This is a genomic window from Streptomyces vulcanius (assembly GCF_042653945.1).
Lineage (GTDB): Bacteria > Actinomycetota > Actinomycetes > Streptomycetales > Streptomycetaceae > Streptomyces > Streptomyces mangrovi.
The window spans coordinates 1-331,770 of sequence record NZ_JBHSFK010000007.1 but is presented as its reverse complement, the minus strand read 5'-3'; the positions used below and the strand labels follow the sequence as shown (position 1 = coordinate 331,770).

The window sequence follows — 331,770 nt, the reverse complement described above, 5'->3', positions numbered from 1 at the left end:
GGGTTCCCCAGGGGCGAGACCGGGAGCGGGAGCGGAAGGCCGGGGCGGGGAAGCGGCGCGCCGTCAGCAGGACTCCGAAGGCTCCCCGGCGGGGGGCCGGGACGGGGAAGCGGCGCGCTGCGGGCGGGGTGGTGGGGGCTCGGCGGTGGGGGTTCGGGGCGGGGAAGCGGCGCGCCGTCAGCAGGACTCCGAAGGCTCCCCGGCGGGGGGCCGGGGCGGGGAAGCGGCGCGCTGCGGGCGGGGTGGTGGGGGCTCGGCGGTGGGGGTTCGGGTTGGGGATGTGGTTGGTGGGGTTGTGGTGGAGGTGGGGCGTCGTCATGTCTCCGTGAGCCTGGACGGGTCTCCCGGAGGGCCCTTCGGGGTGGTCGGGTTCCTCGACCTGCCCTGGGGGCGGAGGGGAAGGGAGGAGATCCGGGCCGGGGAGCGGATCAGCGGCCTCGTCCTGGCCGTCGAGCCGGACCCGGAGCGCGTTCTGCTGTCCATGGCCGCCACGGCCGACCCCGGGCTCTGGGGTTTCCTCGACGGTCTCCGCCGCGGTGAGGTCCTCGCCGGGACGGTCGCGTCGATCGAGAGCTTCGGCGTGTTCGTCGCCCTGGACGACGGTCCGGCCCACCCTGTCTTCCCCGGCGTCGGCTTCATCACTTTCCCCGAACTGTCCTGGCGGTACTTCGAGGACGCCTCGGACGTCGTACGGGTCGGGCAACGGGTGTCGTGCGAGTTCCTGTCGAACGGGGAGGCACGGCTGTCCCTGCGGGCGACGTTGCCGGATCCCTTCCGGGCGTTCGCGGAGGGGACCGAGATCGGCACGGTGCTGCCCGGCCGGGTGACCAAGGTGGTCCCCTTCGGCTTCTTCGTCCTGGTCGCCGACGGCGTCCAAGGGCTGGTTCCGCAGGCGGACGCCGGTGCGGATGTGGAGGCCGGCGACGAGATCACCGTCGTCGTCACGGGCATCGAAAGGGAAGGGCGCAGGGTGACCTTCGCCCGGGCATGACGCTACTCTCGTCGTGACCTTATCTCTGACTGAGTCAGAGATCGTGGGGATGGGATGGGAGTCGGGCATGACAGTCCAGGAGTTCCGCGCCTTCAACCGCTTCTACACGAACGTCATCGGCGCCCTCGACTACGCACGCCACCTCTATGCCCCCTACAGCCTCACCGAGTCCCGCGTCCTGTACGAACTCGCGCACGCGCCCCGCACGGACGCGGCCGATCTGCGGGCCGCGCTCTCGCTGGACTCGGGCTATCTGACCCGGATCCTCAACCGGTTCGAGCAGGACGGGCTGGTCGAGCGGACGCCGTCGGAGGAGGACTCGCGGCGGCGCCGGGTCGTCCTCACCGCGCGCGGCCGGGACGCCGCGGGGTTGCTCGACGAGCGGGCGCAGGAGAGCACCGGGGAACTGCTGGGGAGCGTCGCGCCCGCCGACCGGGCACGGCTCGCGGAGGCCATGCGAACCATTCGCGGCCTGCTGAACGACCGGGTGAATCCGACCGACCCGAGCGACCGGAGCGACCGGACCGGCCCGAGCGTCCGGACCGGCCCAGCCCATCCGGCCGACCCGAGCGACCCAACCGACCCGAGCGACCAGACCGACCCGAGTGGCCAGGCCGACCGGAGCGCCCCGCGCCACCAACCGCCGACGCCCGGCGATGTCGTGCTGCGTGGGCCGGAGCCCGGGGACCTCGGGTGGATCGTGCAGCGCAACGCCGCGCTCTACACGGCCGAGTACGGGTTCGACGCCACGTACGAGACGCTGGTCGCCCGGATCGTCGCCGACTTCGCCGAGGACCACGATCCGCGTCGCGAGCGGGTGTGGATCGCCGAGCTGGACGGGCGGCCGGCCGGCTGCGTGATGTGCGTACGGGACGAGGCGCCCGGCACCGCCCGGCTGCGGCTGCTGCTCGTCGAGCCGGACGCCCGCGGGTTCCGTATCGGGGACCGGCTGGTCGGCGCGGTCGTCGACTTCGCGCGCGAGACCGGCTACGACGACCTCGTCCTGTGGACCAACGACATCCTGGCCACCGCCCGCCACATCTATCAGCGGCACGGATTCGTCCGCACCGCCGAGCGGCCCCACCACTCCTTCGGCAAGGACCTGGTGGGCCAGGACTGGCGTCTGGATCTGCGGCGACCGGGGTCCGGCGAGTAGGGTCCGAGGCATGAAGCTCGCCTTCTCCACACTCGGTGTCCCCGGGCTGTCGGTACCGGAGGTACTGGCACTCGCGTCCGCGCACGGCTACCACGGAGTCGAACTGCGCGCCCATCCGGAGGAGCCGGTCCATCCCGGCATCGGACCGGACGAGCGGGCCGCCGTCGCCGCCGCGTTCAAGGCCGCGGGCGTCGAGGTGCTCGGGATCGCCGGGTACGCGCGCGTCGCGGCTCCCGGGGACGACGCGGCGGTCGTGGAGGAGGTCAGAACGCTGATCGACCTCGCCGTGGACCTCGGGGCGCCGTACGTCCGCGTCTTCCCGGGCGGGGCGGACGGACAGACGGACGCCGACGCCGTCGCCGCGCGCAGGCTCGGCACGGCCGCGGAGTACGCCGCCGACCGCGACGTACGCGTCCTGCTGGAGACCCACGACTCGCACCGCACCGGTGCCGCCGCCATCCGGATCCTCGGCCCGGTCGGTCATCGGCAGGTCGGCGCCCTGTGGGACGTCATGCACACCTGGCTGGGCGGCGAGCAGCCGCAGGAGACGTTCGCGGCGCTGTCCCCGTACCTCGGATACGTCCAGGTCAAGGACATCGCGTCGGCCGAGGACACCACCCCGGTGGCGCTGGGCGCCGGGGTGCTGCCGCTCGCCGAGTGCGTGGAGGTGCTGTCCCGGCACGGCTGGGACGGCTGGCTGTGCTGGGAGTACGAGAAGCGCTGGTACGAGGCGGCGGCACCGCTGCCGGGTCTCCTCGACCGCGGGCGCCGGCACCTGGGACGGCTCCTCAACGACTCGGCCTGAGCCGGACCGGACCCTCAGGTGACGGCGGCCGCGACCACCAGAGCCGCCCAGACGGCGGCCACCGCGGCGGCCCGGAGCAGGATCACCCGGTCCACGAGTGCGCGCAGCCGCTGCTCCCGGTGGGGCGCCGGGAGGCGGCGCAGGGCCCAGGTGACGACGAGCGATGCCCCCGTGGTGTACGCGAGCAGGAAGAAGGGGCGGGCGCTGGGGTAGTCGGGGTCCCAGGGCTCGCGGGCCGTGTTCTCCAGGTCGAGGAGCACGGCGAGGGCGTACCAGACGAGCGCGCTGCCGCCCGTGAGGACGCTCTCCAGGCCGGCGGACAGTATCTGTCCGCGCCACAGCCGTTCCAGGTACGTTCCCATCCCCGCCGGAGCGGGGTTCACGAAGCCGTACCCGGCAGGTATCCCGCCACCCGCTTCTCCAGCCGGGCCGCGCACGACGGCCACTCGTCCGCCGTGATCGAGAACATCGCGGAGTCGCGCAGACGGCTCTCCTCGCCGGGGGCCCAGGAACGGGACCAGCTGCGCAGGACGCCCTCGAAACGGGCCCCCACGCTCTCTATGGCGGCGCGGGAACGGCTGTTGCGGGCATCCGTCTTCAGGTCGACCCGGGACACGCCCCACTCCTCGAAGGCGTGCCGGAAGAGGAGAAGCTTGGCCTCCGCGTTCACGCCGGTGCCCTGGGCCGAGGCGGCGAGCCAGGTGTAGCCGATCTCGACGGCGTCCAGCCGGTCCTCGTCGAGCCAGGAGCGCGGGTCCAAGTACGAGGTGACGCCGACCGCCCGCCCCGACGCCAGGGACACCTGCGCGTAGGGCGCGAGCCGGCCGGCCGCCGCGTGGCCGAGCTGGGTGTCCAGGTAGGCGTCGAACTCGTCGGCCCTGGGCACCCAGGTGAAGGTGTACGTCCCCCGGTTCTCCTCCGCCGCCACCGCCAGTTCGGCCGCGTGCCGCCGCTCCAGCGGCTCCAGGCGCACCAGCGCGCCCTCCAGAACCGGCCCCCGCAATAGGAAACTCACCCGACGATGTCCTTCCGCAGTTCGACGAACGCCTCGTGGAAACCGGGGAAAGTCTTGCGGACGCAGCCGGGGTCGTCGAACGAGATTCCGAGCGTGCGCAGGCCGGTCACCGCGAAGGACATCACGATGCGGTGGTCGCCGTAGGTCTTGATGTCCGCCGCCTCGGGCGTGCCGGGCCGGATCTCGATCCAGTCGGGACCCGTGGTGACCTCAACGCCCAGCCGCCGGAGGTTCTCCGCGCAGGCGTCCAGCCGGTCGCACTCCTTCACGCGCGTGTTCGCGACGTTCTCGATGCGTACGGGCCCGGAGGCGAAGGGGGCGATGGCGGCCAGGGTCGGCATGGTGTCGGAGATGTCCCGCATGTCGACGGTGAGGCCGTGGAGTTCGCCGGTGCCCGTCACCGTCGTACGGTCCGCCGCGATGTCCACCCTCGCGCCCATCCGCCGCAGTACGTCCACGAAGCCCAGGTCGCCCTGGAGCGCGCCCCGGCCGAGCCCCGGCACGGTGACCTCGCCGCCGGTGACGGCCGCCGCGGCGAAGAAGTAGCTCGCGGTGGAGGCGTCGGGTTCGATCGGGTACGTCGTCGCCCGGTAGCCGCCCGGCGGGACGACGTACGTGTTTCCCTCGCGGCCCACCTCGACCCCGAACGCCCGCATCATCGCGATCGTGATCTCCACATAGGGCGCCGAGACCAGGTCGGTGACCGTGATGCGCAGGCCGGTGCGGGTGAGGGGGCCGAGCAGGAGGAGGGCGGTGAGGTACTGGGAGGACTGGCCCGCGTCCAGCGTCACCTCGCCGCCGTCGACGCCGTGCGCGGTGACGGTCAGCGGGTGGTGGCCCTCCGCCTGCTCGTGCCGCAGGTCCACGCCCAGGTCGCGCAGGGCGCGGGTGAGCGGGAGCAGGGGGCGGCGGCGCATCTGCGGGGAGGCGTCGAAGCGGTAGGTGCCGTGGCCGGCGGCGGCGAGGGTGGGCAGGAAGCGGGAGGTGGTGGCGCCGTCCCGGCAGTAGACGTCGGCCTCGGTGACGGCGGGACCCTCCGGGCGCCCGTCCACCTGCCAGGCGTCCGGGGTCCGCCCGACCCGGTACCCAAGCCGTACCAGTCCCTCGGCGAAGCCCTCGGTGTCGTCGGAACGCAGCGGCCGCTGAAGGGTGGTGACCCCGTCGGCCGCCGCGGCGAGGAACAGGGCGCGGGCGGTGATGGACTTGGAACCGGGAATGTCGACGAGGGCCATGCCCCTCATGATCTCGCGCCGGACCTGCCGGATGCGGGCAAGTCCACAAAATGGACGGGGACGGGCGGGTTACGGGACGGGGGTGGGGGTGGGCGCCGCCGGTTCCGGAGTGGCGAGCCGCGAGGTGCGCGCGGGCGCCAACGAGGTGAGCGCCACCCCGCCCACCAGCAACGCCGCCGCGCACCAGCGCAGGCCGCTGATCGACTCGCCCAGGAACAGGGCGGCGGAGGACATGCCGAAGACGGGGACGAGGAGGGAGAAGGGGGCCACGGTCGACGCCGGGTGGCGGCGCAGCAGCCAGCCCCACGCCCCGAAGCCGAAGACCGTGGTGACCCAGGCGACGTAGACGACCGTGCCCGCGCCCTGCCAGTCGAGATCCCGGAGGGCTTCCAGGTCCCTCGACGGACCCTCCGTGAGGAGCGAGAGGCCGAGGAGCGGCAGCACCGGGACCGTACTCACCCACACCATGAAGTTCAGGGAGTCGGGCGGGGACGCCTTGCGGGTGAGGACGTTGGAGACGCCCCAGCAGGCCGCCGCGGCGATGACCAGGGCGAAGGCGCCGAGCGGCCCGGAGGTGCCCTCGTCCACGGCCGCGACACCTATCCCGGCGAGGGCGACGGCCATGCCCGCAAGGCGGAGCCGGGTGGGCCGCTCGCCGAGTACGGCGAAGGCGACAACGGCGGTGAACACGGACTGGATCTGCAGGACGAGGGAGGACAGCCCGGCCGGCATCCCCGCGTCCATCCCGACGAACAGCAGCCCGAACTTCGCCACCCCCAGCACCAGCCCCACCCCCACGATCCACTTCCACGCCACCTTGGGGCGGCCCACGAGGAAGACGGCGGGCAGGGCGGCGGTGAGGAACCGCAGGGCGGAGAAGAGCAGCGGCGGGAAGTGGTCGAGGCCGATCTCGATGACGGTGAAGTTGACACCCCAGACGGCGGCGACGAGGACGGCCAGGGCGAGGTGAGCGGGTCGCATGCGTCGAGGATCACCGCGACGGACCATGTAGCACCAGCGATGATTCCTGCATGGTTGGATGAAGCGAAGCTACTTCTTTGGAGTTCCCGTGCTCGATCTCCAGCGTCTGCGCGCCCTGCACGCCGTCTCCGTCCACGGCACGGTCGGGGCGGCCGCGGCCGCGCTCGGTTACACCCCGTCCGCGGTCTCCCAGCAGCTCGCCAAGCTGGAACGGGAGACGAGGACCGTGCTCCTGGAGCGCGAGGGCCGGGGCGTCCGCCTCACCGACGAGGCGCTCCAACTCGTGGCCACCGCGAAGGAGTTGCTGGCGATCGTCGAGCGGGCGGAGACCGAGCTGGAGGAGCGGCGCGGAGTTCCGTCGGGCCGTCTGACGATCGCCGCGTTCCCGTCCGCGGCGCGCGGGCTGCTGCCCTCCGCCCTCGCCGAACTGGCCCGCGCCCACCCCGCCCTGGACGCCCGTCTCAGCGAGATCGACCCTCACCTCTCCGTCGACCTGGTCGCGAAGGGCGCGGTGGACATCGCCGTGGCCCACGACTGGGACATCGCCCCGCTCCCCGCCCCGGCGGGCGTGGAGCACGCGGTGATCGGCGACGACGCGTGCGACCTGCTGGTCCCGGCCGGCCACCCCTTCGCGGGCCGTACGGCGGTCCGGCGGGAGGAGCTGGGCGACGAACGGTGGATCTGCCAGCCCCCCGGCCGCGTCTGCCACGACTGGCTGCTCCGCACCCTGCGCGGCGCGGGCCACGAGCCGGACGTCGTCCACACCGCCGACGAGAACCCGACCCTGGTCGCCCTGGTCGCGGCCGGCCTGGGCGTCGCCCTGATCCCCCGCCTGGGCCGCGGCCCCCTCCCCGCGGGGGTGGCGGAGGTACCGCTCGACCCGATCCCCGTCCGCCGCCTGTACGCCCTGTGGCGCGAGGGCGCGGCCCGCCGCCCGGCGATCGCGGAGACGGTACGGGTCCTGCGGGAGTGCTGGCCGAGGGTCTCGGGCCGGCCCGGGCAGGTTCGAGACGAGACTGCCTAGTCGTCAGCGGAGCGTGCACGCCCGCGTCGCCGCAGCGGCGCCGTCGCCCACATCGTCAGCCCGACGAGGGAAACGATCAGTTCCGGAAGCTCGCGCCTGTCCACCGATGCGGCGCGCAACGGAGTGGCGACCCAGACGAAACCGCCTAGTCGAAGAGATCGTCGGCGACGGCGGCGTGCACGGCCCGCTCGGACCAGACGGTGAGCTGGCCGAGGTCTGTGCATGCCTCGACGCGAGCGCGGACGTGGTCGGGGATGTCGATGCCGCGCCAGCGGAGGATGTTGAGGGTCATCTCGACACGATCGCGCAAACGCCCCTCCTCACGCCCTTCTTCGCGTACCTGCTGGGCCAGCGGGTGCCGCCAGAAGTACTGGATCGCCGTCATGAGGTCCCTCCACATCTGCTGTGCCTGAGGCTCTGCCAGGCATGAGTCGACGAACTGCACGAGCACCGCGGCGGTGTCCGCGTCGATGGTCCGCAGGGCGGCTGCCAGCGGTTCCAGTATGCCCACGGACTCCATTCACGACCGTGATCCACGAGGCGGGTGTACGTGGGCGGAGTGGTCCCCAAGCTGGACACGGTTGTCCGCGACGGACCACACGGCACGACTCTCATCGACTCCGAAGCCCAACTGGGCCGCTTTCGAACGCTCTTTCATAGAATGGAAACGGCGTCACTCGACCCTGAGCGCACGCGCGACTTCATCCACCGCTTGGCGAAGGAACAGTGAGGGGCCCGATGAACGCTCCCGGAAACTGGCAGAAGTCCTCCTTCTCCGGCAGCGGAGACGGCAACGCCTGCCTCGAACTGGCCTGCTCAACCCCCACCACCCTCCACCTCCGAGAATCCGAAACCCCCACCACCGTCCTCACCACCACCCCCGCCGCAGCCGCGCACCTCCTGGCCGGCATACGCGCGCACCTCAGCGCTCCACGCCCCAGCGGCGTGCGATCTCCTTGAGGCGTTCCAGTTCGCGGCTCGCCGCGGTCGCGTGGGCGAGGTCGAGGGCCATTCCGGCGCGGGCGGTGATGTAGCGGACGTCCTGGCGGGTGGCCTCGTCCAGCCCGGGGGCAGCCTGGATGCGGCGGTTCGTGACGCTCAGGAAGATCGCGATGTGGTCGAGACGGTCCCGCAGGCCCAGTGAGAGCACCTGCCGCAGTGTGTCCTTGGCGTAGTCGCGCGCCTGCCCGTCGGCCTCACAGGGGCGTGGCAGACAGGGAGCCCAGCGAAGGCCGGCTTCCCGGGCTTCGTCATACATGTCCGCGATCAAGGCGCGTGCCCTTTCGGAATCGCCTTCGGCTGCCGCCGCGCCGGCCCGCTCCAGGAAGGAGCGCAGTCGGACACGGATCTCGGGGTCCTCACCCGTCCGGGCGTCCAGATAGCCGGACCACACATCGAAGGCCTTGTTCAACTCGGCTTCCAGCATGACCTCGTACGCGTCCGGCACTCCGCCGCCTCTCCCGTCGGGCCGTCCCGACGTGGACGGCAGCGGTACACGATAGGACGGCCGCTCGGCGCACGGCCCGCGATTTACGCCGGGCTCGCACGCCCCTCAGCCGCACTCCCGTACCGTCTTCGGGCCCGAGGGAACCCGTCCCGGCCCCCACCCGTCCAACCCCAAAACCGTCGGAAGAGTCCCCTCGGTGCGGTTGTCGGCCTCGCTTCTGGCTGTGATCGCCGACGCACCCTCTCCGCCGCACCGCGGCCGACGGCTCCGCCGTCATCGGCGCGCCCCCTCCAATGCGCCGATGACGGCCCCCGCGCGGGTAGCGTGCGCCACCGGAACCTCAGCCTCAGCCTCCGGAAGGAGCGAGCGCATGCCTTCCCGACGTGCCGTTCTCGCCGCCACCGCAGCCCTGACCGTCGGGGGAGGTACTGCCCGCGCCGACGAGAGCACCCGGCCGCACGAACTCGTCTCCCGAATGACCCTCGAGGAGAAGGTCGGCCAGCTCTTCGTCCCCCGGGTGTACGGCCACTCGGCCACCGCGCCCGACCGGGCCGACGTCGACGCCAACCTGAAGGAGCTCGGGGTCCGTACCGCCGCCGAGCTGGTCGAGCGGTACCGGCCGGGCGGGATCATCTACTTCGGCTGGGCCCACAACACCCGTGACCCGCGCCAGATCGCCGAGCTGTCCAACGGCATCCAGCGGGCGTCCCTCGCCCTCCCCCGCGGGCTGCCCGTACTGATCGCCACCGACCAGGAACACGGGATCGTGTGCCGGGTCGGCCGGCCCGCGACCCTCTTCCCCGGAGCCATGGCCCTCGGCGCGGGCCGCTCCGAGCGGGATGCCCGGCAGGTCGGACTGACCGCCGGGCGCGAACTGCGCGCCATGGGCATCCGGCAGAACTACTCCCCCGTCGCCGACGTCAACGTCAACCCGGCCAACCCCGTCATCGGCGTCCGCTCCTTCGGCGCCGACCCGGAGGCCGTGGGCGCCCTGGTCGCGGCCGAGGTGCGCGGGTACCAGGACGCCGGGGTCGCCGCCACCGCCAAGCACTTCCCGGGACACGGTGACACCGCCGTCGACAGCCACACCGGCTTCCCCGTCATCACCCACAGCCGTGCGGAGTGGGAGGAGCTGGACGCCGTACCCTTCCGGGCGGCCGTCGCGGCCGGGATCGACGCCGTCATGACCGGGCATCTCCTCGTGCCCGCCCTCGACGACTCCGGCGACCCCGCCACCCTCTCCCACCCCATCGTCACCGGCATCCTGCGCGAACGCCTCGGCTACGACGGGGTCGTCGTCACCGATGCGCTGGGCATGGCGGGCGTCCGCACGAAGTACGGCGACGACCGGGTGCCCGTACTAGCGCTCCAGGCCGGCGTCGACCAACTCCTCGACCCGCCCGACCTCGCCGTCGCCTGGAACGCCGTCCTGAACGCCGTACGGGAGAAGGAGATCAGCGAGCAGCGGCTCGACGAGTCCGTGCTGCGGATTCTGCGACTGAAGGGGAAGCTGGGGCTGCTCGACGAGCCGTACGTCGATCCGGGCGCCGTCGGCCGGGTGGTCGGCCGGGCCGAACATCTCGCGCTCGCCGAGCGGATCGCCGAGCGGACGACGACGCTGATCGTCGACGAGGGCCCGCTGCTGCCCCTCTCCCCCCGCACGCACCCCCGGCTGCTGGTCGTGGGCGCCGACCCGGCCTCCCCCTCCGGTACGACCGGGCCGCCGACCGGGGTACTCGCCACCGCGCTGACCGGCCTCGGGTTCACGGCCACCGCCCTGCCCACGGGCACGGAACCGGCCGACGAGGTCATCCGGCAGGCGGTGGCGGCAGCCGGGAAGGCGGACGCCGTGGTCGTGACGACGTACAACGTCACCACCACCAGCCCGCAGCGCACCCTCGTGGAGCGGCTGGCGGCGAGCGGGCGGCCGGTGGTCGCGGTCGCGGTCCGCAATCCGTACGACGTGGCCCACCTGCCTGCCGCCCGGGCCTGCCTCGCCACCTACTCCTGGACGGACGTCGAACTGCTCGCCGCCGCCCGGGTCGTCGCCGGGACGGTACGGCCGCGGGGAAGGCTGCCGGTGCCGGTGCCGCGGGCGGACGATCCGGCCCGCGTGCTGTACCCGGTCGGGCACGGCCTGACGTACTGACGCGGTCGGCTGGGCTGCGCCCCAAGCCGGTGTGACGCCGCCCGGCTTCACACGGACGGCCCCCTCCGGCATGCGGCATATGCCAGCGCCAAGGAGGCTGGTGGGCGTCCACGTCGAAAGCGGTACGGAGGAGGCGGACGGAGCATGGTGACACCGCTGGCACGGATTCCGCTGGACGGCGGCGGCTGCATCCTCGTCGAACAGCAGGCCGCCGTATGGGGCGGCGGGCCGGTGAAGGCCGGCCGTGTCGGCGACGCCGTACGCGACCTGCCCAGCACCCTCGAAGGCGCCCTGGAGCCGGTCACGGAGGCCGTGCGCGCCACCCTCGACGCGCTGCGCAAGGCACGCCCCGACCACATCACCGTCGAGTTCGGGGTGGACCTGGCCTTCGAGGCCGGGGCCGTCATCACCAAGAGCGAGGCCAGCTGCCATCTGCGGGTAGCGGTGTCCTGGGAGAGCGACGGTACCCGGTGAGCGGCGCGGGGCAGGAGCCCGGCGACGGCTTCACGGCGGACCTCCTCCCCGGCGTGGCCCGGATCCACCGGCCGGACGGGGCGGTCGCCGGGACGGGGTTCCTCGTGGCCGACGGCACGCTGGTCACCTGCGCGCACGTCGTCGAGGCCGCCGGGAGCGGACCCGGGGCGGCGATCCTGCTGACCTTCCCCCACGTGGACGGCGCGGAACCCCTGCAGGGTCACGTCCCGGCCGAACTGTGGCGGGCCGCGGACGGCGAGGACGTGGCATTCATCCGGCTGACCGGCGCGCCGGCCGGGGCACGCCCGCTCCCCCTGGGCTCCGCGGACGGCTGCCAGGGCCACCCGGTGCGCTCCTTCGGCTTCCCGGCGCAGGCCCCGCCCGGGGGCCACTTCGGCTATGGCGTCGGCGGCGATCTGCTGCCCGGCGCCGACGGCCGGTGCAGCCATCTGCAACTGACCGACGCCAACGACCTCACCACCGGCTTCAGCGGCGGACCCGTCGTCGACGGGGTCACCGGCCTGGTCGTCGGCATGCTCACCGAGATCACCGCGCCCGACGCGTTCGAACGGGGGCAGGGGATCGCGTACGTGACGCCGACCCAGGTACTGCGGGACGTCCTGCCGGAAATCGCGGAACGGGAAGTGTGCCCCTACCGGGGCCTGGAGCCGTTCACCGCGGAACACGCCCGCTGGTTCCAGGGCCGCCAGGAAGCCGTACGACACATCCTCACGAACCTCGCCCAGCAGCGGCGGCTCACCCTGCTGCTCGGGCCGTCGGGATCGGGCAAGTCGTCACTGATCCAGGCCGGGGTGCTGCGGGCGCTGGCGAAGGGCGAGCTGCCCGGCAGCGACCTCTGGCTGCCCGTGCTCGCCCGCCCCCGGCAGGACATGCTCGCCGAGATCGAACGGGCCGGGCTGCCCGGGGCGGCCGACGAGGGCATCACCGGGGCGGTCAACCGCCGGCTCGCCGCCGAACCCTCCTACCAGCGCGTCCTGCTGGTCATCGACCAGTTCGAGGAACTCCTCGTCCAGACGTCCGACGGGCGGCTGCGGGAGTTCCTGGCCGTCATCGACGAGGTCGCCACGGCCGCCGACACCTACACCAAGATCACCGTCATCCTGATCATGCGGGACGACTTCTATCCCCAACTGGCCGCCCTGGCCCCCAAGCTGCTGGAAGCCGCGATGCCGGGCCTCCTCAACGTGCCCGGCACGCTGAGCCAGCAGGGCCTGCACGACATCATCGTGCTGCCCGCCCGGGACGTGGGACTCCGCTTCCAGCCGGGGCTGCCCGAGCAGATCATCAGCGACGTCCTGGAGACCACCCCCGGCGCGTCCCTCACCCGCGAGGCACCCGTCACCGTGCTGCCCCTGCTGGAGATGACGCTCAGCCAGCTCTGGCTCAGGCGCAAGGACGGCTACCTCACCCACGAGGCGTACCGGCGCATCGGCGGGGTCAGCGGCAGCGTGACGACGTGGTGCGAGAACGCGCTGGGCGAACTGTCCCCCGAGCAACAGCTCATCGCACGGCGAGCCCTGACCTCCCTGGTACATCCCGCCGACCCCAGCCACAACATCACGGCCGTCCGCACGCAGGTTCCACTCGATGAGTTGCGCGACCTGGCCGCCGACCCCACCAACGATGAGTCGGCGGCGGTCGATGCGGTCATCGCCTCTCTCGCACGCCACCGCATCATCACCACGCAGACCCTGCACGGCCCCCGTGACCCCGAGGACTCCCCCGGGGAGCCGGTCGCCGAACTGATCCACGAGGCACTCATCCGCGACTGGGGCGCACTGCGCGAATGGGTCAACCAGGACCACCGCTTCCAGGAATGGCTCAGCCACACCCACGAACGGCAGTCCCGCTGGGCGGACGCGGACAAGGACCCCGGCGACCTGCTCGGCGGCACGGCCCTCGCGGAGGGGCTGGAGTGGTCCCGCCGACGCCATCTGCCGTCCGACATCTCCGAGTTCCTCACGGCGAGCCGGCAACGGCAGCGGGCGGTCATCCGGCGGAGCCGGCGGCTGAACGCGGTGCTCGGGGGGTTGCTGGTTCTGGCGTTGGTGGCGGCGGGGGGTGCGATCTGGCAGTGGCGGACGGTGAATGAGGCGCGGCGGGCGGCGGTGTCCCGGCAGTTGGCGGCGCAGTCCAACGAGATCAGCGGCACGAACACCGATCTTGCGTCGCTGCTGGCGATCCAGGCGTATCGCAGCAGTCATACGGCCGAGGCGGTGGAGGATCTGCGGACCACGGCCGCCCTCCTGCCGATGCATCGCCGGCTGTCGGGGCACGCAAGTGACGTGTACCGCGTGGCGTTCAGTCCGAACGGCCGCACCCTCGCGAGTGCCAGCGCCGACAAGACAGTACGGCTGTGGGACGTCGGCACCGGCAGGCCCGGCGCCGTCCTCAAAGGACACACCGACGTGGTGTGGTCCGTGGCGTTCAGTCCCGACGGCCGCACGATCGCCACCGCCGGCAAGGACAAGACGGTACGGGTGTGGAACGCGGCCACAGGCAAGCCACGCCATGTCCTGAAGGGGCACACCGACTGGGTGAACGGGGTGGCCTTCAGCCCCGACGGCCGCACGATCGCCACCGCCAGCAACGACAACACGGCACGGCTGTGGAACGCGAGCACCGGCAAGCCCGGCCCGATCCTCAAGAAGCACACCGCCGACGTGAACGCGGTGGCCTACAGCCCCGACGGCCACACCATCGCCACCGGGAGCACCGACAAGACGGCGATCCTGTGGGACGCCGACACCGACAAGCCGCGCACCGTCCTCAAGAAGCACACCGCCGACGTCGTCGCGCTGGCCTTCAGCCGCGACGGGCGCACGCTCGCCACCGTCGGGTTGGACTACTCCACCCAACTGTGGAACATGCCCAGCGGCAAGCCCCGTATCGCTCTCAGCGGATACACCGAACAGGTGATCGGGGTGGCCTTCAGCCCCGACAACCGCACCCTGGCCACCGTCGGCCTCGAACGCCCGGTGCGGCTGTGGGACGTGGCCACCGGCACGCCCCGGGATGCCCTCAACGGCGCCACCGACGTCGTCTTCGCAGTGGCCTTCAGTCCCAACGGCCGCATCCTCGCCACCGCAGGCCGTGACAAGGTCGTACGTCTTTGGGACACAAATGTCGCCCGGTCCCGGACGATCCTCGCCGGGCACACCGAGGCGGTGAGGGCGGTGGCGTACAGCCCCGACGGCCGCACCGTCGCCACCGCCAGCGACGACAAGACCGCCCGCCTCTGGGATGCCACCACCGGCAGACCGCGCGCCACTCTCAAGGGACACACCAAGGCCGTGTACGGGGTGGCCTTCAGCCCTGACGGCCGCACGATCGCCACCGCCGGCGCAGACAAGACCGCCCGCCTCTGGGACGCGAAGACCGGGAAACCACGCGCCACCCTGAAAGGACACACCGACGAGGTGAAAGCGGTGGCCTTCAGTCCCGACAGCCACACCATCGCCACCGCCGGTGTGGACTACACCGCACGATTGTGGGATGCGGACACCGGCAAACCACGCGCCACCCTCGAAGGACACACCGACCAGGTGTACGGAGTCGCTTTCAGCCCCGACGGCCGCACGATCGCCACCGCCGGCGCAGACAAGACCGCCCGCCTCTGGGACGCGAAGACCGGGAAACCACGCGCCACCCTCGAAGGACACATCGACGAGGTGAAAGCGGTGGCCTTCAGCCCGGACAGCCACACCATCGCCACCGCCAGCGACGACAAGACGGCGTGGCTGTGGGACGTGGACAGCGGCACACCACGCGTCACCCTCAAAGGACACACCGCCGAGGTCTACGGAGTCGCCTTCAGCAAGGACGGCCGCCTCATCGCCACTGCCAGCGTCGATTTCACCGCCCGAGTGTGGGACGCGCACACCGGCAGGACCCGCGCCCCCCTGATCGGGCATGCCGACTGGGTGGACGGCGTGGCCTTCAGCCCCGACAGCCACACCATCGCCACCGCCGACGAGGACAAGACGGTGCGCCTGTGGGACGCGGACGCCGTCGTCGACCCCTCCGAAGCCATCCAGAGGATCTGCCGAGTCGTCCACCGCGACCTCACCCCACAGGAACGCGCCGCCTACCTCCCCGACGAATCAGTGGCCCCCGTCTGCCCCACCGACTGACCTCACGGCCGAAGCGCGGGCTCCCGCTCCACGTCCCGGACGTCCAGCTTCGCGTCGAACTTCGCGAGCGGCTTCGCCTGGGCGACGGTCGGCGACGGGACGCCCGCCCAGTCCAGGATGCGGGCCGTGGCCAGGGTCTTCTGGTCCGTGGTCAGGCCTGCGACGTTCGCGCCGTGGTTGAGGCCGGGGGCCGTGAAGACGTACGAGTCACGCGCGCCCGCACCCACGCGGAAGCGTTCCGCGCCCCACGGGTCGTTCTGGCCGTAGACGAAGAGCATGTGCCGGGCGTTGTGCTTCACCCAGCTGTCGACGTCCCGCATGGCGCCGGGCTGGAAGCGCATCCGGATGTCACGGGGGACGAAGTTGCGCGGGGGCTGGTAGCCGTAGCGGATGTACTTCCTCTCGATGTGCGGGAAGCCGATGGTGGGCGCGCCGAGTTGGGTGCCCGCCTGGTAGTAGTACGGGGTGTAGGGCTCCAGGCCCTGGTCCGTGTAGAAGGAGAAGCCGGAGATCGTGTCGATCGACGTCCAGATCTCGTCGTCGGTCGCGGTCGTGGCGTTGGCGGGGATCGTGTCGCAGTCCGACAGCAGGCTGTACTGCCAGAAGCCCCAGACGTAGTCCAGGACGACCGCCTCGTAGGCCTTGTCCAGGCTGCCGACGGTGGTGAAGGTGAAGCCGTTCTCGGCCGCGTACGCCGCGTACTTCTTCTCCAGCGGCGCGCGGCGCACCAGGGCCTCGCGCTGGACCGCGTTCAGGCGGTCGCGGCACTCCTTGGTGCCGACGCCCGCGAAGAAGCGGTCGTACGCCGAGTCCTCGTCGTTGACGACGTCGTTGGGGGCGACGTAGGCCACCACGCCGTCCATGTCGTGCGGGTAGAAGCGCTCGTAGTAGGTGGCGGTCATGCCGCCCTTCGAGCCGCCCGTTGAGATCCAGTTCTTGCCGTAGATCTTCTTCAGCGCCTTGAAGATGCGGTGCTGGTCGCTCGCCGCCTGCCAGATGTCCAGCTTGGACCAGTCGGCCGGGGCGGGACGGGACGGGGTGAAGTAGCGGTACTCCATGGAGACCTGGTTGCCGTCGACGATCTGGGTCGGTTCACGGCGGCCGGGGGTGGTGGAGACGTTGTAGCCGCCGGTGTAGAAGACCGTGGGGCGGCTGATGTCCTTGTGCAGCACGGTGATGCGCTGCTGGAAGGTGCCCTTGGAGGGGTGCCGGTGGTCGACCGGCTGGGTGTAGTTGAGGACGAAGTAGCGGTAGCCGGGGTACGGCTTCTCCTGGATCAGGCTCATGCCCGGGATCGCGAGAAGTCGGTCCTTGATGTCTGCCGGCTCCGGTTCGGCGGCGGTCGCCGCGCCCGCCGTGCTCAGCGTGCCTATGAGCACGACGAGCGCCAGCAGCCATCTGAGCGCCTTGCGCATGCGCGTGCACCCTCCCTGTTCCCTGTGTTCCCCGTGTTCCCTGTGAAACGGATGTGCGCCGGAAACTATCGGAGCAACACCCTTCACACCAGAGGGGGTTGAGGCCAGAGGAGGGTCGGAGGGGGGTCAGAGGTTCAGCAGCGGAACCAGCCCGAGCTGCCTGAGCGACTGCCGACCGAGCCCTTCACCAACACGCTGCGGTGACCGGCGTAGACGCGCACGGCCGGGGAACTGCGGGTGCTCTTCCGTGCCCTGAGCACCGGGCGATGGCCGCGCGCCTGCACGCTCACCGACATGTGCCGCCGGGTGCCGGGGTGGGTCTGGACGGTGACGGCGCAGATCCAGTCGCCGCTCTTGTAGACCTGCACGGAGCCGGTGGGGAAGGAGACGGTACGCACCTTGCGGCCGGGGCAGGGTGCCGACGCGGCCTGTGCGGTGGCCGGTGCGGCGATCGCGAGGATCCCGCAGGCGGTCAGCACGGCCATCACGGCCGCCAGCCGTCGGCGCACTCCGCCTGCCATGCCCCACCCCTCCTCCATATGCCGTACAGGTGTACGGACGCAGGACATATGTCGGATGGTTGCACGGGCTCAGCGGGACGCGCCTACCGGCTCCTCGGGCTCGGCCGCCCCGACGAACGTCCGCCACAGCCGCGCGTACCGCCCGTCCAGAGCCAGCAGCTCGTCATGCGTGCCGTCCTCCGCGACCCGGCCGTGGTCCACCACGACCACCCGGTCCGCGCGGGCCGCCGTGGTGAGGCGGTGGGCGACGACGAGGGTGGTGCGGCGGCCCGCGAGGCGGTCCGTGGCCTGGTTGACCTGGGCTTCCGTGGCCAGGTCCAGGGCGGCGGTGGCCTCGTCGAGGAGCAGTACGTCCGGGTCGACCAGCTCCGCCCGCGCCAGGGCGATCAGCTGCCGCTGGCCGGCGGACAGGTTGCGGCCGCGCTCGGCGACCTCGTGGAGGTAGCCGCCGTCGAGCGTGGCGATCATCTCGTGCGCGCCGACCGCCCGCGCCGCCGCCTCCACCTCGGCGTCGGTCGCGTCCGGGCGGCCGTAGGCGATGGCGTCGCGGACGGTGCCGGGGAAGAGGTACGCCTCCTGCGGGACGACGCCCAGACGGTGGCGGTACGACGTGAGGTCCAGGGTGCGCAGGTCCGTGCCGTCGACCGTCACCCGGCCGCTCGTCGGGTCGTAGAAGCGGGCCACCAGTTTGACGAGGGTGGACTTGCCGGCGCCGGTCTCGCCGACGAAGGCGACGGTCTGGCCGGCAGGGATGCGCAGGTCGATGCCTCCGAGGGCCTCCTCCCCCTCGCCGTACGCGAAACAGACCTCCTCGAAGGCGATCTCGCCGCGCAGGGAGAGGACTTCGAGGGGCTCGTCGGCCCTCTTCGTGGACGTGGGCTCCTGGAGGAGTTCCTGGATGCGGCCCAGGGACACCGTGGCCTGCTGGTAGCCGTCGAAGACCTGCGAGAGCTGCTGGACGGGGGCGAAGAACAGGTCGATGTAGAGGAGATACGCGACCAGGGCGCCTGTGGTCAGGGTCGCCGCGTCCACCCGTCCCGCGCCGGCGATCAGGACGGCCGCCGCGGCCACCGACGACAGCAGCTGGACGAAGGGGAAGTAGATCGAGATCAGCCACTGGCCCCGGATGCGGGCCTGACGGTAGCTGTCGCTGCGCTCGGCGAACCGCGCCCCGCCGTCGCCCTCGCGCCGGAACGCCTGCACGATCCGCAGCCCGGAGACGGACTCCTGGAGGTCCGCGTTGACCGTCGACACCCGCTCACGGGCGAGTTCGTACGCCTTCACGCTCGCGCGGCGGAAGAAGTACGTGGCGACGATCAGCGGCGGGAGGGTCGCGAACACGACGAGCGCGAGCTCCAGGTCGATCACCAGCAGGGCGCCCATGATGCCGAAGAAGGTGACGACCGAGACGAACGCGGTGACCAGGCCCGTCTGGAGGAAGGTCGAGAGGGCGTCGACGTCGGTCGTCATCCTCGTCATGATCCGGCCGGTCAGCTCCCGCTCGTAGTAGTCGAGGCCGAGGCGCTGGAGCTGGGCGAAGATCTTCAGACGGAGGGCGTAGAGGACGCGTTCGCCGGTACGGCCGGTCATCCGGGTCTCGCCGGTCTGCGCCACCCACTGGACGGCCACCGTGAGAAGCGCGAGCAGCGAGGCCGCCCAGACCGCGCCGAGGGCCGCTTTCGACACACCGTCGTCGATGCCGTGGCGGATCATGACCGGCAGCAGCAGTCCCATCCCGGCGTCCACGGCGACCATGCCGAGACTGACGAGGAGCGGGAGGCCGAAGCCCCGCAGCAGCCTGCGCAGGCCGTAGGACTCCTCGGGGGTGACCGCGCGGATCTCGTCCACGTCCGGGGTGCCGTCGGCGGGCGGCAGCGCCTCCACCTGCGCGAGGAGTTCGGGGGTGGCCGGCATGCCGTCCATCGCGGCGTCCCGGGGCGCCCGCTCCCCCGCCCACAGCCGGGGCGTGATGCCGCGCTCGGCGTCGAACTCGGCATCCAGTTCGTCGCGTACGGAGTCCCGTACGGGGGTGTCGGCGGCGGACTCCGCCGGCTGGGCGTGGCCGGGCGAGACGCCGCCGAGTTCGTCGGGGTCGGTGAGGAGGCGCCGGTAGAGGGGGGACCGCCGCTGGAGTTCCTCGTGGGTGCCGACGTCGGCGAGGCGGCCGGCGTCCAGGACGGCGATGCGGTCGGCGAGGGCGAGGGTGGAGCGGCGGTGGGCGATGAGGAGGGTGGTGCGGCCCGCCATGACCTGCCTCAGCGCCTCGTGGATCTCGTGCTCGACCTGCGCGTCCACGGCGGAGGTCGCGTCGTCCAGGACCAGCAGACGCGGGTCGGTGAGGATCGCGCGGGCGAGGGCGACGCGCTGGCGCTGGCCGCCGGAGAGGGTCAGGCCGTGCTCGCCGACCCTGGTGTCGTAGCCCTCGGGCAGCTCGGCGATGAAACGGTCGGCCTGGGCGGCGCGGGCGGCCTTGAGGATCTCCTCGTCCGTCGCCTCCGGGCGGCCGTACGCGATGTTGTTGCGGACCGTGTCGGAGAAGAGGAAGGAGTCCTCCGGGACCAGTCCGATCGCGGCGCGCAGCGAGTCGAGGGTGAGCTCGCGGACGTCGTGGCCGCCGATCAGGACGGCGCCGCGGGTGACGTCGTAGAAGCGCGGGAGGAGCAGGGAGACCGTGGACTTTCCGGACCCCGACGAGCCGACGACCGCGAGGGTCTCGCCCGGGCCGATCTCGAAGCTGAGCCCGTCGAGGACGGGACGGTCGGCGTCGTAGCCGAAGGAGACGTCGTCGAACTCGACGGTCGCGGGGGCGTCGGCGGGGAGTTCCTTGGTGCCGTCCGTCATCGACGGCTCGGTGTCGATCAGCTCCAGGACGCGCTCGGTGCCGGCCCGGGCCTGCTGGCCGACGGTGAGGACCATCGCGAGCATCCGGACCGGGCCGACGAGCTGGGCGAGGTAGGTGGAGAACGCGACGAACGTGCCGAGCGTGATGTGGCCGCGTACGGCGAGCCAGCCGCCCAGCGCCAGCATGGCGACCTGGCCGAGCGCGGGGACGGCCTGGAGGGCGGGGGTGTACCGCGCGTTCAGGCGGATCGTGCGCAGGCGGCCCGCGAAGAGCCGGCGGCCGACCTCCCGCAGCTTCCCGGTCTCCTGGTCCTCCTGTCCGAAGCCCTTCACCACGCGTACGCCGCTCACCGCGCCGTCGACCACGCCCGCGACGGCCGCCGCCTGCGCCTGGGCGTACCAGGTGGCGGGGTGCAGTTTGCTGCGGCTGCGCTTGGCGATCCACCACAGGGCGGGGGCGACCGCGAGGGCCACGAGGGTGAGGGGCAGCGACAGCCACGCCATCACCACGAGGGAGATCACGAAGAGGGCGATGTTCCCGACCGTCATCGGGAGCATGAAGAGCAGGCTCTGGATGAGCTGGAGGTCGCTGGTGGCGCGGCCGACCACCTGTCCGGTGGACAGCTCGTCCTGGCGGCGGCCGTCGAGCCGGGTGATCGTCCCGAACATCTCGGTACGCAGGTCGTGCTGGACGTCCAGGGCGAGCCGGCCGCCGTAGTAGCGGCGGACGTAGGTGAAGACGTAGACGAGGACGGCGGCGGCGATGAGCGTGCCCGCCCAGGGGGCCATGTCACGGGTGTGGCCGCCGATGACGTCGTCGATGATCACCTTGGTGACCAGCGGCACGAGTGCCATGACGCCCATGCCGAGGAGCGAGGAGCCCAGGGCCAGGACGACGTCCTTGCGGTACCGCCAGGCGTATCCCGCGAGTCGTCGTGCCCATCCCCGTTGCTCTGTCACGCCGGTGCCCTCCGATTCCTGACCTGCTCTACCGGAAGGCACCAACGTCGACCGAAGCGGATTTCATCCCTCCGCAACAATGGGTGGGTGCGGCCGGGTGGCGACTGCCGCGCCGTCGTGGCTGATCGCGCAGTTCCCCGCGCCCCTGGGGTGCCGGATTTCAGGGGGTTCGTACCCGCAGGTAGTAGAACCTCGTCGTCTGGGCGGCGTTCTGGTTGTCGTCGCTGACCAGGAGGACCTTGAAGGCGCCCTTGTCGCGGCCCGTGACCACCATGCCCTCGATGTTGTCGAGGAGGGGGTTCGGCTGGGGCTGCTTGGCGGTCGCGCCGAGTGACGGGCAGGTCACGATGTCGGTGAGGAGGGTCTTCTTGATCAGGCGCACGTCCGGCTGACCGGTGAGGTTGTCTATCCGGCTGGTGTCCGTGGCGTGGCGGGGGTCGGCCAGATAGAGGCGGACCGTGTTGCCGACGCCCGCGGTGAAGCCGCGCTCCAGGACGAGCAGGCGGCCGTCGGGGAGGGCCTGGACCTCGGGGACGCCGAGGATGGGGTCGTCGGTGCGGTAGGCGTACTGGGCAGCGAGCCGGAAGTGGTTCCCCCTGGTCCTGGTCCAGGTCTGGAAGCGGACGATGCCGGCGGTGTCGCCGGAGATCGCGTACTCCATCGAGGCGAGGAGGGTACGGCCGCCGGGGAGGAGGGTGAGGCCCTCGAAGGTCTGGTTCGTCGTGGCGCGTCCGGCGGGGGCGACGAGGAGCGAGGCGGGGACGGGGAGGCGGTCGAGGATCCTGCCGTCGGCGCTGTAGCGGCGGATCGACGGCTCGGTCTCGGAGGTGATCAGGCGCGTGCCGTCCCGGTCGATCACCAGGCCCTCGGAGTCGAGCGCGGCGCCGTTCTCGTCGGCGAGCTGGACGACCTTCTTCGGGGCGAGGGTTCTCGCGTTCAGGTCGAAGAGGGAGGAGCGGTCGGAGAGGGCGGCGAGGGAGCCGTCGCCGTCGAGCGCGAGGGCGGAGAAGTTGCCGACGAAGGTGCCGTCGTACGTCGTCTTGTCGAGGACGTCGGAGAAGCGGTCGAGGGAGACCGTGGGTGAACAGGCGTTACGGGCTTGGGGGTTGGCGTTCGCGGTCCCGGCGGCGGTCAGACAGGTGGCCGCCGCCAGGCCGGCGGTGAGGGTGGCGAGTACGGTTCGCAGGCGCATGGGCGTCACCGTAGGGCGGGCCGGTGACGTGCGGTGGGACGGTGCGTAAAGGCTCGCTCAGGAAGCGGCCAGATCCTTGTGGATGACCTTGGCGACGGCCTGGATGGTCGTGATGCCGTAGTTCATCGTGCTGTTGTCCTGGGTGAGGACGCTGATCATGTAGTCGTGGCCGCCGCCCTTGAACGTGCCGACGCTGTGGATGCGCCAGCCGTGCGTGGCGCGCGACAGCCAGCCGTTCTTGACGTGCCAGGAGACGTTCGACGGCCTGCCGTACGGGGTGCCCCAGCGCTGCGAGGAGATGACCTTGCCCATCAGCGTGCTGACGTAGGAGCGCGAGGCGTCGGTGAGGACGGTGTTCTTGGCGGTGATCAGCTTGAGCAGCTTCTGCTCGTCGGTCACCGTGATCTGGGTCAGGCCCCAGTAGCCGCCCGTGCCCGGCTTGGTCTGGGTCATCTTGGCGGCGGTGAGGAACTTCTTGATCTTCGTCAGGCCGAGCTGGCTCCACAGGGTGGAGGTGGAGGCGTTGTCCGACTTGGTGATCATGTTGGTGGCGAGCGTCTTCTCGCGGCTGGTGAGCGCGCGGTGCGTCTTCTGCGCGTCCCACAGCAGCGCGGAGAGGACGGTCACCTTGACGACGCTGGCCGAGTCGTAGGCCGTGGAGGGGCGCAGGGTGCAGGTGGTGTTGGTGCTGCGGTCGTAGAGTCCGACGGCGACCGTGCCCTTGCGGGTCCTGAGGGCGGCGGTGATGTCCTTCTTCAGCTTGGTGGCGAGAGCTGCCTTGCTCGACGTACAGCTGACGGCGGGTGCGGCGGCCGAGGCGGGCGCGGCGGTGGCCACGCCGGTTATGAGAAGGCCGGTGCCGAGCGCGCCGGCGACCAGCCCTCTCCCGCGTCGTGACGCGCGTCGTGAAGTCCGGTGAGTCATACCCAGTTGACTCATCAGTTCGTATGAATGGTTGTACGAACGTGCCGAAGTACCTGGAGTATTGGGCAAAGCCTGGGCAACCCGTTACCGGCCCCTGTGCCTCTTCACAGGTCGCGGCCAGCTTCGGCACAGCGACCACCCACAACCGGCGTACAGCATGCGGAGGGTGACATCTGCCACCGATCCACTCCCCCACCCGACCGTGTCCCCCGACTGGGCTCCGCCGACGGCCTCCCCCGCGAGTCCCCAGGCGCCGCCACCGGACAGCGCGCCGCGCTGGTCGCTGCCCGTGCTCGTCGCGATCCTGGTCCTGGCAGCCGTGCTCTACGGCTGGAACCTGTCGTCCAACAGCCTCAACAGCTTCTACAGCGCGGCGATCTACAGCGGCACGAAGAGCTGGGAGGCGTGGTTCTTCGGCTCGCTCGACGCCGGGAACTTCATCACCGTCGACAAGCCGCCGTTCGCGCTCATGATCATGGGCCTGTCCTGCCGGATCTTCGGTTTCGGCACCTGGCAGATGATGGCGCCGGAGATCGGGGCGGCACTCGGCACGATCTGGATCCTGCACTCCTCCGTGAAGCGGGTCTTCGGGCATGTGGCCGCCGCCGTCGCGGCGCTCGTCCTCGCGCTGACGCCGATCACGGTCGCCATCAACCGTGACAACAACCCGGACACCATTCTGGTGCTGCTGATGGTCGCGGGCGCGGCCCTCGCGCTGCGCGCCACGCGCGACGACCGGCTGCTGCCGCTCATCGGCTCCGCCGTGTGCTTCGGCCTCGCCTTCAACACCAAGATGCTCCAGGGCTACATCGCCCTGCCCGCCGTCTTCGCCGTGTACGTGTACGCGTCGAGGCTGGGCTGGAAGAAGAAGGCCGTCAACCTGGCCCTCGCGGCTGTGGCGCTGGCCGTCTCCAGCTTCTGGTGGGCCATGGCGGTCTCGCTCGTGCCCGCCGACGACCGTCCTTACATCGGCGGTTCGACCGACGGCAGCGCCTGGGACCTGATCATGGGCTACAACGGCCTGGGCCGCGTCCTCGGCGGCGAGGGCAACGGCGGAGGCGGCGGTGGCGGGGGCGGTGGCGGCGGTACCTTCGCCGGGACCGCGGGCGTCGGCCGGATGTTCAACGACATCCTCGGCGGCCAGATCTCCTGGCTGATCCCCTTCGCGGGCATCGCCCTCGTCGCAGGGCTGGTGCTGTGCGGCCGGGCCCCGCGCACCGACCTCACCCGTGCCGCGCTGGTGCTGTGGGGCGGCTGGCTGGTGCTGCACTACCTGACCTTCGCCATGGCCGAGGGCACCATGCACCCGTACTACACGACCGCGCTCGCCCCGGGCATCGCGGCGCTGTGCGGTGGCGGCGGCGTGATGCTGTGGCGGGCCTTCAGGAGCGGTGACGCGCGCTGGTCGTGGGTGCTGCCGGCCGGCCTGGCCGTCACCGGTGTCTGGGCGATCGTGCTGCTGCGCCGGGCCACCGGCTGGAACACCTGGCTGTGGCCGGTCATCGGTGTGCTGACGGTCCTAGCGATCGTGGGGCTGTTCGTCCTGCGGTCCGCCGGTTCCGGTACCCGGCTGCGGCTGCTCGGCGCGTCCGTCGCGGCGGCGGTCGTGGCGGCCCTCGCGGGTCCGACGGCGTACGCCGCCTCACCGGCCTTCGGTTCCTCCAGCGGCATGATGGGCGGCACCAACCCGACCGCGGGTCCCTCCACCGGGGGCGGCATGGGCGGTCCGGGCGGTGGCGGCGGCCGGGGTGGCTTCGGCGGCGGCAACGGTGGCGGCAACGGCGGTCCCGGTGGTCAGATGCCGGGCGGCACACAGCAGGGCGGCACGCAGCAGGGCGGCCAGGCGGGCGGGGAGTTCCCCGGCGGCGGTGGCGGCGAGCTTCCGCAGGGCGGCGCCAACGGGGAGTTCCCGGGTGGCGCGGCGGGCGGTGAGGCTCAAGGTGGCGGCGGCGCGCCGGGCGGGACCGGCGGTGCGCCCGGTGGCGGTATGGGCGGCGGTGGCGGCGGTATGGGCGGCGGCGCCGACAGTCAGCTCGTGTCATACCTGGAGAAGCACCAGGACGGCGCCAAGTGGCTGATCGCGGTGTCCAACTCGCAGAGCGCGGGCCAGATGATCCTCAGCACCGGAAAGCCCGTCATCTCGATGTTCGGCTTCACCGGCTCCGACAACGCGATGACCCTCGCCAAGCTCAAGGAGCTGGTGAAGAAGGGTGAACTGCACTACATCCAGCTCGGCGGCGGCATGGGCATGGGCGGCAACAACAGCCAGAACCAGGAGCTCACCGCCTGGGTGGAGAAGAACGGGACGGCGGTGAAGGAGAGCGAGTACAGCTCGACCTCGAGCGCCGAGACCGAGACCGGGTCCGGGTCCGGGTCCGGCACGTCCTCCCAGAGCAACACCTCCACCGTCTACCGGCTGGACGCTTCCGACGTGAGCTGACACGTACAGCCCCAACGGCCCCTGACACCCTGTCAGGGGCCGTTTCTGTCACCCAAAGGACATGCAGTTGTCATGGACAGGACCGCATGTTCGTGTCACTCTCCCCAGTGCCGCCTCCATTCAACCCGCGTAGATGGGACACCCTTTATGCTGGCGACACGCACACACCGCCGCTGGAAGCCGGTGGCGCTGACCACCGCCGCCCTCCTGGCCGCCCTCGCCACTCCCGCGCTCACCGCGACCCCGGCCGCGGCGACGACCACCGCGTACGACTCGACGTACTACAAGAACGCGGTCGGCAAGACCGGTTCGAGCCTCAAGTCGTCCCTGCACACGATCATCAGCAGCCAGACGAAGATCTCGTACTCCGCGGTCTGGAACGCGCTGAAGGTCACCGACCAGGACCCGAACAACAGCAGCAACGTGATCCTGCTGTACAGCGGTGTCTCGCGCAGCAAGTCCCTCAACGGCGGCGACGTCGGCGACTGGAACCGCGAGCACACCTGGGCCAAGTCCCACGGCGACTTCGGCGAGGCGACCGGCCCCGGCACCGACCTGCACCACCTGCGCCCCGCGGACGTCCAGGTCAACAGCATCCGCGGCAACCTCGACTTCGACAACGGCGGCAGCACGGTCACCAACGGCGGCGGCAGCCTCGTCGACTCCAACTCCTTCGAGCCGCGCGACGCGGACAAGGGCGACGTGGCCCGCATGATCCTGTACATGGCCGTGCGCTACGAGGGCGACGACGGCTGGGCCGACCTGGAGCCCAACGACTCGGTCGGCAACGGCAGCAACCCGTACATGGGCCGCCTCTCCGTCCTCAAGGCGTGGAACGACGAGGACCCGCCGAGCGCCTTCGAGGAGAAGCGCAACCAGGCCATCTACGACACCTACCAGCACAACCGCAACCCGTTCATCGACCACCCGGAGTGGGTCGAGGCGATCTGGTAGGGCAACAGGACACGGCCGCACAGCGCCGGCACAGGGTCCTCCCGGTTTCCCGGGAGGGCCCTTCGTCATGCCCCGATGTAGTGGATCATGGGTGGTGGATCATGGTCATGGCCAGGGCCGACGGCAAAACGGGGAGGACCGACCAGTGGGCTACTGCCTGGAGATGAGCACCGGTGACATGCGCGGCGTGGTCCGGCTGCTCACCGCGGTGGAGCGGACACGCGAGCAGGAGCGGATGTTCACCATCGTGCGCGAGCGGTGCGAGAAGACCGACGCACGGCTGCGGGAGCAGGGCGTCCACCTCGACGTGTCGGTGAGCCGGGCGCTGGAGGAGCTGGTCGAGGGGACGCCGCCGAGCCGGGAGCTGTGTCCGGCGTACTCGTACGCCTTCCGGGAGGTCGTCGCGCCGCACTTCTCCGACACCACCGACCTCGGGGTGTGGCAGCGGCCGTCGTGGTTCTACGCCCTGGACTCCGAACTGGCCCGGCACGGCGTCCCGTCGGAGGTCCTGCCCGCGGCCTTCCTGTTCAGCGGGCCGCCGCTGCGGCTGCCGCACCCCGGCGACTCGATGCCGCAGATCGGTGTGCTGCCGGCGCAGCGGGCCGTGGTACTGGCGGAGGCGTACGAGAGGGTGCTGGACCGGCTGGACCGGGAGTTCACGGAGACGGCGGGCCGGTTCGCCGAGCTGATGAGGTTCGAGGCACAGGAGTGGGCGACGGCACGACGACTGGGCCGCAACGACGACACGATCTTCTTCTGGTTCTCTTGAACGACTGGTGCCGCATCGGATGCGCAAACCTGGTCCTCGCTGGTGAACGCGACCTCAGGATGCGGCAGGCTAGCGGCCCTTCCGCACGAGATCGGTGATGCGCTCGCCCTCGCTGATCGTGAGCGGGCCGGTCCCCTCCGTGGGGTCGCCGACCCCCAGCGCGACCGCCAGCGTACGGCCGTGCAGGTCGAGGGTGGCCTCGGTCAGGGTGGTGAAATCGGCTACGGCGGCGCGGGCGCGGGCCCACCCGGTCAGGCCGATGCCCGCGGCGACCAGCACGGCCGGCCACCACACCACGGTGAGCAGGAGGTAGGGCAAGGCCCAGGTTCCGGTGGCGACCGCGGCGGCGAACGCCGAGTGCGCGGCGGTGAGTTCGGTACGTGCGGGGTCGGGGAGGATCAACCAGAGCCGGGACCAGCCATAGGTCAGATCGAGTCCGTAGCGGTGGTACGCGATCGACTCCACGGCGTGGATCCGGTCGCCCATCCAGGTCGGCCTGGCCGGTTCAGCCATGGCCAGCCGGGTGACGCGGTCGGCCACGGTGTCGATCCGGTCCTGCTGCTCGCGGGTGCGTGTGCCCGGGCTCGCGGCTTCGAGCGCCCGGCGTTCCTCCACGAGCCGGTGCCACCGCGCACGCCGGCGCACCGTCCGCGCCGCCGCGACCGCGACGAACGGGCGGGGCCACTGCCCCAGCCAGACGTGCCGGGTGACTCCGGCCAGCGCCTGTACGACGAAGCCCACAGCGGCGGCGGCCGCCAGTACGGCCACGACGAGTAGTGCCTGTGCCCCGCCCGGCTGGTCCGCGACCGTGGCGGCTGCGTTCTCGGCCTGCCGGGTCAACAGCGCGACGTTCCACCCGTCAGCATGGCCGAGGCTGACGGACAGCCACACCGCGCCGAGGAAGAACGCACCGGGCAGCACGAGCAGGCTGATCCACCGGTCGGCGAGCGTCTTGGCCAACTGCTGGAAGAAACCGCCCACCTGCGCTACCCCCGTTCCAGGGGCCGGCCCATGACGGCGCAGCGCGGGATCGCGCCCGCCGGGGGCGGTACCGCCGTCCGGTCGCAGGCGCCGTCCGGGCAGCGGAAGGTCTCCTGACGGGCGATGCCCGGCCCGGCTCCCGGCAGCCCCGTCGCGAGCGTGCGCAGGGTGGTCTCACGGTCGGTGTTCAGCAACTGGCCCAGCAGGGTGAGCACCGGACGCCGGGCCCGCGCCTCGGCCACGATCCGCTCCAGCAGTTCCTGACGTTCCGCGGAGTGGAGCCTGGTCTCGCCGATCAGCGCGTCGAACTCCTTGCACAGCGTGGTCAGGGCCGATCGCTCGGCGTCCACCAGGGCTCCTCCTTCCGTCAGTTGGCCGATAGTCTCACGGGTGATGTCCTCCGACCACCGGCCTGATCCGGAGCTGCTGAACCAGCAGGCGGTCGACCTGCTGAACCGGGCCACCCGGTCCGGTGACACGGCTCTGCTGGGCTCCTGCGTCTCGTTGTTCCAGGGCATCGTCGCCCTGACACCGCACCGCCATCCACACCGCGCCACTCGTCTGTACAACCTCGCCGAATCCCATCGGGCGCGGTACGCGCTGACGGGACAGGCGGACGACGCCGACCAGGCGATCGGCATCGGGCAGCAGTCCGTGGCCGCCCTCCACGTCGGCGACCCGAACTCCGCGCTGATCCTGGGCAACCTCAGCGCCACCCATCTCCTGCGGTTCCAGCGGGTCGGGCACCCGAACGACCTGGACGGGATCATCGAGTTCGGGGAACGGGCCGTTGTCGCGACCGGCGCCGATCTGAACATCGCGTTCCACCTGGCCACTCTCGCCACGGGCTACCTGCTGCGGTTCGAGGGCACCGGGCACATCGCCGACCTGGACCGCGCCATCGACACCGGCGAGCGCGCGATGGCCGTCACCCCCGCCGACTCCCCTCACCGGCCGACAACCCTGACCAACCTCGGCACCGCCTACTGGACACGGTTCGGACGGGCGGGCCGTCCGGCGGACCTGGACCGCGCCATCGGCATCGGAGAACAGGCCGCCGCCGACACCGGTAACCCGCACCGAGTGACCGCCCTGTCCAACCTCGCCGTCGCCTACAGCGACCGCTTCGCGCGGACGGGGAGCCTGGCCGACCTGGACCGGGCCATCGGCCACCACGAGCACGCGGTGGCCGCCGCCCCTGACGACGCTCCCGACGGCGCTGCCTACGTGTCCAACCTCGGCATGGCGTACCACGCGCGGTTCGACCGGCTGGGAGGGGCGGCCGACCTGGACCGGGCCATCGGCCACCTCGGTCGTGCCGTCGCCGCGGCGCCCCGGAGTCACCGCCAGTTCGCGACGTTCCTGTCCAACCTCGGCATCGTGTACCGGGCGCGGTTCGACCGGCTGGGGGACGTGGCCGATCTGGACCGTGCGGTCGCGCATCACGAACAGGCCGTGGCCGCCACGCCCGACGCCCACCCGGATCTCGCCCACCGCCTGTCCAACCTGGGCACCGCGTACGACGCGCGGTTCGGCCGGAAGGGGGACCCCGTCGACGTGCACCGGGCCGTCGAGAGCCTGGAACGCGCAGTCGCCGCCACACCCGCTGATCACCCCTTCCAGGCGATGGTCCTGTCCAACCTGGCTGCCGCCCTGCGGGGGCGGTTCGAGCGGCTGGGCGACGTGGCCGATCTGGACCGTGCCGTCGCGCATCACGAACAGGCCGTGGCCGCCACGCCCGACGACCACCCGAACCGGGCTATGCACCTGTCCAACCTGAGCGTCGCCCGCTGGTCCCGGTTCACCCGCACCGGGGAGATGTCCGACCTGGACGGGGCCATCGACGCCGGGAGACGCTCGGTGGCCGCCACGCCGGACGACCACCCGGACCGTGCGATGCGCCTGAGCAACCTCGGCAACGCCCTCCAGCAACGGTTCGAGCACAGCGGCAGCCTTCACGACCTGGGCCGTGCCGTCGCGCATCACGAACAAGCCGTGGCCGCCACGCCCGACGACCACCCGAGCCGGGCTATGCACCTGTCCAACCTCGGGACCGCCTACCAGGCGCGATCCCGCCGGAGCGGCGGCGCCGACTTCGACAACGCCCTCGACCGCACGCTCCTGGCGCTCGCGGCCACCCCCGCCGACCATCCCGACCGACTGCTGCGCCTGTACAACCTCGGACGGTCCTATCAGGCACGGTACGAGCACTCGGGCGATCCGGCCGACCTTGACCGCGCAGTCGACCTGGCGCGGGAGTCGGCCGACGCCGTCCCCGCCGGCCATCCGGACCGCGCGCAGCATCTGTTCAACCTCGGCAACAGCCACCGGCTGCGGTTCCTGCGGACCGGCAACCCGTCCGACCTCGACCGCGCCGTCGACGCCGCGGAAGGGACCGTCGCGGCCACCCCCGCCGACCATCCCAGGCGGGCCTCACGCATCTACCTCCTCGGGATCTGTCACACACGGAGGTGGGACACCGGCAGCACCTTCGACCGGTCGCGGATCGCCCGGCTGGCGGACGACGCGCTCGCGGCCACGACATCGCCCCCGTTCGACCGGCTCCGCGCCTGCTGGGCGGTCGGCCGGCTCGCCTACGTACTGGACGAACCGCACACCGCCCGGCTGCTGTTCGACACGGCGGTGGAGTTGCTGCCGTTGGTCGCGGCACGGGAGACCTCGTCGGCGGACCACGAGCACCGCCTCGGCGCGAACCGCGGACTGGTCGGCGAGACGATCGCCGTGCACTGTGCCCTCGACGATCCGGGCGGCGCGGTCCAGGCCGGTGAGCTGGGCCGGGCGGTCCTGCTGGCGTCCCGGCTGGCGCTGCGGACACCCCTCGCCGACCTCGAAGCCGAGCACCCGGCACTGACCCGCCGTCTGAGCCGCGTCCGCGATGCCCTCAACGCGCCGGATCCCCCGGCCATGGCCACGCCCGACGGTCACGACCTCGACCAGGTCGACCGGCGTAAGCGGCTGTGGGCCGAGCACGACGTCGTACTGACGGAGATCCGCCGGCTGCCCGGCCTGGACCGGTTCCTGCTCCCGCCGACGTGGACCGAGCTGCGGCCGACCGCCGCCGGCGGGGCGGTCGTGCTGCTCAACGCCGGCCGGCAGCGGTGCGACGGCATCGTCGTCACCGCCGACGGGCCCCCGCTGCCGGTGCCGCTGCCCGAACTGCGGCTGGCCGACGTCGAGGCGCGGGCCGCCGAGCTGACGGAAGCGACGCACGACGCCGGCTCGTTCACCGGCGAGCTGCGCCGGCAACGGGTGCTGACGGAGCTGCTCGGCTGGCTGTGGGACAAGACGGTCGAGCCGGTCCTCGACGCACTCGAGGACCGGCTCCGCCCGAACGACGGAGTACTGCCCCGCGTGTGGTGGATGCCGACCGGGCCGCTCGGGCTGCTGCCGCTGCACGCGGCCGGACACCCCGGTGGCGCAGGGGCGCTCGACCGGGTGATCTCGTCGTACACGCCTACCCTGCGCGCCCTGGCCCGTGCACAGGGACGCCCGGCCGCGACGGCCCTGCGCCGGCTCACAGTCGCCCTCGACCGCACCCCGGGTCTGCCGGACCTGCCGGCCACCGTCGCCGAGGCCGCGAGCCTGCACGCCGCCCATCCCGACATGCCTCCGCTCACCAACGAGCAGGCCACCGCCGCCCGTGTGACCGGCGCGCTCCCCCATGCGAGCTGGGCACACTTCGCCTGCCACGCGGGCACCGACCCCAACGCGCCGTCCGAGGGCGGGCTTCACCTCCACGACGGCGTGCTGTCCATCGCGGAGATCGGTCGCCTCGACCTCCACGAGGCCGAACTGGCATACCTGTCCGCGTGCTCCACCGGACACGTCGGCCGACGGCACGCGGACGAGTCCATCCACCTCGCCTCCGCGTTCCAGCTGGCCGGGTTCCGACACGTCGTCGCGAGTCTCTGGCCGCTGGACGACCACGTCGCGGCCGGCGCGGCCGACCACTTCTACCGGCTGATGCCGGACACGCCGTCCGCCGATGCCGCGGCGATGGCGCTCCACCGCGTCATCCAGCACCTGCGTGCCGAGCACCCCGGCCGACCACACCTGTGGGCGTCACTGATCCACAGCGGGCCATAGCCCGAACCGGACCCCGGCTCGGAGGCCGCTACGAGGGAGCCGCGCCACACCGCCGGCCGACAACGGGGCGCACGTTGTCCGATGCGGCACTGGTTAGCTCACACGGGTGAATGGATCTTCGGGCCGGGCGTGTCGGGCGCGAAGGGCGGAAGCATGATCCCGACCCAGTCCCTCCCCTTCCGGAGATCCTCATGAAGCTGCGTACCTGGTCCTTCGCTGCCGCCGTCGCCCTGACCGCGCTCGTCCTGCCGTCCTCGCAGGGGGCGTCGGCAGCCGCCGTCCCGTCCTGCTCCGACGGCTCCGTCTGCTTCTGGAGCGGGGAGAACTTCAGCGGCAGCTCGTGGGAGTGGACCTCCCGCAGCGGCTACCGCGACATGCCGCCGTTCCTCCACGACCACGTCGGCTCGGCGGTCGCCTCCACCCGCGCCTGTTTCATCAACTGGAGCCCGGTCGAGAAGCGTGACGTCTTCAACGGCGACTGGCGCTCCCGCTACCTGGGCGACTTCGGCGGCCGTATCGACGGCGTGGGCCCGGGCGCCTGCTGACCCGCGAGGGCGGAGGCGAGGGCGGGTGCCTTACGCCTCCGTCCCGATGTGTGTAGGCGCGAACATCCGCAACACCGCCGGGAGTACGACCACCGAAGGCCCTGGGGATGTCAGGGCCTTCGTCAGGTCCGTCTCCAGGGTCTGCGGGGAGGTGCGGATACCCGGTACGCCGAAGGACTCCGCGAGGGCGACGTAGTCGGGGCGGGTCAGTTCCGTGCCCGTGGTCGCGCCGAAGGCGTCCGTCATGTACTCGCGGAGGATGCCGTAGCCGCCGTCGTCGACGATGAGCCAGGTGACCGGGAGGTCGTACTGCCTGGCCGTGGCCAGTTCGGCGATGGAGTACAACGCGCCGCCGTCGCCCGACACCGCCAGGACCGGGCGGGTGGGGTCGGCGGCCGCCGCGCCCAGGGCAGCGGGGAAGCCGTAGCCGAGGCCGCCGGCGCCCTGGGCGGAGTGCATGCGGTTGGGGCCCTTGGCGTCGAAGGCCGACCAGGCCCAGTACGCCAGGATGGTCATGTCCCAGAAGGACGGGGAGTCGGCGGGCAGCGCCCGGCGGATCGACGCCAACAGGTCCTGTTCCAGGGTCAGTTCCTGCGAGGCGATGCGCTCCGAGACGCGGGAGAGGAGTGTGCGTACGCGGGTCGGCGCATCCTCGTCCTCGCGCGGGGTCACCGTCTCCAGCAGGGCCTGGAGGGCGAGGCGGGCGTCCGCGTGGATGCCCAGGGCGGGGTGGTTGGACTCCAGTTTGCCGAGGTCCGCCTCGATCTGGATCAGACGGCCGCGGGGCTTGAACGTGTGGTAGTTGGAGGACAGTTCGCCCAGGCCCGAGCCGATGACGAGGAGTACGTCCGCGTCCTCCAGGAAGTCGGTCGTGTGGCGGTCCTCCAGCCAGGACTGGAGGGACAGGGGGTGCGTCCAGGGGAACGCGCCCTTGCCGCCGGGGGTCGTGACGACGGGGGCCCGGAGGCGTTCCGCCAGTCGCCTCAGTTTGCCCGAGGCGTCCGCGCGTACCACTCCGCCGCCGGCGATGATCGCGGGCCGTTCCGCCCGTGACAGCAAGTCGGCTGCCACAGCCGTCAGTTCGGGGCGCGGGGGCAGCTCCTCCGGGAAGGCGTCGCCGCCGGTGACGACCGGGATCGCCGTCGGGGCCAGGAGGACGTCCTGGGGGATCTCCACCCACACCGGGCCGTGCGGGGCGGTCAGCGCGGACTTCCAGGCCGCCTCGATCGCCGACGGGATCTGGGACTGGCTGCGGACCGGGTGGACGGACTTCACCACGCCCCGGAACGAGGCCGCCTGGTCGGGGAGTTCGTGGAGGTAGCCGTGCCGGCCGCCGCCCAGGCCCGCCGTCGGGATCTGGCTGCTGATCGCCAGCACCGGCGCCGAGGCCGCGGCGGCCTCCTGGAGCGCGGCCAGTGAGGTCAGCGCGCCCGGGCCGGTGGAGAGGAGCAGCGGGGCCGCCTCGCCGGTGATCCTGCCGTACGCGTCCGCCGCGAACCCGGCGTTGTTCTCCACCCGCAGGCCGATGTAGCGGAGGGAGGAGCGGCGCAGGGCGTCGAACATGCCCAGCGCGTGCTGGCCGGGCAGGCCGAAGACCGCGGTCGTGCCGAGGGCGGCGAGGGTCTCCACGACCAGGTCTCCGCCGTTGCGGCCGGGGGGAGGGTTCAGAGCGGCGGAGATCTGTGCCTCCGTCGGGCGGAGCACCAGGTCGTGGTCGTGGGTCACTGTGCGCGGGCCTCCGCGATTTGCCGGGACATGATCGTGGTGAGTTCGTACGCCGTGTGGGACGCGGCCACCGACGTGATCTCGGCGTGATCGTACGCCGGGGCCACTTCCACGACGTCCGCCGAGACCAGGTTGCAGGAGGCGAGACCGCGCAGGATCTCCAGCAGCTCCCGGGAGGTCATGCCGCCGGCCTCGGGGGTGCCGGTGCCGGGGGCGTAGGCCGGGTCCAGGCAGTCGATGTCGATGGAGATGTAGAGGGGGCGGTCGCCGACGCGCTGGCGCAGTTGGTCGGCGATCTCGTCGACCCCGCGCCGCATGACGTCCGCCGATGTCACGATGCCGAAGCCCATCTTCTCGTCGTCGGTCAGGTCCTGCTTGCCGTAGAGCGGGCCGCGGGTGCCGACGTGGGAGAGCGCGGAGGTGTCGAGGATCCCTTCCTCGACCGCGCGGCGGAACGGGGTGCCGTGCGTGTACTCCGCGCCGAAGTAGGTGTCCCAGGTGTCGAGATGGGCGTCGAAGTGGAGCAGGGCCACCGGGCCGTGCTTCTTCGCCACCGAGCGCAGCAGCGGGAGCGCGATGGTGTGGTCGCCGCCGAGGGTCATCAGACGGGCACCCGTGCCGAGCAGTTCGTCGGCCGCCGCCTCGACCGTCTCCACGGCCTCGTGGATGTCGAACGGGTTCACCGCGATGTCGCCGCCGTCCGCGACCTGTGCGAGGGCGAAGGGGGCGGCCCCCTGAGCGGGGTTGTAGGGGCGCAGCAGCCGGGAGGCCTCGCGGATCGCGTTGCCGCCGAAGCGGGCGCCCGGCCGGTACGAGACGCCGGAGTCGAACGGCACGCCGACCACGGCCACGTCGGCGCGGCCGACCTCGTCGAGGCGGGGCAGCCGGGCGAAGGTCGCGGGCCCGGCGTACCGCGGGACGCGGGAGGAGTCGACGGGACCACGTGGCGTCTCGTTGCCGCTCATGATCGAATGCCTTCTTTCTTACGCTTCATCGCGTATGTACTGCTTCTCTTGTGACCTTACCGGGGCGCCGGAACGGGGCTGGAGGCGGTTTCGGACGCCTCCCGTCCGGCCAGGCGCTCGCGCCAGACCTCCAGTACGGCGGCGTCGGTGGGGCGGGTGGCGAGGGAGACGACGACGTATGCGGCGAGGGAGGTGAGGAGGCCGTAGTAGACGGGTTCGTCGGCGAGGATGCCGTAGGCCGCCATCAGGGAGATCACTGCGAGGCTGCCGGTCACGACGGAGGCGAGGGCGCCCTGGACCGTGCCGCGTTTCCACAGCAGTCCGCCCAGGATGGGGACGAGGAGTCCGCCGACGAGGAGGTTGTAGGCGACCGTGAGCGCCTCCACGACGTTGTTCAGCGCGACCGCCGTGACGATCACGGCGATGCCCATGAGGAGGATGAAGACGCGGTTGCCCCTCACCTCGTCGTGGTCGTCCGCCCGGGCACGTGTGCTTCCGCGCAGCCGGGCCCAGATGTCGTTGTTCGCGACCGTCGCGCAGGCGATCAGCGCGCCGGAGGACGTCGACATCACGGCGGCCAGCGCGGCGGCCAGCACCAACCCCCGTACTCCGACGGGGAGTTCGTCCTTCACGATGGTCGCGAAGGCGTCGTCGGCGGCGGCCAGGTCCGGGTAGAGCACCTTGGCCGCCGTACCGATGACCGCTCCGGCGAGGGCGTACACGAGACAGTACGTACCCGCCACGGTGCCGCCCCACTTCGCCGTGCGGTCGCTGCGGGCGGTGAACACCCGCTGCCAGATGTCCTGGCCGATGAGCATGCCGAAGGTGTAGATCAGGACGTAGGTGAAGATCGTCTCGCCGCCGATGCCGAGCGGGTCGAAGTACTCGGTCGGCAGCTTCGCCCTCATCTCGGCGAAGCCGCCCGCCTTGACGACGGCGATCGGCAGGAGCAGGAGCAGCACGCCGATCGTCTTCACGACGAACTGCACCATGTCCGTCAGGGTGATCGACCACATGCCGCCGAGCGTCGAGTACGCGACGACGATCGTGCCGCCGAGGACGATCGCGACGGTCCGGTCCATGTCGAGGAGGACGTCGAAGATCGTGGCGTACGCGATGGTGGAGGTGACGGCGAGCATCAGGGTGTACGCCCACATGACCACGCCCGAGATGACCCCGGCCCGGCCGCCGTAGCGGAGGTCCAGCATCTCGGAGACGGTGTAGACCTTCAGGCGCGCGATGCGGGCGGAGAAGAAGACGGACAGGGCGAGCAGTCCGAGGCCGATGGTGAAGACCATCCAGGCGCCGGAGAGGCCGTACTGGTAGCCGAGTCCCACGCCGCCGATCGTGGACGCGCCGCCGAGGACGATCGCGGCCATGGTCCCCGAGTACATCGCGGGGCCGAGGCGGCGGCCCGCCACCAGGAACTCGCTCTTCGACCTGGCGCGGCGCATGCCCCACCAGCCCATGGCCAGCATGCCGGCCAGATAGACGACGATCACTGCGTAGTCGACGGCCATACGGGGCCCTCCTTCGCCGGGTTCCTCGACCCTAGGTGGCCGGAAAGTGGCTGCGAAGTGTACGTTTCCTCCACTTGAGGGCCATGGACTGGAGGAAACGCACACCATGCCGGAGTCGCAGGCAGCCGCCGTTCCTCCCACCCCGGCGGTGCCGCTCGCCGCTCTGCTGGCCCGCGAGGAGCTGGCGCTGCGGCAGATCGCCGGGCCCGTCGACCCCGGCACGGTGCTGCACGGGGCGCACACCTCGGAGATGGCCGACCCGTATCCGTATCTGCTGGGCGGGGAGCTGCTGCTGACGGCCGGTGTGCACATCCCGGAGGCGGCCGGCTCGGGCACCTACTTCGACGACTACGTCTCCCGGATCGTGGCGGCGGGCGGGGCGGCCCTCGGGTTCGGGGTGGCGCCGGTGCACGACACGGTGCCGCGCGCGCTGGTCGCGGCCTGCGAGGCGTACGAGCTGCCGCTGCTGGAGGTGCCGCCGCGCACGACGTTCGCGGCCGTGGCCCGCGCGGTCTGGGACCTGCTGGAGCGGGCCCGCACGGCCGAACTGCGCCGCGTGACGGAGGCCCAGCAGAGCCTCGCCGCGGCGGCGTCCCGCCCGGACGCGGTCCCCTCTGTCCTGCGCCGGCTGTCCCAGCGGCTCGGGGGCCGGGCGGTGCTGTACGGGCCGGACGGCACGGAGATCGCGGCTGCGGGGGCGCCGGACCCCACGACGGACGCTCCCCTCACCGACCTCGCCCACCACCTCACCACCCGAGCCTCCGCCACAGCCACCGACACGACCCCCTCCGGCACCCACCTCGCCGCGTACGCACTGGGAGGCGGGCCGGGTGCGGGTCAGGGGGCCGAGCGGGGGGCCCAGGGGGCCGGGCAGGGCTTCGTTCTCGGTGTTGCGACGCGGCGCAGGGAAGCCGGGGACCACACCATCGCCTCGGTCGCGGCGGTGCTTCTCTCCCTCCTCACGGGCGCACACCACAGCGACTCGGCCACCGCCCGCTCCTCGGCACTCGTACGACTACTGCTGGGCGCGCGGCCGGAGGAGGTGGCCCCACTGCTCGGCGACGGCGACGGCGACGGCAGCGGCAGCGGCGACCGATGGCTGGTCGTACACGCGCGGCCGGAAGCGCAGCCGGCCGCCCCCGACCCCGTCGCCGCATCCGCTCTCGGCGCGGCGCTCGGGTCGGGGCTGGTCGATGTCGACGGGGAGGTCGTGCGGGTTCTCGTCCCGGGTGGGCGGGTGGTGGGGGCGCAGACCGGGTGGGTGCTCGGGGTGAGTGGGGTGGTGGGGGCCGGGCGGCTGGGGGCCGGGGATGTGCAGGCGGGGCGGGCGCTGGCGCGGGCGCGAGCCACCCGGGTGGGGATCGTGCGGCAGGGTGGAGGTGGGGCGTCCGGGTTCGGGGAGCTGGTGCCGGACGACGCCGTCGAGGAGTTCGCGCGCGAGCGCCTCGCGCCGATCGCCGCCTCCCCCGTCCTCACCGAGACCCTCCGGGCATGGCTCTCCCTGCACGGCAGCTGGGACCGGACCGCCGTCGCGCTGGCCGTGCACCGCAACACCGTGCGGCAGCGGATCGCGCGATGCGCCGCGCTGCTGGGGTCGGACCTGGACGATCCGGACGTACGGATGGAGCTGTGGTTCGCGCTGCGCGGCACCGGCGGACGATCTGCCGATGATCTTCAGTGACGCACGTCCCAGCGCGCGGAACAGCGCAGACGGCCCCCCTCCGCTGCACCACAATGGGGCCATGCCGATATCAGGGATCCCCAGGACCCCCAGCCGCGCCGAGCTCATTGAGCATCTGGTCAAGACCCGCATCGCCGGAGACGTCGCCACTCCGCGCGAGAACAACCTCTCCCACTACCGTCAGCTGGCGAACGGCAACCGCAACTACTGGCTCGGCCTGGAACTCGGCGACCGCTGGACCGACGAGCAGGACGTCCTCGCGGTGATGGCGGAGCGGGTCGGGGTGAACGACGACCCCGAGTACCGCCACGGCCAGGACACCATCGACCCCGCGCTGACCGTCGACGGCCTGAACCGGCTGGCCGCGCGGCTGCGCAAGGCCGCCGACGGACACCACCGGGTGCTGTTCGCCACCGGCCACCCGGGCGGCCTGCTGGACGTGCACCGCGCGACCGCCGCGGCCCTGCGCGCGGCCGGCTGCGAGATCATGGTCATCCCGGACGGGCTGCAGACCGAGGAGGGCTACGTCTGGCAGGTCGCGGACGTGGCCGTCCTGGAGCACGGCGCCACGCTGTGGCACACCCACTCGGGCGAGCCGATGCGGCAGATCCTCACCGCCTGGGAGCGGACCGGCAAGCAGCTGCCCGACCTGGTCGTCGCCGACCACGGCTGGGCGGGCTACGCCGGACAGCACGGCATCGACTCCGTCGGGTACGCCGACTGCAACGACCCGGGGCTGTTCATCGCCGAGGCGGAGGGCACCGTACAGGTGGCGGTCCCGCTCGACGACCACGTCGTCAGCCCCCGGCACTACGACCCGATGGTCGCGTACCTGCTGGCCGAGGCCGGCCTGTAGGTCTCACGGCCGGGGGACGCGGACCACGCCCTCCTGGATCACCGAGACCGCGAGCCGTCCGTCCTGCGTGTAGATGCGGGCCTGGCCGAGACCTCGCCCGCCGTACGCGGACGGCGACTCCTGGTCGTACAGCAGCCACTCGTCGGCGCGGAACGGGCGGTGGAACCACATCGCGTGGTCCAGGGACGCCCCGACCACGTCTCCGACCGCCCAGCCGCCGCGGCCGTGCGCGAGGAGGATCGAGTCGAGCAGCGTCATGTCGGAGACGTACGTGGCGAGGACGACATGGAGCAGCGGGTCGTCATCCAGTTTGCCGTTGGTACGGAACCAGACCTGGCTGCGCGGTTCGCGCGGCTCGCCGAACTTCCCGTACGGCGGCTCGTCGACGTAGCGGAGGTCGATCGCCTCGCGGGTTTCGAGGAACTTCTCGACGATCGCCGGGTCGAGGTGGTCGTAGCCGCGCAGGCGTTCCTGGCCGGTGGGGACGGTCTCCGGGTCCGGCGCGGGCGGCATGGGGGTCTGGTGGTCGAGTCCGTCCTCGTACAGCTGGAAGGACGCCGACAGCGCGAAGATCGGCCGGCCGTGCTGGACGGCGACCGCGCGGCGGGTGGTGAAGGAGCGGCCGTCGCGGATCCGCTCGACGTTGTAGACGATGGGCGCGCCCGGGTCGCCGGGGCGCAGGAAGTACGCGTGCAGGGAGTGGGCGTGCCGGTCCGCGGGGACCGTGCGCCCGGCGGCGACCAGCGCCTGCGCCGCCACCTGGCCCCCGAAGACCCGGGGGACGACGGCGGAGCGGGACTGGCCGCGGAAGATGTTCTCCTCGATCTGCTCAAGGTCGAGCAGATCCAGGAGACCGAGAAGTGCCTGGCTCATGGGAGCAGTTGTACCGGCCGGTAATTGCGGGCGGCTTACAGGCCCATGTCCTTCGCGATGATCGTCTTCATGATCTCGCTGGTCCCGCCGTAGATCCGGTTGACGCGGTTGTCGGCGTACAGACGGGCGATGGGGTACTCGTTCATGAAGCCGTAGCCGCCGTGCAGCTGGAGGCAGCGGTCGATGACGCGGTGGGCGACCTCGGTGCAGAACAGCTTGGCGGAGGCCGCCTCGGCGGGGGTCAGCTCACCGGCGTCGAGGGCTTCGAGGGCGCGGTCGGCGACCGCTTCCGCCGCGTCCACCTCGGCCTGGCAGGCGGCCAGCTCGAACTTGGTGTTCTGGAAGTGGGCGACCTGCTTGCCGAAGACGGTGCGCTCCTGGACGTACTGCTTGGCGAACCGGACCGCGGCCTTGGCCTGCGCGTAGGCGCCGAAGGCGATGCCCCAGCGCTCGGAGGCGAGGTTGTGGCCGAGGTAGGAGAAGCCCTTGTTCTCCTCGCCGAGGAGGTCCTCGACGGGCACCTTGACGTCGACGAACGCCAGCTCGGCGGTGTCGGAGGTGCGCAGGCCCAGCTTGTCGAGCTTGCGGCCTATGGAGTAGCCCTCGGACCTGGTGTCCACGGCGAAGAGGGAGATGCCGTGGCGGCGGTCCTCGGCGGTGGGCGCGGAGGTGCGGGCGCAGACGATCACGCGGTCGGCGTGGACACCGCCGGTGATGAAGGTCTTGGAGCCGTTGAGGACGTAGTGCGTGCCGTCCTCGCTCAGCTTGGCGGTGGTCTTCATGCCCGCGAGGTCGGAGCCGGTGCCGGGCTCGGTCATCGCGAGCGCCCACATCTCCTCGGCGGAGACGAACTTCGGCAGGAACCGCTTCTTCTGCTCGTCGGTGGCGAGCATCTTGATGTACGGCAGGCCGAGCAGGACGTGCACCCCGGAGCCGCCGAAGTGGACGCCCGCGCGGGCGGTCTCCTCGTACATCACGGCCTCGAACTTGTACGAGTCGATGCCGGCGCCGCCGAACTCCTCGGCGACGTTGATGCCGAAGAGGCCCAGCTCGGCGAGCTTGTAGTAGAACTCACGCGGCGCCTGCCCCGCGGCGAACCACTCGTCGTAGACGGGGACGACCTCGGCCTCGATGAAGGCCCGGAGGGTCTCCCGGAACGCCTCGTGATCCTCGTTGAACACCGTACGGCGCACCTGCGCCACCCTTCTCTGCGCCTAAACCGGCGCCGCTCTCGCGGATGTGGTTGCTCGCCGTCGGGGTGCTCAATTGATGGTTGCGGCCCACCGGCTAAGCGCTTGCTCACATACCGTACCGGCGAGTAGACAGAGGCGTCCAGAGGCTCCCGGCCGTAACGCTCGTCACGCCCCGGCCGCCGCCGCGAACGCGCCCCGGGCCATCCGGTGCAGCAGGGTCGCCGTCGCCTCGCGGCCCGGGAGGGCGCCGGGGCGGCCGAGGTGGGGGGTGGAGTTCAGCAGGCCGAAGACCGAGTGGACCGCCGAGCGGGCCGACGGTTCGGTGAGGGCGGGGTAGAGCGCGCGGACCACCTCCACCCACAGCTCCACGTACTGCCGCTGGAGCTGCCGCACGAGCTTGCGGTCGCTGTCGCGGAGGCGGTCCAGCTCGCGGTCGTGCAGGGTGATCAGGGGACGGTCGTCGAGCGCGAAGTCGATGTGGCCCTCGATGAGCGAGTCGAGGAGCGCCCCCTCCCCGGTTCCGTCCGCCTCGGACACGCGGCGTTTGGCACCGGTGAGGAGCTGCCCGCTGATCCCCACCAGCAGCTCGGCGAGCATCGCGTCCTTGCCCGGGAAGTGCCGGTACAGACCCGGGCCGCTGATCCCGACCGCGGCGCCTATCTCGTCGACGCCGACGCCGTGGAAGCCGCGCTCGGCGAACAGCCGCGCGGCCTCCTTGAGGATCTGCTCTCGGCGGGTGGGGGCGTCGGTTCTGGTGGCCATGCGGGTAATTCTAGACAGGGAGGTTAGCGGTCGTTAACCTGAAGGAAATGCGTTAACGCTCATTAACAAGGTGAGGGGATCGCGGGATGCACGAGGCACCGGAGCTGACGAGCGCGGCCGACCCCGCCTCGGAGGCCTTTCGGGCCAACGAGGAGGCACAGCGCGCCCTCGTCGAGGAGCTGCGCGGCAAGCTCGCCGCGGCCCGGCTCGGCGGCGGTGAGAAGGCCCGCGCCCGCCACACCGCGCGCGGCAAGCTGCTGCCGAGGGACCGGGTCGACACCCTCCTCGACCCCGGCTCCCCCTTCCTCGAACTGGCCCCCCTCGCCGCCGACGGGATGTACGAGGGGGCGGCCCCGGCCGCGGGCGTCATCGCCGGGATCGGGCGGGTGAGCGGGCGCGAGTGCGTGATCGTCGCCAACGACGCCACGGTCAAGGGCGGCACGTACTACCCGATGACCGTGAAGAAGCACCTGCGCGCGCAGGAGGTGGCCCTGGAGAACCGCCTCCCCTGCCTCTACCTGGTGGACTCCGGCGGCGCCTTCCTCCCCATGCAGGACGAGGTGTTCCCGGACCGTGAGCACTTCGGGCGGATCTTCTACAACCAGGCGAGGATGTCCGCCGCCCGGATCCCGCAGATCGCCGCCGTCCTCGGCTCCTGCACGGCCGGCGGGGCGTATGTCCCGGCGATGAGCGACGAGGCGGTGATCGTGCGCGGCCAGGGCACGATCTTCCTGGGCGGTCCGCCCCTGGTGAAGGCCGCCACCGGGGAGGTCGTCACGGCGGAGGAGCTGGGCGGCGGTGACGTCCACGCGCGGGTGTCGGGCGTGACGGACCACCTCGCCGAGGACGACGCGCACGCCCTGCGGATCGTCCGGAACATCGCCGCCACCCTGCCCGCGCGCGGACCGCTCCCCTGGGAGGTCACACCGGTCGTCGAGCCCAAGGCCGACCCGTACGGCCTCTACGGCGCCGTCCCCGTGGACCCCCGCACCCCCTACGACGTACGCGAGATCATCGCGCGCGTGGCCGACGGCTCCCGTTTCCAGGAGTTCAAGGCCGAGTTCGGGCAGACCCTCGTCACCGGCTTCGCCCGGATCCACGGCCACCCGGTGGGGATCGTCGCCAACAACGGCATCCTGTTCTCCGAGTCCGCGCAGAAGGGCGCCCACTTCATCGAGCTGTGCGACCAGCGCGGGATCCCGCTGGTGTTCCTGCAGAACATCTCCGGCTTCATGGTGGGGCGTTCGTACGAAGCGGGCGGCATCGCCAAGCACGGCGCCAAGATGGTCACGGCGGTCGCCTGCACGCGCGTGCCGAAACTGACGGTCGTGGTCGGCGGTTCGTACGGCGCGGGCAACTACTCGATGTGCGGCCGGGCCTACTCCCCCCGCTTCCTGTGGATGTGGCCCGGCGCCAAGATCTCCGTCATGGGCGGCGAGCAGGCCGCCTCGGTCCTGGCCACGGTCAAGCGTGACCAGCTGGAGGCCCGTGGCGAGTCCTGGCCGGCCGAGGAGGAGGAAGCCTTCAAGTCCCCCGTCCGCGCCCAGTACGAGCGCCAGGGCAACGCCTACTACGCGACCGCCCGGCTCTGGGACGACGGGGTCATCGACCCGCTGGAGACCCGCCAGGTGCTGGGCCTGGCCCTGACCGCCTGTGCCAACGCGCCGCTGGGTGAACCGGCCTTCGGCGTCTTCCGGATGTGAGGAGACCCATGTTCGACACGGTGTTGGTGGCCAACCGGGGCGAGATCGCCGTCCGGGTCATCCGCACGCTCCGCGCGCTCGGTGTGCGCTCGGTGGCGGTCTTCTCCGACGCCGACGCGGACGCCCGGCACGTCCGGGAGGCCGACACCGCCGTACGGCTCGGTCCGCCGCCGGCCGGTGAGAGCTATCTGTCGGCCGAGCGGCTCCTCGATGCCGCCGCCCGCACCGGCGCCCAGGCCGTCCACCCCGGGTACGGCTTCCTCGCGGAGAACGCGGCCTTCGCGCGTGCCTGCGAGAAGGCGGGGCTGGTCTTCATCGGACCGCCGCCCGACGCCATCGCGCTGATGGGCGACAAGATCCGCGCCAAGGAGACCGTGAAGGCCGCCGGGGTGCCGGTGGTCCCCGGCGGGCGGGACCCCGAACTCGCCGAGGCCGCCCGCGAGCTGGGCGCGCCCGTGCTGCTCAAGCCGTCGGCGGGCGGCGGCGGCAAGGGTATGCGGCTGGTGCACGACCTGAACCTCCTCGAGGAGGAGATCGCCGCCGCCCGCCGCGAGGCCCGCGCCTCCTTCGGCGACGACACACTGCTCGTGGAGCGCTGGGTGGACCGCCCCCGGCACATCGAGATCCAGGTCCTGGCCGACGGCCACGGCAACGTGGTCCATCTCGGCGAGCGCGAGTGCTCCCTCCAGCGGCGGCACCAGAAGGTCGTCGAGGAGGCGCCGAGCGTCCTTTTGGACGAGGCCACGCGCGCGTCGATGGGCGAGGCGGCCGTTCAGGCGGCACGCTCCTGCGGGTACCGGGGCGCGGGCACGGTGGAGTTCATCGTGCCCGGCGGGGATCCCTCCTCGTACTACTTCATGGAGATGAACACCCGTCTCCAGGTGGAGCATCCGGTCACCGAGCTGGTCACCGGGCTCGATCTGGTGGAGTGGCAGCTGCGGGTCGCGGCGGGTGAGCGGCTGTCCTTCGGCCAGGAGGACGTACGGCTCACCGGGCACGCGGTCGAGGCGCGGATCTGCGCGGAGGACCCCGCGCGTGGGTTCCTCCCCTCCGGCGGCACGGTGCTGCGGCTGCACGAGCCCCAGGGCGCCGGCGTGCGCACCGACTCCGGGCTCAGCGAGGGCACCGAGGTGGGCAGCCTGTACGACCCGATGCTGTCCAAGGTGATCGCGTACGGGCCCGACCGCGAGACCGCGCTCAGAAAGCTCCGGGCCGCCCTCGCGGAGACGGTCACCCTGGGGGTGCCGACCAACGCGGGCTTCCTGCGCCGGCTGCTGGCCCATCCGGCGGTCGTGGCGGGCGAGTTGGACACGGGTCTGGTGGAGCGGGTGGTGGACGACCTGGTCGTCACGGACGTACCGGAGGAGGTGTACGAGGCTGCGGCGGCGGTACGGCTGGAGGCGCTGCGACCGGGGGGTGAGTGGGTCGATCCCTTCTCCGTGCCCAGCGGCTGGCGACTCGGCGGCACGCCCAGGCCCGTCGGATTCCACCTACGGGCGCCGGAGCCCCTCGAGTACGTGCCCCGCGGCACCCACACCGTCACCGAGGACCAGGTCACCGTCACCCTCGACGGACTCCGCCACACCTTCCACCGCGCCGCCGACTGGCTGGGCCGGGACGGCGACGCGTGGCATGTGCGTGACCACGACCCGGTCGCCGCGTCCCTCTCCGGTGCCGCCCACGCGGGCGCCGACTCCCTCACCGCGCCCATGCCCGGCACGGTGACGGTGGTGAAGGTCGCCGTCGGCGACGAGGTGACGGCAGGTCAGAGTCTGCTGGTGGTGGAGGCGATGAAGATGGAGCACGTCATCTCCGCCCCGCACGCGGGCACGGTCGCCGAGCTGGACGTCACGCCGGGCACGACGGTCGCCATGGACCAGGTACTGGCCGTGATCACCCAGCCGGAGGAGGACCAGTGACGCTCCCCATGGTCGTACCGGCCCCGGATCTGCCCGCACGGGTCAGGATCCACGAGGTCGGCGCCCGCGACGGGCTGCAGAACGAGAAGTCAAGCGTGCCGACGGCGGTGAAGGCGGAGTTCGTCCGCCGGCTGGCCGACGCGGGCCTGACGACGATCGAGGCGACGAGCTTCGTCCACCCCAAGTGGGTGCCGCAGCTCGCCGACGCCGAGGAGCTGTTCCCGCTCGTGAGCGATCTCGAGGTGGCGCTCCCGGTCCTCGTCCCGAACCAGCGCGGCCTGGACCGCGCCCTGGCGCTGGGAGCGAAACGGGTCGCCGTGTTCGCCAGCGCCACGGAGTCCTTCGCCAAGGCCAACCTCAACCGCACCCTCGACGAGTCGCTCGCGGTGTTCGAGCCGGTGGTGCGGCGGGCGAAGGACGAGGGCACGCACGTGCGCGGCTATGTGTCGATGTGCTTCGGCGACCCCTGGGAGGGGGCGGTCCCGCTCCACCAGGTGGTACGGGTCTGTACGGCGCTGCGGGACATGGGCTGCGACGAGCTGAGCCTGGGCGACACGATCGGCGTCGCCACCCCCGGCCACGTCCTGGAACTGCTCGCCTCCCTCAACGAACAGGGCGTGCCGACGAACGTGCTCGGCGTGCACTTCCACGACACCTACGGACAGGCGCTCGCCAACACCCTGGCCGCGCTCCAGCACGGCGTCACCACCGTGGACGCCTCCGCGGGCGGCCTGGGCGGCTGCCCGTACGCGAAGTCCGCCACCGGAAACCTCGCCACCGAAGACCTCGTGTGGATGCTGCAGGGGCTCGGCATCGACACCGGGGTGGACCTCGGCCGCCTCGTCGCCACCAGCGTGTGGATGGCCGAACAACTGGGCCGACCCAGCCCGTCCCGCACCGTCCGTGCCCTCTCCCACCAGGAGTGACCGAAAATGGACCACCGTCTCTCCCCCGAACTGGAAGAACTCCGCCGTACGGTCGAGCAGTTCGCCCACGACGTCGTCGCGCCGAAGATCGGCGACTTCTACGAGCGGCATGAGTTCCCGTACGAGATCGTCCGCGAGATGGGCCGCATGGGGCTGTTCGGACTGCCGTTCCCGGAGGAGTACGGCGGCATGGGCGGCGACTACCTCGCGCTCGGCATCGCCCTGGAGGAGCTCGCGCGCGTCGACTCGTCCGTGGCGATCACCCTGGAGGCGGGCGTCTCGCTGGGCGCCATGCCGGTCCATCTCTTCGGCACGGAGGCGCAGAAGCGGGAGTGGCTGCCGCGGCTGTGCTCCGGCGAGCTGCTCGGCGCGTTCGGCCTGACCGAGCCCGACGGCGGCTCGGACGCGGGCGCGACGCGGACCACGGCCCGCCTCGACCCGGACACCGACGAATGGGTGATCAACGGCACCAAGTGCTTCATCACCAACTCGGGCACGGACATCACGGGGTTGGTGACGGTCACCGCCGTCACCGGCCGCAAGCCGGACGGCCGGCCGCTGATCTCCGCGATCATCGTCCCGTCCGGCACCCCGGGCTTCACGGTCGCGCAGCCCTACTCCAAGGTCGGCTGGAACGCCTCCGACACCCGTGAGCTGTCCTTCTCGGACGTGCGCGTCCCGGCCGCGAACCTGCTCGGCGAGAAGGGCCGCGGCTACGCGCAGTTCCTGCGCATCCTGGACGAAGGGCGGATCGCCATCGCGGCCCTCGCCACCGGGCTCGCGCAGGGCTGCGTGGACGAGTCGGTGCGGTACGCGCGCGAACGGCACGCCTTCGGCCGTCCGATCGGCGCGAACCAGGCCATCCAGTTCAAGATCGCCGACATGGAGATGAAGGCCCACACGGCCCGCCTCGCCTGGCGGGACGCGGCCTCGCGGCTGGTGTCCGGCGAGCCCTTCAAGAAGGAGGCCGCCCTGGCCAAGCTCTACTCCTCCACCATCGCCGTCGACAACGCCCGCGACGCCACCCAGGTCCATGGCGGCTACGGCTTCATGAACGAGTACCCGGTGGCCCGTATGTGGCGCGACTCCAAGATCCTGGAGATCGGCGAGGGCACGAGCGAGGTCCAGCGAATGCTGATTGCAAGGGAATTGGGGCTCGTGGGCTGATATACCGCGCCCCATGACGGGGTCACAGCTTTCGATCGCAGGGCCCCCTGGACAGCAGATGTGGGCGCGGATCCGCACTGTTGACTCTCGCCGACTAGATGGCCGTCATGTGTATAGTGATCGTCGTGACGGTGACGCGGAAGGTTCGCCGGTATTCCGGTGGCGTGTACGACTTGGGGCTGCACGTGGTGTGGTGCCCCAAGTACCGCCGCCGGGTTCTCGGCGGCCGGGTCGCGGTCCGGCTGCGCGAGCTGATCGAGGCCAAGGCCGCAGAAAGGGGCTGGGAGATCATCGCCCTTGAGGTGATGCCCGACCACGTGCACCTGTTCGTCAAGCACGAGCCCAAGGCGTCCGCGTCCTACGTCGCGAACCAGTTCAAGGGCTTCACCTCACGCGTGCTGCGCTCCGAGTTCCCGCACCTGAAGTCTCAGATGCCCACCCTGTGGTCGTCGTCGTTCTTCGTCGCCTCGGTCGGCGCGGTCGGCGCGGACACGGTGGAGAAGTACATCAACACCCAGTGGGAACGCCCCTGGACGAAGAAGCAGAAGGAGGAATCCGAGCGTGCACCGCGCGTATAAGTTCCTCCTGCGCCCCACCGTCCGCCAGGCACAGGCTCTGTCCGAGATGCTGCGGGATCACTGCTCTCTCTACAACGCGGCCTTACAGGAACGCCGCGACGCCTACCGGCACAGCTCGAAGACGAGCATCAAGTACGTCGGCCAGTCCGCACAGCTCAAGGAGATCCGGGCATTTGACCCGGAGCGTCAGGGCCGCTGGTCGTTCTCCTCGCAGCAGGCCACCCTACGCCGCCTGGACAAGGCGATGCATGCCTTCTTCCAGCGGGTCAAGGCCGGGGAGAAGCCCGGTTATCCGCGTTTTCGTGGGGTGAACTGGTTCGACACGGTCGACTTCCCCAAGGACGGGGATGGCTGCCGCTGGGACTCCAACCCGCACGACCCGGTCACCCGCGTGCGGCTGCAAGGCGTCGGGCACGTCCGCGTCCACCGGCACCGGCCGGTGCGCGGCCGGGTCAGGACCGTCTCGGTCAAGCGCGAGGGATGGCTGTGGTACGTCGTCCTCGCCTGCGACGAAGTCCCCGCCGAACCGCTCCCCGCGACCGGCACCGTGACCGGCATCGACATGGGCGTAGCCCACTTTCTCACCACCTCCGAGGGGGAGCACCAGCCCAATCCGAGGCACGGACGGCGCAATGCCGAAGCCCTCGCCGACGCTCAGCGCGCACTCAAGGCGTTCCCGCGCCGCAAGCGGGACAACCGCACCGCCCGGCACCGCCGGGCGGTCGGGAAGGTCGCCGCTCTGCACCGCAAGGTGCGCCGCCAGCGCACCGACCACGCGCACAAGACCGCGCTGGCGATGGTCCGCACCTACGACGTCATCGCGCACGAGCGCCTGAGCATCGCGAACATGGTCCGCGCTCCCAAACCCAAACCCGACACCGAGAATCCCGGCGCGTTCCTCCCGAACGGAGCCGCCGCGAAGGCCGGCCTGAACAAGAGCATCCACGACGCGGGTTGGGGGGTGTTCCTGGGCATCCTCGCGCACAAGGCTGAAAGCGCCGGTCGCAAGCTGATCCCGGTGGACCCCCGCAACACTTCCCACACCTGCCCCGCCTGCGGGCACGTGTCCGGCGAGAACCGCACCACACAAGAGAAGTTCGAGTGCACCCAGTGCGGTCACACCGCCAATGCCGATCAGGTCGGCGCACTCAACGTCGCTGTCAGGGCCGGGCTGGTCCTTCCCGACGTGGCCTAGCCACCGACAGGAGAAGCCCCCCGGATTTATCCGGGGGGAGGAGTCACCGACCTGGAGTACCTCAAGACGACCGAACGGCGGCGTTGCAGCCGGCCGCGATCACCGAGGCGACCTGGAAGAAGCTGCCCGCGGTGAAGGCCGGCCAGGTCATCTCCCGCTCCCCCGAGCCGATCCTGTCTACGACAAGTGCGTGCCGTTCCTGGAGAACCTCGCGGAAGCCCGCAAAAAAGCGAAGAAGGTCCCTTGACCGAGGGTCACCCTCCTGCGTTCCAGCCGAGGAAGCCCCGCGCGCTCGGGGCACGATGCGCGGGCGGGGCCGCTTTGTGCCCGACGACCGTATGGCGAGACGGTTCTAGAGAGTTACGGACCACCCGCCCCGGGACAGGGTCGTCTCCCCGTCCGGGGTGATGGTGACCCGGGCGCCGTACACGGGCAGTTCGCCCTCCCGGTTCAGCCGGTTCCGCACCCGCTGGAGTTCCCGCCACAGTCGGCGGGGGCCGCCCTGGTGCACGGTCGGCGACGCGAGATGCTCAGTCGCCGTCGCGCGCGCCCAGGACCCGTCGGGATGCAGCAGCCACACGGTACGGATGCCGCCCTCCGAGGACTGCCGGTAACGGATCCCGGGAACGGCCAGGCCCAACATCGACATCACAGCCCAGGAGTCCGGCGGATACAGCAGCGGGTACCGGCAGACGCCCACCTCGTCCCCCTCCTGGTCCAGAGCCTTCTCCCGGACCCCGTCCGTGGGGTAGTCGTAGTCGGCGCCGTGCCGGGTGCGCATGAAGCCGGCCGGATCGGGCTCGACCCGGCCGACAGCGCCGCCGTCCTCCAGCCGGTCCGCGGTGAGGATCAGCCCCGTGTCCGCGATCGTGGTGACGAACCGGCCCCCCGGCCGCAGAGACGCCAGCCACGAACTCGGCACCGGGCGTACGGACACCGTGGACACGATCCGGTCGTACTGCCCGGGCAGCGACCCGGTGATGTCACAGACCACTATGCGCGGCCTCAACCCGATGGAGTCGAGCCGATAGGTCGCGGCCTCCACCAGATACGGGTCGATGTCCACGCTCGTCACCAGCTGCTCGGTGCCGAGCCGACGGCACATCAGCGCCGTGCCGTAACCGCTGCCCGTCGTCACCAGCACGCGGGACTCCGGGGAGACCATCGCGTGCCGGTACATGGCGACCACCAGGCCCGGCAGCGTCGACGACGAGGTGGGCAGGCCCTCGGTCACCACGGCGCCCGGCATCGTCTGGTCGGCGTGCGCCGGCCCGACGCGCGTCACGAGGGTCCGGTCCGCGTACGCCGACCGCATCCACTCAGCGCGGTCGGACGCACCGTCGCGCACCCGCCAGCCCGAACCGGTGCCCTCCCACCAGCGGGGAACCAGAACGTGCCGGGGTGTCGTGGCCAGCGGCTCGTACCAGTCCGATTCGGGCCTGGTCACGGCATCCGCCAGACGCTGCGCGTGGGTCTCCCACTGCATCGCGGGGTGTCCTCCTAGTCGTCGTACGCGGGGTTGCAGGCCGGGGTCTCGGCCGGCGAACAGTCTGAACCGTCTTTGTCGGGGTTGCAGGCCATATCGACACCGGGCGACGGCATGCACGAGTCCTCGTCCGGCGTGCAACCGGCCTGCCCGCGCCGGGGGATGCTCGCCACCACGCTGGACCACGCCGACCCGGCGAGCACCTGCTTCAGGGAGCTGCCGCGCACGTTCCCTGCGGGCATGAAGCGGCCCATCCCGCACGGCGCGACCGTCCCGTCCGGGAGGATCGCGGCCTTCCCCTCGCCGCACCGCCCGCACAGCGCGGACGTGGACGGCAGCACCCCCTGCACCGCGTTGCCGACGGCACGGACACGGTCGATACGCACCTGTGTGGCGCCGAGCTCCACCATCTCGGCGAAGGCTTCCTGAGACCGCTGGCCGTCCCGCATGTGGATGATGCCGACCTTCACGTCGATGCCCCGGCGCAGGGCTTCGACGATGTTCGCACGGGTCGAGTCGTGCGAACCCTTCCGGCCGGTGATCTCGTCGTGCTCGGCCGGGGCGTCGGAGTAGTAGGAGGTGGCAAGGCGGACGTCCGGATGGCCGAAGAGGTCCCAGTGCTCCTCACGCACCCGATACAGGTTGCTGTAGACCCGCACCCGCAGGCCGACGTCGAGAGCGTGCCAGGCGAGTTCGGAGAAGTTCGGGTGCAGGGTCGGCTCACCGCCGATGAGCTGCACGGTCTCCACGCCGACCTCGGCGGCCTCGTCGATGACGTGCCGCCAGTCGTCGCCGGTCATGCTGCCGTGGCCCTTGGTCGGCCCGGCTTCCGCGTAGCAGTGCGAGCAGGCGAGCTGACACCGTGCGGTCAGATCTAACTCGAGGAACTCGATCGACCGGGCCGGAGCCTCGGGGGCGATCGTCATGGTGGTCTCCTTGGTGTAGGTGACTTCCAGGGGACCCGGCGCAGGGACTTGACCATGCCGAGGGGGAGCCTCGTCGGGGGCAGTTCCCCGCGCCGGGAGTCTGTGGTGCCCGCGCTCAGGCCCCGGAGGCGTCCGGGACCCCGGGCACAGGCCGCTCGTACAAGGTGAGGAGGGCCCTGCACAGCACCGCCAGATCCTGCGCCAGGTCGGCAAGCGGCTCCGTCACCTGCGGGCCCGCGATGAGCCGCGCGCGGCCGACGACGTGGCTGGCCACGCCCTTCCACTCGCCTCGCATCTGCGGCTGCCGCTCCTCGATGAGCGGCAGCAGGTGACGGAGGTTGACGCGCAGGGTGGCGATGAACAGCGAGCAGTCCTCCGTCGATTCCGGAGGCGGACCCCAGATGACGGTCTCGCAGATCTCGCGGAGCAACTCGGCGTCGCTGTACAGGTCCAGCACGGTCGGGGCGGTGGGTAAGGGCATGGTGTCTCTTCACAGTGGTGTTGGGCGGGGAACGGTTGGAAGGTGCCGACCGTGTGCGACGGGACCCGCGCACGGCCGGCACCGGTCTACGGGGCGCCCGACGCGGCGCGGGCCTCGGCCTGGTCCTGGAGGTCGCGCAGCACCGCGAACAGGTGCTGCCAGTCGGCGTAATGAGGGCCTTCGGCGTCGGGGGACGTTAGCCAGTACAGGCCAGGCGGAGCGATGCGGTCGACGCGCGGGACACCGACGTGGTGGATGTACGCCTTGGACGAGCCCATGCACTCCACGTCGGCCAGCTGGCGCGCCGGCCACTCCCGGTCTGTGCCCGCCGGAACCATGACGTACAGGTATGGGCGGTACGGGTCGCAGAAGGCGGCCCCGTGCACCTTCAGATCGGCCAGCCGTTGGCGCAACTCGTCCGGGTTGGTGTCGCGGCTGAAGCCCGGTGAGAGAGCGTTGTACGGCACCCGTACGACGTCCCACGTCACCCCCGCGGTGAGCAGGGCCACGGTGCCCCTCTCCCAGTCGTGGATGGCCGCGCGCTCGGCCTCGGGTGCGCGCTTGCGGTCGAAGTGGGCTGCAGCCAGCAGCCAGCCCTCCGCCTGCGCCCGACGTACCCGGTCCTGGCCCCGCAGCGGATGCCACGGGAACCCCGAGGCTGTCACCGGACCGCGCCCTTCGCAGCGGTGGACCCGTCCTCGGCGAGGCAGGTTCGATGTTCGCGCAGCCGCATGGGACAGCCCCCTCCGTCAGGTGCAACAGCCTTAGGCGCTAACAGGTAGTCAACGAGCAGTCGCGACGTGCGACCATCACTCATGCGGCACCCGCATACGGATATGCGCCGAGCGGGTACGGGCACCCACCCACAGCCGCGCGCACTCGTAGCGTGGGGGGTAGCCGTGGATTTCCAGACAGGGCCGATCCGGGACGCGTCCCGGGCCGGGGACTACGGGCGCGTCATCGAGCTGACCCGCAAGGCGCAGCAGATGACGCAGACGGCACTAGGCCAGGCCCTGGGCCTGTCGCAGTCTGCCGTGTCCCGCCTGGAAAGGAGGGGCCACGGCGACTACGGCACGAACATCTTGGAGGCGGCAGCCGCGCACCTCGCCATTCCGCTGGCGCTGGTGGGCCTCGCGGACGGCCGCCCCCAGGGGCAGGTGGATGGGGCAGATGACATGTACCGCAGGACTCTGCTAGGTGGGGCGGTCGCCGCTGCTGCGGCCCCGGTCCTGTCCCCTTCGGCGCCCGCCGGCGCCACCGAAGCCACCAGCGGGCAGGCCGCCGCACTACGCCTGTCCACCAGCGCCTACAGACGGCTCGACGGATCCACCCCCTCCCGCGACCTCTACGACACGGTGGAGTCCCACATCCGGCTGACTCAGACCATCACCCGGTCCGCAGGCGGGGACGCCGACCGGGCCCGACTGGCTGCGGTGGGGAGCGAGGCCGCATCCTTCGCGGGCTGGCTCGCCTGGGACAAGGGCGACCACGGCTCCGCCCGATCCTGGTACGGCGCAGCGATCAAGGCCGCCAAGTCCGCGGGGAACCCCCTGCTCGCCGCATACCAGACCGGCACACTCGCCCAGTTCGAGGCGCACGCCGGCAACGGTGTGGAGGCACTGAACCTCGCCCGGCGTGCACGGCGCACGATCGAAGATCGGCGTCCGGCCGTAGCGGACGCATGGTTGTCCAGCGTCGAGGCGCTCGGTCACGCCGCGGCCGGGGACCGCCGGGCGGCCGACAAGGCCCTCACCATGAGCCGGGCCGCAGCAGAAGCCCTGACGACAGAGGAGCCGCCCCCGTGGCCGTGGGTGTTCTCCTTCACCCCGGACAAGGTGGCCGCCTGCCGGGTGACATGCGGTGCACGACTCGGGCTGTCGGACTGGGTGATCGGCGACGACGTCGAGGCCCTGGCCACCGGCCACGCCAAGCAACGCGCCCTGCTGATGCTGGACATCGCCGCCGGATACCTCACCGCCGGCCGCGTCGATGCCGCCTTCGCCCTCGCCTCGCGCGCCCTGGACGCCGGCCTCACCTATCGGTCCGGGCGGATCGTGGAGCGGGCCCGCGCAGTACGTCGTAGGCTCACCACCGCCTCCCCGCCCAAGGCGGCGCGGGACTTCGACGAGCGCCTCCACGGCGTCTACCTGTAGCAGAGGGGATCACGGCATGCGCGTAGGGATCACCGGACACCGAGGGCTCAGCACAGACGTGGAGCAGCAGGTGCGCGCGATGCTCGACGAGGCCGTCCACGGCTTCAACATCGCCGACCTGACAGGCGTGTCCTGCATCGCCGACGGCCCTGACTCCTGGTTCGCGCAAGCGGTGCTCAGGCACGGCGGACGGTTGGAGGTCGTCATCCCCGCCACCGAGTACCGCGCGAGCCTGCCAGAGTGGCACCACCCTGTCTACGACCAGCTGTACGGCAGCGCGGTCGACATCCACGAGACCGGCATGACCGAGTCCACCTCGGAAGCCCACCAGGCGGGCAGCGAGATCCTCGTGGGCCTGGTGGACGAGTTGATCGCCGTGTGGGACGGCAAGCCTGCCCGGGGGTACGGCGGCACGGCCGACGTGGTCGAGTACGCCGAGCGGACTGGCGTGTCGGTACGAATTCTTTGGCCGGAGGGCGCCAGCCGCTGACCACCACCACGGCCCCCTGCCACGGCGGCGGCCGTACCTGCGACCACCTTTACAGCGCGCTCGCGACTTCTTTCCGCAGAAGCTCCAGAACCTCGCGGAGAACCGCCGTGAGACGGACCGGCTCCGGGACGTGCACCATGCCGGCCTCACGGTCGGCCCGCGCGGCAGCCAGCCGGCCCTGCAGCACCCGCAGCCGCCGCGACTTCACATGCCACTCCCGCCGCGACCGGTAACCCCCGGGCGCTTTACGGGTCCCCTTCCGCCCGACCGGCTGGGACAGCCGGTCCTCGATCGTGCGGATGCCCGCTTCCAGGTGCTGGATGTGCGCCGACTGGCCACGGCGGGCCAGCGCCCACTGATCGTGCGTGGCCCTGGTGATACTGCCCGCCCACCGCGACGACGACAGCGGCGTCAGCTCCCGCTTCCGCACCGCCCACGCCTCACCGGAATGCTCCAGGCCGTCCCGGCAGCGCGCCTTGAGGTCCCGCGAGGCCAAAGACCCCCGATGCGCGCCCACCAGAACGCTCCTGAATGCACTCCAGCGACAACAGCTCCATACCCTCAGGAATCCAGTCGCAGGGTTCTGATCAAGACAGACGGGCTCCCCGGGTACGGTCCCCGGGGAGCCCGTCGTCGTCTTCGGCACCGGCGTCTTTGGAACAATCACCCCATGGCGGAAATCATCCAGAAGGACGGCACGTGGATCTTCGACGGTGACGCGCTGCGGTTGACGCCGGGCCGGGACAAGGGCGTCTCGCTGCTGCGCAGGGAGCTGGGTGAACTGGTCGTCCCGCTGGGGGCGTTGGCCGGTGTCTCCGTCGAGCAGGGCAAGAAGACCGGGCGGCTGAGGCTGCGGCTGCGGGACGGCGCCGATCCGCTGCTGCTCGCCACCGGCGGCCGGCTGACCGAGCCGCACGACCCGTACCAGCTCGTCGTCGAGTCCGACCGGTACGGGGTCGCCGAGTACTTCGTGGACGAGGTACGCAACGCCCTGCTCCTCGACCAGGTGCCGTCCGGACCCGTGGACCGGTATCTGCTGCCGGGACCCTCCGTGCCGCTCACGGCCTCCGCAGGGGACGGCACCGCGAGCTTCGACGGCGAGCAGGTGCGCCTGGAGTGGAACTGGAAGACGGAGGACGCGAAGGCCGCCGCGGGGGCGCGCACGATCGGGGTGCCGGACATCGCGGGAGTCGAGTGGCATCCGGCGGTCGGTCTGGAGAACGGTCATCTGCGTTTCACCGTGCGCCGCGCGCCCACGAAGGCCCCGCCGAAGTACGACCCGAACGCCGTCGAGCTGTGGGGCTTCAAGAAGGATCCGCTGATGGCGCTGGTCGCGGCGGCGGTCCAGGCCCGGCTGCCGCATCCCGCTGCGGCTGCGGCCGCGCCGCCCGAGGATGTCGTACCCCCGCAGCACGACGCGCTGCTGCGACGGCTGCGGGAACTGGGCGAGCTGCACCGGGACGGGGTGCTGACGGACGAGGAGTTCACGATGGCCAAACAGGCGGTCCTCAGGAACCTCTGAGGACCGCCTGCCGGGTGGGAGTGTGCGCCCCGCCTTCCGGGCACACGGTGGTGGCTACTTGGCCTTGCGGGCCACCGTGAAGTGGTCGACCTGCTCACCGGACTCGGCGATGCCGCGCACGGTCAGGGTGGCCGTACGGCCCTTCGACGCCGGGGTGACGTCGACGCGCAGGAACGAGTAGTCGAGGTAGCGCACGCGCGACCAGGTGACGGTCTCGTTGACCTTGCCGGCCTTGGTGTTGATGAAGGAGGCGACCGAGTCGACCTCGTTCTCGTGGCCCTCGTAGGACAGCGGGGCGGTGAACGCGTACAGGCTGCGGCCGGCCGCGCCCGCCGTCACGTAGACCACGCCCTCGGTCTCGGGGTAGGCGGTGCCGCCGATCGGGAGCTTCTTGGTGACCGCGCCCGCCTTGATGACGTCGGTGCGCTCGTACTGGTGGTTGTGGCCGTTGATGACCAGGTCCACCGTGTACTTCTCGAACAGCGGCACCCACTCCTGGCGCACGCCCCCCTCCGAGGCGTGCGCGGTGGAGGTGCAGTACGCGCAGTGGTGGAAGTAGACGACGACGAAGTCGATGTCCTTGGACGCCCGGTACTTCTTCAGCTGGGCTTCCAGCCACTTGGTCTGGGTGCCGCCCGAGATGCCGAGGTTGGCCGGGATCTCGAAGGAGATGTCGTTGGCGTCGAGCGAGATGACCGCCGTGTTGCCGTAGACGAAGGTGTAGACGCCCGGCAGGTTCTTCTTGTCCGGGCCGTTGTCGGGCAGGTTCCAGCGGGCTTCCTCGCCGCCGTAGCCGTTGGGCGAGTACCAGGCCTCCATGTCGTGGTTGCCGAAGGCCGGCATCCACGGGACGGACTTGGCGACGGACTCGGTCTGGGCGAGGAACTGGTCCCAGATCCGGGAGTCGAAACCGGTGTCCGAGGCCTGGCCCGAACCGGACGGGTCGGCGTAGGCGATGTCACCGGCGTGCAGGTGGAACGCCGGGTTCTGGCCGAGGAGGAGGCTGTTGTTGGCCAGGCCGTGGTAGCTGACGCCCTCGTCGCCGAAGGCGGTGAAGGTGAACGGCTCCTTGTGGGCGGGCGCGGTGGTGAAGGTGCCGATGGTGCCCGCGAACTGCGGCGCGGCCGGGTCGAAGCCGTCGTGGCCGACGCCGTAGTAGTAGGTCTTGCCGGGCTTGAGGTGGGTGAGCTTGGCGTGCACGTAGTACTGGGTGTGGTTGCCGCTCGCGCCGACCCCGGTCGGGGTGAACAGCGAGCGCACCTCGGCCTCGATCTTGACGGAGAGGTGCGAGGCGTGGGTACCGATCCGGACGAAGGGCTTCTTCACCGGGAGCGGGACCTGCCAGGAGATGCTGATCTCGGTGCTGGGGTCGTTGCCGAAGGCGAGGTGACGGGCGAAGGGGGCGACGAGCGAGCCGTTGACGTACTCGGTCTGCGTCAGGGGCTGGGCCGGAACGGCGGCCTGGGCCGTGCCGCCGGCCACGAAGGCACCGCCGGTGACGGCACCGAGCGTGACCGCACCGCCACGGATCATCGAGCGGCGGGAGAATCGTGCGCGCAGGTACTCGTGCTGCTCGGCCATGCTCATGCGCTCGGCCAGCTTGTCGGGTACGCCCATGCGAGGAGTGTCCATGACGTCTGAAATTCGTCGCTCAGGGCGACGGCCTGCAAGACGCCAAATGGACGGTTCACGAACAGGGGCTCATAACACATTCAACGGTTCCCCAAGGCTCCTTAACAGGGCCTTGCCCGAAATCGGGCAGGTTTCTTGCGAAAGCCGCGCGCGTCCCTCAGGATCTACCGGGTGCACGACGAACTCGTTGATCATCTGACGCGGTCCACGCCCCTTCAGCGGGGCGAGGCGCTGCGGGTGATCCAGGACGTGCTCGCCTACTTCGACGAGACGACGGAGGACTACGTCCGTCGCCGCCACCGTGAGCTCCAGGCCCAGGGCCTGGTGAACGCGGAGATCTTCGAACAGATCGAGGCGGACCTGAAGTACAGGGCGGTCGCACCGCCGGAGCTCTCGCTCAGGCAGCTGCGCCGCATGGTCTACGGCTGAGGAATACCTATATATGTGCGGAATTGTCGGATACATCGGCAAGCGTGATGTGGCCCCGCTGCTCCTTGAGGGTCTCCAGCGGCTCGAGTACCGCGGGTACGACTCGGCCGGCATAGTCGTCACCTCGCCGAAGACCGCCGGTCTGAAGATGGTCAAGGCCAAGGGCCGGGTCCGTGACCTGGAGGCCAAGGTCCCGGCGCGCTTCAAGGGCACCACCGGTATCGCCCACACCCGCTGGGCCACCCACGGCGCCCCCTCCGACGTGAACGCCCACCCGCACCTGTCGGGCGACAACAAGGTCGCCGTCGTCCACAACGGCATCATCGACAACGCCTCCGACCTGCGCCGCAAGCTGGAGGCGGACGGGGTGGAGTTCCTCTCCGAGACGGACACCGAGGTGCTCACCCACCTCATCGCCCGCTCCCAGGCCGAGAGCCTGGAGGAGAAGGTCCGCCAGGCCCTGCGGGTCGTCGAGGGCACCTACGGCATCGCCGTCATGCACGCCGACTTCTCGGACCGTATCGTCGTCGCCCGCAACGGCTCCCCGGTCGTCCTCGGCATCGGCGAGAAGGAGATGTTCGTCGCCTCGGACATCGCCGCGCTGGTCACCCACACCCGCCAGATAGTCACCCTCGACGACGGCGAGATGGCCACCCTCAAGGCCGACGACTTCCGGACGTACACCACGGAGGGCACCCGGACCACGGCCGAGCCCACCACCGTGGAGTGGGAGGCCGCCTCGTACGACATGGGCGGCCACGACACCTACATGCACAAGGAGATCCACGAGCAGGCCGACGCCGTGGACCGTGTGCTGCGCGGCCGGATCGACGACCGCTTCTCCACCGTGCACCTCGGCGGCCTCAACCTGGACGCCCGCGAGGCCCGCAAGATCCGCCGGGTGAAGATCCTCGGCTGCGGCACCTCGTACCACGCGGGCATGATCGGCGCCCAGATGATCGAGGAGCTGGCCCGGATCCCGGCCGACGCCGAGCCGGCCTCCGAGTTCCGCTACCGCAACGCGGTCGTCGACCCCGACACCCTCTACATCGCGGTCTCCCAGTCCGGTGAGACGTACGACGTCCTGGCCGCCGTCCAGGAGCTGAAGCGCAAGGGCGCGCGGGTGCTGGGCGTGGTCAACGTGGTCGGCTCGGCGATCGCCCGCGAGGCGGACGGCGGCATCTACGTGCACGCGGGGCCCGAGGTCTGCGTGGTCTCCACGAAGTGCTTCACCAACACGACGGTCGCCTTCGCGCTGCTGGCCCTCCATCTCGGCCGCACCCGCGACCTCTCGGTCCGCGACGGCAAGCGGATCATCGAGGGGCTGCGCAAGCTGCCCGGCCAGATCGCCGAGATCCTCTCGTACGAGAACGAGATCGAGAAGCTGGCCGAGCAGTTCGCCGAGGCCCGCTCGATGCTCTTCATCGGCCGCGTCCGGGGCTACCCGGTGGCCCGCGAGGCCTCCCTGAAGCTCAAGGAGGTCTCCTACATCCACGCCGAGGCCTACCCCGCGTCCGAGCTCAAGCACGGCCCGCTGGCCCTCATCGAGCCCGCCCTGCCCACGGTCGCGATCGTCCCCGACGACGACCTCCTGGAGAAGAACCGCGCGGCCCTGGAGGAGATCAAGGCCCGCAGCGGCAGGATCCTCGCGGTGGCCCACGAGTGCCAGGAGAAGGCGGACCAGACGATCGTCGTCCCCAAGAACGAGGACGAACTGGACCCGATCCTGATGGGCATCCCGCTCCAACTCCTCGCGTACTACACGGCGAAGGCGCTCGGGCGGGACATCGACAAGCCGCGCAACCTGGCGAAGTCGGTCACCGTCGAGTAGCCGCACGCGGCGGCGTCCGCTCCTCAGCCCTGCGGGGTGAAGATCAGGTTCCGGGTCTTGGGCGGCCGGGGCGCGTACCAGGGCACGAACGTGCCGTCGGCCTCGGTGACCCAGTGGCATTCGTAGCCGAGCGGGTCGAACTCGGCGAGGAGCGTGTCCAGGGGCGCGTCCCGCAGCGCCTCCAGCATGACGGTCGGCCGGTCGCGCTTCAGCACCTGCCGGCCGCCGCGCAGGACCGACATCTCATGGCCCTCCACGTCGATCTTGACGAGGTCCAGCTTGGTGTCGGCGAAGACCTCGTCGAGCGTGCGGAGCCGGATGCGCTTGAGCTCGGCGTCCGCGGCGGCGTGCTCCAGGGTCGAGCCCGTCGACAGGAGGTTCCCGGAGAAGCGGACGCTGATCTCGGCCCACCCCTCCTCCTGGGACACGCCCGCCTGGTAGAGCCTGACGTTCGGGACGCCGTTGGAACGGACGTTCACCGAGAGCCGGGCGTGGATCTGGTCCACCGGCTCGAACGCGTGGATCTTCGCCTTCGGGTTGGAGAGCGCGGCGATCATGGAGAAGTACCCGACGTGCGCGCCGACATCGGCGATCGTCGCGCTTTTCGCGGCCAGCCGGGACCAGGTGCCGAGGCTGCCCGGCTCATAGCCGAACGTCCCGTTCCACAGGGTGTCCAGGGCGACCGCGTCGTCGTTCACGCAGAACATGACGAACGGCGGACAGTACGGGGAGTCGATCTCGGCGAAGCCGCGGTAGGGGAACTTCTTGCGGTGGGTGCGGATGATGTCACCGGTGGAGACCGGCCGGACGGATGGTGCGTGGGCCAGCATGCGAGCGTTGGCTTCTTGGAGCTGGGAAATACGCATTCCGCGATGCTAAAGCCGTGGTCAGGGCCTGTCATAGGGTTGGAAATATGACAGAATCGCTCACCTGGAATTAACCTCTCCGCCACCTGGTGAAAGCGGGCGCGGCGGGACTACGGAATGACGATGACCGGCCGCTTCGCCCGCTTCGCGAGCCGCCCGGCGACGGAGCCGAAGATCCGCCCCACGATGCCGTGCGTGGAGCCCACGACGATCGCGTCGGCCTCGTACTCCCGGCCCACCTCTTCGAGTTCGTGGCAGATGTCGCCGCCGCGCTCGACCAGGATCCAGGGCACCTCGGCGAGATACTCCGCGCAGGCCAGCTCCAGGCCGAGGACCTCGGTGCGGTGGTCCGGCACGTCGACGAAGACCGGTGGCTCGCAGCCCGCCCACACGGTGGTGGGCAGCCGGTTGGCGACGTGGACGATGATCAGGCCCGCGCGGGAGCGGTGGGCCATACCGATGGCGTACGCGAGGGCGCGTTCACTGGAGGTGGAGCCGTCGAAGCCGACGACCACTCCGTGCTTGAAGGCGGGATCGCAGGTGGGACGTGTCTCTTCCGCCGCCAGGGGCTCGGCCGCCGTGGGATCGGCGACGGGCCGCTTGCGGTCCGCGGGTTCGAAGAATTCGTGACCGGCCATGGCTGTCTCGGCGAATCGATCCTTATATGGGTTGGACGGCAAGTGAGCGGCGGAGCTGTGTCCGGGAATTGTCTTCCCAACCCCATACCCCCAAGGGTACGGCGCCACGCCTCCAACGCCCAGATCCCGAGCACCCTCGGTGGGGGTTCCAGGGAGCATGCACGAGCAGGCGCCCGTAACGCAATGGTTGCTGCCCCGTACAGGCGGTTTGCACAGGATTCACTTACGTCCTGCTCACGTGACAGTGACCGACCGCGCGAACCGGCGTTGAACTCCGCGGACCCCGCGTACCGTCACACCGGAGAGGAGCCCGGCCCATGCCGTCGTCCCGCACGACCCCCGACCCCCGTCCCGGCGACGAGCGCACGACCGATCTGATCCGCTGGGGGGCCTTCTCCTGTGTGCTCGTCCCGGTGGTTCTCCTCTGGTGCGGCGCCTCGCTGGCCGGAGCGGCCGGCACCGCGCTCGGCCTGGCCGCCGTCACGGCCGTCTGCCGGCTACTGCTGCGCCAGTCCGAACGGGGCGCGGCCAGGCTGCTCGAAGAGGAACACGCGCCGCAGGCGCACCACCGGGGGCGCCATCAGCGCACGGCGACGGGGTCCCATCGTGGCGGTCGTCACTCCGGGGGAAACTCACCGGTCGGTTGACCGGTTTTCACGCACGCGACCGCTGCTTTTCAGCCAACTTCCGCCTCCCGCGCACCCCTTGCCGTAACCACCCCCCACACCCGGTGCCACCTGCGCGGATAAGCCCTCGAAGGCCCTGCGCACCCTACGGGGATTGGCCACTACGACGAGGCGCACTTCCCTGCACGCCCCACGAGTGCAACGCTTCGTGATCGAATGCTTTACGCCAAGTTGCCAAGTCGACAATCCGCCGGGTGCCGAACTGGCCAACCCGGCACCACGCGACACAGTAGATTCGATCTTGACTGTCTACGGCGGGGGACTCGTGCAGGACCGAGGGGAAACGTGCAGGAGCGACACAACCGAGGAGCCGCGACCACCGAGGGGGGCTTAGCAGGATGAGCCACGACTCCACTGCCGCGCCGGAAGCCGCGGCCCGGAAGCTTTCCGGGCGACGCCGCAAGGAGATCGTCGCGGTGCTGCTGTTCAGCGGCGGCCCCATCTTCGAGAGTTCCATTCCGCTGTCGGTGTTCGGGATTGACCGCCAGGACGCCGGCGTGCCGCGCTACCGCCTGTTGGTGTGCGGCGGCGAGGAGGGTCCGCTGCGGACCACGGGGGGCCTCGAGCTCACCGCGCCGCATGGCCTGGAAGCGATCTCGCGGGCGGGCACGGTCGTCGTGCCGGCCTGGCGTTCGATCACTTCTCCGCCACCGGAGGACGCGCTCGACGCGCTGCGCCGGGCACACGAGGAGGGCGCCCGCATCGTGGGCCTGTGCACCGGCGCGTTCGTGCTGGCGGCGGCGGGTCTGCTGGACGGCCGTCCGGCGACGACCCACTGGATGTACGCACCGACGCTGGCGAAGCGCTATCCGTCGGTCCACGTGGATCCGCGGGAACTCTTCGTCGACGACGGCGACGTCCTGACATCGGCGGGCACAGCGGCCGGAATCGATCTCTGTCTCCACATCGTGCGGACGGACCACGGCAACGAGGCGGCCGGCGCGCTGGCCCGCCGCCTGGTGGTCCCGCCGCGCCGGTCGGGCGGGCAGGAGCGCTATCTCGACCGGTCTTTACCAGAGGAGATCGGCGCCGACCCGCTCGCCGAGGTCGTCGCCTGGGCACTGGAACACCTCCACGAGCAGTTCGACGTGGAGACGCTGGCCGCGCGCGCGTACATGAGCCGTCGTACGTTCGACCGCCGTTTCCGTTCGCTGACCGGAAGCGCACCGCTGCAGTGGCTGATCACCCAGCGGGTCCTCCAGGCCCAGCGCCTGCTGGAGACGTCGGACTACTCGGTGGACGAGGTCGCGGGCCGCTGCGGCTTCCGCTCACCGGTGGCGCTGCGCGGTCACTTCCGCCGCCAGCTGGGCTCGTCCCCGGCCGCCTACCGGGCGGCGTACCGGGCGCGGCGACCGCAGGGCGAACGCCCGTCGGACCTGGACCCGGCCCCGCCGTCGTCCTCGTCCCCGACGGGCCCGCCCCCGCCCCTGCACTCCGAGGGCCCCGGCCCGGTCCCGCCGCAGATCAGACGTACGGCGTCGACGAACGCGGCGCTGGGCCCGGCGCCGTCCCTGTCGCCGGACCACGGGCGTGACGCGTACGCGACGTCCCGGGCGAGTGTGCCGGGGCAGCGCAGCGGAATGTGACAGACGGGGTGACCGACGGGAGGAGGGCGGGCCGAGTCGGCCCGCCCTTCTTTCCGGCTTCCCTCCTGGCTTCCTTCCGCACCGGCACGCGGGGGCATCCAAAAGCGGACGTCAGCTTTAGGGTGGTCGCATGAACGATCGCATGGTGTGGATCGACTGCGAGATGACCGGCCTCTCGCTGTCCGACGACGCGCTCATCGAGGTTGCCGCCCTCGTCACCGACTCCGAGTTGAACATCCTCGGCGAGGGGGTGGACATCGTCATCCGGCCGCCGGCGAAGGCGCTGGAGACGATGCCGGAGGTGGTGCGCCAGATGCACACCGCGTCCGGGCTGCTCGAGGAGCTGGCCGGCGGCACCACTCTCGCCGAGGCCGAGGAACAGGTGCTCGCGTATGTACGCAAGCATGTGAAGGAGCCCGGGAAGGCGCCGCTGTGCGGCAACTCCGTCGGCACCGACCGCGGCTTCCTCGCCCGGGACATGTCGTCCCTGGAGGGCTACCTCCACTACCGCATCGTCGACGTCTCCTCCATCAAGGAACTCGCCCGGCGCTGGTATCCGCGGGCGTACTTCAACAGCCCCGAGAAGAACGGCAATCACCGCGCCCTCGCCGACATCCGCGAGTCCATCGCGGAGCTGCGCTACTACCGCGAGGCCGTCTTCGTACCGCAGCCCGGTCCGGACTCGGACACCGCGAAGACGATCGCGGCGAAGCACGTCCTGCCCGCCGTCTGAAAGCCGTGCGCGAGCACCCCTTCGGACCCTGTACACTTTTTCTCGGCCGGTCGGTAAACGACACACAGTGAACCGCCGGTCGTGGTGGGTGTAGCTCAGCTGGTAGAGCACCTGGTTGTGGTCCAGGATGCCGCGGGTTCGAGTCCCGTCACTCACCCTGAGTAATCAGCCGGTGGCTTCCTTCGGGAAGTCACCGGCTGATGCGTTTCCCGGACGTTCTGGAGCCCCGGTGCAGACCGAGCAGATCACCACCGCCCGTCTCTTGCTCCTCCCCCTGCGGGTGGAGCACGCGGCGGAGATGGCGGACGTCCTGTCCGACCCCGCCCTGCACACCTTCATCGGCGGGACCCCGAGCACCCCCATGGCCCTTCGCGCCCGCTACGAACGCCTCGTGGCCGGCTCCCCCGACCCGGCCGTCTCCTGGCACAACTGGGTGGTGCGGGACGGCGCCCACCTGGCGGGCACGGTCCAGGCCACCGTGACGGCCGGGGACACGCACGCCGAGATCGCCTGGGTGATCGGCACCCCGTGGCAGGGCCGGGGGCTCGCCTCCGAGGCGGCCCGGGGACTGGTCGGCTGGCTCGCCGGACAGGGCGTCCGCACGGTCGTCGCCCACATCCACCCCGACCACCACGCATCGGCCGCCGTGGCCACGGCTGCGGGCCTCTCCCCCACCGCGGAGGAACAGGACGGCGAAACGCGCTGGCGCCTGTCCCTATGAAGACCTGCGCCCGACCAACTCCGTGGCCAGCACCACCTGTCGTCGCTCCAGTCCCCGTGACACCGCCGGACGGCGGTCCGCGATCTCCGTGAGGAGGAGGTCCAGCATGCGCCGCCCCATCTCCTCTATCGGCTGGCGGACGCTCGTGAGGGGCGGGTCCATGTGGCGGGCGATGGCCGAGTCGTCGTAGCCGACCAGCGCCACGTCCTCCGGGATACGGCGGCCCACCTCGCGCAGCGCCTGGCGGGCGCCCGCGGCCATCACGTCCGAGCCGGCGAAGACCGCGTCGAGGGACGGGGTGCGGGTGAGCAGGTCGGTCATCGCCCGGTGGCCGCCCTCCTCCGTGAAGTCGCCGGGCTCGATGAGCCCCTCGTCCACCTCGTACCCCGCGTCGCGCAGGGCGTCGCGGTAGCCGTCGACGCGGCGCTGGGCGCCGTACACGTCGAGGCGGCCGGTGATGTGGGCGATCTGGGTGCGGCCCCGGGCGAGGAGGTGCTCGACCGCCGAGCGGCCACCGCCGTAGTTGTCGGAGTCGACGGACGGCAGTGTCTCCGCGGCCGAGCGCGGGCCGCTGATCACCGCCGGGATCTCCAGCTGCGCGAGGAGGTCGGGCAGCGGGTCGTCCGCGTGGACGGAGACCAGCAGGACGCCGTCCACCCGGTGGGCCGCCAGGTACTGGGCGAGACGCTGGCGTTCGCGGTCGCTGCCCGCGAAGATCAGCAGCAACTGCATCTCGGTGTCGGAGAGTTCGGCTCCGACACCGCGCAGCATGTCCGAGAAGTACGGCTCGGCGAAGAAACGGGTCTCCGGTTCGGGGACGACGAGCGCGATGGCGTCCGTACGGTTGGCGGCGAGGGCACGGGCGGCCGTGTTGGGGACGTAGCCGAGTTCCGCGACCGCCGCCTCCACCGCCGCGCGGGTCGCGTCGCTGACCCTGGGCGAGCCGTTGATCACGCGGGAGACCGTGCCACGCCCGACGCCGGCCCGGGCGGCCACCTCTTCGAGAGTGGGCCGGCCGCCGCTCCGGCCCCGCGCTCCGTGGGTTGCCATGGGCTCCGCCTTCCCGCCGTCGTCTTCGCGCTGGCCTGGAATCTAACAGCCCCGCCCGGGGGCAAGCCGTCCTGTCCGTGCGCATGATCGAGCGCCGGCGCAAGCCTCCGGACGGGTTAGCTAACAGGCCGGTAACTGAACGCATCTCTCCGCGCCCCCACCCTTGACACCCCCGCCCGAACCGACGACTCTTCAACACATCACCTGTGGGAGCGCTCCCACGGTACCTGACACATACACATCCCGCACGTTCCCCGCCCGAGCCGCAGCGAGTAACTAACGGGCCCAACAATGCAGTTGGCCGGGGGGTCGGCACGTCAGGGCAACAGGAGGACGCAATGCGCGCACGTACCCGAACCGTCCGCCGGACGGTAGTCCTCGCGGCCGTCGCGTCGCTGGGCGCCGGGCTGCTGGCCGGCTGTGCCGACGACGGCAACAACAGCGCTTCCGACGGTTCGTCGTCGGGCGGCGGCAAGGGCAAGACCACGATCACGCTGGGGCTTTTCGGCACCTTCGGCTTCAAGGAGGCCGGCCTCTACGCCGAGTACGAGAAGCTCCACTCCAACATCAAGATCGCCGAGAACGTCACGGAGAAGAACGAGAACTACTATCCGGCGCTCGTCAACCACCTCACCACCAACAGCGGCCTGATGGACGTCCAGGCCATCGAGGTGGGCAACATCGCCGAGGTCGTGGCCACCCAGGCGGCCAAGTTCGAGGACATGTCGAAGGTCTCGGGCGTCGACAAGAGCCAATGGCTGGACTGGAAGTGGTCGCAGGCCACCTCCAAGGACGGCCAGACGATCGGCCTCGGCACCGACGTCGGCCCGATGGCCCTCTGCTACCGCAAGGACCTCTTCGAGGCGGCCGGTCTGCCCACCGACCGCGAGAAGGTCGGCGCGCTGTGGGCGGGCGACTGGAACAAGTTCATCACCGCCGGCGAGCAGTACAAGAGGAAGGCCAAGGCGGGCACCTTCTTCATGGACTCCCCCGGCGGCCTGCTCAACGCCATCCTCAGCAGTGAGAAGGAGAAGTTCTACGACTCCTCCGGCGAGATCATCTACAAGTCGAACCCGGCCGTGAAGGACGCGTTCGACCTGAGCGCGAAGGCCGCCAAGGAGGGCCTGGTCCAGGCCCAGTCCCAGTTCACGCCGCCCTGGAACACGACGATCGCCCAGAGCAAGTTCGCCACCATCGCCTGCCCGCCGTGGATGCTCGGCACCATCAAGGCCAACGCGAAGGCCGAGGACGCCGGCAAGTGGGACGTGGCCGTCGCACCCAAGTCCGGCAACTGGGGCGGCTCCTTCCTGGGCGTGCCCAAGAGCGGCAAGCACGTGAAGGAGGCCGAAGAGCTCGTCAAGTGGCTGACCGCGCCCGAGCAGCAGGCGAAGCTCTTCAAGGTGCAGGGCAACTTCCCGAGCGCGCCGACCACTTACACGATGCCCGAAGTCACCGGCGCCAAGAACGAGATGACCGGTGACTCGCCGATAGGCACGGTCTTCTCCGAGGCCGCCAAGACCGCCCCGGTGCAGGTGATCGGCCCGAAGGACCAGATCATCCAGCAGGGCCTGTCCGACAACGGCGTCTTCCTCGTGACGAAGGGCAAGTCGGCGGCGGAGGCCTGGTCCACGGCCACCAAGACCATCGATAACAACCTGGACAAGTGACCCGTATGGCCACCCGCCACGACACCGCCGCGCCCCCCGCCAAGGAGGGGGGCGCGGCCCCGGGCCGCCCGCCCGCCGTTCCCACGGAGGCGGAGCAGCGGCGCCGGGCCCGGCTGTCCCGCCGTTGGCAGCGGGACAAGCGCTGGAGCCCCTACGCCTTCGTCTCGCCGTTCTTCCTGCTGTTCGTCGCGTTCGGCCTGTTCCCGCTGATCTACACCGGCTGGGCCTCGCTGCACCAGGTGGAGCTGACCGCGCCCACCGACATGACGTGGGTGGGGATGCGCAACTACTCGCGCATCTTCGACGACGACTTCTTCTGGGACGCGGCGCGGAACACCCTGACGATCGGGATCATCTCGACCGTTCCGCAGCTGCTGATGGCCATGGGCCTCGCCCACATCCTCAACTACAAGCTGCGCGCCTCGACCTTCTACCGGGTCGCGATGCTCGCGCCGTACGCGACCTCGATCGCGGCCGCCTCGCTGGTCTTCGTGCTGCTCTTCGGGCGCGACTACGGCATGATCAACTGGGCGCTGCACTTCGTCGGGATCGACGCGATCGACTGGCAGAACGACAAGTGGCCGTCGCAGATCGCCGTCTCGTCGATCATCATCTGGCGGTGGACCGGCTACAACGCGCTGATCTACCTGGCCGCGATGCAGGCGATCCCGCAGGACCTGTACGAGTCGGCGGCGCTGGACGGCGCCAGCCGCTGGAAGCAGTTCCTGCACGTGACGCTGCCGTCGCTGCGGCCGACGATCCTGTTCACGGTCGTCGTGTCGACGATCGGCGCCAGTCAGGTCTTCGGCGAGCCGCTGCTGTTCGACGCCAACAAGGGCGCGTCCGGCGGCGCGGAGCACCAGTTCCAGACGCTGGGCCTGTACCTGTACGAGCAGGGCTGGGTGAACCAGCACCTGGGCCGGGCCTCGGCGATCGCCTGGACGATGTTCCTGATCCTGATCGTGGTCGGCATCGTCAACTACGTCATCTCGCGCCGGCTGCGCGCCAGTAGTTAGGAGTACCGGCCGTGACGACGACGACAACGACCGCGAAGTCCGTGGAACCCGAGGACGCCGTGCCGACGGCCCGCAAGGTGCGCCGGCCGAAGTCCGAGCGGGCCGGAGGGCAGATGCACGGCGGCCCGATCGCGTACGCGATCCTGGCCGTGTTCACCATCGTCTCGCTGTTCCCGCTGGTGTGGACGGCGATCGCAGCGTCCCGCGACAACAACCGGCTGGCAGAGAACCCGCCGCCGTTCGTGTTCGGCTCCAACCTCTTCCACAACCTGGACGTGGCCTGGAACGACGCGAACCTGGGCAAGGCGTTCTTCAACACCACGATCGTGGCGGGGACTTCGGCGGCGACGATCGTCTTCCTGTCGACGATCGCCGGGTTCGCCTTCGCCAAGCTCCGGTTCCGGGGCCGGGGCGCGCTGATGCTGATCGTGATCGGCACGATGATGGTGCCGCCGCAGCTGAGCATCATCCCGATGTACATGATGGTCGCCAAGCTGGAGTGGACGGACCAGCTCCAGGCGGTGATCCTGCCGTCGCTGGTGAGCGCCTTCGGTGTGTTCTTCATGCGGCAGTACCTGATCCAGGCGCTGCCGGACGAGATCATCGAGGCGGCCCGGGTGGACGGCGCGAGCAGCTGGCGCGTGGTGTGGCACGTGGTGTTCCCCGCGGCGCGCCCGGCGATGGCGGTGCTCGGCATGCTGATGTTCGTCCAGACGTGGAACGACTTCCTGTGGCCGTTCCTGGTGCTGAGCCAGACCGGCAACCCGACCGTGCAGGTCGCTCTCGCGGGCCTGGGCCGCGGCTACACCCCGGACCAGTCCCTGATCATGGCCGGCGCGCTGCTGGGCACGCTGCCGCTGCTGCTGGTCTTCGCGATCTTCGGCAAGCAGATCGTGGGCGGCATCATGCAGGGCGCGGTGAAGGGCTGACGCCTTGGTTCTGAAGTTCTGAGCAGGGCTGATGTCTTCATTCTGAGGGGGCCGGATCACCGCCGCCCCGGCCCCCCTCGTACGACTTCCCCCCAACCTCGTCGATCCCGATGACCTCGACGACCACTCATGGGAGCGCTTCCATGCCTGAGCCCATTACGCCGGTGACCTTTCCCCCCGCCTTCCTCTGGGGCGCGGCGACCTCCGCGTACCAGATCGAGGGGGCGGTGCGGGAGGACGGCCGTACGCCCTCCATCTGGGACACCTTCAGCCATACGCCGGGCAGGACCGCCGGCGGCGAGCACGGTGACATCGCTGTCGACCACTACCACCGCTACCGCGACGACGTCGCGCTGATGGCGGAGCTGGGTCTCACGGCGTACCGCTTCTCGATCTCCTGGTCCCGGGTCCAGCCGACCGGCCGGGGCCCCGCGGTCCAGGTGGGCCTGGACTTCTACCGCCGCCTGGTCGACGAGCTCCTCGCGCACGGCATCAAGCCGGCCGTCACCCTCTACCACTGGGACCTCCCGCAGGAGCTGGAGGACGCGGGCGGCTGGCCGGAGCGCGACACGGCGCTGAGGTTCGCCGACTACGCCCGGATCGTCGGCGAGGCGCTGGGCGACCGGGTCGAGAACTGGATCACCCTGAACGAGCCCTGGTGCAGCGCGTTCCTGGGCTACGCGTCCGGGGTCCACGCCCCCGGCCGCACCGACCCGGCGGCGTCGCTGCGGGCCGCCCACCACCTCAACCTCGCCCATGGCCTGGGGACTTCGGCCCTGCGCTCGGTGATGCCGGCCCGCAACTCGGTGGCGATCAGCCTCAACTCGTCCGTCGTACGCCCGGTTTCGCAGTCGCCGGCGGACCTGGCGGCGGCCCGGAAGATCGACGACCTGGCCAACGGCGTCTTCCACGGCCCGATCCTCAAGGGCGCGTACCCGGAGTCGCTGCTGACGGCGACGTCGTCGTTGACCGACTGGTCCTACGTCCTGGACGGCGACCTCCAGAAGATCAACCAACCCCTGGACGCGCTGGGCCTGAACTACTACACGCCGACGCTGGTCGGGGCGGCGGAGGAATCTCCGAAGGGGCCCCGCTCGGACGGCCACGGCGCGAGCGACCACTCCCCCTGGCCGGCCGCGGACGACGTGGCGTTCCACCAGACCCCCGGCGAGCGCACGGAGATGGGCTGGACGATCGACCCGACCGGCCTGCACGAGCTGATCATGCGCTACACGAAGGAGGCCCCGGGCCTGCCGCTGTATGTGACGGAGAACGGCGCGGCGTACGACGACAAGCCCGACCCGGACGGCCGCGTCCACGACCCGGAGCGCATCGCCTACCTGCACGGCCACCTCTCGGCGGTCCGCCGCGCGATCACCGACGGCGCGGATGTCCGCGGCTACTACCTCTGGTCCCTGCTGGACAACTTCGAGTGGGCGTACGGCTACGAGAAGCGGTTCGGGGCGGTGTACGTGGACTACGCGACGCTGGCCCGCACACCGAAGTCGAGCGCCCACTGGTACGGCGAGGCGGCCCGCACGGGAACACTCCCGACACCTGAGACCACCTGACCCGGGGGCAGGGGGAGGGCGCGGCACGTCTGGGGGACGTGCCGCGCCCTACTGGTTTTTCGGGGGGCGGCGGCGCCCCGGGGGTCCGCGTGGCGTCAGAAGCCGCCTGGTTCTCCAGCAGCACGTCGAAGTCACCCGCGTCGGCACGAGCCGCGAGGCGGGCCAGGGCGAGCACACGCTTCTGGCGTTCCTCGTCGATGTCCATCAGCGATTTCCCAGCTCGAACCAGGTGGCCTTGCCCGGTCCCGGGCCGTGTGTGCAGACCCCCCAGGCGTCGGCGCCCTCCGAGATGAGGTGTATGCCGCGGCCGTCCTCGTCGTCGTGGGTGAGGGGGCGGACGGCGGGGAGGCCCGGGGCCTGGTCGTGGATGAGGACGCGGAGGCGGCGCGGGGCGGCCCAGTCGGCGTGAAGGGTGACGGGGGCCGCGCAGCCCTTGTCCTCGCAGGCGTTGATGGCGTTGGTGACGGCTTCGGAGGTCAACAGAGCTGCCGTGTCGGCGAGTTCGGGGCGCCCGGCGGAGGCGAGGAGGGTGCGGACCGTTTCGCGGGCGGTGCGGACCCAGGCGGGGTGGGGCGGGAAGGTGAGGGTGACGCTGGGTGGGTCGTCCATGGGGGCTCCCGTGTCGGTGTGCGGTGGGGGCCACGTGGTGACCAGGTCCGGTCCTCGGCAACTGCTTTGAGGGCGGGGGTACTTCCTCGTGGGGCTACCTCGAAGGTAGGGCCACGCGTGGGAGAGTAACAACCGTGTACGCACGTTTCCCCACTCATGGGTGACGTTGGGGCAAGCCGGTGGACGCTTGCGCGAGGCGGGCGGCACACTGCGCACCGGTCACAGGGAGGACACATGCCACCGAGGACGAGCCCGAGCGAACGCCAGCGTCGTCTGGGCACGGAGCTGCGGAAACTGCGGCTCCGGGCCGGAATGTCGGGCGACGCCGCCGCCGAGCTCATCGATGCCGAACGTACGAGGATCAGTCATATCGAGAACGGGCGCGTCGATGTTCCACGTAACGGGCTCTACAGGCTGCTCCGCGCCTATGGGTGCGCCGAAGGCGCCTACTTCGAGCACCTGATGGCGATGGCCCACGAGAGCGGCAAGGGCTGGTGGGGCCAGTTCAGCGACACGATCGGCCCGGCGGCTCGGGACCTGGCCGAACTCGAGTCCCGTTCAACCGTGCTACGGACCCACGAGCCGCTCCTCGTCCCCGGCCTGCTCCAGACCCAGGAATACGCACGCGCCACAGTCGGAGCGACCGAGGCGGACCCACAACGAGCCGACCGGTACGCCCAGTTCCGCCTGGCGCGACAGCGCGTGCTGACCGACGCCTCCCCGTTGGCGTACCACGCCGTCATTTTCGAGGCCGCGCTCCACACCCGGGTGGGCGGCCCCGCGGTCATGCGCAGACAGCTCCTACGGCTGATCGAAGCCTCTCGGCTGCCGAACGTGACCGTGCAGGTGTTTCCGTTCGAGGCCGGGAACTACGCCGCGCACACCCAGTCGTTCGTCATCTACGGCACCGCCTCCCCCGACCTGGACACGGTCTACCTGGAGCACCCCATGCAACCGGTCTTCCTCCGGAATGGAGACCAACTCGACGAGTACGCGAAGATGTTCGACAGGCTCTCGGAACTGGCGCTGGCCCCGATCGACCCGGAATCGGCGCCGGAGTCGCACGAGTCGCGGGACTCACTGAGCCTCGTCCAACACGTGATGTACACCCTCTGAAAGGACCGCCATGACTCAACCGAACTGGCAGAAGTCGTCGTTCAGCTCAGGCGGCGAGGGCAACTGCGTGGAACTCACGGCATCCGCCCCCACCCACCTTCACCTCCGCGAGAGCGACCGTCCGGACGAGATCGCCACCGCGACGCCCCGCGCCCTCGCCCACTTCCTCCGTGCCCTGAAGAGCGACAGCCTCAGCGTTCGCCGGCACTGACTCCCGCCGAGACTCGTCGTCTTCCTGTGGTGCCGCTCAGTTCGGCCGCTGCACGCGCCGACGCCACCACGCCAGACCGATGCCGATCAGCAGGATCCCCACCGCGCCCAAGGCCGCCGACGCGGCGATCAGGCCGGTGTTGCGCATGCCGCCGGCGGAGCCGGCCGGCCGCAGGGCGTCGCTCACCTCGTTGCGGACGCCATTGCCACCGGTCGTGCCCTTCGCGAGCGGACCTCGCGAACCCGCCACGGGCTCGGCCAGGTAGGGGAAGGAGTCGCCGAACCTCTGGTCGTTGACGTCGACCACGTCACCCAAGTCGTTCTTGGCACCGACCAGCTCACCCTCGACGACCTGCAGCGCGATGTCCACGACGTCATCGGTGAGCCGGCGCCCGTTCGGGAAGCCGGCCTTGTCGCCGTCGAGCACACCGAGCCGTTTCGGCTCGGCGGCCGGCTTGACCGAGGTGTTCAGGCGCAGCATCTCCGCCGGTCGCACGTTCGGCGGCTGGTTGAGGCCCTTGACGCCTTTGAGGAAGACATCGACGAGATCGTTGCGCGGTGTCGCGGGCGCCTTGATCTTGTAGACGGACTCGATGAGCTTCGGCAGTTCCGGATCGGTCACGTTCTTCAGGAACTGGCCGTCGTTCCACGGCGAGGACGCGTTGAACTTGTCCTTGTCCTTCAGCGGGTTGACGACTTCGTTGACCAGCGGGTTGCCCAGACGCGAGACCTGCTCGTAGTAGCCCTGGGCGTTCTTTCGCTGGGTGGTCGACCAGATGCCGACGACCGGCTGGTGCTTCGACTCCGTGATCATGTCGGTGGGCAGTTGCAGGGCGACCGAGTTGACGTTGTAGCCCTTGAGGGTGTCGTTGCCGACCTCGGAGAGGTCCCCGCCGTACAGCAGATCGAACACGCGCAGGTCCAGGAAGAACGGGTCGTCTGCCTGGCCGGCGAACGTCCGGGCGCCGTCGGCGAGCTTGTGGACGGCCTGCCGGCGCAGCATGCCGTAGTCCGGCATCGACGCCTTGCCGACGTTCGACGGAGCCACCGGTATGTCGTCGGCGAGCTTCGTCTTCGACACGACCTGCTGGTTGTGCAGCTTGAACAGCTCGATGTCGTAGGTCTGCGTGACGTTCAGGTCCGGGTCGTCCAGGCTGGTGACCGGGCCCGTGTTGTACAGGAACGTCTTCTTGGACTTCGTGTGCGTCCTGAAGGTGTAGCGCAGCAGCAGTTCGCCCTGCGCGTCACCGTTGTTGTCGATGTGGATGTCGTACTGGGCGTCGTCCGCGAACGTGGAGAAGTTCGGGCCGCCCGCCGGGTCCTGGAACGGGATCCAGTTCGCGATGATCGTCGTGGTGTCCGGATGGTCCGGACTCACGAAGGCGTACACGTCCGTGTTGTCGTACCGGGGTTGTCCCGAGATCAGCGGGGCCTCCCGGTGACTGGAGGCGGAGGCCGCCCCCGGTTCCAGCGTGGCCACACCGGCGGCTGCGAGTCCCCCGGCGGCCAGTGCACCTGCTATGAGGGTCGCGAGGCCCCTGTGCCCCGTACCGCTCCTGGAGATAGGTGTCATACCGTCCGTCCTCCATGCCAACTTCCCTGACGCTCGAGGATTCGGAACGGCCGCCCCTGCGGATTGGTGAATATTGACTGATCTGACTGATCTATCGGTGGATCTGCCGATTGATCGCGACTCCCCCGGCCGTCCCGGGCGCGGCTCGCTCGGGGCGCAGCCCTGGGTCAGCGTTCGCCGTCCACCTCGTCGCCCGTGATCAGCACCGTCCCGGCCGCAGCAGTCCTTGGAGTCAGGGTGAGGGTGATGCGTTGGGTCTCGGCGTGCGCGTACTTGCCGGAGGCCCCCGCGTCCACCACCCACAGGCGTACCTTCGCGTCGCCGCCGGCCTCCCGGGTGACCGCGACCGACGCCTCGACCTCCACCGGGCCGAGCTCGAAGCGCAGGACCTCGTCCTCGCCGTCCGCCAGAGCGGTGGTCAGCTGCTGCCTCAACTCGCGGATCATGTCGGCCAGTTCGATCATGTCGTCACCCAACTTCCCCTGTGAGGATGTGCCATGGCACCGTACTTGGCAGAGTCACCGGAGTCCCCGGAGTTCGCGACACCTACCGCGGCGGCGGAGGCAACCGCGGTGACCACGACCTCGCCGGGTTCGTGATCGAGACGCCCGATCCGGCCACGGCCGCCGCCCGGCTGAGCCGTCTCGTCGGTGTCCCGGTCGCCGCCGAGCACACCGTGGTGCCGCTGCCCGGCGGGCATGTGCACTTCGTCCCCGGCCCGGCCGACCGGATCACCGCACGAACGTCAGCGTCAGCACGGCCGCCAGGGCGACCACGGCCGCCGCGGCCCACGCCAGCGCCTTGACGCGCTCCCGGCTCGGGCGGCGGATCACTTCGATACCGCCGTCGTCACCGTTGCCGGGAAAGGCGTAGAACACGTGGTCCGGATCACCGGGGATCGTGACGCGGGCCACCGGGAGGCAGCGCAGGGTCACCCGGCGGCGGACCTCGCCGTCCCGCACGGCCAGGAGGGGGACCAGCCGCTCACGGTGGGCGTCCGCGACGAAGTCCGGGAGCTTCTCGGTGGCGGCCGTCAGTTCCGCGGTGCGCCACGCGCCCTTCCGCAGCCTGGTCAACGGCGGGTAGCCGGACGCCAGTTCGTCCGCGTCGGGGGTGTGCGTGACGACGCCCTCGGTCCAGACGGTGAAGACGCCGGTGCCGCCGCACTCCTCGTGCCGAAGGCGTTTCTGGCCCATGCACGCCTCGCAGGTGACCTGCCCCGCCCCCTGGCAGCGCGGGCACGGCACCTGGCGCTCACCCAGGCATCTCGGACACGCCACCTCGGGACGCCTACAGCGAGTGCACTCGGCCCGCTCCGCCGCGCCCTCCGGCCGGGATGCCGTACGCCTGACCCGGTGGGTGCGCGGGTGGCCTGTACCGTCGCACTCCCAGCACGCGTCGGGGCCGCCGCGGCACATGTCGCACTCGACGTGACGGTGGCAGGCGTGGCTGCCGGCGCCCTTGCACGCCTTGCAGTCCTTCCGGCCCTCCACACAGTCCCCGCACGCGACCTCGCCCAGGGACCCCTCCCGGATCAGCTCCGTCCGTTTCGGGGTGCCGGGGTCGGACGGTGGCGTGACCGGGTGCGCGACCAGGTCCGTGTACGTGGCGCGTTTCGCCAGGCCCCCGTGCACGGACCTGCCCCTGGCCCGCTGGTGGTACTCGTCCCGCCGCTCGATCGACCGTACGATCCCGCACTCGAACACCGACTGCCAGGACAGCGAGGCCGCGCCCGGAGCGGAGAGGCTCACCGCGATTCCGGGGCGGGAGACCCGCCGTTCGACCGCCTGGAGCATCTCTTCCTCGGAAGGTTCGGAAGGTGCCGTCGCCAACGCCGTTTCCCCTCGTCAGCAGGTGACACGAGGGTAGGAGCGCCTCGACATCACTACAAGAGGGCCGGGATCAGCAGGCGGTCGGCACGGTCGTGTCCGGGTCGCCGTCGAGGGCCGTGGCCGTGACCCAGCCCGTCCCGCCGTTGTCGCGCAGGAGTTGGACCCAGACGTCACTCGTCCGGCCGTGCGCGGTGACCTGCTCGCCGTGGCGCGAGCACAGCGCGTCGTACGTGAATCCCGCGGCGATACTGCTCACCCGGGCGCCGGCCGTGCTCGGTTCGGCGCGCAGCGGGGCGGAGGCCAGGCCCAGGACGGGCGTGGTGCCGGCGGGTGATGGGCTCGGTGAGGCGGGCGTATCCGTCGGAACAGGGCTAGGGGTAGGGCTCGTTGTCAGCTCCTCCGATGACGATGACGATGACGGCGACGGCGACGGCGAGAGCGGTGGCGCCACCACGAACACCGTCGCCACCCTGCGCTCGTCCGTCGTCACCCTGTCCCCCGCGCCCGGGACCCCGTCCGCGGCCGGTGGCAGCTGGATCTCGCCGCCCGGCACGGTCGTCGGGACGACCACCCGGGACACCGTGCCCTCGTCGGCGTCCGCCGATGTCTCCGACGCGTACTGCACGTTCAGGCAGACCCCCGCCAGTTCGGCGACCGTCTCCTCGACCGGGTCCCCCGTCGACACCTCCGGCAGTACGACCTCCAGGGCGCCGGAGCCCGCGCACGCGGACGCCGAGGCCGTCGGGACCGGGGTGTTCTGCGGGGTGTCGGAGATCTTCAGCCGGGTCACCTCGCCGGGGCCGGCGTCCGTGGCGTCGATGCGGAGCAGTCCGCCCTGCGCGGAGGCCAGGGACTGGCCGTCGAGTTCCGGTGCGACACGGCGATCGGTGCGGATCAGATATCCCGCCTCCACCAAACCCCCATTCGATTTCACATAGCGGAAGACCGCTGTGAGATATCCCTTGGGATTGACTTTGAACTGGTGTTCCACTCCCGCCTCGACGGAAAAGACCCCGATGGGCGTCGCAAACGACTTTCCCGTCGAGACGGTGAGGTTTCCCGAGGAGTCAAGGGTGAAGGTGACCGGCACGAAGGTGGGAGTGAACGAGACCGATGGTTTGGACTGTTCACAGCCCGCCGCACCGACCAGCACCAGCATCGACGTCATCACCAACGGCAGACAGAGCAGACGTATGCGCGCACGTTCCATGGTTCCCCCGAATTCCCAGACGCCCGTGCATGGTAGCGACGGAAATCCAGGGGGCACCAGATATTTGTCTTGATTTCGGCGACGGGCGCCGGATCACCCGGAACGCGGCTCCCGCACCACCACAGCTTCCCCTGGCGGAACAGAAACCGAGCCTCTTTCCGTCGGTTTTCCGGAAAGGAGTTCGACCGCGTCCGCCGCGACGGGGACTTCCGCTCCCCGCCCCGTGTGGTCGATCAGGAAGAGGTAGTCGGCGTCCGCACCCCGGCGCACCACGGCCTCCACGCCCCGGGGGACACCGGCGCGCACCGGTGCCACGCCGGCCTCCCCGCACACCCTCGCCAGCAGCGCCGTCAGCGTGTCCGGGTCGGGGAGCGTGGCGACGTACCACGCGACGCCCGCGCCGTAGCCGTGCCGGGTGATCGCCGGGACGCCGGCCAGCGGGCCGTCCGTGTACGACGACACCGCCTGCGCGCCGGCCAGACGTACCCGCTCCGACCACCACACGCCGCTGCCGCCGCCTTCCAGGGCCACCGTCTCGCCCGGCAGAAGGGGGAACAGTTCGTCGGTGCGGACGCCGAGCGTCTCGCGGAACGCTCCCGGGTAACCGCCCAGCCGCACATGGCAGTTCTCGTCCACCGCCCCGCTGTGGAAGCCGACCGCGAGGGTGCCGCCGCGTTCCGCGAAGGCGGTGAGGTTCGCGGCGCCGGCGTCGTCCACCAGGTAGAGGCTGGGGGCGAGGAGCAGCCGGTACGGCGACAGGTCCGCGTCCGGGCGTACGAAGTCCACCGCGACGCCCGCCCGCCACAGCGGCTCGTACCAGGAGCGCACCAGCTCCAGGTAGCGGAGTTCCGCGCTCGGTTGGGACGGCAGTTCCAGGGCCCAGCGGGCGTCCCAGTCCCAGACGATCGCCGTCTCGGCGGTGCCCGTGCTGCCGCGCACCTCCGCCAACGCCCTCAGATCCGCGCCCAGTCGGACCACGTCATGCCAGATCGCGCTGTCCGTGCCCGCGTGCGGCAGCATCGCCGAGTGCCACTGCTCGGCGCCCGCCCTCGCCGCCCGCCACTGGAAGTAGGCGATGCCGTCGGCGCCGCGTGCCACATGGGCGAGCGCGTTGCGGCGCAACTCACCCGCCGTTTTAGCCCTGTTGACGGGCTGCCAGTTCACCGCGCCCGTGGAGTGCTCCATCAGCAGCCACGGCCGCCCGCCCGCGAGGGAACGCACGAGATCGCCGCTCATCGCGATGTCGATCTCCGACTCGGGGTCGGTCGAGCGCAGGTAGTGGTCGTTGGAGATCACGTCCAACTCCGGTGCCCAGCGCCAGTAGTCGAGGGCGTCGAAGTTGTGCATCACCATGAAGTTGGTGGTGGCGGGGATGCCGGGGGCGGCTCCTCGCAGCACCTCCCGTTCCGCCGTGCACAGCGAGAGCAGTTCGTCGCTGCAGAAGCGGCGCCAGTCCAGACGGTGGGCCGGGTTCGGGACCGCGCCCGTCGCGCGGGGCGGGAGGATCTCGTCCCAGGAGTAGTACCACTGGCTCCAGAACGTCGTGCCCCAGGCCGCGTTCAGCGTCGCCAGGTCCTGGTACCTGGTCCGCAGCCAGCCGCGGAACGCCTCCGCGCTCGTGTCGCAGAAGCACTCCGCGTTGTGGCAGCCGTACTCGTTGTGGATGTGCCACATCACCACGGCGGGATGGCTGCCGTACCGGTCGCCGAGCGCCCGGGCGATGCGAAGGGCCGCCCTCCGGTACGCCGGGCTGCTCGGGCAGAACGTCTGACGGCTGCCGTACGACAGTCCGCGCCCGTCGCGGTCCACCGGGAGCGCCTCTGGGTGGGCCTTGAAGAACCAGGCCGGCGGGGCCGCCGTCGGGGTGGCCAGGTCAACGGCGATGCCGTGGGTGTGCAGGAGGTCCAGGATGCGGTCGAGGCGCGAGAAGTCGTACTCGCCCTCCGCCGGCTCCAGCAGCGCCCAGGAGAAGATGTTGACGCTGACCAGGTTCACCCCGGCCTCGCGCATCAGGCGTACGTCCTCGGCCCAGATCTCCTCCGGCCACTGCTCCGGGTTGTAGTCACCGCCGTACGCGATGCCGGGAATGCCGGGAACGCTGGGCTTGGTCATCGGTTCGGCTCCAAGAGGTCCTGAGAGAAGAGAGAAGGGCTCAGCCCTTGTTGGCGCCCAGGGTCAGGCCGCTGACGAACTGACGCTGGAGCACGAAGTACACGATCAGCGTGGGGATCGCGGTGAGCAGAGCACCCGCGGCGACCAGGTTGGGGTCGGTGAAGTACTGGCCGGAGAGGTTGTTCAGGGCCGAGGTGATCGGCATGTTCTCGCCGGTGGAGATCAGGACGATCGCCCAGAAGAAGTCGTTGTAGATCCAGATGGAGAGCAGGGTGGCGAGGGCGGCCATGGCCGGCTTGCACAGGGGGAGCACGATCTGCCAGTACAGGCGCCACACGGAGGCGCCGTCGACCAGGGCGGCCTCGGTCAGCTCGTGCGGGAGCGAGCGCATGTAGTTGCTCAGTACGAAGGCGCAGAACCCGGACTGGAACGCCACGTGGATCAGGACCAGGCCGAGCGCGGAGTCGTAGAGCTTGCCGCTCATGGTGATGCCGGGCAGGTCGATGAGCAGGTACAGCCGGTACAGCGGGGTGATGATCACCTGCTGCGGGAGCAGGTTGCCGGCCGTGAAGACCAGCAGCAGGAACAGGTTGACCCGGAAGTCGAAGCGGCTGACGTAGAACGCCACGCAGGAGGACAGGAACAGGGTCAGGAGCACCGCCGGGACCGCTATCAGGAGCGTGTTCCCGAAGTAGTGCAGCATGTCCGACTGCTGGAAGGCGTTGGTGAAGTTGTCCAGGCTGAGCTTGTCCGGCCAGGAGACATAGCCCTTGGCGCTGGTCTCGGAGTACGGGCGCAGGGCCGCGAACAGCGCCCAGAGGAGGGGCGCCAGCCAGGCCAGGGCCGTGACCACGAGGAAGGTGTGGAGGAGGATCCGGGCGGGGCGGACGGGTGTGCGCTTCTTGAAGGCGATGGTGCTCATGCGCTCCGCTCCTTCCGGAAGGTCGCGATCAGGTACGGGATGATCACGGCGAGGGAGATCACCAGGAGGACCACGGCGATCGCCGAGCCGTATCCGATGCGGCTGGACTCGCCGATGATGTTGTTGGTGACGAGGATGGAGAGCAGTTCCGTCCCCTGGGCGCCCTTGTTGAAGACGAAGACCAGGTCGAAGGCGCGCAGGGCCTCGATGATCGTCACCACGAGCACCACGGTGTTCGTGGGGCGCAGGGTGGGGAAGATGACGTTCTTGAACGTCTGCCACTCGTTCGCGCCGTCGAGCGCGGACGCCTCGCGCAGCGACGGGTCGACGCCCTTCAGACCGGCCAGGTAGAGGATCATCATGTAGCCGGTGTGCCGCCAGCAGGCGGCGACCAGGACGGCCCACAGGTTGAGGTTCGGGTCGCCGATCCAGTCGATGTAGTGGCCGGGCTTGTTGGCCCCGATGAGGCTGTTGATCAGACCCGTGTCGGGGTTGTAGACGAGCTGCCAGACGAATCCGGTGACCGCCAGTGACACCACGACCGGCAGGAAGAAGGCCGTCTGGTAGACCCGGCTGAAGCGGATCTTCTTGTCGAGCTGGATCGCGAGGAAGAGCCCGAGCGGGGTCGGGATCAGGATCAGGACCACGAACCAGATGACGTTGTGCTCTACGGCCGGCCAGAACTGCGGGTTGTTGGTGAACAGCTCCTTGAAGTTGTCCAGGCCGACCCACTTGATCGAGCCGAAGCCGATGCCGTCCCAGGTGGTGAAGGCGAGGGCGATCGAGGCGAGGGCGGTGAGCCAGACGAGGGCCACGTGCAGGACCGTGGGCACGCCGGCCATCAGGCCGAGCGTGAGCCGGTCCCGGCGGGTCAGCAGACGGCGGTGGCCCCGGGGGATCCGCTTGCTCGACGGCGCGGTGCCCGGAGGCGGCTCGGGGGCCGCCTCCGGGTGCTGGGTGCTGGTCTCCGTGGTCATGAGGACGCGAAGATCGTCTTCTTCTGGCGCTCGATCGAGGAGAGCAGGCTGTCGATCCCCTTGGGGTCGCGGACGAACTTCTGCAGCGCGGGCTGCATCACCGTGGAGGTGAAGTCGGGGCGGCTGTCGCGGTCCATGAACTGCGTGAGGTGCTTGGCGCCGCTGATCATCGCGTACGCCTTCTTCTGGATCGCGGTGTACGAGGACGTGTCGGCCTTGGAGGAGGCGGCGACGACGCTCGGGTCGGCCTTGAGGTAGATCGCCTCGGCCTCCGGCGTGCCCAGGTACTCCAGCAGCTTGACGGCGCCGTCCTTGTTCTTCGGGGCCTTGGACAGCATGAAGCCGTCGGTGGGGGCCTCGACGGTGTCCTGGCCGAACTCCGGGTTGATCTCGGGGAAGGCGAAGAAGTCGAGGTCGTCGAGGTCGGCCTGGCTGGTGAACTGCTGCGCGACGAACGTGCCCAGCAGGTACATGCCCGCCTTCTTGGAGACGAGGGTCTGGGCGGCGTCCTGCCAGGTACGGCCGACGGCGCCGTCCTGGTGGTACGGGAGGATCTCGGCCCAGTGGTCGAAGGCGGTCTTGACCTTGGCGTCGGTCCAGGAGGCCTTTCCGGCCATCAGCTCGACGTGGAAGTCGTAGCCGTTGGTGCGGAAGTTGATCTGGTCGAAGGTGCCGAGCGCGGGCCAGGCGTCCTTGTCGCCGAAGGCGATCGGGACCAGGCCGTCCTGCTTCATCTGCTTGCACAGGGCGACCAACTGGTCCCAGGTGGTGGGGACGGTGTAGCCGTGCTGCTGGAACACGCTCTTCCGGTAGAAGAGGGCCCAGGGGTACGTGTACAGCGGGACGAAGTAGTACTTGCCGTCCTGGCCCTTGCTGAGGGCCTTCATCGCGTCGGGGAAGTTGCCGCCGATCTTGTCCCAGACCTCGTCGATCGGGGTGGCGAGCTTCTTCGCGGCGAAGAACTGCATGCGGTAGCCAGCGAACCAGTTGAACACGTCGTCCGGGGTGCCCTGGAGGTAGGAGTTGATCTGCTCCTGGAACGTGTTGTGGTCCTTGGTGTTCACGTCGACCGCGACCCCGGACTGCTTCTTGAACGCCGCGTAGATCTCGGCGAACGCCTTCTTCGGCACCGCGTCGGACGCGTTGGAGCCGAGCGTGACGGTCTTCGCGTCGGTCGCGGTGCCGCTGCCGCCGCAGGCGGAGAGCAGCGGGATGCCGGCGCCGAGAACGGCGGCGCCGCCTATGCCGCGCAGCAGGGTGCGGCGGCTCGGGGAGGGGAGGGAGAGGTCGTGCATGAACGGCTCCTGACAGCGGGGTCCGATCGGGTGTCTGGCCGAAACAAGATCTCAATCGACCAGAAACCAACTTGACCGAACACGGGGTGGCGCAATAACAACCGCATGTCCACTTAGCCGTCAAGACTCGCCGGGTTCATTTCTCGAAATGTAACCCACGTAACGTGATCACCAATATGTCGGATATGTCACTGCCGACCGGGTCACTACCGCCCGAGTCACTGCCGCCCGCGCCCGCGGTGGCCCCGGCGCTGCGGCGCGCGCTCCCGGCCGTCCAGCTGGATCCAGAGCCGGATCTCCGTGCCGCCCAGGACCGAGGAGCCGATCCGGACGTCTCCGCCGGTGGACTCGGCGAGGCGGCGGACGATGTCCAGGCCGAGCCCGGTGGAACCGGCGGTGCCGGAGCCCCGGCCGCGGGCCATCGCGCGCTCGGGGTCGAGGATGCCGGGGCCCGCGTCGGAGACGAGGACGATCACCGCGTCCTCGCCGTTGTGCACGTCGACCGCGAAGGCGGTGCCCTCCGGGGTGTGCCGGAACACATTGCCCAGGAGGGCGTCCAGGGCGGCGGCGAGATCGGCGCGGGCCACCGGTATCCGGACCGGGCGGTCGACACCGGCCGTGCGCACCTTGCGGCCCTCGTCCTCCGCGAGCGCCGACCAGAACGCCATCCGCTCCCGGACCACCTCCGCCGCGTCGCACCCGGCGCCCGGACCGGCCGCGGCCGTCTGCGGCTTGGCCTCCCTCGCCGTGCGGATGATCGTGTCGACCTCGCGCTCCAGCTGGGCGACCGCCGTCCGGGTCTGCTCGGCGGCCGGGGAGTCGCCGAGGGAGGCCGCGTTGAGTCTCAACACCGTGAGCGGAGTGCGCAGGCGATGGGAGAGATCCGCCGCCAACTCCCGCTCGTTCGCCAGCAGTTGGACCACCTGGTCGGCCATCGAGTTGAACGCCACGGCCGCCAGGCGCAGTTCGTTCGGACCCTCCTCCGGGACCCGCGCCCCCAGCTTCCCCTCCCCCAGCTCGTGCGCACCCTCGACCAGTCGGCGCGCCGGCCGCACCATCCGTACGCCCAGCCGGTCGGCGACCGCCACCGAGCCGACGACCAGGGCGGCGCCGACCCCCGCGAGCACCGCCCACGCCGTGTCCACACCGTTGGTGACCTCGGACTCGGGGACGTACACCTCGATCACCACGGTCCCCAGGCTCAGCGCGACCGGCTGGAGCAGCGCGGAGCCGCCGGGCACCTCGGCGATGGAGGCGCGGCCCAGCCTCCGTACGGCGGCGATGTCGGCGTCGGTGGCGCGCGGCCGGCCCAGGTCGACGGCGGCCCGGCCGCCGCCCGCCGGTATGTGCACCGCCATGCCGTCGCCGGAGTCGGCCGAGGCGACGACCCGCTCCAACTGGTCCCGGTCGGTGGTGATGGACAGCGCGGGGACGACCACCGCCGCCTCCCGCTCGGCGTTGGAGAACGCGCGGTCGCGGGCCATCTCCCGGATCACCAGACCGAGCGGGACCGCGAAGGCGACCACCACCATCGTGGTGACGGCCAGACAGACCCTGACCAGCGCCCATCTCATGCCGACGGCCCTCCGTCACCCGGTGGTTCGAGCTTCACGCCCACCCCGCGCAGGGTGTGCAGATAGCGCGGCCGGGCCGCCGTCTCACCCAACTTCCGCCGCAGCCACGACAGATGGACGTCGATGGTCTGGTCGTCGCCGTACGACTGCTGCCACACCTCGGCGAGCAGTTCCCGGCGCGCCACGACCACACCGGGGCGGCCGGCCAGGAAGGTCAGCAGGTCGAACTCCCGGCGGGTGAGGTCGAGTCGGGCGCCGTCCAGCTCGGCCTGGCGGCGCAGCGGGTCGACGGTGAGGCCGCCGACGCGGAGCACCGGCGAGGGCGGCGGGGCGTCTCCGGTACCGGACCGCCGGGACCGTCGTAGGACCGCCGCCATCCGGGCCGACAGGTGCTCCACCGAGAACGGCTTGGTCAAGTAGTCGTCCGCGCCCGCGTTGAGCAGCCGGACGATCTCCGTCTCGTCGTCGCGCGCGGTGGCGATGATGACCGGCACGTCGGTGATGCCGCGCAGCATCTTCAGGGCCTCGGAGCCGTCCAGGTCGGGCAGTCCGAGGTCAAGGACCACCACGTCGAAAGGGAAGTGGGCGACCTCGCGCAGCGCCTCCAGCGCCGTACCGACGCTGCGCACCAGGTGCGAGGCGTCGGTCAGATGCCGGATGAGCGCCGAGCGTACGAACTGGTCGTCCTCGACCACGAGCACACTTGCCATGCGCCGCACCGTACGCCATGCGTTCGAGCCCGGTCGGGGCCTGTGGACAACTCCCCGTCTGTGGACAACCGGTACCCCCGCAGGGGGACATCCGCGGGGCGGGTGCGGCAGGATGACGCGCTATGCGGAGCGCACTCCTACACGTACTGGCCTGGTCGCTCGCCACCGGCGCGGCGGTCACGCTGTCGTGGTGGGGCGTCCACACGGTCATGGCGGGCACCGTCTACGACCCTCCGCGCGCCCTTCCGCTGACGGTGAGTGAGACCGGCTCGGCCACGCCGGAGACCGGGACACCGCCTCCGCCGAGCGGCAGCCCGTCGCCGTCGTCGACTCCGGCCCCGCCGCCGTCCCCCACGGCCTCCAGGAGCCGCACGCCCGTCACCCCTGTCTCTCCCACCCCCTCCGGCACGGTCACGAGCACGGTCAGGAGCACGGTCAGGAGCTACGACACCGACGGCGGCCGGGTCGTCCTCGACCTCGCGGAGTCGTACGCGACCCTCGTGTCCGCCACGCCGGGCACGGGCTGGTCGGTGCAGGTGTGGAAGACGGAGTCGTGGATCCGGGTGGACTTCGCCTCGGGCGCGGACCGGGTGACGGTCTTCTGCACCTGGCACGACGGCCCGCCCCGGGTCGACGTACAGAACTACTGAGGACGGCTGGCTACTGAGGACGGCTGGCTACTACCGGAAGACCGAAGGCGGAGGTGCCGGTGACGCCACCGCCGACGCGTCCGCGACCGGTGTCGCGCCACCCGTGAAGTCGGTCAGCGTCCTGCCGTGCTCGACCCGGCCGGGGTGTGGGTCGGAGGCCGCCCGGCGGGTCAGTTCGGCGAGGGGCAGCGGCAGGTCGGAGGCGACGAGGACGGCGTTGCCGAAGCGTTTCCCCCGCAGCACCGTCGGGTCGGCGACCAGCGCGAGTTCGGCGAAGCGGGCGGCGGCGGTGGCGATCTGGCCGCGCAGGTGGGAGAGCGGCGGGCCGTCGGCGACGTTGGCCGCGTAGCAGCCGCCCGGCTTCAGCGCCCTGCGGACCTCGTCGAGGAACTCGGTCGAGGTGAGGTGGGCGGGGGTCCGGGCGCCGCTGAACACATCGGCGATCACGAGGTCGGCCCAGCCGTCGGGCACCTTGCCGAGGCCCTCCCGCGCGTCCATGGACCGGACTCGGATCCTGGCGCCCGGGTCGAGCGGCAGCTCGCGGCGTACCAGTTGGACGAGGGCCGCGTCCCGCTCGACGACCTGCTGGGTGGAGCGGGCGCGGGTGGCGGCGACGTACCGGGTGAGGGTGAAGGCGCCTCCCCCGAGGTGCACGGCGTGGATCGGCCGGCCGGGCGGGGCGACGAGGTCGACGACATGGCCGAGGCGGCGCTGGTACTCGAAGGAGAGGTACGCCGGGTCGTCGAGGTCGACGTGCGACTGCGGGGCGCCGTCGATCAGCAGCGTCCAGGCCCGCGCCCGGTCCCGGTCGGGCAGCAGCTGCGCGAGCCCGCCGTCGACGGTCTCCACGACGTCTGCGGCGTCGGCGTTCCGCTCGCGCCGACTGCTCCGGGACTTTGCCGACTTTGCCATGGAGGCATCTTCGCAGGCGGCTTCACCACCTCACTACTGGCAGCTGTCCGCCGCCTCGATCATCCGGGCCGCCTCGCCCAGCGCGCGCCGCAGCACCGCCGGATCCGTCGCGAGGTCGGCCTCGCCGGGCGGCACGAGCCAGTCCGAGCCCCCGGCCGGCGGCTCGGGGACGAGTCTCAGTCCCCGCCCGTCGGTCTCCGTACAGACGCTCCCGGGTACGTCCCAGGCCGCCGCGGTGCCCGGCGGCACGACGAAGCCGAGCGTGCCGTGCCCGTCGTCGTGCAGGACGGGGCCCACCGCGTCCCCGGCGCCCCGGCGCAGGATGTCGACGGCCTCCAGCCCCTGCCGGGTCGGCACCGTCACGAGGTCGCACCCCGCAGCCGACGGCAGGGCCGTCACCCACGGTGTAGAAGGAACGTTGCTCTGGCTGGTCCCCATTCCGGCCTCCACCGCGCAGCCCGCCCTGTAGTCCGAAGCATTCAACGCGTCACGCCGTCAACGGCTACGGCGGAAGTCCGCCGCAAAGGATGGCAGTTCATGGCAGATCCCGGATGAGATATCCGGTTTGTAGCCAAACACCGCATGGCGGCCCGACGGCAACAGGTACGTTCTTGCCGCCGGACATCAGGGTGATCACCTCGGAAAATCGGTTGAGTCGCCCCGATCCCGGCATGGTTCGACGGTTCGCACGAGAGGACCCGGCCATGGCGTCGTCAACGGTGACCCCACCCCGGCCCAACCGGCCACCACGGCCCAACCTCGCCTTCCGGCATCTGCGTGGACAGCGCTCGCCTGCCGAGTTCGCCGCGCTGGTACGGCGTGCCGCGCGCGAGATCGGCGAGCGGGTCAGCTGTGACGCGCGCTACATCGGGCGGGTCGAGGCGGGAGAGATCCGCTGCCCCAACTACGCGTACGAGCGGGTGTTCCTGCACATGTTCCCCGGCCGCACGCTCATCGACCTGGGGTTCGCGCCCCGCGCGTCCGTACGTGGACGTGGGGCGCGCGCCGCCGAGGACGCACCCCGCGTGCACACCACGAACCCCGCGCGCACCACCGGTGCGACGCAGGGGGCGGGTGAGACGCGCGGGGCGCACGAGCCGTATGACACGCAGAACCCGTACGACACGCACCACAACCACGAGGAGAGCGACGTGCTGCGTCGCGCATTCATTTCCGGCGGAGGCGCCACCGTGGCCGCCGCCGCCTCGCTGGGCCCCCTGGGGCTCACCACCGGCGCCGCGGCGGCGGAACGCCCCGTGCGCCGCGTCGGGGCGAGCGAGGCGGGCGCCCTCGAAGAAGCGGTCCGCAGGATCCGGCTGCTGGACGACCGGCACGGCGCCGACGGCCTCTACCGGCGCGCCGCCGCGCCGCTGCGTGCGGCCTACGCGCTCCTTGACGCCGGTACGACCCGGCAGACCACCGTCGACCGGCTGCACTCGGGCGCCGGGGAACTCGCGATCTCCGTGGGCTGGCTGGCACACGACTCGGGCCGCTTCGACGACGCCCGCTCCCACTACGCGGAGGCGCTGGCGACGGCCCGGGTGACCGGGGACCATGCGCTGGAGGCGCACGCCTTCTGCAATACCGCGTTCCTCGCGCGCGACGCCGGGCGCCCCCGCGAGGCGGTGCGCGCCGCGCAGGCCGCGCAGCGGGTCGCGCGGCCGCTCGGGTCGCACCGGCTGATGTCGTTGCTGGCGTTGCGGGAGGCGGGGGGCTGGGCGGGGCTCGCCGACCGCGCGGGCTGCGAACAGGCACTCGCGCGTGCGCACGCCTTGTACGTGCGCGGGGGCTCGGACGCCGATCCCGAGTGGATGAGCTTCTACGGCGAGGCCGAGTTGGAGGGGCTGGAGGCGCAGTGCTGGTCCACGCTGGGGGACTGGCAGCGGGCGGCGCGGCATGCGGGGCGGGCGGCCGAGCTGCAGGATCCGCACTTCACTCGGAACATCGCGCTGTACACGGCCGAGCTCGCGGATGATCTGGCTCGGGGTGGGCGGCCGGACGAGGCGGCTGTGGCGGGGTTGCGGGTGTTGGATCTTCTGGACCAGGTGCAGTCTTCCCGGGTGCAGGGGATGTTGGCGGGGACTGCCCGGGTGCTGCTGCCGCATCGGCGGGCGGGCGGGGTTTCGGCGTTCCTGGAGCGGCACGCGTCTTCGCCTCGGGGTGTGTAGAGCGTGCCCGGGGTGGGCGCAGCCAAAAGGTCTTCAGGGGCGCGGGGAACTGCGCGACCAGCCCACGACGGGCCGCAGCCGGCGGACTACATGAGGTGGCCCACGTCGTTCCAGTTCTCGATCGCCGGTTCGCCGTAGGCCCAGCTCAGGGTTGACAGGGAGGTCGGGTTCAGGCGGATGCGGGAGGCGAAGTCCAGGGGGAGGGCCAGCCAGCGGGCGGCTATCGAGCGGAGGATGTGGCCGTGGGCGAAGATCAGGACGTCTCGGTCGGCGGAGTGGGCCCAGGCGACGATCTCGTCCGCGCGGGCGGTGATCTCGGCGAGGGTCTCGCCCTCGGGGACGCCGTCGCGCCAGATGAGCCAGCCGGGGCGGATCGCCTGGATGTCGGCGGGGGTCAGGCCCTCGTACGCGCCGTAGTCCCACTCCATCAGCGTGTCCCAGGGGGTGGCCCGGTCGCCGAAGCCGGCGAGTTCGCAGGTCTCACGCGCGCGTGCGAGGGGGCTGGTCCGTATCTCCACGTCCGGGAGGCCGTCGAAGGGCGCGCGGTGCAGTCGCTCGCCGAGCAGTTTGCCGCCGCGGCGGCCCTCGTCCAGGAGGGGCACGTCGGTCCTGCCGGTGTGCTTGCCGGACAGTGACCACTCCGTCTGTCCGTGCCGGGCCAGCAGGATGCGCGGTGCCATGGGGGACCTTTCCGGGGAAACCCTGACCGAGACAGGGGAGAAATCGGAGGCGGGGCCCTTCCATCATCGCTCACCCTGAAGTGGGGCAACCCGCCGGGCGATCTCGGCGTCTTTGAGGGCCGGGGGCACTCCGAGCAGGCGTCCGAGTCCGCCGTAAAGTGGCACGTCCCGCGCCATCGGCGCCGCAGCGACAAAAGCGATCAAGAGCACCGAGAGCACCAAGAGCGTCGAGAGCGTTCAAGAGCGAGAAGAAGGGGGAGGATCGGATGCCGCAGACCGAGACACCTGGCACCGAGGCGGCCCCGCGGACGCGGCTGCGCTGGTGGACGGAGCTGCCACTGATCCTGCTGGTGTACGCCTGCTACTCGGCGGGCCGGCTGCTCGCGCGGGGTGACGTCTCGACGGCAGTCGACCACGGGCTGACGATCCTGCGGATCGAGAAGTTCCTCCACATCAACGCCGAGCACCCGCTGAACCGGCTGTTCACGCGCGAGGTGTGGCTCGGCGTCCCGGCCGACTTCTGGTACGCGTCGCTGCACTACGTGGTCACGCCCGCGATCCTGATCTGGCTGTTCCGCTCCCGCGCCGTGCAGTACAGGGCGGCCCGCACCTGGCTGATGACATCGACCTTCATAGGTCTCATCGGATTCACGCTGATGCCCACCTGCCCGCCCCGTCTGCTGGCGGACGGGCACGGCTTCGTGGACACGATGGCGCAGTACAGCTCGTACGGCTGGTGGGGCGGCCAGGCGAGCGCGCCGCGCGGGCTGGGCGGTATGACCAACCAGTACGCGGCGATGCCGAGTCTGCACGTGGGCTGGGCCCTGTGGTGCGGTGTCGTGCTGTGGCGGCACGGTGGCACCCGGCTGACGAAGGTGGCCGCCGTGCTCTACCCGCTGCTGACGACGATCGTGGTCATGGGCACCGCGAACCACTACTTCCTGGACGCGGTCGCGGGTGCCGCCGTGATGGGCGTGGGTCTGCTTCTCGCGCCGCTCGTGATGCGCGCGGCGGACCGGTTCCGGGTGGCGTTCGCGGCGCGGTTCGTCTTCGCCCCGGGCGCCTCTCGTGGCGCAACCGCCTCGATTGTCAGTGGCGGATGCCAGACTTCGACGGGTGAACGAATTCCACGGCAGCGCGAGTCACGGTTCGGAGCGGGAACCGAACCGGGTGCCTCCCCCTCGGACGCGGGGGACGGCGCTCCGGCAGCGGCTCGCTGACCTGCGCGGCCCCGACGTACCGGCCAAGGCGCTGGACGCCCGTGCCCTCGCGGCGCTCGCCGCGAACCCGGGCTGCAAGCGGCGTGCGATCCTCGACGGCGCCGGGGTGAACAAGGCGGCGCTGGCCGGTGCGCTGGGCTCCCCGTCGGCCTTCGGACAGTCCCAGTTCGCCCTGACCCGCGGCAACGCGTTCGAGGCGAAGGTGAAGGCGGACGGCGGCGCGGAGCTGCTGCGGCTGGTGCACGAGAGACTGGACCCGCGCGCCGAGCCGCCCGTCTCCGCGAGCCTCCCCGACCTGACCGCGTCCGGCCCCGAAGGCCGCACGGCGCGTACGGCGCTGGCGCTGCGCGAGGCCACCGAGCAGGCCCTCGGCACCTGGACGCTGCTCGACCACCCGATGCTGGCCCTCGAGGTCGCCGGCTCCCCGGCGTTCCTGGAGCCGGACGCGGTGGTGGTGCACCCGGACGGCGGGTGGACGGTCGTGGAGATCAAGTCCTTCCCGATGCTGGACGGTTCGGCGGACCCGGCGAAGGTCGGCGCGGCGGCCCGCCAGGCCGCGGTCTACGTCCTCGCCCTCGAAGAGGTCGCCGCCCGGCTCGACCCACCGCCGAAGGTCCGCCACCGCGTGCTCCTGGTCTGCCCCAAGGACTTCTCCAACCTGCCCACCGCGTCCGCCGTGGACGTCCGCAAGCAGCGCGCGGTCACCAGCCGCCAGCTGGCCCGCCTCACCCGCATCCAGGACATCGCCGACGCCCTCCCCGAGGGCACCTGCTTCTCCCCCGAGCTGCCCGCCGAGCAGCTCACGGCGGCCGTGGAGTCCGTCGCGGCGACGTACGCGCCCGAGTGCCTGGCCGCGTGCGAGCTGGCGTTCCACTGCCGGGACCGCTCCCGCGCGGCCGGCGCGGTGACCACTCTGGGCCGCTCGGTCCGCGCCGACCTCGGCGCGCTGACCACGGTCGAGGACGTCCTGGCCGCCGCGAACGGGACGGCCGGAGACCCCGACGATCCGGCGGTCGCCGCCCTGCGCCGGGCCGCGCGGCTGCGCGCCGAGGCGCTCCACGACGCCGGCACTCTCCCCGCCCTGGGGGCGATGTGTCGCTGATCGCCACCCTCGCCCGTCTCGAGGCCGTCAACTCCGGCCGCGCGCAGCCCACCGCCACCGTCCGGCACCGGCATCTCTCCGACCGCCCGCTGGTCTTCGTGCCGCTGACCACCGCCGGTGAGGCGGGCGCCCCGCTCGGCGCACTGGTCGGCACCGACCGGGACACACCGCGCCTGCTGGCCGTACCGCAGCCGCGCGACCGCGACCTGAGGTTCGCGTTCCTGGCCGAACTGGCCGATGTGGTCCTGCCGTACATCGACTCCTACGCGGACGCCGTGGAGGCCGCCGAGCGCAACGAGACCGATCCGGAGACCGGCAAGCGCGTCAAGGTCGAGGTCGAGCTGTGCGCCGACGCGCCCCAGCTGATCGTCCCGAGCCGCGCGGGCGTCGACTACGTCCGTCTGCTGGGCCGCTCCACGCGCTTCCGGCGTACGGCGGAGCAGGACCCGGAGTCGCCGCATCCCGCTCCCCCACATGTGCCGCTGCTGGGCCGGTGGCTGACGCACTTCGGGGAGCGGGCGCGTGTCCCCGGGTCGTCGCTGCTGCTCGCGCTGACGGAGGTGCTGGGCCGGCACTGGGCGACCGGGCAGTCCAGCCTGGAGGACCAGCACCTGGGGGCGCTGCTCGCCTGGCTCGACCCGCCGGAGGGCGAGAGCGGCGTCCGCGCGGCGCAGTGGGCGGAGCTGGCCCGGGACGCGGACGGCCAGTTGCGGTGCCCGCCGGCCGGTCCGGCGACCGACCCGGCGTTCGACAACAAGCTGCTCGCCCCCGCCATCGAGCGCTACGACCGCGCGCGTACCGCCCTGGCCGCCGCCGAGGACGGCCTGGAGGCCGACGACCGGCTGGGCGCGCTGACGGCCGCCGAGCGGGAGGTCCACGAGCTGGTGCGCAGCCGCACCCTGCCGACCTGGCAGGCGGTGTGGCGGGGCCTGGACCTGCTGCGGGAGCTGCCCGAGGGCGCGCATGTCGAGGAGCGGTGGACACGCGACCGCTGGTCGTTCACCGGCCACCGGGACCGGGTGACGGCGGGCGAGCCGCCGCAGCCGCGCCGTGACGACGCGGTGACGGCGGCCAACAAGCTGGCCACGCGCGAGCGTGAACAGGCCCGGCTCGAGGCCCAGGAGGCGCTGGACGACCCGCTGGTGATGGCGGGGCGGCGGCTGGCCGGGGAGGCGTTCGCGGGCGAGGTCATCGACGTGGTCATGGCGTACAGCGAGAGCAAGCGGCCGAGCCCGCGCCCGCTGGTCACCGTACGGACGGACGACCGGCCGCAGCTCGCGGAGCGGGCGAAGGCGTACCGGTCGCTGGGCGGGAAGCCGCAGGCGGCGGAGTTCGTGGAGCAGGCGGCGGAGGGGGTGCTGGTGCTGCGGATCGTCGACAGGATGGGCCGTGGCAAGGAGCCGGAGGCCGGGTCCGTGCCCGAGAAGGGCGACCGGCTGTGCTTCACGCTCTTCGAGCACGAGCAGCGCGGCGGCGCGAAGCTGCCCGACCCGGAGGAGACGCCGTGGACGCACGGTGGCCCGCCCGGCGAGCAGGTGCCCGAAGCCCCCGACTCCGTCACCCAGGAGGATCTGCTGTGACACCCCCTGTGTCGGCCGAGGCCGTCTTCGACCCCGGCACCGCCGCGACCCGCGCCACCGACGCGATCCTGCGCGACACCCTGCACGGCACCGCGCGCGGGGTGGTCGTGGACTCGCCGCCGGGCGCCGGGAAGTCCACGCTCGTGGTCCGCGCGGCGCTCGAACTCGCCGAGGCGGGGCGCTCGTTGATGGTGGTCGCGCAGACCAACGCGCAGGTCGACGACCTGGTGCTGCGGCTCGCCGAGAAGAACCCCGAGCTGCCGGTGGGGCGGCTGCACAGCAGTGACGCCGACCCGTACGACAAGGCGCTGGAGTCGCTGCCGAACGTACGGAAGTCGGCGAAGGCGGGTGAGCTGGCCGGGCTGCCGGTCGTGATCTCCACAGCCGCCAAGTGGGCACACGTCAAGGTCGACGAGCCGTGGCGGCACGCGATCGTGGACGAGGCGTACCAGATGCGCTCGGACGGGCTGCTGGCGGTGGCCGGGCTGTTCGAGCGGGCGCTGTTCGTGGGCGACCCGGGGCAGCTGGACCCGTTCGCGATCGTGGGCAGCGAGCAGTGGGCGGGGCTGTCGTACGACCCCTCGGCCTCCGCCGTGACCACCCTGCTGGCGCACAACCCTGACCTGCCCCAGCACCGGCTGCCGGTCTCCTGGCGTCTCCCTGCCTCCGCGGCCCCGCTGGTCTCCGCCGCCTTCTACCCGTACACGCCGTTCCGCAGCGGCACGGACCACGGCGACCGCGGTCTCTCCTTCGGCGTGCCCTCGGACGGCTCCGGGCCCGACCGGGTGATCGACGAGGCGGCGGAGTCGGGCTGGGGCCTGCTGGAGCTGCCCGCGCGGCACACGCCCCGCACCGACCCGGAGGCGGTACGGGCGGTCGCCACCGTCGTACGGCGCCTGCTGGACCGGGGTGGTGTGGCGACATCGGAACGCTCCCCGGACCCCACCTCCCTCACCGCCGACCGGATCGCCGTCGGCACCGCGCACCGTGACCAGGCGGCGGCGGTACGGGCGGCGCTCGCGGACCTGGGCGTGGCGGAGGTGACCGTGGACACAGCGAACCGGCTGCAGGGCATGGAGTTCGACGTCACGGTGATCCTCCACCCGCTCTCCGGCCGCCCCGACGCCACCGCCTTCCACCTGGAGACGGGCCGCCTGTGCGTCCTCGCCTCCCGGCACCGGCACGCGTGCGTGGTGGTGTGCCGCGCGGGCGTCGGAGACCTCCTGGACGACTACCCGTCGACCGAACCGGTCCAGCTGGGCACCCTCGTGAAGTTCCCCGACGGCTGGGAGGCCAACCACGCGGTACTGGCCCAGCTCACGGAGCACCGGGTGCCCTGGAGACCTTGAGAGCACCCGCCCGGCAAAAAACGCCGCCACCCCGCTCCCGCCGGGCGGAGTGCTTCTTGCGCGACCAGGGGACAATGGAAGGTGGTCCGCATCCGAACCGTACGAGGAGGACAAGACATGGCGGAGCCCACGCCGCGTCGGAACGAACCGCGGCTACGCCCCGCGCCCCTGCTCTTCGAGCCGGCGGAGGCGGCCGGGGATCCGGAGCACTTCTTCGACCTGGAGTCGATCGACGACCCGGCCGCGCTGCTGTCGCGGGCGACGGAGCTGACGGTCGCGTTCCGGACGGCGGCCGACCGGGCGGTGGAGTTCCAGGCGATGGCGGCGGCCCAGCTCGCCGATCCGCGCCGGTTCGACCGGCTGACGCCGGCGGACATCGCCGCGCGGGCCGAGTGGACCGAGGACTACGCCAAGAAGATGGTGGAGTTCGGGCGGGATCTGCTGCGCGGGGACCGCGAGAACATGGAGGGCCGGGGGCACGTCGACCCGGTCTGACCGCTGCTGCTGGCATATGCCGGGCGGGCAAGATACCTGCCCCGCTACCCGCTTGTCCCGATTTTCCGCGACTCTGTGGAATCGCCCCCTCACGGCCGGTATAGCTGTACGGCATGAGCAGCGCATGTGTCACCGCGGACGGCGCCGCGTGGCTGGCCTCCGCCGGAACGTATCCGCGCAGCGAGCGTCCGCACGGCCCGGTCGTGCTGCCCTGCGGCTCCGTGTTCGACGTCGTCAGCGCGCCGGCGATGTTCGGGCGGCTGATGCTCGACCGGCTGTGGGCGGAGGGGCCGGGGTGCGGTCCGGTGGCCGCGTTCCGGGGGCGGTTGCTGCTGTTCGCGGCGCCGGGCACCGCCCAGCGGCTGCCGTCACTGCTGGAGTGGGAGGAGTGGGGCGCCCGGGGCCGGCGGGACAGCCGTACGGGATCCGTGCCGCCACTGCTGTGCCACGGCACGGGAGACGCGGTGACCGTGCCCGCGCTCACGCCCGACCCGGAGAACGGCTCCACCCGCTGGATGGTCGCCCCGGACACCCGCCACCCGTGGCTGCCGGGCCCGGAAATCCTGCTCTGGGCGGCCGTGCGGGCCGCCCGGGCGGCCCTGCGGATACCGATTCTTCCCCTGGCCGACCAGGATGCTAAGGTCTACGACGTCAGCAGGCGCCGCTAGCTCAGTTGGTTAGAGCAGCTGACTCTTAATCAGCGGGTCCGGGGTTCGAGTCCCTGGCGGCGCACCGACAGCAGAGGCCCTTCGCGGAAGCGGAGGGCCTTTCGCATGCCCCCGGGCACCTCATGCCCCCGGCACCTCGCGTCCCCGGCACCTCACAGCCTCCCCGGTGTGATCTCGATCGTCCACGCGCCGGAGGCCGTACGGTTTTCGGCCTGCACGCGGACGCCGTTCTCGGGGACCGTGAAGGTCTCGCCGAGGGCGACCGGGGCGTCGGCGAGGGGCGGGTAGACGGAGGATTCCCAGCAGGCATCCGTGCGGGGGTGGGCGTCGATCACCTCGACCGGACCCCGGCCGGAGACCGCGGCGCCGCTGACGCGGTAGACGAGGATGCCGGAGCGGCAGGCGGCGGCGTCGTTGCCGACGGGCCCGCGGGCCTCGAAGGCGAGGGCGGTGTCGGCGCCGGTGCGGACGACGGCGAGCTTGGTGCCGTCGCCGAGGCCGAAGGCCGGGGAGCCGGAGTCGCGGATGACCGGCACGCCCGGCCCGGCACCGAGGGGTTCCAGGGTGAGCCGGGTCGGTCCCGGACCCCGTACGCACACCACCTGGCGGGGTTCCAGCCAGCCCAGCTTCCACTTGTGCCAGCCGAAGAGGTCCGGGGCGAGGCCGAACTGGCTGCCCATCAGGTCCCAGTCGCCGACATAGGTGTCCCAGTCGCCCTTGCCGTCGACCGGGCGGTGGTAGAGGTCGGGGAGGTCGAAGACATGGCCGGTCTCGTGGGCCAGGACCAGCCGGTCCGGGGGGTGTTTCTCGAAGACCGTGACGACGCGGCGGATGTCCGTGCCGTCGGCGTGCAGCGGCACGTCCAGGTTGACGACCTTCGTGGCGTCCGAGTCGACGCCGGGCGCGTCCGGGTCGGCGACGAAGTAGACGACGTCGTAGCGGGAGAAGTCGACCTGGCTGTCGGCGGCGGCGAGCGCGTCGCGCAGGTAGGCGGCCCGGTGCCCGGCGTCCCAGTCGCGCTGTATGGCGTACGCGGTGGACGGCTTCGGCATGGGGACCCAGCGCTCCAGCGGGTACGCGTTGAGCGTGAACCGGTCGTAGGAGGCCCGCTGGAAGAAGCGGCTGGTGGCGGGGAAGTGGTCGGCGGCGAGTTCGGCGGGTGAGGTCAGCGGGGGCCAGTCCGGGAAGGACAGGAAGACCATCACCGCGTCGAGGGTGCGGGCGGGGCGGGGGTAGGCGGCGTTCCAGGTGTCGAGGCCCTCGGAGTGGTGGGCGTCGGTGCGCCGCAGGGCGCAGGGCGCGGTGGCGAAGGGTTCGGCGACGGAGGGGCCGGTGGCCAGGGAGGTCGCGGCGAGTGCCGAGAGGGTGGTGAACACGGCCGCGGTGCTGCGCAGTCGGGGTCGCGGGAACATGCTCGGCAATTGCGGCAATCTCAGCGGTCGCGACAGTCGCGGCACGTCAGACCTCCGGAGCGGGCGGCGGGGCGGTTCACGGGACACCGCCACCCAGCCTGGTGGAGTTTGTCGTACTACGCCCTGTTTGCCTGCACCGGAAGAGTGAGGCCGGGGAAAGCGGGCATCAATCTCGACACCCCCGGAATTCTCACGGAACGTCACAAGCGGTCGCCCGCCCGCAGAAGCGGTCCAGCTGCGGGCAGAAACGATCTGTCAGAAGGGTGGGGTGTTCGGGGACACTGGGCAGTGGCTGCGCAAGTCCGGGGGCAGCCTCTATGATCGGCACACTTTCCTGCCAGGACAGCGATCGAGTGCACTGCGGGAGCGAGCGGTGAGCGGAACGTCCCAAGGGCCGACGCCCGCGGCAGACCTCGACCGGTCCGCCGTCACGGAATGTGACAGTCAGGCAGCTATTTGTACCAATTTCCGCGCGGAGGGTCCGACGGAAGGGCCTGGAGAGGCAGAGGGTTCGAGAGAGGCGCAGGGGCCGGGCGAGACCGACCCGCCGCCCTACCGCGCCGTGTTCGCCGCCGCGCCCCTCGCGATGGCCCTCGTCGACCGTGAGGGCCAGGTCGCGGACGCCAACCAGGCGCTGGGTGAACTGCTCGGCGGCGAGGGAACGAGCCTGGTCGGGCGGGTCGCCGCCGATCTGCTGGACCTGGCCTCCGACGCCCGTACCTGGCACGCCTACCGCGAGGTGCTGCGCGGCCGGCAGGCGAAACTGCGCTGCACCCGGCGCCTCAAGCACCCCGACGGCCGCTCGCTCTGGGCGCAGGTCACGGTCTCCCCGCTCGACGACGGCACCCCCGGCGTCCTGCTGTCGGTGGCCGACATCAGCGCCCGTCACGACCTCCAGGCCCGGCTGCGTCACCTCCAGATGCACGACCCGGTGACCCGGCTGCCCAACCGCACCCTGTTCTTCGAGCGGGTGTCGGCCGCGCTGGAGGCGGAGTCGTACGAACAGAGCGGAACCGGCCGGATCGGCCTGTGCTATCTGGACCTGGACGGCTTCAAGGCGGTCAACGACACCCTCGGTCACCGCGTCGGCGACCAGCTGCTCGCCGCCGTGGCGGAGCGGCTGGAGGCGTGCGCGCGGGACGCCGGGCGCAGCCGGCCGAGCGAACCACTGGTGGCCCGGCTGGGCGGGGACGAGTTCGCGCTTCTGGTGGAGGACTCGACGGGGACGGAGCAGCTCGCCGATCTCGCCGAGTCCGTCCTCAAGGCGCTTCAGCCGCCGTTCGACCTGGCCGGGCAGCGGATGAACGTCTCCGCGTCGATCGGGGTCGTCGAGCGGCACGCGGCCGGGACCACGGCGACGGGTCTGATGCAGGCCGCCGACACCACGCTGTACTGGGCGAAGGTGGACGGCAAGGACCGCTGGACGCTGTTCGACCCGGAGCGCAACGCGCATCTGATGACCCGCCAGGCCCTCGCCTCCACGCTGCGGCCGGCCATCGAGCGCGGTGAGTTCCGCCTCGAGTACCAGCCGCTGGTGGGCATGGCGGACGGGCGGCTGCGCGGGGTGGAGGCGCTGGTGCGCTGGGACCACCCCCGGTTCGGAATGCTTCCGCCGAATCGGTTCGTCGCACTGGCCGAGGAGGACGGTTCGATCGTCCCGCTCGGGCGATGGGTTCTGGCCACCGCGTGCCGGCAGGCCCGGCGGTGGCAGCTGGACCGCCCGGACGAGCCGCCGCTGTTCGTCAGCGTCAACGTGGCGGTCCGTCAGGTGTGGGACTCCGACCTGGTGGCGGACGTCGCGGAGATCCTCGCGGAGACCGGGCTGCCGCCGCATCTGCTCCAGCTGGAGCTGACCGAGTCGGCCGTCATGGGCTCGGCGGGCCGGCCGCTCCAGGCGCTCCAGGCGCTGAGCGACATGGGCGTGCACATCGCCATCGACGACTTCGGCACCGGCTACTCCAACCTCGCCTACCTCAGCAGGCTGCCGGTGTCCGTGCTGAAGCTGGACGGGTCGTTCGTGCGCGGTTTCCAGTACGAGGGGACGGGCGCCGCGCCCAACCCGGCGGACGAGGTCGTCGTCGAGGCGATGATCGACCTCGCGCACCGGCTGGGGCTGACCGTCACCGCCGAGTGCGTGGAGACGGCGGCGCAGGCGACCCGGCTGCGCCGCATCGGCTGCGACACCGGTCAGGGGTGGCTGTACTCCCGTCCGGTGCCGCCGGATCGTATCTCCGAGCTGATGAACACGGCGTCCTACGCCGTGGGCAACCCGTAGGCGTCCGCGACCAACTCATAGGAGCGCAGGCGCAGTTCGCCCCGGTGGGCGTGACTGGTGAGCATCAGCTCGTCGGCGCCGGTGCGCTTGTGCAGGTCGTCGAGGCCGGTGCGGACCTCGTCGGCGCTGCCGTGGATGATGTTCGTCGTCCAGGAGCCGACGAACTCCCGCTCCAGCTCGCTGAAGACGTGTGCCTCCGCCTCCTCGGGGGACGGGAACAGTCCCGGGCGGCCGGTGCGCAGCCGGACCATGTTCAGTCCCATCGCCCGCGTCTGCCGCCGGGCCTCGCGCTCGTCGTCGGTGGCGAGCACCGAGACACCGATCAGGGCGTAGGGCTGGGCGAGCGCCTCGGACGGCCGGAAGGACTCCCGGTACAGGTCGAGGGCCGGGACGGTGTTCTGCGCGGAGAAGTGGTGCGCGAAGGCGAACGGCAGCCCGAGCAGACCGGCGAGGCGGGCGCTGAAACCGGAGGAGCCGAGCAGCCAGACCGGCGGGCGGTGCCGGGACTGCACACCGCCGGGCGCGGTCGCCTGCACCGGTCCCGGCACGGCGTGGATGCGGCGGTAGGGGTGGCCGTCGGGGAAGTCGTCGTCCAGGAAGCGGGTGAGCTCGGCGAGCTGCTCGGGGAAGTCGTCGGCGCCCTCGTGCGGGTTGTCGGTACGGCGCAGGGCGGCGGCCGTGGCTCCGTCCGTGCCCGGTGCGCGGCCGAGGCCGAGGTCGATCCGGCCCGGCGCGAACGCCTCCAGGGTGCCGAACTGCTCGGCGATGACCAGCGGCGCGTGGTTGGGCAGCATGACGCCGCCCGAGCCGAGCCGGATGCGGTCGGTGTGGGCGGCGAGGTGGGCGAGGATCACCGCGGGCGAGGAGGAGGCGACGCCCGGCATCGAGTGGTGTTCGGCGACCCAGTAGCGGTGGAAGCCGCGCGACTCCGTGAACCGGGCGAGGTCGACGCTGGTTCGAAGAGCGTCCGTGGCGGTCCGCCCCGAGCCGACCGTGACCAGGTCGAGGACGGACAGGGGGGTGGGGGCGGTGCCGTGTGCGGTGCCGCGGATCTCGTCCGGTGCGCTCTCGTCTGCCGCCACGGGGTCCTCCTGCTTCTCTGGCTTACGGTGTCCAGCACGCCGTAACAGGAGGGAGTCCCCGTTTATTCCCGCCGCTGTCCCGTCCCTCGTCCGCTCCTAGGCCTGCACGATCGGCTCCCGGGTGAACAACGCCCCGAGGCCAGGCGCGTTCACCCTCCGGTCGGTGAGCCGCAGCGCCTCCCAGACGGTGACCTGGGGCGCGGTGAGGACCGGCTTGCCCAGCTCCCGCTCCAGGCCGGGCAGGTCGGCGACCGTGTGGAGCGCGGGGTCGGTCAGCAGGACCGCCTCGGCGTCGGGGCTGTCGGCGGCGCGGGCGAGCGCGAACGGGTCCTTGCCGGAAGGCGTGGAGCCCACGACCTCGAGACCGCCCGCCGTCAGGAACTCCACGGCCTCCCGGGTGTACGCCGACGCGACCGCGACCCGCCGCACCCCGATCTCCCGGGCCGCGTGCACAAAGGCGAAATGGGTGGCGGAGGCAGGCATTCCGGCGGTCGTGGCCAGACCCCGCACCTGCTCCTGCGCGGCTTCCCAGCCCCCTGCGAAACCGTCCTCGCCGCAGGCCCAGACGATCGCCTCGGCCCCCGCGAGCCGGGTTTGCTCGATGGCCTTCGCCAGCCGCTCGGGGTCGTCGTCGGCGTCGGCGAGGTCCGCGCGGACGAGATCCAGCCGGATGTCGCTGCCCAGGAGCTGCTCGATGCGCGGGTAGTCGTCGTCGGCCGAGTGGCCCGGGTGGAGGATTCCGAGTGCGGTCATGTCCGGCCTTCCTGCTGCGGTTCTTCTTCCGGCAGTACCCGGGTACCCCGATCGAGCAGCCCACCGCCCCGATCCTCACCTGGTTGGCGGCGCCGATGTGTTGACGGCCGTGGACCGGGGTGCGAGCGTTGCCCATCTGGGGCGAGGGCGCCCTTCGGGTCTGGAAAGGGCATCGGATGACCGTCCTTCCCGCGCTCCTCGTCCTCGACGGCGATCCCCTCCCGCGCCTCGGCCGTCTCACCGGGCGGGTCCGGGTGCTGCACGCCGACTCGTCGACGCTCGCCGAGCGGCTGCCCGAGGCCGATGTGCTGCTGGTGTGGGACTTCACCTCGCGCGCGGTGCGGGCCGCCTGGCCGGGCGAGGGACCCCGGCCGCGCTGGGTGCACACGGCGAGCGCGGGCGTGGACCATCTGCTGTGCCCGGAGCTGGTCGCGTCCGACACGGTGGTGACGAACGCGCGCGGGATCTTCGAGGAGCCGATCGCCGAGTACGTCGCCGCCCTGGTCCTGGCGATGGCGAAGGATTTGCCGCGCACCTGGCGGCACCAGCAGCGGGGCGAGTGGCGGCACCGGGAGACCGAGCGGGTGCGCGGCACCCGGGCCGTGGTCGTCGGCTCGGGCCCGGTCGGCCGGACCGTCGCCCGCACCCTCAAGGCGCTCGGCGTGAGCCCGGCGGTCGTCGGCCGGGTCCCGCACACCGGCATCCACGGCCCCGAGGACCTGGACCGGCTCCTCGCCCGCGCCGACTGGGTGATCGCGGCGGCCCCGCTCACCGATCAGACGCGGGGGATGTTCGACACCCGGCGGTTCGGCGTGATGCAGCCGAACGCCCGCTTCGTGAACGTCGGGCGCGGCGGCCTGGTGGTGGAGGAGGCGCTCGTACGGGCGTTGCGCAGCCGCTGGATCGCGGGCGCGGCGGTGGACGTCCTCGCCACCGAACCGCTGCCGCCCGACAGCCCGTTGTGGCAGGTCCCGGGCCTGATCGTGTCCCCGCACATGAGCGGTGACACGGTCGGCCGGCACGACGAGCTGGGCGCGCAGTTCGTGGACCTCTTCGAGCGGTGGGCGGCGGACCGGCCGCTGAAGAACGTGGTCGACAAGCGGCGCGGATACGTCCCCGGCCGCTGACGGCTCGCACATTCCCCTCACACGGCGCACCCGCATAACCCGGATGCCTCCGGGTAGCCGCGCCGCCATGGCACCCCCCAACAGACAGTCCGAAAATCGCCGCAACCCCCTCGCCCGCACCACCACACGCCGGTCGCTGCTCGCGGGGGTCGCGGCGCTCGGCGTGCCCGCGGTCGCGGGCTGCTCGCGCGTGGCCACCGCGTCCACGGCGGACGGTGGCGACCTGCTGGAGCGGCTGCGCGCCGCGAAGGTGGTACGGCTGGGGATCGCGGGTGAGATCCCGTTCGGGTACATCGACCGGGACGGGAACTTCACCGGTGAGGCACCCGAGCTGGCGAAGGCGATCTTCAAGCGGCTCGGCGTGGACGGGATCCAGCCCGTGCCGACCGAGTTCGGCTCGCTGATACCCGGGCTGAACGCACAGCAGTTCGATGTCGTGGCCGCCGGGATGTACGTCACCCCCGAGCGCTGCGCGCAGGTGCTGTTCGCCGACCCGGACTACCAGATGCTCGACTCGTTCGTCGTACGCAAGGGCAATCCCAAGGGGCTGCACACCTTCCGGGACATCGTCGAAAAGAAGGCGAAGTACGCCACCGGCACCGGGTACGCGCAGATCGAGCACGCCGTGGCGGCGGGCTATCGGGAGAGCGACATCCTGATCGTGCCCGACCAGGTCGCGGGACTGAACGCCGTGGAGGCCGGACGGGTCGACGTGTTCGCCGGTACGGCCGTGACCATCCGGGACGTGGTGAAGAAGTCAAGCAGGACGGAGGCGACCAAGCCCTTCGCGCCCGTCATCGACGGCAAGCCGCGGGTGGACGGGGGCGCCTTCGCCTTCCGGCTCACCGAGACCCGGCTGCGGGACGCCTTCAACGCCGAGCTGCACAAGCTCAGGAAGAGCGGCGAACTGGCCCGGATCATGCGGCCGTTCGGGTTCACCAAGGCCGAGATGACGGACCTGACCGCGAAGGAGCTCTGCGGCGGATGACCACGGGCCTTTGGGAACTCGTGCTGCGAGGGATCTGGACGACCGTCCAGCTCCTGGTGTTCAGCGCCCTGCTGGGCGTGGTCGTGGCGTTCGCCGTCGGGATCGCGCGCACCCACCGGCGGTGGGCGGTCCGCTTCCTCGCCGGCTGCTACACGGAGATCTTCCGGGGCACCTCGGCGCTGGTGATGATCTTCTGGGTGTTCTTCGTGCTGCCGCCCGCCTTCGGCTGGCAGCTGGTGCCGATGTGGGCGGGCACCCTCGCGCTCGGGCTGACCTACGGGGCGTACGGCGCGGAGATCGTGCGCGGGGGGCTCGCCGCGGTCGACCCGGCGCAGCAGGAGGGCGGGGTCGCGCTCGGGTTCACGCCGGGGCAGCGGATGCGGAAGATCCTGCTGCCGCAGGCGGTGCCGGAGATGATCCCGCCGTTCTGCAACCTCCTGATCGAACTCCTCAAGGGCACCGCCCTGGTGTCGGTGATGGGCATGGGCGACCTGGCCTTCAGCGGCAACCTGGTGCGGCTCGCGCTCCAGGAGAGCGCGGAGATCTACTCGTACGTCCTGATCGTCTACTTCGTCATCGCGTTCCTGCTGACACGGCTGATGCGAGGACTTGAGCAACGGCTGAAGGCGGGGCTGCGATGACCATGGATTGGGACTGGGACGCCGTACGGGACTTCATGCCGCTGTTCTGGCAGGGGCTGCTGGTCACCCTCCAGGCGCTGGCGCTGGGCTCGCTGATCTCGTTCACGCTGGGGCTGGTGTGGGCGCTGCTGATGCGGACGCCGACGCGGTGGGTGCAGTGGCCCGTCGGGATCGTCACGGAGTTCGTCCGGAACACCCCGCTGCTGGTGCAGCTGTTCTTCCTCTTCTACGTGCTGCCGGAGTGGGGGCTGACCCTGTCGGCGATGGCCACCGGGGTGCTCGCCCTGGGGCTGCACTACTCGACGTACACGATGCAGGTCTACCGGGCCGGCATCGAGGCGGTGCCCGCCGGCCAGTGGGAGGCGGCGACCGCGCTGAACCTGTCCCGGGGCCGGACCTGGCGGGCGGTGATCCTGCCGCAGGCGCTGCGCCGGGTGGTGCCGGCGCTCGGCAACTACGTCATCTCGATGCTCAAGGACACACCGATGCTGATGGCGATCACCGTGCTGGAGATGCTCGGCCGGGCCCGGCTCTTCTCCCAGCAGCACTTCCGGTTCACCGAGCCCCTGACGGTGATCGGCGTGGCCTTCATCGTCGTCTCCGCCCTCGCCTCCTTCCTCCTTCGCACCCTGGAGCGACGCCTTGTCCGTTGAATTCACCGACGTCACCAAGCGCTTCGGCGACCATACGGTCCTCGACCACCTGGACTTCACCGTCAAGGCCGGCAGCCATGTCACCCTGATCGGGCCCTCCGGGTCCGGCAAGACCACCATCCTGCGCATGCTGATGACCCTGACCAAGCCCGACTCCGGCACGATCACCGTGGACGGGGACCAGCTGTTCCCCGCGCCGGAGAAGCAGGTCCGCGAGGTCCGCAAGAAGATCGGGATGGTGTTCCAGCAGTTCAACCTGTTCCCGAACATGAGCGTGCTCAGAAACCTCACCGAGGCGCCCGTCACCGTGCTCGGCCTGTCCAAGGACGAGGCGGAGGAGCGGGCGCGCGAGCTGCTGGAGATGGTGGGGCTCACCGACAAGGCCGACGCGAAGCCGTCCCGGCTGTCCGGCGGGCAGCAGCAGCGGGTGGCCATCGCGCGGGCGCTGGCGATGCGCCCGCAGTTCCTGCTGCTCGACGAGGTCACCTCGGCGCTGGACCCCGAGCTGGTCGCCGGGGCCCTGGACGTCCTCAGGGACATCGCGCGCGGCACCGACATCACGATGCTCTGTGTGACCCACGAGATGAACTTCGCCCGGGACATCTCCGACCAGGTGCTGATGTTCGACGCGGGGCGAATCGTCGAATCGGGGCCGCCGGAGAAGATCTTCAACGACCCGGAGGAGGAGCGGACCCGGGAGTTTCTCAGCGCGGTGCTGTGAGAGTCCCTGGTCAGCGCGGTGCCATCGCGGCCGTTTTATAACAGATTCTCGTCAACACCCCCTCCGCGGTTCCCGGTTGGCCGTATCGTGGAACTGATCCGCTGTCAGACGCACGGCCGGAAAGCGACCGCAGGGAGACAACCGTGGCGCTCAAGCACGAGCCGACCGCGCCGTACCACTCGGTCCAGGACGCCCTGCGGGTCCTGGAGACGGTGGCCCGGCGCTCCACCGGTGTCTCCGACACCGAGCTCGCCCACCAGACCGGACTGCGCACCGACCGGCTGGCCGCGCTGCTGCGCATGCTGCGCCGCGAGGGGTACGTCGAGCAGCTCGCCGACGGCGTGTACACCACGGGAGACGCGCTGACCCGCCTCGGCGCGGCCCAGGGACACCGGCAGGCGCTGCGCGACCAGCTCCAGCTCACCCTGGACCGGCTGCGCGACTCGATCGGCGCGGCGGTGTACGTCAGCCGGTACGTGGACGGCGAGGTGACCGTCGCCCACTTCGCCGACGGCCCCGCCACCCCGTCCGTGCACGAGTGGTTCGACTTCCGCCGCTCCGCACACGCCACCGCGCTGGGCAAGAGCCTGCTCGGCCAGCTCGATCACAACGGCCGGCGCGACCATCTCTCCCGGCACCGGATGACCCGGCTCACCTCGCGCACCATCACCAGCGACAAGCTGCTGCTCTCCCGCCTGGAGGCCCAGCCGCCGACGGTGCCGGTGCTCGACCTCCAGGAGTACGCGATCGGCACGGTCTGCGCGGCCGTTCCGATCACCGCCGGCAGCTCGGTGGGCTGCCTCGCCCTGTCCCTGCCGGTCGAGCACGCCCACCGCCTGCGCCAGGCCGCGGACGCCCTGAACAGGAACGCGGCGCCGGTGCTGCTCTCGCTCGCGATCTAGGTTCTCCGCGAGGTCACTACGGGGTCGCTACGAACCGGAACTCCGGGCCGTAGCGGTGCTGGGGGTCCTTGGGCAGGGCCATCGCCATCAGCTTGATCGCCGGATCCTTGAGGGCGAACATGTGGCCGACCGCCTCGCCCATGTGCCGGTCGGCGTCCTCCGGCTTGTCCTGCTGCCAGGTCTCCTCCAGCGAGTGCAGCATCTTGCTGAAGGCCATGTTGCCCTTGTCCAGCTCGGCCCTCGCGGTCGCGTCGGGGACGGTGTCCGGGTTGTTCGCCCAGCCGCCCTTGGGCACCTTGCCCATCGGGTGGGCGTTCGGCATCGGGATGGGGTCGCCCTGGAAGTCCCACATCGGGGGCGTCTCCTGGACCTTCTTCAGCTTCCGGCCGCGGAAGATCTCCCGGAAGACGTAGTAGTGGGACAGTTCGCCCTCGTAGCCGGGGAACGGGTTGTCCGGCGTCTTGTCCGTCCCCTCGCCCTGCTCCTTGATGATCTCGATCGCCTTCTCGGCGTCGGCGAGGCTCGCGATCGCGAAGAGGCTGTTGCCCTCCCCGTGGTGCCCCATGCTCCTGATCACCTGGCGCGTGCCCTTGATCTCGCCCTGGTGCACCCTGAAGGCCTCCTGGATCGCGGTGTAGAAGGCCCCGATCGACGTGTACGTCTCCTCGTCCGCGAACTGGGCGAGCGGCTCCTCGGGCGCCTCGATCTGCGAGTACATCTCGGCCGAGTCCTTCGTCAGCCCGCTGAGGTAGACCTCCAGCTCGGGATAGATCTTGGGCCGCACCCCGCCGGGCAGGGGACAGGGGTACGGCGCCAGGACGCTCTCGTCGGCGAGGCGCGGACTGCCGCCGATCGTGGTCAGCATGTTGCAGACGTGCCCGAGGTGAGACATCTCGTCGAAGATGATCGCGCGGATGGCCGTGGCCGCCGCCTTCCCCGAGTCGGTGTCCTGGATCACCGACCAGTAGCCGCAGAGATAGGGCGGCAGGGTGGCGAGTTCCAGCATGATCGCCTGCTGCAGCGCGTTCTTCAGCCACGCCAGGGAGCGCTGCTCCGGCGGTGTCTGCATCAGCTGGACGATTCCGTCACTGCTGTAGTCGAGCTCCACGGTGGTCACGGTGTGCCCCTTTCGATCGGAAGTGCGAGTGCTGGGGTCACCACCATCGAGCGGGAAACGGCATCCGCATGTGACCTACGACTATGCGACCGCGTGGTTCACCCGCCCGGAGGTGCGCACGCCCCCGCCCCGCCGACGGTCCGGAGCACTTCTCGCGACCGGGTATTATTTTCTCTGTCGCCGGCCGCCGAAGGGTGGAAGGCGGGAGTCATGCGCCGCTAGCTCAGTTGGTTAGAGCAGCTGACTCTTAATCAGCGGGTCCGGGGTTCGAGTCCCTGGCGGCGCACAGTGGAAGGGCCCCTCGTCGACACGAGGGGCCCTTCGGCGTCCTCGGCGGTCAGCCTGCGGTACGTCCGCTCCCCCGGCGGACGCCACCACACCGGGTCGGCGCAGCCGACGCCCTCGCGCCGCAGCAGCGCCCGGTGGATCTTGTTCGTGGCGGTGACCGGCATCCGCTCCATCACCCGTACGAACCGGGGCGCCATCTTCGTCCCCAGGTCCGGCTGGGCGCGCAGGAAGTCGGCGAAGGCGCCCGGCTCGAAGTCACCGGCGACAGCCGCCATCACCTGGTCCCCGGTGACCGGGTCCGGCACCGCGTACACGGCGACGGCGCGGGCGCCCTCGTACCGGGCGAGGATGTTCTCGATCATCGCGGCGGCCAGGTTCTCGCTGTCGACGCGCAGCCTGTCGTCGGTACGGCCCGCGAAGTAGAGGTAGCCGTCGGCGTCGCGGTAGAACAGGTCGCCGGTCCAGTAGAGGCCGTCGCGGCGGCGTTCGGCCTCGGCGCCGGGGTTGCGCCAGTACCCCTCGAAGGGGTTGGGCCCCCGGTTGACCAGCTCCCCTATCGCCGCCTCCCCGTTCAGCAGCCGGCCGACGTCGTCGAAGACGGCCGCCGGACACTCCGCCCCCGTCTCCTGGTCGAGGACGACAAGGCCGGGCCGCGCCCGTCCCACCGCGCCCGGCGGGGTGCCCGGCGTCCACTGCACGGCGGCCCCGCCCTCCGAGGAGCCGTACCCCTCCACCAGCGGCACCCCGAACCGACGTTCGAAGGCCGCCGCGTCCACCACGCCCGCCTCGGTCCCGAAGCCGAGCCGCAGCGCGTGGTCCCGGTCGTCCGGCCCCGGCTCGGTGGCCAGCAGGTACTGGACGGCCCGGCCGACATAGGTGAAGTACGTCGCCCGGTAGCGCCGTACGTCCGCCAGGAACCCGGAGGCCGAGAACCGCCGCCGCAGGGCCACGCCCGCCCCGGCGGCCAGCGCGGGCGCCCAGTCGGCGATCACCGCGTTGCCGTGGAACATCGGCATGCAGACGTAGTGCACGTCGTCCGGCCGGACCGAGAACTGCGCCGCCAGCGCGCGCCCGGCGGCGGCGAGCCTACCCTGGGTGCAGATCGCGGCCTTGGGCGCGCCGGTCGAACCCGAGGTGAAGTAGAGGAGGACGCGGTCGGCGGGGGCGGCCCGGGAGGGATCGGGGCGGGCGCCGGCGTAGGGCGCGAGGAGGGCGTCGTACTCCGCCGTGCCGGTCACCAGGATCCGGACTCCGGGCAGGTCGAGGCCGCTGAGGAGCGGCAGATGCACCTGCTCGGTGATCAGCAGGCAGCACTCGGTGTGCAGGATGTCCCGGGCCAGTTCGGCGCCCCGGCGGGTCGGGTTGATCCCGGCGACGGCCGCTCCGGCGAGCGCGGCGGCGGACAGCCACAGCGGGAACTCCGGGGTGTTGTCCAGCAGCACCCCGAGGTGCGGCGGACCGCCCGGCGGCAGCAGATCGGCGAGCAGCGCGGCGCGGACGGCTGCTCCGGCCGCGACGTCGTGATGGCTGAGGAACCGGTCCTCGCACCACAGCCCCGGCCGGTGGTCACCCCACCGCGCCGCTACGAGTTCGGCGACGGACTCCATGAGCGCGCACGGTAATTGACGGAACGTCAGATTTCTATGGAAGAAGGTCCGCGGACTCGGAGAACATGCTGTGGGCCGAGACCATGAAGCCGACGCAGAAGGCGATGCCGACACCGAGGAACGCCAGCAGGAAGCCCGACTCGGCGAACAGCCGCCCGCGCGCCGGGGGTTTGGCCGTCGCGTGCTCGGGGCGGTCGGCGGGGTGGAAGACGGTGACGATGTCGCCCTCGAGGGTGGTGCCCGGGCCGTTCTCCTCCTCGAAGCGGACCGCGCGGCCCTCCCGGGTGGTGAACTCGTAGACGTGGTGCAGGGTGGTCGTCACCCGGTGGTGTTCGCCGCCGCTGGTGCTCGTGGTCGTGTACGTCCGCAGACAGCGCGCCTCGGCGGTGAGCCCGCTGCCCCAGGCCCGGATGGCCCGGCGGGAACGGCTGACGACCGTCCAGGCGGCGACGAGCAGGCCGACGATCATGACCGACGGCACGATGACGAAGAAGATTTCCATGTGCTTCCCCCGAGTTCCTAGTCGCCGAGGTGCGAGCCGAGCTGCACCATGACGATGACGCAGGCACCGATGAGCGGGCTCAGGAACAGCAGCCCGCACCCGGTGCGGCCGATGAGTCTCCCGAGGGCCGGCGGTTCGGCCGTGGCTTCCTCGGGGTGGTCCGGCTCGTACCACACCATGGCGGTGTCGCCTTCGAGAACCGTCGCCGGGACGTCGTCGCTCTTGACGCGGACGGCCCAGCCGTCCCCGGTGGTGAACTCCAGGACGTGGTGCAGGTGCGTGCTGACCGAGCCGTCGTCGCCGCGGCTGGTCGTCGTGTACGCCCGCAGACAGCGCGCTTCGGCGGTGAGACCGTTCCAGGCCCGGTGGGTCCTGCGGGCCGCGGCGATCACCCTGCTCATCCCGAACAGCACCAAGGTGATGACGAGCGACGGCACGCCGTAGACCAACACCGCCATGAGACCCCCCGTGGTCCGAGCGCCGGCCTGCGCGGCCGGTGTGCAGGGAACGTACCCCGTCGGCTCGGCGGGCCGACTCAAGGGAAGCTCAGAACTCGGACCGCCGGCGACCTCGGGAACCACGCAACCGCGCGCCGGAACCGGTGGCTCCGGCTCCGGCGCGCATGGGCCGTACGGTCCGCACGGGCCGCATGGGCCCCGCTCGGGAGGACTGTCAGAACGTGACGTCCGAGCAGGCGTAGAACGCGTTGGCCGTGTCGGCGATCGTCCACACCGCGAGGATCACATGGTGTCCGGTGAGGCCGGACGGCAGCGTGCCGCTGTGGGACAGGGTGGCGGGCGGACGCTGGCCGCCGTAGGGGACGGTCAGGAACGGGGTGAGGTTGAGGTCGGAGCGGGCCAGGTTGTGGTTCTGGTTCCAGCCCGCCTTGGTGACGTAGTACTTGAAGTCGGTCGTGGCGTGCATCGCGGTGAACTGCCAGCGGAACGTGTAGCTCTGACCGCCCGTCACCTTCGTGGTCGGCCATGCCCCGCCCGACGGGTTCTTCGGGCTGTCGAGCTGGGCGAAGCGCGTGTTGTTCGCGGAGCAGATCCGTCCGTCGGCCGCCCCTGAGCCCGGGAAGCCCTTCGGACCTTCGACGCTCTGCGGCTCCCACTGGATGTCACCGCAGTTCGCCACCGTGCCGTTCTGGCACAGCTTCTGCCTGCTGACGGGGAGGTCGGTGTAGCCGTGGCCGCTCGCGCCGCCGGACGAGAGCACGAGGGCTCCGGTGGTGGCTAGGCCCACCACGGCGGCGCACAGCCTGGTCTTTTTGTGCATGCTGTCGCTCCTGGAGAACGTGGGGAGTTCACTGAGCTGAGCCGTGCAGGTCTAGACCAAGTTCGAGATTATTGCGGTTCGTTGACGGTGTCCATACCAAGTGGTCGCAGGATCAGCCCGGTTCTCGTCCCCTGTTCTCAGCCCTGTTCTCCGCGGCCCGCGCAGAACGCCACCGTCAGGTCCTTCACCAGCGCCTTGCGCTCGTAGTCGTCGAGTTCGACCAGCCCCCGCATGGTCAGCCGGGTCACCGTGTCCTCCACCGAGTCGACCACCGAGGTCAGCACGGTCGCCCGGTGCTGGGCGTCCAGCGCGGCGATCCGGCGGCGGTTCATCGCGGCGGCGACCTCGGGGGCGTACTCGATCCGCAGCGGCTGCACGGAGTACACCTCCAGGCCGATCGGGCCCGCGTCCCGCGCCACCCGCCGGGTCAGCGCCTCCCCCGCCGCCTCGACCGAACCCCGTCCCGTGCCCGGCGGCTCCACCGGGATCCGGGCCAGCGCCGCCTCGACGCACTCGCGCAGATACGTCTCGTGGTCCTCGACCCCGAGCGTGGCCCGCGCGGTGTCCCGCACCCGCCACACCACCAGGACGACCACCCGAAGCCCCACCCCGCTGCCGTCGGCCGCCGGCATCGGCTCGCTGCGCCAGTGCCGCAGCCGTACGTCCACCCTGCGGCGCAGCAGCAGCGGGTTGATCCACATCAGACCGGTGCGGCGGACCGTTCCCCGGTAGCGGCCGAACAGACCGAGCACCCACGCCCGCCCGGTCCGCCCCCGCGCCAGCCCGCCGAAGCCGAACAGCCCCAGGGCCCCCGCGCCCGCGTACGCCGCCCACTGCGCCGGACCGAGCCCGGCCCCCGCGTGCGCCGGCAGCCGCAGCGCCTCCGCCGCCAGCGGCGGCAGCACCCCGGCCCACCAGGAGGCCGCCGCGCACCCGGCCGCCCCGCAGACCCCGGCGAACACACCGGCCGCGCCGGGCAGCACCGGGGCGGGCCGCTCCACCAGCGCGGGGTCCACCTCGGCGAGCGGCCGGGCCTTCGCCGGGAACGGCCGCCGCAGCCTCGGCTGCTCCCCGGTGCCGGCCCGGCTCGCCACGACGGCGGGACCGACCGGCACCGGACGCGGCTCGGCCTCGTCGCGGAAGAGCAGGTGGACGGGGATCTCGGTGGTGGCCTCGTTCTGGATCAGCCGGGCGGGCCGGGGCGCCGGTCCCTCCGGGTCGGGCGTCGGTGACGAGCTCGTGTTGTCGGTCGTGTTCATTGGGTGCCTCCAGCCTCCGCGCCAGATACGCCAGATACGCCATGACGGTGATGGCAGTGACGGCCGTGCTTGTGGCTAGGCGAACAGCCGTCGCCAGGTCTCCGGGCCCGGGTAGCCGTCCGACGCGCCGCCGCGCCAGCCCTGGGCCCGCTGGAACGCCTCGACGGCCCGCCGGTCCGCCTCGCCCCAGCGCGGTCCCGGCCCCTTGGTGTAGTACCTGCCGAATCCTTTCCTCGTCAGCTGCGCGCCCAGCCGGGTGACATACGGGTTGTCCGCGCCGGGACGGAACAGGCCCCGGCCCGGGAAGGCGGGGGCGGGGGCGGGGGCGGGCGGTCCCGGCAGGCCGACGGCGGGGGGTGCGGCGGGCTCGGTGATCGGGACGGCCGGGGGGAGTGGGGTGGCAGGAGTGGGCAGGGGGATGTCCTCTCCCGTGCCGGTGACCAGCAGCCGCCAGGTCTGCGGGCCAGGGATGCCGTCCGCGGCGGTGCCGCCGCGCCAGCCCTGGGCCTGCTGGAAGGCCTGAGTGGCCCGGCGGTCGGCCTCGCCCCAGCGCGGCCCCGGCCCCGAGGTGTAGAAGCGGGCACCGCCACGCGCCACCAGCAGCCGCCCCAGCTCGGTGACGTACTTGTTGTTCGCGCCGGGCCCGAAGGACGACGGCCCGGGGTACGGGGTCGTCGACTCGGTGCCGGAGCCGGGGTCGGGGTCGGGGTCGGAAGTGGCTTCCTCGTCGTCGGTCTCCTCGTCGGGTGATTGCTGCGCCGCCGGGTCCGCCGTGAGCCCTTTGTAGCGATAGGCGACATAGCCGTCCGAGTGACTCCAGTAGGCGTAGGGAGTGGACTGACGGCGGGCGGTCGGGCGGGTCTGCTCGTAGGCGATGTAGTAGGTGTGGGTGTAGTCCGTCCAGCCGCCGAAAATGACGACGTGCGAGCCTTTCTGCGGGTTGGCGGGATTGTGGAAGAGGAGTATGTCGCCGGGCTGGAGTTCCTCCTTGGAAATCCGCGTCCCGAAGTTGTCGAGGCTGCCGGTCCACTCGTTCCCCGGCAGGTTCCAGGCCATGGACACAAAGCCCGAGCAGTCCTGCCGGTAACCGTCGGACGAGTAGCCGGTCATGCTGTACGGCACCCCGGCCGACACCCATCGCCTGGCCCGCCGGATGATCTCGGCGCGGGTCGTCGCGGGCGTCCTGACCACCCCGGCCGGGGTGGCGGGCTGCCCGCCGGGACCGTGCAGCGGCGCCTTGCCGCCCTGCGGGGTATCGGGCTCGTCAGCTGCGGGAACACCCGGCCGGTCGGGTGCGTGCGGAGCGGCGTGAGCCGGTACGGCGGCCCCCGCGCCGAGGGCCGCGGCCGTCGCGGTGACGACGACCAGGGACCGGTGGGCGGTGAGCCCCGAGGAAGGTGCATAGGGGCTCACCCGGCGCCGGCGGACGCACCCGGGGCAGTCGCAGTCGCTCGCGGGATCGAATTCCTCGAATACCGGAGTCGGCATGCGATTCCCCTCACACTCCAGAAGCGCCGGATGAAATGGTCCGCGGCTGTCTACGTTCGTCAGTTTCTCAACTGTCTCAACTGTCTTCCCGGCGCGCATGCTGACGGTCCGAATGATGTACGCGGGGGCCGGAAGCGGGCCGGTGCGCCTGCCGCGGGCGGTCCTGGGCACCCATGGAGGTCATGTAGAGTTGTCGCCGTCAGCAGGCGCCGCTAGCTCAGTTGGTTAGAGCAGCTGACTCTTAATCAGCGGGTCCGGGGTTCGAGTCCCTGGCGGCGCACCGACCTGGAAGGCCCTTCGCTTCGGCGAGGGGCCTTCTTGTCGTACCGGTGCCGAGTAGGGGACTGTGGCTGCACAGCCTCCCGCGCCGGTCGCCGGGTTACTCCCGCAGCCCGGGCGCCCGCGGTCGAGGCCGGCCCGGTCGGCGGTTTCGGGGGAGCGGGCCGCTGACCGGGCCGGGTGCGGAAACGTTGCTTCCGAGGGCGTTCCGGGGGCGCTCCGGGGGCGTTCCGGGGGCGGGTCAGACGGCGGTACCGGTCAGGTACGCCGACACGATCACGTTCGCCGTGTAGCTGCGGCTCACCCGGTCGAAGGTGCCGCCGCAGGTGATCAGGCGCAGCTCGGCGCGGTCGGCCTCGCGGGTGCCGTAGGCCTGCCGGGCGTCGAAGTGGTCGCGTGGGACGACCTGGACGCCGTCCACGGTGAACTCGGCGACCTTCCCGTCGTCGCGGACCACCCGGATCCGCTCGCCGGCCCGCATGGTGCTGAGCTTGTAGAAGACGGCGGGGCGGGTCTCGGTGTCGACGTGCCCGACCATCAGCGCGGTGCCCCGGGCGCCGGGTCCGGCGCCGGCCGCGTACCAGCCGACGACGCCCGCCTGGTCGAAGGGCGGCGGGTCGATCCCGCCCTCGGCGTCCAGGCCCCGGGCGACGACCGGTGCCTGCACACCCAGCTCGGGTATGTCGATGCGCCGCGGCAGCGCCTGTCCCAGCGGCCGGGCGGCGGGCGGGAGTCCGGCCTCCGCCGGCCGCCCGACCGCCGCCACGTCACCCGTGGTCGGCGCGGACATGCCCTGCCGCACGTCGGTGACCTCGCGCCCCCACAGCCACAGCCCGAGCAGCAGCAGCGCCCAGGTCACACCGGTGAGGAGACGGCCGGAGGAGCGTTCGCGGTCCGACATGCTCAGCCGGTCCCACGGCCTCGGCGGACGCCCCGGTAACCCCGGTAGGCGACCACCGTCGCGGCGACGCCCGCCAGGACCAGTCCGGTCACCGCCTGCGCGGTACCGGGGCCCTCGACGCGTGCCTCGTCGAAGGAGTCGTCGGAAGCCCCGGACTCCCCGGGGTCTGCGGCGACGCCGTCGGCGAGGGTCGCGGTGCCGCCACCGCCCGCGTGGACGGGGGCGGTGGGAGAGGCGGGGGCGACCGGCTGCTCGTCGTACCAGTGCGACGACTCGGATGATTCGGACAGCTCGGGCGGGTCGGACGACTGCGAGTGGTGTTCGGTCGATTCGACGATCTCGATCCGGCCCTTCACCTCGTAGTCGACGCAGGTGATGCGTACGTCGTAGCCGCCGGCCGTGATCGAGGAGCGGACCTTGGTCTCGCCGACGAGGGTGCCGCCCCTGCCGTCCGTGGCGACGAGTCGGGCGTCCGCGACGAAGGCGGCCGAGACGGCGGTGGCGGTCTTCCCGCCGCAGCCGCCGACCTTGAGCGCGATATCGGCACCGGGTACGGGCGTGGACGGCGCCACGGTGACGCTGCCGCGGCCGTTCGCCCGGTTCCCGCCGCCTTCGTCCGAGGCGTAGGCCGTCGGGACGAGCACCGCGGCGGCGGCTGCGGCACCCACGCAGAGAGTGACTTTCAGTGAACCCATCGTGAACCTCCAGGTATCTGGAGACTCCCCCGCCCGGGCCCGGAACGCATCCTCGGGCGGGGTCCCACTACTCCCTACGGGTGGGTTCCGGCTTCGCGCGGGTTTCAGATCCGCCGGTTTCGAATCCGCGAGCTTCAGATCCGGTCGACGAGGTCCGCGATCGAGTCGACGATCTTCGACGGGCGGTACGGGAAGTTCTCCACCTGCTCGGGCCGGGTCAGTCCGGTGAGCACCAGGTAGGTCTGCATCCCGGCCTCCATGCCGGCCAGGACGTCGGTGTCCATACGGTCGCCGATCATCGCGCTGGTCTCGGAGTGGGCGCCGATCGCGTTCAGCCCGGTGCGCATCATCAGGGGGTTCGGCTTGCCCGCGAAGTACGGCTGTTTGCCGGTGGCCTTGGTGATCAGCGCGGCGACGGCGCCGGTGGCCGGGAGGGGGCCCTCGGTGGAGGGGCCGGTCTCGTCCGGGTTGGTGCAGATGAAGCGGGCGCCGTCGTTGATCAGCCGGACGGCCTTGGTCATCGCCTCGAAGGAGTAGGTGCGGGTCTCGCCGAGGACGACGTAGTCGGGCTCGTGGTCGGTGAGGATGTAGCCGATGTCGTGCAGCGCGGTGGTCAGACCGGCCTCGCCTATGACGTACGCCGTGCCGCCCGGCCGCTGGTCGTCCAGGAACTGGGCGGTGGCCAGGGCGGAGGTCCAGATGTTGTCGATCGGCACATCCAGGCCCATCCGCTGGAGGCGGGCCTGCAGATCGCGCGGGGTGTAGATCGAGTTGTTGGTCAGGACCAGGAACGGCTTGCCGGACTCACGCAGCTTCCGCAGGAAGGCGTCGGCGCCGGGGATGGGTACGCCCTCGTGGATGAGCACACCGTCCATGTCGGTGAGCCACGACTCGACGGGCTTTCGGTCTGCCATGTGCGGGATCTCCTGCCGTGGGCGGGTACGCCCCACCCTAGTCACAGGCCCGATCTTGGGGGAATGGCGGTCGGCGGTCACCGGCTGTCCACGGACTGGAACGCGGAGGTCGGCCGCCCGCGGCGCCGACGGGGCTCAGTCGCGGCGGCGGGCCAGCAGGATCGCGGCTCCGGCGGCCAGCAGACAGGCGGTGACGGTGAGGAGCCCTGCGGTGGAGGCGAGACCGCTGCGGGCGAGTTCCGCGGCCTCGTCGGCGAGGGACGGGGCGCCGGTGGGCTGCGGGGAGCCGGTGGGGGACGGGGCGTCGGAGGGCCCGGAAGGGCCGGTGGTGCCGGAGGTGCCGGCAGGGCTGGGTTCCGGGGTCGGCTCGGCGGTGCCGGCGGTGTCGGTGGTGTCGGATTCCTCGGTTCCGGTCGCGGCGGCGGTGGGCTCGACGGTGAAGCGGTAGTCGTTCGACTGTCCGATCCAGTCGCCGTCGTCGCCGTGCCGCTGGACGACCGCCGCGTTGAGGGTGATGTCGTCGGACGTGGTGTCGGAGGTGAGCGCGAGCCGGAGCTTGACGGTGAGGGTCTTGCCGGGGCCGACGGTGAAGCCCGGGAAGGCGGGTCCGTCGGTGAAGGCTCCGACGAGTTCGTCCTCGTCGGTGGACTCGAAGTGGACCGGGTGCGGGCGGCCGTCGGCGTAGAAGTCCAGGTGGGGCTGGGAGGGGCGGAGCGCGTGGGCGGTGTCGACGAGGACGACGACCGGGTGGACGCCGGTGCAGGTGCGGCGGGTGGTGTTGGCGAGGTCGAGGTACCAGGTGCCGTATCCGCCGCCGGCCTGGTAGGTGTCGGGGCCGCCGTGCAGCCGGGTGGTGAGCGGGAAGATGCCGGATTCCTGACCGGCGCAGGCCGAGGCATCCGCCGCGTGTGCCGGTGCGGGGAGGAGGGCGGCGGCTGCGGCGGCGAGGCAGAGGGAGACAGTCGTGCACAGTCGCATGGTCATGAGAGCTTGCCCGGGGGACGGGGTGGAGGAGCGGCACCACCCCGTATGACCGTACGATTTCCGCCTTTTTCACCCACCCGGGGGCACGGTGCAGCGCCTCTTCACCCACCCGGGGGCACGGTGCAGCGCCTCGAATGGACCCTCAGCCGTCGCCCCGCCCGAACACCGGCGCCAGCAGCAGCTGGGCCGCGCCCTCCGCGACCACGCGGTCCCCGCCGGCCGCGAGCCGGACCGCCGCGGTGCCGCCCGGCCAGCCCTCGCGCCGGGCGCGGTCGGCGAGGACGGAGGAGACCCCGCGCAGGAACGGCCCCGGTGCCGCGACGATCGTCCGGCCGCCGAGCAGGACGAGATCGATGTCGAGCAGCCCGACGAGGTTGGCGGCGCCCTCGCCCAGCACCCGGGCCGCCTCGCCCACCTCGTCCCGGGCCATGGCGGCCAGGCACAGCGCCTCGACGCAGCCGCGGTTGCCGCACCAGCAGTGCAGTCCGTCCATCTGGATGACCTGGTGCCCGAACTCCCCCGCGCCGGTGCGCGCGCCCCGGTGCACGGTCCCGCCGATCACCAGCCCGGCGCCGAGTCCCGTACCGAGGTGGAGGTAGGCGAAGGAGCCGCGCTCCCCGGCGACGGCGAGACCGAGCGCGGCGGCGTTGGTGTCCTTGTCGACGACGACCGGCACCCCGAGGCGCCCGGCGAGGGCGTCGCGGAGGGGGAAGCCGTCCCACTCGGGGTAGCCGGTGACCCGGTGGAGCACACCGTGGGCGTGATCGAGGGGACCGGGGAGGGCCACACCCACCCCGAGGAGGGACGCGACGCGGCCCGGCGGCGCGGCGCGGCCGACGGGCACCGTGCGTGCCAGCGCCTCCGTCTCCCGTACGACCGCCCCCAGCACCACCTCCGCGCCCGCGCCCAGGTCCATGGGCACGCGCCGCTCCCCCACCACCGTGCCGTCCAGGTCGGCCAGCACCGCGCGCATCTCGTCCCGTTCGAGGTGGACGCCGACGGCGTGACCGGCTCCCGGCACCAGGCGCAGTACGGTGCGCGGCTTGCCGCCGGTCGAGGCGCGGTAGCCCGCCTCCGCCGCGAGGCCCGCCTCCCGCAGCCGTGCGGTGATCTTGCTGACGGCCTGCGGGGTGAGCCCGGTGCGGTCGGCGAGTTCCAGCCTGCTGATGCCGTCCGGCCCGGCGGACCGCAGCAGGTCGAGAACCAGCGCGGTGTTGTGGCTGCGCAGGGCCAGCAGGTTCACGCCCGTCGTACGGCCGCCGCCTCCGTTCGTCGTCGTCCCGTTCACGCCTCCCATTCTCCCCCCTGCTTGCACTTTGGCAACAGCGTTGCGAAAGTGGGTGCCATGACAGGTACTCCTCTCCGCGTGGGCCTGATCGGCTACGGCCTCGCGGGCTCCGTCTTCCACGCCCCGCTGATCAGCGCGACCGAGGGCCTCGCCCTGGACACGGTGGTCACCTCGAACCCGGAGCGGCAGAAGCAGGCCCGCGCCGAGTTCCCTGACGTCCGGCTCGCCGCGACGGCCGACGAACTCCTCGCCCGCGCCGGCGAGCTGGACCTGGTCGTGGTCGCGTCCCCGAACCGCACGCACGTCCCGATCGCCACCGCCGCCCTCGGGGCCGGCCTGCCGGTCGTGGTCGACAAGCCGATCGCCGGCACGGCGGCCGAGGCCCGTGAACTGGCCGCCCTCGCCGAACAGCGCGGCCTGCTCCTGTCCGTCTTCCAGAACCGCCGCTGGGACAACGACTTCCTGACCCTCCGCCAACTCCTGGCCGACGGCGAGCTGGGCGACGTATGGCGCTTCGAGTCCCGCTTCGAGCGGTGGCGCCCGCAGCCGAAGGGCGGCTGGCGGGAGTCCGGCGACCCCGAAGAGATCGGAGGTCTGCTGTACGACCTCGGCAGCCATGTCGTCGACCAGGCGCTGACGCTGTTCGGCCCGGCGGCGTCCGTGTACGCCGAGGCCGACATCCGCCGCGAGGGCGCGGAGACCGACGACGACACGTTCATCGCGCTCACGCACACCAACGGCGTCCGCTCCCACCTCTACGCCTCCGCGACGACCGCCCAGCTCGGCCCGCGCTTCCGGGTGCTGGGCTCGAAGGCGGGCTATGTGAAGTACGGCCTGGACCCGCAGGAGGCGGCGCTGCGGGACGGGGACCGCCCCGGCCCGGGCTGGGGCACGGAACCCGAGGAGCTGTGGGGCCGGGTCGGCTCCGGGGAGTCCCCGGCGAGCGGCGGCGGACGACCCGTACGGACCCTCCCCGGGGACTATCCCGCCTACTACGCTGCGTTGGCCAAGGCACTGATCGACGGCGGCCCCAACCCGGTGACCGCCGTCGAGGCGGCTGCCGCCCTCGACGTCCTGGAGGCGGCCCGCCGTTCGGCACGAGACGGAGTGGCGGTGACGCTGTAAATGGGCACTCACGGCACGCATGGCACGCATGGCACCCACGAGATCACCCCGAAGTTCATCCCGGAGATCACCCCGACCCTGGAGGAACTCCAGGCGCAGGAACGGCGGCTGGTATTCGGCCAGTTCACGTTCGAGGACGCGTGGACGCTGGGCTCGCTCCTGGTGGAGCTGGCCCGGGAACGCCAGGCCCCGGTGGCCATCGACATCCACCGCGCCGGCCAGCAGCTGTTCCACGCGGCGCTGCCGGGTTCCGCCCCCGACAACGACGCGTGGATCACCCGCAAGCGCCGGGTGGTGGAACGCTTCGGCGCGTCCTCCTACCTGATCGGCGCGCGGCACCGGGCCCGGGGGACGACGTTCGAGGAGTCCTCCCGTCTGGACCCGGACGAGTACGCGGCCCACGGCGGTTCGTTCCCGATCAACGTGGAGGGCGTGGGCATCATCGGCGCCGTGACGGTCTCCGGCCTGCCGCAGCTGGAGGACCACAGGTTCGTGGTCGAGGCGCTGGAGGAGTTCCTCAAGCGCTGAGGGGAAGATCCCCGGGCCCCCTCCGGTTGGCATGGCAGTAGAGCACCCTGACGCCGGCCGACCGGAGGAACCACCCCATGAGTGACGCCTTGAAGGAAGCTGTGGGCCGCTACGGCATCTGGAGCGTGGGCCTGCGCGCGGAGGACCCCGCCCGCCGCGCCGAACTGGCCGACGCCGCCGCGGAGTTGGAGCAGCTCGGCTACGGCGCCGCCTGGCTGGGCGGCAGCAGCGCCGCCCACCACGCCGTTCCCCTCGTCGAGGCGACCTCGACGCTGACCGTCGGCACCAGCATCCAGTCCATCTGGCAGTACGAGGCCGCCGAGAGCGCGGCGGGCTGGGCGGGCCTGGAAGCGTCCCACCCCGGCCGTTTCGTCCTGGGCCTGGGTGTCAGCCACGCCAAGCTCGCGGACCAGTACCGCCGCCCGTACTCGGCCCTGGTCGCCTACCTGGACGCCCTCGACGAAGCCGGCGTCCCGGTCGGCCGCCGGGTGCTGGCCGCGCTGGGCCCCAGGAGCCTGGCGCTCACCCGCGACCGTGCGGCCGGTTCGATCCCGTACCTGGTCACCCCCGAACACACGGCGCAGGCCCGCGAGATCCTGGGCGAAGCCCCGCTCCTGGCACCGGAGTTGAAGGTGGTCCAGGAAACGGACCCGGTCCGGGCCCGCACCCTGGCCCGCGACTACCTGGCCATGTACCTCGCCCTGCCGAACTACACCGACAACTTCCTCCGTCACGGCTTCACCGAGGAGGACCTGAAGGACGGCGGCAGCGACCGCCTGGTCGACGCGGTCTTCGCATGGGGCGACGAGTCCCGGATCCGCGCCCGTGTCGACTCCTTCTTCGAGGCGGGCGCGGACCACGTGGCCCTCCAGGTGGTGGACGGCGGCGACCGGGACGCCCTTCCCCGGGAGGGGTGGCGCCGGCTGGCCGCCCTGCTGGACGCGTCGGCTTAGCCAACGGCTCAGGCGACAGCTCAGGCGTCCTTGAACTCCTGGCGCTGACGCCCGAGTCCCGCGATCTCCAGCTCGACCACGTCCCCGGCCCGGAGGAACGGCTTCGGCTCGGGCTGCCCCAGCGCCACCCCCGCCGGCGTGCCCGTGTTGATGACGTCCCCGGGGTACAGCGTCATGAACTGGCTGACGTACCGCACCACTTCCCCCACGCCGAAGATCTGCTCGGCCGTGGTCCCGTCCTGCTTCAGCTCCCCGTTGACCCACAGTTTCAGGGACAGCCCCTGCGGGTCGGCGACCTCGTCCGCCGTCACCAGCCACGGCCCCAGCGGATTGAACGTCTCGCAGTTCTTGCCCTTGTCCCAGGTCCCGCCCCGCTCGATCTGGAACTCCCGCTCGGACACGTCGTGCGCGACCGCGTACCCGCCGACATGCGCGAGGCCCTCCTCGACCGACTCCAGGTAGCGGGCCGTACGCCCGATGACGACCGCCAGCTCCACCTCCCAGTCGGTCTTGGTGGACGCGCGGGGGACGAGCACGGTGTCGTGCGGTCCGACGACCGTGTCCGCCGCCTTGAAGAAGATGACGGGCTCGGCGGGCGGCTCGGCCCCCGTCTCGCGGGCGTGGTCGTGGTAGTTCAGCCCGATGCACACGATCTTGCCGATCCGGCCCAGCGGCGGCCCGATCCGCAGCCCTGCGGGGTCGAGGACGGGCAGTTCGCCGGAGTCACCGGCGGCCCGCACCCGGCCGAGCGCCACGTCGTCGGCGAGCAGCGCCCCGTCGATGTCGTCCACGACGCCCGACAGATCCCGCAGGGTCCCGTCGGCGTCGAGCAGGGCGGGGCGCTCCACGCCCGCCGTACCGACTCGCAGCAGTTTCATGGTCAGCATCTCCCTCGATCGCGGCGCGTGTCCGCCGATGTGCGATGTGTGTCCAGCCATCGGATGACTGGTCGATCCTCCAAGCTCGCAATTCGGTCCGCAAGCCCCCGTTCAAGGACTGGACCGTCGCCGGGGACGATCACGGGTGACGGTCACCGGTACAGGGCCGCGCGCTCGACCGCGCTCCATGCCGTGCTGGTGATGACGTACAGCGCGGCGGCCAGCGGTACCACGGCCACGGTGACGAGCGTGAAGAAGGACAGGAACGGCATGACCCGGGCGACCGCGCCGAGCCCGGGCACCTCCCCACCGACAGCGGGCTGCGGCAGCGGCACCCGCTTCGCCCGGACGTAGTTGAAGGAGGCGACGACGGCGACGACGGCGAACAGCCCGAGGTAGACCAGCCCCGCCGCGCCGAACGCCCCGCCGTCGGCGAGCGCGTCGGTCCAGCGGTCGCCGAGGGGGGCCGCGAGGAATTCATGGCCCAGCAGTTCGTTGGCCCTGCCGCCGATCGAGGTGCTGGAGAAGAGGTGGTAGAGGAGGAAGAAGGCGGGCAGTTGGCAGAGGCTGGGCAGCAGCCCGGACAGCGGCGACACCTTCTCCTCGGCGTGCAGCTCCAGCACCGCCTGCTGGAGCCTCTCGGGGCTGCGGGCGTACTTCTTGCGCAGTTCGGCGATCTTCGGCTGCAACGCCGCACGGGCCCGCTGCCCACGGGCCGCCGCCCGGGACAGGGGATGCACGAGGAGTCGTACGGCGGCGGTGAACAGGACGATCGCGCCGGCCGCGGCGGACGCGCCGAACAGCGGCTGGAGCAGGTCGGCGAGATGCTCGACCAGGGTGGCGAAAGCGGAGATGACGGACATGGGTGAGGAGCCCTCCGGCGGGGTGTTCAGGACGGGACGACGGCATGACGACCCGCACGGAACTCCCCCTGCTGGAGAGGTTCTCTACGCGGTGGTCGTCCGGAGGGTGTGGCCGGGTGCGCGGGGGCGGGGCCGGCCGGAGGCGTCCGGGTCGCGTTGCGACAGGAAGGCCGTACGGCGGGCGCGGTCCCTGATGGCCGTACGCACCCGGGTGGGCGGCACGGCGGGAGCGCTGCGCGCGGCGACGACGCAGCAGACGGCGAACGCGGAGGACGCCGCGGCGGTCGCGGCCAGCGCGACGACGGCGGAGAGGCTGCCGGCGTCGAGGAGGAGGACGTCGAGGACGAGGAAGAGAAGGAAGGGGGTGGCGCGGCGCGTCATGCTCCTTCACTCCCTTCGGGTCGTCTCACGCCTTGAGGGACGTCCGAAGCGGGGCGAAGGTTCCACCCGTCCCAAACCGGTCGGGCATCTTGTATCAAGCATTTGACACAAGATTCCGGTCACGACATCTTGTACTCACCACTTGATACAAATCCCGGGGGTGCCGCCCACATGCTCGACACCGTCTCGCCGGAACGACTGCTGGCCCGTGCCGACCTCTGCGCCCGCTGGGCCGGGCTGGCCCTGGGCGCCGTGGTGGCACAGCAGTTGGCCCTGATCCGCAGCGACGACATGTCCATGCCGTTCGTCTCCGCGGTCACCGCGTTCGGACTGTGCGCGGTGGGTGGCGTCCTGCTCGGCGACTCGCTCACCCCCGCCCCGCAGGACACGGTCCGCAAGGCCGCTCTCGCCCCGCGCCGGGTCCGCGACCACGTACCGCCCCGGATGGCGCCGCTGATCGCCTTCCAGGCGGCCTGTCTCACCGTCCTGCTGACGATCGGGGCGACCGTCGGCTCCGTCGACAAGACCGGCCGCGCGGGCCGGGGCCTCGCCGTCACCTGTCGGACCACGACCAGACATCTGAGCCCGTGGCCCGGGCTCTTCTACACCCCGCTGATCCTGATCTCCCTCGCCCTCGGCACCGCCGCCTGCGTCTGGGCCCTGCGCCGCGTGGCCCACCGCCCCGGCGACAACCGGCAGCGCCACGACCGCTCCTGGGCGATCACCGCGGCCTGGGGACTGCTGGTCTCCAGCCAACTGCTGCTCGTCCTCGGGATGATCGCCACCGTGCTGTCCAAAGCCACCTGCGCCGGCATGCTGGGCAACGTCACCGCGCTGGTGATCTACCCGCTGGGCCTGGTGAGCCTGTTCACCCTGGGCTGGTGCGTGTTCACCATCGTGGTGCCACGGGCCGTGGACGACATCCCGGCCGTACGGACCGGGGCGGACGACCTCCCGGCCGGCCGGACCGTGGCGGACGACCTCCCGGCCACCCGGGCTCTGGGCGACGATGAGTGAGCCCGTCCTCCACGTCGACACCACCAGCCAGGTGCCGCCGTACGAGCAGATCCGAGCCCAGCTCGCCGCGCTGATCCGCACTGCCCGGCTGGTCGAGGGCGACCGCCTGCCGACCGTCCGCCAGCTCGCCGCCGACCTCGGCCTGGCGCCGGGCACGGTGGCCCGCGCCTACCGCGAACTGGAGGCCGCCGCACTGATCCGCACCCGCCGCGGCGCGGGCACCCGGGTGGCGGCGCTCCCGTCCGCCCCACACCACCACGACAAGACCCAACTGACCACACTCGCCCGCGACTTCACCTCCTCCGCCCGCGCCCTGGGAGCGGACACGGAGGCCATCCTGGGCGCCGTCCGGGAAGCACTGGAAGAGGGAATGTAAGGGCTGCCGGGAGGCGTCAGCGGCGTGGCTCCGTGGCGGTCAACTGCCCCCAGACCACCAGCCGGTAGCGGGAGGTGTACTCGGGGGTGCAGGTGGTGAGGGTGAGGTAGCGGCCGGGGGTGCCGTAGCCGTAGGCCGGCCGGTCGAGGGAGCGGGGCACGGGCTGGATCACTCCCGAGTCACGGGGCGAGGTCCGCGGCAGGATCCGGCCGACGGTGTACGTGTAGACGGCGTCCCTGGTCTCCACCTCGACCTTGTCGCCCTTCCGCAGACGGTTGAGGTACCGGAACGGCTCGCCGTGTGTGTTGCGGTGCCCGGCGAGCGCGAAGTTCCCCTGCTGTCCCGGCTGTTGGGTGTGCGTGTAGTGACCGACGTACCCCTTGTTGAGGACCTTCCGCTTGTCGATGCCCTCGGCGACGGGGACGCGGAGGTGGAGACGGGGGATGCGGAGGACGGCGTACGCCTGGGAGGCCCGGGGAGCACCGGACGACGGCCTGCCGCCGACATTGCCGTCCCCGCCATTGCCGCGGTCGGCACCGGGTGGGGCGGACGCGGACGCAGAGGATGCGGCAGGCGGGTCGGCCCCCCACTCCCGCTCCAGCGCCTCCACCCTCCGCTCGGCCCCCTCCCTGGCCTCCAGGTTGGTCCACCACAGCTGATGGACGACGAGGAGAAGGACCAACACCCCACCGGTGACGAGGAGTTCCGCACCCGTGAAGAACACCCGCCGGAACCGTTCGCGCCGCCGCCGGGTGCTGTGCTGTACGAGGGGAATCCGCACGCGGGGCACCATAAGCGCCGGGAGGCAAGGTCTCCAGAGCCGTACGCACGCGACGTCGTCTGTTCGCCCCCTCGAACCCGCGCGCCTCCCCCTCGGCCCCTTCCTCCACAGGTTTGCGAAAGGGCTGTCAGAACTCTCGACAACCCCACGCGCCGCACCCGATGCTTCGACTCGGCCGAACGGGACCGGCCACAACTCGGAGCGGAGTAGCCATGATCCGACGCAGGACACTGCTGGCCGCCGGCGGCGGCGCGCTCTTCGGAACCGCACTGGCGACGGGCACCGCCCACGCCGACGCGACCATCGCCGTCAACCCGTCGACTTCGTACGGCACTTGGGAGGGCTGGGGCACCTCGCTCGCCTGGTGGGCCAACGTCTTCGGCAACCGCACCGACTTCGCCGACATCTTCTTCACGACGAACTCGGTGACCTACAACGGCACGGCGCTTCCCGGCCTCGGCCTGAACATCGCCCGCTACAACCTCGGCGGCTGCAGCTGGAACACCGTGAACGGCGAGAGCATGGTCGCCTCCGCGAACATCCCGGCGTACAAGCAGATCGAGGGCTACTGGCAGGACTGGAACAACGAGGACCCCACGTCCTCGGCCTGGGACTGGACGGCGGACGCGACGCAGCGCGCGATGCTCCAGAAGGCCGTCGCACGCGGAGCCACCACCGAACTCTTCTCGAACTCCCCCATGTGGTGGATGTGTTCGAACCACAACCCCTCCGGCGCGGCGGGCGGCGGCAACAACCTCCAGACCTGGAACTACCGCCAGCACGCGTCCCACCTGGCCGCCGTGGCCCTCTACGCCAAGAACAACTGGGGCGTGAACTTCGCGACGGTGGAGCCCTTCAACGAGCCTTCCTCGTCCTGGTGGACGGCGACGGGCACCCAGGAGGGCTGCCACATGGACGCGACCGTCCAGTCGGCCGTACTCCCCTACATGCGCAGCGAGTTGGACAGCCGCGGCCTGACGTCGACGAAGATCGCCGCATCGGACGAGACGAGCTACGACCTGGCGCGTACGACATGGTCGTCCTTCTCCTCCACGACAAAGGGGTACGTCAACCGGTTCAACGTCCACGGCTACCAGGGCTCGGGCGGCCGTAGGGATCTGTTGTACACGGACGTCGTCACGACCTCCGGCAAGGTCCTCTGGAACTCCGAGACCGGCGACAACGACGGCACCGGCTACACCATGGCCTTCAACCTGCTCTACGACTTCCGCTGGCTGCACCCCACGGCGTGGGTCTACTGGCAGGTGATGGACCCGTCGACGAACTGGGCGATGATCGCCTACGACGCGAGCACGCTCCAGGCGGGAGCCGTCCAGACGAAGTACTACGTGATGGCCCAGTTCAGCCGCCACCTCCGTCCGGGCATGAAGATCATCGACACGGGCGTCAGCTACGCGGTGGCGGCCTACGACGCGACGGCGAAGCGCCTGGTCATCGTGGCCCTGAACACATCCACCTCCGCCCAGACCCTGACCTTCAACCTCTCGAACTTCACCACGGTGACGGGCGGCACCGGCGGCCTGGTCCCCCGCTGGAACACGGTGACCACGGGCGGTGACCGGTACAAGGCGTACTCGGACACCTACCTGAGCGGGAAGACGGTGAGCGTGCCGTTCGCGGCGAAGTCGGTCCAAACGCTCCAGATCGACGGCGTGACGGCGTAAACCCCTCTCCTCTGGGGTCCTGGCCTGCAGATATCTCCATTTACTCACCGTCGGGCAGTACCGTGTCGTGCATGCGCCCCGACACGCCCGCCGAAAACGTCGACCACACCGCCGAAGCGGCACGCCTGGAGCGGACCGCCGGCCGGTATCCCGAGGACGCGGAAGCCCTGCTGCTGCAGGCCGCGGCCCACCTGGAGCTGGCCGGCGACCGCCCGGCGGCCAGCTCCCTCTACGACCGCCTGCTGTCGTCCCCGGCCGACCTGGACACCCCCCACCTGGTCCGCGCCCTGAAGGCCTCGAACCTCTGGGAGTACGGCCACGAGGCCGAGGCGAGAGCCATCATCGAGGGCATCCGCATCGCCTCCCCCCGCGACCCGGCCCCCTGGGTGATCGTGGCGGAGGCCCTGGAGTCCCACGACGAGCTGGAGTCGGCGGAGCAGACCTTCACGGAGGCCGCCCGCCTCCTCCTGACGGACGTCCCGGAGCCCCCCTACGCCACGCACGCGTTGTTGTTCGGCCGTCATCGCGTCCGCCGCATGCTGGGCACCCCCCACGACGACTGGGACCTCCTCGCCGACACCCTGCACTCCTCCCCGGTCTCCCTGGACGAGCTCCACGACCCCAAGCGCGTCTGGTCCCTGGGCTCGGACAACCCCGCAGAACTCGAAGCCGAAATCTCCCGCCTCCGAGCAGAACTGGGCACGTACCGAGAGGCCCTCTCCCGCCCCTTCCCGGTAGCGGTCCTCCACTGGCCGGCGGAGGAACTGACAGAACTGGTCTCCGCGTACCCGTCCCTGGCCACGGACTACCCGTCCCACCCGGCCCACCTGACGACCATAGAGTCCTCCCTCCGCGAGCTCTCCACCTCCGGCACCCCCAACCTGGGCATCGTCACCGGCACAGTCCCGTCGTACGAGGCTTTCGCCGCGTCGGAGGGATCCTCACCGGGCGACGGCGACCTACTCCCCCAGTACGCAACAACCCTGGCAGCCCGAGGCCGAGCCGCGACCTGGCCCCCTCAACGAGGAGCCAACTGCTGGTGCGGATCGGGCGAGCCCTACGAGGGATGCCACGGGATTGGAACCTGATCCCGCCCCAAAACCTCATCCATACGACGGCCCGCCACCTCCCCCGGCGGGCCGTCGACATAAAACCCACGACAGCGCACGAATAGACACCCCCCACCGCGAAGCCGCCAAACCCACCCGGCGTGCATGCGAGGCGCGATCGCGCCCCCAACCCCGGATCAAGGGCAGCCAAAGCAAGGGCACACCCACCCAGGCCACCCGCCCCTCCGGGCCGCTCGCTCGCTTCTCACCCGTGCTGGAGCGGGCCGTGTCAGGGGTGGCCCAAAGGGCCATCGGCGCAGCCGACGCGCAACGCAGCGCAGCGGAGTGAAGCGCCCTTGACACGGCCCGCGGAAGCACGAAACTCCCAAGAAGCGAGCGGTCCAACGGCGCCTGGAAACTCTGGGCCCGGGGCTGACTTCTTCCTGTAGTTCCGCAGGCACAACAACGGGAGGCCGGATCGCCTCATACGATCGGCCGGGTCCCTGTCTCACGCTCCCTACTCCGGACTACGCTCTGGAGCGTGTCCGAAGATGCCGAGTGGGAAGCGCCAGCTGGTTCCTGGGCCTCCTCTGCCGCCCGGCGCCGCAACATGCAAGCGATCCGCAGCCGCGACACAAAGCCCGAAAAACTGATTCGTCGCCTCGTACACGCCCAAGGACTCCGTTACCGCGTAGCCGCGCGGCCCCTGCCAGACCTTCGCCGGACGGCAGACATGGTGTTCCGTCCGGCGAAAGTAGCGGTCTTCATCGACGGCTGCTACTGGCATGGATGCCCCGATCACTACGTTCCGCCGAAGACGAATCCTGGCTACTGGTCCGCCAAGGTACTGCGCAATATGGAACGTGACCGCGATACGGATCACCGGCTCAGGGCGGCCGGATGGCTGGTACTCCGGTTCTGGGAGCACCAGCCGGCAGAAGAGTGCTCGCTCATGGTCTGCAAGGCAGTCGCCGACAGAAGAACACGACCGGACAAGAGCCCGTGTTGAAGCCGTGATGTATGAGTCCTGGCCACGGGCCTGTCACCCTGCCCTAACCTGTCTCTAGCGAACGCAGTGGAATCAGCGGCTTCTGTGGGGGAGGCCGTCTGTTTGGGTTCGTTGGAGACTCAGCGGGGTGGTCAAACGAACCGCAACCGCGCGGAATGCTGGGGGCAAGGTGGCGGTCGAGCGCACCAACCGCGACGTCCGGACACTCATCACGCAGATCGCGGCCGGGGAGATCATGCTCCCCGAGATCCAGCGAGGTTACGTATGGAAGGCATCACAAGTCGCCAGACTCATCGAGTCTCTGTATCGCGGATACCCGGCGGGCTCCCTGTTGTTCTGGAAGACCGGCCAGCCTGCTGAGACACGGGGGGCAGCGATCGGTGTCCCCCAAGCTCTGCCGAGCGTCATGCCCCTGTACCTGTTGGATGGGCAGCAAAGGCTTACCTCGCTCTTCCGGGTGCTCACCGATCACCCAGAGGCCCAGGTCGTCTTCAACATCGAAACCGAAACTTTCCAGAATCAGAGTGCCGCAACGCGGCGGAACAAGAAGTGGATCAAGGTCTACGATGCCGTAGGCCCCGAATCCGACATGTTCATGATCCATGGTGAGCTCAAGGACGCCGGGCTCGCCATCCCAGACCCTGAGATCGGACGGCGCCTGAGCGCGCTCCAGAAGATCACGCAGCGGGACTTCCACATGGAAGTGCTGCACGATTTTGAGTACGAGGAAGTCGCCGACATCTTCGTCCGTGTGAACAGCGGCGGCCGAGCACTCAAGACTACGGATCTCGCGCTGGCAACGCTCTCTGCGCGTACACCTGGGTTCCTGGGCCAACTGGAAGCAGAATCAACCCGATGGGCAGAGCGCGGCTTCGGAGCCCTTGACGTCAACTTCCTTATCAAAGCGCTGACTTTGAGCCTGTCAACCACCAGCACGCGCTCCGCATCCGTGGCCAAGCTAACCGCCGCCAGCAAAGAAATGGTCGAATCAGGTTGGGGAAGGGTACAACGAGGGCTTTCCCACGTTGTACCTCTCCTGACAGAGAGACTCCTGATCCCGACTACGGCCGTGGTGCCGTCGCTCGCTGCTCTCCATCCTCTGATCTTTTACTACGGGCAGCGCCCAGAGAGCACAGAGGTCACGGACGAAGTGGAGAACGGTCTGCTGTACTGGTTTCTAGCCGCTACGGCACGGAACCGCTACGGCGGCGCTTCGGACACAGCGCTGGCCCAGGACATCAGGACGCTTGACGTCGAGAATCCTGTAGCAGCACTGCTTTCCAATCTGGGAATCCGTGAAGGCGGGATTTCCGTAACTGGCAACGACCTGGCTGGACGCAATCATCAGAGCCCCTATCTCATGTTCTGTTACCTCGCAGCAGCTCACGCCGGCGCCACCGACTGGTGGGACGGAGGGCCCATCTCGGGGGGTGTCGACCCATCGGGTAAACCTCAGTACAGCCTTGTTCACCCGGCTGCGAAACTGCGTAGCGTGGGGAAGAATTACTCCTCCACAGAGATCAACGAACTCGCAAACATCGTGTTTGTCTCTGAACAAACTGCGAAGAACATCATCGGCAGCCATTCCCCCGCGGCCTACCTGCCGAACGTCAGCGCGAGCGACCGCAGCGCACACGCGATCCCAAGCGAACCGGCTCTGCTCGAGCCCGAGGAGTACCCAAGCTTCCTCGCCGCCCGCAGGACTCTGCTAGCACAGCGGATCACCAACCTCCTCGACCAGTTCCGGCCGGCCTTCCTGGGGCGGGATGTCGCTGCCAATGAGCCCCGCGAATCCCGGTCGTTCCAGTTCACGGGCTACGTCGGAGCTGGCCGCAGTGTGTTGGTGGCGGAAGCAGAAGCCAATGGCCGAAGCTGGGTCGGATGGCTAGCCCCCTCAGACTTCGAAGCGGCACTCGACGCAGCGGCAACTGGCCTGGCCTCTGATGTTCCGGTCGGTGACGAGACGGCCCCGCTGCGCGTCGACGACGAGAACAGTGTGACGTTCGGCCTTGGTCCCTTCACCATCCGAGGTTCGCTCGATCAATGGCGTACTACGGTCAAAGACGCGTTCGAAGGGGCCCAGCCTTTGGCAGATTGCCCTGAGCCGAACGACGACCATTGGCCTGCAGAACCAGAAGAGTTCTTGCTCTCGGAAATTGGAGTGCAGAATTTGGCCTAGCTCACTGGCATGACCCTCAAAACCTCAGGCGCAGTTTGGGTGAGCATTGGTGCGATACTTGGAATACCCGGCACTGGCACCTCAGGAGGTACGTCGAGCCGACACGATTGCCAGCGACCGCGAACCGTGCGGTCCGAGGGGACGTGATCCGAGATCCAATCTCTCGGCACTGCGGCCACGGCTCTTATCTTCAATTCGGGAGTGAGACGCACGGTTACAAGTTCCCAGGCTGGGTCACGCAGCATGGTCTCGTATTCATTGCGTGAAATATATACAGTAAGCCGTCCCGTGCGGACTGTGCTCTTTACTTCCAGATGTGCGGAGTGCTGGTGAGCATCCACAAAGATGTCGTATCCATAGCCGTCGGACCATGCCGCGACGTGCTCCACCCGGCCCTTGGCTGACTCGGACAGCAACTCAAGGAGCGCAAGCTCCCCCGCCGAGCCGATCCGGGAGCGCTCCTCGGTGTCCACCTTTCCCCAGGCCGTACTCACTTGCCCGTAGGCCTCTTCTGGAGTGAGGCCGAGGGTTTCTGCAGCACGCAGGGCATCTTCGGGGAGTTCGTCAGGCCCGCGAATGAGCAGGTCAGCATCCCGAAACCACGGCACCCCGCTCTGCGCCATCGCAGATTCAAAGACTCTGCAGTTCACGGGCCCGCGACTCTTAACGTTGCCTAGAAGCCCCATTTCTCTGATCCAGGCGTACGCCGCGTCATACTGCGTCGGCGTGATGTCACTGAAGTCGCTGTGTGCAGTAAAGAGAGAGCGCACTCGGGTCGCTCCGCTGGCTGGCAGCCTCTCCAGCCAGCGGACTGCCGCGCGCAGAACTGGCTCAGGCGGCACGGGCACGAAGGTGACCCATCAGCGCCTGGAGGTCTCGATGGTCCAGGCCGCCGCCAACTGCCGGTTCTTCCTCAAGGTCGGCCAGTTGCTGGACAGCCGGATCATCAAGGATGGTCCCCATGAACTTCAGTTTGTCACTGAGTCGTTGATCAACGATCTCGTCGATCGTGCCCTCCGAAGCGAGCACCGTGATCCGTGTCTCGGTCTCAGGGGCGAGGCCGAGCCTATGAATGCGATCAAGGCTCTGCAGAAAGCGGCCAGCCGCGAAGTCCCGGTCCACGTAAACGGCATCGTGGCATTGGTGGTGGAGACTGATTCCCTCGCCAAGCGTGCCGGGGTTGGACAAGAGAACCATGCAATCGGGGTCACGCCGGAACCGCTGGATCGCGTCCTCACGGTCGGCATCGTTCATAGCGCCATAGACCAGCGCCGGCGAGAACTCACTGAGCATGCGCTCAAGCGTGTTGAGACTGCGCACAAAGGTTGACCAGACAAGTGTCTTACGTCCCTGGGCGGCGTTCCTGCTGATGATCGCGAGAACCTCACGGTACTTCGGCGACATCTCGTAACTGGGAAGATCTCTCATCAGCTCGAAGAGCGGCGTGCCCTCAGGCACGGACAGCGGAGGCACCTGGTACGACAGCGGTTCATGACGTGTGGTGCCGACGGCGAGCAGCGCGGGGCTCGTCGCCGCCATCAACATGTAGACGATGACTTTGCCGAGAGCGATGAAGTCACCCTCGGAACCAGCGGCACGAGCAGAGAACCGCCCGACGAGTGCCTCATACACCTCCTGATGTAGGGGAGGCAGAGGAACAGGCGTCAGGTTTATGGAAACAGGAGGCAGACCGAGTTCGCCCTTGGTGGTGCGAGTGAACAAGGGGCGCAGCACCTGGCTTGCCGTAGCCAGATCCCCGCCGGCCACTGCCTGGATCACCTTCTGGCGTCCGTGGCCGGGCCATACGAAACCGAAGAGGTTCTCCAGGTCCTTCACCCCGTTGGGGGCTGGCGTCCCTGTAAGGATCAACCGGTGTCTGCTGCGGGGTCCGAGGGCGAGGCAGGCCGCACCGTCCGTCCCATCGGCACCGCGCTTCATCCGGTGGGCCTCGTCGAGAAGAAGCATCGACGGCCGCGCCGCGAGCCATTGGCCGAGTTCATTTACGACCCCGTCCTGGCGCAGCCGCTCGTAATTGACGATGAGCGCGTCCGCCCCTGGATCGGCGTCCTTCGAGAAGACATCCATACTCAAGGGTTCAGTCAGGCATTCCTGGTTCTCGTACTTCCAGGACTCGTAACATGACTTCGGACCGACGATCAGGAGCCGCTCAATGCCCTTGCTCTGCCGCAGAGATTGGAATACGGCGAGGCCTACCCGGGTCTTGCCAGCTCCGGGGACTGAGAAGTTCGCTCCGTGTCGCAGCGATAGCAGTTTCGCAATGTCTCGGCGCTGGAACGCCGTGAGATTTGCTTTCCACCCCGGGCCGAGCAGGCTGCCGACGTCGTCCGGGTCTACTTCTCCGTCCGGGCCAGCCGTGACGTCCAGACGTCTGGCGACAGTCTGTGCGTCAACGGCTGAATCTGTAGCCAGCGCAGCCATCTGGGGATCCCAAGAGACGCTGCTGGGCTCAGGCCATGTGGCGAGCGCCACCAAGTTCGTCAGGAGGTCATCGATCTCTACCTCCATGGTTCCCGGCGAGCGCTGCACGCTGCTCTGAAAGCGCAGAGCGAGGCGACGCAGATCGCTCTCACGTCCTGTTCCCGCCCGCAGCCGCGCACGGGTGACGCCGTCACCGAAGCCGATCTCCAGGCTGGGCGCAGCGGACTGCCCCGCCATTAGTTCTCCCGCGTGGAGTCGAGCAGCCAGGCAACCCCGTTACCGGGCGAGCTGAAAGTACGTCCTGCCTGCTTCGCAAGCCGGGCAAGGCTCGCCTTCAGCGTGAGCAGCGCGTCGTCGAATGCATCCTCGTCAAGGGCGCGCTTGGCCTTAGCCTCGGCGAACTCGGCTGCACACTGATTGACGTAGTCAGCGGCGTCGGTGAGGCGGTCAGGAACAGCTACCTGACGCTTCTGAAGTTCGGCGTTCGCACCTGCCAGCTTCACGGCGGCGTCGAAGGTCTTGCGTGCCGTCTTGATGAGCGAATCAGCCTGGTTGACGGCCGCGGGTTCCAGCTTGTCACCGGCCTGTGAAGCGGCCTTCGCCTTCAGCAGGGCATCCGTGAGCGCACGAGTGGTCTTGACGGCGGCCGTTGCGTCCGGGATCGCTACACCGGCCAGCCCGGGAATCGCCACAGTGGAAGATTCTTGGGCGGCGGGACGCAGCTCGCTCGGCAGACGCTCTTCGAGGTAGCGGCTGTGGAAGTCTGCTTCCGCAAGACGCACCGTCGTCTTCGCGTAGTTCAGCACCACCATGGCCAGGCGTGATTCCTTCAGCTGTTCCGCGGCGTCAGGATCTGTCTTGGCCAGCTTCGAGTAGTCACGGTGAAGCTCACGGAGCTTCTCCTGGTGGTCCTCGAAGTCGACCAACCGCAGGACAGCGCCGTTCGCGGTCTGGCTGCGGTCAATCGCATCCTTGATCAGCTGATAGACCCATCGGTCCTGCTGGAGGGTAGTCTTTTTGATGTTGAAGTCGCGGGCCACGTCCTCCTCACGACGGCCGTCCGCAAGCTCGTCTTCGATCGCGATGAGGCGGTTGATGTACGAGTACTCGCGACGCTTGTCGCGGCGCAACTGCAGGGCAAGCTCAACGCTGTTGATGTCGCGGCGGGACGTATCTGCGGGAAGGACACCGACCCGGATGTTCTTGATGCCCAGGTCTCTCAAGGCAGCACAGCGGGTGTTGCCGTCAACGAGGATGCCGTCCGGGCTGATAATGCCGGGCTCCCGCTGCCCCACGTCGTCTAGCTCGTCCGACAACGCCAGGTAGTCCGGGTCAGTTTGGCTCGGGTTTGAGGGCCGGCATCGCAGCAGGTCATGCAGATACGTTTGTGCGGCTTCACTCCACGGCTCTTCCTCCAGGACCCGGTTACGGTCCGGGTTGAGGGTCCGCTGGGCACGAATGCGGTGAGTGTCCGGGTTGAAGTAGAGCATGTCGACCGGCATGGAGATCACATGCAGGTGCTTCTGCTCACCGCGCCACTCCACGGTGATCTTGGCGCCGTCCTCGGCCATGGCCTGCTTTAGCCGTTCGTCCACCAGCGAGCGATTCTTCTCACCCTCGGGCGGGACGCCGAACTTCACAGCCATAACCAGAGCCTCCAGGGAGCCAGACGCAGCGTGCAGCAGCATCATGTCAGGCCCCGCTGACAGCGGGTGTACCGATGTTCCACAATCAATGTCCCAATCGCTTGGAGAACGGAGCATGAAGTGATGCCGCCTGCTTGGAACGACCCTGAGCTCAAGGCAGGAACCATGGTTCGTGGAGCGCTCTGGCTCATCCAGGTGATCGGTGAGGGGAAGACCTTCACCAAGGAGCAGATCCGAGACGCCTTCCCTGGGATCTCGCAGGCTGACCGGCGCATACGGGATCTCCGTGACTACGGGTGGGTCCTCTTCACGAACTCCGACGACGCAACGCTGCTGGCTGAGGACCAGCGCTTCGTCAAGGCGGGTGTTCCGGTCTGGGACGCTGCCGCCCGTCGGGCCGCAGCACCACAAAAAGCCATCTCCAACAAGGAGAAGCAGGCGGTCATGGCCCGCGACGACTACATGTGCAGCGTTTGCGGCATCTCAGGTGGCGAGCCGTATGTGGACGACTCGAACCAGACGGCTGTGCTCTCCATCACCCGTCGCGAGACCGTGCTACCGGATGGCAGGGAGCAAACCCTGCTCGTCACGGAGTGCAAGCGGTGTCGCGCGGGAAGTGACGGCCACCCTGCCCGTGCCGATGAAGCCGTGGCCGACATCCGGGCCCTCGAACCGGGCGACCAGCGCCGGCTCCTCCGCTGGATCGAGCGCGGACGACGAGGTTCTACGGCTCTGGACCGGGCATGGAACGCATACCGGCGGCTTCCCGCCGACGCCCGTGACGAGGTTCGGGCATCGCTTGAGAGCTGACCCCTCGCCCGCTATGTGACGTATGGGCCGTGCGAGTTTCGTTTACATCAGTGGGTCGCCGTAGACTTCAAAACCGCGCACGGCTCGCCCTCCCAACTGGGTGACGCCGTCGAAGATCGACGACTAGGGTGCTACAGCGGGATCTGTGTTCACAGAGGTGCCCGCTGTGATAGTGAGCCGAGCGCAAACCTCGGCCCCGCGTCGGCTCAGGGCCTGCGCGCCTGAAAGGAGATCGAATGGCGGCGTCAGAGCGCGACAGACAGCTCGAGGTCGTGGAGATCTGCGCGGGTGCAGGAGGCCAGACCCTCGGGCTGGAACGAGCGGGATTTCGTCACCGTGTCGCTGTGGAGCTCGACGAGAATGCCGCGCACACACTGCGTTGTAACCTGCAGGACGTTCTCGGCTACAGCAAGCAGGGCGCAGAAGACGCCGTAGCAATCGGCGACGTAGCCGACCCCGGCACTTGGGAACCCTCCGAGCATAAGGGCGTTGACCTGCTGGCTGGCGGTGTGCCGTGCCCGCCGTTCAGCATCGCAGGCAAGCAGCTGGGCGCCAATGACGAACGCGACCTCTTTGCCTGGGCGATCGAGCTCTGCGGCGACATCCAGCCGAAAGCGCTGCTCCTGGAGAATGTGAGGGGGCTCAGCGCCAACCGGTTCACGGCCTACCGGCAACATGTCCTCGACCGTCTTCACGAGTATGGCTATATCGGTGACTGGAAGCTTCTCCACGCCAGCGACTTCGGCGTCTCCCAGCTCAGGCCACGCTTTGTGCTAGTTGCCCTCAAGCGGGAGTACGCGGAGTACTTCGAGTGGCCGGCGCTCCACAAGGAAAGGCCACCCACGGTGGGTGAGCTCCTTGAAGACCTCATGGCGAGCAATGGCTGGGAGGAAGACCAGGTCACCGAGTGGGTCAAGCGAGCCGATGACATCGCGCCGACGATCGTCGGCGGCTCCAAGAAGCACGGCGGCGCTGACCTCGGTCCTACACGGGCCAAGCGAGCGTGGGCAGACCTTGGCGTGGACGCCATGGGCGTGGCCAACGAAGCCCCAGAGGAAGGATGGCGAGCGCCAGAAGGCGTCCCAGGGCCGAAACTCACCACTGCAATGGTTGCGCGGATCCAGGGCTGGCATGACTTCGAGTCGCCAAAGGGCAGCGACCTTGCCGCAGAAGGCGAGTTCCGCTGGAAGTTCCATGGGCGTAAGACTTCTGTCTACCGGCAGATCGGCAACGCCTTCCCTCCGCCAGTCGCCAAGGCTCTGGGGGTGGCCATCCGGAAGGCCATCCGTCAAGAGGGTGAGCGTAAGACCCTCGTGGAGAACACCGACCGGGTTTTGGACCCTGTGTACAAGCTGCTTCGCGGTCTTGATCGTCCACTGACCGTCGACCAGATCATTGAGAAGCTCGCCAAGAAGGGCACCGTTCTTGAGCAGCCGGATGTCGAGCGGCGGTTGAACCACCTTGGTCACGACTTTGCGGTGACGATGACGACTCGGTCCAGCGGTGTCATTGCCTACAGCCTCGGCGAGTTCAAGGCATTCACCGGTCAGGACGACCACCAGCGCCACGACCTGTTCACCCAACTCCGGGCAAAGATCAGCTAATGCACTGAAAGAGCAGCGGGACGGTGCTTCCGGTAAGCACACCGCCCCTCGCTGGAGGTGCTACTCAGCCAGCCTGGCCTTCAGACTGCTTTTCTCCGCAGTGGTGAGAGATTCTGCCTTGTTGATGGCCTTCGCTATGAGCTCCGGCACCTTCGAATAGTCGATCTCCAAGCTGATCAGGGTGTAGTACTGGCTGCCATCGTCCTCAGACGTTGCAATGCTGAATCCCAACTCGCGTAGCTCTCTCGTGCGACGCTCTGTGTGAACGTTGTCACGAGTCGCAAGACGGAGACGGTCGCTGTCGACCCGCTTACCAAGGCTCCGCAGGAGGATCATGAACAGAAGTTCGTGCACCTTACTCCCGTAGGGGACCTTGAGGAACCGCTCCGGGATCAGGTCGGCGTAACGGTTCTTCATTTCTGCCTGGATGCTCGCCCGCAGCTCCGCGAACTCAGGGCATTCAGGCGGTAGCTGCGACAGCAGCAGCGCCTGCATGGACTGGGCAAGCTGGCGCTTCGCGAAAAGGTAGGCGTCGATGAGGTCATCCGGCGAGGCATCCTCCGACTCGAAGGCGGACCTCAGCTCCCGCACCGCGTAACCCGATGTCGGCTTGAGACTCCTCCACGCCTCGATCTGCTCCTCGTTCTCTGCAGACACAGCAGCAACCCTTCATCGTTGTGGGAGCGAGACGGTGAGAGTAGCGCGCCAGACCTATCGATCGCGCGACGGTTTTCGACCAAACCCCGGCATCGTAGGCATGCTTCCCGCTAGCACGTTCAACCGGTGGGGAGTCGGTTCGCAGCAGCCTGCTCTGAGGCCAGCGCGCTTAGCACTCCGCGGTCAGCTGGCGGCGCAGAAGCAAGGAGATCGAGGAACCACGGTGCGATCCACGAGGACTCGCGGTGGATCCACTCTCCTGAAGGCAGCACCGTGCCCGGCTTCCAATCAGGTGCAGGCGCATCGCTGCCCCGCACCGCAGCGACAATGTCTACCCGAGGTTCCCCCTCGGTGACCTCCCGCCGCTCCAACTGTGCGGTAACGCCGATGAGCCACCACTGGGCGAGCCGAAACACAGAATCCAGGGCCTCCATCGTGCTGCGTACAGCCGAGGAGGTCAGCCCAGCCGACCGATAGGCGATAACCGGCAAGTCGCCGGGTGGGGCTAGATCCCCAGCCGTCCTTACCGTAACCACTGTCCCATCGTCCAACACCGGCGTGAAAGTCTCTGACACTCGCCGGATCTCTTCATATGTGTTGTCCGCCAGGGCCGCGTTAAGGTACTCCCCCACACCAGCGTAGAAGTCCGGCGGCGTCTCAAGGCGCAGTTCGGCGCCGGCACGGCGGTGCATCTCGTCCAGCATTGCAGGCCACGGGCGCTGCTTGCCGTTGCTGGTGTCGTACCAGTCTTCCTTGACATCGTTGGACACAAAAAGCACTCGCCGACTGCCCTCCGGGAGGAGAGCGGCTTGTTCGATCACTTCCTCCCATATCAGGAAGTCACCAGCCGCTTTGAGCGGAGTGCCCTTGTCGAAGTCCTTGAAGCCAGGCGGTATCCGGTTGGGGAAACGGAACACCACCGCCTCATCGAGTCGCTGCTGAAGCAGTTGGTCATCGGGCTGGAGGCCGACTCGGTCCCCATAGAGGTCTGCTATCCGGGGAAGGATCGGATCCGCTGAATCAACGTTGACCGGGGTCAGGTCGTAACCGTTCTTCAGCATGTCCAGGTGGACCTTGAATGCATCGCGATACAGAGCAAGGTGCTCGTCAACGGCAGCCTCGCTGACCAATTGCTGCAGGGCATCAATCTCGGCCGGCACCCGCGCGTACTTCTGCAGCTGAGCCCGCACTGTGTCCTTCGCTTCGATGATCGCGTTGCGCGCGGCCGTCAACTTGGCATTGACCGACTTCGATGCGTCGGCAAGGACCCGTTTACGCGACTCCAATACGCTGCGGCGCCCGCGGACAAATTCGAGCCCCACCTGGTACGGCATCCACAGCCGCCCCGAGACCTGGCCCAGAGCCGTAAGGACTTCCTCTCGGGACTCCGCCGTGTACTCATAGAGACTGAGGAGCACGTTGGTGTCCAGAACGATCAGCGCATCCTGGAAGAAGGCAAGGCGGATAGTGTCCTGCGGTGATGGCACGGGCTGGAGCCAGGCGTGGAACCGCCGAAGCAGTGCTGGGTCCTCCATGTGCACGTCCCCCTGAACTCGCGCGATCTCAATCCGCAATCATCCTGGCACACGAGTGAGACAAGGGCGGATGCGGCTGCCTGGCAGAAGGGGATGCCCCGACGGCGGAGCATCCCCTACGGCATCACCGTCAAGCGCACGTGATGACTAGGCCACGTCCGCTTCGGCTTCGTAGTGCATCTGCGCGCGGTCCAGAATGTCGTCCGGGTCCTGGCCACGAGCGGCGGTCCAGTGAAGCAGGTCCGCGATCAACGCAACCGCCGACTCGGCAAGGACGGCGTCCTTCCCTCTCTCGTACGCAGGACCGCCGCCAAGGGCTTGATAGTTCTCAAGCGCTGTCACAGCCCGTCCGATGCGCAGACAGGTGGATCCCACGTCAGTCGCGATCTCGCACCAGACCGCCTTGCCGACCGCTGTCAGGACAGTGCCCCACTCGATAGCCAGGAAAGTGAGCAAGTGCAAGCCCCGGCCCGACTCCTGATCACGGTCCATCATCCTGATTGACGGCCTGACGGAACTCTTGTCGTGAACTTCAAGCCGTAGACGCTCCCCTCGCCACTCCAGAATCAAAGCCGCTGATACGCCCTCTCCGACGTGCTTGACCACGTTGGTCGCCAGCTCGGTGACAAGCAGCTCCGCATCGTCGACGGCGACAGGAATGCCCCACCGGCTCAGCTGCTCGGCGGCAGCCCTCCGTAGTTGGCTCACTTCCGCCGGCACCGCCTCGAACGGCAGGACACAGCGGAGTCGGGGTTCGGTGACGTCGTAGCCAGGCATGGCCACTCCTCCCTCCCAGGCCACGCACATGCTGCGCCTGCCGTGTCCGCACGGCTGCACTGCGTAGCGGTTTCGAGAAGGAGCATGGCATGGAGAAGTCTCTCTGTGTAACTTCTCATGGGAATCTATCGGGTGAATCCGATGGTGAGACGCTTGCAGGCTGCCTAGCCTGATGGGCATCCCCGGGCCCCGCGCCCGGCTCATGGCAAGGAGCCGCATGTCCGAACGGACCACCACCCGCCGCCGTCAACTGGGCGCGATGATGCGCAAGTTGCGCGCACGGAAAGGGCTCACGCTTGAGGAGGCGGGACGGCTCGTCGGCGTGTCGAAAGCAACGGTCAGCCGGTACGAGACCCAGGCCGGCCCGGTCAAGTGGCTGGTCATCGACGCGCTGTGCCGTGAGTACGGAGCAACCGACGCCGAGCGGAACGCTGTTGTCGGCATCGCCAAGAACGCCAGGCAGCAGGGCTGGTGGAACTCCTTCGCCGACTCCATCCCCGAGAGCATGAACCTGCTGCTCACGCTTGAGGACGAAGCCGTGCGCGAGAGCCACTTCGCGTGTGTCTACGTCCCGGGGCTGCTGCAGACGCGCGCATACAGCACCGCGCTGCAACTGGCCAACGAAATGCCCCTGGAGCAGGCGGAGATCGACCGTCTGGTCGACATCCGGATGAAGCGGCAGGCGATCCTCACCCGCCCGAAGCCACTCCGCATGTGGGCGATCCTCGACGAGTCCGTGATCCGACGAGTCGTCGGATCACCCCAGACCATGCGGGAGCAGCTCGACCGGCTGCTCGAGGAGAACGAGTCTCCTCACATCACCCTTCAGGTGCTGCCCTTCGCCAAGGGAGCCCACGCCGCCGCGCTCGGGAGCTTCGTCATCATCGGCGGCACTGAGCCGGCGCTCGATGTGGTGTACGTCGACTTCCACACGGGCTCACTCTTCCTGGAGAAGGAAGAGGAACTGGAGCGATACAGACTTGCGTTCGAGTACCTCCGGGCGCAAGCGTTGGACATGGAGGCCTCCTCCGCCATGATCCACCGCGCCCGCAAGGAGCTGTGAATGTCCGCCGGCCCTCAGCCTGCTTCCGAGCCCGTCTGGTTCAAGTCGTCGTACAGCGGCGGTAATACGACCGAGTGTGTGGAGACCGCATTCACGCCCGACCGTGTGCAGGTGCGGGACTCCAAGGTGCCCGGTGGCCCGTCTTTCTCGGTGGCGGCTGAGGCATGGCGCAGGTTTTTGCCTGCCTCGGTGCTGTAGTCCGTGAACTGGTTCCCTTTGTGCGTCAGGCATCTGGTCCGAGGGGAAGCACCATGACACAGAGCAACGGGGCGGCATTGCCTCGCCGACGCGTGTGTCGTTTCAGTTCTCATACAGGGCCTCAACCTTGGTGGGTTCGTGTGGGTGATGAGAGTCGCACGCTGTTCCCGGCATGAAGTCAGAAGCTCAGCGAGCCTGTCTCGGTCACCAAGGTGTCGGGTGTAACCGCAGACGGAGGGTGCCATGACCCTGAGGTTCATCGGTACGACCAGCGATGATGGTGAATGTCCCACCCTTTACGAGATCGAGGGGAGCGACGAGATCCTCGTCCAGGGCGTCCGGGAGACGGACCCGGAACGTCTAGTCCAGTTGCGGGACGTCAAGGAGTCCGAGACCTTCGTGCGTGTTCCGCGTAGCTTGATCAGTCGGTTCGCGCCGAGGAGCGAGGCTCCTGAACTCCAGCCGTTCGCTTCGATCTCCCACTTCTTTCGCGATTTCAAGCACACTGCTTGGCGGCTAGAGACTCGGCGCGGTTATGCCTCCGATCGGAGCAGCCCCAAGTGGGGTCGCTTCCTCGCAGGTGAGGACATCTCTCGTGATTCCGACAACACCTGGCGGGAGAACGTCCGTGCGCAGACGGCGCTGGGGAAGCGCTTCGAGCGGGTGCGGTTGGTCGACGAACCGCTCACGCAGGGGCAGGAGTTCCTGCTGGCGAGCGCGCCCGGCAACGTCGCGGCCGGCGAGGACATCCGTAACCTGACTCGCTCCCGAGCAGAGGGGCTACGGCTGCCCGAGTACGACTTCTGGCTCTTCGACTCAAGGGTCGTCGCTCGGTTCATCTTCGACGACGATGACACCACCCTGGGGGTGTACGTCACCGAGGACGCGGCCGAAGTACTCGCCGCCTGCCAGGCCCGGGACGCCGCCTGGCACCACGCGGTTCGTACCGAAGTAGTCGCGCTGGAGATGGAACACCGTTCACACGTGCCTTGAGACACGGTTTGTCGGCTGCTGACTTGCCGATGCTATTGGAGCCTTGTCCCCGGGCTCCGTGGAAGTCGTCCCGCCGCGCCGCTGCTACGGTCGCGTGCATGACGCTCTCGGTCTCCACGGGTCAGGCTGTTGATCTTCGGGTCCAGCCGGTTGACGAGGTTCTTGATCGCGTCGAGCGGTCTCTGCAGGTGCGCTTGCTCCCTGACACGGTGGTGCGTAAGCGTCGATCTGTAGGGGCCAGGACAGACCGCGACACCTGGGTGCGGATCGAGCGGCGCTTACTCGACAAGATCACCGACCAAGGGTGGAACGGCACCGAAAGCGCCGCGCGTCTGGAAGGCATCGCCCAGCCCGCATGGCACGGATGTGTGGTCTGGCGGGACGTGGACGAGCCGGTGATGTGGCGGGCCGACGAGACTGGGCTCCTGCCGGGGACTCCCATCGGTAGCGCCGTGTTGAGCGTCGCCCCGGCACTGTCGGATGAGTGGTGGGAGGCGTTAAACGCCTCGTTGGACGCGCTGGCGGCTCAGGACACGATGCGGGTCGCCACACCGGACACCGTCACCATCACCCAGGCCCTCGTCACCGAGTCCATCCGCGATGTCTTCTCCGGCAACTTCGATACGACCGTCGAGCGGTGGGTGCCGGCCCATGCGGACCTGAACTGGGCGAACATGACCACCCCAGCGTTCAGCGTCTTCGACTGGGAGGACTGGGGCAACGCACCGCTGGGGCTGGACTCGGCCTCGCTGTGGGCGAGTTCCCTCGCCGTCCCGGCTCTGGCCGATCGCGTACGGCACGAGCGCCAGTCCGACTTCGAGAGCCGGGACGGCAAGTTGATGACGTTGTTCGTCTGCTCGAAGATCCTCGGGCCGTACTCACACCCGGAGGATCCCCGGCTGAAGCCCGCACAGTGCATGGCCGAACAGGTCATCAAGGAGCTTCAGGCAGGCTGACCGCGCGATCGGTCCGAAGGAGACTCCGGTACTCCTGGACGGTCCGCTCCTCGACCTCGCCGGCCAGGGCGCCGACGAGTTCGCCCAGATGAGCGGGTTCATCGGTACCCACGGCGAGGGAGTCGACCCGCGGAAGGTGATAAGCGGTTCTGAACGCCGCCTGCATACGGGAGAGCGAGCTGCCGTCCCGGAGGAAGACGCGTGGGTCGATCCTGGCCCACACCGGCGCGTCGGCGCTGCCTCCGAATGGGCTCATCCCCCACACCTCGCCGCCGCCCAGCTTCCACGCCTCGGTGAGGGCATCCGCAGCATCCAGCGTTCTGGCTCCGACAAGCAAGCCAGCGCGGACCATGAGGACCGATGGCCTCGGCCCGGTCATGTCGACCAGGCTCAACAGCGGCGACGGGTCCCAGGACGCGACGCCCCAGGCGGCGCACAGCCCCTTCGCCGTGGCGTCGTCGAGGGCGGTGCACGCCTGTGCCAGCACATCCTGGTTGTGAGGGGCGGCTTCGCTGAGCGAATGTTCCGGGTTGTGCAGGAACACCAGGTCCGGCTCCCGTCCGAGATCCTCGGCCGCCTGTTCTACCGCCGCGCACAGCCGTACTGGATCCAGGGAGTGTTCCACTCCGTCCGGCCCCGGGAAATAGCCGACTTTCGTAGAGATCTTGAACTTCGGCAACAGGTCACCGGCTGTGCGCGCCAGGATCTGATGCGAGCGGAACCCGAGGTAGTTGGTGCCGGTATCGAGCGCGGTGACGCCGAGGTCCAATGCCCCAGTCAGGAGGCGGCGTTCGTGACGAGACCGGTGAAGCCCAAGGACAACTCGGGGGTCAGTACCGCGCACAGCTCCTCCTTCACCAGGATGTCGGCGACCTCCGTCACTTCGGCCCCGACGACGGCCGCGGCCCGCTCCAGCGCGACTGGCCTCCCACTCAGTAGCAGACGCAGGGCGGGTAGGGCCTTGGCTGCGAGGGTGAGTTTCTTCCCCGAGGCCACGACGTCGACGGTCTCCCCACTTCCCTGGATCCGGGGAGGAAAGTGGGTGGTGCACACCACGGCGTCGAGCGGTCCGAGTATGTCGAGGTACGGCACGTGCCGAGGCAGCGTTGTCTCCTGCTCGTACGCGGCCAGGAAGTCGGCCGGGGAACGTTCGCCGACCAACTGGGCTGCGGCTGCAGTCAGGGCTTCGCCGCCGGTTCCGTGTCGGCGGTCGAGGTCGTGGCGGAAGATCTCGCGTTCGCGGCACCAGTCGGCCAGCCACGCGAGCCAGCTCGCTCCCGTGCGCTTGGTGATGCCGAACGTGACATGAAGGCTCTTGCCGGTTCCGCTGCCGGTCCGCGTCGCCTGGTGCCAGTGGCCCCGGGGGATGTGCATGACGTCACCGGTCCGCATGACGCCGGACCAGATGATCTCGTCGCTCGGGGTGTTGTTGGGGTCGGAGTCCCGGTACATCGGAACCTTGCGGGAAGCCGCGCGCACCTCCCACTCCTTCTCACCCGCGAGCTGGACGATGACGACATCGTGGTCGTCCCAGTGCAGGGGGAAGCCGGCGGCATCGTTCGTCGTCAGGTACGCGTTGACCTGCACTCGCTCCTGGGACCACCACTGCAAGGCCCGGCACGCGACCTCCATCGTCGGATCGAAGACGTTGGCCTGGTCCAGGATCAGCGTCGCGCCTTCTTGCAGGAGCCTGCCCAGGCTGCGCATGTCGACCATGGGGATGCTCTGGCCGCGAGGACTGACGCTGTCGGTGTAGTAGACGGCCGGATGGACCTCCTCGCCCTTCTGGAAGCATCGGAACTGCGGGCGGTTCAGGCTCCGGCGCATCGCGATGTCGAGCAGGCGGTTCGGAGTCATGATGCGGGAAGCGAGTGCGGAGTCGTCCATGCTCCCGCGTACGAAGACCTTGCCCAGCTCTTCCGCTCCGCTCCACCCAAGCGCTGTCTCGATGGCGCTGATCAACCGATGTTCCATCGCTGCGTCCTCCATGGGTTCGACCACGTGATTCGGACGCGGTGGAGGTCGGCACGGCCGAACGTGCCGACCTCCACCGCTTGGTGCCTACTCGCTGTCGTGCAGGTTGCCGTCGCCACCCGGCCACGGCGCGTCGCCGGAACTTCCGGCGTTGTCCGACCGGAGGCTGTCGTACCGGTCGTGGACGGCGGTCAGCTCTTCCACCGCCACCAGGAGGCCGCTGGGGGCCGGAGGCGGTGCCGTGTGCTCTGCCACCTCGTGCTCCTTCCTCTTCGGTTCTCCCACCGGGGCTCCGGCGGGAAGTCGGTGGCCGCCCCCGGCGGCTCCGTCCCCGCCGGAGAAACGGGAGGCGGAGCCGCCGATCTGAGGAACCGTTCGAGGAGCGATCATCCTGAGCGTGCTCCGTGGACGGCTGATACTCAGTCAACGGCCCCAGCAGGTACGTCGGAACGTTTCTAGGGGGTTCCTCGTGGGACGGGCGCCCTCCCCGGACGCGGACACGCGAAGTAGCCTCCCCACTACGCCGTGAGGGGATGACGGGAGTGATGACGTGCCTGGTGAGTCGTTAGCAGTCCACCCGCTCAGCTTCGTCCGCCAGACGCGCGGATGGGGGAAGGCCGAGTTCGCCCGGCTCATGCAGGCGCACGGGAGGTCGCTCGGAATCCCGCTCGCGACCAACCGGACGACCGTATGGAAGTGGGAGCAGGGGCAGGAGCCGGACGAGGATGCCCAGCGCGTGCTCGCCGACTTGCTGCACGTCCCGTACGAACGCGAGCGGGAGGAAGGATGGCCTCGGTGGCTCCCCGTCTGGGAGGTGACGGGGCTCACCGCCCCATGGACCGAGGCCGGTACCGTCGAAGCGTTGTCCGAACTGGTAGGGAGTGGCCGCATGGATCGCCGGGGTTTCCTCACCATCACCGGCGCTGCCCTGACGGGCCTCGCGGCGAGTTGGGTGGACGCGCCCTCTGCCTTCGCCTCGGCGCTCAACGGAGATCAGGTCACAGACATGATGGTCTCGACGATTGAGCGGCGTATCAGCACCCTCCGCACGCTCGACGACCAACTTGGAGGAGCCCGGCTTCTGGAGCAGGCACGCGGTGATCTCGCCCTGGTCACCGGCCTTCTCAGCGCCGGCCGGTACACGGACAGGATCCGCGTCCGCCTCTACGCGCTGGCAGCCCAGGTGTCGCACGTGACCGGCTGGATGGCTTACGACGCGGGTCTGCGATCCGCCGGCCAGCGTTACTACGTCGGGGCCCTGCGCAGTGCCCGTACCGCCGGCGATGACGCCTTCGGCGCCTTCGTCCTCGCGGAGATGGGAGTACACGTCTCCGAGGCCGGACGGACCGCCGAGCGGGTGGACCTCATCTCAACCGCCATCGACAACGCCCCTCAAACGCTGTCGCCATACATCCAGTCCTTCCTCCACCTGCACAAGGCCGAGGCACTGTCGCGCGACGGCGACCACGGAAAGGCAGGAACGGCCCTCAACCGTGCCGTGTCCCTGTGGGAGGAGCGCCAAGCGGCGGAGGAAAACCCGGACTGGCTCAACTGGTTCGGCGAGGCGCAGTTGAAGTCGACCGAGGGCAAGGTCCTGTTGCGGTCCGGGCAGGTGGAGCGCGCGACACGTTCCCTGGAGACCTCAGTGAACAGCGCGGTTCCTCGGGACAAGGCCGTACGGTCCAGCCGCCTGGCTGAGGCACGGCTAACCGGTGGCGACCTGGAAGGGGCGCTGGACGCCGCGAACTACGGCGCCGGGCTCCTGGAGGACAGTGTCAGCTCCGTAAGAGCTCTGGACCGATTGAAGGAGTTCTCCGCGCAGCTCGAATCCCGTAAGTCCGTGCCCTCTGTCCGTGAGTTCCGCGAGCGGCTTCAGGCGCTCCCCGTCTCAACATGACGGTCGCCGCCTCGGTCCATGTGAACCAGCCCGCACCGCCGGAGCAGCCGACCCAAATGCCAGGATGGACGGCATGACGACGATCGAGGGTGAGGTCTCGGCTGGGTTCGAACCGGTGAGTGAGGCGTTCGCGGCGAACTTCTTCCGGCACGGGGACATCGGCGCGGCGGTGTGCGTGTACCAGTACGGGCAACCGGTGGTGGATCTGTGGGGCGGCGTCGCCGACCCGGAGACCGGCCGTGTGTGGACGGGGGACACACTGCAACTCGTCTACTCGGCTACCAAGGGGGCGACCGCGACCGCGACGCACATGCTCGCCCAGCGCGGCGCGCTGGACCTGGACGCGCCGGTGGCGAAGTACTGGCCGGAGTTCGCCGCGAACGGCAAGGCGGACGTCCCCGTGCGCTGGCTGTTGTCCCACCAAGCGGGCCTGATCGCGCTGGACCGACCGGTCCCGCTGCACGAAGCGTTGACCTGGCATCCCATGACGGCGGCACTGGCCGCTCAGCGTCCTCTGTGGACTCCGGGCACCGCGCACGGGTATCACGGCCGAACCTGGGGCTGGCTTGTCGGCGAGGTGATCCGCCGAGTGTCCGGCCGATCGCCGGGCCGCTTCTTCGCCGACGAGATCGCTGCTCCCCTCGGACTGGACTTCTTCATTGGATTGCCTGCGGATGAGCGCGACCGGGTCAGCCGCATGGTGTACCAGCGTCCAGACGTCGACCTCACCACCCTGCCCACAGAGTCGGTTCCCCAGGAACTCCGTGAACTGGTCGCCGCATGGCGCGACCCCAACTCATTCAGCAACAGGGCATACGCGGTCACTTACCCCGCGGAGATCGACTTCGGCTCCCCCGAAGTGCAGGCCGCGGAACTCCCGGCCTCCAACGGCGTCGGCACCGCACGCGGACTGGCACGCATGTACGCGGCGCTTATCGGCGAGGTAGACGGCGTCCGCCTGCTCGCCCCGGAAACCCTGGCTTCGGCAATCAAGGAACAGGCCGGCGGGAAGGACCAGGTGATGCTGATCCCAAGCCGATTCAGCTCCGGATACATGCTGCCCACTGCGACCAACCCCATGACCGGTCCGAACGCCTTCGGTCACACCGGTAGAGGCGGCTCGCTCGGCTTCGCCGACCCACAGCACGGCATCGCCTTCGGCTACGCCATGAACCACATCATCGGGGGGTCCGACGATGCACGTGCGGCTTCGCTGGTGGACGCGGTGCGAAGGTCTCTGGCTTGACGGGACCACATAGCCGCAGCGCGGGTACGACCTCAACAATGGAGGACTGGGCATTGGTCGTAGGCAGGAACCGGACGCTGGGAGCGGTGGGGAGCAGTGCCGGCGGACTGGAGACCTTGCGCGCCGGGCTCGTGGAACCTGCACTGGCTCGGGGTTGGCGGGTGGCGGTTACGCTCACGCCTACGGCGGGTCGCTGGCTGCGTGCGAGTGGTGAGGTCGACCGCTTGGAGAAGTTGACCGGTCTACCCGTCCGGGATGAAGCTCGGTTGCCCGGTGATGTGAGTCCGCACCCAAGCGCCGACTGCTATGTGGTCGCCCCGGCAAGCGCCAATACCGTGGCCAAGCTCGCGAACGGTATCGCCGACAACCAGGCGCTGACGCAGGTGGGAGAAGCCATCGGCACTCTTGGAGTGCCTGTCGTGGTGTTTCCCAGGGTCAACGCCGCTCATGTCCGGCACCCTGCCTGGAAGCGGCACATCGCGACGCTGCGGGAGGCCGATGTGCAGCTGGTTCAGGGGCCGGAGGTCTGGCCTCTGTATGAGCCGCGAGAGGCGCCTGCCGGGCGGGAGCTTCCTTGGGCGGCGGTACTCGGCGCTGTCGAGCGTGTCATGGGGTGACGCGGCGACCAGGCCGGCGCTGCGTCCCACCCACCCACACGCTCACTTCACGATGTCCCGCAGTCGCGCCCGTACCGGGCGGTCCGTGTCGTCCCTTTGCCAGAAGAGGGTCAGGATCAGGCCCAGGGGGTCTGTGCCCTGGCCCTCGCGGGCTCGGGGTTTGGCGACGCTTGGGGTGTCGATGAAGCCTGGGGCGCCTGCGGTGAAGAGGGCGGGGAGGGGGTGCGGCCTACGGCGAAGGGCCAGTAGTGCCAGGTCAGGTGTTTGCGGCGGCAGGCTGTATCGCCGACGTTGGAGACCTGGTCTCCCTCGCATGGCCGCACCTCCGCGACCGGCTTCCGGTCCTTGTCCAGCCATACCGCGGTGAGTGGAAGATGCGGCGGACTGCATCGGCTCACCAGCCCGAGTCCCACCGCCATGCACACCGCGCCGACCACATGCCTCATCCCGGCCCCCGAGTCACTCTGCTGGTCAACCCCAAAGCGGGCGACGGCAAGGTCCAGGCCGTCTACGAGTGTTGAGTTACGAGAAGATCGGTGAGCAGCAGCCGTTCGCGGACTCTCCGGTCCTTGCCGCGATGATGCTCGATCCCCTGCGCCCCGGCAGGACCTGACCGTTGAAGGGGGAAGAGGAGACGGTCAGGACCGACGTACCAACGCCCGCTGCGGCTTGTCACCGGTAGTGAGGTTGTTGAGCGGTGGGAGTGTAGCGAGCACCGCTCAACAACCTCACAGGTCAGGACGCGAGTTGGGCTGGAGTGCCGGGCGAAGCCACCGGCCCCGCGCCCGCCCGAACCGCGCTACGCGGCACGCTCACAGCGGCTGGGCCAAGCCCGCCCAGCGGGACGGGTTGCATGTCCCGGTCAGTCGATGCGCGAGGAGCCGCCCAGGTTCCAGGCGGGGAGTGTGCCCTTGCCGTCGCGGTCGATGTCGTACGTAACGGTCCCGTCGGCGCTCCAGGTGAGCGCTCTGCTGTGGCTGTACCACTTCTGGCAGGTGCCGTTCCACACGCTTGTCGTGTTGATGTCGTATCTCAGGTCGCAGACACGCGACGCCTTGACGATGTCACCGTCGTCGGGGTCGTGCTGTTCGACCCGCACCTGGAGGTCGAACTGGTCGAACTTCCGGTTGTCGTCGAGATCCGTGCCACCGCCTCCCGACCACGTGTAGTAGGCGGTGGCCATGTACCCGCCCTCCGAGTAGTGCTCGATGCACAGATTGATCGCGACGTGCACGTCGCTCCCAGGGGTGGAGAAGGTCTTGTCCTGGTAGCCGCTGCAGGCGGAGTCCACGGCGTAGGCGGGGCCGACCGTCAACGCGGACATACCTCCGAAAGCAAGCAGAAACGCGGCCCCCGCCGTTGCTGCACGCCGGACATCAACCATCATGCGAATGCCTTTCCGTTGTTGCGATATCGGGGTGGGACGCGGGATGGTCCAGCCGATGTGGCGCTTCGCGCTCGGATCGTGTTCCGGTCCGGCGAGGGGCGGCCGCTGCGCGGACATCGCCGTGCACGCGGTGTGGCGCCACTGACGGTCACCGCGGACGCCCGTCATACCGAGCGGGGCCTCCGGTGGAGGACGAGGATGTCCCGTCGGCGGGATTCCGGCCTTTGTTCTGTTCTTCAGCTCCCCCCTCCCCGGGAAACCGATACGACGCGCCGCTCGGCCTGTATCCCCCGAACGGACCGAGCGGCGCGTGGGCCCAGTTTCCCGGGTCGTCCGGGCAGTTGGGAGGGGTCCAGTGAGACCCTGGCTCACGCTGTTCCGCCGTGCAACCACCCTCGGTCACGCCCCTCACAGCCGGCCTGTCTACGATTCCAGCCACGCTGAATCCGGCCAGAAGGGCCATGACCGGCCATGAACAGACGTACCGAACTCCGCGCTTTTCTCCAGTCCAGACGCGCCCGGCTGAGCCCGTCCGAGGTGGGTCTGCCGACCTTCGGTGGGGTTCGCCGGGTACCGGGGCTACGACGTGAGGAGCTGGCACAGTTGGCCGGGGTCGGGATCGACTACTACGTCCGGCTGGAACAGGGACGCAATGACAAGGTCTCCGCGTCCGTACTCGACGCGGTCGCCCGCGCGTTGCGTCTGGACGAGTTGGAGCGCATCCATCTGCACAACCTCGCCCGCCCCGACCGGAGACAGCCGCCCGCCGCGGACCAGGTCTCGGAAGGCACGCAGTGGTTGCTGGACAACATGCCGGACACCGCGGTGTTCGCCCTGGGGCGCCGGACACGGGTACTGGCGTGGAACCGCCCCGCCTCGAAGATCTTCCTCGATTTCGGCCCCGTGCCGGAGCGCAACCTGACCCTCCTGGTGTTCCGGCAACCCGCCATCCGGCAACTGGTACTCGACTGGCAGGTCATGGCACGGCACGTCGTCGCCTGGCTGCGTCTGGAAGTGGGGCGTCATCCCGAGAGCCAGGAGACGAACGCGTTCATCGCGGAACTGGCCGCGACGGACCCCGACTTCCTGCGGCTGTGGAACGAACAGGATGTCGTCGACCCCATGCACGGCACCTACCGCCTCCAGCACCCGCTGCTCGGTGCTCTCACCTCCACCTTCCGGACGCTGCTCGTTCCCGAGGACCCGGACCAGCTACTGATCGTCTACGCCCTCGAGCCGGATCCTTCCGGACCGGGGGGAGCAGAGAGCGCGATCTGGAGCACACCACCGGATCACGGACCGGTCCTGCCGGGGTGCTGTCCCACCCACGACATCGCCACTTTCATCGTGAAGGGCAACGACCTGGCGTGACGAGAGGTCCGCACAGGCACGACATCGACCGGCCCTCGATGGAGCACGCGTACGGCCCGACCGACGAGGTTTCCCGCGCCGCTGGTGGCGATGGCACCACGACGCCCGACCGTACCGCGATCGTCAGGGTCAGGAGTAGGAACGCTCCTTGCGGACGAGTGCCGGGAGGCGCGGCCTGTCAGGCATGGCTCCGCCGCTCCCGTTGCGAACGCCGGGATGCGACGAAGGCCGCGCCCACCGGGGCGCGGCCTTCGCTGGGCTGTGCTGCGGGCAGCCGGGTGGGTCAGGGAGCGCAGACCACGTAGATCGTGCCGCTCGCCGCGCCGCCGTTCGACCGCTGCCTCACGTCGCCCTTCCAGCCGACCGGTTTGCCGGACGAGTTGCGGGTCGGTTCCGTGCGGGCGACGTACATGCTCCCGACGAGGTCCACGCCGACGCCGCCGCCCGTGGCCGTCCAGCCGGACGGGCAGGAGATCGTGGTGTCGCCTGTGGTGAAGTACTTCGACTTGACGACGGGCCTGGCCACCGCGGCGGCGGCTGAGGGCGAGGTGGAGGGGAACGAGTTGAACGCGACCAGGGCGAGAAGAGCCGCGGTGACCGCAGCAAGGGCGTAGGTGGTCCGTCGGACAGCAGCGCTCATGAACATCCTTCCGGTGAGCCGAAGAGACGTCACCAGGTCAGCAGCACCAGCGCCGCGACACGTCGGCGTCTTCTCAGGTGATCGCAAGTCTCCGGAAGGGGATCGTTCGCGGTACGTCGCCGGCCGGTCGGCGTCGGGATCTGAGTCGCGGTGCCGGGAGGTCGGCGAACGCCTTCGCGAGGTGGGTAAGTACGTGCGGGCACCCGTCTCCCGCATACCGTCCTGGTGTGAGGCAGGACACGGGAACCTCTTCGAAGGGACGGAGAGGTATGTGCGTGAGTTCCAACCAGGACGATGGCGATGACGATGACTACGACGGGCGACTGCGGGCCCGTGTGCGGGGCGGGGAGCGGGCGGCGTTCGGTGAGTTGTACGAGCGGCACGCCGACGCCGTCTACCGCCATGCCCTCCGGCTGACCGGGAACTGGTCCGTGGCCGAGGAGGTCATGTCGGAGACGTTCCTGGCCGCCTGGCGGGGGCGGGGGGACGTGGAGGCGGACGGGGGGTCGCTGCGGCCCTGGCTGTTCGGGATCGCCACCAACAAGGCGCGCAACGCCGAGCGGAGTCTGCGGCGGCGGCTCGCGTTCCTGTCCCGGCGGACGGAGGCCGACGCGGTCGGCGACTTCGCGGAGGACGTCGTCGGGCGGGTGGACGACGCGCGGCGGCTGGCGGAGGTCCAGCGGGTGCTGGGGCGGCTGCGGCGGCACGAGCGCGAGGTCATCGCCCTGTGCGTGTGGGGCGGGCTCGACTACGCGCAGGCCGCCGAGGCGCTGGGGGTGCCGGTGGGGACCGTACGGTCGCGGCTGTCGCGGGCGCGGGGGCGGCTGCGGGAGTTCGTGGAGCGGGAGGCACGTACACCGCATAAAGAAGGTAAGGGATTTATGGAACCCCGCCCCGGTCGCGGAGAGGTAGAGAGTGAGGCCGCGTTCGTGGCCCTGCCCCTTCAGGAGGAAGCCCGATGAACTCCACTCCGTCCGGAGCCGGTCAGGAGGAGCGCGAGGAACTCGTAGAACTCGCACGGCTGTTGCCCGCCGGTGCCGTCGAGCACGGGCTGCCTGCGGGGCGTCGCTCCCATTACAAGGACGTACTGATGCAGACCATCGACCAGGACAGCACCATGGGGGACAGCCTGTCCAGGCCGCGGCGATTCAGCCGGCCCGTGCTGATCGCCGCCTCCGTCGCCGTCGCGGTGGCCGCCACGCTGACCGTGCGGCTGGGCACGGGTGACAGCGGGAGCCATCGCGGTACGGCCGCGCCGAGCGCCGCCGGGCAGAAGGGCCGAGGCGTTGTCGTCACGCTCGACCGGATCGCCGCGGTCGCGATGAAGAGCGGCGTGGAACCGGTGAAGGCCAGCCAGTTCGCGTATGTGCGGACCCGGACGGCGGAGAACGAGGCCGACTGGGGGCAGCCGGTGAAGCCCGGCCCGCTGCACGACCGGGAGGTGTGGCTCGCGCAGGAGCCGGGTCCGATGATCGATTTCGGGCTGACCCGCGAGAACGGGGAGGAGTACGGGATCAGGATCCTGGTGCCGAAGGGCTCCGCCGGGGAAGTGGCCGGGATCGACCGGCCGACGTACGCGTGGCTCGCCTCCCTGCCCACCGATCCCGCGAAGCTGCTGCAACGGCTCTACGCCGAGACCCCCGCCGAGGGCGATGAGGACCAGGACCAGGCCGTCTTCGAGCGGATCGGCGAGCTCATCAGTGCTCAGTACATGCCGTCCGCCACGGCGGCCGCGATCTACCGGGCCACCGCGCGGATTCCCGGCGTGACCGTGCTGAACAACGCGGTGGACGCCGCCGGGCGGCACGGCATCGCCATCGCCAGGGAGAACACCCGGATGGGCCTGCGCACCGAGTGGATCTTCGATCCCGAGACCCTCGGCTTCCTCGGTGAACGCTCCGTCCTCACCCGCAACACCGTGATGGGCCCGGCCGGGACGGTCGAGGAGACGACGGCGGTACTCGAACGGGCCGTCGTGGACAAGAAGGGCCAGGAGCCCGGGTCCGCGGGGTCCGGTCGGAGTTAGCCCGGGTGCCCCGGGTCCGTCGTCGGCCGATACCGCGCGTTAGCCTCGGGGCGGACGGAGAAGATCGGTTGGAGGCGGGTATGGCCAGGGTTCCCAGTTCGGTGATCGCCGCGAGTGGGCTCGTCGGGGGGTACGGAGTGGCCCGGTGGACCGAGAAGCGGGCGCTGGGCGGGGTCGTGCTGGCCGTCGCCGGGGGCGCTGCCGGTGAGCTGTGGCGGCGGCGGGCCGGTGGGAAGGCCGCGGGGGCGCTCGGTGTCGCGTATGTCGCCGCGTTCGCCGGGTCGCATCCGCTGGCGAAGAAGGTGGGGGCCTGGCCGGCCGTGTTCGGGGTGGCGGGGGCGGTCGCGCTGGCCTCCTGGGCGGTGGCCGACCGGCAGGGGTGACCCGCTCCTGCCCAGGCCCGCGGCAGGGGTGACCCCCTTCTGTCCCGGCCCGCCCGTGGCCCTGCCCGTCGCCGGCCGGGAGGGGTGACCGAGTCGACCGGTCAACGCTGCGCGTCCGCGCGGAACGATCGGCGGTAGCCCTGGGGGCTGGTGCCGACGACTCTCCGGAAGCGTTCACGGAAGGCCGTCGGGGAGCCGAAACCCGCCTGGGTGGCGATGCGCTCGACGGCGTACGGGGTGGTTTCGAGGAGGTACTGCGCCCGGCGGACCCGTGCCCGGTGCAGCCACTGCAGCGGTGTCGTGCCGGTCTGTTCGCGGAAGCGGCGGTTGAGGGTGCGGGTGCTCATGCCGGCCCGGTCGGCGATCTGATCCAGGGTGAGGTCCCGGCCGCAGTTGTCCTCCAGCCAGGCGAGCAGGGGTTCCAGGGTCGCTCCGGCGGGGGCGGGCGGCAGGTCGTGGACGATGAACTGGGCCTGGCCGCCCTCCCGTTCGAGCGGCATGACCGCCTGCCGTGCCGTGTGCGCGGCGACCGCCGAGCCGTGGTCGCGGCGGACCATGTGCAGGCACATGTCCATCGCGGCGGCCGCACCGGCCGAGGTGAGGAACTGGCCGTTGTCGACGTAGAGGACGTTCGGGTCGACGGTCACCTCCGGGTGCCTCGCCGCGAGGTGCGGCGCGGCCATCCAGTGCGTCGTCGCGCGCAGACCGTCCAGCAGGCCGGTCGCCGCGAACAGGAACGCGCCCGCGCACACCGACGCGATCCGGGTGCCGTTCGCCGCCGCCGCGCACAGCGCCTCGGCGACGCCCGGCGGCAGGGTCTCGGGGGGCTCCGCCACTCCGGGCAGGATGATCGTGTCCGCCTCGGCCAGCGCCTCCAGGCCGTACGGCGCCTTGATCGTGAACCTGCCTCCGCTCGCCGCCACCTCCTCGGTGCCGCTCGCCGAGCAGACCAGCACCCGGTAGGCCTCCCGGCCGTCGGGCAGCCGGGCCCAGCCGAAGGTGTCGATGGGGGCCGAGAGATCGAAGGGGATGACCCCGTCCAGTGCCAGTACGACGACGGTGTGCATGGCGAGAGAGTAGGGGGACGACGGATTTCTGCCAAGCGGGGCGGAGTGATCCGAGGGTGACCAGCCTTCGAGTGTGCGTCACTGGCGGGAATCCGTCGGGCCCTGGCACTCCTGCCGCTGTTCTCAAGATCCGCGCGGCGTCTAGCGTCGGGGCGTGACCAAGTTCCTTCTCGCCGTGCACGTCCTCGCCGCGATCGTCGCGATCGGGCCCGTCACCGTCGCCGCCAGCATGTTCCCGCCCGCCGCGCGCCGTGCGCTCGCCACGCCCGACGACGAGCGGGCGGGGGCCGCCGTACGACTGCTGCACCGGATATGTCAGGTGTACGCCGCCGTCGGCATCGCCGTCCCCGTCTTCGGGTTCGCCACGGCGGGCGCGATGGGGGTGATGGGGGACGCCTGGCTGATCGCGTCCACCGTGCTGACCGTCCTCGCGGCCGGAGTGCTGCTGGTGCTGGTGCTGCCCCGGCAGGAGGTACTCGTCGAGGGCACGGGCACGCGCGAGACGACCGTCCAACTCGCCATGTTCACCGGGATGTTCAATCTGCTGTGGGCGACGGTGACGGTTCTGATGATCGTGCGGCCCGGGTCCACCACGGGGGCGTAGACAGGTCGCCGAGGGCACTGAAGTCGCCGGGTTTTCGTTATCCGGGCGGGGGGTGGCTCGTCTCCCGGGCATGCAGCAACTGATTCGACCTCGACAGTTCAGCCGCCGCGGTGTCCTCAAGGCCGCGGGTGTGACCGCCGGAGCCGTCGGTGTGGCCGCCGCGCTCCCGGCGGCCCCCGCCACGGCCGCCGCCGGCTACGCGCATCCCGGTCTGCTCCACACCCGCGAGGACCTGGCGCGGATGGCCGCCAAGGTGAAGGCGGGCGCCGCTCCCTACCAGGCCGGGTACGCCCGGCTCACCGCCAACCGGCACGCGCAGAGCGGCTGGACGGCGAACCCGCAGGAGACCGTGGTCCGGGGCGGCTCCGGGCAGAACTACACGGTTCTCTACAACGACCTGCACGCCGCCTACCAGAACGGTCTGCGCTACCACGTCGGCGGGGACGTCGCGCATGCCGACACCGCGGTCGCGATCCTCAACGCCTGGTCCGCGAAGCTCACTTCGCTGGCGGGCAACGCCGACCGGTTCCTGGCCGCGGGGCTGTACGGGTACCAGGCCGCCAACGCCGCCGAACTCGTCCGCGACCGGCCGGACTTCGAGCTCGAACGCTTCCGGAAGATGCTGGCCACCGTCTTCGCGCCGCTCAGCGAGGACTTCCTGGTCCACCACAACAACGCCGTCGTCACGAACTACTGGCCCAACTGGGACCTCACCGCCATGGCCTGCGTCCTCGCCACCGGGATCTTCTGCGACGACAGCGGGAAGGTCGAGCAGGCCGTGGAGTACTTCAGGAACGGCTCCGGGCTCGGCTCGGTGAAGCACGCCATCCCCGTCGTGCGGGACGACGGCCTCGCCGAGTGGCTGGAGGCCGGGCGGGACCAGGGGCACGCGCTGCTCGGGGTCGGGCTCATGGGGACCGTCTGCGAGATGGCCTGGAACCAGGGGATCGACCTCTACGGATACGACGACAGCCGCTTCCTCAAGGGCGCGCAGTACGTGGCCAAGTGGAGTCTGGGAGGGGACGTCCCCTACACCGCCAACACCCGGAGGAAGGGGGCGATCGGGGGGTGGTCGGGGACGGAGACCGCGTCCGGTGCGGCGGGGGTCGACCCTACGATGGTCCGGCCGATCTGGGCGATGATCGCCAACCACTACACCAAGCGGCGCGGTCTCTCCGCTCCCTACCTCACCCGGATCGCCGCCAAGGCGTCCCCCGAGGGCGGCGGCGGGGACTACGGCCCCAACAGCGGCGGCTACGACCAACTCGGCTTCGGCACCCTGGCGTTCACCCGCGACAAGGTCTCGCCGACGACCGCCTCCGCGACACCGTCGGCTTCCACGACGCCATCGGGTTCCGCGACGGGCTCGGCGACGGCAGGGGCAGGGGCAGGGGCAGGGGGCCCGACGGCCACCGCGCCGTCCGCGACCGGGGCGGGGGCCTCCGCCACGGCCGCGTCCGGCGCGTCCGGTGCGTCCGGTGCGTCCGGCAGGGACGGGGGCCTCGCCGCCACCGGCTCCACCGACTTCGTGGCCTGGACGGCCTCCGCCGGCCTCACGGCCCTCGCGGGTGGCCTGCTTCTGCTGCGCCGCCGGGACCGGGTACGGCGCGAGGCCGAGTAGCCCGCACCGGCACGCCGATGCGGGCGGGGGTAGGCACCGGCACGCAGGTGCGGGCGGCGGTGGGCACCGCTCGCCCGCGCCTGCGGCGTGCAGCCCCCTGCGGGACGGGCGCCGCCCCGTCGCTACGCCGGTTTCGCCGGTGGTGGTGTCGGGCCGCCCTTGCCCGTTGCCGCGCCGCCCGCCGTGGGCGGCTTCGCCGTGCCCGTTGCCGTACCCCCCGGACCCGGCGATGGCCCGGGCGACCACCTCGCGGGCCAGTTCCGGACATGACCAGCGTGTCGGCTCAGGCGGTTTCAGGCCGTCGGAACGCGTCGGCGTTACGCGCGCACCAGTCCGCGAAGGTCCGCGGCTTGCATCCGAGCAGTCGCTGGACGGTGTCCGTCCGGAACCCGACGGAGTCGGCGCGCATGAGTTTGAAGCCCTCGGTGACGGCGTCGGCGAGTGCCTGGGGCGCCCCGTTGGGGAAGCGGAACCGTACGGCCTCGTCCGGTGTGGTCACTTCTCGGACCTCGATGTCGCGGCCGATCGTCTCGGAGATGACGCGTACCTGCTCGGTGACGGTGAGCGTCTCGTCGCCGGTGAGGACGTACTCCTTGTCCTGGTGGCCGGCCTCGGTGAGGACGAGGGCGGCGACCGCGGCGATGTCCGCGGGGTCGATCGGCGCGTAGCGGCCCGGGCCGACCGGATCGAGGACGTGGTTTCCCTCGCGGATGGTGGGCAGCCAGTCGAAGGCGTTGGTCATGAAGCCGCCGGGCCGAAGGAATGTGGCGGGTATTGCGGAGGCGCGGATGATCTCCTCGCGTTCATGGTGCCAGCGGGCCATGGCGGGCCGGGGGTCAAGGGTGACGTGGAGGGAGGACAGGTGCACGATGTGGCTCACCCCGGCGGCCTCGGCGGCGGCGATGGCGGCGGCTGTGTAGTCGGTGCCGATGCCCTGGGTGAGCAGGAAGAGTGTGTCGACGCCGGCGAAGGCCGGCGTCAGCGTCGAGGGTTCCCCCAGGTCGCCGACGGCGCGCTCGGCGCGGTCGGACAGTCCGGCAGCGCGGGCGGGGTCGCGGACGAGAAGACGTAACTTCGCGCTTTTCGTGTCGAGTTCGCGGGTGAGTTCTCGGCCGATGTTCCCGGTGGCTCCGGTGACCAGTATCATCGTGGCTCCCCAAAGTCGTTTGCCGTCTAACGAATCGCAAGGAACGTTAGCCAGTGAATGATTAGCCGTCAATCGGCTTGCTTGCGGCTCGGGCAGCCGCTTCCCCACATCACCGAAAGGACCCGATGGCTGAGTTCCTGGACCTGCACGGCAGAACGTCGAAGGCCCTCCGGGCCCTGGCCGACGCGGCCATGCGACGCCATGGGCTGCACGTCGGACAGAACTACCTGCTCGCGATGCTGTGGGAGCGGGACGGCAGCACACCAGGCGAGGTTGCCGCCGCGCTGAACGTCACGACGCCTACCGTCGTCAAGATGGCTGACCGGATGACTACGGCCGGGCTGCTCACCCGTCGCCGTGACGACCGGGACAACCGCCTCGTCCGGCTCTGGCTCACCGACGCGGGGCGTGCGCTGCAGAAACCGGTCGAAGCGGAACGGCGATTGATCGAGGAGAAGGTCACCGCGGATCTCACCGAAACCGAACGTGAGTCCCTCTTGAACGCCCTGGCGAAGGTCCATCGGGCGGCGAGCGAGCTACTGAGCGAGCCCATCGATAACGGCGACTCGGGCCTCACCTGACACTCCCACGCCCCTCTCTGAACAGATCCGACGAGTGCCAGGACGGCTTTCTGCCCACCGACGACTTCCTCGATCCCCCGAGGATGCCTTGGACCGCGCGACGGGCGACCAGAGGTTCTGGAAGGCCCAGATGCCCGACGCCGAGCCGGCGGGCGGCACCCTGCGCCCGCTGCGGGACCCGGACTCGGCCGGACTCGATGACGACGAGGACGGCGCGGAGGACTGACGCCTCCCGGAGATGAGGCTGGACCGGGGAGAGCCAAGGTCCTGTTCGAGCACTCCGACCAGGGACGCCCCGATCGTTCAGGCTTCGGTGGGTTCTCCGGCGAACACGGTGTCCTGGACCTCCGGTTCCGGGCTGGGTCGGCCCGGCAGCAGGAGGCACAGCGGAACGGCCGCGGCGGTGAACGCGGCGGACCACCAGAACGCTTCACCGAATCCGGAGGCCAGGGCGGCGGGCGTGTGGGCGCCGGCTGTGGCACGTTGCAGGATCATGACCAAGACCGCGATGCCCACGGAACCGCCGACCTGCTGGGCGACTCGGCTGATGCTGGAGGCGCCCGGGATCTCCTCGCGTTCCAGTCCGACGAAGGCTGCGCCCGTGATCGCGATCATGGCCCCTCCCAGCCCGAGTCCGCGCACGAACAGCACGGCCATCAGCGCGATGTTGCTCGTGGAGGCGGTGACGAAGCCGAACGGCACGGTGGCCGCGAAGGTGAGGGCGAAGGCGGCGATGGCGACGGAGCGCGAGCCGAAGCGGTCCATGTACCGGCCGGCCAGCGTACGGGAGAGGAGGGTGCCCACGCCCGTCGGGATGAGCAGCAGTGCGGCGCCCAGGGCGGATTCGCCGCGTACCTGCTGCCAGTACAGCGGCAGCAGGAGCATGGTCCCGTACAGGGCGGCGCCGGTCAGGAACACCAGCGCCGAGGATGAGGCCAGGGCGCGGTGGCGCAGCAGCCGGATGTCGAGCAGGGCGTCCGGTCCGCGCCGCAGCGCCCAGAAGGCGTATCCGGCGAGCAGGGCCACCCCGGCGATCAGGGGCAGGGCCACCGTGAGGCCGGCCAGGCCGTCGGATCCGGAGAGCTGTGTCAGGCCGTAGATGACGGCGGCGATGCCGGGTGAGAGCAGCAGCATGCCCACGGTGTCCAGGCGGGGGCGGGTGCCGGGCCGGGGTCCGTCTTCGGGAAGGTTGCGCCAGGCGAGGTAGCCGCCGACGACGCAGAAGGGAACGTTGAAGAGGAAGATCCAGCGCCAGTCGCCCAGGTGCAGGATGGCGCCGCCGATGACCGGGCCGATGACCGGGCCCAGGGCGGTGGGCACGGTGATCAGGGACATGACCCTGCCGATGTTGCGGCCCTTGGCCGCCTGCATGACCAGGGTGAACATCAGCACCATCATCGTGCCGCCGCCGATGCCCTGGACCACCCGGAAGGCGATCAGGCTCTGGATGTTCCACGCTCCGGCACACAGCAGCGACCCGATGAAGAACATGCCCAGGCCGGCGATCCACAGGCGTTTGCCGCCCAGGACCGACTGAGCCCATCCGACGGCCGGCATCGTGGCGGACAGGGCCAGCAGGTAGGCGGTGGTCACCCACTGGGTGGTACTGAGCGACGTGTGGAGCTGCCCGGCGAGGCCGTCGATGGCGACGCTCATGATCGTGGTGTCGAAGATGACGGCGAGTGCACCGATGATCAAGGTGTAGGTCAGACGTCGCAGGGCCGGGTCGATCTGGCCGGCGTCTGCGGCGACGGATGGTGGCTTGGCACCCTTGGCGGTCATGAACACTCCTTAGGATAGACGGTTCTATCTTATGGAGCTCAGACTAGGCCGCTAGGATTAGATAGGCAAATCTATCTAACGGATGTGAGGGGTTCGGATGGCCGAGCGACGCCGCGGAGCGGCACTGGAGAAGGCACTGCTCGACGCGGCCTGGGAAGAACTCACCAACAACGGCTACGCCCGGTTCACCATGGACGCCGTCGTCAAGCGTGCGGGCACCAGCCCTACGGTCCTCTACCGCCGATGGTCCGACCGCGACGCACTCGTCCGGGCGACCATCCCCCATGTCCTGCGCAAACACATCCACGACGTTCCCGACACCGGAAGCCTGCGGGAGGACGTCCTCACCCTCATGCGGGAGATCAGCGCCACCCGCCTCCAACTCGTCACCGTCATGAGCGTGAACCTGGCCAGCTACTACCAGGAGACCGGAACCAGCCCCGGCGACCTGGTCGACCCCACCACGACAGGGCGCAAGGAAGCCGTCGACGCACTCTTCGACCGCGCCGTCGAACGCGGCGAGATCAAACCGGAACTCCTCACCGAACGCATCAAGTCACTCCCCTTCGACCTGCTGCGCCACGAATTCCTCACGACCTTCGCCCCCGTGCCCGACCACGTCCTCGAAGAGATCGTCGACACGATCTTCCTCCCCCTGGTGCGCTGACCGCGAAGTACCACACCCCCCGCTTCGCCCTCGTCCCCGCACTCCGCGAGGAACTGGAGAAGGCACTCGCGCCGGCCCACCGGTTCAAGGAGGCCGCCCCCGGGACGCCCGTCATCCTCACGGTGCACCACGGCGGACGGCCGAAGGTCGTCGACGACGACATGCTCACCTTCGCCGTCGCGCTGAAGGACAAGGGTGTCCCCGTCCCCGAGATCGCGAAGAAGCTCACCATCAAGGTCGGGAAGAACGCGGGCAAGTCCCCCTCCGTCGCCTCGCTCTACCGGGCACTCGCCGAAGCCGAAGCCGCCGCGGTGAGCGGGCGGGCGATGTCCTCCAGGGAGCGGCGTTCGGCCTTCACCGCCAGGAAGGCCGCCACCAGGCCCGCCGCGCACATCAGGGCCGCTCCGATCTGGAAGGCCAGGACCGTGTCGGCGACCTTGCCCGTGCCGGTGAGGTCGGCGAAGAGGAGCGGGCCGCTGATACCGCCGGCGGCGGTGCCGAGGGCGTAGAAGAAGGCGATGGACATGGCGCGGGTCTCCATCGGGAAGATCTCGGAGACCGTGAGGTACGCGCTGGACGCGCCCGCCGACGCGAAGAACAGGACCGCGCACCAGCAGGCCGTCATCGTGGTCGCGCTCAGCGAGCCCCGGTCGAACAGCCAGGCCGTGCCGAACAGCAGCGCACCCGACAGCAGATACGTCGACGAGATCATCACCCTGCGGCCCACCGTGTCGAACAGCTTGCCCAGGAGGAGCGGTCCGCAGAAGTTGCCGACGGCGATGACCGCGAAGTAGTAGCCGGTGTTGCCGCTCGGGACGTCGAAGAACGTCGTCAGGATCGCGCCGAAGCCGAAGGTGATCGCGTTGTAGAGGAAGGCCTGGCCGATGAAGAGGGAGAAGCCCAGGACGGAGCGGCGGCGGTAGTCGGAGAACAGGGTGCGGGCGATCTCGCCGAAGGAGACGCTGTCGCGCTGGCGGATCGTGAGTTCGCCCTCGGGGCGCGGGAGTTGTTCGCCGTTCCGCTCGGCTTCCACCCGCCGCTCGATCGACGTCACGATGTCGTCCGCCTCACGGTCCCGGCCGTGGATCAGCAGCCAGCGCGGGCTCTCCGGGACATGCCGTCGGACCAGCAGGATGACCAGGGCGAGGACGGCGCCGAGCGCGAAGGTCAGCCGCCAGCCCACGTCCGCCGCGAAGAGGCTGGTGTCCAGCGCGACGATCGACAGCAGGGAGCCACCGATCGCGCCCAGCCAGAAGCTGCCGTTGATGATCAGGTCGACGCGGCCTCGGTGCTGCGACGGGATCAGCTCGTCGATCGCCGAGTTGATGGCCGCGTACTCGCCGCCGATGCCGAAGCCGGTGAGGAAGCGGAAGAGCAGGAACCACCAGGTGTCGAAGGAGATGGCCGTCAGGGCGGTGGCGGCCAGATAGACCGCCAGGGTGATCATGAACAGGCGTTTACGGCCCCAGCGGTCGGTCAGGCGGCCCCAGAACAGGGCTCCCGCGCAGGCACCCGCGACGTAGAGTGCCGCCGCGATACCGGTGACCTGGCCCGAGGTGATCGGCAGACCGCTGCCGGGCTCGGAGAGACGGCCGGCGATGTTGCCGACGACCGTGACCTCCAGGCCGTCCAGGATCCAGACCGTGCCGAGGCCGATGACGACCGTCCAGTGCCAGCGGGACCAGGGCAGACGGTCCAGTCGCGCGGGGATGTCGGTGGTGATCGTGCGGCCGGACTCGGCCCTGGTTGTGGTGGCCATGCGGTGGCGGATTCCCCGACAGGGCCGGATTACGCCCCCAGCCCCCGCGCCACCGTGTAGATCAGCAACCCCGCGAGCGAGCCCACCACCGTGCCGTTGATCCGGATGAACTGCAGGTCACGGCCGATGTTGGCCTCGATCTTGCGGGTGGTGTGCTCCGCGTCCCAGCCGGCCACCGTGTCGGTGATCAGGGAGGTGATCTCGCGACGGTACGTCGTCACGACGTGCACCGCGGCGCCCTCGACCCACTGGTCGACCTTCTCCTGCACCTTGGGCTCGGTGGCCATCCGGGCGCCGAGCGAGAGGAGTGACGCCCGCACCCGCAGCCGCAGTTCGCTGCGCTCGTCCTCCGCAGCCGCGACGATCATCGACCGTACGGCCGTCCAGGCGGAGGCGATCAGGTCCTGGACCTCGCCACGGCCCAGCACCTCCCCCTTGAGCCGCTCGACTCGCGCGCGCGTTTCGGTGTCGGACTGCAGGTCGGAGGCGAAGTCGGTGAGGAAGCGGTCCAGGGCGCCCCGGGCCGGGTGGCCCGGCATGTCCCGCATCTCGGCGCAGAAGCGCAGCAGTTCCTTGTAGACGCGCTCGCCGATCCGCTTGTCCACGAAGCGCGGGGTCCAGCCGGGGGCGCCGCCCTCCACCGCGTCCATCACGGAGTCGCCGTGCAGCATCAGCCAGTCGTAGGCACGGGCCACCACCAGGTCCACCGCGCGCCGGTGGCCGCCGTCCGCGACGACCTTCTCCAGCATCTTGCCTATCCCGGGCGCGATCTCCTGGGCGTCGGCCCGGCGGGTGATCGCCTCGCCGACCACCGCCTGGACGTCCGAGTCCCGCAGGACCGTGAGGGCGCCGCGCAGGGCCGTGGCCAGCTCCGCCGTCACCCGGTCGGCGTGCTCCGGCTCCGCCAGCCAGGCGCCGAGCCGGCTGCCGATGCCGACGGCGCGCAGCCGCTGCCGTACGACGTCCTCGGAGAGGAAGTTCTCGCCGACGAACTCGCCCAGCGAGACGCCCAGTTGGTCCTTCTTGCTCGGGATGATCGCCGTGTGCGGGATGGGCAGGCCCAGTGGGTGACGGAAGAGGGCGGTGACGGCGAACCAGTCGGCCAGCGCGCCCACCATGCCGGCCTCGGCAGCCGCCGCCACATAGCCCGCCCAGGCGCCCGCGCCGGAGTGCGACGCCCACTCGGCCAGGACGTACACGACGGCCACGAACAGCAGCAGGCCGGTCGCGGTGAGCTTCATGCGGCGCACCCCGCGCTGCTTCTCCTCGTCGGCGGCACTGAAGACGTTCATCGCGCGCGCCCTCTTGGGAACGGCACCTTCCGCTTCCGTGTGATCCATCAGCTCCATCCGTTCCCCGTCCCCCGCGTCCCGCACGCCAACATTGTCCCTACTTGACCGACTCCTGGAACGGAACAAGAGTTCCCGGCGTCCTTCTTACGGGGGAGCTCAACGGTGAACTCCTGAATTTCTGCACATTGTGCCTTCCGCACGTTTTCTTCGGAGCGTCACCGCTCCCCTCGCAAGGAGAACCACCCCGCATGACCGCCAGGCGTCATGGTTGTGCCCTGCTGAGCGCGATCCTCACCCTCGTCGTGGCCCTGTCCACCGCGCTGTACCTCGGTGTGTCCGCCGCACCCGGCCGCAGCCCCGGCAGGAGCACCGTCGCCGCGCCCCAGGACCGCGCGGCCCCCGTGTCCAGCGGCACCTGGGTCGGCAGCTGGGCCGCCGCCCCGGCCGGCGGCGAACCCGGCACCGGCACCACCGGCATGGCGGGCCGCACGGTCCGCAATGTCATCCACACCAGCGTCGGAGGTACGAGCGCCCGCGTCACGCTGTCGAACCTCTACGGCACCCGGCCGCTCACCGTCACGCACGCCGCCCTCGCCGTCGCCGAGGGCGCGGGCCCGGCCGCCGACCCGCGCACCCTGCGCCGGCTCACCTTCGGCGGCGCCACCGCGGTCACCGTCCCGGCCGGCGGGCAGACCGTCAGCGACGCGGCCGCCCTCGCCGTCCCGCGCGACTCCGACCTCGTCGTCAGCACCTTCTCCCCCACCTCCTCCGGCCCGGTCACCTTCCACACGCACGCCCGGCAGACCAGCTACCTCGCCCACGGCGAGCGCACCGCCGACGTCACGGGCACCCCGTACACCGCGACCAGCGAGCGCTGGCGCTACCTGACCGCCCTCGACGTCCTCAGCGACGAGGCCGACGGCACGCTCGTCGCCTTCGGCGACTCCATCACCGACGGCTTCGGCTCCACGCAGGACGCCAACCGCCGCTGGCCCGACGCCCTCGCCGGCCGGCTGCGCACCGCCGTACGGTCCGGCGGCGACGCGCCCCGCTACGGCGTCGTCAACGCCGGCGTCAGCGGCAACCAGGTTCTCGCCGACGACCCCCGGCGCGGTGCCGCGGGCGTCCGCCGCTTCGAACGGGACGTCCTCGACCGGCCCGGCGTCAAGGTCGTCGTCATCGACCTCGGCATCAACGACATCCTGCGCGCACCCGGCCGCCCCGACGCCGACGCGATCCTGGCGGGCCTGCGCACCCTCGTCGACCGCGCCCACGCCCACGGCATCAAGGCCGTCGGCGCCACGCTCACGCCGTTCGGCGGCCACCGCGGCTACAGCGCCGCCCGGGAGGACGTACGGGAGCGGATCAACGAGGTGGTGCGGGAGGGTGGTGTGTTCGATGCCGTGGTCGATTTCGACAGGGCGCTGAGGGATCCGTACGATCCGCGCAGTCTGCGGGGCGACTACGACTCCGGTGACCATCTGCATCCCGGTGACCGGGGGTACCGGGCGATGAGCGCGGCGATCAAGCTGACGGTGCTGGAGGGGGCGGCTGCTGCTCGGCTCTGACAGAGCTGCGGGCAGCTGTGGCTGGGCGGGGTGGGGTAGCTTGCCGGCGCTGGCGGGGTGCCGCTGCGCCCACCCGTGCCGCCCCTGGCGGCACGCATGCCCGCAGCTACGGCAGCTACGGCAGTTCGCGGGTCGCCGCCTTGCGGGCCAGTTTTTCCTGGCGGCGGGCCGCGCGCGTGCGTTTGCGTTCGACGCCGACCCCGCCCCAGAACGCGAACCCGGTCACCACCACGCGCGGTGCGCCCGGGTCGCCCACGGCCCCGGACTCCCGCTGGTCGAAGCCGCCCATGATCCCGATGCCGCGCACGACGACCTCGACGCCCGGCGGTACCACGATCTGCACCCCGCCCATGATCGCCACACAGTTGATCTCGACCTCGCCCGCCGCGAAGTCCGCCTCGCGCAGGTCGATCTCGCCGCCGCCCCAGAAGGCAACGCAGTTGAAGCGCCGGGGCACCGTCCAGCGGCCCTTGCGCTGGAAGCCGGACATCACGGCCACGGCCCAGGTCGACGAGCCCTCGCCGCCCACGATCCGCCCCGCCCAGTCCCCCTCGGCCGGCGGCTCCTTGCGCAGCGATATCACCGGCGGCGGCGCCACGCCCGGCGCCGGCAGGTCCCGGGTGATCGGCGCCAGCTCGCCGTACGTCCGCGCCTGGTACGTCTGCTCCAGCCGCTCCTCGAACTCCGCCATGTCGAGACGTCCCTCGGCCACGGCGTCCCGCAGGACCTCGGCGACCCGCTCGCGATCGGCGTCGGAGGCGCGGAGGTCCGGGACTGCGTCGTCGTCGGTCATGCCAGCAGCCTACGAGCTACGGGCGTCCGGGACCACGGTCTGCCGTTCGACGTACATCCTTGCGATCACGGCCTCGATGTCCGGCTCGCGCACCGAGAGGTCCACCAGCGGGTACTCCGCCGCGATCCGCGCCACCAGCGGGGCCGCCGACTCCGACGCCGGGAACGCCAGCCACTGCCTCGGCCCGTCCACCTTCACCACCCGTGCCGACGGGCCCGCCTCGATCGGCGGGAACTCCCGCTCCAGGTCCACCACCAGGGTCCGCTCGCTCTCACCCGCCTCGTGCAGACCGGCGAGCGCGCCGTCGTACACCAGGTGCCCGTGGTCGATGACCATCACCCGGGAGCACAGCTGCTCGATGTCCTGGAGGTCGTGCGTGGTGAGCAGGACCGTCGTGCCGCGCTCGGTGTTCAGCTCACGCAGGAAGTCCCGCACCCGCCCCTTGGAGACGACGTCCAGACCGATCGTCGGCTCGTCGAGGTACAGCACCTCCGGGTCGTGCAGCAGGGCCGCCGCGATGTCGCCGCGCATCCGCTGGCCGAGCGAGAGCTGACGGACCGGGACGTCCAACAGTTCGCCCAGTTCGAGGAGTTCGACGAGCCGGTCGAGGTTCTCGCGGTAACGGGCGTCCGGGATGCGGTACATGCGGTGCATCAGACGGTAGGAGTCGATCAGGGGCAGGTCCCACCAGAGTGTCGTGCGCTGGCCGAACACCACCCCGATGCGGTGGGCGAGGCGGGTGCGGTCACGGGACGGGTCGATGCCCGCGACCCGCAGCCGGCCGCCGCTCGGGGTCAGGATGCCGGTCAGCATCTTGATCGTCGTCGACTTCCCGGCGCCGTTCGGGCCTATGTAGCCGACCATCTCGCCGCGTGGCACGGTGAACGAGATCGCGTCGACCGCCCGCACCTGTCGCAGCTCCCGCTTCAGGAAGCCGGTCTTCTTCCGCACGTCGAAGACCTTCTCGACACGGTCCAGTTCGATGAAAGCGTCCATCGCCAACCACTAACTCCCTGTGCTTCGGTACGACCTGAGCCCCGCGCGCCACGCCAGCCCGGCCAGCACGCAGCACACCGCGGCCACCAGCGGCGGCGCGAACGCCGTCCACTCCGGGAGGTCCAGCGGGTACGGCCGCCCCAGCACGTAGGCGGCGGGCACCCAGTTGACGAAGGCCAGCGGGAAGACGAACGTCACCCCGCGCACCAGTTCCTTGCCGAACACACTCGGCGGGTACTGCAACAGCGTCTGACCGCCGTACGTGAACGCGCTCTGCACCTCCGACGCGTCCTGCGTCACGAACTGGAACGCCGCGCCCGCCACGAACACCGCCGAGAAGATCACCCCACCGGAGACCAGTATCACCGGCACCAGCAGCACCTTCACCGGCGTCCAGGCGACGTCGAGGGTGACCAGCGCGTACCCGAGCACCAGCAGCCCCTGCGTGATGCGGCCGATCCGGCGCAGCGCGAAACGGTCCGCGGCGACCTGGGCCAGCACCGGCGCGGGACGCACCAGCAGGGTGTCGAGCGTGCCGTCACGCACGCGCGTGCCGAGCCGGCCCGCCGAACCGATGGTCAGGTCGGCGATCCCGAAGGCCGTCGCCGACAGGCCGTACAGGAACGCCACCTCGGGGAGCCGGTAGCCGCCGAGGACGTCGACCTGGGAGAACATCAGCAAGATCGCGACAAAGTCCAGACCGGTCACCAGCAGGCCGCCCAGCGCCGTCATCACGAACGACATCCGGTACGCGAGCGTGGAGCGGATCCACATCGCGGAGATCAGCCCATAGGCCCGCAGCCCCTCGGCCAGCCGGGTGCTCTCCGCGAGCCGGTTGTCGCCCTCACCCACCCTGGACCACCACCCGGCGCGTCGCCGCCGACTGCACCAGCCGGCCCGCGCCCAGCAGCAGCACCGCCCACAGCGCCTGGAAGGCGAACACGGGCAGCGGGTCGGCCTCCCCGAACAGCAGGTCCGCGGGCATCTGGAGCTGCGCCGCCCACGGCAGCGCCATCACGATGTCGCCGAACGGCTCCGGGAACGCGTTCAGCGGCAGCGTCATCCCCGAACAGAAGATCCCCGTGACCATCATCACCTGAAGCGCGCCCGTGCCGTCCAGCAGCCAGAACCCGCTCAGCGCCACCAGGAACCGGATGCCGAAACTCACCACCATCGCGAGCGCGAGCGCTACCAGGAACGCCAGCCAGATCACCGGATCGGAGGGCAGCGCCGTGGGGAAGAACAGCGTCCCGAAGGCGAACGGGACCACCCCCCGGCCCAGCAGCTGGAACAGCGCCCGGCCCATGTCGTTCGCCAGCCACCAGGCCTGCAGATCGGCCGGCCGGTACAGGTCGATCGCCACCGCGCCGCTGCGGATCCGCTCCATGAACTCCGCCTCGAAGCCGCCGCCCTGGATCGCCAGCGTCGCGTAGAGCGCCTGCCCCAGCCACACGTACGTCACCGCCTGTGCCTGGTCGTAACCACCCAGGTGCGGCCTCTCGTCCCACAACGCCAGGTATGTGTAGACGAGGATCAGGCCGAAAACCGTGTTGGTGAACACCCCTGCGGCCGTGGCCGCCCGGTACGTCGCGTACCTTCTGAAACCCCCCGCTGCGACGGCCGTGTACAACCGCGCCGAACCCACGGCAACCTTCCTCCTCGCCCGCTTGTCTCCCACTGCGACCACGTTCGAGGCCGAAGCGCAGGAGCCTAGTCCGCGGACGGGGCGGCCTGCCACGCGTTTTTCCCCGCAACGCGTGCCGATTGCCGGGAACGGAAGGCTTGGTGCGAGAGTCTTCAACAGGGGGCGCAATTGGCGTACGAGACGTACGGGACCGTACGACGCGAAACAGGAGTCCGAGCAACACATGAGTAGCGAGCCACAGCCGCAGCAGCCGAACGAGGGTTGGGCCCCGAGCGAACCCCTGGGGGACGGCACGAAGCCGAAGCGCCCCAAGCGCACCGGCTGGCGGCGCCTGGTCCCCACCTGGAAGTGGGTGCTCGGCACGTTCGTCCTGGGAGCCGCGCTGCTCGTCGGGCTGTTCTTCGTCGGCTACTCGATGGTCAAGATCCCGCCGGCCAACGCGCTCGCCACCAAGCAGTCCAACGTCTACCTGTACGCGGACGGCACCGAGATCGCCCGCGACGGCGAGATCAACCGGGAGAACGTCACCCTCTCGCGGATCTCCAAGGACGCCCAGCACGCCGTGCTGGCCGCCGAGGACCGCGACTTCTACTCCGAGTCCGCGATCGACCCCAAGGCGATGGTGCGGGCCGGCTGGAACACCGCCACCGGCAAGGGCAAGCAGTCCGGCTCGACGATCACCCAGCAGTACGTGAAGAACTACTACCTCGCCCAGGAGCAGACCGCCACCCGCAAGGTGAAGGAGTTCTTCATCGCGATCAAGCTGGACCGCGAGAAGTCCAAGGACGACATCCTCCAGGGCTACCTCAACACCAGCTTCTTCGGCCGCAACGCCTACGGCATCCAGGCCGCCGCCAAGGCCTACTACGGCATCGACGCCACCGAACTCACCGCCGCCCAGGGCGCCTACCTCGCCGCACTCGTCAACGCTCCCAGCGAGTACGACGTGATCGCCCACCCCGAGAACAAGAAGGCCGCCGAGGCCCGCTGGAACTACGTCCTCGACGGCATGGTCACCAAGGGCTGGCTGGACGAGTCCGAGCGCGAGGGCATGAAGTTCCCCACCCCGAAGGAGACCTCGGGCGCCGACACCGGGATGTCCGGGCAGCGCGGCTACCTCGTCACCGCGATCAAGGACTACCTGCGCGAGAACAAGATCGTCACCTCCGACCAGCTCGACGCCGGCGGCTACCGCATCACCACCACCATCCAGAAGAAGAAGCAGGACGCCTTCGTCGACGCCGTCAACGACCAGCTGATGGACAAGCTCGACAAGAAGAACCGCAAGGTCGACACCTACGTCCGCGCGGGCGGCGCCGCCGTCGACCCCAAGACCGGCAAGGTCCTCGCCATGTACGGCGGCATCGACTACGTCAAGCAGTACACCAACAACGCCACCCGCCGGGACTTCCAGGTCGGCTCCACCTTCAAGCCGTTCGTGTTCACCTCCGCCGTGGAGAACGACTCCACCACCCAGGGCGGCAGCAAGATCACCCCGAACACGGTCTACGACGGCACCGACGGCCGCCCCGTACAGGGCTGGGACGGCGGCGGCTACGCCCCCTCCAACGAGGACGACGCCAGCTACGGCGACATCACCGTGCGCACCGCCACCGACAAGTCGGTGAACTCCGTGTACGCGCAGATGGCCGTCGACGTCGGCCCGGCCAAGGTCAAGAAGACCGCGATCGACCTCGGCCTGCCCTCCGACACCCCCGACCTCCAGCCCTACCCGTCGATCGCCCTGGGCACCGCCACCGCCAGCGTCCTCGACATGGCGGAGGCCTACGCCACGCTCGCCAACCACGGCAAGCACGGCACGTACACGATCGTCGAGAAGATCACCAAGGACGGCCAGGACGTCGTCGACCTGCCCAAGCCCAAGGCCGACCAGATCATCAGCCGCGAGGCCGCCGACACGACCACCTCGATCCTGCAGTCCGTCGTCCAGAGCGGCACCGCCACCGAGGCGCTGGCCGCCGGCCGGCCCGCCGCGGGCAAGACCGGCACCGCCGAGGAGGACCAGGCCGCCTGGTTCGCCGGCTACACCCCCGACCTCGCCACCGTCGTCGCCGTCATGGGCCAGGACCCGACCACCGCCAAGCACAAGTCCCTCTACGGCGTCATGGGCCTGGACCGCATCAACGGCGGCGGCGCGCCCACCAAGATCTGGGCCCAGTTCACCAAGGAGGCCCTGAAGGGCACCCCGGCCCGCGAGTTCGACCTCGATGCGCAGGCGGGCTCCGACGAGATCATCGCGCCCCCGGCCACCTCCTCCCCCGACCCGGACTCCTCCGGCACCCCGGACGACAGCACCGGCGGCGAGGAGCGCGGCAACACCGACCAGGGTGCGACCCAGGGCCAGACCGGCGGCGGCAGCACCACGAACGGCTCGACCACCGGCACCCCGACCACCGGCGGCACGGCCACGGACGGCGGCACCTCCACGGACGGCGGAACCTCGACCGACGGGGGCACCTCGACGGACGGCGGGACCGCGACCGACGGCGGCACGACCACCGACGGCGGGGCGACGACCAACGGCACGACATCGGGCACCTCGTCCGGCACCGGCACCACGGCGAGCACCACGGCCGGCGCGAGCCCGGGAGGATGATCGGCCGCGCGGCTCAGTGAGCCGGCATGACGAGCCGGCGCCGCCCGCTCGGCGTCACCCCTGGCCGAGCCACAGGTCCGGGCCGAAGACCTCGTAGTGGATGGCGGATGCGGGGATGCCGGCGGTGAGCAGTTGGGCGCGGGCGGCGCGCAGGAACGGCAGGGGCCCGCAGAGGTAGGCCGTGGCGTCGGTGGGCAGGGCCACGGCGGCGAGGTCGAGGCGGCCGGTGCGCTCCGCGGGCCATCCGGCGGGCGGCTGCTCGTACCAGACGTGCGCGGCGGCGTCCGGCAGCTGGGCGGTGAGCCGGTGCAGGTCGGCGCGGAAGGCGTGGGCGTCCTCGCTGCGGTCGGCGTGCGCGGTGATCACCCGGCGGGCCGAGCCGGTGGCGGCCAGATGGCTGAGCATGCCGATCATCGGCGTGCACCCGATACCGGCCGACACCAGCAGGACCGGGCCCTGGCCGGTCTCGTCCAGATACACGTCGCCGAACGGCGGACTGAGCCGCAGCACCGTGCCGGGGCCGGCCTGCTCGTGCAGGTGGTTCGAGACCTCACCCGCCGGTCCGCCGTCGCCGGCCACCCGCTTGACGGTGAAGCGGAGTGCGTCGCCCTCCTGCCCGGAGAGGCTGTACTGGCGTATCTGCCGTGCCCCGTCGGGCAGTTGGACCTGGACCGAGACGTACTGTCCGGGCTGCCGGGCGGGCAGCGGGCCGCCGTCCACCGGGCGGACCACGAAGGTCATCACCTCGGCGGTGTCCCGGCGGCGCCCGACGACCTCGTACTCACGCCAGACCGCGCCGTCGGCGACGCCCGCCTGCTGGTGCAGCCGGGTCTCGATGGCGATCAGGGCGTTGGCCATCAGCCAGTAGACCTCGTCCCAGGCGGCCGCGACCTCGGGTGTCACCGCCGCGCCGAGCACCTCGGCGATCGCGGCGAAGAGGTGCTCGTGCACGATCGCGTACTGCTCTGGGCGAATGCCGAGCGAGGCGTGCTTGTGCGCGATCCGGCCGAGCATGGCGTCGGGGCGCTGCTCAGGGTGCTCGACCAGCGCGGTGGCGAAGGCGGCGATCGAACCGGCCAGCGCCTGCTGCTGGGTGCCGTTGGCCTGATTGCCGCGGTTGAACAGGTCGCGCAGCAGCTCCGGGTGGGCGGCGAACAGGTTGCGGTAGAAGAGCGGGGTGATCTCCCCGATCGCGCCGCCGACCGCGGGAAGGGTCGCTCGGACGGTTGCCACCGACTGTTCGGACAGCATGACCAGACTCCTCATGAAATAATTGGTAGATCAGATGCGCATTTAACGCCGTACCTGTGCGCGCCTCGGCCCTCGCGAGCCCTCGAGAGCCTTCGCGAGAGTCGAGGGCTTCGGGTCGAAGGGTTCTAACCGGCCGAGTGCGGTCCCAGGGCGAGCAGTACCGGACCGGTCGGCGCGCCGACCAGGTCCTGGATCGAGAGCGGATCCAGCGAGCCGAAAAAGGCCTCCTGCGCCGCGCGCAGCGCCGTGCGCAGCCGGCAGGCCGCACGCAGCGGGCAGGGCGGATCGTCCTCACAGCCCACCACGTCGCCAACCCCTTCCAGATCCCGGACCAGTTGGCCCAGCGAGCCGGTCAGCCCGGCCGCGGTGAGCGTCAGCCCGCCGCCGCTGCCCCGACGGGCCTCCACCACACCCAGGTGCTGGAGGCGGCTCACCACCTTGGCCGCGTGGGTGTACGGGACATCGACGGCCGCGGCCACCTCCCGGGTGGTCGGGGTCTCGCCCTCCAGGACCGCCAACCGCATGGCGATACGGAGGGCGATATCGGTTCCCTTGGTCAATCGCACACGCCGACTCTACCAATTGGTATCTGAAAATCCAATTAGAGCGCGGCCGGGCGCGGGCGCTCAGTGGCCGCTGGTCGCCTTGAGGCCGACCACGGCGACCAGCAGCAGACAGACGAAGAAGATCCGGGCGGCGGTGGCGGGCTCCCCCAGCACCGCCATGCCGAGCACGGCCGCCCCGGCGGCGCCGATGCCCACCCACACGCCGTACGCGGTACCGATGGGAAGGGAGCGGGCGGCGTACGACAGCAACAGCATGCTGGCGACGATCGCGGCCCCGGTGAGCAGACTGGGGACCGGGCGGGTGAAGCCGTCCGTGTACTTCAGGCCGACGGACCAGCCGACCTCGAGCAGACCGGCGAGAACGAGCAGCGACCAGGCAGCCATGGGGCACCTCCGAGACGGGACACCTGTTCCTTCGGGTGCGTCGTCTTTGCGCAGGTCCCGGTACGGCGCGTCTCGTCGGGCTCCTTCGAACATAGCAAAGGGACGCCGAAGGGGCCCGGTGACCATGGTCACCGGGCCCCTTCGGAGTTGATTCAGAGGTACAGGCCGGTGGTGTCCTCCGAGCCCTCGAAGCGGTCGGCGGCCACCGCGTGCAGATCGCGCTCACGCATCAGCACATAGGCCACGCCCCGCACCTCCACCTCGGCCCGGTCCTCCGGGTCGTACAGGACCCGGTCGCCCGGCTCGACGGTCCGTACGTTCTGCCCCACGGCGACGACCTCCGCCCAGGCCAGCCGCCGGCCGACCGCCGCCGTGGCGGGGATCAGGATGCCGCCGCCGGAACGCCGCTCGCCCTCGCTGGCGTCCTGCCGCACGAGGACCCGGTCATGGAGCATCCGGATGGGCAGCTTGTCGTCCTGGGGGCCGCTGTGGTCGCTTCTCTTACCGCTCACGCCTCGAACCTACCTGCCTTCGACTCCTGCGGATGCGACCGGGTCAGCGCTTGCCGCGGCGGGAGCTGAAGGCGAGCAGCCCCACGACGCCCACGGCCACGAGGGCGACCGGCACGATCCGCTCCAGCCGGGGCGCGCCCTCCTTGTCCACGAACTGCCCCCTCACCTCGCTGACCACCCGGTTGACCTGGACGTAGGCCCGGCCGAGGGTGTGGTCGACGTTGGCGACGACCTTGGCCTTGGCGTCTCCGACGATGGTCTTGGGGTGCACCCGCACCCCGATCTCGTCCAGCGTCTCGGCCAGGGTCTCGCGGCGGGCCCGGATGTCCGCCTCGATCTGCGCCGGGGTTCTGGTGTCCGACGTGTCCGCCACGGTATGGCCTCCGAAGGTGTTTGTTGCCGTTCCGGACAGTCTGTCAGCTCCGCCCGCGACCGCACTGTCAGGACCCCCCGTTACGCTGGAGCGATGAGCGAGCGACTCCAGCCCGGGGACGTGGCCCCCGCCTTCACCCTCTCCGACGCCGACGGCAACGAGGTGTCCCTCTCCGCCCACAAGGGACGCAAGGTCATCGTCTACTTCTACCCCGCGGCCCTCACCCCCGGCTGCACCAAGCAGGCCTGCGACTTCACGGACAACCTCGACCTCCTCGCCGGCGCGGGCTACGACGTCCTCGGCATCTCCCCGGACAGCCCCGAGAAGCTCGGCAGGTTCCGTGAGAAGGAGTCCCTGAAGGTCACCCTCCTGGCCGACCCCGACAAGACCGTCCTCGACGCGTACGGCGCGTACGGCGAGAAGAAGAACTACGGCAAGACGTACATGGGCGTCATCCGCTCCACGATCGTGGTCGACGAGGAGGGCAAGGTCGAACACGCCCTCTACAACGTCCGCGCGACAGGCCACGTCGCCAAGATCATCAAGGACCTGGGCATCTGAACCCCCCACTCCCACGGCCCGCACCCGGCACCCCGGGTGCGGGCCGCTCCACATCCCGGGCGTGACTGCCGGACAAACGGTTCGTTACTCCGTACGAGCCACGAACGGGTGGCCGGATACGGAGGGGGGTTCGGTGGGCGCGAGGTACACCCATGAGTTGCTCCATGAAGCAGCTCGTGCGACGGCGAACTGGGACGAGGCCGTGCGGTGGTGTGGAGGGACGCCGACAGCGGGCAGCAGACGCTATCTGCGCCAGAAGATGGCGGACGCGTGTGTGGACGTCTCCCACTTCCCCACCCACTGGGCACGCCACAGCGAAGCGCTGCTTCGCGAGGCAGTGGCCACGTCGAGCAGCATCAAGGAAGTGGTTCGCCGCCTGGGCATCAGCCCGGTGGGGGGCAACCACGCCCACATCAGCCGCCGTATCACGACGCTGGGCATCAACACGTCCCACTTCACAGTGCGACAAGGCGGCCCGAAGGGTTCGCGAGGCAATCCACTGACCCTGGGATCGCCGGGCGCCGGCAGAATCCCCGGCAGGCGTCTACGGCACCAACTCCTGCGAATGGGAGTCGAGGAAGCCTGCGCAATGTGCGGCACAGGTCCCGAATGGAACGGCAAGCCCCTTCGGCTGGAGGTCGACCACATCAACGGCGACTGGTGGGACAACCGTCCGGAGAACCTGCAGTTGCTCTGCCCCAACTGCCATGCGGTAACGGACACATACCGAGGACGCAAGCGGAGGGCGATCTCATGAGCAGGCCGGAGTTCACCCGCGACCGGCTGACTCGGGCTGCCGCCAAGACCACGAGCATGGTCGACCTGATGCGCGAGTTGGGCGCGCCGATGGGCAGCGGCTCTCGCCGCTATCTGAACCAGCGGCTCCAGCACTACGGCATCGACATCTCCCATTTCCGCGAGGAACCACTGCCAGAACGCGAGCGGCGCAGCTTCCCGGAGGGCCTCCTCCGGGAAGCTGCCGCCCGTTCACACAGCATCAAGGAGATGCTGGAGTACATGGGCTTCCCTCCGCGCGACAGCCCCTACGGCCACATCAGAAAGCAGCTGGACAAGTTCGGTATCGATACCTCGCACTTCACCGGAGGACGCAGGTACGGCCCCGGTGTCCCTCCCCTTGACGAACTGGCACCTGCGGTCGAGGCCGCTGCAAGCCTGGCCGGAGTTCTGGCCGCCCTTGGCCGGGGCGACACCGCTGCAGCCCGGGCGCTCGTGAAGCGCGGCATCGAGTTCCACGGGTTGTCGACCGCCCATTTCACAGGACAAGGCCACTCTCGCGGCGTCCGCTCCCCGAAGCGCAAACCCTCAGCCGAGATCTTGGTGCTCCTCGCTCCGGGAAGCCCTCGTACCAAAACGCCCTTGCTCCGGCGGGCACTGGATGACCTAGACGTACCGCATGTCTGCGATGAATGCGGAATCGGAGACACATGGCAAGGCCGGAGGCTCGTGCTGGAGATCGATCACGTCAATGGCGACCGCCTGGACAACCGGCGGAAGAACCTGAGGTACCTGTGCCCGTCATGCCACAGTCAGACAAGCAGTTTCTCGAACCGCCGCCGGGAGGACGTCACTGTCTCGGTGCCGAGCCAGGCACAGTAAGGTAAGCGTCCTGGGCCCGTACCCCAGCTGGCCAAGAGGGCGCCGGTTTAGGTCCGGTGTGTCGTGGGTTCGAGTCCCACCGGGCCCACAGGGAGATCAGGCCCCGCACCTTCGATCCAGAGGGGCGGGGCCTTTCCGCGAGTTCAGCCCAGCAGCTCCCGTACCACCGGTACCAACCCCCTGAACGCCTTCCCGCGATGGCTGATCGCGTTCTTCTCCTCGGCGCTCAGCTCGGCGCAAGTGCGGGAGTCGCCCTCCGGCTGGAGGATCGGGTCGTAGCCGAAGCCGTTGGTGCCGGACGGGGAATGCCGCAAGGCACCTCGAAGGCGGCCCTCGACCACCCGTTCCGTGCCGTCGGGAAGGGCCAGGGCCGCTGCGCACATGAAGTGGGCGCCCCGGTGGCCGTCGGGGATGTCGGAGAGCTGGGCCAGGAGCAACGCCAGGTTGGCCCTGTCGTCGCCGTGGGTGCCGGACCAGCGGGCGGAGAAGATGCCGGGGGCGCCGTTCAGGACGTCAACGCAGAGGCCGGAGTCGTCCGCGACGGCGGGCAGGCCCGTGGCCTGGGCCAGGGCGTGGGCCTTCAGCAGGGCGTTCTCGGCGAAGGTGACGCCTGTTTCCTTGACGTCGGGGATGTCGGGGTAGGCGTCCGCGCCGACGAGGTCGTGCGGGAGACCTGCGTCGGCGAGGATCGACCTCAGTTCGGTGATCTTTCCGGCGTTGCGGGTGGCGAGGATCAGGCGGGTCATGCGCCCCAGTATCGCCGGTGCCCGCGGCGGCCTCCTACGGCGTGCAGACCTTCGTCAGTTCGCCCGCCGCGTCCGTGACAGGGCTGAGGTCGGGCGTCGTGTCGCCGTTGTCGACGGACGTGCGGACGTTGCCCACCGCCTCGCGCAGGCTGTCGACCGCCTTGTTGACATCGGCGTTGTCGGTCTTGTCGCCGATCTGGTCGAGGTCGTTCTCGATGGAGGTGAGGGACTCTCCGAGCTGGGTCGGGTCGCTCGACGCGTTCTCCACGGCCTGCTGGAGGCCGGTCACGCTGTCGGCGATGGCGTCGGCGGTCTGGACGCAGTCCAGCGCCTTGTCGACGGCGTCGCAGCCGGTGGCCGTGAAGCCGAGAGTGAGCGCGACGGCCGCGGCGCCGGCGGCGATGGTGATACGACGGCCCAGGCCTCGGTGTCGGCGGCTCGCGGACATGGCCATTGCTGGTTCCTCCCCGTTGTTCCCCGTTGATGTACTGCGCTGTACTGCGAGGTACTGCGCACTGGCAAGTACGGCCAGTTACTGCCCAAGACGCCGGGGCGCGCGGTGGGGTTGCCACCGCGCGCCACCTTTCTTGGCGTGTCTTTTACCTTTCGAGGACCGTGTCAAGTGCCGTGCGCTGGATGGCCGCCAGGTCCGTGCAGCCGGAAACCGCCAGGTCGAGAAGGGAGTTGAGCTCCTCGCGGGCGAACGGCTCGGCCTCGGCGGTGCCCTGGACCTCGACGAAGCGGCCGTCGCCGGTGCAGACGACGTTCATGTCGGTGTCGGCCTTCACGTCCTCCTCGTAGCAGAGGTCGAGGAGCGGGATGCCGCCGACGATGCCGACGGAGACCGCGGAGACCGTGCCGGTGAGGGGCTGGCGGCCGGCCCTGATCAGCTTCCTGCCCTGGGCCCAGGTGACCGCGTCGGCCAGGGCGACGTACGCGCCGGTGATGGCCGCCGTACGCGTGCCGCCGTCGGCCTGCAACACGTCGCAGTCCAGGACGATCGTGTTCTCGCCGAGCGCCTTGTAGTCGATGACCGCGCGCAGGGAGCGGCCGATGAGGCGGGAGATCTCGTGGGTGCGCCCGCCGATCTTGCCGCGGACGGACTCGCGGTCGCCGCGGGTGTTGGTGGCGCGGGGCAGCATGGAGTACTCGGCCGTGACCCAGCCCTCGCCGCTGCCCTTGCGCCAGCGGGGGACGCCTTCGGTGACGGAGGCGGTGCAGAAGACCTTGGTGTCGCCGAAGGAGACGAGGACGGAGCCCTCGGCGTGCTTGCTCCAGCCGCGTTCGATGGTGACCGGGCGGAGTTGTTCGGCGGTACGGCCGTCGATGCGTGACATGGGGCCGAGCCTAGCCGCCCAGGGGTGGGGGCTCCTCCGGTCGGTGTCCGGAGGAGCCTCTTACGGCAAGGGTCAGGCTCGGGCTCGGCTCACATCATGTCTTCGATCTCCGCCGCGATCGGGTCGGCGTCGGTGCCGATGACGACCTGGATGGCGGTGCCCATCTTGACGACGCCGTGGGCGCCGGCGGCCTTGAGGGCGGCTTCGTCGACGAGTGAGGCGTCGTTCACCTCGGTGCGCAGGCGGGTGATGCAGCCCTCGACTTCCTCGATGTTGGCGATGCCGCCGAGCCCGGCGACGATCTTCTCTGCCTTGGTGGCCATTTCGGTCTCCTCACGCATACGCACAGTTGGCCCAGCTTTGCGAGCGATTGCGTCGTGCGTACCGAAAGATGACGTCACAGCAACCACATCGTCCGTGACTGGTCTACACCACATGGCAGGCGGTCGCCAACCTATGAAGCATTCTCAACCGGCTGCGGCGGTGGCCGGCTTCCTCGTCCACTACAACGTGCTGCGGGGCTCGGGGTGCATGACGGCTTCAGTTCCTGACGACGGCGGGCGGGGAGCCGGAGGAAGAGCACGGGAATGTGACGAAGGCATAGCTCTCCGGGTCGTGCCACTCGGGTGGGTTCCTTATGCGTTCTTCATCTGCTACAACATGGTCTACACCACTGAGTGGTGTAGACCATCACCCAGATGGAGGAACCATGAGCACCGCCACCGCGCCTACGGCGGCCCCCGCGAAGAAGTGGGGATCCGGCCTGATCCAGGGCCTGCAGAAGGTCGGCCGCAGCCTTCAGCTTCCCATCGCCGTACTGCCGGCGGCGGGTATCCTGCTCCGCCTCGGCCAGCAGGACGTGCACGACAAGCTCAACCTTCCGGACAAGGTCACGGCGGTGTTCGCCACCGCCGGCGGCGCCCTCTTCGACAACCTCCCCCTGCTGTTCTGCATCGGCGTCGCGATCGGCTTCGCCAAGAAGGCGGACGGCTCCACGGCCCTCGCGGCCCTCGTCGGCTTCCTGGTCTACAGCAACGTGCTGAAGGCGTTCCCGGTCTCCGAGGCCAAGGTCCAGGCGGGCGCGGACATAGCCGCGACGTACAACAACCCCGGCGTCCTGGGCGGCATCCTGATGGGTCTGCTGTCCGCCGTGCTGTGGCAGCGCTACCACCGCAAGAAGCTCGTGGACTGGCTCGGCTTCTTCAACGGACGGCGGCTCGTCCCGATCGTCATGGCCTTCGTGGGCACCGCGATGGGCGTCTTCTTCGGCCTGGTCTGGGAACCGATCGGCGAGGGCATCTCGAACTTCGGCGAGTGGATCACCGGTCTCGGGGCCTTCGGCGCCGGTCTGTTCGGTCTGATCAACCGCGCGCTGATCCCGGTCGGCATGCACCAGTTCGTGAACTCGGTCGCCTGGTTCCAGATCGGCGACTTCAAGGACGCGTCCGGCGCCGTCGTGCACGGCGACCTCACCCGCTTCTTCGCCGGTGACCCGACCGCCGGCCAGTTCATGTCGGGCTTCTTCCCGATCATGATGTTCGGTCTGCCGGCCGCCGCGCTCGCCATGGCCCACACCGCCCGTCCGGAGCGCCGCAAGGCCGTGCTCGGCATGATGATCTCCCTGGCCCTGACCTCGTTCGTGACCGGTGTGACCGAGCCGATCGAGTTCTCGTTCCTGTTCATCGCCCCGCTGCTGTACGGCATCCACGCGGTGCTCACCGCGCTGTCCATGGCGGTGACCTGGGCGCTCGGGGTGCACACGGGCTTCACCTTCTCCGCGGGCTTCATCGACTACGCGCTGAACTGGAACCTCGCCACCAAGCCCTGGCTGATCATCCCGATCGGACTGGTCTTCGGCGCGATCTACTACTTCGTCTTCCGCTTCGCCATCACGAAGTTCAACCTCCCCACGCCGGGCCGTGAACCCGACGAGGAGGTCGAGGACCTCACCAAGGCGTAACCGCCGCCGCACACACGAAGGCCCCCGGAGCCCTGAACCGCTCCGGGGGCCTTTCGGCTGTACGGCGTGCTAGATGTCGTACGACTTCCTCGGCGCCGCGAGTTCGACCGGGCCGTCGAAGACCGCGCGGGCGTCGACGAGGTTGACCTGCGGGTCGGTCCACGGGGGGATGTGGGTGAGGACCAGACGGCGGGCGCCTGCCCGGCGTGCCGTCTCACCCGCCTCGCGGCCGTTGAGGTGCAGGTCGGGGATGTTCTCCTTGCCGTGGGTGAAGGCGGCCTCGCACAGGAACAGGTCGGTGTCCCGGGCGAGCTCCTCCAGCGCGGGGCTGATACCCGTGTCACCGGAGTAGGTGAGGGACCGGCCGCCGTGTTCGACCCGGATGCCGTAGGCCTCCACGGGGTGGGCCACGCGTTCCGTGTGCACGGTGAACGGGCCGATGTCGAAGGTGGAGGGCTTGACCGTGTGGAAGTCGAAGACCTCGCTCATCGAGGAGGCGGAAGGCGTGTCGGCGTAGGCCGTGGTCAGCCGGTGTTCGGTGCCTTCGGGGCCGTAGACCGGGATGGGGTCGCAGCGGCCACCGTCGTGGCGGTAGTAGCGTGCGACGAAGTACGCGCACATGTCGATGCAGTGGTCGGCGTGCAGATGGCTCAGGAAGATCGCGTCGAGGTCGTAGAGACCGCAGTGGCGCTGCAGCTCGCCCAGGGCGCCGTTGCCCATGTCGAGAAGCAGCCGGAAGCCGTCGGCCTCGACGAGGTAGCTCGAGCAGGCCGATTCCGCGGACGGGAACGACCCCGAGCAGCCGACGACGGTGAGCTTCATAAAGCAGAAACCTCCGCTGGCGGGATATGAAGTGAATCGATAGATATGGGGCGACGGGGGTCGTGCGGTTTGTCGAGCGTAAGGCGCAAAACGCCGGGTCGCTCCTCCACCAGGGGCCGTTGTGGGGGAACTCACCTGTGCTGTCACCGGTTCGGCTGGACCGAAGGTGTGTGAGGTGTGACAGAGGGCGCGCGTTGCGGTGCGCGCGCCGGTAACGTCGTCCCATGGACAGGTCGTGGTGGCTGGCGCTCGTCGCGGTGGTGCTGCTGGCGCTCGTCGCCACGCTCGTCGACGGGTGGGGGCGGGGGCATCGGCGGTCGTCGCGGGGGCGCGGCGCGGCCGGGCATCCTCAGCCCGCGGAGATCTGGTGGGCCAGCGTGCCGTTCGAGGACGGGCCGGGGGTGAAGGACCGGCCGTGTCTGGTGCTGACGGTGCGGCGGGGGCGGGTGACCGTCGCGAAGATCACCAGTAGGTACCGGGATGAGCGGGCCGGGGTGATCCCGTTGCCGCCGGGTGCGGTGGGGGATGCGCGGGGGCGGCCCAGCTTCCTCGAGACGGGGGAGCTGCGGCAGGTGTCTGTGCGGGATTTCCGGCGGCGGGTGGGGGTTGTGGACCCGGCCCTTTGGGACCAGGTCCGTCACCTGACCGGTTGAGCGACTGCCGAACCGGTCATGCCCAGAGTTGGCCCTGCAACGTCTCGATCGCTTCCTCTGTCGTCGTCGCCGTGTAGACGCCCGTCGACAGGTACTTCCAGCCGCCGTCCGCCACGACGAAGACGATGTCGGCCGGCTCCCCCGCCTTGAGCGCCTTGTTGCCCATGCCGATCGCGGCGTGGAGGGCCGCGCCCGTGGAGACGCCCGCGAAGATGCCCTCCTGCTGGAGGAGCTCCCGGGTGCGGGTCACCGCGTCCGCCGAGCCGACCGAGAAGCGTGTGGTGAGGACCGACGCGTCGTAGAGCTCGGGGACGAAGCCCTCGTCGAGGTTGCGGAGGCCGTAGACCAGGTCGTCGTAGCGCGGCTCGGCGGCGACGATCTTCACGTCCGGCTTGTGTTCGCGGAGGTAGCGGCCCACGCCCATCAGGGTGCCCGTGGTGCCGAGGCCGGCGACGAAGTGGGTGACCGAGGGGAGGTCGGCGAGGATCTCCGGGCCGGTGGTGGCGTAGTGGGCGCCGGCGTTGTCCGGGTTGCCGTACTGGTAGAGCATCACCCAGTCGGGGTGCTCGGCGGCGAGCTCCTTGGCGACGCGTACGGCGGTGTTGGAGCCGCCCGCGGCCGGGGAGGAGATGATCTCGGCCCCCCACATGGTGAGCAGGTCACGGCGTTCCTGCGAGGTGTTCTCCGGCATCACGCAGACGATGCGGTAGCCCTTGAGCTTCGCCGCCATGGCGAGGGAGATGCCGGTGTTGCCGGAGGTGGGTTCGAGGATGGTGCAGCCGGGGGTGAGGCGGCCGTCCTTCTCCGCCTGCTCGACCATGTGCAGGGCGGGGCGGTCCTTGATCGAGCCGGTCGGGTTGCGGTCCTCCAGCTTCGCCCAGATGCGGACGTCGGAGGACGGCGAGAGCCGCGGCAGGCGCACCAGAGGGGTGTTGCCCACCGCGGCCAGCGGAGAGTCGTAGCGCATGACGGGATCAGGCCATGCCGCCGGCCACGGCCGGCAGGATCGTCACCGTGTCGCCGTCGGTGAGCTTGGTGTCGATGCCCTCGACGAAGCGGACGTCCTCGTCGTTGAGGTAGACGTTGACGAAGCGGCGCAGCTTGCCGTCGTCCACGATGCGGGCGTGGATGCCCGCATGCCGGGTCTCGAGGTCGTTGAAGAGGTCGGCGAGGGTGTCACCGCTGCCCTCCACCGCCTTCTGACCGTCGGTGTACTGGCGGAGGATGGTCGGGATGCGGACCTCGATGGCCATGGCTCAGGGCTCCTGTCGGGAAGTGTCGGGTAGGGGCGCGCGCGGCAGTGCGGCGCCGCGGCTCACGGCCGTACGGCGGCAGGGGACGTCAACAGATGGCGCTGTTCAGCCTGCACAGGTCGACGTGCAGCCGCGCCACGAGCAGTGCGCCCGGCGTCTTCTCGCTCACGTCGTTCAGAACCATGGGCTCATCGTATCGATTCCCGGTGCCGCTCCCCGAGTGTGATCCCACATGCCGGACGGATTGGGGCCGGGGAGTGAGACTCCGCGGCTCAGGCGGAGCGTCGGCGGACCAGGCGGGTGGGGACGATCACGGAGGTCCGTCCGGTGCCGTGCTCGAAAAGGAGGCGGGCCATCAGACGGCCCATCTCCTCGACGTCCTGGTGGACGGTGGTCAGCGGCGGGTCGGTGGTCTCGGCGATGGACGTGAGGTCGTCGAAGCCGACCACGGCCACGTCCTCGGGGACCCGGCGGCCGTGTTCGCGCAGGGTCTGGAGGGCTCCGGAGGCCATGAAGTCGGAGGCGACGAAGACGGCGTCCAGGTCGGGGCGGCGGTGAAGGAGTGCGGCCATGGCGTCGGCGCCGCCCTGGCGGCTGTAGTCGGCGCGCTCGACGAGGTCGGGCGGGGTGTCGGGGAGGACGTCGCGGTAACCGGCGAGGCGGTCGGCGGCGGAGTTCTCCTGGTCGTAGGGGCCGGTGACGGTGGCGATGCGGCGGCGGCCGAGGGAGACGAGGTGCTGGACGGCGAGGCGGGCGCCGCCGCGGTTGTCGCCGTCGACGTAGGCGTGGTCGTGGCGGGCGGCGCCCGCGTGCGGGAGGGGGCGGCCGCCGAAGACGGCGGGGAGGTCGAGGCGGTCGGTCATCTCGTGCAGCGGTTCTTCCGGGCGCAGGGAGAACAGCACGGCGCCGTCGACGTGGCCGCCGCCGAGGTAGTCGGCCACGCGCGCGTGGTCGTCCGGTTCCTCCACGAAGAGCAGGACGGCCTGGGTGCCGTGTTCGGCGAGTTCCCGGCGCACGCCGCGCAGCAGGAGGTCGAAGAACGGGTCGAGGAAGAGCCGGCCCTCGGGCGGGGCGGCGACGACCGCGACGGCGCCGGTGCGGTGGGTGACCAGCTGGCGGGCTGCCTGGTTGGGGACGTATCCCAGTTCGGCGATGACCTCGCGGACGCGTTCGACGGCCTCCGCGCTCACCCGCGCCTCACCGTTGACCACCCGCGACACGGTCGACCTGGAGACACCCGAGCGCCGGGCCACGTCCTCGAGGGTGGGGCGCCGTACGTTCATCCGTTGCGTCAACACCAGCTCCGTTGCGGGGAGTTGTCGGGGCGTACGGCTCTCAGTATGCCTCGACGACCGCCACGTCCTCCTCCTCCACCTCGCCCTCGCGGATGCGGAAGGAGCGGAACTGGAAGGGGCCGTTTCCGTCGGTGTCGGCGGTGGAGACGAGGACGTAGTGGGCGCCGGGTTCCTGGGCGAGGGTGATGTCGGTGCGGGAGGGGCGGGCCTCGGTCGCGGTGTGGGAGTGGTAGACGACCACCGGCTCCTCGTCGCGGTCGTCCATCTCGCGGTAGAGCTTGAAGAGGTCGCCGGAGTCGAACTCGTAGAACGTCTGCGACATGGCGGCGTTCTGCATGGGGATGAAGCGCTCGGGGCGGTCCGAGCCCGCGGGGCCCGCGATGACGCCGCACGCCTCGTCGGGGTGGTCCTTGCGGGCGTGCGCGACGATCTTGTCGTAGAGATCCCGGGTGATGGTCAGCATGGTCGTCAGGATAAGCAGAGGGGCCGTCCCGCCCGAGGCTCGGTACAGGACGGCCCACATGCTGGACTCGGTCAGCCGGTCTTCTGGAGGTCCGGGTCGCGGCGGTCGGTGACCTGCGGGTTGCGGCCCTTGAGGATCCTCCATCCGACGCCGAGGGCGGCGGCCCAGCCCGCCATCACGTACAGGCAGACGCGGGCGTCGGCGTCGTAGGCGATCAGGCAGGTGACGAAGAGCAGGAAGGCGATGGCCACCCAGCTGAACGCGGCGCCGCCCGGGGCCGGGAAGCTGGACGCGGGCAGCCGGCCTGCGTCGACCGCGCGGCGGTAGAGGACGTGGCTGACCAGGATCATCAGCCAGGTCCAGATGCCGGCGGCGGTGGCGACGGAGGTGACGTAGCCGAAGGCCTTCTCCGGGACGACGTAGTTCAGGACGACGCCGATGCCCATGAACAGGACCGAGACCGTGATGCCGAAGGCGGGGGTCCTGGTGGCCGACAGCTTCCTGAAGGCGGCCGGGGCCTCGCCGCTGTCGGCCAGGTTCCGCAGCATGCGGCCGGTGGAGTACATGCCGGAGTTGCAGGAGGACAGGGCGGCGGTGAGGACGACGAAGTTGACGATGCCCGCGCCGGCCGGGATGCCGATCTTCGCGAAGGCCTCGACGAAGGGGGAGACACCGGGGGCGAACTCGGTCCACTTCACGACGCAGAGGATGACGGTGAGCGCGCCGACGTAGAACAGCGCGATGCGCCACGGGAGGGTGTTGATGGCCTTGGGGAGGGTCTTCTCGGGGTTCTCCGACTCGCCGGCCGTGACGCCGACCAGTTCGACCGCGAGGTAGGCGAACATCACGCCCTGGAGGGTCATCAGGGAGGAGCCGATGCCCTTGGGGAAGAAGCCGTCGAACTGCCAGAGGTTGGCGACGGCGGCGGTGTCGCCGGCGCTGCTGAAGCCGAAGGTGAGAACGCCGAGACCGATCACGATCATGCCGATGAGGGCGGTGACCTTGACCATGGAGAACCAGAACTCCAGCTCTCCGAAGACCTTCACGGAGATCAGGTTGACCCCGAAGAGGATCACCAGGAAGACCAGTGCGGTCACCCACTGGGGGATGGCGGGGAACCAGTAGTTGACGTAGATCGCGGCGGCCGTCAGCTCGGCCATGCCCGTCACGACCCACATCAGCCAGTACGTCCAGCCGGTGAAGTAGCCGAAGAACGGGCCGAGGAACTCACGGGAGTACTCGGCGAAGGAGCCCGAGACCGGGCGGTACAGGAGCAGTTCGCCGAGCGCCCGCATGATGAAGAAGACGATGGCGCCGGCGAGGGCGTACATCAGGATGAGGCTGGGTCCGGCCTTGGCGATGTTCGCCCCGGCCCCCAGGAAGAGGCCGACGCCGATGGCGCCGCCGATCGCGATCATCTGGACCTGGCGGCTGCCGAGCCCGCGCTCGTACCCCTCTTCGGACGTCTGTTCCGCTGTGTCGACCTGGGCGGAGGTCATGTGTGTGGTGCGCCTTTCTCCATGCCGCCCCGGACCTCTCGTCGGCCTCGGACCGGCTGTCGATCCCCCCGGATTCCTGGAGTGGTGCCTGGCCGACGATGGTCGGCTCGGTGGCGCACCCGGCGGAACATGCGGGTGGTGTTCGCCGGGCGGTCGTGAAGATCTATCACGACCGCACCGTCGGTCCGGCGCGTTCGGTGTGGCGCACGACACGAGGAAAAGGGGACGAACGGGACACGAAGAGGGCACTTCCGGCCGTCACGGTGATGTGATCGTTATCCGGATTTGAGCGCCTTCTGAGCGAGCGGCAGGGCAGGACGAATCAGGGCATAAGGGTGGTCACGAGCGTCTCCTGGAGGCCGCCCAGCCACAGGTACGCCATCACCATCGGCTTGCGCGGATCCTCGTCCGGCAGCCGGTAGAGGAGGTCGGTGTCGTCCTCGTCGGTGATCTCGAGCCGGGCCCCGATCGCGAGGCGCAGGTCGTTGAGCGCGCCGAGCCACTGCCGGGACTCCTCGGTCGACAGCTTGAGCACCGCGCCGCCGTCGTCGGCCGCCTGGGAGGCGAGGGCGTCCAGGGTGCGGACCACCGCGAGGGCGTTCTCGCGCTTGCCGGACCGCAGGTCGTTCTCGGTGTAGCGGCGGAACTCGGCGGAGTGCGCCTTCTGCTCGTCGGCCCGCTGCGGCCCCGGGGAGGCCTCGGGGTCGGTGTACGCGTCCGGGAAGAGCCGGCGCAGCACCGGGTCGGCGGGGGGCTCGCTGGGCCCCTCGGCGAAGAGTTCGGCGAGCGGGTCGGCGGAGGCGTCCTCGGCGGGTCCTGGGCCGATCAGCTCCAGGAGCTGGACGGCCAGCGAGCGGATGATGGAGATCTCGACGTCGTCGAGCGCGACGGCAGCGCCGCCGCCGGGGAGCGGTTCGAAAGTTCCGGGCATGGGAGGGGAGGCTACTTCCGGTCGCTACTTCCGGTCCTGCTGGAGGGTGGCCCACAGGCCGTATCCGTGCATGGCCTGCACGTCGCGTTCCATCTCCTCGCGGCTCCCGCTGGAGACGACGGCCCGGCCCTTGTGGTGGACGTCGAGCATGAGCTTGGTGGCCTTGTCCTTGCTGTAGCCGAAGTACGTCTGGAAGACGTACGTCACATAGCTCATCAGGTTGACCGGGTCGTTGTGGACGATCGTGACCCACGGGACGTCGGGCTCGGGGACGGCGAAGACCTCCTCCGCCGACTCGGTGCGTTCGATCTCCAGGGGTGCGGGTGACGTCACAGGGCCCATGCTGCCACGCATCCCATAAATCGTCACACCGACGAGAAGGGAGTACCATCTCTCGTCATGAACACAGCGGACCTTGGGCTGCCGGTTGACGTTCCCTCTACGGCGCTCTTCACGGACCAGTACGAGCTGACGATGCTGCAGGCCGCCCTGAAGGCGGGGACGGCCGAGCGGCGGAGCGTGTTCGAGGTCTTCACCCGGCGGCTGCCGGAGGGGCGGCGCTACGGCGTCGTCGCGGGAACCGGGCGTGTCCTGGACGCCGTCGAGAACTTCCGCTTCGACCCGGGGGTCCTCGGCTTCCTGCGGGAGCGGGACATCGTCGACGAGGCGACCCTGTCCTGGCTGGCCTCGTACCGCTTCTCGGGTGACATCTGGGGCTATCCGGAGGGCGAGGTCTACTTCCCCGGCTCGCCCGTCATACGCGTCGAGGGCTCCTTCGCCGAGTGCGTGCTCCTGGAGACCGTGATCCTTTCCATCCTCAACCACGACTCCGCGATCGCCGCCGCCGCGTCCCGGATGTCCTCGGCCGCCGGGGACCGCCCGCTGATCGAGATGGGCGCCCGGCGCACCCATGAGCTGGCCGCGGTCGCCGCCTCCCGCGCCGCGTACGTCGGAGGCTTCACCACCACCTCCGACCTGGCCGCGGGCTTCCGCTACGGCATCCCGACGGTGGGCACCAGCGCCCACGCCTTCACCTTGCTGCACGACTCCGAGCGGGACGCCTTCCGGGCCCAGGTGGACTCGCTGGGCCGGGGCACCACGCTGCTCGTGGACACGTACGACGTCGCCGAGGCGGTACGGATGGCGGTCGAGGTCGCCGGGCCCGAGCTGGGGGCGGTCCGCATCGACTCCGGGGACCTGCTCCTGGTGGCCCACCGGGTGCGCCAGCAGCTGGACGAGCTGGGCGCGACCGGCGCCCGGATCATCGTCACCTCCGACCTCGACGAGTACGCCATCGCCTCGCTGGCCGCGGCGCCCGTGGACGCGTACGGCGTCGGCACCCAGCTGGTGACCGGGTCCGGGCATCCGACCTGCTCGATGGTGTACAAGCTGGTCGCCCGCGCCGAGTCCGCCGACCCCAGGGCGCCGCTGGTGCCGGTGGCGAAGAAGTCGACCGGCGGGAAGACCTCGGTGGGCGGGCGCAAGTGGGCGGCGCGGCGTCCGGACGCGTACGGGGTCGCGGAGGCCGAGGTGGTGGGCACCGGGGCGGTGCCGGCCGAGCTGGCCGAGCGGCAGCTGCTGGTGGAGCTGGTCAAGGGCGGCGAGGTGGTCGCCCGCGAGCCGCTGGACGTCGTACGCGACCGCCACGCGGCGGCCCGGGCCGGTCTGCCCCTGTCCGCGACCCAGCTGTCACGGGGCGAGCCGGTGATCCCGACGGAGTACGTGCTGGGGCGTGCGGGTAGCTAGGACAGGTCCTGGGGGCCTGTTGTCGGCCCCGCTGTTTCTCTACGCTGGCTTACTTCACCCATAGTCGACTTCACCCACAGTCGAAGGACACCGACCATGCGCCGCGCCTTGATCGTCGTAGACGTGCAGAACGATTTCTGCGAGGGAGGCAGTCTCGCGGTGGCCGGGGGTGCCGATGTCGCCGCCGCGATCACCGAGCTGGTCGCGCAGGCTCCCGCCGGGTACCGGCATGTCGTGGCCACCCGCGACCACCACATCGCGCCCGGCGGTCACTTCGCCGACAACCCGGACTTCGTCCACTCCTGGCCCGCGCACTGCGTCGCCGGTACGGAGGGCGTCGGCTTCCACCCGAACTTCGCCCCGGCCGTGGCCTCCGGCGCCATCGACGCCGTCTTCGACAAGGGCGCCTACGCCGCCGCGTACAGCGGCTTCGAGGGCGTCGACGAGAACGGCGTCAAGCTGGGCGACTGGCTGCGCGCCCGCGAGATCGACGAGGTGGACGTCGTCGGCATCGCCACGGACCACTGCGTACGGGCCACCGCGCTGGACTCGGCGCGGGAGGGTTTCCGCACCCAGGTACTGCTGGAGCTCACGGCCGGCGTCGCCGAGGAGACCACCGACCGCGCGCTGGAGGAACTGCGGGCGGCGGGCGTGGCCCTGTCGGGCAAGCCGGTCGTCGCCTGACAGTGAGGATTGGTTCTTCGGCTGCGGCGCCGTCGTGGCTGGTCGCGCAGTTCCCCGCGCCCCTGAGAGGCTGCGGCTACGCCGCCGCGCCTCTCAGGAGGGATCTGATCGGTCTCCAGAGTTCCGGGGCCGTGGGCGGGGGTACGGCGGTGTCCGGGGTCGTGCGCCATATCAGGCCGTCCGGGTGGTGGAGCACGGCCGTGATCTCGTCGGGGGTCGGCGGGGCCGCGTTGCCCCGGAGATAGATCGCTCGCAGGCCCAGGTTACGGAGCCTGGTCAGGGCCCTGGCGCGGTTGTGGGCGTGCACCAGCACCCGTACCCCGGTGGAGTCCAGGTCGGTGGGGCTGGGCAGGTTCAGGGCCACCACGACCCTGCCGTTCGGCAGCCTGCAGAAGCCTCCTGCGGCCATGCGGTCACACCCCCGTGCGTGTCGGTGTCAATAAGAGAGCCACAGCACGCACCTAAACACGATCGGCGGCGACCCGCCAGGGGGTCACCGCCGATACCGCTTCTGACCTGCGGAGATATGAACTACTTCGCGGACGGGCCGACCTTCACCGTGACCGTCGAGCCGTCCTTCCCCTCCTTGACGATCTTGATCGAGGTGTTGGTGTCAGTGACCTTGACGCCGGCGTAGGGGTTCGACGCGTCGTAGTACGTCGACGCGCCGTCGTCGAAGACCGGGACGCCCGGAAGCGACTTGATCTTGGTCGCGACGTCCGCCCTGTGCAGCGTGATCGCGTCCGTCGCGGAGAAGCCGAAGGTGGAGTCGTAGGCCTGGACGCGGTTGCGCATCAGGGTGCCGTCGGACCACTTCAGCGGGGTCGGGTGCGAGTCGATCGGGAGGATCAGGCCCTCACCCGGGTGGGCGCTGGTGTTGTCGTCCGCCTGGGAGGTGTCCCACTTCCAGATCAGCAGACCGTTCTGGTAGGCGTAGTGCTCCACCCAGTCGGGGCGGGACGCGAAACCGAAGTTGTACGGGCCGACCTTGAGGACCTTGTCGTACGACACGTACTGACGGTTCTCGGCGATGTAGTACTGCGCGTAGTCGTCCGTGATCCCGGCGCCGATGCGGGTGAAGCCGTTCGACGTCCAGGCCGCGTCCGCGGACTCCGCGTCGTCGGAGAACAGGGTCGCGCCGTCGGCGGTCACCGTGATCTCGTCGGCCGTGAAGCCCTTCTGGGCCACGCCGCCGTCGGTGGCGTAGCGGAAGCGCAGGCTGATCTGCTTGCCCGCGTAGGCGTCCAGCGGGAAGGTCAGCTTCTGGTAGGCGTCGACCGTGCCGGTGAGGGCGGGCTTGCCGCTGCCGTCACGCGGGATCGCGGTGCCGTCGGCGAGGGTGCCGTCGACCGGCGTGTAGCTGGCGCCGCCGTCGGCGGAGACCTCGGCGTACAGGTAGTCGTAGTCCTGCTCGATGTCCCACCAGGCGTCCAGGGACAGGGAGGCGGACGTCTTGCCGGTCAGGTCGACCGTGCGGGTCAGGGTGTTGCGCAGGTCGTCGCCGCTGCCGCTCCACCACTGGGTCGCGCCCTGCGCCGGGGTGACGACGTCGGTGGTGACCGTCTTGTCGGGCAGCGCCACCACGAGGGCCTGCGGGTTCTTGGTGTTGTACTCCGCGACGCCCAGCTTGTGACGGGACTTGACGCCCGACTTGGCGACGTCGTAGTCCAGCCAGCCCAGTTGCAGCTTGTCCCAGGCGTTCATGTCGCCGGGCAGGTTGCCGATGGCCTCCTTGCCGGTGCCGAGCCAGGAACCGGAGGACATCAGGGTCCAGAAGCCGGTGGAGTTCTCGCCGCCGTTGGTGTCGTACTCGTCGGGCAGGCCGAGGTCGTGGCCGTACTCGTGGGCGTAGACGCCCAGGCCGCCGTTCTCCGGCTGGATGGTGTAGTCGCCGACCCAGATGCCGGTGTCGCCGACCTGGGTGCCGCCGAGCTTGTTGGTGTCCGGGCCGGTGGCGCCGGCGTCGGTGGCGAAGGCGTACCAGCGGTGGGCCCAGATCGCGTCCGTACCCTGCGCGCCGCCGCCCGCGGAATCGTCCTCGCCGGCGTGCACGATCTGGAAGTGGTCGATGTAGCCGTCGGACTCGTTGAAGTCGCCGTCGCCGTCGTAGTCGTAGCGGTCCCACTGGTCGAACTCGGCCAGCTCCGCCTTGATCTCGGCGGCCGTGTCACCGGCGGCCTCGCGCTCGGCGACCCAGGCGTTCACGCCGTCCTGGACCGCGTACCAGGCGCCGGTGGGGGCGTCGTCGGAGCCGTAACGGGCCTCGTTGTACGGGACCTTGACCCAGTCGGTGACCTCGCCCTCGACCGAGTAGCGGCCCGAGGACTGCTTCTCGTAGTACTTCTTCAGCGACTCGGTGTTCTTGCCGGTGCCGAAGTAGAGGTCCTGGAAGTGGGCCTGGTTGTAGTCGGCCTTCCAGTCCGTCGAGTTGTTCGTGGCGCGGTCCGGCTCGGCTATCTCGTTGTGCAGCGGGCCGACCGTGCCGCCGTAGCGGGGGTCGACCTGGTCGCCGAACTCGACGAGGATCGTGAAGATCTTGTCGGTCTTCTCGCGGCCCAGTTCGACGTACTTGCTCTTGCCCTTGCCGCTCTCGAGCTTGACCACCTTCGAGCCGTCGCGGTCCTTCGCCGTCGCCTCGCCGGATATGACCTGCTCGAGGGCCTCCTTGCGCTGCGCCTCCTGCGTCTTGCTGAGCGGCCCGTCGAAGTCGTGCTCCTTGGCCTTCACCGGCTGGGGGTCGTGCCCCTCCGCCGCCGCGGCCGGCGCCGAACCGCCCTCGGCGGCCTGGGCCACGGCGAACGACGTGAACGTCGCCGAGGCGGCAGCGAGCGCGACGACCGTGGCGGCCGTTCTGAACGTCCAGGATCTGCTGGTCACTTGAATGTCCTCCCACGCACGCGCCCGTCGACGCGGTAGGGGGTTCCTGTCAAGGAAAGTCCGCGTGCGGTTATACGCGTGTAGTCAAGTGACGCCATTTGACTACTGGTTTACGAGAAAAGACAGACCTTGACTTGGACAGATCAAGTGCATTACAGAGAGCGGGTGTTCGGATTGCGGACACATGACCGTAACGTGACGGTGGCGGCGGCCGGCCCCGACGGGCGCGCGGGGCCGTCCACTTGGTGGACGCCATGACTCCGTGCGCCCCCTGTGCACCGGCACCGTGGGTTAGGTCACGCTTACCGTTCGTTCCAGTCGGGCATGCAGCCGAATAGAGTCGAGATCTCCCCCGCTTCCGAGGACACGATTGCCATGCCTCGTCCGACCGTCGCACAGCTCACGTACGGTTCCTGCACCGTCATCTTCTCGACGCTCGCCATGCTGCTGCTGTCACAGACGAGTTCGGGAGCCGGCATCGCGGTCATCGCCATGGCCGCGCTCGCACTCGGTCTGCTCGTCGCCCTGACGGTACCGGTGCCCCGGTCGCCGTCGCCCGCGTCGGCGGCGCCGCCCACGCAGCAGCCCGAGCCCGAGCCCGTCCCGGTACCCGCCTCCGTCTCCGCCGCGCCCGAACCGGTGCGGGAGCCGACGGCGGCACCCTGAGCCGAGTGAGTGCGGGCCCGCATGAGTGCGCGCGGGCCCACTCTCATCCCTGCACGGCGACGACGACTGTTTTCGCGGCCTTGTCGTGCAGGCCCTGCTTGTAGGGCTTGTTGAAGTAGCTCCAGCCGCCGCAGATCGCCGTCCACACACAGGCGCAGCAGAAGGCGAACGGCACCCACAGCACGAGGGCGCGGACCAGTGACGTCTGCATCGAGGGCGTGGAGCCGTTGTCCAGGTCGGCGACCCGCATCCGGAACCACTTCTTCGCGAGCGTCTGGCCGGTTCGCGCGGTCAGGATCGTGTCGTACGCCACGTACAGGACGACCGTGATGATCTCGCGCCCGAAGGTCTTGGCGAACTCGATGTCGTCCGCGTCCACGGTGTACTGGTCTACGCGGAAGGCCCACGACAGCAGCGCCACGACGATGTAGACGAGCACCATGTCGATGATCCGGGCGAGCGTGCGCCGGCCGCTGTCGGCGAGCGGGGGCATACCGGCGAGCGGGTCGCCGGGATATCCGCCGTACGGGTCACCGCCGTACGGTCCGCCGCCGTACGGCCCACCGCCGGGCGGCACATCGCCGTAGGGGCCGCCACCGGCGTACGGCGGGGGTTCCTGCGGCCCCTGCGGGGGTTCCTGCCGGGGTTCCTGCGGGGGTCTTTTTCTGAACGGGTCGTCCTCCGGCGGGCCGCCGGAGCCGGGGGGCGGTTCGGTGGTCATGGCCCGAGTCGACCGCGAAGCGGGAGGCTCCGCATCCGGCGAGCGGCCGTCCGGGTGTCACCCGGCGACGAAGGTGTGCGCGACCTTGTCGTGCCAGCACTGGCGCCACGGCCGGTCGAACAGTCCCCATACGACGCCCACGACGCCGATCGCGAGCAGCCCGGGCACGCTGTAGACCAGCCAGCGGCGCAGGGCGGCCCCGAAGGACGGGGGCTCGCCGCCCTCGATGTCCCGCACCTCCAGGCCGAACAGCTTCTTGCCCAGCGTGCGGCCCCACTTGGCGGTCGGCAGGGCCTCGTACAGGATCCCGAAGACGAGGAGCACGGCGAGGACGATGCCCAGGTAGACGCCCGTCGTGCCGTCGAGCAGCCACACGGTGACGGTCCGTCCGCTGAGCTTGGCCTCGTCGATCTTCTCGTTGACGTGGTCGAGGGCCTTCACGCCGAGCGGTACGGCGGCGGCGGAGGTGACGGCGGCGAGGACGACCGTGTCGACCAGCCGTGCCGCCAGCCGCTTCCCGAGCCCGGCGGGGCGCGCGGCGGCCTGCCGTCTCGCCGCCGCCTGGAAGATGTCGTCGACGGGCGGCTTCCAGGGCAGGGGGGACTCGTCGGCCCCCGCGAGCCGGTGCACCTGCTGGGCCCAGGACGACTGCCCACCACCGGGGCCGGGGGCCATCGGCGGGGCTCCGGCGGCCTGGGCGGCGGCCTGAGCGGATGCCTGGGCGGCGGCTTGGGCGGGTGCCTGGGGTACCTGTGCGGGGCCGAACTGCTGAGGCACGCCCGGGACGCCCGGGGCGGCCTGCGGGGGGCCGGGGAGGGCGCTCGCCTGCCCCGCGGCCGGCGGGAACCCGTAGCCACCCCCCTGCGGACCGGGGGTGCCCTGGGCGGGCGCCGGTACCTGGGGCTGCGCCTGCGCCGGTACCTGGGGCTGCGCCTGCGCCTGCGCCGCCTGTGCGGCGGCGGCACGCTCGGCGGCGGCCTTGCCTGCGGCGAACCCGGGCTTGGCGGGACCGGACGCCGCCGACGCCGTACCGCCACCGGAGCCACCGGCGGGGGAACCGCCCCCGGCCGGCGGGCCGAAGACCGGTCCTCCCGGAGCGGCCCCGGAGCCGACCCCACTTCCACCCGCACCCGCGCCGCCCGGCCCGCCGGGCCCGCTCGCCTCCGGCGCGCCCTGCGCACCGGGGCCCGTGCCCGCGGCTCCCTGCCCGCCGAAACCGGGCGCCCCCGGCACCGGCCCCTGACCATCACCCCACGCCTCGCCCCGGCCACCCGGACCCGTGCCCGCGGACCCCTGCCCGCCGGAGGCGCCCTCGTCCCCCGCTGTCGGGCGGCGGAAGACGAAGGTGCCGTCGGAGGGCGCGTCGGCCGTGCCGTCGTCCTCCGGCGGTGCGCCCCAGGACACGCGGCGGTCCTGGTCGCCGCCGAAGCCGGACTGGTGGGCGGGGTCGGCGGCCCAGGAGGCGGCGGGGTCGGGGCCGTTGCCGTACTGCCGTACCGGATCCTCGTCGAAGAAGTGCGGGCCGGTCGCCTCCACGGAGGAATCCGGAGGGCTGAGCGATGCGCCGTCGGACGGGGCCGGGCGGCTGGTGCCCGGGACCCAGGAGGAGCCGTTCCAGTACCGGACGTAGCCGGGGATCGACGGGTCCGGGTAGTACCCCTCGCGGGGCCTGTCGTCGCCGGGTGCCGGGGTTGGGGCGCTCATGTCCGTCGTCCCGTATCTGCTCGGAGGTGGGTGGGGGCATCCAGATGTATCAGACCGAGGCAACCCCCAGCGCCAGTCGCGCCGGACCCGCCCCATTCCGGGCAACCCCGTGCACGCCCTTCACACGTTCGGAACCGTCCGCCACGGCCGCTGCAAGAAGTTCGGTGGAAGACGGCCGAAAGAAGTTCGCTCAAAAACTTCTCCGAACCCGCGTAATGCTGCGCATCCTCCTCGCTCTCTTCCTCCGTACACATACGTACCGAGAGGAGAACGGCCATGCATCACACCGTGGTGGAACGCGAACTGGAGCTGAAGCTCATCCTGTCGCCGGAGCGGAGCATCCCCGTACCGGCCCGGCTGGGCTACCGCAGCGACGACCCCTTCGCCGTGCACGTCACCTTCCACATCAACTCAGAGCACCCCGTGCACTGGACCTTCGCCCGTGAGCTGCTGGTGGAGGGGGTGTTCCGGCCGTGCGGGCACGGCGACGTACGGGTGTGGCCGACGAAGGCGGACGGGAGAAGTGTGGTGCTGATGGCGCTGAGTTCGCCGGACGGGGACGCCCTGCTGGAGGCACCGGCGGCCCAGGTCTCGGCCTGGCTGGAGCGGACGCTGCGGGTGGTGCCCCCGGGGGCCGAGGGCGAGCAGCTCGGCCTGGACGAGGGCCTGGCCGAGCTGCTCGCCCCGACCCCGGCGGACGACCTGTGGCTGCGCGACCCGTGGCCGTCGGACGAGTCCGCGGAGGGCGAATAGGCCGAGGCGGGTCAGAACAGCTTTCCGGGGTTGAGGATGCCCAGCGGGTCGAACGCCTGCTTCACGGCCCGCTGCATCTCCAACCCCACCGGACCCAGTTCGCGCGCCAGCCACTCCTTCTTCAGCACGCCCACCCCGTGCTCGCCGGTGATCGTGCCGCCGAGTTCCAGGCCGAGGGCCATGATCTCGTCGAAGGACTCGCGGGCGCGCAGGCTCTCGTCGGGGTCGGCCGCGTCGAAGCAGACGGTGGGGTGCGTGTTGCCGTCGCCCGCATGGGCGACGACCCCGATGGTCAACCGGTGCTTGTCCGCGATGCGTTCGACACCGTCGACGAGGTCGGCGAGGCGGGAGCGGGGCACGCACACGTCGTCGATCATCGTCGTGCCCTTGACGGCCTCCAGCGCGACCAGCGACGACCGCCGGGCCTGGAGCAGCAGTTCGGACTCGGCCGCGTCCTCGGCGGGGACCACCTGGGTGGCGCCGGCCGCCTCGCACAGCGCGCCGACCGCGGCGAGGTCGGCGCCGGGGTCGGGGGTGTCGAAGGCCGCGAGGAGCAGTGCCTCGGTCGTCTCCGGCAGTCCCATGCGGGTGAGGTCGTTGACCGCCTTGACCGTCGTACGGTCCATCAGTTCGAGGAGCGAGGGGACATGGCCGCCGGCCATGATCCGGCACACCGCGTCGCAGGCGGCGGCCGTCGACGCGAACTCCGCCGCCAGGACCAGCTGCTGCGGCGGCTGCGGCCTGAGGGCCAGCACCGCCCGTACGACCACGCCGAGCGAGCCCTCGGAGCCGACGAAGAGGCGGGTCAGGTCGTACCCCGCGACGCCCTTCGCGGTACGCCGCCCGGTGGACATCAGCCGGCCGTCGGCGAGGACGACGTCGAGGCCGAGGACGTACTCGGCCGTCACCCCGTACTTCACACAGCACAGGCCGCCCGAGGCCGTGCCGATGTTGCCGCCGATCGTGCACATCTCCCAGCTGGAGGGGTCGGGCGGGTAGTAGAGGCCGTGTTCGTTGACCGCCCGGGAGAGGGTGGCGTTGACGACGCCCGGTTCGACGACGGCGATGCGGTCGACCGGGCTGATCTCGAGGATCCGGTCCATCTTCGTCAGGGAGAGCACGACGCAGCCGTCGGTGGCGTTGGCGGCGCCGGACAGCCCGGTGCGGGCGCCCTGCGGGACGACGGGGACACGCAGCGCGGTCGCGGTGCGCAGGACGTGCTGGACGTGTTCGACCGTGCGCGGCAGCACCACGACGGCCGGGGCGCCGGCCGGGCAGAAGCTCGCCATGTCGTTGGCGTAGGCGGTGGTGACGTCGGGGTCGGTCAGGACGGCGTCGGCGGGCAGGCCGGCCAGCAGCCGGTCGAGAAGACTGCCGGTGACTTCATCACGTGGCGCTTCGATTCGGCTCATGATCACAGGGTCGCACCCGGGGCCATCGGTGTGAACCCCGTCCACGGTGGCCGTCACCTGCTCGGGCGCGGCTGCCCCGACGACGCACAGTGAGCGCCATGGAGCACATGGAGCACATGGAGAAGGCGGACGGGAGTCCCTGGTACCGGCGGCGCCTGCTCGTCGGCTCGCTCGCGGGGGTGCTGGCGCCGGCCGGCGTCGCGGTGCTGCTCTGTCTGCCCGGCGAGCGGACGGAGCGCGCGGCGCCCGCACCGGCGCCCGGGGCGCAGGCGCGGGCCGCGCTGGGGGCGGGGGCGCCGGCCTCGCTGCCCGACCTGGCGGCGCTGGTCGAGGAACGAAAGCGCCTGGTGCGCAGACAGCCGCGGGACGCGCGGTCGTGGGCGGTGCTGGGTGCGGCGTACGCCGAGCAGGGCCGGCGTACCGCCGGGGCGGCCGTCCTCTATCCGCGGGCCGAGCGGGCGCTGCGGACCTCGCTGAAGGTGCGCCCGAGGGACAACGCCCAGGCCCTGGACGGGCTGGCCGCGCTGGCCAACGCGCGCCGGGACTTCCGGGCGGCCCGGGCCTGGGGCGAGGCCGCGCGCGAGCAGGCGCCGACGCGCTGGACGACGTACGCGCAGCTGGTGGACGCGTACAGCGGGCTCGGCGACTGGAAGAAGGCGCACAGGGCGCTGGAGATGATGACGAGGGTGGGGTCCGGGCCCGCCGTCCTCGCGCGGGCCGCCGGCGGGTACTGGGACCAGGGCCGGCGGGAGGACGCGCAGGCCGCGCTGGCGGACGCGGCGGCCGGGGCCGCCTCCCCCGCCGAGGAGGCTGCCTGTCTGGAGCGGGCCGGAGAACTGGCGTTCGAGCGTGGTGAGCGCGAGGACGCGCTGCGGCACTTCCGGGCGGCGGTGCGGCTCGACCCCGACCAGCGGGCGGCGCAGGCCGGACAGGGACGGGCGCTGGCGGCCCTCGGGCGGACCTCGGAGGCGCTGAGCGCGTACCGGGTGGCGCTGGAGCGGCAGCCGTTGCCGCAGTACGCGCTCGAACTGGGCGAGCTGTACGCGTCGTTGGGGCTGCCGCAGGCCGCGAAGGTGCAGTACGGCCTGCTGCGCGAGCGGGTACGGGCGGACACGGCGGGCGGGGTGGACGGGGAGCTGGTCCTCGGCCGGTTCGAGGCCGACCACGGGAATCCGGCGTCGGCGGTGCGGCGGCTGCGGGCCGAGTGGCGGCGCCAGCCGGGCATCGCGGTCGCGGACGCGCTGGGCTGGGCCCTGCACCGGGCCGGCGACGACGAGGAGGCGCTGCGGTACGCCTCGATCGCCACCGACCGGGTGCACGGCGGTACGGTGCTCAGCGCCTCGTACGCCTACCACCTGGGGATGATCGAGCTGGGCCTGAAGCGGCCGGGCCCCGGGCGCCGCCATCTTCAGGAGGCGCTCCGGCTGAATCCGTACTTCTCCCCGCTGCACGCCCCGGCGGCGCGGACGGCGTTGCAGCGGCTGGGTGAGGTGCCGGACGACGAGCTGCCCGAGTAGTGCCTACAGGTTTCCGCGTCGGTCCTGCTCGCGCTCGATGGCCTCGAAGAGGGCCTTGAAGTTGCCCTTGCCGAAGCCCATCGAGCCGTGCCGTTCGATGATCTCGAAGAAGACGGTCGGGCGGTCCTGGACCGGCTTGGTGAAGATCTGCAGCAGATAGCCGTCCTCGTCGCGGTCGGCGAGGATCTTCAGCTCGCGCAGGGTGTCCACGGGCACCCGGGTGTCGCCGACCCACTCGCCGAGGGTGTCGTAGTAGGAGTCCGGGGTGTCGAGGAACCGCACCCCGGCCGCGCGCATGGTCCGTACCGTCTCGACGATGTCGCCCGTGTTGAGCGCGATGTGCTGGACGCCGGCGCCGCCGTAGAACTCCAGGTACTCGTCGATCTGGGACTTCTTCTTGGCGATGGCGGGCTCGTTGATCGGGAACTTGACCTTGAGGGTGCCGTCGGCGACGACCTTCGACATCAGCGCGCTGTACTCGGTGGCGATGTCGTCGCCCACGAACTCCTTCATGTTCGTGAAGCCCATGACCTTGTTGTAGAAGCCGACCCATTCGTCCATCCGGCCGAGTTCGACGTTGCCGACGCAGTGGTCGATGGCCTGGAAGGTGCGGTGGGCGGGCGGGTCGACGATCGGCTCGGCGGACACGAACCCGGGGAGGTACGGGCCGTCGTAGCCGGTCCGCTCGACGAGGGTGTGGCGGGTCTCGCCGTAGGTGGCGATGGCGGCGAGGACGGCCGTGCCGTGCTCGTCCTTCAGCTCGTAGGGCTCCGCGACCGGGCGGGCGCCGTGCTCGACGGCGTAGGCGTACGCGGCGCGCGCGTCCGGGACCTCGATGGCGAGGTCGATCACGCCGTCGCCGTGCTCGGCCACGTGCTGTGTGAGGAAGTGGCCCCAGGTGGAGGCGGGCCTGATGACGGAGGTGAACACGAAGCGGGCGGAGCCGTTGGTGAGCACGTACGAGGCGGTCTCACGGCTGCCGGTCTCGGGTCCGCTGTAGGCGACCAGCCGCATGCCGAACGCCGTGGAGTAGTAGTGCGCCGCCTGCTTGGCGTTGCCCACGGCGAAGACGACCGCGTCCATTCCCCTGACCGGGAAGGGGTCGGTCTGGCCGTCCTGCCGGGCGGTGTGGGGGGTGTGGTCTGTGGTCTGCGTCATAGCGGCAGGGTCACCCCGGGCGCGCAAGGTGCGCAATAGTTCGCTTTTGCGCTGGGCAATGTGTTCAGTGGTACGACGGTTTCGGCGGGCTTTCTGTACAGGGTGACCATCATGGAGGCGGGCGTGGCGATCGATCATCTGGACGGGCGGATCATCGTGCTGTTGGCGCGGGAGCCGCGGATCGGGGTGTTGGAGATGTCCCGTCGGCTCGGGGTGGCGCGGGGCACCGTGCAGGCGCGGCTCGACCGGCTTCAGTCGAATGGCGTCATCCGCGGATTCGGCCCGGAGGTGGACCCGGCGGCGCTCGGCTACCCGGTCACGGCCTTCGCCACGCTGCAGATCCGGCAGGGGCAAGGCGCGGACGTACGGGCGCACTTGGCGACCGTGCCGGAGGTGCTGGAGCTGCACACCACGACCGGCAGCGGGGACATGCTGTGCCGCCTGGTGGCCCGCTCCAACGCCGATCTCCAGCGGGTCATCGACCGGGTTGTCGGTTTTGATGGCATTGTCCGGGCCTCCACCGCGATCGTGATGGAGAACGCCGTACCGCTGCGGATCATCCCGCTGGTGGAACAGGCCGCGGGGGCGTCCATGACGTGAGGTGGTGAGGGCGTGTGAGCTTCTGGGAGTACGTGAACACCCGGCACCAGCAGTTGCTCACGGACGCCTGGCAGCACGCCAGTGCCGTCTTCCAGTGCATGGTCGTGGCGACCGTGATCGGTGTGCTGATCGCGGTGGTCACCTATCGCCGCGAGTGGGCGGGCAGCCTCGCCACCACCGCGACCTCGACGATCCTCACCGTCCCCTCCCTGGCCATGATCGGTCTGCTGATCCCGGTGGTGGGTCTGGGCGTGGCGCCGACGGTGATCGCGCTGACGCTGTACGGGCTGCTGCCGGTCGTACGGAACGCGATCGTCGGGCTGCGCGGGGTCGATCCGGCGCTGGTGGAGGCGGCCGAGGGCATCGGGATGTCCCGGCCGGCACGGCTGGCGCGGGTCGAGCTGCCGCTGGCCTGGCCGCCGATCCTGACCGGGATCCGGGTCGCCACCCAGATGCTGATGGGTATCGCGGCCATCGCCGCGTACGCCTCCGGTCCCGGGCTCGGCAACGAGATCTTCCGCGGTATCGCCTCCCTGGGCAGCGCCAACGCCCTCAACCAGGTGCTGGCGGGGACGCTCGGGATCGTGGTCCTCGCGCTGCTGTTCGACGCCGGGTACGTGCTGCTCGGGCGGCTGACGATTCCGAGGGGGATCCGTGGCTGAGCCGTCGCACGGGGCCGCCATCGAGCTGGAGAACCTGACCAAGCGGTATCCGGGCAGCGCCCAGCCGTCCGTGGACAACGTGAACATGGAGATCAAGGCGGGCGAGACCGTCGTCCTCGTCGGTCCTTCCGGGTGCGGGAAGTCGACCACCCTGAAGATGATCAACCGGCTGATCGAGCCCAGCGGCGGCCGGATCCGCATCGACGGCGAGGACGTCACCGACATCGACCCGGTGCGGCTGCGCCGGAAGGTCGGGTACGCGATCCAGTCCTGCGGCCTCTTCCCGCACATGACGGTCGCGCAGAACATCGCGCTCGTCCCGAGGATGACCGGCTGGCCGAAGGCACGGATCCGGGACCGGGTGGAGGAGATGCTCGACCTGGTCGGGCTCGACCCGGGCGAGTTCCGCGACCGCTATCCGCGCCGGCTGTCCGGCGGGCAGCAGCAACGGGTGGGCGTGGCACGGGCGTTGGCAGCCGATCCGCCGGTGCTGCTGATGGACGAGCCGTTCGGCGCGGTGGACCCGATCACCCGCGACCACCTCCAGGACGAGCTGATCCGGCTCCAGCACGAGCTGCGCAAGACGATCGTGTTCGTCACCCATGACTTCGACGAGGCGATCAAGCTGGCCGACCGGATCGTGGTGCTGCGCGAGCGCTCGCACATCGCCCAGTTCGACACCCCGGAGGCGATCCTCACCAGCCCGGCGGACGACTTCGTGTCGGGGTTCGTGGGCGCGGGGGCGGCGCTGAAGCGGCTCAATCTCACACGGGTGCGGGACGTGGGGATCACCGGGTATCCGACCGTCTCGGTGGACGATCCGCTCCAGGTCGTCGTCAACAAGCTGCGCTCCAGCGGCACGAACGAGATCCTGCTGCTCGACCGGCGCGGGCGCCCCTACAAGTGGCTGCGGCGCGGCGACCTGATGCGGGCCAAGGGCTCGCTGGCGCGCGCCGGGACGCCGGTCCACGACACGGTGACCCGGGACGCGACACTGCGGGACGCGCTGGAGGCGGTGCTCACCGACAACACCGGGCGGGTCGCGGTCACCGGGCGGCACGGCGAGTTCACCGGGGTGGTGGACATGCAGACGCTGCTGAACTCCGTGCACGCGCTGCTGGACGCCGACCGACTGGAGGCGCTGGAGGCACAGACCGGGCTGGAGGAGGCGCAGGAGCCTCGGACCTCGGCGGAACTGGAGGGGGCGTGACGGGGGTCGGCGGAACCGGAGAGGGCGGGACGGACCTCGGCGGAACTGGAGGGGGCGGGACGGACCTCGGCGGAGCCGGAGGGGGCGGGACGGGGGTTGAGCCGGCGGCGCCGGTGCGGACCACCGATGTCGTCCGGCCCGGGCGGCGGATCGGCTGGCCGCGGCTGACCGTCCTGCCCGGCTTCCTCGTCGCGCTGCTGCTCGCCACCCTGCTGTGGTTCCAGCGGGAGGACCTGGACGCGGTCTCCGCGAACGCCCTGTCGGGCGGGCAGGTGCAGAAGGCGCTGTGGCAGCACGTGGAGCTGACCGCGATCTCGACGTTCTTCGTCCTGGTCATCGCGATCCCGGGGGGCATCCTGCTGACGCGTCCGTGGTGCCGGAAGGCCGCCCCCGTCGCGCTGGGCTTCGCCAACATCGGCCAGGCCACCCCGGCGATCGGTCTGCTGGCGCTGCTGGTGATCTGGCTGGGCACGGGGATGAAGGCCGCCCTGATCGGCATCATCGCCTACGCCATCCTGCCCGTGCTCTCCAACACCATCGCCGGCCTCCAGGCCAACGACCCCACGCTGCTGGAAGCGGCCCGGGGCATCGGCATGTCCGCCCTGGGCGTGCTGTCCCGCGTCGAACTCCCGCTCGCCGTACCGCTGATCCTCGCGGGTGTGCGTACGGCGCTCGTCCTCAACGTCGGCACGGCGACCCTGGCGACCTTCGGCGGAGGCGGCGGCCTCGGTGTGCTGATCACGGCGGGCATCACCAACCAGCGGATGCCCGTGCTGGTGCTGGGCTCGATCCTCACGGTCGCCCTGGCCCTGCTGGTCGACTGGCTGGCCTCCCTGGCGGAAGTGCTGCTGCGGCCGAGGGGGCTGGAGGTGGGGAGGTGAGACGGGTCTGGATCGCGGCTCTGCTGGCGGTGTCGGGGTGCGGGCTGTCCAGCGGGTCCCCCATGGTCGACGACGTCTCCCCCGGCTCGATCGGGCGGGGCGAACCGCTCGAGGGAGCCCACCTGACGGTCACCTCCAAGGCGTTCACGGAGAACCTGGTCCTCGGCGCGATGATGGGAATCGCCTTCCAGGCGGCCGGCGCGGACGTCCTGGACCGCACCGGCATCCAGGGCTCCATCGGCTCGCGCGAGGCGGTCCTCAAGGGCGACGCCGACGCCATCTACGAGTACACGGGGACCGCCTGGATCACGTACCTGGGCAACAGCGAGCCGATCACCGACCCGCTGGCCCAGTGGCGGGCCGTGCACGACGCCGACCTGAGGAACGGACTGGCCTGGCTGCCGCCGTCGCGGCTCGACAACACGTACGCGCTGGCCATGAACCAGGCCGCGTTCAGGAAGTACGGCACCCGGAACCTGTCGGAGGTGGCCGCGCTGGCGCGGTCGGATCCCGGCGCGGTGACGCTGTGCGTGGAGGGCGAGTTCGCCAACCGGGCGGACGGGCTGCCGGGGATGCAGAAGGCGTACGGGATGGACGTACCGGCGTCCCGGATCACACAGATGGACAGCGGGATCATCTACACCCAGGTGAAGAAGGGGAGTTGCACGTACGGGGAGGTGTACACGACGGACGGCCGCATCAGGTCCATGGGCCTGGTGGTGATGGCCGACGACCGGAGGTTCTTCCCCAACTACAACGCGGCGCCGGAGATCAACTCCGGGACGCTGAAGAAGTGGCCGGCGATCGCGGAGGTACTCGATCCGATCACGGCGAGGCTGGACAACACGGTGGCGCGGGAGCTGAACGCGAAGGTGGATGTGGAGGGGGAGGATCCGCATCAGGTGGCGTTGGAGTGGATGAAGGGGGAGGGGTTCGTACGGTAGGCGGGCGGGCTGCGGGCGAGTTACAAAGAAGGCGTTGCAAAGGGTTCTTTGCAACGCTACCTTTGTACGCATGAACGAGCCCCTGGATCCACAGGTTCGCCAACTCGACGCACGCTCGCTGCGCGGACTCGCCCACCCCCTGCGCATGCAGCTCCTCGACGCCCTGCGCTTCGGCGGGCCGGCCACCGCGTCCCAACTCGCAGCGAAACTGGGCGAGTCCAGCGGGGCGACCAGCTACCACCTGCGGCAGTTGGCGGCCCACGGCTTCATCGAGGACGACCCCGAGCGGGGCAAGGGCAAGGAGCGGTGGTGGAAGGCGGCGCACGAAGGACTGCGCTTCGACGACGCACTCCTCACGGACACCGATCCGACCGTACGCGGCGCAGCCGACCTGTACCTGTACGAGACCGCGACGGCCCGCACCCAGGAGCTGTCCACCTGGCTGGGCACCCGGCGCTCCTGGCCCGAGGAGTGGAACCGCACCTGGGACATGAGCAGCATGACGCTACGGCTCACTCCGGACCTGACGCGCGAACTCATCGCGAAGATGCACGAGTTGGTCGACACCTACCGCGCCCGGGCCGTCGACGCGGACACCCCCGGCGCGGCGCAGGTCCGCCTGCACACGCACGCCTTCCCGCTGACGACCGACACGGACCCGGAGAGGCCGCAGTCATGAACCCCGAGATCCATCTCGCCCTGCACCACGCCCGCGCCGCCGAACTCCGCGCCGCGGCCGAAGCCCACCGCTTGGCCACCACATCACCAGCACCCCGGGGCATCCGCACCCGCGTCGGCTGGACCCTCGTGGAGGTGGGCCTGCGCCTGGCCACTCCGAAGCCGGCCGCCCTGGCCCCTAGCAGCTAGGTACGTCGCCCTTCCCGCTCTCCAACGCGACCAGCGCGCCCACCGTGCTCTTGAGCGTGGTCACCGGAATCAGCCGCAGGCCGGTGGGCAGGTCGGACCTGGCCTCGGCGCACTCGTCCTTCGGTACGAGGAAGACGGTCGCCCCGTCGCGCCGCGCGGCCTGTGTCTTCAGGGCGACGCCGCCGACGGCGCCGACCGTGCCGTCGGGCTCGATGGTGCCCGTACCGGCGATGGTCCGGCCGCCGGTGAGATCGCCGCCGCTGCCGTCGCCGTTCAGCTTGTCGACGATGCCGAGGGAGAACAGCAGTCCGGCGCTGGGACCGCCCACGTCGGCCAGCTTCAGGGTGACCTTGACACCGTCGTCGGAGCGGCCCAGATAGCGGAGCGCGGCCTCGGTCGCGGCGTCCTGGGACTCCTGCATCTGCTCGGTGTTGTGCTGCTCGATCTCCTTGGTGTTCTGCCCGCTGGGGTAGACGGAGTCGTGCGGCATGATCGCCTGGTCGCTGCGGAACCAGCCGTCGATCACATCGCCGAGCCGGACGTCGGCGTCGGGGTTGGTCGCCTCGATGGTCGTCATCCGCAACTGGCCGGTGGTGTCCCGGGCGTCCGCACCGGAGATCGTGATCACCGGCGTGCCCTGGTTCTCGCCGAGCACATTCGCCGTCATACCGGGCTGAGCCACCGAAAACGGCAACGGCGCGACGGCCGCCGTGACGAGCAGAGCCACGAACGGCACAGCACAGACGACGAGAGCCTGGGGACGCGTGAGACGAGAGAGCACGGAGTCAATGTAACCGAGCAGTTCCAGGGCGCCTGAGAGAGCATCCACCCAGCCTGCGGGCATGCGTGCCTCCCCCAGTGCCTTAAGGGCCTGGGGGGACCCCCAGGCGGCACGGGTGGGCGCAGGCGGCACCCTGCCAGCGCCGGCAAGCACCCCCACCCCCGCCCGGCACCAGCCAAGGGCACCAACCCACCGGCCGTCAGCTCACCGCACCCACCCCGCAACCGTCAGCGCAGCGCCTCCGCAACCTCCCGCGCCGCATCCACCACCCGCAGCCCCACCCGCTCCGGCACCGCATCCGCAAGCATCACCACCCCCACACTCCCCTCAACCCCCGTCACCCCGAGCAACGGCGCCGCAGCCCCACTCGCCCCCGCCTCCAGCTCCCCCTGCGTCAGCGTGTACCCCGGCTCATCCGCCAGCTTCTGCCGCGCGGCGAGAATCGCCCGCCCCGCGGCCCCCCGGTCCAGGGGATGCCGGAACCCGGCCCGGTAGGCCACGTGATAATCGGTCCACGAAGGTTCGACGACAGCCACCGCCAACGCCTCCGCGCCGTCCACCAAGGTCAGATGCGCGGTCGCCCCGATGTCCTCGGCCAGCGACCGAAGAGCCGGCAACGCCGCCTCGCGGACCAGCGGATGCACCTGCCGCCCCAGCCGCAGCACCCCAAGGCCGACCCGGGCTCGCCCGCCCAGATCACGCCGTACGAGCGCGTGCTGCTCCAGCGTGGCGAGCAACCGGTACACAACGGTCCGGTTGACGCCCAGTTTGTGCGAGAGTTCGGTGACGGTCAGCCCGTGGTCCGTGTCGGCCAGCAGTTTCAGGACCTTGAGGCCCCGGTCGAGCGTCTGAGAGGTCTCCGCGGTCACGACGCCCACTCCTTAGTGGTGAGGTCGACAGCCCCCATCGCGGCGGATGCGTCACCGAGTCCCGTCGGCGACGCGCTTCCAGAGGCCGCCGATCGACAGATGGGCCCGGCGGATCCGGGCCCGGTCGCTTCACGGCTGCGCTCCGCGGCGGCGCTGCCACGGGGCGTGTGCGTAGCCGGACAGTAGCGAAGCAAGTTCGCTGAGCGGAAGGGAACGTCCAGAATCCGGTCATTGACCGGTATGGACTACTCGAATTTGTCCCGATACGTACGGCGCAAACAGCAGGTCACACGCCGGGCGCCGCCGCGTCACCGCATCCGGGTGGCCCACTCCTGCACCTTGGCAATGCGCTGCCGCAACTGCCCCGCGGTGGCCTCCGCGCTCGCCGGCCCGCCGCACACCCGCCGCAGCTCGGTGTGGATGACCCCGTGCGGCTTGCCGCTCTGGTGGACGTACGCCCCGACCATGTTGTTGAGCTGCCGCCGCAGCTCCATCATCTCCTTGTGCGAGACGACGGGCCGCCGCTCGGCCGGCACCTCCAGCAGATCGGCCTCGCTGTCCGGCTTCTTCCTGCTGTGCGCGATCTGCTTCGCCTGCCGCTTCTGGAGCAGCAGCTGCACCTGGTCGGGCTCCAGCAGTCCCGGGATGCCGAGGTAGTCCTGCTCCTCCTCGCTCCCCGGGTGGGCCTGCATCCCGAACTCGGCGCCGTTGTACATCACCCGGTCGAAGACGGCGTCGGACTCCAGCGCCTCGAAGGGCAGCATGTCCTGCTCGCCGGTGTCCTCGTCCTGTTCCTTCTCCGCCTCCTGGAGAAGCTTGTCCTCTTCCGCGTAAGGGTCTTCCTCGCCGTCCTTCTTGGGCTTGTCGAGGACGTGATCCCGCTCGCGCTCCATCTCGTTGGCGAAGCCGAGCAGATCGGGAATCGTGGGAAGGAACACGGAAGCGGTCTCTCCCCGCCGCCGGGACCGCACGAACCGTCCGACGGCCTGGGCGAAGAACAAGGGCGTCGAAATGGTGGTGGCATAAACCCCCACCGCGAGCCGGGGTACGTCCACCCCTTCCGACACCATCCGCACGGCGACCATCCACCGATCGGTATTGCCGCTGAACTCGTCGATACGATCGGAGGCGCCGCCGTCGTCGGACAGCACAAGGGTCGGTTTCGCCCCCGTGATCTCCCGAATGAGCTTGGCATAGGCCCGCGCCGAATCCTGATCGGAGGCGATGACGAGCGCCCCCGCGTCCGGAATCGCCTTGCGTACCTCGGTCAGCCGCTGGTCGGCGGCCCGCAGCACGCTCGGCATCCAGTCACCGCGCGGATCGAGCGCCGTACGCCACGCCTGACTGATCGCGTCCTTGGTCATCGGCTCACCGAGCCGAGCGGCGATCTCGTCCCCCGCCTTGGTACGCCACCGCATATTCCCGCTGTAGCTCAGGAAGATGACCGGCCGAACGACATTGTCGGCAAGCGCCGACCCATACCCGTACGTGTAGTCGGCGGAAGACCGCCGAATGCCGTCGTTCCCCTCCTCATACGCCACGAAGGGAATGGGATTGGTGTCGGACCGAAACGGCGTACCGGTGAGCGCGAGCCGACGGGTGGCGGGCTCGAATGCCTCAAGACAGGCCTCACCCCAGGACTTGCTGTCCCCCGCGTGGTGAATCTCGTCGAGAATGACCAGCGTCTTCCGCTGCTCGCTCCGATTGCGGTGCAGCATGGGCCGCACGCCGACACCCGCATACGTCACGGCGACACCGTGATAATCCTTGCTGAGCGGCCCGGCACTGTACTCGGGATCAAGCCGGATGCCTATGCGGGCCGCGGCCTCCGCCCACTGCTTCTTCAGATGCTCCGTGGGCGCGACAACGGTCACCTGCTGCACGACATGGTGATGCAGCAGCCAGGACGCGAGAGTCAGCGCGAAGGTCGTCTTGCCGGCGCCGGGGGTGGCGACGGCGAGGAAGTCACGCGGCTGTTCCTGGATGTACTTCTCCATCGCCCCCTCCTGCCAGGCCCGCAGCTTGCTGGCGGTACCCCAGGGCGCCCGCCCGGGAAAGGCGGGCGAAAGGTGGTGGGAGTTGGAGGAGGAGGCAGAGGTGGCGGTGGTAGTCACGGTCTCCGGTTCGGGGGGTCGGTCTCGGCTACGTATGACAACCGGGCCACCCTACCGGCGCCCCACCCACGCAACCCCGCGAACCAGGCCGGGCGGCCCCGGGTTGGGATCCACGTCACAACCGCCGCAACCGCGCCGCGATCCCCGCCACGTCCCCCTCCACGCCGGACGCCACATCGATGACCAGGTCATAAGCGGCATCCTGGTCGCACCCGGCAAGATCCACCCCATGCAGGGCGAGGAAGGTCGCGGCGGCCAGCCAAGCGGCACGCTTGTTCCCGTCGACGAGGGGATGATTGGTGGCGATGGCATGCAGCAGCGCCGCGGCCTGCTCATGAAGATCGTCATACGCGGCGGCCCCGAACATCCGCGCGCGCGGCCGATGCACGGCGGATTCGAGCAACCCGGGTGCCCGCACCTCGGGAGCCACCCCGCCAAAGGCGATCCGGGCGATATCCGTGACCTCGGCGACGGTGAGGTGTCTTCCCCTCACTCCCCCAGCCTCCGCAACAACTCCCCCTGCGCCCCGGCAAGCCGCTCCGCGACCTCCCGCACCCGCGCCTCCTCCTGCCGTATCCCTGCCCGTACGGCGTCCAGGGCAAGGTCCTCCGGCCGCCGCCCTGTGGCGTCGGCGAGGTCGTCGAGGGCGCGGCGGAGCCCGGCGTCGAGAGTGAGAGTGAGAGCGAGTTGGGCCATGACGCAGAGGCTAACCGTCCCCGCGCTCCCGCAGCCGAGTGGTCACCCAGGCCCCCACCAGCGCGACGGCCGCCATGGGCAGAAACACGGCGGCGAAGGCGACCGGATGCGAGCCTCCGCCGACCTCACCGGTGGCCGCGTGGGCAACGCTCCCACCCCCCAGAGCCGCAAAGGCAGCCCCGCCGACGGCCAGCAGCAGCGCATTCGACAGCCCGTCGGAAATCTGCAGGGAGGCGGAGTTGGCCCCGGCCTCCTCGGGCGCGGACAACTTCAGCAGCAGCACACTCGTACTGGAGATCACCAGCCCCATCCCGAAGCACCCGACCCCCCAGGCAACGGCCAGGGTCCACACCGGCACGGAGTGCACCAGCACAGCGGGCGCGACGGCGATCGCCCCCGCCACCAGCACCATCCCGATGGTCATCAGCCGCTCCCGGTACGGCTCGACCCGCGCCCGGGTCTGCACCCACGACCCCAACGCCCAGGTCCCCCCACTGGCGGCGAGCGAGAACCCGGCAAGGGTGGGACTGAGCCCTCTCTCACTCACGAGCATCAGAGGCACGAAGGACTCGGCGGAGACGAAGGCCCCCGCCGCGACCCCTCGCAACAACACCACGGAAGGCAGCCCACGGGCGGCCCGCCAGGTCCCCCGAGGCAACAGCCCCACCACGGCGGGCACAAGCAACGCAAGCCCGCCGACAGCCGGTACCACGGCTGCGGGCCGCAGATCCTGAGCGGCGTACTGAAGAAGAGCGGCCCCGCCCGAAATCCCCAACGCAAGCCAGATCCGCCGCCGGTCGAAGGAGGAGGCACCCACGCCCGCCGCCCCACCGGCCCGCCGCCGTATCTGAGGCAGGGCAAGCGCGAGCGGCGGCACGACCAGCACAGGTATCCCGAGAAACACCCACCGCCACCCGAGCTGCTCGGTCACGCTCCCCGCCGCCAGGGGCCCCACAATCGACGGCACCACCCAACAGGCGGCGAAAGCAGCCATGATGGCCGGCCGCAACCGCTCCGGGTAGGCCCGCCCCACCACCACGTACAACGCGACGATCACCAGCCCACCCCCCAGCCCCTGCACGGCCCGCCCCAGGATGAACACCCACATGCTCCCGGCGCTCCCCGCGACCACCAGCCCCACCCCGAAGGAGCCGATCCCCGCACTCAGCGCCCCGAGCGGCCCCCGCCGGTCCGACCACTGCCCGGCCAACACCATCCCGAACAGACTGGTCGTGAAGTACCCGGAAAACGCGAAGGCGTACAACGACACCCCATGGAGTTCCCGCGCCGCAACGGGCATCGCAGTCCCCACCGCGGTCGCCTCGAACGCGATCAGCAGCACAACGGACACGATCCCGACGGTGAGCGCCCGATAAGTCCGCCCCAACACACCCTCACCGAAGCCGGCGGGCGAGCTGCCGCCGTCACACACATCCACGACACCGGTGTCGCGAGGTTCCAGGACTGCCATGCCCGCCAGCGTAAGGTCCACCACTGACATTGGCCCCTGTCAGAAGGCTGACCCCCACCCGGGACCTTGGTCGTACGCCTCCCTCGGCCCCCCACGTTTCATGAACGGCGTATGGCAGTCCCATTGCACCCCCCGCGATCCCCTTGCTCCCCTCTCCCGCCCGCCCATACGGTCATCTCACCCGGTTCGAACCACAACGAACCCGGCGAACGGCCGTGTGCCCGAGTGGTTTAGGGACTCGCCTGCAAAGCGAGTTACGTGGGTTCGATTCCCGCCACGGCCTCTGCCTGCCTGACCAGGCAAAGCCAAAGGGCGGCACCCTCGGAGGGTGCCGCCCTTTCGTTCGTCCGTCTCAGTTCCCGACCCTTTCGGCACTGTTCAGAAGAGATCCAAAAGTTCCGTCAGGGAGGTGATGGACGGCACGTCCGGGACGGCCGAGTCCCGGCACATCGCACGTCCTGCGTAACCGAGTTCGATGGCCGCAGCCACCAGGTCGGGGTCGTCGTCGACGAACAGACACTGCGCAGGAGTGAGGCCCAGCGCGGTGCTGGCGTGGTGGTACATGCGCGGGTCCGGCTTGTTGCAGCCGAGGACGCCGGAGATCGCATACGCCTCGAAGAACCGGCGGATCCCGAGGCCGGCGTGAAGGTCGGGCAGATTGGGCCAGGCGTCCGACACCACGGCCAGCCGCGCTCCCCGTCGGCTCAGCCCCTCAAGGGTCTCTTCGACATCCGGGAACGTCTCCAGGAACGTTGACGGTGGGACTTCGCGTCGTAAGTCGGCCAGCAGCTGAGGGGTCGTCTCCACGCCGAGATGACGGAGCACCACCCGGTGGTAGTCGTCGTAGTCCGGTGTTGATGACAAGGCGGCAAGGAAGTCGTCGCCCGTAGCGATGGCCGCAGCGAACTGCTGCGGTGTGATGGTCGAGGCATGGGCGAGGACGGTCTGCTCGAAATCGGCTCGCGGGTTCCAACGGCCGCCGATCGGCTGCATCAGAACACCGCCCGAGTCGAAGAGAACAGCACGGAGAGTCGTGGGAGAGAGTGGTCGGGTCGTCACCTGCCCAGTCTGGCGAGCAGAAGCACGAATTCACCCCAAAGGGAGGTTCGGTGTCAGTCCTCGCCGAGATCCGGTCGTCCCGCCTCGTTCACCTCGACGTCCTCGGGCTCGTCGTCGGGGTCGGCGGTCTGGGCGGCGTGCCGGGGAGCGGGGTCGGCGAGGGCGGCCTGGGACGGGCCCGCGAACGCGGCCAGGGCCGTGAAGGCGAGGGCGATCGCGACGGTGGTGCGCGTGGTGAGGTTCATGTCCGGAAAACGATCTCGCGTGCGTCACGTCACACCTCGTGCGCACACTTGCCACGGGCTCGGGCGAGCGCCAGCGGGCCCGGGCGGTCGATGAAGCGGCCTGAGGGGGTGCCGGGGGCTTCCGTTGCGAGGTGGACGATCGCGTCGGTGCCCCCGCGGTCGGTTCCGACGTCGTACGCCTCTCGTTGTGGCCGGTGGTCGTGCGGGACGGTGAGCGTTCGGACCTCGCCGTGGTGTCCGATCTGCGGCGCGCCACCGGTCGCTTTCCGCATGACGCGCGGCTGGCCGAGCTGGTCCGGGTGCTCACCGAAGGCAATCCGACCTTCGCCCGGCTGTGGGCGAGTGGCGCCGTGGCCGCGCACCGCGAGGACCGCAAGACGGTCCGGCATCCGAAGGCCGGGCCCGTGGACGTGGACTGCGATGTCCTGACCGACGGCGATTCCGAGTTCAAGATCGTGATCCTGAGTGCCGCGCCCGGCAGCGCGGACGAGGGAAGGCTGAGGCTCGCCATGGCCGCAGACGCCGACAGCGGATCTACACCGACGCCCGCCTCCTGACAACTGAGGAGCAACAGCCAAGCTGTTCCCCGGATTTAACCTACGCCCCCTTGGCGGCCCCTTCTCTACGCGCGTAACTTGATCCGGCCTCCCCCACACCCCAGGCCGTACACCACGACGTACGAGGAGACCGCCAGCGTGTCCAGACCCGCAGGTAGCAGAGCCCGCCGTACCGCCTACGCGCTGATCGCCACGGGTGTGGCGAGCGCGTTCGCCATCATCTCCCTGCCCGCCGCGTACGCGACGCCGTCCGCGACGGTGGTGATCTCCGAGGTGTACGGCGGTGGCGGGAACTCGGGGGCGACCCTGACCCGGGACTTCGTCGAGCTCGGCAACGCGGGGTCGGCGGCCTACGATCTCGCCGGGTACAGCGTGCAGTACCTGCCCGGTTCGCCGTCCTCGTCGTCGCAGTGGCAGGTGACCGCGCTCAGCGGAGCCGTCGCCTCCGGGGGGGCGGTATCTGGTCGCCGAGGCGGCCGGGACGGGCGGCACGACCGCTCTGCCCACGCCCGACGCCACCGGGTCCGTCGCGATGAGCGCCACGACCGGCACCATCGCCCTGGTCTCCGGCACCGCCGCTCTGACCTGCAAGACCGCTGCCGACTGCGCCGCGGACAGCCGGATCGTGGACCTGGTGGGGTACGGCAGTGCCGTCGTCCGCGAGGGCAGCGGGCCGGTCACGGGGGCCTCCAACACCGCTTCCGTGGCCCGCGGTTCGGCCCTCGCCGACACGGACGACAACGCCGCCGACCTCACCGCCGGTACGCCCTCTCCGGTCAACTCGGCCGGGGAGACGCCCGGTTCGGGGGACGGTGGCGGGGACGGGGGCGGGGATCCCACCGAGCCCGGTACCGTCCGCGTCCACGACATCCAGGGCACCACCCGGCTCTCCCCGCTCGCCGGGCAGACCGTCACCCGGGTTCCCGGCATCGTCACCGGTGTGCGGGCCTCGGGGTCCAAGGGGTACTGGATCCAGGATCCGTCGGCGGACAGCGACGCGCGCACGAGCGAGGGCGTCTTCGTCTACACCGGGTCGGCCACGCCCGCCGTCGCCGTCGGGGACTCGGTGCTGGTCAGCGGCAAGGTCAGCGAGTACTACCCGAGCAGCACCAGCCAGTCCGTCACCGAGCTCACCGGGCCGACGGCGACCGTGCTGTCCAGCGGGAACGCCCTGCCCGCCGCCGTGACGGTGGATGCGGCGAGCGTTCCGGACGCCTACATTCCGTCCGCCGACGGCGGCAGCATCGAGTCGCTCGCGCTCGAACCCACCGTGTACGCCCAGGACTTCTACGAGTCCACGGAGGGCATGCGGGTCACCTTCGCCGACGCCCGTGTCGTCGGCGCGTCCGACGAGTACGGCGAGCTGTGGGTGACCGTCAAGCCGGACGAGAACCCGACCGTGCGCGGCGGGACCCTGTACTCGTCCTACGACCGGCCGGGCACCGGCCGGCTGGAGGTGATGTCCCTCGACACCGCCTCCGCCTTCCCCGCCGCCGACGTCGGTGACGAGCTGTCGGGCACCACCACCGGGCCCCTCGACTACTCCACCTACGGCGGCTACAACGTCCAGGCCACCCAGCTGGGCACCCTGGTCGACAACGGGCTGAAGCAGGAGGTGACCCGCCGGCAGAAGAGCGACGAGCTGGCGGTTGCCACCTACAACGTGGAGAACCTGGACGCGCTGGACGACCAGGAGAAGTTCGACCGGCTCGCCCACGGTGTCGCCGTCAACCTCAACTCGCCCGACATCGTCGCCCTGGAGGAGATCCAGGACGACAACGGCGCCACCAACGACGGCACGGTCACCGCCGAGGCCACGCTCAAGCGGTTCACGGACGCCATCCGCGCGGCCGGCGGGCCCCGCTACCAGTGGCGCTACATCTCCCCCACCAACAACGCGGACGGCGGCGAGCCCGGCGGCAACATCCGTCAGGTGTTCCTCTTCAACCCCAAGCGGGTGTCGTTCACCGACCGGGCGGGCGGCGACGCCACCACCGCCACCAGTGTCGTCAAGAACCGGAAGGGTGTGCGGCTGAGCTACTCCCCGGGGCGGATCGACCCGACCAGTGACGCCTGGGACAACAGCCGCAAGCCGCTGGTGGGCGAGTTCGTCTTCCGGGGCGAGAGCGTCTTCGTGATCGCCAACCACTTCACCTCCAAGGGCGGCGACCAGCCCCTGCACGGCCGCTACCAGCCGCCCGCCCGCAGCTCGGAGACCCAGCGCCAGGCGCAGGCCGCCGAAGTGAACACCTTCGTCAAGTCGCTGCTCGCGGCCGACAAGAACGCCAAGGCCGTGGTGCTCGGCGACCTCAACGACTACGAGTTCTCGCAGACGGTCACCACGCTGACCGCCGGCAAGGTCCTCAAGCCGCTGATCACCACTCTGCCCGCCGACCAGCGCTACACCTACGTGTACGACGGCAACTCGCAGACCCTGGACCACATCCTCACGAGCCCGGCCGTCACCCGCTTCGACTACGACGTGGTGCACATCAACGCCGAGTTCGCCGACCAGGCGAGCGACCACGACCCGCAGATCGTACGGATCGACGTCGACAACTGCCGCCGCTAGGGAGCCGCTGGAAACGGCCCTAGGCGTACAGCCCGCCGCCCGCCTCGTCCTCGAACATCTCCGGCCAGTAGCGCCAGCCGTCGTCGGTGGAGGTGTTCGGGGTCGGGTCGCAGGCGACCGGGTCGACCGCGGCCAGGGTCCGGGACATCGTCTCGGCCAACTGGTCGTAGGCCTCGGTGAGTTCGTACACCGCGTCCAGGGCCCGCTCGCGCCGTATCAGCCACAGGGTGAACGCCAGGGTGGAGACGTCGGCGTTGAGCGGGCGCAGGGCGAGGTCCGGCTCGCTCCAGCTCAGGACGGCTCCCGTGGCGCCGTCGACGACGAGGCTGATGTCCTCGACGAGGTGGCCGAGGCGGATCAGGCTGTCCGCGTTCGCCGGAAGGTCTTCCTCGGTGAAGACGCCCTCCCGGGCGTCCGCGCAGTACTCGGCGAGGGTCTGCAGCGGCATGTCCGTCTCCAGCGTGAACCAGACGACCTCCTCCGGCAGGCCCACCTCGCGCAGGAAACGCCGGGTCGGGGCGTGGGTGAGCGCCTTCGGGCAGTCGACCTCCTCGAAGCGGACGACCTCGCCGGTGCCGAACTCGTCCTCCAGGAGGCGGGGCGGCAGGTCCAGCGCCAGGCCGGACGCGGTGCCGGGGCCGGCCACCAGGGCGAGCGGGCGGACGACCGCCGCCAGTTTCCAGAAGACCCCGGGCTCCGCTCTGGCGCTCTCCGCCCCCTCCTCGAACACCGCGAGCAGCTGGCGGCTCGCCTCGGCGGCCGCCTGCGGGCCCAGGCGGCCGGCGTAGGAGGCGAACTGGCCGCGCAGGGCCGCCAGTTCGTCCACCGCCGTCGCGAAGCGCACCAGCTTCTCCAGCGAGGGCGCCAGCGGGCGGTTGTCCATCAGGTCGGGGCGGTCGTGCAGGAAGTAGGTCGTCGAGATCTCGCCTGTCATGCCGTCGAGCAGGACGGACTCCCGCGCCCGGCCGTCCGTGCCCAGGATGCCGCCTATCACCAGGCGGTCGCGCAGCTCGACGGCCAGGCGGCCCTGGGGGTCGCCCGTGGAGTCCCCCACGGTGCGCAGGCCGTCGGTGCGCAGGGGTTCGAACGTCAGCAGGCCGCCCTCGACCGGCAGTCCGGGGCCGGTCAGCCAGCGGCGCGTCGCGGCGTGGGTGATGTACGGGTTCAGCTCGTCCTCGGTGAAAACAATCGTGGTGGTGGTCCTGGTCGTGCCCATCTGGTCCCCCGTGCGGATAAGTGCGTGCGCCGTCCCACTGCTCCGCAGCCTACGCGGCACCACTGACAACGGCCCTGACCGGCGACAACGCCCGGACGGCATCCCCTACGACGCCGAGCGGCACCGGCCCATACCGGATAGACGTCGAACCACCCTCGCGCGTTCCCTCCCCGCCCGAATCACCGGGATCACCGGAAGCACCGGGATCGTCCGCCCCGTCCTCGGGACGGGACGATCAGCGGGTCACTGTGACGTCACCACCGCGGCCTGGGGCCGGATGGGGAGGCGGTTGACCGGGCGGCCGGTCGCGGCGCGTACGGCGGAGGCGATGGCCGCCGGGGAGGTCACCACCGGCACCGCGCTGGCCGCCTTCGCCCCGAAGGGGGCGACGACGTCGCGTTCCTCGACGAGTTTGACGATCCGGATGTCCGGGGCGTCCAGGGCCGTGGGCAGGGCGTAGCCGGTGAGGTCGGGGTGGCGGATCAGGCCGCGCGGGGTGCGGAGGTTCTCGGTGAGGGCGACGCCGATGCCCTGGGTGACGCCCGCCTCGATCCGGGCCGTCAGCTGTGCCGGGTTGAGGATGCGGCCCACGTCCTGGGCGACCGCCAGTTCCACGACCCGGACCGAGCCCAGCTCGATGTCGACGTCGACGACCGCGCGGATCGCGCAGAAGGCGAGGCCGACGAAGGCGTCGCCCTGTCCCGAGGAGTCCAGCGGCTCGGTGGGGTGCGGGCGGCACTGTGCGGTCGCCCACAGCTCCTTGCCCTGCAGTTCCTCGGTGACGGTGGTCGACAGGACGCCGTCGTACGAGGTGATCTTGCCGTCGGTGATCTGGAGCAGCTCGTGGGACATGCCGAACTTGTGCGCCAGGGGCTGCAGGAGCTGGGTGCGGACCATCTTGGCCGCGCGTTCCACCGCGCCGCCGGAGACCCAGGTGTGGCGGCCCCGGCAGCCCGCTCCGGCGGGGGGCTGGTCGGTGTCCACGGGGGCGACGTGCACCTCGTCGATGCCCAGGGTCTCCTGGACGATCTGGCGTGCCAGCGTGGTGAAGCCCTGGCCGGTCTCCACCGCGGCGCAGATCACCGTCGCGACGCCGTCCTGGACCTTGACCGTCGCCGTGGAGACCTCGTCGGCGCCCTCCGCGCCGAGCATGTGCACCATGCCGAGGCCGTAGCCGACGCCCCGGCGCACCGCGCCCGGTTCGCCCGCGCCCTCGGGGCCGCCGGGCAGCAGCCACTCGTCCTCGGGGGTGTCCTTGGGGAGCGCGGGGAGCGGGAAGTCCTGGACGGCCTGGAGGAGTTCGGCGACCGGGGCCGGACAGGTCACGGTCTGGCCGGTGGGCAGGACGTCGCCGGTCGCCATGACGTTGCGCAGGCGCAGTTCGGCCGGGTCGATGCCGAGCTTCTTCGCCAGTTTGTCCATCTGCGCCTCGTAGGCGGCGCAGACCTGCATCGCGCCCTCGCCGCGCACATGGCCCGAGGGCGGGTTGTTGGTGCGTACGGCCCAGCCCTCGATGAAGGCGTTCGGGACGACGTAGGGGCCGCAGGCGAAGGAGACGGCGGCGGCGAGGGCCTCGGCGGAGGTGTCGGCGTAGGCGCCCGCGTCGAGCAGGATCTGCGCCTCGACCTTGACCAGGCGGCCCTCGGCGTCGGCGTGGTGACGGTATCTGAGCAGCGTGGGATGCCGGTGGGCGTGGCCCAGGAAGGACTCCTCGCGCGTGGCGGTGAGTTTCACCGGGCAGCCGGTCTTCAGGGCGAGCAGACCGAGCGGGAGCTGGAAGCCCTGGTCCTCGCGGTCGGCCGTCGCGCCGGGCACTCCGGTGACGACGATCTTCACCTGCTCCGGTGCGAGGCCGAAGACGGCGGCGGCGGTGTCGCGGTCGGCGTGCGGGTCGGTGGAGGCCAGGTAGAGCTCCACGCCGCCGTCGGGCCGGGGCACGGCGAGTCCGGCCTCGGCGCCGATCGGGGCCGGGTCGGCGCGGCCGATGCGGTACTGGCCCTCGACGACGATCTCGCCGGCCGCGGACGGGTCGCCGTGGTGCAGCGGGATGTGCCGGATCAGGTTGCCGTCGGGGTGCAGTGCCTCGGCCTCGAAGGCCAGTTCGGGGTCGATGACCGGGTCGAGGGCCTCGTACTCGACGATGACGGCGGCGGCGGCCATCCGCGCGGTGTCGGGGTGGTCGGCGGCGACGGCCGCGATGGGCTCGCCGTGGTGGCGTACGACCTCGGAGGCGAACACCGGGCGGTCGGCCTTGCCGCGGCCGTGCAGCGGGCTGCCGGGGACGTCCTCGTGGGTGACGACGGCGCGTACACCGGGCATCTCGCGCGCGTGCGAGGTGTCGATCGAGACGATGCGCGCGCGGGGGTGCGGGGAACGCAGTACGGCAGCCCACAGCAGGCCCTCGGCCCACAGGTCGGCCGCGTACGGGAACGTGCCCTCGGTCTTGGCGCGCGCGTCGGCGGGCTGCAGGGACGCGCCCAGGCCGTGCGGGATGGACTCGGGGGCCGGGGCGGAGGGCTCCGCTGCGGTGGTCGCGGTGGCGGCTTCGTTGGTCACGTCTGGCCTCCGTCCTGGCCCTGTCCGTACACCGGGTCGTGGGGGTGCGGCTGTGCCGGGTTCTCGAACGCGGACGCGTTGACACCGCCGGCGCCCGGGCCCGCCTGGTGCGGAATACGGGGCTCGTCGCCGTCCGTCTCAGCGTCGGCCGCGGCGTGCGCCTCGCGTTCCGCCACGACGTCCTTCACGGCCCGCAGGACGCCCTTGTAGCCCGAGCAGCGGCACAGGTTGCCGCACAGGGCCTGGCGGGCCTCCAGTTCGGTGGGCGCCGGGTTGCCCTCGAGCAGGTCGTGCACGGTCATCGCCATGCCGGGCACGCAGAAGCCGCACTGCACCGCGCCGCACCGGGCGAGCGCCCGCTGCACGTCGGAGGGCTGTCCGTCGACGGCGAGGCCCTCGACGGTGCGGACCTCGCTGGAGGCGGTGGTGACGGCGGGCACGAGGCAGGAGGCGACGAGCCTGCCGTCGACCTGGACGTTGCAGGCGCCGCACTCGCCCTGCGAGCAGCCGTCCTTGGCGCCGGCGAGGCCGAGGCGCTCGCGCAGCACGTAGAGCAGCGACTCGCCGATCCAGGCGTCGGTGACGGGCCGGTCGGAGCCGTTGACGCGCAGGACGTAGGAGGCGAGGGGGTGTTCCTCCGCCGGGGGCGGGGGGGACTCGTCGGGCGTGTCGGACTCTTCGGCGGCGGCCTCGTCGGTTGCCCCGTCGGTCTCGCCCTCCACACGTGCGTGGTCGGGCGTGTCGCCCGGGGCGGGCGCGGCCGGTTCGGTCGGCTGCGCGGTGCGGGTTCGGGCGGGCCCGTGAGCGGCCTCAGCGGTCTCGTGCGGGCCTCGCGCGTCCCCGGTGGCCCTGTTGGCCTCGGAGTCGCGTTCGGGCGCCTCAGCGGCCTCTACGGCCCCTGCGGTGCGGGAGTCCGTGACGGCCGCCCCGCCCGGGGGTGTGAGCTCGGTCCCGTAGGCCGGGGTGTGATCCGTCCGGTGGGCCGACGCGAAGTCCGTCCCGTGCGGGGGCGTGCCGTCGGGTCCGTGGGCCGGGGTGAAGTCGGTCCCGTGTGCGGGCGTGTGGCCGAAGGCGCGCGCGGCCTCGTGCGCTGTGTCACGCGCCGTGTCGTGCGCCGCGCCATAGGCCGTGTCGCGGGCCGTGTCGTGCGCCGCGCCGTAGGCCGTGTCGTGCGCCGCGCCGTGCTCCGGCGCGCGGCCGAACGCGGGCGCGTCCTGCGCCGGTTGGGCGCCCGTGGGGCCGTGGGCCCCCGGGTAACCGGTCCCGGCGGTGTCCTGGACACCGGTGTGTCCGGCCGTGTCCTGGGCCCCGGGGTGCGCCACGCCGGTCCCACCGGCCGCCTCCGCCTGCTGGGCCCACGGCTGGCCCGCGCCGTTCGTCCCACCGGTCGCCCAGGGCGCGGGCGCGCCGCCCGGGAGGGTGGCCGGCGGAGTGCCGCCCCACTGCTCGACCAGAGCCGACGCGGTGAACTCGCCCGACTCGTCGGGCAGGTCGCCGCCCGCAACCGGGATCGACCACTCACCGGTCACGTCATGGCCGGGAGCGGCGGGGGCGGCCGTCCGGTCCTGGAAGTTCCACTCGCCGGTCGAGCCGGGCTGGTACGAGAACCGGTCGTCACCGACCGTCTGCGGGCCGGTCTGCGCGGCGGGCCACTCGGTACCGCCGGCCGGGGCGGCCCAGGTGTCGGTGCCGTCCGTGCCGGGCGCCACCGCTATCTGCGGCGGCACGTACCCGTGGCCGGGCGCGGCGAGCGGCGTGTCGCGGGCCAGGAGGGCGTCGATGCCCCCCTCGGGGAGCTTGACGAAGGCGGTCGCGCCGTCGTCGTAGTCACCCTGGGGCAACGGGTCCCAGCGGCCACCGTTCTGCGGCGCGCCCTCTCCGTGCTGGTCGTCGGTCACGACAGCGCCCTCCCCAGTGCTCGTCGGGCCAGCGCGGCGACGGTGCGCCGCAGGTGCAGTACGGCGGGCGGGAGCTCCGGTACGGAACCGTCCACGCCCGGGGTCGGGTCGGGGATGCAGGCGGCGGCGACGTACTCCCCGAACGCGTTGAGGGCCTCGGGGACGATGGTGCGGTTGTTGTCCCAGTCGATGAGCCGGGCGACCCACTGCTCGGCGTCCAGCGGGCGCAGCGGCATCGGCGCGATGGCTCCCACTGCGCATCGCACGCCGCGCCGCGCCGGGTCGAGGACCAGGGCCACGGAGGCGACGGCGCGCCCGGGGCCGGTGCGGCCGGTCGCCTTGAGGAAGACCTGCGGGGCGTGCAGCAGCGGCACGCGCACGTACCCGATGAGTTCACCGCCGCGCAGCATCTCCATGCCGGCCAGCAGGTGCGACACCGGGATCTCGCGGCGGGCGCCGCTGCGCCCGGCGATGATCAGCGTCGCCTCCAGGGCGGCCAGCACGGGCAGCGCGTCGCCGGTGGGGGCCGCGGAGGCGATGTTGCCGCCCAGGGTGCCCGCGTTGCGGATCTGCGGCGGGCCCGCGGCGCGCGCGGCGGCGGCGAGCGCCGGGATGAGGGCGGCGAAGTCGGGGCGGCCCATGCGCGCGTGCGTGAGCCCGGCGCCGAGCAGCGCGTGGCCGTCCTGGTACTGCCAGCCGCGGATCTCGCTGATCCGGCCGAGGCCGACCAGTCCGGCGGGCCGGAGCTGGCCGGAGTTCACGGCGGCCATCAGGTCGGTGCCGCCGGCCACGGGCACGGCCGCGGGCATGGCAGCCAGGGCCTCCACGGCCTCGTCCAGCGTCGTGGGCAGCGTGACGGCCTGCGCCGCCTGCGGTGCGTGCGTGCTCAAAACCGGCTGCCCCTTCCCGCTGCCCCACCTGGTCCCACGTGGTCCCACCTGTGCTGCCGTACGGTACGTGCTGACAGGGCGGACGTGGCAACTCTGGCACATCTTCGCAACACCCGAACGCGGGGGTCCGCTAGGAGGCATTCGCCCATCTCGCATAGGAGATGGTCCGTTTTCGTACGGCATCACCGGTGAGGGCGAATTGCTACTCTTCGGTGACCCTGCCGGGGTTTATCCGTGACGCTCCAGAGTTACCGGTTCGGGGGCACTCCGTCGATCGGGCGCCCGAGGACACCGGGCCGCCGCTGCCACGGCAGGGGCCCGGCCGGCGGGCGGTAGCCGACCCCCAGTGCGTCGAGCCGCGCGTAATGGGCCGTCATCCGCTCCTCGAAGCCGGCGAAGTCCCGCTCCTGCGGGGCGGGCAGGGAACTCCAGGCGACCTCGGCGAAGGCGGCGAGCCGGGGGTAGGTCTGGTAGTCCACGCGCGTGTGATCCTCCATCACCTCGGTCCACACGTTGGCCTGCGCGCCCAGCACATGGCCCGCCTCCTCGGGCGTGAGCTCCGGCGGGACGGGTTCGAAGCGGTAGACGTCCTCCAGGGTGCGGACGTAGCCGATCGGGACGGGTTCGTCGGGGCCGCCGTCCTGCCGGTGGTCCAGGTAGACCTGCTGCTCGGGGCACATGACGACGTCGTGGCCCGCGCGCGCGGCGGCGATCCCGCCCGCGTAGCCCCGCCAGGACGACACGGCCGCGCCCTCGGCGAGCCCGCCCTCCAGGATCTCGTCCCAGCCGATGAGCCGGCGTCCGCGCGCGGAGAGCCACTTGTCGAAGTGGCGGATGAACCACGACTGCAACTCGTCCTCGTCGGCGAGCCCGAGTTCCTTGATGCGGGCCTGCGCGGCGGGCGACTGCCGCCACTGGTCCTTCGGGCATTCGTCGCCGCCGACGTGAATGAACTCGGACGGAAAGAGGGCGAGCACTTCCTCGAACACCCCCTCGTAGAAGCGCAGGGTGTTGTCAGTGGGGGCCAGTACGTTGGGGTTGATCCCCCAGGTGTCCCAGACGGAGAGGCGGGTGGTGTCGATGACGTCGGTGTTGCCGAGTTCCGGATACGCGGCGATCGCGGCCTGCGAGTGGCCCGGTACGTCGATTTCGGGGACGACGGTGATATGCCGCTCGGCGGCGTACGCGACGATCTCGCGGATGTCGTCCTGGGTGTAGAAGCCGCCGTGCGGCTTCTCGTCCCAGAGGGGTGAGGCCCGGTGACCGAATTTCGTACGTGCGCGCCAGGAGCCGACCTCGGTCAGCCGGGGGTGGCGCTCGATCTGGACCCGCCAGCCCTGGTCGTCCGTCAGATGGAAGTGGAAGACGTTGAGTTTGTGCGCCGCCATCAGGTCGAGGTGGCGCAGAACGCCGTCCTTGGGCATGAAGTGCCGGGCGACGTCGAGCATGAGACCGCGCCAGCGGAAGCGGGGGGAGTCCTCGATCGTGACGTGCGGTACGGCCCAGGTGCGGTCGCGGCCGAGCGGGGCCCTGCGGTACGCGTCGGGGCCGAGGAGCTGCCGCAGAGTCTGGGCGCCCCGGAAAACACCGGCCGCACTGCCGCCCTCGATGAGGACGCCGGTCCGGTCGCTGACGAGGCGGTACTCCTCGGGGCCGAGCCGGGGATCCAGTTGAAGACCGATTCCGTCACCGTCGGTGTCGTCGAGCTCCCGCCCCTCGTGCAGCGGCAGGCCGGTGGCCTGCCAGAGGACGGTGCGCAGCCAGTGGCCGACGCCCTCTGTCGCGGTACCGGCGTAGAGCCGTGAGTGCGCCGTCAGCCGCACCTCGCCGGAACCGGCGACGACCCGGCGGGGCGCGGGAATCAGATCCGTAGGAGAAGTCACGTCAGTCCTTCACCGCTCCGCCGAGGCCGGAGACAAGTCGTCGTTGTACGAGTACGAAGAACACCAGCACCGGAATCGTCATCACTGTCGATCCCGCCATCACGCCGCCCCAGTCGGGGTCGTCGGGCTTGTAGAAGACGAGCAGTGCCATCGGGAGGGTGGACTGGGAAGTGTCACTGATGATGAACGACTTGGCGAACAGGAAGTCGTTCCAGGCCGAGATGAAGGAAAACACGCTGGTGGCCACCAGGCCCGGCAGGACGAGCGGGAAAAGGATCTGCCACAGAAAGCGCGCCCGGCTCGCCCCGTCGAGGTACGCGGCCTCCTCCAGCGCCTCCGGGACCGCTTTCACGAACCCCCGCAGCATCCAGATCGCGAACGGCAGCGAGAAGGCGATGTGAGGCAGGATCAGGGCCCCCAGGGTGTTCAGCTGACCGAGGTCCCGCATGAGGAAGAACAAGGGGATCGTGAGCGCCTCCACGGGCACCATCTGAGCCACCAGGAACATGATCAGCAGGGTGGTCCGGAAGCGGAACCGGAATCGCGTCACGGCGGTCGCGGCGAGAAACGCGATCAGCCCGGAGGCGATCACCACCGTGCCCGCGACGACAACGCTGTTGAGGAAGTACCGGCCGAATTCCTGCTGTCCGAACACCCGCCGGAAGGAATCCAGAGAGGGCGTCAGGGTCCACGGCCGCGGCTCGCTGGACTCGATCTCGCCGGCCGGTTTGAAGGCGCTCAGCACCATCCAGTAGAGGGGAAAGGCCACGACCACGGCGACGAGCAGCGCCACCGCGTCGGACACCCATCGTCGGGACAGGTTCACAGCTCCTCCTCCCCCTGCCGCCGCAGCAGCCGCAGGTAGACCAGGGTGACGGCGAGCAGGATCAGCAGCATCACGACGCCGATCGCCGCGCCGAGGCCGTACTGGGAGGACGCGAACGCCTCCTGATAGGCGTACACGTTCAGCACCAGGTTCTGGCCCGCGATCCCGCCGCCGTTCGTCATGACGTAGATCTGGGTGAAGACCTTGAAGTCCCAGATGACGGACTGGATGGTGACGACCGTCAGGATCGGCCGCAGCATCGGCGCGAGCACCGACCGCCAGATCCGCCACTGCGAGGCGCCGTCCAGGGCGGCGGCCTCCAGCACCTCGGACGGCACGGAGCGGATCCCGGCGTAGACGGTGACCATCACGAACGGGAAGGAGCACCACACCACTTCGAGGAGCACCAGGAAGAAGGCGCTGTAGCGGCCGTACGTCCAGGAGTAGTCGCCGAGGCCCAGCAGCCGGTTCACCGGGCCGAAGTCCGGGTCGAACAGAAACAGCCAGACCGTCGAGCCGGTGACCGCCGGGGTGGCCCAGGCCCCCAGCGCGGCCAGCATCAGCGCCAGCCGTGGCAGGGCACGCACGCGCGTCAGCAGCACGGCGAGCGCGCAGCCGACGGCGAGCGTGGAGAACACACAGGCCGCCGCGAACACGACCGTGGCGAACAGCACCTGCCAGAACTCGCCGTCGGCAAAGACGTCGGCATAGTTCCCGAACCCCCGAAAAACGGTGGGCTCACCACCACTGACCTGAGCCTGCGTGTACTTGAAGAGAGAAATCAGCCCAAGCTGATAAACGGGATAGGCAAGCAGAGCGGCGAGAACGACGAGCGCGGGGGCGAGGTAGACCCAGGGCGCCGTTTGACGCCGCCCGCTACGGCCCACCAAGGGGCGCGGGGCTCTGACATTTGCGGCTCCGCCGCGTGGGCGCGACCAGCCACGACCGGCCCGCAGCCGCAAACGCTCCGCACCCTCCAAGTGATCCGGCGTCACCCGGCGGAGCCGAACGCGTCGTTCATCTTCTTGGCCGCCTCCTCAGAGGCCCCCGCCACGTCCTTCTTCCCGCTGATGACCTCCTGCAGCATCGTCGGCACGACCAGCTGCGAGTCGATCTGCGACCACGCGGGCGACGCGGGCACGAACTTGGTCCCGGCGGCCAGGGTCTGCACGAACGGCTTCACGAAGGGCTCCTTCGCGGCGGCCTGGTCGCGGACGTCCGTGAAGGTCGGCAGGAAGCCCATCGCGTCGAACAGGGACGCCTGGGTCTTCTTGGAGGAGAGGGCCTCCATCAGTTCGACGGCGAGCGTGCGGTGCGTCGTGCTCTTCAGGACGCCGATGTTGTTGCCGCCCGCGAACGCCGGAGCGATCGAGCCGGAGCTGACGCCGGGCAGCGGGACGACGGCGTACTTGCCCTTCACGGGGCCCGCCTCCACGGCCGTGTGGCTGAAGTCACCGCCGATCGCCATGCCGGCCTTGCCCGCCGCGAACGCGGTGATCGTGTCGTTGCCGCCCATGCCCGCGCACTTGGCGGCGGGACAGTTGTCGTCGCTGAAGAGGGAGGTGTACTCCTTGATGCCCTTCTGGGCGGCGGCGCTGTCGATGGCGGAGGCGTACGAGCCGTTCTTGCCGTCGGCGAGTTCACCCCCGTTGGCCCACACGAACGGCAGCGCGCCGAAGGTGTAGGCGCCGCCGACGACCAGGCCGTACAGATCGGGCTTGGCGGCGCGGATCTTACGGGCGGTGGTCGCCAGCTCGGCCATCGTCTTCGGGACGGTGAGGCCGAGTTCCTTGAAGACGTCCGTGCGGTAGTAGAGGGCGCGGACGCCGACGTAGAAGGGGCTGCCGTAGAGCTTTCCGTCGACGGTGACCGACTGACGGGCCGTGGGGTCGGTGTCCTTGGACTCGCTCCAGGAGCTGAAGTCCTTGGTGACGTCGAGGAGTCCGCCGTCGTGGACGTAGCCGGCGGTGTCGGTGTTGCCGTACTCCATGACGTCGGGCGCGGACTTGGGGTCGTTGAAGGCGGCCTTGACGCGCTGGGCGCGGGTGTCGACCGCGATGTACTCGACCTTCACCTTGACGCCGTCATGGGCCTTCTCGAAGGCGCTGACGACGTTGTCGACGGCCTTGGCCTTCGGGTCGTTGCCGACCTCCTGGAAGAGCCACACCCGCAGGGTGCCGGTCTTGTCGTCCGATTTGGAGGAGGAGTTGGAGGACGTCTGGGGGGCGCAGGCGGCGGCAGTGAGGAGAACGGCCGTGAGCGCGGTGAGACGGACGGACAGCTTCATGGGAGTGCCTCCGCAGGGCGTTGCGTTGCAACATGCGCAATGACGATTTCACTGGGCACAACGGTAGGGAGGCTAGGGACTACATGAACACGACCACAAGAGGTCTCAACCACTCTGTGACCGGGGAACGCACTCCATGCAACGGCAGAACAACGCAAAGGCCCCCGGGGTGCACCACAGTGCACCCCGAGAGCCTTGCATCAAGCCGATCGAAGCAAGAGGGCTACTTGCCGCCCTTGCCGCCGCCGCCCTTGTCGTCTCCGCCGCCGATACCCATCGACTCGAAGATCTCCTTGCACATCGGGCACACCGGATACTTCTTCGGGTCGCGGCCCGGCACCCACACCTTGCCGCACAGCGCCACGACGGGCGTCCCGTCGAGGGCGCTCGCCATGATCTTGTCCTTCTGGACGTAGTGCGCGAAGCGCTCGTGGTCACCGTCGCCGTGCGACACCTGGGGTGTCGGCTCTACGAGGGTCCCCGTACCGGTGCCGCGCTCGGGCTCGAGAGTGCTCATGGCACCAAGGGTACTGAAGGGCTCGGACATCAGTTGAGCGAAGGGTCGTCCGGGTACGTCGCCACCATCGCGAGTTCGTTGCGCTGGCGGCGCAGGACCTCGCGCCAGAGTCTCTCGGGGGACGGCGAGGAGACGTCGCCGGGCTCCGACTCGACGACGTACCAGGCGCCATCCACCAGTTCGTTCTCCAGCTGCCCCGGACCCCAGCCGGCGTACCCGGCGAAGATCCGCAGCGAGCCGAGGGCCGAGGCCAGCAGCTCCGGCGGGGCCTCCAGGTCGATGAGGCCGATCGCGCCGTGCACCCGGCGCCAGCCGAGCGGGCCCCGGTCGCCGGAGGCGTCGCCCGGGATCACCGCGACGCCCAGCGCGGAGTCCAGGGACACCGGGCCGCCCTGGAAGACCACGCCGGGCTCACCGGTGAGCCCGGCCCAGCCCTCCAGGATGTCGCCGACACCCACCGGCGTCGGACGGTTGAGGACGACACCCAGGGAGCCCTCCTCGTCGTGGTCGAGAAGGAGCACCACCGCACGGTCGAAGTTCGGGTCCGCCAGGGCGGGCGTTGCCACGAGCAGCCGCCCTGTGAGCGAGGACACCTCGGTCATGCCTGACATGATCCCCCATCTTCCCGGGAAGTGGGGAGGCAACGGGGGGTTCGGGGGGCCGGGGCAGGTCGGGCGCACGGAGGCGGTCCGGGCGCACGGAACCGGGACGGCGGACGGGCGGTGACCCCGTGTGGCCGCCGCGGAACGGTTCGTGTTGTGACACAGCTATGACGCATCTGGGCACGCACTGGGCTTACGGGAGGGGGGCGGGGGGCGATTACCCTGTCTGGTCTGGCCCTGCCCCACCACCGGCCGATGCCCATCCACCACCCATGGAACGCGAGATACATGACCGTCAACGGCTCTGACGACGTACTGCTTGTCCACGGCGGAACCCCGCTCGAGGGCGAGATCCGTGTCCGCGGTGCGAAGAACCTCGTACCCAAGGCCATGGTCGCCGCCCTGCTGGGCAGTGAGCCGAGTCGGCTGCGCAACGTTCCGGACATCCGTGACGTGCGCGTCGTACGCGGGCTGCTGCAGCTGCACGGGGTGACGGTCCGTCCGGGTGAGGAGCCGGGCGAGCTGGTGCTCGATCCGACGTACGTGGAGAGCGCGAACGTCGCCGACATCGACGCCCACGCGGGTTCGAGCCGTATCCCGATCCTCCTCTGCGGTCCGCTGCTGCACCGTCTCGGCCACGCCTTCATCCCCGGCCTCGGCGGGTGCGACATCGGCGGCCGGCCCATCGACTTCCACTTCGAGGTGCTGCGGCAGTTCGGCGCGACGATCGAGAAGCGGGCGGACGGGCAGTACCTGGAGGCGCCGCGGCGGCTGCGCGGCACGAAGATCCGGCTGCCGTACCCGTCGGTCGGCGCAACCGAGCAGGTGCTGCTGACGGCGGTTCTCGCGGAGGGCGTCACCGAGCTCTCGAACGCGGCCGTCGAGCCGGAGATCGAGGACCTCATCTGCGTCCTGCAGAAGATGGGCGCCATCATCGCGATGGACACCGACCGGACGATCCGCATCACCGGTGTGGACAAGCTCGGCGGCTACAACCACCGCGCCCTGGCGGACCGTCTGGAGGCGGCGTCCTGGGCGTCCGCGGCCCTGGCCACCGAGGGCAACATCTACGTCCACGGCGCCCAGCAGCGCTCGATGATGACGTTCCTCAACACCTACCGCAAGGTGGGCGGCGCCTTCGAGATCGACGACGAGGGCATCCGCTTCTGGCACCCCGGCGGCCAGTTGAAGTCCATCGCGCTGGAGACGGACGTCCACCCCGGCTTCCAGACCGACTGGCAGCAGCCGCTGGTGGTCGCCCTCACCCAGGCCACGGGCCTCTCCATCGTCCACGAGACGGTCTACGAGTCCCGGCTCGGCTTCACCTCCGCGCTGAACCAGATGGGCGCCCACATCCAGCTCTACCGCGAGTGCCTGGGCGGCTCGAACTGCCGCTTCGGCCAGCGCAACTTCCTGCACTCCGCGGTTGTCTCCGGCCCCACCAAGCTCCAGGGCGCCGACCTCGTCATCCCCGACCTCCGCGGCGGCTTCTCCTACCTCATCGCCGCCCTCGCCGCCCAGGGCACCTCCCGTGTCCACGGCATCGACCTCATCAACCGTGGCTACGAGAACTTCATGGAGAAGCTCGTGGAACTGGGCGCCAAGGTAGAACTCCCGGGCAAGGCCCTCGGCTAGCGGAAACCAGCCCGGCCGGCGTTTGAGCCATTGGCAGGCGCAACCACGATGGGGGCGGCACCCGGAAGTCCGGGTGCCGCCCCCATCGCATAGCCCATGGTGCTCTCAGCGGAGCGCTTACTTGCCCTTGGCCGCTTCCTTGAGCTTCGAGCCCGCGGAGACCTTGACGCTGTAGCCGGCCGGGATCTGGATCGGGTCGCCGGTCTGCGGGTTGCGCGCGGTGCGAGCGGCACGGTGGGTGCGCTCGAAGGTCAGGAAGCCGGGGATGGTGACCTTCTCGTCGCCCTTGGAGACGATGTCGCCGACGACCTCGGCGAACGCGGCCAGTACGGCGTCGGCGTCCTTGCGGGTCACCTCGGCGCGATCGGCCAGCGCGGCCACCAGCTCACTGCGGTTCATGTTGTTACTCCCGTGTTCTTCTTGCCGTTTGCGGCGTGCCACGCGGCGGGAGCCGCATAGTGGGCACAGCGCAAGTCGATGTGCTCGCGCCCAGGGACGCATCCTGCCCCTACCTGCGGCGGGAAAGCCAATCCGGCACCCGCAGGAACCGTGAGAACACCCTTGGGTGTCACACGAAGAGCGGTGAGGCTGGCCGTCACGATAAACGCAGCCACTGACAGTGGGTCCGGCGACGCGCCGGGGCCGGGACCGTGGCAATCCTCACAGTCCGTGTGGTCCGCACGATCCCGGTCCGGCACGTCCGTTCCCGCCGAGCTTACGACGCCGTCGCGCCCGCCGCCTTCGCCGCGTCCCGCACCGCACCCGCCACCGCGCCCGCGACCTTGTCGTTGAAGACGCTCGGGATGATGTAGTTCGCGTTCAGCTCGTCCTCGCTCACGACGTCCGCCAGGGCCTTCGCGGCTGCGAGCATCATCTCGGTGTTGACCGTCCGGGACTGCGCGTCCAGCAGGCCGCGGAAGACACCCGGGAAGACCAGCACGTTGTTGATCTGGTTCGGGAAGTCGGAGCGGCCGGTGGCCACCACGGCGGCCGTCTGGCGGGCGACCGCCGGGTCCACCTCGGGGTCCGGGTTCGCGAGCGCGAACACGATCGCACTGTCGGCCATGGCGGCCACGTCGGTGCCGTCGAGGACGTTGGGCGCCGAGACACCGATGAAGACGTCGGCCCCGCGCACGGCCTCCTTGAGGGTGCCGGTGAGGCCCTCGACGTTGGTGTTGTCGGCGATCCAGCGCAGCGGCGAGTCGGCGGAGGCGGCCACCAGGTCCTCGCGGCCGGCGTGCACCACGCCGTGGATGTCGGCGACGACCGCGGTCTTGACGCCCGCCGCGATCAGCAGCTTGAGGATGGCCGTACCGGCCGCGCCGGCGCCGGACATCACGACGCGGATGTTCTCGATGGACTTGCCCGCGACACGCAGGGCGTTCGTCAGGGCGGCCAGCACGACGATCGCGGTGCCGTGCTGGTCGTCGTGGAAGACGGGGATGTCGAGGGCCTCACGCAGCCGGGCCTCGATCTCGAAGCAGCGCGGCGCGGAGATGTCCTCGAGGTTGATGCCCGCGAAGCCGGGGGCGATGGCCTTGACGATCTCGACGATCGCGTCGGTGTCCTGGGTGTCGAGGCAGAGCGGCCAGGCGTCGATGCCGGCGAAGCGCTTGAAGAGGGCCGCCTTGCCCTCCATGACCGGGAGGGCGGCCTTGGGGCCGATGTTCCCGAGGCCCAGCACCGCCGAGCCGTCCGTCACGACCGCAACGGAGTTGCGCTTGATGGTGAGGCGGCGGGCGTCCTCGGGGTTCTCGGCGATCGCCATGCACACGCGGGCCACACCCGGCGTGTAGATCATCGAGAGGTCGTCACGGTTGCGGATGGGGTGCTTGGACTGCATCTCGATCTTGCCGCCGAGGTGCATCAGGAACGTACGGTCGGAGACCTTGCCGAGGGTGACGCCCTCGATGCCGCGCAGCTGCGCGACGATCTCGTCGGCGTGCGAGGTCGAGGTGGCGGCGATGGTGACGTCGATGCGGAGCTTCTCGTGCCCGGACGCGGTGACGTCGAGGCCGGTCACCGAGCCTCCGTGGGACTCCACGGCCGTGGTGATCTGGGAGACCGCCGTTCCGCTCGCGGGCACCTCCAGGCGGACCGTGATCGAGTAGGAGACGCTGGGCGCCGTTGCCATGGCCGACTTCCTCTGCACTGCTGGGTGGGTCGCGGGATTGCCGTCCGATCGTCGCACCTACTGATGAGTACGAGAAAGCCGCCCTCGATTGCGGTCGTTTTGTTCTCGCCCACGAACGCAGGAGAGGCCCACGTCACATTCGACGTGGGCCTCTCCGTACGTTCATGACACCGACCCGCCATGCTCGCCTCGCGGCAAGTGGTCGCTCGTAGCGACGAAGGTTGGGCCCGGGGGCTTGGATCGAGCCGGTGTCACACCCAGGCTAACAAACGGATCCCCGAAGACCATTCCCGTCCGGGCCAGTTCACAGGAAACGGTTCTCCGGGGCCGCTCCGCGTCAGTCCCTGAGCAGGTCGGGCACGCCGTGCGCGTCCGGTTCGTCGCGCTCGCCCGACACGACCGTGAGCTGCTGCGTGGCGCGGGTCAGGGCGACGTACAGCACGCGCAGGCCGGCCGGGGACTCGTCGGCGATCTCCGCGGGCGAGACGACGATCGTCGCGTCGTACTCCAGGCCCTTGGCCTCCAGGCTGCCGAGGGCCACCACCCGGTCACCGAGCCCGGTGAGCCAGCGGCGCGCCTCCTCACGGCGCTGCATGGCGACGACGACGCCGACGGTGCCGTCGACCTGGGCGAGGAGGCGTTCGGACTCGGCGCGGACGGTGGCGGCGAGGCTGTCCCCGACCGCCCGGAAGCGGGGTACGACGCCGGTCGAGCGGACCGCCCTCGGGGACTCGGCGCCGGGCATGGCCAGGGCCAGCACCTTGGCCGCGAGGTCGGCGATCTCGGCCGGGTTGCGGTAGTTCACCGTCAGCTCGAAGCGGCGGCGGGGGCGGGTGCCGAGCGCCTCGTCGCGGGCCTCGGCGGCCTCGTCGGGGTCGGACCAGGAGGACTGGGCGGGGTCGCCGACGACCGTCCAGGTGGCGTGCCGGCCTCGGCGGCCGACCATGCGCCACTGCATCGGGGTGAGGTCCTGGGCCTCGTCGACGATGACGTGCGCGTACTCGACGCGCTCGGCGGCCAGCCGCTCGGCGCGCTCGCGCTGCGACTCCTCGCGCACCGGCATCAGCTCCTCCAGCCCTGTGAGCTGGTCCAGCGGGTCGAGGTCGCGCCTCTTCCGGGGGCGGGCCGGGGTGCCGAGGATCGACTGGAGTTCGTCGAGCATCGCGATGTCGTGCACGGAGTGGCCGTCCCGTCTGAGGGAGCGGGCGACCTTGCGGATCTCGCCTGGGTTGAGGATCCGGCGCGCCCAGCGCCCGAGCCGGCGCTCGTCGGCCATCGCGCTCAGGACGTCTCCCGGGGTCAGCTCGGGCCACCACACGTCGAGGAACTCGATGAAGCTGTCCTCGCTGGTCACGTCCTCGTCGAAGGACGACCGCAGCTCGGCGGCGAGCTCGGGGTCGGTGTGCCGCCCGGCGGCCCCGGAGCGCTCCCACAACGCGTCGAGCAGCAGCTTCCGGGCCCGGGGCCGCAACAGGTTCACCGGCGCGGTCCCCCCGAGCGCGACCTGCCGAACCCGCTCCAGCTCGGGTCCCTCCAGCTCCAGCCGCCGCCCGAAGGCGACGACCCGCAGCCGCTGGGGCGTGCCACCGGACGAGGCCCCGGAGCCCCACCCGGACACGCCGTTCCTTTCACCGTGCTCGCCGGGATCGCCGTGCTCGTCGGGATCGACGAAGGCAAGCTGCCCCGCGCCCTCGCCGCGACGCCCGGAAGCGCTCCGCCTGCCGCTCCTAGAGCCCCCACGGCCTCCGTTCTCCAGACCTCCCGGACCGCCCCCACGACCGCTCTCCAGTGCGCCCCGGGCCGCCTTCCGCAGGACACCCAGCATGCGGTGGGAGCCCTTGGAGCGGGCCACCGACGGGGAGTCGTACAGGGTCGCTTCCGCGCCGTCGACGAGGGAGCCGATGGCGCGGATGGCGACCTGGCCCTCCTCGCCCAGGGAGGGGAGGACACCCTCCGTGTAGGAGACGAGGAGAGGGGTCGGGGAGACGATGAGGATGCCGCCGGCGTAACGGCGGCGGTCCTGGTAGAGGAGGTAGGCGGCGCGGTGCAGGGCGACGGCCGTCTTGCCGGTGCCGGGGCCGCCCTCGACGTACGTCACGGAGGCGGCCGGGGCGCGGATGACCAGGTCCTGCTCGGCCTGGATGGAGGCGACGATGTCGCGCATGGTGTGGCCGCGGGCCTGGCCGAGGGCGGCCATGAGGGCGCCGTCGCCGATCACGGGCAGCGAGTCGCCGTCGAGGAACGCCGTCAGCTCGGGGCGCATCAGGTCGTCCTCGACGCCGAGGACGCGGCGGCCCTTGGAGCGGATGACCCGGCGCCGGACGACCCGGCCGGGGTCGACCGGGGTCGAGCGGTAGAACGGGGCCGCGGCGGGCGCCCGCCAGTCGATGACCAGCGGGGCGTACTCGGAGTCCAGGACTCCGATGCGGCCGATGTGGAGGGTCTCCGCGATGTCGGCGGTGTCGTCCTCGCGGACCGCGCCGTCGGCGGGCTCCACGGCGGTGTACGCGCCGTCGGGGCCCTTCTTGCCGTCCTTGCCGAGGAGCAGGTCGATCCGGCCGAACAGGAAGTCCTCGAACTCGTTGTTGAGCCGGTTGAGATGGACGCCGGCCCGGAAGACCTGCGCGTCCCGCTCGGCGAGTGCGCCGGGCGTCCCGACCTGTCCGCGCTTGGCCGCGTCGTTCATCAGGAACTCCGCCTCGTGGATCTTTTCCTCGAGTCGCCGGTACACCCGGTCGAGATGTTCCTGTTCGACGCTGATCTCGCGCTCGCGGACCGAGTCCGCTGCGGCGTCGACCGCGGTTTCCTGCTGAGCCTGTGCGGCCACCGGGCCCCCTTCTGACGTGCTGGGCAGCCGTCAACCGTACGCGAAGGGGGCCGGTGGAAGCGAGAGGCTGAGCGCTACACGTCGACTACGCGTCGACTCTGCGACGACTACGCGTCGACCTGGACGAGCTTCTTGCCGTCGAAGGTCATGACCTCGAAGTGGTCGATCTCGTTCGGCTTGAAGGCCGCGCCGCCTTCGACGTAGAGCGGGTTCTTGGCCTGTTCGGTCTTGGCGTTCGGGAGGCCGTAGCCCCACTCCGGGACCGACCAGGAGGACACGGTCTCGCGCTCGCCGTTCTTGCCGACGGCGATCAGCGAGCACTTCTCCGGCCCGGCGACGTTCTTCAGTTCGACGATGGTCTCGGTGCCCCAGGCCTTCTCGTTCATGGCGACGGTCGCCGTGACCTTGGAGGAGGAGTCGGTCGCCGTGACCTTGTTGGAGGCCGAGAGGGTGTCGAAGGTGTTCTTGGCCGCGTTGCTGGTGGCGCTCGCCACGGGCGCCTTGGTGCCCGAGTCGCCGCCGGTGACCGCCATGACGCCCACCGGGCCGCCGACGATCAGCGCGGCCGCGGCCGCCACCAGGTAGAAGGAGCGGCGGCGCTTGTTGGCGCGGCGCTCGGACACCTCGTCGACCAGCTTCTCCACGAGCCGCGGGCTGGGCCGGGCGGACAGGGAGTCGCCGATCGCCGGTGTGCCGGTGCCGGGCAGGTCCGCGAGCGCGGCCAGCATCGGCTCCATCCCGGCGAGCTCGTCGAGCTGCTGGGCGCACCACTCGCACCCGGCGAGATGCGCTTCGAAGGCGGTCGCCTCGGCGTCGTCGAGGATGCCCAGGGCGTACGCGCCCACGGTCTCGTGTTCGCTCGGACTCGGAGATCCCTGCATAGATCCCTGCATGGGGCCAGACATACCCGCACCACCTGCTCCGAATCCCCCGTAAATGCTCATCACGCCGTCACCCCCCGCTCCTCAAGAGCCAGCTTCATCGACCGCAGGGCATAGAACACCCGAGAACGGACGGTGCCACTGGGAATGCCCAGGGTCTCGGCCGCCTCGTTGACGGTACGCCCCTTGAAATACGTCTCGACGAGCACCTCCCGGTGGGCCGGGGTCAGGTCGTCGAGCGCATCGGACAGCGTCATCAGCCACAGCGCCTTGTCGATCTCGTCCTCCGCAGGAATGACCTCCAGCGGCGACGGGTCGACCTCCTGCGGCCGGGCCTGCCGGCTGCGGTGGCCGTCGATGACGATGCGGCGAGCGACCGTCACCAGCCAGGGGCGTACCGATCCGGTCGCTCGATTGAGCTGACCGGCGTTCTTCCAGGCACGGATGAGTGTCTCCTGCACTACGTCCTCGGCACGCTGCCGGTCTCCGGCAACCAGGCGCAGGACATACGCAAGCAGGGGTCCGGCATGCTCCCGATACAGAGCACGCATCAGCTCCTCGTCAGGTTCCGAGGGCTGGGACATGCGATGTCGGGCCCTCGATCCACGTTCATTGGCCACGGCCGCATCCTTGCGCACGCCCACCTCCGGTGTCCGGGGGTTCCCCCAGTCGGTCGCTCGCAGACAGGTACGCAAGCGACTCGGGAGGTGTTCAAACCGAGCGGACACTTTTCTTCGGGGTGTCATGACGAGGGGGACATGGCGGCACATTCCCACCGCTTCTTCTTCACAATTTCGCCACATCTACAAGATCACGCGGACTGCCCCTGCTCAGCGATGGGCAAACATGCTGTTGTCGAAATCACTTCAACAATTCTGCACCAGAACCCTGTCAACACCCTTCGCAATTCCTGTCTGTTCATCAAAGAACGCGCATACCGGGCAGTTGGCCGCGGGCCAGCGCGGCCCGCTTCCGATGCCGCGCGACCCGTTCCCGGTTGCCGCAGACCTCGCTCGAACACCACCGCCTGCGCCGCCCCCGGGACGTGTCGACATACACGATCGGGCAGTTGTCCCCCTCGCACTGCCGCAGCCCCGCCCGCGCGACGGGATCCGTGAGCAGTTCCACGGCGTCCCGCGCGACCGCGGCGAGCAGCGCGGCGCACTCCGGCGGCCCGGCCAACTCCTGTACGAGGCTGCCGTCGTCGGCGTGTACGGCGCGCGGGACGGGCGGCGCGGCGCAGGCGGCCTCGTTCACGCGGGCGAGCGCGACGTCGTAGGCGCCGGGGTGGGTGCGGGTGAGCCAGTCGCTCACCAACCGGCCGACGCTGGTGCGCAGTTCGCGGAAGGCGGCCGGCCAGGAGTCGTCGGCGTGCGGCAGCGGGGTGTCCGGCGGCACGAGTCCGGCGCCCCGGATCCAGGCGCACAACGGGCCGACGGCGTCGAGGTGTTCATGGGGATGGCTGGTCGCGAGGAGGTCGAGCGAGCTGCGTCCGGAGTCGAAGCGCAGCTCGTACGCGTACTTGTAGGGGTTCATGGCCGTGTCCAGATCCAGTCCCATGCGCCACCGCCCAGGGCGTCCCGCCGGAGAAAACCGTTCCCCACACAGTGCCCTGCCGGGTCCGTCGCTGGAACCCCCTCCTCGTCAACTCCAGGACAGCGAAGGGCCTTCCGCCGACCCGTAGGGGACGGGCAGTCCGGTGAACGCGTCCAGCAGCATCCGGTCCCCGAGCGGCGCCGCCGGCCGCACCGTCACCTTCTCCGCGTGCAACGAGGCGTCGCACGGACCGTCGTCGACACCCGTGACCGACGCCGACAGCACCACGCTGCCGTCGGTCTCCAGGACGTCCACCCTGGCCCCGTCGTCGCAGGACCCGTGCATGACGATCACGGTGACGGACCGCCCTTCGTCGGACACCTCGACCAGCCGGTCGACCTGCGACAGCACACCGTTCGCCTGGAACTCCTCGGCGGCCGGTCCGATCGGCCGCTCGGGCGGGGCCGAGGGGGCCACCGCGGCCCGCTTCAGCGGTGTGTCGTACCCCTCCACGGTGAACAGCCAGGCCGGGACGGTGGCGGGGCCGCGGCTGGTGAGCTGGGTCATCGTGCCGAGCCGGGCGCCCGTCACGGTGCGGGCGGCGCCCGGGTCGCCCAGGTCGAGCGCGTCGTACGCCGTACGGGCCGGCAGCAGGGGGAGGGGGAGGGAGCCGCCGCCGGACCAGGCGACCCGTCCGGACTCGCGCGGCAGGGCGGGGAGTTCGCCGCGCAGGGTGAGCTTCTGCGGTGTCCCGTCGGGCCACTGGGAGGAGTCCGCCATCGGGTGGTAGCCCTCGCGCCAGGCCTCGGCGGCCGGCGAGCCGTCCCAGGCGGCGGCGACCTGGCGGGCGCGGACTTCAGGGTCGGGGGTGGCGGGGCCGTAGTCGACGATGGAGTGCGAGTCGCTGCCGCAGGCGGCCAGCAGGGCGGCGAGGGCGGCGATCAGACAGGCACGGTGAACACGGTGAACACGGACGGCACGCATGGGGTCTCCAGGACGGGCGTCGGGAAGGATCGTCCGTCCTGTGACGCCCGGACCCCGTCCGACGTTCGCACCGGGCCGAAGACGTTCGTACCGAGCCGAAGCAGAGACTCACGCCGCCGGACAGGGCCTCACACGTCCGCGTACTTGGTGTCCGCCGCCGGGTCCAGTGCCAGGCGGTAGCCGCGTTTCACCACCGTCTGGATCAGCTTCGGCGCGCCGAGGGCCGTGCGGAGGCGGGCCATGGCGGTCTCGACGGCGTGCTCGTCACGGCCCGCGCCCGGCAGGGCCCGCAGGAGGTCGGAGCGGGGCACCACCCAGCCCGGCCGCCGGGACAGCGCCCGCAGCAGGGACATCCCGGCCGGCGGCACCGGCCTGAGGGTGCCGTCCACCAGGACGGCGTGACCGCGGATCTCCACCCGGTGCCCGGCGACCGGCAACGACCGCGCCCGGGACGGCAGCTCCTTGCAGAGCAGCTGCACCAGCGGCCCGAGCCGGAACCGCTCCGGCTGCACGGTGTCCACGCCCCGCGCCTGGAGCGGCAGGGCGGTGACCGGGCCGACGCAGGTCGGCAGGACGTCGTGGTGGAGGGCGGTGAGCAGCTCGGGCAGCAGACCGCGCGCCTCCGCCCTGGAGAGGAGGGAGGCCGCGGCCGGCGCGCTGGTGAAGGTGATCGCGTCCAGGCCGCGCGAGACGGCCGCGTCGATCAGCCGGTCGAGGGGCGCGATGTCCTCCGGGGGCATCCACCGGTACACCGGTACGCCGACGACCTCCGCGCCCGCGGCCCGCAGCGCCTCCACGAACCCCGGCAGCGGCTCGCCGTGCAGCTGTACGGCGAGCCGGCGCCCTTCGACGCCCTCCTCCAGGAGCCGGTCGAGGACCTCGGCCATGGACTCGGACGACGGCGACCAGTCCTCGGTCAGCCCGGCCGCCCGGATGGAGCCCTTGACCTTGGGCCCGCGGGCCAGCAGCTCGGACTCGCCCAGCCGGGCGAGCAGCGGCTCGCCGAGCCCCCACCCCTCCGCGGCCTCGATCCAGCCGCGGAAGCCGATCGCCGTGGTGGCGACCACGACGTCCGGCGCCTGGTCGATGAGGTCCTTGGTCGCGGCGAGCAGTTCGCCGTCGTCGGAGAGCGGCACGATCCGCAGCGCGGGGGCGTGCAGTACCGCCGCCCCGCGCCGCTGGAGCAGCGCGCCGAGCTCCTCGGCCCGACGCGCGGCCGTCACACCCACGGTGAAGCCCGCGAGGGGCCCGTGGTCCGGTCGCTGCTGTGCTTCGTAGATGGACATGACTCTCCTAGCTGGCGCGCATGCCGACCGAGCCTGTCAACGGCTCGTGACAGGCTCGGTTCGGCTTCATGTCGCCGGTGTTACGTCACACCTCGGCGTAGCTGAGCTGCGGCTCAGCTTCCGGGGCGGTGCCGGCGGCGGTCACCCGGCCGGCGGCCGGGCGTCGAAGGTATACGGCCCAGGTGACCACGAAGCACAGGCCGTAGAAGGCGAGGAAGGCGACGAAAGCGCCGGTCCCGGAGCCGTAGGACAGGAAGGACTGCCGGAAGGCGAGGTTGATACCGACACCGCCGAGCGCGCCGACCGCGCCGATCAGCCCCATGGAGGCCCCGGAGAGCCGTCGCCCGTAGGCGGCGGCCTCTTCGCCCGCCAGCCCCTTGGCCACGGCCTTCGCCTGGAAGATGCCGGGGATCATCTTGTACGTCGACCCGTTGCCGAGGCCGCTGAGCACGAACAGCACCACGAAGACGCTGACGAACAGGGGCAGCGACTTCGCCATGCTCGCGAAGATCAGTACGGCGGTGGCGGCGCCCATGCCGATGTAGTTGTAGAGGGTGATGCGGGCGCCGCCGTACTTGTCGGCGAGCCAGCCGCCCACCGGCCGGATCAGCGAGCCGAGCAGCGGGCCGATGAAGGTGAGGTAGGCCGCCTGGAGCGGCGTACGGCCGAACTGGACCTGGAGCACCTGGCCGAAGGCGAAGGCGTAGCCGATGAACGACCCGAAGGTGCCGACGTAGAGGAAGGACATGATCCAGGTGTGCGCGTCCCTGGCGGCGTCCTTCGCCGCGCCGGTGTCGTTCTTCACGGACGAGAGGTTGTCCATGTAGAGCGCGGCGAGGGTCGCGGCGATCACGATGAGCGGGATGTAGATCCCGAGCAGCACACGCGGTCCGCCGCTCGCGCCGATGACGGCGAGGGCGATCAGCTGGATGACCGGTACGCCGATGTTGCCGCCGCCCGCGTTGAGCCCGAGCGCCCACCCCTTCTTCCTGAGCGGGAAGAAGGCGTTGATGTTGGTCATCGAGGAGGCGAAGTTGCCGCCGCCGATGCCGGCGATCAGGCCGACCAGGAGGAAGGTGGAGAAGGAGGTGCCGGGCTTCATCACCGTGAACGCGGCGATGGTGGGGATCAGCAGCAGGCCGGCGGAGACGATCGTCCAGTTCCGGCCGCCGAAGATCGCGACAGCGAAGGTGTAGGGCACCCGGACGACCGCTCCGACCAGCGTCACCATCGACGTCAGCAGGAACTTGTCGGCCGGGGTGAGGCCGTACTCGGGGCCCATGAAGAGCACCAGTACCGACCACATCGTCCAGATCGAGAAGCCGATGTGCTCGGACAGGACGGAGAAGACGAGGTTGCGCCGGGCGATCTTCTCGCCCTTCTCCGCCCAGAAGGTCTCGTCCTCCGGATCCCAGTGCTCGATCCACTTACTCGGGGCTGTCATGACGCCTCCACGGGGCATTCCGGGGCTCGGGTATGTCCCGAAGGTAGGGAGGGCGCATTTCCGGGCTGTGGCTATGAGTGACCGGAAGGGAACGTTGCTCTCACCTCCGGCGGGAGCCGGGTGAGAGGTTTTGGGCAAGGGTACGTGACCCGTCCGGCCACAGCCTTGGCCTGCGCTTGGCCGCGAGGTCCTCCACCCAGCCGAAGCAGACCACGCAGAGCGCGGTGAGCAGCCAGACCGCCGGGAGCTGCGGCCAGGGGCTGTTCAGCAGCCCGGGAGCGTGCTCTTCCAGCCAGCCGACTCCCCACAGCCGGTCCCACAGCGCCTCCACCACGTCGATGCAGACGTTGTGCCAGAGGTAGATCGTCACGGCCCGCGCGTTGAGCAGGGTGACCAGCCGGTCGAAGCGGCGCAGCGGGCGCGGCCACTCCGACCAGGACGGGCTGAGGTGCAGGAGCAGCAGGACCGCCGCGAAGGACCACAGGGACTGCGCGAACGGCATGTCGTCCAGGTCGTGCCCCTCCCGGAAGCCGTCGCCGAGCGCGTACCAGAGGGCGAATCCGGCCACCGCCGGGGCGAGCGACGGCACCACGTAGCGGGGCAGCCGGCTCAGGACGCCCTCCTGGTGCGCCATGCCCAGCAGCCAGCACGCGCCGAACGTGGCGAAGTCGGCGATCCCCGCCTCCAGCCGCCAGAAGGGCACGGACACCGCGCCGAACTCCAGGGCGGCGGCGAGCGCGAGCGGCGAGAGGATCGTCGGCCAGGGCGCGGCCCGCAGCGCGCGCAGGAGGAGCGGCGAGAGGAGGACGAACCAGAGGTAGGCGCGGAGGTACCAGAGGGGGACGCCCAGGTCGACCGCCCAGCCGTCCGCGATCAGCCCGTGGATCCCGGGCAGCGGATCGCCGTACGGCGGATCGCTCAGCGGGAGGATCCAGTAGGTGAGGTGGAGCCACCACCAGCCGGGGTGCCCCTCGTCGTCCGGACTCCACCCGGCAAGGAGCATGCCGGACACGCCGACCGCGCCCAGCAGCCACAGCGGGGGCAGCAGCCTGCGCAGTCGTCCGCGTACGACCTCCAGGGCGGGGCGCCGGTCGAGGGAGCGGGCCATGAGGTTGCCGGCGAGGGCGAACATCACGCCCATGGAGGGGAAGACGACGGGCAGCCAGGCCCAGCCCATGAGGTGGTAGAGGACGACGCGGAAGAGGGCGACGGCCCGCAGGAGGTCGAAGTAGCGGTCGCGGCCCCCCGGCGCGGGCGTGGGGACCGCGGCCTCCATCGGCTGGGTGGTGGCGGTCATGCCGCACCCCCGCCGACCGCCGCGGGTGCCTCGCCCGGAGGCGCCGCGACCTGGCCCTTCCTGCGCAGTTTCTGCCAGCGCAGCCGGCCGCCGGTGAGGGCGGTGATCCAGGACTGGAGCAGCACGATGTACATCAGCTGGCGGTAGAGGAGCTGCTGGAGCGGGAGGGAGATGAGCGGGGTGAGGCGTTCACGGTCGAGGACGAAGGCGTACGCCGCACAGCCCGCCTGTACCGCGAGGACCCCGAACCAGGCCGCGATCGTCTTGTCGGTGGGCCCGAAGACCAGCCCGTAGACGAGGAACAGGTCGATGAGCGGGGCGAGGAGCGGCGCGACGACCATGAAGAGGGAGACGAGCGGCAGTCCGACCCGCCCGAACCGCCCGGAGGGGCCCTTCTCCACGATCGCCCGGCGGTGTTTCCAGATCGCCTGCATGGTGCCGTAGCACCAGCGGTAGCGCTGGGACCACAGCTGCTGGACGGACTCCGGCGCCTCGGTCCAGGCCCGCGCCTTCTCCGCGTACACCACCTTCCATCCGTCGCGGTGGATGGCCATGGTGATGTCGGTGTCCTCGGCGAGGGTGTCGTCGCTCATGCCGCCGACCCGGTCCAGGGCGGAGCGCCGGAACGCGCCGACGGCGCCGGGGATGGTGGGCATGCAGCGCAGGACGTCGTACATACGGCGGTCGAGGTTGAAGCCCATCACGTACTCGATGTGCTGCCAGGCGCCGATGAGGGTGTCCTTGTTGCCGACCTTGGCGTTGCCCGCGACGGCGCCGACCTTCGGGTCCGCGAAGGGCTGGACGAGCTCGCGGACGGTGGCCGGTTCGAAGACGGTGTCGCCGTCCATCATCACGATCAGGTCGTGCCGGGCGTTGGCGATGCCCCGGTTGAGCGCGGCGGGCTTGCCCGCGTTCTCCTGCCGTACGACGCGTACGCCGGGCAGCGCGAGGTTCTCGACGATCCGGGCGGTGCCGTCGCTGGAGCCGTCGTCGACGACGAGGATCTCGATCGGGTGCTCGCTCTTCATCAGCGAACGCACGGTGTTCTCGATGCACTTGGCCTCGTTGTACGCCGGCACGAGCACCGAGACCGGTTCGGTGACCGGCGCGTCCGGACCCCAGCGGAAGCCGCGCCTGCGGGTACGGCGGGTGTGCAGGGCGGACAGGAGCAGCATCAGACCGAAGCGGCCGAAGACGAGGAAGCCGATGACGGCGAGACCGACGACGAGGACGGAGGTGAGGTCGTCGGACGCGGCGACCAGCGCCACCCACGCCCTGCCCTTCCACAGCTCGAGACCGCCGACCGGGGTGTGCGCGCTGGGTGCGTTGAGCGCCTCGGTCAGGCTCTGGAAGGAGTAGCCCTTGTTCTGGAGCTCCGGCAGGTAGGCGTCGAGGGCCTGGACCGTCTGCTGGCGGTCGCCGCCGGAGTCGTGCATGAGGACGATCGCGCCCTGGCCGCCCTTGGGCGTGGCGTTGCGGATGATCTCCTCGACACCCGGCCTGCGCCAGTCCTCGCTGTCGGCGGTGGTGAACACGGTGAGATAGCCGCGCGTGCCGACGAACCGCGTGACCGGCCAGGACGCGTTGTCGAGGGCGTCGGCGGAGGAGGAGTACGGCGGCCGGAAGAGGGAGGTCCGGATGCCGGCCGCCCCCGCGAGGGCGAGCTGGTTCTGGGTCAGCTCCCAGTCGACGCGCTTGTCGGTCTGGTAGGAGAGGTCGGGATGGTTGAAGGTGTGCAGCCCGATCTCATGGCCCTCCCTGACCATCCGCTCGACCAGGTCCGGGTAGCGGGACGCCATGGTGCCGGTGATGAAGAAGACGGCGTGCGCCCGGTGCTTCTTCAGGACGTCGAGGACCTCGGGGGTCCACCTCGGGTCGGGGCCGTCGTCGAAGGTGAGCACGATCTTCCGCTTCGGCACGTCCAGGCTGGTGGCCTGCCCGTTGCGGGTGTCGACGACCGGGCCGCCGTCGAGGATCTTCTCCGGCACCTTGTCGGCGGCGGCCTCGGGGCGGATGCGGTAGTCCGCGAGGATCTCGCTGTGCACATAGCCGCGCAGCATCAGCATCGCCATCATCGCGAAGAGGACGAGCAGCGGGAGCAGATGGCGCAGCCGGAGCGGTATCAGCCGGCGTCCGGCGGGGCCGGGGCCGGGGCCGTCGGAGGCGGGCGCGGATATCCGCCCCCGGGAGGAGCGGGACGCGGTGCGCCGGGCGGCCCGGTGCCCCGGGGGAACGGCGGCCCCCTCACTCTCCGACGCGGACGGGGAATGCGCGTGCTGGCCGACGGCGGACCTTCGGGTCGAGCGCCGGCTGGTGCGTGGTGCCATGAGGGTCGAACTCCGGGGACGAGGATCAGAGAAGCGGAATCAGAAAACGGGACCGCGTGGAGCGCGCGACGCGGCCGGAGGGCTGAGAGGACGGAGAGAGCGCGAAGGGCGGGACGGGCGGGAAGCGCTGAGAGGGCGGGGAGAGCGGAGGGAGCAGGGCGGCCGGGACGCGTGGCCCGAGCGGGACGGGTCGGACCAGGCCGGGCCAGGCCAGCCCAGGTCGGTCCAGCCAGGTCAGGCCGGGTCGGGCCAGGCTGGGTCGGTCCGGGTCGGTCCGGCCAGGCCGGGTCGGCCCGGTCGGTTCCGGCCCGGTCAGGCCGGGCCAGGCCAGCCAGGTCGGTCCAGACCGGGTCGGACCAGTCAGGTCAGGCCGGGCCGGCCAGGCCAGGCCAGGCCGGGTCGGGTCGGGTCGGCCCGGTCGGTTCCGGCCCGGCCGGCCGGGTCAGGCCGGGTAGGCCCGGTCCGGGCCGGTCCAGTGCGGGCGGACCAAACGCCGCCCGTTCTGGCCGAGTTGACGCCGGGCCGGATCAAGTCGGCCTCAGGCTCCTGGAGTTGGCGTCGTACGGAGCGCGCGGGTCGACCCCCACGAACCGACCCACGCCCACCCCTCGCCCGGGACCTCGCCCGGCCTCCCTGGCTCCGGCCTCCCTGCCCCCGGACTCCACGGCCCCGGACTCCAGGAACCCCGGACTCCACGCCCCAGGCTCCACGGCCCCAGACTCCAGGAACCCCGGACTCCCCGGACCCCCGGAACCTTCCCGGCTCCCGGACCCCCGCCCCCGGAACTCCCCCGCTCCCGCGTTACGCGGCCGGGCCCGCCGTGGTCATCGGGTCTGCCGTGGGCGGGCTCGAAGTGGCCGGGCCGGAGGCCACCGGGGCCGGTTGGGGCGCGCCGTCGGCCACCGTGTTGGAGGCTCCGCCGGCCGGGGACGGTGAGGACCCGGTGGACGGGGTGGCGGCGGACGAGGACGCCGCCGGTGGCGGGGTGGACGCCTGACCGCCGACAGCGGGGTTGCCGGGCCCGGACGAGGACGAGGCGGACGCACTGGGCGCCGGGCTGGACCCGGAGCGGGCCGAGCCGCTGGGCGAGGGGCGGGCCGAGGCCGACCCGTTCTGCGCCGCCGCGCTCTTCGACGCGCCGGGCTTCTTGCTCGCGTTCGGTGCCACCGGCGCACCCGCCGAGGCGGAGATCCCCGGACTGCCGGACGCGGCGGCACCGGGCGCCCCGGTGCCGCCGGCGCCCTCACGACTGGCGGCGGCGCTCGGCGCGCGGCTGGCCTCGACACGCCCGGCGGGCGGATCGTCGTCGTCCTGGCCGGGCACCGGCAGCCAGGGCGCGCCGGCGTTGCCGGACAGCAGCGTGGCGACGATGACGACGGCGTAGGCGCCGCATACGAGCGCCACGAGGATGCCGAGGCGGCGGAAGGTACGGCTGCGGCGGCCCGACTCGTCGACGAAGACGGGAACATCGGAGGCCGCCCGGGCCCCTCCCCCTTCGCCCGCGTGCGGGGTGTCGAGCTGGACGGTCACCTCGGCCGGTCCCGCATCGCCGGGCCGTTCCGTCCAGGGGTCCTGGAGTCCGCTCGACCGTTCGTTTTCGGAAAATCTGTTCGACGCGGCAGTTTGCCTGCCGTCAGGCGGAACATCCAGAAGTAACCGATATCGGTCACTCCCGGTCGGAGGAGCGGCATCAGGCCACTTCGCACCCTCCGGTTGGGCGTCTTCTTGCCATTTTTCCACGTGCGCACTTCCCCCCACGGACTGTTCAGGTGCGCCAACGACCCCGAGCACACGTCGACGGAACCAGGCCCCCACCCGGCTCCAGCGCCCCTTTTATCCCACTGCGCTCGGATCTATGAATCTAGCGCAGGTGTGGTGTCCGTGTTTGCGATGTGTGTTTTATGTGCAGAAGTCATGTGCATGTCTATGTCTGGAATCCATCCATCGACAGGGCGCCGAAGCCACCCTTCCGCATCGGCGATCTCGGCAGCAGACCGCCGAAGCGCATCGATCCCAGGATGGACCAGCCCCTTTCGCCACACCAGTGACACCGGGGACAAAGGGACCGGGTCGATCAAGGGCCGCGAGACCGTTCCAGGCATGGCTTGAAAACCCACCACCGCAAGGACCGGGTTGCCCGTCTTTGTGGTAATGCGGTGAAACTCCTCGTCCCCGACGGCGAGCGGCGCGGGGGGCGCGAGGGCGATCCCGCGCCCCTCGAACAGCCGTCGCGCGAGGTCGGTCCACTCGGGCGTACGCGGGTTGCCGTCACCCGCGTACACGTTCTCCCCCGCCAGTTCGCCCAGCGGTACCGCCGCCAGGGCCGCCAGCCGATGCCCCTCGGGCAGGACGACCGTCATCGGCTCGTAGCGCACCAACTGCTGCTCCAGCCGGCCCCGCAACGCCGGCGCCAGCCCCGCGTACCGCCCGAAGGACGCGTCGAGCCGACCCGCGAGGATCTCGGCCGCCGCTCCCGTGAGCCCGCTCTCGTAGCGGGCCATCAGCTCCAGTCCGGGGGCGAGTTCACGGGCCCGGTGCAGCACGCGCCGCCCGGTGGCCAGGCCCGGCGAGTTGAGGTCCACAAGGAGCGGGCGGGGCGGCCCGAACGCGGCGAGCAGTTCCTCCTGCGCCCGCAGCACCCGGCGCGCGTAGGGCACCAGCCGCTCCCCGTCGGCCGTCGGCGTCACCTGCCGGGTGGTCCGTACGAACAGCTCGGTCCCCAACTCCCGCTCCAGCCGCCGGACATCCCGGCTGAGCGCCTGCTGGGCGACGTACAGCCGGGCGGCGGCCCGGGTGAAGTGCAACTCCTCGGCGACGGCGAGAAAGGCGCGCAGGAGTCGGGGGTCGAGGTCGGCAGACATGGCCGCAACTTACAACCAGGACGCGTGAATCGGCCCCGAACAGGTGTTGGACCCCCTGATCACCCCCGGGGGACGGTTTCCCCCATGCCGTCCCGCCGCCCACCCGGCCCCTACCGCCGCATCCTCGCCCTCCCCGGCGCCCGCGCCTTCGCCGCCGGCAGCCTCCTGGCCCGCCTCCCCGCGGGCATGTTCGGCGTGAGCGCGGTCATGATGATCGCCGGTACCCGGGGGTCGTACGCCCTCGCCGGCGCCGTCACCGCGACCGGACTCGCGGCGACCGCCCTGGTCGCGCCCTGGACGGCCCGCCTCGTGGACCGGTACGGCCAGGCCCGGGTCGCCGTACCGGCGACGTTGCTCGCCGCGCTCGGCGGTCTCGCCCTGGTGCTCTGCGTCCGCCGGGGCGCCCCGGACTGGACCCTGTTCGCCGCCTACGCCGCCACCGCGACGACCCCCAACACCGGCGGGATGTCGCGCGCCCGCTGGAACCACCTCCTGCACGGCGCCCCGGCCGCCCTGCACACCGCGAACTCCCTCGAACAGGCCGCCGACGAACTGTGCTTCATGGTGGGTCCCGCCCTCGCGGCCTTCCTGTGCGGCGCGTTCTTCCCGGAGGCGGGCACCCTGGCCGGCGTGACACTGCTGGTGACCGGCATGCTCCTGTTCACCGCCCAGCGCGCGACCGAACCGCCCCCGCGCCCGGGCACCCACACGGGATCCCCGCTGCGCGCCCCCGGCTTCCCTCCCCTCCTCGTCTGCTGTCTCGCCCTGGGGGCCGTGTTCGGCGCGACGGAGATCGCCACGATCGCCTTCGCCGACGAGCACGGACACCGCACCGCCGCCGGAGTCGTCCTCGCGCTCCAGGCGGCCGGTTCCTGCGCGGCCGGTCTGGTGTACGGGGCGAGAAGGCCGTCGGGCCCGGCGGCGCGCCGGCACCCGTGGTGCGTGGCCGCGATGACCGCCCTGCTCACCCTCCCCCTCCTCGCCGCGACCGCCCTCGGCTCGCTCCCCCTCCTGGCCGGCGCGCTGCTGGTGGCCGGCACGGCGACCGCCCCGACCATGGTCACCACCATGGCCCTGGTCCAGGAACGCACCCCCGGGGGCCGCCTCAACGAGGGCATGACGCTGGCGGTGACGGGCCTGCTCGGCGGCATCGCGGCCGGCAGCGCGACGGCCGGACGGGTCGTGGAGCACCTCTCCCCCGGGGCCGGATTCACCGTGCCGCTCGCGGCCTCGGCCATCGCCCTGCTCCTGGCCGCCGTTTCCCGCACGCCCCATTGACGCGGTCACAGCAGCCACATACCTTCCCCCGTCGAAGCGCTTCGACGTCACGCATCGAATCGATTCGACGGCCACCCGCCGGCCGAGTCGCCGAACCCGCGTGACGACCGTTCCTGCCCGAAGAACCATCCGAACTCCCCCGGAGGCAAAGGATGTTGACGGCAAGAAAGCGCGCGGTGGCGAGTGCGGCGGCGGCCCTGACGGGCGCCCTGCTACTGGCCTCCTGCGGTGGCTCGGACGGCGGCGGCTCGTCCGATGCCAAGACCCTGCGGCTGTGGCACTACGAGGCCCCGAACAGCGCGATGGGCGTGGCCTGGGCGGCGGCGATCAAGGAGTTCGAGGCCACGCACCCGGGTGTGGAGGTGAAGTTCGAGGAGAAGAGCTTCGAGCAGATCCAGAAGACCGCCCCGATGGTCCTGAACTCCTCCGACGCCCCCGACCTCATGGAGTACAACAAGGGCAACGCGACGGCCGGACTGCTCTCCAAGCAGGGCCTGCTGACCGACCTGACCGCCGAGGCGACGAAACGCGGCTGGGACAAACTGACCGGGGCGGGCGTACGCACCACGAGCCAGTACGACGACAACGGTGTCATGGGCTCCGGCAAGTGGTACGGCGTGACCGACTACGCCGAGTACACGATGGTCTACTTCAACAAGGATCTCTTCGCGAAGTACAAGATCGCCGAGCCGAAGACGTTCGACGACCTGGTCGCCGCGATGGACACGTTCACCGAGAACGACATCACCCCGCTGGCCAGCTCCGGCGCCGAGTACCTCGCCCACCAGTACCTCTACCAGCTCGCCCTCTCGAAGGCCGACCGCGCCTGGGTCGACTCCTACGAGCTGTACCAGGGGAAGACCGACTTCCACGACACGGCCTGGACCTACGCGGCGGACACCTTCGCCGACTGGGTGAAGAAGGGGTACATCGCCAAGAGCACCAGCGGCGCCACCGCCGAGCAGGCCGGTCTCTCCTTCCTCCAGGGCAAGGCGCCGATCCTGTTCTCCGGCAGCTGGTGGTACGGCCGTTTCCAGGACGAGGCGGCGTTCGACTGGGGCACCACCCTGTGGCCCGGCTCCGACCTCACCCTCGGCTCCGGCGGCAACCTCTGGGTCGTCCCCAAGAGCGCCGGCAACAAGGAGCTCGCGTACGACTTCATCGACATCACCCTGTCGAAGAAGATCCAGAACCTGCTCGGCGACAAGGGCGGGGTCCCGGTCGCGGCCGACCCGAGCGCCATCACCGACCCCAAGGCGAAGAAACTGATCACCGACTTCAACACGGTGTCCGGCCGCGACGGTCTCGCCTTCTACCCGGACTGGCCTGTCCCCGGCTTCTACGACGTCCTCGTCTCCGAGACCCAGAAGCTGATCACCGGCAGCGAGAAGACCGACGCCTACCTCGACCATCTCCAGGAGGCGTACGACAAGGGCGTACCGAAGTCATGAGGGTGCGCGGCACCCGAGACTCGTACGCCCTGTTCCTGCTCCCGGGCGCCCTGGCCTTCCTCGCCGTGGTCGTCGTCCCGTTCCTGATGAACACGTATGTGAGCTTCACCGACTGGCAGGGGGTGGGCGGCCCGGAGTGGTCCGGGCTCGCCAACTACCGTGAGCTGCTGGACGATGCGGAGTTCTGGGAGTCGTTCCGGCACAGCCTGTTCATGGTCGTCGCGATGGCGGCCGTCCCGACGGCGCTCGGACTGGTCCTGGCCGCCGCCCTGTTCGACCACGTCGGCAGGCACTTCGGCGCCCGGATCACCGCCGTGCTGCGGGCCTGCTTCTACCTCCCCCAGGTGCTGCCGATCGCGGTCGCCGGCATCGTCTGGAGCTGGATCCTCGCCCCCGACAACGGCTCCCTGAACGCGTTCCTCAAGGCGATCGGGCTCGGCGGATGGCGGCAGGACTGGCTCGGCGACCCCGACTTCGCCCTCTACAGCGTGATGGGCGTGATGGTGTGGGTGCAGCTCGGCTTCCCGCTCGTCGTCTTCATGGCGGGGCTCCAGCGCGTCGACCCGCAGCTGCACGAGGCGGCCGAACTGGACGGCGCCGGCTGGTGGCGCCGCTTCCGGCACATCACGCTGCCGCAGCTCCGCCCGGAGATCCAGGTCGTCCTGACCTGGTGCACGATCGCCGCGCTGAAGGTGTTCGGCGCGGTGTACGTCCTGACGAAGGGCGGTCCCGGCGGCGCGACGGACGTCCCCTCCTATTTCTCCTTCACCACCTTCTTCGAGAAGACCCAGGTCGGCTACGGCGCGGCGATCTCCACGGTGCTCACCGTGCTCATCCTCGCCCTGTCCGTCGTAGGACTGCGACTCCAGGCCCGCGCGCAGGACGGAGAGCGGACATGACCGCCCTACGCCGTTACCCGGTCCTGATCGCCCTCTGTCTCGCCGCCCTCTTCATGGTCGTACCGTTCCTGATCGTCGCGGTGAACGCGGTCAAGTCCCCGGCCGAGTACGCGCGCAGCGGCCCCCTCAGCCTCCCCGACGGCCTCTACCTGGAGGGCCTGAAGGACTTCTGGCAACGCGTCGACTACACGCAGAAGCTGCTCAACTCGGTGCTGATCAGCGGCTCGGTGGCGGTCGGCGCCGTGGTCCTCTCCGTCCTGAACGCCTACGCGATCGGCATCGGAAGGATCAGGGGACGCACCTGGGTCCTGGCGTTCTTCGTCCTCGCGAACATGCTCCCGCAGGAGGCGCTGGTCTACCCCGTCTACTACCTCAGCAAGGAAGCCGGCCTCTACGACACCCGGCTCAGCGTGATCATCGTCTTCACGGTGATCCAGACGGCCTTCGGCACGTATCTGCTCTCGTCCGTGCTCGGCCACTTCCCCAGGGAGATCATCGAGGCGGCCCGCGTCGACGGTGCGAACAAGTGGCAGGTGCTGTGGCGGATCGTCGTCCCGGTCAGCCGCCCCACGATCGGCGTGCTCCTCGTCTTCTTCTTCGTCTGGACCTGGAACGAGTTCCTGCTCCCGCTGGTCATGCTGATCTCCAACGACAACCAGACGGTGTCGGTGGCCCTCGGCGTCCTCCAGGGCCAGCGGCTGATGGACGCCACCATGACCAACGCGGCGGCCCTGCTCGGTGTGCTCCCCGCCCTCGTCTTCTTCCTCGTCTTCCAGCGCACGCTCACCCGCGGCATCGCCGTGGGCGCGGTGAAGTAAGGAGACCCCTTGAAGTTCTCAGACGGTTACTGGCTGCTGCGCGAAGGAGTCACCGCCGCCCACCCGGCCCAGGCCCTCGACGTCACCGGGACGGACGGCGGCGCGCTGGAGATCCACGCGCCGACCCGCCCGGTCCGCCACCGCGGCGACCTGCTGAGGGGACCGGTCATGACGATCACCGCGCACACCCCGATGCCCGACGTCATCGGCGTGCCCCTCACCCACTTCACGGGCGACCGCCCGCGCGAGCCGGTTTTCGAGCTGACCGGGCAGGAGTGCTCCGCCCAGCTCTCCCACGACGACCGTCACGCGACCCTCACCTCCGGCGCGCTGTCTCTCCGGGTGAGCCGCTCCGGCCCCTGGCAGGTGGACTTCCTCGCCCACGGCCGCACCCTCACCACCTCGGGCCCCAAGGGCATGGGCATCATGACCGACGCGACGACCGGCGGCCACTACCTGCGCGAGCAGCTGGGCCTCGGGGTGGGGACCGCCGTCTACGGCCTCGGCGAACGCTTCGGCCCGCTGGTCAGGAACGGCCAGGTCGTCGACATCTGGAACGCCGACGGCGGCACGGCCACCGAACAGGCTTACAAGAACGTCCCGTTCTACCTCACCGACGCGGGCTACGGCGTCTTCGTCGACCACCCCGGCAAGGTCAGCTTCGAGGTCGGCTCCGAGACCGTGTCCCGGGTGCAGTTCAGCGCGGAGACACAGCAGTTGACGTACTACGTCATCCACGGCCCGACCCCGAAGGAGATCCTCCGCAGATACACGGCCCTCACCGGCCGCCCGGCGCTCCCGCCCGCCTGGTCCTTCGGCCTGTGGCTGTCGACGTCCTTCACCACCTCCTACGACGAGGAGACGGTCACCTCCTTCATCGAGGGCATGCGGGAGCGCGAACTGCCGCTGTCCGTCCTGCACTTCGACTGCTTCTGGATGCGCGAGCACAACTGGTGCGACTTCCGCTGGGATCCGCGTGTCTTCCCCGACCCGGAGGGCATGCTGGCCCGGCTGAAGGCCAAGGGCCTGCACGTCTGCGTCTGGATCAACCCGTACATCGCGCAACGCTCCCCCCTCTTCGCGGAGGGCAGGGAACTCGGCCATCTCCTGCGCCGCCCCGACGGCAGCGTCTGGCAGTGGGACCTGTGGCAACCCGGCATGGCCCTGGTCGACTTCACCAGCCCCGCGGCCCGCGACTGGTACGCCGGCAAACTGGAGGCGCTGCTGGCCCAGGGCGTCGACTGCTTCAAGACCGACTTCGGCGAGCGCGTCCCCCTCGACGTGGAGTGGTCCGACGGCTCCGACCCGGAGCGGATGCACAACTACTACACCTACCTCTACAACCGCACGGTCTTCGACGTGCTGCGCAAACACCGCGGCGAGGGCGAGGCCGTGCTCTTCGCCCGCTCGGCGACGACCGGCAGCCAGAAGTTCCCCGTCCACTGGGGCGGCGACTGCGAGGCGACCTACGAGTCGATGGCGGAGTCCCTGCGCGGCGGCCTCTCCCTCGGCCTGTCCGGCTTCGGCTTCTGGAGCCACGACATGGGCGGCTTCGAAGGCACCCCGACACCCGCGCTGTTCAAACGCTGGATGGCCTTCGGCCTGCTGTCCTCCCACAGCCGTCTGCACGGCAGCTCCTCCTACCGCGTGCCCTGGCTGTTCGACGACGAGTCCGTGGACGTCCTGCGCCACTTCACCCGACTGAAGCTGCGCCTCATGCCCTACCTCTACGAGGCCGCGCGCATCGCCCACGAGGAGGGGGTGCCGATGATGCGGGCGATGGTCCTGGAGTTCCCGGACGACCCCGGGTGCGCGTACCTGGAACGCCAGTACCTGCTGGGCCCCGACCTCCTGGTCGCGCCGGTCTTCAGCGACTCGGGCGAGGTCACGTACTACGTCCCCGAGGGCACCTGGACCCACTACCTCACCGGCCGTACGGTCACCGGGCCGCGCTGGGTGCGCGAACGGCACGGGTTCCTCAGTGTGCCGCTGCTGGTGCGGCCGGGCGCGGTGCTCCCGGTGGGCGCGCACGCCGACCGGCCCGACTACGAGCACGCCGACGGCGTCACCCTGCGGACGTACGGCCTGGAGCGTGGCGCGCAGGTCACGGTACGGGTCGGCGACACGCTCTTCACGGTCGTACGGGAAGGGGACACGCTGCGGGCGTCGGCGAGCGAGCCGGCGGCCCCGTGGGCGCTGGCGGCCGGGGACCGGCTCGCGCGGGCCGCGGCGGGCACCGGGTTCCTGACGCTGGACGTCCCGGAGCCGGTGTGATGGTGAAGATCACGGATGTGGCGCGGCGGGCCGGGGTCTCCCCCAGCACGGTGTCGTACGCGCTCAGCGGCAAGCGGCCGATCTCCGCGGCGACCCGGCAGCGGGTCGAGGCGGCCGCCCGCGAGCTGGGCTACCGCCCGCACGCGGGCGCCCGCGCCCTGGCCAGCAGCCGCTCCAACGTCCTGGCCCTTGTGGTCCCCCTACGGGCCGGCATCCACGTCCCGGTCGTCATGCAGTTCGCGGTGTCGGTGGTGACGGCCGCCCGCCGCCACGACCACGACGTACTGCTCCTCACCCAGGAGGAGGGCGAGGACGGCCTGCGACGGGTCACGGACGCGGCCCTGGTCGACGCCCTGATCCTGATGGACGTCCAGCTCCACGACCCCCGCCTCCCCCTCCTCCGCTCCCTCGGCCGGCCGTCCGTGATGATCGGCTTCCCGCGCGACTCCACCGGTCTGACCTGCATCGACCTCGACTTCCGGGCGGCGGGAGAGCGCTGCGTGGAGCATCTGGCGGGGCTCGGACACCGGGTGGTGGCGCTGGTGGGCTCACCGCCGGAGGTCTACGTCCGGGGGACCGCCTTCGCCCAGCGCGTGGTCCAGGGCTTCACGGCCGCCGCCGACCGCGCCGGACTCGCCTCCGCGGTCCACCCCTGCGAGGCGACACCCGCGGCGGCACGCCAGGTCGCGGAAAAACTCCTGCACGAGCAACCGGCGTTGACCGGCGTGGTCGTCCACAACGAGGCAGTCCTGGAACCCCTGATCGACGCCTTCGAGCACCTGGGGTTACGCGTCCCGGACGACCTGTCGGTCACCGCGATCTGCCCGGACGAACTGGCCGAGTCCCTCGACGTCACCTCCGTCGCCCTGCCGTCGGCGGAGGTGGGCGAGCGGGCGGTGGAACTGCTGATGTCGAAGCTGGCGGGGGATGTCGTACCGGAGACGACACTGCTGCCGCCGGAGCTTACGGGGCGGGCGAGCACGGCGCCGCGTCCCGCCTGACGCGCGGCGGGGTTCAGCCGAGCCGGACGAGGCGCTCGACCTCACCGACGAGGTCGGCGCCGAGTCCGAGCCGTTCGCCGAGCGCGATGTAGCGTGCGTAGCGCTCCCCGGTGAGGGGCACCGAGCAGGCCCGCAGAATGCGGAGGACGAGCCTGAAGCCGAGGTCGGGGTCGACCCGCGCGCACACCTCCTCCAGGGCGGGCACGACACCGGGCACGGCGTCCAGGGCGGGCGCGAGGTCGTGCAGTTCCCGGAGCACCGCGTCCGCCTCCCCCATCGGGGCCTCGGCCGGCGGGGCCGGTGTGAAGCCCGGCCGCAGCGTGCGCAGCCGCTCGACGCACGCGTCCCCGATCCGGCGCAACCAGTCCCGGCCGTCGACGCCGTCCGGGCCGAGGTCATGGTCACGGCCGGTCGCCGCCCGCCACAGCGCGGCGGCCGCCTCGCCGGAAAGCGCCGAGTCCAGCAGCCGCGACACGTCCTGGAGCAGCAGGAAGGCCTGGGCGCCCGGCACGTCCGGGTCGGCGGCGACGGCTCGGCGCACGACGTCCCAGGAAGTCTCCTCCTCTCCGTAGGCCCGCTCCACGACGGCGGTGAGGGCGGAGAACCCGAAGTCGTCGTCGAACCGCGGCCGGGTGGCGACCGGGTCGTCGAAGGGCGGCCAGCGGACGTTCAGGCCGTCGACGACGAGTGGCCAGCTGTAGCCCAGGCCGTCGCCGAGGGCCCACAGACGGTCGTACTGCCCCAGGGAGACCGGTACGGAGTACACCTTGAGGACCCTGAGCAGGAGCCTGAGCCCGAGGTCCGCGTCGGCCTCGGCGACTACCTGTGCGAGAGCGGGCACCAGGTCGGACACGGGCGCGTCGCTCGTGTCCACGGTGTGTGCCAGGTCGTCCGCCGCCGTCCGCAGTTCGGCCAGGACGGCGGCACGGAGCTCGTCCCGGCCGGTGCCGGGATCCCCGGTGCGAGTGGTGCCGGCCTGCGGGCGTTCCCCGCGCGCGTCGCACACCTCCGCGACGCGCCGCAGCCAGTCGCGGGCGCCGGACCCGTGCCCGACGGGGTCGAAGGTCCGCCGGGTCGCGGCCAGCAACAGGGCGCGGAGCCGGTCGTCGGACAGCGGCGAGTCGCACAGCGCCCGCACCTCCCGGCCCAGGTCGCGCGCGTACTCCCCGCCGGCCTCCGCCGCTCGTGCCGCTACCACGTCGAGCGGCGGCGCGGCCCCCGGGGCCGTGAGGCACTCGGTGACTCCGCTCAGGCCGAAGTCCCCGTCGTACAGCTCGATGTAACGGTCACGTCGTCGGGTCATGGTGACTGTCTCGTTCCGTCCGTCGATCGGAGCGGCCCGCCCCTCCCCGTCGGGGGAGGAGCGGGCCGTGGGTGTGGAAAGGAGTCGGCGGACTAGACCGGGTAGGCCGTGTAGATGAGGAAGCCTCCGTGTCCGCTCTTGCCGGGGTTCCGCTTGAGCAGGATGACCACGTCGTTCCCGACGGCGGCGGGCGTCGAGCGGTCCGCCTTGTACATCGTGCCCAGCGAAGGGTACTTGTCCCAGCTCCCGGTGATCTTGAAGTAGGGCTCGTTCCTCCACTTGCCCTTCTTGTTGATCCAGTTGATGAGCTTGTCGAACTCCTTCGCGCTGCGCTTGCCTCCCGGGTAGAACCAGTCGGAGACCACCCGGTCGATGGCCTGCTGCGCGATGTCGTCGCTTGCCCAGACCGTGTTGGTGCGGCTGTCCTTGGACGCGGCGATCCGCTCCGCCTCGTCGCGCGTCTTGCCGATGTGGTCCCTGCGCGTGTGGGCTCCCGTTTCCGGGAACAGCGCCTCGTCCGACAGGTTGTAGCAGTTGTGGACGAGCACGTCCCGGGAGCCGGCGCCCTGGGTGCCCACGTAGAACGTGTGCGTCTCGCCGACGGTCAGGTCGTACACCGTGCGCGCCTCGTCGCCGCCCTGGATCCGCAGCCCGGCCACGATGCGCGGGGGCCCGTCCGCGGCGCGGACCGCGTCACCGGGGCGCAGCGCGGACACGAACGTCCAGCCCTGGTTCTCGGTGTACACCCGGTGTCCCGGAGTGCTGGTCACTGTCGTGCCGTCGGTGAACCCGACGACGTTCAGGTGCGGCGCGTCGTGCCGGAAGGTGGCCGTGACCCGCTGCCCGCTCCGCCGGTCCGTCCCGGGGTCGGTGGCCAGCACGAGGTCGCCCACGCGCACGTCACGGATCGCCTTGTGGGAGCCGTCCGCCATCAGCACCACGGTGTCGCCGGGGAAACTGTTGATCTTGCAGGAGGCGGCGACGTCCTCGAACGCGTTGACCGTGCGCTCCAGGTCGGCGAGCGTGTCGGCCGACAGGTCCAGCGCCTTCAGCGCCTTGTACGCGTCGGTGACCCCTACCCCGGTCTTCAGGGCGGCGTCGAGGGCTCGGATCCCCTCGGCGACCTTCTCGAAGGCCTTGCCCGGGATGAAGTTGGACGCGAACCAGGCGCAGCCGGCCGCGTCGCCGTGGTAGCAGCGGACCGCGTCGCCCAGCACGACCTCGTACAGGACCGCGCCGAGCGTGTCGCCGAAGAGGGCCTGCCAGCCGAGCCGGGTGATGTCACCCGCGCTGAAGTGGTGGGTCCACTCCTGCTTCTGGTTCCTGAGGACCTCGGTCTTGAGGAAGACCGTGTCCTCCTGCGGGCAGCCGGACTCCGTGGCGGGAACGTCCGGGTTGACACAGAAGTAGTAGCTGACCGTGACGTCGAGGTGAAGCTCGTAGGTCACCGTGCAGCCCTGCAGCGTGTACGTGCACTCGTTGAGCTGCTTGGCCGGTGCCGCGTCGGTCATCTTGTCGATGATGTAGAAGACACCGCCGACACCGGTTCCGGCGCCCGCCTGTACCTGCCCGTTCGCTTCCTTCCGCTCGGCCGAGTCGGCCGCCTGCTGTGCGGAATCCGCGTACTTCTGGGCGTCCTTGGCCGCTTGTTCGGCCGCGGTGGCTTCGGCGTCGGCTCGGTCGGCCGCGGCGCGGGCGTCCTTGGCGGCCTGTTCTGCCTCGGAGGCCGCCGTGCGGGCGGCTTCGGCGTCCAGGGCCGCCTGGTCGGCGGAGGAGCGGGCGTCGGCGGCGTAGCCCTCGGCACGGCCGGCGGCCTTGTCGGCGGCGGCCGCGTCCTCGGTGGCCTGCTGGTCGTAGCCGATGGTGCGGGCCAGCGACGCCTGCGCGTCGGCCGCGTAGGTTGCCGCCTCGGCGGCGTAACCCAGCGCCTCCTTCGCCGACTTACGGGCGGCAGCCGCGAACCCGGCAGCCTCGGCGGCCAGCGTGTAGGCCGCCTTCGCGTCACCGGTCGCCGCGGCGGCGAGGCTGGCCGCCTGGTCGGCGTTCTTCTGCGCGTTGACGGCATGCGCCTCCGCCACGGCCCGCTGCTGCTCGGCGATCGTCTTCGACGACTGCCCCGTCAGGACGACGAGACCGGCCGCCGAGTCGGTGGTGACATACGGCGAGCCGAGCTGGATCGCGTCGTTCGCCGGAGCGGCCACCTGCTGGGCCGCGTTGCCGGCGTCCTCGGCCGCCTGCGCGGTGGTGTAGGCGTGCCCGGCGGCGTCGGCCGCACCGGCGATCGCCTTGGCCGCCTCGGCCTTGGCCGCGTCGGCCTGGGCCTTGGCGTTCGCCGCGTCCTTCTCCGCGTCGTCCGCCAGCTTCACGGCGGTCTGGGCGGCGGAGGCGGCGGCCTGGGAGGCCTTGATGGCATCCGCTGCCGCGCTGGTCGCCGTGCGTACGGCGGCGTCCGCCTTCAGCTTCGCGGCCTGCGCCTCGTCGGAGGCGGAGCGGGCCCGCTTGGCGGCGGCCTCCGCGCGCGTGGCGGCGGCGTCCGCGTCGGCCGCGGCCTGCGTCGCCGCGTTCGCCTCGGCGCGCGCCGAGGCCGCCGCGGATTCCGCGGCGTCGGCCGCCGCGTCGGCCTCGTTCGCCGCGGCACGGGAGTCCTGCGCGTCGGCGTCGGAGTTGTGGGCCTCGGCGTAGGCGTCCTTGGCGTCGGCCTTGGCGCGGGCGGCGTTGGCCTTGCTCTCGGCGTCCCAGGCGTCGTCCCGCTTGCCCTTGGCCCGGTCCCGGGCGGCCTCGGCGTCCTGCCGCTTGGAGCGGGCGGTGCCTTCGGCGGTCTCCGCCCGGCCCTTGGCCTCGGTGGCGGCACTCGCGTAGCCCTGGGCGTTCTGCTTGTGCTGCGCGGCCTCGGCCTGCTTCGCGGCGGCGGTCTCCTTCTCCGCCTTCGCCGTGGCCTCCTCCGCCTCCGCCTCCAGCCGCTTGGCGTGCGCGGTGGCGGCGGCGGCCTTCGCGGCGGCCTCCGCCTTCTGCGTCTCGGCCAGCTTCGTCTTCGCCAGGTCGCGGGCGGCCTTCGCCGTCTGCGCCTGTACGGCGGCGGCATCCGCGGCGGCCTTCGCCTGCGCACGCGCCTCGTTCGCGGCAGCCGTACGGAACGCCGCCTTCGACTGCGCCGCCTGCGTCACCGCACGCGCCGCGATCGTCGCGCTGTCCCCGGCAGCGGCCTTGGTCGCCGCGTACGCCGTGTCACCGGCCTTGGCCAGCGCCTCCAGGGCAGCGGACGACGCCTTCGTGACCTGCGCCTTCTGCTGGCCGACGAGCAGCGCGCGGCCCCGCGGGGCACCCGCCTTGTCGGCGATGGCGTAGGCGGCCTGCGTGGCGGTGTCCGTGTCGGTCGCCGCCTTCTTCGCGGCGGCGGCCTGCGCCTTCAGCAGGTCCAGCTGCTTCTTCGCCTCGGCCTGGGCGTCCGTGACGCCCTTCTTCGCCTTGTCGAACTGCGCCTTGGTCGGGTAGTCGAGGTCGTCGGTGCCGTTGTGACCGGAGGGCACGACGTCGAACTGCTGCGGGGCCTTGCCCGTGCAGTCCCACATCCGCCCGTCACGGCTGTTGGTGTAGTCCGCCAGGTCGAGGCAGTTGCCGGTGGCCGGGTTGTACAGCCGGCTCGTGCCGTGCGTGCCGTACTCCCAGTTCTGGGAGACGAAGCTGCCGCAGGTGGCGATCTGCACGGCCGTGCCGTTGGCGCTCGCACCGCCCTTGACCGTCAGGCACTTGCCCGAGTTGGTGTTGACCAGGTGGTCGCCGGAGATCTGCCACTTCTGGCCGACGCCGCCGTTGCAGGTGTAGAGCTGCACGGCCGTGCCGTTGACCTTGCTGGCGCCGCCCACCTCCAGGCACTTGTCCGTGGCCCCGTGGGCGTGCACCACGAACGGGCTGTCACCGATCCAGCCGGGGCCGCCGGCGGACCAGTAGTCCTGCCAGCGGGTGAGGTGATCGGCGATCCACGACTGCCCGAGCATCTCGCCGAGCGCCGTGGCACCGGTGGTCAGCGCCTTCACCGTGTCACGGTTGGCGTTGAGGATCTGGTTGCGCTGGGCCGCCTGACCGGCGACCTCCTGCTGCCACTCCGCCGAGGCGGCGGCGACCTCCTTGCCGAGGACCTTGTTCGGGTCGATCGGCCCACGCCAGGCGCAGGACGCGAACCGGGACTTCAGGTCCTCCACGGCCAGCCGGTACTCCAGGCTGCCGGGTTCGGGCGCGCTGCGCGGGAACCCGCCGTACGACAGGAACAGCCGGGCGTTGTCCGCGGACGTCGGCTGGAGGCTCCGGTTCACCAGGCGGTCGTAGTCCTGGTGCTCGGCGTACTGCTGCTGCCACTGGGTCGAGGGCAGGCTCGGGTCCGGGACCTCGCCGTAGAGCGGGTAGCCGAGATCCTTGACGGCCTTGAGCGTGGCGGCATCGGCCTCCGGGGTCGGGTCCTCGTAGAAGTCGCCCTCCGCCCGCCACCACTGGGCGCCGGACCACTGGGGCAGACCGGTCCGGCTGAAGAAGTCCTCGCCGTCGTCCCCGCTGGTTCCCGGGGGCCAGGTGAAGTCGGTGACGCTCTTGAAGACAGGGGGGTAGGACAGGCCGGTGAGCGGCTTCTGCCAGGAACTGCGGCGCACCCCGCGCGCGTCAGCCTCCGCGTCCAGGAGGTCCCTGTCCTGCTCGAACGCCTGGGAGAGCGGAGTCGTCTCCCAGTACTCGCGGTTCGCCGCCGTGTGCAGTTTCTCCGGGGTCTGGTTGAGGCCGTCCTGCGCGACGCCGAACATGGTCCGGCCGCCCAGCCGCAGCACGTCGGCCATAAGGCACTGGTCCTGCCGAAGCTGCTCGGCCGCCGTCGCGTCGAAGCCGTCGTAACTGTCGCCGCTGTCGGCCGCCGTGGCCATGTCGGCGGCGGCGTACCGGCCGAGCAGGTCCGGCTGTACGGCCAGTCCGCCGAGCAGGGCCGCTGCCACGGCGGTGGTCAAGGCGGTGGTGAGTGGCCCGGACCGTGCTGATCCAGGCCTGATGAACCCTCGTCTGGGGCGCAAGGAGGCATCCCTTTCATCGCATGTGGGCAACCCGGGGGCGCCCGCGCTGAAGGGCATGCGTGAAGAGCCGGCTCGCGGCATGACAAACGGTCTGTCTCTCCCCGTGGCGACGGAATCCCCCCGGTCGCCTGTCGTCGCGCCCGATCGCGGAGTGGTCGGCTCCGCCGGGTGCGGCGCTCACCATACGCACACCTGACGGGTTCAGGACAATAGTTTTCGTAGCGATCGTGAAGAAACCGTGATCGCAACCGGACCGGGGCCGCGGACAGCACGAAGGCCCCGCCGCAGTTCGCGACGGGGCCTTCGCCCACATGGGGTGAGTGGAGATGGCGGGAATCGAACCCGCGTCCAACGGTGCAGAATCAGGGCTTCTCCGTGTGCAGTTCGCTGTGATTTTCTCGGCCCCGGCGATCACGCGAACAAGTCGCCGACGGGCCCAGCCACTGTTTGGTTTCCCATCGAACCCCGTGACCGGGCTCGATGGTTTAGTCCCCTAGATTATGCCAGGATCCGGATCGGGAACACTTCCGGGCTGACACCCATATGGGTCCTACACTCACTGCTTATTAGGCAGCGAGGGCGTAGGACTGGGAATCGCTCTTGGTATTGGCGATTATTTTTTGCGACATATGGTTTACGAGATCATTGCCGCTTCCTCGACACGCTTCCCCTGCTTCGACAGCCGCTGTCGAAACCGATCATCCCCATGTTTTGTTTTCAAGCATTGCACCCCTGCGTGGGGTGCAAGTGCCATCGTACGTGACCAACGCCCGCCGATGCCACCGCATTCCCGCTGGGCCGCACGGCCGGGCTACACGGCCCGCTGTTTACGCTTCGCCGCCGCGATCACGCGGTCCGACTCCCGGCGGTCCTGCTGCTCGCGCAGGGTCTGCCGCTTGTCGTACTCCTTCTTTCCTCGCGCGAGCGCGATCTCGGCCTTCGCCCGGCCGTCCCTGAAGTACAGGGCGAGCGGCACGATCGTGTGCCCCGTCTCCTGCGAGGTGGCCGCCAGCTTGTCGATCTCCTCGCGGTGCAGCAGCAGCTTGCGCTTGCGGCGCGCGGAGTGGTTGGTCCAGCTGCCCTGGTGGTACTCGGGGATGTGGGCGTTGTGCAGCCACGCCTCACCGCCGTCGATCTGGACGAAGCCGTCGGTCAGCGACGTCCGCCCCTCGCGCAGCGACTTCACCTCGGTGCCCATCAGCACGATCCCGGCCTCGTAGGTGTCGACGATCGCGTAGTCGTGCCGGGCCTTCTTGTTCTGCGCGACGATCTTGCGCTTGCCGCCCTTCTCGCCATCCCTGGCCTTGGCGGCCGTCCCGCCCTGCTTGGGCTGGGACTCCTTCGGTACGTACATTCCCTTACTCATAGTCCCGCCATTTTCGCACCTGGAGGGGCCCGGTGGGAAAGCCGATTACACACCGGCGGACGAGAGGCAGGTCAGGACGCGTCGCCCAGGCCGCCCAGTACCGTCTCCGCCCGCTCCAGCACCTCGTCCGTGGTCTCCAGGTCCGGGGTGATGCCCTTGCCGTCGACCGTGCGGCCGGAGGGGGTGCGGTAGTGGCCGACGGTGAGTTCGGCGACGGAGCCGTCGGGGAGGCGGGTCGGCATCTGGACCGAGCCCTTGCCGAAGGTGCGGGAGCCCACGACGACCGCCCTGCCGCGGTCCTGGAGGGCACCGGTGAGCAGCTCGGCCGCGCTCATCGTGCCGCCGTCGACGAGCGCGACGAGGGGCCGGGTGGTGTCGCCGCCGGGCTCGGCGTGCAGGGCGCGTTCGGCGCCGTCGACGTCGTAGGTGGCGACCAGGCCGCCGTCGAGGAAGACGGAGGCGGTGGCGGTGGCCTCGGTGACCAGTCCGCCGGAGTTGCCGCGCAGGTCGAGGACGATCCCGGCGCCGGCCGGAGCCTGCTCGACGGCGGTGCGGACGTCGTCCCCGACGCCCTTGGTGAACGCGGCGATCCGGATGACGGTCGCGCCGTCGGCGAGCCGGCGGACGGTGACGGAGTCCGTGGACAGCTCGGCCCGCCGCAGGGTCTCGGTCCACGCGCGCGTGCCACGTTCCAGGCCGAGGGTGACGGTCGTACCGGCGGGCGCGTCCGTGGCGTCGCCGCGCAGTAAGGAGACGACCTCGGTGACCGGACGTCCGTCGACCCGGTGCCCGTCGACGCTGTGCAGCAGGTCGCCCGCTCGAATCCCGGCGGCGGCGGCCGGCGACCCGGACCGTACGTCGGTCACCTCGATGCTGCCGTCCCGCTCGCGCCGCGCCACCAGGCCGACGCCGGTGTACCGGCCGTCGAGGGACTCCTCGAACTCCGCGTACTCGCCCGCGGAGTAGACGGCCGCCCAGCGGTCCCCGCTGCGGCTGACCGCGCGTTCGGCGGCCTCCAGGGGCGACTTGCCGACCGCGGCGGCCTCTTGGGCGGCCCGGGTCACCGCCTCGGAGCGCCCGGCCTCGCGTGTCTCACCGGCGGCGGTACGACGCCCGTCACCGGGCAGCGCCCCGGTGGCCGCACCGGCGACGAGCACGCTCGCGAACACCAATGTCAGGGCGGCCCCGCGGCCGAAACGGCGGGGCTGACAGAACAGGTCACGGCCTGACATGGCGGTGAGTCTAGGGGAACGCGAAGGGCCGTACGGTCGGTTGACCGTACGGCCCTCGGGGCGTGCGTCACACCTTCAGGTACTTGCGCAACGCGAAAAACGCCGCCAACGCGGGCATCAGAAGGCTGGTCGCCAGGATGAGGGGGAGCTTTGTCAGTACGGCTTCCCAGCCGATGAAGTTGATCAGGTTCAGCTTCTCGGACAGGGCGAGGCCGTGGTCGATGATGAAGTACCGGGCGATGACCAGGAATCCGCAGGCGACCGTGCCGCCGATGAACCCGGCGACCGCGGCCTCGGCGATGAACGGGGCCTGGATGTAGAAGCCGGACGCGCCGACCAGCCGCATGATCCCGGTCTCACGCCGACGGCTGAAGGCCGAGACGCGCACGGTGTTGACGATCAGCATCAGCGCGACCACGAGCATCAGCGCCATCACCGCCCGCGCCGCCCAGTTCATGCCGTTCAGCAGCCCGAACAGGTTGTCCAGGATGCCTTTTTGGTCCTGCACCGACTGCACGCCGTCCCGGCCGTCGAAGGCGGTCGCGATGACCTGGTACTTCTCCGGGTCCTTGAGCTTGATCCGGTACGACTCCTGCATCTGGTCCGGCGTGAGGGACGCGGCCAGCGGGGAGTCGCCGAACTGCTCCTTGTAGTGCTTGTACGCCTCGTCCTGCGACTCGTACGTGACCCCCTGGACGACGTCCATCTTGCCGAGGTCGGACTTGATCTGCTTCTTCTGGTCGTCGGTGACCGCACCCTTGGCGCAGTTGGGGTCCGACTCGGCGTCGCTCTTGTTGCAGAGGAAGATCGAGACGTTGACCTTGTCGTACCAGTAGCCCTTCATGGTGCTGACCTGGTCGCTCATCAGCAGCGACCCGCCGAACAGGGCGAGCGACAGGGCTACGGAGACGATGACGGCGAAGGTCATCGTCAGGTTGCGGCGGAGACCGACACCGATCTCCGACAGTACGAACTGGGCGCGCATGGCGTTCTCTTCAGGCCTTTCCGTGGACGGTCGCGGTCAGTGCTGGTAGCCGTAGACGCCGCGGGCCTGGTCCCGGACGAGGCGGCCCTTCTCCAGCTCGATGACGCGCTTGCGCATCTGGTCCACGATGTTCTGGTCGTGCGTGGCCATCACGACGGTCGTACCGGTCCGGTTGATCCGGTCGAGCAGCTTCATGATGCCGACGGAGGTCTGCGGGTCGAGGTTGCCGGTGGGCTCGTCCGCGATCAGCAGCTTGGGCCGGTTGACGAAGGCGCGCGCGATGGCCACCCGCTGCTGCTCACCACCGGAGAGCTCACCGGGTCTGCGGTCCTCCTTGCCGCCGAGCCCGACGAGGTCGAGCACCTGCGGCACGGACTTGCGGATCTCGCCCTTCGACTTGCCGATGACCTCCTGCGCGAAGGCGACGTTCTCCGCCACCGTCTTGTTGGGCAGCAGCCGGAAGTCCTGGAAGACCGTCCCCAACTGGCGGCGCATCTGTGGCACCTTCCAGTTGGAGAGGCGCGCGAGGTCCTTGCCCAGGACGTGCACCTGGCCATGGCTGCACCGCTCCTCGCGGAGGACGAGCCGCAGGAAGGTGGACTTTCCGGAGCCGGAGGAGCCCACGAGAAAGACGAACTCGCCCTTCTCCACTTCCAGGGAGACATCCCTGAGAGCGGGATGGCTCTGTTTTGGGTAGACCTTGGAGACGTTGTCGAATCGGATCACGGATGCACCACGGGTCGCCGGGGGTAGATGAGCGTGACCATACGCGAACCGGGCACGCAAGCGCAGGCGCCAGGAGTGGTTGAGGGCCGCTTGTGCGCTTTTGTACGGGACTTTGCGTGTCCCCGCTCTCCGGACGAGCCGCGCGGGCCCCGGATGAACCTGGCACAGTGGAGGGGGAACGTTCGCGTTGCCGGAGGCGTTGAGTACCCGGGGGCGTTGTGTCCGTAGAACAGTGCAAGGAGGGCGAGCGCATGACGTACGACCGGCTGGTGTGCGCTAACTGCGCGGCGCCCGTGAGCGAGGGCCGGTGCCCCGTGTGCCGCGCGAACCGCGAACGGCTGCAGCAGGAGTCCAACAACTTCTTCGCGGGGCTGAACCCGATGGCGCTGATCGCGCTGCTGGCGGTCCTGGTGGCGGCGGTGGCGCTGCTCGCCCACCAGACCGCGTAACCGCGCACCCGGCGCCCGCCTGCGGCCTGCGCCGCCGTACGACGCCGAAGGGGCCCGGAGCTGTGAGCTCCGGGCCCCTTCCTGGCATACGTCGCGCACGCGGCGTACGGGTACGGCTACCGTCAGGCAGCGGCCCCGCCCCGGCCACTGACGAGACGCGGCAGCACGCGGAAGGCGACACCGCCGGCGATCATCGTGGCAGCGCCGATGATCAGGAAGGTGGTCTCCCCGGCACCGGTCTCGGCCAGCTCCTCGCCACCGCCCTGGGCGGAGGTGTCCGTGGAGTCCGAGGTGTCGGTCAGCGCGGAGGTGCCTTCCTCCTGGGTGGAGGTGCCGTCGGTGTCGGTGCCACCGCTGGTGGAACCGCCGTCGCTGGACCCACCGGAGGTGGAGCTGCCCGAGGTGGAGCCACCGTCGGTGGAACCGCCCGAGGTGGAGCTGCTGCCGCCGGTCGTGGTGGAACCGCCGGTGGTCGTGCTGCCGCCGGTGGTCGTCGTACCGCCGTCGGTGGTGGTGCCACCGTCCGTGGTCGTACCGCCGTCGGTCGTGGTGCCACCGTCGGTCGTCGTGCCACCGTCCGTGGTGGTGCCGCCGTCCGTGGTCGTACCGCCGTCGGTCGTGGTGCCGCCGTCCGTGGTGGTGCCACCGTCCGTGGTGGTGCCGCCGTCGGTGGTGGTGCCACCGTCCGTGGTCGTACCGCCGTCGGTGGTGGTGCCGCCGTCCGTGGTGGTACCGCCGTCGGTGGTGGTACCACCGTCCGTCGTGGTGCCACCGTCGGTGCAGACCCCGATCGGGCAGGGGTCGTCCTCGCCGTCCTGCGTGGTGACCCCGCCGTCCGAGGTCGAGACAAGCCCGCTGAGGCCACCGTCGTTGCCGGCGGCCGAGGCGACCCCGGCGACCGTCAGCGAGGCACCCGCCGCGATCACGGCGCCCGCGGCGATGCGCGCGACCCGGATCCGCGTCTTCTTGGTCATATGGTTGCTACCCCCAGTAGCTGATCGTCGATAGGCCGCGCTCGGGGCGGTGATCGACGGAGGTAGCTGAGAAGTAGCTGAAGCCCCCGGTTCACATGCGCCCCAGAGTTACGCATGCCACACCGCACCCTCCCGATTTTTCAAGTGCACGTCAAGGCCGTTGCGTACGCAATGTCCAAGTCGGGGGTCTTTGTGCGGCGTTGGAGCTGTGAATGTGACGTAAAAGGCAATCGCCCCTGCGCGAGGAGCGATTTCCTTGTCGACAAACCTACTTCTCCTGCTGCTTGCGCCAGCGAATTCCGGCCTCGAGAAATCCGTCGATCTCACCGTTGAACACGGCCTCGGGATTGCCGACCTCGAACTCGGTGCGGAGGTCCTTGACCATCTGGTACGGGTGCAGGACGTAGGACCGCATCTGGTTGCCCCAGGAGTTGCCGCCGTCGCCCTTGAGCGCGTCCATCTTGGCCTGCTCCTCCTGCCGGCGCCGGTCGAGCAGCTTGGCCTGGAGGACGTTCATCGCAGAGGCCTTGTTCTGGATCTGCGACCGCTCGTTCTGGCAGGAGACGACGATGCCGGTGGGGAGGTGAGTGAGGCGCACCGCCGAGTCGGTGGTGTTGACGCCCTGGCCGCCGGGGCCGGAGGACCGGTAGACGTCCACCCGCAGCTCGGACTCGTCGATCTCGATGTGGTCGGTGGTCTCCACCACGGGAAGGATCTCGACACCCGCGAAGGAGGTCTGCCGACGCCCCTGGTTGTCGAAGGGGGAGATGCGCACGAGCCGGTGCGTGCCCTGCTCCACGGAGAGCGTGCCGTAGGCGTAGGGCACCTGGACCGCGAAGGTGGTCGACTTGATGCCGGCCTCTTCCGCGTACGACGTCTCGTAGATCTCGGTCTTGTAGCCCTTCTGCTCGGCCCACCGCAGGTACATCCGCTGGAGCTTCTCGGCGAAGTCGGCGGCGTCGACGCCGCCCGCCTCGGCGCGGATGTTCACGAGCGCCTCGCGGGAGTCGTACTCCCCGCTGAGCAGCGTCCGGACCTCCATCTCGTCCAGCGCCTTGCGGACGGCGGTGAGCTCGGACTCGGCCTCGGCGCGGGTGTCCGGGTCGTCCTCCTCCTCGGCCATCTCGAACAGCACGGCGAGATCGTCGATCCGACCGCGCAGCGTGTCCGCCTTCCGCACCTCGGCCTGGAGGTGGGACAGCTTGCTGGTGATCTTCTGCGCCTCATCCGGGTTGTCCCACAGGGACGGCGCGGCCGCCTGCTCCTCGAGCACGGCGATGTCTGCCCTCAGCTTGTCGAGGTCCAGAACGGCCTCGATCGACTCCATGGTCGAGGAGAGGGACTTGAGCTCTTCGGATACATCGACGACTGCCACGCCTCCAGCGTAACGGCTCCGCCAACGGAGCAGCGCCGGAGCGGGGTCCCGGGGGCCGCGCGGCCCCCGGGGCGGGCAGGAGGGAGGGTCAGGGGGATTCCGGGGCCGAGGTGCTGGACTCGCGCGGAGTGGCCGCTTCGTCGCCCGAGGTCGCCGCCCAGGCACCGATGCCCACCGCCGCGGCCACGGCCACGGCAGCCGCGCCCAGCGTGATCCGGCGCCGGCGCGCGGCGGACCGGTTCCGTGCGGATCCCGGCCTCGGGGCGCCCGCCGCCCTCGGCACCCGCGCCGTACCGTGCGCACCGCCCGCGAGCTCGTCCGGCGCCGGCACCCTCATCGACGTATGGGTGTCACGGTTGGAGTCGGGTTTCGCGCCGGGGACGAGCGGGACGGAGCCCCGTCGCACCCTCCCCGAGGGGGCCGATCCGGCCGACGGGGCGGGGGACGCCGTACCGGACTCGGCCGGCTCTCCGCCGCCCGCCTCCGGCGCGGACTCCGTGTCGGGTTCGTCCACGTCCAGCGGCGGCATTCCGGCCAGCGAGGGCAGCTGTTCCCGCAGCCGCGCCGCCAGCTCGGACGCCCTCAGCCGGGACGCGGGCCCCTTGGCCAGGCACTGCACGATCAGCTGCCACAGTTCGTCGGGGATGCCGGGCAGTGGGGCGACGCTCTCCGTGACGTGCCGGCGCAGCACCGCGCCGGGGTGTCCGCCGCCGAACGGCGTGAAGCCGGCCAGCAGCTCGTACAGGACGGTCGCCAGCGCGTAGATGTCCACGGAGGCGCGCGGCGGCAGGCCCTCGACGATCTCGGGGGCGAGGTAGTCCGGCGTGCCGATGATCTTCGTGGCGCGGGTCCGCTTCGGGGTGTCGATGAGTTTCGCGATGCCGAAGTCGGTCAGCAGGGCGCGGTGCGAGCCGCCGGGGCCGAGCGGGCCCTGCATGTCGAGGAGCACGTTCTCCGGCTTGACGTCCCGGTGGACGACCCCGGCCGCGTGCGCCGCCGCCAGCCCCTCCGCGATGTCCGCGACGATCGCCACGGCGGCCTCGGGGGCGAGCCTGCGGTCGCGTTCGAGGCGGGTGCGCAGATCGGTGCCGCGGACCAGGTCCATGACCAGCGCGAGGTCGTTGCCGTCGACCACGAGGTCCCGTACGGAGACCACGTTCGGGTGTTCGAGGCCGAGCAGGGCCGTGCGCTCCTGTACGAAGCGGCCCACGAGCTCCTCGTCGGAGGCGAGGTCCTCGCGCAGCAGCTTGACGGCGACGGGCCCCTCGGGTCCCTCGCCCAGCCACACCGTGCCGGCGCTGCCCCGACCGAGGATCTGGTGGGCGGTGTACCGGCTGCCGATCTTCCGTGCCAAGACTGCTCCTACAGACGCGTGTTGCCGACAAAAGTACGCGTCCCAAGAGCCAACCTTCACCGCGGAGACGGAAATCACCCGCCAGATGTCGACAAGTCCACAGACAAACGCGGAGTCGTGATCAGGGCTTGTTGCCGCTGCCCAGGTCGCCGACGAAGTCGGTGAACTCGTTGAACCAGTGGCTGAGCTCGCCCCACCAGGTGCGGCCCGTGCCGATCCATCCCTGCAGCGGGCTGAACTCCCAGATCAGCCACCCGGCCACGATGAAGATGACGATCGTGAACAGACAGCCCTTGAGGCAGCCGAGCCCGGGGATCTTCATCGGGTTGGCGCCGCGCTGCCTCGGCTCACGCGGCTCGCGGGGCTCCCGGGTCGGCCGCGGCTCCGGCGCCGGCCGCTGCTGGGGCTGATGGCGCTGGGGCTGGGGCTGCTGCCGCCGGGGCTGCTGCGGCTGGGGCGGCGGCTGCGGAGGCGCGTACTGCTGCTGGGGCTGTTGCGGGTAGCCGTACCCGGGCGGTGGCCCCTGCTGGGGCTGCTGCCGGCGCTGCGGCGGCTGCTGCGGGCGGGCGACCTGCCGCTGGGGGCGGTGGCGCAGCGGGTCCTGGCCGGGGTCGAGGTATTGGACCTGCGTCGGTTCGTTGCGGTCGCGGGCGGCCCGCATCTGGCTCTGCCAGGGGTGCGGCTGCTCCGGCTGCTGGCCCTGCTGCCCCGGCTGACCGGGCGGCATCGGCGGCATGACGGCCGTCGGGTCCGCCGCACCCGGGTGCCCGGCGGCGTGCGGCAGCACGGCCGTGGGGTCGGCCGCCCCCGCCGGACCCCCGGCGTGCGGCAGCACGGCCGTCGGGTCGGCCGCTCCCGCGGGCCCGCTGGTGTGCTGCAGCACACTGGTCGCGGCGTTCGGGTCGTACCCGCCCGCGCCCGCCGGGGCGCCCGGCACCTGCGCGGGCGCCGGGTCGGGGGCGAGGAGGTGCGCGACGCCCTCGGCGGCGGCGATCTGCATCGAGTTGGCGTGTACCCCGACGCCCTCGGCGACGATCCGCAGACCGCGCGCGAGGTTCTCGGCACTGGGCCGGACGTCGGGGTTCTTGCTCAGGCAGCGCTCGATCACCGTCCACAGCGGGTCGGGGACCGTGGAGGGCCGGCGCGGCTCGGCGCTCAGGTGCTGGTGGAGCACCTCCAGGGCGGAGCCGCCGGAGAACGGCGGACGCCCGGTGATCAGCTCGTACAGCAGGATGCCGGCGCCGTAGATGTCGACGGCGGAGGTCTGCGGGCGGCCCTCGGCGGACTCCGGCGCCACGTACGCGGGCGTGCCGACGAACTCGCTGGTGCGGGTCAGCCCCGGGGAGTCGGCCAGCCGGGCGATGCCGAAGTCGGTGAGCATCGGGTGCATCTGCCCGCCGTCCTGCCGCAGCAGCACGTTGGCCGGCTTGAGGTCGCGGTGCACGACGCCGTCCGCGTGGCTGGCGGCCAGCGCGTCGGCGACCTGGGCGGTGAGCAGGGCGGCGGCGACCGGCGTCAGAGGGCCGTTCTCGCGCAGGAAGCGGTGCAGGTCGGGACCCTCGACGAGATCCATGACCAGGGCCAGCAGATCGCCCTCGACGACCAGGTCGCGCACCCGGACGATGTTCGGGTGGGTCAGCCGCAGCAGCACGGAGCGCTCACGCAGGAAGCGCATCACGATGTCGGGGTCGCTCGCGAGCTCTTCCTTGAGGACCTTGATCGCGACGGTCTCGCCCGGCTGGCCCGCAACGGCCGCCTCGGCGCCCGCGGTCTCGCGCTGGCGGGCTCGCCACACGGTGCCCGTGGCGCCGCGTCCGAGCGGCTCCTCGAGCAGGTACTTGCTGCCGACTGGCCGCACGTCACGCGCTCCCTGCTGCTTGCTTGCGTCTTGTTCTGTCTGTGTTCCGACCCACTGTAGTGCCGGGGTACCCGAACCGGGCTGCCGTCTTCCGCGGGGCCTTACGTACGGTTACGTACCGATCCTCGCCCCTGTTCGATGGAAAGACGTACGGCGCGATCCCATGGTTGCCGGAGCGGGGCGTGACCGATCTCAACTGATCGCCGATGACGCACGGGTCAGGCACTTTTACGGGCAGAGCCGACCAATCAAGATCACTTGCCTCCGGGGGGCGGGCGCGTTGTCGGTGGCAGGTGCGAGGATGCTTTCAATACTGGCTCTTCGTACTGGAAGGGACCGCTGACGGCGATGCAGATCCGGCTGACCGTCATAGACCCGCTGGGCTCGCACGCCGACGCGCGCGGCCGGGCGGCGAGCTGTGACGTACTGGTCACGGCGCCCGCCGGCACCGCACTGGCGGCGGTGGCCTCGGCGCTGGCCGCGGCGGTCACCGGGGAGGGCGCGGGCGGTTCCGGCGGCTCGGCCGTCATCACCCTCTACGCGGGCGCGGAGCGGCTCGACGCGCAGCGCTGCACGCTGGGCGAGCCCCCGCTGATCGACGGCGCCGTCCTGGCGGTGGGCGCCCCGGCCGACCCCGAGCCGCATCCCGAGGTCGACGACGCCCCGGCCCGGCTGCACGTCGTCGCGGGCCCGGACGCGGGCGGGGTCCATCTGCTGCACGGCGGCCAGGTCCGCGTCGGCCGCTCCGCCGACGCCGATGTCCCGCTGGACGACCCGGACGTCTCCCGGCTGCACTGCGCGGTGACGCTCGCCCCCGACGGCCGGGTCACGGTCGCCGACCTCGGCTCCACCAACGGCACCACCCTGGACGGCGTCCGGATCCAGACGCGCCCCGTCCGGCTCGCTCCCGGCGCGCTGCTCCGGGTCGGCGAATCCGCCCTGCGGCTTGCTCCACCCGGGGGACCGGGAGCGCGCGTGGCGACCACGCCGGACGGCGAGGGACACGTACGCGTGCCGTGCGGCGAGCCCGACCCGGCCCCTTCCTCCTCCCCCCCACGCGTGGCCACCGACGCCGTCGGCCCCGCCGGGTCCACCACGCACGCGTACGGCACGGTCGACTGGTCCGGCGCGTCCGACGCCGGCGCCGGACGGCGCACCCGCGTCTCCGAGGGCGCCCGCACGGTCCCGGGCCAGGGCACGGCCCCGCGCATCGAGAGCCACGACACGCCCCGGCGCACTCCGGGCACTCCGGGCACCTTGAACAGCCCAGGCACCCTCGACGAGCCCCGGCGCGCTCCCGGTTCTCCGGACGAGCCCCTGCGGGCCCCGGGGAACCCGCGTACCCCTGACGAGCCCCGGCAGGCCCAAGGCGCTCCGGCCCCCCAGGACGAGCCCAGGCGAGCCCCGGTCCTCGGCCGACCGGCCCCGCGCCGGGAGCCGGCTCCGGGCGCGCCCACGGCGCACGACGGCACCGGCGGGCCCACCGCGTACGGCACTCACGGAGCCGGCACGCCCACCCATGGGGGCCGCTCCGGCCTCGGTACCTTCACCACCACCCCGGGCGACACCCCACCGGACGACGCCGTCCGCGGCCCGCACACCACCCCGGACGCGGCCCCCGCCCCCGATCCCGCCACCCGCAAGGGCACCCCCCTGCGCGGCACCGACGTCCCGCCCGGCGTGCGCAAACGCGGCGGTCTCTCCGCGTGGGCGCGCCGGCTGGCCGGCGCACGCGGCGGCACCCAGGACGACCCGGAGGCCGGGCCCTACGACGAGGACACACCCGTAGCCGGCGCCCAGCCCGCCCCGCACCCGGCCGCCCCCGCGCCGGAGACCTGGCCGGACCCGGCGGCACTGCTGCTGACGGCCCTCGCCCCGGGCCCCCGTCTGTGGGAGCGCGGCCAGGGTCACCCGGAGGCGCTCACGGTGCGGCTCGGCACCGCCGACCGGACGGCGCCCGACGGCTCGGGCCTGCTGCCCGCCGTACCGGTGACGGCGGACCTGCGCGAGGCCGGGGCGCTGGGCCTGGCCGGGCCGCGCCCGCGCCTCGCGGGGCTGGCGCGCGCGGTGCTGGCCCAGCTGGCCGCGCTGCACTCCCCCGACACCCTGGAAATCGTCCTGATCAGTACGGACCGCGCGCGTTCCGAGCGGGAGCGCACCGCCGAGTGGTCCTGGCTGGGCTGGCTGCCCCATGTGCGCCCGGGCCACGGCCAGGACTGCCGTCTCCTGCTCGCCTACGACCACGACCAGGCCGCCGCCCGCACCGGCGAGCTGCTGCGCCGCCTGGAGGACCAGCCCGCACAGGGGTACCTGCCCGCGCAGGGTTCCGCGGCCGCCGCCCACCGCCCGTCCTGGGCCGTGTCCGACGACGCCGGCTTCCCGGGACCGCTCACGGTGCTCGTCGTGGACGGCGATCCCGGCGGCGCCGATCTGCGGGAGGCGGTGACCCGGCTGGCGGCGGCCGGTCCGCGCGCGGGCGTGCACGTCCTGTGCCTGGCGGAGACGGCCCCCGGGAGCGAGCCGCCCGAGACCTACGAGGCGGCCTGCGCGGTGTCGCCCGCGTTCCACGCGTGCGGGGCGGTCGCCCTGCTCGGCGGGGACGTGGCGACCGCGCTGCGGCTGCTGCGGGTCGCGCGGCGCGACGACGGCACCTCGGGGCCGGTCGGCAAGGGCACCGTCGCCTCGGTGGACGCGGTCTCCGCCGCCTGGGCCGAGCGCTTCGCCCGCGCCCTGGCGCCGCTGCGCCCGGAAGGCTCCGGTGGCGAGCGGCACACGCGTGTGTCCGCGCCGCTCCCCCAGTCGGCCCGTCTCCTCGACGAACTGGGCCTGGCCCGTGCCACGCCCGCCTCCCTGATGGCCCGCTGGGCGGACGCGGCGGACGACACCGAGGCGCTCGGCGGCCGGGCCTGGGCCGTGCTGGGAGCGGGCCCGCGCGGCCCGGTCGGCGTGGACCTCGCCGCCGAAGGCCCCCATCTGCTCATCGAGGGCCCGCCCGGCAGCGGCCGTACGGAACTGCTGCGGGCGGTGGTCGCCTCGCTCGCCGCAGCCGAGCGCCCGGACCGCCTCTCCGTCATACTCCTGGACGGCCGCGACACCGTCGGCAAGGGCAACGGCGGCCACGGCGACGGCCTCGCGGTCTGTACGGACGTACCGCATGTGACGGCCCATCTCACCGCCAACGACCCGGTGCGGATGCGGGAGTTCGCGCAGTCGCTGAGCGCGGAGCTGAAGCGGCGGGCCGAGCTGCTGGGCCGTACGGACTTCGCGGAGTGGCACACGCACCGCACGGTTTCCGGCCGTCTCGTCGCCCAGCGCGGCCCGAGCGCCCCCGCCGGGGCCGGAGCCGCCGACCTGGACGCCCCGCCGAGTTCCACCATCCGGCTGCGCCCCTCGGCGGCGGCCCGGCAGCAGCCCGAGCCGGCGCCCCCGCTGCCCCGGCTGGTCCTGGTGGTCGACGACCTGGACGCGCTGGTCTCCCCCGCGTTGGGCTCCCCGGGCCGGCCCGCCGCGGGCTCCGTCATGCGGGCGCTGGAGGCGGTGGCCCGTGAGGGCGAGCGGCTCGGCGTGCACCTGGTGGCCGCCGGCTGTCCCGGGGGCCGTACGGCGGAGTCGGAGGCGGTCCGTCTGGCCACCGTACGGATCACCCTGGAGCCGCCGGGTTCGGGTGCGGACGAACCGTCCCCGGGCCGGGGCCGGTTGAGGGGCGCCGACGGGCGGCTCACCCCGTTCCAGGGCGGCCGGGTCACGGGCCGTATCCCCCGCACGGCGACGCTGCGCCCGACCGTGGTGCCCCTGGAGTGGAACCGTATGGGCGACCCGCCGACCCGCCGCCCGGTCCGCGAGTTGGGCAACGGCCCGACGGATCTGGCCCTGCTGGCGAGCGCCCTGGAACGGGCGGTGAGCCAGCTGAGCCCGACGGGCGTGCACTGACCCACCCCGTTACGACGCGGTCACGATCTCCCTCTTGACAGCACAGGCGTACTTGCCGACCCCAGGCACCCGGCGTAGACCAGTGCTCACGGCACAGCGCTCGACGTTCGACGAGGAACGAAGAACGGGGAAGTGTGATGCGCAGGACGAGCAGCACCACCAACCGCAACCGCAGGACCGTGAAAGCAGCCGCCGGCCTTCTGGCGGGAGCCCTCGCGCTCTCGCTCACCGCGTGCGGCGGCGACGACGACAAGAGCGACACCAACGGAAGCACACCGACCACGGGGTCCGGCAGCGCCCTCTCCCTCCCCAAGCTGGACGGCACCTCGCTGGAGGTCGCCGCGGTCTGGACCGGCCCGGAACAGGCCAACTTCAAGAAGGTCCTGGCCGAGTTCGAGAAGCGCACCGGCGCGAAGGTGACCTTCGTGCCCGCGCAGGACCCGATCATCAACTTCCTCGGGTCGAAGATCGCGGGCGGCCAGCCCCCGGACGTGGCGATGCTCCCGCAGCCGGGCGCGATCAAACAGGCGGTGGACAAGAAGTGGGCGACGCCGCTGGGCGACGCCGCGCTCGCGGAGCTGAAGAAGAACTACTCGCAGGGCTGGCAGGACATCGGCGCGGTGAACGGCAAGCCGTACGGCGTCTACTACAAGGCCGCCAACAAGTCGCTGGTCTGGTACAACGCGCAGGTCTTCGAGAACGCGGGCGCGAGCGAACCCAAGACGTGGGACGAGCTGCTGACGACCGCGCAGACGGTGTACGACTCCGGCGTCACCCCGTTCTCGATCCCGGGCGCGGACGGCTGGCCGCTGACCGACTGGTTCGAGAACGTGTACCTCTCGCAGGCGGGCCCGGAGAAGTACGACCAGTTGGCCAAGCACGAGATCAAGTGGACGGATCCGTCGGTGAAGCAGGCGCTCACCACGCTCGCCCAGGTCTGGGGCAAGAAGGACTATGTGGCGGGCGGCGCCGACGGTGCCCTCCAGACGCAGTTCCCGAACTCGGTGACGCAGGTCTTCACCGGCGGCGACCAGCCCAAGGCGGCGATGGTCTACGAGGGCGACTTCGTGCAGGTCAACATCGGCCAGACGGACGCGAAGATCGGCACGGACGCCAAGGTGTTCCCGTTCCCGAAGGTCGGCAGCGCCGCGCCCGTGGTCTCCGGCGGCGACGCGGCCGTCATCCTGAAGGACTCCGAGGGCGCGCAGGCCCTGGCGACCTTCCTGGCCTCGCCGGACGCGGCGGAGATCCAGGCGAAGCTCGGCGGCTATCTCTCGCCGAACAAGAACGTGGACCTCGCCGCGTATCCGAACGACGTCCAGCGCAAGATCGCCCAGTCGCTGGTCGCGGCGGGCGACGACTTCCGCTTCGACATGTCCGACCAGGCCCCGCAGGCCTTCGGCGGCACGCCGGGCAAGGGTGAGTGGAAGGATCTCCAGGACTTCCTGAAGAACCCGACGGACGTGGCGGGCATCCAGAAGAAACTGGAGTCGGACGCGGCCGCGGCCTACGGGAACTGACCCGGCGATGAAACGGTCCGTGACCGGCACGCGCAAAACCGTGGCGGCGCTGTTCCTGCTGCCCGCCTTCGTGCTGCTGGGCGCGCTCGTGGTCTACCCCATCGGGTACTCGCTCGTGCGCAGCTTCTACGACCAGTCCGGCGACGGCTTCGCCGGAGTCGACAACTACAAGACCCTCTTCACGGACGACGGCATCCGCACCGCGCTGAAGAACAACGTGATCTGGGTGGTGTTCGCGCCGACGGTCGCGACCGCCCTCGGACTGATCTTCGCGGTGCTGACCGAACGGGTGCGCTGGGGCACGGCGTTCAAGCTGGTCGTCTTCATGCCGATGGCGATCTCGATGCTCGCCGCCGGCATCATCTTCCGGCTGGTCTACGACCAGGACCCGGACAAGGGCGTCGCGAACGCGGTGTGGGTGGGCGTGCACGACACGTTCGCCCAGGCGTCCGCGTTCCCGAAGGCCCACCCGGGCCGTGAGTCGCCGCTCGTCGCCCAGAGCGGCGGCTTCGTCACCAGGGAGACCGTGCGCATGGGCGACTTCGTCGCCCTCCCGCTCGTAGGTGTCGCCCCCGACCAGCTGCCCGACAGCGCGAAGGACGCCGTGAAGGCGCTGCCGGAGCTGGGGAAGGTCACCGGCACCACCTGGCAGGACTTCACCCGCGGCAAGGGCGTCGGCACCCTCGGCGCCCCCGACCCCACCGAACTCGGATACGCCGGGATGAGGATCGAGGCGGTCAAGGACGGCAGGGTCGTCGCGTCCACGAAAGCCGCCGACGACGGCACCTTCACCCTGCCCGCCGCCGCGGACGGCGCCCAACTCCGGCTGCCCGCAAGCAACTTCAAGGAGCCCTACAACGGTCTGGACTGGCTCGGCCCGTCCCTGGTCACGCCGTCGATCATCGGCTCGTACATCTGGATGTGGGCCGGTTTCGCGATGGTGCTGATCGCGGCGGGGCTGGCCGGGATGCCGCGTGAACTCCTCGAAGCGGCGCGGGTGGACGGCGCGAACGAGTGGCAGGTGTTCCGCCGGGTCACCGTGCCGATGCTGGCGCCGGTCCTCGCGGTCGTCGTCGTCACCCTGATGATCAATGTGCTGAAGGTCTTCGACCTGGTGTTCATCATCGCGCCGGGTTCCTCCCAGGACGACGCGAACGTGCTCGCCCTGGAGCTGTACCGCAAGGGCTTCTCCGAGGACCAGCCGGGCGTCGCCAGCGCGATCGCGGTGTTCCTGCTGCTCCTGGTGATCCCGGTGATGTGGTTCAACGTGCGCAGGCTGCGGCGGGAGGTGCGGCGATGAAGCGACTGGTCGAGTGGGTCAACAGCGGCGCGGTCCGGGTCTTCCTGATCCTCGTCGGCCTGTTCTGGCTGGTGCCGACCATCGGGCTGCTCATCTCCTCGCTCCGCCCGCCGGAGGAGATGAGCGCGAGCGGCTGGTGGAAGGTGTTCAGCCAGCCCTCCCAACTCACCCTCGACAGCTACCAGAAGCTCCTCGAGAACGGCGACATCACCGACTCCCTCCTGAACACCGTGCTGATCACCGTCCCGGCGACGCTGCTGGTCGTGGTCATCGGCTCGCTCGCCGGATACGCCTTCGCGTGGATGGAGTTCCCGGGCCGGGACTGGTGGTTCCTCGGTGTGGTGGGGCTGTTGGTGGTGCCGGTGCAGGTGGCGCTGATCCCGATCGCCGAACTCTTCGGCAAGCTCGGCCTGTTCGGGTCGGTCTTCGGGGTGGTGCTGTTCCACACCGGCTTCGGGCTGCCCTTCGCGGTGTTCCTGCTGCGGAACTTCTTCGCGGAGATCCCGCGCGAACTGCTGGAGGCCGCCCGCCTTGACGGCGCGGGTGAACTGCGGCTGTTCTTCCGGGTGGTGATGCCGCTGGGCGCTCCGGCGATCGCGAGTCTGGGCATCTTCCAGTTCCTGTGGGTGTGGAACGACATGCTGGTGGCGCTGGTGTTCACCGACGCCGGCAGCCAGCCGATCACGGTCGCGCTGCAGACGCAGGTACGGCAGTTCGGCAACAACATCGACGTGCTGGCGCCCGGCGCGTTCATCTCGATGGTGATCCCGCTGGCCGTGTTCTTCGCGTTCCAGCGGCAGTTCGTGTCCGGCGTGATGGCGGGCGCGGTCAAGTGACCTGCGACGGCTGAGGGGGTGGGGTGGATCCGGTCCGGGTCCACCCCTTCCCGTTCACCCGCCGTCCCCCGAATGTCGTAAGAACCGTTACCTGTGCATCCCGTCGGCCGTTCCCGGGCAAGGCCACCGCCCTCTGCCGACCCATGGATGTCCCTTGCCCAGGTTCAGTGTCATCGTCCCCGCGTACAAGGTTCAGGCGTATCTGCACGAGTGCCTCGAATCGGTGCTGTCCCAGTCGTTCACCGATCTCGAACTCATCGCGGTCGACGACCGCTCGCCGGACGCCTGCGGCGAGATCATCGACGAGTTCACCGCCCGCGACACGCGCGTGCGTGCCGTGCACCTGCCGGAGAACGTCGGCCCGGGCCGCGCCCGCAACGCCGGGATCGAGCGGGCCACCGGCGACTACCTGCTGTTCCTGGACTCCGACGACACGCTCGCCCCGGAGGCGCTGCGGGCGATCGCCGACCGGCTGAAGGAGACCGGCGAGCCGGACGTGCTGGTCTACGACTACGCGCGCACCTTCTGGGACGGCCGCACGGAACGCGACAAGGTCGCCGCCCGGCTGACCGAGCAGGGCCCGGCGCCGTTCCGCCTGGAGGACCGCCCGGAGCTGCTGCGGGTGCTGATGGTGGCCTGGAACAAGGCGTGCCGGCGGGAGTTCGTGCAGCGTGAGGGCCTGACGTTCCCGCCGGGCCACTACGAGGACACGCCGTGGACGTACCCGATGCTGATGGCGGCGGACTCGATCGCGACCCTGGACCGGGTCTGTGTGCACTACCGTCGGCGCCGGCGCGGGAACATCCTCTCCACCACCGGCCCGCGGCACTTCGACGTCTTCGAGCAGTACGACCGGGTCTTCGCGTTCGTCGAGGAGCGGCCCGAACTCGCCCGGTGGCGGCCGGTGTTGTTCAGCCGCATGGTCGACCACCTCACGACGGTCTTCACCAGGCGGGACCGGCTTCCGCGCCGGGCGCGCGCCGAGTTCCTGCGCAACGCCCGTGCCCACTACCGCCGTTACCGCACCCCGGGCACCCCGGTCCCCCTGCGCGCGCGGCTGCGGCACGCCTTGGTCCACCTGGGCCTGCACCGCACCTACCGGACGCTCCAGGCGGGCGTGACCCTGCGCCGCCGGGTGCTGAAACTGGGCGTGAAACTGGCGCGCGCACTGCGGTCGGCCCTGCTCCAGGCGCACTACCGCGTCCAGCTGCGGCTGCCGGTGCGCGCCGACCGCGCGGTCTTCGCGGCGTACTGGGGGCGCGGGCACGCGTGCAACCCGGGCGCGCTGGAGGAGGCGTTCCGCACCTACGCGCCCGGTGTGCGCACCGCGTGGATCGCGCGCCCCGAGCACCAGCACGCCGTACCGCCGGGCCCGCGCCCGGTCGCGCCCGGCACGGCCGCCTACTGGACGGCGCTGGCCCGCTCCAAGTACCTCGTCAACAACGTCAACTTCGACCGCAGGCTGGTCAAGCGGCCCGGACAGGTCTTCGTGCAGACCCAGCACGGCACGCCCCTCAAGCACATGGGCCTCGACCTCCAGGAGCACCCGGCCGCCGCCCGTGACACGGACTTCGCCGAGCTCCTCAGGGGCGTCGACCAGTGGGACTACGTCCTGTCCGCCAACCGCCACACCACTCTGACCTGGGAACGCGTCTACCCGGGCGGCTACGAGACCCTCGCCTACGGCTATCCGCGCAACGACGTCTTCCAGCGCGCGAGCCCGGCGGACGTGGCGCGTCTGCGTGAGTCCCTCGGCGTCCCGCGCGACACCGTCGCGATCCTGTACGCCCCCACCCACCGCGACTACCGCCGCACCCAGCGCACCCCGCTCGACCTGGAGCGGGTGCTGCGCCGGCTCGGCCCGCGGTTCGTGATCCTGGCCCGCGCCCACTACTGGCAGGGCGCCCCGCTCGCGCGCCGGGCGCCCGGCATCATCGACGTGGCCGACCACCCGAGCGTCGAGTCCCTCTGTCTGGCCTCTGACGCCCTGGTCACCGACTACTCGTCGATCATGTTCGACTACGCCAACCTGGACCGCCCGATCGTCGTCCACGCCCCCGACGACGACTGGGCGGCCTACCGCGCGGCCCGCGGCACCTACTTCGACCTGCGGGCCTTCCCGCCCGGCGCCCTCGCCCGCAGCGAGGACGAACTGGTCGACATCTTCACCACCGGCCACTGGCGCGGCTCCCGCTCGGCCCAGCTGCGCACCGCGTTCCGCGAGCGGTTCTGCCCGTACGACGACGGACGCGCCGCCGAGCGGGTCGTACGGCGGATCGTGCTGGGCGAGACGGAGCTGCCGCCGGTGGTGCCGCTGAGGGAACGGCGGCCGGTGCCGTCACCGGCGGCGCCTTCCCAGTTGGCCACCATTCCGCAACCTTCCGGCCATCTCCCCGTCACCGAAGGGCGCTGAACGCCGTTCTCTGAACGACACCGCCGCAGCACGACAGAGGGAGCACCCACCATGCCCCGCTTCAGCATCATCGTCCCGTCCCATGGGGTCGCGGGGCGGCTGTCCCTGGCGCTGGACTCCGTCCTCGCCCAGTCCTTCGGCGACTTCGAGCTGCTCCCGGTCTGCGACGCGCCCGGCGCCCCGGCCGCCGAGTACGCCGGGCGGGACTCACGGGTGAGGCCGGTGCACTCGCCGCCGTCGGCGGGCCTGGCGGGCGCGCGCAACACCGGGACACGGGAGGCGACCGGGGCGTATCTGCTGTTCCTCGACGGCGACGACACGCTCGCCCCGGGCGCCCTGGCGGCGCTGGACGCCCGTCTCACCGGGACCGGTGACGTGGACGTCCTGTACTTCGAGCACGAGCGGGTCCCGTGGTGGGAGGGCGCGCCGGCCGACCCGTCCGCCGCCCTGCTGCCGGCGAAGACCCCGAAGGACGCCTTCGCCCCCGTGGAGGCCCCCCGGCTGACCGGCGTGCGGCTCCCCGCCTGGAGCGCGGCCTACCGCCGGGCCTTCCTCGCCGAGCACGAACTGGTCTTCCCCCACGGTCACTTCACGGACGTCGGCTTCGGCGGTCTGGTCACCCTGCACGCCACCCGGATCGCGGTCCTGCGCTCGGTCGTCGTACGGCATCTGCTGCGCCGCCAGGGCAGCCGGCTCGACCTGCCGGGCGAGCATCACGCCGAACTCCTCGACCGGGTCGGGACGGTGCTGACGCGAGCGGCCGAACTCGGCCTTTCCACCGACCGGTCGGGGCCGCTGTTCGAGCAGCTCTTCTCCCTCGTGCTGAAGACGGCCGCGCACCCGGCCAGGCTGCCGGGCCGCCGTCGCCGGGCCTTCTTCCGGCGCGCGGGACGCCTGTACCGCGCCCATCGCCCGGCCGGTTACCACGCGCCGGGCGGGAGTCCCGGAGTGCAGCACCGGCTGCTGGCGGCGGGGGCGTACACCGCGTTCCGCGCGCTGCGCGGCGCCCACCAGCGCGCCTCGGCCGCCGCCGGGCTCGTCCCGCGCGGGCTGCGCACCCGGCTGCACTACCGGCGCCAGCTGTGCCGCCGTATCGACCCCGGCCTGGCGGTGTACTGCGCCTACTGGGGCCGCGGATACGCCTGCAACCCGGCCGCGATCCACGCCAGGGCCGCCGAACTCGCCCCGCACATCCGCTCGGTGTTCCTCGTCGCGCCCGACCGGGCGCACACGATGCCGGAAGGCGTCGAGTACGCGGTGATCGGCAGCCGCCGCTACTGGCAGGTGCTGGCCCGCGCCAAGTACCTGGTCAACAACGCCGACTTCGCGGAGGGCGTCGTCAAGCGGAAGGGCAGTGTGCATGTGCAGACCCAGCACGGCACCCCGCTGAAGAAGATGGGCGTCGACCAGTCGACGTACCCGGTGGTCGCCGCCGCGGCCGGCTCCTTCACCAGGCTCCTGGGCCGGGTGGACCGCTGGGACTACAACCTCTCCGCCAACGCCCACTCGACCGGGACGTGGGAGCGCGCCTTCCCGGGCCGCTACGAGCAGCTGGAGTACGGCTATCCGCGCAACGACGTGTTCTACCGGACGAGCGCGGAGGACGTGGCCCTCATCCGGCGGGAGCTGGGCGTCCCCGAGGGCAGCACGGCCGTCCTGTACGCCCCCACCCACCGCGACCACCGCGACGGCTTCGACCCCGGCCTGGACCTGGAGGCGTTCTGCGCGGCGGCCGGCGAGGACGTCGTCGTCCTGCTGCGCGCCCACTACTTCTACGACGGGGGCCCGGCGCGGGGCACCGGCCGGATCATCGACGTCACCGGCCACCGCTCCGCCGAGGACGTCTGTCTGGCCTCCGACGCGCTGGTCACCGACTACTCGTCGATCATGTTCGACTACGCCAACCTGGACCGCCCGATCGTCGTGTACGCCGACGACTGGGAGGTCTACACCGAGATCCGGGGCGTGTACTTCGACCTGATGGCGGCCCCGCCGGGAGTCGTCACCCGGACACCGCAGGAGCTGGCGCGGGCGTTCTGCGACGGCTCGTACGCCTCCCGCCGGGCGACGGCGCTGAGGGCCGCGTTCCGGTCCCGTTTCTGCCGGTTCGACGACGGCCGGGCCGCCGAGCGCGTGGTGCGCCGGGTGCTGCTCGGGGAGTCCCCGGAGACGATCCCGCCCGTACCGCCCCTCGCGGAGCGCGTTCCCGCCCCCGCGACCCTCGTGAGGAACTGACCGTGCCCCGCTTCAGCGTCATCGTCCCCTGTTTCAAGGTGCAGGGCTTCCTGCACGAGTGTCTGGACTCGCTCCTCGCGCAGTCGTACCGGGACTTCGAGGTGATCGCCGTCGACGACCGCTCGCCGGACGGCAGCGGCGCGATCCTCGACGAGTTCGCCGCACGCGACGAGCGGGTCCGGGTGCTGCACCTGCCGGAGAACGTCGGCCTCGGCCGCGCCCGCAACGCGGGAATGCGGTGCGCCACCGGCGACTACCTGTTCTTCCTGGACGGCGACGACACCGTCGCCCCGGGCGCGCTGCGCGCGATCGCCGACCGGCTGGCCGAGTCCGGCGACCCGGACGTGCTGGTCTTCGACCACGCGCGCACCTACTGGTGGGGCGGCACGCGCCGCAACGCCCTCGCGCACCTCCTCGCCGAGGCCGGCGCGGGCACCTTCACGGCCGCCGAACGCCCGGAGATCCTCGACCTGTTGATGGTCGTGTGGAACAAGGTCTACCGGCGGGACTTCGTCGAGCAACACGGCTTCGCCTTCCCGCCCGGCTACTACGAGGACACGCCCTGGACGTTCCCGGTGCTGCTGAGCGCGCGGACGATCGCCACGCTGGACCGGATCTGTCTGCACTACCGCCAGCGCCGCCAGGGCAACATCCTCTCCACCACCAGCCGTGAGCACTTCGACGTCCACGACCAGTACGAGCGGGTCTTCGCGTTCGTCGACTCCCGCCCGGAGCTGGCGGGTTGGCGGCCCCACCTGCACCGCAGGATGGGCGAGCACTGTCTGGACATCCTGGCCAGGCCGGACCGGCTGCCGCCGTCGGACAAGGGCGAGTTCTTCCGCCGTACGGCCGAGCTGTTCCGTGAGCACCAGCCCGCCGGCGCGGCGGTTCCCGCCGGACTCCGGGTGCTGGAAGGCGGTTGGGCGGCCTACCGGGCGCGGCTGCGGGCCGGGCGGGCGGGGCGTGAACTGGCCCGGCGCGGGGCGCTGGCGCGCAGGGCGGCCGGGGGGCGCGTACGCCGGATCACGGACGGGGTGAACGTGCGCCGGGCGCTGGATCCGCAGCTGGTGGTGTACTCGGCGTTCTCGCACCGGGGTGTGCTCGGCGACCCGGGGGCCGTCTACCGCAAGGCGCTGGAGATCGCGCCGCAGCTGCGCGGGGTGTGGGTGGTGCGCGACGAGGAGACGGCCGCGCGGCTGCCCGACGGCGTGGAACACGTCGTCCTCGGCTCCCCCGCGTACCGGAGGGTGACCGCGCGGGCGGGGTTCTTCGTCAACAACGTCAACTGGCCCGGCACGCTCGCCAAACGCCCCGGCAGCGTGCACATCCACACCCACCAGGGCACCCCGCTGAAGTACATGGCCGCCGACCTCCTCCACCGGCCCGGCGGCCGGTTCGGCGTGGACGTCCCGCAGATGCTGCGCCGCGCCGACCGCTGGGACTACAGCCTGGTCGCCAACCGGCACTCGGAGCTGGTGTGGGAGCGGGCCTACCCGTGCCACTTCACGTCGGTGCGGACCGGGAGCCCGCGCAACGACGTGCTGGTCGGCGCCGGCCCGCGGGCGTCCCTCGCGGCGCGCGCCCGGCTCGGCATCCCGGCCGGGCACACCGTCGTGCTGTACGCGCCGACCCGGCGGGAGTACGTCCGCGGCGGACACGTCGACCGGATCGACCTGGCCCGCTTCGCCGCCGACCTGGGCGCCGACCACACCCTCGTGGTACGGCTGCACCCGTCCCTGGCGACCGGGTACGCGCGCGGGACGGGCCTCGCCGATCTGCACCGGCGCGGAATCCTGGTCGACGCGACCGACGAACCGCACGTCGAGGACGTGCTGCTCGCCTCCGACGTCCTGGTCACCGACTACTCGGCCCTGATGTTCGACTACGCCAACCTGGACCGGCCGATCGTGGTGCACGCCGACGACTGGGCGGTGTACCGGGCCAGCCGGGGCACCTACTTCGACATCACCGCCGAGGCCCCGGGCCATGTCTCGGGCACCTACCGCGAACTGGCCTGGCTGCTGGCCTCCGGCAGCTGGCGCGACGACGACTCCACCCGGCTGCGGGCCCGGTTCCGGGCGCGGTTCTGCGCGTACGACGACGGACGCGCCGCCGAGCGGGTGGTACGGCGGCTGCTGCTGGGCGAGGAGTTTCCGGAGGGTGCCGCCGCGGCGAGGGTGCCCGCTCCGGCCGGGGCGCGGGAGCGGGAGCGGGCCGATCGGGGGACCCCGGTGCGGTGATGTCCGGTGGGGGCGTCGGGGCGGACGGTAGCGTTCGACGAATGCCCCTTGTGTTTGGATTTGCCCCTTTCATCCTCTTGCCGGTCGGCGTGATCGTCCTCGTGCCGGCCGGCGCGCGGTGAGCGCCGGTGTTCTGACCCGGCGGGGCGCGCGCGGTGCCACGGCGCTGCGCGGCGGGCGGGTGTGGCGGCCGAGCCCGTACCAGGTCTTCGGCTTCCTGTTCTGGCTGGTGATGTCGCTGGCGTACTGGCGGGTGCCGCTGTGCTGCGACGCCGGCCAGCACGCGGCGGTCGTCGAGCGGCTCAGGGACAGCCTCCTGCGCCCCCGGCACCCGATGGCCGATCTGCCGGGCGCGGGCAGCCCCTACTACTCGCCGTACGCGGTGGCGGAGGGCGCCTTCGCGCGGCTGACCGGGCTGACGGGGTGGGAGGTGCTGCGGGTCGCCGGGCCGGTGAACCTGGTGGTGCTGCTGACCGGTGTCGGCCGTTTTGTACGGGCGCTGACGCCTCGCGCGTGGGCGCCAGTGCTGGCGATGGCGGCGATGACGCTGCTGTGGGGCACGGAACGCGCCTGGTGGAGCGGCTATCTGGGCCTGATGTCGATGACCGGCAACCTCGGCTATCCGTCCACCTTCGCCATCGGACTCGCCTTCTGGGCGTGGGCCCTGACCGCCACGCGCGCGTGCGACGGGCGCCGGGTGCGGTTCGTGGGCCCCAGCGGGCTGCGCGGCTTCACCGGGTACGCGGGCCTCGGCGCGCTGTACGGGGTGATCCTGCTGGTGCATCCGATCACGTCGGTGGCGGCCGTGGCGGGCGGGGTCGCGATCGTCGCGGGGCTGCAGCGCGGGTGGGGGCGGGCGGCGGCGGCCCGGTGGGCGGTGACCGGCGCGGTGGCGCTCCTCGTGGCGCTCGCCTGGCCGTACTCCGATGTGTTCGCGCCGGCCGGGGACGGCAGCCTGGACGCCCTGTACCGACAGCTGTACGAGGATCTGACGGGCCGTTTCTGGCTGGCGCTGCTGGGGCTGCCGGCGCTGTGGGCGCGGGGGCGGCGCTCGGCGCGGGACCCGCTGGTGCTGATGTTCGCGGCGGACCTGCTGGTGGTGGCGTACGGGTACGTCAGCGGCCACTACACCTACGGGCGGATCCTCGGACTGGCGCTGGTGCCGCCGCAGTTCGCGCTGGCGGTGGAGCTGGCGGCGCCCCGGGCGTGGGGCACGGGGCGGAAGGTGCTGGGGGCGTTCGCGGCGGGCGGGGCCTGTCTGGGGCTGCTGACCGTGCAGGCGGGGGCGGTGGTGCCGCGCTCACTGGACCCGGTGGGCTTCGAGCAGCCGCCGCGCTGGTCGTCGTACGACTGGGCCGCGCGGCACATCGGGCGGGGGGACGTGGTGATCACCGACGGGTACTTCGCGGTGCACGCCATCGCGGGGTACGGGCCGAACCTCGTGGCGCCGCCCTGGCCGGACGCCTCGCTCGACGAGCGGGAGCGGCTGCGGCGGACGGCGGACGTGCGCGGGTATCTCGCGCCCGGCTCGACGCGGGCCGGGCGGGCGGCGGTCGTCCGCCGCCATCACGTCCGCTGGCTGCTGCTGACGCGCTGGCACACGGTGCCCGAGGAGGCGGTGGTGGTGGCGTGGAGCCGGCGGACGGGGGAGGTGCTGGCGCGGGTCGGGGGCCGCTGAGAACCCGCCTGCGGCCCCCGTGATTCCGCGGGTTACTCGATGACGAGGTCGACCTCGATGTTGCCGCGGGTGGCGTTGGAGTAGGGGCAGACCTGGTGGGCGGTCTCGACGAGCTTGCGGCCGGTGGCCTCGTCCACGCTGTCGGGCAGCTCGACGCGGAGCGTCACCTTCAGGCCGAAGCCCTCGCCCTGCTTGCCGATGCCGACCTCGGCGGTGACGGCGGCGTCGCTGACGTCCACCTTCGCCTGGCGGCCGACGAGGCCCAGCGCGCTGCCGAAGCAGGCCGCGTAACCGGCGGCGAACAGCTGCTCCGGGTTGGTGCCCTGACCGTTGCCGCCCATCTCCACCGGTATGCCGAGCTGGAGGTCGATCTTGCCGTCGGAGGAGACGGCGCGACCGTCACGGCCGTGGGTGGCGGTGGCGACTGCGGTGTAGAGCGCGTCCATGGATGAACCATCCCTCTCGGAAGTCTGTGTTCGGAGGAGTCTGTAGGGACTCTGCGTCCGGACACAAGTAGAGCACACAATTCAATTGTGCACAACTAAATGGCCCACTGGAGCTACTCTGGAGTCATGACCGAGAACTGGTTGCGTCTGGATCACCAGATCTGCTTCGCCCTGCACGCCGCCTCGCGCGCCTTCAACGGCGTGTACCGGGTGATCCTCAAGGACCTCGGGCTCACCTACCCGCAGTACCTGGTGATGCTGGTGCTGTGGGAGCACGGCGAGCTGCCCGTGAAGAAGCTCGGCGAACATCTGCGTCTGGACTCCGGCACACTCTCCCCGCTGCTCAAGCGGCTGGAGACGGCGGGCCTGGTGCGCCGGGAGCGCAGCGCGCGCGACGAACGCTCGGTGGTGATCCGGCCGACCGAGGAGGGTGCCGCGCTGCGGGAGCGGGCGCTTCAGGTGCCGCGCAGGATCGGGTCGGCGACCGGGTTCGGCCCCGACGAGATCGGCGACCTGCGGGAGCGCCTGGAGGAACTCACCACGGCGCTGGACGCTGCCGCCGCTCTGGAGAGCGGACTTCCAGGGCTTCCAGGGCTTCCAGTGCCTCCTGGGCTTCCCGGGCTTCCGGTGGAAGGCCTCGCGGAGGGCCTTGCTCCGGGCGGCGGGCGTACAGGCGCAGGGTGATGCCGTCCCGCACGAACTCGCGCCTCGGCTCGCTGGGCACGAACTCCTCCGTCACGACCGTCAGCTTGACCCGCTCGGTCGGGTTGCGCGGGTACCACGACGAGCGCAGGGCGTAGGGCTCGGCGACCACCCAGAGGCGGTCCAGGGCGAGCAGGTCGCGGCGCAGCCCGGCGGGGGACCGCTCCCGGCCGTAGAGCGTGCCGGAGGCGGGCCCCGGGGTCGCGAGGGCCACGTCCCGCACGCCCCGGAAACCGGCCGGGTACGTCACCGCCGCGCGGCGCCCGATGGTCGGCAGGAACACCACGGAGTCCCCCGGCCGCAGCTCGCGCGCGGCGAGCGCGGAGACGGCCGCCAGGCTGTCGGGGCGGGTGAGGAGGGTGCGGTCCTGGCGGTGGAGGGGCAGTTGCTGGGTGAACGCGAGGGCGACGGCGAGAGTTCCCGCGAGCGGGACCAGCGGTGACATCCCGATTCTCAGCATGGTGAGCACCCGGTCCGCGCCGAAGGCCACCAGCAGCGGTGCCGCCCCGAACGCGTACAGCACATACCGGTCGTCGTAGATCGGCTGGAGCTGGGAGGCGGCGATGAGGGTCAGCGGGGGCAGCACGGCCCAGGGGAGGGCCACCGACGCGAGCGTGAGCCGGCGCGGACCCGGCACGGCCACGAGGGCGAGGACCAGGCAGGTCCAGAACACCGGCCCGCCCGTCCCCAGGGCGGCGTGCAGCAGCCGCTCGGCGCTGTCCGGTCCCGGCCGGGGCAGCCATGCCACCTGGCCCGCCTGCACCTTGGACACCAGGGCGAGCGGCAGCAGGACGACCACCGCCGCGCCCGCGGCCCCGGCCCACCCGCGCCAGGCCCGTCTGCCCACGCGCGCGTGGAGGAGGGTCACCGCGTGGGCGAGCAGCAGGAGCACCGCGAGTTCGTGCAGCACACAGGTGAGGGCGACGACGACGCCGTACGGCCGCCAGGAGCCGCCCCGGACGGCCCGGACGAGCAGCAGGGTCGCCCCGGCCGCGCCGGCGCCGACGACGGCGTACGAGCGGCCCTCCTGGGCGTAGTGGCCCACCAGCGGCGTCGCGGCGTACAGCAGGCCCGCCCAGAGGCCGACACGCGGCCGGGCCAGCCGTACCCCGAGGACCGCGACCAGGCCCGCGGCGACGGCCGCGCCGCAGACGGACGGCAGGCGCAGGGCGAGTTCGCCGGGGCGGACGGCGAGCACGGCGTGCATGAGGAGGTAGTACAGGCCGTGCACCGCGTCCACACCGTGCAGCAGCCGCCAGATCTCCGGCACCGAGCGCCGTGCGACCTGGAAGGTGACCGCCTCGTCGCGCCACATGCCTCCCCGTTCGACCCCCCACAGACCGAGCACGAGCATGACGCCGGCGGGCACGGCGACCGCCGCCCTGTTTTCCCAGGACCTGTTCTCCATCCGCCCTATTTTGTGCGACTAAGTACTGATTCCTGGCTATTGACGGAGTATCTGAAGTAAAGAAGCATTATTGCGGATTACGATCCGCCGTCATGAGACGTCGTCACCTTCTTGTCGCCCTCGCCGCCGCCTGGCTGGCCTCCCGCGCCCTGATGCTGTGGCTGCTCGCCCACGACTCCGCCGGGATCCTGGGCGGCCGGGTGGGGCGGGAGGTGTGGCGCACGTACCACCACTGGTACGGCGTGCTGACCCAGGGCGCGTTCCCCGCGCACGACACGCTGTGGCAGTACCCGCCGGGCGCCGGGCTTGTCCTGCTGTCGCCCGGCGCGCTGCCCTGGTGGACGTACTTCCAGGCGTTCGTCGCCCTCACGGTCGTCTCGGACGGCGTGATCGCGTACGCGCTGGCCCGCGCGGGCACCCGCTCCGGCCGTCGGCTGGCGGGGGCCGCCGTATGGGTGTTCGGGCTGCCGCTCCTCGTCCGCGTCCCGTTCGCCCGCTACGACGTCCAGGTCACGGCACTGGCGGTCGTCTCCCTGCTGGCCCTGTCGCGCTCCACGCGTGTGTGCGGGGCGTTCGCGGCCCTGGGCGCGCTGGTGAAGGTGTGGCCGGCGCTGGCGCTGCTGGGGGCGCCGAGGGGCCGGGACACCCGCTCGGTGTGGGCGTCGGCGCTGCTGACCGGGGCCTCGCTGCTCCTGGTCCTGGTCTTCGCGTTCCGCAATCCGCTGGCCTTCCTGCGCCAGCAGGGCGGCCGGGGGGTGCAGATCGAGTCCCTGGGCGGCACGGTGCTGTCCCTGGCGCGTCACGTCGGCTGGCCGGGCAAGGTCCGCTACCAGTACGGCGCGATGGAGTTCACCGGTCCGTACGTCTCGTCCGTGGCGCACGCCTCGCTCGCCCTGACCGCGGTCGCCTTCGGTCTGCTGCTGCTGTGGCGGGTGCGCGCCCGCCACTGGACCGAGGCCGTGCCGTTCGACGCCGCGCTGAGCGCCGTGCTGCTGTTCACGGTCACCAGCAGGGTGATCAGCCCGCAGTACATGATCTGGCTGCTGGGCCTGGCCGCCGTGTGCCTGACCTCGCGGCACACCACCCAGCGCCCGGTGGCGGTCTTGATCCTGCTGTCCACGGCGGTCAGCTCGGCGATCTTCCCCGTGCTCTACGGCGACGTCATCGCCTGCACCCGGACCGGGACCGGTCTGCTGGTGCTGCGCAACGGCATGCTGCTGCTGGCGGCCGTGCTGTCCTTCGCGCGCCTGTGGCGGTCGACCACACTTCGCGCATCATCGGACACGGAAAGTTATCCACAGGCTCGGCGGGAGAGCCCGGCGCCTGCTTCACTGTGAGTCGAACCGACTGTCACGAGGGGGAGGGACGGCATGACCTGGCTGATCACGGGCGGCGCCGGATACATCGGCGCGCACGTCGTACGGGCGATGACCCGGGCGGGCGAGCGGTCGGTGGTGTACGACGACCTGTCGACCGGCGTCGAGGCGCGGGTCCCGGCGGGGGTGCCGCTGGAGGTGGGCTCGACCCTGGACGGGGACCGGGTGGCCCGCGTCCTGGCCGAGCACCGGGTGACGGGAGTCGTCCACCTGGCGGCGAAGAAGCAGGTCGGGGAGTCGGTGGAGCGGCCCCTGCACTACTACCGGGAGAACGTGGAGGGCCTCAGGGTCCTCCTGGAGGCGGTCACCGCGGCCGGCGTCCCGTCCTTCGTGTTCTCCTCCTCGGCCGCCGTGTACGGCATGCCGGACGTCGACCTGGTCACCGAGGACACGCCCTGTGTGCCGATGTCCCCCTACGGCGAGACGAAGCTGGCGGGCGAGTGGCTGGTCCGCGCGACGAACCGTGCCACGGGCCTGTCCACGGCCTCCCTGCGCTACTTCAACGTGGCCGGCGCGGCCTCCCCCGACCTCGCCGACACCGGCGTCTTCAACCTCGTCCCGATGGTCTTCGAGAAGCTCACCGCGGACGAGCCGCCGCGTATCTTCGGCGACGACTACGCCACCCCCGACGGCACCTGCGTACGGGACTACATCCACGTCGTCGACCTCGCCGAGGCCCATGTCGCCGCCGCGCACGCCCTGCGGTCCTCCCCGGGCCGCGACCTCACCCTCAACATCGGCCGCGGCGAGGGCGTCTCCGTGCGCGAGATGATCGACCGCGTCAACACCGTCACCGGCCACGACCGCCCCCCGGTCGTCGTCCCCCGGCGCCCCGGCGACCCCGCCCGCGTCGTCGCCTCCGCCGACCGCATCGCCACGGAACTGGCCTGGAAGGCCAGACACGACGTCCAGGACATGATCACCACGGCCTGGCAGGGCTGGCTCCACCACCACCCGGACGCGGCGCGCGAGTAGCCACCCGCGCGAACCGGGAGGGGGCACCCCGGTGGCGTCTCGTAGGCTGCCGCGATGACCGCTCCCCCGGTGACCGTTCTCGCGCGTGCCGTCGGCTGTGTCGTCCCGGTCCGCCGTGGGGGACGCTCTGGGCGCGCCCTTCGAGTTCGGCCCGGAGGGTGCCTTCACGGCGCGGTTCCCGGCGCCCGGGCACGGCGGCGAGATGTGCGGGGGCGGCGGCTGGGACCCGGGCGAGGCGACCGACGACACGCAGATGGCCGTACTCGTCGGGGAGTCGCTGCTGGAGTGCGGCGGGCTGGATCCGGCGGACGTCTTCCGGCGGTTCCGGCGCTGGGCGGGGGCCGACCCCAAGGACATCGGCCTGCAGACCGAGGCGGTGCTGGGCAGCGGCGACCCGTGGGACACGGCCGCCGCGCTGCACTTCCAGGTCAGCCAACGCGCGGCGGGCAACGGCGCCTTGATGCGGGCGGCGACCTCCGCCGTGTACTTCGCCCCGCACGGCCGTGCCGTCACCATGGACGCGGCACGTCGTCTCGCCGCGCTCACCCACGGGGACCGCGCCGCCTGGGAGGGCACGGCCGTCTTCCACGAGCTGGTCCGGGTCGCCCTGACCGGCGCCGACCCGCTGGCCGCGCTCCCGGACACGCTCGCCGAGATCCCTCCCGGCCACCGCGAGCGCTACCGCGCCGTCCTGGCGCCCGACTGGCACCCCGACCTGGCCACCGAGTTCAACGGGGCGGTCTGGCCCTGTCTGGGTTCAGCCGTCTGGGCGCTGCGGACGACGACCTCGTACGAGGAGGCCGTCCGCGCCGCCGTCGATCTCGGCGGCGACACCGACACCGTGGCGGCGGTCACCGGTGGGCTCGCGGGGGCCGTGTACGGCGTCGGCGGCGTCCCGGAGCGCTGGACGGCCGCCCTGCACGTGCCGCTGCCGGGCTTCGGGGAGCGTGTCCTGCGGGCGGCCGGACTCGGCGGCCTGGCCGGCCGGCTGGCGTCGGTCTAGGGCTGTCCCTGGGCGTTGTTGAGGTACGCCAGTACCGCCAGCACCCGGCGGTGGCCGCTGTCGCTCGGCGGCAGGCTCAGCTTCAGGAACACGTTGCCGATGTGCTTGCTGACCGAGCGTTCGGTGATGACGAGCATGGTGGCGATGGTCGTGTTGTCACGGCCCTCGGCCATCAGCTTGAGGACTTCGCGCTCGCGCGGGGTGAGCTGGTCGAGCGGCGAGTCCTTGCGGCGGGTGAGCAGTTCGGTGACGACCTCGGGGTCCAGGGCGGTACCGCCGGAGGCGACCCGCTCCAGGGCGTCGAGGAACTCGTCGACCCGGCCGACGCGGTCCTTCAGCAGATAGCCGACGCCGCTCGCGCCACCACCGAGCAGTTCGGCCGCGTAGGACTCCTCGACGTACTGGGACAGCACCAGCACCGGCAGCCCGGGGATCTTCTCGCGGGCCTCCAGGGCGGCCCGCAGCCCCTCGTCGCGGAAACCGGGCGGCATCCGCACATCGAGCACGGCCACATCCGGGCGGTGCTCCAGCAGCGCGGGCAGGATCTCGGGACCGGAGCCGACGACGGCCACCATCTCGTGCCCGGCCGACGTCAGCAGCAGGACGAGGCCCTCCCTGAGCAGGGCGTTGTCCTCGGCCAGGACGATTCTCATACCGGCTCGACTCCCCTCGCAGCGCCTCGCACCATGCCGTTCACAGTGCCTTGATCGCCTCGGCGGTGGCCCGCGCCAACGCGCCCAGATAGCCCTTGGGCAGCTTCGGACTGCGGATCACCACCGAACGCCAGTAAAGCGGACCCGAAATGAGATCGAGCGCCAGGTCCCCGTCAAGACCGCCACGGATCTCCCCGCGCTCCTCCGCCGCCGCCACGATCTTCAGCGCGACCCCCTCCTGCCCCTCCCGCAGCGTCTTCTGCAGCGCCTCGGCGATCTCCGGATTGCGGGCCGCCTCCGCCTGCAGATCTGGGATGATCTGCGAGGCCGCGGGGTGCCGGAGTGCCCGGGACGTCACCTCGTACAGCATCCGCAGGTCCCCCTCCAGGCTGCCGGTCTCCGGCGCCGGCAGGCCCTGCACGGCGAGGGCCGAGACGAGGTCGAGAACCAGGTGGAGCTTGGAGCGCCAGCGGCGGTAGACCGCCGTCTTGCCGACGCCCGCGCGGCGCGCGATGCCCTCGATGGACATCCGCGCGTACCCGACGGTGGCGAGCTCCTCGAACACGGCCGCGCGAATGGCTTCCGTCACATCCTCCCGGAGCACGGCCGCGCCCGCGGGAGCCCTGCGGCGCGGTCGCGCCTGGGGTTCGTCGGCGTTCGTCGCGTTCGTCGTCATGCGCACCAGCATAGGGCGTTACGACGAAACGGTTGCGTTCCGACGTCGACTGGGCCTACTCTCACGTTGCGACGATACGGTCCCGTCCCGACGTAAGAAAACGTGAAGGAAAACGTAAGAGAACGCCGGGCGACGGCGGCACAACCGAACGGCCGCACCCCCACCCCCCGAGTGAAAGCAGCGGATGTGAGCCAGGTACTCCACACACCGCCCAAGACAGAGGCCGGGCCCCACGACGACGACCTCGCGGCCCTCGCCGCCCGTCACGGCCTCTCGGTCAGCGGCGCCCGCCCCTCCCTGCCCGAGTACGTCCGCCAGCTGTGGGCGCGCCGCCACTTCATCTCCGCGTTCGCCACCGCCAAGCTCACCTCGCAGTACAGCCAGGCGAAGCTCGGCCAGGTCTGGCAGGTGATGACCCCGCTGCTGAACGCGGCGGTCTACTACTTCATCTTCGGCGTGCTGCTGCAGACCAAGAAGGGCGTCCCGGACTACATCCCCTTCCTGGTGACGGGCGTGTTCGTGTGGACGTTCACCCAGAGCTCGATCATGTCGGGCACCCGGGCCATCGCCGGCAACATCGGCCTGGTGCGGGCCCTGCACTTCCCGCGGGCCGCGCTGCCGATCTCGTACTGTCTGCAACAGCTCCAGCAACTGCTGTTCTCGATGGCCGCGCTGCTGATCATCCTGTTCGTCATGGGCGTACCGCCGGCGCTGTCCTGGGTGCTGGTGATCCCGGCCCTGATCCTGCAGTTCGTCTTCAACGCGGGCGTCTCGATGATCCTGGCCCGGGCCGGGGCGAAGACCCCGGACATCGCCCAGCTGATGCCGTTCGTCCTGCGTACCTGGATGTACCTGTCCGGCGTGATGTGGAGCATCGACAAGCTGCTCAGCAAGCACAACGACCTGCCGTCCTGGGTGGTCGACGTGCTGCGCGCCAACCCGGCCGCCGTCTACATCGACCTGATGCGCTTCGCCCTGATCGACACCTTCCACGCCAGCCAGCTGCCGCCCCATGTGTGGGCGTGGGCGACCGGCTGGGCGCTGCTCGCGGGCGTCGGCGGTTTCATCTACTTCTGGAAGGCTGAGGAGACGTACGGCCGTGGCTGACAACATCCTGGGCATGGAGCCCACCGACGAGCGCGCCCCCACCGTCATCGCCGACGGCGTCGACATCGTCTACCGGGTCAACGGCACCGGCGGCGGCCGGGGCTCCGCGACGGCGGCCCTCAACCGCATCATGCGCCGCAAGCGTGCCGAGCAGGCCGCGGGCACCCGCCTGGTGCACGCCGTGCGGAACGTCTCCTTCGTCGCCTACAAGGGCGAGGCGATCGGTCTGATCGGCACCAACGGCTCCGGCAAGTCCACGCTGCTGAAGGCCGTCGCCGGCCTGCTCCCGGTGGAGAACGGCAGGATCTACACCGACGGCCAGCCCTCCCTCCTCGGCGTCAACGCGGCCCTCATGGGCGATCTGACCGGCGAGCGCAACGTCTACCTCGGCGGCCTCGCCATGGGCATGTCCCGGGAGCAGATCAAGGAGCGCTACCAGCAGATCGTCGAATTCTCCGGCATCAACGACAAGGGCGACTTCATCTCCCTGCCCATGCGCACCTACTCCTCCGGCATGGGATCCCGGCTGCGCTTCTCCATCGCCGCCGCCAAGGACCACGACGTCCTCCTCATCGACGAGGCGCTGGCCACCGGCGACGCCCTGTTCCGGCAGCGCTCGGCGGACCGGATCCGTGAGATGCGCGAGCACGCCGGCACCGTCTTCCTGGTCAGCCACAGCAACAGCACCATCCGCGAGACCTGCGAGCGGGTGCTCTGGCTGGAGCGCGGCGAACTGCGGATGGACGGCCCGACGGAAGAGGTCATGGAGGCCTACGAGAAGTTCAGCGGCGACGGCAAACCGAAGAAGCCCGCCGCCAAGCCCAAGCCCGCGGTCACCGCGACCGTCTGAGCCGTAGACAGACCAAGGGCGCCCCCGGAGGACCGGGGGCGCCCTTCGTTTCCCGCCTACGAATGCGCCCGCAGCAGCGTCCGCATCGTCCGCATGGCCACCGACAGATTCGCCAGGTCGAACGTCTCCGAGCTCTGGATCTCCTCCAGAGTCGTCCGCGCCCGGCCGAGGATCGCCGCGTTCTTCTCGTCCCACGCCTTGAACCGCTGCTCCGGCGTCGAGGCGCCGTTGCCGGAGGCCAGGACGTCCGAGGTCAGCGCCGCGTGGGCGGCGTACAGGTCCTCGCGGATGGAGGCGCGGGCCATGGACTGCCAGCGGTCTGCACGCGGCAGCTCGATGATCCGGTCCATCAGCTGCGTGATGTGCAGCCGGTCGGCGAGGTCGTAGTACACCTCGGCGACGGCCAGCGGATCCTTGCCCGTGCGGTCGGCCACCGAGACGATGTCCAGCGCCGGGAACGCCGAGGAGAACCCGGCGACCCGCGTCGCGACCTCGTCCGGGACACCGGCGCCGGTCAGCTCGTCGTAGATCTTCTGCCACCACTCCAGGTCCGCGCCGCGCAGCAGCTTGGTCAGCTGCGACCACACCTGCTCGACGCGCTCGGCGAAGAACTCGACGGTCTCGGCGAGCTGGAGCGGCTGCGGCCGGTTGTTGAGCAGCCAGCGCGTGCCGCGCTCGACCAGCCGCCGCGAGTGCAGCCGGATCCGGGTCTGTACGGCGGCCTCGACCCGGTTGTCGAGTGCCTCGACCGCGTCCCACACGGGCGCCGACCTGAAGATCGCCCGGGCCGCGGCCTGCGCCCGCACGATCTCCTCCAGCGAGGCCCCCGTCTCCTCCCGCAGCCGGTGCAGATACGTCGTACCGCCCGTGTTGACCGTGTCGTTGACCAGCACGGTCGTGGTGATCTCACGGCGCAGCGGGTGGCTGTCGATGTACTCGGGGAACTTCTCGCGCAGCGCGCTCGGGAAGTACGCGTACAGCAGACCGCGCAGGTAGGGGTCGTCCGGCAGCGAGGTGTGCAGCAGCTCGTCCGACACGGTGATCTTCGTGTACGCCAGCAGGACGGCCGTCTCCGCGCCGGTCAGGCCCTGCCCCGCGGCGAGCCGTTCGCGGATCTGCCGGTCGGCCGGCAGGAACTCCAGCGCCCGGTCGAGGTGCCCCTCGCGGACCAGGTGGCGGATGAAGCGCTGCTGGGCGTGGAGCATGTCCTGGGACTGGGCGAGGGCGTTGGCGATCGCCGTGTTCTGCGCGTAGTTGTTGCGCAGGACGAGCCGGCCGACCTCGTCGGTCATCTCCGCGAGCAGCTTGTTGCGCTGCTTGACGGTCATGTCGCCGTCCGTGACCAGCCCGTTGAGCAGGATCTTGATGTTCACCTCGTGGTCGGAGGTGTCCACCCCGGCGCTGTTGTCGATCGCGTCCGTGTTGATCTTGCCGCCGATGCGGGCGAACTCGATCCGGCCGAGCTGGGTCAGACCCAGGTTGCCGCCCTCGCCGACGACCTTGACCCGCAGGTCCTGGCCGTCGACGCGGATCGAGTCGTTGGCCTTGTCGCCGACGTCCGCGTTCGACTCCGTGCTCGCCTTGACGTACGTGCCGATACCGCCGTTCCACAGCAGGTCGACCGACGCGCCCAGGATCGCCTTCATCAGGTCGGCCGGGGTCATCTTGACGACACCCGCCGCGATACCGAGCGCCTCACGGATGTGCCCGTTGACGGGGATGGCCTTGGCGGTGCGCGGGAAGATCCCGCCGCCCGTCGAGAGCAGCCCGGTGTCGTAGTCGGCCCAGCTGGAGCGCGGCAGCTCGAACAGGCGGCGGCGCTCGGCGTAGGAGGTCGCGGCGTCCGGCTTGGGGTCGATGAAGATGTGCCGGTGGTCGAAGGCGGCGATCAGGCGGATGTGTTCGGACAGCAGCATGCCGTTGCCGAACACGTCGCCGGACATGTCGCCGATGCCGACGACCGTGAAGTCCTCGCTCTGGGTGTCCACGCCCAGCTCGCGGAAGTGCCGCTTGACGGACTCCCAGGCACCGCGGGCGGTGATGCCCATGCCCTTGTGGTCGTAGCCGGCCGAGCCGCCGGAGGCGAAGGCGTCCCCGAGCCAGAAGCCGTACGACCCGGCGACCTCGTTGGCGATGTCGGAGAACGTCGCCGTGCCCTTGTCGGCCGCGACCACCAGGTAGGTGTCGTCCCCGTCGTGCCGGACCACCTCGGCCGGCGGCACGACCTCCCCGGCGACCATGTTGTCGGTGATGTCGAGCAGCGCCGAGATGAACGTCTTGTAGCTGGCGATGCCCTCGGCGAGCCACGCGTCGCGGTCCGCGGCCGGGTCGGGCAGCTGCTTCGCGACGAAGCCGCCCTTGGCGCCGACCGGCACGATGACGGTGTTCTTCACCATCTGCGCCTTCACCAGGCCGAGGATCTCGGTCCGGAAGTCCTCCCGCCGGTCGGACCAGCGCAGACCGCCGCGCGCGACCTTCCCGAACCGCAGGTGCACACCCTCCACCCGGGGCGAGTACACCCAGATCTCGAACGCCGGCCGGGGCGCGGGCAGGTCCGGGATGGCCTGCGGGTCGAACTTCATCGACACGTACGCGTGCGGCGTGCCGTCGGCGGTCTTCTGGAAGACGTTGGTGCGCAGGGTCGCCTTGATGACGGTCAGGAAGGAACGCAGGATGCGGTCCTCGTCGAGCGAGGCCACCTGGTCGAGGGCCGCGTCCAGCTCCTCCAGGAGAGCGTCCACGATCTCGTGCCCGGCGCGCTGCCGGTCCGGCGACATCCGCGCCTCGAACAGGGAGACGAGGAGCCGGGTGGTGTGGACGTTCGTGCGGAGGGTGTCCTCCATGTAGTCCTGGCTGAACGTCGACCCGGCCTGGCGCAGGTACTTGGCGTACGCGCGCAGCACCATCGCCTGCCGCCAGCTCAGCCCGGCACCCAGCACCAGCGCGTTGAACCCGTCGTTCTCCGCGCCGCCGGTCCAGGTCGCGGCGAACGCCTCCTGGAACCGCTCGCGCCCGTCGTCCCCGAGCAGGTCGGTGGTGCCCCCGCCCAGCGCCGGCGGGATGCGCAGCCCGAAGTCGTAGATCCAGGACACGCTGCGGTCCGTGCAGCGCAGTTCGTACGGCCGCTCGTCGATGACCTCGACACCGAGCCGGCTGAGCACCGGCAGCACCGCGGACAGGGAGATCGCGTCGCCCTTGCGGTAGATCTTGAAGCGGCGCTCGTCGGGAGCGGCGCCGACGGGCTCGTACAGGCTGAGCGCGAAGCTCTGCTCCTCGGTGAGCCGTTCGAGATGGACCAGGTCGGCGACCGCGGCGCGCGGGGTGTGGTCGGCCTTGTAGCCCTCCGGGAAGGCGTTGCTGTAGCGGCGCAGCAGCTCGGCGGTCCGCTCCTCCCCGCACTCCACGTTCAGCGCCTCGCCGAAGGCGTCGGCCCAGGACCGGGCGGCCTCCACCAGACGGGCCTCGATACGGTCCTTGTCGGCGTCGCTGAGCTGCGGCAGCTCGGTGCCCTGCGGCACACGGACCACGAAGTGCAGCCGGGAGAGGATCGACTCGGTGTTCCAGGCGGTGAAGTCGACGCTGATGCCGCCGAGCTCCTCCTTCAGGATGTCGATGATCCGCAGCCGCACACCGGTCGTGTACCGGTCGCGGGGCAGGTAGACGAGCGCCGAGTAGTAGCGCCCGTACTCGTCCTGCCGCAGGTAGAGCCGCAGCCGGCGCCGTTCCTGCAGGTAGAGCACGGACGTGACGATGGTGCGCAGCTCGTCCACCGGGGTCTGGAAGAGCTCGTCGCGCGGGTAGGTCTCCATGATCTGGAGCAGGTCGCGCCCGTCGTGGCTGTTGGGCGAGAACCCGGCGCCCTTCAGCACGGCCTCGGCCTTGCGGCGCACCACGGGCACCCGCACCACGGACTCGGTGTAGGCGGCGGAGGAGAACAGACCGAGGAAGCGCCGCTCACCGATCACGTTCCCGTCGGCGTCGAACTTCTTCACACCCACGTAGTCGAGGTACGACGGCCGGTGCACGGTGGCCCGGCTGTTGGCCTTGGTCAGCACGAGCAGCTTGTGCTCGCGCGCCTTGGCACGCGCGTCGGCCGGAAGCCGCTCGAAGGACGGGCTGACCGGATGGGCGTCGACCTCGGAGTGGTGCGGATCGGACCGCAGGATCCCCAGCCCCGTACCGGGCACCGCCGCCAGGGCGTCGTCCCCGCGCAGCTGGTACTCCCGGTACCCCAGGAAGGTGAAGTGGTCGGCGGCGAGCCAGCGCAGCAGCTCACGGGCCTCCTCGACCTCGGGCGAGGCCAGATCACCGGGAACGGGCTCGGCGGGCAGGTCGTCGGCGATCCGCAGCGCCGCGTCCCGCATCTTCTCCCAGTCCTCGACGGCCTCACGGACGTCGGACAGCACCCGCAGCAGATCGGCGGTGATCTGCTTCAGATCGGCCCGGTCGCTCTCGCGGTCCGTCTCGACATGGATCCAGGACTCGACGTGCGCGTCGTGCGGGAGGTCCCCGGCGGCCGACGGCGCGCCCAGCACCTCGATCAGCCTGCCGGTCACATCACGCCGTACGACGACCTGCGGATGGATGACCAGATGGATCCCCCGGCCCTGCCGGGACAGCTCATTGGTGACGGAGTCGACGAGGAACGGCATGTCGTCGGTGACGACCTCGACCACGGAGTGGCTGCACGTCCACCCGTTCTCCTCGACGGTCGGCGTGTGGACCCGGACGTTGGCCGTGCCCTGTGGACGGTTCTCGGCCAACCGGTAGTGGGAGAGCGCGGCTCCGAAGATGTCGACCGGGTCGCGGTCGCCGAGGTCTTCCGGGGCGGTGTGGAGGTAGTAGCGCTGCAGAAAGGCGAACAGGGATTCTTGGTCCGGGGTGCCCGGAGCGGCCTCGCTCGTCGCCCCAGTCGGTAGGTGCCCCCCGACCGGGCTGTTCTCAGCGACCCGCGCCGCCCTCTCGAGCAGCTCGGCCTTGGCTTCGTCCAGCTTGGTCTGCATTGTCCTCTGGCTCCTGTCGCGCGCCGTTGCGTGACGTAGAAGGAAGTACGGTCTCTTCCCCTCCGACGTAACGCCGCGACGCGGGGTCTCCGGTCTGCTCCGACGCTATGCCGCAAGGTGAGATGAGCGGGGGGCAATCAGCCATTCTCGACACGACTCCGGGGTGTGACACTGCTCTCCGAGCCGCGCGCTTCCGGGGCGTGTACGGCGTCCTGGGGCCCCGTGTGCCCCGGTCCCGCCCGCGTGTACCAGCGTCCGCCACCCGGTCGCGGAACAGGTCCGTACGTACCGGGCGCAGGGCAGGGGCAGCAACACCCCCGCGAGCTATCGCGCTGATCACGCCACTAAGGCTATCGCTCCTTTCCGGGGGCCCGTCATGAGCCGTATGTGTACAAAACCGGGGCCGGATGTTTGACGTTCTGCACAGAGACAAAAGGGGGCGTGGTCGACTGTTCCGCGCGGGTGGGTCGACGTCGGCGCTGCCGCGCGCCACCCTGAAAGCGGGCCCACCGCTCTTTCGAGAGGAGCCGTCCGCCATGACCACGAAGATCCTCGTCGTCACCGGGGACGCAGCAGAGTCCCTGGAAGTCCTCTACCCCTACCAGCGCCTGTGCGAGGAGGGCTACGAGGTCCATATCGCCGCCCCCACCCGCAAGAAGCTCCGGTTCGTCGTCCACGACTTCGAGCCCGGCTTCGACACCTACACCGAGAAACCCGGCTACACCTGGCCCGCCGACCTCGCCTTCTCCGAGGTCGACCCCGGCCAGTACGCGGCCGTGGTCATCCCCGGCGGCCGCGCCCCCGAGTACCTGCGCAACGACCCCGAACTGCGCAAGATCCTCAAGTCGTTCTTCGACGCGGACAAGCCGGTCGCCCAGATCTGCCACGGCCCTCTGCTCACCGCGGCCGCCGACGCCCTGAGCGGCCGCCGCGTCACGGCCTACCCGGCCCTGGAACTCGACATGCAGTCGGCGGGCGCCACCTTCCAGGACGCCGAGGCCGTGGTCGACGGCACCCTCGTCTCCTCCCGCGCCTGGCCGGACCATCCGGCCTGGATGCGAGAGTTCCTGAAGGTACTGCGCACCAAGGCCCCGGCGACCTGAGCCGCATGCGACCTACCACCTGGGGCGGACCCCCTGCGACCGACCACCTGGGGCCGGTCGCCGGTCGCCCGGTGGGTCACGCGGCCAGTCTCCCCGCGACCTCCACCGCCTCCGTCAGCGAGTCCACCACCGGCACGCCCACCGCCTCCAGACTCGCCCGGCTGTGCGACCCGCCGGTGTACAGCACGGCCCGCGCCCCCGCGTGCAACGCCGCCACCGCGTCATCCGCCGCGTCCCCGATCACCACGGTCCGTGTCGGCTCCACCCGCCTCCCCAGCGCGGCGAGATGCCGCACCATGTGCTCCGCCTTGCTCCCGCCGGACGGCCCCACCCGCCCGTCCACCCGGACGAAGTGCGGCTCGATGCCGAAACCGCGCACCACCGGCACCAGTTCCTCGTGCACGTACATGCTCAGCAGGGACTGGCTGTGCCCCGCCGACCGCCACCCGGTGAGCAGTTCCACCGCCCCCTCGGTGAGCCCGCACCCCACCCGGTGCTGGGCGTAGTACCGGTGGAACACCTCGTCCATGGCCTCCCACTCGGCGTCCGTCGGCAGCCGCCCCATCAGCCGCTCGTAGAACTTCGGCACCGGCACGCAGTACAGCGCCCGGTACCGCTCCAGTGTCAGCGGCTCCAGCCCCAGTTCGGCGAAGGCCGCGTTCGTCGCCCCGATGATCGCGTCGTTGTCGTTGAGCAGCGTCCCGTTCCAGTCCCAGACGATGTGCGCCGCTTCCTGCTGCTGCATCCCCATACCCGAAAACGTACCCGCGGCCACTGACAACGAAGAGCCGACGCGGATTCCGCGGGGCCTCAGTCGCCCGTTCCCACCAGGCCCGGGATCTCCTGCGTGGCGAACCACAGCAGCTCGTGGTCCTCCGCCCCGTCCACGACGAACTGCGCGTCGTCGTCCCCGCCGTCCGCCGCCGCGAGCGCCGACGCCGCAGCCGCCACGTCCGTCTCCGCGTCCCCCGCGTCGACATGCACCGAGGCCGCCTTGACGAGCCGCACCGTCCCCGACACCCGCACCTCGCCGAGCGCCGCGGGATCCAGCCCCCGGTCGGGGTCGGCCACGGCCATCCGGTCGGGTACGTCGACGGCGACCACGACCCGCCGCCGCGGCGCACCCGGCTCCGTCGCCAGCAGGCGCAGCGAGCCCAGCGCGGCCCGACTGAGGGCGGCGTACTCCAGCTCCTCGATGTCGTCGGAGAGGTACCACTCGCGCAGCGCGGGCGTGACGGCGTACGCGACGAGCGGCCCGGACCCCAGCTCCCCCGTCTTGTGCGCCTCGGCGAGGCCGGGGAGGGTCAGGGGAACGTAGACGCGCATGACGGGCCGCTCGCTCTCAGGTCGGGGACGGTGCTCGAACCCGGCCCGGAGACCGTGCTCGAAGGACCTTCAGGATACGTGCGGGAGTCCCCTTTCGAGTCCCCGCCGACGCCTCTCCCGCCGTCCACTCCACGCCTCGGATTTCACCCCCGCCAAGCCGCCTCCCAGGCCTTTCCCCTCCCCCGGCCACCCTGATAGGTGAACCTCCCCCGACCCCTATCACGACTCTCCGCAACCTTGCCCTCACGATCCGCGACCCCGTACAAGATCGGCAACGGAAAGTTACCGCCCGGTACCACCCGGGTCGGCCGCACCCATCAAGTCGATCGAACGGGGACACGATGAACAAGGTCATGACGAGGATGCAGCACAGCCCCGGCACCCGCCCTCCGGGCCGCCGCGACCCCCGCCGCCCCGCCGGCAACACCCCACCCCGCACCCGCCAGACCCGCACCACACCCCCCACGACCCCACCAACACCCCCGTCCTCCCCTTCGGGCCCCCGGCCCACCGACCTCTTCGCCGACCGGCTCCTGGCGGTCCTGACCGGCCAACGCCCCGTCCACTTCATGCTCCGCCACACCGTGGGCCGCGCCTACGACGACCTCGCCCACCTCGCCGAACGCGGCCCCCTGCGCACCGCCCACGGCGTCCGCCCCACCGTCCGCGACATCGGCTACTTCGTGCCACGCCCCGGCGCGATCGAGGCCTTCGCCCGCATCGGCGCCGGCGACCGCCTGCGCGCCATGGCCTTCCGCCTGGAACTCGGCAACGACCACCGCTGGCGCTGCACAGCGGTAGAACTGGGCGGCCCCCGCAGGCAACACACCCCGGACGACTGACCACCGGAGCCCACGGGGCCGGCCACACCCAGGACGACCGACCACCGAAGGCCCCGGGGCCGGCCACACCCCATGAACCGACCCCTGAGGGCCCCGAGGCACCAGACCCGGGGAGACCCGGGGCAACTCGCCACAACCTCCCGCACACGCCACCCCAGGCCCCCCGACGCCCCGGAATCCCGCACACGCCACGCCGGGCCAGGCCGCTCAACGCCCCGGCATCCCGCACGCGCCGGGGGCTGGGCCGCTCCCAACGCCCCCCACACATGCCGAAGCCCGAGCCCTCAACGCCCCGGCCTCTCGCACACCCCGGGCCACGCCCCCCGACACCCCAACCCCCTCGCACCCCCGGGCCCATGCCCCCGACACCCCAACCCCTCGCACACGCCCAGCCAGGCCCCCGACACCCCGACCGGCCTCCCCACTCGCCAGCACCTGGACCCTGGACGCCCCTGTGGCCCACCGTGGGCTCTGGGCGCTCCCCACGGCCTCTCCCGTGTGGCCAACGGCCCTCAACTCCACCCGTGCGCCGAGACGGGGTCTCAACGCCTCACAGCGCCTCCCCCTCGCGGCACACACCGCACGGCGAAGGACCGCAGCCCGCACACCCCACAAGGCTGAAGGCGAGCCAACCCCACACGACACAGCCCCGCAGCCCGCCCCGGCCCCCGCCCCCGCCCCCTCACACAAACCCCCGCGCCGGACGCTCGACGTCCCCCGCCCCGCCATGCACCAGGGGCTGGGGGACCTGGGAGCTGCCTTCACCCCCTCACGAGCCCCCGCGCCGCACACACCAAAGGGCCGGGCCACCATCCAGGTGCCCCGGCCCCACCAACCACCGCCACGCCTCCCGCAGCACCGCCACCCCAGGCAGCGACCCGCAGACACACACGCCGTAGCCCACCACTCGCGGCGGCTACATTTCGCGGCGCCCGCCCCTCACGGCGGCTACCCCGCGCGGCGCCTACTTCTTGCGGCGCCGCCCCGCCTTCGCCTGCTTGCGGCGCTCCGCGCGCGTGAGGCCGTCGGCCTCGGACCGCACGGGCTCCTCGTCGTCATCGAACTCGCCCTCGATGGTGCCGCCCTCGCCGTCCACCGTCGGCGCGGAGAAGTGCAGGTTCCGCCGCTGCGGGGCGTCGAGCCCCTTGGCACGGATCTCCGGACGCGAGCCCGCCTGCGCCGGCACCACGTCCTGCTTCTCCATGTCGACCGGCGCCGAGTCCTCGACCGGCACCTCCTCGACCTGCTGCTCGACCTGGACCTCCAGGTTGAACAGGTAGCCGACGGACTCCTCCTTGATGCCGTCCATCATCGCGGAGAACATGTCGAAGCCCTCGCGCTGGTACTCGACCAGAGGGTCCTTCTGCGCCATCGCGCGCAGACCGATGCCCTCCTGGAGGTAGTCCATCTCGTAGAGGTGCTCACGCCACTTGCGGTCCAGGACCGACAGCACGACCCGCCGCTCCAGCTCACGCATGATCTCGGAGCCGAGCTGCGTCTCCCGCGCCTCGTACTGGTCGTGGATGTCGTCCTTGATGGACTCGGAGATGAACTCGGCGGTCAGACCGGCCCGGTCACCGGCCGCCTCCTCCAGCTCGTCCACGGTGATCTTCACCGGGTACAGCTGCTTGAACGCGCCCCACAGACGGTCCAGGTCCCAGTCCTCCGGGAAGCCCTCGGCGGTCTCCGCGGAGATGTACGCGTCGATCGTGTCGTCCATGAAGTGCACGACCTGCTCCTGCAGGTCCTCGCCCTCCAGGACGCGGCGCCGCTCGCCGTAGATGACCTCACGCTGCCGGTTGAGGACCTCGTCGTACTTCAGAACGTTCTTACGGGTCTCGAAGTTCTGCTGCTCGACCTGCGACTGCGCGGACGCGATCGCGCGCGTGACCATCTTGTTCTCGATCGGCACGTCGTCCGGGACGTTCGCCATCGACATCACACGCTCGACCATCTGCGCCTTGAACAGCCGCATCAGGTCGTCACCCAGCGACAGGTAGAACCGGGACTCGCCCGGGTCGCCCTGACGGCCGGAACGACCGCGCAGCTGGTTGTCGATACGCCGCGACTCGTGCCGCTCGGTACCGAGGACATAGAGCCCGCCGAGGTCCTTGACCTCCTCGAACTCCGCCTTGACCGCCTGCTCGGCCTTCTCCAGGGCGGCGGGCAGGGCCGCGGCCCACTCCTCGATGTGCTCGTCGGGGTCGAGGCCGCGCTGACGCAGCTCCGCCTCGGCGAGGTCGTCGGGGTTGCCGCCGAGCTTGATGTCCGTACCACGGCCGGCCATGTTGGTGGCGACCGTCACAGCGCCCTTGCGGCCGGCCTGGGCGATGATCGGCGCCTCACGGTCGTGCTGCTTCGCGTTCAGCACCTCGTGCTGGATGCCGCGCTTGGAGAGCTGCTGCGAGAGGTACTCCGACTTCTCGACGGACGTCGTGCCGACGAGGATCGGCTGCCCCTTCTCGTGCTTCTCGGCGATGTCGTCGACGACCGCCTCGAACTTCGCGACCTCGGTGCGGTAGATCAGGTCCGACTGGTCCTTGCGGACCATCGGCCGGTTCGTCGGGATCGGGACCACGCCGAGCTTGTAGATCTGGTGGAACTCCGCGGCCTCGGTCATCGCCGTACCGGTCATCCCGGACAGCTTGCCGTAGAGGCGGAAGAAGTTCTGCAGGGTGATCGTGGCAAGGGTCTGGTTCTCGTCCTTGATGTCCACCCCTTCCTTCGCCTCGATCGCCTGGTGCATGCCCTCGTTGTAGCGGCGGCCGGCGAGGATACGGCCGGTGTGCTCGTCGACGATCATGACCTCGCCGTCGATGACGACGTAGTCCTTGTCCTTCTTGAAGAGCTCCTTCGCCTTGATGGCGTTGTTCAGGTAGCCCACCAGAGGCGTGTTCACCGACTCGTAGAGGTTGTCGATGCCCAGCCAGTCCTCGACCTTCGAGACACCCGACTCATGGATCGCGACCGTGCGCTTCTTCTCGTCGACGTCGTAGTCGCCGGTCTCCTCGAGACCCTTCAGCGGGTTGCCCACCTCGCCCCGCTTCAAGCGGGTCACCAGCTTGGCGAAGTCGCCGTACCACTTGGTGGCCTGGTCCGCCGGGCCGGAGATGATGAGCGGCGTACGGGCCTCGTCGACCAGGATGGAGTCGACCTCGTCGACGATGGCGAAGTTGTGGCCGCGCTGCACGAGCTCGTCCTGGGCCCACGCCATGTTGTCGCGCAGATAGTCGAAGCCGAACTCGTTGTTCGTGCCGTACGTGATGTCGCACAGATACTGCTCGCGGCGCTGGGCCGGCGTCATGTTGGCCAGGATGCAGCCGACGTCCAGCCCCAGGAACTTGTGGACGCGCCCCATCATCTCGGAGTCGCGCTCGGCCAGATAGTCGTTCACCGTGATCAGGTGCACGCCTTCGCCGGAAATCGCGTTCAGGTACGCGGGGAGCGTGCCGACGAGCGTCTTGCCCTCACCGGTCTTCATCTCGGCCACATAGCCGAGGTGCAGGGCGGCACCGCCCATGAGCTGCACGTCGTAGTGGCGCTGGCCCAGCACACGCTTGGCGGCCTCGCGCACAGTGGCGAACGCCTCGGGCAACAGGTCGTCCAGGCTCTCACCGTCAGCGTAACGCTGCTTGTACTCATCGGTGAGGGCCCGCAGCTCGGCGTCGGAGAGGTCGACGAAGTCCTCTTCGATGGAGTTGACCTGGTCCGCGATGCGGTGCAGCTTGCGCAGGATTTTGCCTTCGCCTGCACGCATGATCTTTGAGAGGACGGACACGGGGGTTGGTCTCCTTGCCGGTCGGGCCTGGCACGGTCGGTTTCCAAATGACTCACTGAGCAACGGCCATCGTATGCGAGGACCCCGCCACGCCGGGAGGCCTGCCGTGACGAGGACCGCGCACAGTCGCGCACACGCTCCAAAATCTTCTTCAAACAGGACAACGGCCGGGCCCCGCCGATGGTGCCGCGTCCGGCAGACGAATTGCACGAATTGTGATCACCCGCTCACACTCGGCAAAACATTGGCACCCGCCGGGCACCCCGCGCAGAATCGCCCGATGGAGCCCGTCACCCTCGCCACCCACCGCCTGGTCCTGCGCCCGGTCGGCCCCCAGGACGCCGACGCCGTGTACACGGCCGTCCAGGACCCCGACATCCAGCGCTGGACCACCATCCCCTCCCCCTACCTCCCCGAACACGCCCGCAGCTTCACCGAGCAACTCGCCCCCGAGGGCTGGGCCGACGGCTCGATGTTCACCTTCGGCGTCTTCCTCCCCGACGGCCCCCTCACCGGCATGCTCAGCCTCACCCTGCGCTCCCTCGGCACCGCCGAGATCGGCTTCTGGACCGCCAAGGAACACCGCGGCCACGGCTACACCACCGAGGCCGCCCTCACCGCCGCCCGCTGGGCCTTCACCCACCTCGCCATCGACCGCGTCGAATGGCGCGCCGAAGTCGGCAACACCCCCTCCCTCGCGGTCGCCGAACACGCCGGATTCACCCTGGAGGGCACCCTCCGCGCCGCCATCAACAACAAGGGCGTACGCCGCGACTGCTGGGTGGCCTCCCTGCTCCCCTCCGACCTGAGCCTCCCGTCGGCGGCCCCCTACCTGCCGCCCCCGTCCCGCACCTGACCTCAGCGCCTCCCGTCACCGCCAGCCGGCCCAAACCCCCAGCTCACCACCACTGTCAGACCCACCCTTTATCGTTCGGACCCATGACGACCCCGCGCCCCACCGCAGCGCTCTCCGCAGACGAGGCCCGCCGCATCGCCCTCAAGGCACAGGGATTCCTCGGCGCGCCCGACCGCAGGGCGGGCGTCCGCGGCACCCTCCGCCACCTCGGCGCGGTACAGCTCGACACCATCTCCGTCCTGGCCCGCTCCCACGAGCTGATCCCGTACGCCCGCCTGGGAGCCGTAGGCCGTAAGACCGTCGAAAACGCCTACTGGAAGCAGGACATCGGCACGCCCGCCGCACGCCCCCACGCCTTCGAGTACTGGTCGCACGCCGCCTGCATCCTCCCCATCGAGGAATGGCCCCACTTCGCCTTCCGCCGCCGCGCCTACCGGGGCCGCCCGCACTGGAACCACGACCTCCCCGACGGCACCTACGACCAGGTCGTCAAGCAGCTCCGCGTCGAAGGCCCCCTCACCGCCACCGAGCTGGGCGGCGCGAAGAAGACCAGCGAGTGGTGGGACTGGTCCGGCACCAAGGTCGCCGTGGAGCGCGCCCTGATGTACGGCGAGGTCGTCTGCGTCGAACGCCGGGGATGGAAACGCGTCTACGACCTCGCCGAACGCGCGATCCCCACCGACCTGCTGCACGACGAACTGGACGACACCGAGTGCCTGCGCCGCCTGGTCCGCCTGGCCGGCCGCTCCCTCGGCGTCGGCACCCGCGCGGACATCGCCGACTACCACCGCCTCAAGGGCGACCAGGTCGACGCGGTGATCGCCGACTCCGGCCTGGTCCCTGTCACGGTCGAGGGCTGGTCCAAGCCCGCCTGGGCCGACCCGGAGGCCCTGGAGACACCCCCGCGCGGCCGCCACCGCACCACGCTCCTGTCCCCCTTCGACTCACTCGTCTGGGAACGGGCCCGCACCGAGCGGATCTTCGGCTTCACCCACCGCCTGGAGGCGTACGTCCCCAAACCGAAGCGCGTGTACGGCTACTTCGCGATGCCGGTCCTGGCGGGCGGCCGGCTCGTCGGCCGCGTGGACCCGGCCCGCGAGGGCCGCACCCTGGTCGCCAAGCAGGTCACCCTGGACGGCCCGAAGGCCGTCCCCGCGGTGGCCGAAGCCCTGGTCGAGGCGGCGAGCTGGGTGGACTGCACGGACGTCCGCGTGGAACGGGTCGACACACCGGACCTGCGCGACGCCCTCACCCAGGAAGTGACCCGGGCCCTGATCACCGCACTGCGCTGACCGGACCGGCCTGACAGAACCGGCCGGCCTCAACGGATCTCGAGGATCTTCTCCCGCATCGCGTACACCACGGCCTCCATCCTGGAGTGCAGTTGCAGCTTCTCCAGGATGTTGCGCACATGGTTCTTCACGGTGTTCTCGGAGATGAACAACTCCTTGGCGATGTCACGGTTGTTCATCCCGGTGGCGACCAGCTTGAGCACTTCCAGCTCACGGTCCGTCAGCCGCGGCGCGGGCACGAGCCGGCGCTCGTCGGTCCGCTGGATCATCGACTTGAACTCGGTGAGCAGCTTCGACGCCATCGAGGGACTGATCTGCGACTGCCCGTCCGCGACCGCGCGGATCGCGGTGGCGACCTCGTCCGTCGAGATCTCCTTCAGGAGATAGCCGGTCGCGCCCGCCTTGATCGCGTCGTAGAGGTCCGCCTCCTCGTCGCTGATCGTCAGCATGATGATCTTCGCGCTGGGAGCCACCTCCTTGATGGAGGTGCACGCCTCGATACCGCCGCGCTTGGGCATCCGTACATCCATCAGCACGATGTCCGGCAGCAGGTCGGCCGCCTTGTCGACGGCCTCCGCGCCGTCCCCGGCCTCGCCGACGACCTGGATGTCCTCCTCGGCCGCGAGCACGATCTCCAGTCCGCGGCGGAACAGGGCATGGTCGTCCACGACAAGGACTCTGATCGGCTCCTTGCGTGAAGTGCCCCCGTCCGGGCCCATGCCGACGACGCCGTCGGTGGCATCCCCGTCATGCATCGGTCCGAAGCTGTCCGCCATCGTTCCTCCCCCTGAAGGCTGCGGCCGTGGTCGTGAGCCATCGCCAACCCAAGGTAACAACCCACCGGTTGAGCCGTTGCCGCCATGATTCCATGCCCGGGTGACAACGCGGGGACAGTACGGTGCCCGAAGGGGTCGCACGCGGGTGCCCCTGGGGGCGCACAAGCGCTCAGGGGCACACCGCTCGGCTGTCTCCGGCCCGCGTCAGCCGCCCAGCGCGCCGCCCGCCTCGGGGGCGTGCACCTGGGCGACCATCGGGTCCGTGTCGAGGTGGATCACGCCGTAGTCGTAGGCGTGCCGCCGGTAGACGACGCTGGGCTGCTTGGTCTCGGAGTCGACGAACAGATAGAAGTCGTGGCCGACCAGCTCCATCTCGTAGAGAGCCTGGTCGAGGGTCATCGGAGCGGCGACGTGGGTCTTCTCGCGCACCACGAGGGGGCCGTCGCCCTGCACCTCCAGCGAGCCGATCTTCTTGGTCGGCACGCTGTCCGACGCGTCGGAGGGAACGGGACGGCCGTTGCCGTTGAGCGTCGCCACGCCCGGGACGTGGTCGGGAACCTCTGCTGCCGTGAGCCGGCGCGAGCCACGGCGCGTGTAACGCTTGTCGTGCTGCTTGCGCAGCTGGGCATCCAGCTTCTCCGCCGCCAGGTCGAGTGCCGCATACGCGTCGCTGGCCGATGCCTCCGCCCGGATCACAGGACCGCGGGAGTGGAGCGTGATCTCCACTCGGTCACACCGGTCGGCCTGTCGCGGGTTGGGCTCCTTGGACACCTCGACGTCGAGGCTGATCACCTTGCCGTCGAGCTTCTGGATCTTCTCCAGCTTCAGCTTCTCGGCCACGTGCTTGCGGAACCGCTCGGGCACCTCGGTCTTGCGGCCCTTGACGACGATGTCCACGCAGAACTCCGTTCCCGGATCACTCCGCCTTCAGTGCGGAGCATCTCCCTTTGCACCAGGCTCCGGTGAGCACCGGAACCGCTGACTTGGTGACTTCCACCTCCTCCTCCCCCATGGACGAGATCTACTCCCCAGGGCGCTGCGCGGGATTACCGGAACCGCAGCGCGGCATTCGGATATGAGAGGTATGGCCTGCGGCTTTCCCTCACAACCGAACATATCTCGCCCGGACGGATGTCGTCACCCTCTACTGCGGCGTACCTCCGTTCAGGTGAATTGGCCCTGTCATTACCTGCAACGACGCAAGTTCTCAGTCAGTTCCGGTTTATTACGAAGGAATCCGGCGCCGCCGCGACCACGGCCGCGCAGAGCACGTCACCCGCACCGCCGCCGACCAGCGACCCTGCCGACACTCCCGCTTCACCTCCCCTCCTCGCGCCGGACAGCCGTACCCCCTTCCCTTCCCGGGTGGCACCCATGTACACAGCCGCAGCCCCTTCACCACCCCCGGCCCGCCCGTCACCCGCCCCCGCCACGGCCGCCCGCACGGCCCGCGCCGCCTCCGCGAGCGAAGCCCCGGTCGTCACCAGATCGTCGACCAGCACCACCACCCCCTCACGCAGCACCCGCACCCCACCGGGCACCACGGCCAGCGCCCCCACCAGGTTGTCCAGCCGCTCCCGCGAGTTCAGCCCCGACTGATCCGCCACCGCCCGCCGCTGCCGCAACACCGCCGCCACCCGCACCGGCACCCCGCCCCGACGCAGCTCACCGGCCGCAGCGAGCGCGATACGGCGTGCGGGGTCATGACCTCGGGCCCGGACGGCGGAGGGGGCGGAGGGGACAGGAACAAGCAGCACGCTTCCTCGCCGGGGGGGAGGGGGCCCCTCCCCCACCCCCACCCCCTCCTCCCCCAGCCCCACCCGCACCGCCCCCGCCAACGCCACCCCAAGAGGCCTCGCCAGCGCCAGCCCGCCGCGTTCCTTGTGGGCCAGCAGCACGGCCCGTACCTCGTCCGCGTACACCGCCGCCGCGTGCACGGCGCGCAGCCCGGCCGGCTCCGGATCCAGCCGGACGCGGTGTGTCCGGCTCCCGCCGAGCTCGGCACGGCACTCGGGGCAGAGCACCGTACGGGCCCGTCCGCAGCCCGCGCACTCGGCCGGCAGCACCAGGCCGGCGAGTTCCTGCCACCACCTGTGAACGCCTTCCACGGGGACCACTCTGCCGAGAGGCGGCGCGATCGACCACCCCTGTGGAAAACGTTCGGGGGCGGCCTGTGGAAAACGCGAGAGCCGACGAAGATCGCATAAACTGCCGTCGGCCGGGGAAGACAATATGAATGCCCCTATCCGGGGAATCACCCCGGATAAAACGCGACCGACGCGGTCTCCTTCAGCGTCCGCCACCCACTGCCCCCAGGCAGCCACAGCAGCCCGTCCTTGGAGGTCGCGAACATCGGGGCCTCGCTGTCCTCGGAGGCGGCGATGCTGTTGACCTCGGTGAGACCGGGCAGGGTGCCCGCCTCGGGCACGGATCCGTCGCACTGCACGTACTGCACCTGTTCCACGCCACCGGACTCGGTGCCGACCACCACGAGCCGGCTGTCACCGGCCCACGCCACGGTGGTGACCTGCTCCAGTTCCGGCGTCGCGGAGCGCAGCTCCTGTACGGACACGGACGGCTGGTCCCCGCTGCCGGTGCTCCGCTCGATCCGCCCGATGAGCAGGGACTGCTTGCCGTCCTTGTCCACGACGAGCGCGATCCGCGCCCCGTCGGCGGCCACCCGTACCGCGTTGATACGGCCGTCCAGACGCGGAGTGAGGACCTCCACGGGCTCGCCTCCGCCCTGCCGCAGCAGGAGCAGCCGGGGGGCGTCCGGGTTGCGGTCGGCGATCCACAGGTCGCCCTGGGCGTCCCAGGTGGGTGTGGTCAGCCGGTCGGCCGCGGTCTTTCCGGCGCTCTGCAGGACGGGATCGCCCAGCGAGCCGCTTGTCACCGTCGAGGTGACGTAGAGGCTCTTGCCGTCCAGGGTGACTCCGGCGGCGCTGTGCTCGTCGCGGGCCACGGCCACCGAGCGCAGCTCCTTGGTGCCGTCGCCGAGCTCGCCGGGGACCGGCTCGGCCTTGGTGGTGCTGCCGCCGGCGCCGCCGGTCATACGGAGAAGCCGGTGACGACCGTCGATGAAGTACAGGTATTCAGGGTCGTCGTTGGAGGCGCGTGCGGCGACGGCCTGCTCCTCGGTGAGGGAGCACAGTTGCCGGCCGCTCGCCCGCAGGGCGATCTCGTCGATGGTGGGGGCCAGGCTCTGCAGGGTGAACAGCAGTTGGGTGGCCATCTCCTCGCACTTGTGCTGTCCGACGCGGGCCGCCTTGTCGTTGAGCGGGACGGTGAGCTTGTTCTGGTCGTCGGGCGTGAGTGAGGTGACGCCCTTCTTCAGCGTGGTGCCGGTGGGGAAGCTCGACCGGACGACGGGGCGGAGCCAGCTGGTGGGCCCGTTGAGCACGGAGCGCACCATCTGTGTCATGGGGTCGACGCGTTCACGCACGTAGACGGGGTCGGCGACGGCCATGGGCTGCCCGGAGGAGGCGGACTTGGTGCTGGAGGCGAGGTAGTACTTGTTGACCGACATGTAGTTGCGCTGGAAGTCGGACTTGCCCATGACGACGCCCGGGGGGAGCGCGTCGATGCGCCACTGTTTGGTCTTCTTGTCGCGCGTGAGGTGCACGATCTGGTCGTAGCTGCCGGAGGCGGGTGCGTACGACTGCTGGGCGTCGACGGTGGCGACCTGGGTGCCGGTCAGGGTGAACGAGTAGTCGTCGCCGTCCTCCCGGCTGCCCGCGCGGCCCGCTTCGGTGCCCGGTCCGTCGGCGAGGACTGTCGTGGAGGCCTCCGGCTCCCACTGCTGCGCGGCTCTGGCGGTCAGGTACTGCCGCGCGGTCGCGTAGCCGGAGTCGTCGCTGGTGAGCGCCTCGAGGAAGCCCTGGACGATCTCCGAGGGCGGCGCGTCGTCCCGTGGTGGCATCGCGAACACCCGTACCTGGGTGTCCTGGCGCGGTGTCGACTCGACGTCGCGCAGATCGCCGCTGTCGGGCATGGAGGCGCATCCGGCCAGCAGTACGACGCCACAGACGGCGTACGTCACCACGCGCGCCGGTGTGCGCCGCTCGCCCGCCCCGCGGTCAGCGCCCACGGAATGCCTCCCCTTGCTGGTCCTCGCCCTGCCGGCCGGCGCCGTTCTGGTGCGGGGTCTCGTTCTGTGCCGTGTCGGTCCGCTCCGGGGCGTCGCCGCGGGCGGGCTCGTCGGGCCGTCGGGGACCCGAGGCGGGCCGGGAGACGACGCGTGCGCCGTTGCCGGGCAGCGCCGTCGGATCGGCCGTGGGGGCCACGCTCGCCATACGGGGGGTGAGCGGGGCCCGTGCGGACGAGAGCTGTTCGGTGGCCGGCTGCACCGGGACCGTGGCGCTCTTCTGCCCGCTGCGGCCGGACTGGCCGCTGTCGTCGATTCCGCGGTTGCGCCGCGAGTCCTTGGGTTCCAGGGGTATCGGCGAGCCGCGCAGCGGTTCGTCGGCCGTCCTGGGCAGGGTCAGGCGGAACTGCGAGCCGCCGCCGGGTTCGCCCCAGGCCTGCAGCCAGCCGCCGTGCAGCCGGGCGTCCTCCAGGGCGATGGACAGCCCCAGGCCGGTGCCTCCGGTGGTACGCGCGCGTGCCGGGTCGGCGCGCCAGAAGCGGCTGAAGACCCGGGTGGCCTCGCCGGGCTTGAGTCCGACGCCGTAGTCGCGCACCGCGATCGCGACCGCGCCACCCGCCGCGGCGAGCTTGACGACGACGTCCTTGCCCTCGCCGTGCTCCACTGCATTGACGACGAGGTTGCGCAGCACCCTTTCGACGCGCCTTGCGTCGGCCTCGGCGACGACGGGCTGCTGGTCGCCGAGGACGTGAATGGTGGTGGCCTTGCGGTCGGCGAGGGGTGCGGCCCCGCTGACGACCCGCCGTACGACCTCGCGGAGGTCGATCGGCTCGGCCTCCAGGGCGGCGGCTCCGGCGTCGAAGCGGCTGATCTCGAGCAGGTCCGCGAGCAGCGACTCGAACCTGTCGAGCTGGTCGGCGAGCAGCTCCGCCGACCGCGCGGTGATGGGGTCGAAGTCCTCGCGCGCCTCATGGATGACGTCGGCGGCCATCCGCACGGTCGTCAGGGGTGTGCGCAGTTCGTGCGAGACGTCGGAGACGAACCTTCGCTGCATCCGCGACAGGTCCTCCAGCTGCTGGATCTTCAGCTGCAGGTTCTGCGCCATCTTGTTGAAGGCTTCACCGAGCCGTGCGATGTCGTCCTCGCCGGTGACCTTCATACGTTCCTGGAGGCGCCCGGCGGACAGCCGTTCGGCGATCCCGGCAGCCATCCGCACCGGTGTGACGACCTGCCGCACCACAAGCCAGGCGATCGCGCCGAGGAGTACGACGACGAAGAGCCCGGCGGTCGCCAGGGTGCCCTTGACGAGGCTGAGCGACTTCTCCTCCTGGGTGAGCGGGAAGAGGTAGTACAGCTCGTAGGGGTCGCCGTTGGGGTCGTTGACCTGCTTGCCGATGACGAGAGCCGACTTGGACTCCGTGACCTTGCTGTACATGATGCGGGTGTAGCTCTGGGCCGCGCCGGTGCTGCTGTTGACGCGGGTGCGCAGGTCCTGGGGGACGCTCTTGTTGGGGTCGACGCCGCCGGAGGCGCGCGGTCCGCGTCCGCCGCCGCTGTCGTCGCCGGGGGGCAGGGTGACCACGTCGAAGGCGCCCTGGCCGCCGCTGGACAGCGACGAGACGAGCTCGCTCATCCACTGGATGACGTTCTGCGAGGAATGGCCGTCGACCGCGGTCCCGTCGGCGCTGCCCGTGCCGGCGCCGGCTGCCTCGTCGGCCTTCTGCTTGGCCACGGCGAACCCGCCGGTGGCCTGGCTCTGGGATGCCTTCACCTTGGCGTCGAGCAGGCCGTTGCGCACCTGCCCGATGACGACGAAGCCCAGCAGCAGCACGACGCCCAGGGACATCAGCAGGGTCGTGACGACGACCCTGAGCTGGATGTTGCGCCGCCACAGCCGCATGACGGGCAGCAGGGGCCGGCGTACCCAGCGCAGCAGCAGGCGCAGGACGGGGCTGCCCTGTATCCCGCCGTGCAGCAGCCCGCCCTCGAGGAGGCGTCCGAACCGTGAGCCCATCGTCTTCCGCCCGACAGGCCGCTCCGGCCGGGCCCCGGACCGGCCGGGGGCCTGAGCGGCACTGTCCCCGGACATGTCAGCTCGGTCCTGCCTTGTAACCGACGCCGCGGACGGTCACCACGATCTCCGGCCGCTCCGGGTCCTTCTCTACCTTGGAGCGCAGCCGCTGCACATGCACGTTGACCAGGCGGGTGTCGGCGGCATGCCGGTATCCCCACACCTGCTCGAGCAGCACCTCGCGGGTGAACACCTGCCACGGCTTGCGCGCCAGCGCGACCAGCAGGTCGAACTCCAGGGGCGTCAGCGCGATCGACTGCCCTTCCCGCTTCACGGAGTGACCGGCCACGTCGATGACGAGGTCACCTATGGCCAGCTGCTCCGGCGCCGGCTCCTCCGACCTGCGCAGCCGCGCCCGGATACGGGCGACGAGCTCCTTCGGCTTGAACGGCTTCACGATGTAGTCGTCGGCGCCGGACTCCAGCCCGACGACGACGTCGACGGTGTCGCTCTTTGCCGTGAGCATCACGATCGGCACCCCGGACTCCGCCCGGATCAGACGGCACACCTCGATGCCGTCCCGCCCGGGCAGCATCAGGTCCAGCAGCACCAGATCGGGTTTCGCCTCCCGGAAAGCGGCCAGCGCCTTGTCGCCGTCGGCTACGAAAGACGGCTCAAAACCTTCACCGCGCAGCACGATGCCGAGCATCTCGGCCAGTGCGCTGTCGTCGTCGACGACAAGGACTCGTCCCTTCATAAACGACATCATCCCATTCTCATAACGGTGAAGGTCACGCAGGTGAGCAGGGTCACCGACCAGTGACGATAGTCGTACCGACCCGTCACTGTCTGCCCGAGCCCGTGGACGCCGGTGTCAGCGCCGGTGTCAGCACTGCTGTCAGCTCTCTCCGAATCCGCCCGTCACGGGACGTGACCGCCCACAGAGTTCGGCCAGACCTTCCGCCGTCACGGGCGAGACGACGCCCTCCTCCGTGACGATCGCGGTCACCAGCTCGGGCGGCGTCACGTCGAACGCCGGGTTGTACGCCTGCGTCCCGAGTGGTGCCACCGGAATCCCGCCGCCCGCCCCCGTCACCGGCACCTGGGGCGCCGCGACCTCCGTCACCTCGAACCCGGGACGCTGCTCGACCTCGATCGACGCCCCGTTGGGGGTGTCCGGATCCACCGTCGTCACCGGCGCGACCACGATGAACGGCACATGGTGGTAGCGCGCGAGCACCGCGAGCGGATAGCTCCCCACCTTGTTTGCCACCGAGCCGTCGGCCGCGATCCGGTCCGCCCCGATCAGCACCGCGTCGACCTCCCCGGCAGCGAACAGCGAACCCGCCGCGCTGTCCGTGAGCAGGGTGTACGCCATATCGCTGCGCGCCGCCTCGTACGCCGTCAGCCGGGCGCCCTGCAGCAGCGGGCGCGTCTCGTCCACCCACAGCCGCCTCAGCCGCCCCGCCCGATGGGCGGCGAGCGCCACGGCGAACGCCGTGCCCTCGCCGCCGGACACCAGCGAGCCGGTGTTGCAGTGGGTGAGGATCCGCTGCCCGCCGCCGGGCAGCAGCTCGTCCAGGAGCGCCAGTCCGTGCCCGGCCATCCGGACACTGGCCTCGGCGTCCTCCTGGTGCAACTGCCGGGCAGCGGCCAGCGCGGCCCGCGCACCCTGCCCGGGCTCCCCGCTCCTGGCGAGTTCCGCCCGGTACGCGGACCGGGCCCGGCGCACGCCGACGGACAGGTTCACCGCGGTGGGCCGGGCGCCGGCCAGCGCGGTGGCGGCCTCGTCCACGTCGAATCCGCGTGCGGCGGCGAGCGCGACGCCGTACGCCCCGGCGATGCCGAGCAACGGCGCCCCGCGCACGGCGAGCGAACGGATCGCTTCCACCAGCACGGACGCGTCCGTACAGACCAGTTCGACCTCCTCGGCCGGCAGCCTCGTCTGGTCCAGCAGCACCAGGACGGGACCTTCGGGTGGCTCCTCCCAACGGATCGCAGGTATCCCGGCCGGCCGGTTGTCCCCGCCGGATTGCGCGTACTGATCAGCCATGCGGTCAGTGTGCCCGTTGTCCGGCGGACTATTGAAGGTGTGCAGCCCCTACCGCGGCCGGACTCCCGTTGGCCGCCCCATGGCACGATGGCTCCCAACCTGCCGCCGCGACCGCGGACGGGCACCGTGAAGGAGCGACGATGAAAGACACTCCGGGCTGGGCCTCGCCCGGATCCGCCCCGTCCGACGGGCAGGAACCCGGCACCTCCGACCGGCCCACCGGGTCGCAGCCCCCGGAGCAGTCGGAGCAGCCGGGTACGCAGCCGCAGAGCCCCGGCTCGAAGTGGTCCAAGGAACAGCCGCCACCCGGCCAGTGGTCCGCGCCCACAGGCCCGCAGGCACCCGGCCAGACCCCTCCGCCGCCACCGCCCGGCCCCGGCTGGGCCGGCCGGCCGCCCATGGGCCCCGGCGGCGGATACGGCGCTCCCACCGGCCCCGCCGCCCACCCCGGCTACGGCGCGCCCGGCGGCTGGGGCGCCGGCTGGGGCGGCCCCCCGCCCGCGGCAAAGCCCGGCGTGATCCCGCTGCGCCCGCTCGGCGTCGGCGAGATCCTCGACGGCGCCGTCTCCACCATGCGCGCCTACTGGCGCACGGTCCTCGGCATCTCCCTGACCGTCGCGATCGTCACCGAGACCGTCGTCGTCCTGCTGCAGGGCCTGGTCCTGGACGGCACCACCGACACCTCCGCCCTCAACGACCCGAGCGCCAGCCTCGACGAGCAGACGACCGCCATGCGCGACGTCATGGTCAACTCCGGTGTCGTGCTGCTGATCTCCCTGATCGGCACCATCATCGCGACCGCCCTGCTCACGGCCGTCACCAGCCGCGCCGTACTCGGCAAACCGGTCAACCTCAAGGACGCCTGGCGCGACGCCCGCCCCCAGGTGCCCAGACTGTTCGGCCTGATCTTCCTGCTGCTGCTCATCGCGGCTGTGGTCGGCACCGTCGGCGTACTGCCGGGCGCCCTGGTCAGTGCCGGCGGCAACGGAGCGGCAGGGGCCGCACTCGCGGTCCTGGGCACTCTCGGCGCGATCGTCGTCGCCCTGTGGCTGATGATCCGCTTCTCGCTCGCCTCCCCCGCGCTGATGCTGGAGAAGCAGGGAATCGGGAAGGCGATGGGCCGCTCCGCGAAGCTCGTCCGCGGCTCCTGGTGGCGGATCTTCGGCATCCAGCTGCTCGCCCTGATCATCGCGAACCTCCTCGCGGCGATCGTCGTCGTCCCCTTCGCTCTCGCCGGCGCGGCGATGAGCGACGGAGGCATTGGTGGCCTCATCGACGGCACCGGCAGCTACGGCTGGGCATACCTCGTCGTCAGCGGTATCGGCTCGGTGATCGGCTCCATGATCACGTACCCGATCGCGGCCGGTGTCGTCGTGCTCCTCTACATCGACCAGCGCATCCGCCGCGAGGCCCTCGACCTCGATCTGGCCCGCGCCGCAGGCGTGCAGGGCTTCGACTCGCCCACCCCCGGCAACACCCCCGGGAGCTGATGCGGTGCGTCGGACGGGGGGAGTTCTCACAGCACTGCCACTGCCCGGCGGCACGCCCCCACGGGTGCCGCCCGGCACGGCCGACGCGGCCTCCGCCACCCTGACACACGCCACCGAGGCCGCCCCGACGTCCGGCCCGGGCATCGCCGCCCCGGTCCCGAACACCTGGTCGCACACCATCGACGCCGCCCCGAACCTCGGGTCGCACACCATCGGCACGGCACCCGACTCCCTGCCCCGCGCCCTCAACAGAACCCTGCACGCCCTCCTACGGGCAGCCGACGGCTCGGTACTGTCGGCGGCCCGCTCCGACGGCGAGCCGCCGATCACCATCCCCCGCGATCCCGCCCAGGAAGCGGCCCGGCGTGAACTGTCCAAACGCCTGTACCACGAGAACGACCCCAGCCTGTTCCAGCGTGCCCTGAACACCCTCTGGGACTGGATCGGCGACCTCTTCGACACCGCGTCCACCGTCACCCCCGGAGGCACGCTCGGTGTGGTGGTCGTCGTCCTCGCTGTCGTGGCCGCCGTGGGCGCCCTGTGGTGGCGCCTGGGCACCCCCCGCCGCCAACCCGCCTCCGCCGCGACCCTGTTCGACGACCGCCCCCGCAGCGCCGCCGAACACCGCGCAGCCGCCGAGGCACACGCCGCCCAGGGCCACTGGAACCAAGCCCTCCAGGAGCGCATGCGCGCCATCGTCCGCTCCCTCGAGGAACGCGCCCTCCTCGACACCCGCCCCGGCCGCACGGCCGACGAGGCCGCCGCAGAAGCCGGCCGCACCCTCCCTGCCCACACCGACGCGCTACGGGCCGCCGCCCGCGACTTCGACGACGTCACATACGGCGGCCGCCGGGCGACCGAGCAGGCGTACCACCGCATCGCCGAACTCGACCACGACCTGGAACGCAGCAAACCCCGACTCGCGGCGAGCACCCCGCACAACGCCCGCCAGGGAGCCGCCGAATGACCACGGAGGCCGCGCTCCCCGCCACCTCGGCCTCGCCCACGGCCCGTCAGGTGTGGACCCGCGCGCGAGGCATCGCTCTCGCCGTCACCCTCCTCCTCGCCGGGGCCGTCACGCTCGCCGTCCTCCGGTCCGACGCCCGGCACGGCGCCCTCGACCCGCGCTCCGCCGACCCCTACGGCAGCCGCGCGGTCGCCGAACTCCTCGCCGACCGCGGCGTGTCCACCCGCGTGGTCACCACCCTCGCCGACGCCCGCACCGCCGCCGGTTCCGACACCACCCTCCTGGTCGCCGTCCCCGACCTTCTGACGGAACGCCAGCAGAAGTCGCTGCACTCGGCGACGGCCGAGTCCGGCGGGCGCACCGTCCTTGTCGCCCCCGGCAGCCCGTCCGTCGGCACCCTCGCCCCCGGCGTCACCGCCGACCCCGCCACCAGCCGCGGTTCCGCCCTCTCCCCCGACTGCGCCCTGCCCGACGCCCGGCGCGCCGGCACCGCCGAGACGGGCGGCACCCGCTACACCACAGGCCACCTCAACGCCGACGAGTGCTACTCCAGTCAGCGCCTGGCCACCCTCCTCCGTATCCCGGACACCTCCGGCGACGGCGACACCGTCGTCCTCGGCGCGCCCGACATCCTCTACAACAACCGCCTCGACAAGCAGGGCAACGCCTCGCTCGCCCTCCAACTCCTCGGTTCCCGCCCGCATCTGGTCTGGTACCTCCCCTCGCTCTCCGACACCTCCACCGACCAGGACGACGAAAAGGGCTTCTTCGAACTGCTGCCCTCCGGCTGGCTCTGGGGCACCCTGCAACTCTTCGTCGCAGCAGCCCTCGCCGCCCTGTGGAGGGCACGCCGACTCGGCCCCCTCGTGCCCGAAAAACTCCCCGTCGCGATCCGCGCCTCCGAAACCGTCGAAGGCCGCGCCCGCCTCTACCGCAAGGCCAACGCCCGTGATCGCGCGGCCACTGCTCTTCGCTCCACCACCCGCACCCGCCTCGCCCCTCTCGTAGGCATCCCCGCCGCCCAGGCACACACGCCCGAAGCTCTCGTCCCCGCCCTGTCCGCCCACCTCCACGGCGACGGACAGCCCCTGCACTCCCTCCTCTTCGGGCCGCCGCCCAGCGACGACGCGGCACTCATCGCACTTGCCGACCAACTCGACGCCCTCGAAAGAGAGGTACGCCGTCCATGATGGACCCGACCACTGACAACGCCGGGAACACCGGGGATCCGGGCCGCGCCCGCGCCTCCCTGGAAGCCCTGCGCGCCGAGATCTCCAAGGCCGTGGTCGGCCAGGACCCCGCCGTGACCGGCCTCGTCGTCGCCCTCCTCTGCCGCGGACACGTTCTCCTTGAAGGAGTCCCCGGAGTGGCCAAAACGTTGCTCGTCCGCGCCCTCGCCTCCGCGCTCGAACTCGACACCAAACGCGTCCAGTTCACCCCCGACCTCATGCCGAGCGACGTCACCGGTTCCCTCGTCTACGACACCCGCACCGCCGAGTTCTCCTTCCAGCCCGGCCCGGTCTTCACCAACCTGCTCCTCGCCGACGAGATCAACCGCACCCCGCCGAAGACCCAGGCGTCCCTCCTCGAAGCCATGGAGGAACGCCAGGTCACAGTCGACGGCACGCCCCGCCCCCTCCCCGACCCCTTCCTGGTCGCCGCGACCCAGAACCCGGTCGAATACGAGGGCACCTACCCTCTCCCCGAAGCCCAGCTCGACCGTTTTCTCCTCAAACTCACCATCCCGCTCCCCTCCCGCCAGGAGGAGATCGACGTCCTCACCCGCCACGCCGAAGGCTTCAACCCCCGCGACCTGCGAGCCGCCGGCGTACGCCCCGTGGCAGGCCCGGCCGACCTCGAAGCCGCCCGCGCAGCAGTCGCCAAAACCGCCATCTCCCCCGAGATCACGGCGTACGTCGTCGACATCTGCCGCGCCACCCGCGACTCCCCCTCCCTCACCCTCGGCGTCTCGCCACGCGGCGCGACCGCCCTCCTCGCCGCCTCACGCGCCTGGGCATGGCTGACGGGCCGCGACTACGTCATCCCCGACGACGTCAAAGCACTCGCCCTCCCCACCCTCCGCCACCGCGTCCAACTGCGCCCGGAGGCCGAGATGGAAGGCGTGACGGCCGACTCCGTCATCAACGCGGTCCTCGCCCACGTCCCCGTCCCCCGCTGATGGCCCCCACCGGACGCGCCGCGCTCCTCGCGGCCCTCGCCTCCCTCCCCGTCGGCATCTGGGCACCCGGCTGGACGGGCATCCTCGCCGTCAACGCCCCCCTCGCCCTGGCCTGCGCCTGCGACTACGCCCTGGCCGCCCCCGTACGCCGTCTGCTCCTCACCCGCTCCGGCGACACCACCGCCCGCCTCGGCGACCCTGCGGACATCACCCTCACCCTCACCAACCCCACCAACCGCCCCCTTCGCGCACGCCTCCGCGACGCCTGGCCCCCCAGCAGCTGGCAGCCCGGCACCGAAACCGAGGCCTCCCGCCACCACCTCACCATCCCGGCCGGAGAACGCCGCCGCATCACAACCCGCCTACGCCCCACCCGACGCGGCGACCACCAGGCCGACCGCGTCACCATCCGTTCTTACGGCCCCCTCGGCCTCCTCGCCCGCCAGGGCACCCACAAGGTCCCCTGGACCGTACGAGTCCTTCCCCCGTTCACCAGCCGAAAGCACCTCCCCTCCAAACTCGCCCGCCTCCGCGAACTCGACGGCCGCACCAGCCTCCTCACCCGCGGCGAGGGCACAGAATTCGACAGCCTGCGCGAATACGTCCCCGGCGACGACACCCGCTCCATCGACTGGCGCGCCACCGCCCGCCACTCCACGCTCGCGGTCCGCACCTGGCGCCCCGAACGCGACCGCCACATCCTCCTGGTCCTCGACACCGGCCGCACCTCCGCGGGCCGTGTCGGCGACGCCCCCCGCCTCGACGCCTCCATGGACGCGGCACTCCTCCTCGCCGCCCTCGCATCCCGCGCCGGCGACCGAGTCGACCTCCTCGCCTACGACCGCCACGTACGCGCCCTCGTCCAGGGCCGTACAGCACGCGACGTCCTTCCCTCCCTGGTCAACGCGATGGCCACCCTCGAACCCGAACTCGTCGAAACCAACGCCCGCACTCTCGCGGCCACAGCGCTCCGTACGGCCCCCCACCGCTCCCTGATCGTCCTGCTGACCACGCTCGACGCGGCCCCCGTCGAGGAGGGCCTCCTCCCCGTGCTGCCGCAGCTCACCCAGCGCCACACCGTCCTGGTGGCCTCGGTCGCCGACCCGCACATCGCCCTCATGGCCACGTCCCGCGGCAACCCTGACGCCGTCTACGAAGCCGCAGCCGCCGCCCAGGCCCAAACCGAACGCCAACGCACCGCCGAGCAACTACGCCGGCACGGCGTCACGGTGGTCGATGCAACGCCCGACGAACTCGCCCCGGCACTGGCAGATGCCTACCTGGCATTGAAAGCAGCAGGACGCCTGTAACCAGAAAACGGGCCCTCTGTTGCCAGAGAGCCCGAAAAGCACCCAACCAACCGCGACCCCTAAACGCAGAAAACCCCCGCACCAACGGTGCGGGGGTTCCCTAAAGATTGTTCGGCGGTGTCCTACTCTCCCACAGGGTCCCCCCTGCAGTACCATCGGCGCTGTAAGGCTTAGCTTCCGGGTTCGGAATGTAACCGGGCGTTTCCCTCACGCTATGACCACCGAAACACTA

General features: G+C 70.7%; 288 protein-coding genes, 6 tRNA genes, 1 rRNA gene, 1 other RNA gene, 7 pseudogenes and 1 riboswitch. Of the genes and pseudogenes, 138 read left to right on the top strand and 165 right to left on the bottom strand.

The window, feature by feature from the left end; genetic code table 11:
- Nucleotides 1-319: pseudogene (locus ACFPIH_RS13790) on the bottom strand (hypothetical protein); the annotation flags it as partial.
- A gap of 6 nt (nucleotides 320-325) precedes the next feature.
- Here ACFPIH_RS13790 and ACFPIH_RS13785 point away from each other — a divergent pair.
- From ACFPIH_RS13785 to ACFPIH_RS13775, 3 genes are all read left to right on the top strand, one after another.
- Nucleotides 326-991, top strand: a complete 666-nt coding sequence (locus ACFPIH_RS13785; protein ID WP_381170520.1) for a S1 RNA-binding domain-containing protein — start codon at nucleotides 326-328, stop codon at nucleotides 989-991.
- 67 nt (nucleotides 992-1,058) lie between these two features.
- Nucleotides 1,059-2,147: a bifunctional helix-turn-helix transcriptional regulator/GNAT family N-acetyltransferase gene (locus ACFPIH_RS13780; RefSeq protein ID WP_381170518.1), complete on the top strand. Its 1,089-nt coding sequence runs from the start codon at nucleotides 1,059-1,061 to the stop codon at nucleotides 2,145-2,147.
- 10 nt (nucleotides 2,148-2,157) lie between these two features.
- Nucleotides 2,158-2,952 (top strand): sugar phosphate isomerase/epimerase family protein, encoded by a 795-nt coding sequence (locus ACFPIH_RS13775; protein ID WP_381170516.1) that lies wholly within the window; start codon nucleotides 2,158-2,160, stop codon nucleotides 2,950-2,952.
- A 14-nt stretch (nucleotides 2,953-2,966) separates the two neighbouring features.
- Here ACFPIH_RS13775 and ACFPIH_RS13770 read toward each other — a convergent pair whose 3' ends face one another.
- The 4 genes from ACFPIH_RS13770 to ACFPIH_RS13755 all read right to left on the bottom strand — a co-directional run bounded on the left by ACFPIH_RS13770 (nucleotide 2,967) and on the right by ACFPIH_RS13755 (nucleotide 6,180).
- Nucleotides 2,967-3,335 (bottom strand): hypothetical protein, encoded by a 369-nt coding sequence (locus ACFPIH_RS13770; RefSeq protein WP_381170514.1) that lies wholly within the window; start codon nucleotides 3,333-3,335, stop codon nucleotides 2,967-2,969.
- Nucleotides 3,332-3,967, bottom strand: a complete 636-nt coding sequence (locus ACFPIH_RS13765; protein WP_381170512.1) for a GNAT family N-acetyltransferase — start codon at nucleotides 3,965-3,967, stop codon at nucleotides 3,332-3,334. The genes ACFPIH_RS13770 and ACFPIH_RS13765 overlap by 4 nt, the downstream gene beginning before the upstream one ends.
- On the bottom strand, nucleotides 3,964-5,199 hold the full coding sequence (aroA, locus tag ACFPIH_RS13760) for a 3-phosphoshikimate 1-carboxyvinyltransferase (RefSeq protein ID WP_381170510.1): 1,236 nt from the start codon (nucleotides 5,197-5,199) through the stop codon (nucleotides 3,964-3,966). The genes ACFPIH_RS13765 and aroA overlap by 4 nt, the downstream gene beginning before the upstream one ends.
- A gap of 69 nt (nucleotides 5,200-5,268) precedes the next feature.
- Nucleotides 5,269-6,180 (bottom strand): EamA family transporter, encoded by a 912-nt coding sequence (locus ACFPIH_RS13755; RefSeq protein ID WP_381170508.1) that lies wholly within the window; start codon nucleotides 6,178-6,180, stop codon nucleotides 5,269-5,271.
- Between the two features lie 88 nt (nucleotides 6,181-6,268).
- Here ACFPIH_RS13755 and ACFPIH_RS13750 point away from each other — a divergent pair, with 88 nt between their 5' ends.
- Complete coding sequence (locus tag ACFPIH_RS13750; protein ID WP_381170506.1) at nucleotides 6,269-7,204, top strand: LysR family transcriptional regulator; 936 nt, start codon at nucleotides 6,269-6,271, stop codon at nucleotides 7,202-7,204.
- A gap of 145 nt (nucleotides 7,205-7,349) precedes the next feature.
- Here the strand turns inward: ACFPIH_RS13750 and ACFPIH_RS13745 are convergent, their stop codons facing one another.
- Complete coding sequence (locus tag ACFPIH_RS13745) at nucleotides 7,350-7,715, bottom strand: hypothetical protein (RefSeq protein ID WP_381170504.1); 366 nt, start codon at nucleotides 7,713-7,715, stop codon at nucleotides 7,350-7,352.
- A gap of 33 nt (nucleotides 7,716-7,748) precedes the next feature.
- On the opposite strand from ACFPIH_RS13745, the pseudogene ACFPIH_RS13740 reads away from it, so the two are divergent.
- Nucleotides 7,749-7,934 (top strand): annotated as a pseudogene (locus ACFPIH_RS13740) (Scr1 family TA system antitoxin-like transcriptional regulator); the annotation flags it as partial.
- Between the two features lie 8 nt (nucleotides 7,935-7,942).
- Entirely contained in the window at nucleotides 7,943-8,164 is a 222-nt protein-coding gene (locus ACFPIH_RS13735; RefSeq protein ID WP_381170502.1) for a DUF397 domain-containing protein, read from the top strand.
- Here ACFPIH_RS13735 and ACFPIH_RS13730 read toward each other — a convergent pair.
- Nucleotides 8,127-8,651, bottom strand: coding sequence for a hypothetical protein (locus tag ACFPIH_RS13730; protein ID WP_381170500.1), 525 nt, complete (start codon nucleotides 8,649-8,651; stop codon nucleotides 8,127-8,129). The two genes, ACFPIH_RS13735 and ACFPIH_RS13730, sit on opposite strands and share 38 nt — an antisense overlap.
- 370 nt (nucleotides 8,652-9,021) lie before the next feature.
- Between ACFPIH_RS13730 and ACFPIH_RS13725 the strand changes: the two genes are divergently transcribed.
- The 3 genes from ACFPIH_RS13725 (at nucleotide 9,022) to ACFPIH_RS13715 (ending at nucleotide 15,428) form a co-directional block, all read left to right on the top strand.
- Nucleotides 9,022-10,800, top strand: coding sequence for a glycoside hydrolase family 3 protein (locus ACFPIH_RS13725; RefSeq protein ID WP_381170498.1), 1,779 nt, complete (start codon nucleotides 9,022-9,024; stop codon nucleotides 10,798-10,800).
- Between the two features lie 144 nt (nucleotides 10,801-10,944).
- Entirely contained in the window at nucleotides 10,945-11,274 is a 330-nt protein-coding gene (locus tag ACFPIH_RS13720) for a CU044_2847 family protein (protein ID WP_381170497.1), read from the top strand.
- Nucleotides 11,271-15,428, top strand: a complete 4,158-nt coding sequence (locus tag ACFPIH_RS13715; RefSeq protein WP_381170495.1) for an nSTAND1 domain-containing NTPase — start codon at nucleotides 11,271-11,273, stop codon at nucleotides 15,426-15,428. The genes ACFPIH_RS13720 and ACFPIH_RS13715 overlap by 4 nt, the downstream gene beginning before the upstream one ends.
- A 2-nt stretch (nucleotides 15,429-15,430) precedes the next feature.
- Here the strand turns inward: ACFPIH_RS13715 and ACFPIH_RS13710 are convergent, their stop codons facing one another.
- The 5 genes from ACFPIH_RS13710 to ACFPIH_RS13690 all read right to left on the bottom strand — a co-directional run bounded on the left by ACFPIH_RS13710 (nucleotide 15,431) and on the right by ACFPIH_RS13690 (nucleotide 23,281).
- Nucleotides 15,431-16,843, bottom strand: coding sequence for a S28 family serine protease (locus tag ACFPIH_RS13710; protein ID WP_381170493.1), 1,413 nt, complete (start codon nucleotides 16,841-16,843; stop codon nucleotides 15,431-15,433).
- Nucleotides 16,844-16,977: 134 nt separating this feature from the next.
- A complete protein-coding gene (locus ACFPIH_RS13705) occupies nucleotides 16,978-17,364 on the bottom strand; it encodes a hypothetical protein (RefSeq protein ID WP_381170491.1) in 387 nt (128 codons plus the stop codon).
- Nucleotides 17,365-17,433: 69 nt separating this feature from the next.
- A complete protein-coding gene (locus tag ACFPIH_RS13700; RefSeq protein ID WP_381170489.1) occupies nucleotides 17,434-21,165 on the bottom strand; it encodes an ABC transporter ATP-binding protein in 3,732 nt (1,243 codons plus the stop codon).
- A gap of 160 nt (nucleotides 21,166-21,325) precedes the next feature.
- Nucleotides 21,326-22,357, bottom strand: coding sequence for an esterase-like activity of phytase family protein (locus tag ACFPIH_RS13695; RefSeq protein ID WP_381170487.1), 1,032 nt, complete (start codon nucleotides 22,355-22,357; stop codon nucleotides 21,326-21,328).
- 57 nt (nucleotides 22,358-22,414) lie between these two features.
- Nucleotides 22,415-23,281 carry a serine hydrolase gene (locus tag ACFPIH_RS13690; RefSeq protein WP_381170485.1) on the bottom strand — a complete coding sequence of 289 codons (867 nt, stop codon included), beginning with the start codon at nucleotides 23,279-23,281 and terminating at the stop codon, nucleotides 22,415-22,417.
- Nucleotides 23,282-23,447: 166 nt separating this feature from the next.
- Here ACFPIH_RS13690 and ACFPIH_RS13685 point away from each other — a divergent pair, with 166 nt between their 5' ends.
- The 3 genes from ACFPIH_RS13685 to ACFPIH_RS13675 all read left to right on the top strand — a co-directional run bounded on the left by ACFPIH_RS13685 (nucleotide 23,448) and on the right by ACFPIH_RS13675 (nucleotide 27,444).
- The gene (locus ACFPIH_RS13685) at nucleotides 23,448-25,721 is read left to right on the top strand and encodes a mannosyltransferase YkcB-related protein (protein WP_381170483.1); all 2,274 of its coding nucleotides are present in this window, start codon (nucleotides 23,448-23,450) and stop codon (nucleotides 25,719-25,721) included.
- 147 nt (nucleotides 25,722-25,868) lie between these two features.
- A complete protein-coding gene (locus ACFPIH_RS13680) occupies nucleotides 25,869-26,675 on the top strand; it encodes an endonuclease I family protein (protein ID WP_381170481.1) in 807 nt (268 codons plus the stop codon).
- A 91-nt stretch (nucleotides 26,676-26,766) separates the two neighbouring features.
- Complete coding sequence (locus ACFPIH_RS13675) at nucleotides 26,767-27,444, top strand: DUF7691 family protein (protein WP_465270369.1); 678 nt, start codon at nucleotides 26,767-26,769, stop codon at nucleotides 27,442-27,444.
- A gap of 69 nt (nucleotides 27,445-27,513) precedes the next feature.
- On the opposite strand, the gene ACFPIH_RS13670 is transcribed toward ACFPIH_RS13675, so the two are convergent.
- Together ACFPIH_RS13670 and ACFPIH_RS13665 are read right to left on the bottom strand one after the other, a co-directional pair.
- Complete coding sequence (locus ACFPIH_RS13670) at nucleotides 27,514-28,425, bottom strand: hypothetical protein (protein WP_381170477.1); 912 nt, start codon at nucleotides 28,423-28,425, stop codon at nucleotides 27,514-27,516.
- A 5-nt stretch (nucleotides 28,426-28,430) separates the two neighbouring features.
- Nucleotides 28,431-28,775, bottom strand: coding sequence for a hypothetical protein (locus ACFPIH_RS13665; RefSeq protein WP_381170475.1), 345 nt, complete (start codon nucleotides 28,773-28,775; stop codon nucleotides 28,431-28,433).
- Between the two features lie 43 nt (nucleotides 28,776-28,818).
- Between ACFPIH_RS13665 and ACFPIH_RS13660 the strand changes: the two genes are divergently transcribed.
- Nucleotides 28,819-32,532 carry a CHAT domain-containing protein gene (locus ACFPIH_RS13660; protein ID WP_381170473.1) on the top strand — a complete coding sequence of 1,238 codons (3,714 nt, stop codon included), beginning with the start codon at nucleotides 28,819-28,821 and terminating at the stop codon, nucleotides 32,530-32,532.
- Between the two features lie 191 nt (nucleotides 32,533-32,723).
- On the top strand, nucleotides 32,724-33,077 hold the full coding sequence (locus ACFPIH_RS13655; protein WP_381170471.1) for a peptidase inhibitor family I36 protein: 354 nt from the start codon (nucleotides 32,724-32,726) through the stop codon (nucleotides 33,075-33,077).
- A 30-nt stretch (nucleotides 33,078-33,107) separates the two neighbouring features.
- Here the strand turns inward: ACFPIH_RS13655 and ACFPIH_RS13650 are convergent, their stop codons facing one another.
- The 3 genes from ACFPIH_RS13650 to ACFPIH_RS13640 are packed head-to-tail and all read right to left on the bottom strand — an operon-like array spanning nucleotide 33,108 to nucleotide 37,287.
- Nucleotides 33,108-34,802, bottom strand: a complete 1,695-nt coding sequence (locus ACFPIH_RS13650; protein ID WP_381170469.1) for a thiamine pyrophosphate-binding protein — start codon at nucleotides 34,800-34,802, stop codon at nucleotides 33,108-33,110.
- Entirely contained in the window at nucleotides 34,799-35,767 is a 969-nt protein-coding gene (gene speB / locus ACFPIH_RS13645; RefSeq protein ID WP_381170467.1) for an agmatinase, read from the bottom strand. The genes ACFPIH_RS13650 and speB overlap by 4 nt, the downstream gene beginning before the upstream one ends.
- 56 nt (nucleotides 35,768-35,823) lie before the next feature.
- On the bottom strand, nucleotides 35,824-37,287 hold the full coding sequence (locus tag ACFPIH_RS13640; RefSeq protein WP_381170465.1) for a sodium:solute symporter family protein: 1,464 nt from the start codon (nucleotides 37,285-37,287) through the stop codon (nucleotides 35,824-35,826).
- A gap of 106 nt (nucleotides 37,288-37,393) precedes the next feature.
- Here ACFPIH_RS13640 and ACFPIH_RS13635 point away from each other — a divergent pair, with 106 nt between their 5' ends.
- A complete protein-coding gene (locus ACFPIH_RS13635; RefSeq protein WP_385876818.1) occupies nucleotides 37,394-38,968 on the top strand; it encodes a helix-turn-helix domain-containing protein in 1,575 nt (524 codons plus the stop codon).
- Nucleotides 38,969-39,029: 61 nt separating this feature from the next.
- Nucleotides 39,030-39,824, top strand: coding sequence for a phosphatase (locus ACFPIH_RS13630; RefSeq protein ID WP_381170461.1), 795 nt, complete (start codon nucleotides 39,030-39,032; stop codon nucleotides 39,822-39,824).
- A 3-nt stretch (nucleotides 39,825-39,827) separates the two neighbouring features.
- On the opposite strand, the gene ACFPIH_RS13625 is transcribed toward ACFPIH_RS13630, so the two are convergent.
- From ACFPIH_RS13625 to ACFPIH_RS13615, 3 genes are all read right to left on the bottom strand, one after another.
- A complete protein-coding gene (locus ACFPIH_RS13625; RefSeq protein ID WP_381170459.1) occupies nucleotides 39,828-40,697 on the bottom strand; it encodes an acyl-CoA thioesterase in 870 nt (289 codons plus the stop codon).
- 35 nt (nucleotides 40,698-40,732) lie between these two features.
- Nucleotides 40,733-41,890, bottom strand: a complete 1,158-nt coding sequence (locus tag ACFPIH_RS13620) for an acyl-CoA dehydrogenase family protein (protein ID WP_381170457.1) — start codon at nucleotides 41,888-41,890, stop codon at nucleotides 40,733-40,735.
- Between the two features lie 165 nt (nucleotides 41,891-42,055).
- Nucleotides 42,056-42,652: an SACE_7040 family transcriptional regulator gene (locus ACFPIH_RS13615; RefSeq protein WP_381170454.1), complete on the bottom strand. Its 597-nt coding sequence runs from the start codon at nucleotides 42,650-42,652 to the stop codon at nucleotides 42,056-42,058.
- An 86-nt stretch (nucleotides 42,653-42,738) separates the two neighbouring features.
- Between ACFPIH_RS13615 and ACFPIH_RS13610 the strand changes: the two genes are divergently transcribed.
- The 7 genes and pseudogenes from ACFPIH_RS13610 to ACFPIH_RS13580 form a co-directional block, all read left to right on the top strand.
- Nucleotides 42,739-44,355 carry a carboxyl transferase domain-containing protein gene (locus ACFPIH_RS13610; protein WP_381170452.1) on the top strand — a complete coding sequence of 539 codons (1,617 nt, stop codon included), beginning with the start codon at nucleotides 42,739-42,741 and terminating at the stop codon, nucleotides 44,353-44,355.
- A gap of 8 nt (nucleotides 44,356-44,363) precedes the next feature.
- Nucleotides 44,364-46,274: an acetyl/propionyl/methylcrotonyl-CoA carboxylase subunit alpha gene (locus ACFPIH_RS13605; RefSeq protein ID WP_381170450.1), complete on the top strand. Its 1,911-nt coding sequence runs from the start codon at nucleotides 44,364-44,366 to the stop codon at nucleotides 46,272-46,274.
- Nucleotides 46,275-46,282: 8 nt separating this feature from the next.
- Nucleotides 46,283-47,200, top strand: coding sequence for a hydroxymethylglutaryl-CoA lyase (locus ACFPIH_RS13600; RefSeq protein ID WP_381170739.1), 918 nt, complete (start codon nucleotides 46,283-46,285; stop codon nucleotides 47,198-47,200).
- A gap of 6 nt (nucleotides 47,201-47,206) precedes the next feature.
- Nucleotides 47,207-48,367, top strand: coding sequence for an acyl-CoA dehydrogenase family protein (locus ACFPIH_RS13595; protein ID WP_381170448.1), 1,161 nt, complete (start codon nucleotides 47,207-47,209; stop codon nucleotides 48,365-48,367).
- Nucleotides 48,368-48,474: 107 nt separating this feature from the next.
- Entirely contained in the window at nucleotides 48,475-48,945 is a 471-nt protein-coding gene (tnpA, locus tag ACFPIH_RS13590) for an IS200/IS605 family transposase (protein WP_381170446.1), read from the top strand.
- Nucleotides 48,929-50,140, top strand: coding sequence for an RNA-guided endonuclease InsQ/TnpB family protein (locus ACFPIH_RS13585; RefSeq protein WP_381170444.1), 1,212 nt, complete (start codon nucleotides 48,929-48,931; stop codon nucleotides 50,138-50,140). Before tnpA ends, ACFPIH_RS13585 begins: the two co-directional genes overlap by 17 nt.
- Nucleotides 50,141-50,196: 56 nt before the next feature.
- Nucleotides 50,197-50,387, top strand: a pseudogene (locus ACFPIH_RS13580) (ABC transporter substrate-binding protein); the annotation flags it as partial.
- A 105-nt stretch (nucleotides 50,388-50,492) separates the two neighbouring features.
- Here the strand turns inward: ACFPIH_RS13580 and ACFPIH_RS13575 are convergent.
- From ACFPIH_RS13575 to ACFPIH_RS13560, 4 genes are all read right to left on the bottom strand, one after another.
- Complete coding sequence (locus tag ACFPIH_RS13575) at nucleotides 50,493-51,626, bottom strand: methyltransferase domain-containing protein (protein WP_381170442.1); 1,134 nt, start codon at nucleotides 51,624-51,626, stop codon at nucleotides 50,493-50,495.
- Between the two features lie 14 nt (nucleotides 51,627-51,640).
- Nucleotides 51,641-52,552, bottom strand: a complete 912-nt coding sequence (locus ACFPIH_RS13570) for a radical SAM/SPASM domain-containing protein (RefSeq protein ID WP_381170440.1) — start codon at nucleotides 52,550-52,552, stop codon at nucleotides 51,641-51,643.
- A gap of 115 nt (nucleotides 52,553-52,667) precedes the next feature.
- Nucleotides 52,668-53,033 (bottom strand): hypothetical protein, encoded by a 366-nt coding sequence (locus ACFPIH_RS13565; protein WP_381170438.1) that lies wholly within the window; start codon nucleotides 53,031-53,033, stop codon nucleotides 52,668-52,670.
- 86 nt (nucleotides 53,034-53,119) lie between these two features.
- The gene (locus tag ACFPIH_RS13560) at nucleotides 53,120-53,698 is read right to left on the bottom strand and encodes a hypothetical protein (protein WP_381170436.1); all 579 of its coding nucleotides are present in this window, start codon (nucleotides 53,696-53,698) and stop codon (nucleotides 53,120-53,122) included.
- A 234-nt stretch (nucleotides 53,699-53,932) separates the two neighbouring features.
- Between ACFPIH_RS13560 and ACFPIH_RS13555 the strand changes: the two genes are divergently transcribed.
- The gene (locus tag ACFPIH_RS13555; protein WP_381170434.1) at nucleotides 53,933-55,186 is read left to right on the top strand and encodes a helix-turn-helix domain-containing protein; all 1,254 of its coding nucleotides are present in this window, start codon (nucleotides 53,933-53,935) and stop codon (nucleotides 55,184-55,186) included.
- Nucleotides 55,187-55,202: 16 nt separating this feature from the next.
- Nucleotides 55,203-55,676 carry a hypothetical protein gene (locus ACFPIH_RS13550; RefSeq protein ID WP_381170432.1) on the top strand — a complete coding sequence of 158 codons (474 nt, stop codon included), beginning with the start codon at nucleotides 55,203-55,205 and terminating at the stop codon, nucleotides 55,674-55,676.
- Nucleotides 55,677-55,803: 127 nt separating this feature from the next.
- On the opposite strand, the pseudogene ACFPIH_RS13545 reads toward ACFPIH_RS13550, so the two are convergent.
- A pseudogene (locus tag ACFPIH_RS13545) lies at nucleotides 55,804-56,241 on the bottom strand (hypothetical protein); the annotation flags it as partial.
- A 105-nt stretch (nucleotides 56,242-56,346) separates the two neighbouring features.
- On the opposite strand from ACFPIH_RS13545, the gene ACFPIH_RS13540 reads away from it, so the two are divergent.
- Nucleotides 56,347-57,198: a DUF4429 domain-containing protein gene (locus tag ACFPIH_RS13540; RefSeq protein WP_381170430.1), complete on the top strand. Its 852-nt coding sequence runs from the start codon at nucleotides 56,347-56,349 to the stop codon at nucleotides 57,196-57,198.
- Nucleotides 57,199-57,252: 54 nt separating this feature from the next.
- Here ACFPIH_RS13540 and ACFPIH_RS13535 read toward each other — a convergent pair whose 3' ends face one another.
- On the bottom strand, nucleotides 57,253-58,815 hold the full coding sequence (locus tag ACFPIH_RS13535; RefSeq protein ID WP_381170428.1) for a purple acid phosphatase family protein: 1,563 nt from the start codon (nucleotides 58,813-58,815) through the stop codon (nucleotides 57,253-57,255).
- 186 nt (nucleotides 58,816-59,001) lie between these two features.
- Here ACFPIH_RS13535 and ACFPIH_RS13530 point away from each other — a divergent pair, with 186 nt between their 5' ends.
- Nucleotides 59,002-59,259: a hypothetical protein gene (locus tag ACFPIH_RS13530; RefSeq protein WP_381170737.1), complete on the top strand. Its 258-nt coding sequence runs from the start codon at nucleotides 59,002-59,004 to the stop codon at nucleotides 59,257-59,259.
- 13 nt (nucleotides 59,260-59,272) lie between these two features.
- A complete protein-coding gene (gene glmS, locus ACFPIH_RS13525; protein ID WP_381170426.1) occupies nucleotides 59,273-61,090 on the top strand; it encodes a glutamine--fructose-6-phosphate transaminase (isomerizing) in 1,818 nt (605 codons plus the stop codon).
- Between the two features lie 23 nt (nucleotides 61,091-61,113).
- Here the strand turns inward: glmS and ACFPIH_RS13520 are convergent, their stop codons facing one another.
- Nucleotides 61,114-61,956, bottom strand: a complete 843-nt coding sequence (locus ACFPIH_RS13520) for an FkbM family methyltransferase (protein ID WP_381170424.1) — start codon at nucleotides 61,954-61,956, stop codon at nucleotides 61,114-61,116.
- A 110-nt stretch (nucleotides 61,957-62,066) separates the two neighbouring features.
- The gene (locus ACFPIH_RS13515; RefSeq protein ID WP_381170422.1) at nucleotides 62,067-62,594 is read right to left on the bottom strand and encodes a universal stress protein; all 528 of its coding nucleotides are present in this window, start codon (nucleotides 62,592-62,594) and stop codon (nucleotides 62,067-62,069) included.
- 317 nt (nucleotides 62,595-62,911) lie between these two features.
- Between ACFPIH_RS13515 and ACFPIH_RS13510 the strand changes: the two genes are divergently transcribed.
- The 5 genes from ACFPIH_RS13510 to ACFPIH_RS13490 all read left to right on the top strand — a co-directional run bounded on the left by ACFPIH_RS13510 (nucleotide 62,912) and on the right by ACFPIH_RS13490 (nucleotide 66,320).
- Complete coding sequence (locus ACFPIH_RS13510) at nucleotides 62,912-63,241, top strand: hypothetical protein (RefSeq protein ID WP_381170420.1); 330 nt, start codon at nucleotides 62,912-62,914, stop codon at nucleotides 63,239-63,241.
- Between the two features lie 377 nt (nucleotides 63,242-63,618).
- Nucleotides 63,619-64,866: a helix-turn-helix domain-containing protein gene (locus ACFPIH_RS13505; RefSeq protein ID WP_381170418.1), complete on the top strand. Its 1,248-nt coding sequence runs from the start codon at nucleotides 63,619-63,621 to the stop codon at nucleotides 64,864-64,866.
- A gap of 130 nt (nucleotides 64,867-64,996) precedes the next feature.
- Nucleotides 64,997-65,599, top strand: a complete 603-nt coding sequence (orn, locus tag ACFPIH_RS13500) for an oligoribonuclease (protein ID WP_381170416.1) — start codon at nucleotides 64,997-64,999, stop codon at nucleotides 65,597-65,599.
- Between the two features lie 84 nt (nucleotides 65,600-65,683).
- Nucleotides 65,684-65,756: transfer RNA gene (locus ACFPIH_RS13495), tRNA-His, on the top strand.
- A 72-nt stretch (nucleotides 65,757-65,828) separates the two neighbouring features.
- The gene (locus ACFPIH_RS13490) at nucleotides 65,829-66,320 is read left to right on the top strand and encodes a GNAT family N-acetyltransferase (protein ID WP_381170414.1); all 492 of its coding nucleotides are present in this window, start codon (nucleotides 65,829-65,831) and stop codon (nucleotides 66,318-66,320) included.
- Here ACFPIH_RS13490 and ACFPIH_RS13485 read toward each other — a convergent pair.
- Nucleotides 66,315-67,370, bottom strand: coding sequence for a LacI family DNA-binding transcriptional regulator (locus ACFPIH_RS13485; RefSeq protein WP_381170412.1), 1,056 nt, complete (start codon nucleotides 67,368-67,370; stop codon nucleotides 66,315-66,317). The genes ACFPIH_RS13490 and ACFPIH_RS13485 overlap by 6 nt on opposite strands.
- Nucleotides 67,371-67,708: 338 nt before the next feature.
- On the opposite strand from ACFPIH_RS13485, the gene ACFPIH_RS13480 reads away from it, so the two are divergent.
- The 4 genes from ACFPIH_RS13480 (at nucleotide 67,709) to ACFPIH_RS13465 (ending at nucleotide 72,553) form a co-directional block, all read left to right on the top strand.
- Nucleotides 67,709-69,037: an ABC transporter substrate-binding protein gene (locus ACFPIH_RS13480; protein ID WP_381170410.1), complete on the top strand. Its 1,329-nt coding sequence runs from the start codon at nucleotides 67,709-67,711 to the stop codon at nucleotides 69,035-69,037.
- Nucleotides 69,038-69,042: 5 nt separating this feature from the next.
- Nucleotides 69,043-70,053 carry a carbohydrate ABC transporter permease gene (locus ACFPIH_RS13475; protein WP_381170735.1) on the top strand — a complete coding sequence of 337 codons (1,011 nt, stop codon included), beginning with the start codon at nucleotides 69,043-69,045 and terminating at the stop codon, nucleotides 70,051-70,053.
- Between the two features lie 41 nt (nucleotides 70,054-70,094).
- Complete coding sequence (locus tag ACFPIH_RS13470; RefSeq protein WP_381170732.1) at nucleotides 70,095-70,982, top strand: carbohydrate ABC transporter permease; 888 nt, start codon at nucleotides 70,095-70,097, stop codon at nucleotides 70,980-70,982.
- Nucleotides 70,983-71,125: 143 nt separating this feature from the next.
- Nucleotides 71,126-72,553: a GH1 family beta-glucosidase gene (locus tag ACFPIH_RS13465; RefSeq protein WP_381170408.1), complete on the top strand. Its 1,428-nt coding sequence runs from the start codon at nucleotides 71,126-71,128 to the stop codon at nucleotides 72,551-72,553.
- Between the two features lie 204 nt (nucleotides 72,554-72,757).
- Here the strand turns inward: ACFPIH_RS13465 and ACFPIH_RS13460 are convergent, their stop codons facing one another.
- The gene (locus ACFPIH_RS13460; protein ID WP_381170406.1) at nucleotides 72,758-73,162 is read right to left on the bottom strand and encodes an ATP-binding protein; all 405 of its coding nucleotides are present in this window, start codon (nucleotides 73,160-73,162) and stop codon (nucleotides 72,758-72,760) included.
- A 234-nt stretch (nucleotides 73,163-73,396) separates the two neighbouring features.
- Between ACFPIH_RS13460 and ACFPIH_RS13455 the strand changes: the two genes are divergently transcribed.
- Nucleotides 73,397-74,278 carry a helix-turn-helix domain-containing protein gene (locus ACFPIH_RS13455; RefSeq protein ID WP_381170404.1) on the top strand — a complete coding sequence of 294 codons (882 nt, stop codon included), beginning with the start codon at nucleotides 73,397-73,399 and terminating at the stop codon, nucleotides 74,276-74,278.
- Nucleotides 74,279-74,288: 10 nt separating this feature from the next.
- On the top strand, nucleotides 74,289-74,489 hold the full coding sequence (locus ACFPIH_RS13450; RefSeq protein ID WP_381170402.1) for a DUF397 domain-containing protein: 201 nt from the start codon (nucleotides 74,289-74,291) through the stop codon (nucleotides 74,487-74,489).
- Nucleotides 74,490-74,525: 36 nt separating this feature from the next.
- On the opposite strand, the gene ACFPIH_RS13445 is transcribed toward ACFPIH_RS13450, so the two are convergent.
- The 11 genes from ACFPIH_RS13445 to ACFPIH_RS13395 form a co-directional block, all read right to left on the bottom strand.
- The gene (locus tag ACFPIH_RS13445) at nucleotides 74,526-76,061 is read right to left on the bottom strand and encodes a DUF4331 domain-containing protein (RefSeq protein WP_381170400.1); all 1,536 of its coding nucleotides are present in this window, start codon (nucleotides 76,059-76,061) and stop codon (nucleotides 74,526-74,528) included.
- Between the two features lie 167 nt (nucleotides 76,062-76,228).
- Nucleotides 76,229-76,525 (bottom strand): trypco2 family protein, encoded by a 297-nt coding sequence (locus tag ACFPIH_RS13440; protein WP_381170398.1) that lies wholly within the window; start codon nucleotides 76,523-76,525, stop codon nucleotides 76,229-76,231.
- Nucleotides 76,522-76,761, bottom strand: coding sequence for a hypothetical protein (locus ACFPIH_RS13435; protein ID WP_381170396.1), 240 nt, complete (start codon nucleotides 76,759-76,761; stop codon nucleotides 76,522-76,524). The genes ACFPIH_RS13440 and ACFPIH_RS13435 overlap by 4 nt, the downstream gene beginning before the upstream one ends.
- Nucleotides 76,762-76,792: 31 nt before the next feature.
- Nucleotides 76,793-77,857 carry a hypothetical protein gene (locus ACFPIH_RS13430; RefSeq protein WP_385876805.1) on the bottom strand — a complete coding sequence of 355 codons (1,065 nt, stop codon included), beginning with the start codon at nucleotides 77,855-77,857 and terminating at the stop codon, nucleotides 76,793-76,795.
- A gap of 106 nt (nucleotides 77,858-77,963) precedes the next feature.
- Nucleotides 77,964-79,103 carry an SH3 domain-containing protein gene (locus tag ACFPIH_RS13425; protein WP_381170392.1) on the bottom strand — a complete coding sequence of 380 codons (1,140 nt, stop codon included), beginning with the start codon at nucleotides 79,101-79,103 and terminating at the stop codon, nucleotides 77,964-77,966.
- 93 nt (nucleotides 79,104-79,196) lie between these two features.
- A complete protein-coding gene (locus ACFPIH_RS13420) occupies nucleotides 79,197-81,215 on the bottom strand; it encodes a beta-galactosidase (protein WP_381170390.1) in 2,019 nt (672 codons plus the stop codon).
- Nucleotides 81,216-81,255: 40 nt separating this feature from the next.
- On the bottom strand, nucleotides 81,256-82,137 hold the full coding sequence (locus tag ACFPIH_RS13415) for a carbohydrate ABC transporter permease (protein ID WP_381170388.1): 882 nt from the start codon (nucleotides 82,135-82,137) through the stop codon (nucleotides 81,256-81,258).
- Nucleotides 82,134-83,114 carry a carbohydrate ABC transporter permease gene (locus tag ACFPIH_RS13410; protein ID WP_381170386.1) on the bottom strand — a complete coding sequence of 327 codons (981 nt, stop codon included), beginning with the start codon at nucleotides 83,112-83,114 and terminating at the stop codon, nucleotides 82,134-82,136. The genes ACFPIH_RS13415 and ACFPIH_RS13410 overlap by 4 nt, the downstream gene beginning before the upstream one ends.
- Nucleotides 83,111-84,409 (bottom strand): ABC transporter substrate-binding protein, encoded by a 1,299-nt coding sequence (locus tag ACFPIH_RS13405; protein WP_381170384.1) that lies wholly within the window; start codon nucleotides 84,407-84,409, stop codon nucleotides 83,111-83,113. Before ACFPIH_RS13405 ends, ACFPIH_RS13410 begins: the two co-directional genes overlap by 4 nt.
- Nucleotides 84,410-84,627: 218 nt before the next feature.
- Entirely contained in the window at nucleotides 84,628-85,983 is a 1,356-nt protein-coding gene (locus ACFPIH_RS13400) for a sensor histidine kinase (RefSeq protein WP_381170382.1), read from the bottom strand.
- Nucleotides 85,980-86,693, bottom strand: a complete 714-nt coding sequence (locus ACFPIH_RS13395; RefSeq protein WP_381170380.1) for a response regulator transcription factor — start codon at nucleotides 86,691-86,693, stop codon at nucleotides 85,980-85,982. The genes ACFPIH_RS13400 and ACFPIH_RS13395 overlap by 4 nt, the downstream gene beginning before the upstream one ends.
- A gap of 122 nt (nucleotides 86,694-86,815) precedes the next feature.
- Here ACFPIH_RS13395 and ACFPIH_RS13390 point away from each other — a divergent pair, with 122 nt between their 5' ends.
- A complete protein-coding gene (locus ACFPIH_RS13390) occupies nucleotides 86,816-87,343 on the top strand; it encodes a hypothetical protein (protein WP_381170378.1) in 528 nt (175 codons plus the stop codon).
- A 30-nt stretch (nucleotides 87,344-87,373) separates the two neighbouring features.
- Here ACFPIH_RS13390 and ACFPIH_RS13385 read toward each other — a convergent pair whose 3' ends face one another.
- Both ACFPIH_RS13385 and ACFPIH_RS13380 read right to left on the bottom strand, forming a co-directional pair.
- A complete protein-coding gene (locus ACFPIH_RS13385) occupies nucleotides 87,374-88,255 on the bottom strand; it encodes a spermidine synthase (protein WP_381170376.1) in 882 nt (293 codons plus the stop codon).
- Nucleotides 88,256-88,288: 33 nt separating this feature from the next.
- Complete coding sequence (locus ACFPIH_RS13380) at nucleotides 88,289-88,693, bottom strand: hypothetical protein (RefSeq protein ID WP_381170374.1); 405 nt, start codon at nucleotides 88,691-88,693, stop codon at nucleotides 88,289-88,291.
- A 266-nt stretch (nucleotides 88,694-88,959) separates the two neighbouring features.
- On the opposite strand from ACFPIH_RS13380, the gene ACFPIH_RS13375 reads away from it, so the two are divergent.
- Nucleotides 88,960-90,423: a tetratricopeptide repeat protein gene (locus ACFPIH_RS13375; protein ID WP_381170372.1), complete on the top strand. Its 1,464-nt coding sequence runs from the start codon at nucleotides 88,960-88,962 to the stop codon at nucleotides 90,421-90,423.
- 86 nt (nucleotides 90,424-90,509) lie between these two features.
- Here the strand turns inward: ACFPIH_RS13375 and ACFPIH_RS13370 are convergent, their stop codons facing one another.
- Nucleotides 90,510-91,103, bottom strand: a complete 594-nt coding sequence (locus tag ACFPIH_RS13370; protein WP_381170370.1) for a histidine phosphatase family protein — start codon at nucleotides 91,101-91,103, stop codon at nucleotides 90,510-90,512.
- A 266-nt stretch (nucleotides 91,104-91,369) separates the two neighbouring features.
- Between ACFPIH_RS13370 and ACFPIH_RS13365 the strand changes: the two genes are divergently transcribed.
- The 7 genes from ACFPIH_RS13365 (at nucleotide 91,370) to ACFPIH_RS13335 (ending at nucleotide 97,581) form a co-directional block, all read left to right on the top strand.
- A complete protein-coding gene (locus tag ACFPIH_RS13365) occupies nucleotides 91,370-92,323 on the top strand; it encodes a phosphatase PAP2 family protein (protein ID WP_381170368.1) in 954 nt (317 codons plus the stop codon).
- On the top strand, nucleotides 92,274-93,425 hold the full coding sequence (locus ACFPIH_RS13360; protein WP_381170366.1) for a hypothetical protein: 1,152 nt from the start codon (nucleotides 92,274-92,276) through the stop codon (nucleotides 93,423-93,425). Before ACFPIH_RS13365 ends, ACFPIH_RS13360 begins: the two co-directional genes overlap by 50 nt.
- Nucleotides 93,416-95,005: a hypothetical protein gene (locus ACFPIH_RS13355; protein WP_381170364.1), complete on the top strand. Its 1,590-nt coding sequence runs from the start codon at nucleotides 93,416-93,418 to the stop codon at nucleotides 95,003-95,005. The genes ACFPIH_RS13360 and ACFPIH_RS13355 overlap by 10 nt, the downstream gene beginning before the upstream one ends.
- A gap of 8 nt (nucleotides 95,006-95,013) precedes the next feature.
- Nucleotides 95,014-96,354, top strand: a complete 1,341-nt coding sequence (locus ACFPIH_RS13350; protein ID WP_381170730.1) for an AAA domain-containing protein — start codon at nucleotides 95,014-95,016, stop codon at nucleotides 96,352-96,354.
- Between the two features lie 117 nt (nucleotides 96,355-96,471).
- Complete coding sequence (locus tag ACFPIH_RS13345) at nucleotides 96,472-96,849, top strand: hypothetical protein (protein ID WP_381170362.1); 378 nt, start codon at nucleotides 96,472-96,474, stop codon at nucleotides 96,847-96,849.
- Between the two features lie 113 nt (nucleotides 96,850-96,962).
- Nucleotides 96,963-97,517 carry a hypothetical protein gene (locus tag ACFPIH_RS13340; RefSeq protein WP_381170360.1) on the top strand — a complete coding sequence of 185 codons (555 nt, stop codon included), beginning with the start codon at nucleotides 96,963-96,965 and terminating at the stop codon, nucleotides 97,515-97,517.
- A tRNA-Lys gene (locus ACFPIH_RS13335) sits at nucleotides 97,508-97,581 on the top strand. Before ACFPIH_RS13340 ends, ACFPIH_RS13335 begins: the two co-directional genes overlap by 10 nt.
- Before the next feature lie 88 nt (nucleotides 97,582-97,669).
- Here ACFPIH_RS13335 and ACFPIH_RS13330 read toward each other — a convergent pair.
- A complete protein-coding gene (locus tag ACFPIH_RS13330; protein ID WP_381170358.1) occupies nucleotides 97,670-98,929 on the bottom strand; it encodes a M6 family metalloprotease domain-containing protein in 1,260 nt (419 codons plus the stop codon).
- 373 nt (nucleotides 98,930-99,302) lie between these two features.
- On the opposite strand from ACFPIH_RS13330, the gene ACFPIH_RS13325 reads away from it, so the two are divergent.
- On the top strand, nucleotides 99,303-101,204 hold the full coding sequence (locus ACFPIH_RS13325; RefSeq protein WP_381170356.1) for a putative bifunctional diguanylate cyclase/phosphodiesterase: 1,902 nt from the start codon (nucleotides 99,303-99,305) through the stop codon (nucleotides 101,202-101,204).
- Here the strand turns inward: ACFPIH_RS13325 and ACFPIH_RS13320 are convergent.
- Together ACFPIH_RS13320 and ACFPIH_RS13315 are read right to left on the bottom strand one after the other, a co-directional pair.
- Nucleotides 101,183-102,286, bottom strand: a complete 1,104-nt coding sequence (locus tag ACFPIH_RS13320) for an LLM class flavin-dependent oxidoreductase (protein ID WP_381170354.1) — start codon at nucleotides 102,284-102,286, stop codon at nucleotides 101,183-101,185. The genes ACFPIH_RS13325 and ACFPIH_RS13320 overlap by 22 nt on opposite strands.
- A gap of 96 nt (nucleotides 102,287-102,382) precedes the next feature.
- Nucleotides 102,383-103,039: an aspartate racemase/maleate isomerase family protein gene (locus tag ACFPIH_RS13315; protein WP_381170352.1), complete on the bottom strand. Its 657-nt coding sequence runs from the start codon at nucleotides 103,037-103,039 to the stop codon at nucleotides 102,383-102,385.
- A gap of 176 nt (nucleotides 103,040-103,215) precedes the next feature.
- On the opposite strand from ACFPIH_RS13315, the gene ACFPIH_RS13310 reads away from it, so the two are divergent.
- The 6 genes from ACFPIH_RS13310 to ACFPIH_RS13285 all read left to right on the top strand — a co-directional run bounded on the left by ACFPIH_RS13310 (nucleotide 103,216) and on the right by ACFPIH_RS13285 (nucleotide 108,071).
- The gene (locus ACFPIH_RS13310) at nucleotides 103,216-104,166 is read left to right on the top strand and encodes a D-2-hydroxyacid dehydrogenase (protein ID WP_381170350.1); all 951 of its coding nucleotides are present in this window, start codon (nucleotides 103,216-103,218) and stop codon (nucleotides 104,164-104,166) included.
- A 67-nt stretch (nucleotides 104,167-104,233) separates the two neighbouring features.
- Nucleotides 104,234-105,154, top strand: coding sequence for an ectoine/hydroxyectoine ABC transporter substrate-binding protein EhuB (gene ehuB, locus ACFPIH_RS13305; RefSeq protein WP_381170348.1), 921 nt, complete (start codon nucleotides 104,234-104,236; stop codon nucleotides 105,152-105,154).
- Nucleotides 105,151-105,795 (top strand): ectoine/hydroxyectoine ABC transporter permease subunit EhuC, encoded by a 645-nt coding sequence (gene ehuC / locus ACFPIH_RS13300; protein ID WP_381170346.1) that lies wholly within the window; start codon nucleotides 105,151-105,153, stop codon nucleotides 105,793-105,795. The genes ehuB and ehuC overlap by 4 nt, the downstream gene beginning before the upstream one ends.
- Nucleotides 105,796-105,797: 2 nt before the next feature.
- Entirely contained in the window at nucleotides 105,798-106,448 is a 651-nt protein-coding gene (gene ehuD, locus ACFPIH_RS13295) for an ectoine/hydroxyectoine ABC transporter permease subunit EhuD (RefSeq protein ID WP_381170728.1), read from the top strand.
- Nucleotides 106,438-107,169, top strand: a complete 732-nt coding sequence (ehuA, locus tag ACFPIH_RS13290) for an ectoine/hydroxyectoine ABC transporter ATP-binding protein EhuA (RefSeq protein ID WP_381170344.1) — start codon at nucleotides 106,438-106,440, stop codon at nucleotides 107,167-107,169. Before ehuD ends, ehuA begins: the two co-directional genes overlap by 11 nt.
- Before the next feature lie 143 nt (nucleotides 107,170-107,312).
- On the top strand, nucleotides 107,313-108,071 hold the full coding sequence (locus tag ACFPIH_RS13285) for an IclR family transcriptional regulator (RefSeq protein WP_381170341.1): 759 nt from the start codon (nucleotides 107,313-107,315) through the stop codon (nucleotides 108,069-108,071).
- Between the two features lie 16 nt (nucleotides 108,072-108,087).
- Here the strand turns inward: ACFPIH_RS13285 and ACFPIH_RS13280 are convergent, their stop codons facing one another.
- Nucleotides 108,088-109,188: a ferritin-like domain-containing protein gene (locus ACFPIH_RS13280; protein ID WP_381170339.1), complete on the bottom strand. Its 1,101-nt coding sequence runs from the start codon at nucleotides 109,186-109,188 to the stop codon at nucleotides 108,088-108,090.
- 212 nt (nucleotides 109,189-109,400) lie between these two features.
- Here ACFPIH_RS13280 and ACFPIH_RS13275 point away from each other — a divergent pair.
- Nucleotides 109,401-109,474 (top strand) — tRNA-Lys (locus ACFPIH_RS13275).
- On the opposite strand, the gene ACFPIH_RS13270 is transcribed toward ACFPIH_RS13275, so the two are convergent.
- The 6 genes from ACFPIH_RS13270 to ACFPIH_RS13245 all read right to left on the bottom strand — a co-directional run bounded on the left by ACFPIH_RS13270 (nucleotide 109,440) and on the right by ACFPIH_RS13245 (nucleotide 115,610).
- Nucleotides 109,440-111,083: an AMP-binding protein gene (locus ACFPIH_RS13270; RefSeq protein WP_381170337.1), complete on the bottom strand. Its 1,644-nt coding sequence runs from the start codon at nucleotides 111,081-111,083 to the stop codon at nucleotides 109,440-109,442. The genes ACFPIH_RS13275 and ACFPIH_RS13270 overlap by 35 nt on opposite strands.
- 34 nt (nucleotides 111,084-111,117) lie before the next feature.
- Complete coding sequence (locus tag ACFPIH_RS13265) at nucleotides 111,118-111,585, bottom strand: DUF3592 domain-containing protein (protein ID WP_381170335.1); 468 nt, start codon at nucleotides 111,583-111,585, stop codon at nucleotides 111,118-111,120.
- Between the two features lie 17 nt (nucleotides 111,586-111,602).
- Nucleotides 111,603-112,043 (bottom strand): DUF3592 domain-containing protein, encoded by a 441-nt coding sequence (locus ACFPIH_RS13260; RefSeq protein ID WP_381170333.1) that lies wholly within the window; start codon nucleotides 112,041-112,043, stop codon nucleotides 111,603-111,605.
- A gap of 214 nt (nucleotides 112,044-112,257) precedes the next feature.
- Complete coding sequence (locus ACFPIH_RS13255) at nucleotides 112,258-112,863, bottom strand: lytic polysaccharide monooxygenase auxiliary activity family 9 protein (RefSeq protein WP_381170331.1); 606 nt, start codon at nucleotides 112,861-112,863, stop codon at nucleotides 112,258-112,260.
- 137 nt (nucleotides 112,864-113,000) lie between these two features.
- Nucleotides 113,001-114,122 (bottom strand): SPFH domain-containing protein, encoded by a 1,122-nt coding sequence (locus ACFPIH_RS13250; RefSeq protein ID WP_381170329.1) that lies wholly within the window; start codon nucleotides 114,120-114,122, stop codon nucleotides 113,001-113,003.
- Nucleotides 114,123-114,197: 75 nt separating this feature from the next.
- Complete coding sequence (locus ACFPIH_RS13245) at nucleotides 114,198-115,610, bottom strand: peptidoglycan-binding protein (protein ID WP_381170327.1); 1,413 nt, start codon at nucleotides 115,608-115,610, stop codon at nucleotides 114,198-114,200.
- Nucleotides 115,611-115,816: 206 nt separating this feature from the next.
- Between ACFPIH_RS13245 and ACFPIH_RS13240 the strand changes: the two genes are divergently transcribed.
- Nucleotides 115,817-115,890 (top strand) — tRNA-Lys (locus ACFPIH_RS13240).
- A gap of 240 nt (nucleotides 115,891-116,130) precedes the next feature.
- Here ACFPIH_RS13240 and ACFPIH_RS13235 read toward each other — a convergent pair.
- The 5 genes from ACFPIH_RS13235 to ACFPIH_RS13215 all read right to left on the bottom strand — a co-directional run bounded on the left by ACFPIH_RS13235 (nucleotide 116,131) and on the right by ACFPIH_RS13215 (nucleotide 120,680).
- The gene (locus tag ACFPIH_RS13235) at nucleotides 116,131-116,790 is read right to left on the bottom strand and encodes a class F sortase (protein WP_381170325.1); all 660 of its coding nucleotides are present in this window, start codon (nucleotides 116,788-116,790) and stop codon (nucleotides 116,131-116,133) included.
- 2 nt (nucleotides 116,791-116,792) lie between these two features.
- Nucleotides 116,793-117,485, bottom strand: a complete 693-nt coding sequence (locus ACFPIH_RS13230; RefSeq protein WP_381170323.1) for a hypothetical protein — start codon at nucleotides 117,483-117,485, stop codon at nucleotides 116,793-116,795.
- 134 nt (nucleotides 117,486-117,619) lie between these two features.
- Nucleotides 117,620-118,399: an HAD-IIA family hydrolase gene (locus tag ACFPIH_RS13225; RefSeq protein WP_381170321.1), complete on the bottom strand. Its 780-nt coding sequence runs from the start codon at nucleotides 118,397-118,399 to the stop codon at nucleotides 117,620-117,622.
- A gap of 135 nt (nucleotides 118,400-118,534) precedes the next feature.
- On the bottom strand, nucleotides 118,535-119,383 hold the full coding sequence (locus ACFPIH_RS13220) for a hypothetical protein (protein ID WP_381170319.1): 849 nt from the start codon (nucleotides 119,381-119,383) through the stop codon (nucleotides 118,535-118,537).
- A gap of 142 nt (nucleotides 119,384-119,525) precedes the next feature.
- The gene (locus ACFPIH_RS13215; RefSeq protein WP_381170317.1) at nucleotides 119,526-120,680 is read right to left on the bottom strand and encodes an ROK family transcriptional regulator; all 1,155 of its coding nucleotides are present in this window, start codon (nucleotides 120,678-120,680) and stop codon (nucleotides 119,526-119,528) included.
- Between the two features lie 48 nt (nucleotides 120,681-120,728).
- Here ACFPIH_RS13215 and ACFPIH_RS13210 point away from each other — a divergent pair, with 48 nt between their 5' ends.
- The 3 genes from ACFPIH_RS13210 (at nucleotide 120,729) to ACFPIH_RS13200 (ending at nucleotide 123,277) form a co-directional block, all read left to right on the top strand.
- Complete coding sequence (locus tag ACFPIH_RS13210) at nucleotides 120,729-121,796, top strand: Gfo/Idh/MocA family protein (RefSeq protein WP_381170315.1); 1,068 nt, start codon at nucleotides 120,729-120,731, stop codon at nucleotides 121,794-121,796.
- Nucleotides 121,797-122,324, top strand: a complete 528-nt coding sequence (locus tag ACFPIH_RS13205; RefSeq protein WP_381170313.1) for a heme-degrading domain-containing protein — start codon at nucleotides 121,797-121,799, stop codon at nucleotides 122,322-122,324.
- Between the two features lie 77 nt (nucleotides 122,325-122,401).
- On the top strand, nucleotides 122,402-123,277 hold the full coding sequence (locus tag ACFPIH_RS13200) for an LLM class F420-dependent oxidoreductase (RefSeq protein WP_381170311.1): 876 nt from the start codon (nucleotides 122,402-122,404) through the stop codon (nucleotides 123,275-123,277).
- A gap of 20 nt (nucleotides 123,278-123,297) precedes the next feature.
- Here the strand turns inward: ACFPIH_RS13200 and ACFPIH_RS13195 are convergent, their stop codons facing one another.
- The 3 genes from ACFPIH_RS13195 to ACFPIH_RS13185 all read right to left on the bottom strand — a co-directional run bounded on the left by ACFPIH_RS13195 (nucleotide 123,298) and on the right by ACFPIH_RS13185 (nucleotide 125,399).
- Nucleotides 123,298-124,155 (bottom strand): fumarylacetoacetate hydrolase family protein, encoded by an 858-nt coding sequence (locus tag ACFPIH_RS13195; RefSeq protein WP_381170309.1) that lies wholly within the window; start codon nucleotides 124,153-124,155, stop codon nucleotides 123,298-123,300.
- A gap of 152 nt (nucleotides 124,156-124,307) precedes the next feature.
- The gene (locus ACFPIH_RS13190) at nucleotides 124,308-125,009 is read right to left on the bottom strand and encodes a YidC/Oxa1 family membrane protein insertase (RefSeq protein WP_381170726.1); all 702 of its coding nucleotides are present in this window, start codon (nucleotides 125,007-125,009) and stop codon (nucleotides 124,308-124,310) included.
- A 93-nt stretch (nucleotides 125,010-125,102) separates the two neighbouring features.
- On the bottom strand, nucleotides 125,103-125,399 hold the full coding sequence (locus ACFPIH_RS13185) for a DUF6412 domain-containing protein (protein WP_381170307.1): 297 nt from the start codon (nucleotides 125,397-125,399) through the stop codon (nucleotides 125,103-125,105).
- Between the two features lie 171 nt (nucleotides 125,400-125,570).
- Here ACFPIH_RS13185 and ACFPIH_RS13180 point away from each other — a divergent pair, with 171 nt between their 5' ends.
- On the top strand, nucleotides 125,571-126,416 hold the full coding sequence (locus ACFPIH_RS13180; protein WP_381170305.1) for a hypothetical protein: 846 nt from the start codon (nucleotides 125,571-125,573) through the stop codon (nucleotides 126,414-126,416).
- Nucleotides 126,409-126,792, top strand: coding sequence for a GntR family transcriptional regulator (locus ACFPIH_RS13175; protein WP_381170303.1), 384 nt, complete (start codon nucleotides 126,409-126,411; stop codon nucleotides 126,790-126,792). The genes ACFPIH_RS13180 and ACFPIH_RS13175 overlap by 8 nt, the downstream gene beginning before the upstream one ends.
- 16 nt (nucleotides 126,793-126,808) lie before the next feature.
- On the opposite strand, the gene ACFPIH_RS13170 is transcribed toward ACFPIH_RS13175, so the two are convergent.
- Nucleotides 126,809-127,573, bottom strand: coding sequence for a class E sortase (locus ACFPIH_RS13170; protein WP_381170301.1), 765 nt, complete (start codon nucleotides 127,571-127,573; stop codon nucleotides 126,809-126,811).
- 212 nt (nucleotides 127,574-127,785) lie between these two features.
- Between ACFPIH_RS13170 and ACFPIH_RS13165 the strand changes: the two genes are divergently transcribed.
- From ACFPIH_RS13165 to ACFPIH_RS13150, 4 genes are all read left to right on the top strand, one after another.
- The gene (locus ACFPIH_RS13165) at nucleotides 127,786-129,258 is read left to right on the top strand and encodes a glycoside hydrolase (RefSeq protein WP_381170299.1); all 1,473 of its coding nucleotides are present in this window, start codon (nucleotides 127,786-127,788) and stop codon (nucleotides 129,256-129,258) included.
- A gap of 71 nt (nucleotides 129,259-129,329) precedes the next feature.
- Complete coding sequence (locus ACFPIH_RS13160) at nucleotides 129,330-130,346, top strand: SEC-C domain-containing protein (RefSeq protein ID WP_381170297.1); 1,017 nt, start codon at nucleotides 129,330-129,332, stop codon at nucleotides 130,344-130,346.
- Between the two features lie 502 nt (nucleotides 130,347-130,848).
- On the top strand, nucleotides 130,849-131,316 hold the full coding sequence (locus ACFPIH_RS13155; protein WP_381170295.1) for a very short patch repair endonuclease: 468 nt from the start codon (nucleotides 130,849-130,851) through the stop codon (nucleotides 131,314-131,316).
- Between the two features lie 127 nt (nucleotides 131,317-131,443).
- Entirely contained in the window at nucleotides 131,444-133,495 is a 2,052-nt protein-coding gene (locus tag ACFPIH_RS13150) for a GmrSD restriction endonuclease domain-containing protein (protein ID WP_381170293.1), read from the top strand.
- On the opposite strand, the gene ACFPIH_RS13145 is transcribed toward ACFPIH_RS13150, so the two are convergent.
- From ACFPIH_RS13145 to ACFPIH_RS13135, 3 genes are all read right to left on the bottom strand, one after another.
- Nucleotides 133,492-134,265, bottom strand: coding sequence for a protein NO VEIN domain-containing protein (locus tag ACFPIH_RS13145; protein WP_381170291.1), 774 nt, complete (start codon nucleotides 134,263-134,265; stop codon nucleotides 133,492-133,494). The two genes, ACFPIH_RS13150 and ACFPIH_RS13145, sit on opposite strands and share 4 nt — an antisense overlap.
- Nucleotides 134,266-134,326: 61 nt before the next feature.
- A complete protein-coding gene (locus ACFPIH_RS13140; protein WP_381170289.1) occupies nucleotides 134,327-136,171 on the bottom strand; it encodes a DEAD/DEAH box helicase in 1,845 nt (614 codons plus the stop codon).
- Entirely contained in the window at nucleotides 136,171-137,625 is a 1,455-nt protein-coding gene (locus tag ACFPIH_RS13135) for a transcriptional regulator (protein ID WP_381170287.1), read from the bottom strand. Before ACFPIH_RS13135 ends, ACFPIH_RS13140 begins: the two co-directional genes overlap by 1 nt.
- Before the next feature lie 120 nt (nucleotides 137,626-137,745).
- Here ACFPIH_RS13135 and ACFPIH_RS13130 point away from each other — a divergent pair, with 120 nt between their 5' ends.
- Entirely contained in the window at nucleotides 137,746-138,390 is a 645-nt protein-coding gene (locus ACFPIH_RS13130; RefSeq protein ID WP_381170285.1) for a hypothetical protein, read from the top strand.
- 236 nt (nucleotides 138,391-138,626) lie between these two features.
- Complete coding sequence (locus ACFPIH_RS13125) at nucleotides 138,627-139,994, top strand: DNA cytosine methyltransferase (RefSeq protein WP_381170282.1); 1,368 nt, start codon at nucleotides 138,627-138,629, stop codon at nucleotides 139,992-139,994.
- A gap of 60 nt (nucleotides 139,995-140,054) precedes the next feature.
- Here the strand turns inward: ACFPIH_RS13125 and ACFPIH_RS13120 are convergent, their stop codons facing one another.
- The 3 genes from ACFPIH_RS13120 to ACFPIH_RS13110 all read right to left on the bottom strand — a co-directional run bounded on the left by ACFPIH_RS13120 (nucleotide 140,055) and on the right by ACFPIH_RS13110 (nucleotide 142,963).
- Nucleotides 140,055-140,651, bottom strand: coding sequence for a hypothetical protein (locus ACFPIH_RS13120; RefSeq protein WP_381170281.1), 597 nt, complete (start codon nucleotides 140,649-140,651; stop codon nucleotides 140,055-140,057).
- A 119-nt stretch (nucleotides 140,652-140,770) separates the two neighbouring features.
- Nucleotides 140,771-142,186: a PIN-like domain-containing protein gene (locus tag ACFPIH_RS13115; protein ID WP_381170279.1), complete on the bottom strand. Its 1,416-nt coding sequence runs from the start codon at nucleotides 142,184-142,186 to the stop codon at nucleotides 140,771-140,773.
- A gap of 147 nt (nucleotides 142,187-142,333) precedes the next feature.
- Nucleotides 142,334-142,963, bottom strand: a complete 630-nt coding sequence (locus ACFPIH_RS13110; protein WP_381170277.1) for an ATP-binding protein — start codon at nucleotides 142,961-142,963, stop codon at nucleotides 142,334-142,336.
- Between the two features lie 217 nt (nucleotides 142,964-143,180).
- Here ACFPIH_RS13110 and ACFPIH_RS13105 point away from each other — a divergent pair, with 217 nt between their 5' ends.
- From ACFPIH_RS13105 to ACFPIH_RS13090, 4 genes are all read left to right on the top strand, one after another.
- Nucleotides 143,181-144,026 carry a helix-turn-helix domain-containing protein gene (locus ACFPIH_RS13105; protein ID WP_381170275.1) on the top strand — a complete coding sequence of 282 codons (846 nt, stop codon included), beginning with the start codon at nucleotides 143,181-143,183 and terminating at the stop codon, nucleotides 144,024-144,026.
- Nucleotides 144,027-144,224, top strand: a complete 198-nt coding sequence (locus ACFPIH_RS13100; protein WP_381170273.1) for a DUF397 domain-containing protein — start codon at nucleotides 144,027-144,029, stop codon at nucleotides 144,222-144,224. It abuts the gene before it with no gap.
- A 243-nt stretch (nucleotides 144,225-144,467) separates the two neighbouring features.
- The gene (locus ACFPIH_RS13095) at nucleotides 144,468-145,217 is read left to right on the top strand and encodes a DUF6879 family protein (RefSeq protein WP_381170271.1); all 750 of its coding nucleotides are present in this window, start codon (nucleotides 144,468-144,470) and stop codon (nucleotides 145,215-145,217) included.
- A gap of 98 nt (nucleotides 145,218-145,315) precedes the next feature.
- Nucleotides 145,316-146,173 carry a hypothetical protein gene (locus ACFPIH_RS13090; protein ID WP_381170269.1) on the top strand — a complete coding sequence of 286 codons (858 nt, stop codon included), beginning with the start codon at nucleotides 145,316-145,318 and terminating at the stop codon, nucleotides 146,171-146,173.
- Here ACFPIH_RS13090 and ACFPIH_RS13085 read toward each other — a convergent pair.
- From ACFPIH_RS13085 to ACFPIH_RS13075, 3 genes are all read right to left on the bottom strand, one after another.
- Nucleotides 146,151-146,942, bottom strand: coding sequence for an aldo/keto reductase (locus tag ACFPIH_RS13085; RefSeq protein WP_381170267.1), 792 nt, complete (start codon nucleotides 146,940-146,942; stop codon nucleotides 146,151-146,153). The genes ACFPIH_RS13090 and ACFPIH_RS13085 overlap by 23 nt on opposite strands.
- A gap of 8 nt (nucleotides 146,943-146,950) precedes the next feature.
- Nucleotides 146,951-148,147, bottom strand: a complete 1,197-nt coding sequence (locus ACFPIH_RS13080) for a JmjC domain-containing protein (protein WP_381170265.1) — start codon at nucleotides 148,145-148,147, stop codon at nucleotides 146,951-146,953.
- Between the two features lie 87 nt (nucleotides 148,148-148,234).
- Nucleotides 148,235-148,402, bottom strand: a complete 168-nt coding sequence (locus ACFPIH_RS13075) for a hypothetical protein (protein ID WP_381170263.1) — start codon at nucleotides 148,400-148,402, stop codon at nucleotides 148,235-148,237.
- Nucleotides 148,403-148,697: 295 nt separating this feature from the next.
- Here ACFPIH_RS13075 and ACFPIH_RS13070 point away from each other — a divergent pair, with 295 nt between their 5' ends.
- The 3 genes from ACFPIH_RS13070 (at nucleotide 148,698) to ACFPIH_RS13060 (ending at nucleotide 151,907) form a co-directional block, all read left to right on the top strand.
- A complete protein-coding gene (locus tag ACFPIH_RS13070; RefSeq protein ID WP_381170261.1) occupies nucleotides 148,698-150,044 on the top strand; it encodes a transcriptional regulator in 1,347 nt (448 codons plus the stop codon).
- Between the two features lie 73 nt (nucleotides 150,045-150,117).
- Complete coding sequence (locus ACFPIH_RS13065) at nucleotides 150,118-151,290, top strand: serine hydrolase domain-containing protein (protein WP_381170259.1); 1,173 nt, start codon at nucleotides 150,118-150,120, stop codon at nucleotides 151,288-151,290.
- A gap of 38 nt (nucleotides 151,291-151,328) precedes the next feature.
- The gene (locus ACFPIH_RS13060; protein WP_381170257.1) at nucleotides 151,329-151,907 is read left to right on the top strand and encodes a flavoprotein; all 579 of its coding nucleotides are present in this window, start codon (nucleotides 151,329-151,331) and stop codon (nucleotides 151,905-151,907) included.
- Between the two features lie 862 nt (nucleotides 151,908-152,769).
- On the opposite strand, the gene ACFPIH_RS13055 is transcribed toward ACFPIH_RS13060, so the two are convergent.
- A complete protein-coding gene (locus ACFPIH_RS13055; protein WP_381170255.1) occupies nucleotides 152,770-153,231 on the bottom strand; it encodes a hypothetical protein in 462 nt (153 codons plus the stop codon).
- Between the two features lie 534 nt (nucleotides 153,232-153,765).
- Between ACFPIH_RS13055 and ACFPIH_RS13050 the strand changes: the two genes are divergently transcribed.
- Nucleotides 153,766-154,665: a helix-turn-helix transcriptional regulator gene (locus tag ACFPIH_RS13050; RefSeq protein ID WP_381170253.1), complete on the top strand. Its 900-nt coding sequence runs from the start codon at nucleotides 153,766-153,768 to the stop codon at nucleotides 154,663-154,665.
- Between the two features lie 283 nt (nucleotides 154,666-154,948).
- Here the strand turns inward: ACFPIH_RS13050 and ACFPIH_RS13045 are convergent, their stop codons facing one another.
- Nucleotides 154,949-155,305 carry a hypothetical protein gene (locus ACFPIH_RS13045; RefSeq protein WP_381170252.1) on the bottom strand — a complete coding sequence of 119 codons (357 nt, stop codon included), beginning with the start codon at nucleotides 155,303-155,305 and terminating at the stop codon, nucleotides 154,949-154,951.
- A 323-nt stretch (nucleotides 155,306-155,628) separates the two neighbouring features.
- On the opposite strand from ACFPIH_RS13045, the gene ACFPIH_RS13040 reads away from it, so the two are divergent.
- From ACFPIH_RS13040 to ACFPIH_RS13030, 3 genes are all read left to right on the top strand, one after another.
- Nucleotides 155,629-156,267 (top strand): RNA polymerase sigma factor, encoded by a 639-nt coding sequence (locus tag ACFPIH_RS13040; RefSeq protein WP_381170724.1) that lies wholly within the window; start codon nucleotides 155,629-155,631, stop codon nucleotides 156,265-156,267.
- On the top strand, nucleotides 156,264-157,331 hold the full coding sequence (locus ACFPIH_RS13035) for a CU044_5270 family protein (protein WP_381170251.1): 1,068 nt from the start codon (nucleotides 156,264-156,266) through the stop codon (nucleotides 157,329-157,331). The genes ACFPIH_RS13040 and ACFPIH_RS13035 overlap by 4 nt, the downstream gene beginning before the upstream one ends.
- Nucleotides 157,332-157,411: 80 nt before the next feature.
- The gene (locus tag ACFPIH_RS13030) at nucleotides 157,412-157,714 is read left to right on the top strand and encodes a hypothetical protein (protein WP_381170249.1); all 303 of its coding nucleotides are present in this window, start codon (nucleotides 157,412-157,414) and stop codon (nucleotides 157,712-157,714) included.
- Between the two features lie 101 nt (nucleotides 157,715-157,815).
- On the opposite strand, the gene ACFPIH_RS13025 is transcribed toward ACFPIH_RS13030, so the two are convergent.
- A complete protein-coding gene (locus ACFPIH_RS13025) occupies nucleotides 157,816-158,781 on the bottom strand; it encodes a GlxA family transcriptional regulator (RefSeq protein ID WP_381170247.1) in 966 nt (321 codons plus the stop codon).
- 154 nt (nucleotides 158,782-158,935) lie between these two features.
- Between ACFPIH_RS13025 and ACFPIH_RS13020 the strand changes: the two genes are divergently transcribed.
- Both ACFPIH_RS13020 and ACFPIH_RS13015 read left to right on the top strand, forming a co-directional pair.
- Nucleotides 158,936-159,385: a hypothetical protein gene (locus ACFPIH_RS13020; RefSeq protein WP_381170245.1), complete on the top strand. Its 450-nt coding sequence runs from the start codon at nucleotides 158,936-158,938 to the stop codon at nucleotides 159,383-159,385.
- A 70-nt stretch (nucleotides 159,386-159,455) separates the two neighbouring features.
- Nucleotides 159,456-161,006: an alginate lyase family protein gene (locus ACFPIH_RS13015; protein ID WP_381170243.1), complete on the top strand. Its 1,551-nt coding sequence runs from the start codon at nucleotides 159,456-159,458 to the stop codon at nucleotides 161,004-161,006.
- Between the two features lie 283 nt (nucleotides 161,007-161,289).
- Here the strand turns inward: ACFPIH_RS13015 and ACFPIH_RS13010 are convergent, their stop codons facing one another.
- Nucleotides 161,290-162,153: an NAD(P)H-binding protein gene (locus ACFPIH_RS13010; protein ID WP_381170241.1), complete on the bottom strand. Its 864-nt coding sequence runs from the start codon at nucleotides 162,151-162,153 to the stop codon at nucleotides 161,290-161,292.
- Nucleotides 162,154-162,278: 125 nt separating this feature from the next.
- Here ACFPIH_RS13010 and ACFPIH_RS13005 point away from each other — a divergent pair, with 125 nt between their 5' ends.
- A complete protein-coding gene (locus ACFPIH_RS13005; RefSeq protein WP_381170239.1) occupies nucleotides 162,279-162,734 on the top strand; it encodes a MarR family winged helix-turn-helix transcriptional regulator in 456 nt (151 codons plus the stop codon).
- Nucleotides 162,735-162,822: 88 nt separating this feature from the next.
- Nucleotides 162,823-162,960: a hypothetical protein gene (locus tag ACFPIH_RS13000; protein WP_381170237.1), complete on the top strand. Its 138-nt coding sequence runs from the start codon at nucleotides 162,823-162,825 to the stop codon at nucleotides 162,958-162,960.
- 77 nt (nucleotides 162,961-163,037) lie between these two features.
- Here the strand turns inward: ACFPIH_RS13000 and ACFPIH_RS12995 are convergent, their stop codons facing one another.
- On the bottom strand, nucleotides 163,038-164,516 hold the full coding sequence (locus ACFPIH_RS12995; RefSeq protein ID WP_381170235.1) for an MDR family MFS transporter: 1,479 nt from the start codon (nucleotides 164,514-164,516) through the stop codon (nucleotides 163,038-163,040).
- A 97-nt stretch (nucleotides 164,517-164,613) separates the two neighbouring features.
- Here ACFPIH_RS12995 and ACFPIH_RS12990 point away from each other — a divergent pair, with 97 nt between their 5' ends.
- Nucleotides 164,614-165,183 carry a TetR/AcrR family transcriptional regulator gene (locus ACFPIH_RS12990; RefSeq protein WP_381170233.1) on the top strand — a complete coding sequence of 190 codons (570 nt, stop codon included), beginning with the start codon at nucleotides 164,614-164,616 and terminating at the stop codon, nucleotides 165,181-165,183.
- Between the two features lie 277 nt (nucleotides 165,184-165,460).
- Here ACFPIH_RS12990 and ACFPIH_RS12985 read toward each other — a convergent pair whose 3' ends face one another.
- Nucleotides 165,461-166,942: an MFS transporter gene (locus ACFPIH_RS12985; RefSeq protein ID WP_381170231.1), complete on the bottom strand. Its 1,482-nt coding sequence runs from the start codon at nucleotides 166,940-166,942 to the stop codon at nucleotides 165,461-165,463.
- Nucleotides 166,943-166,971: 29 nt separating this feature from the next.
- On the bottom strand, nucleotides 166,972-168,291 hold the full coding sequence (locus ACFPIH_RS12980; RefSeq protein ID WP_381170722.1) for a DUF445 domain-containing protein: 1,320 nt from the start codon (nucleotides 168,289-168,291) through the stop codon (nucleotides 166,972-166,974).
- 191 nt (nucleotides 168,292-168,482) lie between these two features.
- On the opposite strand from ACFPIH_RS12980, the gene ACFPIH_RS12975 reads away from it, so the two are divergent.
- The gene (locus ACFPIH_RS12975) at nucleotides 168,483-169,802 is read left to right on the top strand and encodes an SGNH/GDSL hydrolase family protein (protein ID WP_381170229.1); all 1,320 of its coding nucleotides are present in this window, start codon (nucleotides 168,483-168,485) and stop codon (nucleotides 169,800-169,802) included.
- 115 nt (nucleotides 169,803-169,917) lie between these two features.
- Here the strand turns inward: ACFPIH_RS12975 and ACFPIH_RS12970 are convergent, their stop codons facing one another.
- From ACFPIH_RS12970 to ACFPIH_RS12955, 4 genes are all read right to left on the bottom strand, one after another.
- Nucleotides 169,918-170,595, bottom strand: coding sequence for a DUF1707 SHOCT-like domain-containing protein (locus ACFPIH_RS12970; RefSeq protein ID WP_381170227.1), 678 nt, complete (start codon nucleotides 170,593-170,595; stop codon nucleotides 169,918-169,920).
- Between the two features lie 9 nt (nucleotides 170,596-170,604).
- Nucleotides 170,605-171,591 (bottom strand): ABC transporter ATP-binding protein, encoded by a 987-nt coding sequence (locus tag ACFPIH_RS12965; protein WP_381170225.1) that lies wholly within the window; start codon nucleotides 171,589-171,591, stop codon nucleotides 170,605-170,607.
- 9 nt (nucleotides 171,592-171,600) lie between these two features.
- Nucleotides 171,601-172,365 carry an ABC transporter permease gene (locus ACFPIH_RS12960; RefSeq protein ID WP_381170720.1) on the bottom strand — a complete coding sequence of 255 codons (765 nt, stop codon included), beginning with the start codon at nucleotides 172,363-172,365 and terminating at the stop codon, nucleotides 171,601-171,603.
- 70 nt (nucleotides 172,366-172,435) lie between these two features.
- Nucleotides 172,436-173,236 (bottom strand): ABC transporter permease, encoded by an 801-nt coding sequence (locus ACFPIH_RS12955; RefSeq protein WP_381170223.1) that lies wholly within the window; start codon nucleotides 173,234-173,236, stop codon nucleotides 172,436-172,438.
- A 223-nt stretch (nucleotides 173,237-173,459) separates the two neighbouring features.
- On the opposite strand from ACFPIH_RS12955, the gene ACFPIH_RS12950 reads away from it, so the two are divergent.
- Nucleotides 173,460-175,853: a transglycosylase domain-containing protein gene (locus tag ACFPIH_RS12950; protein ID WP_381170221.1), complete on the top strand. Its 2,394-nt coding sequence runs from the start codon at nucleotides 173,460-173,462 to the stop codon at nucleotides 175,851-175,853.
- Nucleotides 175,854-175,907: 54 nt separating this feature from the next.
- Here the strand turns inward: ACFPIH_RS12950 and ACFPIH_RS12945 are convergent, their stop codons facing one another.
- The 5 genes from ACFPIH_RS12945 to ACFPIH_RS12925 all read right to left on the bottom strand — a co-directional run bounded on the left by ACFPIH_RS12945 (nucleotide 175,908) and on the right by ACFPIH_RS12925 (nucleotide 178,939).
- Entirely contained in the window at nucleotides 175,908-177,104 is a 1,197-nt protein-coding gene (locus ACFPIH_RS12945) for a globin domain-containing protein (RefSeq protein ID WP_381170717.1), read from the bottom strand.
- Between the two features lie 125 nt (nucleotides 177,105-177,229).
- Entirely contained in the window at nucleotides 177,230-177,670 is a 441-nt protein-coding gene (locus tag ACFPIH_RS12940) for an RrF2 family transcriptional regulator (RefSeq protein WP_381170219.1), read from the bottom strand.
- Between the two features lie 60 nt (nucleotides 177,671-177,730).
- The gene (locus tag ACFPIH_RS12935) at nucleotides 177,731-178,054 is read right to left on the bottom strand and encodes a DMT family transporter (RefSeq protein ID WP_381170218.1); all 324 of its coding nucleotides are present in this window, start codon (nucleotides 178,052-178,054) and stop codon (nucleotides 177,731-177,733) included.
- 34 nt (nucleotides 178,055-178,088) lie between these two features.
- Nucleotides 178,089-178,160, bottom strand: a riboswitch (guanidine-III (ykkC-III) riboswitch).
- 46 nt (nucleotides 178,161-178,206) lie between these two features.
- Nucleotides 178,207-178,566: a GroES family chaperonin gene (locus tag ACFPIH_RS12930; protein ID WP_381170216.1), complete on the bottom strand. Its 360-nt coding sequence runs from the start codon at nucleotides 178,564-178,566 to the stop codon at nucleotides 178,207-178,209.
- Between the two features lie 43 nt (nucleotides 178,567-178,609).
- On the bottom strand, nucleotides 178,610-178,939 hold the full coding sequence (locus tag ACFPIH_RS12925; RefSeq protein ID WP_381170214.1) for a DUF3618 domain-containing protein: 330 nt from the start codon (nucleotides 178,937-178,939) through the stop codon (nucleotides 178,610-178,612).
- A gap of 93 nt (nucleotides 178,940-179,032) precedes the next feature.
- Here ACFPIH_RS12925 and bcp point away from each other — a divergent pair, with 93 nt between their 5' ends.
- The 4 genes from bcp to ACFPIH_RS12905 all read left to right on the top strand — a co-directional run bounded on the left by bcp (nucleotide 179,033) and on the right by ACFPIH_RS12905 (nucleotide 181,205).
- The gene (gene bcp / locus ACFPIH_RS12920; RefSeq protein ID WP_381170212.1) at nucleotides 179,033-179,500 is read left to right on the top strand and encodes a thioredoxin-dependent thiol peroxidase; all 468 of its coding nucleotides are present in this window, start codon (nucleotides 179,033-179,035) and stop codon (nucleotides 179,498-179,500) included.
- A 274-nt stretch (nucleotides 179,501-179,774) separates the two neighbouring features.
- Nucleotides 179,775-180,257 carry an HNH endonuclease gene (locus ACFPIH_RS12915; RefSeq protein WP_381170210.1) on the top strand — a complete coding sequence of 161 codons (483 nt, stop codon included), beginning with the start codon at nucleotides 179,775-179,777 and terminating at the stop codon, nucleotides 180,255-180,257.
- The gene (locus ACFPIH_RS12910; RefSeq protein WP_381170208.1) at nucleotides 180,254-181,117 is read left to right on the top strand and encodes an HNH endonuclease signature motif containing protein; all 864 of its coding nucleotides are present in this window, start codon (nucleotides 180,254-180,256) and stop codon (nucleotides 181,115-181,117) included. Before ACFPIH_RS12915 ends, ACFPIH_RS12910 begins: the two co-directional genes overlap by 4 nt.
- A gap of 12 nt (nucleotides 181,118-181,129) precedes the next feature.
- Nucleotides 181,130-181,205 (top strand) — tRNA-Leu (locus ACFPIH_RS12905).
- Nucleotides 181,206-181,260: 55 nt separating this feature from the next.
- Here the strand turns inward: ACFPIH_RS12905 and rdgB are convergent.
- The 4 genes from rdgB to ACFPIH_RS12885 all read right to left on the bottom strand — a co-directional run bounded on the left by rdgB (nucleotide 181,261) and on the right by ACFPIH_RS12885 (nucleotide 183,523).
- Complete coding sequence (rdgB, locus tag ACFPIH_RS12900; RefSeq protein ID WP_381170206.1) at nucleotides 181,261-181,863, bottom strand: RdgB/HAM1 family non-canonical purine NTP pyrophosphatase; 603 nt, start codon at nucleotides 181,861-181,863, stop codon at nucleotides 181,261-181,263.
- A gap of 34 nt (nucleotides 181,864-181,897) precedes the next feature.
- Nucleotides 181,898-182,311, bottom strand: a complete 414-nt coding sequence (locus tag ACFPIH_RS12895) for a hypothetical protein (protein ID WP_381170715.1) — start codon at nucleotides 182,309-182,311, stop codon at nucleotides 181,898-181,900.
- 151 nt (nucleotides 182,312-182,462) lie between these two features.
- The gene (gene rph / locus ACFPIH_RS12890) at nucleotides 182,463-183,200 is read right to left on the bottom strand and encodes a ribonuclease PH (protein WP_381170204.1); all 738 of its coding nucleotides are present in this window, start codon (nucleotides 183,198-183,200) and stop codon (nucleotides 182,463-182,465) included.
- A gap of 89 nt (nucleotides 183,201-183,289) precedes the next feature.
- A complete protein-coding gene (locus ACFPIH_RS12885; RefSeq protein ID WP_381170202.1) occupies nucleotides 183,290-183,523 on the bottom strand; it encodes a PTS sugar transporter subunit IIB in 234 nt (77 codons plus the stop codon).
- 386 nt (nucleotides 183,524-183,909) lie between these two features.
- Between ACFPIH_RS12885 and ACFPIH_RS12880 the strand changes: the two genes are divergently transcribed.
- Nucleotides 183,910-185,160 carry a PTS transporter subunit EIIC gene (locus ACFPIH_RS12880; protein WP_381170200.1) on the top strand — a complete coding sequence of 417 codons (1,251 nt, stop codon included), beginning with the start codon at nucleotides 183,910-183,912 and terminating at the stop codon, nucleotides 185,158-185,160.
- 69 nt (nucleotides 185,161-185,229) lie between these two features.
- Here ACFPIH_RS12880 and ACFPIH_RS12875 read toward each other — a convergent pair whose 3' ends face one another.
- Nucleotides 185,230-185,982 carry an MBL fold metallo-hydrolase gene (locus tag ACFPIH_RS12875; protein WP_381170197.1) on the bottom strand — a complete coding sequence of 251 codons (753 nt, stop codon included), beginning with the start codon at nucleotides 185,980-185,982 and terminating at the stop codon, nucleotides 185,230-185,232.
- Nucleotides 185,983-186,206: 224 nt separating this feature from the next.
- Here ACFPIH_RS12875 and ACFPIH_RS12870 point away from each other — a divergent pair, with 224 nt between their 5' ends.
- Nucleotides 186,207-186,635 (top strand): type II toxin-antitoxin system PemK/MazF family toxin, encoded by a 429-nt coding sequence (locus ACFPIH_RS12870; protein WP_381170195.1) that lies wholly within the window; start codon nucleotides 186,207-186,209, stop codon nucleotides 186,633-186,635.
- 16 nt (nucleotides 186,636-186,651) lie between these two features.
- Here the strand turns inward: ACFPIH_RS12870 and ACFPIH_RS12865 are convergent, their stop codons facing one another.
- The 8 genes from ACFPIH_RS12865 to clpS form a co-directional block, all read right to left on the bottom strand.
- Nucleotides 186,652-187,602 (bottom strand): PLP-dependent cysteine synthase family protein, encoded by a 951-nt coding sequence (locus ACFPIH_RS12865; protein ID WP_381170193.1) that lies wholly within the window; start codon nucleotides 187,600-187,602, stop codon nucleotides 186,652-186,654.
- Between the two features lie 7 nt (nucleotides 187,603-187,609).
- On the bottom strand, nucleotides 187,610-187,888 hold the full coding sequence (locus ACFPIH_RS12860) for a MoaD/ThiS family protein (RefSeq protein ID WP_381170191.1): 279 nt from the start codon (nucleotides 187,886-187,888) through the stop codon (nucleotides 187,610-187,612).
- 88 nt (nucleotides 187,889-187,976) lie between these two features.
- Complete coding sequence (locus ACFPIH_RS12855) at nucleotides 187,977-188,072, bottom strand: putative leader peptide (RefSeq protein WP_311636697.1); 96 nt, start codon at nucleotides 188,070-188,072, stop codon at nucleotides 187,977-187,979.
- A gap of 88 nt (nucleotides 188,073-188,160) precedes the next feature.
- Nucleotides 188,161-189,171 (bottom strand): LacI family DNA-binding transcriptional regulator, encoded by a 1,011-nt coding sequence (locus ACFPIH_RS12850; protein ID WP_381170713.1) that lies wholly within the window; start codon nucleotides 189,169-189,171, stop codon nucleotides 188,161-188,163.
- Between the two features lie 52 nt (nucleotides 189,172-189,223).
- On the bottom strand, nucleotides 189,224-189,646 hold the full coding sequence (locus tag ACFPIH_RS12845; RefSeq protein WP_381170188.1) for a M67 family metallopeptidase: 423 nt from the start codon (nucleotides 189,644-189,646) through the stop codon (nucleotides 189,224-189,226).
- Between the two features lie 71 nt (nucleotides 189,647-189,717).
- Nucleotides 189,718-191,145 carry an amino acid permease gene (locus tag ACFPIH_RS12840; RefSeq protein WP_381170186.1) on the bottom strand — a complete coding sequence of 476 codons (1,428 nt, stop codon included), beginning with the start codon at nucleotides 191,143-191,145 and terminating at the stop codon, nucleotides 189,718-189,720.
- 322 nt (nucleotides 191,146-191,467) lie between these two features.
- Nucleotides 191,468-192,076 (bottom strand): DUF2017 domain-containing protein, encoded by a 609-nt coding sequence (locus tag ACFPIH_RS12835; protein WP_381170184.1) that lies wholly within the window; start codon nucleotides 192,074-192,076, stop codon nucleotides 191,468-191,470.
- Between the two features lie 24 nt (nucleotides 192,077-192,100).
- Complete coding sequence (gene clpS, locus ACFPIH_RS12830) at nucleotides 192,101-192,418, bottom strand: ATP-dependent Clp protease adapter ClpS (RefSeq protein WP_352343950.1); 318 nt, start codon at nucleotides 192,416-192,418, stop codon at nucleotides 192,101-192,103.
- 57 nt (nucleotides 192,419-192,475) lie between these two features.
- On the opposite strand from clpS, the gene ACFPIH_RS12825 reads away from it, so the two are divergent.
- The gene (locus tag ACFPIH_RS12825) at nucleotides 192,476-193,822 is read left to right on the top strand and encodes a nicotinate phosphoribosyltransferase (RefSeq protein ID WP_381170182.1); all 1,347 of its coding nucleotides are present in this window, start codon (nucleotides 192,476-192,478) and stop codon (nucleotides 193,820-193,822) included.
- 96 nt (nucleotides 193,823-193,918) lie between these two features.
- On the top strand, nucleotides 193,919-194,506 hold the full coding sequence (locus ACFPIH_RS12820) for an isochorismatase family protein (RefSeq protein ID WP_381170180.1): 588 nt from the start codon (nucleotides 193,919-193,921) through the stop codon (nucleotides 194,504-194,506).
- A gap of 76 nt (nucleotides 194,507-194,582) precedes the next feature.
- On the opposite strand, the gene ACFPIH_RS12815 is transcribed toward ACFPIH_RS12820, so the two are convergent.
- Both ACFPIH_RS12815 and ACFPIH_RS12810 read right to left on the bottom strand, forming a co-directional pair.
- Nucleotides 194,583-194,915 carry a hypothetical protein gene (locus ACFPIH_RS12815; protein ID WP_381170178.1) on the bottom strand — a complete coding sequence of 111 codons (333 nt, stop codon included), beginning with the start codon at nucleotides 194,913-194,915 and terminating at the stop codon, nucleotides 194,583-194,585.
- Nucleotides 194,916-195,037: 122 nt separating this feature from the next.
- The gene (locus ACFPIH_RS12810) at nucleotides 195,038-197,383 is read right to left on the bottom strand and encodes an immune inhibitor A domain-containing protein (protein WP_381170176.1); all 2,346 of its coding nucleotides are present in this window, start codon (nucleotides 197,381-197,383) and stop codon (nucleotides 195,038-195,040) included.
- A gap of 375 nt (nucleotides 197,384-197,758) precedes the next feature.
- On the opposite strand from ACFPIH_RS12810, the gene ACFPIH_RS12805 reads away from it, so the two are divergent.
- A complete protein-coding gene (locus ACFPIH_RS12805; protein WP_381170174.1) occupies nucleotides 197,759-198,049 on the top strand; it encodes a hypothetical protein in 291 nt (96 codons plus the stop codon).
- 43 nt (nucleotides 198,050-198,092) lie between these two features.
- Here the strand turns inward: ACFPIH_RS12805 and ACFPIH_RS12800 are convergent, their stop codons facing one another.
- Nucleotides 198,093-198,770, bottom strand: a complete 678-nt coding sequence (locus ACFPIH_RS12800; RefSeq protein WP_381170172.1) for an RDD family protein — start codon at nucleotides 198,768-198,770, stop codon at nucleotides 198,093-198,095.
- Nucleotides 198,771-198,827: 57 nt separating this feature from the next.
- Entirely contained in the window at nucleotides 198,828-200,474 is a 1,647-nt protein-coding gene (locus tag ACFPIH_RS12795; protein WP_381170170.1) for an RDD family protein, read from the bottom strand.
- Nucleotides 200,475-200,750: 276 nt separating this feature from the next.
- On the opposite strand from ACFPIH_RS12795, the gene ACFPIH_RS12790 reads away from it, so the two are divergent.
- Nucleotides 200,751-201,227: an SsgA family sporulation/cell division regulator gene (locus ACFPIH_RS12790; RefSeq protein WP_381170167.1), complete on the top strand. Its 477-nt coding sequence runs from the start codon at nucleotides 200,751-200,753 to the stop codon at nucleotides 201,225-201,227.
- A gap of 11 nt (nucleotides 201,228-201,238) precedes the next feature.
- On the opposite strand, the gene ACFPIH_RS12785 is transcribed toward ACFPIH_RS12790, so the two are convergent.
- Nucleotides 201,239-202,645, bottom strand: a complete 1,407-nt coding sequence (locus ACFPIH_RS12785) for an FAD-binding oxidoreductase (RefSeq protein ID WP_381170165.1) — start codon at nucleotides 202,643-202,645, stop codon at nucleotides 201,239-201,241.
- 101 nt (nucleotides 202,646-202,746) lie between these two features.
- Between ACFPIH_RS12785 and ACFPIH_RS12780 the strand changes: the two genes are divergently transcribed.
- Nucleotides 202,747-204,156, top strand: a complete 1,410-nt coding sequence (locus ACFPIH_RS12780) for a tetratricopeptide repeat protein (protein WP_381170710.1) — start codon at nucleotides 202,747-202,749, stop codon at nucleotides 204,154-204,156.
- A gap of 3 nt (nucleotides 204,157-204,159) precedes the next feature.
- On the opposite strand, the gene hppD is transcribed toward ACFPIH_RS12780, so the two are convergent.
- Nucleotides 204,160-205,314, bottom strand: coding sequence for a 4-hydroxyphenylpyruvate dioxygenase (gene hppD / locus ACFPIH_RS12775; protein ID WP_381170163.1), 1,155 nt, complete (start codon nucleotides 205,312-205,314; stop codon nucleotides 204,160-204,162).
- 123 nt (nucleotides 205,315-205,437) lie between these two features.
- On the opposite strand from hppD, the gene ACFPIH_RS12770 reads away from it, so the two are divergent.
- The 7 genes from ACFPIH_RS12770 to ACFPIH_RS12740 all read left to right on the top strand — a co-directional run bounded on the left by ACFPIH_RS12770 (nucleotide 205,438) and on the right by ACFPIH_RS12740 (nucleotide 210,478).
- Complete coding sequence (locus tag ACFPIH_RS12770; protein WP_381170161.1) at nucleotides 205,438-205,914, top strand: Lrp/AsnC family transcriptional regulator; 477 nt, start codon at nucleotides 205,438-205,440, stop codon at nucleotides 205,912-205,914.
- A gap of 14 nt (nucleotides 205,915-205,928) precedes the next feature.
- A complete protein-coding gene (locus tag ACFPIH_RS12765; RefSeq protein ID WP_381170159.1) occupies nucleotides 205,929-206,576 on the top strand; it encodes an ABC transporter permease in 648 nt (215 codons plus the stop codon).
- Nucleotides 206,569-207,786, top strand: a complete 1,218-nt coding sequence (locus tag ACFPIH_RS12760) for a betaine/proline/choline family ABC transporter ATP-binding protein (protein ID WP_381170157.1) — start codon at nucleotides 206,569-206,571, stop codon at nucleotides 207,784-207,786. Before ACFPIH_RS12765 ends, ACFPIH_RS12760 begins: the two co-directional genes overlap by 8 nt.
- 113 nt (nucleotides 207,787-207,899) lie before the next feature.
- A complete protein-coding gene (locus tag ACFPIH_RS12755; protein WP_381170708.1) occupies nucleotides 207,900-208,667 on the top strand; it encodes an ABC transporter permease in 768 nt (255 codons plus the stop codon).
- Between the two features lie 62 nt (nucleotides 208,668-208,729).
- Nucleotides 208,730-209,611 carry a glycine betaine ABC transporter substrate-binding protein gene (locus ACFPIH_RS12750; protein WP_381170706.1) on the top strand — a complete coding sequence of 294 codons (882 nt, stop codon included), beginning with the start codon at nucleotides 208,730-208,732 and terminating at the stop codon, nucleotides 209,609-209,611.
- A 70-nt stretch (nucleotides 209,612-209,681) separates the two neighbouring features.
- On the top strand, nucleotides 209,682-210,290 hold the full coding sequence (locus tag ACFPIH_RS12745) for an ArsR/SmtB family transcription factor (protein ID WP_381170155.1): 609 nt from the start codon (nucleotides 209,682-209,684) through the stop codon (nucleotides 210,288-210,290).
- Nucleotides 210,287-210,478, top strand: coding sequence for a hypothetical protein (locus ACFPIH_RS12740; RefSeq protein ID WP_381170153.1), 192 nt, complete (start codon nucleotides 210,287-210,289; stop codon nucleotides 210,476-210,478). The genes ACFPIH_RS12745 and ACFPIH_RS12740 overlap by 4 nt, the downstream gene beginning before the upstream one ends.
- Here ACFPIH_RS12740 and ACFPIH_RS12735 read toward each other — a convergent pair.
- From ACFPIH_RS12735 to ACFPIH_RS12710, 6 genes are all read right to left on the bottom strand, one after another.
- Entirely contained in the window at nucleotides 210,468-211,259 is a 792-nt protein-coding gene (locus tag ACFPIH_RS12735) for a S16 family serine protease (RefSeq protein WP_381170151.1), read from the bottom strand. The two genes, ACFPIH_RS12740 and ACFPIH_RS12735, sit on opposite strands and share 11 nt — an antisense overlap.
- Before the next feature lie 227 nt (nucleotides 211,260-211,486).
- Entirely contained in the window at nucleotides 211,487-212,128 is a 642-nt protein-coding gene (locus tag ACFPIH_RS12730; protein ID WP_381170149.1) for an IclR family transcriptional regulator, read from the bottom strand.
- A 308-nt stretch (nucleotides 212,129-212,436) separates the two neighbouring features.
- On the bottom strand, nucleotides 212,437-214,242 hold the full coding sequence (locus ACFPIH_RS12725; protein WP_381170147.1) for a DEAD/DEAH box helicase: 1,806 nt from the start codon (nucleotides 214,240-214,242) through the stop codon (nucleotides 212,437-212,439).
- Nucleotides 214,243-214,357: 115 nt separating this feature from the next.
- Entirely contained in the window at nucleotides 214,358-214,735 is a 378-nt protein-coding gene (locus ACFPIH_RS12720; RefSeq protein WP_381170145.1) for a type II toxin-antitoxin system death-on-curing family toxin, read from the bottom strand.
- Entirely contained in the window at nucleotides 214,732-214,938 is a 207-nt protein-coding gene (locus ACFPIH_RS12715; protein WP_381170143.1) for a hypothetical protein, read from the bottom strand. The genes ACFPIH_RS12720 and ACFPIH_RS12715 overlap by 4 nt, the downstream gene beginning before the upstream one ends.
- Before the next feature lie 10 nt (nucleotides 214,939-214,948).
- A complete protein-coding gene (locus ACFPIH_RS12710; protein WP_381170141.1) occupies nucleotides 214,949-216,409 on the bottom strand; it encodes an MFS transporter in 1,461 nt (486 codons plus the stop codon).
- Nucleotides 216,410-216,620: 211 nt separating this feature from the next.
- On the opposite strand from ACFPIH_RS12710, the gene ACFPIH_RS12705 reads away from it, so the two are divergent.
- Nucleotides 216,621-216,692, top strand: a tRNA-Cys gene (locus ACFPIH_RS12705).
- A 95-nt stretch (nucleotides 216,693-216,787) separates the two neighbouring features.
- On the opposite strand, the gene ACFPIH_RS12700 is transcribed toward ACFPIH_RS12705, so the two are convergent.
- Nucleotides 216,788-217,468, bottom strand: a complete 681-nt coding sequence (locus tag ACFPIH_RS12700; RefSeq protein ID WP_381170139.1) for an HAD family hydrolase — start codon at nucleotides 217,466-217,468, stop codon at nucleotides 216,788-216,790.
- Nucleotides 217,469-217,521: 53 nt separating this feature from the next.
- Nucleotides 217,522-217,713, bottom strand: coding sequence for a hypothetical protein (locus ACFPIH_RS12695; protein ID WP_381170137.1), 192 nt, complete (start codon nucleotides 217,711-217,713; stop codon nucleotides 217,522-217,524).
- Nucleotides 217,714-217,844: 131 nt separating this feature from the next.
- Between ACFPIH_RS12695 and ACFPIH_RS12690 the strand changes: the two genes are divergently transcribed.
- Together ACFPIH_RS12690 and ACFPIH_RS12685 are read left to right on the top strand one after the other, a co-directional pair.
- The gene (locus ACFPIH_RS12690) at nucleotides 217,845-218,270 is read left to right on the top strand and encodes an MmyB family transcriptional regulator (RefSeq protein WP_381170134.1); all 426 of its coding nucleotides are present in this window, start codon (nucleotides 217,845-217,847) and stop codon (nucleotides 218,268-218,270) included.
- A 183-nt stretch (nucleotides 218,271-218,453) separates the two neighbouring features.
- A pseudogene (locus tag ACFPIH_RS12685) lies at nucleotides 218,454-220,842 on the top strand (endonuclease/exonuclease/phosphatase family protein).
- Between the two features lie 19 nt (nucleotides 220,843-220,861).
- On the opposite strand, the gene ACFPIH_RS12680 reads toward ACFPIH_RS12685, so the two are convergent.
- From ACFPIH_RS12680 to ACFPIH_RS12635, 10 genes are all read right to left on the bottom strand, one after another.
- Entirely contained in the window at nucleotides 220,862-222,058 is a 1,197-nt protein-coding gene (locus ACFPIH_RS12680) for an SUKH-4 family immunity protein (RefSeq protein ID WP_381170132.1), read from the bottom strand.
- A gap of 243 nt (nucleotides 222,059-222,301) precedes the next feature.
- Entirely contained in the window at nucleotides 222,302-224,614 is a 2,313-nt protein-coding gene (locus ACFPIH_RS12675; RefSeq protein ID WP_381170130.1) for a xanthine dehydrogenase family protein molybdopterin-binding subunit, read from the bottom strand.
- Nucleotides 224,611-226,512 carry a 2Fe-2S iron-sulfur cluster-binding protein gene (locus ACFPIH_RS12670; protein ID WP_381170128.1) on the bottom strand — a complete coding sequence of 634 codons (1,902 nt, stop codon included), beginning with the start codon at nucleotides 226,510-226,512 and terminating at the stop codon, nucleotides 224,611-224,613. The genes ACFPIH_RS12675 and ACFPIH_RS12670 overlap by 4 nt, the downstream gene beginning before the upstream one ends.
- Nucleotides 226,509-227,402: an FAD binding domain-containing protein gene (locus tag ACFPIH_RS12665; RefSeq protein ID WP_381170126.1), complete on the bottom strand. Its 894-nt coding sequence runs from the start codon at nucleotides 227,400-227,402 to the stop codon at nucleotides 226,509-226,511. Before ACFPIH_RS12665 ends, ACFPIH_RS12670 begins: the two co-directional genes overlap by 4 nt.
- 248 nt (nucleotides 227,403-227,650) lie before the next feature.
- Nucleotides 227,651-229,285 (bottom strand): beta-N-acetylhexosaminidase, encoded by a 1,635-nt coding sequence (locus ACFPIH_RS12660; protein WP_381170124.1) that lies wholly within the window; start codon nucleotides 229,283-229,285, stop codon nucleotides 227,651-227,653.
- A gap of 1 nt (nucleotide 229,286) precedes the next feature.
- A complete protein-coding gene (locus ACFPIH_RS12655) occupies nucleotides 229,287-230,111 on the bottom strand; it encodes a carbohydrate ABC transporter permease (protein ID WP_381170122.1) in 825 nt (274 codons plus the stop codon).
- A complete protein-coding gene (locus ACFPIH_RS12650; protein ID WP_381170704.1) occupies nucleotides 230,108-231,067 on the bottom strand; it encodes a carbohydrate ABC transporter permease in 960 nt (319 codons plus the stop codon). Before ACFPIH_RS12650 ends, ACFPIH_RS12655 begins: the two co-directional genes overlap by 4 nt.
- A gap of 35 nt (nucleotides 231,068-231,102) precedes the next feature.
- Complete coding sequence (locus ACFPIH_RS12645) at nucleotides 231,103-232,398, bottom strand: extracellular solute-binding protein (protein ID WP_381170120.1); 1,296 nt, start codon at nucleotides 232,396-232,398, stop codon at nucleotides 231,103-231,105.
- Between the two features lie 223 nt (nucleotides 232,399-232,621).
- The gene (locus ACFPIH_RS12640; RefSeq protein WP_381170118.1) at nucleotides 232,622-232,915 is read right to left on the bottom strand and encodes a DUF3039 domain-containing protein; all 294 of its coding nucleotides are present in this window, start codon (nucleotides 232,913-232,915) and stop codon (nucleotides 232,622-232,624) included.
- 29 nt (nucleotides 232,916-232,944) lie between these two features.
- On the bottom strand, nucleotides 232,945-233,517 hold the full coding sequence (locus tag ACFPIH_RS12635; RefSeq protein WP_381170116.1) for a YqgE/AlgH family protein: 573 nt from the start codon (nucleotides 233,515-233,517) through the stop codon (nucleotides 232,945-232,947).
- A gap of 288 nt (nucleotides 233,518-233,805) precedes the next feature.
- Between ACFPIH_RS12635 and murA the strand changes: the two genes are divergently transcribed.
- Complete coding sequence (gene murA, locus ACFPIH_RS12630; RefSeq protein ID WP_381170114.1) at nucleotides 233,806-235,152, top strand: UDP-N-acetylglucosamine 1-carboxyvinyltransferase; 1,347 nt, start codon at nucleotides 233,806-233,808, stop codon at nucleotides 235,150-235,152.
- A gap of 117 nt (nucleotides 235,153-235,269) precedes the next feature.
- Here the strand turns inward: murA and ACFPIH_RS12625 are convergent, their stop codons facing one another.
- From ACFPIH_RS12625 to ACFPIH_RS12565, 13 genes are all read right to left on the bottom strand, one after another.
- Nucleotides 235,270-235,551 (bottom strand): HU family DNA-binding protein, encoded by a 282-nt coding sequence (locus ACFPIH_RS12625; RefSeq protein ID WP_004000874.1) that lies wholly within the window; start codon nucleotides 235,549-235,551, stop codon nucleotides 235,270-235,272.
- A gap of 316 nt (nucleotides 235,552-235,867) precedes the next feature.
- A complete protein-coding gene (locus ACFPIH_RS12620; RefSeq protein WP_381170111.1) occupies nucleotides 235,868-237,286 on the bottom strand; it encodes an NAD-dependent malic enzyme in 1,419 nt (472 codons plus the stop codon).
- Between the two features lie 337 nt (nucleotides 237,287-237,623).
- Complete coding sequence (locus ACFPIH_RS12615) at nucleotides 237,624-240,113, bottom strand: HelD family protein (protein WP_381170109.1); 2,490 nt, start codon at nucleotides 240,111-240,113, stop codon at nucleotides 237,624-237,626.
- Between the two features lie 107 nt (nucleotides 240,114-240,220).
- Nucleotides 240,221-241,006, bottom strand: coding sequence for an anti-sigma factor family protein (locus tag ACFPIH_RS12610; protein ID WP_381170108.1), 786 nt, complete (start codon nucleotides 241,004-241,006; stop codon nucleotides 240,221-240,223).
- Nucleotides 241,007-241,056: 50 nt separating this feature from the next.
- Nucleotides 241,057-241,578, bottom strand: a complete 522-nt coding sequence (locus ACFPIH_RS12605; RefSeq protein ID WP_010039908.1) for a sigma-70 family RNA polymerase sigma factor — start codon at nucleotides 241,576-241,578, stop codon at nucleotides 241,057-241,059.
- 337 nt (nucleotides 241,579-241,915) lie between these two features.
- On the bottom strand, nucleotides 241,916-242,554 hold the full coding sequence (locus ACFPIH_RS12600; protein ID WP_381170106.1) for a CGNR zinc finger domain-containing protein: 639 nt from the start codon (nucleotides 242,552-242,554) through the stop codon (nucleotides 241,916-241,918).
- 84 nt (nucleotides 242,555-242,638) lie between these two features.
- Nucleotides 242,639-243,514: a hypothetical protein gene (locus ACFPIH_RS12595; protein WP_381170104.1), complete on the bottom strand. Its 876-nt coding sequence runs from the start codon at nucleotides 243,512-243,514 to the stop codon at nucleotides 242,639-242,641.
- 128 nt (nucleotides 243,515-243,642) lie between these two features.
- On the bottom strand, nucleotides 243,643-244,800 hold the full coding sequence (locus tag ACFPIH_RS12590) for a uroporphyrinogen-III synthase (protein ID WP_381170102.1): 1,158 nt from the start codon (nucleotides 244,798-244,800) through the stop codon (nucleotides 243,643-243,645).
- An 85-nt stretch (nucleotides 244,801-244,885) separates the two neighbouring features.
- Nucleotides 244,886-246,244, bottom strand: coding sequence for a nitrate/nitrite transporter (locus ACFPIH_RS12585; protein ID WP_381170100.1), 1,359 nt, complete (start codon nucleotides 246,242-246,244; stop codon nucleotides 244,886-244,888).
- Between the two features lie 100 nt (nucleotides 246,245-246,344).
- A complete protein-coding gene (locus ACFPIH_RS12580) occupies nucleotides 246,345-247,541 on the bottom strand; it encodes an acyltransferase family protein (protein WP_381170098.1) in 1,197 nt (398 codons plus the stop codon).
- Nucleotides 247,538-249,616 (bottom strand): bifunctional polysaccharide deacetylase/glycosyltransferase family 2 protein, encoded by a 2,079-nt coding sequence (locus ACFPIH_RS12575; protein WP_381170701.1) that lies wholly within the window; start codon nucleotides 249,614-249,616, stop codon nucleotides 247,538-247,540. The genes ACFPIH_RS12580 and ACFPIH_RS12575 overlap by 4 nt, the downstream gene beginning before the upstream one ends.
- Nucleotides 249,617-250,669: 1,053 nt before the next feature.
- Complete coding sequence (locus tag ACFPIH_RS12570) at nucleotides 250,670-251,398, bottom strand: hypothetical protein (protein WP_381170096.1); 729 nt, start codon at nucleotides 251,396-251,398, stop codon at nucleotides 250,670-250,672.
- 323 nt (nucleotides 251,399-251,721) lie between these two features.
- The gene (locus tag ACFPIH_RS12565) at nucleotides 251,722-252,729 is read right to left on the bottom strand and encodes a LysR family transcriptional regulator (RefSeq protein ID WP_381170094.1); all 1,008 of its coding nucleotides are present in this window, start codon (nucleotides 252,727-252,729) and stop codon (nucleotides 251,722-251,724) included.
- An 84-nt stretch (nucleotides 252,730-252,813) separates the two neighbouring features.
- Between ACFPIH_RS12565 and ACFPIH_RS12560 the strand changes: the two genes are divergently transcribed.
- The 6 genes from ACFPIH_RS12560 (at nucleotide 252,814) to ACFPIH_RS12535 (ending at nucleotide 260,450) form a co-directional block, all read left to right on the top strand.
- Nucleotides 252,814-254,007 carry an MFS transporter gene (locus ACFPIH_RS12560; protein WP_381170092.1) on the top strand — a complete coding sequence of 398 codons (1,194 nt, stop codon included), beginning with the start codon at nucleotides 252,814-252,816 and terminating at the stop codon, nucleotides 254,005-254,007.
- Between the two features lie 152 nt (nucleotides 254,008-254,159).
- Nucleotides 254,160-255,458: an ABC transporter substrate-binding protein gene (locus ACFPIH_RS12555; RefSeq protein ID WP_381170090.1), complete on the top strand. Its 1,299-nt coding sequence runs from the start codon at nucleotides 254,160-254,162 to the stop codon at nucleotides 255,456-255,458.
- Complete coding sequence (locus ACFPIH_RS12550; RefSeq protein WP_381170088.1) at nucleotides 255,455-256,357, top strand: carbohydrate ABC transporter permease; 903 nt, start codon at nucleotides 255,455-255,457, stop codon at nucleotides 256,355-256,357. Before ACFPIH_RS12555 ends, ACFPIH_RS12550 begins: the two co-directional genes overlap by 4 nt.
- On the top strand, nucleotides 256,354-257,175 hold the full coding sequence (locus tag ACFPIH_RS12545) for a carbohydrate ABC transporter permease (RefSeq protein WP_381170086.1): 822 nt from the start codon (nucleotides 256,354-256,356) through the stop codon (nucleotides 257,173-257,175). The genes ACFPIH_RS12550 and ACFPIH_RS12545 overlap by 4 nt, the downstream gene beginning before the upstream one ends.
- A gap of 9 nt (nucleotides 257,176-257,184) precedes the next feature.
- Nucleotides 257,185-259,449 carry an alpha-xylosidase gene (gene yicI, locus ACFPIH_RS12540; protein WP_381170084.1) on the top strand — a complete coding sequence of 755 codons (2,265 nt, stop codon included), beginning with the start codon at nucleotides 257,185-257,187 and terminating at the stop codon, nucleotides 259,447-259,449.
- Nucleotides 259,449-260,450 carry a LacI family DNA-binding transcriptional regulator gene (locus ACFPIH_RS12535; protein WP_381170082.1) on the top strand — a complete coding sequence of 334 codons (1,002 nt, stop codon included), beginning with the start codon at nucleotides 259,449-259,451 and terminating at the stop codon, nucleotides 260,448-260,450. Before yicI ends, ACFPIH_RS12535 begins: the two co-directional genes overlap by 1 nt.
- Before the next feature lie 13 nt (nucleotides 260,451-260,463).
- Here the strand turns inward: ACFPIH_RS12535 and ACFPIH_RS12530 are convergent, their stop codons facing one another.
- From ACFPIH_RS12530 to ftsE, 7 genes are all read right to left on the bottom strand, one after another.
- Complete coding sequence (locus tag ACFPIH_RS12530) at nucleotides 260,464-261,753, bottom strand: hypothetical protein (RefSeq protein ID WP_381170080.1); 1,290 nt, start codon at nucleotides 261,751-261,753, stop codon at nucleotides 260,464-260,466.
- 92 nt (nucleotides 261,754-261,845) lie between these two features.
- Entirely contained in the window at nucleotides 261,846-266,858 is a 5,013-nt protein-coding gene (locus ACFPIH_RS12525; RefSeq protein WP_385876758.1) for a ricin-type beta-trefoil lectin domain protein, read from the bottom strand.
- Between the two features lie 261 nt (nucleotides 266,859-267,119).
- Nucleotides 267,120-267,507, bottom strand: a transfer-messenger RNA (tmRNA) gene (gene ssrA, locus ACFPIH_RS12520).
- 105 nt (nucleotides 267,508-267,612) lie between these two features.
- Complete coding sequence (gene smpB, locus ACFPIH_RS12515) at nucleotides 267,613-268,155, bottom strand: SsrA-binding protein SmpB (RefSeq protein WP_381170698.1); 543 nt, start codon at nucleotides 268,153-268,155, stop codon at nucleotides 267,613-267,615.
- An 83-nt stretch (nucleotides 268,156-268,238) separates the two neighbouring features.
- Nucleotides 268,239-269,399 (bottom strand): S41 family peptidase, encoded by a 1,161-nt coding sequence (locus ACFPIH_RS12510; RefSeq protein ID WP_381170076.1) that lies wholly within the window; start codon nucleotides 269,397-269,399, stop codon nucleotides 268,239-268,241.
- Between the two features lie 67 nt (nucleotides 269,400-269,466).
- Nucleotides 269,467-270,384, bottom strand: coding sequence for a permease-like cell division protein FtsX (gene ftsX, locus ACFPIH_RS12505; protein WP_381170074.1), 918 nt, complete (start codon nucleotides 270,382-270,384; stop codon nucleotides 269,467-269,469).
- A gap of 36 nt (nucleotides 270,385-270,420) precedes the next feature.
- Nucleotides 270,421-271,110, bottom strand: coding sequence for a cell division ATP-binding protein FtsE (gene ftsE / locus ACFPIH_RS12500; RefSeq protein WP_381170072.1), 690 nt, complete (start codon nucleotides 271,108-271,110; stop codon nucleotides 270,421-270,423).
- Nucleotides 271,111-271,361: 251 nt separating this feature from the next.
- Between ftsE and ACFPIH_RS12495 the strand changes: the two genes are divergently transcribed.
- Nucleotides 271,362-271,559, top strand: coding sequence for a hypothetical protein (locus ACFPIH_RS12495; protein WP_381170070.1), 198 nt, complete (start codon nucleotides 271,362-271,364; stop codon nucleotides 271,557-271,559).
- 122 nt (nucleotides 271,560-271,681) lie between these two features.
- Here ACFPIH_RS12495 and ACFPIH_RS12490 read toward each other — a convergent pair whose 3' ends face one another.
- The 4 genes from ACFPIH_RS12490 to ACFPIH_RS12475 all read right to left on the bottom strand — a co-directional run bounded on the left by ACFPIH_RS12490 (nucleotide 271,682) and on the right by ACFPIH_RS12475 (nucleotide 277,120).
- Nucleotides 271,682-272,533, bottom strand: coding sequence for a hypothetical protein (locus ACFPIH_RS12490; RefSeq protein ID WP_381170068.1), 852 nt, complete (start codon nucleotides 272,531-272,533; stop codon nucleotides 271,682-271,684).
- A gap of 268 nt (nucleotides 272,534-272,801) precedes the next feature.
- Complete coding sequence (prfB, locus tag ACFPIH_RS12485) at nucleotides 272,802-273,908, bottom strand: peptide chain release factor 2 (RefSeq protein ID WP_381170066.1); 1,107 nt, start codon at nucleotides 273,906-273,908, stop codon at nucleotides 272,802-272,804.
- A gap of 88 nt (nucleotides 273,909-273,996) precedes the next feature.
- Nucleotides 273,997-275,262: a serine/threonine-protein kinase gene (locus ACFPIH_RS12480; RefSeq protein WP_381170064.1), complete on the bottom strand. Its 1,266-nt coding sequence runs from the start codon at nucleotides 275,260-275,262 to the stop codon at nucleotides 273,997-273,999.
- Nucleotides 275,263-275,383: 121 nt separating this feature from the next.
- On the bottom strand, nucleotides 275,384-277,120 hold the full coding sequence (locus ACFPIH_RS12475; protein WP_381170062.1) for a serine/threonine-protein kinase: 1,737 nt from the start codon (nucleotides 277,118-277,120) through the stop codon (nucleotides 275,384-275,386).
- Nucleotides 277,121-277,468: 348 nt separating this feature from the next.
- Here ACFPIH_RS12475 and ACFPIH_RS12470 point away from each other — a divergent pair, with 348 nt between their 5' ends.
- From ACFPIH_RS12470 to ACFPIH_RS12435, 8 genes are all read left to right on the top strand, one after another.
- A complete protein-coding gene (locus ACFPIH_RS12470) occupies nucleotides 277,469-281,050 on the top strand; it encodes an FHA domain-containing protein (RefSeq protein ID WP_381170060.1) in 3,582 nt (1,193 codons plus the stop codon).
- A gap of 137 nt (nucleotides 281,051-281,187) precedes the next feature.
- Nucleotides 281,188-282,570, top strand: a complete 1,383-nt coding sequence (locus ACFPIH_RS12465) for an ABC transporter substrate-binding protein (RefSeq protein WP_381170058.1) — start codon at nucleotides 281,188-281,190, stop codon at nucleotides 282,568-282,570.
- Between the two features lie 19 nt (nucleotides 282,571-282,589).
- Entirely contained in the window at nucleotides 282,590-283,870 is a 1,281-nt protein-coding gene (locus ACFPIH_RS12460) for a carbohydrate ABC transporter permease (protein WP_381170056.1), read from the top strand.
- A complete protein-coding gene (locus ACFPIH_RS12455) occupies nucleotides 283,867-284,706 on the top strand; it encodes a carbohydrate ABC transporter permease (protein WP_381170054.1) in 840 nt (279 codons plus the stop codon). Before ACFPIH_RS12460 ends, ACFPIH_RS12455 begins: the two co-directional genes overlap by 4 nt.
- A gap of 154 nt (nucleotides 284,707-284,860) precedes the next feature.
- Nucleotides 284,861-287,119, top strand: coding sequence for a bifunctional glycosyltransferase/CDP-glycerol:glycerophosphate glycerophosphotransferase (locus ACFPIH_RS12450; protein ID WP_381170052.1), 2,259 nt, complete (start codon nucleotides 284,861-284,863; stop codon nucleotides 287,117-287,119).
- A gap of 51 nt (nucleotides 287,120-287,170) precedes the next feature.
- Complete coding sequence (locus ACFPIH_RS12445) at nucleotides 287,171-289,354, top strand: bifunctional glycosyltransferase/CDP-glycerol:glycerophosphate glycerophosphotransferase (RefSeq protein ID WP_381170050.1); 2,184 nt, start codon at nucleotides 287,171-287,173, stop codon at nucleotides 289,352-289,354.
- Between the two features lie 2 nt (nucleotides 289,355-289,356).
- Nucleotides 289,357-291,594: a bifunctional glycosyltransferase/CDP-glycerol:glycerophosphate glycerophosphotransferase gene (locus tag ACFPIH_RS12440; protein WP_381170048.1), complete on the top strand. Its 2,238-nt coding sequence runs from the start codon at nucleotides 289,357-289,359 to the stop codon at nucleotides 291,592-291,594.
- A 118-nt stretch (nucleotides 291,595-291,712) separates the two neighbouring features.
- The gene (locus ACFPIH_RS12435; protein ID WP_381170046.1) at nucleotides 291,713-293,272 is read left to right on the top strand and encodes a hypothetical protein; all 1,560 of its coding nucleotides are present in this window, start codon (nucleotides 291,713-291,715) and stop codon (nucleotides 293,270-293,272) included.
- Nucleotides 293,273-293,304: 32 nt separating this feature from the next.
- On the opposite strand, the gene ACFPIH_RS12430 is transcribed toward ACFPIH_RS12435, so the two are convergent.
- Entirely contained in the window at nucleotides 293,305-293,718 is a 414-nt protein-coding gene (locus ACFPIH_RS12430) for an organic hydroperoxide resistance protein (protein WP_381170044.1), read from the bottom strand.
- A 99-nt stretch (nucleotides 293,719-293,817) separates the two neighbouring features.
- On the opposite strand from ACFPIH_RS12430, the pseudogene ACFPIH_RS12425 reads away from it, so the two are divergent.
- Nucleotides 293,818-294,288: pseudogene (locus ACFPIH_RS12425) on the top strand (MarR family winged helix-turn-helix transcriptional regulator); the annotation flags it as partial.
- On the opposite strand, the gene ACFPIH_RS12420 reads toward ACFPIH_RS12425, so the two are convergent.
- Entirely contained in the window at nucleotides 294,254-295,828 is a 1,575-nt protein-coding gene (locus tag ACFPIH_RS12420; protein ID WP_381170042.1) for a hypothetical protein, read from the bottom strand. The pseudogene ACFPIH_RS12425 and the gene ACFPIH_RS12420 overlap by 35 nt on opposite strands.
- Before the next feature lie 92 nt (nucleotides 295,829-295,920).
- Here ACFPIH_RS12420 and ACFPIH_RS12415 point away from each other — a divergent pair, with 92 nt between their 5' ends.
- The 3 genes and pseudogenes from ACFPIH_RS12415 (at nucleotide 295,921) to ACFPIH_RS12405 (ending at nucleotide 299,182) form a co-directional block, all read left to right on the top strand.
- Nucleotides 295,921-297,165, top strand: a complete 1,245-nt coding sequence (locus tag ACFPIH_RS12415) for a glycosyltransferase 87 family protein (protein WP_381170040.1) — start codon at nucleotides 295,921-295,923, stop codon at nucleotides 297,163-297,165.
- Between the two features lie 33 nt (nucleotides 297,166-297,198).
- Entirely contained in the window at nucleotides 297,199-298,179 is a 981-nt protein-coding gene (galE, locus tag ACFPIH_RS12410) for a UDP-glucose 4-epimerase GalE (RefSeq protein WP_381170038.1), read from the top strand.
- Between the two features lie 54 nt (nucleotides 298,180-298,233).
- Nucleotides 298,234-299,182, top strand: a pseudogene (locus ACFPIH_RS12405) (ADP-ribosylglycohydrolase family protein).
- Here the strand turns inward: ACFPIH_RS12405 and ACFPIH_RS12400 are convergent.
- Both ACFPIH_RS12400 and ACFPIH_RS12395 read right to left on the bottom strand, forming a co-directional pair.
- Nucleotides 299,179-299,835 carry a response regulator gene (locus tag ACFPIH_RS12400; RefSeq protein ID WP_381170036.1) on the bottom strand — a complete coding sequence of 219 codons (657 nt, stop codon included), beginning with the start codon at nucleotides 299,833-299,835 and terminating at the stop codon, nucleotides 299,179-299,181. The pseudogene ACFPIH_RS12405 and the gene ACFPIH_RS12400 sit on opposite strands and share 4 nt — an antisense overlap.
- 40 nt (nucleotides 299,836-299,875) lie before the next feature.
- Complete coding sequence (locus tag ACFPIH_RS12395; protein WP_381170034.1) at nucleotides 299,876-300,523, bottom strand: TetR/AcrR family transcriptional regulator; 648 nt, start codon at nucleotides 300,521-300,523, stop codon at nucleotides 299,876-299,878.
- Nucleotides 300,524-300,697: 174 nt separating this feature from the next.
- Between ACFPIH_RS12395 and ACFPIH_RS12390 the strand changes: the two genes are divergently transcribed.
- Both ACFPIH_RS12390 and ACFPIH_RS12385 read left to right on the top strand, forming a co-directional pair.
- The gene (locus ACFPIH_RS12390; RefSeq protein ID WP_381170032.1) at nucleotides 300,698-301,618 is read left to right on the top strand and encodes an ABC transporter permease; all 921 of its coding nucleotides are present in this window, start codon (nucleotides 300,698-300,700) and stop codon (nucleotides 301,616-301,618) included.
- 13 nt (nucleotides 301,619-301,631) lie between these two features.
- A complete protein-coding gene (locus ACFPIH_RS12385; RefSeq protein WP_381170696.1) occupies nucleotides 301,632-302,468 on the top strand; it encodes an ABC transporter ATP-binding protein in 837 nt (278 codons plus the stop codon).
- Between the two features lie 56 nt (nucleotides 302,469-302,524).
- Here the strand turns inward: ACFPIH_RS12385 and ACFPIH_RS12380 are convergent, their stop codons facing one another.
- Complete coding sequence (locus ACFPIH_RS12380) at nucleotides 302,525-307,471, bottom strand: NAD-glutamate dehydrogenase (protein WP_381170030.1); 4,947 nt, start codon at nucleotides 307,469-307,471, stop codon at nucleotides 302,525-302,527.
- Between the two features lie 536 nt (nucleotides 307,472-308,007).
- On the opposite strand from ACFPIH_RS12380, the gene ACFPIH_RS12375 reads away from it, so the two are divergent.
- The gene (locus ACFPIH_RS12375; RefSeq protein WP_381170028.1) at nucleotides 308,008-308,574 is read left to right on the top strand and encodes a DJ-1/PfpI family protein; all 567 of its coding nucleotides are present in this window, start codon (nucleotides 308,008-308,010) and stop codon (nucleotides 308,572-308,574) included.
- 76 nt (nucleotides 308,575-308,650) lie between these two features.
- Here ACFPIH_RS12375 and ACFPIH_RS12370 read toward each other — a convergent pair whose 3' ends face one another.
- Nucleotides 308,651-309,319 (bottom strand): HAD family hydrolase, encoded by a 669-nt coding sequence (locus tag ACFPIH_RS12370; protein ID WP_381170694.1) that lies wholly within the window; start codon nucleotides 309,317-309,319, stop codon nucleotides 308,651-308,653.
- Nucleotides 309,320-309,384: 65 nt separating this feature from the next.
- Nucleotides 309,385-309,900 (bottom strand): DUF6912 family protein, encoded by a 516-nt coding sequence (locus ACFPIH_RS12365; protein WP_381170026.1) that lies wholly within the window; start codon nucleotides 309,898-309,900, stop codon nucleotides 309,385-309,387.
- A 341-nt stretch (nucleotides 309,901-310,241) separates the two neighbouring features.
- On the opposite strand from ACFPIH_RS12365, the gene ACFPIH_RS12360 reads away from it, so the two are divergent.
- A complete protein-coding gene (locus ACFPIH_RS12360; RefSeq protein ID WP_381170023.1) occupies nucleotides 310,242-310,742 on the top strand; it encodes an Rv3235 family protein in 501 nt (166 codons plus the stop codon).
- A gap of 964 nt (nucleotides 310,743-311,706) precedes the next feature.
- Here ACFPIH_RS12360 and secA read toward each other — a convergent pair.
- Complete coding sequence (gene secA, locus ACFPIH_RS12355; protein ID WP_381170021.1) at nucleotides 311,707-314,520, bottom strand: preprotein translocase subunit SecA; 2,814 nt, start codon at nucleotides 314,518-314,520, stop codon at nucleotides 311,707-311,709.
- Nucleotides 314,521-314,800: 280 nt separating this feature from the next.
- On the opposite strand from secA, the gene ACFPIH_RS12350 reads away from it, so the two are divergent.
- A complete protein-coding gene (locus ACFPIH_RS12350; RefSeq protein ID WP_381170019.1) occupies nucleotides 314,801-315,376 on the top strand; it encodes a GNAT family N-acetyltransferase in 576 nt (191 codons plus the stop codon).
- A gap of 83 nt (nucleotides 315,377-315,459) precedes the next feature.
- Complete coding sequence (locus ACFPIH_RS12345; protein WP_381170017.1) at nucleotides 315,460-316,668, top strand: winged helix-turn-helix domain-containing protein; 1,209 nt, start codon at nucleotides 315,460-315,462, stop codon at nucleotides 316,666-316,668.
- 29 nt (nucleotides 316,669-316,697) lie between these two features.
- On the opposite strand, the gene ACFPIH_RS12340 is transcribed toward ACFPIH_RS12345, so the two are convergent.
- The 7 genes from ACFPIH_RS12340 to mtnA all read right to left on the bottom strand — a co-directional run bounded on the left by ACFPIH_RS12340 (nucleotide 316,698) and on the right by mtnA (nucleotide 325,592).
- Complete coding sequence (locus ACFPIH_RS12340) at nucleotides 316,698-317,444, bottom strand: response regulator (RefSeq protein WP_381170015.1); 747 nt, start codon at nucleotides 317,442-317,444, stop codon at nucleotides 316,698-316,700.
- Nucleotides 317,445-317,648: 204 nt separating this feature from the next.
- Nucleotides 317,649-318,341: a ribosome hibernation-promoting factor, HPF/YfiA family gene (hpf, locus tag ACFPIH_RS12335; RefSeq protein ID WP_381170013.1), complete on the bottom strand. Its 693-nt coding sequence runs from the start codon at nucleotides 318,339-318,341 to the stop codon at nucleotides 317,649-317,651.
- 314 nt (nucleotides 318,342-318,655) lie between these two features.
- On the bottom strand, nucleotides 318,656-319,552 hold the full coding sequence (locus ACFPIH_RS12330) for a ComF family protein (protein WP_385876747.1): 897 nt from the start codon (nucleotides 319,550-319,552) through the stop codon (nucleotides 318,656-318,658).
- Between the two features lie 146 nt (nucleotides 319,553-319,698).
- Complete coding sequence (locus ACFPIH_RS12325; RefSeq protein WP_381170009.1) at nucleotides 319,699-321,531, bottom strand: LpqB family beta-propeller domain-containing protein; 1,833 nt, start codon at nucleotides 321,529-321,531, stop codon at nucleotides 319,699-319,701.
- Nucleotides 321,521-323,617, bottom strand: a complete 2,097-nt coding sequence (gene mtrB / locus ACFPIH_RS12320; protein ID WP_381170007.1) for an MtrAB system histidine kinase MtrB — start codon at nucleotides 323,615-323,617, stop codon at nucleotides 321,521-321,523. The genes ACFPIH_RS12325 and mtrB overlap by 11 nt, the downstream gene beginning before the upstream one ends.
- Nucleotide 323,618: 1 nt before the next feature.
- Nucleotides 323,619-324,308, bottom strand: coding sequence for a two-component system response regulator MtrA (gene mtrA, locus ACFPIH_RS12315; protein ID WP_381170004.1), 690 nt, complete (start codon nucleotides 324,306-324,308; stop codon nucleotides 323,619-323,621).
- 129 nt (nucleotides 324,309-324,437) lie between these two features.
- Nucleotides 324,438-325,592, bottom strand: coding sequence for an S-methyl-5-thioribose-1-phosphate isomerase (gene mtnA / locus ACFPIH_RS12310; RefSeq protein ID WP_381170002.1), 1,155 nt, complete (start codon nucleotides 325,590-325,592; stop codon nucleotides 324,438-324,440).
- Nucleotides 325,593-325,732: 140 nt separating this feature from the next.
- On the opposite strand from mtnA, the gene ACFPIH_RS12305 reads away from it, so the two are divergent.
- From ACFPIH_RS12305 to ACFPIH_RS12285, 5 genes are all read left to right on the top strand, one after another.
- Entirely contained in the window at nucleotides 325,733-327,082 is a 1,350-nt protein-coding gene (locus ACFPIH_RS12305) for a glycerophosphoryl diester phosphodiesterase membrane domain-containing protein (RefSeq protein WP_381170000.1), read from the top strand.
- Between the two features lie 256 nt (nucleotides 327,083-327,338).
- A complete protein-coding gene (locus tag ACFPIH_RS12300) occupies nucleotides 327,339-328,049 on the top strand; it encodes a DUF4129 domain-containing protein (RefSeq protein ID WP_381170692.1) in 711 nt (236 codons plus the stop codon).
- Complete coding sequence (locus ACFPIH_RS12295) at nucleotides 328,046-329,239, top strand: DUF4350 domain-containing protein (protein ID WP_381169998.1); 1,194 nt, start codon at nucleotides 328,046-328,048, stop codon at nucleotides 329,237-329,239. Before ACFPIH_RS12300 ends, ACFPIH_RS12295 begins: the two co-directional genes overlap by 4 nt.
- Nucleotides 329,239-330,228, top strand: a complete 990-nt coding sequence (locus ACFPIH_RS12290; protein ID WP_381169996.1) for an AAA family ATPase — start codon at nucleotides 329,239-329,241, stop codon at nucleotides 330,226-330,228. The genes ACFPIH_RS12295 and ACFPIH_RS12290 overlap by 1 nt, the downstream gene beginning before the upstream one ends.
- A complete protein-coding gene (locus ACFPIH_RS12285) occupies nucleotides 330,228-331,538 on the top strand; it encodes a DUF58 domain-containing protein (protein WP_381169994.1) in 1,311 nt (436 codons plus the stop codon). Before ACFPIH_RS12290 ends, ACFPIH_RS12285 begins: the two co-directional genes overlap by 1 nt.
- Before the next feature lie 109 nt (nucleotides 331,539-331,647).
- Here ACFPIH_RS12285 and rrf read toward each other — a convergent pair.
- Nucleotides 331,648-331,764, bottom strand: a 5S ribosomal RNA gene (gene rrf, locus ACFPIH_RS12280).
- Between the last annotated feature and the right edge of the window lie 6 nt (nucleotides 331,765-331,770).

Coding starts and splice junctions, on each gene's coding strand:
- ACFPIH_RS13755 (WP_381170508.1), bottom strand. CDS start 6,180: ATGCGACCCGCTCACCTCGCCCTGGCCGTCCTCGTCGCCGCCGTCTGG.
- ACFPIH_RS12290 (WP_381169996.1), top strand. CDS start 329,239: ATGGACCCGACCACTGACAACGCCGGGAACACCGGGGATCCGGGCCGC.
- ACFPIH_RS13680 (WP_381170481.1), top strand. CDS start 25,869: ATGCTGGCGACACGCACACACCGCCGCTGGAAGCCGGTGGCGCTGACC.
- ACFPIH_RS13315 (WP_381170352.1), bottom strand. CDS start 103,039: ATGACCGCACTCGGAATCCTCCACCCGGGCCACTCGGCCGACGACGAC.
- ACFPIH_RS12740 (WP_381170153.1), top strand. CDS start 210,287: ATGAACCCCGAGATCCATCTCGCCCTGCACCACGCCCGCGCCGCCGAA.
- ACFPIH_RS13185 (WP_381170307.1), bottom strand. CDS start 125,399: ATGACGCGCCGCGCCACCCCCTTCCTTCTCTTCCTCGTCCTCGACGTC.
- ACFPIH_RS12535 (WP_381170082.1), top strand. CDS start 259,449: ATGGTGAAGATCACGGATGTGGCGCGGCGGGCCGGGGTCTCCCCCAGC.
- ACFPIH_RS13060 (WP_381170257.1), top strand. CDS start 151,329: ATGGAGGACTGGGCATTGGTCGTAGGCAGGAACCGGACGCTGGGAGCG.
- ACFPIH_RS12580 (WP_381170098.1), bottom strand. CDS start 247,541: ATGACCGCCACCACCCAGCCGATGGAGGCCGCGGTCCCCACGCCCGCG.
- ACFPIH_RS13405 (WP_381170384.1), bottom strand. CDS start 84,409: ATGCACGACCTCTCCCTCCCCTCCCCGAGCCGCCGCACCCTGCTGCGC.
- smpB (WP_381170698.1), bottom strand. CDS start 268,155: ATGTACGTACCGAAGGAGTCCCAGCCCAAGCAGGGCGGGACGGCCGCC.
- ACFPIH_RS12825 (WP_381170182.1), top strand. CDS start 192,476: ATGAACACAGCGGACCTTGGGCTGCCGGTTGACGTTCCCTCTACGGCG.
- ACFPIH_RS13720 (WP_381170497.1), top strand. CDS start 10,945: ATGGTGACACCGCTGGCACGGATTCCGCTGGACGGCGGCGGCTGCATC.
- murA (WP_381170114.1), top strand. CDS start 233,806: ATGACCGTCAACGGCTCTGACGACGTACTGCTTGTCCACGGCGGAACC.
- ftsX (WP_381170074.1), bottom strand. CDS start 270,384: ATGCGCGCCCAGTTCGTACTGTCGGAGATCGGTGTCGGTCTCCGCCGC.
- ACFPIH_RS13450 (WP_381170402.1), top strand. CDS start 74,289: ATGACTCAACCGAACTGGCAGAAGTCGTCGTTCAGCTCAGGCGGCGAG.
- ACFPIH_RS13395 (WP_381170380.1), bottom strand. CDS start 86,693: ATGGCAAGTGTGCTCGTGGTCGAGGACGACCAGTTCGTACGCTCGGCG.
- ACFPIH_RS13735 (WP_381170502.1), top strand. CDS start 7,943: ATGAACGCTCCCGGAAACTGGCAGAAGTCCTCCTTCTCCGGCAGCGGA.
- ACFPIH_RS13045 (WP_381170252.1), bottom strand. CDS start 155,305: ATGAGCGCTGCTGTCCGACGGACCACCTACGCCCTTGCTGCGGTCACC.
- ACFPIH_RS12345 (WP_381170017.1), top strand. CDS start 315,460: ATGACGACCCCGCGCCCCACCGCAGCGCTCTCCGCAGACGAGGCCCGC.
- ACFPIH_RS12840 (WP_381170186.1), bottom strand. CDS start 191,145: ATGACCTCCGCCCAGGTCGACACAGCGGAACAGACGTCCGAAGAGGGG.
- ACFPIH_RS12945 (WP_381170717.1), bottom strand. CDS start 177,104: ATGCTGTCCGAACAGTCGGTGGCAACCGTCCGAGCGACCCTTCCCGCG.
- ACFPIH_RS13130 (WP_381170285.1), top strand. CDS start 137,746: ATGGTTCGTGGAGCGCTCTGGCTCATCCAGGTGATCGGTGAGGGGAAG.
- ACFPIH_RS13460 (WP_381170406.1), bottom strand. CDS start 73,162: ATGGACGACCCACCCAGCGTCACCCTCACCTTCCCGCCCCACCCCGCC.
- mtrA (WP_381170004.1), bottom strand. CDS start 324,308: ATGATGTCGTTTATGAAGGGACGAGTCCTTGTCGTCGACGACGACAGC.
- ACFPIH_RS13540 (WP_381170430.1), top strand. CDS start 56,347: ATGGCGGAAATCATCCAGAAGGACGGCACGTGGATCTTCGACGGTGAC.
- ACFPIH_RS12870 (WP_381170195.1), top strand. CDS start 186,207: ATGGACAGGTCGTGGTGGCTGGCGCTCGTCGCGGTGGTGCTGCTGGCG.
- ACFPIH_RS12990 (WP_381170233.1), top strand. CDS start 164,614: ATGGCCGAGCGACGCCGCGGAGCGGCACTGGAGAAGGCACTGCTCGAC.
- ACFPIH_RS13230 (WP_381170323.1), bottom strand. CDS start 117,485: ATGGGTTCACTGAAAGTCACTCTCTGCGTGGGTGCCGCAGCCGCCGCC.
- ACFPIH_RS12985 (WP_381170231.1), bottom strand. CDS start 166,942: ATGGCCACCACAACCAGGGCCGAGTCCGGCCGCACGATCACCACCGAC.
- ACFPIH_RS13440 (WP_381170398.1), bottom strand. CDS start 76,525: ATGATCGAACTGGCCGACATGATCCGCGAGTTGAGGCAGCAGCTGACC.
- ACFPIH_RS13055 (WP_381170255.1), bottom strand. CDS start 153,231: ATGTCCGCGTTGACGGTCGGCCCCGCCTACGCCGTGGACTCCGCCTGC.
- ACFPIH_RS12895 (WP_381170715.1), bottom strand. CDS start 182,311: ATGTCCGCGAGCCGCCGACACCGAGGCCTGGGCCGTCGTATCACCATC.
- ACFPIH_RS12885 (WP_381170202.1), bottom strand. CDS start 183,523: ATGGCCACCAAGGCAGAGAAGATCGTCGCCGGGCTCGGCGGCATCGCC.
- ACFPIH_RS12465 (WP_381170058.1), top strand. CDS start 281,188: ATGCGCAGGACGAGCAGCACCACCAACCGCAACCGCAGGACCGTGAAA.
- ACFPIH_RS12565 (WP_381170094.1), bottom strand. CDS start 252,729: ATGTCTGCCGACCTCGACCCCCGACTCCTGCGCGCCTTTCTCGCCGTC.
- ACFPIH_RS12555 (WP_381170090.1), top strand. CDS start 254,160: ATGTTGACGGCAAGAAAGCGCGCGGTGGCGAGTGCGGCGGCGGCCCTG.
- orn (WP_381170416.1), top strand. CDS start 64,997: ATGAACGATCGCATGGTGTGGATCGACTGCGAGATGACCGGCCTCTCG.
- ehuB (WP_381170348.1), top strand. CDS start 104,234: ATGGCACCCCCCAACAGACAGTCCGAAAATCGCCGCAACCCCCTCGCC.
- ACFPIH_RS13505 (WP_381170418.1), top strand. CDS start 63,619: ATGAGCCACGACTCCACTGCCGCGCCGGAAGCCGCGGCCCGGAAGCTT.
- ACFPIH_RS13475 (WP_381170735.1), top strand. CDS start 69,043: ATGGCCACCCGCCACGACACCGCCGCGCCCCCCGCCAAGGAGGGGGGC.
- ACFPIH_RS12745 (WP_381170155.1), top strand. CDS start 209,682: ATGAACGAGCCCCTGGATCCACAGGTTCGCCAACTCGACGCACGCTCG.
- rph (WP_381170204.1), bottom strand. CDS start 183,200: ATGTCACGCATCGACGGCCGTACCGCCGAACAACTCCGCCCGGTCACC.
- bcp (WP_381170212.1), top strand. CDS start 179,033: ATGAGCGAGCGACTCCAGCCCGGGGACGTGGCCCCCGCCTTCACCCTC.
- ACFPIH_RS13430 (WP_385876805.1), bottom strand. CDS start 77,857: ATGCTCCAGGCGGTCGAACGGCGGGTCTCCCGCCCCGGAATCGCGGTG.
- ACFPIH_RS12495 (WP_381170070.1), top strand. CDS start 271,362: ATGACGTACGACCGGCTGGTGTGCGCTAACTGCGCGGCGCCCGTGAGC.
- ACFPIH_RS13255 (WP_381170331.1), bottom strand. CDS start 112,863: ATGCACAAAAAGACCAGGCTGTGCGCCGCCGTGGTGGGCCTAGCCACC.
- ACFPIH_RS13080 (WP_381170265.1), bottom strand. CDS start 148,147: ATGGAACATCGGTTGATCAGCGCCATCGAGACAGCGCTTGGGTGGAGC.
- ACFPIH_RS12380 (WP_381170030.1), bottom strand. CDS start 307,471: ATGCAGACCAAGCTGGACGAAGCCAAGGCCGAGCTGCTCGAGAGGGCG.
- ACFPIH_RS13725 (WP_381170498.1), top strand. CDS start 9,022: ATGCCTTCCCGACGTGCCGTTCTCGCCGCCACCGCAGCCCTGACCGTC.
- ACFPIH_RS13345 (WP_381170362.1), top strand. CDS start 96,472: ATGGCGGAGCCCACGCCGCGTCGGAACGAACCGCGGCTACGCCCCGCG.
- ACFPIH_RS12340 (WP_381170015.1), bottom strand. CDS start 317,444: ATGGCGGACAGCTTCGGACCGATGCATGACGGGGATGCCACCGACGGC.
- ACFPIH_RS12850 (WP_381170713.1), bottom strand. CDS start 189,171: ATGAACGTACGGCGCCCCACCCTCGAGGACGTGGCCCGGCGCTCGGGT.
- ACFPIH_RS12715 (WP_381170143.1), bottom strand. CDS start 214,938: ATGGCCCAACTCGCTCTCACTCTCACTCTCGACGCCGGGCTCCGCCGC.
- ACFPIH_RS12385 (WP_381170696.1), top strand. CDS start 301,632: ATGGAGCCCACCGACGAGCGCGCCCCCACCGTCATCGCCGACGGCGTC.
- ACFPIH_RS12680 (WP_381170132.1), bottom strand. CDS start 222,058: ATGGGCACGACCAGGACCACCACCACGATTGTTTTCACCGAGGACGAG.
- ACFPIH_RS12845 (WP_381170188.1), bottom strand. CDS start 189,646: ATGCTGACCATCACCCGGGATCTCTACGACAAGATCGTCGCGCACGCC.
- ACFPIH_RS13630 (WP_381170461.1), top strand. CDS start 39,030: ATGCCGATATCAGGGATCCCCAGGACCCCCAGCCGCGCCGAGCTCATT.
- ACFPIH_RS13265 (WP_381170335.1), bottom strand. CDS start 111,585: ATGGAAATCTTCTTCGTCATCGTGCCGTCGGTCATGATCGTCGGCCTG.
- ACFPIH_RS12875 (WP_381170197.1), bottom strand. CDS start 185,982: ATGAAGCTCACCGTCGTCGGCTGCTCGGGGTCGTTCCCGTCCGCGGAA.
- ACFPIH_RS13550 (WP_381170432.1), top strand. CDS start 55,203: ATGCGCGTAGGGATCACCGGACACCGAGGGCTCAGCACAGACGTGGAG.
- ACFPIH_RS13025 (WP_381170247.1), bottom strand. CDS start 158,781: ATGCACACCGTCGTCGTACTGGCACTGGACGGGGTCATCCCCTTCGAT.
- ACFPIH_RS13775 (WP_381170516.1), top strand. CDS start 2,158: ATGAAGCTCGCCTTCTCCACACTCGGTGTCCCCGGGCTGTCGGTACCG.
- ACFPIH_RS13635 (WP_385876818.1), top strand. CDS start 37,394: ATGCCGGAGTCGCAGGCAGCCGCCGTTCCTCCCACCCCGGCGGTGCCG.
- ACFPIH_RS12525 (WP_385876758.1), bottom strand. CDS start 266,858: ATGCCCTTCAGCGCGGGCGCCCCCGGGTTGCCCACATGCGATGAAAGG.
- ACFPIH_RS12305 (WP_381170000.1), top strand. CDS start 325,733: ATGAAAGACACTCCGGGCTGGGCCTCGCCCGGATCCGCCCCGTCCGAC.
- ACFPIH_RS13030 (WP_381170249.1), top strand. CDS start 157,412: ATGGCCAGGGTTCCCAGTTCGGTGATCGCCGCGAGTGGGCTCGTCGGG.
- ACFPIH_RS12795 (WP_381170170.1), bottom strand. CDS start 200,474: ATGAGCGCCCCAACCCCGGCACCCGGCGACGACAGGCCCCGCGAGGGG.
- ACFPIH_RS12970 (WP_381170227.1), bottom strand. CDS start 170,595: ATGACCGACGACGACGCAGTCCCGGACCTCCGCGCCTCCGACGCCGAT.
- ACFPIH_RS12560 (WP_381170092.1), top strand. CDS start 252,814: ATGCCGTCCCGCCGCCCACCCGGCCCCTACCGCCGCATCCTCGCCCTC.
- galE (WP_381170038.1), top strand. CDS start 297,199: ATGACCTGGCTGATCACGGGCGGCGCCGGATACATCGGCGCGCACGTC.
- ACFPIH_RS12395 (WP_381170034.1), bottom strand. CDS start 300,523: ATGCTGGTGCGCATGACGACGAACGCGACGAACGCCGACGAACCCCAG.
- ACFPIH_RS12695 (WP_381170137.1), bottom strand. CDS start 217,713: ATGAACCTCACCACGCGCACCACCGTCGCGATCGCCCTCGCCTTCACG.
- ACFPIH_RS13310 (WP_381170350.1), top strand. CDS start 103,216: ATGACCGTCCTTCCCGCGCTCCTCGTCCTCGACGGCGATCCCCTCCCG.
- ACFPIH_RS13260 (WP_381170333.1), bottom strand. CDS start 112,043: ATGGCGGTGTTGGTCTACGGCGTGCCGTCGCTCGTCATCACCTTGGTG.
- ACFPIH_RS13400 (WP_381170382.1), bottom strand. CDS start 85,983: ATGAGATGGGCGCTGGTCAGGGTCTGTCTGGCCGTCACCACGATGGTG.
- ACFPIH_RS13705 (WP_381170491.1), bottom strand. CDS start 17,364: ATGGCAGGCGGAGTGCGCCGACGGCTGGCGGCCGTGATGGCCGTGCTG.
- ACFPIH_RS12835 (WP_381170184.1), bottom strand. CDS start 192,076: ATGCCCGGAACTTTCGAACCGCTCCCCGGCGGCGGCGCTGCCGTCGCG.
- mtrB (WP_381170007.1), bottom strand. CDS start 323,617: ATGTCCGGGGACAGTGCCGCTCAGGCCCCCGGCCGGTCCGGGGCCCGG.
- ACFPIH_RS13520 (WP_381170424.1), bottom strand. CDS start 61,956: ATGCGTATTTCCCAGCTCCAAGAAGCCAACGCTCGCATGCTGGCCCAC.
- ACFPIH_RS12910 (WP_381170208.1), top strand. CDS start 180,254: ATGAGCAGGCCGGAGTTCACCCGCGACCGGCTGACTCGGGCTGCCGCC.
- ACFPIH_RS13695 (WP_381170487.1), bottom strand. CDS start 22,357: ATGCGCCTGCGAACCGTACTCGCCACCCTCACCGCCGGCCTGGCGGCG.
- ACFPIH_RS12575 (WP_381170701.1), bottom strand. CDS start 249,616: ATGATGGCGATGCTGATGCTGCGCGGCTATGTGCACAGCGAGATCCTC.
- ACFPIH_RS13175 (WP_381170303.1), top strand. CDS start 126,409: ATGAGTGAGCCCGTCCTCCACGTCGACACCACCAGCCAGGTGCCGCCG.
- ACFPIH_RS13110 (WP_381170277.1), bottom strand. CDS start 142,963: ATGCCTGGCTACGACGTCACCGAACCCCGACTCCGCTGTGTCCTGCCG.
- ACFPIH_RS12455 (WP_381170054.1), top strand. CDS start 283,867: ATGAAGCGACTGGTCGAGTGGGTCAACAGCGGCGCGGTCCGGGTCTTC.
- ACFPIH_RS12960 (WP_381170720.1), bottom strand. CDS start 172,365: ATGTGGATCCGCTCCACGCTCGCGTACCGGATGTCGTTCGTGATGACG.
- ACFPIH_RS12645 (WP_381170120.1), bottom strand. CDS start 232,398: ATGAAGCTGTCCGTCCGTCTCACCGCGCTCACGGCCGTTCTCCTCACT.
- ACFPIH_RS12590 (WP_381170102.1), bottom strand. CDS start 244,800: ATGTCCATCTACGAAGCACAGCAGCGACCGGACCACGGGCCCCTCGCG.
- ACFPIH_RS13690 (WP_381170485.1), bottom strand. CDS start 23,281: ATGACTCACCGGACTTCACGACGCGCGTCACGACGCGGGAGAGGGCTG.
- ACFPIH_RS12420 (WP_381170042.1), bottom strand. CDS start 295,828: ATGGAGAACAGGTCCTGGGAAAACAGGGCGGCGGTCGCCGTGCCCGCC.
- ACFPIH_RS12605 (WP_010039908.1), bottom strand. CDS start 241,578: ATGTCCCAGCCCTCGGAACCTGACGAGGAGCTGATGCGTGCTCTGTAT.
- ACFPIH_RS12285 (WP_381169994.1), top strand. CDS start 330,228: ATGGCCCCCACCGGACGCGCCGCGCTCCTCGCGGCCCTCGCCTCCCTC.
- ACFPIH_RS13225 (WP_381170321.1), bottom strand. CDS start 118,399: ATGGCAGACCGAAAGCCCGTCGAGTCGTGGCTCACCGACATGGACGGT.
- ehuD (WP_381170728.1), top strand. CDS start 105,798: ATGGATTGGGACTGGGACGCCGTACGGGACTTCATGCCGCTGTTCTGG.
- ACFPIH_RS12975 (WP_381170229.1), top strand. CDS start 168,483: ATGACCGCCAGGCGTCATGGTTGTGCCCTGCTGAGCGCGATCCTCACC.
- mtnA (WP_381170002.1), bottom strand. CDS start 325,592: ATGGCTGATCAGTACGCGCAATCCGGCGGGGACAACCGGCCGGCCGGG.
- ACFPIH_RS12610 (WP_381170108.1), bottom strand. CDS start 241,006: ATGCAGGGATCTATGCAGGGATCTCCGAGTCCGAGCGAACACGAGACC.
- ACFPIH_RS12880 (WP_381170200.1), top strand. CDS start 183,910: ATGAGCACCGCCACCGCGCCTACGGCGGCCCCCGCGAAGAAGTGGGGA.
- ACFPIH_RS12625 (WP_004000874.1), bottom strand. CDS start 235,551: ATGAACCGCAGTGAGCTGGTGGCCGCGCTGGCCGATCGCGCCGAGGTG.
- ACFPIH_RS13410 (WP_381170386.1), bottom strand. CDS start 83,114: ATGACCACGGAGACCAGCACCCAGCACCCGGAGGCGGCCCCCGAGCCG.
- ACFPIH_RS13100 (WP_381170273.1), top strand. CDS start 144,027: ATGTCCGCCGGCCCTCAGCCTGCTTCCGAGCCCGTCTGGTTCAAGTCG.
- ACFPIH_RS12545 (WP_381170086.1), top strand. CDS start 256,354: ATGACCGCCCTACGCCGTTACCCGGTCCTGATCGCCCTCTGTCTCGCC.
- ACFPIH_RS13205 (WP_381170313.1), top strand. CDS start 121,797: ATGGGCACTCACGGCACGCATGGCACGCATGGCACCCACGAGATCACC.
- ACFPIH_RS12530 (WP_381170080.1), bottom strand. CDS start 261,753: ATGACCCGACGACGTGACCGTTACATCGAGCTGTACGACGGGGACTTC.
- ACFPIH_RS13455 (WP_381170404.1), top strand. CDS start 73,397: ATGCCACCGAGGACGAGCCCGAGCGAACGCCAGCGTCGTCTGGGCACG.
- ACFPIH_RS13005 (WP_381170239.1), top strand. CDS start 162,279: ATGGCTGAGTTCCTGGACCTGCACGGCAGAACGTCGAAGGCCCTCCGG.
- ACFPIH_RS13465 (WP_381170408.1), top strand. CDS start 71,126: ATGCCTGAGCCCATTACGCCGGTGACCTTTCCCCCCGCCTTCCTCTGG.
- ACFPIH_RS12935 (WP_381170218.1), bottom strand. CDS start 178,054: ATGGCTGCCTGGTCGCTGCTCGTTCTCGCCGGTCTGCTCGAGGTCGGC.
- ACFPIH_RS13605 (WP_381170450.1), top strand. CDS start 44,364: ATGTTCGACACGGTGTTGGTGGCCAACCGGGGCGAGATCGCCGTCCGG.
- ACFPIH_RS13215 (WP_381170317.1), bottom strand. CDS start 120,680: ATGGGAGGCGTGAACGGGACGACGACGAACGGAGGCGGCGGCCGTACG.
- ACFPIH_RS13105 (WP_381170275.1), top strand. CDS start 143,181: ATGTCCGAACGGACCACCACCCGCCGCCGTCAACTGGGCGCGATGATG.
- ACFPIH_RS12805 (WP_381170174.1), top strand. CDS start 197,759: ATGCCTCGTCCGACCGTCGCACAGCTCACGTACGGTTCCTGCACCGTC.
- ACFPIH_RS12600 (WP_381170106.1), bottom strand. CDS start 242,554: ATGGGACTGGATCTGGACACGGCCATGAACCCCTACAAGTACGCGTAC.
- ACFPIH_RS13565 (WP_381170438.1), bottom strand. CDS start 53,033: ATGCCCTTACCCACCGCCCCGACCGTGCTGGACCTGTACAGCGACGCC.
- ACFPIH_RS13050 (WP_381170253.1), top strand. CDS start 153,766: ATGAACAGACGTACCGAACTCCGCGCTTTTCTCCAGTCCAGACGCGCC.
- ACFPIH_RS12790 (WP_381170167.1), top strand. CDS start 200,751: ATGCATCACACCGTGGTGGAACGCGAACTGGAGCTGAAGCTCATCCTG.
- ACFPIH_RS12710 (WP_381170141.1), bottom strand. CDS start 216,409: ATGGCAGTCCTGGAACCTCGCGACACCGGTGTCGTGGATGTGTGTGAC.
- ACFPIH_RS12800 (WP_381170172.1), bottom strand. CDS start 198,770: ATGACCACCGAACCGCCCCCCGGCTCCGGCGGCCCGCCGGAGGACGAC.
- ACFPIH_RS12490 (WP_381170068.1), bottom strand. CDS start 272,533: ATGACCAAGAAGACGCGGATCCGGGTCGCGCGCATCGCCGCGGGCGCC.
- ACFPIH_RS12635 (WP_381170116.1), bottom strand. CDS start 233,517: ATGACCGAGGTGTCCTCGCTCACAGGGCGGCTGCTCGTGGCAACGCCC.
- ACFPIH_RS13625 (WP_381170459.1), bottom strand. CDS start 40,697: ATGAGCCAGGCACTTCTCGGTCTCCTGGATCTGCTCGACCTTGAGCAG.
- ehuC (WP_381170346.1), top strand. CDS start 105,151: ATGACCACGGGCCTTTGGGAACTCGTGCTGCGAGGGATCTGGACGACC.
- ACFPIH_RS13655 (WP_381170471.1), top strand. CDS start 32,724: ATGAAGCTGCGTACCTGGTCCTTCGCTGCCGCCGTCGCCCTGACCGCG.
- ACFPIH_RS12855 (WP_311636697.1), bottom strand. CDS start 188,072: ATGGTTCTGAACGACGTGAGCGAGAAGACGCCGGGCGCACTGCTCGTG.
- ACFPIH_RS12750 (WP_381170706.1), top strand. CDS start 208,730: ATGGTCGACGACGTCTCCCCCGGCTCGATCGGGCGGGGCGAACCGCTC.
- ACFPIH_RS13435 (WP_381170396.1), bottom strand. CDS start 76,761: ATGCCCGCCGGGCAGCGGCACCACGGTGTGCTCGGCGGCGACCGGGAC.
- ACFPIH_RS13115 (WP_381170279.1), bottom strand. CDS start 142,186: ATGGAGGACCCAGCACTGCTTCGGCGGTTCCACGCCTGGCTCCAGCCC.
- ACFPIH_RS13610 (WP_381170452.1), top strand. CDS start 42,739: ATGCACGAGGCACCGGAGCTGACGAGCGCGGCCGACCCCGCCTCGGAG.
- hppD (WP_381170163.1), bottom strand. CDS start 205,314: ATGACGCAGACCACAGACCACACCCCCCACACCGCCCGGCAGGACGGC.
- ACFPIH_RS13600 (WP_381170739.1), top strand. CDS start 46,283: ATGGTCGTACCGGCCCCGGATCTGCCCGCACGGGTCAGGATCCACGAG.
- speB (WP_381170467.1), bottom strand. CDS start 35,767: ATGAGCGGCAACGAGACGCCACGTGGTCCCGTCGACTCCTCCCGCGTC.
- ACFPIH_RS12585 (WP_381170100.1), bottom strand. CDS start 246,244: ATGACAGCCCCGAGTAAGTGGATCGAGCACTGGGATCCGGAGGACGAG.
- ACFPIH_RS13570 (WP_381170440.1), bottom strand. CDS start 52,552: ATGACGATCGCCCCCGAGGCTCCGGCCCGGTCGATCGAGTTCCTCGAG.
- ACFPIH_RS12860 (WP_381170191.1), bottom strand. CDS start 187,888: ATGGCCATCGAGGTCCGCATCCCGACCATCCTCCGCCAGTACACCGAC.
- ACFPIH_RS13510 (WP_381170420.1), top strand. CDS start 62,912: ATGCCGTCGTCCCGCACGACCCCCGACCCCCGTCCCGGCGACGAGCGC.
- ACFPIH_RS12365 (WP_381170026.1), bottom strand. CDS start 309,900: ATGCGCGTCTACGTTCCCCTGACCCTCCCCGGCCTCGCCGAGGCGCAC.
- ACFPIH_RS12815 (WP_381170178.1), bottom strand. CDS start 194,915: ATGGCCGCAGGAGGCTTCTGCAGGCTGCCGAACGGCAGGGTCGTGGTG.
- ACFPIH_RS13165 (WP_381170299.1), top strand. CDS start 127,786: ATGATCCGACGCAGGACACTGCTGGCCGCCGGCGGCGGCGCGCTCTTC.
- rdgB (WP_381170206.1), bottom strand. CDS start 181,863: ATGACCCGCCTGATCCTCGCCACCCGCAACGCCGGAAAGATCACCGAA.
- ACFPIH_RS12780 (WP_381170710.1), top strand. CDS start 202,747: ATGGAGCACATGGAGAAGGCGGACGGGAGTCCCTGGTACCGGCGGCGC.
- ACFPIH_RS12965 (WP_381170225.1), bottom strand. CDS start 171,591: ATGGACGCTTTCATCGAACTGGACCGTGTCGAGAAGGTCTTCGACGTG.
- ACFPIH_RS12640 (WP_381170118.1), bottom strand. CDS start 232,915: ATGAGCACTCTCGAGCCCGAGCGCGGCACCGGTACGGGGACCCTCGTA.
- ACFPIH_RS13010 (WP_381170241.1), bottom strand. CDS start 162,153: ATGATACTGGTCACCGGAGCCACCGGGAACATCGGCCGAGAACTCACC.
- ACFPIH_RS12445 (WP_381170050.1), top strand. CDS start 287,171: ATGCCCCGCTTCAGCATCATCGTCCCGTCCCATGGGGTCGCGGGGCGG.
- ACFPIH_RS12470 (WP_381170060.1), top strand. CDS start 277,469: ATGCAGATCCGGCTGACCGTCATAGACCCGCTGGGCTCGCACGCCGAC.
- ACFPIH_RS13480 (WP_381170410.1), top strand. CDS start 67,709: ATGCGCGCACGTACCCGAACCGTCCGCCGGACGGTAGTCCTCGCGGCC.
- ACFPIH_RS12865 (WP_381170193.1), bottom strand. CDS start 187,602: ATGCGCTACGACTCTCCGCTGGCCGCGGTGGGCAACACCCCTCTGGTG.
- ACFPIH_RS13485 (WP_381170412.1), bottom strand. CDS start 67,370: ATGGCAACCCACGGAGCGCGGGGCCGGAGCGGCGGCCGGCCCACTCTC.
- ACFPIH_RS13710 (WP_381170493.1), bottom strand. CDS start 16,843: ATGCGCAAGGCGCTCAGATGGCTGCTGGCGCTCGTCGTGCTCATAGGC.
- ACFPIH_RS12350 (WP_381170019.1), top strand. CDS start 314,801: ATGGAGCCCGTCACCCTCGCCACCCACCGCCTGGTCCTGCGCCCGGTC.
- ACFPIH_RS13095 (WP_381170271.1), top strand. CDS start 144,468: ATGACCCTGAGGTTCATCGGTACGACCAGCGATGATGGTGAATGTCCC.
- ACFPIH_RS13195 (WP_381170309.1), bottom strand. CDS start 124,155: ATGAAACTGCTGCGAGTCGGTACGGCGGGCGTGGAGCGCCCCGCCCTG.
- ACFPIH_RS12360 (WP_381170023.1), top strand. CDS start 310,242: ATGAACAAGGTCATGACGAGGATGCAGCACAGCCCCGGCACCCGCCCT.
- ACFPIH_RS13365 (WP_381170368.1), top strand. CDS start 91,370: ATGCCGCAGACCGAGACACCTGGCACCGAGGCGGCCCCGCGGACGCGG.
- ACFPIH_RS13135 (WP_381170287.1), bottom strand. CDS start 137,625: ATGATGCTGCTGCACGCTGCGTCTGGCTCCCTGGAGGCTCTGGTTATG.
- ACFPIH_RS13245 (WP_381170327.1), bottom strand. CDS start 115,610: ATGCCGACTCCGGTATTCGAGGAATTCGATCCCGCGAGCGACTGCGAC.
- ACFPIH_RS12620 (WP_381170111.1), bottom strand. CDS start 237,286: ATGGCAACGGCGCCCAGCGTCTCCTACTCGATCACGGTCCGCCTGGAG.
- ACFPIH_RS13515 (WP_381170422.1), bottom strand. CDS start 62,594: ATGGCCGGTCACGAATTCTTCGAACCCGCGGACCGCAAGCGGCCCGTC.
- ACFPIH_RS13660 (WP_381170473.1), top strand. CDS start 28,819: ATGTCCTCCGACCACCGGCCTGATCCGGAGCTGCTGAACCAGCAGGCG.
- ACFPIH_RS13390 (WP_381170378.1), top strand. CDS start 86,816: ATGCGGAGCGCACTCCTACACGTACTGGCCTGGTCGCTCGCCACCGGC.
- ACFPIH_RS13380 (WP_381170374.1), bottom strand. CDS start 88,693: ATGGGGACCAGCCAGAGCAACGTTCCTTCTACACCGTGGGTGACGGCC.
- ACFPIH_RS13125 (WP_381170282.1), top strand. CDS start 138,627: ATGGCGGCGTCAGAGCGCGACAGACAGCTCGAGGTCGTGGAGATCTGC.
- ACFPIH_RS12995 (WP_381170235.1), bottom strand. CDS start 164,516: ATGACCGCCAAGGGTGCCAAGCCACCATCCGTCGCCGCAGACGCCGGC.
- ACFPIH_RS12950 (WP_381170221.1), top strand. CDS start 173,460: ATGAGTAGCGAGCCACAGCCGCAGCAGCCGAACGAGGGTTGGGCCCCG.
- ACFPIH_RS13340 (WP_381170360.1), top strand. CDS start 96,963: ATGAGCAGCGCATGTGTCACCGCGGACGGCGCCGCGTGGCTGGCCTCC.
- ACFPIH_RS12550 (WP_381170088.1), top strand. CDS start 255,455: ATGAGGGTGCGCGGCACCCGAGACTCGTACGCCCTGTTCCTGCTCCCG.
- ACFPIH_RS13220 (WP_381170319.1), bottom strand. CDS start 119,383: ATGACCATGCGACTGTGCACGACTGTCTCCCTCTGCCTCGCCGCCGCA.
- ACFPIH_RS13370 (WP_381170370.1), bottom strand. CDS start 91,103: ATGGCACCGCGCATCCTGCTGGCCCGGCACGGACAGACGGAGTGGTCA.
- ACFPIH_RS13535 (WP_381170428.1), bottom strand. CDS start 58,815: ATGGGCGTACCCGACAAGCTGGCCGAGCGCATGAGCATGGCCGAGCAG.
- ACFPIH_RS12400 (WP_381170036.1), bottom strand. CDS start 299,835: ATGAGAATCGTCCTGGCCGAGGACAACGCCCTGCTCAGGGAGGGCCTC.
- ACFPIH_RS12295 (WP_381169998.1), top strand. CDS start 328,046: ATGACCACGGAGGCCGCGCTCCCCGCCACCTCGGCCTCGCCCACGGCC.
- ACFPIH_RS13445 (WP_381170400.1), bottom strand. CDS start 76,061: ATGACACCTATCTCCAGGAGCGGTACGGGGCACAGGGGCCTCGCGACC.
- ACFPIH_RS13330 (WP_381170358.1), bottom strand. CDS start 98,929: ATGTTCCCGCGACCCCGACTGCGCAGCACCGCGGCCGTGTTCACCACC.
- ACFPIH_RS13415 (WP_381170388.1), bottom strand. CDS start 82,137: ATGAGCACCATCGCCTTCAAGAAGCGCACACCCGTCCGCCCCGCCCGG.
- ACFPIH_RS13035 (WP_381170251.1), top strand. CDS start 156,264: ATGAACTCCACTCCGTCCGGAGCCGGTCAGGAGGAGCGCGAGGAACTC.
- ACFPIH_RS13615 (WP_381170454.1), bottom strand. CDS start 42,652: ATGGCCACCAGAACCGACGCCCCCACCCGCCGAGAGCAGATCCTCAAG.
- ACFPIH_RS12820 (WP_381170180.1), top strand. CDS start 193,919: ATGCGCCGCGCCTTGATCGTCGTAGACGTGCAGAACGATTTCTGCGAG.
- ACFPIH_RS12595 (WP_381170104.1), bottom strand. CDS start 243,514: ATGCGTGCCGTCCGTGTTCACCGTGTTCACCGTGCCTGTCTGATCGCC.
- ACFPIH_RS13375 (WP_381170372.1), top strand. CDS start 88,960: ATGGCGTCGTCAACGGTGACCCCACCCCGGCCCAACCGGCCACCACGG.
- ACFPIH_RS13385 (WP_381170376.1), bottom strand. CDS start 88,255: ATGGCAAAGTCGGCAAAGTCCCGGAGCAGTCGGCGCGAGCGGAACGCC.
- clpS (WP_352343950.1), bottom strand. CDS start 192,418: ATGGGCCCTGTGACGTCACCCGCACCCCTGGAGATCGAACGCACCGAG.
- ACFPIH_RS13420 (WP_381170390.1), bottom strand. CDS start 81,215: ATGACCAAGCCCAGCGTTCCCGGCATTCCCGGCATCGCGTACGGCGGT.
- glmS (WP_381170426.1), top strand. CDS start 59,273: ATGTGCGGAATTGTCGGATACATCGGCAAGCGTGATGTGGCCCCGCTG.
- ACFPIH_RS12375 (WP_381170028.1), top strand. CDS start 308,008: ATGACCACGAAGATCCTCGTCGTCACCGGGGACGCAGCAGAGTCCCTG.
- ACFPIH_RS13065 (WP_381170259.1), top strand. CDS start 150,118: ATGACGACGATCGAGGGTGAGGTCTCGGCTGGGTTCGAACCGGTGAGT.
- ACFPIH_RS13575 (WP_381170442.1), bottom strand. CDS start 51,626: ATGCAGTGGGAGACCCACGCGCAGCGTCTGGCGGATGCCGTGACCAGG.
- ACFPIH_RS13235 (WP_381170325.1), bottom strand. CDS start 116,790: ATGTCGGACCGCGAACGCTCCTCCGGCCGTCTCCTCACCGGTGTGACC.
- ACFPIH_RS13270 (WP_381170337.1), bottom strand. CDS start 111,083: ATGGAGTCCGTCGCCGAACTCGTAGCGGCGCGGTGGGGTGACCACCGG.
- ACFPIH_RS13140 (WP_381170289.1), bottom strand. CDS start 136,171: ATGGCGGGGCAGTCCGCTGCGCCCAGCCTGGAGATCGGCTTCGGTGAC.
- tnpA (WP_381170446.1), top strand. CDS start 48,475: ATGTGTATAGTGATCGTCGTGACGGTGACGCGGAAGGTTCGCCGGTAT.
- ACFPIH_RS13210 (WP_381170315.1), top strand. CDS start 120,729: ATGACAGGTACTCCTCTCCGCGTGGGCCTGATCGGCTACGGCCTCGCG.
- ACFPIH_RS13160 (WP_381170297.1), top strand. CDS start 129,330: ATGCGCCCCGACACGCCCGCCGAAAACGTCGACCACACCGCCGAAGCG.
- ACFPIH_RS12980 (WP_381170722.1), bottom strand. CDS start 168,291: ATGGAGCTGATGGATCACACGGAAGCGGAAGGTGCCGTTCCCAAGAGG.
- ACFPIH_RS12415 (WP_381170040.1), top strand. CDS start 295,921: ATGAGACGTCGTCACCTTCTTGTCGCCCTCGCCGCCGCCTGGCTGGCC.
- aroA (WP_381170510.1), bottom strand. CDS start 5,199: ATGGCCCTCGTCGACATTCCCGGTTCCAAGTCCATCACCGCCCGCGCC.
- ACFPIH_RS13090 (WP_381170269.1), top strand. CDS start 145,316: ATGACGCTCTCGGTCTCCACGGGTCAGGCTGTTGATCTTCGGGTCCAG.
- ACFPIH_RS13595 (WP_381170448.1), top strand. CDS start 47,207: ATGGACCACCGTCTCTCCCCCGAACTGGAAGAACTCCGCCGTACGGTC.
- ACFPIH_RS13250 (WP_381170329.1), bottom strand. CDS start 114,122: ATGAACACGACCGACAACACGAGCTCGTCACCGACGCCCGACCCGGAG.
- ACFPIH_RS12370 (WP_381170694.1), bottom strand. CDS start 309,319: ATGCAGCAGCAGGAAGCGGCGCACATCGTCTGGGACTGGAACGGGACG.
- ACFPIH_RS13200 (WP_381170311.1), top strand. CDS start 122,402: ATGAGTGACGCCTTGAAGGAAGCTGTGGGCCGCTACGGCATCTGGAGC.
- ACFPIH_RS12430 (WP_381170044.1), bottom strand. CDS start 293,718: ATGGACGCGCTCTACACCGCAGTCGCCACCGCCACCCACGGCCGTGAC.
- ACFPIH_RS13640 (WP_381170465.1), bottom strand. CDS start 37,287: ATGGCCGTCGACTACGCAGTGATCGTCGTCTATCTGGCCGGCATGCTG.
- ACFPIH_RS12510 (WP_381170076.1), bottom strand. CDS start 269,399: ATGTCAGGCCGTGACCTGTTCTGTCAGCCCCGCCGTTTCGGCCGCGGG.
- ACFPIH_RS13180 (WP_381170305.1), top strand. CDS start 125,571: ATGCTCGACACCGTCTCGCCGGAACGACTGCTGGCCCGTGCCGACCTC.
- ACFPIH_RS13015 (WP_381170243.1), top strand. CDS start 159,456: ATGCAGCAACTGATTCGACCTCGACAGTTCAGCCGCCGCGGTGTCCTC.
- ACFPIH_RS13425 (WP_381170392.1), bottom strand. CDS start 79,103: ATGGAACGTGCGCGCATACGTCTGCTCTGTCTGCCGTTGGTGATGACG.
- ACFPIH_RS13780 (WP_381170518.1), top strand. CDS start 1,059: ATGACAGTCCAGGAGTTCCGCGCCTTCAACCGCTTCTACACGAACGTC.